Here is a 453,861-nt window from a genome sequence, read left to right on the forward strand (position 1 = left end):
CCTCGCCGTCGACGAAGGCGGCCGCGCCCGGGTGCACGGGGATCACCGCATCCTTGTCGGTATCGGGCGTCTCGATCTTCGCGGCTTGCGGGAAATCGGTCAGCAATTGTTGGCGTACGGCGAAGAGCTGTCGGGTGAAGGCCGCAACCGTGGTCTCGGACAGGCCTTTGCGCGCCACGATGTGGTGCGAGAAGCTGATGGTCTTGACCTCGTCGTCGGGACGATCGGGCGAGCCGCCATACGTGCCGGCCGGGATTTCTGACGCCTCATAGACCGGATGGTTCTGCGCGATCGCATCCGCCGAATCGATCGCCAGGAAGGTCGGCGTGCCGCCGTCCTTGGCGGAGGCGGCGATCGCGTCCGCCGTGATCTTGCTGTTGACGGGGCCGGCTGCGAGATAGACGTCGGCCTTCTGGGCCTTGATCGCTTCGGCGACTTCGCTCGCCGGGAATTGCACGATCTCGACCTTGGCGGGATCGACGCCGTATTGCTGCAGGATCACTTTGAGCAGATTGACGTTGGCCGGGGTGCGGCCGACGACGCCGACGCGGTGGCCGGCGAGCTGCGCGATCTTGGTGATCTTCGCGCCCTTCTTCTTGCCCTTGCCGGGCACGGACCACAGCACCACGACGTTCTTGCGCAGCGTCGCGACGGCTTGCGCGTTCTTGGGGACATCGAGATCGCCGCGCACGATGGCGAGATCGGCCTTGCCCTCGGCGAGCAGATCCGCGCTGGCGGTGGCGCCGTCGGTCTGGATCGGGCGCAACCGCACGAAGCCTTTGCTCTGCGCGAAGGCCTGCGTCAGCGTCTGGACCACCTTGACGTCGTCGCTATTGGCGGGACCGACCGCAATCTTCAGCGTCACCGGTCGCATCGCGAAATAATAGCCGCCGACCAGTGCGCCGACGATGGCGAACACCAGCGCCAGCGACACGAGCGCCGTCTTCCGCGCCGCGGATCGCGGCGAAGGCGGAGAGGGCGTTTCGGCCAGGTCGGATGCCCCGGTCATCGATCTCCCAAACAGGCGCTTCAGGCTCAGTTTCATCTTGGCCGGCGATTTACGCCCGCAATTGTAGCAAATTTCTTGTTCCGCAGGGTTACATCTCCGTCATGGTTAGCGGATCGGCGAATTGCCGCATGAACCCGGGGCGTAAGCACGGGGTTAAGGTAAAGTTCCCCTGAAAACGGAGGTCATCATGGCAGAGCTTCTATCGGCGGATGCACGCAAGCAGGCGTTGGGCGGTATCCCCGGCTGGGCCGAGGTTCAGGACGGCAAAGGGATCGGGAAGACCTTTGTCTTCAAGGATTTCAACGAGGCTTTCGGCTTCATGACCCGCGCGGCGCTGGTCGCCGAGAAGATGGATCACCACCCCGAATGGCGCAATGTCTACAAGACGGTCGAGGTGGTCCTGTCGACCCATGACGCCGGCGGCGTCACCAAGCTCGACGTTCAGCTTGCCACCGCGATGAACGCGATCGCCAGGCTGACGCAGGGCTGACGCCTTGCGGGCCGGAGCCGCATCCCCATCTTGTGATCGTTGTCGGATGCGGCCTTCAGCCGCGCCGGGTTGAGCGGGAGTTTCGAAAGATGGTTGCCGAACACAGCGTCGGCTTCGAGCCGGCCGATCGGCTCGCGGAAGATCGCGAAAGCGTGCGTCGTCGTTTCTGGCGCAAGCTGAAGCGCGTCGTCGCGCATCTGCCGTTTGCCGAAGATCTGCTCGCCGCCTATTACTGTGCGTTCGACCGCCAGACGCCGCGCCATGTCCAGGCGTCGCTGCTGGGTGCGATCGCCTATTTCATCCTGCCGTTCGACTTCATTCCCGACGTGATGCCGGTGCTCGGCTTCACCGATGACGCCGCCGTGCTCGCGACGGCCATTCGCATGGTCGCCAGCCATATCACGACAGAGCATCGCGAGGCCGCGCGCGCTGCGCTCAAGCGCGGGGTGGATGAGGCTGAAGTGGCGTAGAAGCGGGCGTCGTCCTGGCTTCCGCCAGGACGACTTTGAGAAAGCTACTTCTTCTCCGCCCGCGCCTTCTCCGCATCCCACGCCTGGAATTGCTTGAACAGCGTTTCCCTGTCCGCGTCGGACACTTTCGCACCTGTCGGGCTCTGCTTCAGGAACGCCTCGAAGCGTTGCTGTGTCACCGGCTCGACGCCGTGCCGGTCGAGCCATTGCTGCGCCACCGGCAACCTGTTCCAGCCGGACAGAGGCGCCGCGAGCGAAACCTCCTTCCATTTGGGATGGAACGGCGGGTTCTGAAGCGCGGGGAATTTGGTGAAGAACGCGTCCACGAACAGCGCGATCTTGCGATAGCGCTCGGTGTTGGGCGCCCAATTATAGGCCGCGAGCACCGCCGGCACCGCGATGGTGTCCACGCTCTCGCCGTCCTTGATCAGGTTGGGGTAGTCCTTGGCGGTCAGCGTCGCCGGCAGATAGTCGTTCTGGAGCGGCTTGGCATAGTCGACCTTCGCAAGGTGAAAGCGACCGTCATTGCTGAAGGTCGAAACCGATTTGTACGGCTTGCCGCCGACCACGATCACAGCATCGATCTCGCCGGCCTTCAGCTTCTCCATCGCGATGCGCTGCTCGACATAGACGAACTTGGCCTTGATCCCGAGCCGCTCGAACACGGTGAGCGCGGTGACGAAGGTGCCGCCATTCGGCAGGTCGACGCTGACCGTCTTGCCTTCGAGGTCTTTCAGTGTCGCGACCGATTTCGGCGCGATCACCTGCATCTCCTCGTTGTAGAGTTTCGTCACATAGGTGAACTGCCGCTTGATGTCCTTGGCAAAGCCCTTGCGTTCGAGATAGTCGAGCGTATCGGCGCGCACCACGCCGAGGTCGACGCCTTGCAGGAACAGGATGTCGGCGACGCTCTGCACCGAGCCGCGGCCGACGATCGGCAGCACGCGGATCTTGTTGCCGTCGTCGAGCACGGAGGCGAGGTCGGCGCCGAACTGCACATAGGTGCCGCCGATCGTGCCGGTGATCAGCGTGACGGTGTTGGCGTTCAACGCCTGCTTGGTCGAGCTCGAGCCGAACTGGAAGATGGCTTTCAGGCTGTCCGAGACTTTGGCCGGGTCATATTCGGTCTGCTCGGCGCGTGCGGCGAAGGCACAGATCGTCATGATGGCGGCAAGCGCCATTCTCAAAGTGTTACGCATGATGTCACCTGAACCGTTCTAGTTCGAGAGGAGAGCGAGGCGCTGTTCTGCCTCGGACGATCCGAGCGCTGCGGCTCTCTGATACCAGTCGCGAGCTGCCGCAGCGTCGGCATTGACGCTCCGTGTGTCGCGTGTGCCGAGCACCGCCGGATCATAGGTTTGCGCCAGCAGAAGCGCCGCCGTCGCATCCTGCGCAGTGGCCGCGCGTTCGAGCAGCAGGCGGGCCGCCGCGATATCGCCGATCTTCAACAGGCTCTTCGCGCGCGTCATCAGCCCGGCCAGCGTGTCGGCGTCGAGCGTCTTGACCGGGGGAGGCGGTGCAGGCGCCGCCGCGACGGGCGCGGGCAGGGCCACAAGCGTTTGGGCTTGCAGTGCCGTCTGATAGGCGGTCGCGATCGCTTCGCGGCTCGGGGTCGACGGTGCAGGGACATTCTGCGCGTCGGCGCTCACCGGCCTCGGGTCGGTCGCGCGGGCCGGATCCTTGAGCGGGGTCTGCGGGATGGCCGGCGCGCTGGCCTTCGCCATGGCCTGCTCCGGTGCGAAGCCCACCCAGTTACCGGCACTGGCGGGCAAGAGGTTGCGAAAGTCGGGCTGAAACAGTGTGACCAGGACTGCCAGGGCGGATGCCGCCAGAACGGCCGCGAGCACACGCGGGACCATTCTGGAACGCACCTCCACGGGCGCATATTCGCTTGGGTCCGGCGCACCGAGCGGATCGGACAAGAACAGTGGAATTGGATCGTCCTGCGAAAGATCGGCCCGCGCGGCGCGCGCACGAATAAAGGACGCGGTCGACGGATGTGATGCGGCTCGATCGAAGTCGAGCGCTCTCGACTCCTTCGACGGGCGATTTGCCGTCGTCTCCATGGTGATGCTCCCCATTACTACGCAACGCAGGGGCATTCCCGGCTTCAGTCTTTTTATTGTTGTCCAGAAGCGCCCCGGCAAACTGGAACCGGTAAATCGCAATTTGAATCAGCCCAAAAAACGACGGCGGTTGGCGCGAATTGGGAAATAGTTGGGTTTGATTGAGGCGGAGCGGGGGAATACACCGCAATTTTGGCGGCGATGGTTGAGGAGGACTCAACCAGACGGCGCCGCGCTCGAGCGCGGCGTGGACGAGGTGGAGGCGCGATAGCATGCCCCAAAATAGTCCTGGCTTTCGCCAGGACTATTCGTCAGGGGCAGTCATTGCGATTGTGTCGCCTCACGGATGCAGGATCACCTTGCCCATGGCCTGGCGTCCCGCGAGCACCTTCAATGCGTCGGCGGTCTGCGCCAGCGGGAAGGTGCGGTCGACATGGGAAGAGATCTTTCCTTCCGCCGTCCACTTCACGAGCTTCTCGAGATTGGCGCGGTTCTTCTCCGGATTCTGCCGGGTCCAGGCACCCCAGAACACGCCGCGGATGTCGCAGCCCTTTAGCAACGCGAGGTTCAGCGGCATCTTGGGAATGTCGCCGGCGGCAAAGCCGATCACGAGGAAACGGCCTTCCCAGGCGATCGAGCGCAGCGCCTGCTCGGCATAGGCGCCACCCACCGGATCGAAGATGATGTCGACGCCCTTGCCGCCGGTGAGCTTGCGCAGGCCTTCCTTCAAATCTTCCTTGCCGTAGTTCAGCGTCAGCTCGGCGCCATGCGCTTTGGCGAATGCGAGCTTCTCGTCCGACGAGGCGCAGGCGATGACCTTCAGGCCCATCAGCTTGCCGAGCTCGCAAGCAGCGAGGCCGGTGCCGCCGGCAGCGCCCAGCACTGCGAGCGTCTCACCCGGCTTCGGGCTCGCGCGATCTTCCAGCGCATGCAGCGCGGTGCCGTAGATGATGATGATGCCGGCCGCGCGGTCATAGTCGAGATTGTCGGGGATCTTCACGATTCCTGCCGCCGGCAGCGCGATCTTTTCGCGCGCGCCGTTGTGGCCGCAAGAGGCGACAACGCGATCGCCGACCTTGAGGTCGGTGACACCGGGGCCGATGCTCTCGATCACGCCTGCGACTTCAGCGGCCGGCGAGAACGGGAACGGCGGCTTGATCTGGTACTTGCCCTGAATCATCAGGATATCGAAGAAGTTCAGCGCCGCCGCCTTGATCGCGATCACGGCTTCGCCGGGACCAGCCACCGGATCCGGCACATCGGCGAGCACGAGATCGTCGGGCTGGCAATATTGCGAGCAGAGGATGGCTTTCATGGCGGCACCTTGGGGCGTTTCGAGTGGAGTTATGGTTGGCCTGTTTCTGCCGGATTTACTGCGACCGGACAATCCGGATTCTTTGTCTTGAGCAATGCGAAGGCCTATCCTTCCGTCATTGCGAGCGAAGCGAAGCAATCCAGATTTTTTTCCGTGGCACGGACTCTGGATTGCTTCGCTGCGCTCGCAAGGGCCGAAGAACAAAAAGAAGGATTCAAACGATGTTTGAAACAGGTCTGCTCAAGGGCAAGCGCATCCTCGTCACCGGTGGCGGCTCCGGCCTCGGTGCCGCGATGGGGCGTCGCTTTCTCGCGCTCGGCGCCGAGCTCGTGATCTGCGGCCGCAAGCTCGACCGGCTCGAAGCAACGGCGAGCGAGATGCGCCAAGAGACCGGCGGCAAGGTCACGACAATCGCGTGCGATGTACGCGATGGTGCCGCCGTCGACAACATGATGGATGCGATCTGGCGCGAGGCGCCGCTCGACATCCTCGTCAACAATGCTGCCGCGACCTTCATCGCGCAGAGCGAGCATCTGTCGTTCCGCGCCGCGGACGCGATCCTGGCGCCGACGCTGCATGGTGCGATGTACTGCACGCTCGCCGCCGGCAAGCGCTGGATCGACGGCAGGCACAATGGCGTCGTGCTGTCGATCCTCTCGACCTCGACCATCACCGGCCGCGCCTTCACGGTTCCCTCGGCGATGGCGAAGTCGGCGGTGCTGGCGATGACCAAGAGCCTTGCGGTCGAGTGGGGCCCGAAGGGCATTCGCACCGTCGCGATCGCACCCGGACCGTTCCCGACCGCCGGCGCATCGGGCCAGCTCCGTCCCGAGGGCCGCGACGAGGGCTGGACCTCGCGCAATCCGCTGGGCCGCACCGGCGAGCACAGCGAGCTGGCCGATCTCGCCAGCTTCCTGGTCTCGGACCGCGCCGGCTACATCAACGGCGAGATGGTGGTGATCGACGGTGGCGCGCATTTGCGCAGTTCCGGCGCCGAGGATTTGTTGCGCTGGACCGATGCGCAATGGGCCGAGCAACGCGCCGTGCGATCCAAGGGCTGACCCGCTAACTGCCTTCCCAAATTGGACTTTCCCGGTTATCCCTGCGACGGGGACAACCCACGGCCGGGCCATCTTCCAGTCATAATATTGAGGGAACCACTCCAGCATGTGGCGGGTGCTGATTTTAGCTTTGATGACTGGCGTGATGGCCTGTGGAATCGCCGATTCCGCGCGGGCGCAGACGGCGCAGCCCGCGCAACCGGCGCCGAAGGCTGCGGCTAAGCCGGCAGCCCCTGCCGCCGCAAAAACCGCTGCCAAGCCCGAGAGCAAACCGGCCGCCCCTGCCGCGGCGGTTGCGGGCGGCGCCGAGCCGACCCTGATCGGCCAGTTCGGCACCTGGGGCGCCTATTCGGCGACGCCCAACGGCAAGAAGGTCTGTTTTGCGCTGGCCAAGCCCTCGTCGTCGAAGACCAATCCGCCGAACCGGCCACGCGATCCCGCCTATGCCTTCGTCTCGACCCGCCCGGCCGAGAAGGTGAACAACGAAGTCTCGGTCATGATCGGCTATGCGTTGAAGCCGGGCTCGGAATCCTCGGTCGAGGTCGGGGGCGCCGCGTTCGCGATGTACACGCAGGGCGACGGCCTCTGGATCAAGAATGCAGCCGAGGAGGAGCGGATGGTCGAGGCCATGCGCAAATCCGCCGATCTCGTGGTCAAGGGCGTCTCGGCCAAGGGGACGGAGACGACCGACACGTTCTCGCTGAAGGGCCTCGCCCAGGCGCTGGACCGGATCTCGCAGGATTGCCGGCGTTAAGGCTGCCCGCTTAAGCCTTTAGGGCTAGGCAATAGCCACGGTCGCAATCGGCGGTTCCGGTTGCTATATAGACGTATCCCAAAGGTACAGCCGTCATGGCCGGGCTTTTCCCGGCCATCCACGTGCTAGCCACGGGCCAGAACAACGTGGATGCCCGGGACGAGCCCGGGCATGACGAGACAGCAACTACTTAGGCAACCGATGCAACCGACGACCGAGCCGCGCGACGCAATCCTGGTGGAGAAGACTCCGCTCGAAACCTATGTGCCGCCGGCAAGACCGTCGCTGATCGGACTGTCGCGCACCGAGCTTGCCGATCGGCTTGGCGACATCGGCGTCGCGCCTGCGCAGCGCAAGATGCGGGTGCAGCAGCTGTGGCACTGGCTCTATTTCCGCGGTGCCCAGAGCTTCGACGACATGACCTCGATCTCGAAGGGCATTCGCGCGGAGCTGGCGCAGCACTTCACGGTCGACCGGCCCGAAGTCGTGGCCGAGCAGATCTCCAACGACGGCACCCGCAAATGGCTGTTGCGGCTGCCGAGCGGCGACAATGTCGAGAAGGCGCATGAAGTCGAGTGCGTCTACATCCCCGAGACCGACCGCGGCACGCTCTGCGTCTCCTCGCAGGTCGGCTGCACCCTGAATTGCTCGTTCTGCCACACCGGCACGCAGCGCCTGGTGCGCAACCTCACCGCCGGCGAGATCGTGGGCCAGATCATGGTCGCGCGCGATCGCCTCAATGATTGGGCTGATCGCGAGGACGGCACGCGCCGCGTCACCAACATCGTGATGATGGGCATGGGCGAGCCGCTCTACAATTTCGACGCGGTGCGCGATGCGCTCTTGATCGTCGGCGACAATGAAGGCATCGGCATCTCCCGCCGCCGCATCACGCTGTCGACGTCGGGCGTGGTGCCGAACATCGTGCGCGCCGGCGAGGAAATCGGCGTCATGCTCGCGATCTCGCTGCATGCGGTGCGCGACGAGCTGCGCAATGAGCTGGTGCCGCTCAATCGCAAATACCCGATCAAGGAACTGCTGCAGGCCTGCCGTGACTATCCCGGCGCCTCGAACGCGCGCCGCATCACCTTCGAATATGTGATGCTCAAGGGCGTCAACGATTCGCTCGATGACGCGAAGCTGCTGGTCAAGCTGCTCAAGGGCATTCACGCCAAGATCAATCTGATCCCGTTCAATCCCTGGCCCGGTACGGCCTACGAGTGTTCGGACTGGGATCAGATCGAAAAATTCTCCGAATACATCTTCAACGCCGGCTATTCCTCGCCGGTGCGCACCCCGCGCGGCCGCGACATCCTCGCCGCTTGCGGCCAGCTCAAGTCGGAGACGGAAAAGCTGTCGGCCCGCGAGCGCCAGGCGCTGCGTGCGATGGCGATGACGGATTGAGGATGAGTGCCCGCGCTCTCGCGTCCTTGCCGTTGCGAGCGCAGCGAAGCAATCCAGAGCCTGTCCGCGGTGGCGGTCTGCATTGCTTCGCTGCGCTCGCAATGACGGAGAGAGTCGTTTGATGTCCCTGATCGGCCGCCTCGTCGTCATCTTCATCGGCTTTCTCGCCGCCTGTTTCGTCGGGGGCATGATCGTCGTCGGCGCGCTGCTGTTCCCGGAGTTTTCCGATCTTGGCGCCGGCCCTGTCGACGAGGGCACGATCGACATCCTGCTTGGCTTCGGCTTCATATTCGTCTCGGGTTTCGCGCTGGTGCCGGCGGCGGTGATCGTCGCGATCACTGAGGCGCTCTATATCCGCAGCGCACTTGCCTATGCCGTGGGCGGCGGCCTCGTCGGGCTTGCCTGCTATCTCGGGCTGATCCCGTTTCACCCCGATACGTTTCAGTTCGAAGGCATCGTGCGCCGTCACCTCGAAATCATGACCGGCGCGGGCATCGTCGCCGGCGTCGCGTATTGGCTGATCGCCGGCCGCAACGCCGGCGCCTGGCGCATCCCGCCGCCGCCGCGCAAGCCGCCTCCGCCGCTGCCGTTGAATTCGAGGCCGGAATAGCGGCGCGCAATGACGGATTCCGGGGTTTTCATCCTCGCTTGCCTCCGCTAAACCGCGCGCCATGAACCGTACCGGACTCTTCATCGCCCTGGCGCTGTGGCTCGTGATCGGCGTCGTTTTCGGCCTCTATCCCGAGCTCGATCTCAAGCTCGCCGCGCTGTTCTTCGACCCCGAGACAAAAACCTTTCCGCTCAAGCTGAACGAATGGGCCGGAATTGCGCGCGACGCTGCGATGTGGGTGTCCTGGGCGTTCGTGCTGCCTCCGCTGGTCGCACTCGTGGTCAAGATGATCCGGCCCGATCGTCCCTTGATGGTGTCGGGGCGCGCGATCGTGTTCCTGCTCGTCACGATCATCCTGTCGGCCGGCATCCTCACCAATCTCACCTTCAAGACCTATTGGGGCCGGCCGCGGCCGGTGGTGGTGACCGAATTTGCCGGCGATCAGCAGTTCGTGGCGTGGTGGGATCCGCGCGGCGATTGCGCGCGCAACTGCTCGTTCTTCTCGGGCGAAGGCGCGACGGCGTTCTGGACCCTGGCGCCCGCCGCGCTCGCGCCGCCCGCATGGCGGCCGCTCGCTTATGCCGGCGCAGTGGTGTTCGGCGCCGCGACCAGCGGGCTCCGCATGGCCTTCGGCGGACATTTCTTCACCGATGTCGCGACCGCCGGCCTCGTCGCCTTCGTCGTGATCTGGTTCGGCTACGCACTGATCTACCGCTGGCCGCGGACCCGGTTTTCGGACGAGGCGGTCGATGCCGCCCTGACCCGGCTGAACATGCCCGCCTACCGCCTCCGCAAGCGCCTGTTCGGCGGCAAGACCGGCCCCGCACCGTCGATTTGAGCCATTAAAGGGGTGCCGAGCCCCGCGAAATTTGATATTCGCGCGGTCAAACTACACCCCGGCATCAGCCCCTTGAGACCCGATTGGAAGCCCCATGACCACGATCCTGAAAAGCCTGCCCAAGGGTGAGAAAGTCGGCATCGCGTTTTCGGGCGGTCTCGACACCAGTGCGGCGCTGCTCTGGATGAAGCAGAAGGGCGCGCGCTGCTACGCCTATACCGCCAATCTCGGCCAGCCCGACGAAGCCGATTACAACGAGATCCCGCGCAAGGCCGAAGCGTTCGGCGCCGAAAAGGCCGTGCTGGTCGATTGCCGCACCCAGCTCGTCCACGAGGGCATCGCCGCGATCCAGTCGGGCGCCTTCCACATCTCGACCGGCGGCATCACCTATTTCAACACCACGCCGCTCGGGCGCGCCGTCACCGGCACGATGCTGGTCGCGGCGATGAAGGAAGACGGCGTCAACATCTGGGGCGACGGCTCGACCTTCAAGGGCAACGACATCGAGCGCTTCTACCGCTACGGCCTGCTGACCAACCCGTCCTTGCGCATCTACAAGCCCTGGCTCGACCAGCAGTTCATCGACGAGCTCGGCGGCCGCGCCGAGATGTCGGCGTTCATGACGGCGCAGGGTTTTGCCTACAAGATGAGCGCCGAGAAGGCGTATTCGACCGACAGCAATCTGCTCGGCGCCACCCATGAGGCAAAAGACCTCGAAAGCCTCGACAGCGGCATCAAGATCGTCAACCCGATCATGGGCGTGCCGTTCTGGCGTGACGACTGCAACGTCAAAGCCGAGAAGGTCGTGGTGCGTTTCGAGGAGGGCCAGCCCGTCGCTCTGAACGGCAAGACCTTCTCTGATCCCGTCGCGCTGTTCCTCGAAGCCAATGCGATCGGCGGCCGTCACGGCCTCGGCATGAGCGACCAGATCGAGAACCGCATCATCGAGGCGAAGAGCCGCGGCATCTACGAAGCGCCCGGCATGGCGCTGCTGCACATCGCCTATGAGCGGCTCGTCACCGGCATCCACAACGAGGATACGATCGAGCAGTACCGCATCAGCGGCATGCGCTTGGGACGCCTGCTCTATCAGGGCCGCTGGTTCGACTCGCAGGCGCTGATGCTGCGCGAGACCGCGCAGCGCTGGGTCGCGCGCGCCGTCACCGGCGAGGTCACGCTGGAGCTGCGCCGCGGCAACGACTATTCGATCCTCAACACCGAGAGCCCGAACCTCACCTATGCGCCGGAGCGGCTCAGCATGGAGAAGGTCGAAGACGCCGCCTTCACGCCGGCCGACCGCATCGGCCAGCTCACCATGCGCAATCTCGACATCGCCGACACGCGGACCAAGCTCGGTCTCTATGCGAAGACCGGCCTGCTGTCAGGGAGTGAAGGCTCGCAGATCTTCAAGCTCGAGAACGACAAGGACTGATACCCCTCGGTGCCGTAGGGTGGGCAAAGGCGCGCTCTTCGCGCGCCGTGCCCACCATGTCCATGATGGAGGAGATCGTGGGCACGGCGCTACGCGCCTTTGCCCACCCTACGAGTTCGCGCCGTTCCGCAACGTCGCGCAAAACATCCAAAACAAAAATGGCCGGGATCGCTCCCGGCCATTTTCTTTTTGCGATCGCCTTACTGGCGCGGCGGCGTGGTGCCGGGCGGGGGCGGCGGCAACGAGGCCGTGCCACCATTGAGCAGCGGCGTGATGCGGCGGACGGTGACGCGCCGGTTGATGCGGCTCGGCCCGTCGGTCTGCTCCTTCAGGTACTGCTTGCCGTAGCCCTGCGAGGTCAGGTTCTCCGCGGGCACACCGAACTGCTGGGTCAGCAATTCGGCCGCCGACTGCGCACGGCGATCCGACAGCGACAGATTGTCGACGTCGTTGCCGACCGCGTCGGTGTGTCCCTCGATCAGGAACACCTCGCGCGGGTTGCGCTGGATCGCACGGTTGAGACCGTCGGCGATCACCTGCAGCCGCGCCGCCTGATCCGGCGGAATGGTCCACGATCCCGTCTCGAAGTTGATCGTGTTGACGTCGATGCTCGGCATCGCCATGCGGACGTTCGGCGAGTAGCGGATCTCGTCGAGCGAATAACGTCGCTCGATCCGCTGCACCGGCGGTGCCTCCATGGTCTCGTAGATCACGTCCGGCGTCGCTTCCTGGGCATCGACGATGTAGCGATCATAGGGAATGTTCACGACCGGCGGCGGTACGTCGACATAGAAGCCGCCGACCGCGCGCGGATCGCGGTAGCTGTTGTCGATGATGACGAGCTCTTGCCCGCGGGGGTCCCTGCGGATTCGGCGGAGCAGCGAACCGTCCGGACCGACCACGGTGATCACCTCGCTGCCATCGGGACGGATCACGACGGTGCGGGTTTCGCCGCCGACAGTCTCGGTGCGGATGTCGCGGGCACCGTAGCGGAAGCGATAGAGATCGTTGCCGCGGACGTATTCCTGCCCGCCCGGGTCGCGGATGATGATGCGATCCGGCTCGGTGTAGACGGTGCGGCCGCCTTCGACGACTTCCTGCCGCTGATTGCGGTAGTCGGCGATGGTGGCGCCGATCACGGCACCGGCCACGACGCCTGCGCCGAACGCAAGCGGCGTCAGGTCACGCTGCGGCGGACGCGGCGGAGGCGGCAGCGGAGCGGCAATGGTCGGCGCGGCGCGGAAGGCCGGCTGAACCGTCGGCGGGGCGTATTGCGCCTTGTCCGGCGGCGGTGCTGCGGCTGGCGTCGCAGGGACGACAGTCGGCGCCGCGGCGCCGGGCGGCGGCGCCGGCGGACGCGGCCCGGCGCCGGCCTGCGGTGCCACAGGCGGAGCACCGGCTGCCGGCGCGCCGGCAGGCGCTCCACCCTGACGTCCGGGAGGCTGGGTCACCGCGCCGCCGGGAGCCGGCGTTGCCGTCGGGGCCGGGGTGGCGCCTGGAGCGGGTGTTCCTGCGGCCGGCGGTCCACCGGGGCCGGGACGTCCGGACGGCGTCGTCGGGGTGCCACCTGGCGCCGGCGTGGCGCCTGGAGCGGGTGCCCCTGCAGCCGGAGGAGCGCCGCCGGGGCGTCCGGGCGGCGTGGTGCCGGGCGCCGGCGTTGCGGTCGGAGTGGTCGTCGGGGCAGCAGGCGTCGTGGCCGGGCGAGCTGCCGGTGCTGCGGGCGACGGAGTGGGCGTCGGGGTCGGAGCTGGCGTTGCCGCCGGCGCAGGCCGTGCGGCAGGTCCCGCTGAAGGTGGTGTGGCTGCCGCAGGCGGAGGCGGAGGTGTCGGCGAGGTCGCCGGGCGCGCCGGTGCTGCCGCGGGCGGCGGAGTCGGCGTCGGTGCGTGCTGCTGCGGGGCTGCCGCGGGAGGCGGCGGTGTCGGAGCGTGCTGTTGCGGAGCCGCGGCCGGAGGCGGCGTCGGCGCCTTGGGGGCAGCAGGCGGCGGCGGGGGTGGCGGCGGAGCCTGATGCGTCGCGGGCGGCGGAGGCGGTGGCGTCGGACGTGCGGGCGCAGCAGCCGGCGGAGGTGCGGCGGGCGGGTGCGGCGGGGCAGCCGCCGGCGGCGGCGCGGCCGGTGCCTTGGGCGGAGCAGGCGGTGCTGCGGCTGGCGGAGGCGGTGCCGCCGGGCGCGCGGCGGGCGGCGGACCCTTTGGCGCTTCCTTCGGTGGCTGCTTCGGTTTTCCGTCAGGGCCCAGTTCTGGCTGGGCCTGCGCGACCACGAGCGGCGGCGCGCTTTGCGCATGCGATGCGGAGCTTGCGAATTGCATCGCGGTCAGAGCCGTCGTGGCAAGCAGCAAGAGACGAAGGTTGGTCATGTGGTTCAACTTCCCCGGAAGGTTCTTTGACGAAGTCTTGGTTTGACGAAGTGTTGGAATGAACGGCTACGCGTTAGGCCGCATTGTGGCGGGCGAAGCGGTCGCGGCCCGATTTATTTCTGCACGCAAATCACGTCACTATGACAACGTTCATTGCGCATTCAGACGCATGTTGCAATCGCCTCACATGTGATCGCTCGCGTCTCACATGTGATGCTGCGACGAATTGGCATCCGTCGCGGGATTCGGCGTGAGCGGACCGCTCGGTCCGCGCGACGGAATCTCCTCGGGCATGCGACCCGGCAATTCATCGGGCCGCGGTGATTCGCCGGGCTCGCGCACCGGCGGCGTGATTTCAGGTTGCGGGTTGCCCGGCGGAATTCCAGGCGGTGGCTCGCTGGGCGCGCCGGGTGTCGATGGCGGTATCTCGGGCGGTTCAATCGGCATCGGCATCACAAAGATCAGTTGTCCGGAGAACGACAACGATGATGCCGCGCCGATGTTCCGAGAGCATGATCCGGAAAAGTGCTTGGCGGTTTTCCGAGAAGATCATGCTCAAACAACAACCGGAAGCGCGATGAGATGGTCACATCGCGCTTTGGTCGCGCCGCGCTATTCCGGTGCGTGACAGACCGCCTCAATGTTGTGGCCGTCGGGGTCCAGCACGAAGGCGCCGTAATAGTTCGCGTGATAATGCGGGCGGAGGCCGGGCGGCCCGTTGTCGCGACCACCGGCGGCCATCGCAGCCTTGTAGAACGCATCGACGGTGGCGCGGTCCTTTGCGAGGATCGCGACATGCACCGGCTTGTTCATCGCGCCTTCGCCGCCGATCCAGAAGTCAGGCTTGCCGCCGGCGCCGAATCCGGCTGCCGCGGCGTGACCGGTCTGCGCCTCCGTCACCTCCATAATCAGGCTGTAGTCGAGCGGCGCCAGTGCCTTGCTATAGAATGCCTTCGCGACCTCGTAGTCGGAGACGGAGAGGCCCAGGTGATCGATCATCGTAACCTCCGTGGTTCGTCGTCAGCATGACAGGAACGTATTGCTTCGTGTCTTGCGCGCGATCGTAAAGCCGCGCGCGACCATGTCGGCGATACAATCCTGTTGCCACTCGTTTTGTGACAGATGCTCGATCACGACCGCGCGGGGCCACAGCGCCTGCGGCGCGTCGCGGAAGAAGCCGATCAGCACGCGGTCCTCAAAACCCTCGACGTCGATCTTGAGCGAATCGACCTGGGTGACGCCGGCTTCTTCCAGAATGCGCGTGAGCCGCAGCGACGGCACCTTGATCGCATCAGTGCTGGCCGGGCCGGTGACGACGTGCGTGGCGCCGAGATTGCCGCCGCCGCTCTCGATCATCAGCTCGCCGTCGCTATCGCCCGCGGCGGCCTGTACCAGGCGCACCTGCGTCGCCTTCGATGCTGCGTGATTGAACGAGAGCCGTCCAAACGTCAGCGGATGCGGCTCGATCGCGACCACCTTGCCGTTGGTGCCGACCTGCCGCGCCATCACCAGCGCGAAGGTGCCGACATTGGCGCCGACATCGACGAACGTGCCGCCGGCTTGCGTGTGCTGGCGGAGGAAGTCGAGCTCGTCGAGATTGTAGTCGGGGTTGAACAACGCGCCGCGTTCGGTCGCGCTGCCCTGGTGATAGAAGCGGAACGAGGCGCCCTGATATTGCACGTCGACCGGGCCGCCGCGGAGCAGATTGACCAGCCGCGACATCCACGGCCGGAACGCGCCGCGCTTCAGCCCCGATCCTTGCGCGAGGCTGATAATCGCGGCCTGCGCTGCGTTCGGCGCAAACGCGCCGAACGGCGCGGATGAAAGGGCGTTGTCGGGCGTCAAGCAGGCGATCCTCGTTGCAGGCGGCGCATGCATAGCCGGTTTTGCCGGGGACTCCAATCTTTCGCGAGAGGTTCGTAGCCCGGATTACGCTTCGCTCCATCCGGGCTACGAAGTCACGCCGCCTTTTTCGCCGCCGCCGGCTTCCGATGACGCAGGAATCGCCCAAGCAGCTTGCGTTTGCCCTTGCGCGGGATCAGGTCGATGTCGCTGACGAGCTTGGCGCCGCCCTTGCGGCGCTCCAGCACGATCTTGCGGCTGTGGAACGCTTCGAGCTCGACACGATGCGCGACGCTGACGATGGTGGCCTCTCGCAGCTCGTCGGTGACCATCTTCATCATCTTGTCCTGGCTCTTCTCGTCGAGTGCGGAGGTCGCCTCGTCCAGCACGACGATGTCGGGGTTGTGCAGCAGGAGCCGCGCGAAGGCGAGGCGTTGTTTTTCGCCGCCGGACAGCGTCTGGTCCCACGGCCCCTCTTCCTCGATCTTCTCCTTGAGATGGTCGAGGCCGACCTTGTGCAGGGCTTCGCCGATCTCCTCGACGGTCCAGTCGTCCTCGGCGCCGGGATAGGCGACCGCGCGGCGCAGGCTGCCTGAGGGCACGTAGGGCCGCTGCGGCAGCATGAACAGCCGCCGGTCGGGATGGAAATTGACGCTGCCGTCGCCCCATGGCCACAGGCCTGCGATGGCGCGCACCAGCGTGCTCTTGCCGGTACCGGATTCGCCGGCGACCAAAAGCCGCTCGCCGGGCTCGATCGCCACCTCGGTCTCGCCGACCACGGCAGTGCCGTCATCGAGCGTGACGGAGAGATCGTTCAGCTCCAGCATCGTCTCGTTGCTGGTCTCGCCGCGCTTGATGCGGCCGAGGCCGTCACCCTGCTCGGCGCGCTCGAGGCCGTCGAGCGACATCATCAGCGAGGCGATGCGGCGCGCGCAGGCGTTCCAGTCGGCGAGCCGCGGATAATTGTCGACCAGCCAGCCGAACGCGCTCTGCACGATGGTGAAGGCGGAGGCCGCCTGCATCACCTGGCCCAGCGTCATGCTGCCATCGAGAAATTTCGGCGCGCAGAGCAGGAGCGGGACCACGGGTGCGACGAGGCTCGAGCCCTGCGACACCAGCGTCGTGCGCATGTGCTGGCCCGCGAGCCGCGCCCACTGCCGCAGCACGCTGGTAAAATTGCGGTCGATGCCGCCGCGCTCTTCCTCCTCGCCGCCGAGCAGCGCGATGCTCTCGCCGTTCTCACGCACGCGCGTCAGCGTGTAGCGGAAATCGGCCTCCGCCTGGTTCTTGTCCTCGGAGACCTGCACGAATTGACGGCCGATCACCAGGATCGAGCCCGAGGCGATTCCCGCATAGAGCATCGCGGCGATCACGAGGAAGCCGGGAATGGTGATCGACGATCCGCCAAGCGTGACGGTGAGTGCGCCGCCGATGGTCCAGAGCACGACGATGAAAGTCGCGGCCGACAGCAGGGCCGAGGTCACGCCGGCGAGGAAGTCGACCGGCGAGTCCGTTGCGACGCGCAGATCCTCGGCGATGCGGTATTCCGGATTCTTGTGGTCGCCGCCGACGAGGTTGAGCTGGTAATAGCGCCCGTTGGTGAGCCAGCGCGTCAGCACGCTGTTGGTGAGCCAGGCACGCCAGCGCCGCTGGATGCCCATGCGGGCAAACACCTGCGCGACGCCGAGCACGATGCTGCCGATCGCGAGCGGGAAGAACACCGCGGTGAGATGGAAGACCGTGGTCGCATCGCGCTTCTCGATGGCGTCGAAGATCGCGCGGTTCCAGACATTGATGCCGTATTGGAAGCCGACGGTGAGGACGATCAGCACGACGAGCCCGATCGAGAACGGCCAGGCGAGGCGGTCGCCCTTGCGTGCCCAGAAGCCGCGCGCGCTGATCCAGAACCGCGTCAGCAGATAATCCTTGCGCGCCTGCTCGATCTCTTCGGGCGAGAGGTCTGAATCAGGTTCGACCACTTCGGGCGGCGGCGGTGCGATCGCATCGCCGTCCTCGCCCTTGATGTCGACGATGGGCGGCTTCCTGCCCTGTTCGCGCTTTGCGGCTGGCTTTTGCATGGCCGGATAACGCCAGACAAATCAGCCGGTTCCGTTGAGTTCCGCTGGGCCGATCACTCGGCAGCGCCGTCACGCACCCGCTTCAGCCGCGCCGCCTGGTGCAGGACCCGCGACAGCTCCTCGATGGAATAGGGCTTTTGCACGAGCTCGAAGCCGGCGACGCCGTCCTGGGACAAAGCGTGGCTGTAGCCCGTGGTCAGCACGATTGGCACGCCGATGCCGCGATCACGGATCGCCTGGGCCAGATCGAGCCCGGTCATCCCGGGCATGACGACGTCGGAGAACACGACGTCGAAACGATCGGTCGCGCCGACCAGCTCGGTGAGCGCATCGGTGGCGTTGTCGACCAGCGTGATGCTGTAGCCGAGCTCGGTCAGTCCGTCGGCGGCGAAATTGCCGAGCTCGATATTGTCCTCGACGACCAGCACCGACATGCCGCTGCCGGCGACCGCCGGCGCTGTGGTCGGCGCCTGGCTTCGCGGCAAGAGCGTTGCCGGCACGCGCGGCAGATAGAGCGAGAAGGTGCTGCCCTGGCCGACTTCGCTCATGACGGTCACCTCGCCGCCGGATTGCCGGGCGAAGCCGAACACTTGCGACAGGCCGAGGCCGGTGCCCTGGCCGACCTGCTTGGTGGTGAAGAACGGCTCGAAGATGCGGCCCAATTGCGCGGCGGGAATGCCGATGCCGCTGTCGCTGACGGCGACGCAGACAAATCCGTGACTTCCCGAGAGGTGCGCCAGCGTGTCCGGGACATTGGTCGCCGCGTGCACCGTGAAGACGATCCGGCCCTTGCCCTGCATGGCGTCGCGCGCGTTGGTCGCCATGTTGATCATGGCCGTCTCGAACTGGCCGGCATCGGCATTGACGAGACAGGGCTCGATCGGCAGCTGCGTGACGATTTCGATGGCCGGTCCGAGCAGCGTGGCGAGCATGTCGCGCAGCGACTGCATGCGGTCGCCGATGTCGAACACTTCGGGCTTCAAGGTCTGGCGTCGCGCGAAGGCCAGGAGCTGCGAGGTCAGCTTGGCCGCGCGCGCGACCGCCTCGGCGATCGCCGTGATGTAGCGCTGCCGCCGTTCCTCGCTGATTTGCGGCCGGTTCAACAGATCGACGGACGCGCGGATGACGGTCAGGAGATTGTTGAAATCGTGCGCGACGCCGCCGGTGAGCTGGCCCAGCGCCTCCAGCCGCTGGCTGTGCTTGAGTGCGTCCTCGGCTTCGCGCCGCCTGGCCGCCTCGGTCTGGAGAGTCTGGGTGCGGCGGAAGGCGAAGGCCAGCAGGATGAACAGCAGCGCGGTTGCGGGCACGCCGAACACCAGATGCTGGCTCATGGTGGCGAGCCAGCGCGCGCGGATCGCCGACGTCTCGAGGCCGGCGCTGACATAGATCGGATATTCGGCGACGCGCCGGTAGCCGATGCGCCGCTCGATCCCGTCCGACGGCCAGGCGATGGTCATCAGCCCATGATCGGGATGGGCCGCGATGCTCCGGCCGACCGGACCGTTCGGATCGAGCTGGATCTGGTGGTCGAGCCGCGGGAAATGCGCCAGCAGCACGCCGTCGGTGCGTCCCATCGCGAAGAAGGAGCCGGGATCGGTGCCGATCCTGGCGTAAAAGCTCTCGAAATATTCCGGCAGCACGGACGCCTGGATCACGCCGGTGAAGCTGCCATCGTCGGTCGTGCGGCGGCGGCTGACGCCGAAGAAGCGCGCACCCTGGTAGGGCTGCCGCGGCGTCAGCGAGGCGCCGATGAAGGTGCCGATGCTCTGGTCGACATGGGCATAGAAGTAATCGCGGTCGGCAAAGCTCTGATCCGGCGCCGGCGACGCCAGACTGTTGACCAGCGATTTGCCGTTCGCATCGAAGATCCAGGCCGATTTGAGCTGCGGCAGCGCGTCGGTCAGCTGCTTCAGGCGCCGGTGCAGCGCGCCTTCCCGCGACCGGATGACGTCGTCGGGAAGGTCGCGCACGACCTCGTTGATCTCGGCGAGGCTGCGGTCGATGGTCTCGAACACCTTGAGCGCGTGCTCATGGGCGACATCGAGCGTGCGCTCGATCTCACGGTCGGCGATGTCGCGGGTCGAATTGAAGGAGATGGTGGAGGCGATGGCGAACAGCGCAATCGGCAGCGCCAGGGATGCGGCCATCATCCACTGCAAGAGTCTCAGCGAATTGCGTTGTGCGCCCTGCAAGGTCGCTCCCGGTCCCCCGACGGGAAGCTTACTTGAATCTGACGCCGGGAAGGAAGCGACTTATGGCCGGAACCGGAGGTTGTGGTCCGCCGATTCGCCCGCGACGCGGGATAAGGTAAATTTTACCCGAAGCAGGCCCGGTCGTAGCATACCCCGGCCGTCCTGGCCGGGGGGGACGGTGTCCGCAGCGCCTAGATCTGGCGCTCGACCATCTTGAGCTTGAGCTCGGCGATGGCTTCGGCCGGGTTGAGGCCCTTCGGGCAGGCCTTGGCGCAGTTCATGATGGTGTGGCAGCGATAGAGCCGGAACGGGTCCTCGAGGTTGTCGAGCCGCTCGCCGGTGGCCTCGTCGCGCGAATCGGACACCCAGCGGTTGGCCTGCAGCAGCGCGGCCGGACCGAGATAACGGTCGCTGTTCCACCAATAGCTCGGGCACGAGGTCGAGCAGCAGGCACAGAGGATGCACTCGTAGAGGCCGTCGAGCTTCTCGCGATCCTCGTGGGTCTGGCGCCATTCCTTCTGCGGCGTCGGCGAGGTCGTCTTCAGCCAAGGCTCGATCGACGCGTACTGGGCGTAGAAATTGGTGAGGTCGGGAACGAGATCCTTCACCACCGGCTGATGCGGCAGCGGGTTGATCTTCACCGCGCCGTCCTTCACGTCGTGCATCGAGCGGGTGCAGGCCAGCGTGTTCTGGCCGTCGATGTTCATGGCGCAGGAGCCGCAGACGCCTTCGCGGCAGGAGCGGCGGAAGGTCAGCGACGGGTCGATGTGGTTCTTGATCCAGATCAGGCCGTCCAGCACCATCGGACCGCAATCATTGGTATCGACGTAATAGGTGTCGACGCTCGGATTCTTGCCGTCGTCCGGATTCCAGCGATAGACGCGAAACTCGCGCGTCTCGGTCGCGCCCGCGGGCTTCGGCCAGGTCTTGCCGCCGGTGATCTTGGAGTTCTTCGGAAGTGCGAATTCAACCATTTCGATAAGGCTTTCGCTGTTCGCTCAGTACACGCGCGCTTTGGGCGGGATGTACTGCACGTCGTTGGTCATGGTGTAGTCGTGAACCGGGCGGTACTCGATCTTGACCTTGCCGTTGTCGTCGAGCCAGGCCAGCGTGTGCTTCATCCAGTTCTTGTCGTCGCGCGCGGAGAAGTCCTCGCGCGCATGCGCGCCGCGGCTCTCGGTGCGGTTGGCGGCCGAGTCCATCGTCACCACCGCCTGCGAAATCAGATTGTCGAATTCGAGCGTCTCGATCAGGTCCGAATTCCACACCAGCGAGCGATCGGACACGGCGATGTCGGTGATGCCGCTGTGGACCTTCTCGATCAGGTGCTGGCCTTCGCTCAGCACGTCGCCGGTGCGGAACACGGCGCAGTTGTTCTGCATCACATGCTGCATGCCTTCGCGCAGCTTTGCGGTCGGCGTGCCGCCCGAGGCGTAGCGATAATGGTCGAGGCGGCCGAGCGCGAGATCGGCCGAGTTCGCCGGCAGCTCGGGCTGCTTGGCGTTCGGGGTCAGCTTCTCGGCGAGACGGAGCGCCGCGGCGCGGCCGAACACGACGAGATCGATCAGCGAGTTCGAGCCGAGGCGGTTGGCGCCGTGCACGGAGACGCAAGCGGCTTCGCCGATCGCCATCAGGCCCGGGATGATGGCGTTGTCGTCGCCGTCCTTCTTGGTCAGCACTTCGCCGTGATAATTCGTCGGAATGCCGCCCATGTTGTAGTGCACGGTCGGCACGATCGGGATCGGCTCGCGCGTCACGTCGACATTGGCGAAGATTTTTGCGGATTCGGAGATGCCCGGCAGGCGCTCGGCGAGCACCGCGGGATCGAGATGGTCGAGATGAAGGAAGATGTGGTCCTTCTTCTTGCCGACGCCGCGGCCTTCGCGGATCTCGATGGTCATCGCGCGCGAGACGACGTCGCGTGACGCCAGGTCCTTTGCCGACGGCGCATAGCGCTCCATGAAGCGCTCGCCCTCGGAATTGACGAGGTAGCCGCCTTCGCCGCGCGCACCTTCGGTGACGAGGCAGCCCGAACCGTAGATGCCGGTCGGGTGGAATTGCACGAACTCCATGTCCTGCATCGGCAGGCCGGCGCGCAGCACCATGCCGCCGCCGTCGCCGGTGCAGGTGTGCGCCGAGGTGCAGGAGGCGTAGGCGCGGCCGTAGCCGCCGGTCGCGAGGATCACGGTCTGGGCGCGGAAGCGATGCAGCGTACCGTCGTCGAGCTTGAGCGCGATGACGCCGCGGCAGGTGCCCTGGTCGTCCATGATCAGGTCGATGGCGAAGAACTCGATGAAGAACTCGGCCGCGTGACGCAGCGACTGACCATACATCGTGTGCAGCATGGCGTGACCGGTGCGGTCGGCGGCGGCGCAGGTGCGCTGCGCCTGGCTCTTGCCGAACTCGGTGGTCATGCCGCCGAACGGACGCTGGTAGATCTTGCCGTCCTCGGTGCGCGAGAACGGCACGCCCCAATGTTCGAGCTCGTAGACCGCGTCGGGCGCGTTGCGCACCATGTATTCGATCGCGTCCTGGTCGCCGAGCCAGTCCGACCCCTTCACGGTGTCGTACATGTGCCAGCGCCAGTCGTCCTTGTGCATGTTGCCGAGCGAAGCCGAGATGCCGCCCTGCGCCGCGACCGTGTGCGAGCGGGTCGGAAACACCTTGGTGATGCAGGCCGTCTTCAGGCCGGCTTCGCTGCAGCCGACCGTGGCGCGCAGGCCCGCGCCGCCGGCGCCGACCACGACGACGTCATAGGTGTGGTCCTCGATCGGATAGGCTTTGCCGTTGGTGGCGGGAGCGCCGTTGCCCTTGCCATTCGTCGCGTTGGCCATGGGTTACACTCCGGATGACAGTTGGAGAATCGCGTAGATCGACGCGAGCGCGACCGCGATCGAGAAGAAATTGTTGAGCATGATCGTCGCGAGCTTGAGCTTCTCGTTGTGGACGTAGTCCTCGATCACGACCTGCATGCCGATCTTCATGTGCCAGGCGCTGGCGATGATGAAGAGCACCATGATGATGGCGATCGGCAGCGAGCCCAGGATCTGCTTCGCATAGGCCTGGTTGCGGCCGAGCAGCATCATGATGACGACGATCACGGGGAGCATCAGCAGCACCATCGCCACCGCCGTCAGGCGCTGGCGCCAGAAATCGGACGTGCCGGAATGCGCGGCGCCGAGGTTGCGGACGCGGCCGAGCGGGGTGCGCATGCTGCGCTTCGGCGTATCAGCCGTGCTCATCGTCCACCTCCGGTCGCGTAGGCAATGATCCAGATCAGCACCGTCAGGGCGATGCCGCCGATCAGGGCGCCCCAGGTCAGCGCTTCGCGCTCATTGGCCTTGAAGCCGTAGCCAAGGTCCCACACGAAGTGCCGGATACCGCTCAACATATGGTGCATCAGCGCCCAAGTGTAGCCGAACATGATCAGCCGGCCGATGATGCTGCCGGTGAAGGCCTGGACGTGGGCATAGGCGGCCGGGCCGGAGGCTGCAGCGATCAGCCACCAGGCCAGCAGCAGGGTTCCGACGTAGAGGGCGATACCGGTGGCGCGGTGGACGATGGACAGCGCCATCGTCAACGTCCAGCGGTAGACTTGCATGTGTGGTGAAAGCGGTCGTTCGATCCGTGCGGTCATGGGCTTTTGATGTTTATGGCGGCCCAGCAGGGGGCGCGCGGGGATCGCGAAAGGTCGGCTCTATTTACGGAGTCGATTTGGCCGGCGCAATCACCAAATCGCCATAAATCGAATCGCAGTTCAGCCTTACGGCGTTGATGCAACAAGCCAATCAGGGCCTTGGTATACCAGATCGATGGTGCACCGACCAAAAATCGAACATTAATTCACTCTTTATGGCGGTGGGCGAGGCCCATTGAAATTACTATTGGAACGGCTCTAAGCCACCGCGCGCTTGCCACGGTTCGAACCAGTCAGTTCAGCGCCCCGAAGCAACGCGGTTGACCGACGGACCATTCGCGATTTCCGTCCTGCGCATCGATTTTCCGTCCGGCGGCGGATATGCGCAACTTGCATTCCACCCCAGCCGGAAGGCGCGTCGTGTCGACCGCGCAGATCGGATCGCCTACAGCTTCATGCGCAGCTCATTCCGAGCGGACGAATCGGAGACGTTGCGGCCGGTTGTCGGGGCAGGTCCGGGTGATTGCAGGTCTTGATATTCGTGAACTCGTGGAGCTCGCGCTGCTGCTGATCGCAGTCGGCGCGCTCTCCGGGTTTCTGGCCGGTGTGTTCGGCATCGGCGGCGGCGCGATTCTGGTGCCGGTGTTTTACGAATGTTTTCGCATTGCCGGCGTGCCGCTGGACGTGCGCATGCCGCTTTGCGTCGGTACATCGCTCGCGGTCATCATCCCGACGTCGATCCGTTCGTTCCAGGCGCATCACAAGCGCGGCGCCGTCGACATGTCGATCCTGCGCGTCTGGTGGCTGCCGATCCTGATCGGTGTCGTCGCCGGCAGCGTGGTCGCGCGCTACGCGCCGGAGCGGCTGTTCAAGATCGTCTTCGTCTGCGTCGCCTATTCGGCTGCCGTGCGACTGATTTTCGCGCGCGAGACCTGGAAGCTCGGCGACGATCTGCCGCGCGGTCCCTTGATGCGCGTCTACGGCTTCTGCGTCGGCATCTTGTCGACGCTGATGGGCATCGGCGGCGGCTTGTTCTCGAACCTGCTGATGACCTTCTACGGCCGGCCGATCCATCAGGCGGTCGCGACCTCCTCGGCGCTGGCGGTGCTGATCTCGATCCCCGGCGCGCTCGGCTACGTCTATGCCGGCTGGCCGGCCGCGGCGACGTATCCCAGCGTCGCAGCGCTGCAAATTCCGTTCGCGCTCGGTTACGTCTCGCTGATCGGCGCCGTGCTGGTGATGCCGATGAGCCTCGTGACGGCGCCGCTCGGTGTGAAGGCCGCACATGCAATGTCGAAGCGGACGCTGGAGGTCGCGTTCGGATGCTATCTGTTTATCGTGGGCAGCCGGTTTGTGATGAGTCTTGTGGGCGGGCAGTGATCGGGGTGACCCGCGCTCACCAAGCGTTCCGCTGTCATCGCCCGACTTGATCGGGCGATCCAGTATTCCAGAGACAGCGGTGACTGAGCCGAGAGGCCGCGGCGTACTGGATGCCCCGGTCAAGCCGGGGCATGACAGCGCGTTGTGCGGATGGTCCTCGTCGCAAAACCCGCGACGAGCCGTCTCCTCACTTCTTCGCGTAAATATCCTTGTACGTATCGCGCAACACGTTCTTCTGCACCTTGCCCATGGTGTTGCGCGGCAGTTCGTCGACGACGAAGACGCGCTTGGGCATCTTGAACTTTGCCAGGCGTCCGTCGAGCGCTTTCAGGACGGCGGCCTCGGTGACATCGGCGCCCTTGTTGCAGACCAGTACCGCCGTGACGCCCTCACCGAAATCGGCATGGGGCACGCCGATCACGGCGGACTCCACCACGCCGGGCATGGCGTCGATCTCGCTCTCGATTTCCTTGGGGTAGACGTTGAAGCCGCCGGAGATCACGAGATCCTTGCCACGGCCGAGAATGTGGACGTAGCCCTTGTCGTCGATCTTGCCGAGGTCGCCGGTGATGAAGAAGCCGTCGGGCCGGAATTCGGACTTGGTCTTCTCCGGCATGCGCCAATAGCCCTTGAAGACATTCGGGCCTTTCACCTCGATCATGCCGATCTGCTCGCGCGGCAATTCCTTGCCGGTCTCGGGCTCGGTCACGCGCACGGAGACGCCGGGGAGGGCGAAACCGACCGCGCCGGGAACGCGCTCGCCGTCATAGGGGTTCGACGTGTTCATGTTGGTTTCGGTCATGCCGTAGCGCTCGAGCACGGCGTGGCCCGTGCGCGCCGACCATTCGCGATGGGTTTCGGCGAGCAGCGGCGCCGAGCCCGAGATGAACAGCCGCATGTGCTTGGTCGTCTCGCGCGACAGCGCGGGATTTTGCAGCAGGCGCGTATAGAACGTCGGCACGCCCATCAGCACGGTGGCGCGCGCCATCAGCTTGATGATCAGGTCCGGATCGAGCTTCGGCAGGAAGATCATCGACGCCCGCGAGAACAGCGTCACGTTGGTCGCCACGAACAGGCCGTGCGTGTGATAGATCGGCAGCGCGTGGATCAGCACGTCCTTGTCGGTGAAGCGCCAGTAATCGACCAGCGAGAGCGAGTTCGACGCGAGATTGTCGTGACTGAGCATCGCGCCCTTGGAGCGGCCGGTGGTGCCCGACGTGTAGAGGATCGCGGCGAGATCGTCGTTTGCGCGGGAGACGGTCGCGAATTCGTGGCTCGCCTTGTCGGCGGCTTCCGTCAGCGAGCCCTTGCCGTCGGGCCCTAATGTCTCGACCTTGGCCTTCACCTTGGCGGCGATCGGCGCGAGGCCTTCGGCCTTGGAGGGATCGCAGACCACCAGCGACGGCTCGGCATCGCCGATAAAATAATCGAGCTCGTTCAGCGTATAGGCGGTGTTGAGCGGCAGATAGACCGCGCCGGCCCGTACCGTGCCGAGATACAGCACGATATTGGCGACTGATTTCTCCACCTGCACCGCGACGCGGTCGCCGGGCTTCACGCCGCGCGCGACCAGCGCATTCGCCATTTGGCCTGCCCGCGCGATCAGATCGCCATAGCTGATATGGGCGCCGTCCTGCGTCTCGATGGCGAGGCGCTTGGGATCGTCGAGGCCATCGAACAGGCGGGAAAACAGATTGGCGTTGGCAGCTGGGTTCATGCAAGATTTCCTCGACCGCAAGGCTTGTACGACAAGGCTCGTACGACAAGGCCGGTCAAAACCGAGGGCTGGATTAGCAAAAACCGCCCCAATGAAGCAACGGAGACAGTTTGCATGACCAAAAATGGGAAACGCGTAGCCTGGGTCACCGGCGGCGGCAGCGGGATCGGGGAGGCCGGCGCCGAGGCGCTTGCGGCCGACGGCTGGATCGTCGTGGTCTCCGGCCGGCGGCAGTCAGCCCTGGATACCGTGGTTGCGAAGATCGCCAAGGCCGGCGGGACCGCCGAGGCGCTGGCGCTGGACGTGTCGAACGCCACCGAAGCCCAGACGGCGGCCGATCACATCGTCGCCAAGCACGGCCGCATCGACCTGCTGGTGAACAATGCCGGCATCAACGTCCCCAGGCGCAACTGGAAGGACATGGAACTGGAGGGCTGGGACAGGCTGGTCCAGGTCAATCTCAATGGCGTGCTCTATTGCATGCGCGCGGTGCTGCCGACGATGCGCAAGCAGCAGGACGGCTCGATCATCAACGTCTCGTCCTGGGCCGGTCGCCACGTCTCCAAGATGCCGGGGCCCGCTTACACCACGACCAAACATGCGGTGCTGGCGCTGACCCATTCCTTCAACATGGACGAATGCGTCAACGGCTTGCGCGCCTGCTGCCTGATGCCGGGCGAGGTGGCGACACCGATCCTGAAGCTCCGCCCGGTGGTGCCGAGCGAGGAAGAGCAGGCGAAGATGCTGCAGTCGGAAGATTTGGGACGCACCATCGCGTTCATCGCCAGTATGCCGCCACGCGTCTGCATCAACGAACTCCTGATCAGCCCGACGCACAATCGCGGGTTCATTCAGACGCCGAACAACAGGGATTAGTGCGGAGGCGTGCGCCACAATCTCCGCCCGTCGTCCCGGGGCGCGACGTAGTCGCGAACCCGGGACCCATAACCACAGGGAGAAGTTGCGGCGCGAGAAGGTAACTCCGAGTCTTTGCCAAACCACTCCCTGTGGTTAGGGGTCCCGGATCTGCGCTGCGCTTGTCCGGGACGACAGCGGAGTGTGTCACTTCGCTCTTCGCAATGACGGCGCACCCACCACACGGTCACAACGCCCCATAGTTTCACGCATCACAATAAATTATTTCTCGAAACCCCTTCGCAGACCGTCCCGTAGTTCGGCCAACGACGCGCTGCTGCTTCACGTCAAACGGTCGCAGTCGCCGTTGTTGCCCCAACGCAAACGCCGGCGAATTGCCGGTCACAATCCAATCGGGAGTTTCTCCATGTCGAAGCGCATTGCCTATCTCACCGCTGCTGCCTTCAGCGCGCTGGCCATCACCGCGACCGTCATCGCGCCCGCTCGCGCCGAGGAAAAGACCGTCATGGTCGGCGGCGCCGCGATGTTCCCGTCGAAGAACATCGTCCAGAACGCCGTCAACTCGAAGGATCACACGACGCTTGTCGCGGCGGTGAAGGCGGCCGGCCTGGTGCCGACGCTGGAAGGCAAGGGCCCGTTCACGGTGTTCGCGCCGACCAACGCCGCCTTCGGCAAGCTGCCGGCCGGCACCGTCGACACCCTGGTCAAGCCTGAGAACAAGGCGACGCTGACCAAGATCCTCACCTACCATGTCGTGGCCGGCAAGCTCGAGGCCTCCGACCTGACCGATGGCAAGAAGCTCAAGACCGTCGAGGGCGAGGAGCTGACCGTCAAGAAGCAGGACGGCAAGGTCTGGATCGTCGACGCCAAGGGCGGAACCTCGATGGTGACGATCTCCAACGTCAACCAGTCCAACGGCGTGATCCATGTGGTCGACACCGTGCTGATGCCGGCAACGTAACACCGCGCACCCCTGTTTCATCCCCCACAGGATGCGGCGAAACAGCGAGCCGGGGAGACCCGGCTCGCTTTATTGTGACCGCCATGGCCGGCGATTCGTGTCCCGGCCCGGCGTAACGAAGGCGGGCGGAGCGGCGTATAATCGCTGACACACGACGTTCAGGACGGAACCATCATGTCGAGCCTTACAGTCACGGACGAGCACATCGGCGCCAAGCCGGCCAAGGCGATCCAGCCGGTCTGGGTCCGCGTGATGCACTGGACCAATGCGGTCGCCATGATCCTGATGATCCTGTCGGGCTGGCAGATCTACAACGCCTCGCCGCTGTTCGGCTTCAGCTTCCCGCGCGAGTACACGCTGGGCGGCTGGCTCGGTGGTGGTCTTCTCTGGCATTTCGCGGCGATGTGGCTGCTGATGGTGAACGGCCTCGCCTATCTCGTGACCGGTTTCGTCTCCGGCCGTTTCCGCAAGAAACTGCTGCCGATCACGCCGGCGGGCGTGCTCCACGACGTCAGGGCGGCGCTGACCTTCAAGCTCAGCCATGACGATCTCAGCGTCTACAATTACGTGCAGCGCGCGCTCTATGCCGGCATCATCGTCGTTGGCGTCCTGATCGTGCTGTCGGGCCTGTCGATGTGGAAGCCGGTGCAATTGCACTGGCTGGTGACGCTGTTCGGCGATTACCCGACCGCGCGCTACGTCCATTTCTTCTGCATGGCCGCGATCTGCGCCTTCCTCGTCATTCATGTGCTGCTTGCGCTGCTGGTGCCGAAGAGCCTGCGCGCGATGATCATCGGTCGTTGAGGGAGGAAGTCATGGCCAAGCGTTCATTCCTGATCCCCGGCGTCGACAAGCGGCTCTTGATCAAGGACTCCCTCAAGACCATGCCGGACGTCACCCGCCGCCGGTTCATCGCCGGCGGCGCCAGCCTCGGCGCGCTGTCGCTGCTCACCGGCTGCGACGTGATCGACTCGTCCTCGGCAGACACGATGCTGGCGAAGATCTCGAAATTCAACGACGCCGTGCAGGATTTCATCTTCAATCCCGACGCGCTGGCGCCGACGTTTCCGGAGAGCGCGATTACAAAGCCGTTCCCGTTCAACGCCTATTACGATCTCGATGACGCGCCGGAGATCGAGGCCGATGACTGGAAGCTCGAGGTGCGCGGCCTCGTCGACAACAAGAAGTCGTGGACGCTGCCCGAGCTCACCAAGCTGCCGCAGTTCACCCAGATCACCCGCCACATCTGTGTCGAAGGCTGGAGTGCGATCGGCAGCTGGACCGGTACGCCCTTGCGCGATTTCCTGAAACTGATCGGCGCCGACACGCGTGCGAAATACGTCTGGTTCCAATGCGCCGACAAGGACGGCTACAATTCGCCGCTGGACATGCGCACCGCGCTGCACCCGCAGACGCAGATGACGTTCAAATACGCTGGCGAGACCCTGCCGCGCGCCTATGGCTTCCCGATGAAGATCCGCGTGCCGACGAAGCTCGGCTTCAAGAACCCGAAATACGTCGTCTCGATGGAAGTCACCAACGACTACAAGGGCGGCTATTGGGAAGACCAGGGGTACAATTCGTACAGCGGAAGCTAGCTGTTGTCGTCCCGGCGAAGGCCGGGACCCAAAACCACAAGGCCCGGTTTGGCGAAGATTCGTGGTTCGGTACTTTGACCGATCGCCATCGATAGATCACGCGGTATGGGTCCCGGCCTTCGCCGGGACGACGCTAAATTATACTGGCCCCACCTTCCTCTGCAGCAACGATAGCACCGCCCCCAACGCCAGCAGCGCCGCAGAGACGTTCAGCGCGTAACTCAGGCTCCCGAGCGCATCGGTGATGGCGCCGACCACGATCGGGCCGAGCGTCTGGCCGACACCGAACGAGATCGTCATCGCCGCGATCGCGTGCGGCCATACCTCGGGCGGATAGTTGAAGCGCACGAAGGCGGTGGTCGAGCCGACCACGGCGAAGAAAGCGACGCCGAACACCACCGCCGACGTCGCGAGCCATGCGGTCGAATGTCCGAGCATCGGCAGGCCGGCGCCGATCGCGTTGGTGCCGAGGATGATCGCGGTGGCGAGACCGCCGCGATCGAGCGCGAGCACGCCGCGCCAGACCCAGGGCGTCACGAACGCACTCATGCCGATCAGGCCCCAGAAGCCGGCTTGCGCCGCCGCGCCGCCGCCGCCGTCGCGCACATAGGCGATCATGAAGGTCATGTAGGCGATGTAGCCCGCGCCAAACAGGAAGTAGGCGGCGAGATAGATCAATGCGGGAAGAATCCGGAATGAGCCGTGACCATCTTCCGAGAAACGCGCGCCGCTCTCGATCCGGACCAGGAACAGCGGCACGGTCATGATGGTCGAGAGCAGCGTCAGCGCCCACCACACCATCCACCACGAGCCGGGCCCGAAATATTGCAGCGTGAACGGCGCGATCAGCCCGGAGCAAAGAATGCCGATGCCGGGGCCGGCATAGAACAGGCTCAGCAGGAAATTGGCCCGCTCCGGGCGCGACTGCGCGATGGTGGCGGCCAATGCGCCGCCGGCGACGAAGCCGGCCGCGGCCCCCAGGCCCAGCACGAGGCGCGCCAGGCTCAGCGCGATGAAATTGCCCGTCAGCGCGCAGGTCGCAAGCGCGGCGACGCAGGCCACGGTTCCGCCGCGGATCGCCGCCGCCCAGCCGACGCGCTGGATCAGCCGGGATGCCACCAGGGCGCCCACGAGGTAGCCGACGGCGTTGATGGTGTTCATGAAACCCGCCGCCGAGTAGGACCAGCCGAGGTCCTCCCGCATGTCGGGCAGCACCAGCGCATAGGCAAAACGGCCGATGCCGAGCCCGACGGTCGCGGCCAGCGACAGGGTCAGGATCAGCCGCGCGGGATGTGCGACGGGCGGGGGTCGATCTGGGGCGAGCAAGGGGTACTCCGGCGACCCTCAGTGTGGCAGGCCCTGCCCGGCTTGCACAGCCGCGCGGCGGCAATGGTGTCTTGCCAAGCGCGCAACGCCGCTCTAGCACTCCGGCCGAAATTCACGAGATGCCGTCATGCCCGGCCTTGTGCCGGGCATCCACGTCTTCGGCGCTGTTGAGGCAAGACGTGGATGGCCGGGACAAGCCCGGCCATGACGAAACGGAGGAAGAACGACCATGGCGACCCACAAATTGCTGCTGCTCCCCGGCGACGGTATCGGCCCCGAGGTGATGGGCGAGGTGAAGCGGCTGATCGATTGGCTCAATTCGGCCGGGATCGCCAAATTCGAGACCGATACGGGCCTGGTCGGCGGCTCGGCCTATGACGCCCACAAGGTGTCGATCTCCGAGGGCGACATGGTCAAGGCGCTCGCCGCCGACGCCATCATCTTCGGCGCGGTCGGCGGCCCGAAGTGGGACGCCGTGCCTTACGAGGTGCGCCCGGAAGCCGGCCTGCTGCGCCTGCGCAAGGATCTCGCTTTGTTCGCCAACCTCCGCCCCGCCGTCTGCTATCCGGCGCTGGCCGACGCTTCGAGCCTGAAGCGCGAGGCGGTCGAGGGTCTCGACATCGTCATCGTGCGCGAGCTCACCGGCGGCGTCTATTTCGGCGAACCCAAGACCATCACCGATCTCGGCAACGGCCAGAAGCGCGCCGTCGATACCCAGGTCTACGACACCTATGAGATCGAGCGCATCGGCCGCGTCGCTTTCGAGCTTGCCAAGAAGCGCAAGAACAAGGTGACGTCGATGGAGAAGCGCAACGTCATGAAGTCGGGCGTGCTCTGGAACGAGGTCATGACCGCGGTCCACAAGCGCGAATATCCCGATGTCACGCTCGAGCATCAGCTTGCCGATTCCGGCGGCATGATGCTGGTGAAGTGGCCGAAGCAGTTCGACGTCATCGTCACCGACAATCTGTTCGGCGACATGCTGTCCGACATCGCGGCGATGCTGACCGGTTCGCTCGGCATGCTGCCGTCCGCCTCGCTCGGCGAAGTCGACGTCAAGAGCAAGAAGCGCAAGGCGCTGTACGAGCCCGTGCACGGTTCGGCGCCCGACATCGCGGGCAAGGGTCTCGCCAATCCGATCGCGATGATCTCGTCGTTCGGCATGGCGCTGCGCTATTCCTTCGACATGGGCGCGCTCGCCGACAAGGTCGACGCCGCGATCGCCGCCGTGCTGGCGAGCGGCCTGCGCACCGCCGACATCAAGTCGGAAGGCACCACGGCCGCCTCGACCACGCAGATGGGCGAAGCGATCCTGAAGGAACTGCAGAAGCTGCACGCTTAAGCGGCGAACGCAGCTCTCGTAGGGTGGGCAAAGCGGAAGCGTGTCCACGACTTCGTTGCTATTGGAGCGAGATGGTGGGCACGGCGCTTTCAGCGCCTTTGCCCACCCTACGGCACCTGCTCTCGGAGCCTGGCTCATGGACGCCTCTTCCCGCCCCAAGATCGCGGAAACCATCATCCATGACACGGTGCGCCAGCGCGAGGCGCAGATCGGGCGTCGCTGCGAGATCCTGAGCCACACGCGCATCGAATACGCGACGCTCGGCGACTACTCCTATCTCGGTGAATACTGCGATGTCGCCGATGCCGTGATCGGCAAGTTCACCGCGATCGCGAACTCGGTGCGCATCGGCGCGCCCAATCATCCGATGGGCCGTGCCTCCCAACATCGCTTCACTTATGTCCCGGAATATTACGAGGCGAGCGCGTCGCGCGACCGCGACTTCTTCGCGGATCGCCGCGGCGATCGCGTCATCGTCGGCAATGATGTGTGGATCGGCCATGCCGCGATCCTGCTGCCGGGCGTCACGGTCGGCGACGGTGCGGTGATCGGCGCCGGCGCGGTCGTCAGCCGCGATGTCGCGCCCTATACGATCGTCGGCGGCGTTCCCGCACGCGCCATCCGCAAGCGGTTTGACGATGCCGTCGCGGCCAGCCTGCGCCGCATCGCCTGGTGGGATTGGCCGGATCAGCTCATCTTCGAGCGCCTCGCCGATTTCCGCTCGGAGGCGATCGAGGAGTTTTGCCGGCGATACGATCCGGCGGCCAATTCGTAATCTCCCAAAACAAAAAGGCCGGGCGCGAGCCCGGCCTTTCTGATTCGAGAATCGATCCGCTCAGTACAGCGGGAAATTCTGCGGATAGCCGCCGAGATCGGACGGCGTCGGCAGCGGCTGGCGATCGATCGGGCGGTTGTTGTTCTCGCGGGCGAACGACGGATAGCCCACCGCCGGCGGGAAGGCGTAGTCGCTGAACTTGCGGTCGCCCGGATTGACCTCGGTGCCGCCGTCGAGCCAGGAGCGCTTGCTCACATAGATACGGGTGCGACCCTGCTGGTAGACCGCATTGGGGCCGCTCGGACCGTAGATCGGCCGGCCGCGATCGTCATAGCGCTGCTTGGTCTTGGTGTCGGCCGCAGCCGGTGTCGCGAAGGCCACGGCAATCGCGGCGCCCGCCGCAAGCAACGTCGCCAGTTTGTTCGCGGCAAAGAAATTCGAGCTCATCACGTCCCCTTCAGGCGGCAAGCCGCCAGTCGATTTCACCCCATACTAGCCCGGCCGGGGTGGCCGCAACTAGGTCAATTCAGTCACACCGCGCCGGAATAATCGTGCGCGCCGGCAAAAGTTGCATGCGTACCAGTGACTTGAGCTTGATGAGGATCAAAGCGCGCCGCGCAATTGCGCATTGGCGGCACCCAGCAGCCAGTCCGCCGAGCCGCCGGCGTCACAGGAGCGCCGCTTCAGCTCCGCATGGGCGAACAATTCCGCGAGCTTCGGCTCGTTGCCGGAGGTGAGCAGCGTCAGCCGGTTCAGGGTGCAGGCGATCGCCGCGCGGCGGGCCGGCATCGTGTCGCCCTGGCAGGAGAAGCCGGAGATCTGCAAGCCCGGCTCCTCGTTGCGCTTGAGGTAGCCGAGGCAGGCCGGCGTCCCGTCCGCTGTGCCGGTCGGCCGGAACAGGGCGACGGGGCCGAATTTGGTGTCGATCAGGCCGGCCTGCTCGAGCGCGGTGGCCGCACCCAGTCCCATCTGGACGGCGAGGCCCGCGGCCGCCGGCCGCGTCACGTCGAATTCGCTGCCTTCCCGGTAGATCTCGAGCTCGGCCACAGGCTTGTCGGCCTCGCCGGTCCAGCGCATCACGTCGCGCCGGCCGCCCTCGGGATGCCTGAAAATGGTGTAAGAGGCTGTTTTCTCTGATGAATCGAGCCGGCTGAGAGCAAAGGCCGGGTGCGAGCGGGAGGCCTCGGCCCAGCCTGGCTTCTCCGCGGGCTCGTCGTCGCGCAGGTCAGGCAGCTGACCGAGCCCGGCAAGCGCGAGGATGGCAAACAGCGCCAGCGCCCCCACATAGGCGAACAGGCGTGCCAGCGTGCCGACGACCTCGTCGGCGAAATTGGCAAGCGCCAGATGGATCTGGGTGGGCGTTGCGGCCGTGCTGGCCTCAGGCGATTGCATCCACGGCCTTCAGGCATGGTCCAACGTTGTCTTGAGGCCGGTTCTCGCATAGAAGCGCTGCTCTTCCTGTTTAAGCGTCAGCTTCAGGAACGGGCTTTTTCATCGGAGAGTGAACGATGGGTTACAAAGTCGCAGTCGTCGGCGCGACCGGCAATGTCGGACGGGAAATGCTCAACATTCTGGATGAGCGCAAATTCCCCGCGGACGAGGTCGTGGCCCTGGCGTCACGCCGCAGCGTCGGTGTCGAGGTCTCCTATGGCGACCGCACCCTGAAGTGCAAGGCGCTCGAGCATTACGATTTCTCCGACGTCGACATCTGCCTGATGTCAGCGGGCGGCGAGGTGTCGAAGGAATGGTCGCCGAAGATCGGCGCCGCCGGCGCGGTCGTGATCGACAATTCCTCCGCCTGGCGCATGGATCCGGACGTGCCTTTGATCGTGCCGGAAGTGAATGCGGATGCGACCGCCGGCTTCAAGACGAAGAACATCATCGCCAACCCGAACTGCTCGACCGCGCAGCTCGTGGTCGCGCTGAAGCCGCTGCACGACAAGGCCACCATCAAGCGCGTCGTGGTGTCGACCTATCAATCGGTGTCGGGCGCCGGCAAGGACGGCATGGACGAGTTGTTCGCGCAGACCAAGTCCGTCTACACCAACCAGGAACTGGTCAGTAAGAAATTCCCCAAGCGCATCGCCTTCAACGTCATCCCCCACATCGACGTCTTCATGGAGGACGGCTACACCAAGGAAGAGTGGAAGATGATGGCGGAGACCAAGAAGATTCTTGATCCCAAGATCAAGCTCTCCGCGACCTGCGTGCGCGTGCCGGTGTTCGTCGGCCACTCCGAGGCCGTCAACATCGAGTTCGAGAATCCGATCAGCGCGGACGAAGCGCGCAGCATCCTGCGCACGGCGCCGGGCTGTCTCGTCATCGACAAGCAGGAACCGGGCGGCTACGCCACGCCGTACGAAGCGGCCGGCGAGGACGCGACCTACATCAGCCGCATCCGCGAGGACGCCACGGTGGAGAACGGTCTCGTGCTCTGGTGCGTGTCCGACAATCTGCGCAAGGGTGCCGCGCTCAACGCGATCCAGATCGCGGAAGTCCTGATCAACCGCAAGCTGATCAGCGCGAAGAAGAAGGCGGCGTAACCCCGCCACAGGTCTCGTAGGGTGGGCAAAGCGAAGCGTGCCCACCACCTGCGCATAATCGGAAAAGATGGTGGGCACGGCGCGTTGCGCCTTTGCCCACCCTACGAATTCAAACCGCGCCGACGCAGCTCTACACCACGCTCCGCGCGCTCCTGAATTCCTTGCTCGCCTGGTCCAGCACGAACAGCGTTCCCTCCGCGACGCCGAAATAGGCGCCGTGCAGCTGCATCTGGCCGCTCTCGACGGCCTTGCGCACGAACGGGAACGTCATCAGGTTCTCCAGGCTGCGGAACACCGCGGCCTTCTCGATGCGCTCGACGAATTGCGCCATGCTCTCGCGCTCGCGCTGCTCGACCACCTCGCCCGGCTTGATGAACATCTGCATCCATTTGCCGATGAAGTCGCCGGGCGTCAGCGGCTCGATCTTGTCGACGAAGGCGCGGATGCCGCCGCATTGGGCGTGGCCGAGGATGACGATGTGCTTCACCTTCAGCACCGTCACGGCATATTCGAGCGCGGCCGAAACGCCGTGCGCGTTGCCGTCGGGCTGATACACCGGCACCAGATTGGCGATGTTGCGGACGACGAACAATTCGCCCGGGCCGACGTCGAAAATGGTCTCCGGCGCGACGCGGCTGTCGCAGCAGCCGATCACCATCACTTCCGGGAACTGTCCCTTCACCGACAGCTCGCGATAGCGGTTCTGCTCGGCCGGCAGCCGCTGAGTGGCGAAGGCGTTGTAGCCTTCCAGCAAATGCTTCGGGAATGTGATCATGGCCTATGCCTAATCATATACCGGTAGCGCGAACAAGCCTTTCGAATAGGCAGGCCAGATGCTATCGGCTTCGGCCATAATAGAGACGACGACACCGGAAGGAACGTAGCATGACCCGCCCGCGCCGCAGCCACCTGTTCATGCCCGGCTCCAATCCCCGCGCCCTTGAAAAGGCACGAAATCTCGCCGCCGACGGCCTCATCCTGGATCTGGAAGATTCCGTCGCTCCGGACGCCAAGGCGGTGGCGCGCGACGGCATCGCCGCCGCGATCGCCGCAAAAGGCTTCGGCAAGCGCGAGATCCTGATCCGGACCAACGGCCTCGACACGCAATGGTGGGCCGATGACGTCGCGATGGCGGCCAAGGCGTCGCCGGACGGCATCCTGGTTCCGAAAGTTTCAAGCATCGAGGATCTCCAGACCATCGGCCACCATCTCGCCGAACTCGGCGCGGCGCCGACCGTCAAGGTCTGGGCCATGATCGAGACCGCACGTGCGGTGCTGCATGCCGAGGAGCTGGCCGTGGCCGGCCGCGATCCGAAGACGCGCCTCTCCGGTTTCGTGTTCGGCCCGAACGACATCTCGCGCGAGACGCGCATCAAGATGATGCCGGGCCGCGCCGCGATGCTTCCGATGATCACCCACTGCATCCTGGCGACGCGCGCCGCCGGCCTCGAGATCCTCGACGGCCCCTATAGCGACATCAACAATCCCGACGGCTTTGCCACCGAATGCGCGCAAGGCCGTGATCTCGGCTTCGACGGCAAGACGCTGATTCATCCGTCGCAGATCGAGGCCTGCAACGCGATCTTCACCCCGCCGGACGAGGAGATCGCGCGCGCCCGAAAAATCATCGCGGCGTTCGAGCTGCCGGAAAACGTGTCGCGCGGTGCGATCCGGCTCGACGGCGCAATGGTCGAGCGCCTGCACGCCGACATGGCGCGACGCACGATCGAGATCGCGGATGCGATCGCGGCGATGGGGAAGGGCTAGGGCGCGCGCCCAGCCATCCGATCGACATCGTCACGGCGATGCGCGATCGCGCTGCTCTTCGCTGATAGCTGGCGGCGCGGCGGTCGTGGATTTCCGGGCTCCCGCGCTCCGCGCGGGCCCCGGAATGACGGATTGCATCAGCCTTGCTAGGCCGCTTTGGACTGACTGGCGGCTGCGAGGGTATCGCGCAGGTGTTGTTCCTTCTTTTCATCGAGCGAGGTCTTGAGAACCGTCCCTCCCGCATCCTTGATCTCGTTGAGAACCTTGTCTGCGGTCATGCTCTTGATGAGCAGGAACAGAACGGCGTCGCCCGATTTCACCTTCGCGGCGAGCTCCTTCATGAAGTTATCTTTGATGCCGAAATCGGTCAGCGCGCCACCCAATGCGCCTGCGCCGGCACCGAGGGCCACGCCGATAAGAGGATTCAGGAACACCAATCCAAACAGCAATCCCCAGAAGCTGCCGCTTGCGGCGCCCATCATCGCAGTGTTCACGAGCTGATTGAGCTTGACGGAATCCTCCGTCTTGACTGCGATCACGGCATCCTGGATCGCGATCAGATATTCCTTCTGGAGCTTGAGTATCTTCTGCCGAACTTCTTCTGCCTTGGCTTCGGATGGGTATACGATCGCAACAAGGTCTGACATTGAACACTCCTGTTCTGATTTGAAGTGCTGCCCCTGATCCGCTTGATATGCGCGGCCAACGTTTAACACAGACCGAAACGTCTCTCGTCAGCTAATAGGTTCCGCACGTTCACAACTCGGAGATGTTCCGAGGCGGTGCCATTGAGTAAGCGGGATTGTCTTACGTGCCGTCGAACAAGCGCCACAGGCTCGTACGTCCGCGCCTTTGTATGGAGGCGTGGCGGATCTTAATCAAATCGTCGGCTTCGCGGTGGGAAGCGCAATCGTGACGGATATTTTTCAGCCTTGCGATCGCGGCGATGGGGAAGGGCTAGGGTTCGATTTTGGCCTGGCCGGCGATGCCGTGCCACACGGCGTCCTTCAGGGCGATGAGCGAAGGCGGTGGGATGGTCGGCGGATCGGCAGGTCCATTTGCCGCGCCCGGCACCAGCACGGCAACATGGATCTCGCCGTCGGTGTAGTAGGGGTCGCCACCGCCATTTCGGCCGAACAGCGTCGGGCCTATGCCCGAGATCTGAAAGAAATTGCTGACGACGTTGGCCTTGCGCAAATCGGTCATCAGGAGATCTCGCTCGGCATCGATGTCGGGATCGATATGATGAGTGACCTGTCCGGTGTCGTGGCTTAGTCCGACACCCCGGTCGAAGGTCGCCGAGCCCAGCCAGACCGGTCGACCGTCGTCACCCTTGTCGAGGGCCTTCCAGAACCGAACGTGATGCCGTCGGTCCGCGCTGCGTCCGACGGGTTTCTCGAAAGCGTATTGCTCCTTTTTTCCCAGATAGTAGAGCGGGCTGACGGGAGCGTTGTGATAGGGGCGATCCAGCACCACGCTCCCGACGATCTCGACACTCGAACGCAGGGTCACGGCATCGGCCGCAAACCATCCGGCCACATTCATGGCGCGGACGAGGTCTTCGTCGTTGCCGACGATACCGACGTTCAGGGGATCGGCAGGGATATCGTCCGACGTCCTGGTGACCATCGGCAACGAAGCAAGTCCGGCTTCGTGCTCGTGGTGAATCCACAGCAGGGGCACGAGGAAATACGCCAGCGCCAGATAGACGAACAGCACAATTGCCAAACGGAAAAGCCACCGTCGCTTCTTCGTCCCGTTCTCGGCTGGGTTGGTCATGCGGCTTCGTTCGCACCAGGATGCCCGACACCATACCCCTCCAGCCCGCGACTACAATGCCATTCAGGATATCTGCACCAGCCCCTCGGTGAGGCACGATATCGGCGCGTTTGAACGATTCCAGATTGGCGTCCGGCGGCTGCGACAATTACTCACATCCGTCTCACGACAGCTCGTCCATGCAGGCTTCGTTTCGACGTTGCGCGGAAGCGTGTCATGCGAACGCGCGCAGAAATTTCAAGTGTCGCGCCTGTCCCCGCGTGGAATCAAAACATCAATAGATGACGTTCTCTCGTGCGCGACGCGCCGGATCGCTCTCAAAATATTAGATGCCTTCTATTAGGCGACGCGCGTCTCGCTGTTTATTGCACATCGTGTCTCGTCGGCGCGATGAGGCGGGGCATCAATAAGAAAAGTCTCCGGGGTGTTATGATTTACGACTTGAAGTGCACGCGCACGATTGGATTCGTGTGCGTATCGATGCTGCTGACCACGACCGCATCGTTCGCCCAGCAATCGGACCGTCCATCGTCGGCTGGAACTGCGCAGCCACTTCCTCCCGTGACCGTGTCCGCGCCCGAGCACCGCGCTGCGCCCGCCCGGAGGCAGCATGCGTCTAGTCCGGCGCGATCGAGACGTCAGGCCGGTCGCGGCGAAAGCGCGCCGGCGGCCGCAGCGCCGGCGACAGTCGGTGCGCAGCGTGCCGCATTGCCGGTGCCCTATGTCGGCGGACAAATCGCGCGCGGCGGCCGGCTCGGTCTGCTCGGCAACAAGGACTATATGGAAACGCCGTACAGCCTCACCAGCTATACGGAGAAGACCATCCGTGACCAGCAGGCGACCAGCGTCGCGGAAGTTCTCACCAATTCCGATCCGTCGGTGCGCGCTGCCATCGGCAGCAGCAATCGCTATGACGCGCTGACCATTCGCGGCTTCCGCGTCGAAAACAGCGAGATCGCGTTGAACGGGCTGTACGGTCTCGTGCCGGCCTATCGCATCAACCCGGCGCCGATCGAACGCATTGAACTGCTCAAGGGCCCGGCGGCGTTCCTCAGCGGCATGGCCCCGCAGGGAAGCATCGGCGGCAGCGTCAATGTGGTGACCAAACGTGCCGACGAGGATCTGACGCGCCTGACCGTCGGCTACATCTCGAACGCCCGCTTCGGCACGGAGGTCGACGTGGCGCGCCGCTACGGCGATCAGAAGGAATGGGGCGTCCGGTTCAATGGCGGGATCGATGGTGGAAACACCACGATCGATCGCCAGTCGGTGCGTGATGGTGTCGGCTCGCTCGGCGTCGATTACCGGGGCGAGCGATTCCGATGGTCTGCCGACGTCATCTATCAAGATGACTGGATGAAGGCTGCGGCGCGTGGCTATACCCCGGTCAAGGGCATCGCCGTGCCCAATGCGCCAGATCCGCGCATCAATCTCGCCCAGCCATTTGATTATGCCCGCGCAAAGAGCCTGACGGGCCTGACGCGCGCCGAATATGATCTGTCGAACAACGTGACCGTGTTTGGCGCCATCGGCGGCAATCAGTTCGGCTACGACAAGCGGGAGGCGCCGGGCGCGACGCTCCTCACGGCGTCGGGTGACGCACTTTCAACGTCGCGCTTCCAGACCGGCAAGTCCGAGGGCGTGTCCGGCGAAGCCGGTGTGCGGGCCCGTTTCGACACCGGTCCGGTCAGTCACGAGGTGGTCGTCAGCGGCAGCGCTTTGAACCGTACCGATTGGCTCGGCCAGACCAACTATGGAAACTACCTGACGAACATCTACGCGCCGACGATCCTGGCGAGCCCAGGCACGCCGGTCTCTTCATTCCCGGAAGGCAAGTCGGCTTTTCTCGGACTTCGCAGCGTTGGTGTCGCCGACACCCTCTCGATGATGAACGGGATGCTCCAGGTGATCGTCGGGGCCCGGCAGCAGCAGGTCATCGCGAACAACTACGACAGCGTCAGCGGGCTGGAAACGACCCACTACGATCAGAGCGCCACATCGCCCTCCGTGGCACTGCTGGTACGGCCGATCAAGGAAGTCTCGTTTTATGCGAGCTACATCGAAGGTCTCACGCCCGGGCCGACGCCTCCGTCCGGTGCGGCCAACACCAACCAGGTGTTCGCTCCGTTCAAGACGAAGCAGTACGAGGTCGGGACCAAGCTCGATCTCGGGCGATTCGGCGCGAGCCTGGCGGCGTTCCAGATCAGCCTGCCCAGCGGCGTCACCGATCCCGTCACAAAAATCTACAGCCTCGACGGCGAACAGCGAAATCGCGGCATCGAGCTCAATACCTTCGGCGAGGTCGGCCCCGGCATTCGGGTTCTGGGCGGCGTAACCTATCTCGACGCGCGCCTCACCAAGACCGATGGCCATCTCTATGACGGGAATCATGCGATCGGTGCGCCCGGCTGGCAGAGCAATCTCGGCATCGAGTGGGACGCGCCCTTCCTGCCCGGACTGACAACGACGGCGCGCGCCATCTACACCAGCCGGGCCTATGTCAGCTCGGACAACATCCAGAGCGTGCCGGCCTGGATGACCTTCGACATCGGTGCGCGTTATGCGACCAGCCTGGCCGGGCGGCCCACCACGTTCCGCGCGTCCGTCACCAACCTGTTCGACAACCGCTACTGGATCGGCAACCCGACCGGCTACGTGATCAGCGGCATGCCGCGGACGCTGTGGTTGTCGATGTCGGTCGACTTCTGACGCGAAATGAGCGCCCGTCGCGTCGCCTCAGTGCGGCGCGATGTCGGCGCGATCGAGCGATTCCAGCGTCGACGCGTTGCCGCAATAGCCGGGGTAGTTCTCGGCGGCAGTGCCGGTGACGAGCTCCAGATTGCAGCGTGCCTTGTGATGGCACAGCGAGCAGACCCGCTCCATGTCGCGCAGCAGCAGCGGTTGCGCGCGCTGCAGGCGGTCGCTGTCGATGCCGAGCCGGTCGAGCATCTGCGGCAGCTCGTCGGCGGCGTGGTGGCCGTGGCGGACGAGGTCTTCGAGATCGTCGGGTGCGATCCTGAGATCGTTGGCGATGCGGTCGAAATCGGAGCGATCGAGCTGCCGCAACTCGTTCAGCTCGCGGCGATGCTTCAGCCAGCCGGCAAAGGATTCGATGAGGTCCTGAACGATGGGATAGGGCCTGCTTGCGGTGCTCATGCGAAGCTCCATGGGGCTCGTGCGATGGGAGCCAGACTAGGCACAATGGTGCAGACGCGCGTTGCGCTGGATCAAATTGGGAAGGGATCGAGGAAGCGGCTCTCGTGTCGCGGAGGTGTGCGGCAGTGTCGCAACAACCACCTTCGCCGGGACGACAGCGGAGAATTGGCGTTCAGCTAAACCGCTCCGTCGCCCACGCATACAGGCTGCCGTGAATCGGCTTCTCGCCGCCGCGGCCCTTGGGGGAGATGTGCAGGCCGATGATCTCGGGATCGGTAACGAGGCCGAGATAGCTCGAAGGATCGAAGAACAGCTTTGGCTCCGCGTGCACGGCGTAGAACGACTGCTTCGGCAGCGCGTTCTGCAACTCGCCGGTGCGGCGCGCCAGCGCGGTCAGTGCCGCCGGCCCGTAGATCGCGACGCGAATATCCGAGAGACGGTTCGAGCCGCCGCGCAGGCGCCGCATCAGGAAGGTGATGCGATGGCGCGCCGACAGCCAGTTCGGCGTCAGCTCCTCCTGCTCCATCAGCTCTTCGAAGGCGGCGACGATGCCGTGCTCCGGCGGCAGGTAGATCACGGAGTTGCCGAGCTGGCGCGGCCGTTCCCAGGCGAAATACGGTCTTGCGGGATTGATCTCGACCGGCTTGAGCAACAGCACGTCGGCATCGAGCCAGAGGCCGAGGCCTTTCGCCATCAGCTTCATGCGGAAGAAATCGCTGAACTGCAGCGTGGTCCAGTCGCGCCAGCTACCGTCCGGCTGCGGTGGCCGCAGACGTTCGGAGAATGCGTGCGGCAGGATCGCCTCGGCATCGGCATTGTCGACGCCCGCCGGAAGACCGGGGATGGTGTCGAAACTATAGACCGTGACCTTGTGGCCGGCAGCGAGCTGCGAGCGCAGACAGGTCTGGCGCAGCGCGTCCATCGGGCCATGCCAGAAGGTGACGATCTCGGGCAGCATGAGGCAGAGATATACGGGATATCAAAGGCAAAGAAAAAGCCCCGGCGCGCGTCTCGCACCGGGGCTTCGAATGAGACTTGAGATCAAGCCCAGGCGCGTTCGCGCTTGAGCTTGTCCTCATAGGTGTCGATCGAGGACTTCTTCTCCATCGTGAGACCGACGTCGTCGAGGCCGTTGATCAGGCAGTGCTTGCGGAACGGGTCGATCTCGAACTTGACCTTGCCGCCGTCGGGACCGCGGATCTCCTGGTTCGGCAGGTCGATCGTCAGCGTCGCGTTGGCGCCGCGCTCGGCGTCGTCGAACAGCTTGTCGAGGTCTTCCTGCGACACGCGGATCGGCAGAATGCCGTTCTTGAAGCAGTTGTTGTAGAAGATGTCGCCGAACGAGGTCGAGATCACGCAGCGGATGCCGAAATCGAGCAGCGCCCAGGGCGCGTGCTCGCGGCTCGATCCGCAGCCGAAATTGTCGCCGGCGACCAGCACCTTCGAGGTGCGATAGGCGGGCTGGTTGAGGACGAAATCCGGGTTCTCGCTGCCGTCGTCCTTGTAGCGCTGCTCGGAGAACAGTCCCTTGCCAAGGCCGGTGCGCTTGATGGTCTTGAGGTACTGCTTCGGAATGATCATGTCGGTGTCGACATTGATGATCTTCAGCGGCGCCGCGACGCCTTCCAGCGTGGTGAACTTGTCCATCTTGGGCTTCCCGGTTGGAACTCAGGGGAGGGCTGTTTAGCCCGGTTGGCGCGCAAATCCTAGGCCGGATTCGGCAATCTTGGTCTGTCAGAGTGGCGGGGCCATGCTCTCGGGGACAAAGCCGGTCGGCAGGCCGTCGATGCTCTTCATGTTCTTCAGGCCCCAGTATTTGCGCAGATTGTCGACGCCCTGCTTCGTCCAGTAGCGCACCAGGCTGCCGCGCTCCTGCTTGTAGTCGAACAGGGGCACGCCCATGCCGCACGATGTCTGCACCAGCTCGACCGAGAGGCGCACGATCTGGCGTGCTCCGGTCATGTCCTCGAACTCAGGAGCGAGATCGGCGTACTCCGGCGTGCCGCGCATCAGCGACCGGCCCTGGCCATAGAGCCGCAGGATCACCGGGGGTCCTTCGAAGGCGCAAAACATGATGGTCAGGCGCTTGTCGTCGGAGGCAAGCAGGTGCGCGCGGGTCTCGCTGCCGCTGCCGGTGCAATCGAGGTAGGCGACGTCACTGTCTCCGAGCACCCGGAACGAGGACAGGCCCTTGGGGGACACGTTGATGCGCCCCTTCGGCGGGGCACTCGCGACGAAGAAGATTTTTTGACGCTCGATGAAAGCCCGGTGCTCGGGTTCGATCTTCGCGAATTGCTTGCCCAAGTCCGGCGTCCTTTAGGCGGCGACGAAGTCTGGACAGAAAGCTAGCACTTATCTAATACCGGTTTAATGATCTACTTTATGCTGGTATAAAAATCACCATGATCGGACAAGACCCGGCCGCCCCGGCTCTCTCGCTCAGCGCGTTCCTGCGGGCGCTTCGGGAGCGCCAGTCGCCGGCCGAATTCGGCCTCGCCGCCGGGCCACGGCGGCGCACGCCCGGGCTGCGGCGCGAGGAGGTCGCCCAGCTCTGCGGCTTGAGCGTCACCTGGTACACGTGGATCGAGCAGGGGCGCGACGTGTCCGTCTCGGCGTCGGCCCTCGCGCGCCTCGCCAGCGGGTTGCGCCTGTCACGAGCCGAGCGCAGCTATTTGTTCGAAGTCGCCGGCAAGCGCGATCCCGAACGTCCCGGCATCAGCGATGATCCGCCCGAGGAGATCCTGGCCTGCGTCGATGCGATCGATGGACCCGCCTACATCCTCGATCGCACGTGGCGCGCGCGTCGCTGGAATGCGAAGGCGTCGCTGCTGTTTGCAGGATGGCTCGACGCGGACGGCGAGAAAAATCTGCTGCGCTACATCTTCCTCAGGCCAGAGGCGCGAACCCTGATCCTTGACTGGACTGCCCGCGCGCGTCGCGTCGTCGCGGAGTTCCGCGCCGCGGTGACGGCCTACTCCGACGATCCGGAGATTCGCCGGCTGATCGAGGAGCTGAGACTGGGAAGCCCCGACTTCGAACGCTGCTGGGAAACACAGGGAGTGTTGGCGCGCGAAGGAGGCGAGCGCACATTCGATCATCCGACCATGGGGCTGCTGCACTATCAGCAGGTGTCGCTGTCTCTCGCGGGTTGGTCCGACTATCGGCTGACGATGCTTCTCCCTGCAGCGCGCCTCGAGACGTCCGCGCCCTACTCCGCCTGAGCCTCGATCGCCTCCATATCGGCGTCAGAGAGGCCGAAATGGTGGCCGATCTCGTGGATCAGGACGTGGCGGACGATATGGCCGATGGTCTCGTCGTGCTCGGCCCAGTAGTCGAGGATCGGCCTGCGGTAGAGCCAGACCATGTTGGGCAGCCGCGCCACGTCGCCAAAGCTCTGCTGGGGCAGGCCGACGCCCTGGAACAGGCCGAGCAGGTCGAACTCGCTCTCGCATTCCATCTCGTCCAGGACCTCCTCGGTGGGGAAGTCGTCGACGCGGATGATCACGCCTTCGCAGAGGCCGCGAAATTCCGCCGGCAGGCGCTCGAAAATGTCGTGCGCCGTCACTTCCATCTCGGCCAGCGAGGGCGCTTTCAGGTCCGTCCACATCGGGTTCTCATAGCGCGGGTTTCCCGCCGATGCATCCGGCTTTATAAGCGCGCGAGGTTGACGGGCGCCGCCAAAACGGGGAGCTTGGGGCCTCGATGGGGGACGGGTCAGGTGGGCGATAAAATGCGAGCAAACACAGCGCTGACGCTACTGTGCATGGGGTTGTTTTCGCTGGTTTGCGTTGGTGGTGCCCATGCCCAGCCTCTTGCCCAGACGGCGGGCACCGAACTCCGCCTGGCCCAGGCGGTCTCGCCCGACGACGTCCCGCCGCCGCGCAAGCGGCCCCAGACCCGCCTGCGCGTCACGCCCTACTACACCCCGGACGGCGTCTATCCGCGATACAACCCGGGCCCGGATGCGGTCCGCGAGTGCAACGCCGTTTACGTGCAGGAATTCCGTCCGAGCGGCACGGTGATCGTGCCGCATATGAGCTGCTACTGGCGTCGCGGCTGATCCGCGCTCAGTGCCCGCGCAGCGCGCCGATCAGCCCGGCGCCGACGATGAGCGCAGAGGCGCCATAGACCAGGATCGCCATCACGAGCTGCGTCAGCGGGCTTGCCGTGCCGCCCTCGACGCCGGGCCCTTGCGAGGCCAGCGCCGAACTCGCGCCGAGCAGCATGCTCGCTGTGATCGCGAGGCGAGATATCCGCAGTCTGCTGGAACTTGCCAAGAAACTTGCCAAGAAACTTGCCATGACCATCTCCTGCATTCGCTCGACCAGAAGATACGTACGTCGCTGACGGCTGGTTTTGGTGGCGCGTGAAATGTTGCGCCGCTGCCGAGGAACCTAGCCCGTGTTCTCTGCATTCAAATCCGGGGCGCGTTTCATCCATAGCAGATTCAGGCCCGCGGTTCCAGGTTCGGCGCTCGCCGAGCCTGCGACGCGACGCCTGATCCGTGCGTGCACCCGCAACGATGTCAGGAGATCCAACGAAATGCAGTCAATGAAAATGCTCGGCCTCGCGGCCGCTGGCGCGCTGTTCGTCCTCGCCGCGCCGGTGGAGCGCGCGCAGGCGGTGTCGCTGATCAATCCCGTCGCCGCGCAATCAGTGCAGGATGAAGCCCGGCCGACGACCGAGGTGCGCTGGCATCGCCATCACTGGCGCCCGCGTCATTGGCGCGGACACCGCTGGCATCATCATCGCCGCTGGTGATGCGCGGGTCGCGTTGAGAACAGGCCCGCATGACGGGCCTGTTTTAACTTGCAGGCGGCCGTGCGTTGCCCTCATGCTGCGGGCGGAGGTCGTCATGACGAGATGGATCGCATTGGCTGTTGTTGTCGGGCTCGCCGCGGGCCTGCCTCACGCTTCCGCTGCGCAGCGCGTGACGAAGCTTCCGGATGCCTCGGCGGGGCGCGCGGTGTTCGATGGGCGACGACACGTCCGATACGATGTTGCGCGCTACACGCCGCGTCCTGATCCGCACTATTACGCGCGGCCTGCGTATTATCGGCCTTATCCTTACGGCGTGCCCGCACCCTTCGTGATCGGCTACGGGCCGTTTTGGTGATACCTCAGGCCGCAGGCGCAAATCCCTTCACCAGCAGCACCGTCGCTTGCGCGCCTGCCTTGCGATCGCGCGAGATGTCCTGGTAGTCGGGCGAGTTCGAGAAGGCGAGGAATGCAGCCTCGTCGGGAAACGACATCATGACAAGCTTGTCGTGCAGCCATTCGCCTTCGAGCACGCGCGGTTGCTCGTCAGCGGCGAGCAGCCTTCCATTGAACTTCCTGAACACGTCGAAGAACCGCGCCTGGTAGCGGTCATAGGCCGCGCGATCCGTCATCTTCAGCTGCGCAATCGCGTAGACGGTCATCTCCCGAATTCCTTTTGTCCGTGCACCTTGTTCTGGCACTGCGCGGAACGTCGTTCATTCATGGCGCATTCACGTCCCTGTCCCTAGCTTAATCTCGGGAGCGGCTGCAATTGAACAGCGATGGCGCGAGACGCAGCGCCGCAATGACGCTGTCCACATTCAGGGAGACATTCCATGCTGAGGATATTGGGTCCGCGCACAAGCGCGTTGCGATTGCTCGGGCTTGCGGCCATTGCCACGTTGGTGCTGTCGGCCGGGACTGCGCGTCGCGCTGAAGCGATGACGCCGATCAATCCGACCGCACTGCCGCTGGCGAAAGCTGCAAGCGGCGACATGATGATCCAGGTCCGCCACGGTGGCGGCGGCGGCGGTGGACATGGCGGTGGCGGACATGGCGGAGGTTTTCACGGCGGCGGTGGCTTCCACGGTGGCGGAGGCCATTTCGGTGGCTTCCATGGTGGTGGTTTCCACGGCGGTGGCTTCCGCGCCGCGCCCGCCTTCCATGGCGGCGGCATGCGCTACGGCGGTATCCATTATGGCGGCTATCATCGGCACTGGGGCGGCGGCTATTATCGCCCGCACTACGGCTATCGCCATTTCCACCGCCGCTACTACGGCGGCTACTATCCCACTTACCACTATCCGCGCCGCTGCCGGATCGTCTGGACCTATTACGGCCCGCGCCGCATCTGCCGCTGGCACCACTGGCATCGCTGGCACTATCCGTACCGCTATTGGTGAGTGCGGAAATGAAAAGGGCGCCCCAGCGGCGCCCTTTGTTCATCGAGCTGCCTGGAGCTAGTAGCTCGTCACAGTGATTGTGACTCTTTGGACGTTGCGGGATAGGCGCGGCCCATTTTGGCGCGGGCTTTTTCGGTCGTGAACATCCATTTGATGCGGGCGCCAGCGGCATTTCGTTGTTTCTCCCATGCGGCGATTTCGCGGCGGAGCCAGTTTGGGTCGTCGATCCTGCGGTCGAGGCACTGACCGCGGAGCACGCCGATCTCGATCTCGACCATGTTGAGCCAACTGGCGTGCTTTGGGGTGTAGTGGAACTCCAGGCGGCGCAGAATTCGCCGGGCTTCGTCAGGCGCGAATGCCTCATAGAGGGAGCCTACGGAGTGGGTCGACAGATTGTCCTGCACGACGCGGATGCACCCGGCGTCGGGATAATGAACATCGACGAGTTCGCGCATGCACTGGGCGTAATCTTCTGCCGCCCGTCGCTCTGTGACTTTGACTTTGCGCCATGGCCGATGCACGTCGATGCAGACGAAGAGATTGACGGTGCCGTTGCGGCGATACTCGCAATCGTAACGTTCGAGTTGGCCCGGCTCGGCGGGGATCGGCTCGCGAACCTCGCCGATGAGCTGGACCGGGCTCTCGTCGAAGCAGACCACCGGCCGGTCGGGATCAGGCGCCTCGGCATATAGGTCGAGCACGTCTTCCATGCGGGCGACATATTCGCCATCGACCTTTGGAATGCACCACATATCCTTGCGCCACGGCTTGAGGCCGTTTTCGGCCAGCCGCCGGCGCACCGTCTCGCCCGACAGGCTCTCGTGGTCGGTGAGCCTGACCATGGCGTCGGCCAAAAGCTCCAGCGTCCAGCGGGCGCGACCCTCGGGAGGGGTTGCGCAAGCCGTTGCCACCAGCAGGGCTTCCTCCTTGCCGGTGAGCTTGCGCTCCGCGCCTGGACGCGGATCCTCGCTCAGCGCCCGCTCCAGATTGCCTTCCACGAAGCGCCGTTTGGTCCGGTACACGGTGGAACCGCCCACCGCCACGGCGCGGGCAATCTCTTCATCGCTGCGGCCGGCATCGGCCGCCAGCAATATCTGGGCGCGCTTGAGCTTGCGGGCAGCCCGCTTGCCCTTGCTCAACATCGCGGTGAGTTCACAGCGTTCGGCTTGGCTCAATTCGACCCGATAACGTACATTCATCGCGACCTCCTTGTCGGAGGACCGGACGAATCGACAAATGAATCGAAAATCAGGCGCCGCTCGCAGCCTCAGCCCTCAAGGCTTCACCGAAAAGCAGGGCCAGTACCTGGCCTTCATCTACACCTACGCGCACATGTTCCGACGCCCGCCCGCCGAGACCGACATGCAGCGCCACTTTCAAGTCAGCCCGCCTTCGGTCCACCAGATGATCGTGACCCTCGAACGAAATGGTCTCATTCGGCGCCAACCCGGCGTCGCTCGAAGCATCCAAATCCTCGTGGCTCCGAAAGACCTGCCCATCCTGAACTGGCTCGGAATCAACCAGTCATAATCAGTGTGACGAGGTACTAGTCCTTCAGCCTCCACGACGTGGATTTCCACGGCATCAAATTCTCGACCTTCCACCGCTTGAACATCGCTGGTGGCCAATGGCTGAGCCGTGATGTCTCCTCGACCTCGGGCTTGGCGACGATGCGCAGCGGCGTTGCGCGCCGCCGGTGCTGGCGGGTCGCATCGCTGATCAGATCGACATATTCGGGCTTGTTGGCCATGAGGTGTCCCCGCGAAACCGTCGCGAGGACACAATGTGGGTGACGCGGATTAACGGCCGTTTGCCGCGATCACTACAATTGCAAGGAGTGGCTCAGCGCCAATCCCGGACGTCGACGAAGTGACCGGCGATCGCAGCTGCCGCCGCCATTGCCGGCGACACCAGATGGGTGCGGCCCTTGAAGCCCTGGCGTCCCTCGAAATTGCGGTTCGAGGTCGAGGCGCAACGCTCTTCCGGAGCCAGCTTGTCGGGGTTCATCGCGAGGCACATCGAGCAGCCCGGCTCGCGCCATTCGAAGCCGGCCTTGATGAAGATCTTGTCCAGACCTTCAGCTTCGGCCTGCTCCTTCACGAGACCGGAGCCCGGCACGACCATGGCGTTGACGTGACCCGAGACATGCTTGCCTTCCGCGATCTTGGCGGCAGCGCGCAGATCCTCGATGCGGCCGTTGGTGCAGGAGCCGATGAAGATGCGGTCGAGCTTGATGTCGGTGATCTTCGTCCCCGCCGTCAGGCCCATGTATTTCAGCGCGCGATGCTTGGAGAGGCGCTTGGCTTCGTCCGCGATCTGGTCGGGATCGGGCACCATGCCGGTCACCGAGATGACGTCCTCAGGCGAAGTGCCCCAGGTCACGATCGGCGGCAGCTTTGCGGCGTCGAGGCGCAGCTCGTTGTCGAAATGTGCGCCCTCATCGGAACGCAGCTTCTCCCAGTAGCGCATCGCCGCATCCCAGTCCGCGCCCTTCGGTGACTTCGGGCGGCCGCGCAGGAAGTCATAGGCTTTCTGGTCGGGCGCGACGAGGCCGGCGCGGGCGCCACCTTCGATCGACATGTTGCAGACCGTCATGCGGCCTTCCATCGACAGCGCGCTGATCGCGTCGCCGGCGTATTCCAGCACATAGCCGGTGCCGCCGGCGGTGCCGATCTCGCCGATGATGGCCAGGATGATGTCCTTGCCCGTCACGCCGTCCGGCAATTTGCCGTCAACGGTGACGCGCATGTTCTTCGCCTTCTTCTGGATCAGCGTCTGCGTGGCCAGCACGTGCTCGACCTCGCTAGTGCCGATGCCGTGCGCGAGCGCGCCGAACGCGCCATGCGTCGAGGTGTGGCTGTCACCGCAGACGATGGTGGTGCCGGGCAGGGTAAAGCCCTGCTCGGGCCCGATGACGTGGACGACGCCCTGGCGCTTGTCGAACTCGTTGTAATATTCGATGCCGAATTCCTTGGCATTGTCGGCCAGCGCCTTGATCTGCTCGATGCTCTCCGGATCGGGATTCGGCTTGGTGCGATCGGTGGTCGGCACGTTGTGGTCGACGACGGCGAGCGTCTTCTCGGGCGCACGGACCTTGCGGCCGGTGGCGCGCAGGCCTTCGAACGCCTGCGGCGAGGTCACCTCGTGCACCAGGTGACGGTCGATGTAGAGCAGGCAGGTGCCGTCATCGGCTTCGTGCACCAGATGGTCGTTCCAGATCTTGTCGTACAATGTGGTCGGCTTGGACATGAGCTTCAGCTCCGAACAATGTTGTATCAGCGGATATGCGCGGTCACGCGCGGGGCAACAGGGCAGTCTTCAGCGCAGCCTTTAAGCTGCGGGACTAAGCTCTGACGTTGCCGAGGTCGCGAAGCGTCCGAAGAACCGGCCAGGCAGCCGCGAGCGATCGTCGATGACGATGCGCTGAGGAGCTACGAAGCTGGTCAGATCTGGAAACATTCCAAGAATATATAGCAGGCCGAGTTGGAAGCGCGAGAGCTTTGACACGCACGGCTGACGCAACAAAAAAGCGCGGGGTTTTGCCCCGCGCTCTCGAAAACTTGCCTGGTGGCGGGGCTTACTCGCCGACCGCGGTCTGGCGGTCCTGCTTCTCGACGATGCGGGCCGACTTGCCGCGAAGGTTGCGGAGGTAATAGAGCTTGGCGCGACGCACCTTGCCGCGGCGCACCACCTTGATCGAGTCGATCATCGGCGACATCACCGGGAACACGCGCTCCACGCCTTCACCGTAAGAGATCTTGCGAACGGTGAAGCTCTCGTTGAGGCCAGCGCCGGAACGGCCGATGCAAACGCCTTCATAGGCCTGCACGCGCGTGCGGTCGCCTTCGACGACCTTCACGTTGACGATCACGGTGTCGCCGGGACCGAATTCCGGAATTTCCTTGGTGGCGGAGAGCTTGTCGAATTGCTCTTTTTCAAGCTGTTGGATCAGGTTCATGGGTAAATCTCCATCGGCGCGCCCAGCCTTGGAAACGGGGGCTGCGCGAAATTCGTTTATCCAGCCATTGCGGATGTGGGCGCTCCTATAAGGCAAGCCGGAGCGTTTGTCACCCGTCTGTCTTGTTTTTTGGCGTTTTTTGGCGCCTCGGCCGATTCGGGGCTTTCGGCGGGATTTGGGCCCATAAATCCGGCCGCCGGGCCTCTGTCAGGGCCTCCGATTGCGCCCGCCGCCAGGCGGCGACCTTGGCGTGGTCGCCCGAGGTCAGGATCTCAGGGATCGGAACCCCCTCGAACAGCTGCGGGCGGGTGTATTGGGGGTATTCGAGCAGGCCATCGGAAAAACTCTCTTCGGTTCCCGAGGCTTCCTTGCCCATCACCCCCGGCAGCAGCCGGACGCAGGCGTCGATCAGGGCCAATGCTGCGATTTCGCCTCCCGAGAGCACGTAATCGCCGATCGAGACCTCCTCGAGGGCGCGGGCGTCGATCACCCGCTGGTCGATCCCCTCGAACCGCCCGCAGACGATCAAGGGGCCGGGGCCCTGGGCAAGTTCGGCGACGCGGGCCTGGGTCAATGGCTGACCCCGGGGGCTCATCAGCAGCTTTGGCCGGTCCGGGCTGATCCCCACGGCGTCGATGGCGGCGGCCAGAACGTCCGCCCGCAGCACCATGCCCGGGCCGCCGCCGGCGGGGGTGTCGTCGACGCTGCGGTGGTGGTCCGTGGCGGAAGCCCGGATGTCCCGCGCCTCGATCTCCCAGAGGCCGGAGGCCAGCGCCCGGCCGGCCAGGCTCACGCCAAGCGGCCCCGGAAACATTTCCGGAAACAGTGTCAGCACCGTCGCGCGCCAAGGGGAGGGATTGGTCATCGCCGCTGGTTAGGGCATTGCGGCCGGCAGGTCGAGGCCCCGCAGGCCTCAGTTCTTGCGGCCGTATTCGACGAGCTCGAAGGTGTTGTTGAGCAGCAAATGGCCGTTGGCCCGCGAGGCAAGGGAACGCTTCACCCAGTGGTCGATGGCTGGTGCGTACCAGACCACGGTGGTGATGTCGTTCTTGCGCGTCGGGTCGTTGGTCGGCCGTCGCAGATACGTCGCTTCGATCTTGTAGGTCTCGAACGTGCCGGCCTTGGTCGTGACGGTCTCCTGACCGACCACCTTCGAACGGCCCGAGCGCTTCCAGATGTAGCCTTTGGCGTTGTTGACGTCGTCGGCGGAGAAGCTCCAGCTGTCGCCAACCTTCAGCGGCGTATGGATGCCGCTGCCGTCGCCGGGCTGATATTTCCATTCGCCCGATGTCTTCACGTTCCACGATCGATCGAAGACGATCATGCCCTCGGTTTCCTTGCCTTGGGTCGTGACGCGGATGCTGATCTCGCTCGGCGAGACCTCGGTGACGAGGTGCGTGCGGACTGCAGTGATCTTTCCACTGATCTCATCGCGCAACTCAAAGGTCCAGAAGTCGCCCTGGAGCGGCTCCTCCATGGCCGTCACCGGCTTTGCCGCGGCAGGCGCCGACGGGGTTGCGGGCGCATCGTCAGCGGCCGAGGCTGATGTGCTTGCAACAAGCAGGCAAGTCATCGCCATCATCGATTTGCGAAGCATCGTAACGTCCCCCACCATGTCTCTGTTCGCAGCCTGATCGACTAGCGGCGCCCGTACTCGACCAGCTCGGCCATGCTGCGGTCGCGGACGCGGCCGTCGGAACGGCTGACATTGGCGCGCTTCACCCAGTGATTGATCGACGGCGCGTACCAGATCTGCTGCTCGGACAGATATTTCTTGGTGGTATCGTTGGCATTGCGAGACTCGATCGCGATCTCGATCTTGTAGGTCTCGAACGTTCCGGCGCGGGTGGTGAGGCTCTCCTGAGCCGTCACCTTCGCCGTGCCCGTCCGCTTCAGGCTGATGCCGTTGGAGCTGTTGAAGTCGGTGGCCTTCACCGGCCAGCTCTTGCCGACCGCGAGTGGAGCGCGGATGCCCATGCCGTCATTGGGCGTCGATCGCCAGATGCCGTTGGTGATCATGTCCCAGGCGCGATCGTAGCTCTGAAAACCGAGGTCGGATTTGCCGAGAACAGCAAGCCTGATGCCGATCTCCGTCGGCGAGATGTCCGTGATGGTGTGCGTGATGGTCGATTTGAGATCACCCGTGATCTCGTCGCGCACCTCATAGGTCCAGTGATCGCCGATTTCCGGCTCTTCCATCGTCTCTTGCGATGACGTGGCCTGGGCCGTTGGCGCGGGTGGCTGGGCGGCAGTCTGGGCTGTTGCGGCCCCCGCAAACGCGAGCAGGCCAATCGTTGCCAGAAGACAGCGGCGCAGCATGATTATCTCCGGATGTCGGGAATCGCTGGGTTGGAAGGTGCAACCCAAGCGTGAACCAGCCGGATGCCAAACGCAAGCCCCTGCTGCGGAGAATGGTCAGCGTGCCGTTACAGTGCCGTCATGACGACGATTTCGGATCGTCGCCCTCGATCACCTCGGGCAGCTCGATCACGACGCGGCCGCCGGCGAGATCGACCTCGGGCACCACTGCGTTGGTGAACGGCAGCAGCATCGTCGGGCCCTTGAGGGGCGCGATCTCGATGATGTCGCCGGCACCGAAATTATGGATCGCGAGCACGCGGCCGAGCCCATCGCCTGCCGTGGTGACGGCGGCGAGCCCGATCAGATCGGCGTGGTAATATTCGTCCTCGTCGGTCACGGGCAGTTTTTCGCGCGCGACGTGGAGTTCGATTCCGTTGAGGCGCTCGGCCTCATCGCGGGTCGTGACGCCCTTGAAGGTCGCGACCAGATGGTCCTTGGCTTCGCGGACCTGCGCCAGTTCGAACTGGCGCTTGCCGTCCTTGGAGAGCAGCGGACCGTAGCGCTTCACGGCAAAGGGATCTTCGGTGAAGGTCCACAATTTGACCGCGCCGCGCACGCCATGCGCGGCGCCGATCCGCGCGACGCAGATCAGCGCCGACATGGATGAGCCTTAGCCCTTCGCTGCGGCTTCGGCCTGCGCCTTGCGCTCCTTGCGCGGCACGGCCTTCTCGGGGTTGTTGCGCGCTTCGCGCTTCTTGACGCCGGCGGCATCGAGGAAGCGGGACACGCGGTCCGACGGCTGCGCGCCCTTGGCGAGCCAGGCCTTCACCTTGTCCATGTCGAGCTTCAGGCGGGTCTCGTTGTCCTTCGGCAGCAGCGGGTTGAAATAGCCGAGACGCTCGATGAAGCGGCCATCGCGGGGAAAACGCGAGTCGGCGACGACGACGTGATAGACGGGACGCTTCTTGGTGCCTGCACGGGCGAGGCGGATAACGACGGACATTCAGTTCTCCTTCAAAGTACGTTATGTTCGGTTGATTGGTATTTTCGCGCCGCGCGAGACCTGCGTCCTTCGCGACGAATTCCTCATTTCTTCTTGCCTGGAAAACCGCCGAGGCCCGGCAGCGTCGGCTTGCCGCTCAGCCCGGTCAGTCCAGGAACGTTCGGCAGACCGGTGCGAAGACCGGCCGGCAAATCCTTCGGCAGGCTGGGCAGACCCTGTCCGCCGCCACTCTGCATCTTCTCCTGCAGCGCCTTCATCTCGTCCGGAGACGGCATCTTCATGCCGCCGCCGAAGCCCATCGCCTGCGCGATGCCGGCGAGCGGGCCGCGCTTGCCCGAGCCCATGGCCTTCATCACGTCGGCCATGTTCCGGTGCATCTTCAGCAGCTTGTTGACCTGCTCGACGCTCTGGCCGCTTCCTGCAGCGATACGCTTCTTGCGGCTGGCCTTGAGCAGGTCGGGATGACGGCGCTCGTCGCGCGTCATGGAATCGATCACCGCGACCTGGCGCTTCAAAATCTTGTCGTCGATGCCGGCGGCCGCGATCTGGTTCTTCATCTTGGCGATGCCGGGCATCATGCCCATCAGGCCGCTGATGCCGCCCATGTTCGCCATCTGCAGCAGCTGCTCGCGCATGTCGTTGAGGTCGAACTGACCCTTGCGCATGCGCTCGGCGGTGCGCGCCGCCTTCTCCGCGTCGATATTGGCGGCGGCGCGTTCGACCAGCGAAACGACGTCGCCCATGCCGAGGATGCGGCCGGCGATACGATCGGGATGGAAATCTTCCAGCGCATCGGTCTTTTCACCGGTGCCGATCAGCTTGATCGGCTTGCCGGTGACCGCGCGCATCGACAGCGCAGCGCCGCCACGGCCGTCGCCGTCGACACGTGTCAGCACGATGCCGGTGAGGCCGACGCGCTGATCGAACGACCGCGCGAGATTCACGGCGTCCTGGCCGGTGAGGCTATCCGCGACCAGCAGCACTTCATGCGGATTGGCAGCCGCTTTGATCGCGGCCGCTTCCGCCATCATCTCTTCGTCGAGCGTGGTGCGGCCGGCGGTGTCGAGCAGCACGATGTCGTAACCGCCGAGCTTGCCGGCCTCGAGTGCGCGCTTTGCGATCTGCGGCGGCTGCTGGCCCGCGACGATCGGCAGCGTCGGAATGTCGAGGTCGCGGCCGAGCACGGCGAGCTGCTCCATCGCCGCCGGGCGATAGACGTCGAGCGAGGCCATCAGCACCTTGCGCTTGTCGCGCTGGACCAGGCGGCGGGCGAGCTTTGCGGTGGTGGTCGTCTTACCGGAGCCTTGCAGGCCGACCATCATGATCGGCACCGGCGGCACGGAGTTGACGTCGATGGTCTGGCTTTCGGCGCCGAGCGTGTTGATCAGCTCGTCATGGACGATCTTGACCACCATCTGGCCGGGGGTCACCGACTTGACGACGGTGGCGCCGATCGCCTGCTCGCGGACGCGTTCGGTGAAGCTGCGAACGACCTCGAGCGCGACGTCGGCCTCGAGCAGCGCGCGGCGCACCTCGCGCATCGCGGCGTCGACGTCCTTTTCGGTCAGCGCACCGCGCCCCGTCAGACGATCGAGAATGCCACCAAGCCGTTCCGACAGATTGTCGAACAATGCAATTGTCCCTTGTCATGCCCGCCGGAAAGGCGATCTTCCAAACACCTTTACGCCCGAGGGCGCACAGCGCTGTCGGGCGTTGACCTCTGGCCTCCGGGGCCAGGCGGCGGGTCGAAAAGAAAGCCTTTCCGAGAAAGTGGGCGGGTTAAACGCCGCTGACGCCCGAAAGTCAAGGAAAGTTAGGGGGCTGGAGGCCGGTTGGCAGGGCAAGATACTGAAAACGTGATCGTTTTGGGGGCGGGTTCCTTTTCCTGCCGCCCCGCCCATATAGGCGGAGATGCCTTACCGCCCCGACCATCCCTGAAGCCCGACCCGTGCAGATCACCCGCCGCCGCATCTTCGGACTGCTCGCAGGCGGGGCCGCGCTGGTCGGAATCCCGTCCTTTTGGATCTCCCGCATGAAAAACTATGACGGCCCTGTCTCCGATCATTTCGACGGTCTGCACTTCTTCGATCCGAACGGCGCGCCGCCGAGATCGCTCGGCGAGGTGTTCCGCTGGCAGTTCGGCGGGCGGCGGAAGCGCGAGACCTGGCCGGATTGGGTGCCTAATTCTCATGCCGACACTCCGCCGGCGGGCGTCGACGGCGACAAGGTGCGGCTCTCCTTCGTCGGCCACGCGAGCTGGCTGATCCAGACCGGTGGCCTCAACATTCTCGTCGATCCCGTCTGGTCCTCGCGGGTCTCGCCGGTGGGGTGGGCCGGGCCGAAACGGCACAACGATCCCGGCATCGCTTTCGAGAAGCTGCCGAAGATCGACGTCGTGCTGGTCTCGCACGGGCACTACGATCATCTGGACATCACGACACTGTCGCGGCTCGCGAAGAATTTCGCGCCGCGCGTCGTCACCCCGCTCGGCAATGACGTGACGATGCGGAGCGCCGACTCCGCCATCAAGGCCGAGGCGCGCGACTGGCACGACCGCGTCGAGCTCGGCGGCGGCATCGCCGTAACGCTGGTGCCGACCCGGCACTGGACGGCACGCGGCATGTTCGACCGCAACAAGTCGCTGTGGGCGAGCTTCGTGCTGGAGACGCCGGCGGGGAAGATCTACGTGGTCTGCGATTCCGGCTATGGCGATGGCGGACACTTCCGCCGCGTCGCCGAGAAGCACGGGCCGCTGCGCCTGGCGATCCTGCCCATCGGCGCCTACGAGCCGCGCTGGTTCATGCGCGACCAACACATGAATCCGGAAGACGCCGTGAAAGCGATGGATGATTGCGGTGCGCAACAGGCGCTCGGGCATCATCACGGCACGTTCCAGCTGACCGACGAGGCGATCGATGCGCCGGCCAAGGCGCTGGTGGAAGCGCTCGACGCCGCAAAGATTCCGCAGGAGCGCTTCGTCGCGATGAAGCCGGGGCAGGTGGTGGAGATTTAGCAGAGATTGAGCTTCATTCTCCGCTGTCGTCCCGGACAAGCGAAGCGCAGATCCGGGACCCATACGCCGCAGCAGCGGTTTGGCGAAGATAGGCAATGATCGTCTTGCGCAACAACAACAGCTGCGGCGTATGGGTCCCGGCCTTCGCCGGGACGACACCGTTGCTGTTGTGCGCAGCGTGCCCTTTACGGCCTACTGCTCTTTCGGCTTGATCGCCCAGCTCACATTCACCGTCACCGACAGCGTTTCCTCACCCGGCGCGACGGCCGCGGGCGCGGCCATCGGGGCTGCGGCCATGCGGCCCTTGAACAGCGGCATCGGAGCGCCGCCTTCGGAGACGCTGAGCGGCGCGCCCAGGGTGACGCCGGTGGCCCTGGCGTAGATCTCGGCCTTGCGGCGGGCATCGGCCACGGCCCGTTCGCGCGCGTCATCGAGCAGCTTTGAGGCTTGCGTCACCTCGAACGAGATGTTGCCGATGTCATTGGCGCCGGCGCTGACCAGCGTGTCGATAATGCCGGCGACCTTGGTCACGTCGCGAATTTTCACGGTGACGCGGTTCGAGGCGCGGAAGCCGACGACCGGCGAGGCGCCTGTCGATTTGTTCTGGCCGTATTGCGGCTGCAGCGACAGCCGCGAGGTCTGATAATCCTTCTCGTCGATCCCCGCGCCTTTCAGCGCCAGCAGCACCTTGCCCATCGCGGCGTTGTTGGCGTCGGACGCTTCCTTCGCCGACTTGGCATCGTTGGCGACGCCGGCATCGATCTGCGCGAGGTCGGGCGCGACGGAGACGGTGGCCTCGCCACTGACGGTGATGGCAGACGGAAAATCGTCGGCGCGTGCGGGCGCGGCCAGCAGCGTGGCGGCGAGAAGGGCGGCGAGGGCAGCGGGCTTTTTCATCGGTCTCACTTCAGCGGTACGAACACATTGATCACGAGCTTGTCCTCGGCCGTCTTCAGGGGATCGGTGAGGTACTCCTCGATGAACGTGTCCTTGGCTTCCAGCTTCTTGTCGTCGAGGTGATTAGTGATCGCCTCATAGGTGTTGTCCATGTTGTCGTAGGAGCCGCGATGGACGAATTTCAGCGCCTTGCCCTCCGGCGATTTGCCGATACTCATGTCCTTGGTCAGGTTCTTGGGATCCTGCTCGATCGGGATCTCGGCAAGGAAGGTGAAACCGGTGTCGTCGGTCGAGGTGTAGACGATCATCGAATTGCCGGCGTGCTTGATGCCCTGCTTGTCGAGCAGCGCGTTCAGCGCCTTGAAGGCGTCGACCAGGGTGTCGAAGGCCGAGTCCCAATTGGCAGTGCCCTTGACCATCACGACCTTCTTGGCCTCGAGCGTGGTCTCCAGGCCAAAGGGATCGGCGGTCTGCACCGGGGCGGGGGTGGCGGCCGCGGCGGGCGGCGGGGTTGCCGGGCTCGGCGAGGCGCTGGCCGCCGGCGATGGGGCCGGCGCGGGGGTTGCGGCGGGGGCCGGCGTGGCACTTGCGGCCGGGGAGGGCGTGGCGGATGGTGCCGGCGAGGGACTGGCCGACGCGGCGGGTGCCGGGCTTGGGGTCTGTGCGTGAGCGCCGGACAGACCAAACGATAATGCTGCTGCCGGGATCAGCGCGGCCAGAGCGAGACGACGAAAACCATTCATTTTATTCTCCCCAGACCTTGCCCACCAAGGCCTTAACCCGGCCGTACATCCCGGCTCGCGCGAACCGCGCCGTTCTAACACGCAAGCGCCGAATTCGTCCCATGACAGATGCGTCATGGCAGGCGCCCTGGGTCTCGACGGCAAAACACTGGCCAAGCCGGCAAGGATCGCTATATAAGGCACGCGAAATTCAGGAATTTTCATGAGCGCGCTGGCCAACCACGCATTTGCCAAGATGAACGGCATCGGCAACGAGATCGTCGTTGTCGACATGCGCGATTCCGCAGGGAAGGTCACGCCGGCCGACGCCCGCGCGGTGGCCTCCGCGGACGGTGGCGTCCCCTATGACCAGCTCATGGTGCTGCAGAAGCCTCGGCTCGATGGCACCGAAGCCTTCATCAGCATCTACAACAATGACGGCTCCGAAGCCGGTGCCTGCGGCAACGGCATGCGCTGCGTGGTTCGCCGCATTTTCGAGAAGAGCGGACAGGCCACGGCGACGTTCGAGACGGCGGCCGGCCTGCTCAATGCCTGGCAGGGCCCGGCGTCAGACCTCTACACCGTCGACATGGGCGCGCCGAAGTTCGGCTGGCAGGACATTCCGCTGGCGGAAGAGTTTCGCGACACCCGCTACATCGAATTGCAGATCGGGCCGATCGACAAGCCGATCCTGCATTCGCCGTCCGTGGTCAGCATGGGCAATCCGCACGCGATCTTCTGGGTCGATGACGTCAACGCCTATGATCTCGAGCGCTTTGGTCCGCTCCTGGAAAATCATCCGATCTTCCCCGAACGCGCCAACATCACGCTGGCTCATATCGTCGATCGCGAGCACATCACGATGCGTACCTGGGAGCGCGGTGCGGGTCTCACCCGGGCCTGCGGCTCGGCGGCCTGTGCGACCGCGGTTGCGGCGGCACGCCTGAAGCGCACCGAACGCAAGGTCGAGATGACGCTGCCGGGCGGCAAGCTCGGCATCGAATGGCGCGAGCGCGACGACCACGTGCTGATGACGGGCACCGCGACCTTCGAATATGAAGGCAATTTCGATCCGGCGCTGTTTGCGCCGGCCGGGTAATGGTTGTCGAGGTCGTCACTTTCGGCTGCCGCCTCAATGCTTTCGAGGCCGAGGTGATCCGCCGCGAAGCGGAGGGCGCCGGTCTTTCCGACACCATCGTCATCAACAGCTGCGCCGTCACCAACGAGGCGGTGGCGCAGGCGCGGCAGTCGATCCGCAAGTTGAAACGCGAACGGCCCGGTGCGCGCATCGTCGTCACCGGCTGCGCGGCGCAGACGCAAAGCGATATGTTCGCCGACATGGCCGAGGTCGATCGCGTCGTCGGCAATGACGACAAGATGCGCGGCACAGCCTGGCGCGCGGCGCGGGATGCCTTCGATCTCGGTGCCAGCGAGAAGATCGCGGTCAGCGACATCATGGCTGTCAGGGAAATGGCGCCGCATCTGATCGACGGTTTTGCGAGCGGCCTGCCGCGGGTGTTCGTGCAGGTGCAGAACGGCTGCGACCATCGCTGCACCTTCTGCATCATCCCCTACGGCCGCGGCAATTCGCGCTCGGTGCCGATGGGCGCGGTGGTCCATCAGGTGCGGACGCTGGTGGAGCGGGGTCATGCCGAGATCGTGCTGACCGGCGTCGATCTCACCAGCTACGGCGCCGATCTGCCGGGCGCACCAAAGCTCGGCATGCTGACCAGGCAGATCCTGCGGCATGTGCCGGAGCTGAAGCGGCTGCGCATCTCCTCGATCGATTCGATCGAGGCCGACACCGATCTGTTGGATGCGATCGCCGACGATGCGCGCCTCATGCCGCATCTGCATCTGTCGCTGCAATCCGGCGACGACATGATTCTGAAGCGCATGAAGCGGCGGCATTCGCGTCAGGATGCGATTGCGTTCTGCAATCAGGTGCGCCGGCTGCGCCCTGACATCGTTTTCGGTGCCGACATCATCGCGGGCTTTCCGACCGAGACCGAGGAGATGTTCTCGCGCTCGCTCGATTTGGTCGAGGAATGCGGCCTGACATTCCTGCACGTTTTCCCCTATTCGCCACGTCCCGGCACGCCGGCCGCACGGATGCCGCAGGTCGCGGGCGGTGCGATCAAGGCGCGCGCGAAGCGGCTGCGCGCAGCGGGCGAGGCGGCGTTGCGGCAGCGGCTGCAAGCCGAGATCGGCGCGACGCGCGACGTGCTGATCGAGAGCGAGGAGCAGGGGCGCACCGAGCATTATCTGCCGGTGGCGATTGCGGGCGAGCGCATCGGCAGCGTCATGCCGCTGGCGATCGCCGGCTGCGATGGCGAGCGGCTCACGATATAGCTACGACGCCCGCACCTGCCAGAACCGCAGCGTGCGCCGCGCGTTCTCCGGCGACATCCGGGCAAAATTGCTCTGCGCTCTCGCAACATCCGCCGGCTTCATGGCGCCTGTCGCAAAGCGGCTTTCGAGCACGGCGGCGGTGGTTTCCCAGCTCAGTTGTGCCGCCTTGCACGGTACCAGCAGCCCGTCTTCGCGCAGGCTCTGCATCAGCGGACGAATCACCTCGACGGTCGATCCTGACAAGGCTGCGAGAGCCGCCACGGCCTCCTCGTAGCGTCGGTGTCTTGCAAAGCCGAGCAGCGTCGCTTCGTTGAGCTGGCCGGATGCCTTGAGACTGGCAATCGCCCGCTTGGCGCCTTCGAAATCGCGGACACCCGACATCTCGCGTTCGACGCCAACCGTGACCGCGGCAATCGCACTCTGGATCTCATCGAACAGATCGGGCGGCGCCCGCGACAGCAGCCGGGTGCGAACCGTATCCGTCGCGGAACGCAGCAATTGGCGGCGCAGGTCCGACGGCAGGTCGACGCGAACGCCGACGCTCACCGCGAGCTCGGGATCGCTCTCGGCCTGCCCGACGACGACGGCGAATCCCTTGCCGGACATCCGCGCGCCGGGATTGGCGGCGAGACGCCGGCTGACGCTGGGGTAACGGCGCGCCAGCAGCGCGTCGGTGACGATCTCCTTCAGCCACCAGCGGCCGGCAACCGCGAGCAGATGCGTTTCGCCCTTGGATGATGCGATCCTCACCAGCTCGCCATCGTCGAGGCGCGCGGATTCCTGCAGCACCGGACCGGCGATGCGGATCTCGTCATTGTTGGCGAGGCGGCGGATGACGGAGGGCGGGGCCTGCGCGACCGGCGCGAGCTGGGCGCTGATCTCGGCGAGCGCGACGCGTGCACCCATGTCGGCGATGGCGCGCAGCTCGATGGTGCCGATCAGGCGTTCGAGCACGTCGTCGAACAGCGCGACCTGCTCGTCGTCAAAACTTCCGGCGGAGGACAGGAACAGGTCGGTGACGCGCCGGGCCGTTTCGAGGCCCTTTTCCGCGGAGCCCAGTCGAATGGCGGATTCGACCTCGTCGACAATCGATAGCTCGGCCTTGGACATGACGCGTTGCTCGTCCTGAGCGGATGGGAAGCTTGTTCTAAGCAACCACTATCATTAGAGACGAGCCCTGAACGTTTCGTAAACCATGGCTTGGTAGCCGAGCACTCCTCCTCATCCTGAGGAGCCCGCAAAGCGGGCGTCTCGAAGGATGGCCGCAGGCGAGATGCGGGCCTTCATGGTTCGAGCCGGCGCTGACGCGCCTCCTCACCATGAGGGTTGAGCAATTTGCTATTCCCCGTTCCAGCCGCAGGCGCGGAGTTTTTCGTGCATGTGGGGCGGGGCCGGCGCGACCACGCGGACCGGGTCCTTGTTCCGGGAGATCGGCACCACGATCTCGCGGGAATGCAGGTGCAGCTTCGGCTCGCCGAAACGCGGACCGTTGCCGTAAATGTTATCGCCGAAGATCGGCCAGCCGGTCGCCGACGAATGCACCCGCAATTGATGGGTCCGGCCGGTCACCGGTTCCATGGCGAGCCAGGTGAAACCGTCGCCCCGGCCCATCACCTTCCAGTTGGTGACGGCCTTCTGCCCCTCCGGATCAGGCTTCTGCCACCAGCCGCGCTCGGCATTGAGCCGGCCGAGCGGCATGTCGACGGTGCCTTCGTCCTCGGCAGGGCCACCCTCGACCACGGTCCAGTAGGTCTTGCCGATCTTGCCATGCTTGAACAGGAGGCCGAGCGAGGCGGTCGCCTTGCGATGGCGGCCGAGCACCAGGCAGCCGGAGGTGTCCTTGTCCAGCCGGTGGGCCAGCACCGGCGGCCGTGGCAGGCCGAAACAGAGCGCGTTGAAGGAGTCCTCCAGATTGGCGCCGCCCTTGGGACCGCGATGCACCGGCAGGCCGGCCGGCTTGTCGATGATCAGCATCAGCCCGTCGCGGTGGAGCACGCGCGCCAAAATCTCGTCGGCGGTCAATTCGGGAACATCGAGCAATTGCAGGACCTTTGGACAAGACTTTCGTTTAGGGGCGGGAACGGCTAACACACCCCCGCCATGAACGATACCACGTCAGATCCCCCCAAGCTGAGCTGGTGGCGCCGCCTGTCCAACGGGCTGAAGCGCACCTCGTCCTCGCTCGGGACCGCGGTCGCCGACCTCGTCACCAAGCGCAAGCTCGACCGCGCCATGCTCGACGACATCGAGGATGTGCTGCTGCGCGCCGACCTCGGCACCTCGGTCGCAGTGCGGATCGCGGATGCGGTCGGCACCGGGCGCTACGACAAGGCGATCTCGGCCGACGAGGTCAAGGACGTGGTCGCGACCGAGGTCGAGAAGGTGCTGGCGCCGGTCGCAAAACCGCTCGAGATCGATGCGGCCAGGAAGCCGTTCGTGATCCTCGTGGTCGGCGTCAATGGCTCCGGCAAGACCACCACCATCGGAAAGCTCTCGCAGAAATTCGCATCCGAAGGCCGCAAGGTGATGCTGGCTGCCGGCGACACGTTTCGCGCAGCCGCGATCGAGCAGCTCAAGGTCTGGGGCGAGCGCACCAAGACCCCGGTCATTGCCGGCGCGCAGGGCTCCGACTCGGCGAGCCTCGCCTTCAATGCGCTGACGGCGGCGAAAGAGCAGGCCGTCGATGTGCTCCTGATCGACACCGCCGGCCGCTTGCAGAACAAGGCCGAGCTGATGAACGAGCTCGAGAAGGTCGTGCGCGTGATCCGCAAGGTGGACGACACTGCGCCGCATGCCGTGCTGCTGGTGCTGGACGCAACCGTCGGCCAGAATGCGCTGTCGCAGGTCGAGGCCTTCCATCGCACTGCCGGCGTCACCGGCCTCGTGATGACCAAGCTCGACGGCACTGCGCGCGGCGGCATTCTGGTGGCGCTCGCTGAGAAATTCAAACTGCCGGTGCATTTCATCGGCGTCGGCGAAGGCGTCGACGATCTCGCGCCGTTCACCGCGCGCGATTTCGCCCGTGCCATCGCTGGAATCGAAAGCTAGAGAATGGACAAGACCCAGCCGCATCCGCTGTTCAAGCTTGCGACCGAGCTCGGTCCGCTGCTCGTGTTCTTCTTCGTCAATGCGAAGTTCAATCTGTTCGCCGCGACCGGCGCCTTCATGGTCGCGATCGTGGCGGCGATGGTCGCCTCCTATGTGGTGACGCGCCACATCCCGATCATGGCGATCGTGACCGGCGTGATCGTGCTGGTGTTCGGCACGCTGACGCTGGTGCTGCATGACGAGACCTTCATCAAGGTCAAGCCGACCATCATCTACGGGCTGTTTGCCGCGATCCTCGGCGGCGGGCTTCTGTTCGGCCGCTCCTTCATCGCCGTGATGTTCGACCAGATGTTCAATCTGACGCCGCAGGGCTGGCGTATCCTCACCTTGCGCTGGGCGCTGTTCTTCGCCGGCATGGCGGTGCTGAACGAGATCGTCTGGCGCACCCAGAGCACGGACTTCTGGGTGAACTTCAAGGTGTTCGGCGTCACGCCCATCACCATGATCTTCGCCATCGCCCAGATGCCGCTGACCAAGCGCTACGGCGTCGAGCCGGTCTCGCTGGAGACCAGCGAGGCCGAGGCGGGGGATGTGCGGAAGGGGTGAGGGTCTTTCGCGAGCGAAGGCGCGCAACCCACCCTCATCTGTCATCGCCCGACTTGATCGGGCGATCCAGTATTCCAGAGACAACAGTGAGATACGGAGAGGCCGCGGCGTACTGGATGCCCCGGTCAAGCCGGGGCATGACTGCAGTGTGTGTGGCCGAGTGCCTCGCGCACGAGCGCCGCGTCAGCTCCCCGCCTTCAACGCCTTCACCATCTGCGGCAGCAGCACCGCCCTGTAATTTTCCGGCGTGATCGGGCCGACCAGCTTGTAGACGATGGTGCCCTCGGGGCCGACGACGAAGGTCTCCGGCACGCCATAGACGCCCCATTCGATCGAGGCGCGGCCGTTGGCGTCGGTGCCGACGCGGCCGAACGGATTGCCGTAGCGGCCGAGGAAACGCCGCGCGTTGTCGGGCGCATCCTTGTAATTGATGCCGACCATCTGGAAGCGCTTGTCGCCGGCGAGCTCGGTCAGCAGCGGCGCTTCGTCGTGACAGGGCACGCACCAGGAGGCCCAGACGTTGACGAGGCTGACCTTGCCCTTGAACGCGGCGGGATCGAGCCCGGGCACCTGCGCGCCGCCGGCCTGCAATCCCTCGAGCGGCGGCAGCGTGGTCTGCGGCGCGGGCCGGCCGATCAGCGCGGACGGAATTCGCGAAGGATCGCCGCTGCCGAGCCGGAACCAGAACAGCACGGCAAGGGCGATGAAGGCGAGCAGCGGCAGCACCATCAGGAAGGTGCGGCGCTGCGGCGGTGCCGAGGTCGATTGCTCGCTCATGTCGTCGTTCTTGGCGTGTCCACGGCGCTGCGGCCCGAGCGGCGGGTGACGCCGCTGCGGTCGAGCGCGCGCAAGCGCTGGGTCTGGTTGCGATAGTCGAACACGACCCAGCCGATCAGGATCGCGACAACGATGGCTGCGGCCGCATAGGATGTCACGATGAAGGATGCGTAGGGACCGAGCGACATCGTCATGCAGCTCCCTCTGACGCGTTTCCTTGACGCGAACCGGGGCTTAACTCGCTTGAAAACGCGACGCGGCTCGCCTGCATCATCTGCAGGGAGCGGACACGGCGTCGCAAAATCTCGTTGCGCATCGCAGCCAGGTGCAGCGTGACGAACAGCAGCGTGAATGCGATCGCCATCACGAGAAGTGGAATCAGGAACGATTTGTCGAGCGTCGAGCCGCCCATGCGCATCACCGAGGCCGGTTGATGCAGCGTATTCCACCAATCGACCGAGAATTTGATGATCGGCAGATTGATCGCGCCGACCAGCGTCAGCACGGCGGCTGCGCGTGCCGCGCGCGAGGGATCTTCCACCGCGCGCCACAGCGCCATCAGGCCGAGATACATCAGAAAGAGAATCAGCACCGACGTCAGCCGCGCATCCCATTCCCAATAGGTGCCCCACATCGGCCGGCCCCACAGCGAGCCCGTCAGCAGCGCCAGGAAGGTGAAGGCTGCGCCGATGGGAGCTGCGGCTTTCGCGGCGACGTCGGCCAGCGGATGCCGCCAAACCAATGTTCCCAGTGAAGCCACGCTCATCACGCCCCAGACGAACATCGACAGCCACGCATTGGGCACGTGGATGAACATGATCTTCACGGTCGCGCCCTGCTGATAATCGTCGGGCGCGTACGCCGATTGATAGAGGCCGATCGCGAGCAGGATGACGGTCGCGGCCGCGAGCCACGGCAGCACCCGCGCTGAGAGCGCGAGGAACCTGGTGGGATTGGCGAGGTCGATCAGCGTCATGGCATTCTGATAATCACAGGTCGGCGCTCACGCAATCAGCACGAATGCGCGCAGCGAAAGTTGATCGGGGTCAAGGCAAGCGAACTCATTCAGTCCAGTCCATGTTTCAGGCTCGCCGCCGCCGCAAACGGGCCGATCACGAGGCTGACCAGCGACAGCGCACAGAGGATCGAGAACGGCGCGCCGAACGTCATGGGGCCGACGATCGCGGCCTGCGAGGCCGCGACCCCGAAGATCAGGACCGGAATCGACAGCGGCAGCACCAGCACGGCCATCAAGAGGCCGCCGCGATGCAGGGTCACGGCCAGCGCCGCGCCGATCATGCCGGTAAAGGTCAGCGCCGGCGTTCCCGCCAGCAGCGTCAGCGCCACCGCACCGGTCGCGACCATGTCGAGGTTGAGCAAGAGGCCCAGCACCGGGGTTGCGACAATCAGCGGCAGGCCGGCCGCCAGCCAATGCGCCAGCGCCTTGGCCGCGCAGGCCAGTTCCAGCGGCGTCCGGCTCATCGTGATCAAATCGAGCGAACCGTCCTCGTGGTCGGCCATGAACAGCCGGTCCAGCGTCAGCAGGCTCGCCAGCAGCGCGCCGAGCCACAGGATCGCCGGTCCCAGCCGCGACAACAGCGCCAGGTCCGGCCCCACCGCGAACGGCATCAGCACCACCACGGTCAGGAAGAACAGCACGCCGATCAGCGCCCCGCCGCCGACGCGGAGCGCGATCCGGATATCCCGGCGAATGAGGGCGGCGAGGGCGGTCATGGGGTGGCCCCCCTAAGGTCGTGCGCCGGCCGCGGGCACACTGTGCTCCCTCCCCCCTTGTGGGGGAGGGGCGGGGAGGGGGGTAGCCCCGGGAGAGATGTTTTTGAGAAGTGGGCCGCCAACAACCAGGCGCCTGCGTCGGCAACGCTAGAACCGAAATGCCTTGCCGTGCGGCACCCCCCTCCCTGACCCTCCCCCGCAAGGGGGGAGGGAACGGAGGGAGCCGGGCCGGGCCGCTCGAAAAGCTGAGGGTCTGTCGGAATCACATTGCACCCCCGATCCGCAATTCGCGCGTTTCGATCCCGAGGGGGGCATGGGTCGCCGCGACGATCATCCCGCCGCGGGCGAGATGGTCTCGCATCAACCCGCCAAACATGTCCTGGCCGGCGACATCCAGCGCATTGGTCGGTTCGTCCAGCAGCCAGACCGGGCGGCGGACCGTCAGCAGCCGGGCCAGCGACAGCCTGCGGCGCTGGCCGGCCGACAGGAAGGCCGCGGGCAGATCGGTGGCGTGGTCGAGGCCGACGGTGACGAGGCTTTGTGCGGCGTCGCCGCGCTCGCCGCCTAGAAAATCAGCCCAGAATGACAGATTTTCAGCCACGCTCAGCGCGGGCTTGAGGGCATCGCGGTGGCCGAGATAGTGGCATTGCTCGGGCAGCGTCATGTCGGCGTCGCCCCCGTCCAGTACGATTGTGCCGCCGGCCGGAATGAGCAGGCCGGCAATCAGCCGCAGCAGCGAGGTCTTGCCCGATCCGTTGCGCCCCGTCACCGCCACGGCTTCGCCGGAGACCGCCTCGAAATCGAGCGCCGAAAACACCTCGCGGCCGCCCCGCACGCAAGTCACCCCGCGTCCGGACAACTGCATCTGGCCTGGTCTCAACCCGCTCAAGCCATGCCTCAGGAAACCTTGGGGTAGCGCATCAGAATTTTTGGCTCGCGACTTGCTCGGTACGTTTGTGGCTGTGGCGGCGCGGTTAGAAAGCTTCTATAAGCCCGGAACTACTTGATGCAGCAACTCAACCTGCCCCTGCAAGCGACCCAGCCGGATTCGCTGACGGTGTTAAAATACCCCCTGCCGGGTATAACTAACAATTGGGATTTCCTACATGACCTCGCTCGACAGCTTCAAATGCAAAAAGACCCTCAAGGTCGGCGCCAAGACCTATGTGTATTACAGCCTGCCCACGGCCGAGAAGAATGGTCTGAAGGGAATTTCGAAACTTCCCTATTCGATGAAGGTCCTGCTCGAGAACCTCCTCCGCAATGAGGACGGCCGCTCGGTCAAGAAAGAGGACATCGTCGCGGTCTCGAAGTGGCTGCGCAAGAAGTCGCTGGAGCATGAGATCGCATTCCGCCCGGCGCGCGTGCTGATGCAGGATTTCACCGGCGTGCCGGCGGTGGTCGATCTCGCCGCGATGCGTAACGCGATGCAGAAGCTCGGCGGCGATGCCGAGAAGATCAATCCGCTGGTCCCCGTCGATCTCGTCATCGACCACTCCGTGATCGTGAACTTCTTCGGCGACAACAAGGCTTTCGGCAAGAACGTCGCCGAGGAGTACAAGCAGAACCAGGAGCGCTACGAGTTCCTGAAGTGGGGCCAGAAGGCGTTCTCGAACTTCTCCGTCGTGCCGCCCGGCACCGGCATCTGCCACCAGGTCAATCTCGAATATCTCTCCCAGACGGTGTGGACCAAGAAGGAGAAGATGACGGTCGGCAAGAAGACCGGCACCTTCGAGGTCGCCTATCCCGACTCGCTCGTCGGCACCGACTCCCACACCACCATGGTCAACGGTCTCGCCGTGCTCGGCTGGGGCGTCGGCGGCATCGAGGCGGAAGCCTGCATGCTCGGTCAGCCGTTGTCGATGCTGCTGCCCAACGTCGTCGGCTTCAAGCTGAAGGGCGCGATGAAGGAAGGCGTCACCGCGACCGACCTCGTGCTGACCGTCACGCAGATGCTGCGCAAGCTCGGCGTGGTCGGCAAGTTCGTCGAGTTCTTCGGCCCCGGCCTCGACAATCTCTCCGTCGCCGACAAGGCGACCATCGCCAACATGGCGCCGGAATATGGTGCGACCTGCGGCTTCTTCCCGGTCGACGCTGCTGCGATCGATTACCTCAAGACCTCCGGCCGCGCCGCACCGCGCGTCGCGCTGGTGCAGGCCTATGCGAAGGCGCAAGGGCTCTTCCGCACCGCCAAGTCGGCTGATCCGGTGTTCACGGAAACGCTGACGCTCGATCTCGCCGACGTCGTGCCGTCGATGGCCGGTCCGAAGCGTCCCGAAGGCCGCATCGCGCTGCCGTCGGTCGCCGAAGGCTTTTCGCTCGCGCTCGGCACCGAGTACAAGAAGGCGGAGGAGCCCAACAAGCGCTTTGCCGTCGAAGGCAAGAACTACGAGATCGGCCATGGCGACGTCGTGATCGCCGCCATCACCTCCTGCACCAACACCTCGAACCCGAGCGTGCTGATCGGTGCCGGCCTCCTGGCGCGCAACGCCGCCGCCAAGGGCCTGAAGGCAAAGCCGTGGGTGAAGACTTCGCTGGCTCCGGGCAGCCAGGTGGTCGCGGGCTATCTCGCCGATTCCGGCCTGCAGGCAGATCTCGACAAGGTCGGCTTCAACCTGGTCGGCTTCGGCTGCACCACCTGCATCGGCAATTCCGGCCCGCTGCCGGAAGAGATCTCGAAGTCGATCAACGACAACGGCATCGTCGCCGCCGCCGTGCTCTCCGGTAACCGCAACTTCGAAGGCCGCGTCTCGCCGGACGTGCAGGCGAACTATCTCGCCTCGCCGCCGCTGGTCGTCGCGCACGCGCTCGCCGGCAGCGTCACCAAGAACCTTGCCGTCGAGCCGCTCGGCGAAGGCAAGGACGGCAAGCCGGTGTACCTCAAGGACATCTGGCCGACGACGAAGGAGATCAACGCCTTCATGAAGAAGTTCGTGACCGCGTCGATCTTCAAGAAGAAGTATGCCGACGTGTTCAAGGGCGACACCAACTGGCGCAAGATCAAGACGGTCGAGAGCGAGACCTATCGCTGGAACATGTCGTCGACCTATGTGCAGAACCCGCCCTATTTCGACGGCATGAAGAAGGAGCCGGAGCCGGTCACCGATATCGTCGAGGCACGCATCCTCGCCATGTTCGGCGACAAGATCACCACCGACCACATCTCGCCGGCCGGTTCGATCAAGCTCACCTCGCCCGCTGGCAAATATCTCAGCGAGCACCAGGTGCGTCCCGCCGACTTCAACCAGTACGGCACGCGTCGCGGCAATCATGAAGTCATGATGCGCGGCACCTTCGCCAACATCCGCATCAAGAACTTCATGCTGAAGGGCGCGGATGGAAACATTCCGGAAGGCGGTCTCACCAAGCACTGGCCCGACGGCGAGCAGATGTCGATCTACGACGCCGCGATGAAGTACCAGCAGGAGCAGGTGCCGTTGGTGGTGTTCGCCGGTGCCGAATACGGCAACGGCTCGTCGCGCGACTGGGCCGCGAAGGGGACGCGTCTGCTCGGCGTTCGCGCCGTGATCTGCCAGAGCTTCGAGCGCATCCATCGCTCCAACCTGGTCGGTATGGGCGTGCTGCCGCTGACCTTCGAGGACGGCACCTCCTGGTCGTCGCTCGGCCTGAAGGGCGACGAGAAGGTCACGCTGCGTGGCTTGGTCGGCGACCTGAAGCCGCGCCAGAAGCTGACCGCGGAAATCGTCTCCGGCGACGGTTCGTTGCAGCGCGTTTCGCTGCTTTGCCGCATCGATACGCTGGACGAGCTCGATTACTACCGGAACGGCGGTATCCTGCACTATGTGCTGCGCAAGCTCGCGGCCTAAGCGCGAATTTGTGAACGGTGGCTCACCGCGACGTGAGTAGAAGGTTAAACGAAGGCGGCCTATCACAAGGCCGCCTTTGTACGTTTGCGGCATGTTTCAGATGGGCCCGCCCGGCGACAGTTCGCATCGGACGGTTGAATGTGCCGCGCCCGTAAGATTACGGTGACCATCAGGCGATAGGATATCCCTCCCCGACGACGAGATGTGACGTTCGACATGACTGGAATGATGGCTTCTCATTTGGTTTCGCGATGGTCCGGCGCACTCTGGTCCGGCGCACTCTGGTCGGGAGCGCTCGGCATCTGCGCTATCGTCGCTGTCATCCGTCCCGCCCAGGCCGATCCCCGCGCCGTGGTCGAGCTCTTCACATCGCAGGGCTGCTCGTCCTGCCCGCCCGCGGACAAGGTCATCGGCGACCTCGCCAAGGATCCTTCGATCATCGCGCTGAGCATGCCGATCGACTATTGGGATTATCTCGGCTGGAAGGACACGCTGGCAGATTCACGTTTCTCGGCGCGGCAGCGCGCCTATTCACGCATGCGCGGTGACCGCGAGGTCTACACGCCGCAGGTCGTGGTCAACGGCGCCACCCACGTCATCGGCAGCGATCGCGCCGGCATCGAAAGCGCGATCGGCAAGACCGACGCGGGCACAGGCGTGATGAGCGTGCCGGTGACGATGTCGCTGGCAGGCAAACAGATCAACGTGTCGGTGGCGGCGAGCAAGGAGCCGGCGATCTCGCACGGCGAGGTCTGGATCTGCTCGATTGCGAAGTCGGTGCCGATCGAAATCAGCCGCGGCGAAAATCGCGGTCAGCAGATCACCTACCACAACGTCGTGCGGAATCTGCTCAAGGTCGGCGACTGGAACGGACATCCGGAAAGCTGGACGGTCCCGCTGGAGAATCTCACCTCGCGCGATGGCGTCGACGGCGCGGTGGTCTATGTCCAGGACGGCAGCCGCGAGAAGCCCGGTGCGATGCTGGGCGCGGCGTACACGTCGCTGCACTGAAGCGCGCTTCGCTTTCGCTCTGCCGCGAACTCCATCTCAATCCTCATGGTGAGGAGCGCGCCCTTGCGCGCGTCTCGAACCATGCGGGCCCGCTGACGCATCCCGGCCTTTCATCCTTCGAGACGCCGCGAATGCGCGGCTCCTCAGGATGAGGGGCGAGAGGCTTCGCGCGGATGTTCGGAGAGCAGTTCGTCGCGGCGGCAACACCCCGACACAAACAAAAAAGGACCAACTTGCGTTGGCCCTCCTTGTCGCGCGTACAGACCCGATCCTGTCCGACCCCGGGGGGCTGGGGGCTGAGGAATCCGGAACCGAAAGGACCGGGTCAACGCACACAAGTCTTTTCGCAATGCAGGGCGGCGGGCGATGGGCGGAAAAGCGGCGATCCTGTGATTCTTGCTAACGATCCCGTGACGGTTTGCCACTGAGAAGTTCCACCGTTGCGTGTGTCATGATTCGCAACCCGGGCGAGCTGAGCAGCGGTCCCTCAAGAGGTCCTTCAAGAGGCCCTTGCGGCGGGGAACAGTTGGCGCAATCATGCAATTGTCATGATCCGCGGCTCCGGGGACGGTCTTCGCGGAGGCGGGTCGTGCTGATGCGACAGGAGGCGCTGCATGAGTTTGACGCCGGAGGATGCCGATCCGAGCGAGCAGCGCGCAGTGGCGCGCCCCGCCGCTGCGAACGCCCAGCCGAACCGGGTGACGTTCAACCGGCTCGAGCTGAACCGAATTCTCAATCTCTATGGCCGCATGGTGGCCGACGGCGAGTGGCGCGACTATGCCATCGACTTCCTGAAGGACCGTGCGGTGTTCTCGGTCTATCGCCGCGCCTCCGAAGTGCCGATCTATCGCATCGAGAAGGATCCGCGTCTGGCCCGCAAGCAGGGCATGTACAGCGTGATCACGGCGACCGGCCTGATCCTGCGCCGCGGCCACGAGCTCGACCGCGTCCTGCTGGTGATCGACCGGAAGCTGGCGGTGGTGTAGCCAAGCGAACGGTGCCGTAGGGTGGGCAAAGCGAAGCGTGCCCACGACCTTTTGAGATAGAGAGAGATGGTGGGCACGGCGCTTCGCGCCTTTGCCCACCCTACGAGACTTATTGCCCCGGCACCGTCTTCGCGCCCTCGCCGAGATCCCGCTGCATCATCACCGTATCCAGCCAGCGGCCGAATTTCAGGCCGACATTCGGATGCGTGCCGATCATCTTGAAGCCGCCCCTGGTGTGCACGCCGATCGAGCCGGCATTGGCGGAATCGCCGATCACCGCGATCATCTGGCGGAAGCCGCGCCCCTCGCATTCGGTGATCAGCCGCTCCAGCAGCATCGAGCCGATGCCGCGGCGGTGGAAGGAGGGGTCGAGATAGATCGAGTTCTCGACCGTGAAGCGATAGGCCGGACGGGGCCGGTAGGCGCCGGCATAGGCGTAGCCGGCGACGCGGCCGTCGAGGATGGCGACGAAATAGGGATAGCCACCGTCGACCAGCGCGCGATAGCGCCGCGTCATTTCGGCGAGGTCGGGCGGCTCCAGCTCGAACGTCGCGGTGCCCTCGCGGACGGCCTGCTGATAGATGGCGGTGATGGCGGGGAGGTCGGCCTCGATGGTGGGCCTGATTTCGGGTGCGGACATGGGGGGAAGATTAGAGCGTTCTCGCCACGGCTGGAAGGGGCAGGGATGCTTCCTTACCCGTCATTGCGAGCGCAGCGAAGCAATCCAGAAATGCGTCCGCGTCGGGGCTCTGGATTGCTTCCGTCTTCGCCAAAGGCTTTTGCGGACAACAAGTCGTCGCGAGAGCCAGCCCCAAACAAAAACCCCGGCCTTTCGGCCGGGGTTCGTGTCCGTTCTCTCGGGTCTGGCGCTTAGTCGCGCTGGCCGAGGAGCTGCAGCAGCAGCGTGAACAGGTTGATGAAGTTCAAGTACAGCGACAGCGCACCGGAGATCGCCGCACGCTCGGCGATGTCACCGCCGGCCGAGGCGTAGCCGTAGATGTAGTCGTTCTTCAGGCGCTGCGTATCCCAGGCGGTGAGGCCCGCGAACACGAGGACGCCGACCACCGACACGATGAACTGCAGCGCCGTGCTGGCCAGGAACAGGTTGACCAGGCTCGCGATGATGATGCCGATCAGGCCCATGAACAGGAACGAGCCCATGCCGCTCATGTCACGCTTGGTGGTGTAGCCGTAGAGGCTCAGCGCGCCGAAGGTCGCCGCGGTGATGAAGAACACCCGCACGATCGAGGTGTGCGTGTACACCAGGAAGATCGAGGACAGCGAGATGCCCATCAGCGCCGAGAACACCCAGAACAGGATCTGGGCGGTCGAGGGAGCGAGACGGTTGATGCCGGCCGAGATCACGAACACCATGGCGAGCGGCGCCAGCATGAACAGATACTTCAGCGGGCTCACGAACATCGCGTAGCCGAACGGCGTCAGGAACAGCTTGCCGACGCGGACGGCTTCCGGGGTCGGAACGTCAGTCACGGCAGCCATGTAGACGCCGAGCGCGGCCAGACCGGTGATGGCCAGGCCGATGCTCATGTAATTGTAGATGCGCAGCATGTAGGCGCGCAGACCGGCGTCGACCGTCGCGGCGTCAACACGCCCGGCGGCCCGGCCGAAAGGAGAAGCGTAATTGCGGTCTAGGTCCGACATGGTCGAATTCCCGTTGGTTGCCCGGTCCGGCACGAGGGTTGCCATGCCGCCGGGTCGTCTAATTCTATCTCGGATACCGATGTCTGCCGACATTAATTTTGGCTAACAATCGGGTCTCCGAACCCATCCGATATGTGGGAAACTAACACATTCGCTGCAACCGTCCACGCGCGGCTGAATGTCGCCCTTGTCGCGCAATCCAGACGAGTAGGCGTGGTTAATCGCAAGAATCGTGCGATTCCGCTCCGGCGTAGTCACCCGCTACCTTTTGTCACAAATTGCGCAACACTGTGGCGGGCTTTTTGTTCAACGCCAGCAGCGTGCCGGCGAGCCCGAGCCCGACGGTGACGACCAGGGCGACGACCACCACGCCGGCGGCGCTGCCGGCCTGCCAGACGAAGGTCAGCGTCATCAGCCGCGTCACGATCATCCAGGCCGCGATGCTGCCGGCGATCACGCCGAACACCGCGGTGGCAAGCCCGATCAGGAGATATTCGAGCGCATAGGCGCCGAGCAGCCGCAGCCGCGTGGCGCCGAGCGTCTTCAGGATCACCGCGTCATAGACCCGGTGGCGATGGCCGGCGGCGAGCGCGCCGCCCAGCACCAGGATCGCCGAGATCAGGGTCACGGCGCTGGCGCCGCGGATGGCGAGTGCGAGATTGGTCACGACCGCGCCGACCGTCTCCATCACCTCGCGCACGCGCACGCTCGTCACCATTGGGTAAGCGTCCGCGACCTGCTTGATGATATTGCCGTCGCCGGTCGCATCGCCGCCGGCTTCGGTCAGCGTCGCGATGTGGGTGTGGGGCGCGCCCTTGAACGCGTTCGGCGAGAACACCAGCACGAAATTGATGCCGAGCCCCTGCCAGTCGATGGTGCGGAGATTGCCGATCTTCGCCGGGATGTCGCGGCCGAGCACGTTGACGACGATTTCGTCACCGAGCTTCAGCCCAAGGCCGTCGGCGATCTTCTTCTCCATCGAGACCAGCGGTGGGCCGGAATAGTCGGCGCCCCACCATTCGCCCTCGACCACCTTGGAGCCCTTCGGCAGCTCGCCGGTATAGGTCAGGCCGCGGTCGCTCTGCAGCACCCATTCGGAATCGGTGGTGGGCTTGAGGTCCTCGGCACGGACGCCGCGGGCGGCGACGATGCGCCCGCGTAGCATCGGCACGTCCTCGACCTTCGCGCCAGGGGCGATCTGGCGCAGGTAATCGTCGAACGGTGCGGCCTGGGTGCTCGGAATGTCGATGAAGTAGAACGCCGGCGCGCGATCGGGCAGCGCGGCCAGGAACTGCCGGCGCAGATTGCCGTCGATCTGGGTGATGGTGACGAGCACGGCCAGCCCAAGCCCGAGCGAGAGCACGACCGAGGGCGTCAGCGCGCCCGGCCGGTGGATGTTGGCGATCGCCAGCCGCAGCATGGTGAAGCGCGTGCGCGGCAGCCGGCGCGCGATCGCCATCAGCACGGCGGCGACGCCGCGCAGCACGGCGAACACGACGACGGAGGAGGCCACGAACACCGCAGCGATGCGTTTGTCGAAGGACAGGCCGATCACAACCGCAACCAGCAGGACGACCACGACACCCATGAATGCGAGATAGCTCCAGCGTGGCCGGTGCCATTCGGAAGCAATGGTATCGCGGAACAGTGCGGCGACCGGCACGTCGTGCACGCGCCCGAGCGGCCACAGGCCGAAGGCAAGCGCGGTCAGCAGGCCGTAGACAAAGGACAGCGCGAGCTCGTCGGCATGCACCGCCGGCACCACCGGCAGCGGCAACAGCTTGCCGAACAGGCCGACGATGGCAAACGGCATCGCCGCGCCGAGCGCCAGCCCGATCACCGAGCCGATCCCGGCGAGCAGGACGACTTGCGCGAGGTAGATGCCGAACACGTCGCGGCCCGTGGCGCCGACGGCCTTGAAGGCCGCGATCACCTCGAGCCGGCGGTCGATATGGCTCTTCACGGCGTTGGCGACGCCGACGCCGCCGACCAGCAGGGCGGCGAGGCCGACCAGGGTCAGGAATTGCGTGAAGCGCCCGATATTGCGCTCGAGCTGCGGCGAGGCATTGGAGCGGCTGCGGACTTCCCAGCCGGCCTGCGGCGCGGCGTTGCGCGCGTCCGCGATGAAGGCGTCGGTGGCACGATCGCTGTTGGCGGTGTCCGGCAGTTTGACGCGGTAGACCCAGCGCACCAGGCTGCCGGGCTGGATCAGCCCGGTGGCGCGCAGGGCCGCCTCGCTGATCAGGAAGCGCGGACCAAAGCCGATGCCGCCGGCGAGCTTGTCGGGCTCGGCCTCGACGCTGGAGCGGATCTGGAACGTCGCCGAGCCGATGGTGACGCGGTCGCCGATCTTGAGCGACAGCCGCGCCAGCAGCGTCGGATCGGCGGCGGCACCGAATGCGCCGTCGCGCATCGCGAGCAGATCGGTCAGCGGGACTTGCGGCGCCAGCGTCAATTGGCCGAGCATCGGATAGGTGTCGTCGACCGCCTTCATCTCGACCAGCGCCAGCTTGCCATCGGCCGAGCGCGCCATGCCGCGCAGGGTCGAGGCCACGGAGACGGTGCCGCGCGAGCGCAGGAAGGCCACCTCTTCGGGTTTCGCCTCGCGCTGGAACAGCACGAAGGAGACGTCGCCGCCGAGCAGTGTACGTCCCTCGCGGGCAAGGCCGTCGCTGAGGCTCGCCGACACCGAGCCGACGCCGGCGATCGCCATCACGCCGAGCGCGATGCAGGCGATGAAGACGTAGAAGCCGCGCAAGCCCCCGCGCAATTCGCGCAGCGCATAGCGCAGCGACAGCGCGACGCCGTTCGGCTTCGCAAACGGTTCGATAGCGGTGCTCATGCGTTGGTCGTCTGCGTGTCGATGCGGCCCGAGCGCAGGCGGATCACGCGATCGCAGCGATGCGCGAGCGAGGAATCGTGCGTGACCAGCACCAGCGTCATGCCGCGCTCGGCATGCTTGGTGAACAAGAGATCGACGATCTGCTTGCCGGTCGCCTCGTCGAGATTGCCGGTCGGCTCGTCGGCGACGAGGATGGCGGGATCGGGTGCCAGCGCGCGCGCCAGCGCCACGCGCTGCTGCTCGCCGCCGGAGAGCTGCGTCGGATAATGATGCAGGCGATCGCCGAGCCCGACCGATTGCAGCTCCTCGGCTGCGCGCTTGTTGGCATCGGGATTGCCGGCGAGCTCGAGCGGCACGGCGACGTTCTCCAGCGCCGTCATGGTCGGGATCAGATGGAAGGACTGGAAGACGATGCCGACCTGGCGGCCGCGGAAGCGAGCGAGCGCGTCCTCGTCGAGGGCATTGAAAGGCGTGCCTGACACCACCACCTCTCCGCTATCAGGACGCTCCAGCCCCGCCATCACCATCAGCAGCGTGGATTTGCCCGAGCCTGACGGGCCGATCAGGCCGATCGTCTCCCCCGAGCCGACGCGCAAGCTGATATCCTTGAGGATGTGAACGCGTGCCGCCCCCGACCCCAATGAGAGATTGACGTTGGAGATGGCGATGGTGTCCGGCGCGGTGCCGGCGAGCGAAGAGGATTCGATGCGACTGTCCATGGTCCGGTCATATGGCAACTCCGCACGCGCGGTCGAGAGGCGTTACGGTTTCTTCATGCACATAGCCGTGTTGATGCTCGCTTTGATGACGGTCGGTGGCCCGGCTTGGGCAGAAACGACAAAGCCGATCAAGCTTGTCGTTCTGGGCGATTCCCTGAGCGCCGGTCTCGGCCTTCCGGCCCAGCAGGCGTTTCCGGCCAAGCTGCAAAAGGCCTTGCAGGCCAAAGGCATAGCGGTTGACATGATCAACGCGGGCGTCTCCGGCGACACCTCGTCCGGCGGCCGCGACCGGCTCGACTGGTCGGTGCCCGAGGGAACCGAGGGCGTCATCGTCGAACTCGGCGCCAACGACGCGATGCGCGGCATCGATCCCGACTTGACGCGCGCGGCGCTGACCGACATCGTTACGCGTCTCAGGGCGCGCAAGATCGCCGTGATGCTGTGTGGCATGCTGGCGCCGCCGAATTTCGGCGCAGACTACGGCGCGCGCTTCAATTCGATTTATCCGGATTTGGCAAAACAGTTCGATCTGCCGCTCTATCCCTTCTTCCTCGAAGGTGTCGCGGCCGATGCCAAGCTCAACCAGGCCGACGGCATTCATCCGACCGCTGAAGGCGTCGATATCGTCGTCAACAACATGCTGCCCACGGTGGAGGCATTCCTGCGCACGATCGGCGAGCAGCGCCGTTGAAAAGCAGGCAATGCTAACCCTAACACCCAGGGTTTTCCCGGTGTAGCCTTGGCAACACTTCGCAGAGTCACACAACTGCGATAGGAATCAGGGTACCGGTGATTCGTCGCCGGCTCTAATTTGGATAGGGTCCTTGCTGAGAGGACCGTACCCAAGCATCGGGAGTGAGAAACGATGCCGCGTTTGTTCACTGGTCTGGAAATTCCGGCCGAGATCGGCCAGTCGCTTTCCAATCTCAGGGGCGGCCTTCCCGGCGCCCGGTGGATCGATCCCGAAAATTATCACGTTACATTACGCTTCATCGGCGACATCGACGGCATCTCCGCCAACGAGATCGCATCGATGTTGTTTCGCGTCGATCGCAAGCCCTTCGAAGTGAAGGTGCAGGGCTTGCAAAGCTTCGGTGGCCGCAAGCCGCGCGCGGTGGTCGCCACCATCGCGCCGAGCAGGCCGCTGATGGAATTGCAGGCCGAGCTCGAACGCATGATGCAGCGGATCGGCCTCGATCCCGAAGGGCGCAAATTCATTCCGCATGTCACGCTGGCCCGGCTGCACGACGCCACCGACCGTGACGTCGCCGACTATCTCTCGATCCGCGGCTACTTCCCGAGCAAGGCGTTCATGGCGGAGCGGTTCGTGCTGTTCTCGTCGCGCGCGTCGACCGGCGGCGGCCCCTATGTGGTCGAGGACGCCTACGAGCTGTGCGAGTAGGTCGCTCGCGACGATGTACGAAACAGTGGGTCCCCGCTCTGCGCAGCGGGACGGGGAACGCATAGCGCCCCGCACCAATTGACGGCTTGCAATTTCCGCCGGTCTCTGGCGGTAAGGAGCGATGCTCTCCACCCAGAATTCCTCCTTCAGCGAAGCATATCAGGCCCAGATCGCATCCGGCGCGATCGAGCCCGATGCCGCGCAGGCCGACGTCGCCGAGGCCTACACGGCGCTCGACCTGCGGCTCGCGAACTACAAGCCGCAGCGCAAGCAGGGGCTGCTCGCCCGCTTGTTCAGCGGCGGCGACAAGGATGAGGCGCCGCGCGGACTCTACGTCCATGGTGAGGTCGGCCGCGGCAAGACCATGCTGATGGATCTGTTCTTCCAGCACTCCACCGTCGAGCACAAGCGGCGCGCGCATTTCCACGAATTCATGGCGGAAGCGCATGAGCGCATCTACGACTATCGCCAGGGCATCGCGCGCGGCGAGATCGCCGACGGCGACGTCATCGCGCTGACCGCGCATGCGATCTTCGAGGAGAGCTGGCTGCTCTGCTTCGACGAATTCCACGTCACCGACATCGCGGACGCGATGATCCTCGGCCGCCTGTTCGCGAAGCTGTTCGAGCTCGGCACCGTCGTGGTCGCGACCTCCAACGTCGCGCCCGATGATCTCTACAAGGGCGGCCTGAACCGCGCGCTGTTCCTGCCCTTCATCAAGCAGATCACCGACCACATGGACGTGCGGCGGCTGGATGCGCGCACCGATTTCCGGCTGGAAAAACTTCAGGGCGTGCCGATGTGGCTGACGCCCGCGGATGGCGACGCCGATGCTGCGCTCAACAAAGCCTGGGCGAAGATGACGGGTAACGCCAAGTGCAAGTCGCGCGACATCCAGATCAAGGGCCGCACCCTGCACGTGCCGTGCTCGGCCCATGGTGTGGCGCGCTTTGGCTTCGCCGATCTCTGCGAGAAGCCGCTCGGCGCATCCGACTACCTCAGGCTGGCGCACGACTATCACACGATCCTGGTCGACCATATTCCAGTGATGGATTTCTCCCAGCGCAACGCCGCCAAGCGCTTCATCACGCTGATCGACACCCTCTATGACAATGCCGTGAAGCTGATGGCCTCGGCCGATGCCAACCCGATCTCGCTCTACCTCGCCCACGAAGGCAACGAGGCGATGGAGTTCAAGCGGACCTCGTCGCGTCTGATCGAGATGAGCTCGGAATCCTATCTGGCGCTGCCTCACGGCCGCAAGGATTCCACCGCCAGCGGCTCCACCAAGGGTTTGGTCGAGACTTAAGTCCTATTTGCCAGCGCTGTCATTCCGCCGCGCCGGCCTTCGCGGGCGAGCTCGAAATCTGGTGCGTGACTTTCGGGTTAACGCCCACGCGCGCCCGGGAATGACAGGGTTGCGCTCGGATGCGCAGCAAGCCCGACAATTGGGCATTGGGCGACTTGAACGGCGGAAGCGAAAGGGATAACCACCCTCTCAGTTTTCCCCTCCTCACGTGTCTAAAGGACAGGTTCACATGGCGCGCGACAAGATTGCTTTGATTGGCTCCGGTCAGATCGGCGGAACGCTGGCTCACCTCATCGGCCTGAAAGAACTGGGCGACGTCGTGATGTTCGACATTGCCGAGGGCGTGCCGCAGGGCAAGGCGCTCGACATCGCGCAGTCCTCGCCGGTCGACGGGTTTGACGCGCACTACACCGGTGCGAACTCCTACGAAGCCCTCGACAACGCCAAGGTCTGCATCGTCACCGCCGGCGTGCCGCGCAAGCCCGGCATGAGCCGCGACGACCTCCTCTCCATCAACCTCAAGGTCATGGAGCAGGTCGGCGCCGGTATCAAGAAGTACGCCCCCGACGCGTTCGTCATCTGCATCACCAATCCGCTCGACGCCATGGTCTGGGCGCTGCAGAAGGCCTCGGGCCTGCCGCACAAGAAGGTCGTCGGCATGGCCGGCGTGCTCGACTCCTCGCGCTTCCGCTACTTCCTGGCCGACGAGTTCAACGTCTCCGTTGAAGACGTCACCGCCTTCGTGCTCGGCGGTCACGGCGACACCATGGTGCCGCTGGTGAAGTACTCCACCGTCGCCGGCATCCCGCTGCCTGACCTCGTCAAGATGGGCTGGACCTCGCAGGCGCGCCTCGACGAGATCGTCGACCGCACCCGCAACGGCGGCGCCGAGATCGTCAATCTGCTCAAGACCGGCTCGGCCTTCTACGCGCCCGCCGCTTCGGCGATCGCGATGGCCGAGAGCTATCTGCGTGACAAGAAGCGCGTGCTGCCGTCGGCCGCCTACCTCAACGGCGAATACGGCGTGAAGGACATGTATGTCGGCGTCCCCGTCGTGATCGGCTCCAAGGGCGTCGAGCGCGTCGTCGAGATCGAACTCGCCGGCAAGGACCGCGAGGCCTTCGACAAGTCGGTCGGCGCAGTGCAGGGCCTGGTAGACGCCTGCAAGAAGATCGCACCCGACCTTCTCGGCCGCTAAGGGCAAGCAGTCCCCGCCGAAGATCGAAACCCGGTCTTCGGCGGTTTCATTTCCGGGCCCCGGCTAGCCGGGACGGGGGCCGGTTCCAAGATTTCCGATGTCAAAGAATCCGGGTTGCAGTTCTCGTGGTATATGGTATGCCAGCCACAAGACTGAGGTGGGCCCCTAGGGGTCTCCGCCCGCGGGTTCAGGGAGCGATCATATGAATATCCATGAATATCAGGCCAAAGCGCTGCTGAGCGAGTTCGGCGTAGCGATCTCGAAGGGCGTTCCGGTCCTGAAGGCCGCTGACGCCGAAGCTGCCGCCAAGGCGCTGCCGGGTCCGGTCTATGTGGTGAAGAGCCAGATCCACGCCGGCGGCCGCGGCAAGGGCAAGTTCAAGGAAGCCTCGGCCGGCGACAAGGGCGGCGTTCGCATCGCCAAGTCGGCCGCGGAGGTCTCTGAGTTCGCCAAGCAGATGCTCGGCGCCACCCTCGTGACGATCCAGACCGGCCCCGCCGGCAAGCAGGTCAACCGCCTCTACATCGAGGACGGCTCCGACATCGACAAGGAGTTCTACCTCTCGATCCTGGTCGACCGCGAGACTTCGCGCGTCTCCTTCGTCGTCTCGACCGAAGGCGGCGTCAACATCGAGGACGTCGCGCACAACAACCCGGAAAAGATCGTCACCTTCTCGGTCGATCCCGCGACCGGCATCATGGGCCATCACGGCCGCACCGTCGCCAACGCGCTGAAGCTCTCTGGTGATCTCGCCAAGCAGGCCGAGAAGCTCACCGCGCAGCTCTACGCGGCCTTCGTCGCCAAGGACATGGCCATGCTGGAGATCAACCCGCTGGTCGTGACCAAGCAGGGCCAGCTCCGCGTGCTCGACGCCAAGGTGTCGTTCGACGACAACTCCCTGTTCCGTCACCCCGACGTGCTCGCGCTGCGCGACGAGACCGAGGAAGACGCCAAGGAAATCGAGGCGTCCAAGTACGACCTCAACTACGTCACCCTCGACGGCAATATCGGCTGCATGGTCAACGGCGCCGGTCTCGCCATGGCGACGATGGACATCATCAAGCTCTACGGCATGGCGCCGGCGAACTTCCTCGACGTCGGCGGCAGCGCCAGCAAGGAGAAGGTCGCGGCCGCGTTCAAGATCATCACCGCGGATCCCAACGTGAAGGGCATCCTGGTCAACATCTTCGGTGGTATCATGAAGTGCGACGTGATCGCCGAGGGCGTCACCGCCGCCGTGCGCGAGGTCGGCCTCAGCGTTCCGCTGGTGGTTCGCCTCGAAGGCACCAACGTCGAGCTCGGAAAGAAGATCATCCGTGAATCGGGCCTGAACGTGGTGCCGGCCGACAATCTCGACGACGCCGCGCAGAAGATCGTGAAGGCCGTCAAGGGAGGCTAAGGCCATGACCCAGGACCATCTCGCCGCATCATCCCCCCTCACCGAGCACATGCGCCTGTCGGCGTTCGCCGGCGAATGGAATGGTGAAGAGGTGGTCTTTCCGTCGCGCTGGACGGAGGGTGGCTCCGCCACCTCTCATGTCGTGGCGCGCATGGACCTCAACGGCTTCTACCTGATCCAGGACGCGGTGCAGATGCGTGACGGCAAGCGGAGCTTCGCCACCCACGGCATCTTCACCTGGGACCGCGACGACCGGACCTACAAATTGTTCTGGTACGATTCACTCGGCTACACGCCGCCCGCGCCCGCCTCCGGCGGGTGGGTCGGCAAGACCCTGACGCTGGTGCGCGGCTCGCTCCGCGGCAATGCGCGCCACGTCTACGAGATCATCGACGACAATTCCTACTCGTTGAAGATCCAGTTCTCGCCGGACGCGGAAGGCTGGGCTGACGTGCTCACTGGCGTCTACCGCCGCATCCACTGACCTCTCACTCGTTAGTTTCGCGAAAGCAGACCTCATGTCCATCCTGATCGACAAGAACACCAAGGTCATCTGCCAGGGCTTCACCGGCAAGAACGGCACCTTCCACTCCGAAGCCGCGATTGCCTACGGCACCAAGATGGTCGGCGGCACCTCGCCGGGCAAAGGCGGCTCGACCCATCTGAACCTGCCGGTGTTCGACACCGTGCGCGAGGCGCGTGAGAAGACCGGCGCGGATGCATCGGTGATCTACGTGCCGCCGCCGGGTGCGGCCGACGCGATCTGCGAAGCCATCGACGCCGAGATCCCGCTGATCGTCTGCATCACCGAAGGCATTCCGGTGATCGACATGGTGCGCGTGAAGCGCTCGCTGGCCGGCTCCAAGTCGCGTCTGATCGGGCCGAACTGCCCGGGCGTCATGACCGCCGGCGAGTGCAAGATCGGCATCATGCCGGCCAACATCTTCAAGACCGGCTCCGTCGGCATCGTCTCCCGTTCGGGCACGCTGACCTATGAAGCCGTGTTCCAGACCTCCCAGGAAGGCCTCGGCCAGACCACTGCGGTCGGCATCGGCGGCGACCCGGTCAAGGGCACCGAGTTCATCGACGTCCTCGAAATGCTCCTGGCCGACCCCAAGACCGAGTCGATCATCATGATCGGCGAGATCGGCGGCTCCGCCGAGGAAGACGCCGCCCAGTTCCTGAAGGACGAGGCCAAGCGTGGCCGCAAGAAGCCGATGGTCGGTTTCATCGCCGGTGTCACCGCCCCTCCCGGCCGCCGCATGGGCCATGCCGGTGCGATCATCTCGGGCGGCAAGGGCGACGCCGGTTCCAAGACCGACGCGATGAAATCCGCAGGGATTACAGTGTCGCCGTCTCCCGCCCGCCTTGGCCACACGCTTGCCGAAAAATTGAAGGGCTAATTCACTCCTTCGTGCTTTTCCGGGCGAAGTTTCGCAGCAAATAGGGTAAATGGTGCCAGTCGCGTCGGGCCTCTGCCGGGGAGCCCGACGCCAGCGCCGTTTGTTATGCGCGAACCGAAATCGCCAGGAACTCAAGTATGTCTCGCCAGGACGCGAACGCAGCCTTTGCCCTCTCATCCTTTTTGCAGGGCACCAACGCCACCTACATCGACGAAATCTACGCCCGCTACGAGAAGGACCCGTCCTCGGTCGACGCCGAGTGGCAGGAGTTCTTCAAGAGCCTCAACGACCAGCCGGCCGACGTCCGCAAGAACGCCGAAGGCCCGTCCTGGGAGCGCGCCAACTGGCCGCAGACGCCCAAGGACGACCTGACCTCCGCGCTGGACGGCAACTGGGCCGAGGTCGAGAAGGCGGTCGGCAGCAAGATCGCCGCCAAGGCACAGGCCAAGGGCGCCGACATCTCCTCCGCCGACCTGCTCCAGGCCACGCGCGACTCTGTGCGTGCGTTGATGCTGATCCGCTCCTACCGCATGCGTGGCCACTTCCACGCCAAGCTCGATCCGCTCGGAATCGAAGCCCCGCGCAACCGCGAAGAGCTCGACCCGCGCACCTACGGCTTCAGCGAAGCCGATTTCGACCGCAAGATCTTCCTTGATCACGTGCTCGGTCTCGAATACGCCAATCTGCGCGAAATCACCGCGATCTGCGAGCGCACCTACTGCCAGACGCTCGGCGTCGAGTTCATGCACATCAGCAACGCTGCGCAGAAGGCCTGGATCCAGGAGCGCATCGAAGGCCCGGATAAGGAAATCTCCTTCACCCGCGAAGGTCGCCGCGCCATCCTGATGAAGCTCGTCGAAGCCGAAGGCTTCGAAAAGTTCTGCGACACCAAGTTCACCGGCACCAAGCGCTTCGGCCTCGACGGCGGCGAATCCCTGATCCCCGCGCTCGAGCAGATCATCAAGCGCGGCGGCAATCTCGGCGTGAAGGAAGTCGTGCTCGGCATGCCGCATCGCGGCCGCCTCAACGTGCTGACCCAGGTGATGGGCAAGGCCCATCGCGCGCTGTTCCACGAGTTCAAGGGCGGCTCGGCCAACCCCGACGCGGTCGAAGGCTCAGGCGACGTGAAGTACCACCTCGGCGCGTCCTCAGACCGCGAGTTCGACGGCAACCGCATCCATCTGTCGCTGACCGCCAACCCCTCGCATCTCGAGATCGTCGATCCCGTCGTGCTCGGCAAGGTCCGCGCCAAGCAGGACCAGCACGGCGATCCGCCGGATCAGCGCATCTCGGTGATGCCGCTCCTGATGCATGGCGACGCGGCGTTCGCGGGCCAGGGCGTGGTCGCGGAATGCTTCGGCCTGTCGGATCTGAAGGGCTACCGCACCGGCGGCTCCGTGCACTTCATCGTCAACAACCAGATCGGCTTCACCACCTATCCGCGTTACTCGCGCTCCTCGCCGTATCCGTCGGACGTGGCGAAGATGATCGACGCGCCGATCTTCCACGTGAACGGCGACGATCCGGAAGCCGTGGTGTTCGCGGCAAAGGTCGCGACCGAGTTCCGGCAGAAATTCCACAAGCCCGTCGTCATCGACATGTTCTGCTACCGCAGGCATGGCCACAACGAAGGCGACGAGCCGGCGTTCACCCAGCCGGTGATGTACAAGAAGATCGCGGCGCACCCCTCGACGCTGGAGCTGTACGCCCGCCGTCTGGTCAGCGAAGGCGTGATGACCGAGGGCGAGGTCGACAAGGCCAAGGCCGACTGGCGCGCGCGGCTCGATGCCGAGTTCGAAGCCGGCACCTCCTACAAGCCGAACAAGGCCGACTGGCTCGACGGCAAGTGGGCGGGCTTCAAGATCGCCGACCAGGAAGAGGACGCGCGTCGTGGCGTCACCGGCGTCGACATCACCGCGCTGAAGGACATCGGCCGCAAGATCACCAAGGTGCCGGACGGTTTCCGCGTCCATCGCACCATCCAGCGCTTCCTCGAGAATCGCTCGAAGGCGATCGACACCGGTGCCGGCATCGACTGGGCGACCGGTGAGGCGCTGGCGTTCTGCACGCTGCTCAACGAGAACCACCACGTGCGCCTGTCGGGCCAGGATTCGGAGCGCGGCACGTTCTCGCAGCGCCACTCGGTCCTGATCGACCAGGAGGACGAGAGCCGCTACACGCCGTTCAACCATCTCGGCCACGAGCAGGGCCACTACGAGGTCATCAACTCGCTGCTGTCGGAAGAAGCCGTGCTCGGCTTCGAATACGGCTACTCGCTCGCCGAGCCGAACACGCTGACGCTGTGGGAAGCCCAGTTCGGCGACTTCGCCAACGGCGCGCAGGTCGTGTTCGACCAGTTCATCTCCTCGGGCGAACGCAAATGGCTGCGCATGTCCGGTCTCGTCTGCCTGTTGCCGCACGGCTATGAGGGCCAGGGACCGGAGCACTCTTCGGCGCGTCTGGAGCGTTACCTGCAGATGTGCGCGGAAGACAACATGCAGGTGGTCTACCCGACCACGCCGGCGAACTACTTCCATGTGCTGCGCCGTCAGCTTCATCGCGAGATCCGCAAGCCGCTGATCCTGATGACGCCGAAGTCGCTGCTGCGTCACAAGCGGGCGGTCTCGCGTCTCGAGGAGCTCGCGAAGGGAACGACCTTCCACCGCATCCTGTATGATGACGCCCAGATGCTGCCGAACGAGGCGATCAAGCTCGTTCCGGACGACAAGATCCGCCGCATCGTGCTGTGCTCGGGCAAGGTCTATTACGACCTCTACGAGGAGCGCGAGAAGCGCGGCATCGACGACATCTATCTGATGCGCGTCGAGCAGCTCTATCCGGTGCCGCTGAAGGCGCTGGTGGCCGAGCTGTCCCGCTTCAAGAAGGCGGAAGTGATCTGGTGCCAGGAAGAGCCGCGCAACATGGGTGCCTGGCACTTCATCGAGCCCTATCTGGAATGGGTGCTGAACCAGGTGAACGGTGTGAGCCGGCGTCCGCGTTATGTCGGCCGCGCCGCTTCCGCCGCGACCGCCACTGGTCTGATGTCCAAGCATCAGGCGCAGCTGAAGGCGTTCCTGGACGAAGCATTGAGCTGATCTTTTCGAACTGCGTCATGCCCCGCCCACAAGGCGGAGCATCCGGTAAGTCGTGACGACCTCGTGAATGCGATGCGTCCCGGCTTGCTGGATGGCTTGCTTTTCGCCGGCCGATGACACCCCCCGAATTCACGACCGCATTGGCGATCCCTTAAGGAAAAGACCATGACTGAAATTCGTGTGCCGACGCTCGGCGAATCCGTCACCGAGGCCACCATCGGCCGCTGGTTCAAGAAGGCCGGCGACGCCGTCGCCGTCGACGAGCCCTTGGTGGAGCTCGAGACCGACAAGGTCACCATCGAAGTCCCGGCGCCGTCCGCGGGCACGCTGAGCGAGATCATCGCTGCTGACGGTACGACTGTTGCAGTCGGCGCGCTGCTCGGACAGATCACCGAAGGTGCCGCCGGCGCAAAGCCCGCCGCCGCGCCCGCCAAGCCCGCTGCTGCTCCGGCTCCCGCTGCTGCTGCCCCCGCGCCGGCTCCGGCCGCGAAGGCCCCGCCGGCCGATGCGCCGCTCGCCCCGTCGGTGCGCAAGCTTTCAGCCGAGACCGGCGTCGATGCCTCGACCGTTCCGGGCTCCGGCAAGGACGGCCGCGTCACCAAGGGCGACATGCTCGCCGCGATCGAGCGTGCGGCGTCTGCACCGACCCCGGTCAACCAGCCCGCCGCCGCCGTGCAGGTGCGCAGCGCTTCGCCGGCCGATGACGCCGCCCGCGAAGAGCGCGTCAAGATGACCCGCCTGCGCCAGACCATCGCGCGCCGCCTCAAGGACGTGCAGAACACCGCGGCCATGCTGACGACCTTCAACGAGGTCGACATGACCAACGTGATGGCGCTGCGTGCTCACTACAAGGATGCGTTCGAGAAGAAGCACGGCTCGAAGCTCGGCTTCATGGGCTTCTTCACCAAGGCCGTCGTGCAGGCGCTGAAGGACATCCCGGCGGTCAACGCCGAGATCGACGGCACCGACCTGATCTACAAGAACTACTACCACATCGGCGTCGCCGTCGGCACCGACAAGGGTCTCGTCGTTCCCGTGGTGCGCGATTGCGACAACAAGTCGATCGCCGACATCGAGAAGGGCATCGCCGATTTCGGTCGCCGCGCCCGTGACGGCCAGCTCAAGATCGACGAGATGCAGGGTGGCACCTTCACCATCACCAATGGCGGCATCTACGGCTCGCTGATGTCGACCCCGATCCTGAACGCGCCGCAGTCCGGCATCCTCGGCATGCACAAGATCCAGGATCGTCCGATGGTGGTCGGCGGCAAGATCGAGGTTCGCCCGATGATGTATCTGGCGCTGTCCTACGATCACCGCGTGATCGACGGCAAGGAAGCCGTCACCTTCCTGGTTCGCGTCAAGGAGAGCCTGGAAGATCCGGCGCGTCTGGTGCTGGACCTCTGATCGCTGATGCTCTGCGAGCGCCGTCGCTGTTTCGGGTGACGGCGCCTGTCGAACCATGGAGGCGCGCGTGACGGATAAGGTCGTTGTCATCACCGGCGGCAGCCGCGGCATTGGTCGCGCGACCGCGCTTGCGGCGGCCGCGCGCGGCTACCGCGTCGTGGTCGGCTATGCCAGCAACCAGGCGGCCGCAGACGAGGTGGTCGCGCAGATCGAAGCCGGTAACGGCAAGGCGATCGCTGTGAAATGCGACGTCGCCGAAGAAGGCGACATCATCGATCTGTTCAAGCAGGCCGACAAATTCGGCACGTTGGCCGCGCTCGTCAACAATGGCGGCATTGTCGGCAAGAGCGGGGTGCGCGTCGACGAGATGTCGGCCGAGCGCATCCAGCGCGTGCTGGCGGTCAACGTCACCGGCTCGATCCTCTGCGCACGCGAAGCCGTGAAGCGGATGTCGACCAAGCACGGCGGCAAGGGCGGCGTCATCGTCAATCTGTCATCGGTTGCTGCCAAGCTCGGCGCGCCGAATACCTATGTCGACTACGCGGCGTCCAAGGGCGCGATCGATTCCTTCACCATCGGCCTCGGTTACGAGGTCGCGGCCGAAGGCATTCGCGTCGCGGGCATTCGCCCCGGCCTGATCGACACCGACATCCACGCCTCCGGCGGCGAGCCCGACCGGCACCACCGCCTGGCCCATATGGTGCCGATGAAGCGCGTCGGCACCGCGGAGGAAATCGCCAATGCCATCGTCTGGCTGATGTCGGACGAGGCCTCTTACGTCACCTCGGCCATTCTCGATGTGTCCGGCGGTCGCTGACGCGCCGGCGGACGCTGACACATCCTCACAACGTTAAACTCACGGGACTTTCTCTCATGGCTACCTACGATCTCGTCGTCATCGGCACTGGACCTGGCGGTTACGTCTGCGCGGTGCGCGCAAGCCAGCTCGGCATGAAGGTCGCAGTGGTCGAAAAGAACGCCACGCTCGGCGGCACCTGCCTCAATGTCGGCTGCATGCCGTCGAAGGCGCTGCTGCATGCCTCCGAGATGTTCGAGGAAGCGGGGCATTCCTTCGCCAAGATGGGCGTCAGCGTCTCCGCGCCGAAGCTCGATCTGCCGACGATGATGAACTTCAAGCAGCAGGGCATCGACGGCAACGTCAAGGGCGTCGAGTTCCTGATGAAGAAGAACAAGGTCGACGTGCTCAAGGGCACCGGCAAGATCCTGGGCACCGGCAAGGTCGAAGTCTCCGCCGACGGCAAGTCGCAGGTGATCGAGACCAAGAACATCGTCATCGCCACCGGCTCCGACATCGCGCGCCTCAAGGGCATCGAGATCGACGAGAAGCGCATCGTGTCGTCGACCGGCGCGCTGGCGCTGGACAAGGTCCCCGGCAAGCTTCTCATCGTCGGCGCCGGCGTGATCGGCCTCGAGCTCGGCTCGGTGTGGAAGCGGCTCGGCGCCGAAGTCGTCGTGGTCGAATTCCTCGACCGCATCCTGCCCGGCATGGACGGCGAAATTGCAAAACAATTCCAGCGCATCCTCGAGAAGCAGGGCTTTGCGTTCAAGCTCGGCGCCAAGGTCACCGCGGTCGACACCTCGGGCAAGACGCTCAAGGCGACGATCGAGCCCGCCGCCGGCGGTGCCGCCGAGACGCTGGAGGCCGACGTCGTGCTCGTCTGCATCGGCCGTGTGCCGTACACGGATGGCCTCGGCCTGAAGGAAGCCGGCGTCGCGCTCGATCCCCGCGGCCGCGTCCAGATCGATCCGCACTTCGCCACCAGCCTGAAGGGCGTCTACGCCATCGGTGACGTCGTCGCCGGCCCGATGCTCGCGCACAAGGCCGAGGATGAAGGCGTGGCCGTTGCGGAGATCATCGCAGGCCAGGCCGGCCACGTGAACTACGACGTTATCCCAGGCGTCGTGTATACCACTCCGGAAGTGTCCTCCGTCGGCAAGACCGAGGACGAGCTGAAGCAGGCGGGCATCGCCTATACCGTCGGGAAGTTTCCCTTTACCGCCAACGGCCGCTCCAAGGTCAACCAGACCACCGACGGCTTTGTGAAGATTCTCGCAGATGCGAAGACCGATCGCGTGCTCGGCGTGCACATCATCGGCATCGAGGCCGGCGAAATGATCCATGAGGCCTGCGTTCTCATGGAGTTTGGTGGCAGTGCGGAAGATCTCGCCCGCACCTGCCACGCGCATCCGACCCGCTCGGAGGCCGTCAAGGAAGCCGCGCTTGCAGTCGGCAAGCGGGCCATCCATATGTAGGTCCGCGCCCAGGGCTAAATCGGGCGGGAAACACATGCTGCGCCGCCTTCTTCAACCGGTCTGGGTCCTGCTGGCGATCATCTTCCTGATCGAAGCCTGGCTGTGGGACCACCTCGAACCGATCGTCGCGCGGGTTGTCGCACTGATCCCGCTCGCCCGGTTCAAGGCCTGGCTGTCGGAGCGCGTCGACGCACTGTCGCCGGCGATGACGTTGATCGTCTTCGCCGTCCCGATCATCCCGCTGTTTCCGCTCAAGCTGGTCGGCCTTTGGCTGCTCACGCATGAATACTGGACCAGCGCGGTCTTCACGATCCTGTTCGCCAAGATGCTCGGCGTCGGCGTCACCGCCTTCGTGTTCGACGTCACGCGCGACAAGCTTCTGGAGATGCACTGGTTCGAGCGGCTCTACGAGCTGGTGCTGAAAGTGCGCGCCAAGGCGACCGAGCTGGTCGAGCCGATCAAGCGGCGCATCCGCGAGCTGATCAAGGGCAACGGCGAAGGCTGGTCCTCGCGCACGCTCCGTCTGATCCAGCGCTTCCGCAAGAGCGTGCACGAGGCGCGCTAGCTCTCCTGTGTCGTCCCGGCGAAAGCCGGGACCCATAACCACAGGGAAGAATTTGGCGAAGACTCGTCGTTCGGTACCTCTACCGTCTGCAATCGATAGATCGCGCGGTATGGGTCCCGGCTTTCGCCGGGACGACGGCGGAGTGTAGCCGCCTCCTCACCCGTGCAGATGCAACAGATGCGGCGCCCATGCGCCGAGCACGGTCATGCCAAGGCCAGCGAGCGTCAGCAGGCCGGCGATCCAGGCGAGCGGCAGCATGCCGGTGATGATGGTGGCCGATGCCAGCACGATGCCGATCTGGAAGGCGGCCGACGCCAGCTCGAAGTGATGATATTTCGCGGTCGCCTCGTCGCGCTGATGCTCGGCTTCCTTGGCCTTCTCGGCGAGCTGTTCGGTGCCTTCGCCGGTCTCGGGCTCGGAACGGTAGCGCGCCGCGGTCTTCTGCCAGTCGTCGATCTGCTTCTGCACCGCGGCCTTCATGGCGTCGTCGGTGGCGGCGCCCAGCGTCAGCTTGCCCTGGTCGGCGGCGGTCTGGACCACGGTGCGGCGGATGCTCTTGGCCTGGAAGAAGGCCCAGAGATTGGAGGCCTCGACATTCTTGCTGATGGACTCGGTTTGCGCGCCCTTGCCGAGTGTTTCCGAGATTGCCAGGAACAGCGCCAGCACCGCGATCAGCAGGGCGATCTTCTTGTTCTCGCCGGATGCGTGCTCGGCATGCTCGGCATGCTCCATGCTTTCGTGTGCGCTCATGAGTCCCCTCCTGTGTCGGTCCGGTAACGATTGACCGAACCGCGCGGCCTGCGCAAGAGGCATGGCGGCGATGACAGCTTGATGTCAGGGTTCAGCGTCTTGGATGCGCGCTCGCATAGACTTCCAGCAATCGTTCAGAATCGATGCCGGTATAGATCTGCGTGGTCGAGAGCGAGGAATGGCCGAGCAATTCCTGGATCGCGCGCAAGTCGCCGCCGCGCGAGAGCAGGTGCGTGGCGAAGGAGTGCCGGAGCGCATGCGGCGTGGCGCTGTCGGGTAGCCCGAGCGCGCCGCGCAGCCGCTCCATCGCGAGCTGGATGATGCGCGGGCTCAGCGGACCGCCGCGCGCGCCGACGAAGATCGGCCCGTCCTGCGGCAGCGTATGCGGGCACATCGCGACATATTCCTGCACCAGCGCCAGCACGTTCTGCAGCACCGGCACCATGCGCGTCTTGTTGCCCTTGCCGGTGACGACGAGCACGTCGCCTTCGCCCGGCTTCGGCACCTCGCGGCGCTTCAGGCCGAGCGCTTCGGAGATGCGCAGGCCCGATCCATAGAGCAGCGCCATCACCGCGGCGTCGCGCACCAGAATCCAGGTCTCGCGATCCTCGCCGGCGCGCTCGTCGGCGTCGGCCAGGCGTTTGGCCGATGCCATCGGCAGCGGCTTCGGCAGAGTTTTTGCGACCTTCGGCGCGCGGATGGCGGAGAGCGCGCCGACCTTGCCCTTGCCCTCGCGTTCGAGGAAGCGGCCGAAGGAACGCAGGCCCGCGAGCGCGCGCATCAGTGAACGGCCGGCAATATCGTCGGCACGACGCATCGCCATGAAGGCACGGACGTCGGTCGCTTCCAGCGACGAAAACCGTTCCAGCGTCACGCGCTCGCCCCAATGGCTGCACAGGAAATCCAGGCACTGCCGCAAGTCGCGGCCATAGGCCTCCAGCGTCTTCGGCGACAGCCGCCGCTCGGCGCCGAGATGCGCCAGCCAGCGCGTCATCTCCTGCGCGATCGAGGGATCGGCGCTGGCGAGCTCGATAAGGGGGGCGGCTGCTTTGCTCATGCGCTCTGGACGGAATGATTCCGCACAGTATATCGCATCACACCAGTTTACTGTTCGCTAAGGCGGCTCCACGGCGCTAGCCTCACTGCCCCCGGGTTCCGATTCTCCCTCCATGGATCATTCGTCGCGCAGCCAAACCGCCCCCGCCAACGCGACCCGTATGGTCGACGTGCTGGTGCCGGTCGCGCTCGACCAGACCTATTCCTACAAGGTGCCGCGCGGCATGGAGCTGAAGGCCGGCGATCTCGTCGGCGTGCCGCTGGGCGCCCGCGAGGTGCTCGCCGTGGTCTGGGCGGAAAACGCCAATCCCGATCCGCGCCTGCACAACCGCCTCAAGGAGGTCAACGAGAAGCTCGATCTTCCGCCGCTGAAACCCGAGCTGCGCGCGGTCGTCGACTGGGTCGCCAATTACACGCTGAGCCCGCGCGGCATGGTGCTACGCATGTGCCTTCGGATGGGCGAGAATCTCGGCCCCGAGCGCGTGCGCGCCGGCGTGCGCCTGGTTGGCGATCTCCCGCGGCGGCTGACGCCGGCGCGCCAGCGCGTGCTCGAGGTGCTGTCGGACCGGCTGCTGCACGGCAAATCCGAGGCCGCCAGGGAAGCCGGCGTATCGGCCGGCGTGATCGACGGCTTGGTCGACGAAGGCACGCTCACGGTCGAGGCGATGCCGCCGCCGCCTCCGCCGCCGGCGCCCGATCCGGAGTTCGGCCGGCCGGATTTTTCGCCGCTGCAGCGTGCCGGCGTCGATGCGATGCGCGCGCTCGCGGCCAACGGCACCTTTCACGTTGCGCTGCTCGACGGCGTCACCGGCTCGGGCAAGACCGAGGTCTATTTCGAGGCGATCGCGGAATCGATCCGTCGCGGCAAGCAGACGCTGATCCTGATGCCGGAGATCGCGCTCACCGGCCAGTTCCTCGACCGTTTCGCGCAACGCTTCGGCGTGCGGCCGATCGAGTGGCACTCCGAGCTGACGCCGCGCACCCGCGCCCGCAATTGGGCGGCGATCTCGGAAGGCACCGCCCCTGTCGTGGTCGGCGCCCGCTCGGCGCTGTTTCTGCCTTACGCCAATCTCGGCCTGATCGTGGTCGATGAAGAGCATGACCAGGCCTACAAGCAGGATGAGGGCGTGCATTACCACGCCCGCGACATGGCGGTGGTGCGCGCGCATATCGCAAAGATCCCGATCGTGCTGGCCTCCGCCACGCCGTCGGTCGAATCCGAGGTGAACGCGCGCAAGAATCGCTATCAGCGCGTCGCGCTGCCGTCGCGCTTCGGCGGCCAGCACATGCCGCATATCGAGGCGATCGACATGCGTCGCGAGCCGCCGGCGCGCGGCCGCTTCATCTCGCCGCGGCTGGCGTCCGAGATCAAAAAAGCGGTCGAGAAGCGTGAGCAGGCGCTGCTGTTCCTCAATCGCCGCGGCTACGCGCCGCTGACGCTCTGCCGCGGTTGCGGCCATCGCTTCGCCTGCACCATCTGCGATGCCTGGCTGGTCGATCACCGTTTTCGCCAGCGCCTCGTCTGTCACCATTGCGGCTTCTCGATGCCGCGTCCGCACGCCTGCCCGCATTGCGCGGCGGAGGAATCGCTGGTCGCGGTCGGCCCCGGCGTCGAGCGCCTGCAGGAGGAGGCGGCCGCGCTGTTTCCGGATGCGCGCACCATGGTGCTGTCGAGCGATCTCATCACCTCGATCGAGACGATGCGCAGCGAGCTTGCCGAGATCGCGGAGGGCCGCGTCGACATCATCATCGGCACGCAGCTCGTCGCCAAGGGCCACAATTTTCCGCGGCTCAATCTGGTCGGCGTGGTCGATGCGGATCTCGGTCTGTCCAACGGCGATCCGCGTGCGGCGGAACGCACCTGGCAGCTGCTGAACCAGGTGATCGGGCGTGCGGGGCGCGAGCAGGGCCGCGGCGTCGGCTATCTCCAGACCCATCAGCCCGATCATCCCGTGATGAAGGCGCTGATCGCCTGCGACCGCGAGGCCTTCTACGACAGCGAGATCGATCTGCGCGAGCGCACGCTCTATCCGCCGTTCGGCAGGCTCGCGAGCCTGATCATCTCGGCGGGCGATCGTCCGAGCGCGGAAGGCCTGGGCCGCCGCCTCGTTGCGCTCGCGCCGCGCGACGAGCGCGTGGTGGTGCTCGGCCCCGCCGAAGCCCCGCTCGCCGTGATCAAAGGCCGCTATCGCTTCCGCATCCTGGTGAAGGCGGCGCGGGGCTTCGATCTGTCGGATTATTTGCGGAACTGGCTCGCGGTATGTCCGAAGCCGAAGGGCAATCAGAAGCTCGAGGTGGACGTCGATCCACAGAGCTTTTTGTAAGGGCCCCACCGCTCTCTCCCCGTCATTGCGAGCGAAGCGAAGCAATCCAGAATTCCTCCACAGAGGCAGTCTGGATTGCTTCGTCGCAAGGGCTTCTCGCAATGATGGGGAGAGAGCGTCCGTAGCCCGGATGGAGCGCAGCGTAATCCGGGACAGGTTGACCCGCGCGCGAAGACCCGGATTTCGCTTCGCTCCATCCGGGCTACGACCAGACAACAAAAAGCCCGCCGTCCCCCAAGACGGCGGGCTTATTTCACGCAGCTAAACTGCGCCTTACGAGATCACTTCCGCGGTGACGCGGCCGACGCCGGCGCCGGTGAGGCCGATCGCGCGGGCAGCGCCCGTGGAGAGGTCGAGCACGCGGCCGCGCACGAACGGGCCACGGTCATTGATGGTGACGATGACGCTCGAGCCGCCATGGGTGACGCGCAGCTTGGTGCCGAACGGCAGCGAACGGTGCGCCGCGGTCATGGCGTTCTGGTTGAAGCGCGCGCCCGACGCCGTGCGGCTGCCGGACTCGTTGCCGTAATAGGAGGCCATGCCCGAGAAGCTGCGGCCCGTGCCCGACGTCGGCGTCATCGACGCATTGGCGTTGCGCCAATCGGAGGTCGCGTTGGAATCGTTCTCGGCGTGGTGGCGGTGATGATGCGCAGAATAGCGGTGGTGATGCCGGGATTTGGCGGAAGCTTCGGTTGCGGTTCCCCCCACGAGGAGAGTCGCGGCGACGAAAGCGATCGCCGTACGCGGCCGGGTCAAAGACAGCATTTATTGGTCCCTACGCTAGTATTGCCACATGTGTGGCTAATGGAGCCCCCATCAGTTTGTGAGCGGTTTGGCGTTTCGATTCTCAATGAGGCGTGAATTGGGCAGTAAACCCGTTCGGTGCCACGCTGAAATATCTTGTGATCTGAATCGATATTCAGCCGAAGTTCCGTAATCTTTCACTTTAATGATTTGTTAACTAGTCGATTACTCGCGAATACTGTAAAACGAAGTTGTTATGCTTTGCGTTTAGAATTAGGTAAGTATTCCGAGGTCGAGGCCGGTGCGGCTTCGGTCACGCCTCAGCGATCCGTGTTCATGGCCGCTATGCGCTGGAGGCAGGAACCAACGGGCCGGTTGCCGACGTAACGGTCGTGGCAATTCCGTGGCATGGCAGGTTCAGGGCAGCTTCATCGCAGCCAGCAATGGATGATCGCAGCGTGCGACGAACTGGCGAGAAACACCCAAGCCTTTAGGTTGCCGTCATGTTGCACGTGCGCGCCTGCTATGTTAGCAAAGCCGCGATTTTAACGGACCCGGCACGTCCTGTGTCGGCCGAGAATCAAAGTCCCGCTTGAATTCCAAGGGCTTGGATCGCTAGGCGCCGCGTTGTGGCGACGGTTTTTCCCTTGCGAATTTGACAGCTAAAAGAGCGCGTCTGTGGCTGCAGAAGATACGTCCGTTTCAGGTGTGTCCGGCCGTTATGCAACGGCCTTGTTTGAACTGGCCCGCGACCAGAAGGTGGTCGACGAGGTCAAAGCCGATCTCGACAAGTTCGAGGGTCTGCTGAACGAAAGCGCTGATCTCAAGCGCCTCGTCCGCAGTCCGGTTTTCGCGGCTGACGCCCAGTCCAAGGCCCTCTCGGCCGTCCTGGACAAGGCCGGCATTGCCGGCATCTCCGCCAATTTCCTGAAAGTGCTGACCGCCAACCGCCGCCTGTTCGCGGTGGCTGACGTCATCCGCGCCTACCGCGCCCTCGTCGCCAAGTTCAAGGGCGAGGCGACCGCGGACGTCACGGTCGCGGAAGCGCTTTCGGACAAGAATCTCGACGCCCTCAAGGTTGCCCTGAAGTCGGTGACCGGCAAGGACGTCGCGCTCAACGTGAAGATCGATCCCTCGATCATCGGTGGCCTCGTCGTGAAGCTTGGCAGCCGCATGATCGATAGTTCGCTTCGCACCAAACTCAATTCGATCAAGCACGCGATGAAAGAGGCAGGCTGATGGACATCCGCGCCGCGGAAATTTCCGCGATCCTCAAGGACCAGATCAAGAATTTCGGCCAGGAAGCTGAAGTCTCCGAAGTCGGACAGGTGCTGTCCGTCGGCGACGGCATCGCCCGCGTCTATGGTCTGGACAACGTCCAGGCCGGTGAAATGGTCGAGTTCGAGAACGGCACCCGCGGCATGGCGCTGAACCTCGAAACCGACAACGTCGGTGTCGTTATTTTCGGTGCCGACCGCGAGATCAAGGAAGGCCAGACCGTCAAGCGCACCCGCGCCATCGTGGACGCGCCGGTCGGCAAGGGCCTGCTCGGCCGCGTTGTCGACGGTCTCGGCAACCCGATCGACGGCAAGGGCCCGATCCAGGCCGACAAGCGTATGCGCGTCGACGTCAAGGCGCCCGGCATCATTCCGCGCAAGTCGGTGAACGAGCCGATGGCGACCGGCCTCAAGGCGATCGACGCCCTGATCCCGATCGGCCGCGGCCAGCGCGAGCTGATCATCGGCGACCGTCAGACCGGCAAGACCGCGATCGCGCTCGACACCATCCTGAACCAGAAGCCGCTCAACGCGCAGCCCGACGAGAACATCAAGCTGTACTGCGTCTACGTCGCAGTCGGTCAGAAGCGTTCGACGGTTGCCCAGTTCGTGAAGGTGCTGGAAGAGCAGGGCGCGCTCGAATACTCGATCGTCGTCGCCGCCACCGCGTCGGATCCGGCGCCGATGCAGTACATCGCGCCGTTCACCGGCTGCACCATGGGCGAGTACTTCCGCGACAACGGCATGCACGCCGTCATCATCTATGACGATCTGTCCAAGCAGGCCGTCGCCTATCGCCAGATGTCGCTGCTGCTGCGCCGCCCGCCGGGCCGCGAAGCTTATCCCGGCGACGTGTTCTATCTGCACTCCCGCCTGCTCGAGCGCGCGGCGAAGCTGAACAAGGACCAGGGCTCGGGCTCGCTGACGGCGCTGCCGGTCATCGAAACCCAGGCCAACGACGTGTCGGCCTACATTCCGACCAACGTCATCTCGATCACCGACGGCCAGATCTTCCTGGAAACCGACCTCTTCTTCCAGGGCATCCGTCCCGCGGTGAACGTCGGTCTGTCGGTGTCGCGCGTCGGTTCGTCGGCGCAGACCAAGGCCACCAAGAAGGTCGCCGGCAAGATCAAGGGCGAGCTCGCGCAGTACCGCGAAATGGCGGCGTTCGCGCAGTTCGGTTCCGACCTCGACGCCTCGACCCAGCGCCTGCTGAACCGCGGTTCGCGCCTCACCGAGCTCCTGAAGCAGCCGCAGTTCTCGCCGCTGAAGATGGAAGAACAGGTCTGCGTGATCTGGGCCGGCACCAACGGCTATCTCGATCCGCTTCCGGTCAACAAGGTCCGCGCGTTCGAGGACGGTCTGCTCTCGCTGCTGCGCGGCAAGAACACCGACATCCTCAATTCGATCCGCGACAGCCGCGACCTCTCTGACGACGTGGCTGCCAAGCTGAAGTCGGTGGTCGAAGGCTTCGCCAAGAGCTTCGCTTAAGCAGAGCCTCATGGCCGGATCTTCCGGCCATGATCGCTTCGCGAGAGGCAAAACAATATCAAGCGTGCCCGGCGCCCGGCCGGGCATTGCGATAGGGACAGGCTAGCGGTCCGACGCATCAGTCGAACCGCCGGGGTGAACGAAGAATGGCGTCACTTAAAGACATGCGCGTGCGCATCGCCTCCACCAAGGCGACGCAAAAGATCACCAAGGCCATGCAGATGGTCGCGGCCTCGAAGCTGCGCCGTGCGCAGACCGCCGCGGAAGCTGCACGTCCCTATGCCGACAAGATGAGCGCGGTGATCTCCAACATCGCGAGCGCGGCCGCGGGTTCGCCCGGCGCGCCGACGCTGCTGGCCGGCACCGGCCGCGACCAGGTTCACCTGCTGCTGGTCTGCACCGGTGAGCGTGGCCTGTCCGGCGCTTTCAACTCGTCGATCGTGCGTCTCGCCCGCGAGCGCGCGCTGGCCCTGATGAACCAGGGCAAGGAAGTGAAGTTCTTCTGCGTCGGCCGCAAGGGTTACGAGCAGCTTCGCCGCCAGTTCGACAAGCAGATCGTCGAGCATCTCGATTTGCGCAGCGTGCGCCAGATCGGCTTCGTCAACGCCGAGGACATCGCCAAGAAGATCCTGGCGCGTTTCGACAACGGCGAGTTCGACGTCTGCACGCTGTTCTACTCGCGCTTCCGCTCGGTGATCGCGCAGATCCCGACCGCCCAGCAGATCATCCCGCTGGTCGTCGAGGAGGGCGGTGCCGCCAACACGACGTCTTACGAATACGAGCCGGAAGAGGACGAGATTCTCACCCGTCTTCTGCCGCGCAACCTCGCGGTCCAGATCTTCCGCGCGCTGCTCGAGAACAACGCCTCGTTCTACGGCGCTCAGATGAGCGCGATGGACAACGCGACGCGCAACGCCGGCGAAATGATCCGCAAGCAGACGCTGGTCTACAACCGCACGCGTCAGGCGCAGATCACCAAGGAACTGATCGAAATCATCTCGGGCGCCGAAGCCGTCTAGCGAAGACGCATCGGTACCCGTCAAACTCAACATCCCGGTCAACCAGCCGACCGTGGTCTACAAATTCGGATCGAAGGAGACATTCAATGGCAGCCCAGCTCGGTCGCGTCACCCAGGTCATCGGCGCCGTCGTCGACGTGCAGTTCGAAGGCCACCTGCCGGCCATTCTCAACGCGCTCGAGACCAAGAACGGCGGCAACCGCCTGGTGCTCGAAGTTGCCCAGCATCTCGGTGAGTCGACCGTCCGCACCATTTCGATGGACACCACCGAAGGTCTGGTCCGCGGCCAGGAAGTGACCGACACCGGTTCGCCGATCCGCGTTCCCGTCGGTGAAGGCACGCTCGGCCGCATCATCAACGTCATCGGCGAGCCGATCGACGAAGCCGGTCCGGTCAAGTCGGAAGGCCTGCGCGCGATCCACCAGGAAGCGCCGACCTACACCGACCAGTCGACTGAGGCTGAAATTCTCGTCACCGGCATCAAGGTCGTCGATCTTCTTGCTCCGTATGCGAAGGGTGGCAAGATCGGCCTGTTCGGCGGCGCCGGCGTCGGCAAGACCGTGCTGATTCAGGAGCTGATCAACAACGTCGCGAAGGCGCACGGCGGTTACTCCGTGTTCGCCGGCGTCGGTGAGCGTACCCGCGAGGGCAACGACCTCTATCACGAGTTCATCGAGTCCAAGGTCAACGCCGATCCGCACAATCCGGATCCGAGCGTGAAGTCGAAGTGCGCGCTGGTGTTCGGCCAGATGAACGAGCCCCCGGGCGCCCGCGCCCGCGTCGCGCTCACCGGTCTGACCATCGCGGAAGACTTCCGCGACAAGGGCCAGGACGTGCTGTTCTTCGTCGACAACATCTTCCGCTTCACCCAGGCCGGCTCGGAAGTGTCGGCGCTGCTCGGTCGTATTCCTTCGGCCGTGGGTTATCAGCCGACGCTCGCCACCGACATGGGCGCGCTGCAGGAGCGCATCACCACCACGCAGAAGGGCTCGATCACCTCGGTGCAGGCCATCTACGTCCCGGCCGACGACTTGACCGACCCGGCGCCCGCGACCTCGTTCGCGCACTTGGACGCGACCACCACGCTGTCGCGCTCGATCGCTGAAAAGGGCATCTATCCGGCGGTGGACCCGCTCGACTCGACCTCGCGCATGCTCTCCCCGCTGGTCGTCGGCGAGGAGCACTACGCGGTCGCCCGTCAGGTCCAGCAGGTGCTGCAGCGCTACAAGGCGCTCCAGGACATCATCGCCATTCTCGGCATGGACGAGCTTTCGGAAGAGGACAAGCTGACCGTGGCCCGCGCCCGCAAGGTCGAGCGCTTCATGTCGCAGCCGTTCCACGTCGCCGAAATCTTCACGGGTTCGCCGGGCAAGTTCGTCGACCTCGCCGACACCATCAAGGGCTTCAAGGGCCTGGTGGAAGGCAAGTACGACCACCTGCCGGAAGCTGCCTTCTACATGGTCGGCACCATCGAAGAGGCGGTCGAGAAGGGCAAGAAGCTGGCGGCGGAAGCCGCCTAAGCCGGCGAAGTGCGAATAGGGAGCGGTGAAGAGCCGCTTCCTGTTTCAATCGCCCGCCATTCGCTCCTCACGTTTCGCAAGGCATCTCAATGGCCACCTTCCACTTCGATCTCGTCTCTCCGGAAAAGCTCGCGTTCTCGGGCGAAGTCGATCAGGTCGACATTCCCGGCGTCGAGGGTGACTTCGGCGTGCTGGCAGGTCATGCGCCGGTCGTGGCTGCCATCCGCCCCGGCATCCTCACCGTCACCACCGCTGGCAAGCACGAGAAGATCATCGTGCTCGGCGGCCTTGCCGAAGTCTCGGAAAAGGGCCTCACCGTGCTCGCCGACGTCGCGACCTCGCTGGACGAGCTCGACCGCGCCCAGTTCGCCGAGACCATCTCGGAGATGGAAGAAGGGCTGAAGGAGCACGAAGGCAACGAGCTCGATCAAGCCCTCGAGCGGCTCGATCACTACAAGAGCATCCAGCAGCAGCTCAGCTCGACGGCCATGCACTAAGCCCCGGAGCGCGGCTTCGGGGCTCACGCGAAATTCCTGAATGAGTTCAGCGCTCGTCACGGTTGTGGCGGGCGCTGAACTTTGTTGCACCGCGCCGCCGATAGCGGCATTCTGCGCTCGCGGATTTTGTTCCAGGGCATTTGCAGATGAAACGCAAGATCGCAGCGATCTTTGCAGCCGATATTGCCGGCTATTCGAGGTTGGTCGCGGAAGACGAGGAAGAGACGCTGCGGCGCCTGGCGTCCTACCGTGAAGTCATCGACGATTTCATCGCAAAAGCCAACGGTCGCATCTTCAACACCGCAGGTGATGCCGTGCTCGCGGAATTCCCGAGCGCGGTCGACGCGGTGCGCTGCGCGATCGACATTCAGGAGAGCTTGCGGACCCGCAACATGGCCTATCCGCCGAGCCGGCAGATGTCGTTCCGCATCGGCATCACCATCGGTGATGTGGTCGAGCGCGACGGTGATCTGCTCGGCGACGGCGTCAACATCGCGGCCCGGCTCGAGGGGTTGGCGGAGGTCGGCGGCATCTGCGTCTCGCGTGCCGTGCACGAGCAGGTCGCCAACAAGCTGTCGGTGCAGTTCGCAGACATCGGCGCGCAGGAGGTCAAGAACATCCCGACGCCGGTGCACGCCTATATGGTGGCGATGCGGCGCGAGGACGGGACTTACACGACGCCGCAGGTGAAGAAGGTCGCCAAGGCTGCACCCGCGCCGAACTGGATGTGGCCGCTGGTCGTCGGCGTGGTCTCGGTCGTCGCCATCGGCGTCGGCGGCTTCCTCTATTTCACCAAGCTCGAGACCGCCCAGCTGTCGACGACTGCGGCCGCGCCGTCGCCCAGCCCCGTCGCTGCGCCATCCCCGAGCCCCACGCCGACGATGGCCGCGAAGGCGCCGATGCCATCGCCCGTGCCGACGTCGACGCCGACACAAACGGCAGCCGTGACACCGCCGCCGGCACCGATGCCGTCACCGCCGGCCGCGTCGGGCGGCAAGATTGCAGTGGACGCGGTGCCGTTCCTCGGCGAGCGCCAGCGTGCCTTTCTCAGCAACGAATATGCCGCCGCCGGCGATTACAAGGCCTTCGCCCTGAACATCGGCGGCTTCAACGGCTCCGCGCTCAATCAGCCGAACGAGGAGGCCGCGCGCAACATGGCGCTCGATCAGTGCCAGAAGCGCGCGGATGCCGCGCAATCGCCGCGGCGCTGCGAGCTCTATGCGGTCGGCAACAAGGTCGTCTACAGCCATGGCAATCCGCCGATGCCGCCGCAGCCCTGGGTGCGGCACGACACCATGACCGAGCGCCCGTTCGCATCGAAAGACTTCCCGATGCTGCGTGATCAGGCCAGGACTCGCGTCGAGAACATCTATGCGCCGGCGGCAAAATCGCGCTCGGTCGCGCTCGGACCGGGCGGGCAATATTTCATGGTGCTGGGGGCGTCGTCGGTCGATGAGACCGCGCGGCGTTCACTGGAGTCCTGCGGCGCGATCGCGGGCTCGGCTTGCATGATCGTGGCGGTCGACGATGTCTTCGTCGTGCCGATCCCGACGCTGCTGAAGCCCAACGGCTTCTTCCACGCCGCGACCAATTCCTCCATCGTGGCCGATGCGCGCGACGATGTCGTGCGCAAGCTCGGCGAGGGCATGGGCTGGAACGCGGTCGCCGTCGGCACTGCGGGCCGTCCCGGCCTCGGCCTGAAGGCCGCCGACGAGCAGACCGCGGTCAACGGCGCACTGGCCGACTGCGTCAAGCACGACAGCGACTGCCACGTCATCGCGATCGGCCCGTTCACGGTCGGCCCGACGAACTGAAAAGGGTGCCGGCTGACACGCCCATGCCCGGCGAAAATCAGCCAATGATTTCAACCCCCGTTCTACTGTGCATGGGGTTGTTTTCGCCCACTTACCCGGCGAAGGCCGCAAACTCTCGCGCCACCGCGCGGTAGACCTCACGCCGGAACGGCACCACGATATCGGCGATGCGGTCGAGCCGCTCCCAGCGCCACGCGTCGAACTCCGCGGGCTGGCCGTTGCGCGGCGTCAGCGGATCGATTTCATCGTCCTTGCCGGTGAAACGCAGCGCGAACCATTTTTGGCGCTGGCCGCGAAACTTGGCCAGCCGATGCGTCTGCGGGCCGTCATAGGGCGGGAATTCGTAAGTGAGCCAGTCGGTCTCGCCGAGATAATCGGCGCTGACGACGCTGGTCTCCTCCCAGAGCTCGCGCATGGCGGCATCGCGCAACACCTCGCCCTCATCGACGCCGCCCTGCGGCATCTGCCAGTCGAGTCCGGGCAGGATGATCTCGGGGCCGTCGCCCTTGAAGCGGTGCCCGATCAGCACGCGGCCGTCGGCATTGAACAGCGCGATCCCGACATTGGGACGGTAGGGTTTTTCGTTCGTCACGCGGAAGCTCTCGTTGTCAGCCCAGCCGGTGCCTTAGCATCAAAGCCGGGATGACAATTTGATTTAGTCATCGGCGAGCGCGGAAAATTCCTTCACCACGCGCTCGTAGACCGGGCGCTTGAACGGGATGATCAGCCCGGGAAGGTTTTTCATCGGCTCCCAGCGCCAGCTGACGAATTCGGCCTTGTGGCCGCCGCCGCCGGGCTTCTCGACATTGATCTCGCTGTCCTTGCCGGTGAAGCGGACCGCGAACCACTTCTGGCGCTGGCCGCGGTAGCGGCCCTTCCAGGCGCGCCCGGCCACCGTGCGCGGGATGTCGTAGATCAGCCAGTCCGGCACCTCGCCGAGCCGCTCGATCGAGCGCACGCTGGTCTCTTCGTAGAGCTCGCGCTTGGCGGCATCCCAATTGTCCTCGCCGGGATCGACCCCGCCCTGCGGCATCTGCCAGACGTGGCTGTCGTCGACATGCTCGATCCCGCCGGCACGACGGCCGATGAACACCAGGCCCTTCGCATTGATCAGCATCACCCCGACGCAGGTTCGGTAGGGCAGATCTTCGTAACGCGCCATTCCGCCAAACCCCTCGCGTACTGCCGGCTGGGCTGTGGGGGCCCGCACCGTACCAATTCGTTGATTTAGCTGGATTTTGATTTCAGCATCGCGGTTGTCAATGGCACCAATAGGATACCCCGGTCGCTCAATGTCTTGATCCAGGCGCTGACCCGCTCGATCGAGACGGGGAGTGCGGAGGCGGTACCGACGGCAACGCCGCGTTCCCTCGCCACCGATTCCAGCTTGTTGAGGGCGCGGTCGATCTCGGTCGGGGTCGGCACCGCGTCGAGCGCGATGTCGCCCTTGCCGAACGGCACGGCGAGGCTGCCTGCGGCCTGCGGCGCGATGCTGCGCGGCGAGGAGCCGTCGTCGAAGAAGCCGAGCCCGCGCTTGGACGCCTCGCGGATGATCGGCTGCATCGCCGCATCCGTCGCCACGAAGCGCGCGCCCATGAAATTGGTGATGCCGGCATAACCCTGGATCCGGCTCAGGTGCCAGTAGAGGCGGTCGGTGTTCTGGTCGGCGGTCAGCGAGGTCAGGAGCGTCTGCGGACCGGGATCATTGTCGGGGAAGTCGTAGGGCTCCATCGGGATCTGCAGGAAGATCTCGTGGCGCTGGGCGCGGGCGCGCTCGGCGAGCTTGCCGGGGTCGGCGCCGTAGGGCGTGAAGGCCAGCGTCACCGCGCCCGGCAGCTTCATGATCGCATCGGTGGTCTTGGCGGCGCCGACGCCGAGGCCGCCGATCACGATCGCCACCACGGGCATTTTCGCGGCCTTGGCGCGGTCGGCCTCCGCTGCGTAGACGTTGAACGGCTTGAGATCGCCCGAGACCGCGGGGATCATGCCGTAGCGGGATTTCTCCAGCAGCTTTGGATCGATCCCGGCCATGACGGCGGGTGCTGCGGACGCCGCCTCGCCTTTATCGGCGCCGTCGCCTGCGCCGATCACCACGTCGTGGCGCGCGCCGGTCGAGCCGTCGATCATGGTGACGGTCTTTTGCTCGCCGGAAGCCGCTTCCTTCGGCGCTTCCTTGGTCGCGTGCTTGCTGTCCTGACTATGACCGGCCGCAACTGCCTCGGCGGCGGGCTTCTCGTCAGTGCCCTTGGAATCGCGGATCGCAATCCGCGTCATCGGCTCGCCGCCGAGCGGGTCCTTGTTGACGATGGCGAAGCCGGCAAAGGCGACCAGGAACAGGCCGAGCATCACGGCCAGCGCCTGCATGGCCGTGAACGGCAGCCGCAGCCGCTGTTTCCGGCGCGGCTTGTCCTGTCCGAGCGGGGCGCTCAGATCATCGGCCGTTTCAGTCATGCGAGATCCCGAATCACTCCACCGACGATACCACGCCGAGGTCAAGCGGCGGCAGGCCGGGATAGGCCGGGGATGCCAGGAGTCCCAACATCAGCTCCCAAGCAAAAAGGGCGGCTCCGGGAGCCGCCCTTTTCCGTAGATGACTGTGCTTGCGACTTAGTTCGCGGCCTTGGGCTTGTCGGCGGCCGCCTTGTCGGTGGTGCCGGGCGCGGGCGCCGCGGAGGCGCTGTTCTTGATGCCGTGGAGCAGATCGTCGGCGAGCTTGAGCGCCTTGTCGTCCTTGGCATCCGGCGGGACGTAGGACTGCGAGCCAGTCTTCTCGTCGCCGTCGTTCTTGAGATGGCCGCGCAGCGAAGCCTCGCCCTTGGTGTCGGTCCGCGACTTCAGCTCGTCCGGCACGTCCTGCAGCACTTCGATGTCGGGCACGATGCCCTTGGCCTGGATCGACTTGCCCGACGGCGTGTAGTAGCGCGCCGTGGTGAGGCGCAGCGCGCCGTTGCCCGAGCCGAGCGGGATGATGGTCTGCACCGAGCCCTTGCCGAACGAGCGGGTGCCGACGATGGTCGCGCGCTTGTGGTCCTGCAGCGCGCCGGCGACGATTTCCGACGCCGAGGCCGAGCCGCCGTTGACGAGCACGATGACCGGCTTGCCCTTGGTGAGGTCGCCCGCATGCGCGGTGCGGCGCTGGGTTTCCTCGGCGTTGCGGCCGCGGGTCGACACGATCTCGCCCTTCTCCAGGAACGAGTCGGAGACGGTGACGGCCTCCTCGAGCAGGCCGCCCGGATTGTTGCGGAGGTCGATGATGTAGCCCTTGAGCTTGTCGCCGATCTGGGTCGAGAGGTTGGCGACCTCCTTCTTCAGGCCTTCGGTGGTCTGCTCGTTGAAGGTGGTGATGCGGATATAGGCGATGTCGTCGGCCTCGACGCGCGCGCGCACCGAACGGACGCGGATGTTGTCGCGCACCAGCGTGACGTCGATCGGATTGTCCTGGCCCTTGCGGATGATCTTGAGCTTGATCTTGGTGTTGACGGGGCCGCGCATCTTCTCGACCGCCTGGTTCAGGGTCAGGCCCTGCACCGCTTCATCGTCGAGATTGGTGATGATGTCGTTGGCCATGACGCCGGCGCGCGAGGCGGGCGTATCGTCGATCGGCGAGACCACCTTGATCAGGCCGTCTTCCATGGTGACCTCGATGCCGAGGCCGCCGAACTCGCCGCGGGTCTGCACCTGCATGTCGCGGAAGCTCTTGGCGTCCATGTAGCTCGAATGCGGATCGAGGCCGGTGAGCATGCCGCTGATGGCGGATTCGATCAGCTTGGTGTCGTCGGGCTTCTCGACATAGTCGGAGCGCACGCGCTCGAACACGTCGCCGAACAGGTTGAGCTGGCGATAGGTGTCAGCGGTCGCAGCTCGCGCGCTGGAGCCCATGAACACCGCACGCGGCTGGGTCACGAACAGCGTCAGCGCCGCACCGGTCGCAGCGCTGAGGAGGATAACTGAAGTCTTGCGCATCATCCGCGAACCTTCTCGCCTTCATTTGCGGCCCACCATGGGCCTGGATCGATTGGAGTGCCGTCTTTGCGGAACTCGACATACAACACAGGTTGACTCGCGTTGGTGGCGAGAATGGAGGCGACTTGAGAGGTCGACCCCATGGTCGCGACCGGCTCCCCCGTGAGCACAAACTGTCCGATGTTTACCGAAATGCGCTCCATCCCGGCGATCAGGACATGATACCCGCCCCCGGCGTTGAGGATCAAGAGTTGTCCATAGCTGCGGAACGGGCCGGCATAGACCACCCAGCCGTCGCACGGCGTTGTGACCTGCGAACCGGGCTTGGTTGCCAGCGAAATGCCCTTCTGGACCCCGCCGACCCCGTCGGAACCGCCAAAGTCCCTGATCTTGTTACCGTTAACCGGCAACGGCAGGAGCCCCTTGGCCGAGGCGAACAGGATGGCCGGGCTGGTCCGGGAACGGTCCTTGAACACGGCGGGGCCGGGTTTGGCGTTGGCGGCCGCGGCTGCCTTGGCCTCGGCCTGCTTTGCGGCCTCGGCCGCCTTCTCGGCCGCCTTGGCCGCGCTCTGCAGGTCCTGCTCCATCTTGGCGATCAGCCCCTGGAGATCGCCGACCTGCTTTGACAGCGTGATGGCGCGCGAATTCTCGGCGTCGAGGTCCTTTTCGCGCGAGGACTGCTGGCGCTGCCGTTCGTCGACGAGCGCGGTGAGCCGGGTCTGTTCGCTGCGGACCTTGTCGCGATCGGAGGCGAGCTGGTCGCGCTCGGCGGCGATGTTCTTGCGCAAGCTCACGAGCTCGCCGAGCTCACCGGCAATCTTCTCGGCGCGGCCGCGCAATTCCGGCACGACGGCGCCAAGCAGCATCGCGGTGCGCAGCGATTGCAGCGCATCTTCGGGCCGCACCAGCAGCGCCGGCGGGGTGCGCCGGCCGGCGCGCTGCAGCGCCGCCAGCACCTCGACGATGTCGGCGCGGCGCGAATCGAGCGAGGCGCGCGCCTGCTGCTCGCGGCCGTTGAGTGTGCGCAGCCGCGTCTCGGCCTCGTCGATCTTGGTCTCGACGGTGCGGACGTTGGCGGCGGTGTCGATCAACTGCTGATTGAGCTGGGTGCGGTCCTGGCCGAGCGAGGAGATCTCGGCCTTCAGCTTGGCCTGCGCCTCCTCCGCGCTCTTCTTGCTTGCGCGCGCGGCTTCCAGCTCCTGCTCGCGCTGCTTGATGGCGTCGGGCGAGATGGCTGCGGTCTGTGGCGCAGGTGCCGCCGACTGGGCTTGCGCGAGGCTTTCTTCGGCGAAGAGGCTTGCGCCGGCGCAGCTCGCAATCAACAGCAAATTGAGGATCGGCGCTCGCATCTGTTGGACAGGATTCTTGGGCAAAGTGCTCGTTGTGGCGCGAATCACGCGCGATGATAGGGGTGGCCGGCCAGAATGGTGGCGGCCCGATACAGCTGTTCCAGAAGCATGACGCGGACCATTTGGTGCGGCCAGGTCGCAGAGCCGAACGCGATCGCGAGCTTGGCCTTACGGCGCAATTCGGGCGAAAGTCCGTCCGCCCCTCCGATCACGAAGATAGTATGACCGGCGCCCTCGTCGCGCCAGCGTCCGAGATTCCGTGCGAATACGGTGGAATCGAGGTTTTGCCCGCGCTCGTCCATCGCCACCAGAATCGATTTTTCGGGAATATGCGCGGCGATCGCCGCGGCCTCCTCGGCCATCCGTGTGGCAGTGTCGCGCGCGCGGCTCTCGGGGATTTCGTGGATGGTGAGCTCGCGGAATCCGAGCTTGCGGCCGGCCTCGTCGAACCGCTCGAAATACCGGTCGGCAAGCTCCCGTTCCGGCCCTTGCTTCAGCCGGCCCACTGCAATGACGGCAACACGCATGAGATCTTAGGGTCGCGTTTCCAGACCGCGCGCAATCCGCGCGCGCACGACGCTAGCATGCGCGTCGGCCGATTCGAAATCGGCCAGTCGCCTCTCAGACCGCGCCTAGATCGCCTTCGCCGCCCCTGGGCCCTGCGTGTACAATCTCTCGAGATTGTAGAACTCGCGGACCTCGGGTCTGAACACGTGCACGATCACATCGCCGGAATCGATCAGCACCCAGTCGCAGTTGGGCAAGCCCTCGACATGGATGTTCTTGATGCCGGTTTCCTTGAGGCCTTTCGCGACGTTCTCCGCGATCGCGCCAACGTGCCGGTTCACACGGCCCGTGGTGACGATCATGTAGTCGGAGTATGCCGATTTGCCGCGAAGGTCGATGGTGACCGTCTCTTCCGCCTTCATATCCTCGAGGCGGGAGAGGATCAGGCTCAGCGTCTTGTCGGCGTCGGGTTGCGCCTTCAAGGCCGCAGCTTTGGTCGATGTTTTACGCGTCGGTTTCGTAGCCTTGGGTAAAACAGACTTGGACAATACAGACGTGGCCAGGGACCATTCCTTTCACTGTATCGCGAGGGCCGAATCCGTCCCTCACCGGTTACACTACATCATGTGGGGTTAAGGGTTTCAATATGCCAGAGAGCCCGTAAGTCCCCACAACTCTGTCTCACTTCGTACCTTTCCAGCTCCCGTCCGGGTTCCGTAAGCCCGTCGAGGACAGGTTGAGCTTCAAGCCGGTCAGGAAGACCCAGGCCGGTGCCCGCTGATCCGCAAGCAATGCTGCCTTATTCTCGGGGAGGCGATAGCGCGCAAGCGCCTGGGCAGCGGGTGAGGCAAGGGCACGAAAACTCTGCGGCGGGCGATCGATGACCGCCATCGGCACCTGGTCGGCGATGCGCCGCCAGTGCTGCCAACGATGGAATTGAGCGAGGTTGTCGGCGCCCATAATCCAGACAAAGCGCAGGCCACTGAGACGGCGGCGCAAGGTGTTGATCGTGTCGATAGTATAGCGGGTACGAATGACGGATTCGAGACAGCTCACCTCGATCCTGGAATCGTTGGCGACGTCGCGCGCCGCCTGCATGCGCGCGCCGAGCTCATGCAGCGTGCCGTTCTCCTTCAGCGGATTGCCCGGCGTCACCAGCCACCACACACGATCGAGCTGAAGGCGCTTCAGCGCGAATTGGCTGATCGCGCGATGGGCCTGGTGCGGCGGATTGAACGAGCCGCCGAGCAAGCCGATACGCATGCCTTCCGTGTAGGGCGGTATGGCTTGCGCGAAGAAACGTGGCGCGACGAAATTGTTACTCAATGCCCCACGCCTCGCGCCATTCCTTACGGCCGCGTCTGCCCTGTGCCGTGAACGCGATACTTGAAGCTGGTCAGCTGCTCGGCCCCCACGGGACCGCGCGCATGGAAGCGGCCGGTGGCGATGCCGATCTCGGCGCCGAAGCCGAACTCGCCGCCATCGGCGAACTGCGTCGAAGCGTTGTGCAACACGATCGCGGAATCGACTTCGCTGAGGAATTTCTTCGCAGCCAATTCATTCTCGCTCACGATCGCATCGGTGTGATGCGAGCCGTGATCCTGGATGTGTGCGATCGCGCCGTCGACACCGTCGACCACCTTTGCCGCGATGATCGCGTCGAGATATTCGGTGTCCCAATCGTCTTCGCTGGCAGGTTTTACGCGCGCATTCGTCGCTTGCACTGTTTCATCGCCGCGCACCTCGCAGCCGGCCTCGATCAGCATCTCGACCAGCGGCTTCAGATTTTTGTCGGCAGCGGCGCGATCGACCAGCAGCGTTTCGGCCGCGCCGCAGACGCCGGTGCGGCGCATTTTTGCGTTGAGCACGATCGACTTCGCCATGGCGAGATCGGCGCTGCCATCGATGTAGACGTGATTGACGCCTTCGAGATGCGCGAACACCGGCACGCGCGCTTCCTGCTCGACGCGCGCGACGAGACTCTTGCCGCCGCGGGGCACGATCACGTCGACGGCGCCGTTGAGGCCGGACAGCATCATGCCGACCGCCGCGCGGTCGCGCGTCGGCACCAGCGTGATCGCGGCTTCGGGCAGGCCGGCTTCGCGCAGGCCCTGCACCAGGCATTCATGGATGGCGCGGCACGAGCGGAAACTGTCGGAGCCGCCGCGCAGGATCACGGCATTGCCGGACTTCAAGCACAGCACGCCGGCATCCGCCGCAACATTGGGCCGGCTCTCGAAGATGACGCCGACGACGCCGAGCGGCACGCGCACGCGCTCGATCGTCATGCCGTTCGGCCGCTGCCAGCTCTCGGTCACGATGCCGACGGGATCGGCGATGCCGCGCACGACGGCGATGCCTGCGGCCATGCCTTCGACACGCGAAGGCGTCAGCGTCAGGCGGTCGATGAAGGACGAGGTGGCATTGCCGGAGGCGCGAGCCTCCGCGACGTCCTCGGCATTGGCGGCGAGGATCGCTGCAGCATTGCTGCGGATCGCACGCTCCATGGCTTCCAGCGCCCGGTTCTTCTGCTCCGGCGGCGCCAGCGCCAGCACGCGCGCGGCGGCGCGGGCACGGGTGGCGAGATCGGACATCAGCGCCTGAAGATCGGCATTGCCGTCAACGGCTTTGAGAGGGGCGGCCATGGGGAGTTCAACCTTCTGCTAAGGCAGTGTCCTAGCACGGAAATCCCGCTTTTGCGAAGGGCGGGGAGGGTATGGCTGGTCTCCCGGTTGCGCCATCGGGTCGGCCAATGGCCGGGTTGCGCGGGTAGTCGGACAAGGGCTTGCGAATAGCTCGGATATCAATAAGTATCATTATTTGATAGGGAGCTTCCCATGGCTAGCAGCTACAGCATTGGCAAGCATTTCGAGGACCTCATCGACAACCTGGTCGAGAGCGGCCGCTACGCCACCGCCAGTGAGGTGATGCGCGAAGGGCTTCGTCTGGTCGAGGAACGCGAAGAGCGGCGCAAGCTCAAGTTGGAGGTGCTGCGGGAGGAAATCCAGAAGGGATTTGATAGCGGGCCGATGGAAGAGGTCGATCCCAAAGAGTGGATGAACGACATCAAGGCGCGGGGACGGCAACGATTGGCCGCGCGCAAACGTGGCGAATAGATTCCGCAAAGCCCCGCAAGCCGATCAAGATCTCGATTCAATCTGGGATTTCATCGCATCGGACAGTGTTCGGGCCGCGGACCAGCAGATCGCGCGCATCGGCGAGATTTTCGAGATGCTTCTGGAAAGTCCGCTCGCCGGGCGAGAACGCAGAGAGTTGCGCCTGGACCTGCGCAGCTTCGCCGTCGGCAACTACGTGATCTTCTACGTCCCGTTGCCAGACGGCATCGAGGTCATCCGCGTCATGCATGGTCGTCAGGATATTGGCGCCGACGATATGCAATAGCCCGAGTTACCCGCCCACCACCAGATCGTCGCGGTGGATCATCTCGGACCGGCCGCTGATCCCGAGGATCGTCATCACGTCCGGGGAGGACCGGCCCTTGATCCGCTCGGCGACTTCGGCGTCATAGGCGATCAGGCCGCGGCCGATCTCGCTGGTGTCGGGGCCGCGGACGATGACGGCGTCACCGCGGGCGAATTGGCCCTCGACCTTGATCACGCCGGCCGGCAGCAGGCTGGCGCCGGCGCGCAGCGCCGTCACCGCGCCGGCGTCGATGGTCAGCGTCCCCTTCGGCTCCAGCGTGCCCGCGATCCAGCGTTTTCGCGATGTGATGGGGTTGGCCGGCGTCAGGAACCAGGTGCAGCGGCCGCCATTGGCGATCGCTTGCAGCGGATGCTCGATCTTGCCGGATGCAATCAGCATGTGCGTGCCGCCGGTGGTGGCGATCTTGGCCGCCTCGACCTTGGTGCGCATGCCGCCGCGCGACAGCTCGGATTCGGCATCTCCCGCCACGGCCTCGATCTCGGAGGAGATGCTCTCGACCACCGGGATCAGCTTGGCGTTGGGATTGTTCTTCGGCGGGGCGTCGTAGAGCCCGTCGATGTCGGAGAGCAGCACCAGCAGATCGGCGCTCGCCATGGTGGCGACGCGCGCCGCAAGGCGGTCATTGTCGCCGTAGCGAATCTCGTTGGTGGCGACCGTGTCGTTCTCGTTGATCACGGGGATCGCGCGCCACTCCAGCAGCTTGCCGATGGTGGAACGGGCGTTGAGATAACGGCGTCGCTCCTCGGTGTCCCCAGGCGTCACCAAAATCTGTCCGGCGCCGATGCCGTGCGCCCCGAGCACCTCCGACCAGATCCGCGCCAGTTCGATCTGTCCGACGGCAGCCGCCGCCTGGCTTTCCTCCAGCTTCAGCGCTCCGCGCGGCAGCTTGAGCCGGCTGCGGCCAAGTGCGATCGAGCCGGAGGAGACGACGAGGACGTCGCGGCCCTGCTCGTGCAGCTTGGCCATGTCGTCCGCGAGTGCGGCGAGCCAGGACGCACGCACCTCGCCCCTGTCGGAATCGACCAGCAGTGCGGAGCCGACCTTGACGACGATGCGGCGGAATTGATTGAGTTCGGGGCTGGCCATGTGCGTATGTGTCGGCGCGTGTGACGAATTGCTCTGGAAACGGCGGAGCGGAGAGCGGCGCCGGCTAAGGCCTGCTTTTGCAGCAGGACGATGGCCGGCGCAAGGCGGGCGGGACGGTAAACGGCGAAGGTCGGCCTTGTCTTGCGTGCCAGCCCGGTTCTAATGCCGCCAACCAATCGCGGGCTGGACGAGGAAACGAATGGATCGCCGCAATTTCATGGCTGGGTGTTTCGGGTTGCCGCTGCTGTCGCAGATCGGCGAGGCCCGAGCGCAGGCCGGGCTGAGCAAAATCATCTTCCCGTTCGCGGCAGGCGCCGGCGGCGACACGCTGTGCCGGCTGATCGCGCAGGAGATGGCACCCGTGCTGCAACGGACCATCGTGGTCGAGAACCGCACCGGCGGTGACGGCCTGATCGGCATCAAGGCGGTGAAAGGTGCAAGCCCTGACGGCAGCATGGTGCTGGTGACGACCGGGCCGACCATGTATCTGCTGCCGATGGTCGAAACGACACCGAGCTTCGACACAGCGAAGGATTTCATGCCGGTGTCCCTGCTTGCGCGGTTCGAGTTCGCACTGGTGGTTGGCCCGGCCATGGATGTCGCCGACTTCAAGGGGTTTGTCGCGTGGCTGAAGGCGCACCCCGACAAGACCTCGTTTGGCGTCCCGAGCAACGGCACCATTCCGCATTTCGCCGGCTCGAAGCTGGAAAAGGATCTCGGCATTCCCCTGACGCGCGTGCCCTATCGCGGCAGTGCGCCAATCCTCAACGACATCATCGGCGGCCACATTTCGTTTGGGATCACCACGCTGGCGGATGCGCTGCCGCAGCATCGTGCCAAGGGCGTGAAGATCATCGCGGTCTCGAGCGCGGAGCGGTCGCCGTTCGCGCCTGACGTCCCGACGCTAAAGGAGAGCGGCATCGATCTCGTCGCGGACGCCTGGTACGGCATGTGGCTTCCCGCCGGCAGCCCGCCGGAGTTTGCCAGCAAGCTCGGCGCGGCCGCGAGTGCGGCGCTGGCGAAGCCCGACGTGAAGGAGAAGCTGACGGCGATCGGGCTCATTCCGGTCGGCAGCAGCGCGGATGGATTGACGAAAGAGCTCGCCGCGAACACGGCCTTCTGGCAGCCGATCGTGAAGGCGACGGGATACAAGATCGAGAACTGAACCTCGCTCGCGCTCTATCCCCTCATCCTGAGGAGCGCGCCCTTGCGCGCGTCTCGAAGGATGAAGGCCCGGCTGCTGCAGCGGGGGGCTGCATGGTTCGAGACGGCGCTTCGCGCCTCCTCACCATGAGGGTCTACATCTTCGCGCGCTGGGCGATGCCGTCCTTGATCGACGCGAGCTCGGCTTCATCCCAGACGCCGATCAGGATCCCGCCCTTCACCTGAAGCTGATTATCGGCATAGTTCGCGATCTTCTCGCGCGGCGTGGTGATGTGGTCGTTCGGATGCAGCGCCCAGTCGAACAGCTCGGCCTGGAGCCGCGCGATGATGCCGGCGCACTCCGGATCGTCGCCGCGATCGACATACTCCTGCGGATCGGCTTCGAGGTCGTACAGCATCGGGCGGAAGCCGGAGGCGTGGATATATTTCCAGCGGCCGTCGAACACCATGAACAGGCGGCAGCGCTCGATCGGCTGGTTCAGCTTCAGCCGCACGTCCTGCATCGCGTAGTCGTATTCCGAGAATGCCACCTTGCGCCAATTAGGCGGCGTCGGCCCGCGCAGCAGCGGCAGCAGCGAGCGGCCTTCGAGAATATGGCCCGGCACCTTGCCGCCGAAATAATCGACGAAGGTCGGTGCGAGATCGATTCCTTCCACCAGCGCATCGCTGCGCGTGCCGCGCGTGGCGTCGGCTTCTTTCGACGGATCGATAATGATGAGTGGGATCTTCGCCGACTGCTCGTGGAACAGGTCCTTCTCGCCCATCCAGTGATCGCCGAGATAATCGCCGTGATCGGAGGTGAACACGATCATGGTGGTTTCCAAGAGGTCGCGTTCCTCCAGAAACTTCATCAGCACGCCCATCTGGTCGTCGATCTGGGTGATCAGGCCCATATAGGTCGGGATCACCTTCTCCCGAGCGTCGTCGCGCGCCATGTTGCGGGAGTAGCGCATGTCCATATAGGCGCCGAATACCGGATGCGGATTTTGCCGCTCGCGCTCGGAGCGGATCACCGGGATCATGTCATCTGTCGAATACATGCTCGCATAGGGCTCGGGCGCGATGTAGGGCCAGTGCGGTTTGATGTAGGACAGATGCAGGCACCACGGCCGGCCGTCGGTCTCGGCTTCGCTGATGAAATCCATCGCGCGACGCGTCATGTAGGGCGTCTCGGAATGCTCGTCCGGCACGCGCGCGGCCTTGTCGGCGTGCACCAGCAGCCAACCGTTCTGCAAGGAGCCGTCTTCCGCTGCGCCTGAATTGGCCCAGTGCTCCCAGGGGTTCGTCGCCTCAAATCCCTGCTGGCGCAGATATTCGTCGTATTTCGGACGCGGCCGTCCGGTCGGGTGCAGGCCGTCGTCGCGCTCATAGGGTTCAAAACCGCACTCGGCGACGTGCACGCCGATCATTGATTCCGGCGGAATGCCGAGCGCCTTCATGCCTTCGAGGTCGGGCGCCATGTGGGTCTTGCCGACCAGCACGTTGCGGACGCCGATTTTCTTGAGATGATCGCCAAGGGTGGGCTCGCCGACGCGCAGCGGCCAGCCGTTCCAGTGCGAACCGTGCGAGCGCATGTAGCGACCGGTGTAGAACGACATTCGCGACGGGCCGCAGATCGGCGATTGCACATAGGCCTTCGAGAACAGCACGCCACGCTTGGCCATGGCGTCGATGTTCGGCGTCTTCAGCGTGGGGTGGCCGGTGCAGCCGAGATAATCATAGCGAAGCTGGTCGCACATGATCCAGAGAACGTTTTTTGCGCGCGCCATGCGTCTCGCTCCACCCCTTCTTGATTTGCCGGATGCTGCGCTATCGAAGGTGCGAAGACAACCTCTCCCGGAGGGAGAGGTCGGCGCGTAGCGCCGGGTGAGGGGTTACGCTCTCTCGTGGGACCTGCGCCCCCTCACCCGATTTGCTGCGCAAATCGACCTCTCCCCGTTGGGGAGAGGTGTGGAGAGAGCGGCGCTCGCCTCAAGCCGACCAGGGCTCCGCTTCGGCCGCGCTCTTGGCCTTGGCCGAGACCGGGGCCTCGCCGATCACCTCGACGAGCGCGCGGAGCGCTTCCTTGACGCCGTCGCCGGTGATGCCCGAGAGCAGCAGCGGCGTCTTCTTGGCAGCGCGCTTCAGCCGGTCCTTCTGCTTCTTCAGCTCGTCCGGCTCGACCGCGTCGATCTTGTTCAGTGCGACGATCTCGATCTTGTCGGTGAGCAGCCCGCCATAGGCGTCGAGCTCCTTGCGCACGGTCTTGTAGGCCTTGCCGGCGTGCTCGCAGGTGGCGTCGATCAGATGCAGCAGTACGCGGCAGCGCTCGACATGGCCGAGGAAGCGGTCGCCGAGGCCGGTGCCTTCATGGGCGCCCTCGATCAGGCCGGGAATGTCGGCGAGCACGAATTCGCGGCCGTCGGCGTTCACGACGCCGAGCTGCGGATGCAGCGTGGTGAAGGGATAGTCGGCGATCTTCGGCCGCGCCGCGCTGACCTTGGACAGGAAGGTCGACTTGCCGGCATTGGGCATGCCGACGAGACCGGCATCCGCGATCAGCTTCAGCCGCAGCCAGATCCAGCGCTCGTCGCCGGGCTGGCCGGGGTTGGCGTTGCGCGGCGCGCGGTTGGTCGACGATTTGAAATGCGCGTTGCCGAAGCCACCATTGCCGCCCTCGGCGAGCACGAACTTTTCGCCGACATTGGTGAAGTCGTGGATCAGCGTCTCGCGGTCTTCGTCGAAGATCTGCGTGCCGACGGGGACCTTCAGCACGATGTTCTTGCCGTTGGCACCGTGGCGGTCCGAGCCCTGGCCGTTCTCGCCCTTCTGGGCCTTGAAGTGCTGCTGGTAGCGATAGTCGATCAGCGTGTTGAGGCCGTCGGCGACCTCGATGATGACATTGCCGCCGCGGCCGCCATTGCCGCCGGAGGGACCGCCGAACTCAATGAACTTCTCGCGGCGGAACGCCACGCAGCCGTTCCCGCCGTCACCGGAACGAATATAGACCTTTGCTTCGTCGAGGAATTTCATGGGGCATAGGTAGGCCAGCCGGTCCCGCGCGGCAACCCGGATGACCCCGCAAATCGGCCGAAATTCCGCGAATTTGCGCCCTTGATTAACCGGTCGGGCGGCGCCGGATCAGGAATTTCTGCATCCCTTCAAGCACCAGCTCCTTGCGCTGGTTGAACACGGTGCTTTTGAGCGTCACCGCACCCGTCGTGCGTCCCGGCACGAGCTCGGTCACCTCGAGCGCCGGATAGATGGTGTCGTCGGCGAACACGGGCTTGAGGAACCGGCTCGACTGCTCGAGGAAGCCGACCAGGGATTCCTCCACCATGAACGGAAACAGGCCGGCGCCGGGCGCGGTGTGGATCAGCGTCTGGAAGCCGTGGGCGAGCAGATGCGGCATGCCGCGGGCGCGGCAATATTCCAGGTCGTAATGCACCGGATGGGTGTCGCCGCTCGCGGTCTGGAATGCGGCAAATACCGCCGACGTCTGGGTGCGGCTCGGCAGCACGAAACGCTCGCCGACCACGAAATCCTCAAACCAGCGTTGCGCCGTGATCATGCGGTGCTGGGCGGGGTCGAAGTCGGTCATGTCTGCGGCTCTTTTGTCGGTGAGGCATCTATCGCTACCGCGGCGCGAAGAGTGCGACAATCCGTTCAATTCGGCTTGCGCGGGCTTGTCGCGGCGGCCCACGTCATTAAAACGACCGCAAGCGACTCTATTCGCCGGTTTCCGACGCTCTCTCCGCCCGTCATTGCGAGCTTCGTCACAAGAGCTCCTCGCAATGACGCGTTTCCACGATCGACAGCGATGCCCTTCTTCAAAAATCTTTCCGCCTATGACGACCGCTCGGCGCGCCTTGCCGGCATTGCCCTCATGGTGCTGTCGATCTCCATGTTCTCGTTCGGCGACGCCATGGGCAAGTTCCTGGTCGGGACCTATTCGGTCGGGCAGCTCTTGTTCCTGCGCGCCTGCGCGGCACTGCTGCTGCTGGCGCCGCTGATTTGGAAGCAGCGTCATCAGTTCCTGCATCTGGAGCGGCCGTGGCTTCAGCTGTTTCGCGTCGTGCTGTCGACGCTGGAGGTCGCCGCCTTCTTCCTCGCCACCGTCTATCTGCCGCTCGCCGACGTCGTCACCTACTATCTCGCGGGGCCCATCTTCGTCACCGCGATGTCGGCGATCTTCCTGCACGAGCGGGTCGGCTGGCGGCGCTGGACGGCGATCCTGATCGGCTTTTGCGGCGTGCTGATCGCGCTGCGACCGTCGGCGCAGACGGTGAGCCTGCCGGCGCTGATCGCGCTCGGCGGCAGTCTTTCCTTTGCAACCCTGATGCTGATCACGCGCAGCCTGCGCAAGACGCCCGATATCGTGATGGCGTCCTCGCAATTCATCGGGACGTTTTCACTGGGCGCCGTGCTGTCGGCGTTCCACTGGGTGCCGCCGACGCCGGGCAGCCTGGTATTCTTCGCGCTTGCCGGATGCATCTCGGTCACCGCGCTGTTCTGCGTCAACCGGTCGCTGAAGCTGGCGCCGGCGAGCGTCGTGGTGCCGTATCAATATTCGATGATCGTCTGGGCCGTGATCTTCGGCTTCGTGGTGTTCGGCGATGTGCCACAGGTGGCCACGATCGTCGGCGCCGCGATCATCATCGGCGCCGGGTTCTACATCTTTCTTCGTGAGCGCGATCTCGGGCGTGCGAGCGAAGAGGTCAATCCGCCGGTGTAGCCCGCTGTCGTCCCGGACAAGCGAAGCGCAGATCCGGGACCCATACCCACAGGGAGTGGTTTGGCGAAGACTCGGAGTGGGAGTTTTGCCTCACACGCCGCCCTGTGGTTATGGGTCCCCGCGTTCGCGGGGACGACAGTGGAGAATGACGCAACGCCCGCCCTACCTCATCCGCCGCGCGCTGCTCCAGCTCTTCAGCGACGACCAGACGCCACGCGAGAGGCGGAAGCAGTCGACCGGGGTCGAGGAGCCCAGCGCCAGGAAGCGGTGCAGCTGCACGCCGCTCCACTGGAAGCCGCACTTCTCCAGCACGTTGCGCGAGGCCGGATTGGTGACGCGCGCCCCCGCATAGAGATGGTCGTCCTCGAATTCCTCGAAGAAGAAGTCGATCGCGCCGCGCGCGGCCTCGGTGGCAAAGCCCTGGCCCCAATGTTCGACGCCGAGCCAGTAGCCGAGCTCGGCATTGTCGGGCGTGGAGCGGTCGATGCCGACCATGCCGACCGGTCCGCTGTCGTGCTCGATCAGGAACACGCTCTCGCTGCCGCGTGCGGCGGTGGCGCGGATGAACGCGACGGCGTCGTCCTGGGAATAGGGATGCGGAAGGCGGCGGGTGTTTTCCGCCACACGGCGGTCGTTGGCGAGGAGGGCGATGGGCCTGACGTCGGCGAGGGTCGGCCGCCGCAAGGTCAGCCGCTCGGTGGCAACGACGCTCGGTCTCGCCTCCCGCAGAGTCACGCTCGAAAAGTCCTGCAACATGTCCGGCTCCGTCAAAGTCACTAAGGGAAAAGTGAACACGACAAACGAAAGGGAGGCCGGTTTCCCTGCCTCCCCTGGAGCCTTCGATCTTTTGATCTCTGGACTCCGCCGGTTCGGTCAAGGACCCGGCGGACTCCAAATAAGATCCACCGTCTATTCAGCAGCCTCTGCGAGCGGGAGTACCGCTACAAAGGTGCGGCCGTTGGCTTTGGCTTGGAATTCAACACGACCCTCGATCTTGGCGAACAGAGTGTGGTCCGTGCCCATGCCGACATTAAGGCCCGGATGCCAGGTGGTGCCGCGCTGACGCGCAATGATGTTGCCGGGAATCACGCGCTCCCCGCCGAACACCTTGATGCCAAGGCGCTTACCCTTTGAATCGCGACCGTTGCGCGATGAACCGCCTGCTTTTTTGTGAGCCATGGCTCGTCTCCAAGATCCTGCGTATGTCTAGGTCAATTCCTTGACGGAATCATTTCACAATTTCTCACGCATCAATTCGTGAATTGGCGTGATCGATTATGCGGCGGCTGCTTCTTCCTTCGCGACCTTTTCCTTCTTCGGACGCGGGCCCTTGGTGGGCTTCGCATTGTCCGTCAGGATCTCGCTGACGCGCACGACCGTGATCTCGTCACGGTAGCCACGCTTGCGGCGCGAATTCTTGCGGCGGCGCTTCTTGAACGCGATGACCTTCGGCCCGCGCTTGTGGTCGAGCACCTCGACCGCCACGGTCGCACCGGCCACCGTGGGCAGACCCAGCACCGGCGTGTCGCCGCCGACCACCAGGACTTCGCTCAGCTGCACGATCGTGCCGACTTCGCCTTCGATCTTGCCAATTTCCAGGACATCATCCGGAACGACGCGGTACTGCCGGCCGCCGGTTTTGATGACTGCGAACATCGTTGTTTTCCTTCGTGTTCAATCCCGGCCTCACGACTGTCACGTCAGGGGCCGGCTTTTTGTCAGTCGCTATGGGTTTACTGAGTTTTGTGCGGGCGGGAGTTATCCCTTTGAAAACCCACGCAAAAACAAGCGGCGCGAGAAACGCCCCGCGCCGGTTGTGGGACTTATAGCCGCCAAACCCGAAGAGTCAAGGAAAACTGCCGAAAACGGCCCGGATTGGAAGGATTTGGGCCGTTTCCCCGCCGGCCATGAATCTCGGCCCGCGCTGCAACCAACGGGTTCCACCGCCGTTGTCCCCGCGAATTGGCACTCGGGCAAGGGCTTTCCATGGCAACAGACGAGCTGGTCAGGACGACGGGCATCGCCCATCACGGCGCCGAGCGGCTGCCGTCGGTGGACGTCGACAGTTTCAACATCGAGATGAAGGACGAGGACGGCTATCTCGGCGATCGCGCCAGCAAGGGCGCGTTCCGCAAGATCCTCGACCGCTGGCGCAAGCCGCTGCGCAAGACCGGCGAAGATCCGTTCGGCAAGGAGCCGTCGGAGAGCATCAGCAAGAAGGTGCTCGACGAGATGCTGGTCGGCGACGACACCGAGGCCTCCGCGGTGGTGCATAGCGCCATCGAGGAATTCGCCCAGGAGCTCGCCTATGTCACGCGCCGCTTCCTCAAGACCAAGGCCTGGGCGAAGACCGAGCGCATCGTGGTCGGCGGCGGCTTTCGCGACTCGCGGCTCGGCGAGCTCGCGATCGCGCGCACCGACATCATCCTCAAGGCCGAGGATTTCAAGATCGACCTGGTGCCGATCCGCGCGCATCCGGATGAAGCCGGCCTGATCGGCACGCTGCATCTGGCGCCGTCGTGGATTTTCGAGGCGCACGACGCGATTCTCGCGGTCGATATCGGCGGCACCAATATCCGCTGCGGCGTGGTCGAGACGCGCTGGAAGAAGGCCAAGGATCTGTCGAAGGCGTCGGTCTGGAAGTCGGAGCTGTGGCGTCATGCCGACGATGAGCCGACGCGCGAAGGCGCGGTGAAGCGTCTCATCAAGATGCTGAAGGGACTGATCACGGAAGCCGAAACCGAGGGCTTCAAGATTGCGCCCTTCATCGGCATCGCCTGTCCCGGCGTGATCAACGAGGACGGGTCCATCGAAAAAGGCGCGCAGAACCTGCCGGGCAATTGGGAGAGCAGCAAATTCAACCTGCCGGCGAGTTTGATCGAGGGCATTCCGCAGATCGGCGAGCACGACACCGCGATCCTGATGCACAATGACGGCGTGGTGCAGGGCCTCTCCGAGGTGCCGTTCATGCAGGATGTCGATCGCTGGGGCGTGCTCACCATCGGCACCGGCTTGGGCAATGCGCGCTTCACCAACCGCCGCAAGGACGGCGGCAACGGCAAGGACGCTGCGGAGAACGGCAAGGACGTCGCCAAGAAAAAGTCCAAGGAAAACAATAAGGAAAACAACAAGAACGGCAAGGAGTAACCTTGACTGGTTAGGTTAAGGAGCGGATTGCGTTGCGGCGCAGCGGCTGCACGCTAGGGTCGAATCGTCGCCTCAAGCAGGCCTGCGAAGCCGCCCTTCCTGGCCAGCATTTCGATGAGCGGCACGGGACCGCCAGTGTTTACCGCGTCTGGCGGTCCCACCCGTTCTTTCCAACGCATAATGAGACTGGTTCGCGCCCCAACGGAGCTGCGTTCCCTCCCTCTCTTGTCCGCCGAAGCCTTGGCGAAGGCGGATGCGGGGGAGGGTTAGGGAGAGGGGTAAGGTGCGTAGAGAGTTGAACTTGCTCTAGCGCGCCCGAATTCAGCTCCAGCCGATGCGCTGAAAGAACCCCGCGATCTCCGCCGCCGCCCGATCCGGATCCTCGCGGTGCGGGAAATGTCCGACACCCGGAAACATCGCGAGATCGAGCTCGGGAAACGTCTCTCCCAGCCGGTCGGTCCATTCATAGGGAAACAGCGGATCGTGCTCGGCCCAGCGCACGCAGGTCGGCAAATCGATCGGCGCAAGCTGCGGTGCCTCGCCCTTCATCATCGCGACGCGGCCTGCATGCGAGGCCCGATAATGCGCAAAGCCGCCGGCGAGATTGCCGTCCTTGAAATAATTGTCGCCGAAGAGGTCGAGGACGTCATCGAAGGCGTCCTTGCGATGCGCCCAATTCTTCAGGAAGTGCGCGATATAGAGCCGGCAGCTGTCGCTGTTAGCACCGACAAGCCGGGGCGCCATCTCCATCTGGTGGAAGGATTGATACCAGATGTGGTTGAGCCGGTCGGGCGCGGCCATCCGCGGCCCGATGCCGGGATAGACGAAATCGAAGAAGAACAGCCCGGCGAGCCGCTCGGGCGCCCGCCGCGCCAGCGGCTGCATCACGGCGCCGCCGACGTCATGGCCGACGACCCCGAATCGCGCGATGCCGAGGCTATCCATCACGGCCAGCATGTCGGCCGCATGGCCATCCGGCCCAAAGGGCCCGTCCGGCTTGTCGCTGTCGCCAAACCCGCGCAGGTCGGGCGCGACCAGCGTGAATCGGTCCGAAAGCCTCGATATCACCGGCTCCCAGGTCAGCCAGAATTCCGGCCAACCATGCAGCAAAAGCAGCGGTTTGCCCGATCCGGCGCGAACCACGTGGAATTCGGCGCCATTGGCGGAGATCGTCAGGTGCTCCACGGCAGTTCCTTCCCAAGCATAGCGTTTTCAAGCGAAGTGGACGCCGGTTCGCGTCAAGAAAACGCGTCAAAATTGGAATCTAGAGTCCCGTTCCCATGGGAACGGGGCTCTAGACGAGGGGGGCGGTGAAAGAGGCAGCGGATTTTCCCCTTTCGCGCCTTGTCTGTCCCGCCGTCCTCGCTTATTAACGCCCCAACCACGGGGGCTCGCCCCCGATTTTGGCGCCTTGGAGAGGTGGCAGAGTGGTTGATTGTACCGCACTCGAAATGCGGCATAGGTGCAAGCCTATCGGGGGTTCGAATCCCCCCCTCTCCGCCAAAACAAACGGCCTGAAAGCCCCACCCTCGCATGTCGAATGGTGTCGCGTCCCCTAGCGGACTGCAATCTGACGCCGCACTTGCGACCGACCGCCAAGCTTCTCCACAATGGCTCGTCTGAGACCCGCCCGAGGACCCTTCGGATGACCGCCAAGATCGATCTCCTCACGCTCCAACTCTTCGTCGCGATCGTCGAGGAGCAGAGTATCGCGAAGGCGGCGGAGAAGAAGAACATTGCTGCGTCCGCGGTCAGCCGCCGCATCTCCGATATCGAGGAGCGCTTCCAGGTCGAGTTGCTGCACCGCCATTCCAAAGGGATCGAGCCGACACCTGCCGGCTTCGCCCTGCTCGAGCATGCCCGCATCATCCTGGGAAACCTCAGCAAGCTCGAGGCCGAGCTGACGGGATTTCGGCAGGGCAAGCGCGGGCTGATCCGGGTCTGTGCCAACAAGTCCGCGATCCTCGAGGCGCTGGCCGACGAGCTCAGCCTGTTCCTGGAACGGCATCCGCTGGTCCACATCGACATCGAGGAGGATCTCAGCCCCGCGATCGTGCGCGCCGTGGTGGAGAACCGGGCCGACATCGGCATTTTCGGCGGCAACATCGACGGACAGGATCTGGAGTTGCTGTCCTATCGCAGCGACAGCCTGGTCGCGCTGGTCACGCGCGATCACCCGCTGGCGGGTCAGAGCAGCGTTCGCTTCCGCGAGCTGGTCGATTTCGACTTCGTCAGCCTGGAGAAGGGCAGCTCGATCGAGACGCTGTGCGTCAGGGCCGCCGCGGCGCTCGGGCAGCACATGAAGGTGCGCATCCGCGTCAGCAGTTTCGACGCGCTGTTCCGCGTCGTCGATGCCAGAATGGGGGTCGGAATCGTTCCGCTCGAGATCGTTCGCGACCGCTACGGCGTCGACAGTCTCGTCACCGTCCCGCTCGATGAGTCCTGGGCGCGCCGCGAGCTGGTGATGGGCGTGCGCGATTACAAGTCGCTGCCGCCGGTGACGAAGCTGCTGGTGGACCATCTGCGGAGCCATGATGATGCCCGTCTCGTCACCAGCGGCGTCTCCGACCGGCTGACGGTCGTGCGCGGCAGAAGCTGACGTCGCGCGCGAGCGAGGCCTGCCATCGCCGGCCGCGATGGCTCCCTGCCCAACCGTCACTGCACATTTCTGCGACGGACTTCTATCCTGCTTCCCAACATCGCTGCCGGTCGGCATGATCGGCAACACAATACGGCACGTCAGAGGCCGAACAGGGAGGACGGATCGTGGACACGCGTGGTCGCACGCTGCTGGCCAAAATCTGGGACCAGCATGTCATCGCGCAGGTTAGCGATGACACCGATCTGCTTCATGTCGATCGCCATTTGCTGCACGACCTCGGCGGCTCCCGCGGCCTGATCGACCTCAAGAGCCGCAACATTCCGGTCCACAATCCCGAGCTGACCTTCGCGACGCCTGATCACGCGATTTCGACCGCGTCCGGGCGCGCCGGGACCATCAAGACCGGTTGGGATCTGCTGGCGGCGTTGCGGGCCGAGACATCGGCCAACAACATCCAGCTGTTCGACATCGACCAGCCCGGGCAGGGCATCGTCCATGTCATCGGTCCGGAGCTCGGTCTCAGCCTGCCCGGTTGCCTGATCGTCTGCGGCGACAGCCACACCTGCACCCATGGCGGGCTCGGCGCGCTCGCCTTCGGCATCGGCTCCAGCGAGCTCACGCATGTGCTGGCGACCCAGACCATCATCCAGCGGCGGCCCAAGACCATGCGAGTGACGTTCGACGGCAAACTGCCGTTCGGCGTGACGGCGAAGGATCTCATCCTCGCTCTGATCGGCCATGTCGGCGCCGCCGGCGGCACCGGTTACGCCGTCGAATATGCCGGCAGCGCCATCAGGGCCATGCCGATCGAAGGGCGGCTCACCATCTGCAACCTGTCGGTCGAGCTCGGCGCCAAGATGGGCTTGATCGCGCCGGATGAGACGACGTTCGACTACATCCGCGGCCGTCCTTATGCGCCGAAGGGCGAGATGTGGGAGCAGGCCGTCGCGACGTGGCGGACGCTGCGGAGCGACAGTGACGCCAGGTTCGATCGCGAGGTGTCGATCGATGTCGCCACGATCATCCCCCAGATCACCTGGGGCACCAGTCCGGAACATGTCCTCGGTGTCGATGGCCGCATTCCGGATCCCGCAGATATTGCCGATCCGGCGCGCCGCGGCGCGATCGAGATCGCGCTCGACTATATGGGCCTGAAGCCGGGCGCGCCGATTGCCGGCACGAAGGTGGATTGGGTCTTCATCGGCTCCTGCACCAACAGCCGCCTCAGCGATCTCAGAGCCGCGGCCGAGGTCGCGCGTGGCCGCAAGGTGGCGCCGGGCGTGCGGGCCTGGGTCGTGCCGGGTTCGGAGACCGTCAAGCGCGATGCGGTGGCTGAGGGGCTCGACAGGGTCTTCATCGAGGCAGGTTTCGAATGGCGCGAGCCCGGATGCTCGATGTGCCTCGCCGCCAACGGCGAGACCGTGCCGCCCGGCCAGCGCTCGGTGTCGACCTCGAACCGGAATTTCATCGGCCGGCAGGGGCCGCGTGCCCGCACCCATCTGGCGAGCCCGGCCATGGCCGTCGCGGCGGCGGTCTCCGGTGCCATCGCCGATGTCCGAACGATGGAGCGCTAGATGGCGCAGGCCTTCACCAAGCTGACCGCGATTGCTGCGCCGATCATGCGCACCAATGTCGACACCGATGTCATCATCAGCATCAACCGGATGATCGGAAACTCCGTCCGCGGCCATCTCGGCAAATGGGCGTTCGGATCGCTCCGCTATTTGCCGGATGGTTCGGACAATCCGGCGTTCATCCTAAATCGCGAGCCTTATCGCGCGGCGGAAATCCTGGTCACGGGTCCGAATTTCGGCTGCGGCTCGTCGCGGGAGGCGGCGGTGTGGGCGCTGCAGGAGATGGGCGTCCGCGCCATCATCGGATCCGGCTTCGGCGACATCTTCTTCGCCAACTGTTTCCAGAACGGCATCCTGCCGGTGGTGCTGGACAAGGCCGTCATCGATGGCCTCGCCGCCGAGATCGAAGCGAGCCAGGGCGCCGGGCGCCTCAGTGTCGATCTGCAGGAGCAGACGGTCACCTCGCCATCGGGCGTGCGCCACGTCTTCGAGATCGATCCGCGCCGGCGCGCAGGGCTGCTCGAAGGCCTGGATGAGATTTCGCTGACGTTGCGGCGCGACCCCGAGATCCGCGCCTTCCAGGCATCCGACCGCAATGCGCGGCCGTGGATTCATTTTTCAGGACAAACGGCATGAATACGCTCTCGAATACGATCAAGGTGGCTGTAGTCGGTGGTGAAGGCATCGGTCCGGAGGTGACCGACCAGTCCCATCGCATTCTCAAATGGTTTTCGGACCGCCGCGGTGCTCCGGTGGTCCTGCGCGAAGCGCAATATGGTCTCATCCCCTATCTCGCGACGGGCAAGGTGTTGCCCGATGACACCGTCGAGGCAATGGAGGAGGCCGATGCGATCCTCTGGGGCGCGACGGGTGGCCCGGAAACCACGGAAGTGCCTCCGGCGGCGCGCAAGGCGGGAAGCCTGCTGTCGTTGCGCAGCAAGTACGACCTCTATGCCAACCTGCGGCCCATCGTCGCCAATCCGGCGCTGGCGGACTCTGCGCCGCTCAAGGCCGCGGTGCTGAAGGACGTCGACTTCATCATCATCCGCGAGCTCACCAGCGGCATCTATTTCGGCGAGCCGCGCGGCATCGAAACGCTGCCCGACGGCCAGCGTCGTGGCTTCAACACCCAGCAATACACCACCAGCCAGATCCGCCGGGTGGCGCGCACCGCGTTCGAGCTGGCGCGGACGCGCAAGGGCCGGGTCTGCTCCGTCGACAAGGCCAATGTGCTGGAAACCAGTGTGCTGTGGCGCGAGGAAGTCATCGCGCTGCATCAGGCGGAATTCCCGGATGTGGAGCTGACGCATCTTTATGTCGACAACGCCGCCATGCAGATCGTTCGCGCGCCCTCGCAGTTCGACGTCATGGTGACCTGCAATATCTTCGGCGACATTCTCTCCGATTGCGCCGCGATGGCGTCCGGCTCGCTCGGCATGCTGCCGTCGGTCTCGCTCGGCCCGCCGGACCGGCTCGGCCGCCGCAAGGCGCTCTATGAACCGGTTCATGGCAGCGCGCCTGACATTGCGGGTAAGGGCATCGCCAATCCACTCGGTTCGATCCTCAGCGTCGCAATGATGTTGCGCATCACCCTCAATCGGCCCGATGATGCCACGCTGCTGGAGAAGGCCGTGGATACGGCGCTCGCAGGCGGCGCAAGAACAGCCGATATCGCCGAACCCGGCGCAAAAAGACTGTCGACCCAGGAGATGGGCGATGCGGTGCTGAACGCGCTCGACAAAGTCGCGGGCAAGGAGAGGGAGCACGCGTGATGAAGACCACGGTCACCAGACGGTCCGCGCTGACGATTGTCGCCGGAGCAGGCGCTTCCATCGCGGCGGGACGGGTGTGGGCGGATACCCCGTCCGGTCGGGCGATCTATCCGGTGGCCATACCGATCTATCAGTCTCAATTTGTCGCCGACCGGGCCGGGTTCTTCAAGGACGCCGGTCTCGACTGCAAGCTGATCCAGGGCGGCAGTGGCGTGAAGACGCGCGAGATCATCGCCTCGTCGCAAGGTGATATCGGCATCGGCGACATCACCCACCCGATGCAGCTCAGCAATCACGGTCGCAGTGCGCGCGTCCTGATGCCGGTCGATACGCGCAGCAACGCGGCGATCTTCATCATCCGCAAGGACCTGTTCGACCAGGGCATCACCACGCTGGATGCGCTGGTGAAGTGGAAAAGGCCTGACGGACGCAAGCCGATCGTCTCGGTGTCGTCGCTGGGCGGCACCAACCACGTCTGGGCCTCCTACTACATGGAAACCATGGGTCTGGACGACAAGGTGACCTGGATCGGCACCGGCAATGTCGACACCATGATGGGCACGCTGAAAACGAAACAGGTCGATGTTCTCATCAACTCGCCATCGATCCTGAAGGATTCGGTCGAGCAGGGCTGGGGCGCGCTGTTGTTCGATGGAACGGACGAGGCGGTCTGGGCCAAATATATCGGCGGCAAGGTCCCGGTGACGTCGCACTTCACGCTGCAGTCGACCATCGACAAGGACCCGCAGAAGATGCAGGCGTTCGTCACGGCGTTGTGGCGCGCCACCCAGTGGATCAAGGGGCATTCGCAGGAAGAGATCTATGATGCGATCGAGCCCTACGTCGGGAGTACGTCGCGCGAGGCGAATCTTCTCGACATCGGTGTCATGAAGAAGGTCACCGACTATGACTGCATCATCGATGCGGCGAGCTTTGCGCGCGGTGAGAAGGTCTGGTTCCGTGAAATGACCGGCATCAAGCCGCTCGCGATGGCCGACGTCGTCAACACCAGCTTCATCGAAGCGGCTCGCAAGGCCTATCCGGCTTGACCGTGCAGGCCATGCATGCGTCGGAGTTCGTTGCGTCGCCCGAGACGCAGCGCATCGACGTGCGCGGCCTGTGCAAGACCTTCCAGCTGGCGGGGACCGCCATCGAGGCAGTGCGCGACGTTTCCTTCAGTGTCCGGCGCGGCGAATTCGTCGCTCTTTTGGGACCATCCGGTTCGGGCAAGAGCACCGTCCTCAACATGATCGCGACGCTGCTCAAACCAACCAGCGGCGAGATCCTGATTGACGGAACGCCCGTCGTTCACGGGAAGGCGACGCCTGATGTCGGTTACGTTTTCCAGCGCGATACGATGTTTCCCTGGCGCACCGTCGCCGACAATATCGGTTATGGCCTCGAGCTGGCAGGCGTCCCGGCTGCTGAGCGGAAGGATCGGGTCAATGCCTGCCTGAATCAGGCCGGGCTCGAAGGCTTTGGTAATGCCTATCCTTCCGCCTTGTCGGGTGGCATGCGCCAGCGCGCGGCCTTGATGCGAACGCTGGTCGTCGAGCCGCAGGTTCTGCTGATGGACGAGCCGTTCGGGGCACTCGATACCCACACCAAGATTGATATGCACGATGTGCTGCTGCGCATCTGGGAACGCGAGCAGCAGACCGTGCTGTTCGTGACCCATGATCTCGGCGAGGCCCTGACGCTGGCGGATCGCATCATCCTGTTTTCTGCGCGGCCCGGCCGGATCAAGGAGAGTTTTGCGGTGGATTTTGCCCGCCCGCGTAACGCGGTGAAGATCCGGGAAACCCCGCGTTATGCCGAGCTGTTTCAGTTGATCTGGCACTCGCTTGGGGAAGAATTCATCAAGGGCCGCAAGCCATGAGACGCGCGCGTCATCCCGGCAGAACATTGGCATGGCAGGCGCTGATCTGCCTCGGCCTGCTGTCGATCTGGCAGTGGGGCTACGATCTGCACGGCCGTCTTCCTTGGCTGGTGCCGGATCTGCTCGATCCCTATTTCATATCCAAGCCATCGGACATCTTCGAGCACTTCCTGATCCTGAGCTGCCTCAAGTCGAAGCTCGGCGTGTTCAACGGCTGGTTCAATGGCGAATTCGGCCGCTGCATGGCGCGATCCGAAAACAATCTCTGGATCGCGACCGCCGTCACCCTGAAGAACACGTTTTTCGGTTTCGTCACCGGCGTCAGCAGCGGCTTTGCCGCCGGCCTCGTGCTCGGCCGTTCGGATCGGCTGAGCGCCATCTTCCAGCCGTTCATCACGGCGGTGAATTCGATTCCCCGCATCGCGCTGGCGCCGATCATCGTGCTGGCTTTCGGCATCGGCGATACCTCGAAGATCGTCACGTCGTGGATCGTGGTGGTGTTTCTCGTCTTCTTCAACACGTTCGAGGGTGCGCGCTCGATCGACGAGGGCTTTGTCAATGCTGCGCGGCTGCTCGGCGCCAGCGAGTGGCAGATCACCCGCACGGTGGTCATCCCCTCGACCATGGCCTGGGTCTTCGCCTCGCTGACGCCTGCGATTTCCTTCGCGCTGATCGGGGTGATCGTCGGCGAGTTCATCGGCGCGGAGCGGGGGATCGGGCGCCTGATCATCGAGTCCGAGGCGCGCGCGGAAGCCTCGGGAATGATGGTCGCCGTCATCGTTCTGATGCTGGTGGGCGTCGCGCTGTCCGCGTTGATCTGGCGATTGCAGGCCTATTTGCTGCGCTGGCAGCAGCACAATCTCGCGGAGTAGCGCTCACCCGGATCGCTGCGCCAACACCGTTCGTGCCGTCGCCACAAAGGCCTGCGCTGCCGGCGACAGCGATCGGCCCTGACGCTGAAGCAGCGACACCGGCCGCGTGATGGCCGGCCGCACCAGAGGCCTCGCGATCAGGGTCGGAAACTGATCGGCCGGCAGCATCGTGGCGGGAAGGATGGCAAGTCCCAGTCCCTGCGCCGTCATGGCGAGTGCGGTGTTGATGAGCGTCACTTCATGGGTGGGCGTGAGGCGCTTGCCCTGCGCGCTCAGCGCTTGATCGATCTGCATGCGGATGCGGGTCTCGCGCCGCATCGCGATCGTCGGCCATTCCGCCAGCTCGTCCCATGTCAGGGAGCGCCGCGCGGCGAAGTCCGCCGTGCGCCGGCCGATTGCGCTCAGGCGCCCGCGGGTCAGGGTCTCGATCGTCATCTCGGGGAATTCGCCCTCGACACTACCGATCGCGAATTCCGCGTCCGTCGACATCATGCGTGGCACGAGATCGTCGGCCGCCATGTCGCGCATGTCGATTTCGATGTCGGGATGAGCGGTGCGGAACGTTGCGAGCACCCGCGGCAGCAGCGACGATGCGGCGCCGGCCGAGGCCAGAAACGCGACGCGGCCGGCGCGCGCCTGGGCGAGATCGCGCATGCGGCGTGACAGGCCGAGCGCGTCGCCCAGCATCCGTTCGGCGGAATGATAGGCCTCGTCGGCCGCGGGCGTCGGCTGCACGGAGCGCGTCGAGCGGTCAAACAGCCTGACGCCGAGCTGGACCTCGAGCTGCTGGATCAGGAGGCTTGCGGCGGATTGCGTGATTCCGAGCTCGCGTGCCGCCCGCGTGATGCTGCGCGTGCGGTACACGCCGGTGAAAGCCCGCAGCTGCCGCAGAGTGACATTCATAGGTCAAGCTCATGAATTGATGAGTTCTTTCCGGCTTATCTTATAAGCTGGCCTGCAATAAAATGCATGCTGCGCCAGCGGCAAAGTCCGCGGCTCTGGGATGGAGACGAGCATGAGGACACAGGTCCTGATCGTGGGTGCCGGCCCGGTCGGATTGACCGCGGCCATGGATCTGGCCTCGCGCGGCATCGACGTCGTCGTCGCCGAGATCCGTCATGCCGGCGATCCGCCCAACGTCAAATGCAATCACGTCTCGGCGCGCTCGATGGAAGTGTTCCGAAGGCTCGGCGTGGCGGCAAAGCTGCGCGATGCAGGCCTGCCCGCGGACTTCCCGAATGATTGCTCCTACCGGACCACGGCGACCGGCATCGAGCTCTGCCGCATCGACATTCCGTCCCGCGCGCGCCGCTACAGCGCCACCGGCGGCCCCGACACCTGGTGGCCGACGCCGGAGCCGCCGCACCGGATCAATCAGGTCTATCTCGAGCCGATCCTGTTCGCGCACGCCGCCGCCCAGTCGCGCATCACCATTCTGGCGCGCACGGAAATCACCGAGATCGAGCAGGACGATGACCACGTGGTCGCGCATGGGCGCAATCTCGACAGCGGAGAGACGCTCCGAATCGAAGCCGGTTTTGTCATCGGGTGCGACGGCAGCCGCTCGCTGGTTCGCAAGTCGATCGGCGCGAGCCTGTCCGGAACGCCGGTGATCCAGCGTGTGCAATCGACCTTTATCGAAGCGCCGCAATTGAAGGCGTTGATGGGCGCGCACAAGCCGGCCTGGATGGTGCTGTCGCTCAACCCGCGGCGCTCGGGCACCACGGTGGCGATCGACGGCCACGACCGCTGGCTGATTCACAACCATCTCAAGCCCGACGAGCCCGAGTTCGATTCGGTCGATCGTGACTGGTCGATCCGGGCGATCCTCGGCGTTGACGAGCGTTTCGAGTACAAGATCCTGAGCAAGGAAGACTGGGTCGGGCGCCGCCTGGTGGCCGATCGCTTCCGCGACCGCAGGGTGTTCATCTGCGGCGACGCCGCGCATCTCTGGATGCCCTATGCCGGCTACGGCATGAATGCCGGCATCGCGGATGCCGTCGATCTCTGCTGGCAATTGGCCGCGCATCTGAGCGGCTGGGCGCAGGCCTCGATCCTCGATGCCTACGAGGCGGAACGTCAGCCCATCACCGACCAGGTGTCGCGCTTCGCGATGGACCACGCGATGAAGATGATGGCGCAACGCGGCGGCGTGTCCGCGGAGATCGAGGACGACACCCCGCGTGGCCACGCGGCACGCGCGGCGCTCGCGAGAGCCGCCTATGATCTCAACGTGCAGCAATATTGCTGCGCCGGATTGAATTTCGGCTATTACTACGACGCCTCGCCGATCATCGCCTATGACGGCGAGACGCCGCCTCCTTACGCGATGGGAAGCTTTACGCCCTCCACCGTGCCGGGCGCCCGCGCGCCGCACGTTTTCCTGCGCGACGGGCGATCGCTCTATGACGCCTTCGGCACCGGCTACAATCTGCTGCGGTTCGATCCGGCGATCGATGTGGCGCGTTTGCAGTCCGCCGCGGAAGCGTGGGGTGTTCCGCTCGCATTGATCGACGTCGCGCCGGACGAGGCCAACGGCGCCTATGCCGAGAAGCTCGTGCTGGTGCGGCCCGACCAGCACATCGCCTGGCGCGGGCAGGCAGCGCCGGAAGATCCACAAACCTTGCTGGCGCGTCTCACCGGCGCGGCGTCGTAAGCAACCCATAAAGAGTACCAGGGAGGAGAGCGTGTTCCACGTTGCAAGGCGCCGCATTCTGGCCGGGCTGTCGGCTGCGGTTCTCGCCGCGCTGCCGTTGCAGGCAGTCGACGCGGCCTATCCGGAGCAGTTGATCAAGATCATCGTGACCTTCCCGCCCGGCGGCAGCGCCGACACCGTCATCCGCGCGCTCGAGCCGCTCGTCACCGCCGAGCTCAAGCAGAGCCTGGTGATCGAGAACCGTGCGGGGGCAGGGGGCAATATCGGCATGGCGGCCGTCGCGCAGGCCAAGCCCGATGGCTACACGCTCGGCGTCGCGCCGGCGGGCGCGCTGACAGTGAACCCGCATCTCAATTCGTCGATGCCGTTCGATCCGAAGGATCTCGCGCCGATCACGCTGCTTGCGGAAATCCCCTTCGTGCTGGTCTCGTCGGCCGACATTCCCGCGCACAATGTTGCGGAGGCGATCGCGCTTGCCAAGGCGAAGCCTGGCGCGCTGTCGATCGGCCATGGCGGCAATTCGACGGCGATGCATTTGACGGCCGCGTTGTTCACGCAGAAGGCCGGGATCGAGATGGAGCTGGTCCCGTATCGGGGCACGGCACCGGCGGCGGTCGACGTTCTCGCGGGCCATGTGCCCTTCGCAGTGCTGGATATTCCCGCGTCGATGCAATTGATCCTCGACGGCAAGCTCAACGCGATCGGTGTGTCGTCGGCGCGTCGCGTTCCATCCCTGTCCGAGGTGCCGACGCTGGCCGAGAGCGGCATTGCGGGTTTCGAATCCGTCGGCTGGTTCGGGCTGGTCGCGCCCGCAGGCACGCCTCCCGACATTGTCGCCAGGCTGAACGCGGCTTTCGTGAAAGCCCTGAAGGACCCGTCGGTGGCTGAGAAGATCCGAACCCTCGGCGCAGAGCCTGCACCAACGTCTCCGGAAGAGTTCGGCCGCTTCATTCAGAGCGAGAGCACGAAATGGGGCAAGCTCATCAGCGAGGCCGGCATCAAGGCGAACTAGCCGCGGCGGACGTCACTCCGGCTTCTCCAGGTCTGCCCGGAGATTGGCAGCAGAATCCCGATATTGCGGATATGTACCGGAGCGGTGATAGGTTGAACCTGTCACCGGCGCGGTCCGACCAACATTCCGCGGCCGGCAGGGAGCCTGTGATCCACGACCATGTTCGACAAGACCTACCGGCAACGCCTAGAGGCTGATCTTGCGCAATGGGAAGCCGATGGCGTGATTGCGCCGGCGGCCGCCGCCTCCATTCGCAATGCGCTGCCGCCGCTTTCGCCGGGCATCAACATCGCGGTCGTCGTGGCCATCGTCGGCGGCCTGCTGATTGCAGCCGCATTCCTCGCCTTCGTCGCGGCGCACTGGACCGAGATCGCGCGGCTGTTGCGGTTCGCGATCCTGCTTGCCGGTATGGTCGTCGCCGGCGGCCTCGGGGCGTGGTTCGCCGCGACCGGGCGCATCGTTCTCGCCGACCTCTGCGCCAGCATCGGCGCGATCGTCTTCGGCGCCGGTATCGCGCTGGTCGGCCAGATGTATCATCTCGGCGACGATTTTGCCGGCGGCATGCTGTTGTGGTCGATCGGCGCATTTGCGGCGGCACTGCTGACCGGCTCGCGCGGCGCGCTTGCGGTCGGACTCGCGGCCGGCTGCATCTGGACCTGCATGCGCGTCTATGATGCGCCGGACGCCCTCCATCTTCAGTTTGTGGTGGTCTGGCTCATCGCCGCCGCCGTCGCGCTCGCGTGGAATTCGCGCGTGGCTGCCCATCTCGTCGCGATTGCGGTGCTTCCGTGGTGGGTCGCCACGTCGCTTCGCTTCGACTTCGACGGTGCCCAGCCGTCCTTCTTGCTGGCGAACGGCGCGGCCCTGCTGTTCGGCGCGGGGCTCGCGATCGCCGCGGCGCCGTCGCCGCGGGCGCGCCAGCTTGGATCTGTTCTGTCGATCTATGGCGCATTTTCGCTGGCTATCGTCGCCTTCCTGGAGGTGACGACGGTCGACGATCTCTTCCGCCTTCGGACGGCCACGATGGCGGCCCAGGCGCCGTGGGCGATTGTGTGCGGCGTCGCAGGTGTGATCCTTGCGCTCGCGTCCGCCGCGATCACGAAGCGCGTTGGCGAAGTCCTCGCAGCCTGTGCGATTGGCCTTGTGCTGGTCGCGGCCCCGATCTGGCCGGCATCCGCCGCCGGCGAGCCATGGTTCGCCTATGCCGCACTGCTCTGCGCTATGCTCTGTCTCGTCGTCTCCGGCGTGCTCGACGACGTGCGTCCGCGCATCGTCGCGGGTTGGCTCGGCATCGCCGGCGTCATCGCTGCGATCACCTGGGCGGTGAAGGGCTCGCTGCTGCGCCGCTCGGCCTTCCTGGCGGTGGCGGGAATCATCGCCGTCGTGTTCGCAACCGCGCTCAATCGCGCGCTGCCGAGGGCTGAACGATGATCAAGTTCGCCGCGCTGTGGCAACGTATCCCGAAGGCCGTGCTGTTCGGTGCCGCCATCCTGCTTCAATGCGCGCTGCTGGTTCTGATGGTTGTCGACCGCGTGCGGATCCTGCGCGAAGGCCGTGAGGTGACCTTGCAGACCCGGCCGGTCGATCCGCGCGATCTCCTGCGCGGCGACTATGTCGTGCTCGGCTACGATATCTCGCAACTGCCGGCGGGTGCGCTCGCCGGCCAGCCGACCGCCGAACGCAATCCCGTCGTGTTCGTCAAGCTCGCGCCTGATGCCAACGGCCTCTACCAGGCCGTTTCCGTGCATGCCGAGCCTGTGACGGTCGCGGCGCCCGAAGTGCTGATCCGGGGCCGCGTCAGCTATTCCTGCGGTTCGACCAGCCGCATCTTCTGCGACAAGCTCACGATCAGGTACGGCCTCGAAAGCTATTTCGTGCCGGAAGGCGAGGGCAGGAAGCTCGAGCAGGCCCGTAACCAGCAGAAGCTGCGTGTCGTCGCCGCCGTGCTGCCCTCGGGCCGCGCGGCCATCAAGCGGCTGCTGCTCGACGGCGAGCCGGTCTATGAGGAGCCGTGGTACTAGCTGCCGGCTATCTGGAGCCCGCCCTCAACGCCCGCCGCAGCACGTCCCACATCTGCGGATGGATGATCGAGCCACGTTGAATCCCCGAGTGCATTCTAGCTGCCCTCAGGCGAGCCAAGACTTCGCCTAAGAGGCGCGTGGGGTTGATTTTCAAGGGGGTACATCGTTAGATTGCAGAGAGCGATTGCAAAAATACAACTTTAAATATATGTTTGTAAGCGTTTTTGTTGGGGGATAATATGAATGCTGCCAAGTGGAACTTGGCCGCTGCTATCTTGGCGACCTTAGGTGCGGCGCTTTGCACTGCGGCGCTAGCACTTTCAGAGCCGACTTTCGTCAATATATTAGCGGCAGTAGGTACGGGTATCGGCGTTCTCGCGGGCGTCGCTTGGATCGTTTCTGCGGTGATCGGGATTATGCGGCCATGACTACCCACGACTATCTCGTGCTCGCGGTTGCGTCGTTTTGGATGATTACGAATATCGCCGGCGCGACCTTGACGATCGTAGGACTCCGCAACAGGCGGTCATCTCTTGGCGAGAGCGCTCAAGCTCCGTTCGTCGACACCCGGCTCTACTTTGCCAAGGCGTTTTCGTTTGGCCTCAATGATTGGCTGCAACGACAAAAGGCGCGACCGGCACAGTATCGCTACGTGACCTGGGCTGTCGAGGCCGGCGCCGTTGCCGCTGCATTTGGAGTCTTGTTTCAGCTAGTGAGGCTGCTGATCCGTTAGCTGGCTCTTTGCTTCTGTCTAAGTCGGATTATTTCGCGCGGCAGAGCCCGCTTTCAACGCCCGCCGCAGCACGTCCCACATCTGCGGATCGCTCATATGCGCCACGTTGAACCGCATGGACTTCGACGCTGATTGCGACACGCTGAACACGTTGCCGGGTGCGAGCACGACGTCTTCCTCGAGCGCGGCACGCGCAACGGCTGTGGCATCCTTTCCATCGGCGAGGCGGCACCACAGGAAGAAGCCGCCGCGCGGCATCAGCCAGGGCTCGATGCCCAGTGCCCCAAGCTTTCGCGCGACGTCACGACGCGTCCGCGTGAGCTTTTGCCTGAGCTCGTCCATGTGCTTGCGATAGCTGCCGCCGGCCAGCACTCTTGCGATGATGTCGGTCGCCACCGGGCTCGGGCCGCCAAAGCTGGTCGCAACCTGGAGGTCGACGAGATGCTCGATCCAGTCAGCCCGCGCGGCGATGTAGCCGCAGCGCACCGAGGCCGACAGCGTCTTGGAGAAGCTGCCGATCCGGATCACCCGGTTCAAGCCATCCAGCGCGGCAAGGCGCGGCGATCGCTCCGGCTCGAAGTCGCCAAAGATGTCGTCTTCGATAATGGTGAGGTCGTGCGCGGCCGCCGCGGTCAAAAGCCGATGTGCGGTCTGCAGCGAAAGTGTCGCGCCGGTCGGATTATGCAGCGCTGAATTGGTGATGTAGAGCCGTGGCCGTTCGCTGCCAAGGATCTGCTCGAAGCGCGCGACGTCGGGGCCCAATGGCGTGTAGGGCACGCTGACGATCTTCGCCTGATGCGCGCGCAGCAGCGCACGGAAATTGAAGTAGCAGGGATCGTCGACCAGCACGGTGTCGCCGGGGCGGAGCAGGAAGCGGCAGATCAGGTCGGTTGCCTGCGTGCCCGAGCCCGTGAGCATCAGCTGGCTGAGCGAGGCCTCGATCTCGTCTTCGGCGAGGCGGGCGAGCAGCAGCCGGCGCAGCGCAAGCAAGCCGGATGTCGAGCCGTAATTGGTCAGCACGCTCGCGTCGGTGCGGGCAATCGCGCGGGCGGCGCGCCGCAGTGCCGCTTCCGGCATCCACTCCGGCGGCAGCCAGCCGCAGCCGGGTTTTGGCACGGCGGCGTCGGTGTCGAGCGATTGCCGGGAGACCCAGAACGGATCGACCGCCCGATCGCGGCGCGGCTCGACCTCGGTCAATGCGAGTGGCGGCGTGACCGTCGGCGACACATAGAAGCCCGAGCCGCGGCGCGCGCGGATCAGGCTTTCGCCGCCGAGACGATCATAGGCTTCCACCACCGTGGACGGCGCAACACCCATCGTCGCGGCAAGGCTGCGGATCGACGGCAGCCGGTCGCCGGCGCTGAGTGCGCGTCCGGCGATCTTGGCGCGGATCGCGCTCATCACGTCGACGGTCCGCGTGCCGCCGCGACCCTTCATGCGGGCTTCGATGCTCAAGGTGTACTGCCTTCCACACCAATACAGTTTGGCGAGATTGTACTGGATTGTGACTGGTCTCGCCACTGCCGAAGGCCGATGATGGCAACTCAAGACAGCGGGACGGACATGCAATCTGCGGGCAGCGGCTGGGGCAACGGGCTTCTCGGCGTCATCATCTTCAGCGGCTCGCTGCCGGCGACGCGCGTCGCGGTCGGCGGCTTCTCGGCGCTGTTCCTGACGTCGGCGCGCGCGATCATCGCGGCGCTGATCGGTGCGGCCGTGCTCGGCCTGCTGCGCCAGACGTGGCCGGAGCGCAGGGATCTCGCCTCGCTCGTCATCGTCTCCATCGGCGTCGTGGTCGGCTTCCCCCTGCTGACGGCGCTGGCGCTGCAGCACATCACCTCGGCGCATTCGATCGTCTTCATCGGCTTGTTGCCGCTGTCGACCGCGATCTTCGCCGTGCTGCGCGGCGGCGAGCGGCCGCAGCCGCTGTTCTGGCTGTTCGCGATTCTCGGCAGCGCCACGGTGGCGGGCTTCGCCCTCTCGAATGGCGGCACCGCATCGGTCGCCGGAGATCTCCTGATGGTGGCCGCGATCGTGCTGTGCGGGCTCGGCTATGCCGAGGGTGCCGCGCTGTCGCGCCGGATCGGCGGCTGGCAGGTGATCTCCTGGGCATTGCTGCTGGCGCTGCCGCTGATGCTGCCCGTCATGATCTGGACCTGGCCACAGGCATGGAGCGGCGTCAGCCTGCCGGCCTGGATCGGGCTCGCTTACGTCTCGATCTTCAGCATGTTCGTCGGCTTCATCTTCTGGTATCGCGGGCTCGCGATCGGCGGCATCGCGCGCATCGGCCAGTTGCAACAGCTGCAGCCCTTCTTCGGTCTCGCGCTGGCCGGCTTCCTGCTGCACGAGCCGGTCGCATGGAGCATGATCGCCGCGACCGCGCTCGTGGTCGTCTGCGTGTTCTTCGCACGGCGATATGCGTGAGGCCTTCGCGCCTCACTCTTGTGCCATCACCGTTCGCGTCTGCGTGTTTCTGGCAAACTTCTTCAGCGGCATCGGCTTGCCGAACAGATAGCCCTGCACCATGTCGAAACCGAGCTCGTTGACCGCCATCAGGTCGCCGCGGCTCTCGACACCCTCGGCGACGGCGCGCGCGCCATAGCCCTGCGCGAGCTCGACGATGTGGCGGCACACCGTTCGCTTCAGGCGGTCGTTGCCGCAGCCGGTGACGAATTGCCGGTCGGCCTTCAGCTTGATGAAGGGGATCCTGTCCCGCCCCATCAGCGCCGGCCAGTTGGCGCCGAGATTGTCGATCGACAGACCGATATTGTGGAAGCGCATCTCGCGCGCGATCTCGGTGAGGAAGGCGAGATCGTCGAGCGCCTCCGCGCTGGCGATCTCGATCGTCAGCCCGCCGAAGGCCGGATGCGTCGGCACCCGGCGGCAGAGGTCGCGCACCGCCTGCGGCTCTTTCAGATAAGGCGCGGGCAGATTGATCGAGAGATCGACCGCGCTCTGCCGCTCCAGAAGATAGTGCCAGTCCTGCAGCGCGCGCTCGATCACGAACTCCGACAGGTCGCGGAAATGCGGATCGTCCTCCTCCGGGATGAAATAGGCCGGCGGCACCACGCCCCAGGTCGGATGCCGCATCCGCACCAGCGCCTCGGCGCCGCAGCGGACCAGCGAGCGCGCGTCGATTTTCGACTGGTACCAGAGCTCGAGCCAGCCCGCATGCAGGGCCTCGCCGACATGCACGGCCGGGCTCGGCGCCGGCTCCTCCGGCAGCAGCATCGCGACGCGCTCGCGCAACGTCTCCGCGGCAAAGGGCGTGGTGAGCGGCGGCAGCATCGCAAGCCCGTATTCCTCGCCGACCTGCTGCACGGCCTTCACGATGATCGACTCGCGGGCGCCGACGGTCAAAACCTTGCCGTCGAAGGCCTCGCGCACCAGGGTCTCCAGGAATTGGCCGGGCTCGATGCCGTCGGCGGCGATGCCGAGCAGGATCAGGTCCGGCAGGTCGGTGGCGAGCATGGTCTGCAGCTCGCTTGCGCTGCTGCATTCGCTCGTGACGAAGCCGAGGTCCTCGAGCACTTCGCTCATGAAGGCGCGCAGATGGCGCTTGCTGTCGGCCACGCATGCGCGCGGCATCATCTTCCGCCGTCCGAAGGTCTTCAGCCTTCGTCCGGCGAGCTCACTGATCCTGTCGTCCATCTCAAACCACTCCCGTTCCGCGGCCGGTGTTAGCGACGGGAGCAGTTTCAAATAAGGAGGGCTTCAGCCGATTGTTGAATTATCTGGGTAACGTTAAAGCCCCCATCATTCCTAAAATTGTTCGGACCTCTTTCGGGAAGTGTTTACGTCTGTCCGTGCGTTGCGCTCGTGCGTGCGACAATCATGCAGGATTTTCCCGGTGCTCTGTTCGGTGGCGCGTGGGGCCGTGTCCTGTAATTGGACGAAGCTGCGCGTGCTTCGCCCAATTGAATAATGGACGCCTCAATTGGCTGCCGCTTTGTCGTGTTCGGCGATGCCGACCGCCTTGTAGTCATAGGTCGGATAGAACTCGGTGCGGTACGGACCCCACGCGGTGTCCTCGATGATGCGGTTGACCTCGCGCAGCCGCGAGGCCGGCAGCCGCAGCGTGATCACCTGGCCTACGCCCATCATCACGTACCAGCTCACGACCTCTACGCCCGCCGGTGGAAAGGCTTTGCGGAAGCCTTGCTTGTCGAGTTGCGCATTCAGCTCACTGAGCGGGCGCGACTGGTCGTGCTTGAAGAAGACGGTGAGCAGAACGGCATTGTCGGCCGTCGGCGCGGCGTTGCCCGGGGGCGGTGCCGTCTGCGCCATCGTCGTTGACGCGAGCGCGCATGCACCAGCCAGCCACATCATGAGGGTCAACGTCAGTCGGATCGATCTCATCGCGAATGTCCTTCCATCGCAGCATGCGATGCGGCGCAGGATAGAAGCGATACACTCCGTCCACGAATTCATTTTCGCGCGATGCGCGCATCTTTGCCCGTCGCGCGTGACGGTTATGCGACAACTCGCGCAGGCGCCGAGCCGACAAGTGTGAAGCAGCTCACATGCGTATTGCGACAGCTGCGCTATTGGTTCCATCAGCCGGTGGTGGGCTGTCAAGGATTGCAGCTATGACGACGCGGCGGTTGATCTATTGGTGGTTCAGATTCGTGATGTCAGGGCGATTTCTCGATCGCTTCCTGTGCCTGCCGCACGCGCCCGAATAGCCTAGAGGGAATGCCGGGGAACTAGGTCGCCCCGATCAATTTGCGAAATGCCGCCGCGCCGTCCTGCATGGCGTCGCGGCCCTTCCAGGCCAGATAGCTCAGCTTGCCGCCCAGCGTATCCTGGCTGCGTAGCCGGCGCGATCCCAGGATGTGACCGACATTGGCGGGGAAGCGGCTGACCTCGGCCGACACCAGCGCCGCGATCGCGTCCATCAATTGCTGCAGCCGGACGCCCCATTCGCTCTGTTCGATGCCGTCGATGCGAAGCTTGAGCGAATGCTCGGCGTCGTAGATTTCGGTGAGCAGATCGCGTGCGACGAGGAAACGGTTGTGGCGGAGTGCGATCCGCAGGGCGAGGCGCTTGTCGTCGAGCCGGTCGAGCACCATGGGGACGACGCAAGCATAGGGCGCCGCGGCAACCTCGGCTGCGCTCTTGCTCGCGGCCGCCCTGGTCGCAAGGTATGTGAGTTGCCAGAATGTCTTCAGGCGCCTCGCCACCAGCGCCAGCGCAAAGGGCAGCGCATCGGGATTGGCCTTCTTGAACGCGTCGAGCTGCGCAGTGATCTGGGCGACCTGGCCGTCGTCGAATTTGGTGATGGTCTCGGGCAGCTTCTCGTTGAACTTCGCCAATGCGTCGCCGGCGCGCAGCACTTGCTGCATCTTCTTCACGTCGTCGAAGGCAGTGCGCGAAGCGGTGTATTGCGCGAGCTTGCCGCGCGCGAACTCGGTGCTCTCGGCTGAGGCGAGCGTGTTCTCGAGCACCTTGACGACCTTGCCCTGGAAGGTCGTCGCGATCTTCTGCACTTCCTTGGGATTGTTGGCGGTGACCTGGTCGTTGATCGCCTTGACGTAGTCGCGCGCCATGGTCGGCAGCAGGTCGCGGCAGATCCACTCCCAGATCGGGGTGAGCGTGTTGCGCGAGATCCGTCCCGCATTGGCGTGCTCGGGCGCACCGTCGATCAGCAGCAGTTCGAGCGGCGCGAAGAAATAGCGCGAAGGATTGGTGGCGCGCGCCTGGGTCGATCCGTCCTTGCGGAATTCGGCGCGCAGCTTCGCCTGGATCTCGGTCGAGCCCGGCATGTCGATGCCGCACAGTTCGAGCCGTTCGAGTTCGCTCAGCAGACAGCTGCGCGACAACGGCGTCAGCTTCTGCAGGAACTCCGAAAGCTGGTCGATCTCGTCCATGGCACGCAATCTCTCGCAACGATTCCAGCAGGCCGACCGGCCCAATGCATGGAGGCATTTGCGCGCTCTCAATTGTGACAAAGAGAAGCAGGCCGCCGTTAATTTATCCGTAAAATCCGGGGGCGCCGCGGGCGAGCCGGGTCACGATCGTTAAGACGGCTTCGGGCGGTATGCCTATGTTTTAGGCAGATTTATCAACCCTGACATAGTCAACGATGGGTCAATGCGAGCATAAATTGTGCCGCCGTCGTCATTTCAGCACAGAACTGACAAAATCACCGTAGTCTTACGGAGCAGAAAGTTAACCACAGATCGCCCCGGGTTCCGCTAAACGGGTCACATGGGGTCACAGAACGATACGGTTGCTGATTCGCGGCCGTCGGAATGGTTCGAAAGCAGCACTGCTCCGGCCGAAGAGGCTGATTTCGTTCGCCTGAACGCTGCCCGTGCCAAGGCGGCCGATGAGATGGCCGCGGCCATCGCCCGCGAACTCAACGGCCCCCTGACTGCACTCCTGCTCTACATGGGCGAGATCAAGCACCACAGCGACCAGCTCGCGCCGGTCTCGGCCGATCGCGCCTATTTGCAGCAGGTGGTGGAGAATGCATTGGCGCAGACCGAGCGCGTCTGCGGCGTGGTCAAGCAGCTCGCCGGCCCCCACAAGGGCGCGTTGCCCGCGCCGTCCACGACCGAGGATGCCGAGTTGAAGGCCGGCCGCGTGCTGCCGGCGCCGCGCGAGACCGGCTCCGAACTGTCGAGCCTGTCGGGCAAGCGGCTGACCAAGCGTGAGCGCGAAGTGCTGCGGCTGATCAGCGAGGGTTTTTCGAACAAGCAGGGGGCGCTGCGCATGCAGATCAGCCCGCGCACCTTCGAGAGCCATCGGGCCGAGGCGATGCGCAAGCTCGGCGCACGCAACACCGCGGACCTCGTCCGCGCCGCGCTGCTGCATTCGATCGATTGAAGCCGTGATCTTGCGCTGCCGTGGCGGCAGCGCGGTCCGTGCCTAGAAGTAATCTTCGGCGAAGGGGCGCACGCGCGAATTGGGCCGCAGCGCCTTCGGCTCTTCCTTCGGCGCATTCGGGATGATGGTGATGGTCCAGCGCGGCGGGATCGTCGAATCCTGCTCCAGCACCGAGCGGACAAAACCCGTCACCGTGGACTCGCCCGCCTTCACCGTAGCCATCCGGCCGTTGAACTGTGCGATGCGGAAGCGACGGACCTCTTTCTGGTCCGCAGTCTCATAGGTGAACATGGAAACCCTCCTGGTTTCCGGCGACTATCGCCACCTATGATTAGTCATCTGTGAAAATTGCAAACCGTATAAGTACGGCGGGGTGCAGGCGGGTCAGCCCTGCGGCTCCTGCGCCTTCGCGGCGGCGAAGGCCACATCCATCCGCTCAAGCAGATCGCTGAATTCGGCGTCGTCGATTGTGTCCGCGGTGCTCTCGAGCCGCAACGCCAGCGCCGCGAGCCGAAGATAGCCGAACGTCCTGGCCGTGCTCTTCAGCGAATGGGCCTCGCGCGCGATCCGGCCGCGATGCTGGCCAAGCGGGAGTGCATGAAACAGCTCGAGCCGCGCACGCGTCTCGCTCCAGAACACCGCGCGCACTTCACTGGCGCCGTCCTCGCCGATCTCGCGTACCAGCACGTCGAACGCGCCAGGCTCGCGCAGCGGTTCAGGCTCGCGCAGCGGTTCAAGCTCGCGCAGGGGGGCGGTGTCGTGCGCGCCCTGCGTGGGCGCGAAAGCGGCGTCGAACATGGTGTCCCGGTCCCCGTGATGCGCGTCGGGTGCGACGCGTCCGGGAGATCTACGCCATTCCGATTTCGGTTCTGGTCACGAGATATGCGGTGTTTGCAGGCGGGGTTAAGCACTTGCTTTACCATGTGCCGCGCCCGTCAGGGCCCGAGCAGCCGGTCGTATTGGGCCTTGACCGTGGCGTAGCATTCACACGCGGTCTGGCGCAGCCCGTCCAGATTGAGAATCTGGATGTGTCCGCGGCTGTAGTGGATGAAATTGGCCTGCTGCAAGGTATTGGCGACCAGCGACACGCTGTTGCGCCGCGCCCCGATCATCTGCGCCATGGCCTCCTGGGTCAGCAGCAACCGGAAGTCGCCGGACAGATCATGGGTGTGCAGAAGGCAGCGCGACAGCCGCGACTCCACCGGATGCGCCGCGTTGCAGCCCGCAGTCTGCTGCACCTGCGCGTAGACAGCGAGACCGTGGCGCGTCAGCAACGTCCGCAGGGTGGGACTCTGTTCGGCCGCGATGCGCAGCCGGTCGAGGTCGATCACCGAGCCGACGCCCGGAACCAGCACGATCGCCGTGTTCAGCGCGCAGGCATCGCCCATGGTCGAGAGTGTCCCGAGCAGGCTGTCGCGGCCGATCATGGCCACCTGCACATGCTCGCCCTTGGCAAGTTTCACGACCAGCGAGATCACGCCACGGTGCGGGAAATAGGCGCGCTTGAGCGTTTCGCCGGCTTCCACCAGCACGGCGTCATGCGGCAGATCGACCGTGCGCAGATGTGCACGGATCAGTTCATAATCGTCTGCCGACAGTGCCGACAGGAAACCGTTGGACGGGCGTACCATCGTCTCCAAATCTGCCTCCTGTCTCATCCGCCGGTGAAACGCCCGCCACCGAATCCGCCGTCCCCTGCACGGTAAGTTCCATCATGTTCACGACGGGATATATTGGCAATTGGTGCATTGTTCACAGCTGTGCCCCAATCGGCTGATACCGCTTGGTGTGCACACCGGCATGCAGCCGAAGATGGTAGCGCTCACATCATCGAGGCCTCGCCAGCAGACGCACGTCGTGGGCCTTCATCACGGCATAGCAATCGCATGAGGTCGCCTCCAGCGCCCGCTGATCGGTGATCACGATCTGGCCGCGGCTGTAGCGAATGATGCCGGCGCGCTGCAGCGCGTGAGCGACCAGTGAAATGGCATTGCGCCGGACGCCCATCATCTGAGCCAGCGTCTCCTGCGTCAGCGGCAGCGTTTCGCTGTCGGACAGATCCTGGGCCCGCAGCAACCAGCGCGCCAGTCGCGCCTCGACCGGGTGCAGCGTATTGCAGAGCAGGGATTGCTGTGCACGCGCGAGCAGCGCCTGCTCATGCCGGATCATCAGGCTGCGGAACGGCGCGCTGGTCGCTGCGATGGTTCGAAAGGCCGCAATTTCAAGCATGGACGCGGTCCCGGGAAAGAGCACGACGGCGTCTGACGCTGCGATCCCGTCGGCGAGTGCCGCACCGCCGCCGACGACGCTGTCGCGGCCGAGCATCGCCACCTCGATCGTCTGCCCTTCGGAGAGACCCACGGTGATTGAAACGGTTCCATCGTGCGGAAAGTAGACGTGTCGCAGCACCGCGCCTGCTTCACCCAAGACAGTCTCTCTGACCAATTCAATCGTGATGAGATGCGGGCGCAACAGATCCATGTCCGCAGCATCGAGCATTTGCAGCAATCGGTTCGGCGGTGGTCCGCTCGCGATCATGCAGAATCATCCAGCGCGTTCGATGAGACGTCTGGGTCGCGCATTCGACACCTGGTTGCGTGTCAAAATAAACTATCTTACTGGTTGTGTCACTGCCGATATACCCGTTGGGGGGCAGGCAGCTTGTCGCATTTGCAGCCGAAATGAGAACTGCGCGCTGATTCGTGCACGCACCCGGCGAGTCCGTCTTGCGTCATCAACCGGGAAGGAGTGGCAAGGGGGCGTTCATGAGCCGAAAACGGGCCATCGACGGCAGACGTCGCATCCGCACGTCCGTCGATCGTCCGCCGGTCTGCGCCACCTTTCTCCTTCGTCGATGCATTTCAGCCGTCGGCAATTTCCTCGCGCCATCGCGTGGTCTGGCCGCGGATCTCGCGTCGATCCCGTTCGCGTGCTGCACAAGGCCGGCGCCGCGTGCTGCCTGCGCAAGCCGTTCACGCCGGATGCGCTGCTGGACGCCATCAAGGACTGTCTTGCCGAGTCTCGCGCCGCTGCTGCGCGGCTGAGTTAGCGCGTTATTGTCCGTGACGCGCACGAGGTAAGAGTCCGTTTACCGCGAGCGCAGTCCTTGCGGATTTCAGCACGGCATCGAGAGACGGTCGCATGCGCGATTCCGATCGCGCGTGATTTGAGTCAATTCGCGCAAGCCGTGCATATCTCCCGATTCCGCCGGGATTTTTTTGCGCACGTCGCGACGCCGTTATCGGCGCGTTTACTTGTTGCGTTTCAGGCCCGATGCCGCGTGCGGGATTTGCTGAAAATCGCAGCCTCGCGCGGTCGAACGGCAAACTTCGCTTCAATATCCGTATTAGCACGGAGGATGAAATTAACGGGACCGTGAAATGGGTTGTCTAACGATTTAAGAGCGGACTTCCGCCGATTCCAAGCGCGGCGCAGGCGTCGAGGTCCAGCTCAGTCAAGGCGTAGCTCATGGATGATCTGTTGCGGGAGTTTCTGACGGAGACCAGCGAGAGCCTGGACACCGTCGACAATCAGCTGGTGAAGTTCGAGCAGGAGCCGAACAACGCCAAGATCCTCGATAACATCTTCCGCCTGGTCCATACCATCAAGGGTACGTGCGGCTTCCTCGGACTGCCGCGGCTCGAAGCGCTGGCACATGCCGGCGAGACGCTGATGAGCAAATTCCGCGACGGCATGCCGGTGACCGGACAGGCCGTGACGCTGATCCTGTCCTCGATCGACCGCATCAAGGAGATCCTCGCAGGCCTCGAGGCAACCGAAGCCGAGCCCGAGGGCAACGACCGCGATCTCATCGACAAGCTGGAAGCGATGGTCGAGCAGGGCATGGCCGCGATGGCCGCCGGCGCCGCTGCGCCTGTCGCTGAAGCCCCGCCGCTGGTGCCGGAGGCGCCCGTTGCGGCTGCGCCCGCTCCCGCAAAGGAGATGACCACGGGCACGCTGATCGACCAGACCCTGGAACGTCCGCTGCGTCCCGGCGAAGTCTCGCTCGACGATCTCGAGCGTGCCTTCCGCGAGACCGCGATCGAAGCGCCCGCGCCTGTTGCAAAGGCCGAACCCGTTGCCGAGGCTCCGGCACCTGTTGCCAAAGACGCCAAGGTGCCCAGGGAAAAAGCGGCCAAGAAGTCGGCCGCCGACGAGACGGGCGCCGAAGGCGACCGCGTCGCCAACCAGTCGATCCGCGTCAACGTGGATACGCTGGAGCACCTGATGACCATGGTCTCCGAGCTGGTGCTGACCCGCAACCAGCTGCTGGAGATCTCCCGCCGCAACGAGGACACCGAGTTCAAGGTGCCGTTGCAGCGCCTCTCCAACGTCACCGCCGAGCTGCAGGAGGGCGTCATGAAGACGCGCATGCAGCCGATCGGCAATGCCTGGCAGAAGCTGCCCCGCATCGTCCGCGATCTCTCGTCCGAACTCGGCAAGCAGATCGACCTGGAGATGCACGGCGCCGACACCGAGCTCGACCGCCAGGTGCTCGATTTGATCAAGGATCCGCTCACCCACATGGTGCGCAACTCCGCCGATCATGGCCTGGAGACCCCCGCCGAGCGCCTCGCCTCCGGCAAGGGCGAGCAGGGCACCATTCGTCTGTCCGCCTATCACGAGGGCGGCCACATCATCATCTGCATCGCCGACAACGGCCGCGGCCTCAACACCGAGAAGATCAAGGCCAAGGCGCTCTCCTCAGGTCTCGTCACCGAGGCTGAGCTGGAGAAGATGTCGGAAGCCCAGATCCACAAGTTCATCTTCGCGCCCGGCTTCTCCACCGCGGCCGCCATCACCTCGGTCTCCGGCCGTGGCGTCGGCATGGACGTGGTCCGCACCAATATCGACCAGATCGGCGGCACCATCGACATCAAGTCGGTCGCAGGCGAAGGCTCCTCCGTCACCATCAAGATCCCGCTGACTTTGGCCATCGTCTCGGCGCTGATCGTGGAAGCCGCCGGCGATCGCTTTGCGATCCCGCAGCTCTCGGTGGTCGAGCTGGTGCGTGCCCGCGCCAACTCGGAGCACCGCATCGAGCGCATCAAGGACACCGCGGTCCTGCGCCTGCGCAACAAGCTCTTGCCGCTGATCCATCTGAAGAAGCTGCTCAAGATCGACGACGGCGCGGCTTCCGATCCCGAGAACGGCTTTATCGTGGTGACGCAGGTCGGCAGCCAGACGTTTGGCATCGTCGTCGATGGCGTGTTCCACACCGAAGAAATCGTGGTCAAGCCGATGTCGACAAAACTGCGTCACATCGACATGTTCTCCGGCAACACCATCCTGGGCGATGGCGCTGTGATCATGATCATCGACCCCAACGGCATTGCCAAGGCGCTCGGCGCCGCCGGCTCCTCGGCCCATGACATGGCCGACGACAATGGCGCGCACCACATCGGCTCGGGCGAGCAGACCACCTCGCTGCTGGTGTTCCGCGCCGGCTCCAGCCAGCCCAAGGCGGTCCCGCTCGGGCTCGTCACCCGCCTCGAAGAGCTCCCCGCCGACAAGATCGAGTTCAGTAACGGCCGCTACATGGTGCAGTACCGCGAGCAGCTGATGCCGCTGGTGGCCATGGACGGCGTCACCATCGCCAGCCAGGGCGCGCAGCCGATCCTGGTGTTCGCCGATGACGGCCGCTCCATGGGTCTCGTCGTCGACGAGATCATCGACATCGTCGAAGAGCGGCTCAACATCGAGGTCGGCGGCTCGGCTAGCGGCATTCTCGGCTCGGCCGTGATCAAGGGCCAGGCCACCGAGGTGATCGACGTCGGCCACTTCCTGCCGATGGCGTTCTCCGACTGGTTCACCCGCAAGGAGATGAAGCCGTCGATGCACTCGCAGTCGGTGCTGCTGGTCGACGACTCCGCATTCTTCCGCAACATGCTGGCGCCGGTGCTGAAAGCGGCCGGCTACCGCGTCCGCACCGCGCCGACCGCGCAGGAGGGCCTCGCCGCGCTCCGTGCCCAGACCTTCGACGTGGTCCTGACCGACATCGAGATGCCCGACATGAACGGGTTCGAGTTTGCCGAGACCATCCGCTCCGACAGCAATCTGGGCGCGATGCCGATCATCGGCCTCTCCGCCCTGGTGTCGCCGGCCGCGATCGAGCGCGGCCGTCAGGCCGGCTTCCACGACTATGTCGCCAAGTTCGACCGTCCCGGTCTGATCGCGGCGCTGAAGGAACAGACCGCGGGTGCCGCCGGCGCCTCCGAGCTGAACCGGGCAGCGGCGTAACGACAGGGATCAGGAGATATCGATATGACCAAGAAGACCCAGTCCGGCGAAGGCGCCATGGTCGAGTACGTCACCGCGATGATCGGTGGCCAGCTGTTCGGCCTGCCGATCTCCCGCGTCCAGGACGTGTTCATGCCCGAGCGCGTCACCCGCGTTCCCTTGTCCTCGCGCGAGATCGCGGGCGTGCTGAACCTGCGCGGCCGCATCGTCACCGTGGTCGACATGCGCGCCCGCCTCGGCCTGCCCAAGCCCGAGGACGGCAAGACCCCAATGGCTGTCGGCGTCGACCTGCGCGGTGAATCCTATGGCCTCCTGATCGACCAGATCGGCGAGGTGCTGCGCCTGTCCGAGAACGGCATGGAAGAGAACCCGGTCAATCTCGACCCCCGCATGGCCAAGCTCGCCGGCGGCGTCCACCGTCTCGACGGCCAGCTCATGGTCGTCCTCGATGTCGATCGCGTCCTCGAGCTCAAGACCGACGTGCAAATGGCTGCCTGAACTTTCACAAAAGACATTTTAGCCGGAGATCCAAGATGAAGACCTGTTTGGTGGTTGACGATTCCAGCATCGTTCGCAAGGTCGCCCGTCGCATCGTCGAAGCGCTGGGCTTTCAAGTCATTGAAGCGGAAGACGGTGTCGAGGCGCTGGTTCATTGCAAGAAGGCGATGCCGGAAGCCATCCTGCTCGACTGGAACATGCCTGTCATGGACGGCTTCCAGTTCCTGGGAACGCTGCGCCGCATGCCCGGCGGCGATGAGCCCAAGGTCGTGTTCTGCACCACCGAGAACGGCATCGACCACATCACCAAGGCGATGGGCGGCGGCGCCAACGAGTACATCATGAAGCCGTTCGACAAGGAAATCGTGCTGGCGAAGTTCCAGGAAGTCGGGCTGGTCGCGCGCGAAGAAGAGACGGCTGCCTGAAAATACACCTGTTCGTAGCGTCAAGAGGTATCCTGTGAACGCGCCCGATTACGAGTATCTGCGTAAGTTGCTGAAAGAGCGCTCCGGTCTCGACCTGTCCGCCGACAAGCAATATCTGATCGAAAGCCGCCTGCTGCCGCTGGCGCGCAAGGCCGGGCTCTCCGGCATTCCCGAGCTCGTGCAGAAGCTGCAGGGCGGCTCGAGCGCGCTGATGACCAACGTGGTCGAAGCCATGACCACGAACGAAACCTTCTTCTTCCGCGACAAGGTGCCGTTCGACCATTTCCGCGACACCATCATGCCTGAGGTCCTCAAGGCCCGTGCCGGCCGCCGCAGCGTGCGGATCTGGTGCGCCGCCGGCTCGACCGGACAGGAGCCTTATTCGCTGGCGATGACCCTGAAGGAGATGAGCGCGGCACTGACCGGATGGCGTGTCGAGATCATTGCGACCGACCTCTCGCAGGAAGTGCTCGAGAAGGCCAAGGCCGGCGTCTACAGCCAGTTCGAAGTGCAGCGCGGCCTGCCGATCCAGATGCTGATGAAATATTTCAAGCAGACCGGCGAAACCTGGCAGGTCAATCCCGAGCTGCGCGCGATGATCCAGCACCGGCAGCTCAATCTGCTGCAGGATTTCTCCAACCTCGGCACGTTCGACGTCATCTTCTGCCGCAACGTGCTGATCTATTTCGACCAGGAAACCAAGATCAACATCTTCAACCGCCTGGCCCGCCAGATCGAGCCCGACGGCTTCCTGGTGCTCGGCGCTGCGGAAACCGTGGTCGGACTGACCGATACGTTCAAGCCGCTTGCCGATCGCCGCGGCCTCTACAGGCCGAACGATCCGCGTGCGGCAGCGGCGCCGGTCGGTGCCGGGGCGCCGCGCATGGCGGCGATGGCAGGACGATAAGAATGGCCGAGGAAGGCAAGGGCGCAGAGCGCGTCACGTTCAGTCGAGGTTATGATGTCTGCATCATGGCCATCGACGGCACGTGGCGACGCGACTGCACCCTCAATGCGATTTCCGACACCGATGCCATCCTCACGGTGGAGGGCTCGATCCAGGGGTTGAACCTCAAGGAGTTCTTCCTGCTGCTGTCGTCCACCGGCCTTGCCTATCGCCGCTGCGAGCTGGTGCGCGTCAACGGCGCCGAGATGGACATCCAGTTCCTGCGCGGCAAGAACCGCAAGAAGCGCGGCGCGGCCAGCCATGATGCGGTGGCGTGATCGCCACGCGCCATGTGCCGCCCTTTGCCGACGCGTTGCTTCACATTTTCTGAAAACATCCGAACGAATTGGCAGAGGCGGCTTTACGTCGCCTAAGCGCGTGCCGTGTATCAACTGACGGTCGCAATTTCAGGGTCCGGCCATGCCAAGAAGCTCTCTCTCCCCCATCCCCTCAAACCTGCCCGACGTCGCCGAGCGGCGCGCGCTTCAGCTCCTGGTGGTCGATGACGACGCCACGCAGCGCAGCCTGATCACGGTCGCCGCCAAGCAGGCCGGCCACGAAGTCGCCGTTGCGCCGTCGGTTGCGGAGGCCATCGAGAAGCTGCGCGCCGCGCGCTTCGACTGCGTGACGCTCGATCTCGTGCTGGAGGATGGCGACGGCATCGACGTGCTGCGCGAGATGGCGGCGGCGAAGTTCACGGGCTCCGTGATCGTCATCAGCGGCATGGACGGCAAGCGCCGCAGCGCCGCTCGCAGCTTCGCCCGCTCCGTCGGGATCGAGCTTCAGAGCCTGCCGAAGCCGCTGGACCTCGCGGCGCTGCGCATCAGCCTCGCCAATCTCGGCAAGACGGCAATGGGGCTGCCGACCATACACACCTGGGGTGGCGTCGCCACCGACGCGATCGTGGAGCGGCACCGCGCCTGAGGCGCGGAACTGCCATGCAATCGGCTGCGGCAAATCAGCCGCGCCGATTGCGGCCTACGCGGGATTGCCGGATTCCGACAGATTCTGCAGGGCGTTGCCGAGCTCCGCCCGGCAGGCATTGAGGGCGGCGCCCACCGTTGCGTAACGGGGCGTCACGTCGTCGAGCACGACAATCTCGGTGGAACCCGAGATAGCGCTATCGTCTTCAGGCTCCATCGCAGCGTCGATCAGACGCACGCTGATCTCGATGCGCGCGATCAGGGAGCGAAGCTCGGCCGCGATCAACTGACGGCTGTCGGTTTCAGCCATCGCGGCGAGCGGGGGTGTGCCTGCGTAATTTAGCATGGATATTCTCCGTCCCCCGCAATAAGGCACCTCGGCGCTACTTGTGCGTTAAGTTCATGTCCCGTACAAATGCGGGTGGGCCGAATCCGCGCCAAAAGCCATAGCGTTAGGCGCGGACGCGAGTCCTTGAATGCCGACGTGGCTTGGCGAATGGACATGGCACATGGTCGAACAAACCTCCCGTGGTGAGATCTTCGTGGTCGATGACGACCCGGCTGTTCGCGACACCCTGTCGATGGTGTTGAAGGCGGCGGGTTATGAGGTGATCTGCTTCGCGGACGGCGCGGCACTGCTCTCGGTCGCGCGAAGCCGCACGCCGGCTGCGGTCCTGCTCGACGTGCACATTCCCGGAAAGTCGGGCCTCGACATCCTCAAGGAGCTGCACGGCGAAGACTATCCCGCACCGATCTTCATGATCTCCGGCCAGGGCGACATCGCGATGGCGGTGGGGGCGATCAAGAGCGGCGCGCTCGACTTCATCGAGAAGCCGTTCCGCGGCAGCGAGATCGTCGGCCGGCTGGACGAAGCGATCGGCGCTTATGCACGCCGGCAGACAGAGAGTGTGTCGCCGAAATTCGGCTCGCTGCATTTCCCCGGGCGCGAGCCGCTGACCCGCCGCGAGCGCGAGGTGCTCGAGCAGTTCGCTGCCGGTGCCTCCAACAAGGAAGCCGGTCGCACCCTCGGCATCAGCCCACGCACCATCGAGGATCACCGCGCCAACATCATGAAGAAGCTCGGCGCCCGCAACGCCGCCGACCTGATCCGCATCGTGATGACCGCGGCCCAGCGCGCGTCGTAAGCGGCAAGCTCTTTCTCTCGTGCCCCGGACGCAGCGCGTCACGCAGTGATGCGCTGCCGAGCCGGGGCCCATCTCTCCTCATAATCGTAGCAAGTTTCTGGGTCCCGGCTCTGCGCAGCAGCGTTTCACGCTGCAGCGCGTCCGGGACACGAGACCGTCATCCCTGCAGCGCCTTGCGGATGATCCGCGCCAGGTCGGACTTGCGATAGGGTTTTGCCAGCAGCAGCACGCCTGAATCCAGCCGGCCGTGGTGGATGATCGCGTTCTCGGTATAGCCCGAGGTGTAGACCACCCTGAGGTCGGGGCGTGACTTCAACACCTCGTCGGCGAGCTGCCGTCCGTTCATCTTGCCGGGCATGATCACATCGGTGAACAGCAGGTCGAACGGCTTGCCGCTCGCGACGATGGTGAGCGCCTCCGCGGCATTGGCGGCCTGCAGGGTGACGTAGCCGAGCGAATGCAGCTGGGCCAGCACGTAGTCGCGCACCAGCCGGTCGTCCTCGACCACGAGGATGGTCTCGTGTCCGCCCTCGATCGAGGCCGGCATCACGCCATCGGCGACGGCGGTCGGCGTCTTGCCCGGCGGCAGGTACATCTTGATCGTGGTGCCGTGGCCTTCCTCGCTGTAGATCTTGATGTGGCCCGCGGACTGCTTGATGAAGCCGTAGACCATGGAGAGCCCGAGCCCGGTGCCCTTGCCCGGACCCTTCGAGGTGAAGAAGGGGTCGAACACGCGCGCCAGCATGTTGGCTGGAATGCCGGTGCCGGTGTCGCTCACCGCGATCAGCACGTAGTGCCCCGGCCGGACGTCGTTGACGCTGGCATAGACCTCGTCGAGATAGGCGGCGCCCGTCTCCACGATCAGCTTGCCGCCGCCGGGCATGGCGTCGCGGGCGTTGAGCGCGAGGTTGAGGAGCGCCGTGGTGAGCTGGTTCGGGTCGACCACCGCGACGCAGCTCTCGTCCTCGAACACGGATTCGATCTGGATCTGCTCACCCAGTGTCGGCCGCAGCAGCTTTGCGGTGTCGATGATCAGTGAATTGATGTCGATCTCGCGCGGCTGCAGCGGCTGCTTGCGCGCGAAGGCGAGCAGATGCTGGGTCAGCTCGGCGCCGCGGCCGGCGGCCTCGTCGATCATCTTCGTGATCGCGGCAAGCCCCGGATCCTTGGCCACGGCCTCGGCGAGGATCTCGATCGTCCCGGTGATGACGGTGAGGATGTTGTTGAAATCATGCGCCACGCCGCCGGTGAGCTGGCCCACCGCCTCCATCTTCTCGGCGTGGCGGATGCGCTCCTCGGAGGCGATCTTGTCGGTGAGGTCGCGGTAGAACACGTTGAACAGGATGCCCTCGCGGCGCCGCAGCGCCGTAACGCTGAGCTCCGCCTTGAACTCCTTGCCGTCGCGGCGGCGGACCATGAGCTCGCGGCGGCGGTTGAGGGTCTGGCCGTCGGCCGACTCGAGGAAGCGGGCGAGGCCGTCCTTGACCCTGTCGCGCTCGCTCTCGGCGACGATCAGGTCGACCGCATTCCTGCCCAGCGCCTCGTCGCGCCGCCAGCCAAACAGCTCCTCGGCCCGCGAGCTCCAGTTCAGGATGGTGCTGCGATCGTCGGTCTGGACGAAGGCGTCGAGCGCGGTCTCGACGATGTTGCGCGCAAGCTGCTCGCTGTCGCGCAGGGATTCGGCGGCGCGCCTCGCCTCGGTCATGTCGCGCCCGACGAAGAAGAAGCGCTTGGCCTGGTCGGACCAGTTGCCGAGCCAGGACAGCCAGACCTCGTGCCCGTCCTTGTGAATGCAGCGCGTGTCGGCGAGCTTCGGATGTTCGCCGCGCCGGAGCGCGCGCATCTCCTCGCGGGATTGATCGAGATGGGCGGGGTGGATGAAATCGGCGCCGCTGCGGCCGATCATCTCCTCGGGCTTGTAGCCGAGCACGGCCTCGCTGCTGGGGCTGATCTGAACGAGATGGCCGCGCGAGTTCATGATCATGATCAGATCCTCGGAAGCGTCGAACAGTTGCCGCCGCTCCTCGATCTGCTGCCGCAGCGCGCGTTCAGTCCGCCGCGCATCGGTCAGAACGCGTGCCGCGCCGGACGCGCCGATGATCTCGCCCGCGGTGCCCCGGATCGGCGACAGGCTCACCGAAATCTCGACCGGAGTGCCGTCCCTGCGGATCCGGACGGTTTCGAAATGGTCGATCCGTTCACCCCGCGCGATCCGCGCGAGATAATCGCTGCGCTCATCGTTACGGTCGGTTGGAAGGATGATCGACGTCGATTGCCCAACGGCTTCCTCGGCCGAATAGCCGTAGAGGCGTTCGGCCGCCGCGTTCCACCCGATGATGGTGCCGTTGAGCGTCTGCATCACGATCGAATCGTCGGAGGATTCGACCGCCGCGCTGAACAGGCGCTCGCGCACGGCGAGCTGGTCGCGGGCCGCTTCAGTGCGCCGCCGCTCCTCGATCTCGTGCTCCAGCGCCGAGGTCTTGGCCTTGGTCTCCTCGACCATGTGGGCGAAGGCCCGCGCCAGCATGCCGGTCTCGCCGCCGGCGTCGATCGGAATCGTCGCCGGCTTGCCGCGCCCGATCGCCTCGACGGCCTTGGTGAGCCGTCCGATCGGCCGGGTCAGCGATCGCGCCAGCAGCAGGGCGAGCGCGGCCGCGACCAGCACCGCGATGATGCCGATCATCAGGCTCGTCTGCTCGATGATGACGGCGGGCGCCATGAACACGGCATAGGGGACCACGCGGATGATGCCGACCCATTGGCCCTCGGCCAGGATCGCCGGCGCAATCGCGGTGCCGCTCGGCTTGCCGTCGCTTTCGGGCACGACATGGGTTTCCCCTTGCGTCGATCCGGTGACGCCGGCGAAATAGGGGAAGTCGTCCTGCCAGCGCGTCGGTGTGCCCAGTTGCGAGCCGAACTCGCGGGTCCGGTCCGGGTGCACGATGTAGTCGCCGTTGCGCCCGACGACGTAAACCTGTTCACCCCGCCGGCCGGTGATCCTGATGCGGTCGAGCACCTGGCGCATGTCGACATTGATGACGACGATGCCGAACAGCCGGTGATCGGATCCGTACAGCGGCGCGGCGACGCGCAATGTCGGGACGTAAGGCAGCTGAATCGTGCCGTTGTCGACGTTCAGATCGACCGGAGAGACATAGATCTGGTCTTCGGCGAGCTTGATCGCGTCCTGGAAGAAGGAGCGATCGTCCTTGGTTTGCAGCGCTTCGTCGGGAACGATGCGGACCGTTCCGTTCGATCCCGAGCGGTCGACGCGCAGATATTCGGTGCCGTCGGCGCTGATGACGCGAAATTTTGCGTAGGTCGGGTTGGCTTCGACGTCGGCGACAAGGCGCGTCAGCAGCCGATCGCGCCAGGTCTTTTCGGTCAGATGATCAACCGGATCGATGCCGTTGTTGAAATGCGCATCGATCACGCCGCGCACGGCTGCATTGGCGCGGAACGTCACGATATCGGCATGCGCACCGTTGGTCTGGGCCTCGAGCTGTGAGGCGAGTAGCCCCGACTGGGTCTCGATGCGGTCGATCACGCGCGGCAGGAACGCCCGTTCCAGGCTGTAATGGCTCAGCCACCCGACCGCGGAGACCGCAACCGCGACCAGCAGAATCATCGCGATGGCCAGCCGGGTTGCGAGCGTCATGTCGGTCGTCGCCCGGCGTCAAGAATGGACCCGAATGTTTGATGCGACATCGATGGCCCCGTCATCGGCTGCCGGCGCCGGCATCGCGTTGCGGCAGGGATGATGGTGCCGATATCAGGCAACGGTCGACCGCGGCCAGCAGCGCGTCCGACCGGAACGGCTTCTGCAGGCTGGCGACGGCGCCGAGCTTGGTCGCCATCTTCAGGAAGTCCGGCTCGGCGTAGGCGTCCGGCGTGATCGAGCGGCCGGAAATGACGATGATGGGGATCTTCGGCTGCAGCGCCCGGACGTGGCGCATCGTTTCCAGCCCGTCCATACCGGGCATGAAGATGTCGAGGAACAGCAGGTCGAACTGGCTGCCCTCGAACAGGGCGAGCCCCTTGTGGCCGTCGCCGGCGACCGTCACCTGGTGACCGGCCCGCTCCAGGAGCAGCCGGATCGTCAATTGAACGGCCGGGTCGTCATCCACGATCAGGATGTTGGCCACGTCAAAAACCTCCGGGTCGGGCAGGGAGGTTCCCTGCGACCCAAATCAAAGCATCAAATGCGAAATTGTTGCGCGGATCGTGCCTGGCCTGCAAGCACTTCGCGGCTGTTGCGAAGTGTGGTCACCCGGCCATTAATTGGGTACGGATCATATGCATGTTTACGTGCAGATGACCACGGCGACAGCGCCTAGTCGGAGAGATATTCCGGATAGCGCTCGCGGATCCGATCCAGCTCGCTCAGCGTGCCTGAGAGATGTTTCCGCAGATGTTGCTGCGCAGCATCGGCATCTTTCGCCTCGATCGCGCGCGTGATCAGCTTGTGGTGGCGCACGATGTTCTGGGCCTTGCCGGGCGAGGGCAGGTGCAGCCGGCGCAGCCGGTCGATATGTCCGCTGCGGCTTCGCACCAGCATCCAGAGATCCTGCTTGCCGGCGGCGGCGTAGAGCTGGGCGTGGAAATCATTGTCGGCGATCATGAAGGCCTGGAAGTCGCCGGCCTTGGTGAATTGCTGTTGCAGCGTAATGGCGTGATCCAGGCGGATGATCAGCGTCGGATCAGGCTGCTCCGCGAGGAGCCGGACGATCTCCAGCTCCAGCGCCTGGCGCAGGAAATGCGCCTGTTGCGCGCGGTCGACGTCGATCTGGCTGACCACGGTCGCGTGCTGCGGAAACACGTCGACCAGGCCCTCTTCCTCGAGCCGCATCAACGCGTCGCGCACCGGCGTCGAGCTGACGCCGAATTGCCCGGCCAGCTCAGCCCGCGACAGCGGCGCGCCCGGCGGCAATTCGAGCGCAATGATTGCATTGCGCAGCCGCTCGAACACCTGCGGCGCGGCCTGCCGGGCTCGGTCGAGCCGGGCGGCCCCGCGCGGGGCTTGATGAGCTGATTCCATGGCGGGCTGCTCCGGCGGACTTGCCTTTGATGCACTAATGCATTAGTGCATCAGCTCGGCCGCGCGTCAATGCCGACCGGAGGAAACGAACAACAATGATCAAGCAATTCCAGTTTGGCTGCGCAGCCCTCGCCCTGATCGCCGCGGCAGTCCTGTCGGCTTCGCCCGCGCAGGCACAGCAGAAATCCGAGATCTCCCTGTCGCGGCAGCCCGGCATTTTCTACATGCCGAGCCACATCATGGAGAAGCAGAAGCTGATCGAGAAGCACGCAGGCTTGCTTGGCGTGCCCGGCGTCACCACCAAATGGGTCACCTTCTCGGGCGGCGGCGCGCAGACCGATGCGCTGCTCGCCGGCGGTGTCGATATCCTCAACACCGGCACCGGCAATCTCCTGTTGCTGTGGGATCGCACCCGCGGCGGCGTCAAGGGCATCGTCGCGACATCGGCGCAGCCGATGACACTGATCAGCCGCGACGCCAACATCAAGTCGATCAAGGATTTCGGCCCAAGCGACAAGATCGCGGTGCCGACCGTCAAGGTGTCGACGCAGGCCATCGTGCTGCAGATCGCGGCGGCAGAGGCCTTCGGCGCCGACCAATGGTCGAAGCTCGATGCCAACACGGTGCAGCTCGGTCATCCCGACGCCTATGCTGCGCTGTCGAACCCCAAGCACGAGGTGCATACGCACTTCTCGATCCCGCCCTTCACCTTCCTGGAGCTGAAGAACGTGCCGGGCGCGCATGTCGTGCTGAATTCGCCTGACGTGATGGGCGGCCCGCTCAGCCAGGCGCAGTTCTTCACCACGACCAAATTCGCCGATGCCAATCCAAAAATCATCCAGGCCGTGCGCGATGCGACCAAGGAAGCGCAGGACCTGATCCGCAGCGACACCAGGCAGGCCGTCGAGATCTACAAGGAAATCACCGGCGACAAGACCTCGGTCGAGGAGCTGCTCGATCTCCTGAAAGAGCCCGGCATGATGGAATGGAATCTCGAGCCGCAGGGCACGATGAAGTTCGCCGCCCATCTCTACAAGACCGGCACTCTGAAGACCCAGCCCAAGGCCTGGACCGACTATTATCTCCCCGTCGCGCACGACCTGAAGGGCAACTGATGGCACTGCTCGACGTCAGTGGGGTGACGCTGCGCTACAAGACCTCGAGCTCCGTCGTCACCGCCACGGAGAGGGTGAGCTTCACCGTCGACAAGTCCGACCGCTTCGTGCTGCTCGGACCGTCCGGCTGCGGCAAGTCGACCCTGCTCAAGGCGGTCGGCGGCTACATGTCACCGAGCGAAGGCCGCATGACGATCGGCGATCGCGAGATCCGCGGTCCCGGCGCCGACCGCATGATGATCTTCCAGGAATTCGACCAGCTGCTGCCCTGGAAGAGCGTGCTCGCCAACGTCATGTTTCCGCTGCTGACCGCGCGAAAGCTGTCGCGCAAGGACGCTGAAGCCCGCGCGCGGGCCTATATCGAGAAGGTCGGCCTCACCCGCGTCGTCGATGCCTATCCGCACACGCTCTCCGGCGGCATGAAGCAGCGCGTCGCGATCGCGCGCGGCATGGCGATGGAGCCGGACATCCTGCTGATGGACGAGCCATTCGCGGCACTCGACGCGCTGACGCGCCGGACCTGCCAGGACGAGCTGCTCCAGCTCTGGAGCGAAACCAAATTCACCGTGCTGTTCGTGACGCATTCGATCGCGGAAGCCATCCGCATCGGCAACCGCATCCTGCTGCTGTCGCCGCATCCCGGCCGCGTCAAGGCCGAGGTGGTGGACGTCGACAAGGTCGGCAATGACGACGGCAGCGCCGGCCGGCTGGAGAAGGAGATCCATGATCTCCTGTTCGCCGGCGAAGCCACGGCGCATTAGGGGGAGCCGCTCATGGGCGAAGCGAGAATCTTGCTGCGTGATGCCCCGGTCGCTGCTGTCAGCGGTGCGGGTGAGGTCGAGCGCAAGCTGAGCGTAGCCGAGTTGCTGTGGAACGACGGCTTTGTCCGCAAGACCGTCATCATCCTGTTCCTCGGCGCGGTCTGGGAGGCCTACGGCGTTTATCTCGACAATCCCCTGCTGTTTCCGACGCTGCACGACACGATCATGACGCTGTTCGATCGCGTGAAGGACGGCACCATCCCGATGCGGGCCTGGACCTCGCTGAAGGTCCTGTTCATGGGCTATTCGGCCGGCATCGTGCTGGCCGCTGTTTTCACGGTGCTCGCGATCTCCACGCGCATCGGCACCGACTTCCTGGAAACGGTGACGGCGATGTTCAACCCGTTGCCCGCGATCGCGCTGCTGCCGCTGGCGCTGATCTGGTTCGGGCTCGGCAATGGCAGTCTCGTTTTCGTGCTGATCCATTCGGTGCTGTGGCCGGTTGCACTCAACACCCATTCCGGCTTCAAGAGCGTGTCCAACACGCTACGCATGGTCGGCCGCAATTACGGCCTGCGCGGGCTGCCCTATGTGGCCAGGATCCTGATCCCGGCGGCCTTCGGCTCGATCCTGACCGGCCTCAAGATCGGCTGGGCCTTCGCCTGGCGCACGCTGATCGCGGCCGAGCTGGTGTTCGGTGTGTCCTCCGGGCAAGGCGGGCTCGGCTGGTTCATCTTTGAGAACCGCAACCTCCTCGACATACCTGCGGTCTTCGCAGGCCTCTTGACGGTGATTATCATCGGGCTCTTTGTCGAGAACCTGATCTTCCGCGCCATCGAGCGGAACACCGTGCAAAAATGGGGCACCCAATCATGACCAAGAAGAAAACACCCGACCAGCTCCGCAGCGCCCGCTGGTTCGCACCCGACGATCTCCGCTCGTTCGGCCACCGCTCCCGCGCCATGCAGATGGGCTACGCCCCGGAGGAGTGGAAGGACCGGCCGTGCATCGCGATCATCAACACCTGGTCGGAAGCGCAGCCCTGCCACATGCACTTCAAGTCGCGCGTCGACGACGTCAAGCGCGGCATCCTGATGGCCGGGGGCCTGCCGGTGGAATTGCCGGCGCTGTCGCTGTCGGAATCGCTGTTGAAGCCGACCACCATGCTTTATCGCAATCTCCTGGCGATGGAAGCCGAGGAGCTGCTGCGCAGCCACCCGGTTGACGGCGTGGTGCTGATGGGCGGCTGCGACAAGACCACGCCGGCGCTGCTGTTGGGGGCGACCTCGATGAACATTCCGGCGATCTATCTGCCGGCGGGTCCGATGCTGCGCGGCAACTGGAAGGGCAAGACGCTCGGGTCCGGCTCCGACGGCTGGAAATATTGGGACGAGCGGCGCGCCGGAAAGATCTCCGACAAGGACTGGCTCGACATCGAAGCCGGCATCGCCCGCAGCTACGGCACCTGCATGACCATGGGCACGGCCTCGACCATGACCGCGATCGCGGAAGCGATCGGCATGACGCTGCCGGGTGCCTCCTCGATTCCCGCGGCGGATGCCAACCACATCCGCATGGCCTCCGAATGCGGTCGCCGCATAGTCGAGATGGTGTGGGAGGACCTGACGCCGAAGACGATCCAGACCCGAAAAGCCTTCGAGAATGCCATTGCGGTCGCGATGGCGATGGGTTGCTCGACCAATGCGATCATCCATCTGATCGCGCAGGCCCGCCGTGCCGGCCAGGACATCGGGCTAGACGATTTCGAGATCGCGAGCCGCAAGGTCCCTGTTATCGCCAATGTTCGTCCGAGCGGCGATGCCTACCTCATGGAAGACTTCTTTTATGCCGGTGGCCTGCCGGCCTTGATGGGCCAGATCAAGGACCATCTGCATCTCGACTGCATCACGGTGAGCGGCAAGACTCTCGGTGAGAACATCGACGGCGCCGAGGTGCACAATGCCGATGTCATTCGCGGCATCGACAATCCCATCTACAAGGAAGGCGCGCTCGCCGTGCTCAAGGGCAATCTGGCCCCCGATGGCTGCGTCATCAAGCCGTCCGCCTGCGCGCCGCGTTTCCTCAAGCACACCGGTCCCGCGCTGGTGTTCGACGATTATCCGTCGATGAAGAAGGCGGTCGACGATCCCAATCTGGACGTCACCGAGGATCACATTCTCATTCTGCGCAATGCGGGGCCGCAGGGCGGGCCGGGCATGCCGGAATGGGGCATGCTGCCGATCCCGACAAAACTCGTGAAGCAGGGCGTGCGCGACATGGTGCGCATCTCGGATGCGCGCATGAGCGGAACCAGCTACGGCGCCTGCATCCTGCACGTCTCGCCGGAGTCCTACATCGGCGGCCCGCTGGCGCTGGTGCAGAACGGCGATCGCATCACGCTCGACGTCGCCGCGCGCACCATCAATCTCGATGTATCAGAGGCCGAGCTCGACAAGCGCCGCGCCGCCTGGAAGCAGCCCGAGCGCCGCTTCGAGCGCGGCTACGGCTGGATGTTCACAAAACACATCAAGCAGGCCAATGACGGCTGCGACTTCGACTTCCTCGAGACCGATTTCGGCGCGCCGATCGGCGAGCCGTCGATTTACTAGAGAGAACAATATGTCCAAACTCAGCGAAGCCACCCGCAACAAGCTCAAATCCGTCTCCACCGCGACCGTCGCCACCGCGCTGTTCAAGCGCGGCCTGCGCATCCAGATGATCCAGGATGTGCATCCGCTCGGGGCCGACCAGCCGACCATGGTCGGCGAGGCCTTCACGCTGCGTTACATGCCGGCGCGCGAGGATCTCAACACCATCGACGTCTTTAGGGATCACTCCCATCCGCAGCGCAAGGCGGTCGAGGATTGCCCGCCGGGCGCGGTGCTGGTGATGGACAGCCGCAAGGACGCGCGCGCGGCTTCGGCCGGCGCGATCCTGGTGACGCGGTTGATGAAGCGCGGCGTCGCCGGCGTCGTCACCGACGGCGGCTTTCGCGACTCCGCGGAGATCGCCAAGCTCGGCATCCCCGCCTATCATCACCGCCCCTCGGCGCCGACGAACCTCACGCTGCACCAGGCGATCGAGATCAACGTCCCCATCGGTTGCGGCGATGCGCCGGTGTTTCCCGGTGACGTCATCCTCGGTGATGCCGACGGCGTCATCGTCATCCCCGCGCATCTTGCCGATGAGATCGCCAACGAAACGTTCGAGATGACCGCGTTCGAGGATTTCGTCACCGAGGAAGTCGGCAAAGGCCGCGGCATTTTCGGTCTCTATCCCGCCACCGATCCGCAGACGCTGATCGACTTCGCCGAATGGCGGAAGAAGAACGGCCGCTAAGGCCACGCATCACGACCACTTCAAGAAACAGGCCGGCCACATCAAGTGCCGGCCTTTTACAAGCAGGGAGGACTTTTATGAATTTCACGCGACGCAGTCTCTTGTCCGGCGCAGGGAGCGCGGCGGCTTCGATGCTGCTGGCCCGCGCGGCCGGCGCCCAGTCGTTTCCGTTCACGCCGGCCCAGCGCTATCCGGACCCGGCCGTCCAGATCCTCGATCCGAGTTTTACAAAATACCGCCTCTATTCCTCGACGCTGGAGCAGGTTGCGACCGGCCTGCGCTGGGCCGAAGGTCCGGTCTATTTTCCGGAAGGCGGCTATCTGCTGTTCTCCGACATTCCCAACAACCGGATCATGAAGTTCGACGAGAAGACCGGCCAGACCAGCGTGTTCCGCGCCAACGCCAATTACGCCAACGGCAATGCGCGCGACCGTCAGGGTCGCCTCGTCACCTGCGAGCACTCCGTCACGCGCCGCATCACCCGCACCGAGAAGGACGGCAAGATCACCGTGCTTGCCGACAAGTTCGACGGCAAGCGGCTGAACGCGCCGAACGACATCGTGGTGAAGTCCGACGACAGCATCTGGTTCACCGATCCCACCTTCGGCATCGGCGGCGAGTGGGAGGGCAAGAAGGAGAAGCCGGAGCAGGCCACCACCAATGTCTATCGCATCGCCAAGGACGGCAAGCTCACCGCCGTGCTCACTGATCTCGTCAATCCCAACGGCATCGCCTTCTCGCCGGACGAGAAGAAGCTCTATGTCGTCGAGTGGAAGGGCACGCCCAATCGCAGCATCTGGAGCTACAATGTCGGCGACGATGGCTCGCTGAGCGGCAAGACCAAGCTGATCGATGCCGCGGATCAAGGCTCGCTCGACGGCTTCCGCGTCGACCGCGACGGCAATCTCTGGTGCGGCTGGGGCTCGAACGGCGCCTTGCAGTCCGAGCCGAGCGACGTCGGCGGCCGCAAGGTCTATCAGCTCAAGGGCAAGTCGGAAGACCTCGACGGCGTCATGGTGTTCAACCCCGAAGGCAAGCCGCTCGCCTTCATCAAGCTGCCCGAACGCTGCGAAAATCTCTGCTTCGGTGGTCCCAAGAACAACCGCCTTTACATGGCGAGCTGCCACTCGATCTACGCGCTCTATGTGGAGGCGCAGGGCGCGGTGTGAGGACGGCTGTGGGGCGGTAACTCGCCCCACAAACTCCACCGTCGTCCCGGCGAAGGCCGGGACCCATAACCACAGGAAGTGGTTTGGCGAAGACTCGCAGTTAAAGAATCTTCGATGGTACTGCTTCCGCACTTCACCGATAAATCACGCGGTATGGGTCCCGGCGTTCGCCGGGACGACGGCGGTGGGTGTGGCTTACACCCCCGCCTCGGCCATCCCCGTCGCCCACAGCGCGAACGCATACACGATCGCGACCTCGTCGAGCCGGTCGAAGCGCCCCGACGCGCCGCCGTGGCCGGCGCCCATGTTGGTGCGGAGCAGGACCGGACCGCCACCCGTCATGGTCGCGCGAAGGCGTGCGATCCATTTGGCGGGCTCCCAATAGGTGACGCGCGGATCAGTCAAGCCGCCCATCGCCAAAATCGCCGGATAGTCCTTGGCCGCGACATTGTCGTAGGGCGAGTAGGACAGGATGGTGCGGAAATCCTTTTCGCTCTCGATCGGGTTGCCCCATTCCGGCCATTCCGGCGGCGTCAGCGGCAGCGTGTCGTCGAGCATGGTGTTGAGCACGTCGACGAACGGCACTTCGGCGACGATGCCGGCGAACAATTCACCGGCGCGGTTCGCGACCGCGCCCATCAGCATGCCGCCGGCCGATCCGCCATGGCCGACGATACGCTTGGCGCTCGTGTATTTCGCATCGATCAGCGCGCGGGCACTGGCGGCGAAATCGTCGAACGAATTGGTCTTCTTCTCGCGCTTGCCGTCGAGATACCAGCCCCAGCCCTTGTCGGCGCCGCCGCGGATATGGGCGATGGCGTAGACGAAGCCGCGGTCGACCAGCGACAGACGGTTGGCGTTGAACGAGGCCGGCATCGCCATGCCGTAGGAGCCGTAGCCATAGAGCAGCAGCGGCGCCGCGCCGTCGAGCTTGAGCCCGCGACGATAGAGGATCGAGACCGGCACCTCGGCGCCGTCCTGCGCCTTCGCCATGATGCGCGTGGTGACGTAGTCGGCCGCATCGTGGCCGGACGGAATCTCCTGGCGCTTGCGCAAGGTGCGCGTGCGCCTGGCCATGTCGTAGTCGTAGACCTCCGACGGCGTCGTCATCGACGAATAAGCAAAGCGCAAAGTCGTCGTGTCGAATTCGTAGGAGCCCATCGTGTCCAGCGAGTAGGCGGCCTCGTCGAAGGCGATGGCGTGCTCTTCTCCGCCGGCGAGCTCGCGGATCACGATCGCCGGCAGCGCATTGGCGCGCTCCAGCCGCACCAGATGGCCGGCATAGAGGTCGAGATCGATGATGTAGATGCCGGGACGATAGGGGATCAGGTCGCGCCAGTTCTTCCGCTCGGGTTGGCTGAGCGGCGCGGTGACGATCTTGAAGTCGATGGCGTTGTCGGCATTGGTGAGGATGAAGAGTTCGTCGCCGCGATCGGCGAGCGAATATTGCACGCCCTCTTCGCGCGCCGCGACGAGACGCGGCGGCGCGTCGGGGTTGGCGAGATCGATCAGCCGCTGCTCGGAGGTTTCGTGGTCGCCACCGGCGATCACGCAGAAGCGGCCGCTGGTGCTCTCATGCAGATGGGTGAACCAGCCGGAATCCTGTTCCTCATAGACCAGCGTATCGTCGGCCTGCCTGGTGCCGAGCCGGTGCCGCCACACCTGCATCGGACGGTGATTGTCGTCGAGCTTAACATAGAAGAAGGATTTCGCATCCTTGCTCCAGACCACGCCGCCGTCGGTCTCCTCGACGACGTCGTCGAGGTCGTTGCCATCGGCCCAGTCGCGCACGCGGATCGTAAAATATTCCGAACCCTTGGTGTCGGCGCTCCAGGCCTGCAGTCTGTGATCGTCCGAGTGGCGGCTGCCGCCGAACTTGAAGTATTTGTGGTCCTTGGCGAGCGCATCGCCGTCGAGCACGATATGGCTTTCGCCGCCGTCACGCGGCATGCGGCCGAACAATTCATGCTGGCCGCCCTCGCGAAACTTACGGAAATAGGCGAACGGTCCATCCGGCGACGGCACGCTGGAATCGTCTTCCTTGATGCGCCCGCGCATCTCGCGCACCAGCGTCTTCTGCAGGCCTGCCGTGTGGCCGAGCAGGCTCTCGGTGTAGCCGTTCTCCTCATCCAGATATTTGCGGATGTCGGGATCGAGCACCTTGGGATCGCGCAGCACCTCCTGCCATTTCGCGTCCTTCAGCCAGGCATAGTCGTCGGTGACGGTGATGCCGTGGTGGGTGAAGGAATGCGGCCGGCGCGGGGCGACGGGAGCGGTCGGGGTCGTGCTGGCGGATTTGGGCAAATCGATCCTCGATACAGGCGGAGTGTCTCGCCTCTATATCAGATCGAATGTGGGGGATTTAAAGAAGCTCCAAAGCCGATGTGACGCGCCGAAGCCACCTCAAACTCCGCCGTCGTCCCGGCGAACGCCGGGACCCATAACCCCAGGGAGGAGTTTGGCGAAGACTGGCAATTAACGGGCCTGGCTCCGGTAGATCGCGGGCAACCGATAGATCACGCGGTATGGGTCCCGGCGTTCGCCGGGACGACACCGAGTGTGTGGCGCGCGCCTGCGCCTACACCGCGACCTGCTCGCCCAGATACGCCACCGCCGCCTCGAGCCCGCCCTTGCCGTGCGGGATCTTCAGCGCGTTGAGGCCGACCTCGATCACGCCCAGCGTGCCGAGCAGCATCGGCGCGTTGACATGGCCCATATGGGCGATGCGGAACGCTTGTCCGGAGAGATCGCCGATGCCGGTGCCGAGCACGACGCCGCACTTCTCCTTGCAATAGCGCTGCAGCACCGCGGGATCATGGCCGGTGGTCATGGTCACCGTGGTCACGGTGTTGGAGCGCTCGTGCGGTTCGGCGACGTTGAAGCCGAGCACCTGGCCCTCCGTCCACGCGCCGACGGCGCGTCGCGTGGCCTCTCCAAGCAGGGCGTGGCGGCGGAACGCGTTCTCCAGCCCTTCCTCGTGAATGAGATCGATGGCTTGGCGTAGCGCGAACAGCAGATGCACCGGCGCGGTGCCGGCATATTTGCGATAATTCTCCGTGCCCTCGCGCTCGCTCCAGCTCCAATAGGGCGTCGCCATGTTGGCGCGTCTGTGGACCTCCTGCGCGCGTGCGCTGGCGGCCACGAAGCCAAGGCCGGGCGGTGTCATCAGGCCCTTTTGCGAGCCGGACATCGCGACGTCGACGCCCCATTTGTCCATCTCGAACGGCATGCAGCCGAGCGACGCCACGGTGTCGACCATGTACAGCGCGGGATGGCCGGCCGCCTTGATGGCCTTGCCGATCGCCTCGATGTCGTTCTGCACGCCCGACGCCGTGTCGATCTGGACGACGACGACGGCCTTGATCTTGTGCTCGGTGTCGCGGCGCAGCCGCTCCTCGACCTCGTGCGGCCGCACCGCGCGGCGCCAGTCGCCCTTGAGCACCTCGACCTCGGCGCCCATCAAGGCTGCCGCATTGCCCCAGCCGATCGCAAACCGTCCGCTCTCCAGCACCAGCACCTTGTCGCCGCGCGACAGCACGTTGCTCAGCGCGGCTTCCCAGGCGCCGTGGCCGTTGGCGATGTAGATGTAGGACTTGCCCTTGGTCGCGAACAGACCAGAGATGTCGCGCAGCAGGCTCTCGGTCAGGTCGAGCATCTCCCTGGAATAGATGTCGATCGCCGGACGATGCATCGCCTGCAGCACCGCGTCGGGCATCGTGGTGGGCCCGGGGATGGCCAGAAATTCCCGGCCCGCGCGAACGGTCATTGCTATCTTCCTTGTGTCGTGAAGACTGTCTGGAGGGTTGCTTCGTTACGCTTTTACGCGCCGGCGGCCTGCAAGAAAAGCGCGCAAAACGCAGGTCTGGGGCTCTTATCTCTTGGTTTCCCGGCAGCCGGCGGCCTCGGCCTCCTCGACCGAACAGAACCAGCGGGTGCCCTTGCTGATCTTCATCTTGATCTGGGTGTACCAGCGGCTGGTCGGGGTGTGGTAGATGCACTCGCCGGCGGTGTTGACGTTGCCCTTGATGGTGCAGTCCGGCGAGGGCGCAACCGGCCCCGAGGCCGAGGCGAGCAGCACCGAATGGGCGCCTTCGGGCGGCTTGGTGGCGCCCAGAATCGTCGTCTTCTTGTTGCGCACGCGCCAGTCCCAGGGGGCGATGAAGGCGCCCTGCCACATCCCGGCTTTCGCCTCACGCGCGGCAGCTTCGTCGGCCTCGTAGTCCTTGGAGATGCGGACATAGGCCAGCGCCCAGCCACTGCGCACCAGCCATTTCTGGATGTCTTCGCCGCCGACCTCGCAGCGCGCCACCGTGCGGCCGCGCCGGTCGATCGAGCGGGCATGGCAGACCCAGTTCTTGCCCTCGGTGTATTTGGCGAGCTCGTCGCGTGCGGCGACGCCGCAGGTCCAGCGCTCGGATTTGTTGTTGAGGCAGAGCTGGTCGGCCGATGGCGCGTCGATGCCGCCAAGCCGGATCCGCGTGCTGCCGATCAGGACGGAATCGCCATCGCGGACCTTGGCGGTGCCGGTGATGTCAGCCGCTTGCGCCAGTGAAGGCAGGCTGAGCAGAGACAGCGCAATCAGGAATTTTCGCAACATGCCGGTCCGCATTGTCGTCCGCATCGTCTTGGGAACTTGATAAGCCGCGCAATTGTGGTCGGCTTTGGGCCACGCGACCAGCATAGGCCTAACGGAGAGGCTTTCAACTTCCCGTCATTGCGGTCTTGCTTACCCTCCCCTGGAGGGGGAGGGTCGATCGCGCGAAGCGCGAGCGGGGTGGGGTGACAGTCTCTCCGCGATCAACAGTGCCCGAGTGGAGAGATCACCCCACCCCGTCACGCAATCTCGCTTCGCTCGTCACGTGCCGACCCTCGAGCGAGCTACGCTCGTCTCGGACCCCTCCAGGGGAGGGTAAGAGCACGACCTCACCGCCCCGCCATGGCCCGCTTCGCCACCGCCAGTCCCAGCAACACGAACGCCGACGTCACCTCGGGCCCGCCGACCAGGATCCGCGTCGGGGTCTTCATCTTGTTCCATTCATAGGCGCGGAACGGGCCGCGGCGGCCGCCTTCACCGAGGGCATCGACGATCACGTTCAGGGCGGGGGCAAAGGCGCGCGGGTCGGCGCCGAGATGGCCGAGTGCGATCAGCGCCAGTGCTGCGTCGAACACGTTCATTTCCGCGGCCATCAGCTCGCCCTTGACATAGGACAGCACGCGATGGCGGATGAAATCGAAATCGCCATCGGGATCGATCGCGGCCTGCGCGGCCAGCGGCAGCGCCAGGAAGGCGGCATAGCAGCGGCCGAAATAGGCGCTGTAGAGCTCCGGCAGATAATAGATGTGCGAGCGCGGATTGGCGAAGGCACCGCTCGCCGCCAGCCGCTTCTGGAAGCCGATGATGCGATGCACGGTCGCGAGCCGCGCCGGCGTCTCCAGAATCTTCCAGCGCGCCAGATTGCGAAAGCTCACTTCGAGAATGTCGAGATTGAGCGTCGGATCGAGATCGTTGCCGTAGGGGCGCTCGCCCTTGAGGTTGTCGATCCAGGTCGCAACGCCGCCCTCGTAATCGATATTGTCATTGAGCGGCACCGTCACGCGCGGCTCGTTGACACCCGCATGCACCTGGTAGCCGGAGTAGAAATCCAGCAGCGGCTGGTCGATGATCGCATCGGTGCAGCCGGCCTGCGTCGCCGCGGAGATCGAGCACGCCGTGGTGTCGCAATCCGGCACATAGACGCCGAAGCCGAGGTCCTGCTTGATCTGCGCAAAATAGCGCGAAAAGCGCGGATGCGGCGCCGGCGCGAGCGCGGTGATGACGTTGAAGCGCTGGCCGTCGATACCCTCGACTTCTTCGCGGCTGATGTTGACGCAGAAATCGACCATGTCGGCGATCGCGCGCTCGGCCGCGGTCTTGTCGGCTGGCGTGGCGAGCCCGGTCTCGACGTAGCTGAGCAATGCTTCGATGAAGAACGCGTCGTAATAGGCCGAGCGGTGGCGGATCTGCACCGGCTCCCACATCGGTTCGGCAATGCCGCGCCAGGGCGGATTGACCACGGCGGCGGCCTTCGAGCGCGCGATGAAGACGCGGGCGAGGTTGAACAGCAGCGACGAGTTCTTGTAGCCGCGCGCGTTCAGCCCGGTGAGCGCCATGATCAGCTCGCGCCCGCGGAAGTCGGGATCGCCGATCAGGTTGAACGCGGCATAGGTCGGCAGGAAACCGTTCTTGCGGTACGAGCCGAGCAGATGCTGCGCGCAATCGCGGATCACGCCGTCGATGTGCGATTGCGCCGGCATCGCGCCGACGAAATTGACCGGCGGCGGTTTGGGATGGTCGAGCGCGATGGTGTCGACGAGGTCGGCAATGGGCTGGCCGACCGCAGCCCAGTCGGGCTCGGTCTCGTCGCGGGCGCGGACCAAAGCCTCGCGCAGCCGGGTCAGCCTGGCCTCGTCGCGCAGATCGCTCAGGCCGGCGCGGCGCAGCAACACCCGCAGTGCGGGATTGCCGAGCGCGGTCTTGTAGAATTTTGCCAGATGCGGATCGCCGCTGGCTTGGCCCGACAATATGGGATCGCAGACGTCATAAAGAGAGGGGCCGTCTTTGCGCGCCGTCAGCGCCCGGCACGCGGCTCCTGCGAAATAATGAAAGCTCATGAAATACCTGGTCGCGGGGGACTTATCCGGGGAGAGGGTCGATGACCCACCCCCTGCAAGTCTTTGAAAAAGCTACCCGGATTCGCAGGAAATTCAAATGTGACTGACGTCACAGAAAAACCCGGCACGGGAGCTGCATGATCAACCTCCGGAAGGCTACGGGGAGGCTCAAAATGGAGAAATTCGGATCGCGTAATTAACCAACATATTCAGCGGCTTAGATCAAATTTTGGGCGATCTATTGCCGTGCTGGCTATATCCGGTTAAGGGTTTGTTTGGTGCGGCGCCGCAAATTGCGCGCAATTCGGGGACACATCCCCGGCCAATCCCTCAAACCTGAAGACGCCATCGCGCTACTCAAACAGTGTGCGCGCGCTAGGCCGGTCTTTGGCACTGACAGGAATGAAGCGAGATGAATGTAAGGCAGCTCGACATTTCCCGACGTTCGATTGCCCTGGCCGCAGCCCTCATCGGCACGGTGTCGCTGGCGATTGGCGCCCATGCTGCCCTCAACATGCGCTCGCTCGACGCCGCCAAGGCCGTCTCGACCGATCAGGTCACGGGTTCGGTGGGCCAGAGCTCGCGTCTCGCGCTCGTCATCGGCAATGGCCATTATCCCGACGCCACCGCGCCGCTGACGCAGTCGATCAACGACGCGCGGGCGCTGTCCTCGTCGCTGCGCAAGAGCGGTTTTGACGTCGACATGGTGGAAGACGCGAGCAAGGACGACATGGTCCGCGCCGTCAACCGTCTCAAGTCCCGCATCAAGCACGACACCACCGTCATGCTGTTCTTCGGCGGCTACGGCGTGCAGGCCGGTCGCGAGAGCTACATGCTGCCGGTCGATGCCGTGATCTGGAAGGAAAGCGACGTCCGCCGCCAGGGCGTCTCCATCGAGGGCGTGCTCAACATGATGAAGGAGCAGGGCGCCAAGGCCAAGCTCGTCGTCGTCGATGCGTCCCGCCGCAATCCCTATGAGCGCCGCTTCCGCTCTTACTCGCACGGCCTCGCGCCGATCGGCACGCCCGACAATGCGCTGATCCTCTCCTCGGCCTCGCCCGGCAAGGTCGTCGACGACGGCAAGGGCGAGCACTCGACGCTGGTCAGCGAGCTCCTCGCCAATCTCGATGCGCAGGGCAGCGCCGAAAGCGTCTTCAACAAGACCCGCGTCGCCATCTCCCGCGCCTCCGAAGGCGACCAGGTCCCGGCGGTTTCGTCCTCGCTGCTCGAGGACGTGCATTTCGATCAGGCCGGCGGCTAGTTCTTTCTCGTAGAGCTTGCGAGCTCTCGTAGGGTGGGCAAAGGCGCAACGCGCCGTGCCCACGATCTCCCAAGGTTCAATTCGATAGAGGACGTGGGCACGCTACGCTTTGCCCACCCTACGGCATGCGTGTGTGCCGCACGACTGCCTCTCCACCGTGCGGCGCGAGCTACTTCGCCGCCTCCGCGGCCATCACCGGGCGCACGGGATCGCCTTCGCGCAACAGCGCGCCGGCACGGGCGACGACGATATCGCCTTCGTTGAGGCCGTCGCGGACTTCGATATTGCCGCCCGACATCAATCCGGTCTCGACGCGCTTGGTCTCGACGCGATTGCGGCGGATCACCTGCACCACGGTGCCGGCGGATGAATATTGCACCGCTGTCAGCGGCACCGCGACGTTGCAGCTCTGCCCGGTCTTGATCAGTGCGCGCCCGCTCGCATTCAGCAGCAGCCGCTTCTGCGAGGAGATACCGATATAGACCATGCCTTGCTGGATGTTCGGCTCGACCGTCGGGCCGATGCGGCGCACCTTGCCGTCGATATCGCCGGCGCCGGCGATGCGCACGGTGACAGGCTGATTGACCGCGAGCTTCCTGACATCGTTGGTCGCGACCAGGGCGACGAGATCATATTCGCTGCGCGCCACGATGGTGAACAGCGCCTCGCCCTTGGCCGAGGCGAGGTTGCCGATCTGCGCGGTCGAGGTGGCGATGACGCCGGCGACGGGGGCGGTGACCTGCAGCGTGCCGCCTTCGGGCAGCGCCAGCCGCGCCAGCACCTGGCCCGCCGTCGTGGTATCGCCGGCTTCGGCCAGAACTTCCGTCACCTTCAGCCCCGGGCGCTCGGGCCGCACCGAGGTTTCCTCGCGCGCGATGATCGTGCCGGTGGCCTCGACGATGTCGGAGAAACAGGATTTTGCCGCCTTCAGCACCGTGACCGCCGGCCCCTTGGGCGCGTCGTCATCGGCCGCGCGCACCGGCTGGGTGGAGACCAGCACCAGTCCGGCAAGGGCAACGAAGGTCTGGGGAAAGGAACGCGCAGGCAATGAACGCATCGGTCAGTCCGGTTGGCGGCAAGAAGGCTTCAATCGATAGCAGAAGCGGCAGCACTGGGCCATGGGCTGACCGGATGAGAAATGCCGCAGCAGCGCAGGCGGCGAGGTGCCGCCTGTTGAATTAGTCACTGCACAAGCCAAGAGGTTCGCCGTCCTTGCCCTCTCCCGCAAGGGGGAGGGAACAGAGAGAGTGCCGACCGCTCACATCGCGCGCTTCGGTCCGATCGCCTCGAAGCCGGCCTTCTGCCCGTCGCTCAGGTCCGCTTCGAAATCATCGAGCGCATCGACGACGCCGCCGACCGCCTGCCGCATCTTCTCGAGCCGCGCCTTCACGGCGGCGAGGCGGGCCTGTGGTGTCGCGGCCGCTTTGATCGTGCAAGGACTGAGCGTCTCCATCGTGCGCAGCGTGGTGTCCTGGAGCACGTCGAGCCGGGCGCGCGCGGTGTCGTCGAGCTTGAGCGCGCCGACGATATCGGCCGCGGGCCATTGCTGTTGCACGAGCTGCTCGTATTGGCGCTGGGCCTGCACATCGTAGCGGGGGTCGTAGTTCGGATCGCAGGCCGAGGCGGCCTGCGCGTCCTTGTGCTGGGCGGAGGCAAGCGCAGCGCGGCGTTCGTTGGCCAGCGACTCGAGCTTTGCTTTCTGGCTGTCATCGAGAAGGTCGACGAATTTGACCAGCGGTGCCGTCAGTGCATCCGTTGCCTTGATCATGGCATCAAGCCTTGTCTGCATCACGCCAAGGCGTTCCGCCGCGATCATTGGCGCCTGCGCCGGGCACGAGGCGCGGATGGTATCGCGCGCCGAGGCCCAGGCGGCGTTGAGATCGTCGAGCGCTGTGCGCTGCATCTCGTTCGGCTGCACCGCGGCGGCGATGCGGTCGACGGGCAAGCCGCCGGTGTCGCTGCCATCACAGACCGCCTCCACCGACGGGACTCTTCGCGCACGACGTCCTTGTGGGGCGGTGTAGGCGGCGAGCTCCGGGGCCGCATAGGGCGCGAAGATCGCCGCATAGATATCGCTATAGCCGTAAAGCGAGAGGCTGGTCGTGTCGCCGAAGACCACCGCGGTGGTGAGATCGTCATGCGCGAACGGCCAGAACACGGGACCGATCCAGCCATAGCTGCCGTCGGGGTGACGCCACCAGCCCTGCGGACGGCGGCCGCCGTGCCAGCCTGACAGGGCGGCACCCGCGGTGAGCGCGGCACGCAAAACGTAGGGGTTGGCGGGCTGACCGCGCTCGGCACCACGTGGGTCCTGCGATCTCAACGCGGCGTCACGGGTGCGGCCGCTTCGCACGCCCATCCGGGCGTGGCGCAATCGCGACAGGCCGATGACGTGACCGACGGCGAAGCGCGCAACGCCGAGCGGCCCGCCGCGCAATCCGAACTGCGCTTCCGCGCGATTCGGCAACAGCATTGCCAGAATCGCGAAGACCGCACCCACGAACGGCAGTCCCAAGCGCGATCGCGACATGACCGTTGAGTTGACCACCGAGATGATCACTTCTTGGCCCTCCTCCAGCGCCAAGCGCGCACCACGTCTCATCAAGAAGACGCGCCGGGGAACCAAAGGTTCCGCGCCGAGACGGTCAAAGCGTCGCGGAGTGTGACGATGCGGTGCCCTTACCTCGCCCCGCTTGCGGGGAGAGGTCGGAACGCATCGTCAGATGCGTTCCGGGTGAGGGGGTAAAGATCTATCGAGGGACGACGCTCGCGGAGAGAGCCCTCTCACCCCGCGCTCAGCGCGAGCGCAGCTCGTCGCGGCCCCGTAAGAACGGGGCGAGGGAGAAGGACAAACCGCGCCTCACGGTGCCCTTTGCGGCATCACAAAGGTCTGGCCGGGATAGATCAGATTGGGATTGTGGATCTTGTCACGGTTGGCGTTGACGATCAGCGCGTAGCGGTTGCCGTCGCCATAAGCGAGACGGCTGAGCGCCCAGAGGCTGTCGCCGCGAGACACCACGCGGCTGCCGCCGGCTTCCGCCGGCGCGGTGCTGAGGGCGTCCGCGGCCGAGGCGGATGCGACCGTCGCACCCGCTGCAGGCACCCGTGCCATGGACCTGGGCTTGGGCGTGCCCATCATGCGCGGCCGAGACGCGGACCGGTCGGGTATCGCGGCCAGGCGCGGCGCCGGCAGCGACGCGACCACGTCCGATTTGTCTTCTTGCGGCTTGGCGTCCTGCTTCGCAACCGGCGTGACGCGCGCGGGTGGCGGTGCGACTTCGGCAACAACCACCGGCATGGTGCGGCTGGATTGCGTGACGGTGCCATCGGGCGCCTTGGCGCGCAGCGTCAGCTCATAGCTGCCGGCGGGAAGCTTCGGCGGGGTCATCACGAACTGGCCCGACGCATCGGCCACCACACTGTCGAGCGGCTGGCCATCACGCAGCAGCTCGACCTTCGAACCCGGCGCGGCCTGGCCCGCGATCACCGCGGCCTCGCCATGATCGTCGACGCGGGCGACGTCGAAACGGGGGCCGGTGTCCTTGACGGCCGGCTGCGGCTTGGCCGGCGCGATGTCGGCCAGCGCCGCGACCTGCTTCTGGGTCTCGGCAAGCGCGCCCGCTTTCGGCGCGTCGACGGGTGCCGGCGAGGCGGATGGCGCAACCCCGGCGAGCTTCGGTTCTTCAGCGTTCTGCTCTGTCTTGGGCTCGGCCTTGGAGTCGGTCTTGGGTTCGGCCTTGGCTTGTGCGCTGGCCTCCGCCTTCACCTCAGGCTTGGAATCAGGTTTGGCGACGACCGCGACTTCGGTGCCCGTCCCGCCCGGCAGCAGACGGCGCAGCTCGGTCGGGCCGATCACCAGGACGGTGCCGCCCACCGCGAGCAGACAGAATGCAATGAAGGCCTTGGATGCGGTGATCATCAGTCGTCAAACCTCAGGTCGCAAATCAACTCCGGCAAAGTGCGCCGTTTTGGCTACGGCAGCAAGACGTTCAATGGGATGAACCGAGCTACCCCCTGCCGCGTCAAATGGGCGAGGCCGCACTGCGGCATTTTCTTAAGGATTTTTCTCGTGACCGCATTTTATCGCGCCGCGCCATGGCTGGCGCTTGCGCTGATGCTCGTCGCCGCCCCCGCGCGCGCTGCCTCCGGCCCGCCGTCCGGTTTTGTCCTCACCGACGATGCCGATCTCGCCTTCACCTCGCCCGACGGCGCCACCAAGCTCGAGCAGTATATGAAGGACGGCGGTAATTGGGACGTCAAATGGCAGGTCTGGGCGCGGCACGGCGACCAGATGACCGAGCTGAAGCCGGAGCAGGGCTATGGTGCCGGCTTCCGCTTCACCAGCGACTCGCAATGGCTGGTGCGGATGCAGAAGACCGGCTCGGGCGAGCAGGATCTGTTTCTTTACCATGTCGAGAACGGCGCCTTCGTCAGCGCCACCCGGAAGTCGCTCAGCGATCTCGCCTGGGACTATTTTCACAGCCGGCCCGATACGAAGACCATGAAGCTCGACTACCACATCTCGGCCAATCTCATGAAAGGTACCGAGGACGCCTATCGCTGGCTCGGCGTCGACTGGCCCAACAACCGCTACCTCCTGATCTCGCTGTCGGGCGAGATGGACAAGCATCCGAAGAACGTCGCCGTGAAGGGACTGGCCGACTGGAAGTGTCGCTATGATCTCAAGACCGGCAAGTTCGATGTGCCGGCGATGTTCGCCAAGACCAACGCGGAAGCGCTGAACTGGGAGATCAAGCGGTGACGTTTCATCGCCTGCCTCATCGCTTGCCGCGCGGGGGCATCAACTCCCTGATTTTGTTCCGATTCACATTTTCCTAACCCTGACTGGTAACGGGGTCTTGTCGGTTTTGCTGCATCTTGCATCCCACGGGAGGACGGGATGGGCGCATCAATCCGATGGACCGCGCGCTTGCGCGTGCTGCTTCGCCAATGGCGGGGCGCGCCGCTGACGTGGCTGATCGTCGGCGGCTTCGTGCTGATGGCGGCGATGGCCATCGGCACCGGACTCACCGTGGACCGCTTCCGCCAGAACGCCATCGAGAGCGGCCGCGACAGCCTGGAAAGCTCCGTCCGTCTGCTTGCCCGCCATTTCGACCGCGAGTTCGAGGACTTTGCGGTACTCCAGAAGAGCATCATCGCCGAACTCGAAGGCCATGGCATCGATTCCGCCGACGTGTTCCGCAGCGAGATGGCGACGCTCGCCATGCATGAGGTGTTGCGCACCAAGGCCAGCGGCTGGTCCGACGTCGCCGGCGCCAACGTGTTCGATTCCCGGGGCACGCTGATCAACTCGTCGAAGCGGTGGCCGGTCGCCGATATCTCGATCGCCGATCGCGGCTTCTTTCAACGTCTCGCGAACGACCCGGCTTCGCAGGAAGAGATCGAGGTCGTGCCCGGCCGGTTCGGCAATGGTCCGGCGATCGTGATCGCGCGACGCGTGTCGGGCCCGCATGGCGAATTCCTCGGCCTGGTGTCGCGGGCGATTACGCCGGAGCAGCTCGAATCCTTCTTTGCCTCGACCGGTCTCGGCGAGGAATCCTCGATCGCGATGCATCACCAGAACGGTCAGTTGCTGGCGCGCGTTCCGCATGTCGACGCCATGATCGGGCAGAACTACCGCACCGGCTCGCCGGAGCAGATGGCCGTGTTCGAGCGCACCTTCGTCACGACGCAGCTCACGAGCCCGATCGACGGCAAGGACCGTATCGTCGCCTCGCGCATGCTGACCGGCGAACCGCTGGTCGTGGTCGCCACCAAATCGCTGGACGCGACGCTCACCACCTGGCGCACCCAGACCAAATTCTTCGTTGCCGTCGCCGTGCTGTCGATCGGCCTGCTCGTGCTCACGCTGTTCCTGATCTTCCGCCAAGTGACGCGGCGCGTCTCGCTGGAGAAGCAGCGGCTCGACACCGCCATGAACACGATGACGCAGGGCCTATTGATGTTCGACCAGGACGAGCGGCTGATCGTCTGCAATCGCCGCTACATCGACATGTACGGGCTCTCGACCGCGGTGGTGAAACCCGGCGCCTATTTCCGCGACGTGATCCAGCATCGCGCCGACACCGGCTCGTTCGACGGCGACGTCGATTCCTATTGCGACGACATCCTGAACAGCGTCGGACGGATCCAGAGCAACATCGTCGAGACCTCCGACGGCCGCCTGATCGAGATCAAGAACCAGCCCGGCGCGGCCGGCGGCTGGCTCGCCACCCACGACGACGTCACCGAGCGCATCCGTGCCGACGAGCGCATCGCGCATATGGCGCATTACGACGCGCTGACCGACCTGCCCAACCGCGTGCTGATGCGCGGGCATCTGGAACGGCGCGTGGCGGAGCTTGCCCAAGGCAATCCGTTTGCGATCCTCTACATCGACGTCGACGAGTTCAAAGGCGTCAACGATTCGCTCGGCCACGAGGTCGGCGACGAATTGCTGCGCCAGGTCGCCGGCCGCCTGCGCGCCTGCGTCAGCGGCAACGATCTGGTGGCGCGTCTCGGCGGCGACGAGTTCGCCATCGTCAAGGCCGGCACCTGCGACCAGGCCGCACTGAGTGCGCTCGCCGAACAGATCCTGACGTCGCTGCGCATGCCGGTGGACTGCAAGGGCCAGGAGATCACGACCGATGCCAGCATCGGCATCGCGATCGCGCCCGACCACGGCGACAATCTCGAAGACCTGCTCAAGCGCGCCGATCTCGCGATGTACGCCGCGAAGTCGGAAGGACGCGGCACCTTCCGTATCTTCGTGAGCGAATACGACGCCAAGGCGCGGCAGCGCCGCCAGCTCGAGCTCGATCTGCGCCAGGCGCTCGCGCGCGGCGAGTTCGAGGTGCACTACCAGCCGCTGGTCGATCTCTCCGCCAATGTCGTCAACGGCTGCGAGGCGCTGCTGCGCTGGCGCCATCCGGAGCGCGGTATGGTCTCGCCCGCGGACTTCATTCCGGTCGCGGAAGACACCGGCCTGATCGGCGAGATCGGCGAATGGGTGCTGAAGCAGGCCTGCACGGAAGCCGCCTCGTGGCCCGGCGACATCCACATCGCGGTCAACGTTTCGCCGGTGCAGTTCCGATCCAAGACGCTGGCGCTGAAGGTCGCCGCCGCACTCGCCGAGTCAGGCCTCGCGCCGGGACGGCTCGAGCTGGAGATCACCGAGACCGTGCTGATCCGCGACGACGAGGAGGCGCTGACCATCCTGCAGCAGCTGCGCGAGCTCGGCGTGCGCATCGCGCTCGACGATTTCGGCACCGGCTATTCGTCGCTGAGCTATCTGCACCGTTTCCCCTTCGACAAGATCAAGATCGACCGCAGTTTCATCAGCGACATCGGCCAATCCGAGGATTCCTCGCCGATCGTCCAGGCCGTGGTGCACATGGCCGCCGCCCGCCACATGGCGACGACGGCGGAAGGCGTCGAGACCGAGGCGCAGCGCGAAGTGCTGCGGCAGCTCGGCTGCAGCCAGATGCAGGGCTGGCTGTTCAGCCCGGCGGTGCCGGCGGCGAAGCTGAAATTGTTGCTGTCGAAGCAGGCGGCCGCGGCTTAAAGCGCGCGTACCGCTAGCGGGCAGGCGTGCGGACCAGGCTGTCGACGACGCCCGAGCCCTCGGCGACCAGATCCTGGCCGCTCATCCAGACATCGCCGCTCGCGATCTTCCGCCGCATCATGGCAAGCCAGGCCGGGTTGACGCCGCGGATGTCGAAATCGGTGTGGAAGAAATCGTCAGTGATCGCGGTCTCGAGGGTCTTGACCATTTGCGAGAGGGCAGCTCGGTCGGAGTCACTGAACTCTTTCCGCTTCAGATTTTCCTTGGCGCTCCGATCCAGGCTGACCTGGTGAAACATGAAATAGGCTTCGGGGTCGGCGTTGCGCTCGCGGCCTGTGAGAAAGATCGGAACGCACATGGAGGCGCAGACGCCGGCCTTCTCGACCAGGGTGTCGATCGCCCGGTCGCGTGTGCGGATCGCGGCGACGACCTTGCGCCCGTGCTCGACCGAGCCGCCCGGCGAATTGAGAATGAGGACGAGGTTGCGTTGATCCGTCTTGTAACGATCGAGCGCCGCCGCGACACGTTCGCTCATCGGCTCCTGCACGGGCCCGCTCCAGCCCAGCAGGATGCGATCCGGCTCCTCGCGCACGGACAGGGTTTGCCGAGATGCCATATCGCCGGAGCCCGAGGGCAATTGGAAGTAGCCCCAGACGAGCAGGATGCCGCCGATCCAGACCAGGGTCTTGAGCAGTGTCACGGCGCAGGACGCTTTTATGGGTTGAATGAATTGAGTGCGCGCCAGAATAGGAGCAGCGCAGTGAAATCAAACAGGGCCAGCATGCCCGCCAGGACTACAAACGACAGCGTACGATTCCAGAGCTTGGTCTCCGCGGCGTAGAAGATCGAGACCGCCGAGCGGTCGGTCGTCGAGCGCACCGGCACCAGGGCTTCGCCGCCACCGCTCGAAAAAAGCATCATGAAGCTGTGAGGGATCGGCGCCTGATCAGGCCTGGCGACCGATTTGATCTTGGCGTTGCAGGTGGTGATCACGAAGTTGAATCGTTCGCACTTCCCATCCGTGACCTGCAGATCGTACGCCGGCTGCCAGGTCCCGGCCAGCCGATGGTCGCGCCAGAGGTCCGGACCATAGCTGACCAGGTGGAAGTAAAGCCCCGCGCTGCAAGCCACCAGGATGATGAACCAGCGAAGCGGGCTGACACCGCCGGCCATCTCATTGGCCACCGGGCTTGAAGTGACGGTCGCGCCGGCATTGACTGCCTGTGCAGCCGCACCAACTCCGGATTGACGCTTGCCGAACGCCATTGCGGTAACTCCCGACATGCAGATCGGCTGCAATCTAGGGATGCAACCCATAAGATTGGCCTAAAACGTATCGGCAAATTCTCAGGATACGGACGTCGATGGCGCGCGATCAGGGCTCGTCGGGGTCGCCGACCAGTCCACGCAGCTGCTCGATGTCGATGATCGAACCTTCGAAGGTCGAAACCACCGGCTCCAGCGATTGATCGTCGCCGAGCAGCCTGTCGACCGTGCTCACTACGTCCGAGGCACTGCGCGCGACGACCGTCAGCGATCCAACTTTGACGAGGAAGGGCAAGCGCTACTCCGGCATCCGCAGGCCAGGCGAGACCGGCCGTTCGCTCGTGGGCGCACGGTCGAGACCGAGCGGCCCGGCCTCTGCGGCCAGGCGCTGTTGCAAGGATCGGCCTTGTCCGAACCGTCGTCGCGTCTGCATCGGGAGCATCCCAAACTCCCTGCCCGGCTCGAACTATACCCGGCGATGCGAGTCTCGCAACCCATTGTTTTAAAAAGAGTATTCTGCTCATAAGCCGATTTTCAGGGAGTTTGAGGAACTTTAGGCAAATGAGTGAATTGAGTAATTTACTAACCCAACAGTGCCCAACCCACTGCAGCGAGAAAGGCCATGCAGGATCTCCGCGGAGAACGTCTTCAAATCATGCTCACCCCGGAAGAGCTTTCGCTCATTGATGATTTCAGGTTTGCCCACCGCATGCCGACCCGGGCGGCGGCGATTCGGGAGTTGCTCAAGCTGGGGCTCGCCGCCAAGCCGGTGCAGGCCGATGGCAGCCGCTCCAGCCATTACGGTCTGTTCGACCGCGGACCCGATGGACACAAGCCGAGCGGCGAGGGCAACCAGGAGCCGGGCTAGTCCAGCCAGGTTAGTCCAGCCAAGTTAATCCAGTCGGGCGTGCTCATGCCGGCACGCGCGTTCAGCGTTCGCTCAGACAGGTGCGGTTACATCAGTCTCGATCTTCCGCACCTTGTATTCGCGCGGCGTTTCCATATCTCACTGGCATGATGCAGCTCACTCTCGTTCAGGACCAGGCGATACAGGCGTTGATGGCAGGCGCCGTCGGCGCCGACACATTCGATCGCCTCTTTGCAGGCATCCGTTTCGACAGGCTCGACGGTACGATGCTCTATGCCTTCGCCAAGGACGAGGAGATCGCATCCGACATCGAGGACGGTTATTCGATCTACATTGCCGCTGTCGCATCGCGTGTGCTGAAGCGCCAGGTCGATGTCGTCGTCGTGATGCCGAAGGTCCTGCAGTAGATAACCCCGACAGTGCACGCAGACCGACCGGCGCAGGCGTGACCTCCGCCTGAAACCACGCTACCCTCTTGGGACAAGAACAAGAGGAAACGCCAATCGTGTACGACTACATTATCGTGGGCGGCGGCTCGGCGGGGTCCGTGCTGGCCCACCGGCTCTCCGCCAGGAGCGCCAACAAGGTCCTGCTGTGCGAAGCCGGACAGGACACACCACCCGGCAATGAACCCGCCGAAATCCGCGACAGCTATCCCGGCACCGCCTATTTCGATCCGCGCTTCCACTGGACGGAATTGAAGGTCACGACGCAGGTCGTCAGCCACAACAATCCGAACGAAGCGCGTCCGCCGTTGCGCAAATACGAGCAGGCGCGCGTGCTCGGCGGCGGCTCCTCGATCAACGGCCAGATGGCCAATCGCGGCGCACCGACCGACTACGACGAATGGGACGCGCGCGGGGCCTCCGGCTGGACCTGGAACGACGTGCTGCCGTTCTTCAAGAAGGTCGAGCGCGACCTCGATTTCGACGGCCCGTATCACGGCAAGGACGGCCGCATTCCCGTGCGCCGCATTCCGCGCGAGCACTGGACCCGGCATTCGCAGGCCTTCGCCGATGCCTTCGATCAGGCCGGCCATCGATATCTGCCGGATCAGAACGGCGAATTCGTCGACGGTTATTTCCCGGTGACGCATTCCAACCAGGCCGAGCAGCGCGTCTCGGCCGCGATGGGCTATCTCGATCGCGACACGCGCAAGCGTTCGAACCTGACGGTCTCCACCCACACGCAGGTGAGAGAGCTGATCTTCGACGGCACGCAATGCGTCGGCGTGAAGGCCGTCGTCGACGGTCGCGCGCAGGAATTCCGCGGACGCGAGATCATTCTCTCCTCTGGTGCCATCCATTCGCCGGCGCATCTGTTGCGCGCCGGCATCGGCCCGGTCGGCCACCTCAAGGATATGGGCATCCCGGTGCGGATGGGGCTCGCCGGCGTCGGCCAGCGCCTGATGGATCATCCTTCGATCTCGCTGTCGTCCTTCGTCCGCCGCGGCGCGCGCATGAACGAGCACACGCGGCGCCACATGCAGCTTGGCCTGCGTTATTCGTCGGGCCTCGCGGGCGTGCCGAAGGGCGACATGTTCGTCGTCCTGCTCAGCAAGTCCGCCTGGCATGCGGTCGGGGAGCAGATCGGCTCGCTGCTGACCTTCGTCAACAAGACCTATTCGGAGACCGGACAGGTCAAGCTCGCCTCGCGCGATCCGTCGGCCGAGCCGATCGTCGAGTTCAATCTCCTGTCCGACCGGCGCGATCTCGAGCGCCTGATGAGCGGCTTCCGCAAGATGGCGGCCATCCAGATGAGCGACATCGTGAAGAAGGTGACGGACAAGCCGTTTCCGGCCGCCTATACCGACAAGGTCCGCAAGATCGGCGTGGTCAACACCAGGAACAGGATCTTGACCAGGATCGCCGCGACGCTGATGGACGGGCCGGCGGCGCTGCGCCACTACATGATCGATAATTTCGTCGTCGAAGGCTTCACCTTCGACCAGGTGATCAACGACGACGAGGCGCTGGAAGCCTTCGTGCGCAAGGCGACCATCGGCGTGTGGCACGCCTCGTGCTCATGCCGCATGGGCCGGGCCGACGATCCGATGGCGGTGGTCGACGCCCAGGGCCGCGTCAAGGGCATCCAGGGCCTGCGCGTCGTCGACGCCTCGATCTTCCCGGTGGTGCCGTGCGCCAACACCAATTTTCCGGTGCTGATGTCGGCGGAGAAGATCGCGGCCGGGATGATGCAGTGATCGGCTTCCGTGTCCCGGGCGCAGCGCAGCGTGCAACGTTGCGCTGCTGAACCGGGACCCAGGATGCCTCGGCATGGGCCCCGGCTCTGCAGCGCATCACTTCGTGCTGCGCAGCGTCCGGGGCACGAGATCGTAACTAGCTCACGCCGCCCGGAGATCGCCGACGAAGCGGTCGACGTCGCGCTTGAGATCGTCCGACAGGCGCGCCAGCATCTTGGCGGAATCCAGCACTTCGCCGGCGGCTGCCCCCGTCTGCCCTGCGGCCTGCGAGACGCCGGAGATGTGCCGCGAGACTTCGTTGGTGCCTTGGGAAGCCTGCTGCACGTTGCGCGCGATCTCGCGCGTTGCGGCGCCCTGCTCCTCGACCGCGGCGGCGATCGCAGCCGCGATCTCGTTGACGCGCTGGATGGTGGTGCCGATCGACTGGATCGCGGTCACCGACGACTTGGTCGCGCCCTGGATCGCGGCGACCTGCCCGGTGATCTCCTCGGTCGCTTTCGCCGTTTGGGTCGCGAGGTTCTTCACCTCGGATGCGACCACCGCAAAACCACGGCCGGCTTCGCCCGCGCGCGCCGCCTCGATGGTGGCGTTGAGCGCGAGCAGATTGGTCTGTTCCGCAATGCCGGTGATCAGCGCGACGACATCGCCGATGCGCTGGGCGGCATCGGCGAGCGCCTGCACCTCGGTATTGGTGCGATCGGCTTCGCTGGCGGCGGCGCCTGCAATGCTGGAGGATTCCGCGACCTGACGGCTGATCTCGGTGATTGAGGCCGAGAGCTCTTCGGTGGCCGCCGCAACCGTCTGAACGTTGGAGGAGGCATCGCCCGACAGGCTCGCGACCGAGGCCGCCTTGGACGAACCCTGCTCGGCGGTCGACGACATCGACTGCGCGGTGGCGTTGAGCTCGCCGGAGGCCGAGGCCAGCGTGTGCAGCGATTCCGTGACGGTCTTCTCGAACTGCTCGATCAAGCCGTCGACGGCATGCTGGCGCCGCTCCTTCCGGCCCTGCTCGGCCGCCTGCTCCTCGGCGAGGCGATCGCCGGTGATCATGTTCTCCCTGAACACCGACACCGCACGGGACATTTCCCCGATCTCGTCGCCGCGCTCGATGCCGGCGAGCTCGATCGCATAGTCACGCTCGGCAAGGGAGCGCATCGCCTGCGTCAGCTTGCGGATCGGCGCGCTGACGCGGCGGTTCACCAGGATGAAGCCGAACACCGTGATGGCGAGCGCGACCAGCATCATGCCGCCATTGAGCGCGAGGCTCCATTTCGCCGATGTCATCTGCTGACCGGCGCGGGAGACCATTTCAGCCAGCGCGGCCTGGCCGGCCTCGACGGTGTAATTGAGGATTGCGGTGTTGAGCTTGGAGAGATCCTCGACCTTGATGTCGATGGTCTGGTTGTTGCTCAGCGCCTTGATGAAGCCCTGCTGGCGCTCGGTCATGGCGGCGGCCTCGCCCTGCTTCGAGCGCGCGATCACGTCGGTGAGGCTGGCCGGCGCATCAGGGCGCGCCGCGACATCCAGCACCTGGCTCCAGGCCTGCTTGGCGCGGCCGGTGTCCTCGGCGGCGCCGACCATGTCGGCGGCGCTCCACGGCTTGCCGGCCGCGGCTGCGGCTTCGAGACGGATGGCGACGGAGCCACCGTTCGCACGCGCCGCCCAGGCCGACTGCTTGATGCCGAGGAGATGATCGACCACGGGATCGGTGAGCTTGAGCGCGTTCTCGATCTCGCCGGTCAGCGCCAGAATGGCATCGAGATAATCCTGCGCGCCCTTGCGAAACTCGTCGCCGACCTTGGCGTCACGCGTGGCCTTCGGCTGATGGATGGCGCCTTCCGCCTTGGTCCGCAACGGCACGAGGGCGTCGTGGATCGCGACCAGCTTGCTGGTGCCGGCGGCCAGACGGGAATCGCTCACGCCCGCGAGGCGGTCGAGCACGTTCTTGTAGGCGGCCTCCGATACGGCGCGGTTGGTGGCGATGCGGTCGTCGGCATTGGAATTGGCCGGGGCGTCCGCCACCAGCGCCGACAGGAAGGTGCCGCGCTCGAGCCGGAAGCCGAGCAGGGTCGCAAACAGCTGCTGGTCGGTGCTGGCGAAGCGCTCGACCTTCTGCGCCGCGTTGTTGCGCTCGATGGCGCCGAACAGCCCGGTCGAGAGCTGCCCGACCAGGAACAGGCCGAGGACGCCGATGATGGCGCCGAGAACCGAACGAATGGAGGGATTGCCGAACAATGCCATGGGGAGCGCCGGATCTCTGAATCTGAAAAAGATGCAGAAAAATACCGGCGTGCCCCTAAGATTTGGTTCACCACATCTACCCGGGTCCGCAGGCCGCGCGCGAGCGAGGCCCGATCGGTAGCCGGGGAGGGCTGGCTAGCTCAGGTCGCGCGGTTCATTTCGCCCGTCTGGCGGCCTGGATCTCGACGAACTCGGCGTCCGGATGCGTAACGATGGTCGTGAACATGATGCCGCTGATGATGAGCGACCAGGCGGTGTCCCAATAAATCCAAAACACTTTCCAGCCTCCGTTTTGCCAGCCTCCGTTTGGCGTCCTCCGCCCGCGGGACCGGAGTAACGGCGCGACAAGGCTGCCGTTCCCTGGAGATCCCGTGGCCGGGCCTCGGCTCGAGCAGGAGCCGACGAAGCTTAGCGCTTTCTGGTGTTGGTCGGCGATACCTTGCGATCGGTTTGATCGGCCTGACCGGTGTGGCGCTTTGCCACGACGTCTTCATCCCGCGGGCCTTCACGCGGGCGCGGCGGCGGCTTGGGCTGGCCGGACTGGCCGCCGTGCTTGCCGCCCATATCGGGTTTGCCTTCGAGGTCGTTTTCGCGGGGCATGCCGGGTCAATGCGCGCGGCCGGCAATGGTTCTTAATTAACCCGCACGGTATCGGCTGTGAACGAGTTCATACGCTCGCCGCCTTTTGCAGTGCAGGATGGCCGAACCCTGGACGGACGGATTTGGCCTGATGCGGAAGCAACTCGTCGCCTGGACTATCCTGACCTCGGCCCTGGTCGCGGTCGCGGTCTGGACCGTGCTCGGCCCGCCCGACCGTCCCGCCGGCCCGCATCTGCCCTCGCGCGACCTGACGGCTGCGGTGCGTTAACGCCCGCAACCGCACCGATACAATTTCGGCATCGATCGATCCCAATTGGATTTTGGTACAGCGGAACACGAGCCGCTATCTTCTGCCGCAAAACAACGACCCCACACCGGCCGGAGGACGCCCATGATCAGACCGACGCGCACCGCATCCCGCGCTGCGACGACCACCACACTCTTCACCGCTCTTGTCGCCTCTCTTGCCCTCGTTTCCGGAGTCCGTGCCGGCATGGCCGAAACCTTCGCCTATGTCGGCAATGCCGACTCCAACGACATCAGCGTGTTCAAGATCGCCGACAACGGTGAGATGACGCCGGTGCAGACGGCCGCCTTCACCGGCGTCGAAAAGCCTGGCTCCTCCACGCCGCTTGCGATCACGCCGGACCATCGCGTGCTGATCGCCGGCGTCCGCTCGCAGCCGTTCCTCGCGGTGAGCTTTGCGATCGATCCCAAGACGGGTCTCCTCAGCCATATCGGCAACGGGCCGCTCGCCGACAGCATGGCCAACATCGCCACCGACCGCGGCGGCAAGGTGCTGTTCAGCGCCTCCTATGGCGGCAACAAGGTCGCGCTGAATCCGCTTCAAGCCAACGGCGTCGTCGCCGAGCCGAAGCAGGTGATCCCGACCGGGCTGAACGCACATGCCTTCCTGCCCTCGCCCGACAACCGTTTCGTGTTCGCGACCAATCTCGGTTCGGACCAGGTGTTGAGCTTTGCGTTCGATGCCGCTGCGGGCACGCTGACGCCGAGCGATCCTCCGTCGATCAAGACGCCGGAGAAATCCGGGCCGCGGCACTTCGTGTTCCATCCCAACGGCAAGTTCGTCTATCTCATCCACGAGCTGAACGGCGACGTCGCAGCCTACAGCTATGAAGCCAAGAGCGGAGCCTGGGACGAGGTTCAGCGCACGACTGCATTGCCTGAAGGCTTCAACGGAAAGCCCTGGGCGGCCGACATCCACATCACCCCGGACGGCCGCTTCCTCTACGCGTCCGAGCGCACCACCAACACGCTCACCGCCTACAAGGTCGATGCATCAACCGGCAAGCTGACCACGATCGGCAGCGTGCCGACCGAGAAGCAGCCGCGCGGCTTCAACATCGATCCGACCGGCCGCTACCTCGCCGCGGTCGGCGAGCTGTCCGACGGCATGACGGTCTACGCCATCGACCAGAGCAGCGGCGCACTCAGCAAGCTGAAATCCTACCCCACCGGCAAGAAGCCGAACTGGGTGGAGTTCTTGACGCTGAACTGAGGTTCGTCCTCGTACCCTCGTCCAAGGCAGGGCTGTCGCCGTTGCGGGAAGCTCGCCTGTGGCCATCCTTCGAGACGCCCGCCTCCGGCGGGCCCTCAGGATCAGGACGGAGTGTGTGGCGGCAATTGCAAGGGGGCGACGATGCTGCGGAGCCTCATCCTGAGGAGACCGCGGAGCGGTCGTCTCGAAGGACGAGGCGCTCGCTCAGGCCTCGCCAAGCCCATATGCGATAGCCCTCCCCCACAAAGGGGGAGGGTAGGAAGACAGCGTTGCTGTCGGCCGAACGCGATACGACTTCGACCCGTCGCGCCCTAGCTGAAGAAATGCCCGCCCGAGGCCTGCGCATAGGCCTGCCATTGATGATCGAGCACGATCGTCTCGTGGCTGCCGTTGCTCTGGCTGATGTCGATCACGAGGTCGTTGGCGCCGCCGCGCTGGGCGGTGACGTCGGCCGACGCCTTGACGAGATCGGCCAGCGCCGCCATCGAGTTCACGACCACGCCAGAGCCGGCGCCTTCGCCGGTGTTGAGCACGGTCGCGGGATGCGCGCCTGACGAGGCGAAGGTGCTGGCCTCGTAATCGTAGAGCACCAGTGCATCACCCTTGTTGAAGTTGAGGTCGAACACGGTGTCGGTGGCGCGCTGGCCGGCGGCCTGGTCGGTGCCGTTGAAGCGGAATTGATCCGCGCCGGCGCCGCCATAGAGCAGATCGTTGCCGCCACCGCCGTTGAGCACGTCGGAATGCAGCCCGCCGATCAGGATGTCGTTGCCACCCTTGCCGTCGAGGAAGCTGCCGACCGGGCTGAACAGATTGGCGATCAAGAGATTGTTGCCGCTGTTGCCCTCGACCAGATTGTCGGAGACGACGGTGATCGTGGTGCCGCCATGGCCGTCGGACGCAAGCTGGTAGTTCAGCCCCGACGCATAGGCATGCGAGTCGAGCTGGAGCGTGATGGTGCCGGAATTGCCGCCGGTGATGGTGAGCACATTGTCGGCCGACAACGTCGCTTTCGTCGCCTTGCCGATGCCGGCGAGGTCGATGGTGTCACCGACGCCAAAGCCCTCGATCGTGTTGTCGAGATGGCCATGGTCCAGCGCCGCCTTGTCGATCTTCAGCGTCTGCGCGCCGCTCTCGAAGGTGATCGCCCCGGTGCCGGCCGCGTCGAGCGCCGCGAGTTCCAGCGTGCCGGCATGCAGCGTGGTGCCGCCGGTATAGAAGCTGGTCTGGCTCAGAACGGTGGTGCCGGTGCCGGCCTGATCGAGCGAGCCGTTGCCCGAGATCGTGCTGTTGAACACGAAGACGTCGGAATGCGTCGAGGCGAGCACGCCGTTGTCGATGACGTTGCCGGCGAGCGAGCCGCCGTCGGAAACAGTCAGCCTGGCGCCGGTCTCGATGCTGATGCCGGAGGTGAAGCTTTCGGCATCGGTCACGGACCAGCTGCCGCCCTGCACATCGAGCACCTCGAAATTCACCGTGTGCGCCAGCGTGCCGGAGCCGGTGCCGAGCAGGTTGAAGGTGTCGGTGCCGTCGCCGCCGTCGATCGTGCTGGTGAAGACAGCACCGGTGTAGTCGTTGACGATGTCGTCGCCGCCGCCGAGTGCGACGCTGCCCTCGATCGTGCCGTGATTGGTGATGGTGTCGGCAAAGGTGTCGGTGATGGAGATCGCCTCGCCATTGCCGCCGTGGATGAGACCCCAGTTCACGATCGTCGTCGGCGCCCAGCCGTTGCCGCCATTGCTGCCGTTGCTGCCATCGGGGCCGCCGGTGCCGTCACTGTCGTTGACGGTGATCGCGCGCTCGAAGCTGGTGATGACGCCGCCGATCTCGTTGATGATGGTGCCGCCGCCGATAGTGACGGCCTCCTGCAGGTCGACCGTCCCGTCGGCCTCGACGACATGCACGCCGGTGGCCTGGATGGTGCCGAAATTGTCGAGCGTCAAAAGGCCGTCCACGTCGATGCCGTCGCCGTCCACCGCCACGCCGGCGTTATAGCCGCCGGTGCCGATGATGATGCCGTGATTGGTCACTGTGGTCATCGACAGGCTGGGCGTGTCCAGATTGATACCGCTGCCGAGATCGCCGGTGATGGTGCCGTCATTGTTGACGGTGACGGGCTGGTCGCCGGTGATGCCGTGACGGGTGCCCTCGATATTGCCGCCGGTATGGTTGTTGACGGTGCCGCCGGCATTGCCCTGGAAGTCGATGCCGTCATTGTCGTCGCCGCCGGCATTGCCGCCGAAGACCTTGCCGTAATTGTCGATCACCATGTTGACGCCGCCGCGGATCGCGTCAGCATCGGCCGCCTTGATCAGCCCGGTCGCCTCGTTGGTGAGGTGAATGGTACCGTTGATCGAGACCAGGTCGGTGAAATCGATCGCCTGGCCGTTGCTGGAGCCCGATCCTGTCGACTGGATGGTGCCGGCATTGTCCACGGTGACAGAGTAGGTGGCGGTCGTGGTCAGCGTCGCGGCGGTGATGCGGACCGCATCGCCCTGCGACTGGATCACGCCGTGCTGGTCGTTGTCGAGCGTGAACGAGGTGATGTTGGTGAGATTCGAGGTGTTGAGGTTGATCGCGCGGCTCGCCGAGGCGGTGGCGTCGATCAGCCCGTCATTGTCGATGGTGATGATGCCTGCACCGGGACGGATCGCGTCATTGCCGGAGGCGCCGATCACGGCGCCGGTGTGATTGGTGATGTTGATCGTCTCGGTTGGCGAAACGATCGCGGCGAAGTCGAGCGCCTGGCCGCTCGTGCCCGCGACGATGTTGCCGGACGCATCTACCGTGCCGGAGACGATGCTGCCGGAATTGTCGACCGTGATGGTGCCGCCCGAGAGCGCGGTGTTGATGCGGAACGAATCGTCGCCCGTGATCAGCTTGGCGCCGGCCTCGTTGGTGAAGGAGAGATTGCCCGATGTGAACGAGCCCTTGGTGTCGATGCCGCGCGTCGTCGCCGTGATGGTGCCGGCGTTGTCGATCACGACGGTCTGCCCGGCCGTGCCGCCGGTCCAGGTGATGTCGGTGGTATCTGACAGCGTGCCGCCGGCCTGGATGATGCCGGTGTCGGTGCCGCTGACGGTCTTCGCGGACGTGACTGTGGAACCGCTTGCCACGGTGAAAGAAGCCATGATCCCTCCCTGACGTGCCCTGGAAATTCGGCGCCAGTCGGCACCGCAAAATGTTTGTGGGGCCTGAGCGGTATCGGCGGGACATGACGGTGGGATGACGCGCTGTTAGATCACGTACAAAGATCGTAGCCCGGATGGAACGACTTGTCCGCCGAAGCTCGAAGAGCGAAGGCGGAAGCGCAATCCGGGACCTCAACCGCGCATCTCGTTCCACTCCATGCGGGCTACATGCGTTGGAGAGAAAGGCGGATTACCCGCACGCCCAGTCGAATTTCATGTCCTTGAAGTCGAGCTGTGCATTGCCGCCACCAAAATTGTAGCCGCCGAAATATTCCTCGAACTCGATGTAGAACGGGCTCATCTCCGGCACCGCCTGGCACGGCCGCATCGTGCCGCCGAGATGATTTTGGGCGTGGTCCTTGCCCCAATCGTGCAGGCGGAAATTGTCGCGGCTCACGACACCGTCGACATAGTAATAGTAGGGCTGGTACCCGGTCGGCGGCCCTTCCTTCACATGCTTGTCCTGAGGGCCCTTGCCGGCGTTGGGATCATCGGCGCGGGCCGTCAGCCCGATGGCGCGGTTTTCGGCGAGATCGTTGCGCGGCGTGCTCGGCAGGAGCTTCTTCGCGTAAGCGGGCGCGGATTCGTGAAACGCGCTAGCGCCGCCGACATCGAGCCAGCGCGGCCGCTCCGCGGTCGCAAGCGCAAGCGGCGCCGGCGGGGTTGCGAACGCGCCGCCATATTCGGCCTTGGTCAATAGGATCGCGGCATATTCGTAATCGAGAATGTCGGTCATGCGCGAGAGGCGCGGATGCGCGGGGCGCGCCGCCACCGCCTCGCGGATTTCAGGGTCATCCGGCGCGCCGCCGTCATTGTGGTCGGGCGCGGTCGCAAAGAACGACACCGCGACGATGTCCTCGCCATGTACGCGGTAATCCTCCGGCAGCAGAAGCGTGAAGCCGTGCATCAGCGGGTAACCGGTCACGGGATCGAGCGGCCATTGCTCGCTCGCGATGCCCGGCGGCAAGCCATAGACCCAGCCATGGTCGCGTGTGCGGTCGGCGGGGCGGTCCAGCATCTGCAGATCATACGCACGCGAAGGCAAGGCAAACGCCACAGGTCTCTCCCATCCGAAGTCAGGCCTCGTCGCTGAGGCCTGAGTTAGTCGCGGGGAGAAGCGATGTGGTTCGTGGGGGCGCCACAAACTCCGTTGTCGTCCCGGCGAAAGCCGGGACCCATAGCCCCAGGGAGCAGTTTGGCGAAGATTGGTCGTTCGGTACTAATACCAACCGCAATCGATAGATTCCGCGGTATGGGTCCCGGCCTTCGCCGGGACGACCGCAACTCGCGGCTTCAAACACATCAGAGCTTGGTGATCTCAGGCCCCAAACGCCCGATGATGCCATCATGCCGGTGTTTTGCCCGACGTGTCAAACGGCGCTGACCGCCCCGGCGTGGCGCTTGCGCAAATCGTCGATCCCACAGCCCCGCCTACTGTGCATGGGGTTGTTTTCGACTTTTTGTTTGCGGTTACCCTCTGCGCCGCGCGGCGGAGGCATCGACCAGCGCGTCCGCTTCGTCATGCCAGGATAAGATCTCCATCGCCAGCACCGGATGATTGAAACCCTTGAGCTGGAGATCGTCGAGCGCGCGGGCTTCGACGGAGTGTTCGACCATGCCGTAGACGCGGCGGCTCACCACGATCTGGTTGGCCAGCGCCTCGCCGCAGAGGCGGGAGGCGAGGTTGGTGACGCTGCCGATCGCGGCATATTCCAGCCGCTGTTCGAAGCCGACCTGGCCGAGCGTAGCATAGCCGAGCGCGATGCCGATGCCGAAGCCGAGGCTGTGGCCGCGGTTGCGCCAGCGCTCGGTCAGCGGGCCGATGGTGTCGCGCATCTCCACCGCCATCTTCACGGCGCGCGCGGTGTGGTCCTCGAACTGGATCGGCGCGTTGAACAGGATCATCACGCCGTCGCCGGCATATTTGTCGAGCGTGCCCTCGTATTTGAAGATCAGCTTGCCGAGCGCGGCGTGATATTCGCGCAGCACGTTCATTGCCTCTTCGGGCTCGGTCGCCTCGGTGAAGGCGGTGAAGCCGCGCAGGTCGCAGAACACCACGGTGACTTCGCGGCGCTGGCTGGTCAGCAGCCCCTCGGGACTGTCGGAGGAGGCGATCAGCTGCGCCACCTGCGGCGCCAGGAAACGCTCGAGCTTGCGGATGCGCTCGATCTCGCCGAGCTGGGTCTCGACGCGTTCCTCCAGCGACTTGTTCCAGTTCTTCAGCTGCTCGGTCTGCTCGCGCAGCTTGTCGGCCTGGGCGCGCACGGTCTCGTTCGCGGTCTCCAGCGCGTGGCTCTTGTGGTCGACCTCGGTGAACAGGCGCGCATTGCGCATCGCCAGCACCGCCTGGTTGGCGAAGGTGCGCATCAGGCCGGTGAGGCTGCCTTCGAACGCGCCGCTGGCACGGCGCAGCACCACCAGCGAGCCGAGCGTGCCCTGCTGATCGACCAGCGGCACCGCCAGCACCGAATGGAAGCCGGCGCTGACCGCGACGTCGCGCAGCGGCTGCCCGGCGGCGTGATCGAGATCGGCAATCGCGATCGGCTCGCCGCGCGCGGCGGCCTCGCTCAAAATGTTCTCGCCTTCGTCGATCGTGACGTGGGCGCCCTCGACCGATTTGTCGATGCCGTCGGCCTCGACCAGGTTGAAGCGGCGTCGCTCGGCGTCGTAGCCGTAGATCGCCACCGCGTCGGCGTGGCTGATCTCCAGCGCACGCGCGGCGATGGTCGGCAGCACGGCGTTGAGGTCGAGCGAGGATGCGACCGCGCGGCCGACCTCTTCCAGCACCTTCAGCTCGTTGATCGACTGCGCGAGATCGCGGGTGCGCGCCTCGACCTTTGTTTCGAGATCCGAATAGGTCTCCTGGAGCTGGCCGGCCATGCGGTTGAACTGGCCGGCGAGCTCCTCCAGCTCGTCGGAGGTGTGCACGTCGATGCGGTGGCTGAAGTCGCCTTCGCCGAGCTTGTGCGCGCCGTCGCGCAGCGCGGTGATCGGGATGATCATGCGGCGCGCCAGCAGCGTGCCGGCGAGGATCGCGACCAGCAGGCCCATGCCGATCAAAAGCGCGATGCGCACGAGTTGGTCGCGGATCGGTGTCAGCGCCTGCACGGTCGGCTGCTCGAACAACACGCTCCAGCCGAGTTTCGGCACCGGGCTTGCGGCGGTCAGCACCGAATGGCCGTTGAAGTCGGTGCCTGATGTGTCGGGCTCACGGCCGGGCGAGATCGCAGCCGCGACCTGCGCCAGCTTCGACAGATCCTTGCCGATTTCGGGTCCCTTCGACGAGGCCGCCAGCACGCGGCCGCGCGCGTCGACCACATAGGCGAAGGCGGCCTTGCCGACCTGGGCGTCGGACAGGAAGTCGGAGAGGAAGCTGAGATCAATCTCCGCCACGGTGACGCCGGCATTGAAGCCAGAATGCGCCACCGAGATCGACATCACCGGCTTCTGATCGACGAAGCTCGCCGCCGAATAGCTGACCCCGCGCGCCACCGCGTCGGTGAAGCGCATGTCGCGGGCGAGGTCGGCGTGGCCGCCCGTCGTGGTCGACTGGCGCGAGACGCGCAGCACCTCGTGGCCGTCGCCGTTGAGCTGGAACAGCTGGGAGACGACGGAGACCTGCTGCAGCAGCTGGGCGTAATCGGCGCGGCGCTTCTCCAGCGTGTCCCGGCTTGCCGTCGTCACCCAGCTGATCTGGCGCTCGAGCTCGGAGATGGATTGCTCCATGCGCCGGGCGGCGGCCTGCGCCTTGTCTTCCAATCCGTCGGTCAGCGATGTCTTGGTGGCGCGATAGGAGATCCAGGTCTCCATCGCGCCGTTGACGGCGAGCACGAACACGACGAGGCCGACGAGGGAGGCGACGTATTTGACGAAAAGGCCCTCGCGCAGAAACCAGGTCTTGTCTTTCGCTCCCGCCATCCGGATCCTCTCGCGCCGCAACCGACGCCGGCGCTATGGGCCGTACGGGCCCCGCGGCTCTTCTACCACAATTTGGGCCTTTGGACCGGCAGGGGGCCGGTCAAGGGCGGGTGTGGTTACCCGCCGCCGACGTGGGGGCGGCTGGCCGGGCGGTGAATTGTCGCAGCCGGCAGGCCGCCTCGTCCGTTCGGATGAAGAACTGTGTGATGAGGCCGTGTAAGGCTGCGCGCGGAGTTCGCCGCCTTGGTCCGCCAATCACCGATTAAACAACTGCCGCATCACGTCGTTCATCGGCTGGCTGTCCTGCTGCGCCTCGGGCGGGTCCTGGGTCGGAGGGGTCGGCGAAGCCTGGGGGGCCGGTGTGGTCGGGCTGCCTGGCAGGCTGCGGCTCCGGCCGGTGCCGTTTCCGGCGCCGCTCGAGAGCCCCTGCTGGATCAGGTTGCCGATCGCCTCGCCCAGCTGGCCGCCGAGCAGATTGTTTTGCCCCTGTCCCTGCCCTTGCTGCTGCGTCTGCGGATTGGCATTGCCGGCCGCGTTGCCGCCACCGGGTGCGGCGGTGCCGCCGAGGCCGAAACTGTTCAGGATGTTGCCGAGCCCGGCTCCGTCAGGCCCGAACAGGCCCTTGCCCATCTCGCGCAATTTGGCATAGGCGGCATCCGGATTGTCGAGCACACCGGCCATGTCGGGATAGATCCGCGGCTGCGACCACGCGCCGGTGATCATCACGGGAATGCCGAAGCCGACGGGATCGGAGGTGCGGCCCTGGCCTTCGGTCGTCATCACCAGTTTCGGCTCGACGCGAAAGCCCATCATCTTGGTGTCGAGCGCAATGGTGCCGGCGCCGGTGACGCGCACCAGCGGCCCGATCAGATTGAGATCGGTCGTCACCGCCTGGCCCTTGTCGATGCGGAAGGACGCCGAGAGCTGCGACAGGTCCGTGCTCTGCTCCTGGCTGTCCTGCCAGCCCGACAGCGTGCCCGACGTCAGCGAACGGATCATCTGCGCGACGTTGATGCCGCGGATGGCGCCGTCCTGGAAACTGACGAAGGCGGTGCCCTGCATGTTCGCCATCAGCGCGCGCTGGCTGGTGCCGGCACTGCGCAACGCGAGCTTGGCTTGCAGCTTGCCGTCGATCCGGTCGAACTCGGCAAGGCCCTGCAGCAGCGGCAGCGCGCGCACGCCGACGAGGTCGGAATGCATCGCAAAGCTCGGCGCGCCGCTGGTCGCATCCAAAATCACCTCGCCCGCGACCTGGCCGCCATAGGCGCCGAGATTGGCGGTGCCCGCCTTCAAGATGCCGCCGGCAAGTTTGGCATCGACCGCCAGCGGCGCAAGACGGGCGTCGCCGACGACGGCTTCGTTGGCCGAGATCCTGATCTGCGCGTCGACATAATTAAGTCCGGACACGTCGATCGGCGCATCGCTCCAGGGTTGCCCGGTCGTACCGTCAGGCGATTTCGCCAGCGGGATCGCGAGCCGCTGGAAATCGAGATCGACCTTCACGAGCGGCTTGCTCGCGATGTCAACCGAGGCCCAGCCGTTGAATGCGCCATCGCCGAACGTGCCGTTGACGCCATTGACCATCACGACCGCACCGTTGAGCCGCAGCTCCGCGTGGCCGGCGAGCTGCGACTTCAGCACGTCGGGCATATCGATGGCGAAATCCACCGGGATGGTCTGCCGCTCGATCGGCGGCGCCGGTGTCGTGGCCCTGATGTCGAATTTGGTCGGATGATCGCCGACGCGCGCGGTTCCGGCGATATTGACCTTGCGGTCGCGGCCCATGACGGCGTCGGCATCGATCGCGCTGATGCGGCCGTCGACGCGATCGCGCACGCGCGAGAATGCGACTTCGCCGTTGGTGACCTTGATGCGGTCGATGGTCGCGCCGTCCATGTCGAGCGCAAGCGGCTTCGGCGAGGTATCGGCGTTGGGCAGGCGCTCGCGCAGCAGCGGTTGATACAGCACCGGATGGGTGACGATGATCTCGCTGATCTTCGGACGACCCGACCACACGCTTGCGAGCGACATGTCCGCCTGCACGCTGTCGATCGTCACGCGCGTGATGCCGCTGCGGTCCTTGGGGTCCTGGAGCGTGAGATCGTTCAGCGTGACGTTCAGCGTCGGCCACAGGCTGATCTTGGTGGTTCCGTCGATCGACAGGCGATAGCCGCTCGCCTGCTCGACGCGCGAGGCGATGGTCGCGGTCAGGAAGCCCGAGGGAATCCCGATCACCTGCAGGAGTGCGATCACGACGATGACGGCGAGCAAAGCTACGCCGGCGAATTTCACTGCTCTCATGTCGACTTTCCAACGACGGACGAGCGGCGTCGAATCCGGCAGATTGCCCGTCCTTCGCGCCCGAGTTTATCCCGGGACGGGAAGCCGCTCCAAGCGGCTAAAATTAGTCGGGAGGTGCTGCAAAGTTATGTGACTTATGACACACTTCTCCGACGCGGTTTTACGCGATTCTGACGATGATGCTTCCAAGCGATTTGCAAGCGATTTGCCAAAGAAACTGGCCAAGAAATTCACAAGGACGTTGAAATGAGCAAGCAGGCCGAATTTGCGGTCATTCTGAAAATGAATGCCATGTTCGCCGATCTCGGTGCGGACGAACTCCAGCGGTTGTCCAATCTCTGCCACACCCAGCATCTGGCGAATGGCGAGGTGTTGTTCCAGAAGGGCGATCCCGGTGACGCGCTGTACGGCGTGCGCCGCGGCCAGGTCCGTATCGAGACCGGTGCCTCCGACGGCAGCCGGCTGACATTGAACTTCATGGGGCCGGGCGACCTGTTCGGCGAGGTCGCGGTGCTGGACGGCCAGAGCCGCACCGCCGACGCGACCGCCGGCGAAGTGAGCGAATTGTTCGTGCTGCGGCGCGAAGACTTCCTCGCCTTCCTCGAACGCGAGCCGAAGGTCGCGATCAAGATCATTGCGCTGTTGTGCCAGCGCATCCGCTGGCAGAGCGAGCGCATGGAGGAATCCATGTTGCAACCGCTGCCGGTCCGGCTGGCGCGGCGGCTCTGCGCGCTCGCCGCCGATTTCGGCTCCGAGGTGCACATTTCGCAGGAACAGCTCGGCGTCTTCGTCGGCGCCGCTCGCGAGAGCGTGAACCGCCAGCTTCAGGCCTGGCGCAAGGAAGCGATTTTGGATCTGCAGCGCGGCCGTATCCTGCTGCGGAACATGACCAAGCTGACGGCGATCGCACGGAACGAGTAGCGATCGCGACGAGGGGGTTCAGTTCGCTTGCTTCAGCCGCGCCGGCGGGAACTTATTCCGCCGCCGGGTGCACGATGCTCTTCGGCGCATGTGCCGCTTCCGCGGCCTCATGATGACCGTTGGTCTCAGCGTCTTCGCTGTGCACGATCAGCCGCTTGCCGAAGCGCCAGATCAGGGCGCCGAGGTCGTCCATCACCATGAACATCGCGGGCACGAACACCAGCGACAGGATGGTCGAGAAGATCAGGCCGCCGATCACCGCGAGCGCCATTGGCGAGCGGAACTCGCCGCCGGCGCCGACCGCGAGCGCGCTCGGCATCATGCCGGCGGCCATCGCGATCGTGGTCATCACGATCGGGCGGGCGCGTTTCATGCCGGCGTCGATCATCGCCTCGTCGCGCGGCTTGCCGGCATTGATGGATTCGATCGCGAACTCCACCAGCATGATCGCGTTCTTGGTGACGATGCCCATCAGCATCAGGATGCCGATCCACACCGGTGTGGTGAGCTGCTTGCCGGTGACGAGCAGCGCGGCAATCGCGCCGCCGATCGAGAGCGGTAGCGAGAACAGGATGGTGATCGGCTGCAGGAATGTGCCGAACAGCAGCACCAGCACCGCATAGACCATCATCAGGCCGGCGGTGATCGCGGTGGCGAAGCCGTCGGACAGTTCATTGAGGCTTTCGGCGTCGCCGGAGGGGGAGACTTTCACGCCCTTCGGCAGGCTCTTCATGACAGGCAGATCGTAGATCTTCTTGGTCGCATCGCCGAGCGCCGCGGAGCCGACGAGGTCGGCGGCGACGGTTGCCTGCCGCTCGCGGTCGTAGCGGTTGATGCTGGTCGGGCCCTGGTCGAGCTTGACGTCGGCGATGACGGACAGCGGCACGCCGCCTTTCTCGCCGTGCTCACCGAGCGGCACGCGCAGCTGCTCCAGCGTCTTGAGATTGCCGCGCGCGGCATCCTCGAGCTGCACGCGGATCGGCACCAGACGGTCGCCGACGTCGAACTTGGCGAGCGCCGGACCGACGTCGCCGATGGTTGCGACGCGGATGGTCTGCGACAGGCTTTCGGTCGAGACGCCGAGCCGTGCGGCGAGATCGGCGCGCGGCTCGATGCGCAATTCGGGGCGCTCCAGCGAGGTCTCCGAGATCACGTTGGAGATGGTCGGAATCCGCTTCATCTGCGTCGCGAGTTCGCTGGCGACGTTGTTGACGATGTTGGCATCGACGCCGGTCACCACCAGCGAGATCGCGCGCAGGCCGTTCTCGTCCAGGAACCAGAAGCGGATATCGGGAACGTTCTCCAGCTCCTGGCTGATCGAGAACTCGAGCTCGCGCTGGGTGATGTTGCGGTCGTTCTTGGGCGTGTAATTGATGATCAGGGCAGCGCGCCGGACTTCCTGGGTGCCTGGCGGAACGCGGCCGCCGTCCACGAAGATGCTCTTCACTTCGGGCCGCTTGCGCAGCCGCGCGACGATGTCCTCGGTGACCTTTTCGGTGTAGGCGAGCTGCGTGCCCGGCGGCAGTTCGAGGGCGAGCAGCGAGCGGGCGCTGTCCTGCGCCGGCAGGAAGCCCTGCGGCAGCAGCGTGATGCTCCAGATCGAGGCCGCGAAGATGCCGAACCCGATCAGCACGGTGATGAAATAGTGCTTCACCGACCACGAGACGAGACCGTGATAGGTCCGCAGGATGCGGCCGGGCGGCGGCTCTTCATGATTGCCATGTTTGAGAAAGTAGGCCGCCAGCATCGGCGTCACGAAGCGCGCCGCGAGCAGCGAGAAGAACACCTGCACCGACACGGTGATGCCGAACTGCTTGAAGAACTGTCCGGCGATGCCCGACATGAAGCTCGCGGGCGCGAAGATCGCGATGATGGTCAGCGAGATCGCGATCACGGCGAGGCCGATTTCGTCGGCGGCTTCGAGCGCGGCACGGTAGGGCGATTTGCCCATGTTCATGTGCCGTACGATGTTCTCGATCTCGACGATGGCGTCGTCGACCAGAATACCTGTCGATAGCGTGATGGCGAGGAAGCTGACGAGGTTGAGCGAGAAGCCGAGGATGTCCATCGCCCAGAACGCCGGGAAGATCGACAGCGGCAGCGAGACCGCGGCAATGATGGTGGCGCGAAGGTCGCGCAGGAACAGCAGCACGATGACCACGGCGAGGATGGCGCCCTCGAACAGGGTCGAGATCGCCGCTTCGTAGTTGCCGTTGGTGTATTCGACCGAAGTGTCGATCAGCTTGAGGTCGACATCGGGATAAGCGGCCTTGAGTGCGTCGATGCGCTTCTGCACGGCTTCGGCGACCTTCACGTCGCTGGCGCCCTTGGAGCGCTTGATGCCGAGTGCGACCACCGGCTCGCCGTTGAAGCGGGCGAAGGTGCGGCGGTCGGCGATGGTGTCGGTCACGGTGCCGAGATCGTCGAGACGGACCTCGCCGCCGCCGAACAGCGGGACCATGGTGCCGGCGAGGTCGCTCAGCGTCTTGGCGCCGGCCAGCGTCCGGATCGCCTGGTCGTTCTTGCCGATTTCGGCGCGGCCGCCGGCGACGTCGACATTGGTGCCGCGCAGGCTCTGGCTGACATTGACGGCCGTCAGCCCCATCGCCTGCAGGCGGTCGGGATCGAGCGAGACCAGGATCTCGCGCTCGACACCGCCGATGCGCTCGACCTGGGCGACGCCGCGCACGCCCTGCAGCGCGCGCTTGACCACGTCGTCGACGAAATAAGACAGTTGTTCCGGCGTCTTGCCGGGCGAGATCGCGGCATAGGTGACGATCGGCAGGCCGATCACGTCGACGCGCTGGATCAGCGGCTCGGTGACGTTCTGCGGCAGGTTCGAGCGCACGCGCGTCACCGCGTCCTTGACGTCGTTGAGTGCGCGATCGGTGTTGGTTTCCAGCGCGAACTGGATGGTGGTGACCGACACGCCGTCGGTGATCGAGGAGGTGATGTGCCGCACGCCCTCGACGCCTGAGACGGCGTCTTCAACCGTCTTGGTGACCTGGGATTCGAGTTCCGCCGGGGCGGCGCCGAACTGCGCCACCGCGACCGAGATCACGGGAATGTCGGCCGAGGGCAGTCGCGTGATCGCGAGCTTGGTGAAGGAGGTCCAGCCGAGGATCAGGAGGATGATCGAAAACACCACCGACGGCAGCGGATTCCGGATTGACCATGCCGAGATATTGAGAGCCATCAGCGTACCCGCGTGCGATCGAGTTCATCGGCGAACATGGTCTTGATCTGGTCGCCGTCATGGAGCGAAGAGCCGGCGTCGGCGACGACGATTTCGCCGACGTCGACCCCTTCAAGGATTTCGGTTTGGCTGTCGGATGTCAGCCCGACGCGCACCCGACGTGTCTCGACGGTATTGCCTTTGACCACCTGCACGGTGAGATGGTCGATCGCCGTCTTGGGAACCGCGACACCGCAGCTTCGCTTGGCGTCGATCGAGGCACGGGCAAACACGCCGACCTTCAGCGACGGATTGTTGGTGACGCTGATGCGGACGCGGCCGAGCTGCGTGGCGCGGTCGATCTCGGGCGCAACCAGCCGGACGCGGCCGATCAGATCGGCGGCGTCATCCCGGCTGATCCGTACCGTCGCGCCGGGGCTGAGTTTTGGCATGTGCACGGCCGGGACCTGCGCATCCAGCTCGATCTCGTTGTTGACGGCAATGCGGAACATCGGTCCGGCCTGCGGCGATGCCGGTGCACCGACGACGGTCCGCACTTCCGTGATGAGACCCGGGGCCGGTGCCTTCAGCGAGATCGGACCCTGCGGGCCCGGCCTTTGCGGCTGGCCCGGGATCTGCGGCGGCGCCGTCAGGCGCGCCAGCTCCTGATTTTCGGTGACGATCGCGCCTTCGGTGACGAAGACGTCGGTGACCTTCGATCCTTCCTGGTCGGGCATGACCACGGCCTCGCGCCGCGGCACGAAGAAGCCGGTGACGCGCACCAGATCGGAGAAGCAGGCGTTGGTCGACTTCGCGACGATGACGAGGGCCTCGCCCGGCGTCTCCTTCGCCTCGGGGCGATGCCGATGCTCGAACCAGTAATAGCCGAGGCCGAGCGCAACGATGAACGCCACGGTTCCCGCAGGCTTGAGATATTCGGAGATGTTCATCGCCGGATCATCCTGGCCTGGCTCGGGGTTGCTGGGATCGTTTCCCTGAAACGAAGCGGCGTCCCGCAGGGCTGCGGGACGCGCGCTGGGAGCAAGACTTTACACCACATCACGACTTGTCACTGCAAAGGATTACGTCGTGGTCACTTCGATGCGGTGGTCTTGTTTTCCATATTCACGACCTGAACGCGGCGGTTCACCTCCGCCATCGGCTGGCTGGGATCTTTCAGCTTGCTCTTGCCGTAGCCGACGGTGACGAGATCGGTGGCGGCAATGCTGTACTTCTCGACGAGGTAACGCTTGATCGAATCCGCGCGGCGTTCCGACAGCTCCTGATTGTAGCCCTCGCCGCCGGCGGCGTCGGTATGGCCGGCGACCACGAAGGTCGAGCCCTTCAAATCGGGGCTGGTCAGTGCGCGGCCCAGCGCCTGCACCGAAGGCAGCGACTTGGTGCTGATGTCGGCCGAGTTGTAGTCGAAGGTGATTTCGAGATCGATATTCGGCTTGTCCTTGGCGGCCGAGGCGATCTCCTCGCGCTCGGTCGACGACAGAGAGCGCGTGGCGCGGCCGCGGACCGACTGGATCAGCTTGGTTTCCGCCGCGTTCGGCGCCGGATCGGCCTGCGGAGCGATCGAGAGGCCGCGGGTGAGGGGCTTCTTCGGCGGCGGCGCCAGTGCGCGGACGATCTCGTCCTCGGTGACGTTCTTGCTGTTGCCGTCGTCGCCGGCGAAAGCGGGCGGGAGTGTCAGCGCGGCGCCGATGGTGAAGATGGACAGGATCGCGGTCAGTCCCTTTGCAGCCAATCTCATTGCCAGTCCCTCCTGCGCGAGCCCGCGCGGTTCCAAAATTCCTGCAAGTGGCCCCCACGGCAAGGCCGCCTGCGGCACCCGTTCTGTTAGTCTTGCCGGACCGCCGCGGGTTCGAGGCGCTGCCGGCCTCAAATCAAAAAAATATCAACGCACTCCGTAACTTGCGAATTCCTGCACGATGTTCGGGTCCATCGCTTTGGCATTGGCGACGTCGAGCGCGCCCTCCTGGGCGGAGCCGTTGCGCTGCTTCGCGACGCCCCGTCCATAGAGCGAGGAGGTCAGGCGCGGGTTGATCTTCAGCGCGGCGTCAAAATCGGCGATGGCGTTCTTTGCCGCCCCGGATTTGAGGTTCACCAGCCCGCGGCTGTCCAGCGCATCGACGAAGTTGGGCCGCAGCCGCAGCGCCTCGTTGCAATCCTTCAGCGCGCCCTGGAGGTCGCCGACCACGGCACGGGTCCAGCAGCGGTTGTTCAGCGCCTCGACGTCCTTCGAATTGATCCGGAGCGTCTCGTCAAAATCCTTGATGGCAAGGCTGTAGGCCCCCTTGCTGGCATAGACCTGGCCACGCCGATACAGCGCATTCACATCGTCCGGATTGGCGGCGATCTTGGCCGTCAGGCCCTTGATGGTGGGATCCTCCGCCAGCGCGGACGCGCTCGGCCCACCATCTGCATTCGGCGACGGGGCGGGCTCGGCCGGTTTGGCCGGCGGTGTCGGCGGAGGCAGCGCAGCTTCAACCTGCGGCTTCGGCGCGGGCGGCGGTGACGGAGGTGCAGGCGGCGCCGGCGGATTGTTCGCGGCCACGGGTGGTGCTGCTGGCGGTGGGGCGGGCGGTGCCGGAGGCGGGTTGTTGGCGACCGCAGGCGGCGGTGGTGCGGGAGGCGCCGGTGGCGGGGTCGTCGCCGTCGGGCGCGATCCGGCTGCACCCGGAATGAACGAGAAATCCTCGGCGAGCGAGGACGAGATCCACGGCACCTGCTCGCCGCGCGAGGCGCGGGTGACGCCCATCTTGGTGCGGTTCAGCGTTTCCTCCGCCATCAGGTCGGGGACACGGATTTCCTTGAGCAGTTCCTGGACGAACAGGCTGTGGTCGCCGCCGGCGTCCGATACCACCGATGCCAGCGCCGCCGAATACATCACCAGGGTGCCGTTCGGCGCGATGACGGGGGTCAGGCCCGCCGAGAAGCTGCGGAACCGCCGTTCGAACGGGTTGCGCCTGGAGGCATCGATCAGCGCGATCTTGACGCCCGCGCCGCGGGTGTTGAGCTCGCCCAGGATCGCTTCGATGCTGAACCCGTCGCGACGGACGTCGGACTCGGTCCAGATCTGCGCGTCGACCGGGATCATGTAGCTCTGGCGTGCCGACTGGATGCCGAACCCGCTGTAGAAGATCAGCGCCACCGAGCCCGGCTTGATCTTGCCGTAGAGCTTGTCGAAGGCGCGGCGCATCGCGTCGCCGGTCAGGTTCTCGCCGACCTCAACGGAAAAGCCGTCGCGCTTGAGCTCGTCGGCGACGTCACGGGCATCGTTGAGCGGCTCTTTCAGCGGGCTGTCGGCATCCGGGTATTTGGCATTGCCGATGACCAGCGCGTAGCGGTCGCCGGCGGCGTGCGACGGCGCGGTCGGGATGAGCGAGACGAGCAAGGGCAGAAGAAAAAGGAAGCGAATTTTCATAATCAGCGCGGTCCAGCCAAAAAGGCGCCGTTCCCAGCTTGCGCCGCGGCGACCTTAACTTACGCAAAGTGCATTATCAAACCGGGGAGTGGAGGCGTCAACCGCTTGGAGATTCGGCACTATCGCGACAATTGACCGCGACGCATGGGCAGCTCGCGAGGGGAATAAATCGGCGGTCACGGCTCTCCTCGACGCGTTCTCGTTCAGGGTTCCGGCCGTCATGTTAGGCCGGCACTCGCGACGAAAATGTGATTGGTCTCACATTGCGCCCTGCGTCCATCGCGGGCTCAGGCGTTTGACCTTTATGGTGGGCAATGGCTTGGTGCGCGGCAGGTCCATTCAGAAAAAGCAAAAGCCGGGATCAAGATCATGGGAAACGCCTACGAAATCTACGCTCTTCGCTATGCGACGATGTCGCCGCGCACCCCCAGCATGAATTTTCTGGCGCCCGACCCGCATGACAGCGCGGCGCAGGATCTCGACTACTTCGTTTGGCTGATCCGGGGGCAGGGGTGCGATATTCTGGTCGATACCGGTTTCAATGCCGAGGAGGCCATCTCGCGCGCGCGCAAGCTGACGCTCAATCCGGTCGATGCGCTGGAGCGTTTCGGCGTCGCCGCGTCGAGCATTCGCGACATCATCGTGACGCATCTGCATTACGATCACGCCGGCAACCTCGATCGCTTCCCGAATGCGCGCTTCCATCTCCAGGAGCGCGAGATGGCTTACGCCACGGGCCGCTGCATGTGTAACGGACTGTTGCGACATCCATTCTCGGTCGAGCACGTCACCCAGATGGTGCGCCATGTCTACGGCGAGCGCGTCAATTTCTATTCCGGCGACGGTGAAATCGCGCCTGGTGTCACCGTGCACCGCGTCGGCGGCCATTCGGACGGCTTGCAGGTGGTCAAGGTCGAGACCGCGCGCGGTCCGGTGGTGTTGGCGTCAGACGCCGCGCATTACTACGCCAATCTGCAGCGCCGCAGCCCGTTTCCGATCGTCTACAATGTCGGCGATATGGCCGTGGGCTGGGAGACGATCGAACGTCTCGCCGGCCATCCCGACCGGTTCATTCCCGGCCACGATCCGATCGTGACCGAGATCTATCCCCGCGCGAGCGACAAGGTCGACGCCTGGGCATTGCATGTGCCGCCGACGCGGTCGTTTGCGAAGTGACGGAGCCAGGGCGCGTCCGTGTAAGTCCTGAGCGCAGCGGACATCAGGCGGTGAGGCGAGATTCGCGGGCGGCGGGCGTGATGTCAACGAGCGCCGGCAGGATCCTCGCAAGCAACGACATCGCGGGGAGATCTTCGAGCCGCTAGCTCCGGCGGAGAGAATACCGCCAGGTATCCTGCATCCCCCGCGAGCTTGTATGCGGCAACCTCGCGATAGCCGACGGCGGTCAATTCGCAGCGCAAGAGCTCAATTGGCGTGCCATGCTTCGACGTTGGAAGCTCAAGATCGACAATTCCGACCCGCGCACCCTGCTTCAGGGCGGGCGCGAGATTGTAGAGGAAGGCATAGGGTTGGGCGATCTCGTGATACATATGCACAAGGATTGCGGCGTCCAGCGAGGAAGCGGGCAGACGCGGGTCGTGTGGTTCGCCGAGCGCAAATTGCACGTTCGTCAACTTCAGAAGTTCTGTTCGCCTGGCGAGTTCGACGAGGTAATCCCGCGTGACGTCTTGGGCAATGACAGAGCCGGCGGGGCCGACGAGGTGCGAGAGCCTGACCGTGTGGTAGCCACTGCCTGCTCCAATGTCGCCGACTGTCATGCCTGGTTTCAGTTCAAGAACGCGTGCGATTTGACCGGCCTCATTGAGGGCGTCGCGGCGCTCTTCGGCGGAGCGGCGTGGGCTGACGATCCGTGCGACAGGGCGCTGCGGTGAGGGAAACTCGCTTGCAGCGACTCCAGGGGGAGCCAGATAACCTATGTCAGCGGCGCATGCGCGAGTTGCGGCAAACGCCACAAATAGCATCGCCATATACGCCACTGCCGTCACGGCCTACCAAGTTTTTTCAACCGGACTCCCACAAGCCGACGTCTGCGCCTCTATGCGTGCGCGCCCTAATACGCCTGCTTCGCATCTGCCTCTTCGCTGGTCTGGATCAGGTCGAGGCTGTCCTCGATCTTGCCGAGTAGCGCGGAGAGTTGCTTGCGCTCCTGCGCGGACAGGCAGGCGAGGATTTCGTCTTCCCGTCGCAGCAATTGCGGAAACAATTCCTCGTACAGTGCGCGGCCTTTCTTCGTCAGTTGCAGGCGGAATTCGCGGCGATCGGCTTCGTTCTCGACCCGCTCGATCAAGCCGTCATGCAGCAGCGCCGTCACTGCGCGGCTGATGGTGGATTTGTGCGTGCGGGTGCATTGCGAGATGTACTGCGCGCTACAGGCATCGTTGCGGAAGCCGAGCGTGGCAATGACGCGCCATGCCGGAATGTCGAGGCCGTGACGCTCCTGATATTCGACCGCGAGCGCGGAACTCACCTCCGCCGCGAGCCGGTTGAGGCGGAACGGCACGAACTTGAACAGATCGAGCCGTGACTTTGGCCGCGGCGAAGCCTCATCGGCCTGCCGTGTCTTCAACGCGATGTCGCTGGATGTCCTCGCCAAGGGGCGCGCTCCGAATTCCAGTTGACGGCCGGCCGGCTCCGGTCCAAAATAGTTGCACGTGAGACTATCTAGCAGATCAGTCCTCCCCTGACCAGAGCCGAGGTTAGTGTATGGCGCAGGCCAATACGCATCAGGCCAAAACCCAGTTCGGCTATCGCCGCCACCCCGATCAGGATCGCCCCGGTCAAAACCCGGCCGAGCATCCGGTCGTGGTCGTTGGCGCCGGGCCCGTCGGGCTGTCGCTGGCGATCGATCTCGCCCAGCGCGGCCAGCGCGTCGTCCTTCTGGACGATGCCGACCGCATCGGCGAGGGCTCGCGCGCGATCTGCTTCTCGAAGCGCTCGCTGGAATATTGGGACCGGCTCGGCGTCGCCGACCGCATGGTCGACAAGGGCGTTGTGTGGAGCGTCGGCCGCATCTTCCACGGTGAGTCCCAGCTCTATCAGTTCAACCTGCTGCCGGAGGAGGGCCACAAGCGGCCGGCCTTCATCAATCTCCAGCAATATTACGCCGAGGCCTATCTGGTCGATCGCATCGGCGATCTGCCCGCGGTCGACCTGCGCTGGCGCAACAAGGTCACGTCGGTCGAACAGCGCAACGATTCCGTCGCGCTTACGATCGAGACACCCGAAGGCGCCTACCGCCTGCATGCGCAATATGTCGTTGCCTGCGACGGCGCGCGTTCCTCGCTGCGGCAGATGGTCGGCGCCGAGTTCGCGGGACAGGTGTTCGAGGATCAGTTCCTGATCGCCGACGTGAAGATGACGGCGGAATTCCCGACCGAGCGCTGGTTCTGGTTCGATCCGCCGTTTCATCAGGGACGTTCGGCGCTGCTGCACAAGCAGCCAGATAATGTTTGGCGCATCGATCTCCAGCTCAATCGCTATGCCGATCCCACAGTCGAGAAGAAGCCGGAGAACGTGCGGCCGCGGATCGCGCGCATGCTCGGGCACGACAAGTTCGAGTTCGAGTGGATCTCGCTTTACAAATTCCAGTGCCGGCGGATGGATCGCTTCCTCCACGGCCGCGTGATCTTTGCCGGCGATTCCGCGCATCAGGTCTCGCCCTTCGGCGCTCGCGGTGCGAACTCGGGACTGGAAGACGCCGAAAATCTCTCCTGGAAGCTCGACCGCGTGCTGCGCGGCACCTCGCCCGCGAGCCTGCTCGAAAGCTACCATGTCGAGCGCAGCCTGGCGGCCGATGAGAATATCCGCGAATCCACCCGCTCGACCGATTTCATGGCGCCGAATTCGCATCAGGAAGCCCGGCTGCGTCAGGCGGTGCTGTCGCTGGCCAAGGAAACCGAGTTCGGCAAGCGCATGGTCAACGGCGGAAGGCTGTCGGTGCCATGCAGCTACGACACGTCACTGTCGTCACCGGATGCGGAGGCGTGGAGCGGCGGACCCTCGCCCGGTTGCTCCATGCCGGACGCACCCATTGGCCAGCAGGCCTATCTGACGGATGCGTTCCGCAAGGGTGGAACGGACTTTACCCTGCTGTCGTTCAGCAATGGCGCGGCGATCGATACGCCCGATGGCGTCAAGGATATCCGCATCGGCGGGGAGGGCGGACTTGCCGATCCCTCCGGCTTTGTCGCGAAGCGTTATGACGCCGAGCCGGGCTCTGCCTATCTCCTGAGGCCCGACGGCTACGTCGCCGCGCGCTTCCGCCATCCGACGCGTGCGGCGATCACGGCGGCACTGTCGCGGGCCGCAGGCTTGAATTGAGGTTTCGCATGCCGCTTTCCACCAGCTCCAATTTTGCGCGACCCGATGATGCCTTTCGCGCCGTCGTCGAGGCGCATCGCGGCCTTACTGACGAGCAGAGCGCCGATTTCGACGCCGCGCTGGTTTTGATCCTCGCCAATCACATCGGCGACATCGACGTATTGCGGGAAGCGCTCGCGCTGGCGAGACGCCGCATGATCGACGGCCAGCAGCAACAACAGCAACAGCAACAACAATAACCCGAGACTTGAAGGACGAACTGATGGCGAAGAACTTCGCATCCACCGGCGATCTCTCCGAGAAGAAGATCACCTTCTCCGAGATCGGCACCGATCTCTACGCCTTCACCGCCGAGGGCGATCCGAACACGGCGATCATCGTCGGCGACGACGGCTGCCTCGTGTTCGATGCGCAGTCGACGCCGGCGATGGCCAACAAGGTGATCGAGCGCGTCAAAACCGTCACTGACAAGCCGATCAAATATGTCGTGCTATCGCATTATCACGCCGTACGCGTGCTCGGCGCCTCCGCCTACAAGGCGCAAGGAATCGTCGCCTCGCAGGAGACCTATCGTCTGATCGAGGAGCGCGGCCAGCAGGATTGGGATTCCGAGTATGGCCGCTTCCCGCGCCTGTTCCAGGATGCTGCCAGCATTCCCGGCCTGACCTGGCCGACGCTGACCTTCGAAGGCGAGATGTCGATCTACCTCGGCAAGCGCGAGGTGCGGCTGATGCAACTCGGCGCCGGCCATACCTCCGGCGATATCGTCGCCTGGGTGCCGGACGCCGAAGTGATGTTCTCCGGCGACCTCATCGAATATCACTCGGCCTGCTATTGCGGCGATGCGCATCTGCGCGAATGGCCGCTGACGCTGAACGAGATCCGCAATTTCAATCCCAAGGCGATCGCGCCGGGCCGCGGCGATGCGCTGAAGGGCACAGCCACCGTGCGCGAGGCCATCGCGATGACGCGCGACTTCGTCACCTCGCTCTATGGCGCGGCCGAAGTCTCGGTCGCCAGGGGCCGGACGCTGAAGGAATCGATGGCCGCGACGCGCGAGGTGATGGATCCGAAATTCCACAGCTTCGCCATCTACGAGCATTGCCTGCCGTTCAACGTCTCGCGCGCCTATGACGAAGCATCCGGGATCGACGATCCCGTGATCTGGACCGACAAGCGCGACCAGGAAATGTGGGCGGCCCTGCAAGGAGGAGGATAGTCATGAACATCAATACCTCGCCTGATCAGATCATCCGGAGCTCGGCGCAGGTGACGCCGGGCTACATGTCCGGCTTCGGCAACAGTTTTGAGACCGAGGCGCTGCCGGGTGCGCTGCCGATCGGACGCAACTCGCCGCAGCGCTGCGCTTACGGCCTCTATGCCGAGCAGCTCTCGGGCTCGCCCTTCACCGCGCCGCGCGGCACCAATGAGCGCTCCTGGCTCTATCGCATTCGCCCCTCGGTGAAGCATTCCGGCCGGTTCGAGAAGGTCGATGCCGGCTTGTGGCGCTCGGCACCGTGCCACGAATATGATCTGCCGATCGCGCAACTGCGCTGGGACCCGACGCCGCTGCCGAAGGAGGAGGTGACCTTCCTTCAGGGCGTGCAGACCATGACAACGGCCGGTGACGTCAACACCCAAGCCGGCATGGCCGCGCATGTCTATCTCATCACCAAGTCGATGGTGGATCAGCACTTCTACAATGCCGACGGCGAGCTGATGTTCGTGCTTCAGCAGGGCAATCTTCGCGTCGTCACCGAGTTCGGGCGCATCGATGCCGAGCCCGGCGAGATCGTGGTGATCCCGCGCGGCGTGAAGTTTCGCGTCGAGATTCCGAACGGTCCGGCGCGCGGCTATCTCTGCGAAAACTACGGCGGCGCTTTCACGCTGCCGGAGCGCGGGCCGATCGGCGCCAATTGCCTCGCCAATGCGCGCGATTTCCTCACGCCGGTCGCGAACTACGAGGACGAGGACACGCCGACGGAGCTGTTCGTGAAGTGGGGCGGCTCGCTGTTCAAGACCACCTTGACGCATTCGCCGATCGACGTCGTCGCCTGGCATGGCAATTATGCGCCCTACAAATACGATCTGCGCACCTTCTCACCGGTCGGCGCGATCGGCTTCGATCATCCCGATCCCTCGATCTTCACGGTGCTGACCTCGCCGTCGGAGACCGCGGGCACCGCGAATATCGACTTCGTCATCTTCCCCGAGCGCTGGATGGTCGCCGACAACACCTTCCGCCCGCCCTGGTATCATATGAACATCATGAGCGAGTTCATGGGCCTGATCTACGGCGTCTACGACGCCAAGCCGCAGGGCTTCGTGCCGGGCGGCATCAGCCTGCACAATTGCATGCTGCCGCACGGCCCGGACCGCGACGCCTTCGAGCGTGCCAGCAACGGCGAGCTGAAGCCGGTCAAGCTCACGGGCACGATGGCCTTCATGTTCGAAACCCGCTACCCGCAGCGCGTGACAGCGCATGCCGCGAATGCGTCGACGCTGCAGGACGATTACGCGGATTGCTGGAAGGGGCTTGAAAAGCGGTTCGATCCGAACAAGCCGTGAGATTTCTTACCCTCCCCTGGAGGGGGAGGGTCGTTACGCATGTAGCGAAGCGAAATGCGTAGCGGGGTGGGGTGACGGTCTCTCCGCGGGAAACACTGCCCGTGTTGAGAGATCACCCCACACCGTCTCATATTTCGCTGCGCTCAATATGAGCCGACCCTCGCCCTCCAGGGGAGGGTGACACTGTCACCGCTGCGCCACGGGAAACCAATGCCCCACCCCAACGATCCCAGCCTCCGCTCCTTCATCGAGGTCGACCCCGCCTCCGACTTCCCGATCCAGAACCTGCCCTATGGCGTGTTCTCGACCGCGGCCAATCCGACGCCGCGCGTCGGCGTTGCGATCGGCAGCTTTGTGCTCGATCTCTGGGAGCTCGAGCAGGATTCCCGGCTTGATGTCGGTCCGCTCGGTGTGTTCTCCGGCTCCTCGCTCAATCCTTTCATGGCGCTCGGGCCAAAGGTCTGGACAAAGACACGAGCGCGGATCAGCGAGCTGCTGCGCCACGATCATCCGGAACTGCGCGACAACGAGGAGCTGCGCAGCTGCGCGCTCGTGCCGATGCGTGATGCAAAGCTGCACATGCCGTTCGCGGTCTCCGGCTACACCGATTTCTATTCGTCGAAAGAGCACGCCACCAATGTCGGCGTGATGTTCCGCGGCAAGGACAATGCGTTGCAGCCGAACTGGCTGCACATGCCGATCGCCTATAACGGCCGCGCCTCGACTGTCGTCGTGTCAGGCACCAGGGTGAAGCGGCCACGCGGGCAGTTGAAGCCGCCGAATGTGGACGTGCCGAGCTTCGGGCCCTGCAAGCGGCTCGATTTCGAGCTGGAGATGGGTGTGGTGATCGGCCAGCCGTCGCCGATGGGCGGTATGCTCAGCGAGCAACAGGCCGAGGAGATGATCTTCGGCTTCGTGCTGCTCAACGACTGGAGTGCGCGCGACATCCAGCAATGGGAATATGTGCCGCTCGGGCCGTTCTTGGCGAAAGCGTTCGCGACCTCGATCAGCCCCTGGGTGGTGACGCGCGAGGCGCTGGAGCCGTTCCGGCTGAAGGGGCCGGCGCAGGAGCCGGTGCCGCTGGATTATCTCAAGCAGGCCAAGCCGCAGAACTACGATCTCGAGCTGGACGTCTCCTTGCGTGCCGCCGGCGCCAATGCGCCCGCCGGCATCAGCCGGACCAATTTCAAATACATGTACTGGTCCTCGGTGCAGCAGCTGATGCATCACGCCTCCTCCGGCTGCGCGATGAATGTCGGCGATCTCCTCGGCAGCGGCACCATCTCCGGCCCGGAGAAGAACCAGCGCGGCAGTCTCTTGGAGATCAGCTGGAACGGCACCGAGCCGGCCGAGCTGCCCGGTGGCGCCAAGCGCTCGTTCCTGGAGGACGGCGACAGCCTCGTGATGCGCGGCTGGTGCCAGGGCAACGGCTATCGCGTCGGGTTCGGTGAGGTCGAGGGGACGATTTTGGCGGCGGAGTGAGTTGCGAGCTCAGTGCCGTAGGGTAGGCAAAGCGACTTGTCCGCCATAGCTCGAAGAGCGACGGCGGAAGCGTGCCCACGATATCGATGACGTGGGCACGGCGCTAACGCGCCTTTGCCCACCCAACGAGACCTATCGCTCCTCCGGCGCCACGTTCCTGACCCGCGCGCAATGCGCCGCGACGTCGTCTAGGCTGTATTTCAAATGCACCCGCTTGTCCGAGGGCGCCTGCTTGCTCGTGCAGACGCCCGGCCGCCATTCCTGCGTCGGGCGGATCGGGCGCGGGGCAAAGCCGCCGCCGCAGTTCGGGCAGACGTTGGAGAGCTTTGTCTCCACGCAATCCGCACAGAACGTGCATTCATAGGAGCAGATCCGCGCATCCGTTGCGCTTGGCGGCAGGTCGCGGTCGCAATATTCGCAGTTCGGTCGCAGCTGGAGGGCCATGGGTGAATCTCCGCAAATTGGGCCCGATCATCGCAGATCGCGCCAGCGACGCGAATGGCGTAGTTCCCTCGATTTCAGCCAGCTTTCAAATCCTTCAGCGGCAGCCGCGAGCTTTCCTTGAGCCGGTCGAGCACGATCGATGAGCGCACATGCGCCACGCTCTGATGCGGCATCAGCACGTCGTTGACGAGATTGGAGAGTCCCTTGAGATCGCGCAGCACAGCCTTGAGCACGTAGTCGGCGTCGCCCGTGAGCGAATAGGCCTCCTGGATCTCGTCGATCCGGTTCACCAGCGCGCGAAAGCGTTTTGAATTGTCCGGCGAATGGGTCGCAAGTCCCACCTGGATGAAGGCGATCACGCCGAAGCCGAGCGCCTCGCTGGAGAGGTCGGCGTGGTAGCCGGCGATGACCTTCTCCTCCTCCAGCCGCATCCGGCGGCGCGAGCATTGCGAGGCAGACAGGCCGGCGAGTTCGGCAAGCTCCTGGTTGGTGAGGCGGCCGTCATCCTGGAGCGCGCCGAGGATCTTGAGGTCGAAGGCATCTACCGAGATCATGCGTCTTTTATCCACTTCGTGCACGGATCGTGCATAAGATAGCCAAATCGTCGCCTATTTGCACGCTCATTGCGCGGATGATGAAGGATAATTCTTTCCAGCAGCAATCTGGGAGAACACCATGGGTCCGTTTCCGCACGATGCACCGCCGGCCACGATCAGCGCCGACAATCCGATGGGCACCGACGGGTTCGAGTTCGTCGAATACGCGCACCCCAATCCGCAGGAGCTGCACGATCTGTTCAAGCTGATGGGCTACGCGCCCGTCGCGCGCCACAAGACCAAGAGGATCACGGTCTATCGCCAGGGCGACATCAACTATCTCGTCAACGAGGAGCCCGGCACCCACGGTTACGAGTTCGTCGCCGCGCACGGCCCCTGCGCGCCGTCGATGGCGTTCCGCGTGGTCGATGCGAAGGCGGCCTACGACCGCGCGATTGCGCTTGGTGCGGAGCCGGCGGACGCGTCATCCGCACAGAAGACGCTCGACGTGCCCGCGATCAAGGGCATCGGGGGCAGCCTGCTTTATTTCGTCGATCGCTACGGTGCCAAGGGCTCGGCCTATGATACCGAATTTGAGTGGCTGGATGCGCGCGACCCGCGGCCCCACGGTGCCGGCCTGTTCTATCTCGACCATCTCACCCACAACGTTCATCGCGGCCGCATGGACGTTTGGACGGGCTTCTACGAAAAGCTGTTCAACTTCCGCCAGATCCGTTTCTTCGACATCGAGGGCCGCGCCTCGGGCCTATTCTCGCGCGCGTTGACCAGCCCGGACGGCAAGATCCGGATTCCGATCAACGAGGATGCCGGCGATTCCGGCCAGATCGAGGAATATCTGTCGATCTACCGCGGCGAGGGCATCCAGCACATCGCCTGCGGCTGCCGCGACATCCATCACACCATCGAGGGGCTGCGCGATGCGGGCCTGCCGTTCATGCCGTCGCCGCCCGAGACCTATTTCGAGCGGATCGATGCGCGCCTGCCCAAGCATGGCGAGGACGTCGCGCGCTTGCAGAAGAACGGCATCCTGATCGATGGCGAGGGCGTCGTCGACGGCGGCCAGACCAAGGTGCTGCTGCAGATCTTCTCGGCCAACGCGATCGGCCCGATCTTCTTCGAGTTCATCCAGCGCAAGGGCGATGACGGCTTCGGCGAGGGCAATTTCAAAGCCCTGTTCGAGTCGATCGAGGAAGACCAGATCCGTCGCGGGGTGCTGAAGGTGGATACGGCGGCGTAAGGCGTAGACGTCAGGCACTTCTGCCGTCACGCACACTGCCGTAGGGTGGGCAAAGCGCAAGCGTGCCCACCACTATTGGTTGCTTCAGAAAGACCGTGGGCACGGCGCTTCGCGCCTTTGCCCACCCTACGAGAGCGAGTTCGCCAGCTCTAGCGCGACGACCCTGCCACCGCAGCATCCGTCGTGGCACTCCGCCGCTGCTCCACTCCCTCAGGCATTCGCATCACCATCGTGGCGAGGATGCTGACCGCGCCCATGGCGACGACGTACCAGACCCATGACAGCTTGTCGCCCGTCGCCCCGATGATCCCCGTGAACACGAGCTGCGCCGTGCCGCCGAAGATGGTGACGCCGAGTGCGTAGGCGATCGACAGTCCGGAGGTGCGGACGATCGCGGGGAAGATCAGCGGGATGAGGATGATGCCGGCGCCGCCGGACATCGCATGGAACGCCATCAGCACGGCGACGGTGACCACGTACACGGCCGGCGAGCCCGACGACACCACCAGGAGCAACGCGGGGTAGAACAGCAACGTCACGATGATGCGCGGGACCACGGCGATGGTCTTCAGGCTGTACCTGTCCGCGAGCGCGCCACCGAGCAGCGCGAAGATCGTGCCGCTCACGAAGGTGGCGAAGTTGGCCGTCATCGCCCAGCTCTGGCTGTAATGCAGCGTGTTGATGGCGTAGGTCGCGGTGTAGAGGAAGAAGTACTGGCCGATCGTCGCGCCGGAGATCAGCAAGATGCACAATACGATCTTGCCCCAGTGGTTGGCGAGGATGTCGGAGAGCACGCCGCCCATGGTGCCATGGGCCTCCTCGGCATCCAGCGTCTCATCGAGATTCTTGCGGATGAAGTAGCCGACCGGCGCAATCAGGATTCCAAGCAGGAAGGGAACGCGCCAGCCCCAGCTGTCGTTGGCGCCGGGCGTGATCAGAAATGCCAGGCCAAGGCCGACGAGCGCAGAGAACAGGCTGCCCAGGTTCTGGCTGGCGAGCTGCCAGCTTCCGAAGAAACCTTTGCGGTGCGAAGGCGCGCTCTCCAGCAGATAGGTCGTCGCCGGCCCCATCTCGCCGCCGGTCGAAAAACCCTGCAGCAACCGCGCGAGCACCAGCAGGACCGGCGCCAGCAATCCGATCTGGTCGTAGGTCGGCAACAGGCCGATCATTCCGGTGCCCAGCGCCATCAGCCAGATGGTCAGCGTCATCGCCGGCTTGCGGCCGTAGCGATCGGCATAGGCGCCGATGACGATGCCGCCCAGCGGTCGCGCCACGAAGCCGACGCCGAAGGTCGCAACCGTCAGCAGCAGGCTCGTGTTCGGATTGTCCGCCGGAAAGAACGCCTTGGCGAGCCAGACGGCAAAGGCCGCGTAGACCGTGAAATCATAGAATTCGAGCGCGTTGCCGAGAATGGCCGCGCCGACGCGCATGGTCTGGGAGGGACGCGGACGGTCAGTCTGGTTCACGGGAAGCACCTTGTGTCACTGGCATGAACGCGAAGTGACGCAAAAGGTGCCTTGTGGCAACCCGCAAGAGTGCCTTAGCGGCCCGCTTTCCACGCAGCGGTGACCGCGCCGATCTCGGCGCCTTCCGGCTCGCGAACCGTCGACGGCGTACGCGAGAAGCGCGGCGCCGGCGCCGGCTGTTTCACCCCGTGGCGCTCGATGAAGACGTCGCGAGCGACCATGTGCGGATGTTCGGTCGCTTCCGACATGGTCAGCACCGGTGCGAAGCAGATGTCGCTGCCTTCCATGATCTTGCACCAATCCTCGCGCGTCTTGCTCTTGAACACGGCCTTCAGCTTCTCCTTCAGCGCAGGCCATGCCTTGGGGTCCATCTGCGCGTCGAAGTCGGCGTCGGTGAGGCCCGCATGCTCGCGCAGCAGCGCGTAGAACTGCGGCTCGATCGAGCCGATCGAAACGAAATGGCCGCAGGCGCATTCATAGACGCCATAGAAGTGAGCGCCGCCGTCGAGGAAGTTGCGGTTGCGGCCCTCGGTCCAGCGTCCCAGCGTTTTCATGTCGAAGAAGAACGACATCAACGACGCCGCGCCGTCGCACATCGCGGCGTCGACCACCTGGCCCTTGCCGGACTTTGATGCTTCCAGCAGTGCGGCGAGCACGCCGACGACGAGATAGAGCGCACCGCCGCCGAAATCGCCGACCAGATTGAGCGGCGGCACCGGGGCTTCCCTGGTGCCGATCGCGGCCAGCGCACCGGTGATCGAGATGTAGTTGATGTCATGACCGGCGGCATTCGCAAGCGGGCCTTGCTGGCCCCATCCGGTCATGCGGCCGTAAACCAGCTTTGGATTGTGTGCGAGCACGACATCCGGCCCAAGCCCGAGCCGCTCCATCACGCCGGGACGAAAACCTTCGACCAGCGCGTCGGCGCTGGCGAGCAGGTCGAGCACCTGCGCGATGGACGTCTTGTCCTTGAGATCGAGCTCGATCACCTTGCGACCACGGCCTGCCACCGACTTCATGCTCTTCTTCGCGCCGACGCGGTCGAGCGTGACGACCTCCGCACCCATGTCGGCCAGCATCATGCAGGCGAACGGGCCCGGTCCGATGCCGGCGAATTCGACGACGCGGAAGCCCGCGAGAGGGCCGGAGGTGCGGACGGATGTGGTCTGGGCTGGTTTGTCGAGCACGTTGTTGTTTCCTCGGGTCGCGGGCAGATGCCGATGGTTCGGCTGGCGCCTCTGACGTTCCTCTCTGGGGCGAGTTAATTGGCTGATTAACTTTTCTCGCCTTCACGCCAGCGAGGCAAGCGCTTTTCATGCATGGGCGCATAATAAAAGCGGCGCGCATTGCTGCGCGCCGCGGAAGATTTGTGTTGAGTCGCTAGGTCGCGATGTTAGCCGGCGGCAGCCACCGCGCGCTGTGCCATCACCTTGATCAGATTGGCGCGGTATTCTGCCGTGCCGTGGATATCGGCCAACAATCCGCTCGCCGGAATGTTGACACTGTCGATCGCCGACGGCGACCAGTTCGCCTTCAGCGCGGCTTCGATCGCACCAACCCGCATCACGCCGCTCTGCGAAGCGCCGGTGGCGGCGACGCGGATCTCGCCCGACTTCGTCTGTGCGACGAAGACGGCGGTCAGCGCGAAGCGCGAAGCGGGATGCCGCATCTTGGCATAGCCTGCTTTCGCGGGGACCGGGAACGACACGGCGGTGATGATCTCGCCGTCTTCAAGCGCCGTCGTGAACAGGCCCTTGAAGAAATCCTCCGCCGAGATCGATCGTTTGTTGGTCTTCACGGTGGCGCCGAGCGCGAGCAGCGCAGCCGGATAGTCCGCGGCCGGATCGTTGTTGGCGATCGAGCCGCCGATGGTGCCGCGATAGCGCACGGCAGGGTCGCCGATCAGCGAGGCCAGATAGGCGACCGCGGGGATTGCCTTCTTCGCGGCATCGCTGGTCGCCACATCATAATGCGGCGTGGCGGCCTTGATGGTCAGCGTGTCGCCCGAGGCCTCGACGCCGATCAGCTCCTTGATCTTGCCGAGGTCGATGACATCGGAGGGGCTCGCGAGCCGCTGCTTCATCACCGGCAGCAATGTCTGGCCGCCCGCGAGCAACTTCGCTTCGCTGCTTTTTCCGAACAGGCTGGCAGCTTCGTCGACCGAGGAAGCACGATGATATGTGGTCTGGTACATTTTCGTTCCTCCCTCTCAAGCCGCGTGGATCGTGCGCCACACCCGATCCGGGGTCGCGGGCATTTCCAGATTGTTCTTGCCGATCGCATCCGTGATCGCATTGATCACGGCCGCAGAGGCGCCGATTGCGCCGGCCTCACCGCAGCCCTTGATGCCCAAGGGATTGCCCGGGCACAGCGTCGTGGTGTGGGAGAGATTGAACGAAGGCACATCGTCGGCGCGCGGCATGGCGTAGTCCATGAACGAGGCCGTCACCGGCTGGCCGTTGCCGTCGTAGATGGCGTGCTCGAGCAGCGCCTGTCCGATGCCCTGAACCAGGCCGCCATGGACCTGGCCCTCGACGATCATCGGGTTGATCAGCCGGCCGAAATCGTCGGCCGCGACGAAATTGACGAAGGAGGTCTTGCCGGTGCCGGGATCGACCTCGAGCTCGCAGATATAGGCGCCGGCCGGGAAGGTGAAGTTGGTCGGGTCGTAGAAGGCGCTTTCCTTCAGGCCCGGCTCCATCCCGTCAGGCAGATTGTGCGCGGTGTAGGCCGCGAGCGCGACCATCGGCAGCGCAATCGCCTTGTCAGTGCCCGTCACCTTGAACTCGCCGTTCTCGATGACGATGTCGGCTTCCGAGGCTTCGAGCGCGTGCGCAGCGATCTTCTTGGCCTTGGATTCCATCTTCTCCATGGCCTTCAGGATCGCGGTGAGACCGACGGCCGCCGAACGCGAGCCGTAGGTGCCCATGCCGAACTGCACCTTGTCGGTGTCGCCATGGACGATCGAGACCTGGCTGATGGGAACGCCGAGGCGATCCGCGACGAGCTGGCAGAACGTGGTCTCGTGGCCCTGGCCGTGGCTGTGCGAGCCCGTGAGGATCTCGATGGTGCCGACCGGGTTGACGCGGACTTCAGCGGATTCCCACAGACCGACGCCGGCGCCCAGGCTGCCGACAGCCTTCGACGGTGCGATGCCGCAGGCCTCGATGTAGCAGGAGACGCCGATGCCGCGCAGCTTGCCTTGCGATTTGGCTTGCGCCTTGCGGGCGGCGAAGCCGGCATAGTCGATCGCCTTCATCGCGGCGTCGAGCGAGGCATTAAAGTCGCCGGTGTCATAGGCCATGATCACGGGCGTCTGGTGCGGGAACTGGGTGATGAAGTTGCTCCGGCGCAGCTGGGCCGGATCGACCTTGAGCTGCCGCGCCGCCGTCTCCATCAGACGTTCGATCAGGTAGCTTGCCTCGGGACGGCCCGCGCCGCGATAGGCATCGACCGGCGTGGTGTTGGTGTAGACGCCGATCACCTCGGCATGAATCTGCGGGATGTTGTACTGGCCCGACAGCAGCGTCGCGTAGAGATAGGTCGGCACCGACGACGAGAACAGCGACATGTAGGCGCCGAAATTCGCGTAGGTCTTCACCTTCAGGCCGATGATCTTGTTGCTGGCGTCGAATGCCATCTCGGCATGGGTGACGTGGTCTCGGCCATGCGCGTCGGTGAGGAAGGCCTCGGTGCGGTCGCCGGTCCATTTCACGGGACGGCCGACCTTCTTCGAGGCCCACAGTGCCACCATCTCCTCCGGATAGATGAAGATTTTCGAGCCGAAGCCGCCGCCGACGTCGGGGGCGATCACGCGCAGCTTGTGCTCGGGGGCGATGTTGTAGAACGCCGACAGCACCAGGCGGGCGACGTGCGGGTTCTGCGAGGTCGTATAGAGCGTGAAGTGTTCTTCCGCCGCGTCGTAATCGGCGATCGCCGCGCGCGGCTCCATTGCGTTCGGAGCGAGGCGGTTGTTGGTGACGTCGAGTTTGACGACATTGGCGGCCTTGGCGAAAGCGGCATCCGTCGCACCCTCGTCGCCGATCACCCAGTCATAGACCTGGTTGCCGGGGGCTTCGGGATGAAGCTGGGGCGCGCCGGCCTTGATCGCGGCCTGCATGTCGGCGACGGCCGGCAGTTCCTCGTAGTCGACGACGACAGCTTCCGCTGCGTCGCGCGCTAGATTCTTGCTGTCGGCGACCACGACCGCGACGGCCTGGCCGACGAAACGCACGGTCTCCGGCGCCATCGCCGGCCATGCGCCCATCTTCATCGGGCTGCCGTCCTTGGAGGTGATGGCCCAGCCGCAGATGAGGTTGCCGACCTTGTCGTCGACCAGCTGTTGTCCGGTGAGCACCGCGACCACGCCCGGCATCTTCAGCGCGGCGGAAGAGTCGATCTTCTTCACCTTGGCGTGCGCGTGCGGGCTGCGGATGAAATGGGCATGGGTCATGCCCAGCAATTTGATGTCGTCAACGTACCGGCCCTTGCCGGTAATGAAACGCTTGTCTTCCTTGCGCACGACGCGCGCGCCGATGCCTTCAACACCCATGTCTGGTCCTCCCGACCGGAATTGTTTTGACTGCGCTTTCCCTCGAAAGCCGCAGCGGTGGTTCTTTATTCGAGGCGAGCCGCTTTACTCGGCCGCCTGCGAGACCTTCATGCGTCCGGCTGCATCCAGCACGGCTTTGACGATGTTGTGGTAGCCGGTGCAGCGGCAGATGTTGCCTTCGAGCTCGTGGCGCACGGTGGCTTCGTCGAGCTGGCCACCATGGCGTTGCACGATGTCGATCGCCGACATGATCATGCCCGGCGTGCAATAGCCGCACTGCAGGCCGTGATTGTCGCGGAAGGCAGCCTGCATCGGGTGCAGCTCGTCGCCCTTGGCGATGCCTTCGATGGTGGTGACTTTGGCGCCATCAGCCTGGCCGGCCAGCATGGTGCAGGACTTCACCGCCTTGCCGTCCATATGGACGACGCAGGCGCCGCACTGGCTGGTGTCGCAGCCGACATGGGTTCCGGTGAGGTTGAGATGGTCGCGCAAGAGATGGACCAGCAGCGTGCGGTCCTCGACGTCGACAGCAACGGCCTTGCCGTTCACCGTCAGTTTGACTGTAGACACGGTTGTAGTCCTCCCGGGATGATTTTGATTGTTTCTAATTAGAGACCGTCGCCCCCGGGCTTGGCAACTAGGATTTTGGTCGCTCCGGTCATGGAAAAGTCATTTGATTCCGGCGGACGCACGATGGTTTGCGGGCGGGCCAGGCGATCCCCGGACAGTGTGGCCGGGCCCGGGTGGGATGCCAGCCGTCATCCCAAGCGGTCGGCCTTTGGCCCATGACGCCTCGGGTCGCGCGGGGTGTGCCAAATTTACCGCCCTTTATTCATTGTGCCCTAGTTTTGCGCATCCGGGTCTGGGGGCGGGGCGCCTCCGGTCGCGGCTGAAGAGAATAAATGGGGGTTGGAATGTCCGGGCGTACCGCGTCGCCGTCTAAGCGCAGCTTGTTTCCGACCCTCCGGTTTCGCGCCAAGATCATCCTCGGCTTTGCCGCAGTGCTGGTGATCTCCGCCGGCAGCATGGCCTTTGCCTATTTCGGCTTCGAGCGGGTCTCATCCGGCGTCGGGTCCTACCGCTCGAGCGTCTCGGAGGCCGATCTCGCCCGTAATATCGACCGCGAGCTGCTCGGCTACCGCTCGGCCGTCAAATTTTTCGTCGTCACCGGCAAGGAAGAAGACGCCAAGGCGGCGCTGGATGCCGAAGCCAGCCTGAAGGCTGCCATCGACCTGGCCGTCAAGAGCGCCAAGACACCGGCGCGGCAGGACGGCCTCGACAAGCTCGCCAAGGAATTTGCGAACTTCGCCGCGACCTTCGCCAAGGTCCTCCAGGCCAAGCGCGACAGCACGCTGCTGGTGCAGAACCAGCTCTCGCGCCAGGCCAATCTGCTGAAGTACAAGCTTGATGACATCGGCAACAACGCATCCGATTCCGAGGCGCAGTCGATCGAGTTCGGCACCAAGCAGGTCAACGCCCAGTTCCAGACCGCAAGCGCGGCGGCGACCAATTTCGTGCTGACGTCAGACCAGGCGATCGCGACCAGTGCGCTGGCGCGGCTGAAATTCGTCGAGAACTCGCTCGGCGCGGTCTATTCCATGGACGACAAGATCGTCGCCGGCCTGAAGGACGCCAAGACCATCCTCGTCGCCTACCGCGAAGCGCTGGAGAAGCTGATCGCCAACGCCAAGATGGTCGACGAGCTCGTCACCGAGATGAGCGGCTCGGCGGGCGCGATCCTGCGCGGCGCGACCGCGATGAAGGCGGATCTGGTTGCCGAGCAGCAGCGGCTCGATTCGGAATCGGCCGCGACGATCGGGAAGACCGAGCAATTGGTGCTGATGTTGGCCGTCGGCGGCACGCTGCTCGGCGCGATCCTCGCCTTCCTGCTCGGCACCGGCATCTCGCGGCCGATGATCGCGATGTGCAAGGCGATGCGCGAGCTGGCCTCGGGCAATTTCGATGTCGTGCTGCCGGGCTTGGGGCGCAAGGACGAGATCGGCGAGATGGCCGGCGCGGTCGAGGAGTTCAAGGTTCAGGCGGTCGCCAAGGCGGAACGCGATGCCGCCGCCAGCGAAGCCCAGAACCGGGAGCAGGCCGCAAGCCGCCGCGGCGAGCTGATCCGCTTTGCCGATGATTTCGAGAGCGCCGTCGGCGCCATCGTGTCCAACGTCTCGGCTTCCGCCGTGCAGCTCGAATCCTCGGCCTCCACGCTGACCCGCACCGCCGAGACCACGCAGGCGCTGTCGAGCCAGGTCGCCGGTGTCTCCGAGCAGGCCTCGAGCAACATGCAGTCGGTCGCAACCGCGACGGAAGAGCTCTCGGCCTCGGTCGAGGAGATCGGCCGCCAGGTCCGCGACTCCAGCCGCATTGCCGAGGCCGCCGTGGTGCAGGCCAAGGAGACCGACGGCCGCATCGGAAAACTCTCCCATGCCGCCCAGCAGATCGGCGAGGTGGTCAAGCTGATCACGGCGATTGCCGAGCAGACCAATCTTCTGGCGCTCAACGCCACCATCGAGGCGGCCCGCGCCGGCGAGGCCGGCCGCGGCTTCGCGGTGGTCGCGAGCGAGGTGAAGTCGCTGGCGAGCCAGACGGCGAAAGCCACCGACGAGATTTCCTCGCACATCACGGGCATGCAGGGCGCCACCGCCGAGTCGGTCGCCGCGATCAAGGAGATCGGCGCGACCATCGGCCAGATCTCGTCGATCTCGACGTCGATTGCGAGCGCCGTCGAGCAGCAGGGCGCCGCGACCCAGGAGATCGCGCGCAGCGTCCAGACCGTTGCCCAGGGCACCCAGGCTGCCGCCACCGACATCGGCCAGGTCAACCGCGGCGCGGCTGAGACCGGCTCGGCCTCGGAAGAGGTGCTGAACTCGGCGAAGACGCTGTCGTCCGAGAGCACCCGCCTTCGCGCCGAGCTCGATCGATTCATGGCGAACATTCGGGCGGCGTAAGAGCAGCCGCCCCGCGTCACCTAACCGCAAGTTGCGACAGCGGTAAATTTACCGCGGCTTATCCTTTGCCATTTACCGTGCATTTGAGTCGGGGAGCGGGCTGCTTCCCGGCTGCGCCTGGTTTTCCGCGAATGGAATGGGGTGGGGGAATGTCTGCGAAGTCGAAGCCGAGCTCATCGAAGCTCTTCACCTTGCGTTTTCGTGCAAAAATCATCCTCGGCTTCGTGGCGGTGCTGGCCATCCTCGCCGTCAGCATGGCATTTGCCTATTTCGGCTTCGAGCGAATCGCGGGTGCCGTCGCGTCCTACCGGACCAGCGTGGCGGAGGCAGACCTGGCGCGCACCATCGATCGCGAACTGATCAGCTATCAGGGGCTGACCCGGGCCTACACGTTGACTGGTGCTGCGGACGACGAGACCGCGGCCAAGGCGGCCGAGGAGAATTTGAAGGCGGCGATCGCCAAGTCGATGTCGGCCACGACGGGCGCGGCGCGACGCGAGGAGGTCGGCAAGCTCGAGGCCGAGTTCCAGCGCTTCGCAAAGGTGTTCGGCGAGATCATCACGCTGACGCGCGAGAACAACAAGATCGCGACCGATGAGCTGAACAGCGTCGGCAACAAGATCCGCTTCAAGTTCGACGACCTCGCCGACACCGCGGCGCTCGCCGGCCTCGCCTCGGTCCAGACCACGGCCAAGGACATCACCTCGCAATATCTCGCGGTCTCCACCTCGGTCAGTGCCTTCGTCGCCAAGCCGGAGCCGAAGACCGCCGACGGTGTGGTCGCCCGCATCAAGTTCCTGGAGACGCTGCTGGTCTCGATCTACGCCAACGACCAGAAGATCACCGACCGTGTCACCGAGATCGGCGGTCTGCTGAAGCAGTACCGCACGTCGTTTGCGAAGCTTTCCGACAACGTGAAGATCATCGTCAAGTCGAACGGCGAGATGACCAAGACGGCCGCGTCCATTCTGAAGCTCTCGGGCGAGTTGCGGTCGGACCTGTCGGCCGATCAGCAGCGGATCGAGGCGAGCGCCAATGTGACGATCGCGGAAACCGAGCGGTTGATGCTGATGCTGGCGCTGGGTGGCCTCGCCATCGGTGCCGTGCTGGCCCTGATGCTCGGCAATGGCATCTCGCGGCCGATGATCGCGATGTGCAAGGCGATGCGCGAGCTGGCCTCGGGCAATTTCGATGTCGTCCTGCCGGGCTTGGGACGCAAGGACGAGATCGGCGAGATGGCCGGCGCGGTCGAGGAGTTCAAGGTTCAGGCGGTCGCCAAGGCGGAACGCGATGCCGCCGCCAGCGAAGCCCAGAACCGGGAGCAGGCCGCAAGCCGCCGCGGCGAGCTGATCCGCTTTGCCGATGATTTCGAGAGCGCCGTCGGCGCCATCGTGTCCAACGTCTCGGCTTCCGCCGTGCAGCTCGAATCCTCGGCCTCCACGCTGACCCGCACCGCCGAGACCACGCAGGCGCTGTCGAGCCAGGTCGCCGGTGTCTCCGAGCAGGCCTCGAGCAACATGCAGTCGGTCGCAACCGCGACGGAAGAGCTCTCGGCCTCGGTCGAGGAGATCGGCCGCCAGGTCCGCGACTCCAGCCGCATTGCCGAGGCCGCCGTGGTGCAGGCCAAGGAGACCGACGGCCGCATCGGAAAACTCTCCCATGCCGCCCAGCAGATCGGCGAGGTGGTCAAGCTGATCACGGCGATTGCCGAGCAGACCAATCTTCTGGCGCTCAACGCCACCATCGAGGCGGCCCGCGCCGGCGAGGCCGGCCGCGGCTTCGCGGTGGTCGCGAGCGAGGTGAAGTCGCTGGCGAGCCAGACGGCGAAAGCCACCGACGAGATTTCCTCGCACATCACGGGCATGCAGGGCGCCACCGCCGAGTCGGTCGCCGCGATCAAGGAGATCGGCGCGACCATCGGCCAGATCTCGTCGATCTCGACGTCGATTGCGAGCGCCGTCGAGCAGCAGGGCGCCGCGACCCAGGAGATCGCGCGCAGCGTCCAGACCGTCGCGCAGGGCACCCAGACCGCCGCGACCGACATCGGTCAGGTCAATCGCGGCGCGGCTGAGACCGGCTCGGCCTCGGAAGAGGTGCTGAACTCGGCGAAGACGCTGTCGTCCGAGAGCACCCGCCTGCGCGCCGAGCTCGATCGGTTCATGGCGAACATCCGGGCGGCGTAGGGGCTCGGACCGCGCTACTTGCTCCGATGTCATCCTGGCGAAAGCCAGGACCCATTACCCCAGGGAGAAGTTGCCGCGTGAGCTGGTAATTCCGGGTCTTCGCCAAACCACTTCCTGCGGTTATGGGTCCCGGATCTTCGCTGTGCTCGTCCGGGACGACAGCGGAGTTAGCTGCGCGAGTCTCATTTCCTCAAACGTTCCCTCCACCTTCGCGGGCTCCTGCTGTCCGCGAATGTGTCATCTTTGCGGGTCGAGCCATGCATCTGCCCGGACGCAGTTCCCAAGGGAACCGGCCCTTGCCGCAGGCGTTGTCGCAGTTGGCAGGCGGAATGCCGCACCCCCATGACCCAGCAACGCGATGGAATTGCAGCAGAGCCGAGCGCTGAACGATGGACCTGTAGTCTCGACGGCGGCCGCGACCGATCGCATCGTCGAGACCAGCATTCCCGCGCGGCTCGATGCGCTGCCCTGGAGCGGCTTTCACACCCGCGTGGTGCTGGCGCTTGGCATCACCTGGATCCTCGACGGGCTTGAGGTGACGTTGGCCGGCGCGCTCTCAGGTGCGCTGAAGCAGAGCCCGACACTGCACTTCTCGAACCTCGATCTTGGTGTTGCCAACTCGGCCTACCTCGCCGGCGCCGTGCTCGGCGCGCTCGGCTTCGGTTGGCTGACCGATCGCATCGGCCGCAAAAAGCTGTTCTTCATCACGCTCGCGCTCTATCTCTCCGCGACGGCCGCGACCGCGCTGTCGTGGAATATTGCAAGCTATGCGCTGTTTCGCTTTCTGACCGGTGCCGGCATCGGCGGCGAATACACCGCGATCAACTCGACCATCCAGGAACTGGTGCCGGCGCGCTACCGCGGCTGGACTGATCTCGTCATCAACGGCAGTTTCTGGATCGGTGCGGCGATGGGCGCGGTCGCCGCCATCGTGCTGCTTGACCCAGCATTGATCGGCCCCGATCTCGGCTGGCGTCTTGCCTATCTCATCGGCGCGACCCTCGGTCTCGTCGTGCTGTTGATGCGGATGTGGATTCCGGAAAGCCCGCGCTGGCTGATGATCCACGGTCGCCCCGATCAGGCGCACGCGATCGTCGACGACATCGAGCGTTCGGTGATCGGGCATGATCAGGATGCGAGCGATCGAGGCTTCGCCAAGATGCGGCTGAAGATGCGCGATCACACCCCGATCAGCGAAGTCGTGCACACGCTGTTTGTCACCTATCGCCAGCGTTCGCTGGTCGGCCTGGTGCTGATGGTCGCGCAGGCCTTTTTCTACAATGCGATCTTCTTCACCTTCGCGCTGGTGCTGACCGATTTCTACGGCATCAGCGCCGATCACGTCGGCTGGTACCTGCTACCGTTCGCGGCCGGCAACTTCCTCGGCCCGCTGCTGCTCGGCCGCCTGTTCGACACGCTCGGCCGCCGCACCATGATCATGTTCACCTATGGTATCTCCGGCCTGCTGCTGGCGGTGTCAGGTTATCTGTTCTCGATCGGCGCGCTCAGCGCGCAGGGGCAGACCATCGCCTGGATGGTGATCTTCTTCTTTGCCTCGCCGGCGGCGAGCGCCGCCTATCTCACTGTCAGCGAAACCTTTCCGCTCGAGGTTCGCGCGCTGGCGATCGCCGTGTTCTATGCGGTGGGCACCGGTATTGGCGGGGTCGCTGGCCCCGCGCTGTTCGGCGCGCTGATCGATACGGGATCACGCAACAGCGTGTTCGCCGGCTATCTGCTGGGGGCTGTCCTCATGATCGTGGCTGCGATCGTGGCGTGGCGCTACGCCATCTCGGCGGAACTCAAATCGCTCGAACAAATCGCGCGGCCGCTGGCTTCTATGGAGTAGACTTATGAAATCAGAACTTGCTGAACTGGATCAGAGGCGTCCCATGCTGGAAGATGAAGCACCCGACGCCGTGCCCGTGCCCCATGCGCTCGTCCCGCATCTCAACGAGACTGCGATCCTGCTCGACATCGACGGCACGCTGCTCGATTTGATGCCGACGCCGCGCGAGGTGTGGGTGCCGCCTGGCTTGTCGGAGACGCTCAACCGGCTGACCGAGCGCACTTCCGGTGCGCTGGCCATGGTCAGCGGCCGTTCACTCAACGACATTGACCTGATTTTCGCGCCGGATGTGTTCCGCGCCGTCGCCGGACACGGCGCGGAGATGCGCCTGTCGGTGGACAATGAAGCCGACGACGTGCACGCGCCGCCGATGGACAAGGAGCTGAAGCGGCGGCTGGCTGCGATCGCAAAGCTCAGCCCCGGCATTCTGCTCGAGGACAAGGGCTATTCGCTGGCGCTGCATTACCGCCTTGCGCCGCATGCCGAGAAGGCGATCTACGAAGCTGTCTCGCTGATCCGAGCCGATCTGCCGAATGCGCCGATCGAGGTGCTGCCCGGCAAGTTCGTTTGCGAGATCAAGCATTCCGGTTTCACCAAGGCGACCGGCGTGCGCGAGCTGATGAAGCACGAGCCATTCAAAGGACGCCGTCCGATCTTCATCGGCGACGACGTCACCGATGAAACAGTGTTCGCGATCATGCCCGACATGAACGGGCTCTCCTTCTCGGTCGGCCGCCGCGCCATCGGCGTCAACGGTCACTTCGACGCGCCGAACGATGTGCGTGCGTTCCTTGCGCGCCTGCTCGACGATACAAGGTTGGAATAAGGCGAGCGTCATCGCAGAGCCACATTGTCGCGCGCGCTGTTCCATTGCGCACATGGCTCGTGTTGCGTGAATTTCACGCCAAGACTCTCATTTCCAAGTGGAAACGCCGGGTTCCCTCGCAGGAAAACAGGTTCCAACGCGCGTGCCTGACTTTGGTTTCATTTCGTAGAAATGATGACAGGAACCATATTGATGAACAGCAGTTAAACGGGTGGAATGAACAGGAGGGGACGACCTGTGAACTTAGTCGTCGTTTCGAATCGAGTTGCGCGCGGTAAACCCAACGAGCCCATGACGGGCGGCCTCGCAGCGGCATTGCTTCCCGTCGTGGAGCATTCAGGTGCGATCTGGGTGGGTTCCTCCGGCCGCGTGCGCGACGGCCATCAGAAGGAACCGTTCGCCGAGATCGAGGCGCTGGGTTCCGGTGCGATTGCGACGCTGGACCTGCCGGCTGCGCATTACGGTGGCTATTACGAAGGTTTTGCCAATTCGGCGCTGTGGCCGGCGCTGCATTCGCGCAGCGACCTGATCCGCGTCTCGCGCGAAGATTATGTCAGCTATCGCGAGGTCAACGCGTTCATGGCGCGCGCCCTGATGCGCTTCCGCAAAACCAAAACTGCGTTCTGGGTGCAGGATTATCATTTCCTCGCGCTCGGCGCGGAGCTGCGCGATCTCGGCGTCGACGATCCCATCGGCTTCTTCCTGCACACGCCGTGGCCGGTTGCTGCAGTCATGCAGGGCGTGCCCAATCATCGTGAGCTGATCACCGCGATGCTGGCCTATGATCTGCTCGGTTTCCAGACCGACGAGGATTGCCAGAATTTCCTCGGCTATTCCGGTGGCGAGCTCGATCTCACCATCGAGGACGGCGTGGTGCTGTCGCAACATGGACGGACGCGCTGCGAAGTGTTTCCGATCGGCATCGACGCGGAGAAGTTTGCAGCCTATGCCGCGAAGTCGGCCTCGCATCCCGACGTGTCGCGGCTGCGTCGCAGTCTCAACGGCGAGCGGCTTGCGATCGGCGTCGACCGGCTCGATTATTCCAAGGGCCTCGTCAACCGCATCAGCGCGTTCGACCGGCTCTGGACCGATCAGCCGCAGTTTGCGCGCAGCATCTCGTTGCTGCAGATCGCCAACCCTTCACGCGGCGCGATCGAAGCCTATGGCAATCTTCAGAACGAAGTCGCCCGCCTCGTCACCGACGTCAACGGCCGGCATGGCGAGGTCGACTGGACGCCGATCCGCTATCTCAACAAGGGTTTCAGCCAGGCCGTGCTGGCGGGCCTCTATCGCACCGCGCAGATCGGCGTCGTGACGCCGCTTCATGACGGCATGAACCTCGTCGCCAAGGAATATATCGCCGCGCAAAACCCGGCCGATCCCGGCGTGCTCGTGCTGTCGAAGTTCGCCGGTGCGGCCAACGAGCTCGAGACCGCGCTGCTGGTCAACCCGCATGACATCGACGGCATGGCCCGCGCCATCGCGGTCGCCGCCGCGATGCCACTCACCGAGCGCAAGATGCGCTGGGAGGCGATGATGAAGACGCTGCGCGGCCACACCATCCAGCAATGGTCGTCGGATTTCGTCGCCGAGCTCGAGAGTTGCCGCCCCGAGAAAGTCGCGGCCGCCCCGCTCGCGGCGCAGCCGCCGCAGGCGCTGCGCTGGCTGAAGTCCGCGATCTCAGGTGTGCGGTTGATCTAGTTCTCTTTCCCTCTCTCCGCTTCCACGGGGAGAGGGAAAGCCTCAATAGCAATACGACACGCCATCCAGAATCGCGCATTGCCGCTTGTTCGGCGCGTTCGGGTCGTCCATTGGCACCATGCCCTTGCCCTGGCCGACGAATACGCCGGGCCCGACATGCACCGAGCTCTTGTTGCCGATGATCACGCTCTGGTGCGGGGTCGAGCTGGAGCGGGTCCCGTCCGGCCAGAGGATGGCGTCGCCCGAAAGCACCCCGCGCCGCCCGTCGTCGCAGGTCACATCGACGCCCTGCCGGGTGCAGGCCTGTGCGTTGGCCGGCGCGGTAAAGGCGGCGCCAAGGGCCAAAATCAGGCTCAGCGCGGCGATGGTTTTGCAGATGGTCATGGCGTCCCCGGTCGTGTTTGGCGTCCTCAGGTGAATCGTCGCGCCAAACCCGCGACGGGTTCAGCCTCAGGCGGGTTCCGGGCGGTCTCATGTCGCGAGATATTCCTAAGCAAATACAATATGTTGCGGAAAATTCACCCGATTTACCCGCGATCCCTTGCAAAATCACCGGCGCCCCTTCAAGAGAAGGCGCTCCGGAGAGATGGCCGAGTGGCTTAAGGCGCACGCTTGGAAAGCGTGTGTGCGGGAAACCGTACCGTGGGTTCGAATCCCACTCTCTCCGCCATCTGGCCGGCGACCCCACAACCTTCCTAGTCCGGTACGCGCGCACCCTAGTCCTCTCGCAGGAATTCCAGCACGGCTTCGAGAAAGGAAGCCTGCCGCTCGATATTGAGCATATGGACGCCGGGCAGCAGGACAAGTTGCGATTCCGGAATGGCGCTGGCGATCGCCTCGCTGTGGCTTGCCAGGGTGACGGTGTCGTCGATGCCTCCGATCACCAGTGTCGGTGCCCTGATCAGCGTGTTGGTGCGCCGGAGATCGGCGTCGCGTACGACGGCGAAGCATCCGGCAAGCCCGTCGGGCGCTGTCGCGAGGATCATGTTGCGAAAGGCATCGACCGTCGCCGATTCATCTCGGATCATCTGTGGCGGAAACCAGTTGCCGATGAACATGTCGGCCATGGCCGCCATGTTCCGTTCGCGAAGGACGCGCTTGATGAGGTCATCCCACTGCGGAGACGGGCCGAGATAGGGTGACGTATTCGAAAGAATGAGCCGGTCGATCCGCTTGGGCGCGCGAAAACCCAGCCATTGGCCAACAAAACCGCCGAGCGAGAGGCCGCAGAAATGCGCACGCGCGATCCCGAGCGCATCCATCAGCTCGATGACGTCGCGTCCGAGGCGGTCGAGCGAATAGGGGCCTTGGGGAGCATCCGAGCTGCCATGCCCCCGTGTGTCGTATCGCAGCACGCGAAAGGACTTCGAGAGCTCTGCGATCTGCCGGTCCCACATGCGGTGGTCGGTTGCGATCGAGTTCGAGAGGATCAGCACCGGGTTGTCGCCTCGGCTATCGAATTGGTAGGCGATCCGGCAGCCGTCTCCGGCAGTGACGTGGCTGATGTCGCTCATTCAGTATCTCCGTGCGCGAGTGTTCAACCGATCTAGCGCTCGCGCCGGAGGCGGAGAATTACTATGTTTGACCAATGTCTGTCGAAGAAACGAACAATCCGGCTTCATTCAAGTTGCACGACCTGCGCTGCTTCGATGCGGTGGCACGTCTGGGAAGTTTTCAGGCCGCGGCGAATGCACTTCATCGGACGCACCCGTCGGTCTTCGCGGCCGTGACGCGGCTGGAGCAACGCCTTGGCCTGACGCTGCTCGATCGGAGTGGCTATCGCGTCGAGCTGACCGAGGTCGGGCGGATGTTTCATGCCCGCGCTGCGACATCGTTGCGCGACATCGATAATCTCGATGGTTACGCGCGGCAGCTGGCGACTGGCGAAGAGCCGGTGCTGCGGGTCGTCCTCGGCGATCTATGCGACCGGCCTGCGGTCCTCGGTACGCTCTCGGCGTTCTTCGCGGGGAGGCCGCGCACGCGCTTGCACCTCGATTATGAAGCAGTGAGCGGACCCTTCGAGCGACTGGCTGATGGCTCCGCGGATTTGATTTTCCACCGCGTCGACGACTCGCGCTACGATCTGGAGCAGATCAGGTTTCGCGAGATCCGGCTGCTGCCGGTCGCCGCGCCGGGCTTCCTGGCCGCCGAGGCAGGCGCCGAAATAACACCTCGGCAATTGCAGCTCGTTACGCAGTGCGTGATCCGTGACACGGCACGCGACACCACTCCCGAGGATCACTTTCTGATCGACGGCGCGCCGCACTGCTCCGTGCCCGACCACACGATGAAGAGGGAGTTGATTCTGCATCGGATGGCTTGGGGCCATCTGCCGGAATTCATGGTCGAGAACGAACTTCGCACGGGCAAACTGATCAACATGCAGGGGCGCTATATCCCCGGGCGCACCGAAACTCTGGCGGCAATGCGGCGTATCGATCGGCCTCATGGACCGGTTGCCGAAGAGTTGTGGGGATGCCTCAAAGACAGCCTTCCGAAATTGTAGCTCTTCCGCCGGCACAAGGTCGCCGGATTAGATATCGGGACCGATGTGGACGAGGGTGAGGCGGCCGCGCCAACGCGGCCCCTGACCATCGTCAGATCAGCCCTACACGATCACAAAGTTCGATGCGTGCAATTGGCTGATGGCGGTGTCGACGAAATCGACAGACCCCGCGTTGGGGGCGCTGCCCAGGGCAAGCAGGGTCCCGCCGTGTCCATCGCTCTTCAGCGCGCTCATGATGTCGGCGACGGAGTGGTAATTGCCGACGCCGTTTGCAAGATCGATGACGCCGAGCGGGTCGTTGCCAAATCCGGAAATCGTGTCGATCTGATTGCTGGAGTTGATGAAGACGGTCAGGCCCGAGCTCTGATCGCTGATGTTGACATGGGCCGCGCCATTGATGATCGCCTGATTGCCGAACCCGACAAAGTTGAACTGGTCTGATCCGCCATTGGCCGTCACGACGTCCAGGCCAATCTGGTTTGTCACGGTTGCCGTGGATCCGTTGAGCACCACGTGATTGCCGACCCCACCGAGTGTGATTGCGTCGTGGCCCGCGCCGGCAACGACGCTGTCTGCTCCGTTGCCGGCCATGATCGTGTTTGTTCCCGAACCGACGGTGATCTGGTTGACCATGCCGTCGAGCTTCACGGTGTTGTTGCCATCGCCGAGCGTGACGCTGTTGGCGCCGCCTCCGCCCGTGACGAGATCGTTGCCATTTCCGAGGATGACGGTGTTGCCAAATCCGGACAGCGTCACCTGGTTGTCGCCGTTGCCGGCCTTTATCGTGCTCGCTCCGTCACCCGGATGGACGACATTGTTGCCGTTGCCCAGCGTGATGAAGTTTCCGAATCCGCCTGCGTCGATGGTGTCGTTGCCATTGCCGAGCGTCATCATGGTGGCGCCCGTCGAGCCCTTCACCGAGATATTGCCGTCGCCACCGGTGACGAGGTTGCCGAATCCCTCCAGATAGACGGTGCTGTCGCCGCTCGACACGTCAACCGTCCCGTAGAGTCCGGCGTAGATCGTGTCGTTCCCGCCATTGCTGTGGATGACATTGAACATGCCATAGGCATGGATGATGTCGTTGCCCGTCGTACCCTGAATGGTGGCATAGCCGGATGTCGGGCCGTCGATGATCGTGGGACCGGCCTGATGCGTGTCGATGATGGTCGTGTGGGCGTCGCTGACGGTCAGGCCCACGCTGTTTGTGTCGCTCAGGGTGAACGTCGTCGTTGCGCTGCCGTCGCCATGCGGCGAGGCCACAAAGCTGAGGCCGTGCAACTCGGCGGTCAGCTTGTCGGCGCTGGTCGCTGCAAGTTCGTAGATCCCGTTTCCAAGCGAGATCAATCCTGTCCCCGACAGGATGCCGGCCGCGCCCGCGAGCGTGATGATGAGGCCGTCCGTTGCTCCGGCGTTGGGATCCGTGATGCTGACGGTCGCGAATGGATTGATCGCAGCTTCGTTGCTGGTCGTTTGCCCCGATACGGCACCCGCGATGGTGGGCAGGGCCGCGGCTGTCAGCAGAATGCCGCCGTTGCTGTCCTTCGTGATGCCGAACTGCGCGACCGAGGTATTCGCCAATGTGAAGGTCTCGCTGGCCGTACCGTTGCTGACCGTGAGCTTCGAGCCGGACACAGTCGCCGTTGCGCCGGCGGCATAGGACAGCCCGGACAGGTCGATCTGATCGCCGAGCGAGATGCCCTTGATCTGGCTTGCAAAGGTCGATGCGCCCGAAACCAGCTTCTGCTCGATCTTCAGTGTGCCCTGGCCGGAAAAACTGATCGCGTCGTCGGACACCGCGCCCGCCTTGAGATCAAGCACGCCGCCGGCGATCGTGGTCGCGCCGACAATGCCGCCCGCTTCGGCGAGTTCTGTGGCGCCGAGATGAATCGTCGATGCGTTCGCGGTGCCCTGATCGAGCACATCAAGCGTGCCGCCGTTCAGAGTGGTGGAGGTGAGGATGCCGCTGTTGGAGACGGAGAGGCTTCCTGAATTCAGGATTGTTCCGCTCGCCGCGCTGGCGTCGATCGCAGGTGCGCTTGGGTCATTCGTGGGGTCCGCAATGGATCCCGAAACCGTCATCACGCCACCGTTGATGGTGGCGTTCTTGGCGATCGCTCCCCCGGACAGGTGCAATTGGGCGCCGCTGCCGACAACGGCCGAATCGACTTCGCTTCTGATGACGATGCCGTACGGGCCTCCCGGAGGATAATAGACCGTCTCTCCCGAAGCATTGACGACACCGCCCGAGTTGACGACGGTGCCGCTGGCAAAGCCACCATTGGTGAGATTCTGGACACCGCCGGCATTGACGGTGGTTGACGTCACGTAGCCGGTGTCGACGTCCTGCTCGCCGCCATTATTGACGGTGGTGTGATCCGCCCGTCCTGGACCCGGCGCATCATGCATATACAGGCCGGCGACATGCTGAATGCCGCCCATGTTGATGGTGGTATAGCTCGCAGCGGACGCAAGCCCGACATCCTGTTCGCCGCCATCGATAATCGTGTGGCTGGCGGTGGCTTCCAAATCGTAATTGCCCAGGACCTGCTTGCCACCCGCCAATATCGTCGTGTTCGTGGCTGCGCCGAACACCTTGAACAATGTGCCGTTCGATACGGTGAAGCCATCTTCCGTGTAGCCATAGTCGGCAATAAGCGTTGCGCCACTCTGGACAGTGGTATTGGACAGCGTCGCGCCGGCCTCGAGGATGAGCGTTGCTCCTGCGGAGACGATGCTGTTCTCGAGGACGCCGCCGTCCAGAACCTGCAGCGTCACGCTCTTCGCAACGGTAAATCCGTTTTCAACCGTACCGTCGCCGATCCCGAGAGCGCTGCCGGCGTTGAAGACTGTCCCCGAAAAGCTGGCATTACCAAGGACGATGAGAACGCCGTATTGATTGACGGTCGTGTTGGTCGCCGTCGCGCCGGCCGACAGTTGCATCGTTGCGTTGCTGATTGTCGTGCCGGTCGCCGTGCCACCTGCAGCCACATTCAGCGTGCCGTAGTTCTGGACGATTGTCCCGGACACCAGCGCGCCGTTCGATACCGTCAAGGTTCCAAAACCTTCGACGGTGGTGCCGGTCGCCATGCTGGCGTCGACGGCCGGCTGGCCGGGGAAGCCCGCGAACGGATCGGGTATCGATCCCGAGACCGTCATGGCGCCGCCATTGACGGTCGCATTCACCGACGTCCCGCCGCCGGTGACGTCGAATTCACCCCCGTAGTTGATGGTGGCGCCGGTCGCCACGCTTTGGATGACCGGCGGCGGATACACGGGTGCCGTCTCTACGGTTTCGCCGGAAACGTTGAGTCTACCGCCGGAATTGACGATGGTGCCGCTGGCGCTGCCGCCATTCGTCACATTCTGGACGCCGCCGGAATTGACCGTCGTCGCCGTTGCGGTGCCCGTATCGATGTCCTGCTCGCCGCCGCTATTGATCGTGGTGTGATCAACGGCGCCGGGGGTTGGGCCTTCATGGACGAATTCGCCGGTGACACGCTGGATGCCACCTGAGTTGATGGTCGTATAACTGGCGACGCCATCCAGGATGACGTCCTGCTCTCCACCATTGATGACAGTGTGGGTCGCCGTGCTTGTCGAGGAAGATCCACCGACCGTCTGCAAGCCGCCAGTTTCGATCGTCGTGCTGTCGACGGAAACGCCCCCGGTGACATCCATCGTGTCGCCATTGTGGATGGTAACGCCACTGGCGGGAGGAACAGCCGTCATTTCAATGCTCCACGATTCGCGTTTGGAAAATCAAACTAAGCAAAATCGTGTGACGGCATTTCAACTTGAGGGTGCACGGGCTCGGAGTGTCTGTCAAGCTTCCGAAAGAAATCCCACGTATGCGAGAGTCGCGAAGCTAGCTGTCGCATTCATGTCATCGCACAGGCCGCTTCGCGTGCGACAATTTCTGGAGTTTCGCGTTGTGACGCAAATGTAGGCAGTGCGATTGACTGATACGCTCTTCGCCATTCGCCTCATTACACCAACTTCCACTTCCCATCCTGCGCACGTTTGAGCGCCGGGTCACTCACCCGCACGTGCTCCGCCAAAAAATCGATGAAGGCGCGCACGCGGGCGGGCAGAGGAGCGGCGTGGCCGACATAGACCGCGTGAATATCTTCGCGGTCGCCGGGATTGTAGCTTTGCAGCACCGGCACAAGGCGGCCGGCTTCGATGTCGGGGCCGATGTGGAAGAGGGCGAGGCGCGCGAGTCCGACGCCGCCGAGCGCCAGGCGGCGGGCGATCTCGCCGTCGCTGGCGCGCGCGGCGGGAGACGGCACGGCTTCCTCGGTGCGGTCGCCGCGCCTGAACGGCCAGCCGCCGCGGATGCGCGGAAAGGTCCAGCCGATGCCGCGGTGCTCGGCGAGATCCGACGGCGTCTTCGGTGTGCCCGCGCGTGCCAGATAATCCGGCGCGCCGACGACCACCATGCGGCTGGTGCCGAGCTTGCGCGCAATCAGGCGTGAAGTCTTCAGCGGACCGACGCGGATAGCGACATCGGCACGCTCCTGCATCAGATCGATCAGCGTGTCGGTCAGCACGAGATCGAGCGTGACCTCGGGATGCTCCGCAAGGAAGCGGGGGATCAGCGGCATCAGATGCAGCATGCCGAAGGGAATGTTGCTGTTGACCGTGAGGCGGCCGCGTGGCGCGGCGCCGGAGGCGGCCTCGCGCTCGGCTTCCTCCATCTCGCCGAGGATGCGCAACGAGCGCTGATAGAAGGCCTGGCCTTCCTCCGTCAGCGTCAGCTTGCGCGTGGTGCGGTTGATCAGCCGCGAGCCCAGCCGCGTCTCCAACCGCGAGATCAGCTTGCTGACGCCTGACGGCGTCAGGCGCAGCTTCCGGGCGGCCTGGGTGAAGCCGCCGAGGTCGACGACACGGACGAAAACCTCCATCTCGGCGGAGCGGTTGGTGTCGAAACGAGCCATGTTGAATTCACGTCACAAATGATTGGATTGTGGACATTCTAATGGTTTTGCCGCGGCGCGGCTATCTGCGTGGCTCGTCTTCATCCATTGGAGCTACGCATGCCTCCCGCCGTCCTCGCGCTCACCGCCGGTGCCTTCGGCATCGGCACCACCGAATTCATCATCATGGGCCTGCTGCTTCAGGTCGCTGCCGACATGCATGTCTCCGTGCCAGTCGCGGGCCTGCTGATCTCCGGCTATGCGCTCGGCGTGTTCGTCGGCGCGCCGGTGCTGACGCTCGCCACCCGCCGGCTGCCGCGAAAGACCGTGCTGCTGGCGCTGATGGCGATCTTCACGCTCGGCAATGCTGCCTGTGCGCTCGCGCCTAACTATGAATTGCTGATGGCCGCGCGGGTGCTGACCTCGCTGGCCCACGGCACCTTTTTCGGTGTCGGCTCGGTGGTGGCGACCGGCCTCGTTGCCGAGGACAAGCGGGCGTCCGCCATTGCCACGATGTTCATCGGCCTCACGGTCGCGACCCTGTTGGGGGTGCCCTTCGGTGCCTGGTTCGGCCTGATGCTCGGCTGGCGCGCGGCGTTCTGGGCGGTGACGGCGATTGGCGTGATCGCCTTTGCGGTGGTTGCGGCGCTGGTGCCCGGCCATGTCGGCAACGGCGACAAGCCGATCTCGCTGGCCGAAGAGATTGCCGTGCTCGGACGCGGACAGGTGCTGCTCGGCCTGGCCATGACCGTGTTCGGCTTTGCCGGCCTGTTCGTCGTCTTCACTTACATCCAGCCGATCCTGACGCGTTTCACCGGCTTTTCGGATGCCGCCGTGTCCCCGATCCTGCTGGTGTTCGGCGTCGGGCTTGCGGTCGGCAATGTTGTCGGCGGCAAGCTCGCCGATCGTGGGCTCGTGCGTGCACTGATCGGCACGCTCGCCGCGCTCGCGATCGTGTTGCTCGGTCTCTCCGCCGTACTGTCGGTCAAGATCCCCACCATTGCGCTGATCCTGCTGCTTGGTGTCGCGGCGTTTGCAACGGTCGCGCCGTTGCAGCTTCGCGTGCTGGAAGCGGCCGGCCCGAGTGGCCGCACGTTGGCTTCGAGCCTCAACATCGCCGCGTTCAATCTCGGCAATGCGCTCGGTGCCTGGGTCGGCGGCGTCGCCATCGATCGCGGGCTCGGCCTTTCCGCGCTGCCGCTGGTTGCGGCGGGCATCACCGCGATCGGACTCTTGCTGGCGCTGTGGAGCCTTCAACTCGATCGCAGGCAGGTCGCCGTTGCGGCCTGCCCGGCGGAATAGGGGGAGATGCACATGCAATACCGCAATCTCGGCGCTTCCGGACTTAAAGTGCCCGTTCTCAGCTTCGGGACCGGCACCTTTGGCGGCCAGGGCCCGCTGTTCTCGGCCTGGGGCCGCAGTGGCACCGACGAGGCGCGCCGGCTGGTCGACATCTGCCTCGAGGCCGGCGTCAATCTGTTCGACAGCGCCGATGTCTATTCGAACGGCGCCTCCGAGGAGATTCTCGGCGTCGCGATCCAGGGCCGGCGCGACAAGGTGCTGGTCTCGACCAAGATGAGCCTGCCGATGGGCGATGGTCCGCTCGACGCCGGCTCGTCGCGGCATCGCCTGCTGGCCTCGGTCGAGGCGGCACTGCGGCGCCTCGGCACGGATTATATCGACCTGCTCCAGCTCCACGCGTTCGACGCCTTCACGCCGATCGAGGAGGTGCTGTCCACGCTCGATACGCTCGTGCGCGCCGGCAAGCTGCGCTATGTCGGCGTCTCCAACTTCGCCGGCTGGCAGTTGATGAAGTCGCTCGCCATCGCCGATCGTCACGGCTGGCCGCGCTATGTCGCGCATCAGGTCTATTACTCGCTGCTCGGCCGCGACTATGAGTGGGAGCTGATGCCGCTCGCAGCCGACCAGGGCATCGGCGCGCTGATCTGGAGCCCGCTCGGCTGGGGCCGGCTCACGGGCAAGATCCGTCGTGGCCAGCCGCTTCCGCAAGGTAGTCGGCTGCACGCCACCGCGCAGTTCGGTCCGCCCGTGGACGAGCAGCGGCTCTATGCCATCGTCGACGTGCTCGACGCGATTGCTGACGAGACGGATCGCACCGTGCCGCAGGTCGCCATCGCCTGGCTGTTGTCGCGCCCGACGGTATCGTCCGTGATCATCGGCGCGCGTGACGAGGCGCAGTTGCGCGACAATCTCGGTGCGGTCGGCTGGTCGCTGAGCGCGGATCAGCTCAAGCGCCTCGACGAGGTCAGCGTGGTGATGCCGCCCTATCCCTATTATCCCTATCGCGTCCAGGAGGGCTTTGCGCGGCTGAATCCGCCGCTTGCGTGAGTGCATCGATCCCTGACAATTCGTCGCATTGGCGGCTGCCGCCAATGCGCCATGCAGAAACGCCGCTGTACAGGTCTCAACGCGCTCCGTAACCTCCGCGCCGCAATTTCAGGAGATGCGACGTGGCGAAGAAGACGGCGACCAAGAAGAAAAGCAACTCAAAGAAAGCAGCGAAGACCTCGAACAAGAAGGCCACCGTCCGCAAGGGCGCTGTTGCGAAACCGGCCAAGAAGACCCTCAAGACAGCAGTCAAGAAGGCCGCCGCGCGCCGTCCCAAGGGGCCGGCCTGGCAATGGTCGGCCGTCGAGACCGCGGCGGCGATCCGCTCCGGCGCGATCTCGGCGGTGGAAACCGTCGAGGCGCATCTGGAGCGCATGCATGCGGTGAATCCCCGGCTGAACGCGGTCGTCGTCGATCTCGGCGAGGACGCGCTGAAGGCCGCGCATGCGGCCGACAAGCAGCGCGCCAAGGGCGCCGAGCTCGGCCTCCTGCACGGCGTGCCCGTCACCATCAAGGAGAATGTCGACTACGAAGGCCGGCCTAATTTCAACGGCGTTCCCGCCAACAAGAATCTGGTCGCGCCGTCGGATTCGCCCGTGGTGCGTAACCTGAAGAAGGCCGGCGCGATCGTCATCGGCCTCACCAACACGCCGGAATTCTCGTTCCGCGGCTTCACCGACAATCCGCTGCACGGATTGACGCTCAATCCCTGGGATCCGAACATCACCTGCGGCGGCTCCTCGGGCGGCGCGGGGTCGGCGGTCGCCGCCGGCATCGGCACCATCGCGCATGGCAACGACATCGGCGGCTCGCTGCGCTGGCCGGCGCATTGCAACGGCGTCGCCACCATCAAGCCGACGCAGGGGCGCATTCCCGCCTTCAACGCCAGCGCGACGGCCGAGCGGCCGATGCTGGCGCATCTGATGTCGGCGCAGGGGCCACTCGCCCGCCACGTCGGCGACGTCCGTCTCGCGCTGGAGGTGATGAGCCAGCGCGATCCGCGCGATCCCTGGTGGGTGCCGGCGCCGCTGACCGGGCCGAAGCCGAAGGGGCCGGTCAAGGTCGCGCTGGCCAAGATCCCGGACGACATGGCGGTCGATCCGGCGGTCAGCGCGGCGCTTCGCCAGGCCGCCGATCATTTGGAGCGCTCCGGCTATCGCGTCAGCGAAGTCGAGGTGCCCGATATCAACGGCGTCTGGCAGACCTGGTGCGACATCATCACCAACGAGACGGTGGTGATGCAGGAGGCCGGCATGCTGAAGGTCACGTCGGAAGATTTCCACAAGGCGTGGGGCGGCATGAAGACCAAGGCGAGCACGCTCGATCTCAAGGCCTGGATGCAGGCGACGGCCGCCCGCAACGGCCATATCCGTGCGTGGCAATTGTTCTTCGAGGAGTATCCGGTGGTGCTGGCGCCGACCACGGTGAAGCCGACGCCAGGGCCGCGCGACGACACCGTCAGCGCCGAACGCGTGCAAGAGATCTTCTGGGGCGAGATCCGCTTCATCTCTGCGATCAACGTGCTGGGGCTGCCCGGCGCCGTGGTGCCGGTGGCCGTGCACGACGGCAAGCCGATCGGCGTGCAGCTCATCGCGGGCCGCTATCGCGAGGATCTGGCGCTGGATGCTGCCGCCGCGATCGAGAAGCGCGCCGGCGTGCTGACCCACCGGCTCTGGGAGACGATGGCCTGAACTTGCTGTTGTCTCGCTGTCGGGGCTTCGCGCAATACGCGCGAAGCCCCGATGCGTCCGCCGAGATCAGTTGGTCAGATGGGAGGCCGCGATCGCCTTCTGGAACAGTGCATTCAGCGCCGTGGTGATGTTGGAATCGCTCGAGACTTCGTAGTAATAGCCGGTCGTCGCGCAGGCCTGCATCTTGGTCGCGATCGAGCTGCGGAACGGTGCGATGTAGGTGTTGTACCAGCTGTTGTTGGTGATCGCGAGGTAGGTGGTATAGAGCACCGCGATCTTGACGCCGCGCGCCTTGATGGTGTTGCAGATCGTCGTCGTCAGCGGCTCCTGGCATCGCCCCGACGAGGTGATCACGGTCTGACTGCAGCTCGACGGATAATAGTAGTCGGCGACGCCGTCGGAGACGAAGAACAGCCATTTCTGCGGCGAGGAGGACGAGCCGTCGCCCGGCGTCGGGATCGTGGTGTTCATCGACGTCATGGTGCCGTCGAAATCGGTGCACATGTCGTTGTTGTAGTTGGTGTAGGGGATCGTCATCAGGTCGACGCCGGCAACCGCCGTCTTGACCGAAGACATGCTCGAGGAGAGCGCCGAGATCGTCGTCAGGCCCAATGCGGCGCAATCGCTGCCCATGGTGTAGACCGCCATCCGGTACTGGTTGCTGACGAGCTGGCTCGCGGTGGCGGTGTCGGTGAGCGACTGCGTTGCGTCGCGCACCAGGTCGATCCGCATCTTGATGCCGAGCTTCTTGGCGATCGAATAGTAGCTGTTGGTTTGAAGCGTCTTCTTCGAGCTCGACGTATAGGTGTCGTGACAGGCGAAGGCGCAGCTGTCGGAGGTCGCGTTCTGCAAGGCCGTCATGTCGGCCGTGGTCGCGCCCAGTCCCTGCGATGGGGAATTGTCGAGCAGCACGTAGAAGTCGATGTAGGCCGGCAGCGAGGCTGCAGCGCTCGAGGACGCCGAGACTCCGAGGGTCTTGTAGCCGAACATCCCCATGAAATAGGTGGTCACTGTCGCGGTCGCCGTCCCCGACGCCGTTCGGGTGGTGACGCTGTCGGTCACGGTGATGTTCACGGAGGTCGAGGTCATGCTGAGCGCGGCCAGCTGTCCGGTGAAGGCGTTCTGCGCATCGCTCTGCGCGGTCGAGGCGCTCTTGGTGATCTCGGTCTTGGCGGTGGCGACCAGCACGGCGGTGTCGAGCGCGGACGTCAGCTTCGTTTTGGCCCGCGTGGCCATGGAATAATCGATGGCGGCGCCGATGAAGGACAGTATCGGCAGCAGCGAGAGCGCGAAGATGACGGCGATATTGCCACGGCGATCTGAAGCAAAGGACGAGAGCAGGCGATGAGCATTACGGGTAGCAAGGTACAAGCAAGCATATCCTTACGCGAACAACAGTGCGTGGACGCTAGCATTGTGGAACTTACGCAAGGGTTGACCCGGTTCCACAAACGCGTGTCGGGATATTGCTGATCGTGTCGCCGACCGAACGAAAACTCCGAAAAAAAGTAGCTGTTTCTGCGCGTCGAGTTCGACTGGTCCCGTAGTACTCCGGTGTGCGCGCTTGACGCACGTCGGCGTTTGCTCCCAACATGCACGGACACCGCGCCGTAGCAGCGCGCATCAACCTTCAGTAGGGAGGCGACATGCCGGAGCATCTTCCGATCATCCTGCATCACTTCGACGAGTCGCCATTCTCCGAGAAGATCCGCCTCATCTTCGGTCTGAAGAACATCGCCTGGACCTCGGTCCGCATCTCCAGGATCATGCCGCGTCCGGATCTGATGCCGCTCACCGGTGGTTACAGGCGTACGCCGGTGATGCAGATCGGCGCGGACATCTATTGCGACACCCAGCGCATCATCCGCGAGCTCGAGCACCGTTTTCCCGCGCCGACCCTGTCTTCTGATCGAGGCGAGGGGCTCGCCTGGGCCAGCGCGATGTGGACCGACAAGTCGTTCTTTCAGAATACGGTGAACCTGGTGTTCGGTTCGCTCGCCGACAAGGTGCCGCAGAGCTTCATCGAGGATCGCGAGAAGCTGCGCGGTGCGAAGTTCGACATTGCGGCGATGACGGCGGCGATCCCGCAGATGCGCGACCAGTACCGCGCTCACGTCGGCTGGATCGAGACGCAGCTTGCCGGAGGTCACCCGTGGCTCGGCGGCGCCGCGGCTGACCTCGTCGACATCAATGCTTACATGAATGTCTGGTACGTCCGCTCCAACCTGGCGGTCGCCGATCAGCTGTTGGCTGAATTTCCCTAGGTGCGCGCCTGGGAAGAGCGCATCCGCGCGATCGGTCATGGCACGCGAACCGAGATGTCGACCGCAGAGGCGCTCAGGATCGGTCGGGCAGCGACGCCGCAGACAGGAGAGGCCAACGACCCGCACGATCCGAACGGCCGCAAGGTCGGTGATCTCGTCGACGTCAGGCCCGACGATTACGGCAGGATCGCCGTGCGCGGACGGATCGTTTCGCTGTCAGCCCAGAGCATCGCCATCCGCCGCCACGACGATATCGCGGGCGACATCGTCGTCCATTTTCCGCGCGCGGGGTTTGGGGTGACGCCGGCGGAGTAGTTAATCCAAGTTGACTCAAATTTTAGCCAATTCACCAACAACCATTAGGGTTACTTCCTCGATCTCTAAGCGAATTATTGTCCGCTTTACCACCCGCCTCTAACAGAGGGACGGCGGACAACGCACATGCCTCATACAGGCCAATAAGTGCGGCCCGCGTCCCACGCGGAGGTGGTACGATGCGCAACGAGACGATTGCTATTCACGCCGGCTACGAGCCCGAGGCCACCACGCACGCGGTTGCCGTGCCGATCTACCAGACCGCGGCCTACGCTTTCGACAGCGCCGACCACGGCGCGGCCCTCTTCAATCTCGAAGCTGAAGGTTTCCGCTACAGCCGCATCGCCAATCCGACCAGCGCCGTGCTGGAGAAGCGCATCGCCCAGCTCGAAGGCGGCGTCGGCGCGCTCGCGGTTGCGACCGGCCAGGCTGCGCTGCATTTCGCCTTCGTCAACGTCGCCGACCACGGCGGCAATATCGTGTCCGTGCCGCAGCTCTACGGCACCACCCATACGCTGCTCTCGCACATTCTGCCGCGACAGGGCATCACCGGCCGCTTCGCCGAGAGCGACAAGCCGGACGCGATCGCGAAGCTGATCGACGAGAACACCCGCGCGGTGTTCGCCGAGACGATCGGCAACCCCGCCGGCAATGTCTGCGACATCGAGGCCCTGGCGAAAATCGCGCATGCCCATGGCGTGCCGCTGATCGTCGACAACACCGTCGCCACGCCCATCCTGCTTAAGCCGTTCGATTACGGCGCCGATATCGCCGTGCATTCGCTGACCAAGTTTCTGGGCGGCCACGGCACCACGCTCGGCGGCGCCATCGTCGATTCCGGAAATTTCCCCTGGGCCAAGCACGCCGACCGCTTCCCGGCCTACAACAAGCCGGACGCCTCCTATCACGGCCTCGTCTATGCCGAGCGCTTCGGCAAGACCGCCTATATCGAGCGCGCGCGCAGCGTCTATCAGCGTACCATGGGTTCGGTGCTGTCGCCGTTCAACGCCTTCCTGCTGCTCCAGGGCATCGAGACGGTGGCGCTGCGCATGGAGCGCCATTGCGAGAACGCCCGCAAGGTCGCCGAATTCCTGCGCAACGATCCGCGCGTCGCCTGGGTCAACTACACCGGCTTCCCGGACAGCCCCTATTATCCGCTGGTCCAGAAGTATCTCGACGGCAACGCCTCCTCGCTGTTCACCTTCGGCATCAAGGGCGGCATGGAGGCCGGCAAGACGTTCTATGATGCGCTGAAGCTGATCACGCGCCTTGTCAATATCGGCGATGCCAAGTCGCTGGCCTGCCATCCGGCTTCGACCACGCACCGGCAAATGTCGCCGGAGCAGCAGCGCTCGGCCGGCGTGCTACCGGAAACGATCCGCCTCTCGATCGGCATCGAGCATGCCGCCGATATCATAGAGGATATCGACCAGGCGCTGGAAAAGGCCTGCCCGGCTGCGCATCTTCAGGCCGCGGAGTAGGCAATCGCGCCGATGAGCATCTTGATCGACAGGGATCAAGGTATTGTAAGCCCGGCGCTGGTACCGGCCGAAGGTGACTTCGCGCGCGATCACGCCGGTGCCGAGCTCAACATCGGGCTGATCAACAATATGCCTGATACGGCGCTGAAGGCGACAGAGCGGCAGTTCATGAAGCTGCTGCAGGCTGCTGCGGGGCCGCGCCGCATCCGTTTTCATTGCTTCTCGCTGCCGTCGGTGAAGCGGTCGCCGGAAGCGAAGTGGCATGTCGAGAGCGAATATTCCGATCTCTCCGATCTCAAGCGTCAGAGGTTCGACGGGCTGATCGTGACCGGCGCCGAACCGGTCGCGCCCGAGCTCGATCAGGAGCCGTACTGGCGCGACCTCACCGAGCTGATCGACTGGGCGAGGATCAATACCCGCTCGACGATCTGGTCATGCCTTGCCGCACATGCGGCGGTGCTGCACCTCGATCGCATCGAACGACAGCGGCTGCCGTCCAAATGCCATGGCATCTTCGACTGCGAGACCGTGACTGGCGATCCGCTCACGCGCGGTGCGCCAGCGCCGCTCAAGGTCTCGCATTCCCGCCTCAACGAAGTCACCGAGGGAGATCTCACGCAGGCCGGCTATCAGGTGCTGACCAGGTCGGCCCGGGCTGGCGTCGACGTCTTCGTTCGGCAATATGCCAGCCGCTTCGTGTTCTTCCAGGGCCATCCCGAATATGACGCGCTGTCGCTCCAGCGCGAATATCTGCGCGACATCGGCCGCTTCCTCGCGCGCGAGCGGGAGGCCTATCCGGCGCTCCCCGTGAGCTATTTTGACGCAGCGACGGAGGAAAAGCTCGTTCGCTTCGAAAAACGGGCCAGGCATCAGCGGCATCCGGCACTGACCAATGAATTGCCGGCGCTGACTTTGCGCCCCGATATTGCGGCCGGCAGCGCCGCGGCGGCGCTTTTCCGCAATTGGCTGCAATATCTCGATGCGGACACCGAGGCTCCGCTGCTGGCGCGTTAACCCAGGGCTGTGGGTTCCGCGTTAGGATTACCCGAGCGTTAAGCTTGCCTCGAGCCGCGCGTAAATGTTTCAGTCGAGACATATAGAATCACAGGGAATGCACCCGTGCTGTCGGCCCTCAACGGACGCTTGAGCAATCGGCTAGCCCGGCATTTCCGCGCCGCGCCGCACCGCTTGCCGGCGCACGCGCCGATGGTGAGCTTCACCTTCGATGACGCCCCCGACAGCGCCGCGGACGAGGGCGCCTCGCTACTGGAAGCGCATGGCGGGCGCGGCACGTTCTACCTCGCCGGCAGCCTGATCGATCAGCCCGGGGACCATTGGCACGGCCTGTCGAACGACGCGATCATTCGTCTGCATCGCGGCGGCCACGAGATCGCCTGCCACACGTTCTCGCATCTGCGCGCGGTCGATCTCGACGAGAGCGCGATGGCGCGCGAGATCGAGCGGAACCGCAGTCATTTCCGCGGTATCGACTCCTCGATCAAGCTCGAGAATTTTGCCTATCCCTATGGCCTCGCTTCGGTCTGGCGGAAACCGCAGCTCGCCAAAACCTTTCGCTCGGCGCGTGGCATCCTTCCCGGCGTCAACAGCGATGTTATCGATCTCCAGTTCCTGCGCGCTTCGCCGCTGGTCAATTGCGAGATCGATGCGGCGGGCGTGGATCGCTACTTCGACGAGGCGGTCGCGAGCGGCGGCTGGCTGATCTTCTACGGTCACGACGTCGTCGATGCGCCAAGCCCTTATGGCTGCACACCGGCCCTGATGCGCCACGCGCTGACGGCCGCGGACAAGCGCGACATGCCGATCGTGACGGTCGCCGAGGCCTTGCGCAGGATCGGGGCGTAGTTTTCACCTCTCCCCGCTTGCGGGGAGAGGTCGGATCGCCCCCGGCGATGCGCAGCATCGTCCGGCGCGATCCGGGTGAGGGGGTACAGGTCTCACCACCATCTCATCTGCGGATAGATGCCCCTCACCCCAACCCTCTCCCCGTAAGAACGGGGAGAGGGAGAAGAAGCAACGGTGCAAGCCCCCGCAAATCGTCTTGCAACGCCCGTACGGCCATGCGACTTGCGTTGTGCCGAATCTCGCAAACCCCCGACACGCCCCATGCCCGTCCCTTCCACCGTTCCGCTGCCAGCGCCGGCCGATGGCCGCGATGCGCTGTCGGTGCTGCATTCGGTGTTCGGCCTGCCGGGGTTCCGAGGCGCGCAAGGCGAAATCATCCGGCACGTCACCGACGGCGGTAATTGCCTGGTGCTGATGCCGACCGGTGGCGGCAAGTCGATGTGCTATCAATTGCCGTCACTGTTGCGTGAGGGCTGCGGCATCGTTGTCTCGCCGCTGATCGCGCTGATGCGCGACCAGGTTGCGGGCCTGATCGAGGCCGGCGTGAATGCTGCCGCGCTGAACTCGTCGCTGACCTTGCAGGAGGCCTCCGAGATCGAGCGGCGCCTGATCGCGGGCGATCTCGACCTGCTCTATGTCGCGCCGGAGCGCCTGGTGACGCCGCGTTGCCTGTCGATGCTGGCACAAGCCAAAGTGGCGTTGTTCGCAATCGACGAGGCGCATTGCGTTTCGCAATGGGGGCATGACTTCCGGCCCGAATATGTCGGTCTCTCCGTCATCGCCGAGCGTTTCCCCGATGTGCCGCGCATCGCGCTGACCGCGACCGCCGACGAATTGACGCGGAAAGAAATCGTCCAGCGGCTCCAGCTGACGGATAGCCCGCAATTCGTCTCGAGCTTCGACCGGCCCAACATCCGCTACGAGATCGTCGATAAGCGCAATGCGGTGTCGCAGCTGAAGGAGTTTATCCGGGATCGCCATGCCGGAGATGCCGGCGTGGTCTATTGCCTGTCCCGCAACCGCGTCGAGGAGGTTGCTGGCGCACTCGCCGAGGCCGGCATTGCGGCGCTGCCCTATCACGCCGGGCTCGACAGTCAGGTGCGCTCGCGCAACCAGGACCGCTTCCTCAACGAGGACGGCATCGTCATCGTCGCGACCATCGCCTTCGGCATGGGTATCGACAAGCCCGACGTGCGCTTCGTCGCCCATCTCGATCTGCCCAAGAGCATCGAGGCCTATTACCAGGAAACCGGGCGTGCGGGGCGCGACGGCAAGCCGTCCGCGGCGTGGATGGCCTACGGGCTCTCGGACATCGTGCAGCAGCGCCGCATGATCGACGAGTCCACTGGCTCCGAAGACTTCAAGCGCGTGTCGATCGGCAAGCTCGATGCGCTGGTCGGGCTCGCCGAGACCGCGCAGTGCCGGCGCCGGCGCCTGCTCGCCTATTTCGGCGAGGTCGTGCACGGCGAAAGCTGCGGCAATTGCGACAACTGCCTGACGCCGCCGAAAATGCGTGACGGCAAGGTGTTGGCGCAAAAGCTCTTGTCCTGCGCCTACCGCACCGAACAACGCTTCGGCGCGATGCACTTGATCGACGTGCTGATCGGACGGTTGACCGAGAAGGTGACGCAGTTCGGCCACGACAAGCTGTCGGTGTTCGGCATCGGGCGCGAGCTCAACGAGAAGCAATGGCGCACCGTGCTGCGGCAGCTGGTGGCCATGGGTCATCTGCAGAGCGACAGCGAAGCCTTTGGCGCGCTGAAGCTGACCGAGACCGCGCGCGGCGTACTACGTGGAGAGACAGAGGTGTGGCTGCGCGAGGAAGCGCCCGGCACCCGGGTTCGGTCAAGCCGCGCAAAATCCCGCCGCGGCGACCTCGCGCCGGCGGCCAGCGCGCCGCAGGGCGACGTCGATCCCGAATTGCGCGCGCGGCTGCGCTCCTGGCGTTCCGATGTGGCGCGCGAGCGCGGCGTGCCGGCCTATGTCGTGCTGCATGATGCCACCATCGACGGCATCGTCCGGGCCTGGCCGACCACGCTCGACGAGCTCCGCAACGTCCCCGGCATCGGCGACAAGAAGCTCGAGCACTATGGCGACGAGCTGCTGCAGATCGTCAAGACGCGGTAAGGCTTCTCGTCATCCCGGACAAGCGCAGCGAAGCGGAGCGCAGATCCGGGATCCATACCGCGTGATCTATCTTGAGGCATGCGGGGAGACATTCTTCGCCAAACATCTCCCTGGGGTTATGGGTCCCGGGCTCGCGACTTTGTCGCGCCCCGGGACGACAGTCGTTGTGGGTCTACCTCAGCCGTTCCGGAACGCGTAGCCGTAGCCGTTCAGCGCCGGTGCGCCGCCGAGATGGGCGTAGAGAATCTTCGCGCCCTTCTCGAAATGGCCCTTCTTGGTCAGGTCGATCAGGCCCTGCATCGATTTGCCTTCATAGACGGGGTCGGTGATCATCGCCTCGAGCCGTGCGGTGAGGCGGATCGCCTCCTTGGTCTCCTCCGACGGAACGCCATAGGCGGGATAGGCGTAGTCCTCGATCAGCACGACGTCGTCTGCAACGATGTCCTGGCCGAGTTCGACGAGCTTTGCGGTGTTCTGAGCGATCGAGAGCACCTGCGCTTTCGTCTGCGCCGGCGTGAAGGAGCCATCGATGCCGATCACCTTTCGCGCACGGCCGTCCGCCGCGAAGCCGACCAGCATGCCGGCATGGGTGGAGCCGGTCACGGTGCAGACGATGATGTAGTCGAACTTGAAGCCGAGCTCTTTCTCCTGCTTGCGCACTTCCTCGGCGAAGCCGACATAGCCGAGCCCGCCGAATTTGTGCACGGAGGCGCCGGCCGGGATCGCGTAGGGCTTGCCGCCGGCAGCCTTCACGTCCTCGATAGCCTGCTCCCAGCTCTTGCGGATGCCGATGTCGAAACCGTCGTCGACCAGACGCACGTCGGCGCCCATGATGCGCGAGAGCATGATGTTGCCGACGCGGTCATAGACGGCGTCCTCGTGCGGCACCCAGGCTTCCTGCACCAGGCGGCACTTCATGCCGATCTTGGCGGCGACGGCGGCGATCATGCGGGTGTGGTTCGACTGCACGCCGCCGATCGAGACCAGCGTATCGGCGTTCGACGCGATCGCGTCGGGAATGATGTATTCGAGCTTGCGCAGCTTGTTGCCGCCATAGGCGAGGCCGGAATTGCAGTCCTCGCGCTTGGCGTAGATCTCGACATTGCCGCCGAGATGTTTGGACAGCCGCTCCAGCTTCTCGATGGGCGTCGGGCCGAAGGTCAGCGGATAACGCGGAAATTTGTCGAGGTTCATTGGTTCATCCCGATTGGCGTTGGTCTGGGATGTGGCTAGCATTGCACTGCAAAAAGGTGCTTTCGAATTTTGCGCCCATATTGCATGTGATCTTGCGAAAATTAGGCCAATAGCTAGAATTCCTTCCGAAGATAGATTAAATATCGGAAGCTTCTTCCATGCCCGCCCGACTCGATCGCATCGACCTCAAGATGTTGAGATTGCTGCAGAATAACGGTCGGCTCAGCAATGCCGAGCTGGCCGTATCAGTCGCGATCAGCCCCGCCACATGCCATCGCCGCACCCAGCGCCTGTTCGAGGACGGCTTTATCGCCACCGTCCGGGCCATGGTGGCGCCGAAGAAGGTGGCCAAGGGCACGCTGGTGATGGTCGGCGTCGTGCTCGACCGCTCGACCCCGGAGAGCTTTGCGATCTTCGAGCAGGCGATCGCAAAACTGAAATTCGTGCTCGACTGCCATCTCGTCGCCGGCGACTTCGACTATTTCCTGAAAATCCGCGTCGGCGACATGGAGGATTTCAACCGCATCCATGGCGAGCAGCTCATCGCGCTCCCCGGCGTCCGCCAGACACGCACCTTCTTCGTGATGAAGGAGGTCGTCGACAACGCGCCGCTGGAGTTCTGAGCCGGAGCGTTTTCCAGCGAAGTGGAAACCGGTTCGCGGCATGAAAACGCGTCAAACAACAATCCGCCGCTATTGATGCGCGATCCGCATCATGAGAGATTCCTCCGATGCAGACATTCCCCTACCGCAACCTCAATCCGGCCGGGCCGGCCTATCGGCGCGGCTGGGTCGACGAGGCCGTGGCCGCGATCGAGGCCGACCAGTGCCGTACGGCCGACACGCATCTGATCCGGCTGATCGTGCCGGCGCTCGCGGGCATCGATATCTATCTGAAGGACGAGTCCACGCATCCGACCGGCAGCCTCAAGCACCGGCTGGCGCGCTCGCTGTTCCTCTACGCGCTCTGCAATGGCCATATCCGCCAAGGCACGCCCGTCGTGGAGGCGTCGTCGGGCTCGACCGCGGTGTCGGAGGCGTATTTCGCGCAGATGATCGGCGTGCCCTTCTATGCCGTGATGCCGCGCACGACCTCGGCGGAGAAGATCGCCGCGATCGAGCACTATGGCGGCAATTGCCATCTGATCGACGACGGCCGCGCGCTCTATGCGGAAGCAGCTGCGCTCGCGACCCGGCTCGGCGGCCATTACATGGACCAGTTCACCTTCGCCGAGCGCGCCACCGACTGGCGCGGCAACAACAACATCGCCGAGTCGATCTTCACGCAATTGGCGGGCGAGCCGCGACCGATCCCGGACTGGATCGTGATGGGCGCGGGCACCGGCGGCACGTCGGCCACCATCGGTCGCTATCTGCGCTATCGCCAATATCCGACGCGGCTGTGTGTCGCCGATGTCGAGCACTCCGCCTTCTTCGATTGCTTCCGCACGCAGGACCGCTCCCATGTGTGCGAGCGCCCTTCACTCATCGAAGGCGTCGGCCGTCCCCGCTGCGAGCCGTCGTTCGTGCCGGGCGTGGTCGACCGCATGATGAAGATTCCGGATGCGGTGACGATTGCCGCGATGAACGTGCTGTCGCGCCGGTTGCGGCGCGCGGTCGGCGGTTCCACGGGCACCAATTTCCTGGCACTATGCCGGCTCGCCTCGGAGATGCGCAAGGCAGGCCAGACCGGCTCGCTGGTGACGCTGATCTGCGATTCCGGCGAGCGTTACCGGCAGACCTATTATGAACCCACCTGGCTCGCCGCGCGCGGTCTCGATCCGGCGCCGTTCGAGGCGGCTCTGTCGTCGTTCCTTGAGACCGCACAGCCACTCGCGCTCGCGGTCGACGACGTCGTCAATCCGCAGAGCCCATGACGCTCTGAAGTCTTCGTAGCGGCGTCTCTCTGCTATTTGCGAAATTGCACGATCGTCACGGCAACTTCACTTGCCTTGCGCCCGCACGCGCGCGAGCGTTCGATCTTCTCAACGAGGAGATCTTGCCGTGCGCATTCCCATTCTTGATCCGAAACAGCTGAGCGACGAACAGAAGCCGCTCTATGCCGACATGCAAGCGGGCATCAAGGACCACTTCAAGGGCTTTGTGAACATGCGCGACGATGGCGCGCTGCTTGGTCCCTGGAATCCCTGGATCCGCGAGCCGCGCTTCGGCAAGCCGGTGTGGGAGCTGGTCAAGGCGATCGCGTCGAACCCGCTGCTGCCGGCGCCGGTGCCGGAGTAGAAGCGCCTCGCGACGATCACTCTGCCGCCCTGCTTGCAGGCGGCGGGGGCATCCAGGCGATGCAACGATTGCGGCCTTCGGCCTTGGCCTGGTAGAGCGCCTGGTCGGCTGCGCCCATCAGCGCGTCGATGCCGGACATGCTGACGCTGGCTTCGGCAATGCCGATGCTCACGGTGACGCCGAACTGCACCTGATGAGCGTTCAGCCGCATCGCCATCGCGCGCTTGCGGATTCGCTCGGCAACGAGCTTGGCGCGTGACAGGCTGGTCTCGGGCAGCAGAACCGCGAACTCCTCGCCACCGATGCGGCCGACGAGATCGGACTTGCGCTTGCCCTCGTTGCATGCGGCCGCAACAGCCTTGATCGCCTCGTCGCCGACCGCGTGACCGTAGCGATCGTTGACCGACTTGAAATGATCGATGTCGAGCATCAGGACGGAGACCGAGCGGTAGTAGCGCTGGAAGCGGCTCCATTCCGCATCGAGCGAACCCAGGAAATGCCGGCGGTTGTACAGACCGGTGAGCGGATCGGTGGTCGCGAGCCGCTCCAGCATGTTGGCCTTGTCGTTGAGATCGGTGATGTCGACATAGGTCAGCATGCGGCCGCCGTTCGACATCGTGGTGCAATGAGCCCTGATCAATCGCCCGTCGGGCGTCTGGAGGTCGCGCACGTGATCGCCTGCCTTGACCTCGGCGAGACGCCTGCCGGGGAATTTCGCCAGCTCGTTTGCCGCAAGGTCCGGGGCGCTCGCGCGTTGCGCGCGGCTCACCAGCGAAGCATAGGCTGGGCGGGTGGCGGCTTCTTCCTCGCTCACCTCCCAGAACCGCCGCATCCGCAGGTTCATGAAGCTCGCATTCAGGTTGGAGTCGAGAAGGAGAACGCCGTCCTGAACGTTTTCCAGGGCGTCGCGCAGCAGCTTCAGCTCGTCGGAGAAGCGCACGATGTCGGTGACGGGCGTATAGGTCAGCATGCGTCCGCCGTCGGGCAAAGGCGTGCATTGGACGCGCACGACATCGCCGTTGGTTCGGCGTACGTCGATAGGTGTCGGGTCGCCGGCCTCGATCACGCGGACACGCTCTTTCACATGGGCTTCGAGGGCGGGATCCGGCACCTCGTAGGCTCCGATGTCGCGCCCGTGATGAAGCAGCGTGAGAATGGATGGGTAGCTGTCGGCGACCTGGTCAGGCAGGTGCCACATCTGGCGAAACGAGCGGTTGATGAGGCGCGCCCGGAGGTGGTTGTCGAGCAGCACGATGCCGGTCGGCACATGATCCAGGGCCGCGCGCAGGGCCAGCATCTGGGCGCGCATCAGCGAGTCGGGTGAGCGCTCCTGTTTGCTGCCGGCGGGGCGTTCGACGCTGCCCGGCTGTTCGAAAGCGACTCCCACCTGACGGTCCGATCGCCAGATCACGCGGCAGCTCAGGATGTCGCGTCCCGCAAGCGTGAGCTGGAATCGATCGGGGACGCCGAGACCGCTCTGCATCTCGAGCGTCGCGGCCTCCTCGGTCAGCCGGCGCACGACGCAATCGATCGACGACTGGCCGAAATTGAAGATGATCTTCCCAGCCAGGAACGTCCGTTCCGGCACCAAGCGGGACATCCGCAGTCTCCAAGGCTGAATACGCCGTCTGATTGTGCCGCAACGTTCCTTGCGGCGGCGTAACGCAATCGAAGTTTTCGGATGAGGATTAACGATCGGTTGACGCGGAACTCCAATGGAGGCCCACGGCGGCCCGCGCTCAGTGGCGCACGGCGTAAAGCGGCGTCCGCAGCGTCACCTGGTAGGATGGTTTCGGCATCCACGCGATCTGGGCGGTGATGCCGAACAGACGGTTGTCATTGTCATCCATGCGGTCGAGGTCGAGGCGCAGGATCGGCTGGGTGAAGGATTCCGCCAGGGTCCGGCCTGCGAGCTGCGCACCGCCGAACGACTGCATGCCGAGGCGCCCGATGAATTTCCAGTTGCTCGGCCATTGGTAATAGCCGCCGGCGTAGAGGATCGTATTCGGCCTGATCCGGGCCACCACGCTGGCAATGTCGGTGTGGGTGTATTGCACGCCGGCAAGCCAGCCGCGCGTCTCGTCCTCGTCGAGCGCGTAGTCGAATTCCAGGATGTTGTTGAACGAATTCGTCATGCCCGGCGCGTTCGGCACCGACTGCGTGATGGTGGATTGCAGGGTGATGGTCGGGATCTTGCCGCCGTTCTGCTGGTAGAGGTCGGCCTGCACGCCGATGTTCCAGCTGGTGACGTCGAATGTCGACCAGCCGCCGCCGATATCCGTCGCCGAGCCTGATACACCGCCATAGAGCGACACGCGATCGCTGACGTCCACGGTCAGCGGCAGGTCGACGGCAATCGATTTCGCCGCCGGCAAGCCGTTGGGCAGCGTCGCGCCGCGTTGGGCCGCCAGCGCTTCGAACGCGGCCGAGAGGGAGGTGTTGCCGAAACCGAGCCCGAGCGTGCCCGCGGGGATCGTGGCATAGGTCGTGCGAACATCGAGGTAGATGTTCGGGACGACAGGCTTTGCCGCCGTGTCCTCGGCCTCGTCGCCGGCGTAGGCGGCGCCGCCCGGGATCGTCAGACACAGCAGTCCCATCGCGACAGCGCGCAAGACCGGGGCGGACGCTGGGCTGTGGTGGGACACGTGACAATCCGACGCGTGGCACTCTGGTGACGGAGCTGTTCGCTAGATGGAACGTGATCGTTCGTGTGGTCAAGGTCTATCCGCGGGCAATGGACGATGCGCATCTACGCGGTTACCCTGCTGTGATTGCACCGACACACTCGTCCGGCACAGTGCAGGCCGGACAATGGAGACGATCATCATGAACACGTCGCGCCGCATCCTGCTCGCTGGAATGGCGGGGCTCGCCGTGGCTCCGACCGCAATGGCCGCGGCACCGGCACCGGCCATTGCGGATGCGACGGTTGCCGAAGAACGCTTCGCGCGCCTGATTGCCGCCGCGCATGCGCCCGACCTCGCCTGCGCGCGGCAGGCCGAACGCTATGCGGATGCGCATTGGCCGGACTATGTCGTGGCAGCCAGGGCCGTGCTCGAGGCCCGCGTGTGATTCGCGCCTCTAAGTCTCCACCGCGCGCCTGACCTGCTCGCCGATCTGTGACAGCACGAGCTGCGATTGTGGCAGGATCGCGCCCATGGCGTGGAAGTTGTGGACCATGCCGTCATGGCAGACGTGCTCGACCGCGACGCCCGCGGCGAGCAGCTTGCGCGCATAGGCATTGCCCTCGTCGCGCATCGGGTCGAACTCGGCGGTGTGGATGATGGCGGTCGGCAGGCCCGAGAGCCGCGTCGCGCGGAGCGGGGAGATGCGGGGATCGGCGGCATCCAGGCCCTCGGGCAGGTAATCGGACAGATCGGCCTCGATGGTGATGCGGTCGATCAGATGGCCTTCGGCGAAGGCCTCGCGCGAGGGCGAGGTTTCCTCGAAGTCCAGCACCGGGCAGATCAGGCATTGCGCGACGATGGAGAGGCCGGCGCTCTGCGCCGCCTCCTGGCATACGACCGCAGCCAGTGTGGCGCCTGCGGAATCGCCGCCGACCACCAGGCGTTCGGCGTCGATGCCGAGCGACGGAGCTTCGCGCGCAACCCATTCGGTGGCGGCGATGGCATCGTCGACTGCGGCGGGAAATTTGTGCTCGGGCGCGAGGCGGTAGTCGACCGAAACGAGGCGGCAGCCGGTCGCATGTGCCAGCGCCGCCGCGATACGGTCATGCGTCGCGATGCTGCCGGCGACGAGCCCGCCGCCATGAAAGAACACGAAGCCCGGTGCGCGCTCGCCCGCCGACGCCGGCGAATAGAGCCGATAAGGCAGCTCTCCGCCAGGGCCGGGCAATTTGCCGTCGGAGGCGGTCACATCCGGCGCCGCGGCGCGCGCGAACTGCATCAGCTTCGCCAGCGATTGTCGCCGCGCTTCGACGCTCGGCCGGGTCCGCACCTGCGGCGCAGCCGCAGCCATCATGGTCAACAAGCGCTTTGCGAGCGGATCGAGCGGCATGGGAAACTCCGTGACGTGCCCGACACTATAGCGGGTTTGGCCGCGTTGTTGTCTTAACCTCACGGGAGGGGAGAGTTGATGCTTCCCCGCAGCAAATCGTTTAGAAATTGGGACAATAGTGCCCGGATATTTTTCGAGGGAGGCCTGATATGGCCGAGATCAAGAAGTCGATCGAATATTCGCCGAGCTGGACCTTCTTCGAGGGCAAATGGCATGACGGCAACGTGCCGATCATGGGGCCGCGCACGCATGCGGCCTGGCTCGGCTCGGTCGTGTTCGACGGCGCGCGCGCATTCGAGGGCGTCGCGCCGGATCTCGACCGCCATGTGGCCCGCGCCAATCAATCGGCGATCAATTTTGGCCTGAAGCCGGTGGTCGATGCCGGCACCTGGCTCACGCTCGCACACGAGGGCATCGCGCGCTTTGCGCCGAATGCCGAGCTCTATGTCCGTCCGATGTATTGGGCGCAGAACGGGTCGGGCGGCGGCGTGCTGTTCGACCCTGAAACCACCAATTGGTGCCTGTGCATCTACGAGGCGCCGATGCCGAAACCGGTCGGCAACGCGATCACGCTGTCGCCGTTCCGCCGGCCCACCGCCGAATGCGCGCCGGTCGACGCCAAGGCCGCCTGTCTCTATCCGAACAATTCGCGGGCGCTGGCGGAAGCCGCCTCGCGCGGTTTCCAGAACGCGCTGATGCTCGACATGCTCGGCAACGTCGCGGAGTTCGGCAATTCCAACGTGTTCATGGCGAAAGACGGCGTCGTCTTCACGCCGGTGCCGAACGGCACCTTCCTCAACGGCATCACACGCCAGCGCGTGATCAGCCTGCTCCGCGGTGACGGCGTCACCGTGGTCGAGAAGACGCTTCGCTATGCCGACTTCCTCGCCGCCGACGAGATCTTCTCCACCGGCAATTTCGCCAAGGTCGCGCCGGTGATTCGCATCGACGCGCGTGAACTGAAGCCGGGCCCGCTCTACACCAAGGCACGAAAACTCTATTGGGATTTCGCGCATGCGGTGAAGCTGGCGGCTTGACTAGAGCTGGCCGCGCCTCCGAAACCGGCTGAACTGAAACGCCTGCGTCGAATGCCACGGCGTGTGGTGAACCTCGCTCCGCGTCTCGATCAGCTCGAACTCTGGCCCGAGCTCGGCTGAAAGGCTCGCGCTGTCGTGCCTCTGAACCGGCAGGCCGCTGCATTTTTCCGGGCCATTGGGCGCGAACGTCGCGATGATCACGTGCCCGTCCGGCGCGACCGCCGACCGCAGGCGCTCGACATAGGCGGCCCGGTCGTGCGGATCGGTCAGGAAGTGAAAGGCGGCGCGATCGTGCCAGATATCCCAGGTCTTCGCCGGTTGCCATGTCGTGGCGTCGGCGACGATCCAGTCGATCGTCGAGGCGGCCGCGCCGATTCGTTTCCTCGCCGCGTCGAGCGCGTTGGCGGAAAGGTCGAGCACCGCGATGTCGCGATATCCGTCTTGCAGCAGCGCATCGACCAGCCGCGACGCGCCACCGCCGACATCGATGATGGCTGCGTGATGATCCGGATGCGCCACGCGAATCATCTCGAGCGAGATCGCAGGACTGTCCTGAAACCAGCTGACCTCGGCCTCGCCCTTGGTGGCGTAGACATTGTCCCAATGGGTGGTCCGGTCAGGCATGGTGGCTCCGGCCTTGGCCGGAAGGGCGGCGAGCGGATGGCGCTGCCGCAATCAATCTGGCGTTCGCGCGCCCGCATTTGCGGACGCGCCGGTGTGGACGAGAGGCCTACTCGTCCTTCTTTGACATGCGCTCGAGGCGCTCCTGCATGTCCTTCATCTGCTGGCGCAGGTCGTCGATGTTGCTGTCCTTGGCCGGCTCGGCGCTCGCATCGGGCTCTGGCTCCGAGCGGCCCGGCGTGGGGACGAACGGCTTGAACATCGAGAAGGTCTGCTGGAACAGCTCCATGTTGCGGCGGACCTGTTCCTCCAGCGGCGCAAACGGAGTTCCGGACAGCGAGTTGGCGATCTGCTTGCGGAACTTCTCCTGCTCCTGGGTCAGCGTCGCGATCGACTGCTCCAGATATTTCGGCACCACCATCTGCATGCTGTCGCCGTAGAAGCGGATCAGCTGGCGCAGGAAGGTGGTCGGCAAGAGATTCTGGCCGGCCTTGTTCTCCTGCTCGAAGATGATCTGGGCGAGCACGGAGCGGGTGATGTCGTCACCGGTTTTGGCGTCGTAGACCAGGAAATCTTCGCCGTCCTTGACCATGGCGGCGAGGTCTTCCAGCGTCACGTAGGTGCTCGTTCCGGTGTTATAGAGCCGGCGGTTCGCGTATTTCTTGATGGTGGTGGGTTGGTCTGATTTCGCCATGGGCTCTCACTTCAAAGACGCTGAGAACGGGAACCTGCAGCGCAAATGCCGCAGGGCGGGAAGAGTACGCAACGCAACAAAATAAGCATTTTCAAAGGGGTCACGCTACCGTTTTGTGCGGCACGGTTAATTGCACAGCAAAAACCTGCTTGCGAAATCGCCAAGAACGCTATTTTGAATGCGCTGCGGCATGAATTCGGTGACCTGCCGATTGACATGCCGCAACGACGTTAACAGGATGCCCTTCGAGACTGGCGAGCCGTTTCCCAGCCCCGTCTGCCCCCATTCAACCCCAGGAGATGCCCATGTCAGACGATGTCGTCATCGTCAGCGCCGCCCGCACCCCGGTCGGAAGCTTCAACGGAGCGTTCGCGACCCTTCCCGCCCACGATCTCGGCGCGATCGCCATCAAGGCCGCGCTGGAGCGCGGTGGCATCGAGCCCGGCCGGGTCTCGGAAGTCATCATGGGCCAGATCCTGACCGCGGCCCAGGGCCAGAACCCCGCCCGCCAGGCCTCGATCATGGCCGGCATTCCGGTGGAAAGCCCGGCCTGGGGCGTCAACCAGCTTTGCGGCTCGGGCCTGCGCACGGTTGCGCTCGGCTATCAGGCGCTGCTCAACGGTGATTCGGAGATCGTGGTGGCCGGCGGCCAGGAGTCCATGAGCATGGCTCCGCACGCCCAGTATCTGCGCGGCGGCGTCAAGATGGGCGCGGTCGAGTTCGTCGACACCATGATCAAGGACGGCCTCTGGGATGCCTTCAACGGCTATCACATGGGCAACACCGCCGAGAACGTCGCCAAGCAGTGGCAGATCACCCGTGCCCAGCAGGACGAATTCGCGGTCGCTTCGCAGCAGAAGGCTGAAGCTGCGCAGAAGGCCGGCAAGTTCAACGACGAGATTGTCCCCGTCACCATCAAGGGCCGCAAGGGCGACACCGTCGTCAGCGCCGACGAATATCCGCGCCACGGTGCCACGCTCGACGCGATGGCGAAGCTGCGTCCCGCCTTCGAGAAGGAAGGCACGGTCACCGCTGGCTCGGCCTCGGGCATCAATGACGGCGCTGCCGCCGTGGTGCTGATGACCGCCAAGCAGGCCGCCAAGGAAGGCAAGAAGCCGCTCGCGCGCATCGTGTCCTGGGCGCAGGCTGGCGTCGATCCGAAGATCATGGGCTCGGGTCCGATCCCGGCCTCGCGCGCCGCGCTGAAGAAGGCCGGCTGGAGCGTCGGCGATCTCGACCTGATCGAGGCCAACGAAGCCTTCGCGGCACAGGCTTGCGCCGTCAACAAGGACCTCGGCTGGGACACCTCCAAGGTCAACGTCAACGGTGGCGCGATCGCGATCGGCCATCCGGTCGGCGCGTCCGGCGCGCGCGTGCTGGTGACGCTGCTGCACGAAATGCAGAAGCGCGATTCGAAGAAGGGCCTCGCCACGCTGTGCATCGGCGGCGGTATGGGTATCGCGATGTGTCTGGCGCGCGACTGAGCTTACACTTGACTGACGCGTGCGCTGCACGCGCCAGTGAGTGCGTTGCACGCGACTAAAAAGGCGGCGGTTGCAAATCAAATATTCTTCGCAACTGCGCAAGCCTCGACTAAATACAAACGCCCGGCTCAACGCCGGGCGTTTTGTTCTTGATGTCCGTCAAACCAGCCGCATAATCCACCACTAAAAACGATCACTCAGAAACGTCCGAAGAGTCCAAGGGAAGGAATACGATATGGCACGAGTTGCATTGGTGACGGGTGGTACGCGGGGCATCGGAGCTGCGATCAGCAAGGCGCTGAAGGCGGCCGGCTACAAGGTTGCGGCGAGCTATGCCGGCAATGACGCGGCGGCGGAGAAGTTCAAGGCCGAGACCGGCATCGCCGTCTACAAATGGGACGTCAGCAATTTCGATGCCTGCGCCGAAGGCGTGAAGAAGGTCGAGGCCGAGCTCGGCCCGGTCGATGTCCTCGTCAACAATGCCGGCATCACCCGTGACACGGCCTTCCACAAGATGACGCTCGAGCAGTGGAACGCGGTGATCAACACCAATCTCGGCTCGCTGTTCAACATGACCCGTCAGGTGATCGAGGGCATGCGTGCGCGCAAGTTCGGCCGCGTCATCTCGATCTCGTCGATCAACGGCCAGAAGGGGCAGTTCGGCCAGGTCAATTATTCGGCAGCCAAGGCCGGCGACATCGGCTTCACCAAGGCGCTCGCAATCGAGAACGCCAAGGGCGGCATCACCGTCAACGCCATTGCGCCTGGCTATATCAACACCGAGATGGTGCAGGCCGTGCCGAAGGACGTGCTGGAGAAGAACGTGATCCCGCAGATCCCGGTCAACCGGCTCGGCGAGCCCGAAGAGATCGCGCGTGCGGTCGTGTTCCTCGCGGCCGACGATGCCGGCTTCATCACCGGCTCGACCCTCACCATCAATGGCGGTCAGTATCACGCCTGATATGATGTCAAGCCTGTAGCGTTGGGCGAGACAAGGCGATAGTGAAGGCGCAAGTGCCCGGCCTCGTGCCGGGCATAAGCGTCCTCAGAGCCCTTTTATCCATGACCCCGCGCACCGCCACACTGATCGGACTGACCGCGATCCTGATGTGGTCGTTGTTGTCGGTGATGACGGTGGCGACAGGCAAGATCCCGGCGTTCCAGCTCGCCGCGATGACGTTTGCGATCGGCGGTCTCGTCGGCCTGCTCACCTGGATCGGCCGCGGCGATGCCGCGAAAAGCGTGCGTCAGCCGCTCGTCGTGTGGCTCGTCGGCGTTGGCGGCCTGTTCGGCTATCACGCGCTCTATTTCCTCGCGCTGCGCTTCGCGCCGCCGGCCGAAGCCGGCCTTCTGAATTACATGTGGCCGTTGCTGATCGTGCTGTTCTCGTCGTTCCTGCCGGGCGAGCGGCTTGCCGTGCATCACGTCATCGGCGCCGTGCTCGGTCTCGTCGGCACCGTGCTGCTGTTTGCCGGCAATACCTCCGGCTTCGCGCCGGGCGCAGTGCCGGGACTGGTCGCGGCCTTCATCGCCGCGTTCGTCTGGGCAACCTATTCGGTGCTGTCGCGACGATTGAAGGCGGTGCCAACCGATGCGGTCGCGGGCTTCTGCCTCGCCACATCGGTGCTCGCCGCGTTGATGCATGGTCTGCTCGAAACCACGGTGTGGCCCGAGACGAATTTGCAATGGCTCGCCGTGATCGCACTCGGCATCGGCCCCGTCGGCGCTGCCTTCTACGCATGGGACGTCGGCATGAAGCGTGGAGATATCCGCGTGCTCGGCGCCGCCTCCTACGCGACGCCGCTGCTCTCGACCGGCTTCCTCATCGCCGCCGGCTTCGCCAAAGCCAGCGCCAACATTGCGATCGCCGCGGTCCTGATCGCCGGCGGCGGCCTGATCGCGGCAAAGGACATGGTGCTGCGCAAGCGATGAGGCGCGTCAGAGCGCCGGCTGCCAGCCCGGCGGCCGATACATCGTCTCCGGGATCTGTCCGAGTTCGGAGCGCTGCAAGCGCTGCGGTGTCAGACCATAGAATTCCTGGAAGCTGAGGATCAGCGGCCGCCATTTGTCGGGATCGATGCGGTTGCTTGTCCCCTCCATCATGATGTCGGGATGCGCGTGCACGCGGGTGATGCGGACCTCGATCGCAGCGAGATTGCCGCGCCAGACAGCATCGTCCTGCGCCATCTCATGCACGTGGGCGACCTTTGCTTCCATCTGCACCGGGCATTCGATCGCGCGGGGAGCGTTGACCGTCTCGCCCGCTTGCGCGGTCAAGCCGCTGTGGCCGAACTTGTCCTTTTCGTGCCGGTAACCGCGATAGAGTTTGCCTGGCGGCACGGGATTCGAGCCGGTGGTGCGCGCGAGCCGGTCGACGGCGGCGACAAGGGCGGCAGACGGCAGATTGAGCACGCATTCGCCGGTGCGAATCATGTTCTCGGTGGTCTTGGAATTGCTTGCGAGCCCGAGCATGCAACGCCATCCCACCCACCATGCCGAAGACATCGGCGCGAGATTGTGCGATCCGTCCTCGTTGGTCGATCCGATCAGGACGACCGGCGTTCCGAAATACAAAATGGCCGGGTCGATCTGGACGGCGGCGGGATCGAGTGTTCCGTGCATCGTGCGCTCCTCTTTGTTGAGAGCGCCGTCCTACGGTGTTGACCGGATCGAACCCACCCGATTCCAGATCGAGCAGAGCGTTTTCGAGCGCAGCGGATACCGGTTCGCGTGAAGAAAACGTGTCGAGACGATCGCTAGGGCTCCCAACCCTTCGGCGCGAGCTCGAATTTTGCGAACTCGAAGGCAGGCGCCACGGTGCAGCCGACCAGCGTCCACTCGCCGGTGGTCTCCGCCATTTGCCACGCATCCGCCGGCACGATCGCCTGCGGCCGTTCGCCGCTCACGAGATCGGTGCCGAGCCGCACCTCGTGCTGGGAGCAGCCCTCATGCGCGATACGGAGTGTCAACGGGCTGCCGGCGTAATAGTGCCAGGTCTCGACCGCATCGATGCGATGCCAGTGCGAGCGCTCGCCGCGTGCGAGCAGGAAGTAGATGAGGGTCGAGCGCGAGCGGCCATTGGCGTCGGTGGTCTGGTCGCGAAAGGTCTCGCGATAGTGTCCGCCCTCGGGGTGTGGGCGGAGCTCCAGGCGCGCGATGATCTCGGCTGCGGTCGGCATCGATCCCTGTCAGGACTTGATCGTCAAAACTTGTATTTCAGGACTTGTTTTTGCGCTCGCGCAGCTCGCCGAACACGACGGCGGCATCCGCGCCCTTCATGTGTAGCCTGGCTGCGACCGACGGTTCATCAGCGCGCAGGAACACATTTGCTCGCTTCTCATCACCAAGCAGTGAGGGGATGGTCGGCTTGTTGTCCGCGCGCAGCCGCGTCACTTCCGCCGCGCGCGCCTGGAGGGCCGCATTGTCGGGATCGATGGTCAGCGCGAACTTGACGTTGGAGGCCGTGTATTCGTGGCCGCAATAGAGCTTGAAGTCGTCGGGCAAGGCCCGCAGCTTCAACAGCGAATCCCACATCATCGGATAGTTGCCTTCGAACACGCGGCCGCAGCCGATCGAGAACAGCGTGTCGGCGGCGAACAGCGTCTTCTCGGTGTCGAACACGTAGGAGATATGGTCGAGCGTATGGCCGGGCGTTTCCAGCACGCGCCCGAGCAGCGCGCCGACCTTGACCACGTCGCCATTGGCGACCCGCAAATCGACATCGGCGATCTTCGTCGTCTTGTCATGCGGCGCGACGACGCGGCAATTGTATTTCTGCTTGAGTTCGGCGACCCCGCCGACATGATCGCCATGATGATGGGTGATCAGGATATCGGTGAGCTGCCAGCCCTCGCGCTCCAGCGCCTTGATGATGGGGCCGGCTTCCGGCGCGTCGATCGAGGCGGTTGCCTTGGTTTCCACATCGTGGATCAGATAACCGAAATTGTCGTTTAAACAGTTGAAAGTACGAATTTCGGCGGCCATGACATCTCCATCGCGCTCAGCCCCGTCAGACAAATATGGCGTTAACGTTGCGCAGGCAATGCAATATTCAGCGCGCGGCCGCCGCCTTGTGCATGTTACATTGCCGTCATGAGCATCGACGTCGTTGACCTCAGAGAGTTCTATTCCCGGCGCCTCGGCATCGTGGCGCGGCAGATGATCAATCGCGGCATCCGGGAGCGCTGGCCGAATGCCGAGGGTCAGCGCGTGCTCGGCATCGGCTATCCCACGCCCTATCTCGGGCTGTTCCGCGAGGACGCGGAGCGCTGCATCGCCTTCATGCCGGCGGCCCAGGGCGTGTTGAAATGGCCCACGGGGCGGCCCGCGCTGGCGGCGCTGGTCGATGAGTTCTCGCTGCCGCTTCCCGATGCCGCGGTGGACCGCATCCTGCTGGTCCATGCGCTCGAGATGTCCGACGATCCGGCTGCGTTGTTGCGGGAGGTCTGGCGGGTGCTGTCGCCGTCCGGCCGTGTCATGGCTGTGATCCCGAACAGGCGCGGCGTGTGGACACGCAGTGACAATACGCCGTTCGGCCATGGCCGTCCCTATTCGCGCTCGCAGATCACCGACCTGTTGCGCCAGACCTGGTTCACGCCGACCGGCTGGGGCGAGGCCTTGTTCATGCCGCCTTATGCGGGCCGCTGGGTGCTGAAATCGGCGCAGATGTGGGAGCGTGCCGGTGCTGCGCTGTCGCTGCCATTTGCCGGCGTCCACATCGTCGAAGCGACCAAGCAGGTCTATCGCGCGATCCCCGCCAAGCGCGAACGGGCGCGGCTGATTCCCTCGCTGGCAAAGCCGGTACTGGTGCCGTCCTCGACGACGGTGACACGGGGCTGAAAACAAATCGTCCCGGCGAGGCCGGGACGATCATGCTTCGTAAATCCGAAAATCTGGTTGCGGCTCACTCGCTCGGGGCGAGATCGTCGCCGGACGCGGCAGGAGCAGCCTCGCGCTCGGGGCGCGGGCCGTTATGCGGCCGGCGGCGCCGCCGCGGGAAACGCTCGCCACCGCCGCTATTGCCGCCTTCGAAGCCGCCCGGAGCGCCGTTCGTCTGCGGCTGCGCGCCGGTGATGAAGGACGGCAGGCGATCGACGTTGCCGGCATCAGCGATGACGGGCTGCGGCTGGTTCGGCGGCTGCGGCTGGTGCTGCTGATATTGCGGCTGCGGACGATGGTCGCGTTCGCGGTGTTCGCGCGGCTGCTGCTGATCGCGCTGATAGGGCTGCTGGTTGTTGTCGCGTTGCTGGTAGTCACGATTGTGATCGCGCTGGCCGTCACGCTGATAGGGCTGTTGCTGCTGCGGCGGCTGCGGAACGAAGCCAGGCTCCTGGCCGAAATTCGAGAAATTCTCGCCGTCGTCCTCGCCGTCGTCACCGCTCGAGGTGCTGATGGGCTCGTCGCCGCGCGGCTGCTGGTTCTGGCGGAACTGTTCCTGGGCCGCCGCGATCAGGCGAAAATAATGCTCGGCGTGCTGGTAGTAGTTTTCGGCGGCAACCGGGTCGCCGGAGGAGCGCGCGTCACGCGCAAGCTGAAGATATTTTTCGGCGATGTGCGAGGCGGTGCCACGGATCTTGATGTCGGGGCCGTTCGATTCGTAGACCCGGGTCATCGGGTTCTGGCCGCGCCGGTTATTGTTGTTGTTATTATTGTTGCGGTTGCGCATCCGCTGCTTGTTCTGACCGTTTCTCATGTCCTGCCTTTAATTCCAGCCCTAAAGGTTGCACGCATTACTGATTGCTAGGAGTGACCTGATGACAGCGGTTCACATGCCTCACGCGCACCGCGCGCAAGAGCGGATTGAACCCTGCCGATGTTCGTCGACCGTCGCGTTCAACAAAGACGCGTTCCCCACCCGCCAGCATTGATTGCCAGCGAACCCATTCATATCGCCTGCCGAAACAAGCCCTGCTTTGTTGCGTAAGTCTTCAAGCGCAATATCAGGCTTTCGTTCACGTTGCGGTCGGAAAGCAGCGTACCTCAATGGGCTATCGCGCTTAACAGGACCTGCGGCTTGGAACCTTAAATCAGTGAAGCTCTCGCCTGAGAGCCCGGCTTTCGCCCGTAGGTCTACGGGGCCGACACCGATGTGTTGATGGGAAGGTAGTCGTTCCCAAGGGATATTCCAAGAGGTTTTTTCGAGCCCAATCCGGCTTTTATGGGGGCATTTTTCGGGCCGAGACCGCTCTGGGAATGCCCGCCAGGTCGGCCCTGGGCGGCCTGTCGATCGATAACGCGGCGGCCGCCATCAAGGCCTGGATATCGCCAGCCTGGCCCTGTCCGGCCTCGACGATCAGGGCGCCGCCGGGCACGAGCCGCTCGGCCGCCTGCGGTATCAGGGCGCGGTAGGCGTCATAGCCGTCATTGCCGCCATCGAGCGCCAGATGCGGATCGTGCTCGCGCACCTCGAGGCTCAGTTTCGGAATTTCCCCGGCGGGAATATAGGGCGGATTCGATACGATCAGATCGAATGGACCGTGAAGCGCGGATGCATAGGAGCAGGCGACGAACGCCGCGCGGTCGGCGAGGCCGAGGGTGGCCGCATTGCCCTTGGCGGTGCCGAGTGCAGTGAGGCTGAGATCGGTGCCGACACCGAATGCCTCGGGAATCTCGTGCAGCAGCGCGAGCAGGATCGCGCCCGATCCGGTGCCGATGTCGGCGATACGCGGGCGCCGTCCCGCGATCGCGCCTTCGCGGAAAATCTCGAGTGCCAGCTCGACCACCGTCTCGGTGTCCGGCCGCGGCACCAGCGTCGCCTCGGAGAGGCGGAACGGCAGGCCCCAGAATTCCCGCGTGCCGAGAATGCGGGCGACCGGTTCATGTGCGAGCCTCCGCTGCGCATATGCTTCGAGCCGTGCGGCCTCCTCCGGCGTGAGGTGTCGCGCCGCCTGCGTGATCAGGCCGGTCAGGTCGAGCCCCAACGCGGCGCCGACGAGCAGGCGTGCATCGAGGGAGGGCTCTTCGATGCCGGCGGATTGCAGACGCGCCGTGAGCGCGCGTCGCGCACTCTCGATGCTGTGTCCGGATTCGAAACCTGTCGCCAATGGAGCCATCCTGCCTGGCATCGTGGATAGATCGGCGGCATTGCTTGCGTCAACGGAAAGGAGCGCGTTTGATCGCACCGCGCAGCGAAGGAGGGCATCCATGACGGCCTATGACGATCAGAACGTCTTCGCGAAGATCCTGCGCGGCGAGATTCCCTGCTTCGAGGTATTCAGGGATGATCGCAGCTTCGCTTTCCTGGACATCATGCCGCGCTCGCCGGGGCATACGCTGGTGATTCCGAGGGCGCCGGCGCGCGGAATCCTCGATATTGCCGACGATGATCTCGCCGCGGTCGCCCGGACCGCGAAGCGGGTTGCGATTGCGTCGATGAAGGCGTTCGATGCGGAGGGGATTATCCTGCAGCAGTTCAGCGAGCCGGCCAGCGGGCAGGTGGTCCTTCACCTGCACATGCATGTCATGCCGGTCAGGGCCGGCGTCGAGCTGCTGCCGGCGCAGACGCGCAAGGAGGACATGACCGTGCTCGCCGAGCATGCCAAGCGGATGATCGCGGCGATCGGCAGCTAAACGCCGAGATAGCGCTGCAGCAATTCGGGCTGGGCCTTGAGCTCCTGCGCCGGCCCTTCGTGAACGATGTGGCCGTTGTTGATGATGTAGATCCGCGTCGCCAGCGCCAGTGTTGCCGCAAGATTTTGCTCGACCAGCACGATGGTCTGACCGGCGGCCGCGAGCTCGCGGCAGGCCTTGACGAGATCGTGGACGATGACGGGTGCCAATCCTTCGAACGGTTCGTCCAGCAGCACGATCTTGGGATCGCGCACCAGGGCGCGTGCGATTGCGAGCATCTGCTGCTCGCCGCCGGAGAGCTCCGTGCCGCGATTGCTGCGCCGCTCCTTCAGCCGCGGGAACATCTCGTAGATGCGGCCGAGCGGCCAGCGTTTCGGGGCGGTGATGCCGGCGAGGACGATGTTCTCCTCCACCGACAGGCTGCCGAAGATGCGCCGCTCCTCGTGCACGAGCTGCATGCCGGCCTGTGCGATCTTGTGGCTCCTGCGCCCGGCGATGTCGATGCCGTCGAATTTCACGCTGCCGCTGCGCGGCGTCACCACGCCCATCAGGCTCTTCAGCGTGGTGCTCTTGCCGGCGCCGTTGCGGCCGAGCAGCGCCACCACCTCGTGGCGTTCGACATGCATGTCGACGTCGAACAGGATGTGCGAGTCGCCGTAATAGCTGTTCAGGCCGTTGACCTCGATCAGGCTCATGCGGCGATCTCTCCGTGCACGCCGCCGAGATAGGCTTCCTGCACCGCGGCGTTGGTCTTGATTTCTTCTGGGCTTCCGGAGACCAGCACGCGGCCCTCCTGCAGCACCGTCACGCGCTCGACCAGCTCGAACAGCGAATCCATGTCGTGGTCGATGATGATCATGGTGCGTCCACGCGCGATCGATTTGAGCAGCTTCACGGTCTCGACCCGCTCGCGCGGACTCATGCCGGCGAGCGGCTCGTCGAGCAACAGCAGGCGCGGCGATGTGGCGAGCGCGAGCCCGATCTCCAGCCGGCGCTTCTCGCCATAAGCGAGCTCGGACACGGGCGTGTCGGCGCGGCGGGTCAAATTGACCAGCGCGAGCGTGTGCTCCACCTGCTCCGTCAGGCCCTTGACGCCGGCGAGCGTGCGGAACAGGTCGAGCCGGAACTTTCCGCGCAGCTCTGCGAGCGCTGCGATCGTCAGGTTCTGCCGCACCGTGAGACCCGTGAAGAGCTGATTGACCTGGTAGCTCTTGGTCAAGCCGAGCTGGCAGACTTCGGTGACCTTCAGGCCCGTGATGTCGCGGCCCTCGAACATGATCTGGCCCGAGGTCGGCGGGACCTCGCAGGTCAGCATCTTGAAGAAGGTCGATTTGCCGGCGCCGTTGGGGCCGATGATGCCGCGTAGCTCGCCCTGATTGACGCTGAAATCGATGTCGCTATTGGCGACGAGGCCGCCGTAGCGCTTGGTGAGACCAGTGGCTTTGAGGATGGGGCCGGAATAGACGGGATGCTCGACCTCCTTGGCCCGCATCGGTGCAGGCGGGACCAGGTGCGGCGCTTCGACCTCGGCCTCCTCCGTCTCCACAGCCTTCCGGGCTCGGTTGCCGGACACGAGGCCGTAGAGATCGACAAGGCCGCCGACGATACCGCCGCGCAGGAAGCAGACCAGCAACACGAACACGACGCCGAGCACGAGCTTCCAGGCGGCGCCCAGGCCCAGCGCGGACTGCAGGAAGTCCTGCAGGAACAGCCAGACGGTGGCGCCGACCAGCGGGCCGAACAACGTGCCGCGACCGCCGATGGCGGTCTGCATCACGAGCTGGCCAGAGGTGTCGAAAGTGAAAGCGTCAGGCGGCATGAAGGCCTGGAGCACGCCGAGCAGGCCGCCGGCGAAGCCCGCATAGGCCGCGGCGATCACGAAGGCGGTCAGCTTGTAGCCGTGGATGTTGTGGCCGACGGCGGTCGCGCGCAGCGGATTGTCCCGGATCGCGCTCAGAATCGCCCCGACCGGCGAGCGCACGATCCTGAGTGCGATGATGACGCCGATGAAATAGCACAGCGCGATGAACTGATAGAGCGACCAGCCATTGGTGAAGTGGATGGTGGTGAAGCCGAGATTGAAGCTCGGGGTCGGCACGCCCGGCAGGCCGTTCTCGCCGCCGGTGAAATCCGAGAGCGGATTGAACTCGACGAAGAAGAACACTTCCGCGATCGCCACCGTGATCATGGCAAAGTAGATGCCGGTGCGGCGCAGCGCGATCAGGCCGATCAGATAGCCGGTCGCCGCCGCTGCGATCATGCCGATGACCAGCGCGCCCAGCACGTTGCTGAAGCCGGCGCGAGTCAAGAGGTAAGCGGCGACGAAGCCGCCGGTGCCGTAGAAGGCGGACTGGCCGAACGACAAGAGACCGGTGAAGCCGAACAGGATGTCGAAGCCGAGGCCGAACAGGCCCCAGACCAGGATCCGGTTCACCGTGTTCGGCGCAAAGCCGAGATGGGGCAGCACGAAGGGAGCCACGATCAGGCCGATGGCCGTCAGTGTCTCGATCAGGAACGGTCGTTGCTTGAGCATCAGCGGATCACTTACTCGCGGCCCTGCACGCCGAGCAGGCCATGCGGTCGCACCACGAGCACGAGCGTCATCGCCGCAAACAGCATCACATAGGCGTAGCCGGGGTTGAACATGGAGGTGACGCTGATGATCTCGCCGGCGATCAGGCCGCCGAGGATCGCGCCGGGGAACGAGCCGACGCCGCCGATCACCACCACCACGAAGGTCTGGACCAGGATGTCGTCGCCGATGCCCGGTGTCAGCGACACCACCGGCGCGTTGACGATGCCGGCAAAGCCGGCGGCCATCGCGCCGATGCCGAACACGATCATGAAGACGCGGTAGACGTTGATGCCGAGCGAATCGACCATCACCGAATCCTCGATGCCGGCGCGCACGATCATGCCGAGCCGAGTGCGGTAGAGAATGATGAACAGCGCGCCCAGCGCGATTGCCACGATGCCGACCACGGCCAGGCGATAGGTCGGATAGAACATGAAGCCGAGATTGGTGATGCCCTGGAACAGGGCCGGCGGCGGCACCAATTGCGACTGGCTGGAAAAGATCAGGCGCACGAGCTCGACGAAGCAGATGCCGAGCCCGAAGGTCACGAGCAACTGATCCTCGTGCGGGCGATGATAGAAATGGCGGATGATGACGCGTTCCATCACGACGCCGAGCAGCATCACGAACAGCGAGCCTGCGATCACGGCGAGGATGAACGATTCCGTGTACTGATAGGTGACGAAGCCGGCATAGCCGCCGATCATGAACATCGCGCCGTGCGCGAGGTTGAGCACGCCGAGCGTGCCGTAGATGATGGTCAGGCCGGAGCTGATCAGCGCGAGCAGGGCGCCGAGCGCGAGCCCGTTGAAAAGCTGCGAAACGAGGTTGGGCCAACTAATCATGCGACGATCGCTGTTGTGACGCGCGATGAGCTTGCGTCAAAAAGGTGACGCCGCAGGTTCAGAGTAGGGCCTACGGCGTCACAGGGGTTAGCGCGTGCTCAGGTGTAGTCGCCGAGATGGCAGCCGAACGCGTCCGGTTTCTGCATCAGGCCTTCACCCGGGACGATCTCGACGACGTCGTACCAGTCTTCCTTGTTCTTCATGTCCTTCTGCTGCTTGCCCTTGACGATGATCACCGGGCGAACGCACTGGTGATCCTCGGGGCGGTAATGCACGTCCCCGACCAGCGAGGGGATCGTCTCGCCCTTCTCATAGGCCTTGATCACGTCGGGCGGATTGAAGCTGCCGGCCTGCTCACACATGTGGGCCCAGTGCGCGAAGCTGACATAGGCGTTCTCGGCGCCCCATTCCGGCTTGTAGCCGTACTTCTTCTCGAAGGCCTCGTTGAACATCTTGGCCAGCGGGAACTTGTCTTCGATCGTCCACCAATAGTCAGTGGCGGCATAGACGCCCTGCATCAGGCCGCCGGTCTCGCGCGCGATGAACGGCACCTGGTAGGGGACGACCAGCTTCATCTTGTCGAGCACGCCGAACTGTTTCGCTTGTTGGGTCGACAGTACCGCGTCGTGGCCCCAGTTGACGTTGATGAGCACGTCCGCACCGGAGTTGGCGACGTTCAGCAGATAGGAGGAATAATCAGGGGCGCCAAGCGGGGCGACCTGGTTGGTCACGGTGGTCCAGCCGGCGGTCGCGAGGAAGTCCTGCATCGACTTGGTGACGGTGTGGCCGTAGGTGTAGTCTGGCGTCAGATACGCGGCCTTCTTGCCCTTGCCGAACTCCCGCACCATCACGGGGCCGATCGCGGCCGCGGCGGTCTGGCCGAAGAAGTTCTGACGCACGCCGTAGCGCACGCAGTCCTTGCCGGTGGTGTCGTTCGATCCGGAGATGCCGCAGACGAACAGCACGTGCTCGCGCTGGGCGAGCTTGTTCAACGCGACCGCAACGGCGCTCGACGTGCCGCCTGTGATCATGATCGCCTTGTTCTCGCTGATGAAGCGCTGCTGCGCCTGCACCGCTTCGTTCGGCTTGGCGGCGGAGTCGGCGACGCCGAACTTCAGCTCCTTGCCGAGCACGCCCTTGCTGGTCTTGGGCGAGATCTTCTTGATCAGCTCGTGGCCTTCATTGATGTGCTCGATCGCGAGCTGATAGCCCTTGAGCTCGTCCTCGCCCTGCACGGCATAGGTTCCGGTGCGCGGCACCGAGATGCCGATGAAGGCGGTGGAACCCGACACGCCCGTGGGAAAGGAGCCGATCGCCGGCTTGTCTTCGGCAAAGGCCGGCATCGCCGGCAGCATCGAGCCGCCGATGAGGCCCGCTGTGGTCTGGAGCAGGCCACGGCGCGAGAGGCCGCGGCGAATGAGATCGTCAGTCATGGTCGTTTCCTCCGAACATCGTTCTTGTTTGCAGGCAAAACACGACCTGTCCGGCGGCGGCCGGCCTCACAGGCCGGCCCGCGCCGGGCACGTCACATCCGCGTGTAGCTCTTGGACGTAAGCATTGCTTGTGAAGGCCTTCTGTCAATTTCGCCTTTGGTCGAACGACGAAAATTATGTCGTGAAAACATATCGGATCACGATATATATTAGTCTTTGTGAGTACGAGGCTGGCGGGTTCGGCGAGAGAGATGGCGCGGCAGACGATAGTGGCGGGTCGCGGGAAGCGACGATCCTGGCCGCAGGAGGCGGAGCGGCCCGAGGCGGCGTGGCCCATGGAGGGCAACGACCCGCGCAGCCGGCCGGCCGGCGAGCGGGGACCGGCCGTCGGCGCCGGTCAGGCGAAGCGCGCGCCGGTGCCGATGAAGCGGTTGAGCGTACGCGCCCAGAATGTCCTGAAGGAGCTCGCGGTCGAGCTCACCGGCGAGCAGCCGCCGAAAGGAAATTGGTCGCCTTCGCGCGAACTGCTGCGCGCGTTGACGGCCGAGCGTCTCGCCACCGCGCGCAATTGCGGCCCGCACACGATGCGGGAGATCGTCGACTGGGCGCAGGGCTGCGGCGTCACCATCAAGCCGGTGATCGCGCCCGGCGGCTCGCTGTCGCAGATGTGGGCGGAGCTGATTGCCAACGCATCGGCCGGCGCCCTGACCAGCGCGGAGATCGCCGGTGCCCTGCAGCGCTCGATCCGGCGGAAGAGCGTCCGCATCCCGATCGCGTTTCAGGTCATCCTGGTGAAAATCCTGCTGTCCAGCTTCGAATAGGCGGCCCGCGAGGCCGCCGATATGTGTGCATCCGCGCCGAGCGTCGGTTGGTTCCGCCGCGCCTTCCTTGCTAATCTCGGCGGCGCCCGCGCCATCGGCGGGCGCGACGTCGAAGGCAGGGAATGGCTGACTCAAAGCGGAAGACGGGACGCGCGGCCTCCGCGGCGCCCTCGAAGGGCGGCGCGATGCGCGAGGCCGACTACACGGCACTGGCGCAATTCCGCTATCAGCTCCGTACCTTCCTGGCCTTCAGCGAAACGGCGGCCCAGAACGCCGGGCTGACGCCGCAGCAGCATCAGGCGCTGCTGGCGATCAAGGGACTGGCCGATTCCAACGGCGCCAGCGTCGGCGACATCGCCGGCTTTCTGCTGATCCGGCACCACACCGCCGTCGAACTCGTGGATCGCATGGCGAAGCTGAAGCTGATCGGCCGCGAGGCCGATCCCGCGGATGCGCGGCGCGTCCTGGTCAAGCTGACGGCCAAGGGCGAGCAGAAGCTGCGCTCGCTGTCGCGCATCCATCTGGACGAGTTGAGTGCCGCGGCACCCGCGCTGGCCAAGATCCTGCGATCGTTCAAGGCCAAGACACGCTGATTATAACGCGCTGATCAAGCTGCGCTGAGGCTTACGCCGCTGCGCCTTGCGCGGTGAGCTGTGCGGCCTGGTGCTCGGTGGTCAGCGCATCGGTCAATTCGCCGAGCGCTTCGCCGGCGATCACCTGCGGCAGCTTGTAGAGCGTCAGGTTGATGCGGTGGTCGGTGACGCGTCCTTGCGGGAAATTATAGGTGCGGATGCGCTCGCTGCGATCGCCGGAGCCGACCTTCTCCTTGCGCTCGGCCGAGCGCGCGGCGTCGACGCGCTGCCGTTCGGCGTCGTAGATGCGCGAGCGAAGGATGTTCATGGCAGACGCGCGGTTCTTATGCTGCGAGCGGCTGTCCTGCATCATCACCACGATGCCGGTCGGGATGTGGGTGATGCGGATGGCCGATTCGGTCTTGTTGACGTGCTGGCCGCCTGCGCCTTGCGCGCGCATGGTCTCGATGCGCAGATCGTCATTCTTGATCTCGACGTCGACGTCCTCGACCTCGGGAAGCACCGCGACGGTGGCGGCGGATGTGTGGATGCGCCCCTGCGTTTCGGTGTCGGGCACGCGCTGCACGCGGTGCACGCCGGACTCGAACTTCAGCTTGGAGAACGCGCCGCGGCCCTGCACCTCCGCGATGATTTCCTTGAAGCCGCCGACGGTGCCTTCGCTCGCCGAGATCACCTCGACCTTCCAGCCCTGCAAGGCGGCAAAGCGCTCGTACATCCGGAACAGATCGCCGGCGAACAGCGAGGCCTCGTCGCCGCCGGTGCCGGCGCGGATTTCGAGCACGACGTTGCGGTCGTCCATGGCATCCTTGGGCAGCAGCGCGACACGGATCTTCTGGACCAGATCCTCGATCTTCGGATTGAGCTCGTCGCGCTCGGCCTCCGCCATGCTGCGCATCTCGGCATCGGTCGCGGGATCGGCGATCAGCGCCTCGGTGTCGGCGAGTTCTTTCACGGCGGCACGATACGTCTTCACTGCTTCGATCAGCGGGTTGATCTCGGCGAGCTCGCGCGTGACCTGCACATAGCGCTCGGAGGAGAGCTGGCCCAGCGATTCGGCCTCGAGAGAGGCATGATGCGCGAGCAGAACGTCCAGTTTGGCTTCGGGGAGTGACGACATCGGTTTGGTCTCAAAAGGCGGAGGGAGGCGAGGCGGCGCAGGCGGGCGGCAGGCCCGCTACAACGCCAGGCCTTCGGCCTCGGCAAATTCCGTCAGCTTCTGCCGGATCGAGACGCTGCCGGTCGGCGCATCCAGCAGCGGCCCAAGCATCGCTTCGGCCTTCTTGGCGTCGAGGTCGATCACCATCGCCTTGACCGGGCCGAGCGCGGTCGCCGACAGCGACAGCGAGCGGTAGCCCATCGCGATCAGCGCCAGCGCGCCGATCGGCTTGGAGGCCATCTCGCCGCAGAGCGACAGCGATTTTTGTGCCGTCTGCGATTTGCGGGCGATGTCGCGCAGTGCCCGCAGGATCGGTGTCGACATGGTGTCGAAGCGCTCGGAGACCTTGGCATTGCCGCGGTCGACCGCGAACAGGAACTGGAACAGATCGTTGGAGCCGACCGAGATGAAGTCGACCTTCTTCAAGAGTTCGTCCATCTGATAGAGCAGCGCCGGCACCTCGACCATGGTGCCGATGTCGATGCGCTCCGGCAACGTGTGGCCGTGCTGGCGCAGATAGGTCAGCTCGCGCTCGACCAGCGCTTTCGCGGAATCGAACTCGGCGACCTCCGAGATCATCGGGAACATGATGCGCAGCGCGCGGCCGCCGCCGGCGCGGAGCAGCGCGCGGATCTGGCCGCGCAACAGGCCGGGACGGTCGAGCCCGAGCCGGATCGCGCGCCAGCCCAGCGCGGGATTCTCCTCGATCACCGTCTCCATATAGGGCAGCGCCTTGTCGCCGCCGATGTCGAGGGTGCGGAAGGTGACGGGCTTCTGGCCTGCGGCATCCAGCACGGCGCGATAGAGCGCGAGCTGGTCGCTGGTGCGCGGCAGGCTCTGGCCGACCATGAACTGCAGCTCGGTGCGGAACAGGCCGATACCGGCGCTGCCGGTGTCCTCGATATGCGGCAGGTCGATGGCGAGGCCCGCATTGATCAGCAGCTCGACCTTCTGGCCGTCCTTGGTGACGCAGGGGCGGTCGCGCAGCGCCAGATATTGCGCCTGGCGGCGGGCGCGGAAGCGCACGCGCTCGGCATAGGCGGCCTCGACTTCCTGCGAGGGCCGCACATAGATCGCGCCCGAGGTGCCGTCGACGATGATGGCGTCGCCGGGGTCGGCGATGCCGGGCGCGTTCGGTACCTCGCCGACGGCGGGAATGCCGAGCGCGCGTGCCACGATCGAGACGTGGGAGTTGGCGGTGCCTTCCTCCAGCACGATGCCGCGCAGGCGCTTGCGGTCATAGTCGAGCAGCGCCGCCGGTCCCATCGCGCGCGCGATGACGATGGCATTGTCGGGCATCTGCTCGCGCGAGGGCGCATGGTCCTGGCCAACCAGCTGCCGCATCAGGCGATAGCCGAGATCCTCGAGATCGTGCAGCCGGTCGCGCAAATAGGGATCGGTCACGCGCAGCATGCGGGCGCGGGTGTCGGACTGGACGCGTTCGACCGCGGCTTCCGCCGTGAGGCCGGTCGCGACCGCCTCGTGCAGCTTGTGCGACCAGCCCTGGTCGTTGGCGAACATGCGGTAGGCTTCGAGCACGTCGCGATGCTCGCCGCCCTCGGCGACGTCGCCGCGCTCGAGCATCCGGTCGAGATCCGAGCGCAGCTTGGCGAGCGCGGTGTCGAGCCGCTTGATCTCCTTCGGCAGGTCCTCGGCGATGTAGTCCTTGATGACGACGCGCGGCTCGTGCAGCACGACGTGGCCGAGCGCGATGCCTTCCGAGAGGATCGCGCCGGCCTTTTGCGTCGAATGGCGCGCGGCCGGCTCGGCGCCGGGCTGGGCGAGGGCGGACAATTCGCCCGACGCGATCAGCTCCGCCAGCACCATGGCGGTGGTCTGCAGCGCCTCGAGCTCTTCCTCGACATAGGTGCGCTTGGCGCGGTTCTGCACCACCAGCACGCCGAGCGTGTTGCCGGCGCGCAGGATCGGCACGCCGAGGAAGGAGTGGTAGATTTCTTCGCCGGTCTCCGGGCGGAACGAGAAGGCGGGATGGCTCTGGGCGTCGTTCAAATTGAGCGGCGTCGCCTCGCTGGCGACGAGGCCGACCAGGCCCTCATGGGCGCTCAGCACGGTATGGTGCACGGCCTCGCGGTTGAGGCCTTCGGTGGCGTAGAGCTCGAGGGTGTTGTCGATGCGCAGCACATAGACCGAGCAGACCTCGGCCACCATGTTGGCGGCGATCAGCACCACGATCTTGTCCAGCCGCTCCTGGGCCGAGACCTGCTCCGCCATGGTTTCGCGGAGCCGTCTCAACAAGACGCGGGGACCTCCCGACGCGCTCCGCATGAACCGTCAATCTCCTCCGTCTGCCCGACCCGGCGATAATGGCCGGCGGCTGGCCTAGAATTCCAGAAAAACAATCAAATTGTCTGTCCGGCTCAGGCGCAAACAACTGCTTGCACCGAATCAGCAGCCTGAACTGGGACACAGTCTGCGGCAGCCCACCCTATTCGCCGTATAGCGAATTGAGGCTTGTTTTGCCAAGCAAAACGCCTGCCAAACGCGAAGGTGTGTACACCTTCGCGTTTGCTGCGACCGCTAAGAGAAAATTAGTCCAGGCATGGTCCGGAAACTGCGAAACGCTTTTCCGGAAAGACCATGCTCAAACGGTAGCCTGAAGCGCGACGACCGCGCCTTAGGCCTGATCGAGGCCGTAGAGCGTGTGCAGCGTGCGCACCGCAAGCTCGGTATAGGCCGTGTCGATCAAAACCGAGAACTTGATCTCGGAGGTTGTAATGGCCCGGATGTTGATATTCCGTCCGGCGAGGGCCGAAAACGCCTGGGCGGCGACGCCGGCATGGCTGCGCATGCCGCTGCCGATCACCGAGATCTTGGCGACGTCGGTGGCGGTGTCGAGCCGGGCATAGCCGATCGTGGCCTTGGCGGCGGTAATCGTGTCCTTGGCGCGGTTGTAGTCGGCGGCCGGCACCGTGAAGGTGAGGTCGGTGGTCTTGCCGTCCTCGGACACGTTCTGAACGATCATGTCGACGTTGATATTGGCATCCGCGAGCGGGCCGAAGATCGACGCCGCAACGCCCGGCTTGTCCTCGATCTGGCGCACCGAGATCTGGGCCTCGTCCTTCGAAAAGGCGATGCCGGTGACGACGTGGTTTTCCATGATCTCCTCCTCGCCGCAGATCAGCGTGCCGGGCGGCTGGTTGGCATGCGGGTCGATATCCTCGGGCTTGTCGAAGCTCGAGCGGACGAAGATCGGCATGTTGTGGACCATGCCGAGTTCCACCGAGCGAACCTGGAGCACTTTGGCGCCCTGGGAAGCCAGTTCCAGCATGTCTTCGAATGCGATCTTGTCGAGCCTCTTGGCCTTCGGCACGATTCGCGGGTCGGTGGTGTAGACGCCATCAACGTCGGTGTAGATGTCGCAGCGGTCGGCCTTGACGGCGGCGGCGATCGCCACGGCCGAGGTGTCGGAGCCGCCGCGGCCGAGCGTGGTGATGCGGTTGGTCTTGGGGTCGATGCCCTGGAAGCCGGCGATGACCGCGACCTCCTTGCGATCCCTGAAGCGGGTGATGATCTCGCTGCCGTCGATATCCTCGATCCGGGCCGAGGCATGGGCGTCGCTGGTCTTGATCGGGATCTGCCAGCCCTGCCAGGAGCGGGCCTGGATACCCATGCCCTGGAGCACGATGGCCAGCAGGCCGGAGGTCACCTGTTCGCCGGAGGCGACGACGGCGTCGTATTCGCGCGCGTCGTGCATCGGCGAGGCCTCGGTGCACCAGGCCACCAGCTCGTTGGTCTTGCCCGACATCGCCGAGACGACCACAGCCACTTCATGGCCGGCGTCGACCTCACGCTTCACATGGCTTGCGACGTTGCGGATACGTTCGATGTTGGCGACGGACGTGCCGCCGAATTTCATCACGAGGCGGCTCATGACGACGCGTGCATTCCTTCATAAGGATCAGTATGGTGACCCGCGCTGGGACGGATGCCCAGGGGGATACCGACCGCGCGTATACAGAGGGGCGGGGCCGGGGGCAAGCGGGTTCCTGCGGGGCAGGCTTCAGGTCCAGCCGGGGGTATGGGTTAACCGAGATCATGGCGCGTTACATCGACGAGATCCTGCAGCCCGGCGAGCGGGTGCTGTATTCGACCAATGCGCACTGGATCTTCTATTTCCCGGCCATTCTGGCCTGGATCGTGGCGATCGCCCTGTTCGTGCTGTCCAGGCAGACCGATATCTACAGCGTGATGATCGTCTGCCTGTTCGGCGCCGGCCTGGTGGCGCTGGCCGCCCTGTTCTGGACCCTGAAGGGCTGGTTCCATCGCTTCACCACTGAGACCGACGTCACCAACCTCAGGGTTGTGCATAAGACCGGCTTCATCAAGCGCCGCACCTTTGAAATGGCGCTCGACAAGGTCGAAAGTGTCGACGTCAACCAGTCGATTCTTGGACGTATTCTCAACTACGGCGACGTGACCATCAACGGCGTCGGCGAAGGTCGCGAGACCATCCGGACGATCGCCTCGCCGCTGGCCTTCCGTAGTTCGATCACCACGCGGTAGGACCGCGCCCAACCATGAGCATGCAGCAAGATACTTCCGCAACTGCCACCGCCCAGCCCGGCTCGACCGTCGATGCCGCCGAGATCGCGAAATTCTCAAAGCTCTCGGCCGAGTGGTGGGACCCCAAGGGCAAGATGGCGCCGCTGCACCGGATCAATCCGCTGCGGCTCGGCTATATCCGCGACGCGGCCTGCCGCAAGTTCGAGCGCAATGTGCGCAGCCTCAACTGCCTCGGGGCCTTGCGCGTCCTCGACATCGGCTGCGGTGCCGGCCTGCTGTGCGAGCCGCTGTCGCGGCTGGGTGCGCAGGTCATCGGCGTCGATCCGTCGGCGAGCAACATTGCGGCGGCGAAGCTGCATGCCGGCAAGAGCCATCTGTCGATCGACTATCGCTGCACCACGGTGGAGGAGATCGACCCGCGCGAGCGTTTTGACATCGTGCTGGCGATGGAAGTGGTCGAGCACGTCGTCGACGTCGGCGTCTTCCTGAAGCGCTGCGCCGCGATGCTGAAGCCGAACGGCCTGATGGTCGTGTCCACCCTCAATCGGAACTGGAAGAGCTTCGCGCTCGCGATCGTCGGCGCCGAATACGTGCTGCGCTGGCTGCCGCGCGGCACCCACGAATGGAACAAGTTCGTCACACCCGACGAGCTGACCAAATATCTCCTCGACAACCGCCTCGTCATCACCGAGCAGACCGGCGTCGTCTACTCCCCCTTCGCCGACAAATGGACCCTCTCGTCGGACATGGACGTGAACTACATGGTCGTGGCGGAAGGCATGGTGTGAGGGGGGCTGCGGACACAAAAATGGTGTCGTCCCGGCGAAGGCCGGGACCCATACTCCGTGAACGCAGTTTGACGATGATAGGTAACTGCTATCTCGCGCCATAATCACGTTCGGTGGTTATGTGTCCCGGCCTTCGCCGGGACGACGCCGAAGGCGAGAGCATCGCTCCTATGACATGGGCGTCATTGACCTGACGCCGTGTGCTCGGCAGTTTGCAGCAGCACTCCCCTCGCAGCCTCACCCCCCATGCTCACCGTCACCAGCCTCTGGATTCCCTTCACCGTCATTGCTGCGCTCGGCCAGGTCGCGCGCAACGCGATGCAGAGGTCGCTGACGAAGCCGTTGGGGACCTGGGGCGCGACCAATATCCGCTTTCTGTTCGGCTTCCCGTTCTCCCTGCTGTTCTTAGGCGTTGTGCTGGTTGCGACCGGCGATCACATCGGCATGCCGCCGACCGTGTTCTGGCCGTGGCTGCTGCTGGGCGCGCTCAGCCAGATCGTCGCGACCGGCTTGATGCTGCTCGCGATGAACGACCGTTCGTTCGTGGTGACGACGGCCTACCTGAAGACCGAGGCGATCCAGACCGCGATCTTCGGCTTCGTCTTCCTCGGTGACCATCTGACCTGGCTGAAGGTACTGGCGATCGTGATCGCGACCGTCGGCGTCGTCATCACGGCGCTGCGGCCCGGTGGCGAGAAGAGCTTTGCGGAATTGAAGCCGACCATCACCGGCCTCGTTGCGGCGGCAGCGTTCGCGCTCTCCGCGGTCGGCTTCCGCGGCGCGATCATCACCGTGCCGAACGTATCGTTCGTGACCGCATCGTCGTTCACGTTGGTGCTCGGCCTGTTCGTGCAGACGCTGATCCTGACGATCTACCTGCTCTGGCGCGCGCCAAAAATACTTCAGTCGATCCTGGGGTTATGGCGGCCGTCGCTGCTCGCCGGCTTCATGGGCGCCTTCGCCTCGCAATTCTGGTTTCTGGCGTTCGCGCTGACAGCCGCCGCCAATGTCCGCACCCTCGCTTTGATCGAGGTGCTGTTCGCACAAGCGGTGGCGTACTACTCGTTCAAGCAGCCGATCGCAGCTCGCGAGATTTTTGGGATCGTGCTGATCGTGCTCGGCGTGGCGCTGCTGGTGGGTTTCTGACGCGCTCTGCGCGTCAGTTCCGGTCTTCCGGCAGTGTCGGCAGCGGCGACACTTCGATGCCTTCGTCGATCAGCGACTTTGCCTCGTCCGGCGAGGCCTCGCCGTAGATCGGGCGGTGCTCCTTGTCGCCGTAATGCATCGCGCGGGCTTCGTTGGCAAAGCGCTCGCCGACATTGTCGGCGTTCTTGACGATGTGGTCGCGCAGCTCTTTCAGCTTGGTCCGCAGCTCGCGCTCCTGCGCCATCATCAGCGAGGTGGATCCAGACGGCGCAGCCTCGGGCGCCGGCGTCGTGGCCGGCTCCACCGGAGGTGTTGCGCGCCCTTTCTTGCTGACGATGCGCGGTGCCATGATCGCCTTGTCGACCTTGGCCGAGCCGCAGATCGGGCAGGTCACGAGCTTGCGCTTCACCTGCGAATCGTAGGCCGACGAGCTCTGGAACCAGCTCTCGAACTCGTGCTTGCGGTCGCAATGGAGCGCGTAGCGGATCATGCCGATCCCCGCACCAGATGCAGATGATCCGGCCCGGCCTTGGGATCGGAGACGCCGAAGCGGCGGCCGTGCTGGAGCGAGGGGATCGCGCGGCGCGCGGTCTCGACCTTGGCCGGGTCGATCTTGGCCATGATGATGCCGGGCTCGACATCGCCCTCGGCAAGGATCTCGCCCCAGGGATCGATGATCAGCGAGTGACCATAGGTCTCGCGCTTGTTCTCGTGGGTGCCTGCCTGGGCAGCTGCGAAGATGAAGCAGCCGGTCTCGATCGCGCGCGACCGCAGCAGGATGTGCCAGTGCGCCTCGCCGGTCTTGCGGGTGAAGGCGGAGGGAACGGTGATGAAATAGGCGCCACTTTCAGCGAGTGCGCGGTAGAGCGCGGGGAAGCGCACGTCGTAGCAGATCGTCAAGCCAATGCGGCCCCAGGGCAGGTCGGAGATCACGGCGGTCTCGCCCGGCTGGTAATTGGCGGATTCGCGATAGCTCTCGCCGTCCGGCAGCTCGATGTCGAACATGTGGATCTTGTCGTAGCTCGCGAGGACGTTGCCCTCGGGCCCGATCAGGAAGGAGCGGTTGACCGCCTTCTCGGCTGAGAAGCGCAGCGCCAGCGAGCCGACATGGATGTGGATCTTCAGCTCGGCGGCGAGCGCGCGATACGCCTTCAGCGAGGCGTCGTCCTCTTCGCTCTGCAGATGCTCGAACAGCGCCTTGCGGTTCAGCTGCATCATGTTGCTGACTTCGGGCGTCTGCACGTAGTCGGCGCCCTTGGCTGCCGCCTCCCGGATCAGTCTTGTGGCCTGCGCGAGGCTCGGCTCGGGCATCAAGCCGGTGCGCATCTGAATCATGGCCGCGGTGAAGGTGCGATTCTGAGCTTGATCTCGAGCTTGATCCTGGCTCATGAGACCGCCTTGACGCTTTCGAGGAGCCCGTCGAGCTTGCCTTCGCGGTCGAGCGCGTAGAGATCGTCGCAGCCGCCGATATGGGTTCCGCCGATCCAGATCTGCGGGAAGGTCGAGCCCTCGCCGGCGCGGTCGTACATCTCCTCGCGCCAGGACGGGTTCTGGGCGACGTCGAATTCCCTGAAGGTCGCTTTCTTGCGGGTCAGAAGCGACCTGGCAGCGGAACAATAGCCGCATCCCGGCCTGGTGTAGATCTCGACAGCAGAGGTCATGGCGTCCAGCGCTCTCATGTCATGAATTTATTGAATTATATGGGACTTTACCGGCTCTCGACAACCCGGGCAAAGACCAGCACGTCGACCTGGGCCGCCTTGGCGCGAAGAAGTGCACGCGCGCAGGCATCCAGCGTCGCGCCTGATGTCAGGACATCATCGACAAGGATGATGCGTCGGCCCTGGACCTCGGCCTGACGGTCGGGGGATACCTGGAATGCGCCCTGCACATTGGTGGCGCGCTGGGCCCGCGACAGGCCGATCTGCTGCTCGGTGGCGCGGACCCGGCGCAGCACCTCACTCCGGACCCTGACCCCGCTCTGCCGCGCGATGATATGCGCCAGCGCACCGGACTGGTTGTAGCGGCGGCGCCAAGCCCGGCGCCAATGCAGCGGCACCGGCACCAGCATGTCAGCGCCGGCAAGCAGTTCGCCGCCCGCGCGCGCCATCCAGCGGCCCATGGCGGGCGCCAGATCGGTGCGGTCCTGGTATTTCAGCGCATGCACCAGCGTGCGCGCGACATCGTCATAGCGCACCGCCGCGCGTGCCCGCTGGTAGGCGGGCGGGCTGGCGATCGCCTCCATCGACAGCATGTCGGGGCCGGGATCGTAGACAAAGGGGATGCCGAGCCGCGGACAATAGGGCCGCTCGATGAACGACAATTTTGCCCAGCACGCCGCACAAACGCCCTCGCCATCCACCGGCTCGCGACAGGACACGCACAGCGTCGGCAGCGCAATGTCGAGCGCGAGCCGCGCCGCGCGCGACAGCACGTCGCGGCCAGCCGTCCATGCGGCACGCAAGGGTTTGGCGATGGAGCGGGTCGGGGCGGCGTCGGCGTCCATAAGGGGAGGCTAGTACCCACTTTTCTTGGATCGTGAGTCATGATTCAAGGTCGGGATGATCCCCGAAGCAAGAGAAGTCCACCTTTCGCGGAAAGATCGCAAGGTGCTTGAGGCGTGTTGTCGCTCGCCGGTGACGTTGCAGCGCGATTTGAAGCGGGCGCGGATAGTTCTGTTGGCAGCGGACGGGCGCAGCACCCGCTCGATCGCCAAAGAAGTCGGGGTCCAGCCGCGGATTGTCAGCCTTTGGCGGCGCCGCTATGCCGATCATGGCCTGGAAGGTCTGCAAGACAAGCCGCGGCCTGGCAAGCAGCCGATCTATACGAAGGCTACCGACAAGCGGATTCTGAAGCTGTTGGATAAGCCGGCCCCGCAAGGGTTCGCACGCTGGACCGGCCCTCTGCTGGCCGAGGCACTGGGCGATGTTGACGTCCAATATGTCTGGCGGTTCCTGCGCATCCACAAGATTGACCTCGTGGCTCGCAAGTCCTGGTGCGAGAGCAACGACCCGAACTTTACGGCCAAAGCCGCCGATGTTGTTGGCCTCTACGTCGCCCCGCCCGCGAAGGCCATTGTGCTATGCGTGGACGAGAAGCCTTCGATCCAGGCCTTGGAGCGAGCGCAGGGTTATCTGAAGTTGCCCAATGGCCGCGCCTTGACCGGCCAGAGCCACGATTACAAGCGGCATGGCACGACAACATTGTTTGCGGCGCTCGAAGTCGCCACCGGAAAGATCATCGCGACGCATTCAAAACGCCGACGCCGCGTCGAGTTTCTCGACTTCATGAACAGCGTCACCGCGGCTTTTCCGAACCGGAAGCTTCACGTCATCCTCGACAACCTCAACACCCACAAGAAGAACGAGCCCTGGCTCAAGGCCCACCCCAACGTGCAATTTCATTTCACGCCGACAAGTGCGTCCTGGCTCAATCAGGTCGAGGTATGGTTTTCGATCTTGCAGGGGCAGTCGCTCAGCGGCACCTCCTTCACAAGCCTCAAGCAGCTTCAGGATCACATCGATGCCTACGTCAACGCATACAACGACAGAGCCGAGCCCTTCGTCTGGACCAAGAAAAAGGTCCGTCAACGCCGTTTCAAAGGCCGCCGTATCACTCAGCTCTGATTCCGGGTACTAGCGCCGCATTCACCGGATTGCCAGAACACTCGTGATCGGCGTAACCAGCGGCATGGCCCAGACCCCGCACACGCCGCCCGCCTTGTTCGATCGTGCCCTGCTGCGCGCGCGGCAGCGGCGTGCTCAGGTGCAGGGCGAGGTGACATTTCTGCTCGACCGGGTCGCCGAGGACATGTCCGACCGGCTGGCCGCGGTGATGCGCGAGTTTGATGCGCCGGCCGATCTCTGGACGCCGGGCGAGGGGCTCGCGGGGCTGCGGACGCGGCTGCCTTCAATCCAGCGCATTGCGCTCGATGCAGCGGGTGCGGAGAAATTGCCCTTTGCGCCGGAGAGCCTCGATCTCGTCGTTTCGGCGCTGGCGCTGCAATTCGTCAACGATCTGCCGGGCGTGCTTGCGCAAATTCGTCGCGCGCTGAAGCCGGACGGTCTGCTACTGGCTGCGATGATCGGTGGCGACAGCCTCACGGAGTTGCGGCAGGCGTTCGCCGAGGCGGAGACCGAATGCGAGGGCGGCGTGTCGCCGCGCGTGGCGCCGTTTGCCGATCTGCGCGACATCGGCGCGCTGTTGCAGCGGGCGGGCTTTGCGCTGCCGGTCACCGACGTCGACCGCGTCGTGGTGCGCTATTCCAGCGCATTCGCGCTGATGCAGGATCTTCGCCGCATGGGTGCGGCCAATGTGCTGATCGAGCGGCGGCGCGCGCCGAGCCGTCGCGCGACGCTGCTGCGCATGGCCGAAATCTATGCCGAGCGCTTTGCCGATGCCGATGGGCGCATTCGCGCCACCTTCGACATCATCTGGCTCTCCGGCTGGGCCCCGCATGCGAGCCAGCAGCAGCCGCTGAAGCCGGGATCGGCGAAAGCGAGCCTTGCGGAGGCCGTGAAGAAGGCGGGGAAAGAGTGATCCTCATGGTGAGGAGGCGCGTTAGCGCCGTCTCGAACCATGCAGGCCCGGCTCTCGCCGTATGGCCATCCTTCGAGACGACCGCTTCGCGGCCTCCTCAGGATGAGTTCTGTCTCACATCAGCAAATCAATCAGATGCGGGATCAGCGGAATGTCCGCCGGCGGCATCGGATAGTCGCGCAATTTGTTGGCGCGGACCCAGGCGAGCGTCTGGCCTTCGCGGGCCTCGACGATCCCCTCCCAGCGCCGGCAGATGTAGAGCGGCATCAAGAGATGAAAGGTCTCGTAACCGTAGCTCGCAAAGGTCAGCGGCGCGAGGCACGGCTCGGCGACGGTGATGCCGAGCTCCTCGTGGAGCTCGCGGATCAGGCTCTGCTCCGGCCGCTCGCCGGGCTCCAGCTTGCCGCCCGGAAATTCCCAGAGGCCCGCGAGCGTCTTACCAGGAGGGCGCTGCGCGATCAGCACGCGCTTGTCGGCATCGACGAGTGCACACGCCACCACCAGTGTCAGTTTGAGATCGGCCATGCGTGATTGTCGCTCGCTGAAGGTGATCGCAACGCTTTGCTAACCCCGTTGCGGCCGGCGTTTCTACGATCTCCACACGTCAGATTCAATCGACGGTTCTTCGCTCGGGAACGCGCAAACTTTCCGGGGTCGATCATCCGTGCGGGCAACAACAGCTTGCGCTGTGTTTCGGCATCTATCTATAATTGAGCTCGTCGAGGGGCGCTCGATGATAGGGGGCATGCAAGATGAAGTCGGTCGGAATTGTTGTCGTCGCAATGTCAGTTATGGCCGGGCCCGCCGTTGCGGACTCCTGCATCGTGCCGTTCATCAAGACCCTGGACAACCAAACCGTGTCCGGGACGATGTATGCGGCCAGCGGAAAACGCTGCAGCATCATCGTAGCGCGCACGCGGGGCCCCATCTTCAGCGCCCGCGTGGTCACGCAGCCGGGCAACGGCAGCGTATCGATCAGTGGCAATCGAGTGATTTATCTTTCCCGCCCCGGCTATGTCGGGGACGATCGCTTTGTTTATGCCCGTCAGGGACTGGATGCGGTCAATCGGCCGATCACGCGGACAGTCGACGTCAGCGTGAAGGTCTCCAGCCGGCTCTGACCCGTCAGGACCTGTAGTCGCCATTGATCGCGACATATTCCTTGGTGAGGTCGCAGGTCAGCACGCGGTCGCGGCCCTTGCCGAGGCCGAGCGAGACCTTGATCGCGATCTCCGGGGCCTTCATCGCTTCCGACACCTGCGCCTCGTCATAGGACGGATCGCGCGCGCCGCTCTTGGCGACGCGGATGCCGTTGAAGGAGATCGAGAGCTTGTCGCGATCGGCCGGCTCGCCGGCCTTGCCGACGGCCATCACCACGCGGCCCCAATTGGCGTCCTCACCGGCGATTGCGGTCTTCACCAGCGGCGAGTTGGCAATCGACATCGCGATCTTGCGTGCGGAGGCCTTGGTCTTGGCGCCCTCGACGGTGATCTCGACCAGTTTTCGCGCGCCTTCACCGTCGCGCGCTACTTGCTCGGAAAGATTGGCCAGGATCTGGTTGAACGCTTTCACGAAGGCCTTCAGGCGCGGATCGCTGGCGCGGCTGATCTTGGGCGCACCATGCTCGGCGGCAGCGCCGGTGGCGAAAGCCAGCAGCGTATCCGAGGTCGAGGTGTCGCCGTCGATCGTGACCGCATTGAAGGTGTCCTCGACGCCGGCCTTGAGCAGCGCCTGCAGCGCGGCGGGCGCGATCGGCGCGTCGGTGAAGACAAAGGACAGCATCGTCGCCATGTCGGGGGCGATCATGCCGGCGCCCTTGGCCATGCCGTTGATGGTGACCTTGGCCTTGCCGAGCTTCACGGTCGCGGTCGCGACCTTGGGGAAGGTGTCGGTGGTCATGATCGCCTTGGCGGCAGCGAGGTAATCGCCGGCCTCGGCGGTCTCGGCGAGGCGGCCGAGCACGCCGTCGAACTTGGTTGCGTCCAGCGGCTCGCCGATCACGCCGGTCGAGGCCAGGAAGATCTCGCTTTCGCTGCAGCCGACGGCCTTGGCCGCGATCTTCGCGGTCAGCGCCGTGGAACCGCGGCCGGTCTTGCCGGTAAAGGCGTTGGCATTGCCGGAATTGACGACCAGCGCGCGTGCCTTGCCGCCCTTCAGTTTCGCACGGCACCATTCGACCGGCGCGGACGGGCATTTCGACTTGGTGAAGACGCCCGCGACCGCGGTGCCCTTGTCCATGATCGCCAGCAGCACGTCGGTGCGGTTCTTGTAGCGGATGCCGGCCTCGGCCGTCGCGAGGCGGACGCCCGCGATCACGGGCATGTCGGGAACGTTCTTCGGGGCGAGCGGGGAGACGGTTGAGGACATCGCGGGGTGCCTTGGCTTGTGCCTTGGTGAGGTCTGGATATGCAGATGGCCGGGCGATGCCCGGCCATTGCGATGCTTAGATACTCTTGGCGTCACCGAAGTGACAGCAGATTTTTACTTCTTGGCGGGGGGCGCCATCTTGCTGTCGGCCGGCTTGGCATCCTTCGACGCGTCGGCCGCCGGCTGGTCCATCCGCTCGACCTTGGCTTCGGCACGCAGCTTGGCGACGTAGTCGGCCTGGGCCTTGCGGGTGACGTACTGCTCGATCTGGGGCTTGACCTGGTCGAACTCCGGCGCCTTGCGGTTGCGCTTTTCCTCGACCTTGATGATGTGCCAGCCGAACTGCGACTTCACGGGATCGGAGATCTTGCCCGGCTCGAGCGCGAACGCGACGGCCGAGAATTCGGGCACCATCTGTTCCTTGGTGAAGAAGCCGAGGTCGCCACCGTCGGCGGAGCCCGGATCCTTGGACTTCTTCTTGGCCAGCTCGGCGAAATCGGCGCCCTTGTCGAGCTCGGCCTTCACCGCCTTGGCCTCGTCCTCGGTCTCGACCAGGATGTGGCGGGCGCGCACTTCCTGCTCGCCGGTGATCTGCTTGGAGGCCTCCTCATAGACCTTCTTCATGGCGTCGTCGTTGGTGGCAGCCTTGCCTTCCTGGGCCAGCAGGCTGTCCATCAGCAGGCGGTTGCGGGCGAACGCCATCCGCTTCTTGAATTCCTCGCCGTCGGCGACCTTCTTGTCCTCGGCGGCCTTGGCCACGATCTTCATGTCGATCAGGAACGACAGGACATTGTCGTCCTTGGTCGCGGGATCCATCTGGGCGAGGCTCGGTCCGAGCTCTTCCTCGGCCATGGTCACGTCGCTTTTCTTGATTTCAGCGCCATTGACCTTCGCCAGGACCGGATCGTCGGCCGCCCGGAGCGGGCCGGCGACCGCCAGGGACAGCACCAAGGCAAAGCAGCCAGCCAGGGCGGACGCGTGGCGGAAACGCAGTCCGGTGGTTACCGGGAACGAGGTGGTCATGCAAAATCCTTATGTTGAAGCAGGGGCTGCTTAAGCGGGGCGGACACTCGCCCAATTCAGGGGGGCTTGGCAACGCGAAAAGTCTGTCAAAATGATGAATTAGCCGCAATGCGCCCGCCGTTGACAAGGCCCTGACCGGGCCATATCTCTGCCCGGTCGCGACCATGGCGATGGCGTTTATTTTGCTGCGTTTTTGGCCGTTGAACCCAGACTAGTCCAATTCCCACCCATATGGCGGATGACCCCCGCAGTCCGGGCTCTGACGCCAGCAGGCGTCACGGTGAGTTGATAGGCAAGCGGGTGACAACTTCTTGGCTGCAACGCGGTTAATTCGCGAACACAGGAACTAGGCATGATCGGCGCGCTCGCCCGCAAGTTTTTCGGCTCCGCCAACGACCGGCGGGTGAAGGGATATCAATCCCGCGTCAACGCGATCAACGCGCTGGAGGGAGAGGTCTCGAAACTCTCCGACGAGGCGCTCAAGGCCCGTACCGCCGAGTTCAAGAAGCAGCTTGCCGAGGGCAAGACGCTGGACGACCTGCTGGTGCCCGCCTTCGCCACCGTGCGCGAAGCCGCCAAGCGGACGCTCGGCCAGCGCCATTTCGACGTCCAGCTGATCGGCGGCATGGTGCTGCACGAGGGCGACATCGCCGAGATGAAGACGGGCGAAGGCAAGACGCTGGTGGCAACGCTCGCGGTCTATCTCAATGCGCTCGCCGGCAAGGGCGTCCACGTCGTCACCGTCAACGATTACCTCGCCCGCCGCGACTCCGGCTGGATGGGCCAGATCTACGGCTTCCTCGGCCTGACCACCGGCGTGATCGTCCACGGCCTCGACGATGCCGAGCGCAAGGCGTCCTATGCCTGCGACATCACCTACGGCACCAACAACGAATACGGCTTCGACTATCTGCGCGACAACATGAAGTACCGGCTCGAGGACATGGTCCAGCGGCCGCACTTCTACGCCATCGTCGACGAAGTCGACTCGATCCTGATCGACGAAGCGCGCACGCCGCTGATCATCTCCGGCCCGCTCGACGACCGTTCCGACTTCTACAACACCATCGACTCGTTCCTGCCCAAGCTCGACAAGAGCGACTACGACGTCGACGAGAAGCAGCGCACGGTGACGCTGACCGAAGCCGGCATGGAGAAGATCGAGAAGCTGCTGCGCGATGCCGGCCAGCTCAAGGGCGAGTCGCTCTACGACGTCGAGAACGTCTCCGTCGTGCACCACATCAACCAGGCGCTGCGCGCCCACACGCTGTTCACCCGCGACAAGGACTACATCGTCCGCGACGACGAGGTCGTCATCATCGACGAGTTCACCGGCCGCATGATGCAGGGCCGCCGCTATTCCGAAGGTCTGCACCAGGCGCTGGAAGCCAAGGAACACGTTCAGGTCCAGCCCGAGAACCAGACGCTCGCCTCGATCACCTTCCAGAACTACTTCCGCATGTACGAAAAGCTCGCCGGCATGACCGGTACGGCGCTGACGGAAGCTGACGAGCTGTTCGACATCTACAAGCTCGAGGTCGTTGAGATACCGACCAATCTGTCGGTCGCCCGTCTGGACGAGGACGACGAGGTCTATCGCACCCAGAACGAGAAATACGCCGCGATCCTGGCCGAGATCGAGCGTGCCAATGCGCGGTTGCAGCCGGTGCTGGTCGGCACCGCCTCGATCGAAAAGTCGGAAGTGATTGCCGAATACCTCAAGAAGCACGGCTACCGGCAGATCGATTTCGGCAACGAGAATTCGATGCAGAAATTGTACGCCGCGGCGCGCGCCGGCAAGCCGGCGAAGCTGTTCGCCGTGCTGAATGCGCGCTTCCACGAGCAGGAAGCCTACATCGTCGCCGAGGCCGGCGTTCCCGGCGCGATTACGATCGCGACCAACATGGCCGGCCGCGGTACCGACATCAAGCTCGGCGGCTCGCTCGAAATGCGCATCCAGCAGGAGACTGCTGATATCGAGGACGAGGCCGAGAAGGCCCGGAAGATCGAGCAGATCAAGGCCGACATCGAGCACTTCCGCGACATCGTGCTGAAGGCCGAGGAGACCGTCGAGCTCGAGCCGGCCAAGGGCTCCAAGCCCGCCAAGACCGTGAAGAAGCCGGGCGGCCTCTACATCATCGGCTCCGAGCGGCACGAATCCCGCCGCATCGACAACCAGCTGCGCGGCCGTTCCGGCCGTCAGGGCGACCCCGGCCGCTCAAAATTCTTCCTGTCGCTGGAAGACGATCTGATGCGCATCTTCGGCTCGGATCGTCTGGACAGCATGCTCCAGCGTCTCGGCCTGCAAGAGGGCGAGGCGATCATTCATCCCTGGATCAACAAGGCGCTGGAGAAGGCGCAGCAGAAGGTCGAGGCGCGCAACTTCGACATCCGCAAGAACCTGCTCAAGTTCGACAACGTCCAGAACGACCAGCGCAAGGTGATCTTCGATCAGCGCGTCGACCTGATGAAGGACGACAGCGTTGCGGAAACCGTTACGGACATGCGCCACGCCTTCATCGACGATCTCGTCGCCAAGCACGTGCCCGAGCATGCCTATGCCGAGCAGTGGGACGTCGCCGGCCTGAAGGACGAGCTGAAGCGCGTGCTCGATCTCGACCTGCCGGTCGAGGACTGGGCCAAGGAAGAAGGCATCGCCGACGAGGAGCTGCTCAAGCGCATCGAGACCAAGGCCGACGAGCACATGGCGGCCAAGGTCGCTCAATGGGGCCCCGACGTGATGCGTTACGTCGAGAAGACCATCCTGCTGCAGACGCTCGACCATCTCTGGCGCGAGCATCTGATCATGCTGGACCATCTGCGCCAGGTCATCGGCCTGCGTGGCTACGGCCAGCGCGATCCGTTGCAGGAGTACAAGACCGAGGCCTTCAACCTCTTCCAGGAGATGAGCGCGCATCTGCGCGAGGCCGTCACGGCGCAGCTGATGCGGGTCGAGATCGTCCCGCCGGAGCAGGAAGCTCCCGTGCTGCCCGCGATGGAAGCGCACAAGCTCAATCCGGACACCGGCGAAGACGAAATGGCACTCGCCAACGTGACGCTGGCCCCGCAGGCCACCGACGCGGCGTTGCGCGACCCGAAGAACCCGGCCAGCTGGGGCAAGGTCGGCCGCAACGAGGACTGCCCCTGCGGTTCAGGCAAGAAGTTCAAGCATTGCCATGGGCGGTACGGCTAGGATTTGATGCGATTGTGAGGCGCGACGTCAGCGCCTCACTTGCCGCCGTCGTCCCGGCGAACGCCGGGACCCATACCGCGGAATCTCTCGATGGTGCGCAGTCATTGTACCGCGCTAGACAGAGTAACTACCAATCGTTGAAACAACCACGTCCTGTGGTTATGGGTCCCGGCGTTCGCCGGGACGACAGTCTTTGTTGATTTGGCGACGTCGCAACTTTCGCGACAAGCGCCACAGCTCAATTCGAGCTATCGATCAAGCTCTCCAGCAGCCGCTTCAGCTCGCTCGTCGACTTGTCGCCGTAGCTTTCCAGGATGTGCTCTTCCTGGTCCACCGCGAGCGAGTTGAGCTTCTTGCAAAGCACCTTGCCGCGATCGGAGATGAACATCAGTACCTTGCGGCGGTCGTTCGGGTCCTGCACACGGTAGACCAGCGTGTCGGAGACCATGCGGTCGATCATCTTGGTGAGCGTCGGATGGTTGAGCAGCACGGCGTCCGCAAGCTCGCCCATCGAATGGCCATCGCCGTCCGACAGTACTTTCAGGATGCGCCACTGCTCGACGGGAACTCCCTCCTTGCTCAACCGCAGTTCGAGCTGCCGGTTGATCTCCCGGTTAGCTTGCGCGAGCAGGTAGGCGAGGTGTTCGGTGATTGGAGCGTTCGATTTTGCCACGGCTAAGACTTCGTCTTGACCCAAATGAGTGAATGTCTTGCAATCAATGCTGCTTCTATATGCACTTCAATTCTTGAATATTCAATATTTTCAAAATAGGATGATTGCACAACAAAAGGGCGGAAGCCGCGGCCGCCTGCTCAATGTGCTTTCAGGTCTGGTACCGGACAGGAGTTGGCGTGCGCGCGACGGTAAACTTCCCGGCTCACAGCGGTCCGGCGTTGCCGCCGTCTCTGCTGTTCAGGAATCTGTCGTCATCGGCGGCTGACGGCGCGCTGTCGCCGAGCGATCATGCCTTTCTTCGCCGTCGCGGTACCAACAAGTTGCGCGTCGGCGGCTTCATCTGCTGCACGGGATCGCCCGGCGTCTGGGGCCCCTGCGCGACCAACAGCGCGCAGCTCGCGGTCGCCGAGATTAACAAGCGCGGCGGTATCCTCGGTCGCGAGATCGAGTTTTCCGTCTACGACGCCGGCGGACCGCTGGACGAGGTCCTGAACCGTGCCGAGCAGGCGATCGCCTTCGACGAGGTCGACCTGATCGTCGGCCTGCACACCAGCGCGGTCCGTGTCGCCCTGCGCGACGTGACCACGCGTCACCGCATTCCCTACATCTATACGCCAGTCTATGAAGGCGGCGAGCGCACGCCGGGCGTCATGGCGATCGGCGAGACGCCGCGCTGGCAGAGCCGGCCGTCGATCCACTGGCTGGCCGACGTGAAAAAGGCGCAGCGCTGGTACCTGATCGGCAGCGATTACGTCTGGCCCTGGCAATCGCACCGCGCCGTGAAGAACTATATCAGGGAAACTGGCGGCCACGTTGTCGGCGAGGAGTTCGTTCCGCTCGGCGAGGACAATCACGAGCCGCATCTGGCGCGCATTCGAGCCGCACGGCCCGACGTCGTGCTGATCTCGCTGATCGGAACCGACAGCAGCGCCTTCAATCGCGCCTTTGGCGAAAGCGGCCTGGGGGCCACCACGCTGCGGCTTGCAGGGGCCATGGACGACACCGTGCTGCTCGGCATCGGCGCCGACAACAGCGAGAACATGTTCTGCGCTTCCGGCTATTTCACCGGCACCGGCGCGCGCGCCAATGATGACTTCCAGAGCCGCTATCGCGCGATGTTCGGACCGAATGCGCCGCCGATCGGCTCGGTCGGACAGTCCAGTTACGAAGGCCTGCTGTTTCTCGAGGCGGTCGCCAAGAAGGCCGGCACGCTGGCGATGAGGCCGATGCTCGCGGCCGGCCGCAACATCGTCTACAGCGGCGCCCGCGGAACGGTGACCGTCCGCAACGGGCTTGCGCGGATGCCGATGCATCTCGCCGTGGCCGACGGTCTCGACTTCAAGCTGATCAAGCCGATCTGACGTCGCCGCGGCAATCGGGATACGCGCAAACGCAAAATAATACTTGAAAAGGAAAATATTTCCGTTTTGAATGTTTTGGCGGCGCCGATGGTGCGTGCGTCGCGCCGGGGCGGTCGCGCCCAACGTCCGTTTCAAGACACTTCAGGAGAGCGCCGTGACAGTTGTCCTTCCCACGCCAGCCCAACTTCGCAGCGTCGCCGAGCAGTGCGGCCTCGCGCTGACCGACGACGATGTCGCCTCGTTCCGCGGCCTGATGCAGGGCTCGATCGATGCCTACAATCTCGTCGGCGCCATGCCCGACGAGGTGCCGGCGGTGAAATATCCGCGCACGCCGGGCTACCAGCCGTCGGCGGAAGAGAACCCCCGCAACGCCTGGTACCGCAAGTCGACCGTGAAGGGCGCCGCCAGCGGCAAGCTCAAGGGCAAGACCGTCGCGCTGAAGGACAACATCATGCTGGCCGGCGTGCCCATGATGAACGGCTCGACCACGCTCGAAGGTTATGTTCCCGATTTCGACGCCACCATCGTCACGCGCATGCTCGATGCCGGCGCCGAGATTGCGGGCAAGGTGCATTGCGAATCCTTCTGCATGTCAGGCGGCAGCCACACCAATGCGGTCGGCGCCGTCCACAACCCCTACAAGATGGGCTATTCGGCCGGCGGCTCGTCCTCCGGCAGCGGTGTCGTCGTCGCACTCGGCGAAGTCGACATGGCGATCGGCGGTGACCAGGGCGGCTCGATCCGCATGCCGTCCTCGTTCTGCGGCACCTACGGCATGAAGCCGACCTGGGGCCTCGTGCCCTATACCGGCATCATGCCGATCGAGATTTTCGTCGATCACACCGGCCCGATGACGGCGACGGTCGCCGACAACGCGCTGCTGCTCGAAGTGCTCGCCGGCGATGACGGTTACGATCCCCGCATCAAGGCACCGAAGGTCGAGGAATACACCAAGGCGCTCGGCCAGGGCGTCAAGGGCATGAAGATCGGCATCTTGAAGGAAGGTTTCGAGCAGGCGACTGCCGAGGCCGCCGTCAATGAAAGCGTGCGCGAAGCCGCGAAGCGTTTCAAGGATCTCGGCGCAACGGTCGAGACGGTCTCGATCCCGATGCATCTCGCCGGCCCCGCGATCTGGACGCCGATCGGCACCGAGGGCATGACCCAGACCATGATGTACGGCGACGGCTATGGCCTGTCGCGCGGCGACCTCTACTCGACCACGCTGATGGATTTCCATCGCGGCTGGCGCCGGCAGGCGGACTCGCTGTCCGAGACCACAAAGCTGTTCCTGCTGCTCGGCACCTACATCAACAACACCTTCGGTCCCCGTTACTACGGCAAGGCGCTCAACATCTCCCGCCGCCTCACTGCAGCCTACGACAAGGCCTTCAAGGATTACGACCTCCTGTTGCTGCCGACGACGCCGATGAAGGCGACCAAGCTGCCGGAGCCGACCGCCAGCCGGGAGGATTACGTCGCGCGCGCGCTCGAGATGATCTCGAACACCGCGCCGTTCGACATCACCCATCATCCCGCGATGTCACTGCCTTGCGGCATGGTCGACGGCCTGCCGGTCGGCCTGATGCTGGTCGGTCGCATGTTCGAGGAATCCACCATCTACCGCGCCGCCCATGCGTTCGAGCAGATCGGCGACTGGAAGAAGATGTGAGCGAGAGGCATTGATGCAGACGGCTCTGTCGCATGGCTAACGCGTTCGTCGCGGCGTTCGAGATCCTGAGCTTTGGCGCGATCATCGTCCTGATCGTGCTGGGGCTCGGGATCATCGCCAGCATGATGGGTATCTTCAACTTCGCGCAGGGCGAGTTCGTCCTGCTCGGGGCCTACATCACCTATCTCGCTTACGCTAAGGGCCTGCCGATCTGGGCCGGCATGGTCGCCGCGCCCTTTGTCGTCGGCGCACTCGGATTTGTGCTGGAGGCGCTGATCATCCGCCGCTTCTACGCCGCGCCGATCGTGGCGATGCTCGGCACCTATGCGCTCGGCCTGATCATCCGCGAATCCGTGCGCGGCCTGATCGGCGGCTTCTATCTCACCGTCCCCGAGCCGATCGGCGGCTCGATCGATATCGGCACCATGCACATCTCGGCGTGGCGCTTCACCATCATCGTCATCACGCTCCTGGTGATGGCTGGCTGCTATCTCCTGCTGTCGCGCACGAGCTTTGGTCTGCGCATGCGCGCCACGCTGGAGAACCCGTCGCTGGCACGCGCATCGGGCATTTCCACGCCCCTGATGTACGGCGCCACCTTTGCCTTTGGGTCGGCGCTCGCCGGCCTTGCCGGCGCGCTGATCGTGCCGGTGTTCAGCCTCTATGCCGATCTCGGCATCCGCTTCCTGATCCAGGGCTTTGTCGCCGTCATGGTCGGCGGTGTCGGATCCTTCATCGGCCCGGTCGCCGGCGCGGGTGTGATCGGCACGCTCAGTGCCGCACTGCCCTGGATCATGGCGCCCGTGGTCGCCGATGTCCTGGTCTTCGTTCTCGCCATTGCCTTCATCAAATTCCGGCCGCAGGGCCTCATCGCTGGAAAAGGGGTTTAGTCATATGTTCGATCGTCAACTCTCACGCCGCCGCTTTATGTCCAATTTCGCTTTCGCCTCCGGTGCGGTCGCGACCGGGGTCGGCAGCTGGGTGATTCCGGCGCCCTGGGCCAATGCCGCCGAAGCCCCGATCAAGGTCGGCATCGCGACCGATCTCACCGGCCCGATCGCGTATGCCGGCAATGCCGACGCCAACGTCGCCAAGATGGTGATCAAGGAGATCAACGCATCAGGCGGCCTGCTCGGCCGCCCGCTCGAGCTCTACATCGAGGACACCGCGTCGAATGAATCGGTCGCTGTCGGCAACGTCCGAAAACTGATCCAGCGCGACAAGGTCGACATGGTGCTGGGCGGCATCACCTCGTCGATGCGCAACGCGATCAAGGACCCGATCGTGGCGCGCGGCAAGACGCTCTACATCTATCCGCAGCTCTATGAGGGCAAGGAGTGCACGCCGTATCTGTTCTGCACCGGGCCGACGCCGGCCCAGCAATGCGACGAGTTCATCCCCTGGCTGATCAAGAACGGCGGCAAGAAGTTCGCGCTGCCGAGCGCCAACTATGTCTGGCCGCACACGCTCAACGTCTATGCCCGCAAGGTGATCGAATCCAACGGCGGCGAGGTCGTGTTCGAGGAGTATTATCCGCTCGATCAGGTCGACTTCTCCGCGACCGTCAACCGCATCATCTCCAACAAGGTCGACGTCGTCTTCAACACCGTCATCCCGCCGGGCGTGGGTCCGTTCTTCAAGCAGCTCTATGAAGCCGGCTTCCTCAAGAACGGCGGCCGTCTGGCCTGCGTCTACTATGATGAGAACACGCTCAACATCAATCAGGCCGCCGAGATCGAGGGCCTCGCGAGCTGCCTCGACTATTTCAAGGTGCTGACCAAGGAGAATCCGTTCGACGCAAAAATCCAGGCGGCCTACGAGAAAGACTTCCCCGGCAACTTCCTGTTCGCTGCCGGAAGTGCCGCGACCGGCACCTATCGCGGCCTCAAGCTGTGGGAAGCGGCCGTCAAGGAAGCCGGCAAGGTCGACCGCGACTCGGTCGCCGCCGCGCTCGACCACGCCAAGATCGCGGAAGGCCCGGGCGGCCCGGCCGAGATGGTGCCGGGCAAGCGGCACTGCAAGATGAAGATGTACACCGCCGTCGCCAAGGCCGGAAATTACGAGATCGTCGGACGTAGCGACGGTCTCGTCGATCCCAAGGAATGCTAAGGTCAGATGCCGAAGTCGATGGGCGCAGTGAAACAGGCGATCCCCGCCGAGATCGGCGGGGAGACGGACGTCGCAATGGCTGAACGCGGAGCGACGGCACAGGCTGTCGCGGGACGAAAGGTCCTGCCGATCGTGGAGGGCGTGGTGCTCGTTGCCGCGCTCGCCGCGCCGCTGGTGCTGCAGGACTATCTCACGGTGTTCGCGACGCGCGTGGTCATCCTCGCGCTGTTCGCGCTGTCGTTCGATCTGGTCTGGGGCTATGCCGGCATCATGAGCTTCGGCCAGGCCTTGTTCTTCGGCTCGGCCGGCTATGGCGTCGCGCTGCTCGCGCGCGACTTGGACATCACCAACATCTTCCTGGTGCTGCCGGCGGGCACGCTGATCGGCCTTACCTTCGCGCTGCTGCTCGGCGGCTTCCTGCTGCTGGGCCGGCATCCCTCCAGCGTGATCTTCGTGTCGCTCGGCACCTTGACCGGCTCCTACGCCGCCGATCGCCTCGCGCGCGGCTGGTATTATCTCGGCGGCCAGAACGGCATTCCCTCGATTTCATCGATGACGCTTGGCGGCTACGAATTCTCGGAAGGCCCGTCGTTCTACTACCTCGTCCTCGGCATCCTCATCGTGGTCTATCTGCTCTGCCGCTTCCTGGTGCGCTCGCAGTTCGGGCTGGCGCTCGCGGGCTTACGCGAAAACGAGCAGCGCATCGCCTTCTTCGGCTACAAGGCGCAGCATCTGAAGGCGATCATCTTCGCGATCGGCGGCGCCATCGCGGGTCTCGCCGGCAGTCTCTATGCTTTCCACGAAGGCTTCGTCTGGCCCAACATGGTCGGCGTCGTGGTCTCGACGCAAGTCGTGCTCTACGTGCTGTTCGGTGGCTCCGGCACGCTGATCGGCGCCGTGATCGGCACTGTGATCGTCGAGGGCGTCAGCTTCTGGCTCTCGGACAATTATCGCGATATCTGGCCGATCATTTTGGGGCTGTTGCTGCTGCTCGTGATCCTGTTCCGGCCGCTGGGCCTGATCAGCTTCGTCCTCGGCGAGCGCGAGCGGGTCGGCAGCTTCGGTGCCAGGATCAAGGGGAAGTAAAATGCCGCTCCTTGAAGCCGCGGGCATCTCGAAGATCTTCGGCAAGCTCACCGCGCTCGATGGCGCAGCGCTCACCGTCGGCGAGAACGAGTTTCACGGCCTGATCGGCCCGAATGGGTCCGGCAAGAGCACGCTCATGAAGTGCATTGCCGGCGCCGAAGTGCCGACGCAAGGCAAGGTGAGCTTCACCAATACCGACATCACGGCCTTCACGCCGACCGAGCGGGCGCGGGCGGGCATGAGCCTGAAGTTCCAGATCACCAGCGTGCTGCCGTCGCTGACGCTGTACGACAACATCCTGCTCGCGCTGCAGGCGCAGTCCTCACTGCTGGACCTCGTATTCTCGCGCACGCGCGTCGCGCTGCACGATCAGGTCATGACCATGCTGACGCAGTTCCGTCTCGCGAACCGCGCCTTCGACGCAGCCGCGGCGCTGTCGCACGGCCAGCAGCAATGGCTGGAGATCGCGATGGCGCTTGCCGGCAAACCCAAGCTCCTTTTGCTCGACGAGCCGACCGGCGGCATGAGCCTGGAGGAGCGCCGCGTCACCGGCGAACTGCTGCAGCCGATCAAGCAGCATTGCTCGCTCGTCATCGTCGAGCACGACCTCGATTTCATCCGCGACATCTGCGATCGCCTCACCGTGCTCGACCAGGGCAAGGTGCTGGCGTCCGGCACGGTGTCCGAGATCCAGGCCAACAAATCCGTCCAGGAGATTTATCTGCGCCGTGCCTGAATTTTTGGACATCAAGCATCTCGACGCCGGCTATGGCCGCAGCCAGGTCCTGTTCGACGTCAATCTCGGCATCCCCTGGCGCGGCGGCGTCGCGGTGCTCGGGCGCAATGGCGCGGGCAAGACCACGCTGATGAAGACCATCGTCGGCGAGTTGCCGGCATGGAAGGGCGAGGTCGGCTTCGACGGCCGCGACATCAGCCGCCGGCGGCCCGAGGAGCGCGTCCGCGCCGGCATCGGCTATGTGCCGCAGGAGCATTCGGTGTTTGCGCGCTTATCCGTGCGCGACAATCTCGCGGTCGGTTCGCTCTTCAACAAGGATGCCACCGCGGTCGACCGCGTGCTGGCCATCTTCCCGAAACTCGGCCAGCGCCTCGATCAACCCGCCGGCACGCTCTCCGGCGGTGAGCGCAAGATGCTCGCGATCGGCCGCGCCATGCTCGGCGATCCGAAATTGCTGCTGCTGGACGAGCCGACCGAAGGCGTCTGGATCGGCGTGATCGAGGAAATCACCGAGCGCCTGATCGAACTCGCCAAGCAAATCGCCGTCATCATCGTCGAGCAGCACCTCGATTTGGCGCTGCGCGTCGCGGATTATGCGTATGTGCTCGACCGAGGCCGCGTCGCGCTGCAAGGCGAGGCAGGCGAGGTGAGGGGCAATCCGGAGCTGCTGCGGTATCTGGCGCCGTAGATCTATCAGCAAGTTCGGCGGCTATCTCTTACTGCGAGCCCCTGCCAATCCCGTCATCCTGAGGCGCGAGTGGCGCGATGCCAGGCATCGCGCCGGGAGCCTCGAAGGATGCACGGCCGAGCTGGCAGCCGGGCCGTCGCCCTTCGAGGGCCGCCGAAGAGGCGGCCACCTCAGGGTGACGGTGAGAGATTGTCGATTGGGTGAGGCCGGAACGAGAGCGTGGAAAGCCCGCCTACTTCACCGCGCCAAACCGGCTGTCGAACGAGTTCGACGACACCACCGGCGCTGCGCCGGCCATCTGCGCGCCGTCACTCGTGCCACCGTTCACCGACGGTTTTAGCGCCGGCCGCGTTGCGGCGACGACTTTTGTCTCGGCGGGCTTCGCGGGCTCGGCAGGCTTCGCGGCAACAGCCGGTGCGTCCTTCGACTTGTCGTGACCAGGCACGAACCTCGTCACGGCGGCCTTCAGCTTGGACGCCGTGCTCGGCGCTGCGGGCGCCGGGGCCACCGATGCGGTTGCTTGCGGCGCGGATGCGGTCGCCGTCGTGTCGGCGGCGCCGAGGCCCATCTTGCGGCCGAGATTGGAGAAGAAGCCGCCGGATTTCTCGGCCGAGGCGACGCGGGTGTTGGTCGCGGGTGCGCTGACGGCGACGACCGGCTCTTCCTGCGGCGCGGCTGCGGCCGGCTCGAGATTCGGCTTCGGCGGGTTGACGGTGCCGGGGATCGTGCCCGGCGCCTTCGACATCGCCAGCATCTGCAGCGTATTGCCTTCGGCGCCTTCCGACAGGCCGGTCGAGCCTTCCGGAATCTTCGCGGCAAAGACCTTGTTCATGCCGCCGTCGATGCCGGTGTTCATGCGCGCCACCGGCGTGCCCTTGGCGACGAGCTTGTTGTACTCGGCCTCGTCGCGCTGCTCCTTCTCGCGCACGGCGCCGGCGATGTCCTCGGGGACGATATAGGCCGGGCACTTGGCGGAGGCGTCGAACACGGGATCGCGCTTGGCGTCGGGTGCGCGTGCCGCGTCGAACACGTACTTCTTTTCGCAGAAGTCGACCTTCGGCTCCTGCCGCGTCACCTCGAAATGATCATAGCCTTCCTTGATCATCTTCCAGAAGGCCATGTTCGGATTGTTGCGGTGCTTGGCCATGTTCACCGGCGTCATCTTGAACGGATAGGCCTGGAACTGGAACGCCTTCTGGCCGCCGAAGAAGGACTCACGGCCGAGCGAATAGATCTCCGCGATCTGCTCGTCGGTCATCGCGTAGCAGCCGCGCGACGAGCAATCGCCGTGCACCATCAGCTGCGAGCCGGTGCGGCCGAGCGCCTTGTCGAACGCGTTGGGGAAGCCGGTGTTGAACGAGAGGTAATAGGCCGACTGCGGATTCATCTGGCTCGGGTTGATCGAGTAGAATCCTTCCGGCGCCTGGCGGTCGCCTTCGCGCACCTTCGGGCCGAGATCGCCGGACCAGCGGCAGATCGGATAGGTCTTCAGAAGCGCGAACTGGCCGGAGCGGGTCTGCTTCCAGATCTCGAGCTCGGCCTCCGACTTGAACAGGCGGATCAGGATCGGCGATTGCAGATCCATGTCCTTCTCGCCCATCGCGGCGACGAGCTTTGGCGAGACCGGCTGGTTGGCCTTGGCATTGGTCGCGAGCGAGACCTGGTCGGTGTCGCAGCCGGCCAGCACAATGCTGGCGGCAAGCGCGACCGAAGCCAAAAGCGCACGAGCAAGCGAACGAGAATTCAAGATGGACCCCACAACGTGCCGGGCAAGCAGCGCGAACCCCGATTTTGGAGCATGGCCTGACCGGACATCCGGACTTTGTTCAGACCAAGCCCCAGCGCTTATGCCCTGAAGCCATTGATTAAAATTCTAACCTCCGCACCTCAGGGTCGCAACCCGACCGGGGATCACGAGCCCGTTGGCGAGGCGGCGTGGTCAACAGAGACTTAAACTGGGCCGTAACTTGGGACTCAATTGGGCTTGGCAGCCAAGCTGCCACAGAGATCGCCGATTTGGGCAAAAAAAGGGTTAATACGGGGTTACCGGGGCGTTCTCTCGTGCCCCGGACGCGGCGCAGCGCGCAGCGGTGCGACGCAGAGCCGGGGCCCAAGAAGCTGCTGGGTCCCGGCTCTGCGGAGCGTCACTTCGTGCCGCACCGCGTCCAGGACACGAGAATCCGTCCGAATCAGCCCAGTTTCCGGCCGATATCGAGGAATTTCTGCCGGCGCTGCTTGCGGATGGCGTCGCCGTCCAGGCCGCGCATCTCGTCAAAAGCCTTGGCGATGGCGTCGCCCGTGGTGGCGATCATGGCGGCGGGGTCGCGATGGGCGCCGCCGACCGGCTCCTTCAGGATCGCGTCGATCACCCCGAAGCGCAGCATGTCCTGGGCGGTGATCTTCATGTTGTTGGCGGCTTCCTGCGCCTTGCTGCCGTCGCGCCAGAGGATGGAGGAGGCGGCTTCCGGCGAGATCACGCTGTAGATCGCGTGCTCCAGCATCAGCACCTTGTTGGCGGTGGTGATGGCGATGGCGCCACCCGACATGCCCTCGCCGGTGATGATGGCGACGTTCGGCACGGTCAGCGCCATACAGGCATCGGTCGAGCGCGCGATCGCCTCGGCCTGGCCGCGCTCTTCGGCGCCGATGCCGGGATAGGCGCCGGCGGAATCGGCGAGCGACAGCACCGGCAGGCCGAACCGCTCGGCCATCTCCATGAGCCGCACGCATTTGCGGTAACCTTCCGGCCTCGCCATGCCAAAGTTGTGCTTGATGCGGCTCTCGGTGGAATCGCCCTTTTCCTGGCCCATGACGCAGATCGCTTCGCCGCGGAAACGGCCGAAGCCCGCCACCAGCGCCTCGTCCTCGCCGAACTTGCGGTCGCCGGCGAGCGGGGTGAATTCGGTGATCAGGCCCTTGATGAAGTCGTTGAAATGCGGCCGCTGCGGATGCCGCGCCACCAGCGTCTTCTGCCACGGCGTCAGGTTTTGATAGAGGTCGGCCAGCGCCTGCGCTGCCTTGTCCTCGATCCGGCCGATCTCCTCGGCGATGTCGGTGCCGGAGGCAGCCAACGTCCTGAGCTCATCGACCTTGGAGTCGAGCTCGGCAACGGGCTTTTCGAAGTCGAGATAGCTGCGCATCTGGTCTGGCATCAACTCAATATAGGAGGACGGGGCGAAGAGGCGAAGCGAGGTTGGCTTCTCGTAAAGAAGTGTAGCTTCTTCAAAGGCTTGACCTGTGCACTCCCGGGAGCGCTCCAAATCACGAACAAGGCCACGGCTCTTTCTGCGGAGATGTGGCCGAAGTCAAGGCGGTTTCGGCTACCGCCGCACGGTGGGCCTCTACTTCTCCGCCAGCGGGTGCAGGTCGCGCACCAGGCTCTTCAGCCGCTCCTCGACCACATGGGTATAGATCTGGGTGGTCGAGATGTCGGTGTGGCCGAGCAGGGTTTGCACGATCCGCAGGTCGGCGCCGTTGTGCAGAAGGTGGCTGGCGAACGCATGGCGCAGCACGTGCGGGGAGACCAGCCGGGCCTGCAGCCCCGAGGCCACCGCAAGCTCCTTGAGGTCGCGGGCAAAATGCTGCCGCGTCAGATGTCCGCTCTCGCCGAAGGAGGGAAACAGCCATTTCGCGGTGACGACGCTGCCCTTCTCGCCCTTTTTGTTTTCCTTGGCAGCTTCCGTTGCCGACAGATAATCCGCCATCGCCTGCCGTGAGGCTTCGTTGAGCGGTACCAGCCGTTCCTTGTCGCCCTTGCCGCGTACCACGATCATGCGGGCGTCGCGCTTGGCGGCCGTGCGCGGCAGCGACACCAGCTCGGAGACGCGCAGGCCCGTGGCGTAGAGCACCTCGAGCAGACAATAGAGCCGCAAAGCGCGCAGCCGCTGCGACGGCGAGGCGTCCGCCGCCTCGCTCATCTCCTTGGCGCGGCGAAGCATGCGGTCGACATCCGATATCGACAGCACCTTTGGCAGGCCGCGGCCGCGCTTGGGTCCGGACAGGATCGCGGCGGGATCCTCGGTTCGGATGCGCTCGTTGAGGAGAAACCGATAGAGATGCCGCATCGCCGACAGCCGTCGCGCGACGCTGGAGGATTTGAAGCCGCGCGCATCGAGATCGCCGAGATAATCGCGCAGGACCTGCGTCTGTGCGTCCACGAAGCCGTGGCCGACGCGGCCGAGGAATTCGGAGAGGTCGGTGAGGTCGCGGCGATAGGCATCGAGCGTATTGGGGCCGGCGCCCTGTTCCGCCGCGAGCATGTCGAGGAACAGGCCGGTGAGCTTGGCGTCGGAGGGCTTGCTGGCGGAGGATTTGCGCATGCCCCGGAGGCTAGCCGCTATTTCTTGAGAAATTTATCCGGCGGGATCGTCACCGTCATTTCCCGCGGCTTCGGATTGACGAAGTTGGCCAGCGTGAACACCACGCCATAGACGATGCCGGCGATCACGGCGACGACCGTCAGGAAGCGGAACAGGCTGGGCATCGGAAAAGGTCTCGACGAGGTCTCAGGTTTGCAAATTAACCAATGAAATCATCCAACATGTTCGCCGTTTCGTGGCAAGAGTCCTCTGGCGAGGGCCCCGAGGGGGTCGTATAGGTGGCCGGGGATGCCGCCTTTGGCGGCAGTTTGAGCGAGATCCAATCGAGCGAGATGATGTCCGACGCCGCGCTGCCAGCACAAGCGAGCCCCGAGACCGACATCCTGTCGGCGTTGGGCGCGCGTTCCATCGTGCTGGTCGGCATGATGGGGGTCGGCAAATCGACCATCGGCCGCCGCATGGCGGCGCGGCTCAAGCTGCCCTTCGTCGACGCCGACACCGAGATCGAGGCGGCGGCCGGCATGACCATACCGGAGATTTTCGAGCGCCATGGCGAGCCGCATTTCCGCGACGGCGAGGCGCGGGTGATCGCGCGCCTGCTGGACGGCGGGCCGGTGGTGCTGGCGACCGGCGGCGGCGCCTTCATGCGCGAGGAGACGCGGAGCCGCATCGCGGCGAAGGCGATCTCGATCTGGCTCAGGGCCGACCACGACGTCATCATGCGCCGTGTCCGCCGCCGCGCCGACCGCCCTCTCCTGCAGACCCCCGATCCCGAAGGAACCGTGACGCGCCTGCTCACCGAGCGCGAGCCGTTCTATGGCAAGGCCGACCTCACCATCGCCTCGCGCGATGTGCCGCACGACAGGATCGTCGATGAGACGATCGAGACGCTGCATGGGTATCTCTGCGGCCAACCACCAGCCGACCTCGCGAGTGCCGTTCGATGACTACGCCCCTCAAGCATTCCGACCCCGTCAATGTCGATGTCGCGCTCGGTGACCGCGCCTACGACATCGTCATCGGTCGTGGCGTGCTGTCCTCGCTCGGCGAGCGGATCGCCGCTCTGCGTCCCGGCGTGCGCACCGCTGTTGTCACCGACCGTACCGTCGCCAAATACTGGCTCGAGCCGACCGAAGCCTCGCTCGCCGCCGCCGGCATTCCGACCTCGCGCGTCGTCGTCGAGGAAGGCGAGATCTCCAAGACCTATGCCGGCCTGGAAAAGGTCAGCGAGGCCCTGATCGCGGCAAAAATCGAGCGCAACGATCTCGTCATCGCGCTCGGTGGCGGCGTGGTCGGCGATCTCGCCGGCTTTGCCGCCGCGATCCTGCGCCGCGGCGTCGATTTCGTGCAGGTGCCGACCTCGCTGCTGGCGCAGGTCGATTCCTCCGTCGGCGGCAAGACCGGCATCAACTCGCCGCAGGGCAAGAATCTGCTCGGCGCCTTCCACCAGCCGGTGCTGGTGATTGCCGACACCGCCGTGCTCGACACGCTGTCGCCGCGGCAATTCCGTGCCGGCTATGCCGAGGTCGCCAAATACGGCGTGCTCGGCGACGAGGCCTTCTTCACCTGGCTGGAGAAGAACCATTCGGACATCTTCAAGGGCGGCTCGGCCCGTGAGCACGCGATCGCGACCTCCTGCCGCGCCAAGGCCGGCGTCGTCTCGCGCGACGAGCGCGAGACCGGCGAGCGTGCGCTGCTCAATCTCGGCCACACCTTTGGTCACGCGCTGGAAGCCGCGACCGGTTTCTCCGATCGCCTGTTCCACGGCGAGGGCGTTTCGATCGGCATGACCCTGGCGGCGCAATTCTCGGCGAAGCTCGGCATGATCGGCGAGGCTGATGCAGCGCGCGTCGAGCGGCATCTCGTCGAAGCCGGCCTGCCGACGCGCCTGCAGGACATTGCGGGTTTCGCGCAGGAAGGCCTGGCGGACGCCGACGCGCTGATGGCGCTGATGGCCCAGGACAAGAAGGTCAAGCGCGGCAAGCTCACCTTCATCCTGCTGGAGGCCGTGGGACGTGCCGTCATCGCCAAGGATGTCGAGCCGACGCCGGTGCGCGACTTCCTCAAGGACAAGCTCGCTCTCAAGGCGTGAGACGCGGCTCAACGGCACTTAGACAAGAAACCAGAGTGGTTCATGGACTGGCTCGGCTTCACCATCGTCATTATCTGCCTGCTCGTGTCCGGCTTCTTCGCTGCGAGCGAGACCGCGCTGACCGGCGCCTCGCGCGCCAGCATGCTGCGGCTCTCCAAGCAGGGTAATCACGACGCCGACGTGGTCTCGCAACTGCTCGACATGCGCGAGCGCCTGATCGGCGCGCTGCTGCTCGGCAACAACATCGCCAATATCAGCGCTTCGGCACTGGCGACCTCCATCTTCACCGCCTGGTTCGGCGATGTCGGCGTGCTCTATGCCACCGGCGTGATGACGGCGCTGGTCGTGATCTTCGCGGAGGTTCTGCCGAAAACCATCGCCATCAACGCGCCGGACCGGATGGCGCTCGCGGTCGCGCGCCCGATGCGGCTGACCATGTACGTGCTGGGGCCGCTGCTGCGGGTGGTCGAGGTCATCGTGCGCGTGTTGATGCGCCTGTTCGGCCTCGCCGGCGAGCACCAGGCGATCCTGTCGCCGACCGAGCGCCTGCGCGGCGCCGTCGACCTCTTGCACCATGAGGGCAAGGTCGAGAAGCAGGACCGCGACATGCTCGGCGGCCTGCTCGATTTGCGCGAGCTCCAGGTCTCCGACGTCATGATCCATCGCACCGAGATGATGATGATCAACGCCGATCTGCCGCCGGAAGATCTGGTGCGCGAGGTGCTGGCGACCGAATACACCCGCATCCCGCTGTGGCGCGAGAAGCCCGAAAACATCATCGGCGTGCTCCACGCCAAGGATCTCCTGCGCGCGATCCGCGCCTCCGACGGCGACACCTCGCGCATCGACGTCTCCACCATCGCGCTGCCGCCCTGGTTCGTGCCGGAGATGCGGCCCGTGTCCGAGCAGTTGAAGGCATTCCGGCGTCGGAAAACCCATTTCGCGCTCGTCGTCGACGAGTACGGCGAAGTTGAAGGCCTTGTGACGCTGGAAGACATTCTGGAAGAGATCGTCGGCGACATCTCCGACGAGCACGACGTCGTGGTCGCCGGCGTGCGGGCGCAGCCGGATGGCTCCGTCGTGGTCGACGGCTCGGTGCCGATCCGTGACCTCAACCGCGCCATGGACTGGCGTCTGCCCGATGGAGAGGCCACCACGGTTGCCGGCCTCGTCATTCACGAGGCGCGCTCGATCCCCGACCGCGGCCAGAGCTTTACCTTCCACGGCTTCCGCTTCCGCGTCCTCCGCCGTGAACGCAACCGCATCACCGCGCTCCGTATTTCACCGGTCCCGCGTGAGGCGGAAATGGAAGAGGCGAGGCCAAAGCGGGCCGGGACGTCGTTCTGATTTCTTTCTTACCCTCCCCTGGAGGGGGAGGGTAAGAGATCAGCCTTCCCCCGGGGCTTGCGCATGGATCGCCAGCGCATGCACGCTGCCGGAAAGTTCCGCGGCCAGCGCCGCATTTATCATGCGGTGACGGTCGACCCGGCTCTTCCCTTTGAAGGCCTGAGACACGATATAAACGCGGAAGTGCGTCTCGCCGCTCGGCCGATGGCCGGAATGGCCTTCATGCAAATGTGACTCGTCGACGACCTGCAGGCTTTCCGGCGTGAAAGCTTCCTGCAACTTGTTGCTGATAGTGTCTTTCATAACCATGGGTGCCATTAAATCCTGCGATCACGCTCCGTCAATTGCCGGGGTAGCCAGCTAATTGCAATGTCAAGACTTGAAGGTTTTTGCATTGCGTAGTCAAAGTCAGCCATGCCAATCGATTCATCAAAGTTCTTCGACTCCATCCGCGTGAAGCCGCGGGGCAAGCAGCCCGAGGTGAAGCCGCGCGACACAGTGGTCGCCTGTGAATGGACCGGGTGTCAGAACAAGGGCGCGCACCGCGCGCCGAAGGGCCGTGATAACCAGCGCGAGTACTGGCACTTCTGCCTGGACCACGTCCGCGAGTACAATCAGAACTACAATTTCTTCTCCGGCATGAATGCCGACGCCGTCGCGCGCTATCAGAAAGATGCGCTGACGGGCCATCGTCCGACCTGGAAGATGGGCGCCAATGGTGGCGTCAAGAAGGGCGCGGAAGCCGAGATCGACGGTGCCTTCGATCCGTTCAGCATGTTCCAGGAGCTCAACGGCCGTACCGGCTGGCGCAAGGGTCCAGAGACCGCCCAGCCCAAGGCCGAGACGCGCAAGGTGATGAACGCCGAGCGCAAGGCGCTCCAGGTCATGGGCCTCGGCCCGGATTCCACGCTCGCCGACGTCAAGACCAAGTACAAGGCCCTGGTGAAGCAGCACCACCCCGACGCCAATGGCGGCGACCGCTCCACCGAGGATCGCCTGATCGAGATCATCAAGGCGTATAATTACCTGAAGACCGTGGTGCGGGAGGCGTAAGGCCTCCGTGCTTGCCGTATAGGCACTACGGCGCCCAACCCTCGGTGTCGTCCCGGACAAGCGAAGCGCAGATCCGGGACCCATAACCCCAGGGAGAGGTTTGGCGAAGACTCGCAGTGAAGTCTTCGTCGGTACTGACGCCGTCATTTCATCGATAGATCACGCGGTATGGGTCCCTGCCTTCGCAGGGACGACGGCGGAGTGTTTGGCTCTGCCGTCGCATTTCATTCGCATGCCGCCGCCTCACCCCTCCGGCATCGCCCCCACATACGACGAACTCGGCCGGATCAGCCGTCCCGTCCGCTGCTGCTCGCGCGCGTGCGCGGTCCACCCGGCGCTACGTGCCACCGCGAAGATCGGCGTGAACGCCTGCCGCGGGATCGCCAGCGCATCGAGCAGGATCGCGGTGAAGAACTCGACATTGGTCTCCAGCGGCCGCTCCGGATTCTTCTTGCGCAGCGCTGCGCGGATATAGGCCTCGACCTCGCCGGCAAACGGCAGGTCGGTGCCGTTGGTCGCGAGCGCCTCGACCGCGGTCTTGAGCACGTCGGCGCGCGGATCGCGCACGCGATAGACGCGGTGACCAAAGCCCATCATCCGTTCGCCGCGCGCCAGCGCCGCATCGACCCAGGGCTGGACGCGTTCGCGCGAGCCGATCGCATCGAGCATTTCCAGCACCGGCTCCGGCGCGCCGCCATGCAGCGGACCCGTCAGTGCGCAATAGCCGGCGGTGACGGCGGCAAACAGATCGGCCTGCGTCGAGGCCACCACGCGCGTGGTGAAGGTCGAGGCGTTCATGCCGTGGTCGCTGGCGGTGACGAGATAGGCATCTAACGCCGTGACCTCGCGCGCAGCGGGCGCGCGCCCATGCAGCATGCGCAGCGTATCGGCGGCATGGCTCACGTTCGGATCGGGTGCGATCGGATCAAGCCCTTTCGCGCGCCGGACCAGTGCGCCGGCGATCACCGGAAACGCGCCGACGATGGTCGCCTCATGCGCGAGCCCGTGCTCGGCGCGCAGGCCCGCGACCGCTGCACGAAACCCGTCGATGATGCCCATGCCCTGTGTCGCCGGCAGCAGCTCAGTGAGCCGTGCGAAAGCGCGCTCGCGCGCCGCACCCAGGCTCGCCCGGACATTGGCTTCGGTCAGGGTGGTCTTGCTGGCGCCGTTCCAGAGCCGGGCGGTGACGCCCTCAAAGCTCGATTTGGCGGCGAGGGTACCGACATGCTCGCCGGCGATGATCAACTCGCCGCGTTCGCCGTCGACATGGCTCAGCACGGTTTCGGCCGCGGGAACGCCGTCCAGCCCGATCTGGCTTTTGGTGAGGTGGATGTTCATGGCCCAATCTCCTTTTGCACTGCACCAGGAGAAAATCGGACCTCTCGATAGATTGATCAATCTTGATTACATCAATCAATATGAAAAATTCTGAAGGTCTCTATCTCTCTGCCCGGGAAGCCGCGGCGGAGCTCGCGATCTCGCCGGCCACGCTGTACGCCTATGTCAGCCGCGGCCTGATCCGCTCCGAGCCGACGCCGGACTCGCGCAAGAACCGCTACCGCGCCGAGGATGTTCGCGCCCTGAAGGAGCGCCGGGTGCCGTCGCCGGAGCCGCGCGGCCTGCGCAGCTTTGATGCCGACCTGCCGGTCATGGACACGGAGATCTCGACCATCACCGAGGAGGGCGCGATCTACCGCGGCGTCAACTGCATCGTTCTCGCCGAGAACGACACGCTGGAGCACACCGCAACGCTGCTCTGGGACGTCTCCGACGTCGATCCCTTCGCGCCGGACAATCAGCCGAAGATGTCCGACGAGATGCGTGCGATTGCGGACGCCGCGCGCCGCGCAGCCCCGATCGATCGCGCCATCGCGGTGCTCGCGCTCGCGGCCAGCGCCGATTCGCGCGCTTTCACCCGCGCGCCCGATGGCCGCGCGATGGTCGGCGCGCGCATCGTCCGGCTGCTCGTTGCCACGATGCTGAATTCCGAACCGTCATCGGAGCCGCTGCATCAGCAGATCGCGCGTATCTGGGCGGGCGACAACAAGCATGCGCCCGACCTCATCCGCCGCGCGCTGGTGCTGCTCGCCGATCACGAATTGAACGCCTCGACCTTCACCGCGCGCTGCGCGGCGTCCACCGGGCTCAATCTCTACGATGCCGTCATCGCCGGCCTCGCCGCGCTGAAAGGCCCCAAACACGGCGGCGCCGGCGTGCTGGCCTCGCAGCTGGTCAAGACGCTGGTCGACCGCGACGTCGAGCCGATGGTGCGCGAGCGCGTCGCGCTCGGCGAGCGTTTTCCGGGCTTCGGCCACGGCGTCTACAAGCGCGGCGATCCCCGCGCGCAATCGCTGCTGAACGCACTGGCCCGTGCCGGCGCGCCGCGCAAATTCACCAAAGAGGTGCCTGAGCGGATTGCGGAGGCGACCGGAGAGTTCGTCAATATCGACTACGTCCTCGCCGTGCTCGTCCACGCGCTGCGCTTACCCGCGGGCAGCGAGCTCGCCCTGTTCGCGATGGCCCGCAGCGTCGGCTGGATCGCGCATGCGAGCGAGCAATTGCAGTTCGGCAAGCTGATCCGGCCGCGGGCAAGGTATGTGGGACCGGCGCCGGGGCGGAGGGCAGGGGGATAGGCCACGCTGTCACCCTCCCCTGGAGGGGGAGGGTCGATCGCGCGCAGCGCGAGCGGGGTGGGGTGATCTCTCAACTCGGGCAGATTTCGATGACGAGAGACCGTCACCCACCCCGCTACACATTGCGCTTCGCTTCATGTGTAGCGACCCACGAGCGAGCTACGCTCGTCTCGGACCCCTCCAAGGGAGGGTAAGCACTACGCCCGCGGCTTGGCCGTTGCGACGACGCCGTTCTGCCGCCTGCGATAGATCCAGATTGCCATGCCCGCCACGATCGCGACTGCCACCACAGTCAAAATCCAGAGATGCTTGAACGGATGCCCCTCGTGCGGCACCCCGAAATATTGGTGGAAGGCCGACACCGCCAGCACGCCCGGCAGCACATGGGCCGGGGCCCAGACCAGGATCGCCGGAATGTTGACCGCATAGAACTTCGCGGGCGCCATGCCGAGCGCGCCGGCCGTCACGGGGACGAAGGCGCGGATCGGCGGCACGAAGCGCGCGAAGAACACGGCCCAGGTGCCGAAGCGGTGGAAGAAGGTCTCGCTCTCCTCGACCACGCGCGGATAGTTCGTCAGCGGCCAGGTGTTGAGGATTTCGCGCTGCCGCCGATGGCCGATCCAGTAGGCCGAGCCGTCGCCGATCACGGCGCCCACGGCGGCCGCGAGCAAGACCCATTGCAGTTTCAGGTCGCCGCCGGGAACCAGGGCGCTCAGCGCCAGGATGATGGTCGAGCCCGGAATCACCGACCCCACCACCGGGACCGCCTCGAGAAGCGCCGCCAGGAACAGGGTCAGGTAGGCCAGCCACGCATGGACTGAGACGAACGATATCAGGGGGTCAAGGAACGACGTCACGAGGTCTCTGTAGCGGGCTGGGGCATTCGGGTTCAGACCCTTACATAAGTAGGGTGGGGCGATGAAAGTGCCATTTGCCTGGGCAGGGCGCCTATCCGGCGCGAAATTTGGGCGGGATTTGCAGGGCAGCCTTCCAAAAATCGCGTTCCTTGCCTATCTAAATGAAAAGACAACGGAACTTTGATTGGTGCATGGGCTTCTGCCGGCACGTTGTCTCTGATACGTTCGCAGACGCACCCAGCCGCAGCCAACGTGCAAATAACTGGTCTCGGGACCGCCCGGGGCCTCGGAGGATTGATGACGACCGCCGCCCTGTCCAAAGTTGAGGAAGTTTCCGGTTTGCCCGACATGAAGGTGTCGGTGCGCCAGGTGTTCGGGATCGACAGCGATCTCGAAGTGCCGGCCTATTCCGAAGTCGATCCTCACGTGCCCGAAGTCGATTCCGACTACCGTTTCGACCGCGCCACCACGCTTGCCATTCTCGCCGGCTTCGCCCGCAACCGCCGCGTGATGGTGACCGGCTATCACGGTACCGGTAAATCCACCCATATCGAGCAGGTCGCCGCCCGCCTGAACTGGCCCTGCGTGCGCGTCAACCTCGACAGCCACATCAGCCGTATCGATCTCGTCGGCAAGGACTCGATCGTGGTCCGCGACGGCAAGCAGGTCACCGAATTCCGTGACGGCATCTTGCCGTGGGCACTGCAGAACAACGTCGCGCTGGTGTTCGACGAATACGACGCCGGCCGTCCGGACGTGATGTTCGTGATTCAGCGCGTGCTGGAAGTCTCCGGCCGCCTGACGCTGCTCGATCAGAACAAGGTGATCAAGCCGCATCCGTCGTTCCGCCTGTTTGCGACCGCCAACACGGTCGGCCTCGGCGACACCTCGGGCCTCTATCACGGCACTCAGCAGATCAACCAGGGCCAGATGGACCGTTGGTCGATCGTCACCACGCTCAACTACCTCAGCCACGACGAGGAAGTGGAGATCGTGCTGGCGAAGGCCAAGCACTATCGCACCCAGGAAGGCCGCGACATCGTCAACAAGATGGTCCGCCTCGCCGATCTCACCCGTAACGCCTTCGCCAATGGCGATCTGTCGACGGTGATGAGCCCGCGTACGGTGATCACCTGGGCCGAGAACGCCGACATTTTCGGCGATATCGGCTTTGCGTTCCGCGTCACCTTCCTCAACAAGTGCGACGAGCTCGAACGTCCGCTGGTCGCCGAGTTCTACCAGCGCTGCTTCAATGCGGAGCTGCCGGAATCGGCAGTCAACGTGGCGCTGTCCTGATCTCTCTCGTGGCATGGGTCCGGCGAAGGCCGGGACCCATGCCGCGAGGTCTCTCGATGACGCGACGCTGATAGTTTTCCCTGACGCACCAACCGTCGGTGGCTATGGGTCCCCGCCTTCGTGGGGACGACGGTGAGATCGAGATGAGCACGCCCTCCAACTCCAAATTCCGCAACACCAAGGAAGCGCCGACCGAGCCGTTCAAGCGCTCGGTGGCCTCGTGTCTCAAGGCGATCGCCAAGGCGCCCGAGCTCGACGTGAGCTTCGCGGCCGAGCGCCCGGGCCTCGCGCCCGGCAAGGCGCGGCTGCCCGAGCCGGCGCGAAAAATGACCAAGCGCGATGCCGCGATCGTACGGGGCCACGCCGACTCCATCGCGCTCAAGATCGCCTGTCACGACGCCAAGCTGCATCGCAAGCTGATGCCCGGCAATCCGCAGGCGCGCGGCGTGTTCGAGGCGGTCGAGCAGGCCCGTGTCGAGGCGATAGGCGCGCGCCGCATGGCCGGCGTTGCCAAGAATCTCACCGCGATGCTCGACGATCATTTTCACCGCGGCAAGTTCGACGAGATCACCGACCGCGCCGATGCGCCGCTGGCTGATGCGCTGGCAATGCTGGTGCGCGAGCGCCTGACCGGCATGGCGCCGCCGACGGCCGCCAAGAAGATGGTCGATCTCTGGCGTCCGATTCTCGAAGACAAGATCGGCAAGCGGCTCGATCGGCTCGATAACCTCGTCGAGGACCAGACCAGGTTCGGCGACGCCGTGCATGATCTGCTGACTGCGCTCGAGCTCGGCGACGAGCGCAGCGCCGACAGCGAAGACAATGACGACAACGACGAGAACCAGGACGGCGACAACGATCAGTCCGGCGCCGAGGGCTCGCCCGATTCCGATGCCGCGCAGGAGATGAGCGCCGACCAGGCGCAGGCGTCGTCGGAAGAGATGAGCGACAGCGCGATGGAAAGCGCGCAGGCCTCGACCTCGGATACGCTCGACGACGGCGAACTCGGCGACGACGAGACGCCGGGCGAGGCGACGCGTCCGAACGCGCACGGCAAGAACGAGCCGCGCGGGCCGGAATATCACGCCTTCGCGCCCAAGTTCGACGAGGTCATCGCGGCCGAAGATCTCTGCGACCATGACGAGCTGGAGCGCCTGCGCGCCTATCTCGACAAGCAGCTCGCGCATCTGCAGGGCATCGTCGCCCGTCTCGCCAACCGCCTGCAGAGGCGCTTGATGGCGCAGCAGAACCGCGCCTGGGAGTTCGATCTCGAAGAGGGCATCCTCGATCCCGCGCGCCTGTCGCGCGTCGTGACCGATCCCCATCATCCGCTGTCCTTCATGCACGAGAAGGAGGCGACGTTCCGCGACACCGTGGTGACGCTGCTGCTCGACAATTCCGGCTCGATGCGCGGCCGCCCGATCACGGTGGCGGCGACCTGCGCCGACATTCTCGCGCGCACGCTGGAGCGTTGCGGCGTCAAGGTCGAGATCCTCGGCTTCACCACGCGCGCCTGGAAGGGCGGGCAATCGCGCGAGGCGTGGCTTGCCGCCGGCAAGCCGGCCAATCCCGGTCGCCTCAACGATCTCCGCCACATCATCTACAAGTCCGCCGACGCCCCGTGGCGCCGTGCGCGGAAAAACCTTGGCCTGATGATGCGCGAAGGGCTGCTGAAGGAGAACATCGACGGCGAGGCGCTGGATTGGGCGCACAAGCGCCTGCTCGGCCGGCCCGAGCAGCGCAAGATCCTGATGATGATCTCCGACGGTGCGCCGGTCGACGATTCCACGCTGTCGGTCAATCCCGGCAACTATCTCGAGCGGCACCTGCGCCACATCATCGAGGAGATCGAGACCCGCTCGCCGGTCGAGCTGATCGCGATCGGCATCGGCCATGACGTGACGCGCTACTATCGCCGCGCGGTGACGATCGTGGACGCCGAAGAGCTCGGCGGCGCCATCACCGAAAAACTCGCCGAACTCTTCAGCGAGACCAACACCGCGCCCACGCAACCGGCCAATCGCCCGCGACGCAAACTGCATTCGTGAGCAACAAGCAATCCCGCCGCCTCTTTCTCGGCCACGCGGCGGCGGGATTTTCAACTCTCGCTCTTTCCCGGCTCGCACAAGCGCAGGCCGCGCCTAAGCCGGCGCAGCCCGAGCACGCCGTTACCGAGCCTGCCGGCATCGAGGTCAATGCGCGGCCGATCCCGAATTTCGAGCCGCGCGACCGCGTGCGCACGCGCTTCGGTCAGCTCGTCTATCGCAGCGGGCTGGTTTTGACCTCGCCGCATCGCGGCTTTGGCGGCCTGTCCGGCTTCCGCTTCCTCGACGACAAGGGCGCGCGGTTTCTCGCGCTGTCGGATCAAGGCACCTGGTTCACCGGCAGCATCCGCTATTCCGGTAGCAGGATGATCGGGCTCGACGACGTCGAGGCCGCGCCGATGCTCAACACCGAGGGGCGGCCGATCACGGAAAAGCGGCTCTGGTACGACACCGAGTCGCTCGCGCGCGACGGCAACCTCGTCTATGTCGGCCTCGAACGCGTCAACCAGATCATGCGCTTCGATTTCGCCAAGGGCGGCACCCGCGCCCGCGGCGAGGTGGTGCCGACACCGCCGGGGTTACGCAAGCTGCCCTACAACAAGGGGCTCGAGGCGCTGGTGTTCGTGCCGAAGGACATGAAGGGGCAGCCGCTCGCGGGCACGCTGATCGCGATGTCGGAAGGCGGCTTCGATGCCGACGGCAATTTGATCGGCTTTTTGATCGGCGGCCCGTCGCCCGGCCAGTTCAGCATCAGGCGCACCGACAAGCAGTTCATCAGCGACGCCGTGCTGCTGCCGTCAGGCCAGCTGCTGATTCTCGAGCGCAAATTCTCCTGGTTCACCGGCATCAACATCCGCATCCGCTCGCTACAGCTGAAGTCGATCGCGCCGGGCGCAGTGGTCGACGGCCCCGTGCTGTTCGAGGCCGATCTCGGCCACGAGATCGACAACATGGAAGGCATCGACGCCCATGTCACGGCCGAGGGCGAGACCGTGCTGACGATGGTGTCGGACGACAATTTCTCGCTGCTCCAGCGGACGCTGCTGTTGCAGTTCACGCTGGCGGAGTGAACGCGAGCCGGAGCGCAGTAAGGCACGAACCGCCGTTCGCAATCGCGCCGCCGCGGAGCGCCGGCGGGCTTGAACGCCGCACGCAGTCCTGCGACAAATTCACATGCCCCACCGCCGCGCCGTCCTCGCCCTTCTCCTCACCCTCGCCGCATCGCCCGCCTTCGCCACGGCCGAGCACAAATACGGCAAGGGCGAATACGCCATCATCCTCGGCGGCAAGGCGCCGAGCGGGAAGCTGTCCGTTGCCGCGCATGGCGAGGGCGATGCCGGTTCGGAGAATTTCCGCCTCTCGCTGATGGCGGAGCCCGCGCATCGCAAGCTGACGACGCTCGACAACGTCACCGACGACAACATCCTCGACTCCGCGCCGGATGCCTTCCACGCGGCGTGGTCGGCGGATTCGCGCTACTTGGTGGTGTCGTTCCGCAGTGAGCGCCACATCGTCACGCTGAACGTCTACGCCATCGACGGCGCACGCGCGAAACTGCTCGACGGTCCGGACCTGTTCCGCGACGCCACCGGCATCAGCGCCGATAACGCCAAGGATCTCGACATGCGCAGCTCCGTGCCGGCGCTGACCTGGCTCGCGCCGCGCCGCTTCCACCTCACCGACTACCGCGTGTTCGTCACTGAGGACACCGCGCTCGCCGACAAGCTCGGTCCGCTCGGCAAGGCCTCGAAGCGCGACGGCGGCGGCAATACGATCCAGTTCTCGGCGGAGGCCGATGGTGAGCTCTTGCCCGATGGCAAGATCCGCATGGGCAAGCCGCAGCCGGGGAAGTTCGAGGAATTGCCGTAAGGGTCGCTCGTCGCCACATTCTCCGCCGTCGTCCCGGCGAAGGCCGGGACCCATACCGCGTGATCTGTCGATCACGAGCGGTAGAAGTACCGAACTGCGAATCTTCGCCAAACCTCTCCCTGGGGTTATGGGTCCCGGCCTTCGCCGGGACGACAGCGGAATTTTACGCGCTACCTCACGCCAAACCCGCTGCGTAATGCATGGCCCCGCCATCCGCCATGTCCCCCGCGCACCTCGCAATCCGCGCATCCCCCACTACACTTCATGCAATTGCTTTTATCCGCCCCGATCGCCCTCCATCTCCGGATCCCCCGCATGAGCGCCCTGTTTTCCCCGATCAAGCTGCGTGGCCTGACCTTGAAGAACCGTCTGGTGGTGTCGCCGATGTGCCAGTATTCGGCCGAAGACGGCGTTCCCACCGATTGGCATTTCACCCACATCAACAATCTCGCGCTGTCGGGCGCGGCGATGTTCTGCATCGAGGCCACCCATGTCGAGGCGATCGGCCGCATCACGCCGGGCTGCCTCGGGCTCTACAGCGACGCCTCCGAGGCCGCGCTGAAGCAGATCCTCGCCTCGGTGCGGAAACATTCGAGCACGGCGATCGCGATGCAGCTCGCGCATGCGGGCCGCAAAGCGTCGAGCGCGCGGCCCTGGGACGGCGGCCAGCTCATTCCGATCAGCGAAGGCGGCTGGCAGACGGTGGCGCCGTCGGCGCTGCCGCACAAGGAGGGCGAGGCCGCGCCGGTGGCGCTCGATACGGCCGGCCTGAAGCGCATCCGCGAGGCCTTCGTCGACAGTGCGAAGCGCGCGGAGCGCATCGGCATCGACGCGATCGAGCTGCACGGCGCGCACGGCTATCTCATGCATCAATTCCTGTCGCCGATCTCGAACAAGCGCACCGACGAATATGGCGGTTCGCTCGAGAACCGCATGCGCTTCCCGCTCGAGATCTACGATGCTGTCCGGGCCGTATTCCCGCGCGAAAAACCGGTCGGCATGCGGGTGTCGTCGACCGATTGGGTCGAGGGCGGCTGGGATCTGGCGCAGACCATCGAATTTGCCAGGGCGCTGAAGGCGCGCGGCGTCGACTGGATCGATGCCTCCTCCGGCGGCGTTTCGCCGCAGCAGAAGATCACGCTCGGCCCCGGCTATCAGGTGCAGTTCGCCGACGCCATCAAGCGCGAGACGGGATTGCCGACCATCGCGGTCGGCCTGATCACCGAAGGCAAGCACGCGGAAGACATCGTGGCGTCCGGCAAGGCCGACATGGTCGCGCTCGCCCGCGGCATGCTCTACGACCCCCGCTGGGGCTGGCACGCCGCGGCCGAGATCGGCGGCGAAGTCGAGGCCCCACCGCAATACTGGCGCTCGCAGCCCTCGACGCAGAAGGCGCTGTTCGGCAAGACCACGTTCGGAGCGCGGTAGTTTCTCACCTCTCCCCGCGTTCGTCCGCCGAAGCCTTGGCGAAGGCGGATGCGGGGAGAGGGAGTGAACCGGACCTCACGCATCCGTAACTCTCCTCACCTTCCGCCCGTCGCAAATCTGGCCTAACCTCCGTCCGTTCGGGGCATCACGGAGGCCGGCCATGCGGTTTCGTGTTCGCAAGACTGCGCACTTTCTCGAGCGCGTGGGCCTCGCGATGGCCGGCGCGGCGTGCGGGCTGTTCGTCGGCGCCTATGTCGGATCGGCGATCGCATCGCTCACCACGCAGGGCTTTCTGCTGTTGATGATGCTGCTCGGCGCCGTCGGTTTCTATCTCGGCATCGACACGCCGCAATTGCCCTTCGACGAGGCGCACAGCCACATCGACGCCGCGGAATTCCTGAGCTCCGCCGGCACCCTCTGCGCCACGCTCGCAGCGCTCGCGTCGGTCGCCGTCATCGTGCTGCGCCTGGAGGCGGAGGGCGCGTTGAGCTGGCTGGTATTGCTGGGTTGGATCGCCGGCGTCGCGATGCAGATCGTCGCGGGTGCGAAAGCGCGGATGCGGGCGTAGCTTTCTTACCCTCCCCCTCCAGGGGAGGGTAAGCGAACAGCTCTCCTCTAAAACACCACACCCACCCGCGTGCCGCGCTTCCATGCGATGCGGCAGCGCTTCTTGGTGTTCACATGCAGCAGCTCGAACCGATCGGGAATCTTCACCTGGCCACCGAGATCGATGCAGGCGCCGCCCGGCGAATAGTCCACCAGCGTACAGACGATGATGGGCGCGCGCGGGTCGGTGATGATTTTGGCCTGGCGGGACACCAGGCCCGACGGCTTCACACGGGCATGTCGGCGCGGATGCATTGGCACTCTCCTCCAATACCGCGGACAGCGCGGTGGCAGGTTCCGAGTGTGGAGGAGCAGTTGATGCGATGAAGCTAAGGCGGGGCGGAGAATTTTAATGAAAAGTAGCGGCGATTGAGGAAAGTGGCGGTAGCGGGTTAAGCTTAGGGCTCTTGCCCCTCAGGGCGCCCCAAACTCCGCTGTCGTCCCGGCCTACGGGGGCCGGGACCCATACCGCGTGATCTCACGATTGCGGAAGGTAAAAGTACCAACGACGAATCTTCGCCAAACCCCTCCCTGGGGGTATGGGTCCCGGCCTTCGCCGGGACGACACCGTGAGTGTAGCGTCAGCGTGCCCCCTCACGTCTCCGCTACAACCTCCCCAGCCGCCTCCGCCTCAACACCGCCCCCCGGCGCCACCGGCATCGGCACCGTCACGAAATCCTTCGGCATATTCACCGGCCGATAATCCGGCTCTACCGCCATCCGCTTCAACACGCTCTCATGCACATGCGCGCCTTCGGGAATGACGCGCGGCTCGCAATCCGGGATGTAGAAGCCGAAAAACACCTTCCGCTCCGGCCATTCCTTGTACTTCGCGCTCTTCGGCAAATACTCCAGCACGCGCCAGGCCGCGCTCATCGAATTGTGCAGCATGCCCGCCTTGCCGGTAAACGCGGGCCCGACATAGGAGAACGGCGAGTTCTTGCGCTGGATGCCCCAGGCGAGCTGGTTCACGGTGCGCGGGTTGAAGTTCAGCCCGGCCTTCGCCGCCTCCTCGATCATCCAGATCAGCGGATATTTGGACTCCGCACTTTCGGCCTCCGGATAGCCGCCGCCGACGTCGCAATGCACGCCGGCGAACCACACCTGCAAAATGTCCTGCGGCTCCTTCTTCTCGTCGGGGACGTAGCGGTTGCTCCAGTATTCCTGCGGCTCCTCATACGCCTTCAGGCGGAACATGCAGCGCCGCTCGTCGATCGCGATCGCCTGGCGGAAAATGTTGACGCTCGGATTGCGCAGCGTGAAGGCGAGCTCCTCCAGGCTGAACACGAGAAAGAACACGTCGCGCCGCGGCACGATCACGCTCGCCACCGTGTCCCACACGCCGATGAAATGGATGGTCGGCCAGCGCGTCGAGGTGATGCGCGCGAACTGGGCGGCGAGGTCGAATGCGTCCTTCGGCAGCGGGCCCTCGTCGTCGACCGCGATGTTCTTGAGGTCCTCGATGTCGTTGCCATGCCCGGTCCCGGAATATTGCTTGTAGGCGACGAGGCCACTTCCTGCGAGGTTCGCCTGCTCCGGCGAGATCAGTCCGACCTTGTGGATCAGCCCCGCCAGCACGCGAACCGTGTAGGCACCGCGCGAAAAACCGAACAGATAGATGCGGTCGCCGGGCGCATAATGCTCGACCAGGAAGCAATAGGCATTGAGCACGTTGTCATCGAGCCCGTAGCCGGTGGCAAGCCCCAGCACCAGCTTGATGTTGGCCTTCCACCTGTTCCAGGTCGACGGCTCCGTCACCGTGCCGACCCCGGGATCGTAAAACACCATCTGCCGCGGCTGCGTCCTGTCGGTCTTGCGCAGGCAGCGATAGAGCTTCAGGACGTTGGAGATGTTCTCCGAGATCTCGTTGCCGGTGCCGTCACAGCAGATGACGAGGTTTTTGGGTGCGGTTTCGTGCGCGTGGTCCACGGGATGCGCCTCCGGGTGATGCTACCGGGGCGAGCATAGCAAAAAAGCGCGACGGCGAGGAGACGAGGGTGGCGTGCTCCCTCGCCCCGCTTGCGGGGAGAGGGTTGGGGTGAGGGGGAGGCTCCGCGAGGGAGGTGAGAGTTGGACTCGCGGAGAGTCCCCCTCACCCGGAATTTGCTGCGCAAATCCCGGCCTCTCCCCGCACGCGGGGAGAGGCGAAAGACCTACTTCTTCTTCCCCTGACCGATCTCCGGTTGCCAGGCCGCGTCCTTGCGGCTTGGTGCCGCGGCGATCGCCTTGATCTTGTCCTTCTTCGGCTTCTTGACTTCGCGATTGCTGCGTTGCTGTCCCTTGGGCATGACGTCCGTCTCCTCCGGGGTTCGAATTCGCAAGATTGGCGCTGCCGTATGCGCGAGCCGCGACCAGATAACGTGCGCGATGAGTGTCAGCCAACGAAGCGCCGCGCGCACGAGACGCGGAAGATGCAGCGCGATATGGACTAACGACCATTGCGTGAGTGGCGCTGACGCGATCGAGCCTACGCCTGCACCTCCCCGATAGCGAGGACTAAAACCGTCGCGCGCGAGCGCTGTTGCCTGCGACCGCGACGCACGCGCGCGGCGGCGATAGTGCTGGCTATTGCCGTGCAACGGGCGCATGGTCGCAGCCGGCAGGCGTCGGTTGGGGCCGCTCTTTGCGAAAGGCAGGCGCGCATGACCATCCGCTCGCGGCGTGACATCGTCACATCCAGGCATCCGTTCCGGCGTCGCGCGTGTCGCCGATGACCGACCATCCGGTTGATCTCGACAAGCACCGCGGCATGGCCGCGCAGAAGGCGACCGATCTGCGCCGTGCGCTGGCCGAGGTCGAGACCCATGTCAGGGAGCTGCGCGAGCGCGAGGCCGAGCTCGAAAGCCGCATGCTGACGGTGCCGGCGATGTCGTGGCCCGAGGCCGCGGTCAAGGCGCGCCATCTGCTCAACCTCTATGCCGCAAGCCTCCCCGTCGAGGACACCCGCCACCGCGCGCTGGTCGCCGCGTTGTTCGACGACTTTGCGAGACTTGGCGGGGATAGCTGAGGAAGCCGTGGGCCGCCTGCGGTAATCACGGCCCGTGCGCGGAGTAAATTTGTCGTCCTGGCGAACGACAGGACCCATAGCCACCGAAGCGAGTTGTTACGCAGGCTTGTGCCACAGCGTGCTTCGCCAGAGCTGACCGAGGTAATGGGTCCTGGCGCCTGTGCGCAATTGCGCACCAAGGCCAGGACGACGTCAAGCGATCATCGATCCGCGAAACAACCCGCGTAACAGGAGTAAGCCATGACCCTCACCAGCGGCCGTTTCATCGGACACGAACAGGACCGCGGCATCGTCCAGTTCTCGATGCAGGACGGCGCGAAGGAAGTCCCCTGCGCGATCTCGACCTCCGCCATGGATACCCTCGAACGCGGCCCGCAGACCCGCCCCGAGCAGCGCGAAGCGCAGTTCACCCGCCTCCGCGACCGCATCGAAGCGCGCGCGGCGAGCAAGTACCGCGCGACCGAGTTCGAGGGCACGCCGCCGGGGATCGTGCTGCGGAGCATTGATTTTCGGGGGTAGGGAGCAGGCTACCTTGTCGAAGGTGACCTTGTCTAAGGCGACCCGGCACGCCGGCATGATGCCCCGTGGCAGCATCGGTTGTTGACATTAACCATCTGTTAACCATGCGGTCGCCTAATGTTGGTGATGGGGGATTCACCATGTCGGCCCATGTGACGCGACTGAAGTTGGTGCCGGTTTCGGCCGATCCGGCCATCCGGTCGGTGGCGAGGCTGGCGGTACGCGCCAGGGCCGTCCTACAAGGCAAAACGCCTGTCCTACGGAGCAAAGCCATGTTCGGAAAGGACGACTTAGTCGACCATCTCAGCCGCGATCTCGATCGCGCGCGCGGAAGACGCGATGCACTCGCATCCGAAGCCACGACCCTGACGGCCCAGATCGCCGAAATCGAAGCCCGCCTCATCGAGGAGAAGAAAAAGCGGGAGCGCGAGCGCGTCCTGGGCGAGATCGAAGCGATCAAGACGCGAATCATGCAAGCCGCCGGCGCGTTTGCACCTGTCGTCGACGGCCTTTCCAAGGCGATCGAGCAGGCGACCGCAGTCGTACCCGAGGCGCGTGAGCTCAATAGTTTCCTGGTGTCGGTGGCGAGCGAGATCGACAGCGTGCTCGATCCCCTGTTGCGCGAACTGGATCAGCGCGCGGATGCGGTGCGAGCAGGACAGGCGGTGCCGGATCTGCCGAGTTCGGCCAATGAAGCGCCGCCCGTCGAGCTGCCGAAAGACACCAACGAGCGCCTGCTTCGCTTCCCGGCGTGGCTGTCCCGTGACAAGGAGGCGGACAAGACGGAAACCACAGAGAGCCCGCGCAGCACGGCAGCGTGAAGCATCGGCGCGCTGGCTTCGTCGCGGCGCATCCTTCGAGACGCCCGCCTTCGGCGGGCTCCTCAGGATGAGGCGCGCGCTTAGGCCGTCCATATTGCCATATGCGGGAGCCGTCCCGCGCAAGCGGGAGCGCATCTTCTTCAAGGCAAACCAGCCTCGCCTGATCTCATCGCGCTCTGGAGCCGCTTAGCGGCAGTCCATGTCCGGCATTGGAGCCCGGTAATCCCTCCTCCAGCCACCGCTCAGTTGGCGGCGCGGCGCAGGAAGGCCGGGATATCGAGAACGGCCTCGTCGGGCGCGTTGCGCGCGGGGGCGCGGCCGGAGGGATGGAGCGGCGCAATCGCCGCGTGGCGCGCATACTCCAGGCCGGGCCTTGCTGGTGGTCCCACGGGATGATGCGGCTGCGGGCGGAGCGGCGGGCTTTCTCCTTGCGGAAGGGGTGCGCTGCGCTCGATGCGATCGGCGATGCGCCGGCCGTCATTGCGCAGCCTTCCGGCGAGTTGGGCGAGGGCGGTTTCCACCGGCAGCGCCTGCTCCGCGTCGAGATTATCTATGCCGGTCGCCACCACCGAGACGCGGACGATGCCTTCGAGGCTATCGTCAAAGGACGCGCCGACGATGATGTTGGCATCCGGGTCGGCCTCGTCGCGAATGCGGGTCGCGGCTTCGTCGACCTCGTACAGCATGAGATCCTTGCCGCCGGTGATGGAGATGATGAGGCCGCTGGCGCGCTTGATCGAGGGATTCTCGATCAACGGATTGGAGATCGCGGCCACGGCGGCGGCAAGCACGCGCTTCTCACCCGAAGCCTCGCCCCGTCCCATCATGGCCTTGCCCTTCTCCTTCATGACGGAGAGGACGTCGGCAAAATCGAGATTGATCAGGCCTTCCTTGACGATGAGGTCGCTGATGCAGGCGACGCCCGAATAGAGCACCTGGTCGGCAAGGGCGAAGGCATCGGCGAATGTGGTCTTCTCGCTGGCCACCCGGAACAGGTTCTGGTTCGGGATGATCAGGAGGGTGTCGACCGCCTTCAGCAGCTCCTCGATGCCGGCTTCGGCGAAGCGCATGCGGCGCTGGCCCTCGAAGTAGAACGGCTTGGTGACCACGCCGATGGTGAGAATGCCGAGCTCGCGCGCGATCCTCGCGACGATGGGGGCGGCCCCGGTGCCGGTGCCGCCGCCCATGCCGGCCGTCACGAACACCATGTGCGCGCCGGTCAATTCATCGCGGATCGTATCGATCACCTCTTCGGCCGCGGCGCGTCCCAGTTCCGGCTGCGAGCCGGCGCCGAGGCCCGCGGTCACCTTCGTTCCGAGCTGGATCAGGCGGCTTGCCTTCGACATGGCCAGCGCCTGCGCGTCGGTATTGGCGACGACGAACTCGACCCCCTGCAGCCCGGCCGTGATCATGTTGTTCACGGCATTGCCGCCGGCGCCGCCGACGCCGAACACGACGATGCGGGCCTTCATTTCATGGATATCGGTGGTGCCAGTCATTCTTCTCTCGCGATTGTTCCGGCAAGCCGGGGATTAGAGAAAGTTTCGAATGCTATCTGCGGGCCGCGCGGTCTGCTTGCACGATCGAAGCGGCCAGATGTCCCAAGCGAAGCGCGGCGCGTCCCGCGAACGAGCCGCCAGGGCGGCCTTCGGTCCGCAGTGCCGCGATTTCGTCTTCCAGTCGTGTTGCCCACGCATTGGCTGCCTTCGTCTCGGCGCCCGCCTGCTGCAGCTCGACCGCGAGGCGCTCGGCGCGCTCACGCTCGCGCTCGAACACCACCCTGTAGGCGGTTGCGACGTCTTCGAGCCGCGCAATCTCCGCCTTGAAGGCCTCGGTCTCAGAAGCGTTTTCGAGCGAAGTGGAGACCGGTTCGCGCAAGGAAAACGCGTCAGAATAAGAATCTAGAGCCCCGTTCCGACTCCGTCGGAACGGAAATGGCTCTAACGCTTCGATCCTTGCCATGGAGTGATCGATGGGATCTGCCCGGCGGCCCGTTCGCGGGCGGGGCGTGTACCGCAGCTCGGAGAAATCAACCCTCACCAGCGCCTTGCCGTCATCAGAACGCGAGCGCGGCAGGCGGCGACGTCGCGCCAGCGACCGCGCGGCCTCGCGCGAGATATTGAGGCGGGCACCCAGATCGGCATACGTCAACAACGCAACAGACATCGGCGCTTCTCCTGGAGCAAACCGGGAAGGCATTTCGGGCTAATGATGGCTGGACGATTGCAGCAGGCTAGGCTGCGTTGGTTAATGCATGGTTAACACGCGCGCCGTGCTGTTTACGGGTGCCGTCACCGTGCCACCCCCGGGGGATCGGAAGGCCGACCCGGGGTTCGGAGAGCCGACCCGGGGATCGGAGAGCACCATCTGTCGCGGCTGCGTCTTGGCGGCCTTGCGCAGGCAGCGAGAGCTTCAGGACGTTGGAGATGTTCTCCGCGATCTCGTTGCCGGTGGCGTCACAGCAGACGACGAGGTTTTTGGGTACGGGTTCGTGCGCGTGGTCCACGAGACGCGCCTCCGAGTGATGCTACCGGGGCGAGTATAGCGGAAAATGAGATCAATGGAGCGCAATCTCCTTACGCTATTCGCTGCTTGCAAGAAGCAATTGAACCCCTAGGAGCCTGTCCGAGTAGTCCCTGTTCAATTGGGTGGGTTTCTGATTCTATTGGCGGCGATGAGCAAGTATTTTCGCCTCTGGAAGATTGATCAGCCGCAGCTTCTGCCGCCCAGCGTGCAGGATTTCGTACCAAGGGACCACTTGTCACGGTTCATCGTGGAACTGGTGCGGGAGAGCCTCGACCTCACCGAGATTAGCGGCAGCTACACGAGTGCGCTCGGCCAGCCGCCGTTCGATCCGCGCCTGATGGTGGGGCTGCTGCTCAACGGCTATGCGAGCGGCATCTACTCCTCCCGGCGCATCGCCAAGGCGTGCATCGAGCGCGCTGACTTCATGATGATCGCAGCCCTCGATGCGCCGGACTTCCGCACCATCTCCGAGTTCCGCAAGCGGCACCTCAACCAGCTGGCCGGGCTATTCGTGCAGGTGTTGAAGCTCGCCGAGAAGGCTGGGCTGGTACGGCTTGGGCATGTCGCGCTCGATGGCACCAAGATCAGGGCGAATGCGTCCAAACACAAGGCGATGAGCTATGGACACATGAAGAAGCGCCAAGCCGAACTGCAGGCCGAGGTCGATCGCTGGCTGGCCGCCGCCGAGGCCGCGGATGCCGAAGACGACAAGCTGCACGGCACCAAACGTGGCGACGAACTGCCCGACTGGGTCGCCGACAAGCAGAAGCGGATCGCCAGGATCGCTGCGGCCAAGGCTGAGCTGGAGGCGGAGGCCAAGGCCGCGGCCGACGAGGAGCGTCGCATCGAGGCCGAGAAGCAGAAGAGCCGCGAGGCTGAGGGTCGCAAGAAGACCGGCAAGCCCGCCGCGCCGCCATCCGACGAGCCTGCCGCAAAGGCACAGCGCAACTTCACCGATCCTGAAAGCCGCATTCTCAAAACCAAGGACGGCTTCATCCAGGGTTATAACGCGCAGGCGGCCGTCGATGGCAAAGCGCAGATCATCGTTGCACACGGGCTGACGCCGAGCACGAGCGACCATGGCCAACTGGTGCCGCTGGTCGATGGCATCGAAGCCAATCTCGGCCACAAGCCACAACAAGCTTCCGCCGACAGCGGCTATCTGAGCGAGGCCAATCTTGCGAGCCTCGAGCAGCGCGGGATCGACGGCTACATCGCCACCGGACGCGCCAAGCGCCCCACCGCCGACAACGGCAAGGTCGGCGGACCGCTGACACAGGCGATGAGAAAAAAGATTGCCGATGGCGGCTTCGACACCCCCTACCGGCTAAGAAAGCAGATCGTGGAGGCGGTGTTCGGACAGATCAAGCAGGCACGCGGCTTCCGCCAGTTCCTGTTGCGGGGCCTGGCCAACGTGCGTGCCGAATGGGCGATGATCTGCACCGCCCACAACCTCGTGAAGCTCGCTAACCTCGCAAGGGCCGCATGAGCGGGATTCGTGTCAAAATGCGCCAACCAGAAAGATATCTGGACGGGCTCCTAGTGCCCACAATTCGAGACCCAAAGCAGCACCGATCGCATCTTCGGCGCTCCGCGCTTGCGCTTTCAAGCGTTCGAGACGATCACGCCTCTGCGCGCGACGGCGATCATCGGGCATTCGAGTTGAAGTCTCTGGAGCCGAAGCAACACCTGGGTCACGCAGGCGACTGCGCCGTAACTCAGATCGATTCTCAAAACCTTCGTAGATGTGCCAAATTACATCGCCAAGGCTCTGAGATTCGTCGCTTACTCGCCGGCGAACATCGTCGGCGATCGAGCTCGCGCGGACTTCCTCAATTTTAGACGGCTCGGAGCAAACGTGAACGGATCGCCGGTCGTATACAATGCGGTGCGGGCCATCAGGAGAGTTCTTTGCAATCAGTGCATTGCGTATGCTCACGGGGGAGATCATCACCGACTGGTCTAAGATTTCCCTCTCTTCATAGAATGTCGCGTACTGAGGCCAGTCCACGAATCTAGGCGCTACATAGTATGCTTCGGCCCCATCCAACTCTGCTTTCAGTAAGGTTTCAAACTGTCCGTCGGGCTCCGCTGTATCTATCGAGAATCTAAAGAACGGCCGGCTAACCTCTGGAGCAGGGAAGCGCTTATCCGTGCGGACAAACTTCTCAAGAGATTGTCCAAGCTTGAACTGGAGAAGCAGCGGCACGCCGGGCTTGCTGAAACTGACATCAAACCCGAGGTCTTTCTCCTGTATTAGGCTTGGTAGGAAAGGTACGGTTTTGATGCCCACACTCAATAATAGGTCTTCTGCCTCTCTGGTCGCACCATACCCATAGGAGAATTCGGACAGCCGCTCGTGCAATTCTATCATGAGAAACTTTAGATGTAGGAGTGTAGCGCTGTCTTGAACAATCTAATCTCTTCAAGTGCCTTCCCGAGAGAGCTCGCCTCGAAGGAGCAATTTGGATACGACTGCCGAGGTGTTATTCTCGTAACCTCTCTTTGCAATGAAGGCTAAGTGCTCTTTTAGCCAGATCTCGTCCCACAATTCCCATCGGTTGCGACGAAAGTGCGCTTCGATCGTAGTTCTGCTTTTCTCGTCAATTTTCCCGCAAGCAAGGCAGAGCCGTATCTCAGGGTTGTCGGGACAGAAACCGGCCTCGAAGAGCTGCCGCTTAAGGCGATAAAACACCGTATCGCGAAGCACAGGATCGTTGAACAACTTGTATCGACTAGCTTCCGGCGCTGTTAGGTCAAATCCTTTTGCTTGCACCCCGTACGAGTCTAAATAGCTCTTGCACTCAACGACAGAGAGCACGTTGTCTCGGCCACTATAAGCGACAATGTCCAGCTCCCATCGAGGGGATGATGGCCGTCCGATTCTTCTCTTCTCCTCTTTGCTCAACTCTACCTTCATGGACGTTCGGACCCAATTCCCCTGCAACCAGAGGATTTCTGCAACGACTTGCTCAAACGCATCCATTGAGCTCTCGCCATTAAGGTTTCACAAACGAGAGGATTACTTCGCGACGCATCCGCCCATCCATGGAATCAGTTGCCTGCTTCGCGGCAGGAGGTGGGAGATATCGCCTATTAGCAGGAAGCGTGCGCGCGCGCCGCCGCTGAGTCTGTAAGCCGGATCGCTCGGCGACAGCAGTTACGATCTTTGCATTGGGAATAAACGTGCCTCGGACCGTATTCTCGCCAACGACGTATACTGCCTTCCCACCCTGAGAAAGAACGCGCGCTGCCTCACCGACAGCTTGCATCATGTCATCTATATAGTGAGCTAGCACTGCGTCGTGACGGGTGGAAAGCTTAGGTGACAGTCTCAATTCCGAAATAATTTCTCTAATATCCTCATCGTCCCTGGCATCTTGATCCCCGCATTCTGTGCCGACACTTTCGGTGCGAATATTCCCCAGTTCGCTAACCGTGTACCCCATCCAGACCAGCGAGAACTTGCTACAGCGCATGTAGTCGATTGCATTTAGGTAGGGTGGAGACGTCAATACAAGATCAATGGAGCCGGCCTTTATTGGAAGGTCGCGAGCATCGCCGAGGATTGTCCGGGTGGCCGGTCCCTTATCGGGCTCGTTCTTGGCGATACAGTTCTTGAGCACGAGTTCGACCGCAGCAAGGAACTTATTGAATGGCTTTATCGGCGCGCTTTCAAATGCGCGATGAGGCCGGCTATGCGATAGGTCCATCGCTAGCGACGCGCCAGCCTGCTTAGTGATGATGAGACGCGAGAAAGCGCACCATAATGCGTCTCTCACGGAATCGCTCTTTACGTCAAAAATCGCCTCAGCCAGCGAACTCAATTGACGGCGAGCGTAGTCGTCAAACCAGTAGCGAACAAAACGACGAGTTTCGAAATCCGAATGTCGCGGATAAGCATCGCCGACATTCCGCGTAGGGAAGATGTCTTTCGCTCGTTCCAAGACGCTAGTGCCAACCTTTCGAACCTGCGATGCGTCTACCGACGTCGTCCAAACGCGTGCGAGCAGAACGGCGAGCGGATCGATGTCGATACCTATCGCCGAATGACCGCTTGCTCGTGCCATCGCAAGTACCGTCCCAGAGCCCATCATGGGATCGAGAACTCGAATTCTGTCCTGCTCATTGGTCAGGATATCGAGTGCGATTCCCGGGGCCATTCTGGCCGGAAATGGATGAACCGGGTCGCGCCCAAGTGCCTGTTGGATAGTCTTCTTGTAAGTTTTGCTCATGTCTCTTCCCCATCTGGAAATGGGTCAAAGGGGGTAGAGGAATGGATCAAGTTTTTGCAATAGAAGTGACTAACCTGAGGCATAGCGCTCGCGCCCTCGTGTCTTGAGGGTCTCAGGAATCAAGCCAATTCCTCTCGCGACCTTATATTTCAGCTCTCCACGATTTCCCGCTAGCTCATACTGAGTGCGAGGCGACCTCGATATGCTGACCCACGCGTTCTCGCTCTCTTGGAAGCTGACGATGCTGTGCAAATCGGCCATCGAGAGTGTCACAAGGCCGTCCGCTTCGCAGACGAATACCATGAAGGAGTCCGGAAATTTGTGCTCGAGGTCGAGGAGGTCGGCGGCCTGCTCGATAGTGAATGTGAATCGCCAGGGCGACATGCGTTTGGATGAGTGCTTTATGTACACGCCAACGCGAGCATTCATTACGAAGGCGTTTATGCGCCCTTCGCGAACAAACGGGCGAAAAGATGCGGACATAGAGTAGTCATTCTCGACAGCAAGTTGCCTTAAAACGACGCCTTGATAGAATTCATATTCATCCAACATTTTTCACGTTCTTCAAAAAGCTGATGTTGCCGTCGAATTTGTAAATCACTCTCGCCTTGTTCTTCTTGTTGCGAAATATCTTGAAGTGATGAACGGCCTCGGGAAATTCGCGTTTAACTTGACCGAAAAGGCCCTTCTTTCGTTCGATCTTTTCGTGATCTGCGTCTTTCATTCCCTCGATATCGCTCGATTTATGCAAGGCTATAGAGGCCGATCCCTTGGGAAGAATTCTCTGTACGTAGCGAAGCAAATAGTCGGGGAGGGCGTCGCTGCCTATTCTCTCTTGAAGTTGCTTCAATCCACTGATGGGGTCGTTGCTGCCTACTACAATCTGCTCAAGGTCTGTCGAGTAGTCAAAGATCGGGAATGTCATCTCTCCTTTATCAAGGAGTACGTTGGCCTTATCAATGCTGTTTGAAGCAACGGCAGAAATTCTTTGGTCGGCCAGCCAGACAGGAGAGCCCTTCTTCGTCTTAATTGCTTCTAAAGCCAGCTTGTGAAACGCAAAGCAGCGTTGCCAGTCGAGATAAAGCTGCTGAGGTATCGTCAGCTCAAAATATGGGAGATGTTTCTTTCTCGACCCGAACATTCGTGCGCGCTGAATGTATGTGTCTTGCTGGATCTTGTGTTTGGAGTCTCGTGTGAAAAACATCGAAAGCAGGTTGTCGAATGTGACTCCGCGGGAGACAATGTTGCCGCCAATCACGAAGGTGAACATTGCTGCAGGCGATGTTGCTGACTTGAAGTCGACGTTCTTGTCCCTCTCACTGTTCATGATGACAGTGCTGGTTTGGTCGCAGTTCTTCACGATATAGGCCAGGATACTGCTTGCTTGCTCTGGGCCGTAGAGCTTGGTGGCTATTTTGTCTATTTCGTGTGTGTAGCTCTCAAATTTTTTAGAGTGAACATCTGTCAGTGCATTCATCACGTCGTCTATCGGCTTCTTATCGGATTTATGATCAAGCTTCTTTCCACTTGTGTGGATGAGCATAGAGAAGTTCTCGTCGGACTTTGCCGCCATGTTCAGGGCGGCGACTCGCACGAGAAATCGGAAGATGGCTTCGCGCAGATATTTTGGACTATCGTCGGTATCTGGCAGCGTGTGGAGTGAGAACTGCACATCCGTATCGAGTGGGAAGAAGATGTCTTGCCCCGTGTAAGCGTCGTGGGGTGGGAAATTGACCCATTTCTCGTTGTCGTTGTCGAACGTGTTGTTCAAGTCTAAACGGGCGGGGGTTGCTGTGACTCCGATGTATATGCCGTCGTGACTGATCAGTTTTTTGATCAGTGCATTTATGCGAGTTACGTCGCTCTTGTTGATCAAGGCGTTCGGCGTTGCGAAGTCAGCTTCATCGTCGACGATGACCTTGCTACCGATCTTCTCCAGCTTTTGATTCAGCTTGGTAAGGTCGCTCGCGTTCTTCTTGCAGAAGATGACGTGATACCCAGTCGTTAGTGAGTAGTCGGGGTCAATAACTTCTGAGAAGTTGCGAGCTGCGGGTGAAAGTTTCGACCGCTGAAAGCGATCTAGGTTTTGTTGGAGAAGCTGCACGCTGTCGTTCAGCAGGTGCACTACAACTCGATGTCCGTCATCCAGGAGCCTTGCGGTGAGGCAGATCATCATCTCGGTTTTGCCGCTCTGCGGCTCGCCGTAGATCACGAACGATGTCGTCTTACTGCTGAGGGTCTCGCAAGCGCTTGTAACGGCTGCCTCGATACAGGAGGTCTGCTTGCCAGCCGCCTTAAGGCGAGACAGTTGCGTTTGATATCGATCGCGCTGCTGCGCAATAGCCCGCAGCTGACTGACACTGAGCCCCAACCCACTACCCCCTAGTTGAATTATCATTTTTCGCGATCATAGCGGGCAATGGAGTCAGAGCAAGGTATGCGGAGGTATAATGCCGCCGCTTGCACAAACAAAAACGGCCGGATCTTTCGATCCGGCCGTAACGCAAAACTCTACTCGGCTAAGCCTACGCCACGCGACGCAACCTAGCCCCCGCCCAATTCAAAAAATTGCTTAGCTGGCCTTCTTGACCGGCGCGTCGCCGACCTTCTTCTGGATGGCGCGCTTCAGCTCGAGGGCGCGCGGCGACAGGGCGTCGGCCTTGGCCTTGAGCAGGAAGGCGTCGAGGCCGCCATTGTGGTCGACGCTCTTCACCGCGTTGGTGGAGACGCGCAGGCGCACGTTGCGCTCCAGCGCTTCGCTGATGAAGGTCACGTTGACCAGGTTCGGCAGGAACCGGCGCTTGGTCTTGATGTTGGAGTGGCTGACCTTGTGGCCGACGAGGGGGCCCTTGGCCGTCAGTTCGCAGCGGCGAGACATCTCAAAATCCTCAGGTTCGAACCCCCAACGATTGCGGCCGCCATTCTGGGCGCCACGGGGGCTAATTCTGTGTCCTTGCAGGGAGCGGGCGGACGTATAGGGGGTGAGGGGCGGGACGTCAAGGTTTTGGGCGGTCTTTTCGCCTCTCCCCGCGTGCGGGGAGAGGCCGGAATGCGCGCGAATAGCGCGGATTCCGGGTGAGGGGGCGTCTCCGCGGGGGTGGGGCCGGTTGGGTGCACCGACTTTAACCTCCCCCGGGGAGAGCCCCCCTCATCCCGACCTTCTCCCCGCGCGCGGGGAGAAGGAGAAGAGCATCCTCCGATCACCAAAACGGCAGTGTTTAAAGCGCCTTACCATCACATAAAGGGCACATTCACCGCCGAAAGACTTCGGTGAGTTCCCGGCTCTTGTGGCCCGGATGCATTGCTTGCGGCCGTAACAGGCTTAAGTAACAACCACTCGCTTCCCGATTGGATCGTCTCGTGCACACGCCCTCCCTCTTTCCGCCCCGGCTGCGGTCAGCCGGCAGGCTGGCTTTGGCCGCTATCGGCGGGCTGGTGCTGGCGTGGGCGGCGGAGCCGGCGGCGGCGCAGGGCAAGCTCGAGGCGCAGTATGAGGCCACGCTGGCCGGCATTCCCGTCGGCCGCGGCGCCTGGAACATCGATATCCAGGACGACGTGTTTTCCGCGGCGGCCTCCGGTGGCACCACCGGCATTTTGAAGTCGTTCGCGGGCGGGTCCGGCACCGGCGCCGCGCAGGGCCGCGTCGTCAATGGCGCGCTGGTTGCGTCGGCCTACCAGGCCTCCACCACCACCTCGAAGAAGACCGAAGAGATCCACATCACCCTCGACAAGGGCAATGTGAAGGAGTTCGGCATCATTCCGGAGCCGCCGGTCGATCCCGATCGCATCATCGTCACCGACGCGCATCGCCGCGGCGTGTTCGATCCGATGACGGCCTCGCTGGTGCGCGTACCCGGCACCGGCGAGGTGCTGTCGCCCGACGCCTGTCACGGCAGCGCGCCGGTGTTCGACGGCCGCATGCGCTACGAGCTGAAGCTCGATTTCAAGCGCATGGAGACGGTGAAGGCCGAGAAGGGCTATCACGGCCCGGTCGTGGTCTGCGCGCTCTATTTCGTGCCCGTGGCCGGCTACATCCCCGATCGCCCCGTGATCAAATACCTCGCCGCCCAGCGCAACATCGAGATCGCGCTCGCACCTGTCGCCGGCACCCGCGTCCTGGTCCCGTTCTGGCTGAAAGTGCCGACGCCGCTCGGGCCCGCGATGCTGGAAGCGACCAGCTTCATCACCACCGCCCAGCCGCCCAGGGTCGCGAAGACGCAGTAAGCCTTTCTTACCCTCCCCTGGAGGGGTCCGAGACGAGCGTAGCTCGCTCGTGGGTCGATCGCGCGGGAGCGCGAGCGGGGTGGGGTGATCTCTCCTCGCGGGCAGTCCCCGTGCGGAGAGATCACCCCACCCCGCGCCGCATTTCGCTCCGCTCCATGCGTCACGACCCTCCCCCTCCAGGGGAGGGTAAGAGGGATAGCCATTTCAATGACTTACTTACTGTGCATGGGGTTGTTTTCGCGACATGCATTGGAGCGCCGCAGATCCGGGGAATCCATTTGACTCCTCCCCGATTCTGATTCGACTCGGCGCCATCCCCAACTTAACGAAATCCGTCACCAAATCGTCGCTTGTGCGACGTCACAAAACTCCATCTAGTGCGACGGAAACAAGAGTCCCGCGACATGTTGCGTGAACGTAACAGGACTCAAGGGGGAGTCAGCGATTCGGCCGCGATTCGTTCTAGAGTCGTTCCGAAGCTTAAAGGCGAGTGGGAAAAGCGTCGCAAAGTGAGACAGTTGCGCGGGATTTGGGGATCATGTCCCGTCACCCTGAGGTGCTCGCGCAGCGAGCCTCGAAGGGCGACGGGCCCGGCTGCTGCCGCTCGGCCGGTACACGGGCCGTTCATCCTTCGAGGCTCCCCGCCCGGCGCAGCGCGCCGCGCGGCTCGCACCTCAGGATGACGGATCGGGCGCTTCTCACCTCGCCGCCCCAAACAGCACTGACATTCGCCCCAATCGCCACTACCTAATCATTCAGACATGGCCTTTTCTTCTTCCCCCTTCGCCTCCGAGCGCGCGCCTTCCGATCGAGTGCCTGGCGCCGGCGTCACTGCGGTGCTCGGGCCGACCAACACCGGCAAGACCCATCTCGCCATCGAACGGATGCTCGCGCATTCCTCGGGGCTGATCGGCCTGCCGCTGCGGCTGCTCGCGCGCGAGGTCTACAACAAGATCGTCGCGCGCGTCGGCCCCGAGGCCGTCGCGCTGATCACCGGCGAGGAGAAGATCAAGCCGAGGAATCCGCGCTATTGGGTTTCGACCGTCGAGGCGATGCCGCGCGATTTGGACGTCTCCTTCCTCGCCGTCGACGAGATCCAGATCGCCTCCGATCTGGAGCGCGGCCACGTCTTCACCGACCGCATCCTCAATCGCCGCGGCCGCGACGAGACGCTGCTGCTGGGCGCCGCCACCATGCGCCCGATCATCGAGCGGCTGCTGCCGGGCGTCTCCATGATCACCCGTCCGCGGCTGTCGCAGCTCGAATTCGCCGGCGACCGCAAGATCACGCGCCAGCCGCGCCGGACAGCGATTGTCGCGTTCTCGGCCGACGAGGTCTACGCCATCGCCGAGCTGATCAAGCGCCAGCATGGCGGCGCCGCCGTGGTGCTGGGCTCGCTCAGCCCACGCACGCGCAATGCGCAGGTGGAGATGTTCCAGAACGGCGACGTCGATTATCTCGTCGCCACCGATGCCGTCGGCATGGGCCTCAATCTCGACGTCGACCACGTCGCCTTCGCCTCCGACCGCAAGTTCGACGGCTACCAGTTCCGCCGGCTGACGCCGGCCGAGTTCGCGCAGATCGCCGGCCGCGCCGGCCGCGCCACACGCAACGGCACATTCGGCACCACGGGCCGCTGCGGCCCGTTCGAGCCCGAGCTCGTGAACGCGCTCCAGAACCACATCTTCGACCCCGTGAAGATGCTGCAATGGCGCAACTCGAAGCTCGATTTCTCCTCCCTCGGCGCGCTCCAGGTCTCGCTGAACCTGGCCCCGGGGCACGACACGCTGACCCGCGCCCCCATCGCCGAGGACATGCGCGTGCTCGACCATGCCGCCCGCGACGTCGAGGTGCGCGATATCGCGCATGGCAAGGCCGCTGTGGAGCGGCTGTGGGAGGCCTGCCAGGTCCCGGACTACCGAAAGCTGTCGCCGGCCGCCCATGCCGAGCTGGTGACGACGCTGTACGGCTTCCTGATGCAGAAGGGCTGCATCCCCGATTCCTGGTTTGCGGCCCAGGTCGACCAGGCCGACCGCGTCGATGGCGATATCGACACGCTGTCGGCCCGGATCGCGCAGATTCGCACCTGGACCTTCGTCGCCAACCGGCCGGACTGGCTGCGAGACCCCGAACGCTGGCAGGGGATCGCCCGCGAGGTCGAAAATAAATTATCGGATGCGCTCCATGAACGCTTGACTGAGCGTTTCGTTGATCGCCGGACCAGTGTATTGATGCGCCGCCTGCGGGAGAACACGAGCTTGAATACGGAAATCGGCAAGACCGGCGAAGTCATCGTCGAAGGCCATGTCATCGGCCGCCTCGATGGCTTCACCTTTGCACCGGATGCGGCGGAAGCCGGCTCCGATGCGAAAGCCTTGCAGGCTGCCGCGCAAGCGGTGCTCGCCGGCGAGATCAATACGCGCGCCGAAAGGTTGGGCAACGCGCCGGACGACCAGTTCGTGCTGACCTCGGACGGCACCATCCGCTGGACCGGCGACGCCGTGGCGCGCCTGACCGCGGCAGAGGAAGCGCTGCATCCGCGCATCCGCATCATCTCGGACGAGCGCCTGACCGGTGCGCCCCGTGAGAAGGTGCAGGCGCGGCTCGACCTCTGGCTCAAGACGCATATCGAAAAGCTGCTCGGGCCGATGTTCGAGCTGTCGAAGGCCGAGGACGTCACCGGCATTGCCCGCGGCATCGCCTACCAGCTCGTCGAGGCGCTCGGCGTGCTCGAGCGTCCCAAGATCGCCAACGAGCTGAAGGATCTCGACCAGCCCTCGCGCGCGACCTTGCGCAAATACGGCGTCCGCTTCGGCGCCTATCACATCTATTTCCCCGGCATCCTGAAGCCCGCCGCGCGTGCGCTGGCCGCGCTGTTGTGGGCGCTGAAGCAGGACAATGTCGATCTCTCGGCACTGTCGGGCGCTCAGCATCTCGCATCGTCGGGCCGCACCTCGTTCCCGGTCGACAAGCAGCTGCCGCGCGATGCCTATCGCGTGCTCGGCTACAAGCAGGCCGGCGAGCGCGCCGTCCGCGTCGACATCCTGGAGCGCCTCGCCGACCTGATCCGCCCGGCGCTGGCCTGGCGCGACAACGCGCCCGGCGAAAAGCCCGCCGGCGCGTTCGACGGCCGCGGTTTCGTCGTCACGCAGGCGATGACCTCGCTCACCGGCTCCGCCGGCGAAGACTTTGCCTCGGTGCTGCGCGCGCTCGGCTATCGCATGGAGAAGCGTGCGCCGCTGCCGCCGAAGCCGGCTGCGCCCGCTGCTGCGGAGACACCGGCGGCTGAAGCGTCTGCCGAGGTGCCCGCGACCGAGGAGGCGGCTGCGCCCGCGGATGCCGCGATCGAAGCCGTCACCGTCGAAGACGCGCCCGGCATGGAGCAGCACGACGAGCCGGCACACGAAGAGCCGGCGCTCGAAGCCTCGCCTGACGCGCCCGTCACGCCCGAAGATGCCCCCGGCATCGCGCCGCCGGCGGAAGAAGTCGCTGCGCCCGCCGAGGCTGCCGCTGAAGCCGCTCCGGCCGAGATCGCCGCAACGGAAGCCGCTGCATCTCCCGACGCTGCGGCGCCTGCGGAAGCTGCGGCGACGCCCACTGAGCCCGAACTCGTCGAAGTCTGGCGTCCCGGCGGCCGACACGACGATCGCAAGCCGCGCCACGAGCGCCATCGCCATCAGCGTCACAACAACAACCGTCCGCAGGCCGGTGCTGAAGCAAGCAGCCCGCCCGCCGAAGGTGAAGCAGCCCAAGCCGCCGACGGAGAGAAGCGTAACGAGCGTCATCGTCATGGCGGTCATCGCAGGGACGGTGGCAGGGATTTCCGCAAGCCGCGCGAAGGTGGTGCCGAGAGCGCACCGCGCCAGGACGGCGATCGGAATCGCCGCTTCGAGGGCAAGGACCGCGACAACAAGGATCGCGATCGCAACCGCGACAACAAGAAGTTCGGCGGCGATCGTGACAAGGGCCGCGACAACCGTGGCCGCGACCGCGACAAGGGCCGCGACCGCCAGGGTGGTCCGTCGCTGCGGCCGTACGCCTCGAGCGCGAACCCGCGCGAGCGCGATCGTCCGGCCGACCCGAACTCGCCCTTCGCAAAGCTCGCCGCGCTGAAAGAACAGCTTTCCGGTCGCAAGGAGTGATCCCACGACCGAGCGGCAGCGCCTCGACAAATGGCTGTGGCACGCGCGGGTGGTGAAGGCGCGCACCTCGGCTGCTGAGCTGGTCGAGTCCGGCCACGTCCGCATCAACGGCACGCGCGAGAAATCGCCGGGCCACGCCATCAAGATCGGCGACGTCGTCACCGTCGCGCTCGATCGCACCGTGCGCGTGTTGAAGGTGACCGGCTTCAACGAGCGCCGCGGCGATGCGGCCTCTGCGCGCTTGCTCTACGAAGAGCTCGGTACGAAGAACTCGGCGACGTAAAGCGCAATTAATTGCGCTTCGTATTCATTTCTTGGTCGATCAACCACATAAAGCCGTCATGATCGGGCGTTCCCGACCTTGCGGCGCCGGGCCATCCGCGCTACGCAAGCCGCGACTTTTAAAAGAGCTTTTCGGAGCGTTGGATGACTTACGTCGTCACTGAAAACTGCATCAAGTGCAAGTACACCGACTGCGTCGAGGTCTGCCCGGTCGACTGTTTCTACGAGGGTGACAACATGCTCGTCATCCATCCGGACGAGTGCATCGATTGCGGCGTGTGCGAGCCGGAATGCCCCGCCGACGCCATCAAGCCGGACACGGAACCGGGCCTGGAAAAGTGGCTCCAGGTCAACGCCGACTATGCCAAGAGCTGGCCGAATATCACCCAGAAGAAAGAATCACCCGAAGACGCGAAGGAATTCGACGGGATGGAAGGAAAGTTCGAGAAATATTTTTCTCCGAACCCCGGCTCCGGGGACTAAATTCCGGCGCAAACTTAACCCTAATACCTTCGTCAGCGTCGAAAACGAGCCCTGAAGACCCCTAAATCATTGATTTTTGCGGGAAATGTGCTATATTGGGCACATTAAGCTGAACCCCCGTCAGCCCAGTTGGCCCCGCCGGGTTCCCGTGAAACCAAATGTCGAACAGGGGCGTGGCAGTTTCCGCGCGCAGGCTGTGTCACAGAAAACGCGTAAAAAGAGTACTTCAGCGAGGGCTTCCCATAAGGAGGCCAAAAAAGTCGCCGCGGCCAGCCGTAGCGCATCCAAGGGTCGGGCCGCTGCCAAGGCGCCGCCGGCTGCAAAGTCCTCGAAGAACAAAAGAAGCGCAATGCCTAACAAGACTGCCAAACCGGCCGCGAAAGCGACCGTTGCCAAGCCTGCTGCTGCCAAGGCTCCCGCTGCCAAGCCTGTTGCTCCGAAGGCTCCTGTTGCTGCCGCCCCTGCCAAGGCCCCCGTTGCTGCTGCCAAGCCGGCCGTGAAGGCCGCTGCACCGGCGCCGAAGGTCGAGGAAAAGAAGGTCGTGACCCAGCGTCAGGGCTTCAAGGCCAATGAATTCGTGGTCTATCCCGCTCACGGCGTCGGCCAGATCCTGGCCATCGAGGAGCAGGAGATTGCCGGCGCGAAGCTCGAGCTGTTCGTCATCAACTTCATCAAGGACAAGATGACGCTGCGCGTTCCGACCGCCAAGGTCGCCAACGTCGGCATGCGCAAGCTGTCCGAGCCCGCGCTGGTCAAGAAGGCGCTGGAGACCCTCAAGGGCCGCGCCCGCGTCAAGCGCACCATGTGGTCGCGCCGCGCCCAGGAATACGAAGCGAAGATCAACTCGGGCGATATCGTCGCGATCGCGGAAGTCGTGCGCGACCTCTATCGCTCGGAGTCGCAGCCGGAGCAGTCCTACAGCGAACGTCAGCTCTATGAAGCGGCGCTCGACCGTCTCTCCCGCGAGATCGCGGTGGTGCAGCACTCGACCGAGACCGAAGCGGTCAAGGAGATCGAGGCCCAGCTCGCCAAGAGCCCGCGCCGTACCAACGCCAAGGCGGAAGCCGCCGACGGCGAAGGCGAGACGGATGCCGAGGGCGATACCGACGATACCGATGGCGACGACACCACCGTCGCCGACGAGGCCGCGTAAGCGTCTCGCATCGATCGCAAGCCATCAAAAGCCCGGCCGGTTGGCCGGGCTTTTTTGCTTTGGGCGGATCAAACGTTGCGACGGTGCGACCCATGCGTTCGCACGGCCGTGGGTGCTCGGGCCCGTGGAGAGAGCATCGCATCGAGGGAGAGTGTGACGAACGCGACCCGGATCATTTCCTGATCAGCGGAATCTGCAAATTGGTCGGCCGGTTCTGCTCGGTATCGAAGCCGCGTCCATCGATATTGCGGGCGCCCCAGAACAGAAGGTCACCCCTGAGATAGACGAGATCATATTCCATGAAGTTCGTGGCCTCGGCGAGGCCAAAGGGAGCGAAGGTCTTGCCGAAGATGCTCTGGGGCGCGCCTACGGCCCATGGTGCATATCCAACCGCGGCGACCTTGTTGAGCACATCGGCAAATCCCTGGGCCTGCGGTGTAACCTCGTAGGTCTCATCGGCGACGAAGTCGACTTTCTGCGCGCCTGGAGCGACGGGATGCGCGCCCCTCCACAGCAAATGTCCGCCGATCCTGATCCGCGCGAGCGGCACGGCGCCATAGGGATCGGCCGAGTTGACGATCTCGAGCTCGAAACGGTCGGAGGGAAGATATTTGAAGGCCCGCTTGAGATAGAACGACTTGAGCGTGCCGTCGGCGTTCTTCGCCGTGCTCGGGCGCACCTCCGGCGCGATGCTTTCCCAGTCGCCGAGCAGCGCCTGCTTCAATCCTGTCAGATCCAGTTCCATGCTGTTAGCCTTCGCTTGCGTGTTGGAGGATTGCGCAGCCGCTTCGCCGGATCCCGCCAGCGCGAGGATCAGCAGTGACGATTGAATGCTCTTGAGCATGTGAAGCTCGCTGCCGTGCGCCTCTGCCTGCCAGGCAGATCTCGTTCACGCCGGCTATATCGGCAGCTGGTCGCGTGGAAAAAGACTTTGTAAGCTGGCCCCATGCCCACGAGATATGGGAGATCGCGATGGAGCTTCGGCATCTCCGCTATTTCGTCGCCGTTGCCGATGCAGGCAGTTTGACAGTTGCCGCCGAGAAGAAGCTGCACACGTCGCAGCCGTCGCTCAGCCGGCAGATCCGCGATCTCGAGCAGGAGGTTGGCGTTTCCTTGATGAACCGCAGCGCCCAAGGCATCGCGCTGACGGCGGCGGGCAAGGCCTTTCTCGAACACGCCCGAATGGCACTGGTTCAGGCGGAGGCTGCCAGGGAAGCGGCGCTTCGGGCCGCGCAGCCCCCGCAGCCCGCTTTCTCGTTGGGCTTTCTGTCGGGCGCCGAGATCGATCTGCTGCCCGAGGTGGACCGCGTTCTGCGCGGCGCATTTCCCGGCATCGACATTCGCCTGTCGAGCGATTACTCGCCCTCGCTTGCCAAGGCCCTGATGCGGCGAAAGCTCGATGCTGCCTTCATCCGGCCGGAAGAGCATATGGACGATCTGCTCTGCCGACGCGTCCGCACCGATCCGCTGGTCTTCGTCTTTCCGAGCGACCATCGGCTCGCATCGCAAGCCACGGTGGCGCCCGAGGAGATTAGGGATGAAATTTTCTACCTACCGTCCAAATCCGCTCCCGCGGTTCGCCGTATTGTTTCTGATTATTTCAGTCGGACCGGAATCGACCTCAAGCCCGACAGAGAAGTGCACAATGTCGTCCACGCGATCTCCATGATCGCGTCCACGCGCGGCGTCATGATGCTGCCGGCCTACACGAAGCGATATCTGCCGGAGACGATCACCACCCGGCCGGTGCGGGGCGAGGCACCGATGCTCGATCTCGTCGTCGCCTATCACAAGGCGAACAAGTCGCCGATCCTGAAGCTGCTTCTCTCGGAAGTGGGCAAGCTCGCACCGTCGTCCTGAATTCTTGCGAGACGTGTCACGAGCAGGCGCGCATTTCACTTTGTAGTGACGGAGACGGTTTGTAATGAACGTGTGACGCAAAGGTTGTGCTATCGCTTGTAACGCTACAGGGGAGAACCTCAAGAAACCTCAAGGGAGCCAACCATGACAAGAAAACTATTCGTCGCTCTTGCAATCCTTTCTCTCTCGGCTTCTGCCGCCTTGGCAGCGCATCATCATCACCACGCGCTGAACACACAGGCTGGCGTTCCGGATCCTGCTTCTCAGCCTCCGACGGGGTGGACGGGCGGGCCGAACAGCACCGATCACGCCACTTATCTCCGCAATCTGCACGATTCCGGCTACAACCCGAAGAATGATTTCGACTCCAGCGGACACATCGCGAGCCAATAATATTGTTCGCACTGTGAAGGCGGACGTCGCCGACGAGGCCGCGTAGGCGCTCGCGTCGATCGCAACGCAATCAAAAGCCCGGCCGCCGGTCGGCCGGGCTTTTTGTTTGTGATGCAACTGCGGTCGAGACTTGCCTTATGGCGCTGCGCGCGGCTGGGTCCATATCGCGATCGGCCGCTCGAGCCCGCGGATCGCTTGGGGATCCAGGGCGATCAATGATGCAAATGTCTCGGCTGTGTTGCCGAGCTCCAGTTTGGCGCGGCTGACGAGATCGTGGCTCGCCACCAGCGCGCAGTCGAGCGTGCGCGTCAGCGCTTCGAGGCGGCTGGCGGCGTTGACGGTCGCGCCGATCACCGCAAATTCCAGGCAGGTGTGCCCGATGTCGCCGAGCACCACCGGCCCGTAATGCAGACCAAAGCTGACGTGCATCGGCGGCTCACCGGATGCTGTTCGCTGCGCGCTCCACCTGTCCGCCGCCGCAATCATGGCCTGGGCGCAGCGCAACGCGTTGCTTGCATCGCGCGTGCCGGCGAAGGGCGTGCCGAATGTCGCCATCAATCCGTCGCCCAGATATTTGTCCAACGTGCCGTCGTGACGGAAAACCTCCTGCTCCATCAATCCGTGAAATTCGCGCAACGTCCGCACCACCTCCTCCGGGGGGCGTACATCGGCAAAGGCCGTGAAGCCGACGATATCCACGAACAGCACCGCGACGTTCTGTGTGCGCACCTGCTTCAGTGGCTCGTCGTGCTTCGACAATTCCGTCACGACGTTGGGCGAGAAGTAGCGCGCAAGATTGCCGCGCTCCCGTTCCACGGCGGCATGCCGGATCAGCAGATCGTTGCTACGACGGACGGCGAGCGCCAGCGTCACGGCGACGATCATGAAGACGACGATTTCCTGGATGCGCAAACCGAATCCGATCGCGGCGGGCGAGATCAGTGCGAACAGCCTGTGATCGCTGCCTACCGCGTCGGCAATGCGGGCGGTCAGTGCGGGATCTCGATCGGGTTGCCACCACACCCAGGCCACGCCGATCGCCCAGAGCGCTGCGGTCCATGTTCCGACCGCAACCACCGTTCGCCAGGAATAGGCCAGCGTGGCGCCCGAGAGCAGTACGAAGAAGTAGATGAAGTTGCCGAAATGGTATTGCATCGCCACCGGCCAGTGCGTCGTGCCGAAGGGGTTCGGGACGATGATGACGAATGTGAGAAGCGCCAGGTCGCAGAATATGAGTGCTAGTTCAGACCGCGACACACCGACCCGCCCAACCCTCACCTGGGCCCAGCCGATCAGTGCGAACAGGCCGAGCAGCGCCACGTAGTAGAGCTGCTCCCAGGCCGGGTTGATGGCGGGCAGCAGGCAGGCGATGACGGCCAGCGCGACATAGCGCGCCCGCACGGCCAGTTGCAGGCCCTCCTGCTTGGCTGATGCGAGTGCGGCCTGCGCGAACTGGACGGTTTCGGTCTCGCGCTGGCTGCGCGCGCGTGAAGGCGAGGCGGACGAGTCGAGGCGCTCGACGAGCATTGTCACGGGGCAGTCTCCTCGCTTGGGCCGTTGCAGCACTGGCGGCGGCCGTCAGCCGCCGCATTCGACAGTCTAGTGATGCATGGCTACGAGGTCATCAGCCCGGATGAGTGTTTTCCATCCGCGTTAGCGAATCGCTCACTTCACCGGCCGCTTCTCGAGCTTTCGTGCCAGCGTACGCCGGTGCATGCCCAGCCGCCTTGCCGCTTCCGAGATGTTGAAATCCGTCTCGATCAGCGTCTGGTGGATGCGCTCCCATTCGAGCGTCTTGATCGAGGTCGGCCGCACGTCGAGCGCAACCTCGGCATTGCCTTCGGCCTTGGTGAAGGCGGCTTCGATATCGTCGGTGTTGGAAGGCTTGGCGAGGTAGTGACAGGCGCCGAGCTTGATCGCCTCGACGGCGGTCGAGATGCTGGCAAAGCCCGTCAGCACCACGATCAGCATCTCCTCGTCATGGGTGTGCAGCAGCTCGACACAGGCAAGGCCGGAGGCGCCGCCGAGCTTGAGGTCGACCACCGCATAGCCGAAGGATCGCTCCTCCAAAACCTTCCTGACGTCTTCGATCGAAGCCGCGAGCACGACCTCATAGCCGCGGCGCTCGAACGAGCGTTTCAGGGTGCGCGCAAAACCTTCGTCGTCCTCGACGACGATGAGCGAGCGGTCAGGCGTCAAAGCTGCCTCCGATCGCGAGTGTAGCGAGCGGCAGCGTCAGGCGGACGGTAGCGCCACGTTTCCTGTGGTTCTCGGCCGTCACGCCGCCACCCAGCTTGCGCACCACGTTGACCACCAGGAACAGGCCGAGCCCACCGCCGGCGCGGCCCTTGCTCGACTGATAGGGTTTTCCGAGCTGCGCCAGCATTTCCGGCGCGAAGCCGGGGCCGCGGTCGCTGATCGAGAGCACCAGATTGTCGCCTTCGCGTTCGGCGACCAGCTCGACCCACTCGCGCGAGACTTCATAGGCGTTGTCGAGCACGTTGAAGATCACCTGCTTCAGCGCGATGTCCGAGACGATCGCGACGTCCTCGCCAAAGGTGTTGACGAAATACAGGGTGCGCGCCGAGCGGGCGTCGCGCCATTCTTCGACCAGCGCAGTGACGAAGGCCGTCACCGTCGTCGGCGAGGATCCCTCGCCGCGCGCTTCGCCGGCCGAGACCAGAATGCCCGTCACGATGGTCTTGCAACGTTGCAGCGAGGTTTCCATCTCGGTGAGGTCCTCGGCAAGCTCCTGATCGGCGGCGAGATCCGGCATGCGGCGCCAGTCGCTGAGGATGACCGAGAGCGAGGCGAGCGGGGTGCCGAGCTCGTGCGCCGCGCCGGAGGCGAGCAGGCCCATACGGACGATGTGATCCTGCTCGGCGGCGTGCTGGCGCAGCGCCGCCAGATGCGCATCGCGCTCGCGCAAATTCCTGTTGATGCGGGTGACGAACACGACCAGCAGCACGGCGTTGAGGATGAAGCCCAGCAGCATGCCGGTGACGGTGAGCGTATAGGTCTCGCTCAGCGGATTCGGCGGCAGATCGAGCGGCCGGTAGGCCATCGTCAGCCAGACGAAGCTCGCGCAGCTCAGCGCCACCAGCGACCAGGTCGAGCGGGCATCGAGCAGCACCGCGCCGAGCGTCACCTGGAGCAGGAACAGCGAGGTGAAGGGATTGGTGGCGCCGCCGCTGAGGTAGAGTTGCGCGGTCAGCGCGGCGACATCCAGCATCAGCGCGACCAGGAGCTCGTTGTTGGTGATCGCGGCGCGATGGCGCACCCAGACCAGGCTCGAGACATTGAGCAGCACCAGCGCGCCGATCACCGCGCCCATGCGGGTGAGGGGCAGGGGAATGCCGAGCCAGAAATGTACGCCGCCGATCGTCACGATCTGGCCGACCACCGCGGTCCAGCGCAGCTGGATCAGCAGCGCCATGTTCTTGCGGTTGGTCTCGTCGTCGGTTGGGGCAGCGCCGATCAGCTCGCTGCGCGCGTCCGCCTGCGATTGCAGCGTGACGGCGAGCTCGCCGTAAGTGTTCCCGTCGTCAGGTCGGTTCGACGATCGTTCCAGCATCTGATCCCGTCCTGCGAGCGGAGGCATCCGAGCCGCCGGCCGTTTCGTGGACGAAGCGTGTGCGGCGGAACAGCCCGCCGCGGAATGTGACGAAAAGCCGGCCGGCCAGCATGAAAGCCAGGGCAAACCACGTCAGCGCGTAGATCAGGTGGTTATTGGGAAAGCGGACCACGGTCAATCCGCCGATTGGACCGCTGCCGGATCGTGATCCGGCGTCAGCATCGACGAAGAACGGGGCGACGTTCTTCAGGTCGCGCGCGGCCGCAATCGCGGCGACATCGCGCGAATACCAGCGGTTGTGCTGGGGTACGTTGTCCCGGAGGAAGCCGCCTTTCGGCTCGGTGATGCGCAGCAGCCCTGTGACCTCGATCTGGCCGTCAGGATTGCCGGCCTGGCGCGTCGATGGGTCGCGCCGCTCGGACGGCACGAAGCCGCGATTGATCAGGACAAGCGTGCCGTCGCTGCGCTGGAGCGGCGTCAGCACCCAATAGCCGGGGCCTTCCTCGGTGACGGCCTGAACCAGGGTCTCGCGGTCGTGCAGGAAGCGGCCGGACACGCTGACATGCCGGTATTCGTCGCCTGCGGCGGTGATCGCCGGCCAAGCCGCGCGCGCGGGAATCGGCTGGGCCGCGGCATGAACGCGCTGCTCGACGCGGTCGATCAGCGCGAGCTTCCAGGCGCGGCGCTCGACCTGCCAGACCCCGAGGGCGATCAGAACGACGAAAGCCGTGAGCGAGAGAGCCGTGAGCCACAGGGACGGGCGCGCAGCCTTTGCGGGGCCGCGCACGTCGTTGTCCACGGGGCTCACGAGATCGCTCACTTCATTCCCGTCATCTCGTGGATCGGCATCATGTTGCTGTTGAGGTGGTTCATCACCCACAGCGAACCGGACAGCGCGATCACCACCATCACGATGGTGAAGATCAGCGCCATCATGCTCCAGCCGTTCTCGGACTTCGGGCTCATGTGCAGGAAGTAGATCATGTGCACGACGATCTGGACGACCGCGAACGCCATGATGACCAGCGCGGTGATCTGCTTGCTCGGCAGCGTGCCGCTCATCACCAGCCAGAACGGGATCGCGGTGAGCACCACCGAGAGCACGAAGCCGAGCATGTAGCCCGAGAACGTGCTGTGGGCGTGGCCGGTATCGTGGTGATGGTCGCCCGCGTGGGCGGCGTGGGTGTCGGTGTTCATCGCAGAACTCCCAGGAGATAGACGAAGGTGAATACGCCGATCCAGACCACGTCGAGGAAGTGCCAGAACATCGACAGGCACATCAGGCGACGGCGGTTGGCCTCGATCAGGCCGAAGCGCCAGACCTGCACCATCAGGGTCACCAGCCAGATCAGGCCGCAGGAGACGTGCAGGCCGTGGGTGCCGACCAGGGTGAAGAACGAGGACAGGAAGGCGCTGCGCTGAGGCGTCGCGCCCTCGTGGATCATGTGGGCGAACTCGGTGAGCTCGATGCTGATGAAGGCGACACCGAACAGGCCGGTGATCGCCAGCCACATCTGGGTCTGGCCGACCTTGTTCTGCTGCATCGTCAGCATCGCAAAACCATAGGTGATCGACGACAGCAGCAGCATCGAGGTGTTCACCGCAACCAGGTTGAGGTCGAACAGGTCCTTTGGCGCGGGCCCGGCGGCGTAGTTGGCGCCGAGCACGCCGAAGGCGGCGAACAGCATCGCGAAGATGAGGCAGTCGCTCATCAGGTAGATCCAGAAGCCGAGCGAGGTGCTGTAGCCTTCCGGATGCGGGTGTTCGTCAGCGAGATAGAAGACCGGCTCGCCAGTTTGTGACGGATTGATAGCGACAGTCATTTACTTGACTCCGGCGAGCAGCTTGGTGCGCGCGTCCTCGGTCCGGATGACGTCGTCAGCCGGAATGTCGAAGTCGCGGTGATAGTTGAAGGTGTGACCGATCCCGACGACGAGCATCGCGATGAAGCTCGCAGCCGCCAGCCACCACATGTACCAGATCAGACCGAAGCCCATCGCGGTGGCAAAGCCGGCGAGGATGACGCCTGTGCCGGTGCTGCTCGGCATATGGATCGGCTTGAACCCGGTGAGCGGGCGCTGATAGCCGCGCTTCTTCATGTCCCACCACGCGTCATTGTCGTGAACAACGGGGGTGAAGGCGAAGTTGTAGTCCGGCGGCGGCGAGGAGGTCGCCCATTCCAGCGTACGTGCATCCCAGGGGTCACCGGTGACGTCCTTGAGCTGCTCGCGCTTGAGGAAGGAGACCGCGAACTGGATCAGCATGCACCCGATGCCGAGCGCGACGAGGCCAGCGCCGATCGCGGCGATGACGAACCAGATCTGGAGCGAGGGATCGTCGAACACGCGGAGGCGGCGGGTCACGCCCATCAAGCCGAGCACATAGAGCGGCATGAAGGCCATGTAGAAGCCCGTGACCCAGAACCAGAACGACAGCTTGCCCCAGAACGGATCGAGCCTGAAGCCGAACGCCTTCGGGAACCAGTAGTTGATGCCGGCGAACGCGCCGAACACCACGCCGCCGATGATCACGTTGTGGAAATGCGCGATCAGGAACAGGCTGTTGTGCAGGACGAAGTCGGCCGGCGGCACTGCGAGCAGCACGCCGGTCATGCCGCCGAGCACGAAGGTGAGCATGAAGGCGATCGTCCACAGCATCGGCAGCTCGAAGCGGATGCGGCCGCGATACATCGTGAACAGCCAGTTGAACATCTTCGCGCCCGTCGGGATCGAGATGATCATCGTGGTGATGCCGAAGAACGAGTTGACGCTGGCGCCCGAGCCCATCGTGAAGAAGTGGTGCAGCCAGACCAGGTACGACAGGATGGTGATGACCACCGTGGCGTAGACCATCGAGGTGTAGCCGAACAGCCGCTTGCCGGAGAAGGTCGAGGTCACTTCCGAGAAGATGCCGAAGGCGGGGAGAACCAGGATGTAGACCTCGGGATGGCCCCAGATCCAGATCAGGTTCACGTACATCATCGGGCTGCCGCCGAAATCGTTCGTGAAGAAGTTGGTGCCGACGTAGCGATCGAGCGAGAGCAGCGCGAGCACGACGGTCAGGACGGGGAAGGAGGCGACGATCAGGATGTTGGTGCAGAGCGCGGTCCAGGTGAACACCGGCATCTTCATCATGGTCATGCCGGGGCAGCGCAGCTTGACGATGGTGCAGATCAGGTTGATGCCGGACAAGGTCGTTCCGACGCCGGCGACCTGCAGCGCCCAGATGTAATAGTCGACGCCGACATCAGGACTGTAGCCGATGTTCGACAGCGGCGGATAAGCGAGCCAGCCGGTGCGGGCGAATTCGCCGATGAACAGCGAGGCCATCACCAGCACCGCGCCGCCGACCGTCATCCAGAAGCTGAAATTGTTCAGGAACGGGAACGACACGTCGCGCGCGCCGATCTGCAGCGGCACCACGTAATTCATCAGGCCGGTGACCAGCGGCATCGCCACGAAGAAGATCATGATCACGCCGTGGGCGGTGAAGACCTGGTCGTAGTGATGGGCCGGAAGGAAGCCTTCAGAACCGTTGAACGCGAGCGCCTGTTGCGCGCGCATCATCAGCGCGTCGGCGAAGCCGCGCAGCAGCATCACGATGCCGAGGATCATGTACATGATGCCGATGCGCTTGTGGTCGACGGTGGTGAACCACTCGCGCCACAAATAGCCCCAGAGGCGGAAATAGGTGACGCCGGCGAACAGCGCGCCGCCGCCGAGCGCGACCATCACGAAGGTGCCGACCAGGATCGGCTCGTGCAGCGGCAGTGAATCGAGGCCGAGACGGCCGAAGATTAGCTTGAGAAGATCAGGAGACATGCTGGATCTCTTTAGGAATCTGACTTCGGACGCTGTCCGAGGAAGAACGACGAGGACTTCAGCGGCGCGAAGGTCGGCCGCTTCAGGCCGGCGCCGGTCAGTGGTGCGGTGTCGAGCGGCGCCTTGATCGCGGCGGTGGTGACGCCTTGCGGCGCCTCCGGCGTGCAGGTGCCGGCGACGAAGGTCGGCTCGGGACCGAACACGGTGCCGCGGCGGGCATATTTGTCGTAGGCCAGCGGCAGGGTGTTGTTCAGGCCCTCATGGCCGTTGCCACCCTTGGCGTCGATCGCCATCATCTCGCTCTGGCACATCTTGCCGGTCTCGACGCACATGTTGAGGATCAGGCGATAGAGGTCGGCATCGACCGTGCCCCAACGGCGCACCGGCTCGTTCTCGCTCGGCTTCTCGAGCTGGAGATATTCGGCGCGGCCGAGCGAGCCGCCGGCTGACTTGGCCTGCGCGATCCAGGCGTCAAAGCCCTTGTCGTCGAGGCCGTGGAAGGTGAAGTGCATGCCGGAGAAGCCGGCGCCGCTGTAGTTCGCCGAAAAGCCCTTGTAAGCACCGGCGTGGTTGATCACGGCGTGGAGCGACGTCTCCATGCCCGGCATCGCGTAGATCTGTCCGGCGAGCGCGGGGATGTAGAACGAGTTCATCACCGAAGAGGCGGTGATGTGGAAGTTGATCGGGCGGTCAACCGGCGCGGCGAGCTCGTTGACGGTGGCAATGCCGTAGTCGGGGTAGATGAAGAGCCACTTCCAATCGAGCGCGACGACATCGACGTCGAGCGGGGCCTTGGACTGATCTACGGCACGCTCCGCATGGATGCGGCCGATGTTGCGATAGGGGTCGAGCAGATGCGTCCCCATCCAGGTCAGCGCGCCGAGGCAGACGATGATCAGAAGCGGTGCCGACCAGATCACCAGCTCGAGCTTGGTCGAGTGGTCCCAATCCGGCTCGTAGCGGGCCGAGGTGTTGGACTGGCGGTAGCGCCAGGCGAACAGCACCGTCAGTGCCATCACGGGGACGACGATCAGGAGCATCAGGACGGTGGAGATGATGACGAGGTCGCGCTGTTGCGCCGCGATATCGCCGGCTGGCGCCAGCACGACGTAGTTGCAGCCGCTGAGCGCGACTGCCAGGGGTAGCAGCCCCAGGATCTTGAGACGGGACACGGGCCGAGCCTTTGAGAATGAGTTTCCTTTGCGGGGCCAATGGGTAGCTGCGGCGCAACAATCCGGACATTGGACAATTTGTCCAATGTTGCAGTGCGGAATGTTGCGCCAAACAGGGCCGGATTGTCCGGCGCCCCGCCGGGCGGTCGGCTTTGGTTTTCAGGACGTTAAGGGCGCACGCATGGCGACGGCACAGACCCCCGCAATGGCAGACCTCCACTCGGGCGAGCACGGCCACGACCTGGCCAGTCCCGGCGAGATCGCCATCGGCGTCATCATCGGCCGCACCTCGGAATTCTTCGACTTCTTCGTCTACGCGATCGCCTCGGTGATCGTGTTTCCGCGCCTGGTGTTCCCGTTCACGAGCGAACTGACCGGCACCCTCTATTCCTTCATGATTTTCGCGCTGGCCTTCATCGCCCGGCCGATCGGAACCGTCATCTTCATGACGGTCGACCGGGAGTACGGCAAGACGGCCAAGCTGGTCTCGGCGCTGTTCCTGCTCGGCACCGCCACCGTGGCGCTCGCGTTCCTGCCCGGCTATCACGACATCGGCGTTGCGGCGATCTGGCTGCTGGCGCTGGCTCGTATCGCGCAGGGTCTGGCGTGGGGTGGTGCCTGGGACGGCATGGCCTCGCTGCTGGCGCTGAACGCACCGGCCTCCAAGCGCGGCTGGTACGCGATGGTGCCGCAGCTCGGCGCGCCGCTCGGGCTGATCGTGGCGAGTGCGCTGTTCGCCTATTTCGCCGGTAACCTCTCGGCTGACGATTTCTTCGACTGGGGCTGGCGCTATCCGTTCTTCGTGGCCTTCGCCATCAACGTCGTGGCGCTGTTCGCGCGCCTCCGCATGGTGACGACCGAGGAATATGCATCGCTGTTCGAGACCCGCGAACTGCAGCCCTCGCGCATCTCCGACACGGTTGCGCGCGAAGGCCACAACATCATGCTCGGTGCGTTCGCGCCGCTGGCAAGCTTCGCGCTGTTCCACATGGTCACGGTGTTTCCGTTGTCCTGGGTGTTCCTGTTCACTCGCGAAAGCCCGGTGCGCTTCCTGATCATCGAGATCGTCGCCGCCGTGTTCGGCGTCGCCGCGATCGTGGCCTCCGGCGTCATCGCCGACCGGGTCGGCCGCAAATCGCTGCTGATGGGGTCGGCGATCGCGATCGCAATCTACAGCGGCTTCGCCCCGCAGCTGCTCGATGCCGGCGCGTTCGGTGAGACCATCTACATGGTGATCGGCTTCATCCTGCTCGGCCTCTCCTTCGGCCAGTCCTCGGGCGCGATCGCCTCGAACTTCAAGCAGATGTATCGCTACACGGCGTCCGCGCTGACATCGGACATGGCCTGGCTGTTTGGCGCCGGCTTCGCTCCGCTGGTCGCGCTGCTGCTCGCCACCAATCTCGGCGTCATCGCCTCGGGTGCCTATCTGCTCTCCGGCGCGTTCTGGACCCTGCTCGCGCTCTGGCTCAGCGGCCAGCGCGAGGTCGGCGACATGGACGCGGGCGAAACCTCGAACTGACGGGAATAAAACTCGGGCCGGACGATCCTGTTTGCTGCCGCAAACAGGAGATCACATGAACGTCCGGTCGAATTCCGTCCTCCCGCGAAGCACGACAAGCCCGGCTCTCGCTGCGATCGCGATCGCGCTGCTATGCGCAGCCGGCCCCGCCGGCGCGACCGGCAACGTCGCGCGCGGCCAGACGCTCTACAAGGGCTGCGCCGACTGCCACTCGATCGCCGAGAACGGCGTCGGGCCGATGCACAAGGGCGTGGTCGGGCGCAAGGCGGGCAGCGTACCCGGCTACGATTACTCGCCCGATCTGAAGAACTCGGGGATCGTCTGGACCGAGGAAAATCTCGACAAATGGCTGACCGGACCACAGGCCATGGTGCCGGAGACCAAGATGTTTTTCGATGTCCCGGACGCGCAGGATCGTGCCGACATCATCGCGTATTTGAAGGAAAAGGCGCGATAGGGCGGAAGAGCAGGTCTCGTAGAGTGGGCAGAGGCGCGTAAGCGCCGTGCCCACGACCCGTTTCCATTATTTATGGATGGTGGGCACGCTCCGCTTTGCCCACCCTACGGCACCAGTCGTTTCGTCAGTCCGTCACGATCTTCACGCGGTCACGCACCCTCACCTGCGCGGTACGATCGAGGCCGTTCAGCACACGAAATCGTTCGGCGGGATGATCGACGCCGGCCATGCGGTGGGACAGCGATTCCACGGTGTCGCCGGGCTGGACGGTGATGACCTTGATGCGCAGCGGACGCGCAGCCTGGATCTCCTCGAGGGTCAGGCGGCGGAACGAATTGACGGTCTCGCGCGCATTGCGCTCGCTCTCGGTCGACTTCTGCCGCGTGGCGAAGATGAAGCGATAGACGTCGCTGCCGAAGCGCAGCGCATAGACCTTGAACGACCACTGGTCGCCCTTGGCGGCGGCGGACGCGGCCGGAAAACCGTTGATCGTGATGTCCTCGGTGGAGGCCTTCTCGACGCCTTCCATCCAGCCGGAATTGAGGTAGTCGCCGAGCGACTGCTCGGCGGGCACACGCACGACGTCGAAGCGCATCGCCTGCGAGCCGCCCTCGCGCACGCCGATTACCGCCTGCGCGGTGTTGTCGAGCGTGAAATTGTCCGGCGCCTGGAAGGTGAAGCCGAGTTTGGGATGCAGGAAGCGACGGCCGCGGACAAAGCCTTCGCTCGGGTCCTCGCCAAAGACGAGGTTGTCGATCGCGGCGAGATAGCTCTCGCGGTCGCGCTCGCCGCCTTCCGGGGCAACGTATTGCCGCGCGATGGTCTGCGCATTCTGCACACGCTCGGGCGTGGCCGGATGCGACGAGGTGAAATCCTGCGCGCGCGGATCGAGCGAGCTTTTGCCGGCCTTCAGCTCGGCATTGCGCTCCATCGCGGAGAGAAAGCGAGCGGCGCCATACGGGTCGAAATGCGCCTTGGCGGAGATGCCGACGCCGATGCCGTCGGCCTCGAATTCCTGATTGCGCGAGAAGCTCGCCATGGTGAGCTTGGTCTTGGCGAGCGCGAGCGCGGTGAGATCAGGATCGTTGCTCATGTCGGTCACGACACGGGTGACGATCGCGGCCTGGCGGGCCTGGTCCTCGCGCATCGCGGCGTGCTTCGACAGCACATGCGCCATCTCGTGGCTGAGCACGGAGGACAATTCGGAGGTGTCACTGGCCAGCGCGAGCAACCCGCGGGTGACATAGAGTTGGCCGTTCGGCAGCGCGAAGGCGTTCACTGCGCCGGAATTGAGAATGGTGACCTTGTAGCCCTGATCGGGGCGATCGGACGCCGCGACCAGCCGGTCGACGGTCTTGCTGACCAGTGATTCCAGCCTGGGGTCGTCATAGGTGCCGCCGTAGCTCGCCAGGATGCGCTCGTGCTCCTTTTCGGTGGCGGGGGTCTGCGCGACGGCCGGCTTGGGTTTCGGCATCGCCACCGTCGGCGGCGCCGCCGCGGTCTGGAACCGGTTCATGTCCCCGCAACCGGCAAGCGCGGTGCCGAGCACAAGGCAAAGCGCGGCCGGCGCAGCCCGCAGGCGGCGGCCATCACCTCGTCCGTGCCGTTCTAGCACCCCATTCACGTCGTTTAACCCGTGCCCGGCCCTTTAAGGCCTTACCCCAATAGGCTCGCTTGCGCCCAGCAATTCAACCTGTCCCAAGAGACGTACGTCGATACGCGGCCCCACAGTCCCCTCAACCCAGCCTCGGACACGAACACGTCGATTTTCCAGAGACTTAAGGGGAATTCCGGCGCCCTCAAACGCCGGCAGCGCGCGCTTTGAAATAGTCACAGCAAAGCCGTGTGTCCAGTTCCGTCCGAAGTTGAGGTAGGTCGTTGCCCCAGCTTGCCGGACTGACAGGACTTTGCCCTCGACCACCATAAAGCGCCCGATCCCGGCCAAAATATCGTCCGGACTTTCCGCGTTTTTTATGGCCGACGGGTCAGCCCAGTTGCCCTTTTTTTGGCGCCTCGCCTCGGCCTCTGACGACATCAGGGCGGCGGCGCACGCTTTGTCCGCGATCTCCGCCGAAACCAGGGCGTCGCCCTGGGCGAGCAGCATGGCCTGCACCGAGGTGTCGCTTTCGGCGACGAACACCAGCGCGCCCTGGCGGCCATAGCGGTCGGGTGTGTCGTCCGCGCTGCGCAGTGCCACGTCGCGGCCGACGAGCAACGAGGTCAGCGCTTGCCTGGTCGATGCGGTGGGTTCGATTCCGGCGAGGCGAACTTCGCGACCATCGTCGAGGCGGATGCTGCGCGCGTCGACGACGGCGGCAACGCGACCTTCGCCCTGTGCCTCGAATTGGCACGGCGCGGCGAAGGCGGTGCGACCCGCGGCGAGAACAAATACGACGATGAGGTGAAGCCGTTGCGCCACGAGACCCGGAGAGGTTGCGTTACGAACCGATTTTAACTCAAGCGCGGTGTGGCGCGAAAGGGCTTCCTCACACTCCGTCATTGCGAGCGCCGCGAAGCAATCCAGAATCTTTTCGCGGAGACAGTCTGGATTGCTTCGCTGCGATCGCAATGACGTAAATATATTTGTCCGCAACACACCATTCCGCTTTGCGGAAATCGCGGACAGAACATGCGGCCTCTTCGCACCTGCGCTTGCTGGGCTCTTGCGCATGCGGCATGATTGCGGCAACAGCGTTTGCCAAGAGCAATAATCAAGCCGCCATTCAGAGCCAGGCGATCAAGGGAGGTTTTTCGATGAAGCATGTTTTGTCGGGCATTTTTGCTGCCGCGTTGGCTCTCAGCGCGAATGCTGCGCAGGCCCAGGACAAGCCACCCCTGAAGATCGGCGGCATCCTCGACATGTCGAGCCTCTATGCCGACATCACCGGCCCCGGCAGCGAGACCGCAGCCAAGATGGCGGTGGAAGATTTCGGCGGCGAGGTGCTGGGGCGCAAGATCCAGGTGATCGCGGCCGACCATCTCAACAAAGCCGACCTGTCCGCCAACCTCGCCCGCGACATGCTCGACAATCAGGGCGTCGAAATGATCTACGACGTCGCGGCGTCCGCGACCGCACTTGCCGCCGGCGAGATCGCGAAGGCACGCAACAAGATCATCATGTTCAACGGCCCGGGCTCGATCCGTCTCACCAATGAAGCCTGCGGCCCCTACACCATCCACTACGTGTTCGACACCTACGGCCAGGCCAACGTGACCGGCCTTGCGGCCGTGAAGTCGGGCCTCGACACCTGGTTCTTCCTCACCGCCGACTATGCCTTCGGCCAGGACCTGGAGAAAGACACCAGCGCGGTCGTGACGAAGACCGGTGGCAAGGTGCTCGGCGGCGTGCGTCATCCGCTCAACACGTCGGACTTTTCGTCGTTCCTGTTGCAGGCGCAGGCCTCGAAAGCCAAGGTGATCGGGCTCGCCAATGCTGGCGGTGATACCGTCAACGCAATCAAGCAGGCGGCCGAGTTCGGCATCACCAAGGGCGGCCAGAAGGTCTCGCCGCTGCTCGCTTTCGTCTCCGATATCGACTCGATCGGTCTCGAGACCGCGCAGGGCCTGCTGCTGGCTGAAGCCTTCTATTGGGATCTCAACGACGACACCCGCGCGTGGTCGAAGCGCTTCATGGAGCGGACCAAACGGATGCCGACCTCGGCGCAAGCCGGCGTCTATTCCTCCGTCATGCACTATCTGAAGGCGGTGAAGGCGGCCGGCACGACCGATGCGGCTGCGGTCATCAAGGTGATGAAGGACACGCCGATCAACGACTTCTTCGCCAAGAACGGCAAGATCCGTGAGGATGGTCGCATGATCCACGACATGTACCTGTTCGAGGTCAAGAAGCCGTCGGAGTCCAAGGGCCGCTGGGACGACTACAAGCTCGTCGCCACCGTGCCCGGCAGCGAGGCGTTCCAGTCGCTGGAGCAGTCGCGCTGCCCGCTGGTGAAGAAATAAAGATCGTCATTGCGAGCGAAGCGAAGCAATCCAGGAATGTTTCCGCAGAGATAATCTGGATTGCTTCGTCGCTTCGCTCCTCGCAATGACGGCGTGGTTATGGACAAGCAAAACAACAACAAGGGAGACGTCCCATGAACGACATGGTCCTGCAGAAGCTCGAAGGCGGACTGCTCACCATCACCATGAACCGTCCCGAGCGAAAGAACGCGCTCAATCCCGAGATGGTCGCAGGATTGGTCGAGGCGGCGCGGCGCGCGGCCGACGATCCCGAAGTGCGGGCCGTGCTGTTCAAGGGGGCGGGCGGCTCGTTCTGTGTTGGCGGCGACGTCAAGTCGATGGCGGCGGGCCGCGCGCCGCTGCCGTTCGAAGTGAAGATGGCGAACCTCCGCCGCGGCATGGAGGTCTCGCGCATCCTGCATCAGATGCCAAAACCCGTGGTGGCGCAGCTCGATGGTGCGGCGGCCGGTGCCGGCCTTTCGATGGCGCTGTCGTGCGACCTGCGCGTTGCCAGCGAGTCCTGCAAGATCACGACGGCCTTCGCCAAGGTCGGCTTCTCCGGCGATTATGGCGGCACCTATTTTCTCACCCAGCTGCTCGGTAGCGCGCGGGCGCGCGAGCTTTACCTGACCTCGCCGGTGCTGACCGCGAAGGAGGCGCATGCGATCGGCATGGTGACCAGGGTTGTGCCCGACGCCGAGATCGATGCGGCCGCGCATGAACTCGCGTTGTCGCTGGCGCAGGGGCCGTCGATTGCACTCGGCTACATCAAGCGCAACATCAACAATGCCGAACACTTGCCGCTGGAAGATTGCTTCGACGGCGAAGCCATCCATCACACCCGCTGCAGCGATACCGAGGATCACAAGGAGGCCGCGAAGGCTTTCGTCGAGAAGCGCAAGCCGGCCTTCAGGGGCGCATGACGATGGCGCCCTATATGCGGCTGCGGCAGATTTGTCTGGTCGCGCCGCAGCTCGCACCTGTCATCTCCGATATCGCCGAGATCATGGGCCTCGCCGTCTGCTACCGCGACGGCAATGTTGCCAAATACGGCCTGGAGAATGCGCTGCTTCCGGTCGACACGATCATGCTGGAGGTCGTCGCGCCCTTCAAGGGCGGGACCACCGCCGGCCGCTTCATCGAGAAGACCGGCGGCCGCGGTGGCTATATGGCGATCTTCTGCTGCAACGATCCGGACGAGCGCGGCCGCTACGCCAATGCGCTCGGCGTGCGCACCGCCAACGTCATCGACCATGCGCCCTATCACGGGGTGCAGCTCCACCCCCGCGACTGCCGCGCCGCTTTCATCGAGTTCAACCACACCGCAGGCAGTGACGACATTCTTGGCGCGTACCCGCCCGCGGGACCGGATTGGCAAAGCTTCATCCGCAAGGATGTGACGCAGGCGCTGACGGCCGTCGAGATGCAGAGCCCGGACCCGAAGGGATTGGCGACGCATTGGGGCAAGATCATCGGGGTCGCGGCTGATGGCCCTGAGCTGAAGCTGCCCAATGCGACGTTCCGCTTCGTGAAGGGGGCGAGCGAGATCATGAGCGCGCTGGAGTTTCAGGTGGCCGACGTGGCCCAGGTGCTGCACTCCGCCAAGGCGAAGGGGTTGGCGGTAGCCGGAAATGAGTTCCTGCTGGGTGGGGTGACGTTCCGGGTGAGTTGATTGGTTGGTCGTGATCCGTCACCCTGAGGTGCTCGCCTCTTCGGCGAGCCTCGAAGGGCGACGGCCACCGGCGGAGCCGTTCACCCTTCGAGGCTCCGCACGTGCCGCGTTGCGCCACGTGTCTCGCACCTCAGGATGACGGAGCAATATAAGAGCAAGGGTTCAATATGCCGCATCCGCTCGACAGCTTCTTCGCCCCCGCAAGCATCGCGCTGATCGGCGCATCGCGCGACCACGAAAAAATCCCCGGCCGATTGCTCGCGATGCTGCGCAAGAACGAGTATTCGGGAAAGATCTATCCGGTGAACCCGAACTACGCCGAGATCGATGGGCTCGCCTGCCACAAATCGATCGCGGAGATCGGTGCACCGATCGATCTAGCCGTCGTCATCATCCCTGCTCGTGCCGTGTTGCCGGCGCTCGAACAATGCGCGGCTGCCGGCGTCAAGAACGCCGTCATCATCTCGTCCGGCTTCGCCGAGGAGGGCGGCGACAGCGCGGCCATGCAGGACGCGATCGCAGCGCTGGCCAAGCGCACCGGCATGCGGATATCCGGCCCAAACGCCGAGGGCTTTTTCAGCCATGTGCAGCGCGTGGCGGCGACGTTCAGTCCGGCCGTAGACGTCAAGCCAGGTGTGGTGCCGCTGGTCGCCACGACGAAGCGGATTGGCATCGTCGCGCAGAGCGGCGGCATCGGCTTTGCCTATTATCACCGCGCCAAGGCGCTCGGGATCTCGACGAGCTACGTCGTCAGCGCCGGCAATGAATCCGATCTCGGCGCCGGTGAATTCTTGGACTACATGGTGCAGGACACCGCAACCGATGTGATCCTGCTGTTCATCGAGGGCATCCGCGACGTCGACAAATTCCTCGCGGCCGCGCGGCGCGCGGCGGAGTTGAAGAAGCCGGTCATCGTCACCAAAGTCGGCCGCTCCGGTGCGGGCGAGCGGGCGGCAGCCTCGCACACCGCGAGCATGGCCGGCTGGTCGGCGGCCTATGACGCGGTGTTCGCGAAATACGGCTTCATCGTCTCCAATGATCTCGACGAGGCGCTGACGATCGCGGCTTTGCTCGTGAGCAATCCGCTGCCGAAAGGCGATCGCGTCGCCGTGGTTACGACGTCGGGCGGCGCCGGTATCTGGGGCGCAGATGCGGTTGCGCTGCAAGGCTTGCAGGTGCCGGAACTGTCCGTGCCCATTCAAGCGGAGATCGGCAAGCTGATGCCGTCCTACGGCACCGCACGCAACCCGATCGATGTCACCGCGCAGGGCGTGACCTCAGGCGGCCTGCAGAAGAGCGTCGATCTGCTCACGGTGTCCGAAGAAGTCGATGCGATCCTGGTCGTGCTGTCGCTGTCGAGCGACGTGCGCAAGCCCTTCAAGGAGCCGGAGCTGACACCGGTTCTGGCCGTGCAGCACAAGCCCGTGGTGTTCTATTCCTATACGGTACCGTCCGACTTCGCGCGGCGCGAGATGGCGAAGTCGGGCGTTGTGGTCCTGTCTGGCCTCACCCATGTCGGCGTTGCGATGCGGCGGATCGTCGACTACGCGAAGTTCAGCCTGCCGAGGGCCGCCGACGAGGTGCGGCTGCCGGCGCGCGATCTCTCGGCGCACCTGACGTCGCCGGTTTTGTCCGAAGCAGACAGCAAGGCATTGCTCCGAGCCGCCGGCATTACGCTGCCGGATGAGGTGCTGGTCAAAGAGAAGAGCGAGCTGGATGCGGCGGTCGCCCGCGTCGGCCTTCCGCTGGTGATGAAGATCCAGTCGCCCGACATTCCGCACAAGAGCGAAGTCGGCGGCGTGCGCGTCAATATCAGCACCAAGGGTGAAGTGTTTCTGGCGTTCGAGGCGCTGGTCAACAATGCCCGCAAGCATCGGCCGGAGGCGGCCATTCAGGGCGTGCTGGTCGGGCCGATGGCGAAGAGAGGTGTCGAGATTATCGTCGGCACGATGACGGACAAGACGTTTGGCCCGATGATGATGGTGGGCCTCGGCGGGATCACCACCGAGCTGTTTCGCGACGTCGTCTATCGCCCCGCACCGGTGAGTGCTGAGGAAGCCGGCGCGATGCTGGCAAGTCTGAAGGCTGCGCCGCTGCTGAACGGATTTCGTGGAGCGGCAAAGGCGGATGTCGCGGCGCTGGCGCAGCTGATCGCGGATGTCTCAGTGCTTGCCGCGCGGCATGCCGGAGAGATCGCGGAGATCGAGCTCAATCCGGTGCTTGTGCATCCGGAAGGGCAGGGTGTGACGATCGTCGATGCGCTGGTGGTGGGGCGGAAGTAGCGCGTCAAATCCACACTGTCGTCCCGGCTTTCGCCGGGACGACATGGGAGAATGTGGTAACGCCAGAGTGATATGGCGAACGCCGCCGCAGTCACCGTCCCCTGAAATTCGCGACGCGCCGCTCTTCCGTGGCCTTCACGCCTTCCTTGAAGTCCTCGGTCGCGCGCAGGCGGGTTTGTTCGGCGAGCTCGTGGTTGGTCGCGGCCATGACGCGATCGGCGAGGCCGGCGCGCATCGTGGCGCGGGTGGAGAGCAGGCCGAGCGGGGAGCATTCGGCGATCTCGCCGGCGAGCTTCATCGCGGCTGATTTCACCTGGTCCTGTGGCACCAGCTCGTTGGCGAGGCCCCACTTGTACGCTTCCTCGCCGGTGACGCGGCGGCTGGTGTAGAACATCAGCTCGGCGTTGTTCTTGCCGATCAGCTCGGGCAGCGTCGTCGTCAGGCCGAAGCCGGGATGGAAGCCCAGCTTGGTGAAGTTCGCGGAGAAACGCGCTTCGGGGCAGGTGACGCGGAAGTCGGCCGATACGGCAAGCCCGAGGCCGCCGCCGATGGCGGCGCCCTGCACGGCCGCGACGATCGGCTTCTTGGCGCGGAAGATGCGCACGGCCTGGATGTAGAGATGGTTGATGGGGCCGAGATTGTCGGCGGGATCGCCCTTGGCCTTTTTCTCGGCTTCTTGCGCTTCCTGCGCCTGCCGCGCCGGATCGCCGAAATTGGCACCGGCGCAGAACGCCTTGCCTTGCGCCGAGAGAACGGAGGCGCGGATCTCGATGTCGCGATCGAACTCGTCGAGTGCGTCCGCGATCTGGTTGATCAGCGAGATGTCGAAGAAGTTGAGCGGCGGCCTGCGGATCTCGATGGTGCCGACGTGCCCGACTTTCTCGACGCCGATATCTTTGTAGGTGCTCATTCTTGTCTCCAATATCTCAGTAGCGAAGAACCACCTCTCCCATAGGGAGAGGTCGATTTGCGCCAGCAAATCGGGTGAGGGGATCAACTCTATCGTGCGACCCTAACCCCTCACCCGGCGCTACGCGCCGACCTCTCCCCATGGGAGAGGTGAACGGAGCCCGACGCCAGGGTTTCGATCCCATCTAGCGCAGACCAAGTCCGCGGGCGATGATGCCGCGCAGCACTTCGGTGGTGCCGCCCTGGATGGTGAGTTTCGGTGCGGTCTTGATCGCGAAGTCGAGCTGCCGCTCCAGCGTCTCGCGGTTGGTCGCGGTCTCCTCGACGAAGGCCGCAAGATCGCGCACGCGATGCGGGAGCTGCTGCTCCCAGACCGTGCCGATGTCCTTGACGATGGACGCTTCCACCACCGGCTCCTTGCCGGCCTGCAGCATGCCGGCCACCGAGACCGACATGCGGCGCATGGTGTGGAGCTGCGCCACCAGCCGGCCGATGCCTTCGGCGCTGCGCGTATCCGGATTGGGGCCGACCGCGCGGACCAGCTCGGTCAGCACGTAATAGGTCTCGAGAAAACGCTCGGGGCCTGAGCGCTCATAGGCGAGCTCTGACGTCGCCTGCTTCCAGGCGCCGTCGACCTCGCCGAGCACGTGATCCTCGGGCACGAAGAAGTCGGTGAAGACGACCTCGTTGAACTCGTACTGGCCGGTGATCTGGCCGATCGGGTTCACCTTGATGCCCGGTTGCTTCATCTTGACCAGGAACTGCGTCAGGCCGTGACGACGGTTTTCCTTGGTCGGCGGCGAGGTCCGGAAAATCGCGATCATGTAGTCGGCGATGTGGGCCGATGAGGTCCAGATCTTGGTGCCGTTGATGAGATAGCCGCCATCGGTCTTGGTCGCGCGCGTCTTGGCCGCGAACAGGTCGGAGCCGGAGTTCGGCTCGCTCATGCCGATCGCAAAGCAGATCTCGCCGCGGCAGATGCGCGGCAGGATATCCATCTTGATGTGCTCGGGCGCGTATTTGATCAACACGGGCCCGCTCTGGCGATCGGCGACGAAGAACCGCCGCGTCGGTGCGTTGGCGACGCGCATCTCCTCGGTGACCACATAGCGCTCGAGGAAGGAGCGCTCCTGGCCGCCATATTTCTTCGGCCAGGTCATGCCGAGCCAGCCCTTGGCGCCGACCCGGCGGGAAAATTCCGGCGCGTCGGTGTCTTCGCGATTGGGCTTGTGCGGATCGAAGGTGCCGGCAGCGATCTCTTCGGCGAGGAAGGCTCGCACTTCCTTGCGCAGTTGCTCGCACTTCTCGGGCAGGCGGATCGGATCGAAACGAAGAGCAGCGGTCATGTGTTTCGTTCCCTGTTAGCGCGACGCCACGAGTGGCCACAATTCATCGGCGCCTCTGGACGCGACGAGCTTGCCGAGCTCGACGGCCCAGTGGCTTTCGGAGCCGAAATCGTCACGCCAGGCCAGCGCCCGCAGCGAGTAGCGGTGCAGGATGTGCTCGATGGTGAAGCCGATCGCACCGTGGACCTGATGCGCGATGCCGCCGCCCTTTTCCGCGGCTTCCGCGCAGCGAATCTTCGCCGAGGCGGCTTCGAGGTAGACCTCATCATTGAAGGAAGTGGCGTTTGCGATGGCGTCGGCGGCCGAGGTTGCGGCTGCCAGCGCGGCGGCGGATTCGCCCGCGAGGCGTGCGAGATTGTGCTGCACCGCCTGGAATTTCGAGATCTTCTTCTCGAAGGCGACGCGCTCGTTGGAGTAGCGCACGGAGATGTCGAGCATGGATTCCAGCGCACCGGCGATCTGGAGGCTGCGCGCGACGCCGCCCATCAGCATCAGATTGGTCTGGTCAACGCCATCAGGCGCAACCTTGATGGTGACAGGCTGCACCTTGTCGAGCGTTACGGCATCGCTGTGGTCGTAGCCGAGATTGAGCCCGGATTCGATGCGGGCCTTGCCGGCATCGACCAGCGCGATCGAGACGCCGTCCTTGCCATGCGCGAGCACCGCAAAATGCTTGGCCGCCTTGGCAAAGGGCACGCCGCGGGCGCGGCCGGAGAGTGAGCCGTCGGCATCAATCGTGATGCGATCCTTCGGCGAGGCCGGCAGCACCGTCATCTCGCCTTCGGGCGAAGCGATCTTCGCCTGCGCCAACAGCCAGCCCGCGAGCATGGTCTCGGCCAGGGGAACCGCGACGGCGAAGCGACCGGCAGCGTTCAACAAGGCAAAACCATCGGCGAGGCTCGCGCCAGAGCCGCCGAGATCGTCGGGCACCCAGGCCAACGGCAAGCCGGCATCGCTCAGCGCCTGCCACAGCGGCGCCTGCCACGAATTCTTCTTGTCGTTGTTGATGGTCTGCGGATCGGCGAGATCGGCGAAGATCTTCTCCGCGGTCTCGACGACGATATTGTCACTCTCCGCCACAGCGTTCCCCGTGTTTTGCCATTGGCGCATCCTGCCCGAGGGGCGGCGCGCGATCTCTTCTTGCGCCCGATGATCCGAAAAAGCCATGGCCCTGACAAGCGTTGATCGCAGGCCCATCTGCATCGCCGGCATGGGGGCGAGGATCAAAAAATGCTAATTCCGCTTAGCGGAGTTTGCTCGATTTGCAGGGCGCGGCAAACTCGCTAAACAAGGCGCCACATTCAATCACGGGGAAGGAAATCCGGATGGCCAAGGACAGTTTGTGCGCAATCGTGACGGGGTCCGCATCCGGGCTTGGCGCTGCGACCGCAGAAATTCTCGCGCGGAGCGGGGCGCGGCTCGTCATCAACTATTCGTCGAGCAAGACCGAAGCCGAGGCCACGGCGGAGCTCTGCCGCAAGGCGGGCGCTGCCGAAGTGCTGGTCGCGCAGGGCGACGTCTCGAAGGATGACGATTGCCGCAGGATCGTTGCGGCCGCGAGCGGCTGGGGCAAGCTGGACATTCTCGTCAACAATGCCGGCACCACCAAGCATGTTGCCCACGGCAATCTCGACGGGCTCTCGGCGGAAGATTTCCAGCGGCTTTATGCCGTCAACACGATCGGCCCGTTCCAGATGGTGCGCGCTGCGCGCAGCCTGCTCGAGGCCGGTGCAAGCGCGTCGGGGCGCCCATCCGCCGTGGTCAACATCTCCTCCGTCGCCGGCATCAGCGGCGTCGGCTCGTCGATTGCGTATGCTGCGAGCAAGGGCGCGCTGAACACCATGACGCTGTCGCTGTCGCGCGCGCTGGCGCCCTTGATCCGCGTCAACACGGTATGCCCGGGCTATATCGACACGCCCTGGTTCACCAAGGGCCGCGGCGAGGAACAGGCAAAGCAGGTGCGCGACAGCGTGATCGCGAAGGTGCCGCTCAAGGTCGCATCTTCTGCCGAGGACATCGCGCAGCTCGTCTGCTTCCTGGCGATGCCGGCCTCCAGCAACATGACCGGCGAGGTCGTGCGCATGGACGCAGGGATGCATTTAATTACGTGAAGTCGCGCTTCGCTCGCGCGGCAAACATAGCCGTCGTCCCGGCCTAGTGCGCAATTGCGCACGGGGGGGCGGGACCCATAACCACAGGGCGTGGTTATGGCGCGAAGTCGGCAACTACCAATCTTCGCCAAACCAAGTTCGGTGGCTATGGGTCCCGGCCTTCGCCGGGACGACACCGAATTTGTTGATAGGCGAAGCGCAAAGCGGCCGTGACTACCCCTTGATCACGCCGCTCGCGACCAGGCGGTGCCAGATGAACAGCACCACCACCGCGCCGATCGTGGCCATGATGAAGCCCGCGCCTTGGTCCGGGCTGTAATGGCCGATGGCCTGGCCGACGAAGGTCGCCAGAAACGCACCGACGATGCCGAGGATGGTGGTGAGGATGAAGCCGCTCGGGTTGTTCGGTCCCGGTGCCAGAAAACGCGCGATGAGGCCGGCGACGAAGCCGACCACGATGATCCACAACAGGCCGCCCATGCTCATGTCAGTGCTCCCCTTGCCGAATGCGTAGATCCAACTTCGATTAAATTCGTCCCGAGATCTCGTTCTCGGTCGGCAGCCGTCCATCCGGCGTCAGATGATCGACCACCTGCGGCAGATATTGGCTGAGGCCGGAGAGCAGGTCGTCGCGCGACAGGCCGCTCTGGGCCGACAGGCTCTGGATCTGGTCGGCGCCGAGTGCGTTGGCGAGATCGCCGGGGCTGATGGCCTTGTTCTCGCCCTTGCCGACCCAGGTGCTCGCGGTCTCGCCGTGGCCACCCTGCTGGAGCTGGTTGAGGAGATCGCCGAGGCCGCCGCTGAGCACGGAGCCCGCCGCACCACCCGCGAGCAGGCCGCCGAGGCCGCCCTTGAGGACATCACCGAGGCCGCCACCGCCACCAAGCGCGCTACCGAGGCTGCCGCCCGGGCCCGCGTTCACCGGGGGAGGGACAGGTGTCGGCGCCGATTGCGGCGCGGCGCCCGGCTGGCCTGCGGTGATATGCTTGAATGCCTTCCAGGCGAGCAGGCCGAGGATTGCCATCGTCATCGGCGACATGCCGCCGGACGATTGCTCTGAGCTCGGGGTGCTCGGGCCGCGGGGACCGTTCTGCATGCCGTTGAGGACGTCGAGTAGACCCATGGTGCTCTCCTTTGGCGTCTCGTTCGGCGAGCTCTCGCCGCTGACTGCCCCCGGAGCAAAAACATATGGGGCTCTCATGACGGTTACAAGGCGGATGCGTCGTGATGGGCATGCCGCTCTACCTCTGCTATCGAAGGCCGGTCGTTAAGGGGAGCAAGGTCTGGTGGTTACGGATCGACCGATCGTGGTGGCCGGCGCCGGCGCCATCGGCTGTTTTGTCGGAGGCCAGCTGGCGGCTGCCGGCCGTCGGGTCGCACTGCTGGTGCGGCCGCGGGTGAAGACCGAGATCGAGCGGTTTGGCCTGCGGCTGACGGATTTCGACGGCGCCGAGACGAAGCTGGATGCGGGCCGGCTCGCGCTGTCGGAGGATCCTTCCATCTTCCACAGCGCCGGCATCGTGCTGGTCACGGTCAAGAGCGCCGACACGGCCGATGTCGCGGACCAGATCGCGCGGCACGCGCCTCGGGATGCCGTCATCGTGTCGTTGCAGAACGGCGTCGGCAATGTCGCGGTGCTGCAGGAGCGGCTCGGCGGCCGGCGCGCGCTCGCCGGCATGGTGCCTTTCAATGTGGTCGCAATGGGTGAGGGGCGTTTCCACCGTTCGACCTCCGGCGACATCACTGTCGGCGAAGATGCCGACAACACGGCTGCGGCGCTCTCGGTGCCGGGGCTCAATCTGCGCGCCAGCCGCGATATCGCCGGCGTGCAATGGGGCAAGCTGATCATCAATCTGAACAACGCGCTCAGCGCGCTGTCCGACATGCCGCTCGCCGCGCAACTGGCGAACCGCGACTGGCGAAGACTGTTCGCCGACCAGATGGCGGAAGGTCTGACCGCGCTGAAGGCCGCCGGCATCACGCCGGCCTCGGCAACGCCAATCCCGTCGAACTGGACGCCGACCCTGCTGAGATTGCCCGACATGATCTTCAACGCGATCCTGGGGCGGACGATGAAGATCGATCCCGAGGCACGCTCCTCGATGTGGCAGGATTTGAAGCAGGGCCGCAAGACCGAGATCGACTATCTCCAGGGCGCGGTCATTGCGTTGGCGGAGCAGAACAATGTCGATGCGCCGCTGATGCGCCGCATTGTTGCGCTGATCAAGCAGGCGGAGACGGCCGGGAAGGGCCCGCCGGGGCTTTCGCCGCAGCAGATCCGCGGCGCGGCTTGAGCGCGAGGGAGGAGCGGGATGAAGCGTTGTTTGATGATCGGGCTCGCGCTGGCCGCGCTGTGCGGCGCGTCGACGCTGGCCTGCGCCCGGCCACCGACCGTCACGAACTCTCCCGGCTACGATGCGCGCTTGCAGGAGAGCCGCAAGGCGTTGAGCAATTCACAGACGGCTCCGGAACCGGCTACGCCGCCCGTGACGACACCCAAGAAGAGCAAGAAGAAGCTGCCGAACTGAGGCAACAAACTCCACTGTCGCCGCAACTTTATCCCTTCTTCGCCGGCTTGCTCGGCGTCGGGCTGAACAGCTTCTTGATATCGTTCAGGCTCTCCGACAGCCGCGGCCATTCGCAGGAGAACGACCCCTTGGTGCAGGGCGTGCCCTTCTGGCGCAGCGCCTTCGGCCGTTCCACGGGCACCGGCACCCGCTCGACCTCGGTTCGCAGTGCGACCTGCTGAAGCTGCTGCACCTGTTGTTCCTGCTGCTCGCGCTGCTGCCGTGCCGTGGCATGGGCCGCTTCATTGCTGCGGCGCTGATCGGCGAGATAGGCGGTGTAGGATTCGTCGATCTTCTTCTGCTCGTCCGGCGTCGGGTTCGGCCCGGCGATGTCGAAGGTGCGATCCTGCAGGAAGTCGTAATACGTGTAGCCGCCGCCCGCCTTGCGCCGGCCCGCGAACTTGGCGTTGCAGTCTGCGAGCGCCGAGGTCTTCTCGGCCTTGGTCGGGGCTTTTTCGGCAGCGTCGGCGCATTCCTCGAAGTCAACCGGTGCGCGCTTCCACCATTGCGCGTGGGCATGCGACGACGTCAGCAGAAAAACTCCTGCTGCGGCAACGAGAAGCGGCGCCGCACGACGCGATGCAAACACGAACAACATTTTACGAGAGCATTCCCTGCGAAACTCAACCCAACCTGAGTCGGGCCTGATTTTTGCTCCATTATCGACGCCTTGTCACCCGTGGAACCCCGGAAAATCATGGCTGGGTTGCTGACATTTTTTGCTTGACGTGGCGCGGGAGTCACAGCCGCACGGCACTGGATGCGTTTAGAATTTTATCGGTTTGAATCCAAAGGGGAAAGTCGGTCATGAGAGTGCTGGCCTGCATCGCCGCTGTCGCATTGGTTTTGATTTGCGATCGAGCGTTTGCCGCGGACGAGGATGCGCCCAATCGCAAGCCGGTGAAGGTCGTTGCCGATGCGCGGCTCTCGGTCGGCGGCCAGGGCATGCTGCCGCTCTATCTCTCCAGCGACTGGTCGATGCCGCTGCCGGCAATTTCCCGCGCCATCATCGTGCTGCATGGACGCCTGCGCAATGCCGACGACTATTATATGTCGGCTCATACCGCGCAGCTCGCGGCTGGCGGCGATGGCCAGAGCGCGCTGATGATCGTGCCGCAGTTCCTGGCCGAGATCGATATCGAAGCCCACAAGCTGTCCGCGGACACGCTGCGCTGGTCGCTGGAAGGGTGGGAGGGTGGCGATGCCGCACTGGCGCCGAACCCGGTGTCCTCCTTCGAGGCACTCGACGCGATCCTCGCCAAGCTTTCCGACCGGCGTATATTCCCGAATTTGAAGCAGGTCGTGGTGGCCGGTCATTCCGGCGGCGGCCAGGTCGCGCAGCGCTACGCGATTGCCGGCAAGGGCGAGGTGGCTCTGTCGCGCCAGCACATCGACGTGCGCTATGTCGTCGCCAATCCTTCCTCCTATGCCTATTTCAACAGCGAACGGCCTGAGCCGAAGATCGCCGCATCCTGCCCGGGTTACAACAACTGGAAATACGGCATGGACGCGCGTCCGCCCTATCTGGCCGACGCGATGCCGGTTGCGCTCGAGCAGCGCTATGTCGAACGCGAGGTGATCTATCTGCTCGGTACGCTCGATACCAATCCGGAGCATCCTGCGCTCGACAAGAGCTGCATGGCGAAGGCCCAGGGCCCGTATCGCTACGCGCGTGGCCACAACTATGTGGGCGTGATGGCGAAGCGCGACCACGGCACGCCCAATCACAGGGTATGGGACGTCGCCGGCGTCGGCCACGACGGCGACAAGATGCTGACTTCGAAATGCGGCCTCGCGGCGCTGTTCGATATTCCGGGCTGCGGTGCGGAGCGTTGATGCCTTGAAGGTCCGGCCCCGGCTGTTACACTTCGCGCCGTGAGCGTCTCATCCTGAGGCGCCGCCAAGAAGACGAAGTGGAAACGCCTGATGCTACTGCCCCTGTCCGATGTGCCGCGCTGGTATGCGCAACGCAAACCCGAAGGCAGCATCGCCGTCCAGCATGGGCAGGATCGACTGACATGGGACCAGCTCGAGCGCGGTGCCAACCGGCGCGCGCGGGCATTTGCGGCGAAGGGCGTCAAGCCCGGTGATTTCGTCGCGATCGGATTGCCCAACGGCAACGCGTTCTTCGAGACCACGTTTGCCGTGTGGAAATGCGGTGCGACGCCGACCTCGCTGTCGTGGCGGCTGCCGCGCGGTGAAGCCGCAGCCGTGCTCGAGATCCTCCGGCCGGCGCTGGTGGTCGGCGGCGAGGCCGACTGGAATGCGCAAAATCGCCTGCCGGCGGATTTCGTGCCGGAAGGTTTTTCCGACGCGCCGATCGACCCGCCGGTGGCGCGCTACTGGAAGGCCATGACCTCAGGCGGCTCGACCGGCCGCCCCAAGGTGATCCTCGATCACAATCCCGCGGTCGTCGACACGGCCGCACCGCCGCCGCTCAACATGCCTTTCGGCGCCTCGCTGCTGAATCCGGGCCCGCTTTATCACAATGCGCCGTTCATCGTGTCGCATTATGCGCTGTTCTACGGCGGCAAGCTCACCGGCCTCGTCAAGTTCGACGCCGAGGAGACGCTGCGGCAGATCGAACGCGAGCGCGTGCAATGGGTCAATTTCGTTCCGACCATGATGCACCGGATCTGGGCGCTGCCGGAGAACGTTCGCAACGCTTTCGACGTGTCGAGCCTGCAGACCGTCTTCCACATGGCGGCGCCCATGCCGCCCTGGCTCAAGGAGAACTGGATCGCGTGGCTCGGGCCGGAACGGGTCTGGGAGCTCTATGGCGGCACCGAGCGGCAGGGTGCCTGCATCATCTCCGGCACGGAGTGGCTGACGCACAAGGGCTCGGTCGGCAAGATCGGCGAGACGGCGAAGCTCCGCATCATCGGCGAGGACGGCAACGACGTCGCGCTAGGTGAGACCGGCGAGATCTACTTCCTCAACAATGACGGCAAGGATGCCACCTATCACTATCTCGGCGCCGAGCCGAAGCGTCGCGCCGACGGCTGGGAATCGCTCGGCGATATCGGCAGGCTGGATGCCGAAGGCTATCTCTATCTCGGCGACCGCCTCGCCGACATGGTGCTGCGCGGTGGCGCCAACATCTATCCCGCCGAGGTCGAGGCCGCCGTCTCCGAATGTCCCGGCGTCCGCTCCTGCGTCGTGGTGGGCTTGCCGGATCCGGAACTGGGTCAGCGCGTGCACGCCATCATCGAGCCGGAGGCGAATGCCGATGGCCAGGCGATCGCGGACGGCATGGCGGACTTCCTGAAGGACAGGCTCAGCCGCTACAAGCATCCCGAGAGTTTCGAGATCGTCAGCACGCCGCCGCGCGACGATTCCGGAAAGGTTCGCCGCACATTGCTGCGCGACGAGCGCGCGGCGTGGATGAAGGAGGGCCGCGCCTTCCGTATCATGCCGGCGAAGGCGCGAGCGCACGCCGAATAAGACATCACAGAAGGACTGAGCTTTATGACGATCACCATCGCAGCGAACAGCGTGTCGAAGCCGCCGGCCGATATCATCGAGGGCTTTTGGAACGCGCCGACCTCGATCATCTCAGACAATCTCGGCCGGCTGCCGGGCGCGGTCGGGCTCAAACCCTATCATCGCAGCGGCAGGCTGATCGGCGCGGCCTTCACGGTGCGCACCCGGCCCGGCGACAATCTCGCCATTCACCGCGCGCTCGAGCTGGTCGGTCCCGGCGACGTCATCGTGGTCGATGGCGGCGGCGACGAGACCCGGGCGCTCGTCGGCGAGATCATGAAAAACATCGCGCAGTGGCGGAAGGCGGAAGGCTACGTGATCGACGGCGCGATCCGCGATGTCGCGGCCTTCGCCGGCGACGACTTCCCCTGCTTTGCCCGTGCCGTGATCCATCGCGGCCCCTACAAGAATGGCCCCGGTGAGATCAACGTGCCTGTCACGGTCGGCGGCAGCGTGATCTCGCCCGGCGACATCGTGGTCGGCGACGAGGACGGCGTGGTGTCGTTTCCGACCGCGGGTGCGGTGGCGCTGCTGGAGGCGGTACGCGCCCAGATCAAGCGCGAGGACGAGACGCTGAAGGCGATCCGTGAGGGCCGTTATCAGGGGTCTTACGGCAAGTCGTGATCTGCGCGAGATGATTTGCCGACCGTTGCCGCTGTCGGAGGCTATTTCCAAATATTTTCCTCGCCAACGCGCTTTTAGCGGAGATCACTTCAAGTGCTGCGGAGTTACGCATTCGTCCTGCTTGCTGTTTTGATTCTGCTTCTGTTCACCTCCGGAGGACCACCGGAGATTGGGACTCTTGCTTCGGATGGTGCGTCGACGACTTCTTACGGTCGAATGACGGAAGAGACGTACGCAAAAGCAAACGATCTTGCCGTGGATGCAGTTGGAAAGCGGTTTGCGGCAAGTGGAATCTTGCGATGCCCTGGCGGAGCCAGCAGTGCTCAAGTCACTGGCGCGCGCGACGTGATCACGACGGTTGCTCACGCATTCCGGGACGTTTGCAAGCCCCACACGCCGCCTGAAAAATGTAGATTCGAATACTATTTGGGAGCGGAGAAGCGCACCATTCCTTTGTCGGCGGCCGTATGGATGGGATCCTGCATCGACAGTGCGCCAAAACAGGGCAGCGCCGATTGGGCCGTCGCAAAGCTCGCATTTCCTGCCGACGTGACGCCCTACGAAATTTATGAGCAGCCCGAAACTCTGGTGGAGCGAGAGCGTGTTCTGGCGGTCGTGGGCTATGATATCGAAGCCACCGGTAAGATGGACAAAGCCGGGCCGTTCAACAAGACGATACAAGAGTGCCAAATCCGCGACGCGAGGGATTGGCGGACTTTTGAAACAAACTGCGAGTTCGAATTCGGAGCATCAGGCAGCGCCCTGTTTCGCCAGTGGGGCCGCCGAATGACGATGGTCGGCATCGTCTTCGGAGACTATCATGATAAGGATTATTGTCCGCTTGGCCGCTGCGAGTTCCGGAGCCGCAAATGGTCGAGCTTGTTCGTTACCCTGAGGGGCGAGTTCAAGGACCAGCTCTTGGCCACTGTGCGTCAGTCTGCAGCTAAATAGAGATAAAGGGATAGCGCCGTGAGCCAGAAGGACGAATTCCACAATCTCGACAATGCCGCCGATGGGCTGTTTCGCGAGCTGGCGGCAGGGGTGACCACGCGCATCTTCTCCGGCGAGCAAGCGATGTTGTCGGTGGTGACGCTGGCGCCGCATGCGCAAGGCAAGCTGCATCATCATGCCGAGGAGCAATGGGGCGTGCTGCTCGAAGGCTCTGCGATCCGTGTCCAGGGCGGCGAGGAGATTGCCGTTGAGAAGGGCGACTTCTGGCGCACACCCGGCAATGTGCCGCACACCATGCGCGCCGGCCCTGACGGCGCCCGCGTGCTCGATATTTTCAGTCCACCACGGCCCGAATACAAAAAGGCGGGGTCGGGTTTCGGGACGACCTGAAGTGTGTACGGATTCGGCCAAGCGAAGGGCTTCCGATCCGGCCCCCGCTTTGATATGTACAGCTCCAGGCAACCCGCCTGACCGGTGGGTTCCGCGGTCCCGTAGCTCAGCCGGATAGAGCGGCGGTTTCCTAAACCGTAGGTCGCATGTTCGAGTCATGCCGGGATCGCCATTCTCCTACTCCTCTTAGATCACTTCAAGCCGAGATCCGCGCAAAGCGTTTGCGAAATTCGGCGGGCGTCACGCCGACATGGCGGGCGAAGGCGCGGCGCAGCGTATCCGCGTCGGCAAAGCCGCAGTGCTTGGCCACTTGCTTGGGGGCTTCGTTTCCAAGCTCCAGCAGGCGCCTCGCAGCATTCACACGGGCTTCCTCCACCCAGGTTGCGGGCGTGATTCCGACTTCGGCGCGGAACAGCCGCGCAAAGTGACGCGGGCTGATGTCCATGCGCGCCGCGAGGCTCGCGACGCTGTGATCCAGTCCGGGATTGGCGGCGACCCAGCGCTGCAGCTCCTGCAGCGCGGCGCGGCCGGCGGGGACGGTCTCGCCCTTGCGGGTGAACTGCATTTGTCCACCCGGGCGTTTAAAGAACATGACGAGCTGGCTCGCGACTTTCATCGCGATCTCGCGCCCGAGATCCTCCTCCACGAGCGCGAGAGCGAGATCGAGCCCGGCGGTCACGCCGGCAGCCGTGCGGAGCTTGCCGTCGGTGACGTAGATCGCGTCCTTGTCCACGCTGACTGACGGGAATTTTTCGGCGAGCCGGTCTGCGACCGCCCAATGCGTCGTGACCCGTCGGCCGTCGAGAAGCCCCGCCGCGGCAAGGAAGAAAGCGCCCGAGCATACCGACCCGAAGCGCCGGGTCTTGGAAGCGCGTCGGCGCAGCCAATCGATCACGACGCCGTCCGCCGGCACGTCGGCGGCGTTTGGGCATCCCGCGATCAACAAGGTGTCGATGCTGTCCTGGAAACCGCGATCGATGACGCGGTCGGGCATCAGCCGCACGCCTGACGAGCTGCGGATCGGACCCGGCTCTGCTCCCGCCACCATCAGCGCATAGGCCTCGTGCCCGGCCTGAAAGTTCGCCTCGGCGAAAACGTCGAGAGGCCCGGCAACGTCGAGAAGCTGCACCCCGGGCAGCGCAATGATCACGACAGTTCTCGATTTCAGCTTCGCGCTCATGTCCGGCTCGGTCGGTATTTGTCTGTTTTAGACGTGTTACGTCATTTGAGGACAAGCTAGCTCCGATCTAGCTTGCGGTCGAGCTGGGATTTTCAGGAGACCGTCATGCAAGAGATCACCGAAGCCGCCGCCATCCCCGACAGCAAGCTGGCGCGCGCCATCACCGAGTACATCCGCGACACCGAGACGGATCTGCTCTTCAACCATTCCAGCCGCGTCTATCATTTCGGCGCGCTGGCCGGCATCCGCCGCGGGCTGAAGTTCGACCGCGAGCTGCTCTATGCCGGCGCCATGTTTCACGACATCGGGTTGATGCCGGGCCATGGCAGCAAGCACGAGCGGTTCGAGGTCGACGGCGCGCACGCCGCGCGCGATTTCCTGCGCAGCCACGGCATCTCCGAACACGATGCCTACACGGTCTGGACCGCGATCGCGCTGCACACCACGCCGGGCGTGCCGCAGCACATGCATCCCGTCGTCGCGCTGGTGACGGCGGGCGTCGAGATGGACGTGCTCGGACTGACCTACAAGGAATACTCCGACGCCGAGCGCGAGACAGTGGTGAGAGCGTTTCCGCGCACGCCGCACTTCAAGGAAGACATCATCCAGGCATTCTACGACGGCATCAAGCACAAGCCGGACACGACGTTCGGCAACGTCAAGGCCGACGTCATCGCCGACAAGGAGCCGCATTTCCACCGCGGCAATTTCTGCAGCGTCATCCGCGGTTCGCACTGGCACGGCTGAGTCAGTTGCGCCGCCGGCGGTTCTCGCGGTTTTGCCGCGCGTCAAGGCTCCAATAAAAAAAGATCGGCACGGCTTTGCGCGCCATCGTGCTTGCGAAGCGAGAGCCGTATTCACATCTCCGCTCCCGCAATTCTGGGGTGTGGCCTTGGTTAACACGGCCGCCCAGTTGCGAATTGTGGAGATGAACTATGAACGTCAATGGTTTTGATGGCGCCTGGCTGATGCAGCCGGCGCTTTGGGCCGCGGCAGCGATCGCGCTCGTGATCCTGCTGCGGATTGCCAATATCTTTCGTTATATTCCGAATAATCAGGTCGGCATCGTCGAGAAGCTGTGGTCGACGACCGGGTCGATCGACGAAGGCTTCATCGCGTTGAACGGCGAGGCCGGTTACGAGCCTGAAGTGCTGCGCGGCGGCCTGCACGTGTTCTTTCCGTTCATGTACCGGATCCACAAATCGGATCTCGTCACGGTCGGACAGGGCAAGATCGCCTATGTGTTCGCGCGCGACGGCGCGCCGCTTCAGCCATCGCAGGTGCTCGGCGCCAACGACACCGAGGACAGGTCGGATTTCCAGGACGTGCGGCGCTTCCTGCTCGGCGGTGGCCAGAAGGGGCCGCAGCGCAAGATCCTGCGCGAAGGCACCTATGCGATCAACACGACGCAGTTCGCGATCATCACCGATGAACGCGTCTACGGTCATGCCCTCAGCGGGCAGGAGCGTAGCGTGCTCGACGCCATGCAGCTCACCATCGCCGAGCGCTGGGGCTTCGCGCCCGTCGTGCTCGCGGCCGATCATGATCTGGTCGGCGTGGTCACCGTGCATGACGGCCCGTCGCTGCCGTCGGGCGAGATCATCGCGCCCGAGGTCGGCACGGACTTGCGCGACGACGAGATCTTTCACAACAATTTCCAGGAGCCCGAGAAGTTCTTGGCGGCCGGCGGCTACCGTGGCCGGCAGCTCCAGGTCATCGTCGAGGGCACCTGGTACATCAACCGCCTGTTCGCGACCGTCGAGGCCGTGCCGAAAACGGTGATCCCGGTCGGCAATGTCGGCGTCGTCATCTTCTACACCGGCCCGCATAGCGACGACGTGTCGGGCGAGCAATATCGCCATGGCGAACTGGTCGTGAACGGCGGGCGCGGTGTCTGGAAGGACCCTTTGCTGCCCGGCAAATACGCGTTCAACACCTATGCCGGCAAGATCGAGATCATCCCGACCGTCAACTTCATCCTGAAATGGGTGCGCGGCGAGGTCGGTGCGATGAAGCTGGACGAGAACCTGTCGGAGATCTCGCTGATCACCCGCGATGCGTTCGAGCCGACGCTGCCGCTCTCGGTGGTGATGCATATCGACTACAAGAAGGCGCCGATGATCATCCAGCGCTTCGGCGACGTGAAGAAGCTCGTCGAGCAGACGCTCGATCCGATGGTCAGCGCGTTCTTCAAGAACATCGCGCAGAAGATGACCTTGATCGAGCTGCTGCAGAACAGGGCGCAAATTCAGGAGGAATCGGCGGCGCAGATGAAGGCGAAGTTCGAGAGCTATTCGCTCGACCTCCAGGAAGTCCTGATCGGCACGCCGCGTGCCGCTGCCGGCGACCACACCATCGAGAACATCCTGATCCAGCTCCGCTCGCGCCAGATCGCGCGCGAGCAGATCGAGACCTACCAGGAGCAGGAGAAGGCCGCCGTTCAGGAGCGCGCGCTCAACGAAGCGAAGGCAACCGCGGCGGCGCAGACCGCGCTGACGCAGTCGCTGATCCAGATCAAGGTGAACGAGAACGAGGGCGCTGCCGCGTTCGCCCGCGCGCAAAAGGACGCGGAGACCCGAAAGGTGACCGCCGCCGCGGTCGGCGAGCAGTCACGGCTCGAGGGCCAGGGCGAGGCCGATCGCGTGCTTGCGGTCGGTACGGCCAACGCTCAGTCGACAAAGCTCTCGGTCGACGCTTACGGCGGGCCGGAGTTCAGGCTCGCCGAGCAGAACTTTGCGAAGTTCGCGGAAGCCCTGACCAAGATCAACCAGCCCCTGGTGCCGCAATTCCTGATGTCCGGCGCGCAAGGCCAGGAGAGCAACAATGCGGGCCTGATCCCGACCGCGATGCTGAGCTCGATGTTCGGCCGCATGATGCCCGATGCGCTGGAGCGGCTGAAGGAAGAGGCGCCGCGCGCGGAGCGCAGGCCGAACGGGCATTGAGCGCTGTTGATTTGCTTGAACGGCGTGAAAATTGCTAACAGAAGCGACCGGGCTGGAAGCGCGCCTTCCAGCCCGGTCCATGCTTGCCCAAGTTGCTTGCCCACATTCGGAGACAATGATGCCTTTCGATTTGATCCTGCGCGGCGGACGGGTCGTTGACCCCTCGCAGAAGCTCGATGCGGTGACCGATGTCGCCTTTTCCGGTGGCAAGGTCGCTGCCGTCGGCAGCGGGCTCAAGGCGGATCCGGGCACAGACGTGCGCGACGTCTCGCAGTTCATCGTGACGCCGGGCCTGATCGATCTCCACACCCACGTCTATTGGGGCGGCACCTCGCTCGGCATCGATGCCGAGGAATTCTGCCGCGCCTCCGGCGTCACCACCTCGGTCGACACCGGCAGCGCCGGCCCCGGCAATTTCGCCGGCTTCCGCAAGCATGTGATCGAGCCGAGCCAGGTCCGCATCCTCGCATACCTGCACGTCTCCCATGCCGGCATTTTCGGCTTCTCGCACCGGATCATGGTCGGCGAGAGCGAGGAATTGCGGTTGATGAATCCGATCGAGGCGGCGAAGGTGGCGGACGCCAACCGCGATGTCATCGTCGGCATCAAGGTGCGCGTCGGGCTGCACTCCTCGGGCACCTCGGGCGCCGTGCCGCTCGATATCGCGCTCCAGGTTGCCGACGAGGTCGGCATGCCCTTGATGGCACATATCGACCATCCGCCGCCGACCTATGAAGAGGTGCTGGCGCGCCTGCGTCCCGGCGACGTGCTGACCCATGCGTTCCGTCCGTTCCCGAATTCGCCGGCGACCGCGCAGGGCACCGTGAAAAAGGCGGTGCTGGATGCGCGCGAGCGCGGCGTGCTGTTCGATATCGGCCACGGCAAGGGCTCGTTCGCGTTCAAGACCGCGCGCGCCATGCTCGCCAACGGCTTCTACCCGGACACGATCTCCTCCGACATCCATCAGCTCTGCATCGACGGGCCGGCCTTCGACCAGGTGACGACCATGTCGAAATTCCTCTGCATGGGTATGTCGCTGTCGGACGTGATTGCGGCCTCGACCGAGAACGCCGCGATGGCGTTGCGACGGCCCGAGCTCGGCAGCCTCAAGCCGGGCAGCGTCGGCGACGCCACGCTGATCTCGGTGAAGCAGGGCCAGTTCGACTATGAGGACGTCGTCGGCGAGCACCTCATCGGCGACAAGAAGATCGTCTCCGAAGGCGTCGTTATCGGCGGCCGCTGGTGGCATCCGAATTAGGCGGAGCACAAGACGTCGCGGAGTTTCGCCTCTCCCCGCCTGCGGGGAGAGGTCGGAATTTGCGAGAGCAAATTCCGGGTGAGGGGGACTCTCCGCGAGTCTAACTCTCACCGTGTTTGCGGAAGCAGCCCCTCACCCCAACCCTCTCCCCGTAAGAACGGGGAGAGGGAGAACAGCCTACTCGTTCTTGTCAACATTCCAGAACATCGGCGTCGCCGGGCCGTCGATGACGCCGGTGAGCGATTTGCGCCATGCGCTCGGCGCCTGGAACTGGCCGAGCGGGACGTAGATCACCTGATCGTAGGCCTCCTTCTGCACGGCGAAGGCGATCTTCTTCCGATCTTCCGGTGAGGCGGCGCGGGCAAAGGCGTCGCGCAGCTCTTCGAGCTTGGGGTCCTCGGACCAGCCGAACCAGCCGCCCTCCTTGCCCTTGCCGACCATCGCGCCATTGACGAGCGGGTTCATCGAATCGGCGGCGCCCTGGTATGTGAAGAACATGTTCCAGCCGCCTTCCTTCGGCGACTTCTGGTTGGCGCGGCGGGTGACCACGGTCTGCCAGTCCATCGCCTGAAGGTCGACCTTGAAGCCGGCCTCGCGCAGGAGCTGCGCGACCACGATCGGCTGCGCTTTCAGCAGGATCTGGTCGCCTGGCGCCAGGATCACCACGGGCGTGCCGTCATAGCCGGATTCGGCCAGGGCCTTCTTGGCGTCCGCCATGCCGTTGCCCTTGATCAGGGTCTCGCCGCCGGCGTCGCTGGCCAGCGGCGTATCGCAGATGAAGAATGCGCCGCAGAGCTTGTAGTATTTGGGATTGCCGATCTGGGCGTCGAGCACGTCCTTCTGGTTGATCGCGAGCAGCGCGGCGCGGCGAATCTTCACATTATCGAACGGCGGATGCAGGAAGTTCATCCGGCCGAACGATTGGAAGCCGAACTTGTTCAGGATGGTCACGTTGACATCCGGATTGGATTCGAGCGCGGGCAGCATGTCGAAGGGCGGCGTTTCGACGAAATCGACATCACCCGATTGCAGCGCGTTGAGCGCGGTCTGCGCGTCCGGCATCGTGATCCATTCGACCCGGTCGACTTTCACCACTTTGCCGCCCGATGTCCATTCGGCCGGCTCCTTGCGCGGCACATAGTCGGTGTTCTTCTCGTAGACGGCTTTCACGCCGGGCTGGAATTCGCCCGCGACGAATTTGAACGGGCCGGAGCCGATCTGCTCGGGAATCTGCTTGGTGATCGGGGTCTCCGCAAGCCGCTTGGGCATCATGAAGGCGCAGATCGACGATGGCTTGGCGATCGTCTCCAGCACCAGGCCATAGGGCTCCTTCAGCTTGAGGACGATCGTCCTGGTGTCTGCGGCCTCGATGCCGGCCGTGAAGTCCATCAGCTTGCGCGCCATGCCGTCGACGCTCGTGCCCCAGCGCTTCAGCGAGGCGACGCAATCCTCCGCCGTCACCGGCGCGCCGTCATGCCACTTCAGGCCGTCGCGCAGGGTGAAGGTGTAGGTCAGCCCGTCCGTGGACACCGTCCAGTCGGCCATCTGCGGCCGCACCTTGAAGGTGGAATCGATGCCGAGCAGCGTATCGTAGACCATGTAGCCATGGTCGCGGGTGATGATGGCCGTCGTGAAGCCGGGGTCGGTGACGCGAAGGTCCGATTGCATCACTGCAGTCAGGATCTTCTTTCCGGTCGCAGCCGATGCAGCCGACGTCCAGGCAGCGGTAAGTGCCGATGGTGTAACAGCCGCAAGCTGAAGCAGTTTCCGTCGCGAGACGTGAACCATTCGCAATTCTCCCGATGCAAGCAGACCAGACGGCGGCTGCCGATGGCGGGCAGCGTATGGTTTGCCGCCCTGCCTTGCAATGAGGGGTGTCCCGCAAATCCGACTTCGTTTGCGGTCGAGCAGGGGCCATCGGAACCGGTGGCGCGACGGCAAGCTGGCTCGGTCTAGGCTTGCTCGCGATAGAATTGCAGCAGGCGCGCGCCCGCGGGCGAGAGCCACTCGGGCGCTCCTGCGATGTATCCCTCGACATGGCCGCTCGTCCCGACCAGATAGGTGATGGGCATGCCGACGATCGAGAACATCTCGGTCGATGCTTGCGCCGCTGCGCCGTAGGCATCGACATAGCAGGCGAGGTTTTGCACGGCGAGGCTGCCGAGAAAGGCGCGGATCTTGCGAAAATCCCTGGTGTCGGTGCAGATCGCGACGATGTCGAGCCGATCGGGCCGCGATCCCGCAAGGCGCGCCAACGTCGGCAGATCGAGCCGGCAGGCTGCGCACCAGGTCGCCCAGAAGTTGACCAGGGTGATGCGGCCCGGCTTCGCAGTCACCACGGCATCCCGGCCGTTCGGATCCTGAAGCCTGAGCTGCGGCATCGCCGCTCGTGGCCGCACGACCGTGAACTGGCTGCGGCCGGCCTCGAACACCGGTGGCCAGCTGTCCTGCGCACGGATCGCGGGCGCGGAAGCGAAAAGCGCCGGCGCGGCGATCAGGAGCGATCGCCGGGATAACGCACGAGGTCTTTCACGCATGGATATAGGCAAAACCCTTGAGTTGCAGATCGACGACGCGTCCGATGCCGAAGGGGACGAGGCTCGCACCCGGTATCAGCGGAATCGAGACCTGCTCCTTGGCTTCCGCGATCGCCTTTGACGATGCGCACATGCTGTAGGTGAGGTTGGGCAGCGACTGCCGCAGCGTCGCCAGTGGCTCGACCAGTGGCGTCTTGTCGGTCCGGAAGACGTCGATACCCTTGCCGTTGGCGACGACCTCGATCAGCAACCGCGCGCCCTTGTCGGCAAAGTGCTTTGCCAAATTGGCCGAGTAGCTGATCGCGTGTCCCATCACGTAAGGTTCGTTGCTGTCGATCAGGATCACGACGCCGTCCGCGAGGCGGGCCTCCCTGGCCGCGGCTGGGCCGCCGGCCGTGAGGATCGATGCGCCGGCGAGCAGGCCCCTGCGGGACCATCCGTTGCCAGAGATCATGACCGCGGTATTTCCGCGGGTCAGAACTGGCGCGGCGCGATCGGCGCCTTGCTGTTGCGTCCCCACAGCACGAACAGGCTGAGAGCCAGCAGGACCACGTTCAGAGGCGTGACCTCGGCCTCGCCGCGCGAAATGTGGAAGACCAGAGCAAACACCTGCAAGACGGAGCAGCCGAGCGCGGCGAGCACCGTCAGTCGCGGCAGGATCCGCGTCAGGGCGGGCAGGATGATGCCGATCCCGCCGGCGAGATCGATCAGCGCGATGGAGCGAACGAAGGTTTCGGAATACTGGCCGGCCCAGGGCATCATCGCGGCCAACTGCGGAATGGGCGTGGTCAGCTTGACCAGCCCCGCCCCGATGAAGGCGAAGGCGATGAGGATCTGCGCGGCCCAGAGGCCGATGCGAAGGGCGCGGCCGGAGGTGGGGGTTTCAAGAGCGGTGGTGGACATGGTGGTTCTCCAAAATGAGCGGGTTGCCACCATTTGATGGTTTCCATTCATTTGATCATTATATGTTCCGGCAGTGATTCATTTCCTGGATGTTGATGATCTCATGGATTCGCTGGTCAGCATGAGGGTGTTTTGCCTGGTTGCGGAGCTGAAGAGCTTTGCGGCCGCCGCCGAACGCCTGCGCATATCGCCCGCCATGGCGAGCAAGCACGTAATGCAGCTCGAGAAGCGGCTGGGCACGCGGCTGCTCAACCGGACCAGCCGGCGGGTCAGCCTGAGCGAGAGCGGCACGCTCTATTTCGAGCAGGCCCGGCAGATGCTGGACTCGCTCGACGAGGTCGAAGCCGCCGTCAGCAAGGCGACCGTCGTTCCCCGCGGCACGCTGCGGCTGACCGCGCCGGTGTGGATGGCAAACACGATGTTCACGCGCATCCTCGCCGACTATCAGGCGCGCTACCCGGAAGTGTGCCTGGACGTCGATCTCAGCGGGCGGCTGGTCAATCTGGTCGAGGAGGGATTTGATCTCGCGCTGCGCGCGACCGGTGCGCCGGACGAGTCGCTGATCGCGCGTCCGATCACCAACGTGCCGTTCTACATGGTTGCGGCGCCCGCCTACCTCAAACGCGCCGGGCGCCCAACCAAGCTGGCCGATATCGCCGGCCAGGCGCTATTGCATTATGCACTTTATCCCGGCGAGAGCTTCTCTTTCGCCGGCGAGCACGGCACGGAGACCATCAAGCTCAATCCGGTGCTGCGCAGCGGCAATGAAACGCTGCTGCACATGGCCGCGCTGGAAGGCATGGGTCTCGCGTTCCTGCCGAAATGGCTGGTCACCGACGACATCGCCACCGGGCGTCTCGAACACGTCATGCCCGAGCACATCATCTTCGTCGGAAAGCTGTTCGCGGTCTATCCGAGCCGCAAATACCTTTCCGCGAAGGTGAGGACCTTCATCGACTTCGTCGCCGCCGACAAGCGGATGAGATAGCGTGCGCGCTAGTCGCGCCCCGCTTCCATGATCGCCCGGGCGAGGCGTGCCGGATCGGAGAAGCACAGCTCGTGGCTTCCCGGCACCTGCACCAGGCGGAACAGGCCGAGCTTCTCCGACAGCCGCGGATGCCAGCCATAGCTGTGCGGCAGCGCGGTGTCCTCGGTGCAGTTGATGTAGGACTTTGCCAGTTGCATCTCGGCCGGGTTGGCCTTGAGCGTGATCTTGTCGCTGAAGGTCGCCAGCGGATGCGGATTGAGCACGTCATAGGCGCGCTGCGCCGTCTCGGCATCCGCATCGTTGATGAAGGCCTCGCGCCAGATCGGGAAAGGCAGCACCACCGAACCGTCGCCACGCTCGGCCGCGATCATGTCGAACAGCCCGACATAGTGCGGCGGCACCATGTCGTTGAGGCATTCGCCGTTGTTGGGAACGAAGGCGTTCCAATAGACCAACCGGCGAATCCGCTCCGGTGCGAGGTCGGCGACGCCGGTGATGATCATGCCGCCATAGGAATGGCCGAGCAGAATGACGTCTTTCAGATTGTTCTCGGCAAGATAGTCGGCGATCGACTGGATCGCCTCCTTCAACCCCGTCGTCTTGGCGTCGCCCGGGCGGTTGCCCTTGATCGTCGGGAGGTAGACCTGATGGCCGGCGGCGCGGATCGGGGCCGCGACGGGCTCGAACTCGGCACCGGTGTGCCAGGCGCCGTGGACGAGAACGTAGGTCGACATGTTGTGGCTTCTCCGCAGGATGTGGTTAGATCGGCATGGATGGGGTCCTTTGCGGCGCTCGCGAGGCGCGGCGGACAATTCTTGTTGTGCGAAGTGTGAACCGGCTGGCCGTTTTCCGCTTGGCTGGAAGTGAACCGGATTGGTCTCGGAGTGAACCGATGCAGCAGGTCAATTCCACAAGCCGGCCGCGGTACGTCGTCTGGAACACCGCCGAGACCCGGCCGGACGAGCAGTTTTCTTATTACCGCGAGGCGATCTGCCAGGCCTTCATGAACCTGACGCCGGAATCGGCGACGACATCACGCTTCCCGGCCAAGGTGGAGACGATCGCCCTGGGTGCCGGAGCAATCAACCGGGTGGTGTTTCCCGAGCACACCGTGAATCGCTCACGTGCCGACATCGCGGCGTCGCGAGAGAGCTGCTTCTATCTCAACTTCAAGCTCGCCGGGCGATGCCGCATGCTTCAGGATGGCCGCGAGGTCAGCCTGTCGCGTGGCCAGGTCGGTATCATTGATAGCGACCGCGAGGTGACGTTGTTGCACGATCGCGGTCCGACGCTGGAGGTCGCTTCGTTCTGGGTGCCGTCGCGTGCCTTGCGCGACCGGCTGCCGCCCTCGTTCGATTTCAGGGCCGAGCGCGTGTCCGACGATCCGCATGTCGGCCATCTCATCGTCGAGACCGCGCGTTCGCTGAATGCCGGCGCATTGCGGATGGCGGAGGAGGACAGCGTTCGGCTGTTCGACGTGCTGCTCGATCTCGTTGCGCTCAGCCTGTCGCGCCGCTCGCGGGCGCAGACGGCGGAAGCCGCAAGCTTCGCGGATGCCACCGTATTGGCGCTGCGCCGCGCCATTCACGAGCGGTTGCGCGAGCCGGGGTTGACGGTCGCGGCGGTCGCGGGCGCGGTCGGCATCAGCGAGCGCTATGTCCACAAGCTGTTCGAGCGCTCCGGCACGACGTTTTCGGACTATGTGATGGATCGCCGCCTCGTGGGCGCGGCGGCGGACCTGAAGGATTCGGCGCTGGGCGGCCGCGCGATCGGCGCCATTGCGTTCGACTGGGGCTTTTCGGACCTCTCCCATTTCACGCGGCGCTTCAAGCAGCGTTTTGGTTGCCGCCCGGGTGACTGGCGGGCGCGGTAGCACCGGGGCGAGGTAAGCTCTACAGCGACCTGATTATAAGGATCTCGCGATCAGCAGCTTCATGATCTCGTTGGTGCCGCCATAGATCTTCTGGATGCGGGAATCGATGAAGATGCGCGAGATCGGATATTCCTGCATATAGCCGTAGCCCCCGAACAGCTGGAGGCACTCGTCGGCGGTCTGGACCTGCTTGTCCGAGCACCAGTATTTCGCCATCGACGCGGTGACGGTGTCGAGGTCGCCTGCGACCAGGCGCTCGATGCACCAGTCGACGAAGACGCGCGCGATCATCGCCTCCGTCTTGCGCTCGGCGAGCGTGAAGGCGGTGTTCTGGAAATCCATCAGCGGCTTGCCGAATGCTTTCCGTTCCTTGGTGTAGTCGACGGTGAGCTTGACCGCGCGCTCCATCGCGGCGACGGCGCCGACCGCGAGCGCGAGGCGCTCCTGCGGCAATTGCTGCATCAGCTGGACAAAGCCCTGGCCCTCCTCTTTGCCGAGCAGGTTTTCCGGCGGCACCGTGACGTTGTCGAAGAACAGCTCCGACGTGTCGGAGGCGTGCAGGCCGATCTTGTCGAGGTTGCGCCCGCGCTTGTAGCCGTCGGCGCCCGCGGTCTCGACCACGAGCAGCGAGATGCCCTTGGCGCCGGCCTCGCCGGTGCGCGCGACCACGATGACGAGGTCGGCGGCCTGGCCGTTGGTAATGAAAGTCTTCTGGCCGTTGATGACGTAGGAATTGCCCTGCTTCTTCGCCGTTGTCTTGACGGCTTGAAGGTCCGAGCCGGTGCCGGGCTCGGTCATGGCGACGGCGCCGACCATTTCGCCCGAGGCCATCTTCGGCAGCCAGCGCTTCTTCTGCTCCTCCGAGCCGTAGTTCAGAATGTAATGTGCGACGATGGCGCTGTGCACGGAGACGCCGGTGGTCAGTTCCGGCACCGTGCTTTCGAGGTCGTCCAGCACGGCGGCGTCATAGGCGAAGGTCGCGCCCAGGCCGCCATATTCCTCCGGGACGCTCGCCAGCAATGCGCCCATCTCGCCGAGCCCGCGCCAGGCGAAGCGGTCGACCATCTTCTGCTCGCGCCATTTCTCGGCATGCGGCGCCAGATCCTTGGCGAGATATTTCCGGAACTGGTCGCGGAAGACGTCGAGCTCTTCGGTCATCCAGGAGGAGCGGTAGGACATGATTACCTCGGTTGATGCGGCTTGCCGGCTTGGTAGGCCAGTCCGATGCGGTAATTATTGTGTTTTCAGGCTGCGCCGGTGACGCTACCAAGGCGGCCGGAAACGTGTCTGTCGGGATGGTTGATTGTGACTGTCAAAACGCAAGCCGTCAAAATCAAAGAGCTCAAGTTCGACATCGAGCGCATCGGCAAGATCTCCGCGATCCTGATGCGGCCAGACAATGCGCGCGCGTGCTACGTGCTGGCGCACGGCGCCGGTACCGACATGCGGCATGCGTCGATGGACAAGATTGCAGTTGGCCTCGCAGACAGAGGCATTGCGACGTTCCGCTTCAATTTTCCCTACATGGAAAACAAGCAGGGCCGTCCGGATCAGCCGGCGGTCGCGCATGCCACGATCCGCGCGGCTGTCGCGGAGGCGGCGCGGCTGTGTCCCGGGTTGAAGCTGATCGCCGGCGGAAAATCGTTCGGCGGGCGCATGACGTCGCAGGCGCAGGCCAAGGCGCCGCTGCCGGGTGTGAAGGGGCTCGCCTTCCTCGGCTTTCCCCTGCATGCCGACAAGAAGCCGTCGACGGAGCGTGCCGAGCATCTCGCCCATGTCGGGATTCCCATGCTGTTCCTGCAGGGCACGCGCGATGGGCTCGCCGATCTCGGCCTGCTCAGGCCCGTCGTCGCTGCGCTCGGCGCGAACGCGAAATTGCATGAGGTCGAAGGCGGCGATCACTCCTTCGCCGTGCCGAAGAGGTCCGGCCGTACCAATGAGGAGGCGCTCGCGGAGGTGCTCGATACGCTTGCGGCCTGGATCGACAAGCTTGGCTGAGGCTCAGGCGGAATAGAGGCCCTTGTCGCGCGCCTTCTGGATCGCGAGCGCGGCGATGAGATCAAGCGTCGGCGTCGACAGGCCGGCGGTGCGCGCGAACGCAGCAGGGGCCTTCACCAGCACGTCGATCTCCATGGCGCGGCCGAGCTCGTAATCCTGCAGCAGCGACGGCTTGTGGTTGGGGGCGGGGCCGCTGCGCGTCACGCGCTTGACCTCGGGGATGAAGTGCTGGGCGATGTCGTTCGCCTCGGTCAACATGCGCGGGATGACCTCGGCGAAGGCGGGGTCGTCGCGCACGCCGCGCGCGGTCTGGCCGGTCAGCAGGCACAGCACCGACAGCGACATGTTGGTCAGCAGCTTTGACCAGATCGCTTCGCGGATATCGGCCACCGGCGGCGATTCCAGCCGTGCATCGTTGAAGACGCCGCGCAGCTTCGTGATGCGCTCGCAATTGCGGTCGTCGCATTCGCCGATCAGGAGGCGGTTGCGGTCCGGCGTCAGGTTCTGCACCACGCCGGGCGCGGTCACCTCGTTGGAGGAAAAGATCACCCCGCCGATGATCCGCTCTTTCGGGATGCAGGCGCGCAGGCGGCCGCCCGGATCGAGGAAGGAAATGTCCGGCGGCGTCGGATGCCGCGGCGGCAGGCCGATGCCGTACCACCAGGGAATGCCGTTCTGGGCGAACACGATGGCAGTGTCGTCCTGGAGCAGCGGCTTGAGGCTGGAGACCAGCCCGGTCAGCGCCGTGGCCTTCAGTGTCGAGATCACCACATCCTGCGGGCCGAGCTGGGCCGGATCGCCGGAGGCGTTCACCTTGGCCGAGACCTCGGAATCGCCGACCCGCAGCTTCAGGCCGTTGGCGCGCACCGCCTCGAGATGCGCGCCGCGCATCACGCATGAGACCTCGTGGCCGGCGCGTGCGAGCCTGACCGCAAGATGGCTTCCGACGGCGCCCGAGCCGAAAATGCAGATGCGCATAAATGATGTCCCGTCCCTGATCCCAAGTCGCCGCCCGGCGGCAGCATGACACAAGCCGCCATGCGATGGACGCGGCCGCCCCACGCTGGAAAGATATGGATCGGGACGCGTTGCCTCGGCCATAGTGCGCGCCAAACGAACGACCGGAGGATCGCCGATGACTGCCAGCCCCGTCCTGTGGACCCTCGACGAGCGTGGGGTTGCGACCGTCACGTTGAACCGGCCCGAGGTCAACAACGCCTATGACGGCGCCCTGATCTCGGGCGTGCTCGCGGCCATGGACGAGCTCGGCAAGAAGCCAAACCTGCGCGTCGTCGTCCTCAAGGGCAACGGCAAGCACTTTCAGGCGGGCGCGGACCTCAAATGGATCAACGGCGTCCGCCCGCAATCGGCGGAGGCCAACGAGGCGGCGTCGCGGGCGACGTTCGAGGCCGTGCAGCGGCTCAACACGTTGCCGATTCCCACCGTGGCACTGGTGCAGGGCGGCTGCTTTGGTGGCGGTACCGGCGTGATCGCGGCCTGCGACGTCGTGGTCGCCGCCGACAACGCCCTGTTCTCGATCACCGAGGTGCGCTGGGGCCTGACCGCCGCGATCATCATCCCGCAGCTCTGCGACGCCATTAGTGTACGGCAAGTCCGCCGTTACGCGCTGACCGGCGAACGCTTTGGCGCCGAAGACGCCCGCCGCATCGGTCTCGTCCATGAGGTGGTGCCGCTTGCCGATCTCGATGCCGCAGGCAGCAAGGTGGTGGAGCAGCTGCTCGCCAATGGTCCGGAGGCAATGGCCGAGACCAAGCGGCTCGCGCTGGAGAGCTCGTTCGGCGGAATGGCGGTCGACGATGCGGCCTACACGCGGCTCGTCCAACTGCATTCGCTCAAGCGCCAGAGCGCGGAGGCAGCGGAAGGGCTGGCCTCGTTCGCCGAGAAGCGGGCGGCGAAGTGGGGCGGCGGGAAGGGCTGAGCATCAGCAGCCGCGGCAGATGTTGTTGATGCTGCGATAGACGGCGTCGTCGTCCTGCCGCATCTGCCGCAGCGATTCGAGCGTCTTGCTCTCGTCAGTTGCCGCTGGCGCAGGCTTGTTACGCTTCGCCGCGAGCTCCTCTTCCTGCCGCTTGTAGCAGGACTCACGATCAGGCTTGGCCTGGATGAAGCGGCAGTTCTGCTCGAGTGCCGCGGCGGGAGCGGCTGAGATCGCGAGGATGGTCAGGGCTGCGAGAGCAAATTTCACAAGTGTCGAATCCATGGCGGCTCTTCTCTCAGGTCCGCCCGGCGAGAGCAACCGCGATGTTGTGACGGCGGCGTGATGCGGCTTACAGCGACGGTGCGAGTGACGTTTTCAGCAAAGTGAGCAGCGCTTGCACCGCGGCGGCGTTGCGTCGCCGCTCGGGGATCGCAGCCTTCACCCACAATTCCGGAATCGGAAACTCACGCAGCACCGGCTTTAGCGAGCCGTCGCGCAACGCGTCCGCGACGAGATAATGCGACATCAGCGCGATGCCGTTGCCGGCGATCGCGCTGCGCGCCAAAACATGTCCCTCGTTGGAGGAGAGCAGCGGGCTGACCTGGATGGTGATGCGGCCGCGTGGACCATCGAAGATCCATTCGGGCCCGGTCGGCATGAAGCTGAGGCAGCGATGCTCGACGAGGTCGCGCGGATGCTTTGGCGTGCCGTGCGTCTTCAAATAGGCCGGCGAGGCGCACAGCAATCGTTTCAACGGGACCAGCGGCTCGTCGACCACGCCGCCGAAGGAATGCGGGAAGGCGCCGATGGCGATGTCAAAACCTTCGCTGACGGGATCGACCGGGCGGTCGATCAGCACGATCTCCAGCTTCAGCCTCGGGTTCTGCGTCTGGAACGCGCTGAAGGCGTCCGCAAGCCGCGCCACCGTCATCGAGGTCGGGGCCTTGATGCGGAGGTGATCGACGAGATCGTGCCCCTTCTCGCCCATGCGCGAGAGGAGATCTGTCGCGTCGGTGACGACGCCGCGGGCGCGGTGAACGTAACGCTGTCCGGCCTCGGTCAGCCGCAATTGCCGGGTCGAGCGGTGAAACAGCGGCGTGCCGATCCGCGCCTCCAACTGCGTGACGCGTTTTGCCACCACCGAGGTCGAGACATTGAGTTTGCGCGCGGCGGCGGAGAAGCCGGCCGCATCCGCGGTGGCAAGGAAGGCCTGGAGGTTCACGAGGATGTCCATGTCGACCTTTCTCGATTCGCGAAAGCTGATCGCGTATTTTGGTGGATTGTAGCCCGCCCCGCGCTAATTCATAGTCCAGTCCAAGCAAGAGATTTGGGAGAAGGACGCGCCATGCGGGCCACGACAATCGAAGAACCAGCGCGCCAGGTGCCGCTTTACGGCGAATATGAAGTCGTCGTGCTCGGCGGCGGCCCGGCCGGCATCGTCGCTGCGGCGTCGGCAGCACGTGCCGGGCGCAAAACGCTGCTGATCGAGCGCTACGGTTTCCTCGGCGGCATGGGCACCGCGGCCGGCGTCACCAATTTCTGCGGCCTGCACGGCAACGTCTACGGCGAGGCTGTCAGGCTGGTGCAGGGCATGGCGTCCGACCTGCTGGCGCGGATCGACCATCTGAACGGCCTCAACGCGCCGCATCTGATCCTCGGCAAGGTCTTTGCCCAGGCCTACGACACCGCGGCCTACAAGATCGCGGCCGACGAATTGCTGGCGAGCCACAAGGTCCACATTCTCTTCCATGCGCTCGGTGCCGGTGTCGTGATGGGCGCTGACCGCCGCATCGACGCCCTGATGGTCGAGACCAAGGCCGGCCGGCAGGCGGTACGCTCGGAGATCTTCATCGATTGCTCCGGCGACGGCGATCTTGCGGTCTGGGCCGGCGCGCCATTCGACATCGGCGATGAACACGGTCATCCCATGTATCCGTCGATGATGCTCCGTCTCAACGGCATCGATCCCGCAAAGGCGGGCGATGCCTGGCGGACCATCCCGCAATTGATGGAGGAGGCCACCGCGGCCGGCACGCACAAATTCCCGCGCAAGAGCGCGATCGTGCGGCCGCAGAAATCCGGCATCGAATGGCGGGTGAATTTCACGCAAGTGGCGCGCGAGGATGGCCACGCCATCAATGGCATCGAGCCCGACGATCTGACCCGCGGCGAGATCGAGGGCCGCAAGCAGGCACTCGCAGCCTTCGAGTTCCTGCGCACCGTGCCCGGCTTTGAAAAGTCCTACATCGTCGATCTGCCGCCGCAACTCGGCATCCGCGAGACCCGCCGCATCAGGGGCGGTTACCAGCTCAGCGGCGAGGATGTGCTCGGCTGTGCCTCGTTCGAGGATTCCATCGGCGTCAATGGTTGGCCGATCGAGGCCCATGTTGCCGGCGACGTCATCTTCACCTTCCCGCCGATCCCGGAATCGCGCGGCTACAACGAATTGCCGTATCGCATGCTGGTGCCGGAGGGCGTAGACAATCTGCTAGTCGCCGGCCGCTGCGCCTCGATGACCCACGAGGGCCAGTCGGCGGCGCGGGTTTCCGGGGCCTGTTTCGTGATGGGCGAGGCCGCCGGTTCCGCCGCTGCGCTAGCGCTCTCCGGAAACCGGATCCCCCGTGACATACCGGTTGAAAAATTGCAGGAAACGTTGAAACAACAGGGCGCCTTCATCGGGCGGGATCAGCCCGTGCCAAAGGGCCTGTAACGGACTGCAAAAAGAGAATTATTGGAGGAAGCGGGATGATCGGGATTGCGCGGGTCGCGGCACTTAGCCTTTTGGCTATGACGGCGATGGGCACGGCCAGGGCCGAGGATGCGCTGAAGGCCAAGGTCGGCGTGCTGCGCCTGTCGTCCTCCGCGCCGGTCTTCATCGCGCAGGACAAGGGCTATTTCCGCGAGGCCGGCCTCGACATCGAGCTGAAATTCTTCGACGCGGCGCAGCCGATCGCGGTCGCCACCACCTCAGGCGATGTCGATTTCGGCGTCACGGCTTTCACCGCTGGCCTCTACAATCTCGCCGGCAAGGGCGTGCTGAAGGTCATCGGCGGCATGAGCCGCGAGAAGGCCGGCTATCCCTTGATCGGCTATTTCGCCAGCAACAACGCCTATGCGGCCGGCCTGAAGACGCCGAAGGACCTCGCGGGCAAGCGCATCGCGATGACCCAGGTCGGATCGAGCTTCCATTATTCGCTTGGCCTGCTCGCCGACAAATACGGCTTCAAGCTCGCGGACGTGAAGATCGTGCCGCTGCAATCGCTCTCGAACGCGGCGGCGGCGCTGAAGGGCGAGACGGTTGACGCAGCGCTGCTGCCGATCTCCACCGCACGCAAGCTGATGGACGAGGGTGGCGCAAAATTCCTGGGCTGGGTCGGTGACGAGACGCCCTGGCAATTGGGCGCGGTGTTCGCCTCGCCGAAGACGCTGACCAACAAGGTGCTGGTCACGAAGTTCCTGGGCGTCCTCGCGAAAGCCGATCGCGAATATCACGACGTGATCCTGGCTTCGATGAAGGACGGCGTCGCGCCGATCAACGACAAGACCAAGCCGCTGCTGGAGATCATCGCAAAGTACACCAACCTGCCGGTGGAGCAGGTGGTCGGCAACTGCGCCTATATCGATCCCGACGGCAAGCTCGACGTCAAGAACGTCGACAACCAGATCAAATGGCTCCAGGAGCAGGGCTTTGCCGACAAGGGCTATGATGCGGACACGATCATCGCCAAGGACTATGTGAAGGCGGATTGATGCTCGATGTCGTCCCGGCGAAAGCCGGGACCCATACGCCGGGTGGGAGTTGTGACGCAAAATGATCATTGCCTGTCTTCGCCAAATTCAACTCGGTGGTTGTGGGTCCCGGCTTTCGCCGGGACGACACTGAGGACCTGACATGGACCTGATCGCCAACCACATCTCCCACCGCTTCGGCGATCTCGCCGTGCTCGATGACATCTCGTTCACGGTGAGCGCGGGCGAGGTGGTGGCGATCGTGGGTCCTTCCGGCTGCGGCAAGAGCACGTTGCTGTCGATCCTGGGCGGCTTGCTGCAGCCGACCTCAGGCGCACCCGAACTCCGTGGCGCACCGCCGGCGGACAGCCTCAATCCGCTGACCTTCGTGTTCCAGGATTTTGCATTGCTGCCCTGGGCCACGGTGGAAGAGAACGTCGAATTTCCGCTGCTTCACACCCAGCTCTCGGCCGCGCAGCGCCGTGCGCTGGTCGAGGATGCCCTGCGCCGCACTGGCCTGACCGATTTCCGCAAAACCTATCCAAAGCAGCTTTCCGGCGGCATGCGCCAGCGCGTCGGCATTTCGCGCGCGCTCGCAGTGAAGCCTGCGATCCTGCTGATGGACGAGCCGCTGTCGGCGCTGGATTCGCAGACGCGCGAACTGCTGATGGAGGACTTCGTCCGCCTGCTCGCCGATGGCGGCATGGGCGCGGTCTATGTCACGCATAATCTCGAAGAGGCGGCGCGGCTGGCCGACCGCATCGTGGTGCTGTCGCGGCGGCCCGGCCGCATCCGCGAGGTCGTGACGGTGCCGATGACGCGCGCCGAGCGCGGCGAAGCGGCGGCACGCGAAAAGCTGCTCGCACTGCAGAACCAGATCTGGTCGCTGATCCGCAACGAGGCGATCGATGCCGAGCGTGAGGTCCAGCATGCTTGATCGCGCGACCGACACACCGGCCAAGGACGATACGACGCGGCGCGTCCGCTTTCGCGGCGCGGGCTTCGTGCCGGCCTCCAGCCGTTTCGGCGGCTGGATCGCGCTCGCGCTGGTCATCGCCATCTGGCAGGCGGCGGGAAGCACAGGCCTCGTCAATCCGTTGTTCCTGCCGGCCCCCTCGGCGATCGTGCGGGCGATCTACGAACTCGCACTGTCGGGCGCGCTCTGGCAGCATCTCTCGGCGTCGCTGCTGCGCATCGGTGTCGGCTGGCTGCTGGGCACGGCGGCCGGTGTTGCGGTCGGCTTCGCCATCGGCCTGTCGCGACTGGCGCGCAGCGTCGGCATCACCTTCATCTCGGCGCTGTTCCCGATTCCGAAGATCGCGCTGCTGCCGCTTCTGATCCTCTGGCTCGGCATCGGCGAAGAACCGAAGATCGCGACCATTGCGCTCGGCGTGTTCTTCTCGACCGCGATCTCGGTCTATAGCGGCGTCGATGCGGTGCCGCGCAACCTCATCCGCATGGCGCAAAGTTTCAACGTTCCCTTCGCCACCATCGTTCGCAAGGTGGTCTGGCCGGGCGCGCTACCCGCGATCCTCGCCGGTTTCCGCATCACCGCCTCCGTCGCGCTGCTCCTCGTCGTCAGCGCCGAGATGATCGGCGCGCAATACGGCATCGGCGCCTTCGTGCTCCAGGCCGGCAATCTCATGCAGACCGATCAGCTGCTGGCGGGCGTGGTGATCCTGTCGGTGTTCGGGCTGGTGGTAGGGAAGGTGATCGGCTGGCTGGAGGTGCGGTTGTTGCATTGGCGGTGATTGACGTCGTCCCGGCGAAAGCCGGGACCCATACCGCGTGATCTATCGAGGAATGACGATCTTCGTACCGCGAAGATAACTACGAGCCTTCGCCAAACTGCGCTCTGGGGTTATGGGTCCCGGCTTTCGCCGGGACGACACCGAAGATGTGGCGAACAGTCTGTCTTATGCGTTGCCGCGATCTTCCCGAAACAAATCCAGCTTCTGCTGCACCGGGCGGTCCGAGAAGCTGAACAGCACGGCATCCGCATCCGCTTCGTGCGCCACCCATTGCCAGCTCGGCACCACGAACAGATCGCGTGGGCCCCATTCGAAAACGGCATCGCCGATGCGGCTGCGGCCCCGGCCTTCGATCGGACAGAACACGGTCGCATCGGTCGCGCGGTAGCGTGCGGTCTTGAAGCCCTTGGGCAGCAGCTGGATGAACGTGCCGATGGTCGGCATCGCGAAATCGCCGGTCTCGGGGTTGCTGAATTTCAGCTTAAGCCCGTGGCAGGCGTCCCATTCCTGGCTCGTCCGGGCCTTCTCCAGCGCCTCGCGGGTGTAGGCATAGGGATAACTGAAGATCGGCGAGGTCTTCGATGACCGCTTCACATCGACCGGCAGCAGATTGTGGCCGTAGCGCGCGAAGCTGTCGCCGGCGGGCCTTGTGATCTTCTGCTGGTCTTCCTTGGAGCCTTCCGCGAAGGAGCAGTCGAAGAACTGCACCAAGGGAATATCGAGGCCGTCGAGCCAGAACATCGGTTCATCGGTCTCGTTGGAATGATCGTGCCAGGTCATCGACGGCGTGATGATGAAGTCGCCGGGCTCCATCGCGGTGCGCTCGCCGTCGACGGCGGTGTGGGCACCCTTGCCCTCGAGCACGAAGCGCAGGGCCGACTGGCTGTGCCGGTGCGCGGGCGCGACGTCGCCGGGCACCACCATCTGCACGCCGGCATAGAGCGATGTCGTGATCTTGGACTGGCCGCGCAGGCCAGGGTTCTCCAGCACCAGCACGCGCCGCTCGGCTTCCTTGGCGGTGATGAGCTTGCCGGCTTCCGTCATGTAGTCGCGGATGATGTCGAATTTCCAGAGATGCGGCCGGCAGGCGCTCTTCGGCTCCGGCGTGATCAGATCGCTCATCACCGTCCACAGCGCGGTGAGATTTTCGCCATCGATCTTCTTGTAGAACGCCTCGCGTTCCGGCGTCTTGGTCACGGCTTCCATGGCGCGGCTCCCGTCGTTTTTCCTTAGATTGACAGCATACTGACAATCTTTGTAGCGTCAATGGCGGCTGCTCCTGCTAAGTAACGAGAAAATTCGAAGGGAGGGTTTGATGAAGCTGCATGGCTATTTCCGCTCCAGCGCGGCCTACCGCGTCCGGATCGCGCTGAATCTCAAGGGCCTCGGCGCCGAACATCTGCCGCATCATCTTCGCAAAGGCGAACAATGCGCGCCGGCCTACCTTGCCATCAACCCGCAGGGTCTGGTGCCGGCGCTGGAGAACGATGCCGGTGCGGTGCTGACGCAATCGGTCGCGATCATCGAATGGCTCGATGAAACGCATCCCAACCCGCCATTGCTGCCGAAGGATCCATTGCAGCGCGCCAAGGTGCGCGCGTTCGCGCTGGCGATCGCCTGCGACACCCATCCGGTGCAGAATTTGAAGGTGCTGGCGCGGTTGCGCGAGCTTGGTCTGCCCGAAGAGAAGGTCCAGGACTGGGCCGCCTGGGTCAATCGCGAGGGTCTGTCGGCCTGCGAGACGCTGATCAGGGACGAGAAAGGGCCGTTCTGCTTCGGCGATGTGCCGACGCTCGCCGATCTCTGCCTCGTGCCGCAGCTTGCCAATGCGCGCCGCTTCGGCGTCGATGTCGCGGCGTATCCGCGTCTGCTCAAGGCCGAAGCCGCCGCCAAGGCGCTGCCGGCCTTCGCCAATGCCGCTCCGGAGAAGCAACCCGATGCCGAGTAAGCCTGCCACTCCGATCACCATAGACGCGGTCTATGCCGCGCCGGGCTATCTGTTCCGGCGCATGCAGCAGATCGCGGTCTCGATCTTCATGGAGGAGTGCAAGGCGTTCGACCTCACGCCGGTGCAATATGCTGCGCTGATCGCGATCCACACCCATCCCGGCATCGACGCGACGCGGCTGTCGGCGGTGATCGCCTTCGACCGCTCCACGCTCGGCAGCGTGATCGAACGGCTCCAGGCCAAGGATTTTGTGGAGCGCAAGCCGGCGCCGGAGGACAAGCGGATCAAGCTGCTCTATCTGACCAAGCCGGGTGCCGCGATCCTGCGTGAGATCATCCCCGCCGTCGAGCGTGCGCAGGCACGCATGCTGGAGCCGCTCAAGCCCGCCGAGCGCAAGGCGCTGATGGGGCTGATGTCCCAGCTCGTGGACCTCAACAACGAGGCCTCGCGGGTGCCACTGCGGGCCGAGGATGCGCTGGAGCATCTTGGGAAGGCGGGGTGATGGGGCGTGTGAGGCGATGTTCGTGCCTCGCACTCCGCCGTCGTCCCGGACAAGCGAAGCGCAGATCCGGGACCCATACGCCGCAGCAGGAGTTTGGCGAAGACAGGCAATGACCATCTCGCACAACAACGACTGCTGCGGCGTATGGGTCCCGACCTTCGCCGGGATGACAGCGAATGTTTAGCCCGCCGTCCCCTCACATCCGCAACAACGCCTGCCGATCGATCTTCCCCGTGCCCGTCTTCGGCAGTTCGTCGATGAAGATCACCTCGCGCGGATATTTGTACGGCAAGAGCTTGCCCTTCACATAGTCCTGCAGCCGCCGCGTCGCCTCGCTCTGGTCGGTGGTGCGGTTGTTCATCACCACGACCGCCTTCAGCGTCATACGCCTGTCCGGCAGCTCAGCGGCGAACACCGCGCATTCGCGGATCTCGGGATGGTCGGCGAGACACAGCTCGACCTCGAGCGGGTAGACCCACTGGCCTGAGATCTTGATGAGATCGTCGGCGCGGCCGCGGAAGAAATGAAAACCGTCGCTGTCGCGAACAAAACGGTCGCCGGTGTAGATCCAGCCGCCCTCGCGGATGGTTTCGGCGGATTTGTCCGGTCGGTTCCAGTACAGCGGCGTGTTGGAATCGCCACGCACCCACAAGATGCCTTCCTCGTTGTCGCCGACGTCGCGCCCTTCCTTGTCGCGCAGTGCGACCTCGTAGCCGGGAACGCGCAGGCCCGCCGCGCCGAGCTTCTTCTGCGCGGGCCGGTTGGAAAGGTAGATGTGCAGCACCTCGGTCGAGCCGAGACCCTCGACGATCTCGAGGCCCGTGAGCGTCTTCCAGCCGTTGAAGACTTCGGCCGAGAGCACTTCGGCTGCCGAGAGCGCCATGCGCAGCGAGGAGAAGTTCGTGTTGGTCGCGCCCTCGGCCTTGGTCAGCGAGGTATAGAGCGTCGGCAGGCCAAAGAAGACCGTCGGCTTGTACTGCTCGATCGCGGCAAAGATCGATGCCGGTTTCGGCTGTCCCGGCAGAAGCAAAGTTGCCGCGCCCGCCGAGAACGGGAAGGTGACGGAATTGCCGAAGCCGTAGGCGAAGAAAATCTTCGGCACGGAGAAGCAGATGTCGTCCAGGGTCAGCTTCAGCACGTTCTGCGCAAAGGCGACTTCGCTATAGGCCATGTCATGCTGGAGATGCACGATGCCCTTGGGCCGGCCGGTCGAGCCGGAAGAGTACATCCAGAACGCCATCTCGTTGCGATGCGTCGGCGCTTCGGCCATTTCGGCCGGGAATTGCGAAAGCCAGTCCCCGGCGGCCATCGCTTTCGGCGCGGCGTGGTCACCCACATCGCCATTGACGACGATCAGCGCGCGCAGCTCCGTGCCCTTGCAGGCCTCGGTGTTGAAACGCGCGCAGAACTCGGCATCCGTCACCGCAACGGCGGCGCCGGAATCGGCGAGATAGAATTGCAGCAGTTCCGGCGGGGTCAGCGTGTTGATCAGCAGCGGCACGAAGCCGGCGCGCACCGCGCCGAAGAAGGCGGCGGGATAGGCCGGCGTGTCGTCGAGGAACAACAGCACGCGATCGCCGCGCTGCAGGCCGAGCGACGCAAGGCCGTTACCCCAGCGGCAGGCCTCAGCGCAGAGCTCGGCATAGCTCCGCGAGCCCGCCGGGCCGATCAACGCGAGCCTGTCGCCATTGCCCTTGGCGAGATTGTCGAACAGCACGCGGCTGGCGTTGTAGATTTGCGGAACGGCAAAGCCGATCTCGCGGGCGCCCGCGCTGTCCGCGGGCACCTGGTCGCGGATCTCGCTGCTCATGCCGTGGCCTCGCCGCTCGCGTCTGTGCCGTTCTTCTCGGCCTCGTAGCGCGCCATGAAGGCCGGCGACATGTGGCGCAGGCGTGCATCGTCGATGCGGCCGGAGCGGGTGATGTAGCTATAGGCGAAGTCCATCAGGCCGAGCTGCATGTGCTGGGCAAAGTGCTCGTACCAGAAGGCCGAGGTGCGCGCGGCATTGACGAGCTTCTGCACCACCGGCTTGCGGTCGGCCTGGTAGCGTTGCAGTGCCGTCGTGAGATGCGCATCCGATTCAAGGGCCTTGACCAGCGCGATCGCGTCCTCGATCGCCAGCCGCGTGCCCGAACCGATCGAGAAATGCGCCGAGTGCAGCGCGTCGCCGATCAGCACCATGTTCTTGAACGACCAGTGCTCGTTCCAGACCCAGGGAAAGTTGCGCCAGACCGATTTGTTGGAGACCAGGCAGTGGCCGCCGAGCGTGTCCGCGAACACCTCCTCGCAGACGCCCTTGGACTGCTCGACGTCCTTGTAGGCAAAGCCATAGGCCTGCCAGGTCGCGTGATCGCACTCGACCAGGAAGGTGCTCATGCTCGGCGAGTAGCGGTAGTGGTGGGCATTGAACGCGCCGCGGTCGGTCTTCACGAACGTCTGCGACAGCGTGTCGAAACGCTTCGAGGTTCCATACCAGACGAATTTGTTGGAGGAGTAGGACAGCGAGGTGCCGAAATCACCTTCATAGGTGCGGCGTATCAGCGAATTCAAGCCGTCGGAGGCGACGATCAGGTCGTGGCCGTTGAGCTGGTCGATCGTCTGGATCGGGGTGTCGAAGCGCGCCGTGACGCCGGCATCGAGCGCGCGCTGCTGCAGGAACTGCAGGAGTTCGAGCCGTCCGATCGAGGAGAAGCCGACGCCGTCGATCGCGACGCTGTCGCCGCCGTGGTTCAGCGTGATGTTCTCCCAGCTCTCCATGTGCGGCGCGATCGTGTCGACCGTCTCGGGGTCGTCGGCGCGCAGGAACTCCAGGGCCTGGTCGGAGAACACGACGCCAAAGCCCCAGGTCGCGTCGGCCGGGTTCTGTTCGAACAGGTCGACTTGATCCTCGGGGTGACGCTTCCTCCAGAGATAGGCGAAATAGAGCCCACCGGGCCCCCCGCCAATCACGGCGATCCGCAAAGTCTGCCTCCCTAATTGACAGTATACTTACTATCTCAGGGTAGACTAATGGGCTCCGGCTTCCCACGCCAGCGGAATTATCGGAAAGGCGTGGCACGCCGCAGCGCGGCCGCGAGCACAATTTTCGCGTGTGCCCGAAACCGTCCGCCGCGAATCATAGCCAAACTGCGCCGGATTGACTACCCGCGCGTCAGACGCAGCGCTTCACGTAGACCCCGTTCACCAGCACCCTGGTACAGCGGACCACCGGCACCGGCCTGCGGACCACGACGGCTGCGTTCGGTCCGGCGCAACCGGCGCGATAGACGCCGCGGGCGCATACCATCGCGTTGGCGTCGGTGGTCTCAAACGTCATGGTTGCGGTGAAGGCGAGCAATGCGGAAGCGACGAGCAGAAATGAACGCATGTTTTTCTCCCGGTCTTGTCGTGATTGAAATCGGATGTCGGCAAAAGATTAGTCGCAAGAGGCGTGCGAAAATTCACGCGGGGCCGTCCGCCAGCAATGGCCCCGCGAGCTGTTTGCTACTTATCGCGCGGCGAACGGGGCAAGCACCTCCTTGCATCCGGGCGACAGCGACGCCGCGTTGCTGGAGATGCACTGCACGATGCGGCCGCCACCCGGCTGAACGCCGGCGCAGAGCGAGCGAATGTCGGCGCCGCAGGCGGAGCGGACGATGAACAGCTCTTCACGCGGTCGCAATGGGCGCAGGACGATCACGCTCGGCGCAGCCGCCGGTGCTGCTCCGGCAGCGGGCGCTGCACCAGTTGCCGGCGCGGCCGTCGCTGCTGCGCCGCCGCCACCGGCCGCAGCGGTCACGGCCTTTGCGCAAGCCGCCGAAACCTTGGCCTTGTTCTTCTCCAGGCATTCGAGCGCGGGAGCGCCGCCCGGCGGCACGCTGGCGCAAACCTTGGGATAGTCGCTGCGGCACGCGCTCTTGACCGCGCCAATCTGTGCGCTGCTCGGCTGCTTGGCCGCCGCTGCTTTGGGTGCGGATTCCGCGGCCGGTTTCGCCGCAGGCTCGGCAGCCGGCGCGGCATCGGTCTTTGCAGGTTCCGATTTTGCGGGCGCAGCTTCGGTCTTGGGTGCTGCAGCGGGCTCGACCGCGCGGACCGCGGTCTGGCATCCCCCCGACAGGCTCGACATGTGGCTCTGCAAACATTGATAGGCTTCCACGCCGCCGGGCGTCACGCTCGAGCAATGTGCGATGAAGTCCGAGCGGCATGCGGAGCGGATGGCGCTCTTCTGAGCCTCGGTCGGCGCTTGCGCGTATGCGCTTGTTGCAGTTGCGAAGAGTGCTGCGGCGAGCAACGCGTGACGCGTCGAAACATGTTTCAACATGTTGAACATCTGGGTGTATTCCTGCCCTGTCGGCAACGCCGATGATTTATGAAAAGTGATGCAAGCAATCGTTGCGGCCAATACCGCGTGCGGCATCATTCGCCGCCGCGAGCTCTACCGCAAGTAGATAATGTCAGTGCAATTGCGACGTAACTACGTCGTTAGAGCTTGACCATGCGCTTGCCCCGGTTCTCACCGGCGAGCAATCCGATCAGCGCTTTCGGCGTGTTCTGCAATCCGTCGATGATGTCTTCCTGCACCTTCAGTCTGCCGGCCTTGACCCAGGCCTGAAGATCGGCGAGCGCGCGCGGGCTCTCCTTCATGTAATCCATCACGATGAAGCCCTGCATCACGAGCCGCTTCACCACGATCAGGCCGGGCACGCCGCGCGGGCCGTGTGCCGACGGTGCGCCATCATACTGCGAGATTGCACCGCAGCAGGCGATGCGGCCGTAATTGTTCATCTGCGGCAGGCAAGCTTCCAGAATATCGCCGCCGACATTGTCGAAATAGACGTCGATGCCCTTTGGCGCGGCCGCGCGCAGCGCCTTGAACACTGCGCCGTCCTTGTAGTCGACGGCGGCATCGAAGCCGAGCTCGGAGGTCAGCCAGTGGCACTTGTCGGCGCCGCCGGCGATGCCGATCACGCGACATCCCTTGATCTTGGCGATCTGTCCGACGATCGAGCCGACCGAGCCCGCCGCCGCCGATACCACGACCGTCTCGCCTTCCTTGGGCTTGCCAACCTCGAGCAGGCCGAAATAGGCGGTGAGGCCGGCGATGCCGAACACGCTCAGCAGATGCGTCATCGGTTCGAGCTTCGGCATTTTCGTCAAATGCTTTGCGGGCACTGCGGCGAATTCCTGCCAGCCGGTGTCGCCGAACACGATGTCGCCTGCCGCCAGCTCCGGCGCCTTCGAGCTGACGACCTCGGCAATGCCACCGCCGGCCATCACGCTGTTCGCCTCCACGGCCGAACGGTAGGTCGCGCCGTGCATCCAGGCGCGGTTGGCCGCATCGAGCGAGATGTAACGCACGCGCAGCAAGGCCTCGCCGTCCTTCGGTTCCGGCAACGAACTCTCGACCATCTTGAAGTGCTCGGGACCGAGCTTGCCGCTGGGCTTTTCCACCAAAAGAATTTGACGATTGCGGCTTCCACTCATGGCGTTCCTCCCTGATCGCTTGACGATTATTGATGCAGCTGTAGCCAAGAAAACGAGCAAGCCGCATTCGTTGTGCGCTGCATGAAGGCTAGATCTCCGCGTTCCGTTTCGCAACGGGAACATCCGGCTCGAGCAGCCGCACGCAAAGCGTGTTGCGTCGCTGTCATATCTGCGACATCATGAAGCGGCCGGTGTAGTTGGGGGTATTCAATGTCGAACAGGTTTACGCAATACATTCTGGCGGCGATGGTGCTCGGCATCATCATGGGCTCGGCGATCTTCAATTTCATGCCCGAGACGCGGGGCGACTGGGCCTCGTCCATCAACCTGATCGCCGTGATCTTCCTGCGCCTGATCAAGATGATCATCGCGCCGCTGGTATTTGCGACCCTGGTCGGCGGCATCGCCCATATGGGCTCGGGCTCGAAGCTCGGCCGCATCTTCGCCAAGACCATGGGCTGGTTCGTCAGCGCCTCCTTCGTCTCGCTGCTGCTCGGCCTCGTCATGGTCAACCTGCTGCAGCCCGGCGCGAACTTCCCCGGCACGCTGCCTGCGGCGGGGCAGTCGACCGGCCTGCCGGTCTCGGCCTTCTCGATCGAGAAATTCCTGACCCATCTGATCCCGACCTCGATCGCGGATGCGATGGCGCAGAACGAGATCCTTCAGATCGTGATCTTCGCGGTGTTCTTCTCGGTGGCGATGGGCGCCCTGCCGGAGCGCTCCAAGCAGATCCTGTCGTTGATCGACGATCTCGGCCACATCATGCTCAAGGTGACGAGCTATGTGATGCTGTTCGCGCCGTTCGCCGTCTGGGCCGCCATCACCGCGACCGTCGCCAAGAACGGCCTGCTGGTGCTCTGGAAGCTCATCGTGTTCATGGGCGGCTTCTACCTCTCGCTCTTCATCCTCTGGGGCATCCTGGTGGCCGTCGGCTTCATCGTGATCGGGCCGCGCTACAGCCAATTGCTCAGGCTGATCCGCGAGCCGCTGATGATCGCGTTCTCGACCGCGAGCTCGGAAGCCGCCTACCCGAAGACGCTCGAAGGCCTCAACCGCTTCGGCGCCTCGTCGCGGATCTCGAGCTTCGTGCTGCCGCTCGGCTATTCCTTCAATCTCGATGGCACGATGATGTACTGCACCTTCGCCAGCATCTTCATCGCGCAGACCTATCACATCGAGATGTCGCTCTCGACGCAGCTCGCGATGCTGGCGACGCTGATGATCACCTCGAAGGGCGTCGCCGGCGTGCCGCGCGCCTCCCTCGTGGTGATCGCATCGACGCTGTCGCAGTTCGGCATCCCCGAGGCAGGCCTGCTCATGATCATGGGCATCGACACCTTCCTCGACATGGGCCGCAGCGCCACCAACGTGATCGGCAACACGCTGGCGACCTCGGTCGTGGCGAAGTGGGAAGGCGAGCTCGGGCCCGAGCATGCGATGGGGCCGGGCGATGCCGTGCCGGGCGACATGGTGCCGGGCGAAGTGCCCGCGATGGCCGGCCACTGACGGGAGTACGTCATGCGCCCTTTGACGGCGATTTCGGGCGGCCTGTTGCTGGCAGCGTGTCTGCTGGCAACGCCTGCCTCGGCCCAGAGCGGCGGCAGTGAAGGGCTTAGCCCGACGCTGCTCGCCATCAAGAACGCGCACACCGTGCGGCTCGGCTACCGCGAAAGCTCGCCGCCGTTTTCGTTCCTCGACCAGTCGGGCCGGCCGATCGGCTACAGCCTCGAGCTCTGCGAGGCCATCGTCGAGGAGATCGGCGTCGAGGTCGACGATCCCAATCTGAAGATCGACTACGTCAAGGTCACCTCGGACGACCGCATCGACGCCGTGCTCCAGAACAAGATCGATCTGGAATGCGGCTCGACCACCGCCAATTCCGAGCGCGGCAAGCGCGTCGCCTTCTCGCCGCTGATGTTCGTCGCCGGCACCAAGCTGATGGTGCCGAAGGCGTCCAGCGTCCAGTCGCTGACCGATCTCAAGGGCAAGACCATCGTGGTGACGAAGGGCACCACCAACGAGCAGGCGATCCAGGCGGCTGACAAGAAGTTTTCGCTGGGGCTGAACATCGCCGTCGGCGCCGACCACGAGCAGTCGTACCAGATGCTGGTCGACGGCAAGGCCGACGCGTTCGCCACCGACGATATTCTGCTCTCGGGGCTGATCGTCCGCCACAAGGCGCAGGACAAGTTCCGCGTCACCGGCGACTATTTGTCTTACGACCCCTACGGCATCATGTTCCGCAAGGGCGAACCGCAATTGTCAGCGGTGGTGGATCGGACCTTCCGCAAGCTCGGCTCCAACCACGACCTCGTGCCGCTGTACAACAAGTGGTTCACCGCGCGGATGCCGACCGGCGAGCGGATGAACGTGCCGATCTCGCTGCAGCTCGAGGAAGCCTTCAAGGCGATGGACGATTCCGCCAGCGCGAATAATTAGGAGACGCTCTTCGGAGGGGCGTGCGCTGTAAATTCCGTCATCCTGAGGTGCGAAGCCCGCGATGCGAATGCATCGCGGGAGGAGCCTCGAAGGATGAACGGCCGCGCTGCTGCAGCCGGGCCGTCGCCCTTCGAGGGCCGCTGAAGAAGCGGCCACCTCAGGGTGACGGTGATGAACTAGTGTTCGCGGGGAGCTCCCCCAAACACCCGATCCAACGCCGCGTCATACGTCGCCTGCACCAGCTCCGGATGCAGCTTTGCCAGCGCTTCCATCATCACACCGGAATTGATCTCCAGCACGCGCCAGTCGCCGTCGACGCGCACCACGTCGATCGACGCGAAGGTGATGCCGATGGCGCTCGCGGCCTCGATCGCGAGTTTCACGCAAGCTGCGCGAGTCTCACCGTCCTCCAGCAGCACCGGCCTTGCGCCGGCATCGAGATTGTGGCGCCAGTCCGCGCCACGCTGCTTGCTGTAGACGACGCGGGGTTGATCATCGAGCAGGATCACGCGGACCTCGTCCTCGATCTCGATATAGGGCGAGATCACGAGCCCGGTGCTCATCGAAAAGACTTCGTCAGCCGCGCGGTCGAGCTCCGTCCCTGTCGCCACCCTGAAGACCGATCGTCCTGACGTCCCCTCGTTCGGCTTCACCACGACGCCTTGCGGATGGTCGTGAAGCAGCCCAAGCATGGCCTCGCGCCAGGCGGCATCAACGACATTCCTGCCGAGCTTCGGGTTGAGGAACAGGTGATGCGGAATGCAGGGCACGCCTTCAAGCGACAGCGCCTCCGATGTCGCCGATTTGTCGTTGGCGAGCCGATGTGCGATCGCGCTGTTGAGGCCGGTGTCGTAGCCGAAGGCGAAGCGGCGCATCCCGCCACGACGCATCGCGATCAGCCAGCCGCCCGCGCGGACGTCGACGGCGATGCCATGGCGCATGCCATAGCTCCTGATCGCCTGGACGAAGATCCGCTCGCCGCTTGCCGCCATCTGTTCAGTCGCCTGTCCGGATCATCGTTCCTGTCGCCAAAAGCCGCAAAAATGCGGGAAACGACGCCAGGCATGGGTGAAAGTCAGAGCTATTCTTAATGAAATTCTCGCGAGCAGGATGGAAATTAAGTGCTGCAATTGCGCCAGAAAGGGAAAAGAAATTGCCCTCCGTGCGCCCCGGACAGCAGATCCGTTAATGATGTGGCCATTTCCGCCGCAAATGCCGCTTTGACCGGCATCAATTGCATCCGGAACGAGGTTGATTATTGGTCTCAATGGCGTAGATCACACACGCGAAATCCTCCGCCATGGCAATGGTGTCCGCCCCGTTTTCAGGGCCGGGCAATGCTTTTGCCCTAAAACCGCAATTATTCGGAATATCGAAAATCATGAGCGCGTTTTACCGAGAGAAGGTTCTTTCCGTCCAGCACTGGACCGACACGCTGTTCAGCTTCCGCGCCACGCGCGATACCGGCTTCCGCTTCCAGAACGGCCAGTTCGCGATGATCGGCCTCGAGGTCGACGGCCGTCCGCTGCTGCGGGCCTACAGCATGGCCAGCGCCAATCACGAGGAAGAGCTCGAATTCTTCTCGATCAAGGTGCAGGACGGTCCGCTGACCTCGCGCCTGCAGAAGATCAAGGAAGGCGACACCATCCTGGTCGGCCGCAAGGCGACCGGCACGCTGATCACCGACAATCTCATTCCCGGCAAGCGGCTGATGCTGCTCTCGACCGGCACCGGGCTTGCGCCCTTCGCCAGCCTGATCAAGGACCCCGAGGTCTATGAGCAGTTCGAGAGCATCGTGCTGGTGCACGGCTGCCGCCAGGTCTCCGAGCTCGCCTATGGCGAGAAGCTCGTCGCGAGCCTGCGCGAGGACGAGCTGTTCGGCGAGCTGCTCGCGGACAAGCTGATCTATTATCCGACCGTGACCCGCGAACCGTTCCGCAACCGCGGCCGTATCACCGACCTCATCAGCTCCGAGCAGATCTTCAACGACATCGGCCAGGGCCCGCTCGACATCGCAACCGACCGCATCATGATGTGCGGCAGCCCGGCGATGCTCGAAGAACTGAAGGTGATGTTCGAAGGCCGCGATTTCATCGAAGGCTCCGGCAACAAGCCCGGCCATTTCGTGATCGAGAAGGCATTCGTCGAGCGCTGATTGGCGTAAGCACAGCTGTCGTCCCGGCGAACACCGGGACCCATACCGCGGAATCTATCGATTGCGGATGGTAGGCGTACCGAACGACTAGTCTTCATCAAACTACTCCCTGGGGTTATGGGTCCCGGCGTTCGCCGGGACGACGTGTGATTGGAATCTCACCTCACACTCGCCGGCTGCCGCCACTCCCCCTCACCATCCTCCCCCGACTTTGTTATTGGCGTCGCCCGCGTGCGCCTTGTTATAAGCTCGCGTCAAAATCTCGCAGCGATGTTGCGATGCGAGAAGTGGGGGAGCTGCGCACGCCTTGTCAGCGATCGACCATGGTCGTCCGCCGAGACCGACTGCCTATGTGCTGGCGGGCGGCGGCAGTTTCGGGGCGATCCAGGTCGGCATGATGCATGCGCTGGCCAAGCACGGGGTCGTCGCCGACCTCGTGGTCGGATCAAGCGTCGGCGCGATCAACGGCGCCTATTATGCCGGCGATCCCTCGCTCAAGGGCGTGCTCGGGCTGGAAGCGATCTGGCGCAGCCTGAAACGGCAAGACGTCTTCCCGGTCACATGGCGAACGCTGCTCGGCTTCATGTGGCGGCGGGACTTCCTGATTCCGCATGACGGCATCCGCAAGCTGATCGAGGATCATCTGCCCTATCGCAATGTGCAGGAGGCCCAGCTGCCCCTGCACATCGTCACCACCGATTTCGTCTCCGGCGAGAGCGTGGTGCTGTCGGATGGCCCGGTGGTCGAGGCGATCCTGGCGTCGACCGCGATCCCCGGCGCCTTTACGCCGGTCCACTACCGGAACCTCTTCCTTGCCGACGGTGCGATCTCCTCGAATACGCCGGTCCGGATTGCGGTGAAGATGGGCGCAAAGCGGTTGATCGTGCTGCCGGCCGGGCATGCCTGTGCGGTCGAAACGCCTCCCGTCGGTGCGGTCGCCAATGCCCTGCATGCGCTGACGCTGCTGACCGCGCGGCAGTTGGTGGCCGAGCTCGAAGCACTCTCCCCCGATATCGAATATGTCGTGGTGCCGCCGCTGTGCCCGATGGTCGGATCACCCTACGATTTCTCGCGCACAGGCGAACATATCGATCGCGCGATCGAAGCGACCGGCGAATGGCTGGCGCGGGGCGGCCTCGAACGGCACGGTGTGATCCCGCACGAGGCGCAGCTGCACGGCCATTGAATTGGTCACTGATTTGTCATGTGATTGAATCTATTGCAGTGCGAAAGCTGCCCGTCCGGACGGATTGATCTGAAGCGTGCGGATTCGGTAGCCTCAAGACAGGTCCGCGTCATATCCATAGACGCGGCGCGGGCGTATCATACCCCGTCATGCTGACGAGAGGACGTGGTCGTGGCCAACGAGAACAAGACGCAAGCTTCGTCCGAAGGGCTGATGGAAACCCTGCTGCTTCCATTTTCGCCACGCTTCATCATCCTGACGATCTGCGCGGTCGTCACTGCGCTGCTGATCGGCATCGGCATCGCTGACCGCAAGATCTTCGACATCCTCTTGATCCCGATCTGCATCTTCGGCGCCCTGACGCTGCTCGGCGTCCGCGATCTCATGCAGAAAGGTCACGCGGTCCTGCGCAACTACCCGATCTCGGCGCATATCCGCTTCCTGCTCGAAGAGATCAGGCCGGAGATGCGGCAGTATTTCTTCGAGAGCGAGAAGGACGGCATGCCGTTCTCGCGCGACATCCGCGCGGTGGTTTATCAACGCGCCAAGATGCAGCTCGACAAGCGTCCGTTCGGCACCCAGGAGGATGTCTATCGCGAGGGCTATGAGTGGATGCATCATTCGGTGTCGCCGAAGGCGCATGCCGAGGAGAAGTTTCGCGTCACCATCGGCGGGCCGGATTGCGCAAAGCCCTATTCGGCCTCGGTGTTCAACATCTCGGCGATGAGTTTTGGCGCGCTCAGCCCCAACGCCGTGCGCGCGCTCAATGCCGGTGCCAAGAAGGGCGGGTTCGCCCACGACACCGGTGAAGGCGGCTTCAGCCCCTATCACGCCGAGATGGGCGGCGACATCATCTGGGAAATCGGCTCCGGCTATTTCGGCTGCCGTCATCTCGACGGCACCTTCGATCCCGAGGCGTTCGCGCGTGTCGCCGGCCAGGACCAGATCAAGATGGTCGAGCTCAAGATCAGCCAGGGCGCCAAGCCCGGCCATGGCGGCGTGCTGCCGGCGGCGAAGGTCTCGGAGGAGATCTCGAAAATCCGCGGCGTCTCGATGGGCGAGGATTGCATCTCGCCGGCCTCGCATCGCGCCTTCTCCACGCCTGTCGGCATGATGCAGTTCATCGCCGAGATGCGACGACTCTCCGGCGGCAAGCCGGCCGGCTTCAAGCTCTGTATCGGCCATCCCTGGGAGTTTCTGGCGATCTGCAAGGCGATGCTGGAGACCGGCATCTATCCCGATTTCATCGTGGTCGACGGCAACGAGGGCGGTACCGGCGCCGCGCCGCTGGAGTTCATGGACCATCTGGGCATGCCGATGCGCGAGGGCGTCAACTTCGTCCATAACGCGCTGGTCGGGATCAATGCCCGCGACCGCATCAAGATTGGTGCGTCCGGCAAGATCGCCACCGCCTTCGACATGGCGCGGGCGATGGCGATCGGCGCCGACTGGTGCAACTCGGCGCGCGGCTTCATGTTCTCGCTCGGCTGCATCCAGTCGCTGAGCTGTCACACCGATCGATGCCCGACCGGCGTTGCGACGCAGGATCCGACGCGAGCGCGCGCGCTTTACGTGCCGCTCAAGATCGACCGCGTGCACAATTATCACCACGCGACGCTGCACTCGCTGACCGAGCTGATCGCCGCGGCCGGCCTGACCCATCCGCAGGAACTGCGCCCGGTCCATTTCAGCCAGCGGACCTCGACGACCCATGTGCAATCCTTCGCGCAGCTTTATCCGCCGCTGCGCCCGGGTGAACTGCTCGAAGGCACGGAAGACCCGCGGTTCCGAGACGCCTGGCGGATGGCACAGGCGGCATCATTCCAGCCGGCGCTGTGAGGCGGCAGCCCACCGCATGATACCGCCGCGGCCTGCCGCGGCGTAAATTCGTCGCGAAAAGGTTGTATCTTAACCTTTGTGTCAGCTTCGGGTGTAAATTGGCCCGATGGACGAAGAACGGCGCGACAAGGCCAGGCACCGCGTATTGAAGGCCGGAACCATCGAGTTCGGCGGCGGCGCGATCGACTGCACCGTCCGCAATTTCTCCGACACCGGCGCCGCCCTCGACGTCACCAGCCCGGTCGGCATTCCCGAGCAGTTTACCCTGTCGATCAAGGCAGATGGCGCGCATCTCGCCTGCACCGTGGTGTGGCGCAAGGAAAAGCGGATCGGGGTGAGGTTCGGGTGAGGAATGTGGCGTAAGCTCGCCCAGCAAATTCAGGTGTCGTCCCGGCGAAGGCCGGGACCCATAACCCCAGGATTAGGTTTGGTGAAGACTGTCAGTTGCGCGGTACTGCTACCTGCGCACTATCGATAAATCACGCGGTATGGGTCCCGGCCTTCGCCGGGACGACAGCTGAGATCGGTGCTCACCCCGTCTCGACTTCACCCAGCCGGCTCGCCAGGATCTTGTCGATCCTCCTGCCGTCGAGATCGACCACCTCGATATGCCAGCCACTGAGATCGAAGGCGTCGCCGACATTGGGCAGCACGTTGAATTGCTGCAGCACCAGTCCGGCCACGGTGTTGTAGCGATGATGCGGCGGCAGCTCGATGCTGAGGAGTTCGCCGAACTCGTCGACCGGCATCCAGCCCGAGACGAGCAGTGATGAGTCGGCGCGCCTGACATAAGCCGGCTCCGGCGGGCCTTCCTCGGAATGGAAGGCGCCGACGATCGACTCCAGGATATCGGCGGCGGTGACCACGCCTTCAAAGGCGCCGTATTCGTCATAGACGAACCCGACGTGAACCGGCGCAGCCCTCAGGATTGCCAGCACATCGCGGGCATCGGCCGACGCGGGAATGCTCGGCGCTTCGCGGACAAGCGCCCGCAGATCCGGCGTGCGCTCGTTCATGTACGCGACCAGCAGGTCCTTCGCCTGGAGCACGCCGATCGGTGCGTCGCGATCGCCGTCGGAGACGGGAAAGCGCGAATGCGGGCTCTTTGCGATCAGCGCCTGGATCGCTGCCTGATCGTCGTTGAGGTCGATCTCGTCGACCTCGGTGCGCGGCGTCATCACGGCGCCGACCGGGCGGTCGCCGAGCCGCATCACGCCGGCGATCATCTCCTTTTCGCCGGGCTCGAGCACGCCTGCGCTCTCGGCCTCGTTGACGAGGTGATGGATCTCGTCCTCCGACACCTTCTCCTCGGCCTTGCCGCCGCGGCCGAGCAGCGTGAGGATCAGCTTGCCGGAGAGGTCGAGCAGAAACACCAACGGCAGCGAGACCCGTGCCAGCACATGCATCGCGGGCGCGACCTTGACCGCGATGCTTTCGGGATCGCGCAGCGCGACCTGCTTCGGCACCAGCTCGCCGACAATCAGGGTCGCATAGGTGATGATCGTGACGACGATGCCGACGCCGACGATGTCGGCAATGCCCGAGGACAGGCCGAGCTCGACCAGCCATTGCGTCAGCCGCTGCCCGAGCGTTGCGCCGGAGAACGCGCCCGAGAGCACACCGACCAGCGTGATGCCGATCTGCACCGTCGAGAGGAACTTTCCGGGATCGGCGGCCAGCATCAGCGCGCGCTCGGCGCCGCGCACGCCCTTGGCGGCCAGCAGCGACAGCCGCGCGGGGCGCGACGAGACCACGGCGAGCTCGGACATGGACAACAGGCCGTTGATGACGATCAGGACGACGACGATGATGAGTTCGACAGACAACATTGTGCGCAAGGGGGAGGGACAATCAGCCCGGCGGTCGCCGGGCCAAGTCCTTTATATATGAAAGCGATGCGCGCTTTGCCCGGTTCCGACCAAATTGTCGCAGGCGAAGTTCAGGTGCTTTCGCCGGGATTTTCCAGGCTGAACGTCTCCGACTGCTCGTCATAGGCGAACAGCTCGGCATAACGGCCCCAGGACACGACGGTCTTCAGCGTCTCGTCGGCATAGTCTTCGGACATGTAGTCTTCGAGCTCGTTGCGGAACCGTGCCGCGGGCGCGGTGTGCGAGGGCCGCTCGTCGAGCACGCGACGGATCAATCCCATCACCGGAACGTATGTGACGAGGTGCTCGGCGAACAGCTTCTTGCGCGCGTCGGTCTCGAGATGGGCAAAACGCTTGCCCGCGTCGGTGAGCACGAGGTCGCCTTCGCTCAAATGGGCGAACCGCAACAGTTGCAGCGATTCGCCGAGATGAAGGATTTCGTCGGCCTCGAGCTGAAGCTGGCCGGCGAGCACCGGCAGGTCCGCATGTCCGTTGTAGGGCGCGCCCGCCAGCGTCTCGATCAGGCCGGACAGCACGTTGGACGATACATGGTGCAGGGTCATGCCGACGCCGGAACCGGGAATGCCTTCGATCGCGGGCACCTTGGGCTCCGCACGCTGCGTCATGCGCGCGTAGATGCTGTCGACGAGCTGGCGGAAATGCGGATCGAGCCGATTGCGTGGATGTGCCAGCTCGACCTTGATCTCGACGGCGACCCGCCCCGGATTCGACGAGAATACCAGGATGCGATCGCACATCAGGACGGCCTCCTCGATATTGTGTGTCACCATCAGGATCGATTTGATCGGCAGCCGGCCTTCGACCCAGAGATCGATCAGGTCGGTTCGCAGTGTCTCGGCGGTGAGCACGTCGAGCGCCGAGAACGGCTCGTCCATCAGGAGCAAGTCCGGATGCACGACCAGCGCGCGGGCGAAGCCGACACGCTGGCGCATGCCGCCCGACAATTCCTTGGGAAAGGCCGACTCGAATCCGTCGAGGCCGATCAGGTCGATCGCGGCGAGCGCGCGCTTGCGCCGCTCGGCGGCATCGACGCCCAGTGCCTCCAGTCCGAGCTCGACGTTTTGCAGCACCGTCAGCCAGGGAAACAGCGCGAACGACTGGAAGACCATGGCGACGCCGTTCGGCGGTCCCGCGATGACCTCGCCGCGGCAGGTCGCCTGTCCCGTGGACGGTGCGACCAGACCGGCGATGATCCGCAGCAGCGTGGATTTGCCGGAGCCGGAGCGGCCGAGCAACCCGACGATCTCGCCGGAGCGGATCGTCAGGTCGACGTTCTCCAGCACCAGCAACTGCTCGCCGCTGCCCTTCGGAAAGGACCGGCAGACACCGCGGATATCGATGAGCGCAGGGGGGTGATCGAGCATGATGGTCTCCTCGTCAGCCGAGCCGCAGGCGGCGCTCGTCGAAGGCGTAGAGCGGTCGCCAGACCAGACGATTGAACAGCGTCACCAGGATGCACATCGTGGCGATTCCGAGAACGACACGCGGGAAGTCACCCGCTTCGGTCGCAGCCGCGATATAGGCACCGAGCCCGGTGGCGTTCAGATGGGTGTCGCCCCAGCTGGCGACCTCGGCGACGATCGAGGCGTTCCAGGACCCGCCGGACGCCGTGATCGCACCGGTGACGTAATAAGGGAAGATGCCCGACAGGATCACCTTGAACCACCACCGCCATCCGCCGAGATGAAGGCTGCTCGCCGCTTCGCGCAGATCACTCGGAAAGGCGCTGGCCCCGGCGATGACGTTGAACAGGATGTACCATTGCGTGCCGAGGATCATCAGCGGGCTGAGCCAGATATTTGGGTCGAGCTTGAAGCTGACGATGGCGACGACGAAGACCGGAAAGGCGAGATTGGCTGGAAACGCCGCGAGAAACTGAGCCAGCGGTTGGATGCGTTCGGCCAGTTTTGGACGCAAGCCGATCCAGACACCGATCGGCACCCAGATCAGGGTCGCAAGGCTGATCAGGACGATGACGCGCAGGAAGGTGACCAGCCCGTCGCGGATCGCAACGAGCACGTCGCTCAGGCCGAGGCTGGCGGAGAGATAGCGGTAGGTCAGCCACGCGGCGTAGGCCGTGCCTGCGAGGACGACAGCAAGCCAGAGGCCGTCGATCAGCCGCGACGGCGCGTCTCTGCTCTTTGTCGGCGCCCCCAGCTTGGGGAGCGGAATGCGCAAATTCGAGACCGCGCGATTGATGCTGGAGAAGGGCAGCGTCACGGCCCGCAGGGCGCGGGTCCGGCGAAACAGGTCGAGCATCCAGGAGGTGGGTGACTCACCGGACGCCGTCTGTTCGAAGCGGAACTTGTCGGCCCAGGCAATGATGGGCCGGAACAGCAATTGGTCATAGGCGATGATGACGAGCAGCATCGCCAGGATGGCGTAGAAGGTCGCCGGCAGATCGCGCTGCTGGATCGCCAGCGCGACGTAGGATCCGACGCCCGGCAGCGTTACGGTGGTGTTGCCGACGGTGATCGCTTCCGACGCGACCACGAAAAACCAGCCGCCCGACATCGACATCATCGCGTTCCAGATCAGTCCCGGCATTGCGAAGGGCACGTCGAGGCGCCAGAATCGCTGCCACCCGGACAGATGAAAGCTCTGCGTTGCCTCTTCCAGGTCCTTCGGCACGTTGCGCATCGACTGGTACATGCTGAACGTCATGTTCCAGGCCTGGCTCGTGAAAATCGCAAACACCGAAGCCAGTTCGGCACCGAGCACCTGGCTTGGAAACAGATTCATGAAGAAGACGACCGTGAAGGTCAGGAAGCCCAGGATCGGCACGGACTGGAGGATGTCCAGGACCGGGATCATGACCATCTCCGCACGTCGGCTCTTGGCGGCGATCGCAGCGTAGACGAAGGTGAAGATCGTCGAGCAAACGATCGCAAGCAGCATTCGCAGGACTGTGCGCAGCGCATAGAGCGGCAGGTTGACCGGATCGAGCGAGACCGGTGAGCGCTCCAGCTCCGACAATGGCGCGACGGTCTGCTCGCCGCCATAGACGATCAGCACCATGGCGCCGATCACGAGGATCAGCGCGACGACATCCCAGACATTGGGGCGCAGCGCCCGGCCGATCGCGACCGTGCGAATATCTCTCGGCTTCATGGGCCTGCCTTTTGGGCAAGAATCCCAGACTAGAATGCTAGACGAGAATCCTGGGGCTAGAACTCGGCGTGCAGACGGCCCGAGAAGATCGAGACCGGCCCACGGTCGGCGTTATAGGCCGGGTTTGTGATCAATTGATAGTCCGCGGTCATCGTCACGCCCTTGATCACCGAATAGGCGTAGTAGGCCTCGAGGATGCGTTCGTTGCGGTAGTTGAGCTGGCCGTCGCCGATCAGCAGGCCGGTGCCGCCGGCGGCAAGGAAAGCGCGATGTGCGTCAGACAGGCCGTTGATGGCGCCACCGATGCCGATTGTGTCATCCGGACGTCCCCAACGGCTGCCCTTGATCGAGAGGCCGCCTGAGACGCTGCGGTCGATGTCGGTGAAGGAGAGAATCTGGTTCTGGCCGTCGTTCCAGCTTGCCCGCGCGAACAGTCCGACGTCGTTGACGATCTGCTGCTCGAGATTGACGTAGAAGCCGTACTTCGAACGGGTGCGCTGGTTCGCGGTCGTGATGTCGTTGATGTCGAGTGCGGGGTTGGCGGCGGCCTGTGCGACGACATCGTTGTAGTTCGCGGTGTTGCCGCTGTTGGCGAAGACGCCGACGCGCAGTTTGCCGGGCTGCTCGAGGAGCGTGTGACGCTCCTCGAACTCGACCACGCTGCCGCCGGTCTTGAAGGTCAGCACGTCGCTGTTCGGCGCGGACGGCACCTGGAACAGGCCGGCGCGGATCGCCCAGTCCTTGCGGTTGAGCTCGACCACGGCGCCGCGGGTATAGCCGGGCAGATCGGCCGGGAAGTCGTAGGCGCCCGACGACCACATCGCCCAGTTCATGAAATCGGCGCGCGGGTCCTTTGCATAGGAGTTGCCGTCGAAGAAATCGCCGACGGCGAAACGGCCGACAATCAGCGTGACGCGGTCGATATCGCGCTTGCCCGCGAGCTGGTTCGGCGCGTCCTCGACCGCTTCCTGCTCGCCGCCGAGTCCGAACGTCTGCTTGAAGAAGTAGCGCTGCGCGCGGATTTTTGGGAACGGCGCGCCGGCCTTCTGGGCTTCGCCGTTGGAGAAGCCGGCGAGGCCGAGCGTGCCGTTGAGGCCGAAGCCCTGCGCGAGTTCGGGATTGAAATAGAATTCGCCGCCGTCCCAGAGCCGCGCGCCCAGAAACGCCGTCGTCGTCCATGTCGCCTGGAACTGGCCGCCGCCGGGCAGGCTCTGCGGGCTCGCATAGGGCGAATGGATCGGGCCATAGCCTTGCGGCAGCACGGTGGTCTGGGCGTGGACGTTCCAGTCGTCGGATTCAGGCAGCTTGGTCTTGCCGCCGACCACCGGCATCCACGGCGTGTCGCCGAACTGGTAGTTCAGGCCGAGCTTGAACAGATGAATGCGCGGATCGATGTTGACGCTGCCGAGGCCAAAGCCGCTGAGATCGTAGGTCTTGCGGGAGAGGTCGACATATTCGTATTCGGCCTTCGCGGTCCAATTGCCGCTGACCGCGTATTCGAGACCGAGGCCCGCAGTCCATCCGGCCTGGTAGTGGCCGACCGGGAAGAGCGGCGAGACACCATCGGCATCGTTGACGTTGATATGCGTGTGTCCCCACGCGACGCCGCCGGTGACGTAAGGCATGAACCGGTCGAAGGCATAGCCGACGCGGCCGCGCACCGTGCCGATGTAGTCGATCGTGGTGTTGAAGGGCACCGGCGAACGCGCGAGTGCCGGGCCGTCGGTCGGACCCGTGAACGTTGCGTCGGCTTCGATGCCGAGCACGACGCGATTTGCGAGTTGTCGGTTGTAGCCAAGTTGATAGCCGCCACTGAGCCCGGTTGCGCTGTGGGGCAGGACGACGCCTTGCTCGGGCAACGGATTGGTGCCGGGTCCGAAGCCCGCGTCGCCGTAGCCGAAATGGCCGCCGACATAGAAGCCGGTCCACTCGTAGACGGTTTTCGCGGCGCGCGCCTTCAGCGGCAGGTCGGCGGCGAAGCCGGCACCCGGCAGCACGAGCACGCCCGAGGCAAGCGCCGTGGCTGCCCGCAGATACCTGTAACGGTGACCTCTCAACGTCAAAACTACGCCCCCAGACGCGACTGTGCCCAACCGCTCCCGACATCCCTGCCGATTCGCGGTGCTCCTGTCATCAGGGGCTTGGCTGTTCGCGCGATCGGACGAGACGAGCTCGTTTCGACGCGTTTCACCCCAAGATCTTGCCAAGTCCCTGCGCTTGTTGCGAACCTTATTGCTAATAATTCGCAATAGCAACTAGTCAGGAATGTCGCAGGCGATGGTTCGCACCGTTATGTGACGGGACTGCAACAACTTCCCGGTGCGGAAAAAGGATGACCCCGCCCGGGGGGACAGCCGGGCGGGGTCGGGGCACGACACGGGGTGGATGAGGCGCCCGTGTCGGACGCAGGATCCACGTAAGATCGGCCTCAGAGCCTCAAATCAGTAGCAAGTGCGAACGCTGCCGACGTACTGGCCGAAAGCGTTGTAACGGGGGGACCAGCCGCAGCGGTGATAGCCGTAATAGGGGTCGCTGCTGGCGGCGATCGCGGTGCCGACGACGGCGGCGGTCGCGATGCCCAGGCCGACACCGACGCCCCAGCCGAGCGGCTTGGCCTGAGCGGTCGACGTGGTGGACGCGACGCCAGCGGTGACGGTGAGAGCGGCGAGAGCGACGGCGGCAATCTTGGTCTTGATCGACATGTGAAACTCCATCCGGGTTGAGGCGGTCCGTTGTGGTCCGCGTGCCCAATTGGACGGAGGCTTGCCGAAACCGGTTCGAAAGCGCCTCGGCCGGCTCGGGAAATCGGCTCTTTCCCGAATGATTTCAGTTGGATGCGAGTTAGCCGAGGGGGCCTCTGGCGAGCCTGTTCACGTCGAAGTTATCGACTTCGGTCAGCAGCTCGCAAAAGGCGCGCGCGCCCTGGTCGATGAGCTGCTCGCCCTTCTCGGTCACGGCCAGCGTCGCATTGCCGACGGCCCCGCTGGCGTTGAGATCCTGCGCCTGCCAGGCAAAGGGCGCGGGCCGCTGCGTCGAGAGCCAGCGGTATTGTTTTTCCATCGCGATGCTGCTCGCCGGAAAATCCGCGATCGCATCGGCGCGCACCTGATCGGGATAGCGCGCCAGCATGATCGAGGTCTCGACCGCGCCGCCATGGATGCCGTGGCGCACTTCATCGGCCGGGAACAGTTTTTCGGCGCCCGACAGGCGCGACCACGATGTCGTCACCGCGAACATTTTTTGATGCGCGCGAAGATCCTGCGCCACCAGCATCATCGCCGCGCTGTTGCCGCCATGGCTGGTGATGATGACGAGCTTGTTCACGCCGCGTCGTGCGATGTCCTCGCCGATCGCGGTCCATCGCTTCAACGCCGTTTCGGTCGGCAGCGTCTGCGTGCCGGGATAGTCGATATGCTCGGTGGAAATCCCGATCCGTTCAACGGGCAGGAATGTGACCGGCATCGTCTCAGGCAAAAGCTCCCGCACGCGGGCAAGATAGGCGTCCGCGATCAGCACATCGGTCTCGAGCGGCAGATGCGGGCCGTGCTGCTCGGTCGCCGCCAGTGGCAGCACCGCGATCCAGCGCGCAACATCCGCAGGAGCGGCATCGGCCCAGCGGATCGCGGTCCAGTCGCGGGAAGGCGTCATCAAGGTTTCTTTGCCCGAATTTGTCACGTAGTTTGGTGTTATGGAGGGGACGCGGGCCTGGCCGGCTCGCGTCCCCGAATGTCTTGCGGTTTTATCGCGTTGTTTTCACATCGGCCAGACACGATCGACGGAGTGCATTGATGAGCCCTTCCCATCTGCGGCAAGCGTTAACGGCAGGCTTGCTGGCCACGGTCGTGTCGATCCTGCCGGCGCGTAGCGAGACCCTGGACAAGGTCACCTTCGGCACCAACTGGGTCGCCGAGGCCGAGCATGGCGGCTTCTTCCAGGCGGTCGCCGACGGCACCTACAAGAAATACGGCCTCGACGTCACCATCGTTCCCGGCGGTCCGAACGAGAACAACCGGATGCTGCTGATCGCCGGCAAGATCGATTTCTTCATGGCCGCGAACACGCTGATGTCGTTCGATGCGGTCGCCAACAACGTTCCCGTGGTCACCATCGCCGCGGTCTTCCAGAAAGACCCGCAGGTGATGCTGACGCAGCCGGATGCGAAGGTCACCAAGATCGAGGAGCTCAAGCCGCTGACGCTGTTCGTCTCCAAGGAGGGCATGACCAGCTACTTCCAGTGGCTGAAGTCCGAATACGGCTTCAGCGAGAAGAACGTCCGTCCCTATAATTTCAATCCGCAACCCTTCATCGCGAACCCCAAGAGCGCGATGCAGGGCTACGTCACCTCCGAGCCCTTCGCAGTCGAGAAGGCTGCGGGCTTCAAGCCCAACGTCATCCTGCTCGCCGATGCCGGATTCAACACCTATTCGACCCTGATCGAGACCCGCCGCGACCTGGTCGAGAAGAAGGCGGACCTGGTGCAGCGTTTCGTCGATGCCTCGATGATCGGCTGGTACAACTACATCTACCGCGACAATTCCGCCGGCAATGCCATGATCAAGCAGCTCAATCCGGAGATGACCGACGAGCTGCTCGCTTATTCCGTCGCCAAGATGAAGGAATACGGCATCGTCGATTCCGGCGATTCCTTGAAGAACGGCATCGGCGCCATGAGCGACGATCGCTACACCTCCTTCTTCAACAAGATGGTGAAGGCCGGCGTCGTGAAGGGCGATCTCGACTTCCGCAAGTCCTACACGCTGCGCTTCGTCAACAAGGGCGTCGGTGTCGAGCTGCGCCCCGCCAAGCCGTAACGCATGCTGAGATTGGACCAGGGTGCGGCGGCATCGGTCACCTCTCCCGAAGGGAGAGGTCGCATCGCATCGTCAGATGCGATGCGGGTGAGGGGTTCTGTCCTCTCGTGGGCCGTGATCCCCCTCACCCGGCGCTACGCGCCGACCTCTCCCCGTTGGGGAGAGGTGGTCGACTCGCCGCGTCTTACAGCATCTTGCGGCCTATGGTAGAGAGCAAAACTTCGCCCATGGTCGAGGCCAGCCTGACGGCACTTGCCGTCAGCCTGCGCGGCGTGACGAAGACCTATGACAATGGCGTCATGGCGCTGGGTCCGTTCGATCTCGCGGTGCGCAAGGGCGAGTTCATCTCGCTGCTCGGGCCATCCGGCTGCGGCAAGTCGACGGCGCTGAGGCTGATTGCCGGGCTCAGCGCGGCGTCATCGGGCACGGTGCGGATGTCGCGTCATGACGGCCCGGCGCAGATCGGCCATGGCATCGGCTTCGTGTTCCAGGAGCCGACCCTGATGCCCTGGGCCAGTGTGCGCGAGAATGTGCGGCTGCCCTTGAAGCTCGGCGGCGCCCCGAAAGCCGAAGCGCGGGCGCGGGTCGACGAAGCGCTCGCCAGCGTCGGTCTTGCCGATTTCGCCGATGCCTTTCCGCGCGAATTGTCCGGCGGCATGAAGATGCGGGTGTCGCTGGCGCGCGCGCTCGTCACCGATCCGGATATCCTGCTGATGGATGAGCCGTTCGCGGCGCTCGATGAGATCACGCGATTCCGCCTCAACAACGATCTGCTCGCGCTGTGGCGTAGCCTTGGCAAGACCGTCATCTTCGTCACGCATTCGGTGTTCGAATCCGTCTATCTGTCGCAGCGCGTCGTGGTCATGACGGCGCGGCCCGGCCGCATCCAGGCCGACATCCGCATCGAGACCGTCGAGCCGCGCGGGGAGGAGTTTCGCACCTCGGCGGCTTATTCCGATTATTGCCGGCGCGTGTCGGCCGCGCTGGCGCCGTCCTATTCGGGACAGTCGATGCTATGAACGCGCAAGCCCCCGTCACTGCAAAGCCGTCCGGCGCGCAAAGCGCGGTGCGCTTCCTGCTGCCCGTCATCGTGTTCGCGGCCGGCCTTGCCGCCTGGGAGCTCGTCGTCCGCCTCCGGGAGATCCCGCCTTACGTGCTGCCGGCGCCCTCGGTGATTTTCCTGACGCTGATCAAGGACTGGGCGGTGCTGTCACAATCGCTCGCGACCACGCTGCTGACGACGCTGGAGGGGTTTGTCGCGGCCAGCATCGGCGGCATCGCGCTGGCACTGCTGTTCAACCAGTCGAAATGGATGGAATATTCGCTGTTCCCCTATGCCGTCGTGCTCCAGGTGACGCCGGTGATCGCGATCGCGCCGCTCTTGCTGATCTATCTGGAACAGCAGACCGCGGTCGTCGTCTGTGCCTTTATCGTCGCCTTTTTTCCGGTGCTGTCGAACACCACGCTCGGGCTGAATTCGGTCGACCGCAACCTTGCCGGCCTGTTCCAGCTCTATGGCGCATCAAAGCCGCAAACCCTGCGCTTCCTGAAACTGCCTGCAGCGCTGCCCTATATTTTGGGCGGCCTGCGCATTGCCGGCGGCCTGTCGCTGATCGGCGCGGTCGTGGCCGAGATCGCGGCCGGAACGGCGGGCGCCGGCTCGGGCCTCGCCTACAGAATCGCCGAATCCGGCTATCGATTGAACATACCCCGCATGTTCGCAGCGCTGCTTCTGCTGTCGCTTGCCGGGATTGTCATCTATGGGGTGCTGGCGCTAATTTCCCACCTCGTTTTACGGCGCTGGCATGAGAGCGCGCTTGGAAAGGAAAACTGATGTCTACCGGTTCGATTTCGTCCGACAAGATCGACCTTCTGATTTATGGGCCGGTGCGGCCGATCCTCGAGAACGGGTTTTCCGATCATTTCGTCGTGCACAAGGCCGAGACGCGCGGCGACCTCGAGCGGCTGACGCCGGCGGTCCGCGACAAGATCCGCGGCGTCGCGGTGACCTATCACACCGTCCGCGCCGACAAGGATTCGCTGTCGCAATTGCCCAAGATCGAGATGGTGGCGAGCTTCGGCGTCGGTTACGACCACATCGACGCCAAATACGCGGCCGAGCACAACATCATCGTTACCAACACGCCCGACGTGCTGACCGAGGAGGTCGCCGACGTCGCGATGGGCCTCCTGATCTCCACCGTGCGCGAATTCATCAAGGCCGACCGCTACGTTCGCTCCGGCCTCTGGCAGACCCAGAACTATCCGCTCAGCGTCGGCTCGCTGCGTGACCGCAAGGTCGGCATCGTCGGCATGGGCCGCATCGGCCAGGCCATCGCGCGCCGGCTCGATGCGTCGCTGGTGCCGGTGGTCTATCACTCGCGCAATCCGTCCAAGGACGTGTCCTACAAGCACTATCCCGACCTGATCGAGATGGCGAAGGCGGTGGACACGCTGATGGTGATCGTGCCGGGCGGCGCCTCGACCAACAAGATGATCAATGCCGAGGTGCTCAAGGCGCTCGGCCCGCGCGGCGTGTTGGTCAACGTTGCGCGCGGCTCCGTGGTCGACGAACAGGCGCTGGTCCAGGCGCTGAAATCCGGCACCATCCTCGCCGCCGGTCTCGACGTGTTCGCGGCCGAGCCCAATGTGCCGGACGAGCTCAAGACCATGCAGAACGTGGTGCTGTTGCCGCATATCGGCTCGGCCTCCGTGGTGACGCGCAACGCCATGGACCAGCTCGTTGTCGACAACCTCAAATCCTGGTTCTCCGGCAAGGCGCCGCTGACGCCGGTCGCCGAAACGCCGTTCAAGGGGCGCTGATGACCGCTCTTCGGGTCGTTGCTTTGCTGATCGCGGCCTGCGTCGCCGCGACCGGTGCCGCGCATGCGCAGGATGCGACGACCCTGAAGAAGGAGATGATCGGGCAGTGGGAGCTCTCGACCACCGAGCGCAGCAAGACTTGCGTTGTCACGATCAAGGGCGATCCGGTGGCGCAGGGCTTCAAGCTGGAACTGGAGCCGGCGTGCAAGACGGCGCTGCCCTTCACCAAGGACATCGTGGCCTGGAGCATCAAGGGTCTCGGAGACATCGTCCGTCTGCAGGATGCAACCGGTGAGTCCGTGATCGACTTCACTGAGGTCGAGGCCGGCATCTTCGAGGGCCTGCGGCAGGGCGAGGGCGTCTACATTCTGCAGGACCTCGCCGCCGCGCGCTCGATGGCCAAGTCGATGGACCAGATGATCGGCGACTGGGCCATGGTCCGCGGCAACGGCCAGCCGATCTGCGGATTGACGCTGACCAATACGGAAGCCGATCAGGACAATTTCCAGGTCTTCCTCAAGCCGAAATGCGACGCGGCGATCGCCCAGTTCAACCCGACGCAATGGCGGCTGGAGCGCGGCCAGATCATCCTGATGTCGAAATCCGGCGAGGTCTGGCAGTTCGAGGCCGACGACAATGCCCAATGGCGTCGGGTTCCCGATACGGCCGATCCCCTGATCATGCTGCGCCAATAGGCGCCCGTCCGTTCCTGTTTTTCTGCCCGGCAATTTTTCCTGCGCCCATGTCGATCCGGCCCCGGCCGGATCGTCATCCCAATAGCGAGCTGATCGCGCGGCCGAACCGGCCGCGTCTCGCCTCAACAGGAGTTTTGCATGCGCTTTATGTACATCGTCACCTCCAGCCAGCCGATGAGAGGCCCCAGCCCAGCGCTGATGGAGGCCATGCAGAAGATTTCCGAGCGGGAAATCAAGGCCGGCCGGATGATCGACAATGGCGGCCTGATGCCGCTTGCCACGGGCGCACGGGTGCGGATCGTCGACGGCGAGCTCAGCGTCATCGACGGCCCCTTCATCGAGGCCAAGGAAGTGGTCGGTGGCTACGCCATTTTCGAGCTGCGCGACAAGGCCGAAGCCCTGGCCATGGCCAAGGAGTTCATGCAGCTGCACCTCGATCACATGCCGGGCTGGGATGGCACCTGCGAATTGCGGGCCTTCGCCACGCCGGGGGTGGACGGGGCCTGCGAGGTCGATGCGAAGTCGGGCGTAGCCGCTCACGCCTAATGACGAGCATCGCGCGTTCCATAGCGTTTTCGAGCGAAGTGGGGACCGGTTCGCGCAAAGAAAACGCGTCAAAACAAGAAACGAGAGCCCCGTTCCGACCCAGTCGGAACGGAAAAGGCTCTGGTCGGCGGCGATGACGGCCGCCGACATTGATCAAGCCGTCCGCGCCGCGATTCACGCAACTTGGCGCGTCGTGCAGCCGCGGCTGATCGCGACGCTGTCGCGGATGCTGCGCGATGTGCCGCTTGCGGAAGAGCTGACCCAGGACGCGCTGGTTGCGGCGCTGGAAGCCTGGCCGGCCATCGGCGTGCCTGACAATCCCGGCGCCTGGCTCATGACGACCGCAAAGCGACGCGCGCTCGATCACTTGCGCCGCGGCAAGATGCTTGGCGAGAAGCAGGACATGCTGGCGCGCGACATGTTGCAGGAGCAGGAGATCGTGCCCGATTTCGACGCCGCGCTCGACGATGATATCGGCGATGAATTGTTGCGGCTGGTGTTCACCGCCTGTCATCCGATCCTGTCGCGCGAGGCACGCGCGGCGCTGGCGCTGCGGATGATCTGCGGGCTCACCACCTCCGAGATCGCCCGCGCCTATCTGGTGCCAGAGGCCACCATCTCCCAGCGCATCGTCCGTGCCAAACGCACGCTGTCGAATTCCGGCCTCGCCTATGAGACGCCCAGCGGCGAGGCTCTGTCGGAGCGTCTCGCCTCGGTGCTGGAGGTCGTCTACCTCATCTTCAACGAGGGCTATCTCGCGGCGCGCGGCGACGAATGGCTGCGGCCGCAGCTCTGCGACGAGGCGCTGCGCATGGGCCGTGTGCTCGCCGGCCTCGCCCCGGACGAGCCCGAGGTTCACGGCCTCGTCGCCCTGATGGATTTGAATGCCGCGCGGGCGCGCGCACGGACCGATGCAAGCGGCGACCCCATTCTTCTGATGGACCAGGATCGCGCGCTCTGGGATCGCTCGCAGATCCGTCGAGGCCTGCGGTCGCTCGAACGGGCCCGCGAGCTCGGCGGTGCGGGACGGTTTTATGCGCTTCAGGCCGCGATTGCGGCGTGTCACGCCACGGCGGAAACGGCTGCAGATACCGACTGGCGGCGCATCGCGCAGCTTTACGCCGAGCTGGCGTTTCTGGTGCGCTCGCCGATCATCGAGCTCAATCGCGCGGTCGCGGTCGGCATGGCCGAGGGACCGCAGGCCGGGCTCGACGTGCTGGACGGGATCGCAGGCGCACCGGCGCTGTCGGCCTATCATCATCTGCCGGCGGTTCGTGGTGATTTCCTGCAGAAGCTCGGACGGCGCGCAGAGGCGCGGCAGGCGTTCGAGGCCGCCGCGCATCTTGCGACCAACGCACGCGAACGCGCGCTGATGGAGCGCCGCGCCGCGGCGCTCGCAGGCGAGCAGCTTTAGGTCGTCGGCTTGGGCGGTGGCGCAGTGCCCTGCGCCCATTTCTCCATCTTGCCGAGCACGCCCCAGGCCGTCAGTGCCAGCGAGATGGGAAGCGCGAATTGGCTCAGGCCCGGCACCGCCGACGCAATCGTCCCGAACAATCCGGCCAGGCCTCCCGCATTGGGGCTTGCGGTCACGGCAGAGAGCAGCGCGGTAATGAGCGAGCCGCCAATTCCGAGCGCCGTCTTCTTGCCATCCAGCATTTTGCCGATGGTTTGGCCGAGCGCGCCATTGACCTGTCCGAGCACAGGCTTGTTGCTGAGCAAGGCGCTGAGCAGATCGACCACCTGTTTGAGCTGATCGGTCGAAGCGGGATTTGCTATCGTCGGCGTGCCGGGAACGGTCTTGGTGATGAGAGAGAGGAGCTGTCCAAGCACATTGACCGTCGGGTTGGCCGCGGGAGTCGTACTTACTGGCGTTGTTGCTCCCGGCTGCAAGGCCTGCGTGAGGTTCTGCAACTGGTTGAGGATCTGGGATAGCTGGTTGGATGACCCTGCAGGCACTGTCCCTATCGGCGGGATCGCGATCGGCGTTGCACCGGTCGGGGTCGCTCCCGGCTGCAGAAGCTGTGCAAGGTTTTCCAGCCGCCCCAGAATCTGGGAGAGATCGATATTTGCCGTCCGGACCGGTTGCAGGCCGGCGCGCGTGATGGCGGCGATCGTGGTCCCGTCGAGCAGGCCGGTATCCTCGAGGGCGTGCTGTTGCTGGAATTGCGAGACCGCCGCCTTGGTCTTCGGTCCGCTGATGCCGTCTTCGTCGAGCGGTGGATTGGCGCCGAGCCTGTTGAGCGTCTGCTGCATCAGCAGCACCGACGACGCCACGTCCTCGTCCGGCTCGGAACGGGGGGCAATGGACGGGCTGTCGTCGATGGTGATCGAGGAATCCTGTGACATCATCGCATGCAGGACCACCGCGGTGCCGAGCTGCGTATCGACATGGCTCGGGTCGAAGACGTGGTCCGCGACGAACTTGCCGGCATTTGCCTCGGTTGGTCCGTAGAGGGTCGAGCCGCCGTAGAGATAGGGCGAGTTGACGCCCTTGGCGTGATAGCCGAGACCGTTGAAGCATTCGAGCCGGTACAGCGTACGCGCGATGCACCAGTCCTGCGTGCCGACGAAGTGCTGGATCCGCAGCGCGTCCACGGCGCCGTCGACGAACGAGGCGAACGGGCCGCGGCCCTTCGGAACGAGGCACGTCACGCGCTTCAGCGTTTCGCCGTTGCCGAGATAGGTGTCGAAATCGAAATTGGATTCGCGATAATGGCAGAGCGCGATGAAGTACCAGGGCACACCGGTCAGCCGCTCGATCTGCTGATAGGTCGCCTTGCCGTTGATCGCCTTGCGTGCCGTCGCGTTGGCCTCGCCAAGGCGGGCGGGCCGGATCTGGAGATTGGCCCAGTTCCTCTCATACCCGCTTTTCAGACTCTCGTATGACACCATCTCCCGCTCCCGCGAATTGTTAAAATTATCAGGTCGTTGTGCAATCAGGCGTGAGCCGCATGCCACTGCCGGCAGGCACGGGCTCTGGGTGTGGTTCGGCAAATGTGGCAGGCCATCGCCGGAGCGCATGTGAAATGGCTTACACGTGCAGCGCGAAAGGTTGCGGTCAAAGGACGCAACATCAGATCGGCGCACGCGCGCACGTCGCGGCGTGTCTTTCTTATCGCGCGGTCTGCTTGTTGCATAAAATTGTTTATGCAACCATGTGGAGAGTTCAACGTTGTCCGGGCCCTTCGATGTTCAGAGCCGTCGTCATTGTCTTTCTCGCCTTTGCCTTGTCCGCCTGCGATGCCGTGGCCACGCTGAAGGACGGACTGCAGCAAGCCCAGGCGGTCGAGGCCGATCTCGAACAGTCGACCGGCGTCAAGCCGCGGGTCGGCTTCAACTGGCGCAACGGACGCCTCACATCAGTGACCGTCCTGTTCCCGAAGCTTGATGAAAGCAGGCCACTTGGTGATCTCGCAAGCCTGGTGCGCGCGGCGGTGACCAAGGAATTCAAGCAGACGCCGGACGCGATCGTGCTTTCCTTCGCCCTGGACAAGGGGCCTTCGGTCTGAGGCCGATCAGGATCCGTTGGTTGTCGCGACAGGCTGGCCCCGTGACGTAAAGGGCGGAAACAAGCTGGATTCACGCGATTATTCTGGCCCGGGATCGTCCCAAACGCTATGACTGGCCGCATCAGATGGGAGGATTCGGGAATGCTTCGACGTCTTGGAATTGCAGCATGTTTCGCGGTCGCGATGGCCATCCCGGTCCATGACGCGGTGGCGCAGGACGCTATCGGCGGCGCCATCCTCGGCGGCGTCGGCGGAGCGATCGTGGGCGGTGCGCTTGGTGGCGGCCGCGGCGCCGCCATCGGTGCCGTCGTCGGCGCCGGCACGGGGGCTGCGATCGCCTCCGAAGGCGAGCGTCGCCGGTCCGGCTATTACGCCTATCAGCGCGGCTGCTACATGCAGCGCCCGGATGGCCGCTACGTCCCGGTCGATCCGAGATATTGCTACTGAGCGGACAGCGCCGGCGTCGTCTCGCACGCGCCGGCGCTGCCGTGTCTGCCCCTGCCGCTAGGCAGCGTTAGCCCGGCTGACGGCGTCGCCAAGCTCGGCATTGGTGTAGGCCTTGCCGCCGATGCCCCACAGGCCGTCCACCGCGTAGACCATGTTGACGAAAATCCGCTCCCGCGGATGACGGCCTTCCGCGGCCTTGAACGCGATGTCGGTGGCGTCTGCGATGAAGCCCGCCTTTTGCTCCGGGCTCGCCAGTGCGAAGGACGGGACCTTCAATTCGACCACGACGATGTCGTTCGACGTCCCGCCGGCGAACGACCGGCCTTTCGGGATCGTGCTGATCTCGCCGATCACGTTCGGCGTGATGAAGGCATTGCCCGCGAGATCATGGTGCCTGAGAAACGAGGCGGTCAGATCGGCGAACATGGTTTTCTCGGCGGTTGCACTGAAGATGCCATCCGTGGCGACGACGGTGATCGGCATGACCAAAACTCCCTTCGTGGTGTGAGCGCCGCGAACGCCGGCTGCGATCGCGGCTTGCGATAATATTGCGATCGTTATATAACGATCGTGATTGCATTCGCACGACGAGGGCGGTGCCGTCAACATTAAAATAACGATCGTTATATGACGAGGTGCGCTGGTGCGATACAAGTCCGGACACAAGGAAGAAGCCCGCGCGCGCATGGTGGCGGCCGCCGGCCGCGGTTTTCGTCGTCAGGGTTTTGGCGGCATCGGTGTCGACGGCCTTGCCAAGGAGGCCGAGGTGACCTCGGGCGCGTTCTACGGGCACTTCTCGTCCAAGGGCGAGGCGTTCAAGGCTGCGCTGGTGGCGGGCCTCGAAGAGCTGCGCCAGGGTGTCGAAGCCCTGCGGGCCGAGCACGGTGCCAAATGGGTCGCGGCATTCGTCGATTTCTATCTCGGGCAAAAGCGGGTCTGCGAGCTCGGTTCGAGCTGCGCCTTGCAGAGCCTGACGTCGGAGGTGCAGCGCGCAGACGTCGGAATCAAGACCGTGTTCGAGGCCGAGATCGAGGGCGTGGTGAGCGCGGTGGCCGACGGCCTGCCCGGTCGATCGTCCAAGGACAGACGCGCGCGCGCCTGGGCGCTGCTCTCGATCCTGTCCGGCGGTGTCACGATGGCAAGGGCGGTCGCCGACAAGGATGTCAGCGCGGCCATTGCCTCGGCGTGCCGCGCGGCTGCGCTCAAAGCCTGTGCCGAAACCTGATCGACCGAAGGGGAGAGCCGCAGATGCAGATGTCGAATTATCTCTTCTTCACAACCCAGTGCGAGCCGGCGCTCGCGTTCTATACCGCCTGCGGTCTCGGCGAGGTGACCGAGATCAAGCGCCACGGCGCCGCCGGGCCGATGCAGGGCAAGATCATGCACGCGAAATTCGAGGGACCGGGCATCCAGTTCTATGCATCCGACAATGACGATGCCGAGCCGATGCGCGGCTCGGCGCACCACCTGATGATGGACGACGCGCAGGAAACGACAGACCTGTTCGCGCGTCTCGCCGAAGGCGGTACCATCACCACGCCGCTCGGAATCCAGCCCTGGGGCTACTACGGCAAGCTCACCGATCGCTTCGGTGTGCAATGGATGCTGAACTGCACGCTGGCGCCCGAGTAGGGCGAGAGCCTGGCTGCCGGCTTGATCAATTTCGTCCGGCGGGCGCTTCCGGCATGATCTGGCGCAGCGGCTCCGGCGAGATCGAGATCTGGCCGGTGAACGGACGATCATGCGCCGCGATCAGGAGCACCGAGGTAGCGACGCCGGTCGCGAACAGCGCAATCGCGATCGCCGATCCCAGTCGGTTGTCGCAATGAACGAAGCCGATCACCAGCAGCTCGCACAGGGCCTGGAGATACAGGCACCACCATTTCACCGCGTTGACCGAGGCCAGGCTGACGATGATCCGCTGTCGCCGCGCATCCAGCGCCTGCTCCAGCGCGGCGACGATCTCGTGCTGCGCGGTCGACTGACCCGTGCCCTGTGGCGTCATCGCGATGACGAGCTGCAAGGCCTCGGCGAGCGGAGGCGGCGTTGCCTTCAGCGAAGCCTCCTGATGCGCCATCATCGGCCATTCCACGGTGACGGCCTGATTGACATAGTCACGCACAAGCCGGCTGAGCTTTGCTTCCTGTTCCGCCGGCAGGCCGGCGGCGAGCAGAACGACGCCGCGCAGTGCGCTGGCCTCGCGGCTCACCGCCGCGCCGGCGCGGTCGCTGTCACCCCAGACCTGCGCCGCAGTGAAGGCGACGAACAGGCCGAAGATGATGCCGAGCACGGGCAGCATGCCGGGCGAGATCGCCTTCAGCGCCTTCGCCCGCTCCTCCGTCGCCACCAGCGCGACGAAGCCGAACACCGCCGCCGCCAGCAGATAGGTGAAGCCGAAGATGACCAGCGCCATCAAGGGCACGGGCAGATTGTGCAGCCAGTCGCTCATGTCATCTCATCGCTTGCGTGAAGGTTTCTCAGATCAGCCGCATCCCGCGCAGGCTGGCATGGCCGTTCTTGCCGACGATGATGTGGTCATGCACGGCAATCCCGAGCGGCTTGGCGATGTCGATGATCGCCTTGGTCATCTGGATATCAGCCTGCGACGGCGAAGGATCGCCGGAGGGGTGGTTATGCACCAGAATCAGCGCGGTCGCCGAGAGCTCCAGCGCGCGCTTGATCACCTCGCGCGGATAGACCGGGGTGTGGTCGACGGTGCCGGTCTGCTGTATCTCGTCGGCGATGAGCTGGTTGCGCTTGTCGAGAAAGAGCAGGCGGAATTGCTCCTTGTCGGCGAAGGCCATGCTGGTGCGGCAATAGGCGATCACCTCGTTCCAGGACGACAGCGCGTTGCGGCTGTTGACCTCGCCCTTGGCGACGCGATGTGCCGCCGCCGCGATCAGCTTGAGCTGGTTGATCGCGGCTTCGCCGACGCCGTCGACCTCGCGCAACCGCGCCACCGGCGCATGGACGACTTCGGCGAACGAGCCGAAGGTCTTGATCAGCGTCTTTGCCAGCGGTTTGGTGTCGCGCCGGGGCAGCGCCGGAAACAGTGCCATTTCCAACAGCTCGTAGTCGCTGAGCGCATCCGCGCCGGCGGTGTAGAAGCGCTCGCGCAGCCGCTCGCGATGGCCGAGATAATGCGGCGTCTCTTCGGGCGTGCTGTCGTCAGGCTTGGCTTTGGCGGGCATCGGCACAACCATGCCGTACGCGGCGCGTTTTGCAACCATGAAGTGTCGGGACGTCCTGCGGGCGGTTTCGCTGCCGCCCGCAGGAGGCGCCATCCAGCCTACGCCGTCAGGCCGCCCGGCGGCGTGCAGATTTCGACCAGCACGTCGCCCGGCGCGTTGCAGTAGAAATGCGGCACGCGCGCGCCGCCGCCGCGGTCCATGAAGGCGATCCGACCCGGGTTCAGGCCTGCGGCCGTCAGCTCGGCATGCTTGGCCTCGACCTCGCTCACCTCGTCATAATAGAACCCGATGTGGAAGTTGGCGGGATAGTCGGCCGCCTCGCCTGTCTTGCCGCGCATCACGGTGAGGACGAAATCCTCCTTGTTGCGCAGGACGACGAGCGCGTCGCCGCGCCCCGCGTAGAGCGTGAAGCCGAAGAAGCGCTCGAAGAAGGCGGCAAGGGTCGCCACGTCCGACGTCGCCAGGTTGAGATGTTGCAGTCGCATAGCTCTGTCTCCGTTCAAGGTGAAAGAACGGACGAGGCGAGATCCACGCTGAGGCGGCGGCCGGGTTGACACGGTGACACGACACGCCGGTCAGCGTGACGATCGCGTCACTCTGTCCGGCCGTGGGTCCACCCGTGAAGACGGTGGCAGAATTCCTGGACGATCAGGAACAGGCCGGGCTTACCAATCCGGCCATGCCTTTTTCGGCGCGCCCTGCGTAGCAAAGATCGCGCGGAGCGGCAACGACGGTTCAACGGTCGCGCTTCAACCCCGGCACCAGCGCAGCCAGCCGGTCCTTGATCGGACGCCCGAACACGGGCCCGCCCATGCCGCCGGGCGGCGGCCCCGGTGGCGGTCCGCCGTGCATGCCGGGCGGCGGTGGCGGCGGGCCCGCACGTCCGACCGTCGCCTCTGCGCGGCGATCGACGCCGAGCGTCAATGTCGCGACGTAGCGGTCGCGCTCCTCCTTCACCGCGCAGAAGGCGCGATGCTCGGGATCGGAGCGCTCGATGACGTGGTCGTTGGCATTGATCACCATGCGTTGCCGTGCGCGGCCGCCGTAGTCGGGGACGTTGGTATAGATGAACTCGTTGAGCGCATCCGGCAGGAAGGTCTGCCCGGTCAGCACGGTCCGGTCGCGGAGAAAAACCTTGAAATGAATGTGGGTGGTGCGGCCGTCATACCAGCCGGGATAGATGGTGTTGAACGTCACCCAGCCGGCGCCGTCGGTCGTTTGCGTGCCGCGCAGGAACGTCTGGCCGGTCGCATCGACATTGTGGTCGTCGCTCTGGCCGGCGAAGGCCGAATAGAGCCCCTTCGCGTCGCAGTGCCAGATGTCGATCCGCGCGTCGTGGATCGCCGTGCACGATCCGGCATCGATCACCCGTAGCCGCAAGGTCAGCGGCACCCCGGGCCTGCCCTCGGCGATGTCGGATCGCACGAGTTTCGGGTCGGAATAGAACGGCCCTTCCTCCGCCTGCGGCGTCAGGATGCAGGCGGGCTGGGCGTCCGCGGCAACGGGCGCAGCGTCCGCGCGGCCGGGCAACAGGCCCGCGGCACTGGCCGACACAAACCCGAGAAAGCCGCGGCGCGTCGATGTGCTCACTCCGTCTCTCCTGTCTGCTTGACGAGAGATCGTCATCGGGAAACAGGATGGCAAGATCAGGCTTTGAAGATGGCGACAATCAGCCCCGTGGTTTCTGATCATGTCGCGCGGGCAGCGTGACGATGACCACCCCGGCGAGAATGAGCGCCATTCCGGCGAGAATTGACCAGGTGAAGCTCTCGCCGAGCAGGGTTGTGCCGAGCATCACCGCGAAACCCGCCCGCAGATAACTCCCGCTGGTGGTGCCGAGTGGGCCGATCGTGCGGATCAGCCGGAAATAGATCACCATCGCGAGCGCCGTGCAGACCACGGCCAGTGCGATGACAGCTACGATCGCCTGCGCTTGGGGCGGCGCCAGCAGCCATGGTCGCTCGAGGATCGCGGCCGCAGGCAGCATCAGGATTGCGGCGCAGCTCATGGCGCCTGCCGCCGTGACGATCGCAGGAAGCCTTGTGAACCGTTGTCCCCAGATCGGCGCGAGCGCGTAGCAAAGGCTCGCCCCGAGCACGGCCGCCTGCGCCAGCGGTGCGGCGGTGCCGATTCCGGACAGCGCGTCGATCCCCACGGTCACGGCGACGCCGGCAAGGCCGAGAGCGACGCCTGCGATCTTGCGGCCGCTGATCGCCTGTCGCCCGCGCTCTGTCATCAAGGCGATCGCAAGCACGAACATCGGCGGCGTCGCATTGAGCACGCCGGCGAGGCCGCTGGTGATATGCGCCTCGCCCCAGCTGATCAGGGTGAATGGCAGCGCGCTTTGCAGCACGCCCTGCACGAGAAACGCAGCCCAGACCGATCCCCGGCGAGGAAGTGCGTGCCCCTGCGCCGTCGCAATGAGAAGGAGAAGAGCTGCCGCGAGGGTCACGCGTGCCGCAACCATCGTGAACGGCGGAATCGCGGGGATCGCCACCTTGATCAGCGTGAACGAGCTTCCCCAGATCAGCGAGAGCAGCAGCAACAGGGCGATCTCGCAGGCGAGGGTACCTTGGTCCGATGTTGCCTGTTCGGCCTGCGTGCTCATGCGGTGTGCTCCTTGATTTGCCGGCAGCATGATCAGGAAGCCGCGGCGCGGGCTGGCCGAATTCGGACCTCATCGTCCGATCGAGTCCGATTTCAGCTACTCGGCGGGCCGCATCGAAACTATCCTCGCGGCATGATGACGAGCCCGGCGCAACGGCAAACCCTGCCACCGCATCTCGACTGGGAGACCTGCGACCGGGCGCGGCTGGCACGTGCGCGGGATTTCGACGGCCTGTTTTTCTCCGGTGTTCGCTCGACGCGCATCTATTGCCGGCCGGTCTGTCCGGTTCGGCCGGCGCGCTCGGAGAATGTCACCTTCTACGCGACGGCAGCCGCGGCCGAGCGGGCCGGCTTCCGTCCCTGCCTGCGCTGCCGGCCGGAAACCGCGCCGGGTTCTCCGGCCTGGCTGGGGACGGCCACCACCGTCGCCCGCGGGATGCGGCTGATCGACGATGGCTTTCTCGATCGCGCCACCATGACGGAACTCGCAGGCGCGCTCGGCGTCGGGCCGCGCCACCTGCTGCGCCTGTTCCTGCGTCATGCCGGCGCGAGCCCGAGCGATATCGCGGCGACCCGGCGCGTGCAGGAGGCCAAGCGTCTGATCGACCAGACCGAGATGACCCTGGCGGAGATCGCCTTCGCCGCCGGCTTCGGCAGCGTTCGCCGCTTCAACGATGCCTTTGCCGCGACCTACAGGCGGCCGCCGTCGTCGTTCCCGCGGCGCCGTTAGGGCCTGGCGCCGACGAAAAAAAATCCGCACCGACCGTTTCCTTTGCACCTCCTCGTTCGTCTCTAGCGCTGTGGGCCTCGTCGAGCGGCCAGCAGGGTTTCCTCAAGGGAGAACATCGATGTCAGAGATCAAAGCCACGCCATCGCGTCGCGCCGTCGTTGCCACCGGCGTGAGTGCCGGCGTCCTGCTTGCCGCTCAAAGCGTCCCGTCCTACAGCCAGAACAGGAGTTCGAAAATGGAAGCCACCATTCGCACCGGCAGCGACGTCGCCACCCTCGTCAACGTCTTCACGGTCGAGCCGGACAACCAGCAGAAGCTGGTCCAGCTCCTGAAGGAGGGTACCGAGACCTTCTTCAGCAAGCAGCCCGGATTCATCTCGTCCAGCGTCCACGCCGGCAAGGAGGGCGGGCGTGCGATCAACTACTCGCAATGGCGAAGTGCTGCGGATATCGAGAATTTCCGCAAGGATCCGAAGTTCGCACCGTATGTCCAGCGCCTTGTTGCGATCGCGAAGGCCGAGACGATCCTGTGCGAGGTCGTCGAGGTCAATCATGCCTGACCCTCAGTGGGTGGTATCTCGATTCCGATTGACGTATCACGCCTGTCGGCGACGGGGAGAGCCTGCTTGACCGACGATGTGACCAGCAACAACTCGGGGGCGGTCCGGGAGACCGCCCAGCAAGCCCTCGACCGCCTGGCGGTGGAAATGCGGCCGCAGCTGCATCGTTACTGCGCGCGCATGACGGGCTCGGTCATCGACGGCGAGGACGTGCTTCAGGAGGCGCTGCTCAAGGCCGTCGAGGCGGCGCCGCGGACTGAGCCGCTCGACAATCCGGAAGGCTGGCTGTTTCGCATCGCCCACAATGCCGCGCTGGATTTCTTGCGCCGGCGCGCGCGCTACAACGCTGCTCACTCCGATGAAGATCTGGACATGATCGCCGCCTTGACCAGCCCCGTGAACGACCGCCAGATCGTGGCTGCGAGCTTGCAGACCTTCATGCGGCTGCCGGTGGCGCAGCGGAGTGCGGTGATCCTGCGAGACGTGCTCGGCTATTCCGTCGACGAGGTCTGCACCATCATGGGCGGCAGCATTCCCGCCACCAAGGGCGCCCTGCAACGCGGTCGCGTCCGCCTCCGCGAGCTCGCGGAGGAAGCCGATGACATCAGGCCTCCGGAGCTGGACACGGCGGAGCGCGCCCGCCTGATGCATTATGTCGAGCGCTTCAACGCCCGCGACTTCGATTCCTTGCGCGACATGCTGGCCGACGACGTGCGGCTGGAGATGGTCAACAGGACACGCCGTACCGGCCGCCACGACGTCGCCGAGTATTTCGGGCGTTACGCGCAGACCAGCCCCTGGCACTGCGTTCCCGGATTCGTCGACCGGCGCCCTGCGATCATCATGTTCGATCCGCAGGATCCGTCAGGCCCGCCGCGCTACTTCGTGCTCCTCGACTGGGAGAACGGCAGCATCGTCAACATCAGGGATTTTCTGTTCGCGCACTACGCGATCGAAGGCGCCGAATTGTTCGCGCTGGACTGACGGCGCGAGGCCGGCAGATCAGCCGATCTGCTTCTCGCCGTGCCGCTCCGACAGCGTGAAGATCTCGACGCCGGTGGCGGTGACGCCGACCGAGTGCTCGAACTGTGCCGACAGCGAGCGGTCGCGAGTGACCGCGGTCCAGCCGTCGGAGAGAATCTTCACATGCGGCTTGCCGAGATTGATCATCGGCTCGATGGTGAAGAACATGCCGGGCTTGAGCTGCACGCCTTCGCCGGGCCGGCCGATATGGATGATGTTCGGCTCGTCGTGGAACATGCGCCCGAGGCCATGGCCGCAGAAATCGCGCACCACGCTCATGCCCTGCGGCTCGACGAAACTCTGGATGGCGTGGCCGATGTCGCCGGTGGTGGCGCCGGGCTTCACGGCGGCGATGCCGCGCATCATGGCTTCATAGGTCACTTCGATCAGCCGCTCCGCCTTGCGTGCGATCGGGCCGACCGCATACATCCGGCTGGAATCGCCGTACCAGCCGTCGACGATGAAGGTGACGTCGATGTTGACGATGTCGCCTTCCTTCAGCGGACGGTCGCCGGGCATGCCGTGGCAGACCACGTGGTTGAGCGAGGTGCAGGTCGAGTAGCGATAGCCGCGATACATCAGCGTCGCCGGATAGGCGCCGTGGCTGAAGGCGAACTCGCGGACGAACTCGTCGATGCGGTCGGTCGCAACGCCGGGGCCGACGATGTCGGTGAGCTCGTCGAGGCATTTCGCCACCAGGGCACCCGCCTTGCGCATGCCGGCAAAGGCGGCCGGCCCATGCAGCTTGATCTGTCCGGTCTTGCGCAGGGAGGTATCGGTGGCTTCGACGTAGCTCATGCGGGCGCTATCTTCTGGAATACGGCGGAAGGGCTTGATTTGAGGCCCTAATTTAATGATTGCGGGCCTTCGCGCAAGCTTGGCTGGGGCGTTTTCGGGCGAAGTGGGTCCTGGTTCGCATGAAGAAAGCGCGTCAAAACAAGGGGCCGACCCGCCATGTGCCCGAAAGCGGTCTCAATTCGGGACTTCTACGGTGGTTTCGACCGGCAGCGCCCCGCCGCGGACGCGGATTTCGCGGACCGGGTAGGGAACCCGAATGCCCTCGCGCTTGAAGGCGTCCCATAGCGACAGCATCACGTCGCTTTTGACGTTGTCCATGCCGTCGGGGTCCGCGAGCCAGAGGGTCAGCGAGAACTTCATGCCGGCTTCGGCGAACTCGGTCAGGATGCAGTTCGGCGGCTTGCCCTTCTGCGCGCGCGGATGGGCGGCCGCGGTCTCGATCGCGAGCCTGCAGACCAGCCTGGGATCGGCGTCGTAATTGGTGCCGAAGATGATCTTCACCAGCGTGTTCTTGTCGGTATAGGTCCAGTTGACGACCTTCTGCGTCACCAGATCCTCGTTCGGCACCAGGAACTCGCGGCCGTCGCCGGCGGCTACGGAAATATAGCGCGTCTTCATCGCGCTGATGCGCCCGGTGTTGTCGCCGATGGTGACGAGGTCGCCCGGCTTCACCGATTTGTCTGCGAGCAGGATGATTCCGGAGATGAAATTGGCGACGATCTTCTGCAGGCCGATACCGATGCCGACGCCGACCGCGCCGGAGAACACCGCGAGCGCGGAGAGGTCGATGCCGACCGCGCCGAGCGCGATCACGATCGCGATCGAAAGCAGCCCGATGCGGATGATCTTGACCAGCAGCACCTGGACCGACGGCGTCAGGTCGGTCGTCGAGTTGATCTTGCTCTCGGCGAAATTGCTGGCGATGTTGGTGAGCCAGAGCGCGATGATCAGGAGCGCGCCGGCCTTGATCACCAGCAGCGGCGTCAAGCGCAAGCCGCCGAGCACGATGGCGTAGGAATCGAGCAGCTCAACCGTGGTATCGAGCTGGCCGAGGATGGACAGTGCGGCGAAGAACCAGGCCGCAACCGACACCAGCTTGACGAAGAAGGCGTTGCGCAGCACCGAGGTCACGAGCCGGATCGCGAGCCAGGCGAGCCCGAGCTTGGCGGCGACCATGAGGAGGTAGCTGCGGCTCGGCCAGGTCGCATGATACATCACGATGCGGGAGATGATCACGAGCAGGGTGAACACCGCCGTCGAGCCGCTCGCGACCATCACGCGGGCGAACTGGCGAAGCGGCAGCGGCCAGCGCATCGCCAGCGAGGTGATGTCGACCCGGTTGCGAATGGCGGCTTCCGCCGCATAGGCGATCCCGGCCGCCGCCAGCATGAGCCCGAACTGCAGGTAGAACCATGGCGAGGCGATTTCCGCCCCGACGCTGCGCGCGGTGGTCTGCACGAACTCCATGAAGTCTTTGAGGTCCATCGGGCAAGTCTCGTTGGAAAGGTCGCGTCGGGACAGGTCTCGTCGGGCGAGGATTTGATTCGAAAGTGCCGCAGAATCCCACAAAGGAAGCGGCCCGGCCATCGATACACCGCGAAGTGAAGCGCGTTAAGGCCGCAAAATACGGGCAGATTGCCGCGAGCGGGAGAAAATGGGTTGGCGCGCCGGTACGGCGACGATAAGGATGCAATTCCAGCGATTTGAACCCGGAAGGTGGATGGCCTCCCTCGACTCTTTCAGCATCGCCATTCTGCTCGGCGCCGTCCTCGTCATGGCCGGTATCCTCTCGAGCCTGCTCGCGCTGCGCTTCGGCGCGCCGCTGCTGCTGGTCTTCCTCGCGATCGGCATGCTGGCGGGTGATTCAGGTCCCGGCCAGCTCCAGTTCAACGACGTCGGCACCACCTATCTGGTCGGTTCGGTAGCGCTGGCGCTGATCCTGTTCGACGGCGGCCTGAAGACGCGTTTCGCCAGCATCCGCACCGTGCTCGCGCCCTCTGTGGTGCTCGCGACCGTCGGCGTGCTGCTGACCGCGCTGATCACGGCGCCGTTCGCGAAATTCGCGCTCGATCTCAACTGGGCCGAGTCGCTGCTGGTCGGCGCCGTCGTGGCCTCGACCGACGCCGCCGCGGTGTTCCTGCTGGTGCATACCCAGGGCCTGCGCCTGCGCCCGCGCGTCGGTGCGACGCTGGAAGCCGAATCCGGCACCAACGATCCCTTCGCCATCTTCCTCACCTTGATGCTGGTCGAATACATCTCGCTGGGCTCGAGCTCGCCCGGCCATGTGGTGATGGAGTTCGTCCAGGAGGCGGCGCTCGGCGCCGTCGTCGGCGTGATCGGCGGACGTCTCGTCGTCATCGGGCTCAACAAGGTCGCGCTTCCGCAGGGCCTGCACGCGCCGTTCGTCACCACGGCCGCGCTCGTGATTTTCGGCGGCTCGCAGATCATGCACGCCTCCGGCTTCCTCGCCGTCTATCTCGCGGGCATCATCATCGGCAACCGGCCGACGCGCGCGCACAATTCGGTGGTGGCGTTTCTCGATGCCGCGACCTGGCTGGCGCAGATCGTAATGTTCGTGCTGCTGGGCCTGCTGGTGTCACCGAGCCGGCTCGGCTCCAGCGTGCTGCCCGCGATCGGTATCTCCTTCGTCTTGATGCTGGTGGCGCGGCCGATCGCGGTGTTCGTGTGTCTCGCCCCGTTCCGCTTCAACTGGCGCGAAAAGATCTTCATCGCCTGGACGGGCCTGCGCGGTGCGGTCGCGATCTTCCTGGCCTCGATCCCGATGCTGGTCGGCCTGTCAAAGGCCTATCTCTATTTCGACGTCGCCTTCGTCGTCGTGATCATTTCGCTCCTGCTGCAAGGCTGGACGCTCGCACCCGCCGCGCGCAAGCTGCATGTGGCGCTGCCGCGCGCCGAGCGCGGCCCGCGCCGCGTCGAACTGGATCTGCCCGGCCAGCTCGAACAGCAGCTGGTCGGCTATCCGGTGCGGCCGAAGAGCCTGTATTTCCGCCGCGGTCTGATCCCCTCCTGGTCCAAGCCGACCCTGGTGATCCGCAAGGAGAGCATTCTGACGCCCGTGGAAGCCGAGCCGATCGAGCCCGGCGATTACATCTATCTGCTGGCACCGCCGGAAAAGGCCGAGGCGCTCGACCGCTTCTTCGTCGATATGCAACCAAGCTCGGCGCCCGATCCGCATCTGCTCGGCGACTTCATGGTCTCCGGCGAGCACACGCTCGCCGAGCTTGCCGAGATCTACGGCGTGCCGGCAAGCGACGACGACAGCAAGCTGACGCTGGCCGACTATTTCGACGTTCATCTCGATCGCGCGCCAAAGGAAGGCGCCGAGCTCGCGCTGGGCGAGATCGTGCTGGTCGCGCGCAGCATCTCCGGCGGCCGCGTCAACGTCGTCGGCCTCCGCCTGCCGGAAGACGACGAGACCCCGGCGCCGCTGACGCGCAGGCAGGCGTTGCGGAAGAAGCTCGCGGAGATCTGGACGTCGGTGGCGGGGGTTTAGAGGGCGCGGGTGCTTGCTGCCAGTACACTCTCCTGTGTCGTCCCGGCGAAGGCCGGGACCCATAACCACAGGGAGCAGTTAGGCGAAGACTGGCATTGACCCTTCCAGTACCGGCACCGCGCGCTACCGATGAATCACGCGGTATGGGTCCCGGCCTTCGCCGGGACGACGGCTGAAAGTTACGTCAGCACCTTCACCCCGCCGAACGACGTCACGCGGCCCTGCCTCAGCATCACGATCTGCGTCGCAAGCTGGCGCAGCTCGGCGACGTCGTGGCTGACATAGACCATGGGGACATTGGCCTCGTCGCGCAGGCGGACCAGATAGGGCAAAATCTCGAGCTTGCGGGCCTCGTCGAGCGCGCCGAGCGGCTCGTCGAGCAGCAGCAGGCGCGGTTTCGACAGCAATGCGCGGCCGAGCGCGACGCGCTGGCGTTCGCCGCCGGAGAGTTTTCCGGGGCGGCGGTCAAGGAGGGCACCGATGTCGAGCAGCTCGACGACGCGCTTGTGCTGCGCCGGATCGGCCGCGAGGCGGTTCATCCGCCGGCCATAGTCGAGATTCTGCGCGACGTTGAGATGCGGAAACAGCCGCGCATCCTGGAACACGTAGCCGATGCGGCGGCGCCAGGTCGGCACATGAATGCCGGCGGCGCTGTCGTCGACGGTCTCGCCATCGATCACGATGGTGCCGCGATCGGGCCGCAGCAGGCCTGCGATCATGTTGATCAGCGAGCTCTTGCCGGCGCCGGATGCGCCGAACAGGCCGGTGACGCGGCCTTCGCTTGAGAACGACGCCTGAAGCGAGAATTCACCGAGCTGTTTTTCGACATCGACGCGCAGCATGGTCAGTTCCCGTGCAGGCGCTGCGTGGCGCGGCGGGCGAACCATTCGGCCGCGATCAGCGCGCCGATCGCGAGCCCGACCGAGATCATCACGAGTCGTGCAGCGGCAGCATCGCCATCCGGCGTCTGGATCAGTGAGTAGATCGCGGATGAAATCGTCTGGGTCTCGCCGGGAATGTTGGAGACGAAGGTGATGGTCGCGCCGAACTCGCCGATCGCCTTGGCGAAGCCGAGCACCATGCCGGCGAGCACGCCGGGCAGCGCCAGCGGCAGCGTCACCGTGAAGAACACCTTGAAGGGCGCCGCACCGAGCGTCTCGGCGGCCTGTTCGAGCCGGCGGTCGATCGCCTCGATCGACAGCCGCATCGGGCGCACCAGCAGCGGAAACGACATCACGCCGCAGGCGAGCGCAGCTCCGGTCCAGCGGAAGGCGAAGACGATGCCAAGATGATCGGCGAGAAAGCCGCCGACGAGGCCGCGGCGGCCGAAGGTGAGCAGCAGCAGATAGCCGGTGACGACAGGCGGCAGCACCAACGGCAGATGCACGACGGCATCTAGCACCGACTTGCCCCAGAAATCCTTGCGGGCAAGCAGCCACGCCAGCGCAATGCCGAACGGCGTTGCCACCAGCGTCGCGATGACGGCGACCCTGAGCGAGAGCAGGATCGCCGTCCATTCGGCGGGAGAGATGTCGAGCATCAAGTCGTAATATCAGATCGCGAAGATCAAGTGGTCGGGCTGATCAGGAACTTAAAGCCGTATTTTTCCAGAATGGTCTTGGCGGCCGAGGTACGCAGGAAGGCGAGATAGTCGTTGGTCTCGGGCTTCGCGGTCGTGGTCGCCGCAACCGGATAGATGATCGCGGGATGCGAATCCGCCGGGAAGGTGCCGACGATCTTGACGCCGGGCTCGACCTTGGCGTCGGTGGAATAGACGATGCCGAGGTTGGCTTCACCACGGGCGACCAGCGTCAGCGCAGCGCGCACGCTCTCGGCCATGGCGAATTTCGGCTCTGCGGCGGTCCAGGCGCCGAGCTTCTCCAGCGCCGCCTTGGCGTATTTGCCGACCGGCACCGACTTGACGTCGCCGGTCGCGATCTTGCCGTCGCCGGCGAGTTTTGCGAGGTCGAAACCCTGCGCGATGGTGACGTTGTCGATTTTGGAATCCTTCGGCGCGATCAGCACGATGCTGTTGCCGAGCAGGTTCACGCGGGAAGGCTCGTTGATGGTCTTCTTGGAGGCGGCGTAGTCCATCCAGTCGGTGTCGGCCGAGACGAACACGTCGGCCGGCGCGCCCTGCTCGATCTGTTTTGCCAGGACCGAGCTCGCGGCATAGCTCACGGAAAACTTGACGCCGGTCTTGGCGGTGTAGGCGGCGTCGACCTCGTCGAGCGCATTCTTCATCGACGCGGCGGCGAAGACCGTGATGGTCTTGTCCTCGGCGGCGGCGGGCGAGAGGCTCGCGCCCGCGAGCATGATGAAGGCGGTGAAAAGTCCGGCAATACGATACATGGATGGCGCTCCGTGCGAGCCCGCGCGCGCTAACGCACGCGCAAATCTGGCGTTGGGTGGGTTCAGGTCGCGACCGGCGGAAGCGCTGTTCCACGTGTCCCCGCAACGGCTTACGGCCGACGGGGATATCGCAGCTGCGAAGATAGCAGGCCGGGGCTTCAGGTCAAAGGCGACCCTTTGTCCAACGCATGATCCGGAAAAGTGTGTCGCGGTTTTCCGAAAAGATCATGCGCAAACAATAACATCCCGCTTATTGCGCCGGCAGGATCGAAATCGACAGCGAACTATCCTTGGCGCCGCTGACCTGGAGCACGAACGGCTTGTCCGAGAGCTCGTATTTCATGGTCTTGCGGATGCCGTCGCAATCGGTGGCGCCGCTGAAGGCCACCGGCTTGAGGAAATGCCCGTCCTGGACCAGATCGACCCAGGCGCCGGAGGACAGGCTGATGGTGTAGAGTCCGGCCTTGGCCGCCTTGATGCTGGTGAAGCCGGCAAAGGTGCCGTCCTTGGGCGCCCGCTCCGGCGGCGTCGGCAGTTTTGCGTCCTGGGGCGCGACCAGGCCCAGCGTGATTGCCGATGTCGGGATCCCGGCCTGTTCGGCGCCCGAGGCGAGCTTGGCGCGATCCGGCGCGGTCAGCGCGGCACGGTCGCGCTCGATCGGCCATTTGAACTTGTCGCAGCCGCTGGGCTCCTCCGCCGCGAGAGCGGAGGTCGCGCTGATCGAGAGCACGGCAAGAAGAGCGAGGACGCGCATGTCAAATCTCATCGTTGGCCGCGCGTGGGCGCAGCTTGCAGTCAGGTTTTGTCGGCGAACGGGATGCGCATCCCGGAATGCCGCGGGCTTACGGCCGCGCGGCCGGGCGATCCTAGCGCATTTGGGGGGATGCGGACCAGTCAGCAGTCCGTCATCCCGGACAAGCGAAGCGCAGATCCGGGATCCATACCCCCAGGGAGATGTTTGACGAAGACCCGGAGTGGGAGCGATGTCCCACACTCCTCCCTGTGATTATGGGTCCCCGCCTTCGCGGGGACGACAACCGAAAATGGAGCGGCAGTGTGCCCTACGGCTTCGCATCCGCCGCGCGCAGCACCGCTTTGCAGGCCGCCGGCATCTGGGCCAGCGTCATCGGCGGTTTCGGCTTCGGCGGCTCCGGCGGCGGCTTTGGGTGCAGCACGCCCTCGCTGAACCAATAGGCGAAATCGGAGGGCTTGCAGCCTTCGTCCTCGGATTGCGAGGGCTGGCCTTCGCATTCGCCTGATCCCGCCGGGCAGCGCATGCGGATATGGAAATGATAGTCGTGGCCCCACCACGGCCGGATCTTCGACAGCCACGAGCGGTCGCCCTTGGCTTCACGGCAGAGCGCCTTCTTGATCGCGGGATTAACGAAGATGCGCTGCACCGCCGGCTCCTGCGCCGCATCGCGCAGCACCAGCACGTGGGCCGGCGTGAACACTTTCGGATCGATGTCGAGCCGGTCCTCGCGCACCATCATCACCGCCGACATCTCCTCGCGCTCCTCGCGCGATAGCCGACGGTCCGGCATCGGCGTCAGCCAGATGTCGGCATCCAGCCCGATCTGATGGCTGGCATGACCTGACAGCGCCGGCCCGCCGCGCGGCTGGCCGATGTCGCCGACCAGAATGCCCGGCCAGCCCGCGTCCTTGTGCGCCCTGGCAGCCAGGCGCTTGATCAGCGCGATCATATCGGGATGACCGTAGTTGCGGTTACGCGACAGCCGCATCACCTGCCAATTGTCGCCGTTGAGCGGCATCTGC

General features: G+C 64.5%; 425 protein-coding genes, 3 tRNA genes and 3 pseudogenes (2 of these 431 cut by a window edge). 213 read left to right on the top strand and 218 right to left on the bottom strand.

From position 1 onward, the window contains the following. Nucleotides 1-1,045, bottom strand: partial view of a TAXI family TRAP transporter solute-binding subunit gene (locus NLM31_RS01590; RefSeq protein WP_254191264.1) — the 5' portion only. Its footprint begins 401 nt before the window's first position; 1,045 of the gene's 1,446 nt are visible here — the first part of the coding sequence; its start codon is at nt 1,043-1,045; its stop codon lies beyond the left edge, outside the window. Nucleotides 1,046-1,196: 151 nt separating this feature from the next. On the opposite strand from NLM31_RS01590, the gene NLM31_RS01595 reads away from it, so the two are divergent. Continuing rightward, nucleotides 1,197-1,499, top strand: a complete 303-nt coding sequence (locus tag NLM31_RS01595) for a 4a-hydroxytetrahydrobiopterin dehydratase (protein ID WP_254127549.1) — start codon at nt 1,197-1,199, stop codon at nt 1,497-1,499. Between the two features lie 89 nt (nt 1,500-1,588). Next, a complete protein-coding gene (locus NLM31_RS01600) occupies nt 1,589-1,969 on the top strand; it encodes a YkvA family protein (RefSeq protein WP_254127553.1) in 381 nt (126 codons plus the stop codon). 44 nt (nt 1,970-2,013) lie between these two features. Here NLM31_RS01600 and NLM31_RS01605 read toward each other — a convergent pair whose 3' ends face one another. From NLM31_RS01605 to NLM31_RS01615, 3 genes are all read right to left on the bottom strand, one after another. Next, nucleotides 2,014-3,168 carry a TAXI family TRAP transporter solute-binding subunit gene (locus NLM31_RS01605; RefSeq protein ID WP_254191265.1) on the bottom strand — a complete coding sequence of 385 codons (1,155 nt, stop codon included), beginning with the start codon at nt 3,166-3,168 and terminating at the stop codon, nt 2,014-2,016. A gap of 18 nt (nt 3,169-3,186) precedes the next feature. Then, nucleotides 3,187-4,035, bottom strand: coding sequence for a hypothetical protein (locus tag NLM31_RS01610; protein ID WP_254191266.1), 849 nt, complete (start codon nt 4,033-4,035; stop codon nt 3,187-3,189). Nucleotides 4,036-4,375: 340 nt separating this feature from the next. Further along, nucleotides 4,376-5,350 carry an NADPH:quinone oxidoreductase family protein gene (locus tag NLM31_RS01615; RefSeq protein WP_254127559.1) on the bottom strand — a complete coding sequence of 325 codons (975 nt, stop codon included), beginning with the start codon at nt 5,348-5,350 and terminating at the stop codon, nt 4,376-4,378. A 221-nt stretch (nt 5,351-5,571) separates the two neighbouring features. Between NLM31_RS01615 and NLM31_RS01620 the strand changes: the two genes are divergently transcribed. The 6 genes from NLM31_RS01620 (at nt 5,572) to argG (ending at nt 11,449) form a co-directional block, all read left to right on the top strand. Next, nucleotides 5,572-6,411 (top strand): SDR family oxidoreductase, encoded by an 840-nt coding sequence (locus NLM31_RS01620; protein ID WP_254191267.1) that lies wholly within the window; start codon nt 5,572-5,574, stop codon nt 6,409-6,411. Between the two features lie 106 nt (nt 6,412-6,517). After that, nucleotides 6,518-7,165: an invasion associated locus B family protein gene (locus tag NLM31_RS01625; RefSeq protein ID WP_254127563.1), complete on the top strand. Its 648-nt coding sequence runs from the start codon at nt 6,518-6,520 to the stop codon at nt 7,163-7,165. Between the two features lie 201 nt (nt 7,166-7,366). Continuing rightward, a complete protein-coding gene (gene rlmN / locus NLM31_RS01630; protein ID WP_254127565.1) occupies nt 7,367-8,569 on the top strand; it encodes a 23S rRNA (adenine(2503)-C(2))-methyltransferase RlmN in 1,203 nt (400 codons plus the stop codon). Nucleotides 8,570-8,690: 121 nt separating this feature from the next. After that, nucleotides 8,691-9,179: a hypothetical protein gene (locus tag NLM31_RS01635; RefSeq protein WP_254191268.1), complete on the top strand. Its 489-nt coding sequence runs from the start codon at nt 8,691-8,693 to the stop codon at nt 9,177-9,179. A 61-nt stretch (nt 9,180-9,240) separates the two neighbouring features. Then, complete coding sequence (locus NLM31_RS01640; protein ID WP_254191269.1) at nt 9,241-10,017, top strand: phosphatase PAP2 family protein; 777 nt, start codon at nt 9,241-9,243, stop codon at nt 10,015-10,017. Nucleotides 10,018-10,111: 94 nt separating this feature from the next. After that, nucleotides 10,112-11,449 carry an argininosuccinate synthase gene (gene argG, locus NLM31_RS01645; protein ID WP_254191270.1) on the top strand — a complete coding sequence of 446 codons (1,338 nt, stop codon included), beginning with the start codon at nt 10,112-10,114 and terminating at the stop codon, nt 11,447-11,449. 200 nt (nt 11,450-11,649) lie between these two features. Here argG and NLM31_RS01650 read toward each other — a convergent pair whose 3' ends face one another. The 10 genes from NLM31_RS01650 to sdhC form a co-directional block, all read right to left on the bottom strand. Beyond that, complete coding sequence (locus tag NLM31_RS01650) at nt 11,650-13,803, bottom strand: OmpA family protein (protein ID WP_254191271.1); 2,154 nt, start codon at nt 13,801-13,803, stop codon at nt 11,650-11,652. Between the two features lie 204 nt (nt 13,804-14,007). Next, on the bottom strand, nt 14,008-14,250 hold the full coding sequence (locus tag NLM31_RS01655; protein WP_254196120.1) for a hypothetical protein: 243 nt from the start codon (nt 14,248-14,250) through the stop codon (nt 14,008-14,010). Nucleotides 14,251-14,415: 165 nt separating this feature from the next. Further along, on the bottom strand, nt 14,416-14,802 hold the full coding sequence (locus NLM31_RS01660) for a VOC family protein (RefSeq protein WP_254191272.1): 387 nt from the start codon (nt 14,800-14,802) through the stop codon (nt 14,416-14,418). 21 nt (nt 14,803-14,823) lie between these two features. Continuing rightward, nucleotides 14,824-15,648, bottom strand: a complete 825-nt coding sequence (locus NLM31_RS01665; RefSeq protein ID WP_254191273.1) for an FkbM family methyltransferase — start codon at nt 15,646-15,648, stop codon at nt 14,824-14,826. 113 nt (nt 15,649-15,761) lie between these two features. Then, nucleotides 15,762-17,723 (bottom strand): ABC transporter ATP-binding protein/permease, encoded by a 1,962-nt coding sequence (locus NLM31_RS01670; RefSeq protein WP_254191274.1) that lies wholly within the window; start codon nt 17,721-17,723, stop codon nt 15,762-15,764. Between the two features lie 53 nt (nt 17,724-17,776). Further along, the gene (locus NLM31_RS01675) at nt 17,777-19,915 is read right to left on the bottom strand and encodes a hybrid sensor histidine kinase/response regulator (protein ID WP_254191275.1); all 2,139 of its coding nucleotides are present in this window, start codon (nt 19,913-19,915) and stop codon (nt 17,777-17,779) included. 191 nt (nt 19,916-20,106) lie between these two features. Next, a complete protein-coding gene (locus NLM31_RS01680) occupies nt 20,107-20,889 on the bottom strand; it encodes a succinate dehydrogenase iron-sulfur subunit (protein ID WP_254127580.1) in 783 nt (260 codons plus the stop codon). 24 nt (nt 20,890-20,913) lie between these two features. Further along, a complete protein-coding gene (gene sdhA / locus NLM31_RS01685; RefSeq protein WP_254127582.1) occupies nt 20,914-22,749 on the bottom strand; it encodes a succinate dehydrogenase flavoprotein subunit in 1,836 nt (611 codons plus the stop codon). 3 nt (nt 22,750-22,752) lie between these two features. Continuing rightward, nucleotides 22,753-23,157 carry a succinate dehydrogenase, hydrophobic membrane anchor protein gene (sdhD, locus tag NLM31_RS01690; RefSeq protein WP_254127584.1) on the bottom strand — a complete coding sequence of 135 codons (405 nt, stop codon included), beginning with the start codon at nt 23,155-23,157 and terminating at the stop codon, nt 22,753-22,755. Then, nucleotides 23,154-23,552: a succinate dehydrogenase, cytochrome b556 subunit gene (gene sdhC, locus NLM31_RS01695; protein WP_254127586.1), complete on the bottom strand. Its 399-nt coding sequence runs from the start codon at nt 23,550-23,552 to the stop codon at nt 23,154-23,156. Before sdhC ends, sdhD begins: the two co-directional genes overlap by 4 nt. A gap of 519 nt (nt 23,553-24,071) precedes the next feature. On the opposite strand from sdhC, the gene NLM31_RS01700 reads away from it, so the two are divergent. Continuing rightward, complete coding sequence (locus NLM31_RS01700; RefSeq protein ID WP_254191276.1) at nt 24,072-24,932, top strand: TSUP family transporter; 861 nt, start codon at nt 24,072-24,074, stop codon at nt 24,930-24,932. 187 nt (nt 24,933-25,119) lie between these two features. On the opposite strand, the gene NLM31_RS01705 is transcribed toward NLM31_RS01700, so the two are convergent. Then, entirely contained in the window at nt 25,120-26,649 is a 1,530-nt protein-coding gene (locus NLM31_RS01705) for a malonyl-CoA synthase (protein ID WP_254191277.1), read from the bottom strand. 114 nt (nt 26,650-26,763) lie between these two features. On the opposite strand from NLM31_RS01705, the gene NLM31_RS01710 reads away from it, so the two are divergent. The 4 genes from NLM31_RS01710 to NLM31_RS01725 all read left to right on the top strand — a co-directional run bounded on the left by NLM31_RS01710 (nt 26,764) and on the right by NLM31_RS01725 (nt 30,084). Next, nucleotides 26,764-27,525: an SDR family oxidoreductase gene (locus tag NLM31_RS01710; protein WP_254191278.1), complete on the top strand. Its 762-nt coding sequence runs from the start codon at nt 26,764-26,766 to the stop codon at nt 27,523-27,525. 406 nt (nt 27,526-27,931) lie between these two features. Next, nucleotides 27,932-28,486: a fasciclin domain-containing protein gene (locus NLM31_RS01715; protein ID WP_194465444.1), complete on the top strand. Its 555-nt coding sequence runs from the start codon at nt 27,932-27,934 to the stop codon at nt 28,484-28,486. 174 nt (nt 28,487-28,660) lie between these two features. After that, nucleotides 28,661-29,290, top strand: a complete 630-nt coding sequence (locus NLM31_RS01720) for a cytochrome b/b6 domain-containing protein (RefSeq protein WP_254127594.1) — start codon at nt 28,661-28,663, stop codon at nt 29,288-29,290. Between the two features lie 11 nt (nt 29,291-29,301). Then, nucleotides 29,302-30,084, top strand: coding sequence for a molybdopterin-binding protein (locus NLM31_RS01725; protein ID WP_254191279.1), 783 nt, complete (start codon nt 29,302-29,304; stop codon nt 30,082-30,084). Nucleotides 30,085-30,222: 138 nt separating this feature from the next. On the opposite strand, the gene NLM31_RS01730 is transcribed toward NLM31_RS01725, so the two are convergent. Continuing rightward, on the bottom strand, nt 30,223-31,410 hold the full coding sequence (locus tag NLM31_RS01730) for a YbfB/YjiJ family MFS transporter (RefSeq protein ID WP_254191280.1): 1,188 nt from the start codon (nt 31,408-31,410) through the stop codon (nt 30,223-30,225). A gap of 229 nt (nt 31,411-31,639) precedes the next feature. Here NLM31_RS01730 and leuB (NLM31_RS01735) point away from each other — a divergent pair, with 229 nt between their 5' ends. Both leuB (NLM31_RS01735) and NLM31_RS01740 read left to right on the top strand, forming a co-directional pair. Then, complete coding sequence (gene leuB, locus NLM31_RS01735) at nt 31,640-32,752, top strand: 3-isopropylmalate dehydrogenase (protein WP_254127602.1); 1,113 nt, start codon at nt 31,640-31,642, stop codon at nt 32,750-32,752. A 136-nt stretch (nt 32,753-32,888) separates the two neighbouring features. Then, on the top strand, nt 32,889-33,527 hold the full coding sequence (locus NLM31_RS01740; RefSeq protein ID WP_254191281.1) for a DapH/DapD/GlmU-related protein: 639 nt from the start codon (nt 32,889-32,891) through the stop codon (nt 33,525-33,527). Nucleotides 33,528-33,587: 60 nt separating this feature from the next. On the opposite strand, the gene NLM31_RS01745 is transcribed toward NLM31_RS01740, so the two are convergent. After that, a complete protein-coding gene (locus tag NLM31_RS01745; RefSeq protein WP_254127606.1) occupies nt 33,588-33,974 on the bottom strand; it encodes a hypothetical protein in 387 nt (128 codons plus the stop codon). A 156-nt stretch (nt 33,975-34,130) separates the two neighbouring features. Continuing rightward, nucleotides 34,131-34,919, bottom strand: coding sequence for a hypothetical protein (locus NLM31_RS01750; protein ID WP_254191282.1), 789 nt, complete (start codon nt 34,917-34,919; stop codon nt 34,131-34,133). Nucleotides 34,920-35,035: 116 nt separating this feature from the next. Here NLM31_RS01750 and NLM31_RS01755 point away from each other — a divergent pair, with 116 nt between their 5' ends. After that, a complete protein-coding gene (locus NLM31_RS01755; RefSeq protein WP_254191283.1) occupies nt 35,036-36,070 on the top strand; it encodes an aspartate-semialdehyde dehydrogenase in 1,035 nt (344 codons plus the stop codon). A gap of 130 nt (nt 36,071-36,200) precedes the next feature. Here NLM31_RS01755 and NLM31_RS01760 read toward each other — a convergent pair whose 3' ends face one another. Continuing rightward, on the bottom strand, nt 36,201-36,845 hold the full coding sequence (locus NLM31_RS01760) for a carbonic anhydrase (protein WP_254127614.1): 645 nt from the start codon (nt 36,843-36,845) through the stop codon (nt 36,201-36,203). Between the two features lie 110 nt (nt 36,846-36,955). Here NLM31_RS01760 and NLM31_RS01765 point away from each other — a divergent pair, with 110 nt between their 5' ends. Then, nucleotides 36,956-37,837: a CoA ester lyase gene (locus NLM31_RS01765; protein ID WP_254127615.1), complete on the top strand. Its 882-nt coding sequence runs from the start codon at nt 36,956-36,958 to the stop codon at nt 37,835-37,837. Between the two features lie 146 nt (nt 37,838-37,983). On the opposite strand, the gene NLM31_RS01770 is transcribed toward NLM31_RS01765, so the two are convergent. Both NLM31_RS01770 and NLM31_RS01775 read right to left on the bottom strand, forming a co-directional pair. Beyond that, nucleotides 37,984-38,484: a DUF1269 domain-containing protein gene (locus tag NLM31_RS01770; RefSeq protein WP_254196121.1), complete on the bottom strand. Its 501-nt coding sequence runs from the start codon at nt 38,482-38,484 to the stop codon at nt 37,984-37,986. A gap of 310 nt (nt 38,485-38,794) precedes the next feature. Continuing rightward, nucleotides 38,795-39,616 (bottom strand): LssY C-terminal domain-containing protein, encoded by an 822-nt coding sequence (locus tag NLM31_RS01775; protein WP_254191284.1) that lies wholly within the window; start codon nt 39,614-39,616, stop codon nt 38,795-38,797. A 294-nt stretch (nt 39,617-39,910) separates the two neighbouring features. Here NLM31_RS01775 and NLM31_RS01780 point away from each other — a divergent pair, with 294 nt between their 5' ends. Continuing rightward, on the top strand, nt 39,911-42,325 hold the full coding sequence (locus NLM31_RS01780; protein ID WP_254191285.1) for a TonB-dependent siderophore receptor: 2,415 nt from the start codon (nt 39,911-39,913) through the stop codon (nt 42,323-42,325). A 27-nt stretch (nt 42,326-42,352) separates the two neighbouring features. On the opposite strand, the gene NLM31_RS01785 is transcribed toward NLM31_RS01780, so the two are convergent. The 4 genes from NLM31_RS01785 to NLM31_RS01800 all read right to left on the bottom strand — a co-directional run bounded on the left by NLM31_RS01785 (nt 42,353) and on the right by NLM31_RS01800 (nt 45,076). Then, nucleotides 42,353-42,772, bottom strand: coding sequence for a DUF6455 family protein (locus NLM31_RS01785; protein ID WP_254191286.1), 420 nt, complete (start codon nt 42,770-42,772; stop codon nt 42,353-42,355). Nucleotides 42,773-42,944: 172 nt separating this feature from the next. After that, entirely contained in the window at nt 42,945-43,730 is a 786-nt protein-coding gene (locus NLM31_RS01790) for a hypothetical protein (RefSeq protein ID WP_254191287.1), read from the bottom strand. Between the two features lie 83 nt (nt 43,731-43,813). Beyond that, the gene (gene leuD / locus NLM31_RS01795) at nt 43,814-44,419 is read right to left on the bottom strand and encodes a 3-isopropylmalate dehydratase small subunit (RefSeq protein ID WP_254191288.1); all 606 of its coding nucleotides are present in this window, start codon (nt 44,417-44,419) and stop codon (nt 43,814-43,816) included. Nucleotides 44,420-44,506: 87 nt separating this feature from the next. Then, the gene (locus tag NLM31_RS01800; protein ID WP_254191289.1) at nt 44,507-45,076 is read right to left on the bottom strand and encodes a pyridoxamine 5'-phosphate oxidase family protein; all 570 of its coding nucleotides are present in this window, start codon (nt 45,074-45,076) and stop codon (nt 44,507-44,509) included. Between the two features lie 98 nt (nt 45,077-45,174). On the opposite strand from NLM31_RS01800, the gene NLM31_RS01805 reads away from it, so the two are divergent. Further along, nucleotides 45,175-45,993, top strand: coding sequence for a helix-turn-helix transcriptional regulator (locus NLM31_RS01805; RefSeq protein WP_254191290.1), 819 nt, complete (start codon nt 45,175-45,177; stop codon nt 45,991-45,993). Here the strand turns inward: NLM31_RS01805 and NLM31_RS01810 are convergent. Beyond that, entirely contained in the window at nt 45,981-46,379 is a 399-nt protein-coding gene (locus NLM31_RS01810) for a metallopeptidase family protein (protein WP_254191291.1), read from the bottom strand. The two genes, NLM31_RS01805 and NLM31_RS01810, sit on opposite strands and share 13 nt — an antisense overlap. Nucleotides 46,380-46,535: 156 nt before the next feature. Here NLM31_RS01810 and NLM31_RS01815 point away from each other — a divergent pair, with 156 nt between their 5' ends. Beyond that, on the top strand, nt 46,536-46,832 hold the full coding sequence (locus tag NLM31_RS01815) for a hypothetical protein (protein WP_254196122.1): 297 nt from the start codon (nt 46,536-46,538) through the stop codon (nt 46,830-46,832). 7 nt (nt 46,833-46,839) lie between these two features. On the opposite strand, the gene NLM31_RS01820 is transcribed toward NLM31_RS01815, so the two are convergent. Further along, nucleotides 46,840-47,073, bottom strand: coding sequence for a hypothetical protein (locus tag NLM31_RS01820; protein WP_254191292.1), 234 nt, complete (start codon nt 47,071-47,073; stop codon nt 46,840-46,842). Nucleotides 47,074-47,173: 100 nt separating this feature from the next. Here NLM31_RS01820 and NLM31_RS43160 point away from each other — a divergent pair, with 100 nt between their 5' ends. Continuing rightward, complete coding sequence (locus NLM31_RS43160; RefSeq protein ID WP_309143666.1) at nt 47,174-47,533, top strand: hypothetical protein; 360 nt, start codon at nt 47,174-47,176, stop codon at nt 47,531-47,533. A 94-nt stretch (nt 47,534-47,627) separates the two neighbouring features. After that, nucleotides 47,628-47,888, top strand: a complete 261-nt coding sequence (locus NLM31_RS01830) for a hypothetical protein (protein WP_254191293.1) — start codon at nt 47,628-47,630, stop codon at nt 47,886-47,888. A 4-nt stretch (nt 47,889-47,892) separates the two neighbouring features. Here the strand turns inward: NLM31_RS01830 and NLM31_RS01835 are convergent, their stop codons facing one another. Next, complete coding sequence (locus NLM31_RS01835) at nt 47,893-48,192, bottom strand: DUF1330 domain-containing protein (protein ID WP_254127628.1); 300 nt, start codon at nt 48,190-48,192, stop codon at nt 47,893-47,895. A gap of 174 nt (nt 48,193-48,366) precedes the next feature. Between NLM31_RS01835 and NLM31_RS01840 the strand changes: the two genes are divergently transcribed. Beyond that, on the top strand, nt 48,367-48,933 hold the full coding sequence (locus NLM31_RS01840; protein ID WP_254191294.1) for a hypothetical protein: 567 nt from the start codon (nt 48,367-48,369) through the stop codon (nt 48,931-48,933). A gap of 68 nt (nt 48,934-49,001) precedes the next feature. On the opposite strand, the gene NLM31_RS01845 is transcribed toward NLM31_RS01840, so the two are convergent. After that, nucleotides 49,002-50,132: an IS630 family transposase gene (locus NLM31_RS01845; RefSeq protein ID WP_254191295.1), complete on the bottom strand. Its 1,131-nt coding sequence runs from the start codon at nt 50,130-50,132 to the stop codon at nt 49,002-49,004. Nucleotides 50,133-50,169: 37 nt separating this feature from the next. Here NLM31_RS01845 and NLM31_RS01850 point away from each other — a divergent pair, with 37 nt between their 5' ends. Then, nucleotides 50,170-50,463, top strand: a complete 294-nt coding sequence (locus NLM31_RS01850) for a LexA family transcriptional regulator (RefSeq protein ID WP_254128687.1) — start codon at nt 50,170-50,172, stop codon at nt 50,461-50,463. A 16-nt stretch (nt 50,464-50,479) separates the two neighbouring features. On the opposite strand, the gene NLM31_RS01855 is transcribed toward NLM31_RS01850, so the two are convergent. The 9 genes from NLM31_RS01855 to ffh all read right to left on the bottom strand — a co-directional run bounded on the left by NLM31_RS01855 (nt 50,480) and on the right by ffh (nt 57,826). After that, a complete protein-coding gene (locus NLM31_RS01855; RefSeq protein ID WP_254127630.1) occupies nt 50,480-50,683 on the bottom strand; it encodes a hypothetical protein in 204 nt (67 codons plus the stop codon). Nucleotides 50,684-50,775: 92 nt separating this feature from the next. Further along, nucleotides 50,776-52,182 carry a 3-isopropylmalate dehydratase large subunit gene (leuC, locus tag NLM31_RS01860; RefSeq protein WP_254191296.1) on the bottom strand — a complete coding sequence of 469 codons (1,407 nt, stop codon included), beginning with the start codon at nt 52,180-52,182 and terminating at the stop codon, nt 50,776-50,778. A 328-nt stretch (nt 52,183-52,510) separates the two neighbouring features. Continuing rightward, a complete protein-coding gene (gene rplS, locus NLM31_RS01865; RefSeq protein WP_254127632.1) occupies nt 52,511-52,891 on the bottom strand; it encodes a 50S ribosomal protein L19 in 381 nt (126 codons plus the stop codon). Nucleotides 52,892-53,000: 109 nt separating this feature from the next. Further along, the gene (gene trmD, locus NLM31_RS01870; protein WP_254191297.1) at nt 53,001-53,756 is read right to left on the bottom strand and encodes a tRNA (guanosine(37)-N1)-methyltransferase TrmD; all 756 of its coding nucleotides are present in this window, start codon (nt 53,754-53,756) and stop codon (nt 53,001-53,003) included. 48 nt (nt 53,757-53,804) lie between these two features. Beyond that, entirely contained in the window at nt 53,805-54,488 is a 684-nt protein-coding gene (locus NLM31_RS01875) for a DUF3108 domain-containing protein (RefSeq protein WP_254191298.1), read from the bottom strand. 41 nt (nt 54,489-54,529) lie between these two features. After that, complete coding sequence (locus tag NLM31_RS01880; protein ID WP_254191299.1) at nt 54,530-55,210, bottom strand: hypothetical protein; 681 nt, start codon at nt 55,208-55,210, stop codon at nt 54,530-54,532. A 118-nt stretch (nt 55,211-55,328) separates the two neighbouring features. Next, nucleotides 55,329-55,853, bottom strand: coding sequence for a ribosome maturation factor RimM (rimM, locus tag NLM31_RS01885; protein ID WP_254191300.1), 525 nt, complete (start codon nt 55,851-55,853; stop codon nt 55,329-55,331). Between the two features lie 9 nt (nt 55,854-55,862). Then, nucleotides 55,863-56,195: a 30S ribosomal protein S16 gene (rpsP, locus tag NLM31_RS01890; protein WP_014438992.1), complete on the bottom strand. Its 333-nt coding sequence runs from the start codon at nt 56,193-56,195 to the stop codon at nt 55,863-55,865. Nucleotides 56,196-56,278: 83 nt separating this feature from the next. Continuing rightward, nucleotides 56,279-57,826, bottom strand: a complete 1,548-nt coding sequence (gene ffh / locus NLM31_RS01895; RefSeq protein ID WP_254127637.1) for a signal recognition particle protein — start codon at nt 57,824-57,826, stop codon at nt 56,279-56,281. 317 nt (nt 57,827-58,143) lie between these two features. Here ffh and NLM31_RS01900 point away from each other — a divergent pair, with 317 nt between their 5' ends. Continuing rightward, nucleotides 58,144-59,208, top strand: coding sequence for an MBL fold metallo-hydrolase (locus tag NLM31_RS01900; RefSeq protein ID WP_254191301.1), 1,065 nt, complete (start codon nt 58,144-58,146; stop codon nt 59,206-59,208). 192 nt (nt 59,209-59,400) lie between these two features. On the opposite strand, the gene NLM31_RS01905 is transcribed toward NLM31_RS01900, so the two are convergent. Together NLM31_RS01905 and NLM31_RS01910 are read right to left on the bottom strand one after the other, a co-directional pair. Further along, nucleotides 59,401-60,105, bottom strand: a complete 705-nt coding sequence (locus tag NLM31_RS01905; protein WP_254191302.1) for an SIMPL domain-containing protein — start codon at nt 60,103-60,105, stop codon at nt 59,401-59,403. 5 nt (nt 60,106-60,110) lie between these two features. Further along, nucleotides 60,111-60,848, bottom strand: coding sequence for a GyrI-like domain-containing protein (locus NLM31_RS01910; protein ID WP_254191303.1), 738 nt, complete (start codon nt 60,846-60,848; stop codon nt 60,111-60,113). A 202-nt stretch (nt 60,849-61,050) separates the two neighbouring features. Here NLM31_RS01910 and dapF point away from each other — a divergent pair, with 202 nt between their 5' ends. Then, nucleotides 61,051-61,926, top strand: a complete 876-nt coding sequence (dapF, locus tag NLM31_RS01915; protein WP_254191304.1) for a diaminopimelate epimerase — start codon at nt 61,051-61,053, stop codon at nt 61,924-61,926. Next, nucleotides 61,926-63,179: a tRNA (N(6)-L-threonylcarbamoyladenosine(37)-C(2))-methylthiotransferase MtaB gene (gene mtaB, locus NLM31_RS01920; protein WP_254191305.1), complete on the top strand. Its 1,254-nt coding sequence runs from the start codon at nt 61,926-61,928 to the stop codon at nt 63,177-63,179. Before dapF ends, mtaB begins: the two co-directional genes overlap by 1 nt. Here mtaB and NLM31_RS01925 read toward each other — a convergent pair whose 3' ends face one another. Together NLM31_RS01925 and NLM31_RS01930 are read right to left on the bottom strand one after the other, a co-directional pair. Continuing rightward, nucleotides 63,180-64,289, bottom strand: coding sequence for a DUF2336 domain-containing protein (locus tag NLM31_RS01925; protein ID WP_254191306.1), 1,110 nt, complete (start codon nt 64,287-64,289; stop codon nt 63,180-63,182). Nucleotides 64,290-64,517: 228 nt separating this feature from the next. After that, on the bottom strand, nt 64,518-65,219 hold the full coding sequence (locus tag NLM31_RS01930; RefSeq protein ID WP_254191307.1) for an RluA family pseudouridine synthase: 702 nt from the start codon (nt 65,217-65,219) through the stop codon (nt 64,518-64,520). Between the two features lie 60 nt (nt 65,220-65,279). Between NLM31_RS01930 and ftsY the strand changes: the two genes are divergently transcribed. Then, nucleotides 65,280-66,227 carry a signal recognition particle-docking protein FtsY gene (gene ftsY, locus NLM31_RS01935; protein WP_254127645.1) on the top strand — a complete coding sequence of 316 codons (948 nt, stop codon included), beginning with the start codon at nt 65,280-65,282 and terminating at the stop codon, nt 66,225-66,227. Nucleotides 66,228-66,230: 3 nt separating this feature from the next. Continuing rightward, nucleotides 66,231-66,833, top strand: a complete 603-nt coding sequence (locus NLM31_RS01940; protein WP_254127646.1) for a septation protein A — start codon at nt 66,231-66,233, stop codon at nt 66,831-66,833. 183 nt (nt 66,834-67,016) lie between these two features. Here the strand turns inward: NLM31_RS01940 and NLM31_RS01945 are convergent, their stop codons facing one another. From NLM31_RS01945 to ccmA, 5 genes are all read right to left on the bottom strand, one after another. Then, nucleotides 67,017-67,610 carry a DsbE family thiol:disulfide interchange protein gene (locus tag NLM31_RS01945; protein ID WP_254127647.1) on the bottom strand — a complete coding sequence of 198 codons (594 nt, stop codon included), beginning with the start codon at nt 67,608-67,610 and terminating at the stop codon, nt 67,017-67,019. After that, entirely contained in the window at nt 67,607-67,804 is a 198-nt protein-coding gene (ccmD, locus tag NLM31_RS01950; RefSeq protein WP_254127648.1) for a heme exporter protein CcmD, read from the bottom strand. Before ccmD ends, NLM31_RS01945 begins: the two co-directional genes overlap by 4 nt. Beyond that, a complete protein-coding gene (locus tag NLM31_RS01955; RefSeq protein WP_254127649.1) occupies nt 67,801-68,586 on the bottom strand; it encodes a heme ABC transporter permease in 786 nt (261 codons plus the stop codon). Before NLM31_RS01955 ends, ccmD begins: the two co-directional genes overlap by 4 nt. A gap of 89 nt (nt 68,587-68,675) precedes the next feature. Beyond that, on the bottom strand, nt 68,676-69,344 hold the full coding sequence (gene ccmB / locus NLM31_RS01960; protein ID WP_128963386.1) for a heme exporter protein CcmB: 669 nt from the start codon (nt 69,342-69,344) through the stop codon (nt 68,676-68,678). Nucleotides 69,345-69,606: 262 nt separating this feature from the next. After that, nucleotides 69,607-70,209: a heme ABC exporter ATP-binding protein CcmA gene (gene ccmA / locus NLM31_RS01965; protein ID WP_254191308.1), complete on the bottom strand. Its 603-nt coding sequence runs from the start codon at nt 70,207-70,209 to the stop codon at nt 69,607-69,609. 241 nt (nt 70,210-70,450) lie between these two features. Here ccmA and acnA point away from each other — a divergent pair, with 241 nt between their 5' ends. From acnA to NLM31_RS01980, 3 genes are all read left to right on the top strand, one after another. Beyond that, nucleotides 70,451-73,171, top strand: coding sequence for an aconitate hydratase AcnA (acnA, locus tag NLM31_RS01970; RefSeq protein ID WP_254127651.1), 2,721 nt, complete (start codon nt 70,451-70,453; stop codon nt 73,169-73,171). Nucleotides 73,172-73,387: 216 nt separating this feature from the next. Next, the gene (locus NLM31_RS01975; protein WP_254191309.1) at nt 73,388-74,182 is read left to right on the top strand and encodes a thioredoxin family protein; all 795 of its coding nucleotides are present in this window, start codon (nt 73,388-73,390) and stop codon (nt 74,180-74,182) included. A 614-nt stretch (nt 74,183-74,796) separates the two neighbouring features. Beyond that, nucleotides 74,797-75,168, top strand: coding sequence for a DUF2794 domain-containing protein (locus tag NLM31_RS01980; protein WP_254127653.1), 372 nt, complete (start codon nt 74,797-74,799; stop codon nt 75,166-75,168). 109 nt (nt 75,169-75,277) lie between these two features. Here the strand turns inward: NLM31_RS01980 and NLM31_RS01985 are convergent, their stop codons facing one another. From NLM31_RS01985 to NLM31_RS02000, 4 genes are all read right to left on the bottom strand, one after another. Beyond that, complete coding sequence (locus tag NLM31_RS01985) at nt 75,278-75,808, bottom strand: GNAT family N-acetyltransferase (RefSeq protein WP_254127654.1); 531 nt, start codon at nt 75,806-75,808, stop codon at nt 75,278-75,280. Between the two features lie 230 nt (nt 75,809-76,038). After that, on the bottom strand, nt 76,039-76,830 hold the full coding sequence (locus tag NLM31_RS01990) for a Bax inhibitor-1/YccA family protein (protein ID WP_234684314.1): 792 nt from the start codon (nt 76,828-76,830) through the stop codon (nt 76,039-76,041). A 271-nt stretch (nt 76,831-77,101) separates the two neighbouring features. Beyond that, nucleotides 77,102-79,672 carry an ABC transporter permease gene (locus tag NLM31_RS01995; RefSeq protein ID WP_254191310.1) on the bottom strand — a complete coding sequence of 857 codons (2,571 nt, stop codon included), beginning with the start codon at nt 79,670-79,672 and terminating at the stop codon, nt 77,102-77,104. Beyond that, nucleotides 79,669-80,391 (bottom strand): ABC transporter ATP-binding protein, encoded by a 723-nt coding sequence (locus NLM31_RS02000; RefSeq protein WP_254191311.1) that lies wholly within the window; start codon nt 80,389-80,391, stop codon nt 79,669-79,671. The genes NLM31_RS01995 and NLM31_RS02000 overlap by 4 nt, the downstream gene beginning before the upstream one ends. 55 nt (nt 80,392-80,446) lie before the next feature. On the opposite strand from NLM31_RS02000, the gene NLM31_RS02005 reads away from it, so the two are divergent. The 12 genes from NLM31_RS02005 (at nt 80,447) to NLM31_RS02060 (ending at nt 94,443) form a co-directional block, all read left to right on the top strand. Next, nucleotides 80,447-81,082: an arylesterase gene (locus tag NLM31_RS02005; protein WP_254135186.1), complete on the top strand. Its 636-nt coding sequence runs from the start codon at nt 80,447-80,449 to the stop codon at nt 81,080-81,082. A gap of 174 nt (nt 81,083-81,256) precedes the next feature. Continuing rightward, the gene (thpR, locus tag NLM31_RS02010) at nt 81,257-81,793 is read left to right on the top strand and encodes an RNA 2',3'-cyclic phosphodiesterase (protein WP_254127657.1); all 537 of its coding nucleotides are present in this window, start codon (nt 81,257-81,259) and stop codon (nt 81,791-81,793) included. A 121-nt stretch (nt 81,794-81,914) separates the two neighbouring features. Then, entirely contained in the window at nt 81,915-83,102 is a 1,188-nt protein-coding gene (gene zapE / locus NLM31_RS02015) for a cell division protein ZapE (protein ID WP_254191312.1), read from the top strand. 229 nt (nt 83,103-83,331) lie between these two features. Continuing rightward, on the top strand, nt 83,332-84,300 hold the full coding sequence (gene mdh, locus NLM31_RS02020; RefSeq protein WP_094972741.1) for a malate dehydrogenase: 969 nt from the start codon (nt 83,332-83,334) through the stop codon (nt 84,298-84,300). A gap of 202 nt (nt 84,301-84,502) precedes the next feature. Then, a complete protein-coding gene (gene sucC, locus NLM31_RS02025; RefSeq protein ID WP_254127660.1) occupies nt 84,503-85,699 on the top strand; it encodes an ADP-forming succinate--CoA ligase subunit beta in 1,197 nt (398 codons plus the stop codon). 4 nt (nt 85,700-85,703) lie between these two features. Then, nucleotides 85,704-86,183, top strand: coding sequence for a DUF1579 family protein (locus NLM31_RS02030; RefSeq protein WP_254191313.1), 480 nt, complete (start codon nt 85,704-85,706; stop codon nt 86,181-86,183). Nucleotides 86,184-86,217: 34 nt separating this feature from the next. Then, on the top strand, nt 86,218-87,102 hold the full coding sequence (gene sucD / locus NLM31_RS02035; protein ID WP_008145220.1) for a succinate--CoA ligase subunit alpha: 885 nt from the start codon (nt 86,218-86,220) through the stop codon (nt 87,100-87,102). Nucleotides 87,103-87,239: 137 nt separating this feature from the next. Beyond that, nucleotides 87,240-90,197, top strand: coding sequence for a 2-oxoglutarate dehydrogenase E1 component (locus tag NLM31_RS02040; protein WP_254127662.1), 2,958 nt, complete (start codon nt 87,240-87,242; stop codon nt 90,195-90,197). A gap of 165 nt (nt 90,198-90,362) precedes the next feature. Then, entirely contained in the window at nt 90,363-91,604 is a 1,242-nt protein-coding gene (gene odhB / locus NLM31_RS02045) for a 2-oxoglutarate dehydrogenase complex dihydrolipoyllysine-residue succinyltransferase (protein WP_254127663.1), read from the top strand. A gap of 55 nt (nt 91,605-91,659) precedes the next feature. After that, nucleotides 91,660-92,421, top strand: coding sequence for an SDR family oxidoreductase (locus NLM31_RS02050; RefSeq protein ID WP_254191314.1), 762 nt, complete (start codon nt 91,660-91,662; stop codon nt 92,419-92,421). A gap of 56 nt (nt 92,422-92,477) precedes the next feature. After that, nucleotides 92,478-93,878: a dihydrolipoyl dehydrogenase gene (lpdA, locus tag NLM31_RS02055; RefSeq protein ID WP_254127665.1), complete on the top strand. Its 1,401-nt coding sequence runs from the start codon at nt 92,478-92,480 to the stop codon at nt 93,876-93,878. A gap of 34 nt (nt 93,879-93,912) precedes the next feature. Next, nucleotides 93,913-94,443 carry a hypothetical protein gene (locus NLM31_RS02060; protein ID WP_254127666.1) on the top strand — a complete coding sequence of 177 codons (531 nt, stop codon included), beginning with the start codon at nt 93,913-93,915 and terminating at the stop codon, nt 94,441-94,443. A gap of 156 nt (nt 94,444-94,599) precedes the next feature. On the opposite strand, the gene NLM31_RS02065 is transcribed toward NLM31_RS02060, so the two are convergent. Then, the gene (locus NLM31_RS02065) at nt 94,600-95,193 is read right to left on the bottom strand and encodes a DUF4337 domain-containing protein (RefSeq protein WP_254127667.1); all 594 of its coding nucleotides are present in this window, start codon (nt 95,191-95,193) and stop codon (nt 94,600-94,602) included. Nucleotides 95,194-95,284: 91 nt separating this feature from the next. Then, on the bottom strand, nt 95,285-96,250 hold the full coding sequence (locus NLM31_RS02070; RefSeq protein ID WP_254191315.1) for a tyrosine recombinase XerC: 966 nt from the start codon (nt 96,248-96,250) through the stop codon (nt 95,285-95,287). A 112-nt stretch (nt 96,251-96,362) separates the two neighbouring features. On the opposite strand from NLM31_RS02070, the gene NLM31_RS02075 reads away from it, so the two are divergent. Next, a complete protein-coding gene (locus tag NLM31_RS02075; RefSeq protein ID WP_254191316.1) occupies nt 96,363-98,573 on the top strand; it encodes a primosomal protein N' in 2,211 nt (736 codons plus the stop codon). 273 nt (nt 98,574-98,846) lie between these two features. Here NLM31_RS02075 and NLM31_RS02080 read toward each other — a convergent pair whose 3' ends face one another. Continuing rightward, the gene (locus NLM31_RS02080; RefSeq protein WP_254127670.1) at nt 98,847-99,338 is read right to left on the bottom strand and encodes a septal ring lytic transglycosylase RlpA family protein; all 492 of its coding nucleotides are present in this window, start codon (nt 99,336-99,338) and stop codon (nt 98,847-98,849) included. A 657-nt stretch (nt 99,339-99,995) separates the two neighbouring features. Here NLM31_RS02080 and NLM31_RS02085 point away from each other — a divergent pair. The 6 genes from NLM31_RS02085 (at nt 99,996) to NLM31_RS02110 (ending at nt 106,935) form a co-directional block, all read left to right on the top strand. Beyond that, nucleotides 99,996-100,556 (top strand): F0F1 ATP synthase subunit delta, encoded by a 561-nt coding sequence (locus NLM31_RS02085; RefSeq protein ID WP_254127671.1) that lies wholly within the window; start codon nt 99,996-99,998, stop codon nt 100,554-100,556. Continuing rightward, on the top strand, nt 100,556-102,085 hold the full coding sequence (atpA, locus tag NLM31_RS02090; protein WP_254127672.1) for a F0F1 ATP synthase subunit alpha: 1,530 nt from the start codon (nt 100,556-100,558) through the stop codon (nt 102,083-102,085). Before NLM31_RS02085 ends, atpA begins: the two co-directional genes overlap by 1 nt. A 146-nt stretch (nt 102,086-102,231) precedes the next feature. After that, on the top strand, nt 102,232-103,104 hold the full coding sequence (locus NLM31_RS02095; protein WP_254191317.1) for a F0F1 ATP synthase subunit gamma: 873 nt from the start codon (nt 102,232-102,234) through the stop codon (nt 103,102-103,104). An 86-nt stretch (nt 103,105-103,190) separates the two neighbouring features. Continuing rightward, nucleotides 103,191-104,624: a F0F1 ATP synthase subunit beta gene (gene atpD, locus NLM31_RS02100; RefSeq protein ID WP_254191318.1), complete on the top strand. Its 1,434-nt coding sequence runs from the start codon at nt 103,191-103,193 to the stop codon at nt 104,622-104,624. Nucleotides 104,625-104,713: 89 nt separating this feature from the next. Further along, a complete protein-coding gene (locus tag NLM31_RS02105; RefSeq protein WP_254191319.1) occupies nt 104,714-105,121 on the top strand; it encodes a F0F1 ATP synthase subunit epsilon in 408 nt (135 codons plus the stop codon). A 146-nt stretch (nt 105,122-105,267) separates the two neighbouring features. Beyond that, entirely contained in the window at nt 105,268-106,935 is a 1,668-nt protein-coding gene (locus tag NLM31_RS02110) for an adenylate/guanylate cyclase domain-containing protein (protein WP_254191320.1), read from the top strand. 91 nt (nt 106,936-107,026) lie between these two features. Here NLM31_RS02110 and NLM31_RS02115 read toward each other — a convergent pair whose 3' ends face one another. From NLM31_RS02115 to NLM31_RS02155, 9 genes are all read right to left on the bottom strand, one after another. Further along, nucleotides 107,027-107,527: an RNA pyrophosphohydrolase gene (locus tag NLM31_RS02115; RefSeq protein ID WP_254191321.1), complete on the bottom strand. Its 501-nt coding sequence runs from the start codon at nt 107,525-107,527 to the stop codon at nt 107,027-107,029. Nucleotides 107,528-107,590: 63 nt separating this feature from the next. Then, complete coding sequence (locus tag NLM31_RS02120) at nt 107,591-108,097, bottom strand: RNA pyrophosphohydrolase (protein WP_254127678.1); 507 nt, start codon at nt 108,095-108,097, stop codon at nt 107,591-107,593. Between the two features lie 65 nt (nt 108,098-108,162). After that, the gene (locus NLM31_RS02125) at nt 108,163-109,386 is read right to left on the bottom strand and encodes a divergent polysaccharide deacetylase family protein (RefSeq protein WP_254191322.1); all 1,224 of its coding nucleotides are present in this window, start codon (nt 109,384-109,386) and stop codon (nt 108,163-108,165) included. Between the two features lie 156 nt (nt 109,387-109,542). Beyond that, nucleotides 109,543-110,901, bottom strand: coding sequence for a S41 family peptidase (locus NLM31_RS02130; protein WP_254127680.1), 1,359 nt, complete (start codon nt 110,899-110,901; stop codon nt 109,543-109,545). Beyond that, entirely contained in the window at nt 110,898-112,247 is a 1,350-nt protein-coding gene (locus tag NLM31_RS02135; RefSeq protein WP_254191323.1) for a murein hydrolase activator EnvC, read from the bottom strand. The genes NLM31_RS02130 and NLM31_RS02135 overlap by 4 nt, the downstream gene beginning before the upstream one ends. 44 nt (nt 112,248-112,291) lie before the next feature. Next, on the bottom strand, nt 112,292-112,774 hold the full coding sequence (rlmH, locus tag NLM31_RS02140) for a 23S rRNA (pseudouridine(1915)-N(3))-methyltransferase RlmH (protein ID WP_254191324.1): 483 nt from the start codon (nt 112,772-112,774) through the stop codon (nt 112,292-112,294). Between the two features lie 105 nt (nt 112,775-112,879). Continuing rightward, complete coding sequence (rsfS, locus tag NLM31_RS02145; protein WP_254127683.1) at nt 112,880-113,236, bottom strand: ribosome silencing factor; 357 nt, start codon at nt 113,234-113,236, stop codon at nt 112,880-112,882. 199 nt (nt 113,237-113,435) lie between these two features. Further along, nucleotides 113,436-114,080, bottom strand: coding sequence for a nicotinate-nucleotide adenylyltransferase (locus NLM31_RS02150; protein ID WP_254127684.1), 645 nt, complete (start codon nt 114,078-114,080; stop codon nt 113,436-113,438). Between the two features lie 23 nt (nt 114,081-114,103). Next, on the bottom strand, nt 114,104-115,399 hold the full coding sequence (locus NLM31_RS02155; protein WP_254127685.1) for a glutamate-5-semialdehyde dehydrogenase: 1,296 nt from the start codon (nt 115,397-115,399) through the stop codon (nt 114,104-114,106). 192 nt (nt 115,400-115,591) lie between these two features. Between NLM31_RS02155 and NLM31_RS02160 the strand changes: the two genes are divergently transcribed. After that, nucleotides 115,592-115,870 (top strand): type II toxin-antitoxin system ParD family antitoxin, encoded by a 279-nt coding sequence (locus NLM31_RS02160; protein ID WP_254127686.1) that lies wholly within the window; start codon nt 115,592-115,594, stop codon nt 115,868-115,870. Then, a complete protein-coding gene (locus NLM31_RS02165) occupies nt 115,860-116,156 on the top strand; it encodes a type II toxin-antitoxin system RelE/ParE family toxin (protein WP_254127687.1) in 297 nt (98 codons plus the stop codon). The genes NLM31_RS02160 and NLM31_RS02165 overlap by 11 nt, the downstream gene beginning before the upstream one ends. 6 nt (nt 116,157-116,162) lie before the next feature. Here the strand turns inward: NLM31_RS02165 and proB are convergent, their stop codons facing one another. Next, on the bottom strand, nt 116,163-117,284 hold the full coding sequence (gene proB / locus NLM31_RS02170; RefSeq protein ID WP_254191325.1) for a glutamate 5-kinase: 1,122 nt from the start codon (nt 117,282-117,284) through the stop codon (nt 116,163-116,165). 199 nt (nt 117,285-117,483) lie between these two features. Between proB and NLM31_RS02175 the strand changes: the two genes are divergently transcribed. Next, nucleotides 117,484-118,449 (top strand): Bug family tripartite tricarboxylate transporter substrate binding protein, encoded by a 966-nt coding sequence (locus tag NLM31_RS02175; protein WP_254191326.1) that lies wholly within the window; start codon nt 117,484-117,486, stop codon nt 118,447-118,449. Nucleotides 118,450-118,582: 133 nt separating this feature from the next. On the opposite strand, the gene NLM31_RS02180 is transcribed toward NLM31_RS02175, so the two are convergent. From NLM31_RS02180 to NLM31_RS02190, 3 genes are all read right to left on the bottom strand, one after another. Continuing rightward, nucleotides 118,583-120,217 (bottom strand): alkaline phosphatase family protein, encoded by a 1,635-nt coding sequence (locus NLM31_RS02180; protein ID WP_254191327.1) that lies wholly within the window; start codon nt 120,215-120,217, stop codon nt 118,583-118,585. A 202-nt stretch (nt 120,218-120,419) separates the two neighbouring features. Further along, nucleotides 120,420-121,460: a GTPase ObgE gene (obgE, locus tag NLM31_RS02185; RefSeq protein ID WP_254127691.1), complete on the bottom strand. Its 1,041-nt coding sequence runs from the start codon at nt 121,458-121,460 to the stop codon at nt 120,420-120,422. A gap of 85 nt (nt 121,461-121,545) precedes the next feature. Next, the gene (locus NLM31_RS02190; protein WP_254191328.1) at nt 121,546-122,028 is read right to left on the bottom strand and encodes a MaoC family dehydratase; all 483 of its coding nucleotides are present in this window, start codon (nt 122,026-122,028) and stop codon (nt 121,546-121,548) included. Between the two features lie 219 nt (nt 122,029-122,247). Between NLM31_RS02190 and NLM31_RS02195 the strand changes: the two genes are divergently transcribed. Next, on the top strand, nt 122,248-123,162 hold the full coding sequence (locus NLM31_RS02195) for a DMT family transporter (protein ID WP_254127693.1): 915 nt from the start codon (nt 122,248-122,250) through the stop codon (nt 123,160-123,162). Between the two features lie 162 nt (nt 123,163-123,324). On the opposite strand, the gene NLM31_RS02200 is transcribed toward NLM31_RS02195, so the two are convergent. The 3 genes from NLM31_RS02200 to rplU form a co-directional block, all read right to left on the bottom strand. Continuing rightward, nucleotides 123,325-123,918: a GNAT family N-acetyltransferase gene (locus NLM31_RS02200; protein ID WP_254127694.1), complete on the bottom strand. Its 594-nt coding sequence runs from the start codon at nt 123,916-123,918 to the stop codon at nt 123,325-123,327. Between the two features lie 153 nt (nt 123,919-124,071). Continuing rightward, a complete protein-coding gene (rpmA, locus tag NLM31_RS02205; protein WP_092234086.1) occupies nt 124,072-124,341 on the bottom strand; it encodes a 50S ribosomal protein L27 in 270 nt (89 codons plus the stop codon). A 96-nt stretch (nt 124,342-124,437) separates the two neighbouring features. Beyond that, on the bottom strand, nt 124,438-124,818 hold the full coding sequence (gene rplU, locus NLM31_RS02210) for a 50S ribosomal protein L21 (protein ID WP_254127695.1): 381 nt from the start codon (nt 124,816-124,818) through the stop codon (nt 124,438-124,440). 330 nt (nt 124,819-125,148) lie between these two features. On the opposite strand from rplU, the gene NLM31_RS02215 reads away from it, so the two are divergent. Then, nucleotides 125,149-126,309 (top strand): ROK family protein, encoded by a 1,161-nt coding sequence (locus NLM31_RS02215; protein WP_254127696.1) that lies wholly within the window; start codon nt 125,149-125,151, stop codon nt 126,307-126,309. A gap of 321 nt (nt 126,310-126,630) precedes the next feature. Here NLM31_RS02215 and NLM31_RS02220 read toward each other — a convergent pair whose 3' ends face one another. After that, complete coding sequence (locus NLM31_RS02220; RefSeq protein WP_254127697.1) at nt 126,631-127,494, bottom strand: alpha/beta fold hydrolase; 864 nt, start codon at nt 127,492-127,494, stop codon at nt 126,631-126,633. A gap of 228 nt (nt 127,495-127,722) precedes the next feature. Here NLM31_RS02220 and NLM31_RS02225 point away from each other — a divergent pair. From NLM31_RS02225 to NLM31_RS02260, 8 genes are all read left to right on the top strand, one after another. Continuing rightward, nucleotides 127,723-127,812 (top strand) — tRNA-Ser (locus NLM31_RS02225). A 142-nt stretch (nt 127,813-127,954) separates the two neighbouring features. Next, nucleotides 127,955-128,908 (top strand): LysR family transcriptional regulator, encoded by a 954-nt coding sequence (locus tag NLM31_RS02230; protein WP_254127698.1) that lies wholly within the window; start codon nt 127,955-127,957, stop codon nt 128,906-128,908. A gap of 167 nt (nt 128,909-129,075) precedes the next feature. Continuing rightward, nucleotides 129,076-130,485 carry a 3-isopropylmalate dehydratase large subunit gene (gene leuC / locus NLM31_RS02235; protein ID WP_375143515.1) on the top strand — a complete coding sequence of 470 codons (1,410 nt, stop codon included), beginning with the start codon at nt 129,076-129,078 and terminating at the stop codon, nt 130,483-130,485. Beyond that, the gene (gene leuD / locus NLM31_RS02240; protein ID WP_254127699.1) at nt 130,486-131,121 is read left to right on the top strand and encodes a 3-isopropylmalate dehydratase small subunit; all 636 of its coding nucleotides are present in this window, start codon (nt 130,486-130,488) and stop codon (nt 131,119-131,121) included. It abuts the gene before it with no gap. Next, complete coding sequence (gene leuB, locus NLM31_RS02245) at nt 131,118-132,257, top strand: 3-isopropylmalate dehydrogenase (protein ID WP_254191329.1); 1,140 nt, start codon at nt 131,118-131,120, stop codon at nt 132,255-132,257. Before leuD (NLM31_RS02240) ends, leuB (NLM31_RS02245) begins: the two co-directional genes overlap by 4 nt. After that, complete coding sequence (locus NLM31_RS02250) at nt 132,257-133,306, top strand: ABC transporter substrate-binding protein (protein WP_254127701.1); 1,050 nt, start codon at nt 132,257-132,259, stop codon at nt 133,304-133,306. Before leuB (NLM31_RS02245) ends, NLM31_RS02250 begins: the two co-directional genes overlap by 1 nt. Nucleotides 133,307-133,317: 11 nt before the next feature. Beyond that, the gene (locus NLM31_RS02255; protein WP_254135188.1) at nt 133,318-134,136 is read left to right on the top strand and encodes an ABC transporter ATP-binding protein; all 819 of its coding nucleotides are present in this window, start codon (nt 133,318-133,320) and stop codon (nt 134,134-134,136) included. After that, complete coding sequence (locus NLM31_RS02260; RefSeq protein WP_254127702.1) at nt 134,133-135,008, top strand: ABC transporter permease; 876 nt, start codon at nt 134,133-134,135, stop codon at nt 135,006-135,008. Before NLM31_RS02255 ends, NLM31_RS02260 begins: the two co-directional genes overlap by 4 nt. Before the next feature lie 3 nt (nt 135,009-135,011). On the opposite strand, the gene NLM31_RS02265 is transcribed toward NLM31_RS02260, so the two are convergent. Beyond that, on the bottom strand, nt 135,012-135,911 hold the full coding sequence (locus tag NLM31_RS02265) for a LysR family transcriptional regulator (RefSeq protein WP_254191330.1): 900 nt from the start codon (nt 135,909-135,911) through the stop codon (nt 135,012-135,014). A 112-nt stretch (nt 135,912-136,023) separates the two neighbouring features. Between NLM31_RS02265 and NLM31_RS02270 the strand changes: the two genes are divergently transcribed. The 5 genes from NLM31_RS02270 to NLM31_RS02290 all read left to right on the top strand — a co-directional run bounded on the left by NLM31_RS02270 (nt 136,024) and on the right by NLM31_RS02290 (nt 141,430). Next, the gene (locus NLM31_RS02270) at nt 136,024-137,664 is read left to right on the top strand and encodes an FAD-dependent oxidoreductase (RefSeq protein WP_254127704.1); all 1,641 of its coding nucleotides are present in this window, start codon (nt 136,024-136,026) and stop codon (nt 137,662-137,664) included. A 31-nt stretch (nt 137,665-137,695) separates the two neighbouring features. Beyond that, complete coding sequence (locus NLM31_RS02275) at nt 137,696-138,676, top strand: tripartite tricarboxylate transporter substrate binding protein (RefSeq protein WP_254127705.1); 981 nt, start codon at nt 137,696-137,698, stop codon at nt 138,674-138,676. A 159-nt stretch (nt 138,677-138,835) separates the two neighbouring features. Continuing rightward, on the top strand, nt 138,836-140,107 hold the full coding sequence (locus tag NLM31_RS02280; RefSeq protein ID WP_254127706.1) for a DUF2157 domain-containing protein: 1,272 nt from the start codon (nt 138,836-138,838) through the stop codon (nt 140,105-140,107). Next, nucleotides 140,104-140,697: a GDYXXLXY domain-containing protein gene (locus NLM31_RS02285; protein WP_254127707.1), complete on the top strand. Its 594-nt coding sequence runs from the start codon at nt 140,104-140,106 to the stop codon at nt 140,695-140,697. The genes NLM31_RS02280 and NLM31_RS02285 overlap by 4 nt, the downstream gene beginning before the upstream one ends. A 424-nt stretch (nt 140,698-141,121) precedes the next feature. Further along, complete coding sequence (locus tag NLM31_RS02290; protein WP_254127708.1) at nt 141,122-141,430, top strand: hypothetical protein; 309 nt, start codon at nt 141,122-141,124, stop codon at nt 141,428-141,430. An 18-nt stretch (nt 141,431-141,448) separates the two neighbouring features. On the opposite strand, the gene NLM31_RS02295 is transcribed toward NLM31_RS02290, so the two are convergent. Further along, nucleotides 141,449-142,867 carry a PLP-dependent aminotransferase family protein gene (locus NLM31_RS02295; RefSeq protein WP_254196124.1) on the bottom strand — a complete coding sequence of 473 codons (1,419 nt, stop codon included), beginning with the start codon at nt 142,865-142,867 and terminating at the stop codon, nt 141,449-141,451. Nucleotides 142,868-142,993: 126 nt separating this feature from the next. On the opposite strand from NLM31_RS02295, the gene NLM31_RS02300 reads away from it, so the two are divergent. Continuing rightward, nucleotides 142,994-143,854 carry a DMT family transporter gene (locus NLM31_RS02300; protein WP_254127709.1) on the top strand — a complete coding sequence of 287 codons (861 nt, stop codon included), beginning with the start codon at nt 142,994-142,996 and terminating at the stop codon, nt 143,852-143,854. A gap of 12 nt (nt 143,855-143,866) precedes the next feature. On the opposite strand, the gene NLM31_RS02305 is transcribed toward NLM31_RS02300, so the two are convergent. The 3 genes from NLM31_RS02305 to NLM31_RS02315 form a co-directional block, all read right to left on the bottom strand. Next, the gene (locus NLM31_RS02305) at nt 143,867-145,081 is read right to left on the bottom strand and encodes an EAL domain-containing protein (protein WP_254127710.1); all 1,215 of its coding nucleotides are present in this window, start codon (nt 145,079-145,081) and stop codon (nt 143,867-143,869) included. 282 nt (nt 145,082-145,363) lie between these two features. After that, complete coding sequence (locus NLM31_RS02310; RefSeq protein ID WP_254191331.1) at nt 145,364-145,789, bottom strand: hypothetical protein; 426 nt, start codon at nt 145,787-145,789, stop codon at nt 145,364-145,366. Nucleotides 145,790-146,136: 347 nt separating this feature from the next. Beyond that, nucleotides 146,137-147,300, bottom strand: coding sequence for a hypothetical protein (locus NLM31_RS02315; RefSeq protein ID WP_254191332.1), 1,164 nt, complete (start codon nt 147,298-147,300; stop codon nt 146,137-146,139). A gap of 340 nt (nt 147,301-147,640) precedes the next feature. Between NLM31_RS02315 and NLM31_RS02320 the strand changes: the two genes are divergently transcribed. After that, nucleotides 147,641-148,261, top strand: a complete 621-nt coding sequence (locus NLM31_RS02320) for a helix-turn-helix transcriptional regulator (protein WP_254127713.1) — start codon at nt 147,641-147,643, stop codon at nt 148,259-148,261. 42 nt (nt 148,262-148,303) lie between these two features. On the opposite strand, the gene NLM31_RS02325 is transcribed toward NLM31_RS02320, so the two are convergent. The 4 genes from NLM31_RS02325 to NLM31_RS02340 all read right to left on the bottom strand — a co-directional run bounded on the left by NLM31_RS02325 (nt 148,304) and on the right by NLM31_RS02340 (nt 150,799). Further along, nucleotides 148,304-148,552, bottom strand: coding sequence for a hypothetical protein (locus NLM31_RS02325; protein ID WP_200471243.1), 249 nt, complete (start codon nt 148,550-148,552; stop codon nt 148,304-148,306). A gap of 93 nt (nt 148,553-148,645) precedes the next feature. Continuing rightward, nucleotides 148,646-149,059: an Hpt domain-containing protein gene (locus NLM31_RS02330; protein WP_254191333.1), complete on the bottom strand. Its 414-nt coding sequence runs from the start codon at nt 149,057-149,059 to the stop codon at nt 148,646-148,648. 137 nt (nt 149,060-149,196) lie between these two features. Next, a complete protein-coding gene (locus tag NLM31_RS02335) occupies nt 149,197-149,892 on the bottom strand; it encodes a Crp/Fnr family transcriptional regulator (protein WP_254191334.1) in 696 nt (231 codons plus the stop codon). 196 nt (nt 149,893-150,088) lie between these two features. After that, nucleotides 150,089-150,799 (bottom strand): Crp/Fnr family transcriptional regulator, encoded by a 711-nt coding sequence (locus NLM31_RS02340; protein WP_254191335.1) that lies wholly within the window; start codon nt 150,797-150,799, stop codon nt 150,089-150,091. A 930-nt stretch (nt 150,800-151,729) separates the two neighbouring features. Between NLM31_RS02340 and NLM31_RS02345 the strand changes: the two genes are divergently transcribed. From NLM31_RS02345 to NLM31_RS02370, 6 genes are all read left to right on the top strand, one after another. Continuing rightward, the gene (locus NLM31_RS02345) at nt 151,730-154,501 is read left to right on the top strand and encodes a hybrid sensor histidine kinase/response regulator (protein ID WP_254191336.1); all 2,772 of its coding nucleotides are present in this window, start codon (nt 151,730-151,732) and stop codon (nt 154,499-154,501) included. A gap of 24 nt (nt 154,502-154,525) precedes the next feature. Further along, on the top strand, nt 154,526-154,999 hold the full coding sequence (locus NLM31_RS02350) for a chemotaxis protein CheW (RefSeq protein WP_254191337.1): 474 nt from the start codon (nt 154,526-154,528) through the stop codon (nt 154,997-154,999). A 35-nt stretch (nt 155,000-155,034) separates the two neighbouring features. Beyond that, nucleotides 155,035-155,424, top strand: coding sequence for a PleD family two-component system response regulator (locus tag NLM31_RS02355; protein ID WP_188106496.1), 390 nt, complete (start codon nt 155,035-155,037; stop codon nt 155,422-155,424). 34 nt (nt 155,425-155,458) lie between these two features. Then, nucleotides 155,459-156,331 carry a protein-glutamate O-methyltransferase CheR gene (locus NLM31_RS02360; RefSeq protein WP_254127719.1) on the top strand — a complete coding sequence of 291 codons (873 nt, stop codon included), beginning with the start codon at nt 155,459-155,461 and terminating at the stop codon, nt 156,329-156,331. Nucleotides 156,332-156,333: 2 nt separating this feature from the next. After that, entirely contained in the window at nt 156,334-156,648 is a 315-nt protein-coding gene (locus tag NLM31_RS02365) for a PilZ domain-containing protein (RefSeq protein WP_254127720.1), read from the top strand. A 142-nt stretch (nt 156,649-156,790) separates the two neighbouring features. Beyond that, complete coding sequence (locus NLM31_RS02370; protein WP_254127721.1) at nt 156,791-157,294, top strand: response regulator; 504 nt, start codon at nt 156,791-156,793, stop codon at nt 157,292-157,294. Nucleotides 157,295-157,348: 54 nt separating this feature from the next. On the opposite strand, the gene NLM31_RS02375 is transcribed toward NLM31_RS02370, so the two are convergent. Beyond that, nucleotides 157,349-157,639: a hypothetical protein gene (locus NLM31_RS02375; protein ID WP_254127722.1), complete on the bottom strand. Its 291-nt coding sequence runs from the start codon at nt 157,637-157,639 to the stop codon at nt 157,349-157,351. A 163-nt stretch (nt 157,640-157,802) separates the two neighbouring features. Here NLM31_RS02375 and NLM31_RS02380 point away from each other — a divergent pair, with 163 nt between their 5' ends. After that, a complete protein-coding gene (locus NLM31_RS02380) occupies nt 157,803-158,438 on the top strand; it encodes a response regulator transcription factor (RefSeq protein ID WP_254127723.1) in 636 nt (211 codons plus the stop codon). A gap of 157 nt (nt 158,439-158,595) precedes the next feature. On the opposite strand, the gene NLM31_RS02385 is transcribed toward NLM31_RS02380, so the two are convergent. From NLM31_RS02385 to NLM31_RS02395, 3 genes are all read right to left on the bottom strand, one after another. Beyond that, nucleotides 158,596-162,096 carry a PAS domain S-box protein gene (locus NLM31_RS02385; RefSeq protein ID WP_254191338.1) on the bottom strand — a complete coding sequence of 1,167 codons (3,501 nt, stop codon included), beginning with the start codon at nt 162,094-162,096 and terminating at the stop codon, nt 158,596-158,598. Between the two features lie 61 nt (nt 162,097-162,157). After that, complete coding sequence (locus NLM31_RS02390; RefSeq protein WP_254191339.1) at nt 162,158-162,583, bottom strand: response regulator; 426 nt, start codon at nt 162,581-162,583, stop codon at nt 162,158-162,160. A gap of 188 nt (nt 162,584-162,771) precedes the next feature. Then, entirely contained in the window at nt 162,772-163,476 is a 705-nt protein-coding gene (locus tag NLM31_RS02395) for a GntR family transcriptional regulator (protein WP_254191340.1), read from the bottom strand. Nucleotides 163,477-163,571: 95 nt separating this feature from the next. Between NLM31_RS02395 and NLM31_RS02400 the strand changes: the two genes are divergently transcribed. The 6 genes from NLM31_RS02400 to NLM31_RS02425 all read left to right on the top strand — a co-directional run bounded on the left by NLM31_RS02400 (nt 163,572) and on the right by NLM31_RS02425 (nt 169,860). After that, a complete protein-coding gene (locus NLM31_RS02400; protein WP_254191341.1) occupies nt 163,572-164,591 on the top strand; it encodes an ABC transporter substrate-binding protein in 1,020 nt (339 codons plus the stop codon). Beyond that, entirely contained in the window at nt 164,591-165,352 is a 762-nt protein-coding gene (locus NLM31_RS02405; protein ID WP_254191342.1) for an ABC transporter ATP-binding protein, read from the top strand. The genes NLM31_RS02400 and NLM31_RS02405 overlap by 1 nt, the downstream gene beginning before the upstream one ends. A 12-nt stretch (nt 165,353-165,364) precedes the next feature. Then, a complete protein-coding gene (locus NLM31_RS02410; protein WP_254127729.1) occupies nt 165,365-166,228 on the top strand; it encodes an ABC transporter permease in 864 nt (287 codons plus the stop codon). Next, nucleotides 166,225-167,961, top strand: coding sequence for an L-arabinonate dehydratase (gene araD, locus NLM31_RS02415; protein WP_254191343.1), 1,737 nt, complete (start codon nt 166,225-166,227; stop codon nt 167,959-167,961). The genes NLM31_RS02410 and araD overlap by 4 nt, the downstream gene beginning before the upstream one ends. Nucleotides 167,962-167,971: 10 nt before the next feature. Then, nucleotides 167,972-168,691 (top strand): ribonuclease activity regulator RraA, encoded by a 720-nt coding sequence (locus tag NLM31_RS02420; protein WP_254191344.1) that lies wholly within the window; start codon nt 167,972-167,974, stop codon nt 168,689-168,691. Between the two features lie 77 nt (nt 168,692-168,768). Next, nucleotides 168,769-169,860, top strand: a complete 1,092-nt coding sequence (locus NLM31_RS02425) for an SMP-30/gluconolactonase/LRE family protein (protein WP_254191345.1) — start codon at nt 168,769-168,771, stop codon at nt 169,858-169,860. A 195-nt stretch (nt 169,861-170,055) separates the two neighbouring features. Here NLM31_RS02425 and NLM31_RS02430 read toward each other — a convergent pair whose 3' ends face one another. The 4 genes from NLM31_RS02430 to NLM31_RS02445 form a co-directional block, all read right to left on the bottom strand. After that, nucleotides 170,056-172,164 (bottom strand): S9 family peptidase, encoded by a 2,109-nt coding sequence (locus NLM31_RS02430; RefSeq protein ID WP_254191346.1) that lies wholly within the window; start codon nt 172,162-172,164, stop codon nt 170,056-170,058. 274 nt (nt 172,165-172,438) lie between these two features. After that, nucleotides 172,439-173,626 (bottom strand): alanine--glyoxylate aminotransferase family protein, encoded by a 1,188-nt coding sequence (locus NLM31_RS02435; protein ID WP_254127734.1) that lies wholly within the window; start codon nt 173,624-173,626, stop codon nt 172,439-172,441. A 105-nt stretch (nt 173,627-173,731) separates the two neighbouring features. After that, on the bottom strand, nt 173,732-174,457 hold the full coding sequence (locus NLM31_RS02440) for a thermonuclease family protein (protein WP_254191347.1): 726 nt from the start codon (nt 174,455-174,457) through the stop codon (nt 173,732-173,734). A 326-nt stretch (nt 174,458-174,783) separates the two neighbouring features. Then, nucleotides 174,784-176,511 (bottom strand): hypothetical protein, encoded by a 1,728-nt coding sequence (locus tag NLM31_RS02445; protein ID WP_254191348.1) that lies wholly within the window; start codon nt 176,509-176,511, stop codon nt 174,784-174,786. A gap of 412 nt (nt 176,512-176,923) precedes the next feature. Here NLM31_RS02445 and NLM31_RS02450 point away from each other — a divergent pair, with 412 nt between their 5' ends. Then, nucleotides 176,924-177,772 carry a caspase family protein gene (locus NLM31_RS02450; RefSeq protein WP_254127737.1) on the top strand — a complete coding sequence of 283 codons (849 nt, stop codon included), beginning with the start codon at nt 176,924-176,926 and terminating at the stop codon, nt 177,770-177,772. A gap of 169 nt (nt 177,773-177,941) precedes the next feature. On the opposite strand, the gene NLM31_RS02455 is transcribed toward NLM31_RS02450, so the two are convergent. From NLM31_RS02455 to NLM31_RS02465, 3 genes are all read right to left on the bottom strand, one after another. Continuing rightward, entirely contained in the window at nt 177,942-178,829 is an 888-nt protein-coding gene (locus NLM31_RS02455) for an efflux RND transporter periplasmic adaptor subunit (RefSeq protein WP_254127738.1), read from the bottom strand. 201 nt (nt 178,830-179,030) lie between these two features. Then, entirely contained in the window at nt 179,031-180,302 is a 1,272-nt protein-coding gene (locus NLM31_RS02460) for a Spy/CpxP family protein refolding chaperone (RefSeq protein ID WP_254196125.1), read from the bottom strand. Nucleotides 180,303-180,632: 330 nt separating this feature from the next. Continuing rightward, the gene (locus tag NLM31_RS02465; RefSeq protein ID WP_254191349.1) at nt 180,633-181,691 is read right to left on the bottom strand and encodes a LysM peptidoglycan-binding domain-containing protein; all 1,059 of its coding nucleotides are present in this window, start codon (nt 181,689-181,691) and stop codon (nt 180,633-180,635) included. A gap of 150 nt (nt 181,692-181,841) precedes the next feature. Between NLM31_RS02465 and NLM31_RS02470 the strand changes: the two genes are divergently transcribed. Together NLM31_RS02470 and NLM31_RS02475 are read left to right on the top strand one after the other, a co-directional pair. Next, nucleotides 181,842-182,534 (top strand): hypothetical protein, encoded by a 693-nt coding sequence (locus tag NLM31_RS02470; RefSeq protein ID WP_254191350.1) that lies wholly within the window; start codon nt 181,842-181,844, stop codon nt 182,532-182,534. A gap of 138 nt (nt 182,535-182,672) precedes the next feature. Beyond that, nucleotides 182,673-185,336, top strand: a complete 2,664-nt coding sequence (locus tag NLM31_RS02475; protein WP_254127741.1) for an EAL domain-containing protein — start codon at nt 182,673-182,675, stop codon at nt 185,334-185,336. A gap of 13 nt (nt 185,337-185,349) precedes the next feature. On the opposite strand, the gene NLM31_RS02480 is transcribed toward NLM31_RS02475, so the two are convergent. The 3 genes from NLM31_RS02480 to NLM31_RS02490 form a co-directional block, all read right to left on the bottom strand. Continuing rightward, entirely contained in the window at nt 185,350-186,036 is a 687-nt protein-coding gene (locus NLM31_RS02480; RefSeq protein WP_254127742.1) for an ATP-dependent Clp protease proteolytic subunit, read from the bottom strand. A 14-nt stretch (nt 186,037-186,050) separates the two neighbouring features. After that, nucleotides 186,051-186,602: a hypothetical protein gene (locus NLM31_RS02485; protein ID WP_254127743.1), complete on the bottom strand. Its 552-nt coding sequence runs from the start codon at nt 186,600-186,602 to the stop codon at nt 186,051-186,053. A 109-nt stretch (nt 186,603-186,711) separates the two neighbouring features. Beyond that, nucleotides 186,712-186,897 carry a hypothetical protein gene (locus tag NLM31_RS02490; protein WP_254127744.1) on the bottom strand — a complete coding sequence of 62 codons (186 nt, stop codon included), beginning with the start codon at nt 186,895-186,897 and terminating at the stop codon, nt 186,712-186,714. A gap of 327 nt (nt 186,898-187,224) precedes the next feature. Here NLM31_RS02490 and NLM31_RS02495 point away from each other — a divergent pair, with 327 nt between their 5' ends. The 3 genes from NLM31_RS02495 (at nt 187,225) to NLM31_RS02505 (ending at nt 189,673) form a co-directional block, all read left to right on the top strand. Continuing rightward, nucleotides 187,225-187,470, top strand: a complete 246-nt coding sequence (locus NLM31_RS02495; protein WP_254127745.1) for a hypothetical protein — start codon at nt 187,225-187,227, stop codon at nt 187,468-187,470. Nucleotides 187,471-187,661: 191 nt separating this feature from the next. Further along, entirely contained in the window at nt 187,662-187,877 is a 216-nt protein-coding gene (locus NLM31_RS02500) for a hypothetical protein (RefSeq protein ID WP_254191351.1), read from the top strand. Nucleotides 187,878-187,975: 98 nt separating this feature from the next. Further along, on the top strand, nt 187,976-189,673 hold the full coding sequence (locus NLM31_RS02505; RefSeq protein WP_254127747.1) for a GMC family oxidoreductase: 1,698 nt from the start codon (nt 187,976-187,978) through the stop codon (nt 189,671-189,673). Between the two features lie 141 nt (nt 189,674-189,814). Here NLM31_RS02505 and NLM31_RS02510 read toward each other — a convergent pair whose 3' ends face one another. The 3 genes from NLM31_RS02510 to NLM31_RS02515 all read right to left on the bottom strand — a co-directional run bounded on the left by NLM31_RS02510 (nt 189,815) and on the right by NLM31_RS02515 (nt 192,514). Beyond that, entirely contained in the window at nt 189,815-191,914 is a 2,100-nt protein-coding gene (locus tag NLM31_RS02510) for a methyl-accepting chemotaxis protein (RefSeq protein ID WP_254191352.1), read from the bottom strand. Nucleotides 191,915-192,068: 154 nt separating this feature from the next. Then, nucleotides 192,069-192,191 (bottom strand): hypothetical protein, encoded by a 123-nt coding sequence (locus NLM31_RS42925; RefSeq protein ID WP_283048043.1) that lies wholly within the window; start codon nt 192,189-192,191, stop codon nt 192,069-192,071. A gap of 131 nt (nt 192,192-192,322) precedes the next feature. Further along, a complete protein-coding gene (locus NLM31_RS02515; RefSeq protein ID WP_254127749.1) occupies nt 192,323-192,514 on the bottom strand; it encodes a hypothetical protein in 192 nt (63 codons plus the stop codon). Between the two features lie 130 nt (nt 192,515-192,644). On the opposite strand from NLM31_RS02515, the gene NLM31_RS02520 reads away from it, so the two are divergent. After that, nucleotides 192,645-192,782: a hypothetical protein gene (locus NLM31_RS02520; RefSeq protein ID WP_254191353.1), complete on the top strand. Its 138-nt coding sequence runs from the start codon at nt 192,645-192,647 to the stop codon at nt 192,780-192,782. 123 nt (nt 192,783-192,905) lie between these two features. Then, nucleotides 192,906-194,033: a beta-propeller fold lactonase family protein gene (locus NLM31_RS02525; protein ID WP_254127751.1), complete on the top strand. Its 1,128-nt coding sequence runs from the start codon at nt 192,906-192,908 to the stop codon at nt 194,031-194,033. A 311-nt stretch (nt 194,034-194,344) separates the two neighbouring features. On the opposite strand, the gene NLM31_RS02530 is transcribed toward NLM31_RS02525, so the two are convergent. From NLM31_RS02530 to NLM31_RS02545, 4 genes are all read right to left on the bottom strand, one after another. Next, nucleotides 194,345-197,161 (bottom strand): hypothetical protein, encoded by a 2,817-nt coding sequence (locus NLM31_RS02530; protein ID WP_254191354.1) that lies wholly within the window; start codon nt 197,159-197,161, stop codon nt 194,345-194,347. Nucleotides 197,162-197,411: 250 nt separating this feature from the next. After that, entirely contained in the window at nt 197,412-198,239 is an 828-nt protein-coding gene (locus tag NLM31_RS02535) for a hypothetical protein (RefSeq protein WP_254191355.1), read from the bottom strand. Nucleotides 198,240-198,691: 452 nt separating this feature from the next. Continuing rightward, nucleotides 198,692-201,139: an adenylate/guanylate cyclase domain-containing protein gene (locus tag NLM31_RS02540; protein WP_254127754.1), complete on the bottom strand. Its 2,448-nt coding sequence runs from the start codon at nt 201,137-201,139 to the stop codon at nt 198,692-198,694. A 255-nt stretch (nt 201,140-201,394) separates the two neighbouring features. Continuing rightward, nucleotides 201,395-203,440, bottom strand: a complete 2,046-nt coding sequence (locus NLM31_RS02545; RefSeq protein WP_254191356.1) for an AsmA family protein — start codon at nt 203,438-203,440, stop codon at nt 201,395-201,397. Nucleotides 203,441-203,686: 246 nt separating this feature from the next. Here NLM31_RS02545 and NLM31_RS02550 point away from each other — a divergent pair, with 246 nt between their 5' ends. Next, on the top strand, nt 203,687-204,361 hold the full coding sequence (locus NLM31_RS02550; RefSeq protein ID WP_254127756.1) for a Crp/Fnr family transcriptional regulator: 675 nt from the start codon (nt 203,687-203,689) through the stop codon (nt 204,359-204,361). Between the two features lie 52 nt (nt 204,362-204,413). On the opposite strand, the gene NLM31_RS02555 is transcribed toward NLM31_RS02550, so the two are convergent. The 4 genes from NLM31_RS02555 to NLM31_RS02570 all read right to left on the bottom strand — a co-directional run bounded on the left by NLM31_RS02555 (nt 204,414) and on the right by NLM31_RS02570 (nt 210,969). Next, a complete protein-coding gene (locus NLM31_RS02555) occupies nt 204,414-207,557 on the bottom strand; it encodes an efflux RND transporter permease subunit (protein WP_254191357.1) in 3,144 nt (1,047 codons plus the stop codon). Continuing rightward, a complete protein-coding gene (locus tag NLM31_RS02560) occupies nt 207,557-208,486 on the bottom strand; it encodes an efflux RND transporter periplasmic adaptor subunit (protein ID WP_254127758.1) in 930 nt (309 codons plus the stop codon). Before NLM31_RS02560 ends, NLM31_RS02555 begins: the two co-directional genes overlap by 1 nt. Before the next feature lie 143 nt (nt 208,487-208,629). Beyond that, complete coding sequence (locus NLM31_RS02565; protein ID WP_254191358.1) at nt 208,630-209,295, bottom strand: OmpA family protein; 666 nt, start codon at nt 209,293-209,295, stop codon at nt 208,630-208,632. Nucleotides 209,296-209,439: 144 nt separating this feature from the next. Next, the gene (locus NLM31_RS02570) at nt 209,440-210,969 is read right to left on the bottom strand and encodes a caspase family protein (RefSeq protein ID WP_254191359.1); all 1,530 of its coding nucleotides are present in this window, start codon (nt 210,967-210,969) and stop codon (nt 209,440-209,442) included. Nucleotides 210,970-211,338: 369 nt separating this feature from the next. On the opposite strand from NLM31_RS02570, the gene NLM31_RS02575 reads away from it, so the two are divergent. Next, a complete protein-coding gene (locus tag NLM31_RS02575) occupies nt 211,339-212,145 on the top strand; it encodes an N-acyl homoserine lactonase family protein (protein WP_254191360.1) in 807 nt (268 codons plus the stop codon). An 83-nt stretch (nt 212,146-212,228) separates the two neighbouring features. Here NLM31_RS02575 and NLM31_RS02580 read toward each other — a convergent pair whose 3' ends face one another. Both NLM31_RS02580 and NLM31_RS02585 read right to left on the bottom strand, forming a co-directional pair. Beyond that, nucleotides 212,229-212,948 (bottom strand): methyltransferase domain-containing protein, encoded by a 720-nt coding sequence (locus tag NLM31_RS02580; RefSeq protein WP_375143621.1) that lies wholly within the window; start codon nt 212,946-212,948, stop codon nt 212,229-212,231. 89 nt (nt 212,949-213,037) lie between these two features. Then, nucleotides 213,038-213,580 carry a MarR family winged helix-turn-helix transcriptional regulator gene (locus NLM31_RS02585; RefSeq protein WP_254127763.1) on the bottom strand — a complete coding sequence of 181 codons (543 nt, stop codon included), beginning with the start codon at nt 213,578-213,580 and terminating at the stop codon, nt 213,038-213,040. A 110-nt stretch (nt 213,581-213,690) separates the two neighbouring features. Between NLM31_RS02585 and NLM31_RS02590 the strand changes: the two genes are divergently transcribed. From NLM31_RS02590 to fahA, 5 genes are all read left to right on the top strand, one after another. Next, a complete protein-coding gene (locus NLM31_RS02590; protein WP_254191362.1) occupies nt 213,691-215,307 on the top strand; it encodes an FAD-dependent oxidoreductase in 1,617 nt (538 codons plus the stop codon). A gap of 8 nt (nt 215,308-215,315) precedes the next feature. Next, nucleotides 215,316-215,546 (top strand): DUF2783 domain-containing protein, encoded by a 231-nt coding sequence (locus NLM31_RS02595; protein ID WP_254127765.1) that lies wholly within the window; start codon nt 215,316-215,318, stop codon nt 215,544-215,546. 23 nt (nt 215,547-215,569) lie between these two features. Then, entirely contained in the window at nt 215,570-216,526 is a 957-nt protein-coding gene (locus NLM31_RS02600) for an MBL fold metallo-hydrolase (RefSeq protein WP_254191363.1), read from the top strand. A 2-nt stretch (nt 216,527-216,528) separates the two neighbouring features. Further along, nucleotides 216,529-217,875 (top strand): homogentisate 1,2-dioxygenase, encoded by a 1,347-nt coding sequence (gene hmgA / locus NLM31_RS02605; protein WP_254191364.1) that lies wholly within the window; start codon nt 216,529-216,531, stop codon nt 217,873-217,875. 210 nt (nt 217,876-218,085) lie between these two features. Further along, on the top strand, nt 218,086-219,357 hold the full coding sequence (fahA, locus tag NLM31_RS02610) for a fumarylacetoacetase (protein WP_254191365.1): 1,272 nt from the start codon (nt 218,086-218,088) through the stop codon (nt 219,355-219,357). A 132-nt stretch (nt 219,358-219,489) separates the two neighbouring features. Here the strand turns inward: fahA and NLM31_RS02615 are convergent, their stop codons facing one another. Together NLM31_RS02615 and NLM31_RS02620 are read right to left on the bottom strand one after the other, a co-directional pair. Then, on the bottom strand, nt 219,490-219,801 hold the full coding sequence (locus NLM31_RS02615; RefSeq protein ID WP_254127769.1) for a DUF1272 domain-containing protein: 312 nt from the start codon (nt 219,799-219,801) through the stop codon (nt 219,490-219,492). 74 nt (nt 219,802-219,875) lie between these two features. Then, nucleotides 219,876-220,355: an Lrp/AsnC family transcriptional regulator gene (locus NLM31_RS02620; RefSeq protein WP_254127770.1), complete on the bottom strand. Its 480-nt coding sequence runs from the start codon at nt 220,353-220,355 to the stop codon at nt 219,876-219,878. Nucleotides 220,356-220,476: 121 nt separating this feature from the next. Between NLM31_RS02620 and hppD the strand changes: the two genes are divergently transcribed. Further along, the gene (gene hppD, locus NLM31_RS02625) at nt 220,477-221,595 is read left to right on the top strand and encodes a 4-hydroxyphenylpyruvate dioxygenase (protein ID WP_254191366.1); all 1,119 of its coding nucleotides are present in this window, start codon (nt 220,477-220,479) and stop codon (nt 221,593-221,595) included. Nucleotides 221,596-221,744: 149 nt separating this feature from the next. Here the strand turns inward: hppD and NLM31_RS02630 are convergent, their stop codons facing one another. From NLM31_RS02630 to NLM31_RS02650, 5 genes are all read right to left on the bottom strand, one after another. Next, nucleotides 221,745-223,061, bottom strand: coding sequence for an MFS transporter (locus NLM31_RS02630; protein ID WP_254191367.1), 1,317 nt, complete (start codon nt 223,059-223,061; stop codon nt 221,745-221,747). Between the two features lie 74 nt (nt 223,062-223,135). After that, nucleotides 223,136-224,248: a CaiB/BaiF CoA-transferase family protein gene (locus NLM31_RS02635; protein ID WP_254191368.1), complete on the bottom strand. Its 1,113-nt coding sequence runs from the start codon at nt 224,246-224,248 to the stop codon at nt 223,136-223,138. Between the two features lie 206 nt (nt 224,249-224,454). Further along, complete coding sequence (locus NLM31_RS02640) at nt 224,455-225,255, bottom strand: xanthine dehydrogenase family protein subunit M (protein ID WP_254127775.1); 801 nt, start codon at nt 225,253-225,255, stop codon at nt 224,455-224,457. A 15-nt stretch (nt 225,256-225,270) separates the two neighbouring features. Further along, complete coding sequence (locus NLM31_RS02645; RefSeq protein ID WP_254191369.1) at nt 225,271-227,613, bottom strand: xanthine dehydrogenase family protein molybdopterin-binding subunit; 2,343 nt, start codon at nt 227,611-227,613, stop codon at nt 225,271-225,273. Nucleotides 227,614-227,697: 84 nt separating this feature from the next. Further along, nucleotides 227,698-228,183 (bottom strand): (2Fe-2S)-binding protein, encoded by a 486-nt coding sequence (locus tag NLM31_RS02650; protein WP_254191370.1) that lies wholly within the window; start codon nt 228,181-228,183, stop codon nt 227,698-227,700. 344 nt (nt 228,184-228,527) lie between these two features. On the opposite strand from NLM31_RS02650, the gene NLM31_RS02655 reads away from it, so the two are divergent. The 5 genes from NLM31_RS02655 (at nt 228,528) to NLM31_RS02675 (ending at nt 237,123) form a co-directional block, all read left to right on the top strand. Beyond that, a complete protein-coding gene (locus NLM31_RS02655; protein ID WP_254191371.1) occupies nt 228,528-230,567 on the top strand; it encodes a methyl-accepting chemotaxis protein in 2,040 nt (679 codons plus the stop codon). A 149-nt stretch (nt 230,568-230,716) separates the two neighbouring features. Next, nucleotides 230,717-232,750 (top strand): methyl-accepting chemotaxis protein, encoded by a 2,034-nt coding sequence (locus NLM31_RS02660; RefSeq protein WP_254191372.1) that lies wholly within the window; start codon nt 230,717-230,719, stop codon nt 232,748-232,750. Between the two features lie 358 nt (nt 232,751-233,108). Continuing rightward, entirely contained in the window at nt 233,109-234,596 is a 1,488-nt protein-coding gene (locus NLM31_RS02665; RefSeq protein ID WP_254191373.1) for an MFS transporter, read from the top strand. A 4-nt stretch (nt 234,597-234,600) separates the two neighbouring features. Further along, on the top strand, nt 234,601-235,422 hold the full coding sequence (gene otsB, locus NLM31_RS02670) for a trehalose-phosphatase (RefSeq protein ID WP_254191374.1): 822 nt from the start codon (nt 234,601-234,603) through the stop codon (nt 235,420-235,422). Nucleotides 235,423-235,659: 237 nt separating this feature from the next. Continuing rightward, nucleotides 235,660-237,123 (top strand): trehalose-6-phosphate synthase, encoded by a 1,464-nt coding sequence (locus NLM31_RS02675; RefSeq protein ID WP_254191375.1) that lies wholly within the window; start codon nt 235,660-235,662, stop codon nt 237,121-237,123. A gap of 42 nt (nt 237,124-237,165) precedes the next feature. Here the strand turns inward: NLM31_RS02675 and NLM31_RS02680 are convergent, their stop codons facing one another. Continuing rightward, nucleotides 237,166-237,507 carry a hypothetical protein gene (locus tag NLM31_RS02680; RefSeq protein ID WP_254127782.1) on the bottom strand — a complete coding sequence of 114 codons (342 nt, stop codon included), beginning with the start codon at nt 237,505-237,507 and terminating at the stop codon, nt 237,166-237,168. Nucleotides 237,508-237,703: 196 nt separating this feature from the next. On the opposite strand from NLM31_RS02680, the gene NLM31_RS02685 reads away from it, so the two are divergent. Continuing rightward, nucleotides 237,704-237,793, top strand: a tRNA-Ser gene (locus NLM31_RS02685). A gap of 46 nt (nt 237,794-237,839) precedes the next feature. Here NLM31_RS02685 and NLM31_RS02690 read toward each other — a convergent pair. Then, nucleotides 237,840-238,637 (bottom strand): alpha/beta fold hydrolase, encoded by a 798-nt coding sequence (locus tag NLM31_RS02690; RefSeq protein WP_254127783.1) that lies wholly within the window; start codon nt 238,635-238,637, stop codon nt 237,840-237,842. Between the two features lie 74 nt (nt 238,638-238,711). Between NLM31_RS02690 and NLM31_RS02695 the strand changes: the two genes are divergently transcribed. Continuing rightward, complete coding sequence (locus NLM31_RS02695; protein WP_254191376.1) at nt 238,712-239,629, top strand: LysR family transcriptional regulator; 918 nt, start codon at nt 238,712-238,714, stop codon at nt 239,627-239,629. 102 nt (nt 239,630-239,731) lie between these two features. Here NLM31_RS02695 and NLM31_RS02700 read toward each other — a convergent pair whose 3' ends face one another. Together NLM31_RS02700 and NLM31_RS02705 are read right to left on the bottom strand one after the other, a co-directional pair. Continuing rightward, nucleotides 239,732-243,361 carry a hypothetical protein gene (locus NLM31_RS02700; protein WP_254191377.1) on the bottom strand — a complete coding sequence of 1,210 codons (3,630 nt, stop codon included), beginning with the start codon at nt 243,359-243,361 and terminating at the stop codon, nt 239,732-239,734. A gap of 257 nt (nt 243,362-243,618) precedes the next feature. Next, on the bottom strand, nt 243,619-244,569 hold the full coding sequence (locus NLM31_RS02705) for a LysR family transcriptional regulator (protein ID WP_254127786.1): 951 nt from the start codon (nt 244,567-244,569) through the stop codon (nt 243,619-243,621). A 99-nt stretch (nt 244,570-244,668) separates the two neighbouring features. On the opposite strand from NLM31_RS02705, the gene NLM31_RS02710 reads away from it, so the two are divergent. From NLM31_RS02710 to NLM31_RS02720, 3 genes are all read left to right on the top strand, one after another. Continuing rightward, nucleotides 244,669-245,850, top strand: coding sequence for an MFS transporter (locus NLM31_RS02710; protein WP_254127787.1), 1,182 nt, complete (start codon nt 244,669-244,671; stop codon nt 245,848-245,850). A gap of 12 nt (nt 245,851-245,862) precedes the next feature. Beyond that, nucleotides 245,863-246,897 (top strand): aldo/keto reductase, encoded by a 1,035-nt coding sequence (locus NLM31_RS02715; protein WP_254127788.1) that lies wholly within the window; start codon nt 245,863-245,865, stop codon nt 246,895-246,897. A gap of 122 nt (nt 246,898-247,019) precedes the next feature. Further along, on the top strand, nt 247,020-248,588 hold the full coding sequence (locus NLM31_RS02720; RefSeq protein ID WP_254127789.1) for an amidase family protein: 1,569 nt from the start codon (nt 247,020-247,022) through the stop codon (nt 248,586-248,588). A 66-nt stretch (nt 248,589-248,654) separates the two neighbouring features. On the opposite strand, the gene NLM31_RS02725 is transcribed toward NLM31_RS02720, so the two are convergent. Then, a complete protein-coding gene (locus NLM31_RS02725; RefSeq protein WP_254127790.1) occupies nt 248,655-249,959 on the bottom strand; it encodes a TadE/TadG family type IV pilus assembly protein in 1,305 nt (434 codons plus the stop codon). A gap of 275 nt (nt 249,960-250,234) precedes the next feature. Between NLM31_RS02725 and NLM31_RS02730 the strand changes: the two genes are divergently transcribed. The 6 genes from NLM31_RS02730 to recQ all read left to right on the top strand — a co-directional run bounded on the left by NLM31_RS02730 (nt 250,235) and on the right by recQ (nt 256,638). Beyond that, entirely contained in the window at nt 250,235-250,852 is a 618-nt protein-coding gene (locus NLM31_RS02730) for a glutathione S-transferase family protein (protein ID WP_254191378.1), read from the top strand. Next, nucleotides 250,853-251,167, top strand: a complete 315-nt coding sequence (locus NLM31_RS02735; protein WP_254191379.1) for a hypothetical protein — start codon at nt 250,853-250,855, stop codon at nt 251,165-251,167. 179 nt (nt 251,168-251,346) lie between these two features. After that, nucleotides 251,347-252,648, top strand: coding sequence for an O-acetylhomoserine aminocarboxypropyltransferase/cysteine synthase family protein (locus tag NLM31_RS02740; protein WP_254127792.1), 1,302 nt, complete (start codon nt 251,347-251,349; stop codon nt 252,646-252,648). 12 nt (nt 252,649-252,660) lie between these two features. After that, nucleotides 252,661-253,662: a homoserine O-succinyltransferase gene (locus tag NLM31_RS02745; protein ID WP_254127793.1), complete on the top strand. Its 1,002-nt coding sequence runs from the start codon at nt 252,661-252,663 to the stop codon at nt 253,660-253,662. Between the two features lie 105 nt (nt 253,663-253,767). Continuing rightward, a complete protein-coding gene (locus NLM31_RS02750) occupies nt 253,768-254,511 on the top strand; it encodes a polysaccharide deacetylase family protein (protein ID WP_254191380.1) in 744 nt (247 codons plus the stop codon). A gap of 261 nt (nt 254,512-254,772) precedes the next feature. Further along, nucleotides 254,773-256,638 carry a DNA helicase RecQ gene (recQ, locus tag NLM31_RS02755; RefSeq protein WP_254127795.1) on the top strand — a complete coding sequence of 622 codons (1,866 nt, stop codon included), beginning with the start codon at nt 254,773-254,775 and terminating at the stop codon, nt 256,636-256,638. A gap of 177 nt (nt 256,639-256,815) precedes the next feature. Here the strand turns inward: recQ and NLM31_RS02760 are convergent, their stop codons facing one another. Beyond that, nucleotides 256,816-257,832 carry a 1-aminocyclopropane-1-carboxylate deaminase gene (locus NLM31_RS02760; protein ID WP_254127796.1) on the bottom strand — a complete coding sequence of 339 codons (1,017 nt, stop codon included), beginning with the start codon at nt 257,830-257,832 and terminating at the stop codon, nt 256,816-256,818. A gap of 158 nt (nt 257,833-257,990) precedes the next feature. On the opposite strand from NLM31_RS02760, the gene NLM31_RS02765 reads away from it, so the two are divergent. The 3 genes and pseudogenes from NLM31_RS02765 to NLM31_RS02775 all read left to right on the top strand — a co-directional run. Further along, nucleotides 257,991-258,455 (top strand): Lrp/AsnC family transcriptional regulator, encoded by a 465-nt coding sequence (locus tag NLM31_RS02765; RefSeq protein WP_254127797.1) that lies wholly within the window; start codon nt 257,991-257,993, stop codon nt 258,453-258,455. 107 nt (nt 258,456-258,562) lie between these two features. Beyond that, nucleotides 258,563-259,708 (top strand): PLP-dependent cysteine synthase family protein, encoded by a 1,146-nt coding sequence (locus NLM31_RS02770; RefSeq protein WP_254191381.1) that lies wholly within the window; start codon nt 258,563-258,565, stop codon nt 259,706-259,708. A 127-nt stretch (nt 259,709-259,835) separates the two neighbouring features. Next, nucleotides 259,836-260,069, top strand: a pseudogene (locus tag NLM31_RS02775) (carboxymuconolactone decarboxylase family protein); the annotation flags it as partial. Nucleotides 260,070-260,088: 19 nt separating this feature from the next. On the opposite strand, the gene NLM31_RS02780 reads toward NLM31_RS02775, so the two are convergent. Beyond that, the gene (locus NLM31_RS02780) at nt 260,089-261,672 is read right to left on the bottom strand and encodes a sensor domain-containing diguanylate cyclase (RefSeq protein WP_254191382.1); all 1,584 of its coding nucleotides are present in this window, start codon (nt 261,670-261,672) and stop codon (nt 260,089-260,091) included. A 139-nt stretch (nt 261,673-261,811) separates the two neighbouring features. Continuing rightward, nucleotides 261,812-262,684, bottom strand: coding sequence for a hypothetical protein (locus NLM31_RS02785; RefSeq protein WP_254135192.1), 873 nt, complete (start codon nt 262,682-262,684; stop codon nt 261,812-261,814). Between the two features lie 214 nt (nt 262,685-262,898). Between NLM31_RS02785 and NLM31_RS02790 the strand changes: the two genes are divergently transcribed. After that, on the top strand, nt 262,899-263,144 hold the full coding sequence (locus NLM31_RS02790) for a hypothetical protein (protein ID WP_254127801.1): 246 nt from the start codon (nt 262,899-262,901) through the stop codon (nt 263,142-263,144). A 9-nt stretch (nt 263,145-263,153) separates the two neighbouring features. Here the strand turns inward: NLM31_RS02790 and NLM31_RS02795 are convergent, their stop codons facing one another. After that, a complete protein-coding gene (locus NLM31_RS02795) occupies nt 263,154-264,089 on the bottom strand; it encodes an alpha/beta hydrolase (protein WP_254127802.1) in 936 nt (311 codons plus the stop codon). A gap of 149 nt (nt 264,090-264,238) precedes the next feature. Here NLM31_RS02795 and NLM31_RS02800 point away from each other — a divergent pair, with 149 nt between their 5' ends. Beyond that, nucleotides 264,239-265,126: a branched-chain amino acid aminotransferase gene (locus NLM31_RS02800; RefSeq protein ID WP_254191383.1), complete on the top strand. Its 888-nt coding sequence runs from the start codon at nt 264,239-264,241 to the stop codon at nt 265,124-265,126. Here NLM31_RS02800 and NLM31_RS02805 read toward each other — a convergent pair whose 3' ends face one another. Then, nucleotides 265,127-265,750 carry a trans-aconitate 2-methyltransferase gene (locus NLM31_RS02805; protein WP_254191384.1) on the bottom strand — a complete coding sequence of 208 codons (624 nt, stop codon included), beginning with the start codon at nt 265,748-265,750 and terminating at the stop codon, nt 265,127-265,129. It abuts the gene before it with no gap. Between the two features lie 106 nt (nt 265,751-265,856). Next, nucleotides 265,857-266,441 (bottom strand): polyhydroxyalkanoate synthesis repressor PhaR, encoded by a 585-nt coding sequence (gene phaR / locus NLM31_RS02810; RefSeq protein ID WP_254127805.1) that lies wholly within the window; start codon nt 266,439-266,441, stop codon nt 265,857-265,859. A gap of 305 nt (nt 266,442-266,746) precedes the next feature. Between phaR and NLM31_RS02815 the strand changes: the two genes are divergently transcribed. The 3 genes from NLM31_RS02815 to NLM31_RS02825 all read left to right on the top strand — a co-directional run bounded on the left by NLM31_RS02815 (nt 266,747) and on the right by NLM31_RS02825 (nt 269,857). Continuing rightward, on the top strand, nt 266,747-267,925 hold the full coding sequence (locus NLM31_RS02815) for an acetyl-CoA C-acetyltransferase (protein WP_254191385.1): 1,179 nt from the start codon (nt 266,747-266,749) through the stop codon (nt 267,923-267,925). A gap of 235 nt (nt 267,926-268,160) precedes the next feature. After that, nucleotides 268,161-268,886, top strand: coding sequence for an acetoacetyl-CoA reductase (phbB, locus tag NLM31_RS02820; RefSeq protein WP_254191386.1), 726 nt, complete (start codon nt 268,161-268,163; stop codon nt 268,884-268,886). Nucleotides 268,887-268,987: 101 nt separating this feature from the next. Then, nucleotides 268,988-269,857 carry a DMT family transporter gene (locus tag NLM31_RS02825; protein WP_254191387.1) on the top strand — a complete coding sequence of 290 codons (870 nt, stop codon included), beginning with the start codon at nt 268,988-268,990 and terminating at the stop codon, nt 269,855-269,857. Nucleotides 269,858-269,863: 6 nt separating this feature from the next. Here the strand turns inward: NLM31_RS02825 and NLM31_RS02830 are convergent, their stop codons facing one another. From NLM31_RS02830 to gloB, 3 genes are all read right to left on the bottom strand, one after another. Continuing rightward, nucleotides 269,864-270,547 carry a flavin reductase family protein gene (locus tag NLM31_RS02830; RefSeq protein WP_254191388.1) on the bottom strand — a complete coding sequence of 228 codons (684 nt, stop codon included), beginning with the start codon at nt 270,545-270,547 and terminating at the stop codon, nt 269,864-269,866. Between the two features lie 134 nt (nt 270,548-270,681). Continuing rightward, nucleotides 270,682-271,104 carry a cupin domain-containing protein gene (locus NLM31_RS02835; RefSeq protein ID WP_212303588.1) on the bottom strand — a complete coding sequence of 141 codons (423 nt, stop codon included), beginning with the start codon at nt 271,102-271,104 and terminating at the stop codon, nt 270,682-270,684. 37 nt (nt 271,105-271,141) lie between these two features. Continuing rightward, nucleotides 271,142-271,909: a hydroxyacylglutathione hydrolase gene (gloB, locus tag NLM31_RS02840; RefSeq protein ID WP_254127810.1), complete on the bottom strand. Its 768-nt coding sequence runs from the start codon at nt 271,907-271,909 to the stop codon at nt 271,142-271,144. A 108-nt stretch (nt 271,910-272,017) separates the two neighbouring features. Here gloB and NLM31_RS02845 point away from each other — a divergent pair, with 108 nt between their 5' ends. Then, nucleotides 272,018-272,764 carry a class I SAM-dependent methyltransferase gene (locus NLM31_RS02845; RefSeq protein WP_254127811.1) on the top strand — a complete coding sequence of 249 codons (747 nt, stop codon included), beginning with the start codon at nt 272,018-272,020 and terminating at the stop codon, nt 272,762-272,764. Between the two features lie 64 nt (nt 272,765-272,828). On the opposite strand, the gene NLM31_RS02850 is transcribed toward NLM31_RS02845, so the two are convergent. Together NLM31_RS02850 and prmC are read right to left on the bottom strand one after the other, a co-directional pair. Then, nucleotides 272,829-273,617 carry a DUF4167 domain-containing protein gene (locus NLM31_RS02850; protein ID WP_254127812.1) on the bottom strand — a complete coding sequence of 263 codons (789 nt, stop codon included), beginning with the start codon at nt 273,615-273,617 and terminating at the stop codon, nt 272,829-272,831. A 463-nt stretch (nt 273,618-274,080) separates the two neighbouring features. Further along, nucleotides 274,081-274,977 (bottom strand): peptide chain release factor N(5)-glutamine methyltransferase, encoded by an 897-nt coding sequence (prmC, locus tag NLM31_RS02855; protein ID WP_254191389.1) that lies wholly within the window; start codon nt 274,975-274,977, stop codon nt 274,081-274,083. Between the two features lie 91 nt (nt 274,978-275,068). Between prmC and NLM31_RS02860 the strand changes: the two genes are divergently transcribed. Further along, nucleotides 275,069-275,494, top strand: coding sequence for an HIT family protein (locus NLM31_RS02860; RefSeq protein ID WP_254127814.1), 426 nt, complete (start codon nt 275,069-275,071; stop codon nt 275,492-275,494). On the opposite strand, the gene NLM31_RS02865 is transcribed toward NLM31_RS02860, so the two are convergent. From NLM31_RS02865 to NLM31_RS02880, 4 genes are all read right to left on the bottom strand, one after another. Further along, nucleotides 275,491-276,189, bottom strand: coding sequence for an ABC transporter ATP-binding protein (locus NLM31_RS02865; protein WP_254191390.1), 699 nt, complete (start codon nt 276,187-276,189; stop codon nt 275,491-275,493). The two genes, NLM31_RS02860 and NLM31_RS02865, sit on opposite strands and share 4 nt — an antisense overlap. Further along, nucleotides 276,186-278,027 carry an ATP-binding cassette domain-containing protein gene (locus NLM31_RS02870; RefSeq protein ID WP_254191391.1) on the bottom strand — a complete coding sequence of 614 codons (1,842 nt, stop codon included), beginning with the start codon at nt 278,025-278,027 and terminating at the stop codon, nt 276,186-276,188. The genes NLM31_RS02865 and NLM31_RS02870 overlap by 4 nt, the downstream gene beginning before the upstream one ends. An 11-nt stretch (nt 278,028-278,038) precedes the next feature. Beyond that, entirely contained in the window at nt 278,039-278,914 is an 876-nt protein-coding gene (locus NLM31_RS02875; RefSeq protein ID WP_254127817.1) for a branched-chain amino acid ABC transporter permease, read from the bottom strand. A gap of 98 nt (nt 278,915-279,012) precedes the next feature. Continuing rightward, nucleotides 279,013-280,347 carry a substrate-binding protein gene (locus NLM31_RS02880; RefSeq protein ID WP_254191392.1) on the bottom strand — a complete coding sequence of 445 codons (1,335 nt, stop codon included), beginning with the start codon at nt 280,345-280,347 and terminating at the stop codon, nt 279,013-279,015. 335 nt (nt 280,348-280,682) lie between these two features. On the opposite strand from NLM31_RS02880, the gene NLM31_RS02885 reads away from it, so the two are divergent. After that, nucleotides 280,683-281,168, top strand: a complete 486-nt coding sequence (locus NLM31_RS02885) for a hypothetical protein (protein ID WP_254127819.1) — start codon at nt 280,683-280,685, stop codon at nt 281,166-281,168. Nucleotides 281,169-281,290: 122 nt separating this feature from the next. Next, a complete protein-coding gene (locus NLM31_RS02890) occupies nt 281,291-281,761 on the top strand; it encodes a MarR family winged helix-turn-helix transcriptional regulator (protein WP_254191393.1) in 471 nt (156 codons plus the stop codon). 31 nt (nt 281,762-281,792) lie between these two features. Here the strand turns inward: NLM31_RS02890 and prfA are convergent, their stop codons facing one another. The 3 genes from prfA to NLM31_RS02905 all read right to left on the bottom strand — a co-directional run bounded on the left by prfA (nt 281,793) and on the right by NLM31_RS02905 (nt 286,809). After that, complete coding sequence (gene prfA, locus NLM31_RS02895; protein ID WP_254191394.1) at nt 281,793-282,878, bottom strand: peptide chain release factor 1; 1,086 nt, start codon at nt 282,876-282,878, stop codon at nt 281,793-281,795. A 57-nt stretch (nt 282,879-282,935) separates the two neighbouring features. Beyond that, nucleotides 282,936-285,203 (bottom strand): phosphoenolpyruvate--protein phosphotransferase, encoded by a 2,268-nt coding sequence (ptsP, locus tag NLM31_RS02900; RefSeq protein ID WP_254127822.1) that lies wholly within the window; start codon nt 285,201-285,203, stop codon nt 282,936-282,938. Nucleotides 285,204-285,552: 349 nt separating this feature from the next. Continuing rightward, nucleotides 285,553-286,809: an aspartate kinase gene (locus tag NLM31_RS02905; RefSeq protein WP_254191395.1), complete on the bottom strand. Its 1,257-nt coding sequence runs from the start codon at nt 286,807-286,809 to the stop codon at nt 285,553-285,555. 164 nt (nt 286,810-286,973) lie between these two features. On the opposite strand from NLM31_RS02905, the gene NLM31_RS02910 reads away from it, so the two are divergent. From NLM31_RS02910 to NLM31_RS02920, 3 genes are all read left to right on the top strand, one after another. Beyond that, a complete protein-coding gene (locus tag NLM31_RS02910; protein WP_254191396.1) occupies nt 286,974-287,441 on the top strand; it encodes a PH domain-containing protein in 468 nt (155 codons plus the stop codon). Between the two features lie 14 nt (nt 287,442-287,455). Next, nucleotides 287,456-288,229, top strand: coding sequence for a bifunctional 2-polyprenyl-6-hydroxyphenol methylase/3-demethylubiquinol 3-O-methyltransferase UbiG (ubiG, locus tag NLM31_RS02915; RefSeq protein WP_254191397.1), 774 nt, complete (start codon nt 287,456-287,458; stop codon nt 288,227-288,229). Nucleotides 288,230-288,475: 246 nt separating this feature from the next. Next, nucleotides 288,476-289,375: an EamA family transporter gene (locus tag NLM31_RS02920; RefSeq protein WP_254191398.1), complete on the top strand. Its 900-nt coding sequence runs from the start codon at nt 288,476-288,478 to the stop codon at nt 289,373-289,375. A 13-nt stretch (nt 289,376-289,388) separates the two neighbouring features. Here the strand turns inward: NLM31_RS02920 and NLM31_RS02925 are convergent, their stop codons facing one another. From NLM31_RS02925 to NLM31_RS02940, 4 genes are read right to left on the bottom strand one after another with little or no spacing between them, the layout of a single operon-like run. Beyond that, nucleotides 289,389-289,865, bottom strand: a complete 477-nt coding sequence (locus NLM31_RS02925) for a DUF1178 family protein (protein ID WP_254191399.1) — start codon at nt 289,863-289,865, stop codon at nt 289,389-289,391. Then, nucleotides 289,862-290,764: a carbon-nitrogen hydrolase family protein gene (locus NLM31_RS02930; RefSeq protein WP_254191400.1), complete on the bottom strand. Its 903-nt coding sequence runs from the start codon at nt 290,762-290,764 to the stop codon at nt 289,862-289,864. Before NLM31_RS02930 ends, NLM31_RS02925 begins: the two co-directional genes overlap by 4 nt. Beyond that, nucleotides 290,761-291,036 (bottom strand): glutaredoxin 3, encoded by a 276-nt coding sequence (gene grxC, locus NLM31_RS02935; protein WP_254191401.1) that lies wholly within the window; start codon nt 291,034-291,036, stop codon nt 290,761-290,763. Before grxC ends, NLM31_RS02930 begins: the two co-directional genes overlap by 4 nt. A gap of 47 nt (nt 291,037-291,083) precedes the next feature. Further along, nucleotides 291,084-291,881, bottom strand: coding sequence for a ComF family protein (locus NLM31_RS02940; protein ID WP_254191402.1), 798 nt, complete (start codon nt 291,879-291,881; stop codon nt 291,084-291,086). Between the two features lie 55 nt (nt 291,882-291,936). Here NLM31_RS02940 and NLM31_RS02945 point away from each other — a divergent pair, with 55 nt between their 5' ends. Beyond that, nucleotides 291,937-293,001, top strand: coding sequence for an IS630 family transposase (locus NLM31_RS02945; protein ID WP_254191403.1), 1,065 nt, complete (start codon nt 291,937-291,939; stop codon nt 292,999-293,001). A 64-nt stretch (nt 293,002-293,065) separates the two neighbouring features. Further along, nucleotides 293,066-293,914, top strand: a complete 849-nt coding sequence (locus tag NLM31_RS02950; RefSeq protein WP_254196126.1) for a methyltransferase domain-containing protein — start codon at nt 293,066-293,068, stop codon at nt 293,912-293,914. Nucleotides 293,915-294,028: 114 nt separating this feature from the next. Here the strand turns inward: NLM31_RS02950 and NLM31_RS02955 are convergent, their stop codons facing one another. Continuing rightward, nucleotides 294,029-294,439, bottom strand: a complete 411-nt coding sequence (locus tag NLM31_RS02955) for a (deoxy)nucleoside triphosphate pyrophosphohydrolase (protein ID WP_254127832.1) — start codon at nt 294,437-294,439, stop codon at nt 294,029-294,031. A 227-nt stretch (nt 294,440-294,666) separates the two neighbouring features. On the opposite strand from NLM31_RS02955, the gene NLM31_RS02960 reads away from it, so the two are divergent. Then, the gene (locus NLM31_RS02960; RefSeq protein WP_254127833.1) at nt 294,667-295,035 is read left to right on the top strand and encodes a hypothetical protein; all 369 of its coding nucleotides are present in this window, start codon (nt 294,667-294,669) and stop codon (nt 295,033-295,035) included. 4 nt (nt 295,036-295,039) lie between these two features. Here the strand turns inward: NLM31_RS02960 and argJ are convergent, their stop codons facing one another. Further along, nucleotides 295,040-296,281: a bifunctional glutamate N-acetyltransferase/amino-acid acetyltransferase ArgJ gene (gene argJ / locus NLM31_RS02965; RefSeq protein WP_254191404.1), complete on the bottom strand. Its 1,242-nt coding sequence runs from the start codon at nt 296,279-296,281 to the stop codon at nt 295,040-295,042. A gap of 114 nt (nt 296,282-296,395) precedes the next feature. Then, entirely contained in the window at nt 296,396-297,304 is a 909-nt protein-coding gene (locus tag NLM31_RS02970; RefSeq protein WP_254191405.1) for a peptidylprolyl isomerase, read from the bottom strand. A 352-nt stretch (nt 297,305-297,656) separates the two neighbouring features. Between NLM31_RS02970 and secA the strand changes: the two genes are divergently transcribed. After that, on the top strand, nt 297,657-300,497 hold the full coding sequence (gene secA, locus NLM31_RS02975) for a preprotein translocase subunit SecA (protein WP_254191406.1): 2,841 nt from the start codon (nt 297,657-297,659) through the stop codon (nt 300,495-300,497). A 238-nt stretch (nt 300,498-300,735) separates the two neighbouring features. Here secA and NLM31_RS02980 read toward each other — a convergent pair whose 3' ends face one another. Continuing rightward, nucleotides 300,736-301,170 carry a MarR family winged helix-turn-helix transcriptional regulator gene (locus NLM31_RS02980; RefSeq protein ID WP_057747431.1) on the bottom strand — a complete coding sequence of 145 codons (435 nt, stop codon included), beginning with the start codon at nt 301,168-301,170 and terminating at the stop codon, nt 300,736-300,738. Nucleotides 301,171-301,349: 179 nt separating this feature from the next. Between NLM31_RS02980 and NLM31_RS02985 the strand changes: the two genes are divergently transcribed. The 7 genes from NLM31_RS02985 (at nt 301,350) to NLM31_RS03015 (ending at nt 308,822) form a co-directional block, all read left to right on the top strand. Next, nucleotides 301,350-302,534, top strand: coding sequence for a substrate-binding domain-containing protein (locus NLM31_RS02985; RefSeq protein WP_254191407.1), 1,185 nt, complete (start codon nt 301,350-301,352; stop codon nt 302,532-302,534). A 154-nt stretch (nt 302,535-302,688) separates the two neighbouring features. Then, the gene (locus NLM31_RS02990) at nt 302,689-304,203 is read left to right on the top strand and encodes an amidase (RefSeq protein ID WP_254191408.1); all 1,515 of its coding nucleotides are present in this window, start codon (nt 302,689-302,691) and stop codon (nt 304,201-304,203) included. A 32-nt stretch (nt 304,204-304,235) separates the two neighbouring features. Further along, complete coding sequence (locus NLM31_RS02995; protein WP_254127839.1) at nt 304,236-305,093, top strand: branched-chain amino acid ABC transporter permease; 858 nt, start codon at nt 304,236-304,238, stop codon at nt 305,091-305,093. 4 nt (nt 305,094-305,097) lie between these two features. Beyond that, a complete protein-coding gene (locus NLM31_RS03000) occupies nt 305,098-306,312 on the top strand; it encodes a substrate-binding protein (RefSeq protein ID WP_254191409.1) in 1,215 nt (404 codons plus the stop codon). Nucleotides 306,313-306,318: 6 nt separating this feature from the next. Beyond that, complete coding sequence (locus NLM31_RS03005) at nt 306,319-307,398, top strand: branched-chain amino acid ABC transporter permease (protein WP_254191410.1); 1,080 nt, start codon at nt 306,319-306,321, stop codon at nt 307,396-307,398. 1 nt (nt 307,399) lies between these two features. Then, nucleotides 307,400-308,134 carry an ABC transporter ATP-binding protein gene (locus NLM31_RS03010; protein ID WP_254127842.1) on the top strand — a complete coding sequence of 245 codons (735 nt, stop codon included), beginning with the start codon at nt 307,400-307,402 and terminating at the stop codon, nt 308,132-308,134. Next, nucleotides 308,127-308,822, top strand: coding sequence for an ABC transporter ATP-binding protein (locus NLM31_RS03015; protein ID WP_254191411.1), 696 nt, complete (start codon nt 308,127-308,129; stop codon nt 308,820-308,822). The genes NLM31_RS03010 and NLM31_RS03015 overlap by 8 nt, the downstream gene beginning before the upstream one ends. Nucleotides 308,823-309,054: 232 nt before the next feature. Here the strand turns inward: NLM31_RS03015 and NLM31_RS03020 are convergent, their stop codons facing one another. The 4 genes from NLM31_RS03020 to NLM31_RS03035 all read right to left on the bottom strand — a co-directional run bounded on the left by NLM31_RS03020 (nt 309,055) and on the right by NLM31_RS03035 (nt 313,305). Then, complete coding sequence (locus NLM31_RS03020; RefSeq protein WP_254191412.1) at nt 309,055-310,569, bottom strand: murein L,D-transpeptidase family protein; 1,515 nt, start codon at nt 310,567-310,569, stop codon at nt 309,055-309,057. A 442-nt stretch (nt 310,570-311,011) separates the two neighbouring features. Beyond that, a complete protein-coding gene (locus tag NLM31_RS03025) occupies nt 311,012-311,974 on the bottom strand; it encodes an acetyl-CoA carboxylase carboxyltransferase subunit alpha (RefSeq protein WP_254127846.1) in 963 nt (320 codons plus the stop codon). Between the two features lie 189 nt (nt 311,975-312,163). Continuing rightward, nucleotides 312,164-313,141, bottom strand: coding sequence for a site-specific tyrosine recombinase XerD (xerD, locus tag NLM31_RS03030; RefSeq protein WP_254191413.1), 978 nt, complete (start codon nt 313,139-313,141; stop codon nt 312,164-312,166). A 17-nt stretch (nt 313,142-313,158) separates the two neighbouring features. Beyond that, the gene (locus tag NLM31_RS03035; protein WP_254127848.1) at nt 313,159-313,305 is read right to left on the bottom strand and encodes a histidine kinase; all 147 of its coding nucleotides are present in this window, start codon (nt 313,303-313,305) and stop codon (nt 313,159-313,161) included. A gap of 171 nt (nt 313,306-313,476) precedes the next feature. On the opposite strand from NLM31_RS03035, the gene NLM31_RS03040 reads away from it, so the two are divergent. From NLM31_RS03040 to NLM31_RS03050, 3 genes are read left to right on the top strand one after another with little or no spacing between them, the layout of a single operon-like run. Next, a complete protein-coding gene (locus NLM31_RS03040) occupies nt 313,477-314,088 on the top strand; it encodes a shikimate kinase (RefSeq protein WP_254135194.1) in 612 nt (203 codons plus the stop codon). Further along, nucleotides 314,085-315,233: a 3-dehydroquinate synthase gene (aroB, locus tag NLM31_RS03045; protein ID WP_254191414.1), complete on the top strand. Its 1,149-nt coding sequence runs from the start codon at nt 314,085-314,087 to the stop codon at nt 315,231-315,233. The genes NLM31_RS03040 and aroB overlap by 4 nt, the downstream gene beginning before the upstream one ends. Nucleotides 315,234-315,275: 42 nt before the next feature. After that, nucleotides 315,276-316,580: an HlyC/CorC family transporter gene (locus tag NLM31_RS03050; protein ID WP_254127850.1), complete on the top strand. Its 1,305-nt coding sequence runs from the start codon at nt 315,276-315,278 to the stop codon at nt 316,578-316,580. Between the two features lie 39 nt (nt 316,581-316,619). Here the strand turns inward: NLM31_RS03050 and NLM31_RS03055 are convergent, their stop codons facing one another. Further along, nucleotides 316,620-316,889, bottom strand: a complete 270-nt coding sequence (locus NLM31_RS03055; protein WP_375167461.1) for a BolA family protein — start codon at nt 316,887-316,889, stop codon at nt 316,620-316,622. A 105-nt stretch (nt 316,890-316,994) separates the two neighbouring features. Between NLM31_RS03055 and NLM31_RS03060 the strand changes: the two genes are divergently transcribed. Then, nucleotides 316,995-317,633: a J domain-containing protein gene (locus tag NLM31_RS03060; protein ID WP_254127852.1), complete on the top strand. Its 639-nt coding sequence runs from the start codon at nt 316,995-316,997 to the stop codon at nt 317,631-317,633. A 243-nt stretch (nt 317,634-317,876) separates the two neighbouring features. On the opposite strand, the gene NLM31_RS03065 is transcribed toward NLM31_RS03060, so the two are convergent. Next, the gene (locus NLM31_RS03065; protein ID WP_254191416.1) at nt 317,877-318,971 is read right to left on the bottom strand and encodes a citrate synthase/methylcitrate synthase; all 1,095 of its coding nucleotides are present in this window, start codon (nt 318,969-318,971) and stop codon (nt 317,877-317,879) included. A gap of 80 nt (nt 318,972-319,051) precedes the next feature. On the opposite strand from NLM31_RS03065, the gene NLM31_RS03070 reads away from it, so the two are divergent. Further along, nucleotides 319,052-320,266 (top strand): citrate synthase family protein, encoded by a 1,215-nt coding sequence (locus tag NLM31_RS03070; RefSeq protein ID WP_254191417.1) that lies wholly within the window; start codon nt 319,052-319,054, stop codon nt 320,264-320,266. 197 nt (nt 320,267-320,463) lie between these two features. Here NLM31_RS03070 and NLM31_RS03075 read toward each other — a convergent pair whose 3' ends face one another. After that, nucleotides 320,464-321,123: a VTT domain-containing protein gene (locus NLM31_RS03075; RefSeq protein ID WP_254191418.1), complete on the bottom strand. Its 660-nt coding sequence runs from the start codon at nt 321,121-321,123 to the stop codon at nt 320,464-320,466. Nucleotides 321,124-321,420: 297 nt separating this feature from the next. Between NLM31_RS03075 and cobS the strand changes: the two genes are divergently transcribed. From cobS to NLM31_RS03105, 6 genes are all read left to right on the top strand, one after another. Next, nucleotides 321,421-322,419 (top strand): cobaltochelatase subunit CobS, encoded by a 999-nt coding sequence (gene cobS, locus NLM31_RS03080; RefSeq protein WP_254127856.1) that lies wholly within the window; start codon nt 321,421-321,423, stop codon nt 322,417-322,419. A 143-nt stretch (nt 322,420-322,562) separates the two neighbouring features. After that, nucleotides 322,563-324,467, top strand: coding sequence for a cobaltochelatase subunit CobT (gene cobT, locus NLM31_RS03085; RefSeq protein ID WP_254191419.1), 1,905 nt, complete (start codon nt 322,563-322,565; stop codon nt 324,465-324,467). Continuing rightward, on the top strand, nt 324,464-325,534 hold the full coding sequence (locus tag NLM31_RS03090) for an esterase-like activity of phytase family protein (RefSeq protein ID WP_254191420.1): 1,071 nt from the start codon (nt 324,464-324,466) through the stop codon (nt 325,532-325,534). The genes cobT and NLM31_RS03090 overlap by 4 nt, the downstream gene beginning before the upstream one ends. 103 nt (nt 325,535-325,637) lie before the next feature. Beyond that, nucleotides 325,638-326,333, top strand: a complete 696-nt coding sequence (locus NLM31_RS03095; RefSeq protein WP_254191421.1) for a hypothetical protein — start codon at nt 325,638-325,640, stop codon at nt 326,331-326,333. A gap of 315 nt (nt 326,334-326,648) precedes the next feature. Continuing rightward, a complete protein-coding gene (locus tag NLM31_RS03100) occupies nt 326,649-327,761 on the top strand; it encodes an NADH:flavin oxidoreductase/NADH oxidase (RefSeq protein ID WP_254191422.1) in 1,113 nt (370 codons plus the stop codon). 160 nt (nt 327,762-327,921) lie between these two features. After that, the gene (locus tag NLM31_RS03105; RefSeq protein ID WP_254191423.1) at nt 327,922-328,329 is read left to right on the top strand and encodes a hypothetical protein; all 408 of its coding nucleotides are present in this window, start codon (nt 327,922-327,924) and stop codon (nt 328,327-328,329) included. Nucleotides 328,330-328,376: 47 nt separating this feature from the next. Here the strand turns inward: NLM31_RS03105 and NLM31_RS03110 are convergent, their stop codons facing one another. The 3 genes from NLM31_RS03110 to NLM31_RS42930 form a co-directional block, all read right to left on the bottom strand. Further along, nucleotides 328,377-328,622 (bottom strand): PilZ domain-containing protein, encoded by a 246-nt coding sequence (locus NLM31_RS03110; RefSeq protein ID WP_187437594.1) that lies wholly within the window; start codon nt 328,620-328,622, stop codon nt 328,377-328,379. Nucleotides 328,623-328,961: 339 nt separating this feature from the next. Beyond that, nucleotides 328,962-330,296, bottom strand: coding sequence for a DUF2235 domain-containing protein (locus NLM31_RS03115; RefSeq protein WP_254191424.1), 1,335 nt, complete (start codon nt 330,294-330,296; stop codon nt 328,962-328,964). Nucleotides 330,297-330,520: 224 nt separating this feature from the next. Then, on the bottom strand, nt 330,521-330,655 hold the full coding sequence (locus NLM31_RS42930) for a hypothetical protein (protein WP_256560985.1): 135 nt from the start codon (nt 330,653-330,655) through the stop codon (nt 330,521-330,523). A gap of 422 nt (nt 330,656-331,077) precedes the next feature. On the opposite strand from NLM31_RS42930, the gene NLM31_RS03120 reads away from it, so the two are divergent. From NLM31_RS03120 to NLM31_RS03130, 3 genes are all read left to right on the top strand, one after another. Then, a complete protein-coding gene (locus tag NLM31_RS03120; protein WP_254127863.1) occupies nt 331,078-331,374 on the top strand; it encodes a hypothetical protein in 297 nt (98 codons plus the stop codon). A gap of 240 nt (nt 331,375-331,614) precedes the next feature. Continuing rightward, nucleotides 331,615-331,893, top strand: a complete 279-nt coding sequence (locus NLM31_RS03125; protein WP_254127864.1) for a DUF1488 domain-containing protein — start codon at nt 331,615-331,617, stop codon at nt 331,891-331,893. A 140-nt stretch (nt 331,894-332,033) separates the two neighbouring features. Further along, nucleotides 332,034-332,714, top strand: coding sequence for a hypothetical protein (locus tag NLM31_RS03130; RefSeq protein ID WP_254191425.1), 681 nt, complete (start codon nt 332,034-332,036; stop codon nt 332,712-332,714). A gap of 242 nt (nt 332,715-332,956) precedes the next feature. Here the strand turns inward: NLM31_RS03130 and ftsZ are convergent, their stop codons facing one another. The 3 genes and pseudogenes from ftsZ to NLM31_RS03145 all read right to left on the bottom strand — a co-directional run. Next, the gene (gene ftsZ, locus NLM31_RS03135; RefSeq protein WP_254191426.1) at nt 332,957-334,213 is read right to left on the bottom strand and encodes a cell division protein FtsZ; all 1,257 of its coding nucleotides are present in this window, start codon (nt 334,211-334,213) and stop codon (nt 332,957-332,959) included. 52 nt (nt 334,214-334,265) lie between these two features. Next, nucleotides 334,266-334,880, bottom strand: a complete 615-nt coding sequence (locus NLM31_RS03140; RefSeq protein ID WP_254191427.1) for a hypothetical protein — start codon at nt 334,878-334,880, stop codon at nt 334,266-334,268. Between the two features lie 171 nt (nt 334,881-335,051). Further along, nucleotides 335,052-335,220: pseudogene (locus NLM31_RS03145) on the bottom strand (phospholipase effector Tle1 domain-containing protein); the annotation flags it as partial. Between the two features lie 168 nt (nt 335,221-335,388). Here NLM31_RS03145 and NLM31_RS03150 point away from each other — a divergent pair. Beyond that, nucleotides 335,389-336,729: an IS1182 family transposase gene (locus NLM31_RS03150; RefSeq protein WP_254191428.1), complete on the top strand. Its 1,341-nt coding sequence runs from the start codon at nt 335,389-335,391 to the stop codon at nt 336,727-336,729. 12 nt (nt 336,730-336,741) lie between these two features. Here the strand turns inward: NLM31_RS03150 and NLM31_RS03155 are convergent, their stop codons facing one another. From NLM31_RS03155 to rpmB, 6 genes are all read right to left on the bottom strand, one after another. Continuing rightward, complete coding sequence (locus NLM31_RS03155; protein WP_254191429.1) at nt 336,742-337,614, bottom strand: hypothetical protein; 873 nt, start codon at nt 337,612-337,614, stop codon at nt 336,742-336,744. A gap of 51 nt (nt 337,615-337,665) precedes the next feature. Beyond that, entirely contained in the window at nt 337,666-338,226 is a 561-nt protein-coding gene (locus NLM31_RS03160) for a hypothetical protein (RefSeq protein ID WP_254191430.1), read from the bottom strand. A 13-nt stretch (nt 338,227-338,239) separates the two neighbouring features. Then, nucleotides 338,240-339,475, bottom strand: a complete 1,236-nt coding sequence (locus NLM31_RS03165; protein ID WP_254191431.1) for a hypothetical protein — start codon at nt 339,473-339,475, stop codon at nt 338,240-338,242. 69 nt (nt 339,476-339,544) lie between these two features. Further along, nucleotides 339,545-340,027 (bottom strand): hypothetical protein, encoded by a 483-nt coding sequence (locus tag NLM31_RS03170; RefSeq protein ID WP_254191432.1) that lies wholly within the window; start codon nt 340,025-340,027, stop codon nt 339,545-339,547. Beyond that, the gene (locus tag NLM31_RS03175) at nt 340,017-341,846 is read right to left on the bottom strand and encodes a Z1 domain-containing protein (protein WP_254191433.1); all 1,830 of its coding nucleotides are present in this window, start codon (nt 341,844-341,846) and stop codon (nt 340,017-340,019) included. Before NLM31_RS03175 ends, NLM31_RS03170 begins: the two co-directional genes overlap by 11 nt. A 201-nt stretch (nt 341,847-342,047) precedes the next feature. Further along, nucleotides 342,048-342,353: a 50S ribosomal protein L28 gene (gene rpmB, locus NLM31_RS03180; protein WP_200297717.1), complete on the bottom strand. Its 306-nt coding sequence runs from the start codon at nt 342,351-342,353 to the stop codon at nt 342,048-342,050. Between the two features lie 536 nt (nt 342,354-342,889). On the opposite strand from rpmB, the gene NLM31_RS03185 reads away from it, so the two are divergent. The 5 genes and pseudogenes from NLM31_RS03185 to NLM31_RS03205 all read left to right on the top strand — a co-directional run bounded on the left by NLM31_RS03185 (nt 342,890) and on the right by NLM31_RS03205 (nt 349,759). After that, entirely contained in the window at nt 342,890-343,699 is an 810-nt protein-coding gene (locus NLM31_RS03185; RefSeq protein ID WP_254135196.1) for a DUF3108 domain-containing protein, read from the top strand. Nucleotides 343,700-344,460: 761 nt separating this feature from the next. After that, a complete protein-coding gene (locus NLM31_RS03190; protein ID WP_254191434.1) occupies nt 344,461-347,841 on the top strand; it encodes a helicase-related protein in 3,381 nt (1,126 codons plus the stop codon). A 10-nt stretch (nt 347,842-347,851) separates the two neighbouring features. Next, nucleotides 347,852-348,124 (top strand): annotated as a pseudogene (locus NLM31_RS03195) (RNA-binding S4 domain-containing protein); the annotation flags it as partial. A 143-nt stretch (nt 348,125-348,267) separates the two neighbouring features. Then, nucleotides 348,268-348,606: a ferredoxin FdxA gene (fdxA, locus tag NLM31_RS03200; protein ID WP_254127874.1), complete on the top strand. Its 339-nt coding sequence runs from the start codon at nt 348,268-348,270 to the stop codon at nt 348,604-348,606. A gap of 349 nt (nt 348,607-348,955) precedes the next feature. Further along, nucleotides 348,956-349,759: a CarD family transcriptional regulator gene (locus tag NLM31_RS03205; protein WP_375143518.1), complete on the top strand. Its 804-nt coding sequence runs from the start codon at nt 348,956-348,958 to the stop codon at nt 349,757-349,759. 172 nt (nt 349,760-349,931) lie between these two features. Here NLM31_RS03205 and NLM31_RS03210 read toward each other — a convergent pair whose 3' ends face one another. Continuing rightward, nucleotides 349,932-350,603 carry a hypothetical protein gene (locus NLM31_RS03210; RefSeq protein WP_254127876.1) on the bottom strand — a complete coding sequence of 224 codons (672 nt, stop codon included), beginning with the start codon at nt 350,601-350,603 and terminating at the stop codon, nt 349,932-349,934. Nucleotides 350,604-350,731: 128 nt separating this feature from the next. Here NLM31_RS03210 and NLM31_RS03215 point away from each other — a divergent pair, with 128 nt between their 5' ends. Both NLM31_RS03215 and NLM31_RS03220 read left to right on the top strand, forming a co-directional pair. Then, nucleotides 350,732-351,619, top strand: a complete 888-nt coding sequence (locus NLM31_RS03215; RefSeq protein WP_254127877.1) for a LysR substrate-binding domain-containing protein — start codon at nt 350,732-350,734, stop codon at nt 351,617-351,619. Nucleotides 351,620-351,763: 144 nt separating this feature from the next. Continuing rightward, nucleotides 351,764-352,012: a hypothetical protein gene (locus tag NLM31_RS03220; RefSeq protein ID WP_254191435.1), complete on the top strand. Its 249-nt coding sequence runs from the start codon at nt 351,764-351,766 to the stop codon at nt 352,010-352,012. 135 nt (nt 352,013-352,147) lie between these two features. On the opposite strand, the gene NLM31_RS03225 is transcribed toward NLM31_RS03220, so the two are convergent. The 8 genes from NLM31_RS03225 to cyoA form a co-directional block, all read right to left on the bottom strand. Continuing rightward, nucleotides 352,148-353,539 carry an adenylate/guanylate cyclase domain-containing protein gene (locus NLM31_RS03225; RefSeq protein WP_254135197.1) on the bottom strand — a complete coding sequence of 464 codons (1,392 nt, stop codon included), beginning with the start codon at nt 353,537-353,539 and terminating at the stop codon, nt 352,148-352,150. A 138-nt stretch (nt 353,540-353,677) separates the two neighbouring features. Then, the gene (locus NLM31_RS03230) at nt 353,678-354,211 is read right to left on the bottom strand and encodes a response regulator transcription factor (protein ID WP_254127878.1); all 534 of its coding nucleotides are present in this window, start codon (nt 354,209-354,211) and stop codon (nt 353,678-353,680) included. Continuing rightward, nucleotides 354,201-355,586, bottom strand: a complete 1,386-nt coding sequence (locus NLM31_RS03235; protein ID WP_254127879.1) for an ATP-binding protein — start codon at nt 355,584-355,586, stop codon at nt 354,201-354,203. The genes NLM31_RS03230 and NLM31_RS03235 overlap by 11 nt, the downstream gene beginning before the upstream one ends. Continuing rightward, complete coding sequence (locus tag NLM31_RS03240) at nt 355,558-356,406, bottom strand: SURF1 family protein (protein ID WP_254191436.1); 849 nt, start codon at nt 356,404-356,406, stop codon at nt 355,558-355,560. The genes NLM31_RS03235 and NLM31_RS03240 overlap by 29 nt, the downstream gene beginning before the upstream one ends. Then, nucleotides 356,403-356,783, bottom strand: a complete 381-nt coding sequence (cyoD, locus tag NLM31_RS03245; RefSeq protein WP_254191437.1) for a cytochrome o ubiquinol oxidase subunit IV — start codon at nt 356,781-356,783, stop codon at nt 356,403-356,405. The genes NLM31_RS03240 and cyoD overlap by 4 nt, the downstream gene beginning before the upstream one ends. Next, entirely contained in the window at nt 356,780-357,409 is a 630-nt protein-coding gene (cyoC, locus tag NLM31_RS03250) for a cytochrome o ubiquinol oxidase subunit III (protein ID WP_254127882.1), read from the bottom strand. The genes cyoD and cyoC overlap by 4 nt, the downstream gene beginning before the upstream one ends. Beyond that, the gene (cyoB, locus tag NLM31_RS03255; RefSeq protein ID WP_254127883.1) at nt 357,410-359,407 is read right to left on the bottom strand and encodes a cytochrome o ubiquinol oxidase subunit I; all 1,998 of its coding nucleotides are present in this window, start codon (nt 359,405-359,407) and stop codon (nt 357,410-357,412) included. An 11-nt stretch (nt 359,408-359,418) separates the two neighbouring features. After that, nucleotides 359,419-360,579 carry a ubiquinol oxidase subunit II gene (gene cyoA / locus NLM31_RS03260; protein ID WP_254191438.1) on the bottom strand — a complete coding sequence of 387 codons (1,161 nt, stop codon included), beginning with the start codon at nt 360,577-360,579 and terminating at the stop codon, nt 359,419-359,421. Nucleotides 360,580-360,760: 181 nt separating this feature from the next. Between cyoA and NLM31_RS03265 the strand changes: the two genes are divergently transcribed. Further along, complete coding sequence (locus NLM31_RS03265) at nt 360,761-362,098, top strand: MFS transporter (protein ID WP_254127885.1); 1,338 nt, start codon at nt 360,761-360,763, stop codon at nt 362,096-362,098. 55 nt (nt 362,099-362,153) lie between these two features. Then, nucleotides 362,154-362,555, top strand: a complete 402-nt coding sequence (locus NLM31_RS03270; protein WP_254127886.1) for a cytochrome c family protein — start codon at nt 362,154-362,156, stop codon at nt 362,553-362,555. Nucleotides 362,556-362,679: 124 nt separating this feature from the next. Here NLM31_RS03270 and NLM31_RS03275 read toward each other — a convergent pair whose 3' ends face one another. Then, nucleotides 362,680-364,071 carry a M48 family metalloprotease gene (locus tag NLM31_RS03275; protein ID WP_254191439.1) on the bottom strand — a complete coding sequence of 464 codons (1,392 nt, stop codon included), beginning with the start codon at nt 364,069-364,071 and terminating at the stop codon, nt 362,680-362,682. A gap of 132 nt (nt 364,072-364,203) precedes the next feature. Next, a complete protein-coding gene (locus NLM31_RS03280) occupies nt 364,204-365,055 on the bottom strand; it encodes a thermonuclease family protein (RefSeq protein WP_254191440.1) in 852 nt (283 codons plus the stop codon). 254 nt (nt 365,056-365,309) lie between these two features. On the opposite strand from NLM31_RS03280, the gene NLM31_RS03285 reads away from it, so the two are divergent. From NLM31_RS03285 to NLM31_RS03300, 4 genes are all read left to right on the top strand, one after another. Further along, nucleotides 365,310-366,515, top strand: coding sequence for an ABC transporter substrate-binding protein (locus tag NLM31_RS03285; protein ID WP_254191441.1), 1,206 nt, complete (start codon nt 365,310-365,312; stop codon nt 366,513-366,515). A gap of 134 nt (nt 366,516-366,649) precedes the next feature. Further along, entirely contained in the window at nt 366,650-367,438 is a 789-nt protein-coding gene (locus NLM31_RS03290; protein ID WP_254191442.1) for an enoyl-CoA hydratase, read from the top strand. Nucleotides 367,439-367,440: 2 nt separating this feature from the next. Beyond that, a complete protein-coding gene (locus NLM31_RS03295) occupies nt 367,441-368,187 on the top strand; it encodes a hypothetical protein (RefSeq protein ID WP_254191443.1) in 747 nt (248 codons plus the stop codon). Between the two features lie 167 nt (nt 368,188-368,354). Then, nucleotides 368,355-370,469: an acetate--CoA ligase family protein gene (locus NLM31_RS03300; protein WP_254191444.1), complete on the top strand. Its 2,115-nt coding sequence runs from the start codon at nt 368,355-368,357 to the stop codon at nt 370,467-370,469. A gap of 91 nt (nt 370,470-370,560) precedes the next feature. Here the strand turns inward: NLM31_RS03300 and NLM31_RS03305 are convergent, their stop codons facing one another. From NLM31_RS03305 to NLM31_RS03315, 3 genes are all read right to left on the bottom strand, one after another. After that, entirely contained in the window at nt 370,561-371,379 is an 819-nt protein-coding gene (locus NLM31_RS03305; RefSeq protein WP_254191445.1) for an enoyl-CoA hydratase/isomerase family protein, read from the bottom strand. A 184-nt stretch (nt 371,380-371,563) separates the two neighbouring features. Beyond that, nucleotides 371,564-372,724: an acyl-CoA dehydrogenase family protein gene (locus tag NLM31_RS03310; protein WP_254127892.1), complete on the bottom strand. Its 1,161-nt coding sequence runs from the start codon at nt 372,722-372,724 to the stop codon at nt 371,564-371,566. 15 nt (nt 372,725-372,739) lie between these two features. Next, nucleotides 372,740-373,804, bottom strand: a complete 1,065-nt coding sequence (locus NLM31_RS03315; protein WP_254191446.1) for an acyl-CoA dehydrogenase family protein — start codon at nt 373,802-373,804, stop codon at nt 372,740-372,742. A gap of 245 nt (nt 373,805-374,049) precedes the next feature. On the opposite strand from NLM31_RS03315, the gene NLM31_RS03320 reads away from it, so the two are divergent. Next, the gene (locus NLM31_RS03320; RefSeq protein ID WP_254191447.1) at nt 374,050-374,835 is read left to right on the top strand and encodes an SDR family NAD(P)-dependent oxidoreductase; all 786 of its coding nucleotides are present in this window, start codon (nt 374,050-374,052) and stop codon (nt 374,833-374,835) included. A 213-nt stretch (nt 374,836-375,048) separates the two neighbouring features. Here NLM31_RS03320 and NLM31_RS03325 read toward each other — a convergent pair whose 3' ends face one another. Together NLM31_RS03325 and NLM31_RS03330 are read right to left on the bottom strand one after the other, a co-directional pair. Beyond that, a complete protein-coding gene (locus NLM31_RS03325; RefSeq protein WP_194479162.1) occupies nt 375,049-375,321 on the bottom strand; it encodes a GlsB/YeaQ/YmgE family stress response membrane protein in 273 nt (90 codons plus the stop codon). A gap of 40 nt (nt 375,322-375,361) precedes the next feature. Continuing rightward, a complete protein-coding gene (locus tag NLM31_RS03330) occupies nt 375,362-375,958 on the bottom strand; it encodes a YidB family protein (protein ID WP_254191448.1) in 597 nt (198 codons plus the stop codon). Between the two features lie 163 nt (nt 375,959-376,121). Here NLM31_RS03330 and NLM31_RS03335 point away from each other — a divergent pair, with 163 nt between their 5' ends. Beyond that, nucleotides 376,122-377,129, top strand: coding sequence for a 2-dehydropantoate 2-reductase (locus NLM31_RS03335; RefSeq protein WP_254191449.1), 1,008 nt, complete (start codon nt 376,122-376,124; stop codon nt 377,127-377,129). 18 nt (nt 377,130-377,147) lie between these two features. Beyond that, complete coding sequence (locus NLM31_RS03340; RefSeq protein ID WP_254191450.1) at nt 377,148-377,363, top strand: hypothetical protein; 216 nt, start codon at nt 377,148-377,150, stop codon at nt 377,361-377,363. Nucleotides 377,364-377,391: 28 nt separating this feature from the next. Here the strand turns inward: NLM31_RS03340 and NLM31_RS03345 are convergent, their stop codons facing one another. Further along, a complete protein-coding gene (locus tag NLM31_RS03345) occupies nt 377,392-378,000 on the bottom strand; it encodes a hypothetical protein (RefSeq protein WP_254191451.1) in 609 nt (202 codons plus the stop codon). A gap of 209 nt (nt 378,001-378,209) precedes the next feature. Here NLM31_RS03345 and NLM31_RS03350 point away from each other — a divergent pair, with 209 nt between their 5' ends. The 6 genes from NLM31_RS03350 to NLM31_RS03375 all read left to right on the top strand — a co-directional run bounded on the left by NLM31_RS03350 (nt 378,210) and on the right by NLM31_RS03375 (nt 383,022). Continuing rightward, the gene (locus NLM31_RS03350; protein ID WP_254191452.1) at nt 378,210-379,238 is read left to right on the top strand and encodes an alpha/beta hydrolase; all 1,029 of its coding nucleotides are present in this window, start codon (nt 378,210-378,212) and stop codon (nt 379,236-379,238) included. Nucleotides 379,239-379,328: 90 nt separating this feature from the next. Then, a complete protein-coding gene (locus NLM31_RS03355) occupies nt 379,329-380,846 on the top strand; it encodes an AMP-binding protein (RefSeq protein WP_254191453.1) in 1,518 nt (505 codons plus the stop codon). A gap of 24 nt (nt 380,847-380,870) precedes the next feature. Further along, nucleotides 380,871-381,509: an RraA family protein gene (locus NLM31_RS03360; RefSeq protein WP_254191454.1), complete on the top strand. Its 639-nt coding sequence runs from the start codon at nt 380,871-380,873 to the stop codon at nt 381,507-381,509. Between the two features lie 93 nt (nt 381,510-381,602). After that, complete coding sequence (locus NLM31_RS03365; RefSeq protein WP_254191455.1) at nt 381,603-382,460, top strand: hypothetical protein; 858 nt, start codon at nt 381,603-381,605, stop codon at nt 382,458-382,460. A gap of 18 nt (nt 382,461-382,478) precedes the next feature. Continuing rightward, on the top strand, nt 382,479-382,850 hold the full coding sequence (locus NLM31_RS03370; protein WP_254191456.1) for a dimethylsulfonioproprionate lyase family protein: 372 nt from the start codon (nt 382,479-382,481) through the stop codon (nt 382,848-382,850). Between the two features lie 95 nt (nt 382,851-382,945). Continuing rightward, nucleotides 382,946-383,022 (top strand) — tRNA-Arg (locus tag NLM31_RS03375). A 24-nt stretch (nt 383,023-383,046) separates the two neighbouring features. On the opposite strand, the gene NLM31_RS03380 is transcribed toward NLM31_RS03375, so the two are convergent. Further along, a complete protein-coding gene (locus NLM31_RS03380) occupies nt 383,047-384,030 on the bottom strand; it encodes a GlxA family transcriptional regulator (RefSeq protein WP_254191457.1) in 984 nt (327 codons plus the stop codon). 105 nt (nt 384,031-384,135) lie between these two features. On the opposite strand from NLM31_RS03380, the gene NLM31_RS03385 reads away from it, so the two are divergent. The 3 genes from NLM31_RS03385 to NLM31_RS03395 all read left to right on the top strand — a co-directional run bounded on the left by NLM31_RS03385 (nt 384,136) and on the right by NLM31_RS03395 (nt 388,230). After that, nucleotides 384,136-384,777, top strand: a complete 642-nt coding sequence (locus NLM31_RS03385; protein WP_254191458.1) for an HD domain-containing protein — start codon at nt 384,136-384,138, stop codon at nt 384,775-384,777. A gap of 188 nt (nt 384,778-384,965) precedes the next feature. Next, nucleotides 384,966-386,972, top strand: a complete 2,007-nt coding sequence (locus tag NLM31_RS03390; protein WP_254191459.1) for an SPFH domain-containing protein — start codon at nt 384,966-384,968, stop codon at nt 386,970-386,972. 118 nt (nt 386,973-387,090) lie between these two features. Beyond that, entirely contained in the window at nt 387,091-388,230 is a 1,140-nt protein-coding gene (locus NLM31_RS03395) for an amidohydrolase/deacetylase family metallohydrolase (RefSeq protein WP_254135198.1), read from the top strand. Nucleotides 388,231-388,407: 177 nt separating this feature from the next. Here the strand turns inward: NLM31_RS03395 and NLM31_RS03400 are convergent, their stop codons facing one another. The 4 genes from NLM31_RS03400 to NLM31_RS03415 form a co-directional block, all read right to left on the bottom strand. After that, complete coding sequence (locus NLM31_RS03400; RefSeq protein WP_254191460.1) at nt 388,408-390,018, bottom strand: ABC transporter substrate-binding protein; 1,611 nt, start codon at nt 390,016-390,018, stop codon at nt 388,408-388,410. A 164-nt stretch (nt 390,019-390,182) separates the two neighbouring features. Further along, entirely contained in the window at nt 390,183-390,767 is a 585-nt protein-coding gene (locus NLM31_RS03405; protein WP_254127908.1) for a TlpA disulfide reductase family protein, read from the bottom strand. Further along, nucleotides 390,760-391,221, bottom strand: a complete 462-nt coding sequence (locus NLM31_RS03410; RefSeq protein ID WP_254191461.1) for a DsrE family protein — start codon at nt 391,219-391,221, stop codon at nt 390,760-390,762. The genes NLM31_RS03405 and NLM31_RS03410 overlap by 8 nt, the downstream gene beginning before the upstream one ends. A 20-nt stretch (nt 391,222-391,241) precedes the next feature. Further along, the gene (locus NLM31_RS03415; RefSeq protein ID WP_254191462.1) at nt 391,242-391,670 is read right to left on the bottom strand and encodes a DoxX family protein; all 429 of its coding nucleotides are present in this window, start codon (nt 391,668-391,670) and stop codon (nt 391,242-391,244) included. 103 nt (nt 391,671-391,773) lie between these two features. Between NLM31_RS03415 and NLM31_RS03420 the strand changes: the two genes are divergently transcribed. Then, nucleotides 391,774-392,658, top strand: coding sequence for a LysR family transcriptional regulator (locus NLM31_RS03420; RefSeq protein WP_254191463.1), 885 nt, complete (start codon nt 391,774-391,776; stop codon nt 392,656-392,658). A gap of 8 nt (nt 392,659-392,666) precedes the next feature. Here NLM31_RS03420 and NLM31_RS03425 read toward each other — a convergent pair whose 3' ends face one another. Further along, a complete protein-coding gene (locus NLM31_RS03425; RefSeq protein ID WP_254191464.1) occupies nt 392,667-393,392 on the bottom strand; it encodes an alpha/beta fold hydrolase in 726 nt (241 codons plus the stop codon). Between the two features lie 158 nt (nt 393,393-393,550). Here NLM31_RS03425 and NLM31_RS03430 point away from each other — a divergent pair, with 158 nt between their 5' ends. Beyond that, complete coding sequence (locus NLM31_RS03430; RefSeq protein WP_254191465.1) at nt 393,551-394,531, top strand: helix-turn-helix domain-containing protein; 981 nt, start codon at nt 393,551-393,553, stop codon at nt 394,529-394,531. A gap of 33 nt (nt 394,532-394,564) precedes the next feature. Here NLM31_RS03430 and NLM31_RS03435 read toward each other — a convergent pair whose 3' ends face one another. Beyond that, nucleotides 394,565-395,710, bottom strand: coding sequence for an acyl-CoA dehydrogenase family protein (locus tag NLM31_RS03435; protein WP_254127914.1), 1,146 nt, complete (start codon nt 395,708-395,710; stop codon nt 394,565-394,567). Nucleotides 395,711-395,830: 120 nt separating this feature from the next. Between NLM31_RS03435 and NLM31_RS03440 the strand changes: the two genes are divergently transcribed. Beyond that, nucleotides 395,831-396,529: an alpha/beta family hydrolase gene (locus NLM31_RS03440; protein WP_254191466.1), complete on the top strand. Its 699-nt coding sequence runs from the start codon at nt 395,831-395,833 to the stop codon at nt 396,527-396,529. A gap of 3 nt (nt 396,530-396,532) precedes the next feature. On the opposite strand, the gene NLM31_RS03445 is transcribed toward NLM31_RS03440, so the two are convergent. Then, the gene (locus NLM31_RS03445; RefSeq protein WP_254127916.1) at nt 396,533-397,507 is read right to left on the bottom strand and encodes a ketopantoate reductase family protein; all 975 of its coding nucleotides are present in this window, start codon (nt 397,505-397,507) and stop codon (nt 396,533-396,535) included. Between the two features lie 157 nt (nt 397,508-397,664). Here NLM31_RS03445 and NLM31_RS03450 point away from each other — a divergent pair, with 157 nt between their 5' ends. Then, a complete protein-coding gene (locus NLM31_RS03450) occupies nt 397,665-398,468 on the top strand; it encodes an enoyl-CoA hydratase-related protein (protein ID WP_254191467.1) in 804 nt (267 codons plus the stop codon). 3 nt (nt 398,469-398,471) lie between these two features. Here the strand turns inward: NLM31_RS03450 and NLM31_RS03455 are convergent, their stop codons facing one another. Both NLM31_RS03455 and NLM31_RS03460 read right to left on the bottom strand, forming a co-directional pair. After that, nucleotides 398,472-398,750 carry a hypothetical protein gene (locus tag NLM31_RS03455; protein ID WP_254191468.1) on the bottom strand — a complete coding sequence of 93 codons (279 nt, stop codon included), beginning with the start codon at nt 398,748-398,750 and terminating at the stop codon, nt 398,472-398,474. A gap of 67 nt (nt 398,751-398,817) precedes the next feature. Then, on the bottom strand, nt 398,818-399,702 hold the full coding sequence (locus tag NLM31_RS03460) for a LysR family transcriptional regulator (RefSeq protein WP_254191469.1): 885 nt from the start codon (nt 399,700-399,702) through the stop codon (nt 398,818-398,820). 111 nt (nt 399,703-399,813) lie between these two features. Between NLM31_RS03460 and NLM31_RS03465 the strand changes: the two genes are divergently transcribed. The 4 genes from NLM31_RS03465 to NLM31_RS03480 all read left to right on the top strand — a co-directional run bounded on the left by NLM31_RS03465 (nt 399,814) and on the right by NLM31_RS03480 (nt 403,948). Then, nucleotides 399,814-401,178, top strand: a complete 1,365-nt coding sequence (locus tag NLM31_RS03465) for an FAD-dependent oxidoreductase (protein WP_254191470.1) — start codon at nt 399,814-399,816, stop codon at nt 401,176-401,178. Nucleotides 401,179-401,213: 35 nt separating this feature from the next. Beyond that, nucleotides 401,214-402,218, top strand: a complete 1,005-nt coding sequence (locus NLM31_RS03470; protein ID WP_254191471.1) for an ABC transporter substrate-binding protein — start codon at nt 401,214-401,216, stop codon at nt 402,216-402,218. A 142-nt stretch (nt 402,219-402,360) separates the two neighbouring features. After that, nucleotides 402,361-403,134 carry an ABC transporter ATP-binding protein gene (locus NLM31_RS03475; RefSeq protein ID WP_254127922.1) on the top strand — a complete coding sequence of 258 codons (774 nt, stop codon included), beginning with the start codon at nt 402,361-402,363 and terminating at the stop codon, nt 403,132-403,134. Further along, nucleotides 403,127-403,948 carry an ABC transporter permease gene (locus tag NLM31_RS03480; protein ID WP_254127923.1) on the top strand — a complete coding sequence of 274 codons (822 nt, stop codon included), beginning with the start codon at nt 403,127-403,129 and terminating at the stop codon, nt 403,946-403,948. The genes NLM31_RS03475 and NLM31_RS03480 overlap by 8 nt, the downstream gene beginning before the upstream one ends. Nucleotides 403,949-404,113: 165 nt before the next feature. On the opposite strand, the gene gtdA is transcribed toward NLM31_RS03480, so the two are convergent. Continuing rightward, nucleotides 404,114-405,154: a gentisate 1,2-dioxygenase gene (gtdA, locus tag NLM31_RS03485; protein WP_254191472.1), complete on the bottom strand. Its 1,041-nt coding sequence runs from the start codon at nt 405,152-405,154 to the stop codon at nt 404,114-404,116. A 109-nt stretch (nt 405,155-405,263) separates the two neighbouring features. On the opposite strand from gtdA, the gene maiA reads away from it, so the two are divergent. Together maiA and NLM31_RS03495 are read left to right on the top strand one after the other, a co-directional pair. Then, nucleotides 405,264-405,896 carry a maleylacetoacetate isomerase gene (gene maiA / locus NLM31_RS03490; RefSeq protein WP_254127925.1) on the top strand — a complete coding sequence of 211 codons (633 nt, stop codon included), beginning with the start codon at nt 405,264-405,266 and terminating at the stop codon, nt 405,894-405,896. Further along, nucleotides 405,886-406,398 carry a MarR family winged helix-turn-helix transcriptional regulator gene (locus NLM31_RS03495; RefSeq protein ID WP_254127926.1) on the top strand — a complete coding sequence of 171 codons (513 nt, stop codon included), beginning with the start codon at nt 405,886-405,888 and terminating at the stop codon, nt 406,396-406,398. The genes maiA and NLM31_RS03495 overlap by 11 nt, the downstream gene beginning before the upstream one ends. A 196-nt stretch (nt 406,399-406,594) precedes the next feature. On the opposite strand, the gene NLM31_RS03500 is transcribed toward NLM31_RS03495, so the two are convergent. From NLM31_RS03500 to NLM31_RS03520, 5 genes are all read right to left on the bottom strand, one after another. Then, the gene (locus NLM31_RS03500; RefSeq protein ID WP_254191473.1) at nt 406,595-408,208 is read right to left on the bottom strand and encodes a benzoate-CoA ligase family protein; all 1,614 of its coding nucleotides are present in this window, start codon (nt 408,206-408,208) and stop codon (nt 406,595-406,597) included. Next, the gene (locus NLM31_RS03505) at nt 408,205-409,359 is read right to left on the bottom strand and encodes an FAD-dependent monooxygenase (protein WP_254191474.1); all 1,155 of its coding nucleotides are present in this window, start codon (nt 409,357-409,359) and stop codon (nt 408,205-408,207) included. Before NLM31_RS03505 ends, NLM31_RS03500 begins: the two co-directional genes overlap by 4 nt. A 190-nt stretch (nt 409,360-409,549) precedes the next feature. Continuing rightward, nucleotides 409,550-409,765 carry a hypothetical protein gene (locus NLM31_RS03510; RefSeq protein WP_254191475.1) on the bottom strand — a complete coding sequence of 72 codons (216 nt, stop codon included), beginning with the start codon at nt 409,763-409,765 and terminating at the stop codon, nt 409,550-409,552. A gap of 120 nt (nt 409,766-409,885) precedes the next feature. After that, the gene (locus NLM31_RS03515) at nt 409,886-410,707 is read right to left on the bottom strand and encodes a cysteine rich repeat-containing protein (RefSeq protein WP_254127930.1); all 822 of its coding nucleotides are present in this window, start codon (nt 410,705-410,707) and stop codon (nt 409,886-409,888) included. 152 nt (nt 410,708-410,859) lie between these two features. Next, nucleotides 410,860-411,861, bottom strand: a complete 1,002-nt coding sequence (locus NLM31_RS03520; RefSeq protein WP_254127931.1) for an NADP-dependent oxidoreductase — start codon at nt 411,859-411,861, stop codon at nt 410,860-410,862. 210 nt (nt 411,862-412,071) lie between these two features. Between NLM31_RS03520 and NLM31_RS03525 the strand changes: the two genes are divergently transcribed. Together NLM31_RS03525 and NLM31_RS03530 are read left to right on the top strand one after the other, a co-directional pair. After that, nucleotides 412,072-413,367, top strand: a complete 1,296-nt coding sequence (locus tag NLM31_RS03525) for a dicarboxylate/amino acid:cation symporter (protein ID WP_254127932.1) — start codon at nt 412,072-412,074, stop codon at nt 413,365-413,367. Between the two features lie 12 nt (nt 413,368-413,379). Beyond that, nucleotides 413,380-414,300: an amino acid ABC transporter substrate-binding protein gene (locus NLM31_RS03530; protein ID WP_254127933.1), complete on the top strand. Its 921-nt coding sequence runs from the start codon at nt 413,380-413,382 to the stop codon at nt 414,298-414,300. Between the two features lie 176 nt (nt 414,301-414,476). On the opposite strand, the gene NLM31_RS03535 is transcribed toward NLM31_RS03530, so the two are convergent. Then, nucleotides 414,477-415,292: a RimK family alpha-L-glutamate ligase gene (locus NLM31_RS03535; protein ID WP_254191476.1), complete on the bottom strand. Its 816-nt coding sequence runs from the start codon at nt 415,290-415,292 to the stop codon at nt 414,477-414,479. A 389-nt stretch (nt 415,293-415,681) separates the two neighbouring features. On the opposite strand from NLM31_RS03535, the gene NLM31_RS03540 reads away from it, so the two are divergent. The 4 genes from NLM31_RS03540 to NLM31_RS03555 all read left to right on the top strand — a co-directional run bounded on the left by NLM31_RS03540 (nt 415,682) and on the right by NLM31_RS03555 (nt 419,829). Beyond that, nucleotides 415,682-416,455, top strand: coding sequence for a ferredoxin--NADP reductase (locus NLM31_RS03540; RefSeq protein ID WP_254191477.1), 774 nt, complete (start codon nt 415,682-415,684; stop codon nt 416,453-416,455). Nucleotides 416,456-416,762: 307 nt separating this feature from the next. Then, nucleotides 416,763-417,641: a patatin-like phospholipase family protein gene (locus NLM31_RS03545; protein WP_254191478.1), complete on the top strand. Its 879-nt coding sequence runs from the start codon at nt 416,763-416,765 to the stop codon at nt 417,639-417,641. A gap of 213 nt (nt 417,642-417,854) precedes the next feature. Further along, entirely contained in the window at nt 417,855-419,480 is a 1,626-nt protein-coding gene (locus tag NLM31_RS03550) for an FMN-binding glutamate synthase family protein (protein ID WP_254196127.1), read from the top strand. 106 nt (nt 419,481-419,586) lie between these two features. Beyond that, on the top strand, nt 419,587-419,829 hold the full coding sequence (locus tag NLM31_RS03555; protein WP_254127937.1) for a PilZ domain-containing protein: 243 nt from the start codon (nt 419,587-419,589) through the stop codon (nt 419,827-419,829). A gap of 181 nt (nt 419,830-420,010) precedes the next feature. Here NLM31_RS03555 and NLM31_RS03560 read toward each other — a convergent pair whose 3' ends face one another. The 6 genes from NLM31_RS03560 to NLM31_RS03585 all read right to left on the bottom strand — a co-directional run bounded on the left by NLM31_RS03560 (nt 420,011) and on the right by NLM31_RS03585 (nt 428,128). After that, nucleotides 420,011-421,309: a hemolysin family protein gene (locus tag NLM31_RS03560; protein WP_254191479.1), complete on the bottom strand. Its 1,299-nt coding sequence runs from the start codon at nt 421,307-421,309 to the stop codon at nt 420,011-420,013. A gap of 110 nt (nt 421,310-421,419) precedes the next feature. Next, entirely contained in the window at nt 421,420-422,733 is a 1,314-nt protein-coding gene (locus NLM31_RS03565) for an AAA-associated domain-containing protein (protein ID WP_254191480.1), read from the bottom strand. Nucleotides 422,734-422,746: 13 nt separating this feature from the next. After that, complete coding sequence (locus tag NLM31_RS03570) at nt 422,747-424,480, bottom strand: ABC transporter permease subunit (RefSeq protein ID WP_254191481.1); 1,734 nt, start codon at nt 424,478-424,480, stop codon at nt 422,747-422,749. Between the two features lie 56 nt (nt 424,481-424,536). Further along, complete coding sequence (locus NLM31_RS03575; RefSeq protein WP_375167462.1) at nt 424,537-426,543, bottom strand: carbohydrate porin; 2,007 nt, start codon at nt 426,541-426,543, stop codon at nt 424,537-424,539. A 378-nt stretch (nt 426,544-426,921) separates the two neighbouring features. After that, on the bottom strand, nt 426,922-427,182 hold the full coding sequence (locus tag NLM31_RS03580; protein WP_254191482.1) for a hypothetical protein: 261 nt from the start codon (nt 427,180-427,182) through the stop codon (nt 426,922-426,924). A 139-nt stretch (nt 427,183-427,321) separates the two neighbouring features. Next, nucleotides 427,322-428,128 (bottom strand): creatininase family protein, encoded by an 807-nt coding sequence (locus tag NLM31_RS03585; RefSeq protein WP_254191483.1) that lies wholly within the window; start codon nt 428,126-428,128, stop codon nt 427,322-427,324. A 140-nt stretch (nt 428,129-428,268) separates the two neighbouring features. On the opposite strand from NLM31_RS03585, the gene NLM31_RS03590 reads away from it, so the two are divergent. The 7 genes from NLM31_RS03590 (at nt 428,269) to NLM31_RS03620 (ending at nt 434,769) form a co-directional block, all read left to right on the top strand. Beyond that, nucleotides 428,269-429,291 (top strand): ABC transporter substrate-binding protein, encoded by a 1,023-nt coding sequence (locus NLM31_RS03590; protein WP_254191484.1) that lies wholly within the window; start codon nt 428,269-428,271, stop codon nt 429,289-429,291. A gap of 203 nt (nt 429,292-429,494) precedes the next feature. Beyond that, complete coding sequence (locus NLM31_RS03595; RefSeq protein ID WP_254191485.1) at nt 429,495-430,310, top strand: ABC transporter ATP-binding protein; 816 nt, start codon at nt 429,495-429,497, stop codon at nt 430,308-430,310. Next, complete coding sequence (locus NLM31_RS03600) at nt 430,307-431,125, top strand: ABC transporter permease (RefSeq protein WP_254191486.1); 819 nt, start codon at nt 430,307-430,309, stop codon at nt 431,123-431,125. Before NLM31_RS03595 ends, NLM31_RS03600 begins: the two co-directional genes overlap by 4 nt. Next, nucleotides 431,125-432,114, top strand: a complete 990-nt coding sequence (locus tag NLM31_RS03605; protein ID WP_254127946.1) for a 2-hydroxyacid dehydrogenase — start codon at nt 431,125-431,127, stop codon at nt 432,112-432,114. Before NLM31_RS03600 ends, NLM31_RS03605 begins: the two co-directional genes overlap by 1 nt. Next, nucleotides 432,114-432,809, top strand: a complete 696-nt coding sequence (locus NLM31_RS03610) for an AprI/Inh family metalloprotease inhibitor (protein WP_254191487.1) — start codon at nt 432,114-432,116, stop codon at nt 432,807-432,809. The genes NLM31_RS03605 and NLM31_RS03610 overlap by 1 nt, the downstream gene beginning before the upstream one ends. Before the next feature lie 147 nt (nt 432,810-432,956). Beyond that, on the top strand, nt 432,957-433,355 hold the full coding sequence (locus NLM31_RS03615; RefSeq protein ID WP_254191488.1) for a YciI family protein: 399 nt from the start codon (nt 432,957-432,959) through the stop codon (nt 433,353-433,355). A 133-nt stretch (nt 433,356-433,488) separates the two neighbouring features. Further along, complete coding sequence (locus tag NLM31_RS03620) at nt 433,489-434,769, top strand: RNA polymerase sigma factor (RefSeq protein WP_254191489.1); 1,281 nt, start codon at nt 433,489-433,491, stop codon at nt 434,767-434,769. On the opposite strand, the gene NLM31_RS03625 is transcribed toward NLM31_RS03620, so the two are convergent. Beyond that, a complete protein-coding gene (locus tag NLM31_RS03625; RefSeq protein WP_254191490.1) occupies nt 434,766-436,247 on the bottom strand; it encodes a peptidoglycan-binding protein in 1,482 nt (493 codons plus the stop codon). The genes NLM31_RS03620 and NLM31_RS03625 overlap by 4 nt on opposite strands. Before the next feature lie 134 nt (nt 436,248-436,381). Between NLM31_RS03625 and NLM31_RS03630 the strand changes: the two genes are divergently transcribed. Together NLM31_RS03630 and NLM31_RS03635 are read left to right on the top strand one after the other, a co-directional pair. Beyond that, nucleotides 436,382-436,864, top strand: coding sequence for a hypothetical protein (locus NLM31_RS03630; protein ID WP_254191491.1), 483 nt, complete (start codon nt 436,382-436,384; stop codon nt 436,862-436,864). 141 nt (nt 436,865-437,005) lie between these two features. Beyond that, complete coding sequence (locus tag NLM31_RS03635; protein ID WP_254127952.1) at nt 437,006-437,311, top strand: glycine zipper domain-containing protein; 306 nt, start codon at nt 437,006-437,008, stop codon at nt 437,309-437,311. A 57-nt stretch (nt 437,312-437,368) separates the two neighbouring features. Here the strand turns inward: NLM31_RS03635 and NLM31_RS03640 are convergent, their stop codons facing one another. Then, nucleotides 437,369-437,794, bottom strand: a complete 426-nt coding sequence (locus NLM31_RS03640) for a Tautomerase enzyme (protein WP_254127953.1) — start codon at nt 437,792-437,794, stop codon at nt 437,369-437,371. A 160-nt stretch (nt 437,795-437,954) separates the two neighbouring features. Here NLM31_RS03640 and NLM31_RS03645 point away from each other — a divergent pair, with 160 nt between their 5' ends. Beyond that, on the top strand, nt 437,955-438,536 hold the full coding sequence (locus NLM31_RS03645; protein WP_254127954.1) for a TetR family transcriptional regulator: 582 nt from the start codon (nt 437,955-437,957) through the stop codon (nt 438,534-438,536). 23 nt (nt 438,537-438,559) lie between these two features. Continuing rightward, the gene (locus tag NLM31_RS03650; RefSeq protein WP_254127955.1) at nt 438,560-438,943 is read left to right on the top strand and encodes a VOC family protein; all 384 of its coding nucleotides are present in this window, start codon (nt 438,560-438,562) and stop codon (nt 438,941-438,943) included. Nucleotides 438,944-438,968: 25 nt separating this feature from the next. Here NLM31_RS03650 and NLM31_RS03655 read toward each other — a convergent pair whose 3' ends face one another. From NLM31_RS03655 to NLM31_RS03675, 5 genes are all read right to left on the bottom strand, one after another. Next, a complete protein-coding gene (locus NLM31_RS03655) occupies nt 438,969-439,760 on the bottom strand; it encodes a DUF4239 domain-containing protein (protein WP_254191492.1) in 792 nt (263 codons plus the stop codon). 28 nt (nt 439,761-439,788) lie between these two features. Beyond that, the gene (gene radC / locus NLM31_RS03660; protein ID WP_254191493.1) at nt 439,789-440,502 is read right to left on the bottom strand and encodes a DNA repair protein RadC; all 714 of its coding nucleotides are present in this window, start codon (nt 440,500-440,502) and stop codon (nt 439,789-439,791) included. 98 nt (nt 440,503-440,600) lie between these two features. Continuing rightward, a complete protein-coding gene (locus NLM31_RS03665) occupies nt 440,601-440,987 on the bottom strand; it encodes a VOC family protein (RefSeq protein WP_254191494.1) in 387 nt (128 codons plus the stop codon). A gap of 250 nt (nt 440,988-441,237) precedes the next feature. Continuing rightward, the gene (locus NLM31_RS03670) at nt 441,238-442,092 is read right to left on the bottom strand and encodes an intradiol ring-cleavage dioxygenase (protein WP_254191495.1); all 855 of its coding nucleotides are present in this window, start codon (nt 442,090-442,092) and stop codon (nt 441,238-441,240) included. Between the two features lie 79 nt (nt 442,093-442,171). After that, entirely contained in the window at nt 442,172-443,110 is a 939-nt protein-coding gene (locus NLM31_RS03675; RefSeq protein WP_254127959.1) for a DMT family transporter, read from the bottom strand. 132 nt (nt 443,111-443,242) lie between these two features. Here NLM31_RS03675 and NLM31_RS03680 point away from each other — a divergent pair, with 132 nt between their 5' ends. The 3 genes from NLM31_RS03680 to NLM31_RS03690 all read left to right on the top strand — a co-directional run bounded on the left by NLM31_RS03680 (nt 443,243) and on the right by NLM31_RS03690 (nt 445,382). After that, complete coding sequence (locus tag NLM31_RS03680) at nt 443,243-443,839, top strand: bifunctional transcriptional activator/DNA repair enzyme AdaA (RefSeq protein ID WP_254127960.1); 597 nt, start codon at nt 443,243-443,245, stop codon at nt 443,837-443,839. A gap of 118 nt (nt 443,840-443,957) precedes the next feature. Further along, nucleotides 443,958-444,398: an antibiotic biosynthesis monooxygenase gene (locus tag NLM31_RS03685; protein ID WP_254127961.1), complete on the top strand. Its 441-nt coding sequence runs from the start codon at nt 443,958-443,960 to the stop codon at nt 444,396-444,398. Between the two features lie 66 nt (nt 444,399-444,464). Then, complete coding sequence (locus tag NLM31_RS03690) at nt 444,465-445,382, top strand: sigma-70 family RNA polymerase sigma factor (protein WP_375167463.1); 918 nt, start codon at nt 444,465-444,467, stop codon at nt 445,380-445,382. 18 nt (nt 445,383-445,400) lie between these two features. Here the strand turns inward: NLM31_RS03690 and map are convergent, their stop codons facing one another. Then, the gene (gene map, locus NLM31_RS03695) at nt 445,401-446,219 is read right to left on the bottom strand and encodes a type I methionyl aminopeptidase (protein ID WP_254127962.1); all 819 of its coding nucleotides are present in this window, start codon (nt 446,217-446,219) and stop codon (nt 445,401-445,403) included. Nucleotides 446,220-446,393: 174 nt separating this feature from the next. Continuing rightward, nucleotides 446,394-447,704: a mechanosensitive ion channel family protein gene (locus tag NLM31_RS03700; protein ID WP_254127963.1), complete on the bottom strand. Its 1,311-nt coding sequence runs from the start codon at nt 447,702-447,704 to the stop codon at nt 446,394-446,396. Between the two features lie 235 nt (nt 447,705-447,939). On the opposite strand from NLM31_RS03700, the gene NLM31_RS03705 reads away from it, so the two are divergent. Beyond that, nucleotides 447,940-449,733: a potassium/proton antiporter gene (locus tag NLM31_RS03705; RefSeq protein WP_254191496.1), complete on the top strand. Its 1,794-nt coding sequence runs from the start codon at nt 447,940-447,942 to the stop codon at nt 449,731-449,733. Between the two features lie 179 nt (nt 449,734-449,912). Here the strand turns inward: NLM31_RS03705 and modC are convergent, their stop codons facing one another. The 5 genes from modC to mepA form a co-directional block, all read right to left on the bottom strand. Continuing rightward, complete coding sequence (gene modC, locus NLM31_RS03710) at nt 449,913-450,575, bottom strand: molybdenum ABC transporter ATP-binding protein (protein WP_254191497.1); 663 nt, start codon at nt 450,573-450,575, stop codon at nt 449,913-449,915. Between the two features lie 2 nt (nt 450,576-450,577). Continuing rightward, on the bottom strand, nt 450,578-451,273 hold the full coding sequence (modB, locus tag NLM31_RS03715) for a molybdate ABC transporter permease subunit (RefSeq protein WP_254191498.1): 696 nt from the start codon (nt 451,271-451,273) through the stop codon (nt 450,578-450,580). A gap of 26 nt (nt 451,274-451,299) precedes the next feature. Continuing rightward, nucleotides 451,300-452,085: a molybdate ABC transporter substrate-binding protein gene (gene modA, locus NLM31_RS03720; RefSeq protein WP_254191499.1), complete on the bottom strand. Its 786-nt coding sequence runs from the start codon at nt 452,083-452,085 to the stop codon at nt 451,300-451,302. Between the two features lie 250 nt (nt 452,086-452,335). Continuing rightward, nucleotides 452,336-452,839: a hypothetical protein gene (locus NLM31_RS03725; RefSeq protein ID WP_254191500.1), complete on the bottom strand. Its 504-nt coding sequence runs from the start codon at nt 452,837-452,839 to the stop codon at nt 452,336-452,338. 307 nt (nt 452,840-453,146) lie between these two features. Next, nucleotides 453,147-453,861, bottom strand: partial view of a penicillin-insensitive murein endopeptidase gene (gene mepA, locus NLM31_RS03730; protein WP_254191501.1) — the 3' portion only. The gene runs 230 nt beyond the window's last position; 715 of the gene's 945 nt are visible here — the last part of the coding sequence; its start codon lies beyond the right edge, outside the window — the gene reads right to left on this strand; its stop codon occupies nt 453,147-453,149.

It is taken from the genome of Bradyrhizobium sp. CCGUVB4N (assembly GCF_024199945.1).
Taxonomy (GTDB): Bacteria; Pseudomonadota; Alphaproteobacteria; order Rhizobiales; family Xanthobacteraceae; genus Bradyrhizobium.

Coding starts and splice junctions, on each gene's coding strand:
- NLM31_RS02425 (WP_254191345.1), top strand. CDS start 168,769: ATGAATTTCACGCGACGCAGTCTCTTGTCCGGCGCAGGGAGCGCGGCG.
- NLM31_RS02260 (WP_254127702.1), top strand. CDS start 134,133: ATGAGACGCGCGCGTCATCCCGGCAGAACATTGGCATGGCAGGCGCTG.
- secA (WP_254191406.1), top strand. CDS start 297,657: ATGATCGGCGCGCTCGCCCGCAAGTTTTTCGGCTCCGCCAACGACCGG.
- NLM31_RS03530 (WP_254127933.1), top strand. CDS start 413,380: ATGCGCCCTTTGACGGCGATTTCGGGCGGCCTGTTGCTGGCAGCGTGT.
- NLM31_RS02715 (WP_254127788.1), top strand. CDS start 245,863: ATGCAATACCGCAATCTCGGCGCTTCCGGACTTAAAGTGCCCGTTCTC.
- rpsP (WP_014438992.1), bottom strand. CDS start 56,195: ATGTCCGTCGTTATCCGCCTCGCCCGTGCAGGCACCAAGAAGCGTCCC.
- NLM31_RS02155 (WP_254127685.1), bottom strand. CDS start 115,399: ATGGCCGCCCCTCTCAAAGCCGTTGACGGCAATGCCGATCTTCAGGCG.
- NLM31_RS02365 (WP_254127720.1), top strand. CDS start 156,334: ATGGCCGAGGAAGGCAAGGGCGCAGAGCGCGTCACGTTCAGTCGAGGT.
- NLM31_RS02790 (WP_254127801.1), top strand. CDS start 262,899: ATGAACACGTCGCGCCGCATCCTGCTCGCTGGAATGGCGGGGCTCGCC.
- NLM31_RS03470 (WP_254191471.1), top strand. CDS start 401,214: ATGATCGGGATTGCGCGGGTCGCGGCACTTAGCCTTTTGGCTATGACG.
- NLM31_RS01845 (WP_254191295.1), bottom strand. CDS start 50,132: ATGAATGTACGTTATCGGGTCGAATTGAGCCAAGCCGAACGCTGTGAA.
- NLM31_RS03095 (WP_254191421.1), top strand. CDS start 325,638: ATGCCCCACCGCCGCGCCGTCCTCGCCCTTCTCCTCACCCTCGCCGCA.
- NLM31_RS03640 (WP_254127953.1), bottom strand. CDS start 437,794: ATGCCGATCACCGTCGTCGCCACGGATGGCATCTTCAGTGCAACCGCC.
- NLM31_RS03475 (WP_254127922.1), top strand. CDS start 402,361: ATGGACCTGATCGCCAACCACATCTCCCACCGCTTCGGCGATCTCGCC.
- NLM31_RS02070 (WP_254191315.1), bottom strand. CDS start 96,250: ATGAGCAAAGCAGCCGCCCCCCTTATCGAGCTCGCCAGCGCCGATCCC.
- NLM31_RS03520 (WP_254127931.1), bottom strand. CDS start 411,861: ATGAGTGGAAGCCGCAATCGTCAAATTCTTTTGGTGGAAAAGCCCAGC.
- NLM31_RS01945 (WP_254127647.1), bottom strand. CDS start 67,610: ATGAGCGAGCAATCGACCTCGGCACCGCCGCAGCGCCGCACCTTCCTG.
- NLM31_RS03265 (WP_254127885.1), top strand. CDS start 360,761: ATGGCGACGGCACAGACCCCCGCAATGGCAGACCTCCACTCGGGCGAG.
- NLM31_RS02845 (WP_254127811.1), top strand. CDS start 272,018: ATGAGCATCGACGTCGTTGACCTCAGAGAGTTCTATTCCCGGCGCCTC.
- NLM31_RS02355 (WP_188106496.1), top strand. CDS start 155,035: ATGAAGACCTGTTTGGTGGTTGACGATTCCAGCATCGTTCGCAAGGTC.
- NLM31_RS02730 (WP_254191378.1), top strand. CDS start 250,235: ATGCCGGAGCATCTTCCGATCATCCTGCATCACTTCGACGAGTCGCCA.
- NLM31_RS03205 (WP_375143518.1), top strand. CDS start 348,956: ATGCCTAACAAGACTGCCAAACCGGCCGCGAAAGCGACCGTTGCCAAG.
- sucD (WP_008145220.1), top strand. CDS start 86,218: ATGTCCATCCTGATCGACAAGAACACCAAGGTCATCTGCCAGGGCTTC.
- NLM31_RS03630 (WP_254191491.1), top strand. CDS start 436,382: ATGGCTTACACGTGCAGCGCGAAAGGTTGCGGTCAAAGGACGCAACAT.
- NLM31_RS02925 (WP_254191399.1), bottom strand. CDS start 289,865: ATGATCCGCTACGCGCTCCATTGCGACCGCAAGCACGAGTTCGAGAGC.
- map (WP_254127962.1), bottom strand. CDS start 446,219: ATGAGCTACGTCGAAGCCACCGATACCTCCCTGCGCAAGACCGGACAG.
- NLM31_RS01600 (WP_254127553.1), top strand. CDS start 1,589: ATGGTTGCCGAACACAGCGTCGGCTTCGAGCCGGCCGATCGGCTCGCG.
- NLM31_RS01640 (WP_254191269.1), top strand. CDS start 9,241: ATGAACCGTACCGGACTCTTCATCGCCCTGGCGCTGTGGCTCGTGATC.
- NLM31_RS03065 (WP_254191416.1), bottom strand. CDS start 318,971: ATGAACATCCACCTCACCAAAAGCCAGATCGGGCTGGACGGCGTTCCC.
- NLM31_RS02760 (WP_254127796.1), bottom strand. CDS start 257,832: ATGAACCTCGACAAATTTCCGCGTTATCCGCTGACCTTCGGCCCGACG.
- zapE (WP_254191312.1), top strand. CDS start 81,915: ATGCTCTCCACCCAGAATTCCTCCTTCAGCGAAGCATATCAGGCCCAG.
- NLM31_RS01610 (WP_254191266.1), bottom strand. CDS start 4,035: ATGGAGACGACGGCAAATCGCCCGTCGAAGGAGTCGAGAGCGCTCGAC.
- NLM31_RS01775 (WP_254191284.1), bottom strand. CDS start 39,616: ATGACCAACCCAGCCGAGAACGGGACGAAGAAGCGACGGTGGCTTTTC.
- NLM31_RS02870 (WP_254191391.1), bottom strand. CDS start 278,027: ATGCTCAAGCAACGACCGTTCCTGATCGAGACACTGACGGCCATCGGC.
- acnA (WP_254127651.1), top strand. CDS start 70,451: ATGACCTCGCTCGACAGCTTCAAATGCAAAAAGACCCTCAAGGTCGGC.
- NLM31_RS02595 (WP_254127765.1), top strand. CDS start 215,316: ATGCCGCTTTCCACCAGCTCCAATTTTGCGCGACCCGATGATGCCTTT.
- NLM31_RS03105 (WP_254191423.1), top strand. CDS start 327,922: ATGCGGTTTCGTGTTCGCAAGACTGCGCACTTTCTCGAGCGCGTGGGC.
- NLM31_RS02175 (WP_254191326.1), top strand. CDS start 117,484: ATGGATCGCCGCAATTTCATGGCTGGGTGTTTCGGGTTGCCGCTGCTG.
- gloB (WP_254127810.1), bottom strand. CDS start 271,909: ATGGCCGCCGAAATTCGTACTTTCAACTGTTTAAACGACAATTTCGGT.
- NLM31_RS03675 (WP_254127959.1), bottom strand. CDS start 443,110: ATGAGCACGCAGGCCGAACAGGCAACATCGGACCAAGGTACCCTCGCC.
- NLM31_RS03325 (WP_194479162.1), bottom strand. CDS start 375,321: ATGAGCATGGGCGGCCTGTTGTGGATCATCGTGGTCGGCTTCGTCGCC.
- argJ (WP_254191404.1), bottom strand. CDS start 296,281: ATGTCCTCAACCGTCTCCCCGCTCGCCCCGAAGAACGTTCCCGACATG.
- NLM31_RS02385 (WP_254191338.1), bottom strand. CDS start 162,096: ATGACGCTCGCAACCCGGCTGGCCATCGCGATGATTCTGCTGGTCGCG.
- NLM31_RS02335 (WP_254191334.1), bottom strand. CDS start 149,892: ATGGTACGCCCGTCCAACGGTTTCCTGTCGGCACTGTCGGCAGACGAT.
- NLM31_RS01955 (WP_254127649.1), bottom strand. CDS start 68,586: ATGACGCTGATCGACCTCGCCAATCCCACCAGGTTCCTCGCGCTCTCA.
- NLM31_RS02095 (WP_254191317.1), top strand. CDS start 102,232: ATGGCGTCACTTAAAGACATGCGCGTGCGCATCGCCTCCACCAAGGCG.
- ptsP (WP_254127822.1), bottom strand. CDS start 285,203: ATGCGGAGCGCGTCGGGAGGTCCCCGCGTCTTGTTGAGACGGCTCCGC.
- NLM31_RS02060 (WP_254127666.1), top strand. CDS start 93,913: ATGCTGCGCCGCCTTCTTCAACCGGTCTGGGTCCTGCTGGCGATCATC.
- argG (WP_254191270.1), top strand. CDS start 10,112: ATGACCACGATCCTGAAAAGCCTGCCCAAGGGTGAGAAAGTCGGCATC.
- leuB (WP_254127602.1), top strand. CDS start 31,640: ATGGCGACCCACAAATTGCTGCTGCTCCCCGGCGACGGTATCGGCCCC.
- NLM31_RS02180 (WP_254191327.1), bottom strand. CDS start 120,217: ATGGCGCGCGCAAAAAACGTTCTCTGGATCATGTGCGACCAGCTTCGC.
- NLM31_RS02615 (WP_254127769.1), bottom strand. CDS start 219,801: ATGGCCCTCCAGCTGCGACCGAACTGCGAATATTGCGACCGCGACCTG.
- NLM31_RS02370 (WP_254127721.1), top strand. CDS start 156,791: ATGCCAAGAAGCTCTCTCTCCCCCATCCCCTCAAACCTGCCCGACGTC.
- atpA (WP_254127672.1), top strand. CDS start 100,556: ATGGACATCCGCGCCGCGGAAATTTCCGCGATCCTCAAGGACCAGATC.
- cobT (WP_254191419.1), top strand. CDS start 322,563: ATGAGCACGCCCTCCAACTCCAAATTCCGCAACACCAAGGAAGCGCCG.
- leuC (WP_254191296.1), bottom strand. CDS start 52,182: ATGTCCAAGCCGACCACATTGTACGACAAGATCTGGAACGACCATCTG.
- rpmB (WP_200297717.1), bottom strand. CDS start 342,353: ATGTCTCGCCGCTGCGAACTGACGGCCAAGGGCCCCCTCGTCGGCCAC.
- prfA (WP_254191394.1), bottom strand. CDS start 282,878: ATGTCGTCACTCCCCGAAGCCAAACTGGACGTTCTGCTCGCGCATCAT.
- ubiG (WP_254191397.1), top strand. CDS start 287,456: ATGAGCATGCAGCAAGATACTTCCGCAACTGCCACCGCCCAGCCCGGC.
- NLM31_RS03225 (WP_254135197.1), bottom strand. CDS start 353,539: ATGCTCGTCGAGCGCCTCGACTCGTCCGCCTCGCCTTCACGCGCGCGC.
- NLM31_RS02960 (WP_254127833.1), top strand. CDS start 294,667: ATGAAGTCGGTCGGAATTGTTGTCGTCGCAATGTCAGTTATGGCCGGG.
- prmC (WP_254191389.1), bottom strand. CDS start 274,977: ATGGCTCCATTGGCGACAGGTTTCGAATCCGGACACAGCATCGAGAGT.
- NLM31_RS02120 (WP_254127678.1), bottom strand. CDS start 108,097: ATGGCGCGTTACGAAGATCTGCCCTACCGAACCTGCGTCGGGGTGATG.
- NLM31_RS02825 (WP_254191387.1), top strand. CDS start 268,988: ATGACCCCGCGCACCGCCACACTGATCGGACTGACCGCGATCCTGATG.
- gtdA (WP_254191472.1), bottom strand. CDS start 405,154: ATGGAAGCCGTGACCAAGACGCCGGAACGCGAGGCGTTCTACAAGAAG.
- phbB (WP_254191386.1), top strand. CDS start 268,161: ATGGCACGAGTTGCATTGGTGACGGGTGGTACGCGGGGCATCGGAGCT.
- grxC (WP_254191401.1), bottom strand. CDS start 291,036: ATGACCTCTGCTGTCGAGATCTACACCAGGCCGGGATGCGGCTATTGT.
- NLM31_RS03455 (WP_254191468.1), bottom strand. CDS start 398,750: ATGGATTCGACACTTGTGAAATTTGCTCTCGCAGCCCTGACCATCCTC.
- leuD (WP_254191288.1), bottom strand. CDS start 44,419: ATGGACAAGTTCACCACGCTGGAAGGCGTCGCGGCGCCGCTGAAGATC.
- NLM31_RS02910 (WP_254191396.1), top strand. CDS start 286,974: ATGGCGCGTTACATCGACGAGATCCTGCAGCCCGGCGAGCGGGTGCTG.
- NLM31_RS02885 (WP_254127819.1), top strand. CDS start 280,683: ATGGAGGGCAACGACCCGCGCAGCCGGCCGGCCGGCGAGCGGGGACCG.
- NLM31_RS03535 (WP_254191476.1), bottom strand. CDS start 415,292: ATGGCGGCAAGCGGCGAGCGGATCTTCGTCCAGGCGATCAGGAGCTAT.
- NLM31_RS02640 (WP_254127775.1), bottom strand. CDS start 225,255: ATGTACCAGACCACATATCATCGTGCTTCCTCGGTCGACGAAGCTGCC.
- NLM31_RS03330 (WP_254191448.1), bottom strand. CDS start 375,958: ATGGGTCTACTCGACGTCCTCAACGGCATGCAGAACGGTCCCCGCGGC.
- NLM31_RS02525 (WP_254127751.1), top strand. CDS start 192,906: ATGATCAGACCGACGCGCACCGCATCCCGCGCTGCGACGACCACCACA.
- NLM31_RS03290 (WP_254191442.1), top strand. CDS start 366,650: ATGAACGACATGGTCCTGCAGAAGCTCGAAGGCGGACTGCTCACCATC.
- NLM31_RS03360 (WP_254191454.1), top strand. CDS start 380,871: ATGACGATCACCATCGCAGCGAACAGCGTGTCGAAGCCGCCGGCCGAT.
- NLM31_RS01680 (WP_254127580.1), bottom strand. CDS start 20,889: ATGGTTGAATTCGCACTTCCGAAGAACTCCAAGATCACCGGCGGCAAG.
- NLM31_RS02530 (WP_254191354.1), bottom strand. CDS start 197,161: ATGGCTTCTTTCACCGTGGCAAGCGGTTCCACAGTCACGTCCGCGAAG.
- NLM31_RS02510 (WP_254191352.1), bottom strand. CDS start 191,914: ATGGCATTGTTCGGCAATCCCTCCATTCGTTCGGTTCTCGGCGCCATC.
- NLM31_RS02680 (WP_254127782.1), bottom strand. CDS start 237,507: ATGACCATCTGCAAAACCATCGCCGCGCTGAGCCTGATTTTGGCCCTT.
- NLM31_RS03420 (WP_254191463.1), top strand. CDS start 391,774: ATGGATTCGCTGGTCAGCATGAGGGTGTTTTGCCTGGTTGCGGAGCTG.
- NLM31_RS01745 (WP_254127606.1), bottom strand. CDS start 33,974: ATGAGCTCGAATTTCTTTGCCGCGAACAAACTGGCGACGTTGCTTGCG.
- aroB (WP_254191414.1), top strand. CDS start 314,085: ATGACTACGCCCCTCAAGCATTCCGACCCCGTCAATGTCGATGTCGCG.
- NLM31_RS02215 (WP_254127696.1), top strand. CDS start 125,149: ATGGCAACAGACGAGCTGGTCAGGACGACGGGCATCGCCCATCACGGC.
- NLM31_RS03345 (WP_254191451.1), bottom strand. CDS start 378,000: ATGTTGTTCGTGTTTGCATCGCGTCGTGCGGCGCCGCTTCTCGTTGCC.
- NLM31_RS02860 (WP_254127814.1), top strand. CDS start 275,069: ATGACGGCCTATGACGATCAGAACGTCTTCGCGAAGATCCTGCGCGGC.
- NLM31_RS02040 (WP_254127662.1), top strand. CDS start 87,240: ATGTCTCGCCAGGACGCGAACGCAGCCTTTGCCCTCTCATCCTTTTTG.
- NLM31_RS02575 (WP_254191360.1), top strand. CDS start 211,339: ATGGGAAACGCCTACGAAATCTACGCTCTTCGCTATGCGACGATGTCG.
- NLM31_RS02340 (WP_254191335.1), bottom strand. CDS start 150,799: ATGATCGCGAGCGGACCACCGCCGAACCGATTGCTGCAAATGCTCGAT.
- NLM31_RS02520 (WP_254191353.1), top strand. CDS start 192,645: ATGCGGAAGCAACTCGTCGCCTGGACTATCCTGACCTCGGCCCTGGTC.
- NLM31_RS03350 (WP_254191452.1), top strand. CDS start 378,210: ATGAGAGTGCTGGCCTGCATCGCCGCTGTCGCATTGGTTTTGATTTGC.
- NLM31_RS01650 (WP_254191271.1), bottom strand. CDS start 13,803: ATGACCAACCTTCGTCTCTTGCTGCTTGCCACGACGGCTCTGACCGCG.
- NLM31_RS03320 (WP_254191447.1), top strand. CDS start 374,050: ATGGCCAAGGACAGTTTGTGCGCAATCGTGACGGGGTCCGCATCCGGG.
- NLM31_RS02030 (WP_254191313.1), top strand. CDS start 85,704: ATGACCCAGGACCATCTCGCCGCATCATCCCCCCTCACCGAGCACATG.
- araD (WP_254191343.1), top strand. CDS start 166,225: ATGACCAAGAAGAAAACACCCGACCAGCTCCGCAGCGCCCGCTGGTTC.
- NLM31_RS01720 (WP_254127594.1), top strand. CDS start 28,661: ATGTCGAGCCTTACAGTCACGGACGAGCACATCGGCGCCAAGCCGGCC.
- NLM31_RS01840 (WP_254191294.1), top strand. CDS start 48,367: ATGCTGAGGATATTGGGTCCGCGCACAAGCGCGTTGCGATTGCTCGGG.
- maiA (WP_254127925.1), top strand. CDS start 405,264: ATGAAGCTGCATGGCTATTTCCGCTCCAGCGCGGCCTACCGCGTCCGG.
- NLM31_RS01595 (WP_254127549.1), top strand. CDS start 1,197: ATGGCAGAGCTTCTATCGGCGGATGCACGCAAGCAGGCGTTGGGCGGT.
- fdxA (WP_254127874.1), top strand. CDS start 348,268: ATGACTTACGTCGTCACTGAAAACTGCATCAAGTGCAAGTACACCGAC.
- NLM31_RS03295 (WP_254191443.1), top strand. CDS start 367,441: ATGGCGCCCTATATGCGGCTGCGGCAGATTTGTCTGGTCGCGCCGCAG.
- NLM31_RS02865 (WP_254191390.1), bottom strand. CDS start 276,189: ATGAGCCTGATCGAGGTCAACGGCCTGAACAGCTATTACGGCGACTCG.
- NLM31_RS01760 (WP_254127614.1), bottom strand. CDS start 36,845: ATGATCACATTCCCGAAGCATTTGCTGGAAGGCTACAACGCCTTCGCC.
- xerD (WP_254191413.1), bottom strand. CDS start 313,141: ATGCGCAAATCCTCCGCCAGCAAGCCCTCCGACGCCAAGCTCACCGGC.
- NLM31_RS03285 (WP_254191441.1), top strand. CDS start 365,310: ATGAAGCATGTTTTGTCGGGCATTTTTGCTGCCGCGTTGGCTCTCAGC.
- NLM31_RS03125 (WP_254127864.1), top strand. CDS start 331,615: ATGACCCTCACCAGCGGCCGTTTCATCGGACACGAACAGGACCGCGGC.
- NLM31_RS02455 (WP_254127738.1), bottom strand. CDS start 178,829: ATGCGTTCATTGCCTGCGCGTTCCTTTCCCCAGACCTTCGTTGCCCTT.
- mdh (WP_094972741.1), top strand. CDS start 83,332: ATGGCGCGCGACAAGATTGCTTTGATTGGCTCCGGTCAGATCGGCGGA.
- NLM31_RS03625 (WP_254191490.1), bottom strand. CDS start 436,247: ATGGTGTCATACGAGAGTCTGAAAAGCGGGTATGAGAGGAACTGGGCC.
- NLM31_RS02815 (WP_254191385.1), top strand. CDS start 266,747: ATGTCAGACGATGTCGTCATCGTCAGCGCCGCCCGCACCCCGGTCGGA.
- NLM31_RS02345 (WP_254191336.1), top strand. CDS start 151,730: ATGGATGATCTGTTGCGGGAGTTTCTGACGGAGACCAGCGAGAGCCTG.
- NLM31_RS03525 (WP_254127932.1), top strand. CDS start 412,072: ATGTCGAACAGGTTTACGCAATACATTCTGGCGGCGATGGTGCTCGGC.
- NLM31_RS02485 (WP_254127743.1), bottom strand. CDS start 186,602: ATGGCGTTCGGCAAGCGTCAATCCGGAGTTGGTGCGGCTGCACAGGCA.
- NLM31_RS01830 (WP_254191293.1), top strand. CDS start 47,628: ATGACGAGATGGATCGCATTGGCTGTTGTTGTCGGGCTCGCCGCGGGC.
- NLM31_RS01855 (WP_254127630.1), bottom strand. CDS start 50,683: ATGGCCAACAAGCCCGAATATGTCGATCTGATCAGCGATGCGACCCGC.
- NLM31_RS02110 (WP_254191320.1), top strand. CDS start 105,268: ATGAAACGCAAGATCGCAGCGATCTTTGCAGCCGATATTGCCGGCTAT.
- NLM31_RS03665 (WP_254191494.1), bottom strand. CDS start 440,987: ATGCGACTGCAACATCTCAACCTGGCGACGTCGGACGTGGCGACCCTT.
- NLM31_RS03220 (WP_254191435.1), top strand. CDS start 351,764: ATGACAAGAAAACTATTCGTCGCTCTTGCAATCCTTTCTCTCTCGGCT.
- NLM31_RS02445 (WP_254191348.1), bottom strand. CDS start 176,511: ATGAGCTTTCATTATTTCGCAGGAGCCGCGTGCCGGGCGCTGACGGCG.
- ccmD (WP_254127648.1), bottom strand. CDS start 67,804: ATGACGATGTCGCTCGGTCCCTACGCATCCTTCATCGTGACATCCTAT.
- NLM31_RS01835 (WP_254127628.1), bottom strand. CDS start 48,192: ATGACCGTCTACGCGATTGCGCAGCTGAAGATGACGGATCGCGCGGCC.
- NLM31_RS03150 (WP_254191428.1), top strand. CDS start 335,389: ATGAGCAAGTATTTTCGCCTCTGGAAGATTGATCAGCCGCAGCTTCTG.
- NLM31_RS02350 (WP_254191337.1), top strand. CDS start 154,526: ATGACCAAGAAGACCCAGTCCGGCGAAGGCGCCATGGTCGAGTACGTC.
- NLM31_RS02195 (WP_254127693.1), top strand. CDS start 122,248: ATGCCCTTCTTCAAAAATCTTTCCGCCTATGACGACCGCTCGGCGCGC.
- NLM31_RS02050 (WP_254191314.1), top strand. CDS start 91,660: ATGGAGGCGCGCGTGACGGATAAGGTCGTTGTCATCACCGGCGGCAGC.
- NLM31_RS02255 (WP_254135188.1), top strand. CDS start 133,318: ATGCATGCGTCGGAGTTCGTTGCGTCGCCCGAGACGCAGCGCATCGAC.
- NLM31_RS03035 (WP_254127848.1), bottom strand. CDS start 313,305: ATGCCCAGCCTGTTCCGCTTCCTGACGGTCGTCGCCGTGATCGCCGGC.
- proB (WP_254191325.1), bottom strand. CDS start 117,284: ATGGCCAGCCCCGAACTCAATCAATTCCGCCGCATCGTCGTCAAGGTC.
- NLM31_RS03445 (WP_254127916.1), bottom strand. CDS start 397,507: ATGCGCATCTGCATTTTCGGCTCGGGCGCCGTCGGAAGCCATCTTGCG.
- NLM31_RS01985 (WP_254127654.1), bottom strand. CDS start 75,808: ATGTCCGCACCCGAAATCAGGCCCACCATCGAGGCCGACCTCCCCGCC.
- NLM31_RS03550 (WP_254196127.1), top strand. CDS start 417,855: ATGGAAACCCTGCTGCTTCCATTTTCGCCACGCTTCATCATCCTGACG.
- NLM31_RS02705 (WP_254127786.1), bottom strand. CDS start 244,569: ATGGCTCGTTTCGACACCAACCGCTCCGCCGAGATGGAGGTTTTCGTC.
- NLM31_RS02400 (WP_254191341.1), top strand. CDS start 163,572: ATGATCAAGCAATTCCAGTTTGGCTGCGCAGCCCTCGCCCTGATCGCC.
- NLM31_RS02920 (WP_254191398.1), top strand. CDS start 288,476: ATGCTCACCGTCACCAGCCTCTGGATTCCCTTCACCGTCATTGCTGCG.
- NLM31_RS01910 (WP_254191303.1), bottom strand. CDS start 60,848: ATGAATGGTTTTCGTCGTCTCGCTCTGGCCGCGCTGATCCCGGCAGCA.
- NLM31_RS01925 (WP_254191306.1), bottom strand. CDS start 64,289: ATGTCCAAGGCCGAGCTATCGATTGTCGACGAGGTCGAATCCGCCATT.
- dapF (WP_254191304.1), top strand. CDS start 61,051: ATGAGCGCGCTGGCCAACCACGCATTTGCCAAGATGAACGGCATCGGC.
- modA (WP_254191499.1), bottom strand. CDS start 452,085: ATGTATCGTATTGCCGGACTTTTCACCGCCTTCATCATGCTCGCGGGC.
- NLM31_RS02600 (WP_254191363.1), top strand. CDS start 215,570: ATGGCGAAGAACTTCGCATCCACCGGCGATCTCTCCGAGAAGAAGATC.
- NLM31_RS02320 (WP_254127713.1), top strand. CDS start 147,641: ATGGGGTCACAGAACGATACGGTTGCTGATTCGCGGCCGTCGGAATGG.
- NLM31_RS03000 (WP_254191409.1), top strand. CDS start 305,098: ATGTTCGATCGTCAACTCTCACGCCGCCGCTTTATGTCCAATTTCGCT.
- NLM31_RS02740 (WP_254127792.1), top strand. CDS start 251,347: ATGCGCAACGAGACGATTGCTATTCACGCCGGCTACGAGCCCGAGGCC.
- NLM31_RS01785 (WP_254191286.1), bottom strand. CDS start 42,772: ATGAGCACCGCAAGCAGGCCCTATCCCATCGTTCAGGACCTCATCGAA.
- leuD (WP_254127699.1), top strand. CDS start 130,486: ATGGCGCAGGCCTTCACCAAGCTGACCGCGATTGCTGCGCCGATCATG.
- NLM31_RS03210 (WP_254127876.1), bottom strand. CDS start 350,603: ATGCTCAAGAGCATTCAATCGTCACTGCTGATCCTCGCGCTGGCGGGA.
- NLM31_RS03300 (WP_254191444.1), top strand. CDS start 368,355: ATGCCGCATCCGCTCGACAGCTTCTTCGCCCCCGCAAGCATCGCGCTG.
- rimM (WP_254191300.1), bottom strand. CDS start 55,853: ATGTCGGCGCTGATCTGCGTCGCGCGGATCGGCGCCGCGCATGGCGTG.
- NLM31_RS01990 (WP_234684314.1), bottom strand. CDS start 76,830: ATGTCGGACCTAGACCGCAATTACGCTTCTCCTTTCGGCCGGGCCGCC.
- NLM31_RS02250 (WP_254127701.1), top strand. CDS start 132,257: ATGAAGACCACGGTCACCAGACGGTCCGCGCTGACGATTGTCGCCGGA.
- NLM31_RS03410 (WP_254191461.1), bottom strand. CDS start 391,221: ATGATCTCTGGCAACGGATGGTCCCGCAGGGGCCTGCTCGCCGGCGCA.
- NLM31_RS02300 (WP_254127709.1), top strand. CDS start 142,994: ATGCAATCTGCGGGCAGCGGCTGGGGCAACGGGCTTCTCGGCGTCATC.
- hppD (WP_254191366.1), top strand. CDS start 220,477: ATGGGTCCGTTTCCGCACGATGCACCGCCGGCCACGATCAGCGCCGAC.
- NLM31_RS02800 (WP_254191383.1), top strand. CDS start 264,239: ATGGCCGAGATCAAGAAGTCGATCGAATATTCGCCGAGCTGGACCTTC.
- NLM31_RS03280 (WP_254191440.1), bottom strand. CDS start 365,055: ATGACGGAGTGTGAGGAAGCCCTTTCGCGCCACACCGCGCTTGAGTTA.
- NLM31_RS03390 (WP_254191459.1), top strand. CDS start 384,966: ATGAACGTCAATGGTTTTGATGGCGCCTGGCTGATGCAGCCGGCGCTT.
- NLM31_RS02435 (WP_254127734.1), bottom strand. CDS start 173,626: ATGACCGTTCGCGCGGGCCGGGAATTTCTGGCCATCCCCGGGCCCACC.
- NLM31_RS03585 (WP_254191483.1), bottom strand. CDS start 428,128: ATGACGCCTTCCCGCGACTGGACCGCGATCCGCTGGGCCGATGCCGCT.
- NLM31_RS02410 (WP_254127729.1), top strand. CDS start 165,365: ATGGGCGAAGCGAGAATCTTGCTGCGTGATGCCCCGGTCGCTGCTGTC.
- NLM31_RS03070 (WP_254191417.1), top strand. CDS start 319,052: ATGAAAAATTCTGAAGGTCTCTATCTCTCTGCCCGGGAAGCCGCGGCG.
- NLM31_RS02270 (WP_254127704.1), top strand. CDS start 136,024: ATGAGGACACAGGTCCTGATCGTGGGTGCCGGCCCGGTCGGATTGACC.
- NLM31_RS02780 (WP_254191382.1), bottom strand. CDS start 261,672: ATGTCCCGCTTGGTGCCGGAACGGACGTTCCTGGCTGGGAAGATCATC.
- NLM31_RS02570 (WP_254191359.1), bottom strand. CDS start 210,969: ATGAAAATTCGCTTCCTTTTTCTTCTGCCCTTGCTCGTCTCGCTCATC.
- NLM31_RS02460 (WP_254196125.1), bottom strand. CDS start 180,302: ATGTCGCGATCGCGCTTGGGACTGCCGTTCGTGGGTGCGGTCTTCGCG.
- NLM31_RS03600 (WP_254191486.1), top strand. CDS start 430,307: ATGAACGCGCAAGCCCCCGTCACTGCAAAGCCGTCCGGCGCGCAAAGC.
- NLM31_RS03170 (WP_254191432.1), bottom strand. CDS start 340,027: ATGTTGGATGAATATGAATTCTATCAAGGCGTCGTTTTAAGGCAACTT.
- NLM31_RS02330 (WP_254191333.1), bottom strand. CDS start 149,059: ATGTTCGACGCCGCTTTCGCGCCCACGCAGGGCGCGCACGACACCGCC.
- NLM31_RS03480 (WP_254127923.1), top strand. CDS start 403,127: ATGCTTGATCGCGCGACCGACACACCGGCCAAGGACGATACGACGCGG.
- NLM31_RS02515 (WP_254127749.1), bottom strand. CDS start 192,514: ATGCCCCGCGAAAACGACCTCGAAGGCAAACCCGATATGGGCGGCAAG.
- mtaB (WP_254191305.1), top strand. CDS start 61,926: ATGGTTGTCGAGGTCGTCACTTTCGGCTGCCGCCTCAATGCTTTCGAG.
- NLM31_RS02005 (WP_254135186.1), top strand. CDS start 80,447: ATGCACATAGCCGTGTTGATGCTCGCTTTGATGACGGTCGGTGGCCCG.
- NLM31_RS02105 (WP_254191319.1), top strand. CDS start 104,714: ATGGCCACCTTCCACTTCGATCTCGTCTCTCCGGAAAAGCTCGCGTTC.
- NLM31_RS03215 (WP_254127877.1), top strand. CDS start 350,732: ATGGAGCTTCGGCATCTCCGCTATTTCGTCGCCGTTGCCGATGCAGGC.
- odhB (WP_254127663.1), top strand. CDS start 90,363: ATGACTGAAATTCGTGTGCCGACGCTCGGCGAATCCGTCACCGAGGCC.
- NLM31_RS02710 (WP_254127787.1), top strand. CDS start 244,669: ATGCCTCCCGCCGTCCTCGCGCTCACCGCCGGTGCCTTCGGCATCGGC.
- NLM31_RS03340 (WP_254191450.1), top strand. CDS start 377,148: ATGAAGCGTTGTTTGATGATCGGGCTCGCGCTGGCCGCGCTGTGCGGC.
- NLM31_RS02545 (WP_254191356.1), bottom strand. CDS start 203,440: ATGAGAGCAGTGAAATTCGCCGGCGTAGCTTTGCTCGCCGTCATCGTC.
- NLM31_RS03190 (WP_254191434.1), top strand. CDS start 344,461: ATGGCCTTTTCTTCTTCCCCCTTCGCCTCCGAGCGCGCGCCTTCCGAT.
- NLM31_RS02500 (WP_254191351.1), top strand. CDS start 187,662: ATGGCAGGCGCCGTCGGCGCCGACACATTCGATCGCCTCTTTGCAGGC.
- NLM31_RS01810 (WP_254191291.1), bottom strand. CDS start 46,379: ATGTGGACGGACCTGAAAGCGCCCTCGCTGGCCGAGATGGAAGTGACG.
- NLM31_RS03275 (WP_254191439.1), bottom strand. CDS start 364,071: ATGAACCGGTTCCAGACCGCGGCGGCGCCGCCGACGGTGGCGATGCCG.
- NLM31_RS03040 (WP_254135194.1), top strand. CDS start 313,477: ATGTCCGACGCCGCGCTGCCAGCACAAGCGAGCCCCGAGACCGACATC.
- NLM31_RS02295 (WP_254196124.1), bottom strand. CDS start 142,867: ATGAAGGGTCGCGGCGGCACGCGGACCGTCGACGTGATGAGCGCGATC.
- NLM31_RS02660 (WP_254191372.1), top strand. CDS start 230,717: ATGTCTGCGAAGTCGAAGCCGAGCTCATCGAAGCTCTTCACCTTGCGT.
- NLM31_RS03655 (WP_254191492.1), bottom strand. CDS start 439,760: ATGAGCGACTGGCTGCACAATCTGCCCGTGCCCTTGATGGCGCTGGTC.
- NLM31_RS03025 (WP_254127846.1), bottom strand. CDS start 311,974: ATGCCAGACCAGATGCGCAGCTATCTCGACTTCGAAAAGCCCGTTGCC.
- NLM31_RS02535 (WP_254191355.1), bottom strand. CDS start 198,239: ATGCTGGACCGCCCCGCCGACCGCACACGCGACCATGGCTGGGTCTAT.
- NLM31_RS03055 (WP_375167461.1), bottom strand. CDS start 316,889: ATGGTTATGAAAGACACTATCAGCAACAAGTTGCAGGAAGCTTTCACG.
- NLM31_RS01605 (WP_254191265.1), bottom strand. CDS start 3,168: ATGCGTAACACTTTGAGAATGGCGCTTGCCGCCATCATGACGATCTGT.
- NLM31_RS03450 (WP_254191467.1), top strand. CDS start 397,665: ATGACTGCCAGCCCCGTCCTGTGGACCCTCGACGAGCGTGGGGTTGCG.
- NLM31_RS02080 (WP_254127670.1), bottom strand. CDS start 99,338: ATGCTGTCTTTGACCCGGCCGCGTACGGCGATCGCTTTCGTCGCCGCG.
- NLM31_RS01660 (WP_254191272.1), bottom strand. CDS start 14,802: ATGATCGATCACCTGGGCCTCTCCGTCTCCGACTACGAGGTCGCGAAG.
- sdhD (WP_254127584.1), bottom strand. CDS start 23,157: ATGAGCACGGCTGATACGCCGAAGCGCAGCATGCGCACCCCGCTCGGC.
- NLM31_RS03580 (WP_254191482.1), bottom strand. CDS start 427,182: ATGTCGATCAAGACCAAGATTGCCGCCGTCGCTCTCGCCGCTCTCACC.
- NLM31_RS01880 (WP_254191299.1), bottom strand. CDS start 55,210: ATGCTGCGCCGCTGTCTTCTGGCAACGATTGGCCTGCTCGCGTTTGCG.
- NLM31_RS02950 (WP_254196126.1), top strand. CDS start 293,066: ATGGCCCAGACCCCGCACACGCCGCCCGCCTTGTTCGATCGTGCCCTG.
- NLM31_RS03700 (WP_254127963.1), bottom strand. CDS start 447,704: ATGGACCTCAAAGACTTCATGGAGTTCGTGCAGACCACCGCGCGCAGC.
- NLM31_RS03010 (WP_254127842.1), top strand. CDS start 307,400: ATGCCGCTCCTTGAAGCCGCGGGCATCTCGAAGATCTTCGGCAAGCTC.
- NLM31_RS01905 (WP_254191302.1), bottom strand. CDS start 60,105: ATGAAAAAGCCCGCTGCCCTCGCCGCCCTTCTCGCCGCCACGCTGCTG.
- NLM31_RS02550 (WP_254127756.1), top strand. CDS start 203,687: ATGAGCAAGCAGGCCGAATTTGCGGTCATTCTGAAAATGAATGCCATG.
- NLM31_RS02000 (WP_254191311.1), bottom strand. CDS start 80,391: ATGGACAGTCGCATCGAATCCTCTTCGCTCGCCGGCACCGCGCCGGAC.
- NLM31_RS03620 (WP_254191489.1), top strand. CDS start 433,489: ATGACGGCCGCCGACATTGATCAAGCCGTCCGCGCCGCGATTCACGCA.
- NLM31_RS01705 (WP_254191277.1), bottom strand. CDS start 26,649: ATGAACCCAGCTGCCAACGCCAATCTGTTTTCCCGCCTGTTCGATGGC.
- NLM31_RS03130 (WP_254191425.1), top strand. CDS start 332,034: ATGTCGGCCCATGTGACGCGACTGAAGTTGGTGCCGGTTTCGGCCGAT.
- cyoD (WP_254191437.1), bottom strand. CDS start 356,783: ATGAACACCGACACCCACGCCGCCCACGCGGGCGACCATCACCACGAT.
- NLM31_RS03635 (WP_254127952.1), top strand. CDS start 437,006: ATGCTTCGACGTCTTGGAATTGCAGCATGTTTCGCGGTCGCGATGGCC.
- NLM31_RS02475 (WP_254127741.1), top strand. CDS start 182,673: ATGGGCGCATCAATCCGATGGACCGCGCGCTTGCGCGTGCTGCTTCGC.
- rplU (WP_254127695.1), bottom strand. CDS start 124,818: ATGTTCGCAGTCATCAAAACCGGCGGCCGGCAGTACCGCGTCGTTCCG.
- NLM31_RS02565 (WP_254191358.1), bottom strand. CDS start 209,295: ATGAGATTGGCTGCAAAGGGACTGACCGCGATCCTGTCCATCTTCACC.
- NLM31_RS03605 (WP_254127946.1), top strand. CDS start 431,125: ATGTCTACCGGTTCGATTTCGTCCGACAAGATCGACCTTCTGATTTAT.
- NLM31_RS03120 (WP_254127863.1), top strand. CDS start 331,078: ATGACCGACCATCCGGTTGATCTCGACAAGCACCGCGGCATGGCCGCG.
- NLM31_RS01715 (WP_194465444.1), top strand. CDS start 27,932: ATGTCGAAGCGCATTGCCTATCTCACCGCTGCTGCCTTCAGCGCGCTG.
- NLM31_RS42930 (WP_256560985.1), bottom strand. CDS start 330,655: ATGCCCAAGGGACAGCAACGCAGCAATCGCGAAGTCAAGAAGCCGAAG.
- NLM31_RS01655 (WP_254196120.1), bottom strand. CDS start 14,250: ATGCCGATTGAACCGCCCGAGATACCGCCATCGACACCCGGCGCGCCC.
- modB (WP_254191498.1), bottom strand. CDS start 451,273: ATGCTCGACATCTCTCCCGCCGAATGGACGGCGATCCTGCTCTCGCTC.
- modC (WP_254191497.1), bottom strand. CDS start 450,575: ATGCTGCGCGTCGATGTCGAAAAACAGCTCGGTGAATTCTCGCTTCAG.
- obgE (WP_254127691.1), bottom strand. CDS start 121,460: ATGAAATTCCTCGACGAAGCAAAGGTCTATATTCGTTCCGGTGACGGC.
- NLM31_RS03395 (WP_254135198.1), top strand. CDS start 387,091: ATGCCTTTCGATTTGATCCTGCGCGGCGGACGGGTCGTTGACCCCTCG.
- NLM31_RS02745 (WP_254127793.1), top strand. CDS start 252,661: ATGAGCATCTTGATCGACAGGGATCAAGGTATTGTAAGCCCGGCGCTG.
- NLM31_RS03160 (WP_254191430.1), bottom strand. CDS start 338,226: ATGGATGCGTTTGAGCAAGTCGTTGCAGAAATCCTCTGGTTGCAGGGG.
- atpD (WP_254191318.1), top strand. CDS start 103,191: ATGGCAGCCCAGCTCGGTCGCGTCACCCAGGTCATCGGCGCCGTCGTC.
- NLM31_RS03425 (WP_254191464.1), bottom strand. CDS start 393,392: ATGTCGACCTACGTTCTCGTCCACGGCGCCTGGCACACCGGTGCCGAG.
- NLM31_RS03495 (WP_254127926.1), top strand. CDS start 405,886: ATGCCGAGTAAGCCTGCCACTCCGATCACCATAGACGCGGTCTATGCC.
- NLM31_RS02940 (WP_254191402.1), bottom strand. CDS start 291,881: ATGGACGCCGACGCCGCCCCGACCCGCTCCATCGCCAAACCCTTGCGT.
- NLM31_RS02075 (WP_254191316.1), top strand. CDS start 96,363: ATGGATCATTCGTCGCGCAGCCAAACCGCCCCCGCCAACGCGACCCGT.
- NLM31_RS03540 (WP_254191477.1), top strand. CDS start 415,682: ATGAGCGCGTTTTACCGAGAGAAGGTTCTTTCCGTCCAGCACTGGACC.
- NLM31_RS03400 (WP_254191460.1), bottom strand. CDS start 390,018: ATGGTTCACGTCTCGCGACGGAAACTGCTTCAGCTTGCGGCTGTTACA.
- NLM31_RS02905 (WP_254191395.1), bottom strand. CDS start 286,809: ATGAGCCGCCTCGTGATGAAATTCGGCGGCACGTCCGTCGCCAACATC.
- NLM31_RS03650 (WP_254127955.1), top strand. CDS start 438,560: ATGCAGATGTCGAATTATCTCTTCTTCACAACCCAGTGCGAGCCGGCG.
- NLM31_RS02450 (WP_254127737.1), top strand. CDS start 176,924: ATGAATGTAAGGCAGCTCGACATTTCCCGACGTTCGATTGCCCTGGCC.
- NLM31_RS01805 (WP_254191290.1), top strand. CDS start 45,175: ATGATCGGACAAGACCCGGCCGCCCCGGCTCTCTCGCTCAGCGCGTTC.
- NLM31_RS03680 (WP_254127960.1), top strand. CDS start 443,243: ATGATGACGAGCCCGGCGCAACGGCAAACCCTGCCACCGCATCTCGAC.
- NLM31_RS02265 (WP_254191330.1), bottom strand. CDS start 135,911: ATGAATGTCACTCTGCGGCAGCTGCGGGCTTTCACCGGCGTGTACCGC.
- NLM31_RS02440 (WP_254191347.1), bottom strand. CDS start 174,457: ATGTTGCGAAAATTCCTGATTGCGCTGTCTCTGCTCAGCCTGCCTTCA.
- NLM31_RS02970 (WP_254191405.1), bottom strand. CDS start 297,304: ATGACCACCTCGTTCCCGGTAACCACCGGACTGCGTTTCCGCCACGCG.
- NLM31_RS02130 (WP_254127680.1), bottom strand. CDS start 110,901: ATGATGCGCAAGACTTCAGTTATCCTCCTCAGCGCTGCGACCGGTGCG.
- NLM31_RS03415 (WP_254191462.1), bottom strand. CDS start 391,670: ATGTCCACCACCGCTCTTGAAACCCCCACCTCCGGCCGCGCCCTTCGC.
- NLM31_RS01940 (WP_254127646.1), top strand. CDS start 66,231: ATGGACAAGACCCAGCCGCATCCGCTGTTCAAGCTTGCGACCGAGCTC.
- NLM31_RS02305 (WP_254127710.1), bottom strand. CDS start 145,081: ATGGACGACAGGATCAGTGAGCTCGCCGGACGAAGGCTGAAGACCTTC.
- NLM31_RS02495 (WP_254127745.1), top strand. CDS start 187,225: ATGCAGGATCTCCGCGGAGAACGTCTTCAAATCATGCTCACCCCGGAA.
- NLM31_RS02995 (WP_254127839.1), top strand. CDS start 304,236: ATGGCTAACGCGTTCGTCGCGGCGTTCGAGATCCTGAGCTTTGGCGCG.
- NLM31_RS02645 (WP_254191369.1), bottom strand. CDS start 227,613: ATGGGTGTTGAAGGCATCGGCGCGCGCGTCGTGCGCAAGGAAGACAAG.
- leuB (WP_254191329.1), top strand. CDS start 131,118: ATGAATACGCTCTCGAATACGATCAAGGTGGCTGTAGTCGGTGGTGAA.
- NLM31_RS01725 (WP_254191279.1), top strand. CDS start 29,302: ATGGCCAAGCGTTCATTCCTGATCCCCGGCGTCGACAAGCGGCTCTTG.
- NLM31_RS02850 (WP_254127812.1), bottom strand. CDS start 273,617: ATGAGAAACGGTCAGAACAAGCAGCGGATGCGCAACCGCAACAATAAT.
- sdhC (WP_254127586.1), bottom strand. CDS start 23,552: ATGACCGCACGGATCGAACGACCGCTTTCACCACACATGCAAGTCTAC.
- NLM31_RS03235 (WP_254127879.1), bottom strand. CDS start 355,586: ATGCTGGAACGATCGTCGAACCGACCTGACGACGGGAACACTTACGGC.
- NLM31_RS01670 (WP_254191274.1), bottom strand. CDS start 17,723: ATGCAAAAGCCAGCCGCAAAGCGCGAACAGGGCAGGAAGCCGCCCATC.
- NLM31_RS01875 (WP_254191298.1), bottom strand. CDS start 54,488: ATGCTTCGCAAATCGATGATGGCGATGACTTGCCTGCTTGTTGCAAGC.
- NLM31_RS03355 (WP_254191453.1), top strand. CDS start 379,329: ATGCTACTGCCCCTGTCCGATGTGCCGCGCTGGTATGCGCAACGCAAA.
- thpR (WP_254127657.1), top strand. CDS start 81,257: ATGCCGCGTTTGTTCACTGGTCTGGAAATTCCGGCCGAGATCGGCCAG.
- NLM31_RS03005 (WP_254191410.1), top strand. CDS start 306,319: ATGCCGAAGTCGATGGGCGCAGTGAAACAGGCGATCCCCGCCGAGATC.
- NLM31_RS02890 (WP_254191393.1), top strand. CDS start 281,291: ATGGCTGACTCAAAGCGGAAGACGGGACGCGCGGCCTCCGCGGCGCCC.
- NLM31_RS01820 (WP_254191292.1), bottom strand. CDS start 47,073: ATGGCAAGTTTCTTGGCAAGTTTCTTGGCAAGTTCCAGCAGACTGCGG.
- NLM31_RS02665 (WP_254191373.1), top strand. CDS start 233,109: ATGGAATTGCAGCAGAGCCGAGCGCTGAACGATGGACCTGTAGTCTCG.
- NLM31_RS02405 (WP_254191342.1), top strand. CDS start 164,591: ATGGCACTGCTCGACGTCAGTGGGGTGACGCTGCGCTACAAGACCTCG.
- NLM31_RS03430 (WP_254191465.1), top strand. CDS start 393,551: ATGCAGCAGGTCAATTCCACAAGCCGGCCGCGGTACGTCGTCTGGAAC.
- NLM31_RS02160 (WP_254127686.1), top strand. CDS start 115,592: ATGGCTAGCAGCTACAGCATTGGCAAGCATTTCGAGGACCTCATCGAC.
- NLM31_RS02830 (WP_254191388.1), bottom strand. CDS start 270,547: ATGCACGGAACACTCGATCCCGCCGCCGTCCAGATCGACCCGGCCATT.
- NLM31_RS03380 (WP_254191457.1), bottom strand. CDS start 384,030: ATGAGCGCGAAGCTGAAATCGAGAACTGTCGTGATCATTGCGCTGCCC.
- NLM31_RS02560 (WP_254127758.1), bottom strand. CDS start 208,486: ATGAACATCTCCGAATATCTCAAGCCTGCGGGAACCGTGGCGTTCATC.
- NLM31_RS02700 (WP_254191377.1), bottom strand. CDS start 243,361: ATGACGGCTGTTCCTCCCGCCAGTGGCGTTACCATCCACAATGGCGAC.
- NLM31_RS02875 (WP_254127817.1), bottom strand. CDS start 278,914: ATGATTAGTTGGCCCAACCTCGTTTCGCAGCTTTTCAACGGGCTCGCG.
- NLM31_RS02690 (WP_254127783.1), bottom strand. CDS start 238,637: ATGAGCGACATCAGCCACGTCACTGCCGGAGACGGCTGCCGGATCGCC.
- NLM31_RS01765 (WP_254127615.1), top strand. CDS start 36,956: ATGACCCGCCCGCGCCGCAGCCACCTGTTCATGCCCGGCTCCAATCCC.
- phaR (WP_254127805.1), bottom strand. CDS start 266,441: ATGGCGAAATCAGACCAACCCACCACCATCAAGAAATACGCGAACCGC.
- trmD (WP_254191297.1), bottom strand. CDS start 53,756: ATGACCAATCCCTCCCCTTGGCGCGCGACGGTGCTGACACTGTTTCCG.
- NLM31_RS03435 (WP_254127914.1), bottom strand. CDS start 395,710: ATGTCCTACCGCTCCTCCTGGATGACCGAAGAGCTCGACGTCTTCCGC.
- otsB (WP_254191374.1), top strand. CDS start 234,601: ATGAAATCAGAACTTGCTGAACTGGATCAGAGGCGTCCCATGCTGGAA.
- rlmN (WP_254127565.1), top strand. CDS start 7,367: ATGCAACCGACGACCGAGCCGCGCGACGCAATCCTGGTGGAGAAGACT.
- hmgA (WP_254191364.1), top strand. CDS start 216,529: ATGAACATCAATACCTCGCCTGATCAGATCATCCGGAGCTCGGCGCAG.
- NLM31_RS02125 (WP_254191322.1), bottom strand. CDS start 109,386: ATGACTGAAACGGCCGATGATCTGAGCGCCCCGCTCGGACAGGACAAG.
- NLM31_RS02880 (WP_254191392.1), bottom strand. CDS start 280,347: ATGACTGACGATCTCATTCGCCGCGGCCTCTCGCGCCGTGGCCTGCTC.
- NLM31_RS02655 (WP_254191371.1), top strand. CDS start 228,528: ATGTCCGGGCGTACCGCGTCGCCGTCTAAGCGCAGCTTGTTTCCGACC.
- NLM31_RS01975 (WP_254191309.1), top strand. CDS start 73,388: ATGACTGGAATGATGGCTTCTCATTTGGTTTCGCGATGGTCCGGCGCA.
- NLM31_RS03310 (WP_254127892.1), bottom strand. CDS start 372,724: ATGACCGCTGCTCTTCGTTTCGATCCGATCCGCCTGCCCGAGAAGTGC.
- NLM31_RS03590 (WP_254191484.1), top strand. CDS start 428,269: ATGAGCCCTTCCCATCTGCGGCAAGCGTTAACGGCAGGCTTGCTGGCC.
- NLM31_RS02380 (WP_254127723.1), top strand. CDS start 157,803: ATGGTCGAACAAACCTCCCGTGGTGAGATCTTCGTGGTCGATGACGAC.
- NLM31_RS03610 (WP_254191487.1), top strand. CDS start 432,114: ATGACCGCTCTTCGGGTCGTTGCTTTGCTGATCGCGGCCTGCGTCGCC.
- NLM31_RS03595 (WP_254191485.1), top strand. CDS start 429,495: ATGGTAGAGAGCAAAACTTCGCCCATGGTCGAGGCCAGCCTGACGGCA.
- NLM31_RS01850 (WP_254128687.1), top strand. CDS start 50,170: ATGAATCGAAAATCAGGCGCCGCTCGCAGCCTCAGCCCTCAAGGCTTC.
- NLM31_RS03100 (WP_254191422.1), top strand. CDS start 326,649: ATGAGCGCCCTGTTTTCCCCGATCAAGCTGCGTGGCCTGACCTTGAAG.
- sucC (WP_254127660.1), top strand. CDS start 84,503: ATGAATATCCATGAATATCAGGCCAAAGCGCTGCTGAGCGAGTTCGGC.
- NLM31_RS02620 (WP_254127770.1), bottom strand. CDS start 220,355: ATGATCTCGGTAGATGCCTTCGACCTCAAGATCCTCGGCGCGCTCCAG.
- cyoC (WP_254127882.1), bottom strand. CDS start 357,409: ATGACTGTCGCTATCAATCCGTCACAAACTGGCGAGCCGGTCTTCTAT.
- NLM31_RS01755 (WP_254191283.1), top strand. CDS start 35,036: ATGGGTTACAAAGTCGCAGTCGTCGGCGCGACCGGCAATGTCGGACGG.
- NLM31_RS03465 (WP_254191470.1), top strand. CDS start 399,814: ATGCGGGCCACGACAATCGAAGAACCAGCGCGCCAGGTGCCGCTTTAC.
- NLM31_RS02465 (WP_254191349.1), bottom strand. CDS start 181,691: ATGATCACCGCATCCAAGGCCTTCATTGCATTCTGTCTGCTCGCGGTG.
- NLM31_RS02280 (WP_254127706.1), top strand. CDS start 138,836: ATGTTCGACAAGACCTACCGGCAACGCCTAGAGGCTGATCTTGCGCAA.
- NLM31_RS02065 (WP_254127667.1), bottom strand. CDS start 95,193: ATGAGCGCACACGAAAGCATGGAGCATGCCGAGCATGCCGAGCACGCA.
- NLM31_RS03510 (WP_254191475.1), bottom strand. CDS start 409,765: ATGCGTTCATTTCTGCTCGTCGCTTCCGCATTGCTCGCCTTCACCGCA.
- NLM31_RS02695 (WP_254191376.1), top strand. CDS start 238,712: ATGTCTGTCGAAGAAACGAACAATCCGGCTTCATTCAAGTTGCACGAC.
- NLM31_RS03385 (WP_254191458.1), top strand. CDS start 384,136: ATGCAAGAGATCACCGAAGCCGCCGCCATCCCCGACAGCAAGCTGGCG.
- NLM31_RS03155 (WP_254191429.1), bottom strand. CDS start 337,614: ATGATAGAATTGCACGAGCGGCTGTCCGAATTCTCCTATGGGTATGGT.
- NLM31_RS02835 (WP_212303588.1), bottom strand. CDS start 271,104: ATGCCGACCGCAGCCGAGATCATCGCGCGCCTGGAGCTCCGCCCACAC.
- NLM31_RS02945 (WP_254191403.1), top strand. CDS start 291,937: ATGATCCCCGAAGCAAGAGAAGTCCACCTTTCGCGGAAAGATCGCAAG.
- sdhA (WP_254127582.1), bottom strand. CDS start 22,749: ATGGCCAACGCGACGAATGGCAAGGGCAACGGCGCTCCCGCCACCAAC.
- NLM31_RS03705 (WP_254191496.1), top strand. CDS start 447,940: ATGGCCTCCCTCGACTCTTTCAGCATCGCCATTCTGCTCGGCGCCGTC.
- NLM31_RS01740 (WP_254191281.1), top strand. CDS start 32,889: ATGGACGCCTCTTCCCGCCCCAAGATCGCGGAAACCATCATCCATGAC.
- NLM31_RS03140 (WP_254191427.1), bottom strand. CDS start 334,880: ATGTCTGTTGCGTTGTTGACGTATGCCGATCTGGGTGCCCGCCTCAAT.
- ftsY (WP_254127645.1), top strand. CDS start 65,280: ATGAACGATACCACGTCAGATCCCCCCAAGCTGAGCTGGTGGCGCCGC.
- rpmA (WP_092234086.1), bottom strand. CDS start 124,341: ATGGCTCACAAAAAAGCAGGCGGTTCATCGCGCAACGGTCGCGATTCA.
- NLM31_RS02765 (WP_254127797.1), top strand. CDS start 257,991: ATGCCCGCCCGACTCGATCGCATCGACCTCAAGATGTTGAGATTGCTG.
- cyoB (WP_254127883.1), bottom strand. CDS start 359,407: ATGTCTCCTGATCTTCTCAAGCTAATCTTCGGCCGTCTCGGCCTCGAT.
- NLM31_RS03615 (WP_254191488.1), top strand. CDS start 432,957: ATGTACATCGTCACCTCCAGCCAGCCGATGAGAGGCCCCAGCCCAGCG.
- NLM31_RS02315 (WP_254191332.1), bottom strand. CDS start 147,300: ATGGACGAGATCGACCAGCTTTCGGAGTTCCTGCAGAAGCTGACGCCG.
- ccmA (WP_254191308.1), bottom strand. CDS start 70,209: ATGCAGTTGTCCGGACGCGGGGTGACTTGCGTGCGGGGCGGCCGCGAG.
- NLM31_RS01770 (WP_254196121.1), bottom strand. CDS start 38,484: ATGTCAGACCTTGTTGCGATCGTATACCCATCCGAAGCCAAGGCAGAA.
- NLM31_RS03270 (WP_254127886.1), top strand. CDS start 362,154: ATGAACGTCCGGTCGAATTCCGTCCTCCCGCGAAGCACGACAAGCCCG.
- NLM31_RS01615 (WP_254127559.1), bottom strand. CDS start 5,350: ATGAAAGCCATCCTCTGCTCGCAATATTGCCAGCCCGACGATCTCGTG.
- NLM31_RS02375 (WP_254127722.1), bottom strand. CDS start 157,639: ATGCTAAATTACGCAGGCACACCCCCGCTCGCCGCGATGGCTGAAACC.
- NLM31_RS02580 (WP_375143621.1), bottom strand. CDS start 212,948: ATGCTATTTGTGGCGTTTGCCGCAACTCGCGCATGCGCCGCTGACATA.
- NLM31_RS01815 (WP_254196122.1), top strand. CDS start 46,536: ATGGGGTTGTTTTCGCTGGTTTGCGTTGGTGGTGCCCATGCCCAGCCT.
- NLM31_RS02540 (WP_254127754.1), bottom strand. CDS start 201,139: ATGGCGGGAGCGAAAGACAAGACCTGGTTTCTGCGCGAGGGCCTTTTC.
- NLM31_RS03460 (WP_254191469.1), bottom strand. CDS start 399,702: ATGGACATCCTCGTGAACCTCCAGGCCTTCCTTGCCACCGCGGATGCG.
- NLM31_RS03050 (WP_254127850.1), top strand. CDS start 315,276: ATGGACTGGCTCGGCTTCACCATCGTCATTATCTGCCTGCTCGTGTCC.
- lpdA (WP_254127665.1), top strand. CDS start 92,478: ATGGCTACCTACGATCTCGTCGTCATCGGCACTGGACCTGGCGGTTAC.
- NLM31_RS01995 (WP_254191310.1), bottom strand. CDS start 79,672: ATGAGCACCGCTATCGAACCGTTTGCGAAGCCGAACGGCGTCGCGCTG.
- NLM31_RS03165 (WP_254191431.1), bottom strand. CDS start 339,475: ATGAGCAAAACTTACAAGAAGACTATCCAACAGGCACTTGGGCGCGAC.
- NLM31_RS02200 (WP_254127694.1), bottom strand. CDS start 123,918: ATGTTGCAGGACTTTTCGAGCGTGACTCTGCGGGAGGCGAGACCGAGC.
- NLM31_RS01620 (WP_254191267.1), top strand. CDS start 5,572: ATGTTTGAAACAGGTCTGCTCAAGGGCAAGCGCATCCTCGTCACCGGT.
- ftsZ (WP_254191426.1), bottom strand. CDS start 334,213: ATGACTGGCACCACCGATATCCATGAAATGAAGGCCCGCATCGTCGTG.
- NLM31_RS02805 (WP_254191384.1), bottom strand. CDS start 265,750: ATGCCTGACCGGACCACCCATTGGGACAATGTCTACGCCACCAAGGGC.
- NLM31_RS03565 (WP_254191480.1), bottom strand. CDS start 422,733: ATGCTCGATCACCCCCCTGCGCTCATCGATATCCGCGGTGTCTGCCGG.
- NLM31_RS02420 (WP_254191344.1), top strand. CDS start 167,972: ATGTCCAAACTCAGCGAAGCCACCCGCAACAAGCTCAAATCCGTCTCC.
- NLM31_RS03515 (WP_254127930.1), bottom strand. CDS start 410,707: ATGTTCAACATGTTGAAACATGTTTCGACGCGTCACGCGTTGCTCGCC.
- NLM31_RS02555 (WP_254191357.1), bottom strand. CDS start 207,557: ATGGCTCTCAATATCTCGGCATGGTCAATCCGGAATCCGCTGCCGTCG.
- cobS (WP_254127856.1), top strand. CDS start 321,421: ATGACGACCGCCGCCCTGTCCAAAGTTGAGGAAGTTTCCGGTTTGCCC.
- NLM31_RS03305 (WP_254191445.1), bottom strand. CDS start 371,379: ATGAGCACCTACAAAGATATCGGCGTCGAGAAAGTCGGGCACGTCGGC.
- NLM31_RS01635 (WP_254191268.1), top strand. CDS start 8,691: ATGTCCCTGATCGGCCGCCTCGTCGTCATCTTCATCGGCTTTCTCGCC.
- NLM31_RS02285 (WP_254127707.1), top strand. CDS start 140,104: ATGATCAAGTTCGCCGCGCTGTGGCAACGTATCCCGAAGGCCGTGCTG.
- NLM31_RS02590 (WP_254191362.1), top strand. CDS start 213,691: ATGGCGCAGGCCAATACGCATCAGGCCAAAACCCAGTTCGGCTATCGC.
- NLM31_RS03725 (WP_254191500.1), bottom strand. CDS start 452,839: ATGCGCGTCCTCGCTCTTCTTGCCGTGCTCTCGATCAGCGCGACCTCC.
- NLM31_RS02310 (WP_254191331.1), bottom strand. CDS start 145,789: ATGAGATCGATCCGACTGACGTTGACCCTCATGATGTGGCTGGCTGGT.
- NLM31_RS01710 (WP_254191278.1), top strand. CDS start 26,764: ATGACCAAAAATGGGAAACGCGTAGCCTGGGTCACCGGCGGCGGCAGC.
- NLM31_RS03555 (WP_254127937.1), top strand. CDS start 419,587: ATGGACGAAGAACGGCGCGACAAGGCCAGGCACCGCGTATTGAAGGCC.
- NLM31_RS01750 (WP_254191282.1), bottom strand. CDS start 34,919: ATGCAATCGCCTGAGGCCAGCACGGCCGCAACGCCCACCCAGATCCAT.
- fahA (WP_254191365.1), top strand. CDS start 218,086: ATGCCCCACCCCAACGATCCCAGCCTCCGCTCCTTCATCGAGGTCGAC.
- NLM31_RS01790 (WP_254191287.1), bottom strand. CDS start 43,730: ATGCTGCCCGAGATCGTCACCTTCTGGCATGGCCCGATGGACGCGCTG.
- ccmB (WP_128963386.1), bottom strand. CDS start 69,344: ATGACCGCCCTCGCCGCCCTCATTCGCCGGGATATCCGGATCGCGCTC.
- NLM31_RS02395 (WP_254191340.1), bottom strand. CDS start 163,476: ATGGAATCAGCTCATCAAGCCCCGCGCGGGGCCGCCCGGCTCGACCGA.
- NLM31_RS01625 (WP_254127563.1), top strand. CDS start 6,518: ATGTGGCGGGTGCTGATTTTAGCTTTGATGACTGGCGTGATGGCCTGT.
- NLM31_RS02325 (WP_200471243.1), bottom strand. CDS start 148,552: ATGTTCACCTATGAGACTGCGGACCAGAAAGAGGTCCGTCGCTTCCGC.
- NLM31_RS03685 (WP_254127961.1), top strand. CDS start 443,958: ATGTCAGAGATCAAAGCCACGCCATCGCGTCGCGCCGTCGTTGCCACC.
- NLM31_RS02135 (WP_254191323.1), bottom strand. CDS start 112,247: ATGCGAGCGCCGATCCTCAATTTGCTGTTGATTGCGAGCTGCGCCGGC.
- radC (WP_254191493.1), bottom strand. CDS start 440,502: ATGCCCGCCAAAGCCAAGCCTGACGACAGCACGCCCGAAGAGACGCCG.
- NLM31_RS02930 (WP_254191400.1), bottom strand. CDS start 290,764: ATGAGCCAGGATCAAGCTCGAGATCAAGCTCAGAATCGCACCTTCACC.
- NLM31_RS02770 (WP_254191381.1), top strand. CDS start 258,563: ATGCAGACATTCCCCTACCGCAACCTCAATCCGGCCGGGCCGGCCTAT.
- NLM31_RS03570 (WP_254191481.1), bottom strand. CDS start 424,480: ATGAAGCCGAGAGATATTCGCACGGTCGCGATCGGCCGGGCGCTGCGC.
- NLM31_RS01980 (WP_254127653.1), top strand. CDS start 74,797: ATGAGTTTGACGCCGGAGGATGCCGATCCGAGCGAGCAGCGCGCAGTG.
- recQ (WP_254127795.1), top strand. CDS start 254,773: ATGCCCGTCCCTTCCACCGTTCCGCTGCCAGCGCCGGCCGATGGCCGC.
- NLM31_RS02230 (WP_254127698.1), top strand. CDS start 127,955: ATGACCGCCAAGATCGATCTCCTCACGCTCCAACTCTTCGTCGCGATC.
- NLM31_RS02290 (WP_254127708.1), top strand. CDS start 141,122: ATGACTACCCACGACTATCTCGTGCTCGCGGTTGCGTCGTTTTGGATG.
- NLM31_RS03500 (WP_254191473.1), bottom strand. CDS start 408,208: ATGAGCAGCGAGATCCGCGACCAGGTGCCCGCGGACAGCGCGGGCGCC.
- NLM31_RS03560 (WP_254191479.1), bottom strand. CDS start 421,309: ATGTTGTCTGTCGAACTCATCATCGTCGTCGTCCTGATCGTCATCAAC.
- NLM31_RS03405 (WP_254127908.1), bottom strand. CDS start 390,767: ATGCGTGAAAGACCTCGTGCGTTATCCCGGCGATCGCTCCTGATCGCC.
- NLM31_RS02190 (WP_254191328.1), bottom strand. CDS start 122,028: ATGACCGACTTCGACCCCGCCCAGCACCGCATGATCACGGCGCAACGC.
- rlmH (WP_254191324.1), bottom strand. CDS start 112,774: ATGCGTGTTGCCGTCATTGCAGTGGGCCGGCTGAAGCAAGGGCCGGAA.
- rplS (WP_254127632.1), bottom strand. CDS start 52,891: ATGAACCTGATCCAACAGCTTGAAAAAGAGCAATTCGACAAGCTCTCC.
- NLM31_RS03060 (WP_254127852.1), top strand. CDS start 316,995: ATGCCAATCGATTCATCAAAGTTCTTCGACTCCATCCGCGTGAAGCCG.
- NLM31_RS02955 (WP_254127832.1), bottom strand. CDS start 294,439: ATGGCCGATCTCAAACTGACACTGGTGGTGGCGTGTGCACTCGTCGAT.
- NLM31_RS02795 (WP_254127802.1), bottom strand. CDS start 264,089: ATGCCGCTCGATCCGCTCGCAAAGCGCTTGTTGACCATGATGGCTGCG.
- NLM31_RS03110 (WP_187437594.1), bottom strand. CDS start 328,622: ATGCATCCGCGCCGACATGCCCGTGTGAAGCCGTCGGGCCTGGTGTCC.